This is a genomic window from Streptomyces sp. NBC_01017, from assembly GCF_045162795.1.
GTDB classification, from domain to species: Bacteria; Actinomycetota; Actinomycetes; order Streptomycetales; family Streptomycetaceae; genus Streptomyces; species Streptomyces machairae.
In genome coordinates this window covers 2,812,558-3,273,930 of sequence record NZ_CP108683.1, presented here as the reverse complement: position 1 = coordinate 3,273,930, position 461,373 = coordinate 2,812,558, and the positions used below count along the sequence as shown (strand labels likewise).

The 461,373-nt window shown below is 71.2% G+C and carries 382 protein-coding genes, 1 tRNA gene and 8 pseudogenes (2 of these 391 cut by a window edge); 186 read left to right on the top strand and 205 right to left on the bottom strand.

Going from position 1 to position 461,373, the window contains the following annotated elements; genetic code table 11:
• Nucleotides 1-576, top strand: partial view of a sulfurtransferase gene (locus OG331_RS14985; RefSeq protein WP_406196169.1) — the 3' portion only. The gene continues 276 nt to the left of window position 1, outside the view; only the last 576 of its 852 coding nucleotides appear in the window; its start codon lies beyond the left edge, outside the window; it ends in the stop codon at nucleotides 574-576.
• A 181-nt stretch (nucleotides 577-757) separates the two neighbouring features.
• Here OG331_RS14985 and sepH read toward each other — a convergent pair whose 3' ends face one another.
• From sepH to OG331_RS14970, 3 genes are all read right to left on the bottom strand, one after another.
• Complete coding sequence (gene sepH, locus OG331_RS14980; protein WP_406196166.1) at nucleotides 758-1,798, bottom strand: septation protein SepH; 1,041 nt, start codon at nucleotides 1,796-1,798, stop codon at nucleotides 758-760.
• A 463-nt stretch (nucleotides 1,799-2,261) separates the two neighbouring features.
• Nucleotides 2,262-3,581: a D-arabinono-1,4-lactone oxidase gene (locus tag OG331_RS14975; protein ID WP_406196163.1), complete on the bottom strand. Its 1,320-nt coding sequence runs from the start codon at nucleotides 3,579-3,581 to the stop codon at nucleotides 2,262-2,264.
• Nucleotides 3,541-4,779 (bottom strand): MFS transporter, encoded by a 1,239-nt coding sequence (locus OG331_RS14970; RefSeq protein ID WP_406196160.1) that lies wholly within the window; start codon nucleotides 4,777-4,779, stop codon nucleotides 3,541-3,543. Before OG331_RS14970 ends, OG331_RS14975 begins: the two co-directional genes overlap by 41 nt.
• A gap of 223 nt (nucleotides 4,780-5,002) precedes the next feature.
• Between OG331_RS14970 and OG331_RS14965 the strand changes: the two genes are divergently transcribed.
• A complete protein-coding gene (locus OG331_RS14965) occupies nucleotides 5,003-6,130 on the top strand; it encodes a ferrochelatase (RefSeq protein ID WP_406196157.1) in 1,128 nt (375 codons plus the stop codon).
• Nucleotides 6,131-6,138: 8 nt separating this feature from the next.
• Nucleotides 6,139-6,954, top strand: coding sequence for an inositol monophosphatase family protein (locus OG331_RS14960; RefSeq protein ID WP_406196155.1), 816 nt, complete (start codon nucleotides 6,139-6,141; stop codon nucleotides 6,952-6,954).
• 75 nt (nucleotides 6,955-7,029) lie between these two features.
• Here OG331_RS14960 and OG331_RS14955 read toward each other — a convergent pair whose 3' ends face one another.
• A complete protein-coding gene (locus OG331_RS14955; protein WP_328878653.1) occupies nucleotides 7,030-7,203 on the bottom strand; it encodes a hypothetical protein in 174 nt (57 codons plus the stop codon).
• Nucleotides 7,204-7,621: 418 nt separating this feature from the next.
• On the opposite strand from OG331_RS14955, the gene OG331_RS14950 reads away from it, so the two are divergent.
• From OG331_RS14950 to OG331_RS14935, 4 genes are all read left to right on the top strand, one after another.
• Nucleotides 7,622-8,275, top strand: a complete 654-nt coding sequence (locus OG331_RS14950; RefSeq protein WP_009191109.1) for a response regulator transcription factor — start codon at nucleotides 7,622-7,624, stop codon at nucleotides 8,273-8,275.
• Nucleotides 8,276-8,281: 6 nt separating this feature from the next.
• Nucleotides 8,282-9,535 (top strand): sensor histidine kinase, encoded by a 1,254-nt coding sequence (locus OG331_RS14945; RefSeq protein WP_406196151.1) that lies wholly within the window; start codon nucleotides 8,282-8,284, stop codon nucleotides 9,533-9,535.
• A gap of 405 nt (nucleotides 9,536-9,940) precedes the next feature.
• Complete coding sequence (locus tag OG331_RS14940; RefSeq protein WP_005481602.1) at nucleotides 9,941-10,237, top strand: DUF4193 domain-containing protein; 297 nt, start codon at nucleotides 9,941-9,943, stop codon at nucleotides 10,235-10,237.
• Nucleotides 10,238-10,250: 13 nt separating this feature from the next.
• The gene (locus tag OG331_RS14935; RefSeq protein WP_406196148.1) at nucleotides 10,251-11,174 is read left to right on the top strand and encodes a hypothetical protein; all 924 of its coding nucleotides are present in this window, start codon (nucleotides 10,251-10,253) and stop codon (nucleotides 11,172-11,174) included.
• 110 nt (nucleotides 11,175-11,284) lie between these two features.
• On the opposite strand, the gene OG331_RS14930 is transcribed toward OG331_RS14935, so the two are convergent.
• Nucleotides 11,285-11,746, bottom strand: a complete 462-nt coding sequence (locus tag OG331_RS14930; RefSeq protein WP_328422484.1) for a DUF3093 domain-containing protein — start codon at nucleotides 11,744-11,746, stop codon at nucleotides 11,285-11,287.
• Between the two features lie 109 nt (nucleotides 11,747-11,855).
• Between OG331_RS14930 and OG331_RS14925 the strand changes: the two genes are divergently transcribed.
• From OG331_RS14925 to OG331_RS14890, 8 genes are all read left to right on the top strand, one after another.
• A complete protein-coding gene (locus tag OG331_RS14925) occupies nucleotides 11,856-12,389 on the top strand; it encodes a PaaI family thioesterase (RefSeq protein WP_406196146.1) in 534 nt (177 codons plus the stop codon).
• Nucleotides 12,386-12,937 carry a dUTP diphosphatase gene (gene dut, locus OG331_RS14920; RefSeq protein WP_328422480.1) on the top strand — a complete coding sequence of 184 codons (552 nt, stop codon included), beginning with the start codon at nucleotides 12,386-12,388 and terminating at the stop codon, nucleotides 12,935-12,937. Before OG331_RS14925 ends, dut begins: the two co-directional genes overlap by 4 nt.
• Nucleotide 12,938: 1 nt before the next feature.
• Complete coding sequence (locus OG331_RS14915; protein ID WP_406196143.1) at nucleotides 12,939-13,697, top strand: DUF3710 domain-containing protein; 759 nt, start codon at nucleotides 12,939-12,941, stop codon at nucleotides 13,695-13,697.
• Between the two features lie 158 nt (nucleotides 13,698-13,855).
• The gene (locus tag OG331_RS14910) at nucleotides 13,856-15,022 is read left to right on the top strand and encodes an alginate lyase family protein (protein WP_406196140.1); all 1,167 of its coding nucleotides are present in this window, start codon (nucleotides 13,856-13,858) and stop codon (nucleotides 15,020-15,022) included.
• A gap of 139 nt (nucleotides 15,023-15,161) precedes the next feature.
• Complete coding sequence (locus tag OG331_RS14905) at nucleotides 15,162-17,738, top strand: DUF4118 domain-containing protein (protein ID WP_406196137.1); 2,577 nt, start codon at nucleotides 15,162-15,164, stop codon at nucleotides 17,736-17,738.
• On the top strand, nucleotides 17,732-18,451 hold the full coding sequence (locus tag OG331_RS14900) for a response regulator (RefSeq protein WP_363031818.1): 720 nt from the start codon (nucleotides 17,732-17,734) through the stop codon (nucleotides 18,449-18,451). Before OG331_RS14905 ends, OG331_RS14900 begins: the two co-directional genes overlap by 7 nt.
• 85 nt (nucleotides 18,452-18,536) lie before the next feature.
• Nucleotides 18,537-18,935, top strand: coding sequence for an OB-fold nucleic acid binding domain-containing protein (locus OG331_RS14895; RefSeq protein ID WP_328878645.1), 399 nt, complete (start codon nucleotides 18,537-18,539; stop codon nucleotides 18,933-18,935).
• 3 nt (nucleotides 18,936-18,938) lie between these two features.
• Nucleotides 18,939-19,673, top strand: a complete 735-nt coding sequence (locus OG331_RS14890; RefSeq protein ID WP_406196134.1) for a DUF3159 domain-containing protein — start codon at nucleotides 18,939-18,941, stop codon at nucleotides 19,671-19,673.
• A gap of 172 nt (nucleotides 19,674-19,845) precedes the next feature.
• Here OG331_RS14890 and OG331_RS14885 read toward each other — a convergent pair whose 3' ends face one another.
• Together OG331_RS14885 and OG331_RS14880 are read right to left on the bottom strand one after the other, a co-directional pair.
• Nucleotides 19,846-20,523 carry a TrkA family potassium uptake protein gene (locus tag OG331_RS14885; protein WP_062670424.1) on the bottom strand — a complete coding sequence of 226 codons (678 nt, stop codon included), beginning with the start codon at nucleotides 20,521-20,523 and terminating at the stop codon, nucleotides 19,846-19,848.
• Nucleotides 20,523-21,194: a TrkA family potassium uptake protein gene (locus tag OG331_RS14880; RefSeq protein WP_328422468.1), complete on the bottom strand. Its 672-nt coding sequence runs from the start codon at nucleotides 21,192-21,194 to the stop codon at nucleotides 20,523-20,525. Before OG331_RS14880 ends, OG331_RS14885 begins: the two co-directional genes overlap by 1 nt.
• 540 nt (nucleotides 21,195-21,734) lie before the next feature.
• On the opposite strand from OG331_RS14880, the gene OG331_RS14875 reads away from it, so the two are divergent.
• Nucleotides 21,735-23,792 carry an APC family permease gene (locus OG331_RS14875; protein ID WP_406196131.1) on the top strand — a complete coding sequence of 686 codons (2,058 nt, stop codon included), beginning with the start codon at nucleotides 21,735-21,737 and terminating at the stop codon, nucleotides 23,790-23,792.
• A 153-nt stretch (nucleotides 23,793-23,945) separates the two neighbouring features.
• The gene (locus OG331_RS14870) at nucleotides 23,946-25,274 is read left to right on the top strand and encodes a class I SAM-dependent RNA methyltransferase (protein ID WP_406196128.1); all 1,329 of its coding nucleotides are present in this window, start codon (nucleotides 23,946-23,948) and stop codon (nucleotides 25,272-25,274) included.
• Between the two features lie 259 nt (nucleotides 25,275-25,533).
• On the opposite strand, the gene OG331_RS14865 is transcribed toward OG331_RS14870, so the two are convergent.
• Both OG331_RS14865 and OG331_RS14860 read right to left on the bottom strand, forming a co-directional pair.
• On the bottom strand, nucleotides 25,534-27,279 hold the full coding sequence (locus OG331_RS14865; RefSeq protein WP_406196126.1) for a SpoIIE family protein phosphatase: 1,746 nt from the start codon (nucleotides 27,277-27,279) through the stop codon (nucleotides 25,534-25,536).
• Nucleotides 27,280-27,480: 201 nt separating this feature from the next.
• Entirely contained in the window at nucleotides 27,481-27,753 is a 273-nt protein-coding gene (locus OG331_RS14860; RefSeq protein ID WP_406196124.1) for a hypothetical protein, read from the bottom strand.
• Between OG331_RS14860 and OG331_RS14855 the strand changes: the two are divergent.
• A pseudogene (locus OG331_RS14855) lies at nucleotides 27,752-28,168 on the top strand (hypothetical protein); the annotation flags it as partial. The gene OG331_RS14860 and the pseudogene OG331_RS14855 overlap by 2 nt on opposite strands.
• 150 nt (nucleotides 28,169-28,318) lie before the next feature.
• Here OG331_RS14855 and OG331_RS14850 read toward each other — a convergent pair.
• Nucleotides 28,319-28,765 carry a DUF5994 family protein gene (locus OG331_RS14850; protein ID WP_406196121.1) on the bottom strand — a complete coding sequence of 149 codons (447 nt, stop codon included), beginning with the start codon at nucleotides 28,763-28,765 and terminating at the stop codon, nucleotides 28,319-28,321.
• A gap of 458 nt (nucleotides 28,766-29,223) precedes the next feature.
• Here OG331_RS14850 and OG331_RS14845 point away from each other — a divergent pair, with 458 nt between their 5' ends.
• The 4 genes from OG331_RS14845 to OG331_RS14830 all read left to right on the top strand — a co-directional run bounded on the left by OG331_RS14845 (nucleotide 29,224) and on the right by OG331_RS14830 (nucleotide 32,598).
• Entirely contained in the window at nucleotides 29,224-29,829 is a 606-nt protein-coding gene (locus OG331_RS14845; protein WP_406196118.1) for a DUF5994 family protein, read from the top strand.
• 5 nt (nucleotides 29,830-29,834) lie between these two features.
• Nucleotides 29,835-30,092, top strand: a complete 258-nt coding sequence (locus OG331_RS14840; protein WP_406196115.1) for a hypothetical protein — start codon at nucleotides 29,835-29,837, stop codon at nucleotides 30,090-30,092.
• A 418-nt stretch (nucleotides 30,093-30,510) separates the two neighbouring features.
• The gene (locus OG331_RS14835) at nucleotides 30,511-31,566 is read left to right on the top strand and encodes an STAS domain-containing protein (RefSeq protein ID WP_406196112.1); all 1,056 of its coding nucleotides are present in this window, start codon (nucleotides 30,511-30,513) and stop codon (nucleotides 31,564-31,566) included.
• A gap of 210 nt (nucleotides 31,567-31,776) precedes the next feature.
• Nucleotides 31,777-32,598 (top strand): SDR family NAD(P)-dependent oxidoreductase, encoded by an 822-nt coding sequence (locus OG331_RS14830; RefSeq protein WP_406196109.1) that lies wholly within the window; start codon nucleotides 31,777-31,779, stop codon nucleotides 32,596-32,598.
• Nucleotides 32,599-32,634: 36 nt separating this feature from the next.
• Here OG331_RS14830 and OG331_RS14825 read toward each other — a convergent pair whose 3' ends face one another.
• Nucleotides 32,635-33,159 carry a hypothetical protein gene (locus OG331_RS14825; RefSeq protein WP_406196106.1) on the bottom strand — a complete coding sequence of 175 codons (525 nt, stop codon included), beginning with the start codon at nucleotides 33,157-33,159 and terminating at the stop codon, nucleotides 32,635-32,637.
• Between the two features lie 391 nt (nucleotides 33,160-33,550).
• Here OG331_RS14825 and OG331_RS14820 point away from each other — a divergent pair, with 391 nt between their 5' ends.
• From OG331_RS14820 to OG331_RS14805, 4 genes are all read left to right on the top strand, one after another.
• Nucleotides 33,551-34,069 carry a hypothetical protein gene (locus OG331_RS14820; RefSeq protein WP_406210037.1) on the top strand — a complete coding sequence of 173 codons (519 nt, stop codon included), beginning with the start codon at nucleotides 33,551-33,553 and terminating at the stop codon, nucleotides 34,067-34,069.
• Nucleotides 34,070-34,220: 151 nt separating this feature from the next.
• Nucleotides 34,221-35,069, top strand: a complete 849-nt coding sequence (locus tag OG331_RS14815; RefSeq protein ID WP_406196103.1) for a DUF4097 family beta strand repeat-containing protein — start codon at nucleotides 34,221-34,223, stop codon at nucleotides 35,067-35,069.
• A gap of 114 nt (nucleotides 35,070-35,183) precedes the next feature.
• Nucleotides 35,184-36,200 (top strand): ATP-binding cassette domain-containing protein, encoded by a 1,017-nt coding sequence (locus OG331_RS14810; RefSeq protein ID WP_406196101.1) that lies wholly within the window; start codon nucleotides 35,184-35,186, stop codon nucleotides 36,198-36,200.
• Nucleotides 36,197-36,988: an ABC transporter permease gene (locus tag OG331_RS14805; RefSeq protein ID WP_406196099.1), complete on the top strand. Its 792-nt coding sequence runs from the start codon at nucleotides 36,197-36,199 to the stop codon at nucleotides 36,986-36,988. Before OG331_RS14810 ends, OG331_RS14805 begins: the two co-directional genes overlap by 4 nt.
• A gap of 94 nt (nucleotides 36,989-37,082) precedes the next feature.
• On the opposite strand, the gene OG331_RS14800 is transcribed toward OG331_RS14805, so the two are convergent.
• Together OG331_RS14800 and OG331_RS14795 are read right to left on the bottom strand one after the other, a co-directional pair.
• Nucleotides 37,083-37,547: a DUF6174 domain-containing protein gene (locus OG331_RS14800; RefSeq protein WP_406196097.1), complete on the bottom strand. Its 465-nt coding sequence runs from the start codon at nucleotides 37,545-37,547 to the stop codon at nucleotides 37,083-37,085.
• A 153-nt stretch (nucleotides 37,548-37,700) separates the two neighbouring features.
• Nucleotides 37,701-38,192, bottom strand: coding sequence for a MarR family winged helix-turn-helix transcriptional regulator (locus OG331_RS14795; protein WP_406196094.1), 492 nt, complete (start codon nucleotides 38,190-38,192; stop codon nucleotides 37,701-37,703).
• A gap of 97 nt (nucleotides 38,193-38,289) precedes the next feature.
• Here OG331_RS14795 and OG331_RS14790 point away from each other — a divergent pair, with 97 nt between their 5' ends.
• The gene (locus OG331_RS14790; protein WP_406196091.1) at nucleotides 38,290-38,808 is read left to right on the top strand and encodes a YceI family protein; all 519 of its coding nucleotides are present in this window, start codon (nucleotides 38,290-38,292) and stop codon (nucleotides 38,806-38,808) included.
• A gap of 104 nt (nucleotides 38,809-38,912) precedes the next feature.
• Here the strand turns inward: OG331_RS14790 and OG331_RS14785 are convergent, their stop codons facing one another.
• Both OG331_RS14785 and OG331_RS14780 read right to left on the bottom strand, forming a co-directional pair.
• Complete coding sequence (locus OG331_RS14785; protein ID WP_406196088.1) at nucleotides 38,913-39,104, bottom strand: hypothetical protein; 192 nt, start codon at nucleotides 39,102-39,104, stop codon at nucleotides 38,913-38,915.
• Between the two features lie 99 nt (nucleotides 39,105-39,203).
• Nucleotides 39,204-43,280 (bottom strand): molybdopterin-dependent oxidoreductase, encoded by a 4,077-nt coding sequence (locus OG331_RS14780; RefSeq protein WP_406196085.1) that lies wholly within the window; start codon nucleotides 43,278-43,280, stop codon nucleotides 39,204-39,206.
• Nucleotides 43,281-43,535: 255 nt separating this feature from the next.
• Here OG331_RS14780 and OG331_RS14775 point away from each other — a divergent pair, with 255 nt between their 5' ends.
• The 4 genes from OG331_RS14775 (at nucleotide 43,536) to OG331_RS14760 (ending at nucleotide 46,277) form a co-directional block, all read left to right on the top strand.
• Nucleotides 43,536-43,925 (top strand): cell division protein SepF, encoded by a 390-nt coding sequence (locus OG331_RS14775; RefSeq protein WP_362386699.1) that lies wholly within the window; start codon nucleotides 43,536-43,538, stop codon nucleotides 43,923-43,925.
• A 101-nt stretch (nucleotides 43,926-44,026) separates the two neighbouring features.
• On the top strand, nucleotides 44,027-45,310 hold the full coding sequence (locus OG331_RS14770) for an ATP-binding protein (protein ID WP_406196082.1): 1,284 nt from the start codon (nucleotides 44,027-44,029) through the stop codon (nucleotides 45,308-45,310).
• On the top strand, nucleotides 45,307-45,633 hold the full coding sequence (locus OG331_RS14765) for a nucleotide pyrophosphohydrolase (protein WP_328422379.1): 327 nt from the start codon (nucleotides 45,307-45,309) through the stop codon (nucleotides 45,631-45,633). The genes OG331_RS14770 and OG331_RS14765 overlap by 4 nt, the downstream gene beginning before the upstream one ends.
• 182 nt (nucleotides 45,634-45,815) lie before the next feature.
• The gene (locus tag OG331_RS14760) at nucleotides 45,816-46,277 is read left to right on the top strand and encodes a DUF6099 family protein (protein ID WP_406196079.1); all 462 of its coding nucleotides are present in this window, start codon (nucleotides 45,816-45,818) and stop codon (nucleotides 46,275-46,277) included.
• A gap of 402 nt (nucleotides 46,278-46,679) precedes the next feature.
• Here OG331_RS14760 and OG331_RS14755 read toward each other — a convergent pair whose 3' ends face one another.
• Nucleotides 46,680-46,847 carry a hypothetical protein gene (locus tag OG331_RS14755; RefSeq protein WP_406196076.1) on the bottom strand — a complete coding sequence of 56 codons (168 nt, stop codon included), beginning with the start codon at nucleotides 46,845-46,847 and terminating at the stop codon, nucleotides 46,680-46,682.
• Between the two features lie 243 nt (nucleotides 46,848-47,090).
• Here OG331_RS14755 and OG331_RS14750 point away from each other — a divergent pair, with 243 nt between their 5' ends.
• Nucleotides 47,091-48,014: an LLM class F420-dependent oxidoreductase gene (locus OG331_RS14750; protein ID WP_406196074.1), complete on the top strand. Its 924-nt coding sequence runs from the start codon at nucleotides 47,091-47,093 to the stop codon at nucleotides 48,012-48,014.
• Between the two features lie 70 nt (nucleotides 48,015-48,084).
• Here OG331_RS14750 and OG331_RS14745 read toward each other — a convergent pair whose 3' ends face one another.
• On the bottom strand, nucleotides 48,085-50,265 hold the full coding sequence (locus OG331_RS14745; protein ID WP_406196072.1) for a hypothetical protein: 2,181 nt from the start codon (nucleotides 50,263-50,265) through the stop codon (nucleotides 48,085-48,087).
• A gap of 139 nt (nucleotides 50,266-50,404) precedes the next feature.
• On the opposite strand from OG331_RS14745, the gene OG331_RS14740 reads away from it, so the two are divergent.
• Nucleotides 50,405-51,895 (top strand): 3' terminal RNA ribose 2'-O-methyltransferase Hen1, encoded by a 1,491-nt coding sequence (locus OG331_RS14740; RefSeq protein ID WP_406196069.1) that lies wholly within the window; start codon nucleotides 50,405-50,407, stop codon nucleotides 51,893-51,895.
• Nucleotides 51,892-54,456: a polynucleotide kinase-phosphatase gene (locus OG331_RS14735; protein ID WP_406196066.1), complete on the top strand. Its 2,565-nt coding sequence runs from the start codon at nucleotides 51,892-51,894 to the stop codon at nucleotides 54,454-54,456. Before OG331_RS14740 ends, OG331_RS14735 begins: the two co-directional genes overlap by 4 nt.
• A 15-nt stretch (nucleotides 54,457-54,471) precedes the next feature.
• On the opposite strand, the gene OG331_RS14730 is transcribed toward OG331_RS14735, so the two are convergent.
• Together OG331_RS14730 and OG331_RS14725 are read right to left on the bottom strand one after the other, a co-directional pair.
• Complete coding sequence (locus OG331_RS14730) at nucleotides 54,472-55,371, bottom strand: hypothetical protein (RefSeq protein WP_406196063.1); 900 nt, start codon at nucleotides 55,369-55,371, stop codon at nucleotides 54,472-54,474.
• Entirely contained in the window at nucleotides 55,368-56,405 is a 1,038-nt protein-coding gene (locus tag OG331_RS14725) for an SPFH domain-containing protein (protein ID WP_406196061.1), read from the bottom strand. The genes OG331_RS14730 and OG331_RS14725 overlap by 4 nt, the downstream gene beginning before the upstream one ends.
• 122 nt (nucleotides 56,406-56,527) lie before the next feature.
• Between OG331_RS14725 and OG331_RS14720 the strand changes: the two genes are divergently transcribed.
• Complete coding sequence (locus OG331_RS14720) at nucleotides 56,528-57,751, top strand: arginine deiminase (protein ID WP_406196058.1); 1,224 nt, start codon at nucleotides 56,528-56,530, stop codon at nucleotides 57,749-57,751.
• An 80-nt stretch (nucleotides 57,752-57,831) separates the two neighbouring features.
• Entirely contained in the window at nucleotides 57,832-58,848 is a 1,017-nt protein-coding gene (gene argF, locus OG331_RS14715; RefSeq protein WP_406196055.1) for an ornithine carbamoyltransferase, read from the top strand.
• Here argF and OG331_RS14710 read toward each other — a convergent pair.
• Entirely contained in the window at nucleotides 58,845-59,297 is a 453-nt protein-coding gene (locus OG331_RS14710; protein ID WP_406196053.1) for an ATP-binding protein, read from the bottom strand. The two genes, argF and OG331_RS14710, sit on opposite strands and share 4 nt — an antisense overlap.
• Nucleotides 59,298-59,615: 318 nt before the next feature.
• Between OG331_RS14710 and OG331_RS14705 the strand changes: the two genes are divergently transcribed.
• Together OG331_RS14705 and OG331_RS14700 are read left to right on the top strand one after the other, a co-directional pair.
• A complete protein-coding gene (locus tag OG331_RS14705; RefSeq protein ID WP_406196051.1) occupies nucleotides 59,616-60,443 on the top strand; it encodes an enoyl-CoA hydratase family protein in 828 nt (275 codons plus the stop codon).
• Between the two features lie 4 nt (nucleotides 60,444-60,447).
• On the top strand, nucleotides 60,448-62,763 hold the full coding sequence (locus OG331_RS14700) for a bifunctional salicylyl-CoA 5-hydroxylase/oxidoreductase (protein ID WP_406196049.1): 2,316 nt from the start codon (nucleotides 60,448-60,450) through the stop codon (nucleotides 62,761-62,763).
• Here OG331_RS14700 and OG331_RS14695 read toward each other — a convergent pair.
• From OG331_RS14695 to OG331_RS14675, 5 genes are all read right to left on the bottom strand, one after another.
• On the bottom strand, nucleotides 62,747-63,958 hold the full coding sequence (locus OG331_RS14695; RefSeq protein ID WP_406196046.1) for a sulfate adenylyltransferase subunit 1: 1,212 nt from the start codon (nucleotides 63,956-63,958) through the stop codon (nucleotides 62,747-62,749). The genes OG331_RS14700 and OG331_RS14695 overlap by 17 nt on opposite strands.
• Nucleotides 63,959-63,960: 2 nt before the next feature.
• Entirely contained in the window at nucleotides 63,961-64,863 is a 903-nt protein-coding gene (cysD, locus tag OG331_RS14690) for a sulfate adenylyltransferase subunit CysD (RefSeq protein ID WP_406196044.1), read from the bottom strand.
• Entirely contained in the window at nucleotides 64,860-65,426 is a 567-nt protein-coding gene (gene cysC / locus OG331_RS14685; RefSeq protein ID WP_406196042.1) for an adenylyl-sulfate kinase, read from the bottom strand. Before cysC (OG331_RS14685) ends, cysD (OG331_RS14690) begins: the two co-directional genes overlap by 4 nt.
• Nucleotides 65,427-65,554: 128 nt before the next feature.
• Complete coding sequence (locus OG331_RS14680; protein WP_406196038.1) at nucleotides 65,555-66,367, bottom strand: PaaX family transcriptional regulator C-terminal domain-containing protein; 813 nt, start codon at nucleotides 66,365-66,367, stop codon at nucleotides 65,555-65,557.
• A gap of 15 nt (nucleotides 66,368-66,382) precedes the next feature.
• Nucleotides 66,383-67,996, bottom strand: a complete 1,614-nt coding sequence (locus OG331_RS14675) for an AMP-binding protein (RefSeq protein ID WP_406196036.1) — start codon at nucleotides 67,994-67,996, stop codon at nucleotides 66,383-66,385.
• Between the two features lie 156 nt (nucleotides 67,997-68,152).
• Here OG331_RS14675 and OG331_RS14670 point away from each other — a divergent pair, with 156 nt between their 5' ends.
• On the top strand, nucleotides 68,153-69,343 hold the full coding sequence (locus OG331_RS14670) for an acyl-CoA dehydrogenase family protein (RefSeq protein WP_406196033.1): 1,191 nt from the start codon (nucleotides 68,153-68,155) through the stop codon (nucleotides 69,341-69,343).
• On the top strand, nucleotides 69,340-69,738 hold the full coding sequence (locus OG331_RS14665; protein WP_406196031.1) for a RidA family protein: 399 nt from the start codon (nucleotides 69,340-69,342) through the stop codon (nucleotides 69,736-69,738). The genes OG331_RS14670 and OG331_RS14665 overlap by 4 nt, the downstream gene beginning before the upstream one ends.
• 7 nt (nucleotides 69,739-69,745) lie before the next feature.
• Here OG331_RS14665 and OG331_RS14660 read toward each other — a convergent pair whose 3' ends face one another.
• Nucleotides 69,746-69,940, bottom strand: a complete 195-nt coding sequence (locus tag OG331_RS14660) for a DUF5999 family protein (protein ID WP_406196029.1) — start codon at nucleotides 69,938-69,940, stop codon at nucleotides 69,746-69,748.
• A gap of 237 nt (nucleotides 69,941-70,177) precedes the next feature.
• Here OG331_RS14660 and OG331_RS14655 point away from each other — a divergent pair, with 237 nt between their 5' ends.
• Nucleotides 70,178-70,639 carry a DUF6299 family protein gene (locus OG331_RS14655; protein ID WP_406196027.1) on the top strand — a complete coding sequence of 154 codons (462 nt, stop codon included), beginning with the start codon at nucleotides 70,178-70,180 and terminating at the stop codon, nucleotides 70,637-70,639.
• A 75-nt stretch (nucleotides 70,640-70,714) separates the two neighbouring features.
• Here the strand turns inward: OG331_RS14655 and dmpG are convergent, their stop codons facing one another.
• Genes dmpG through OG331_RS14640 form a run of 3 tightly spaced genes read right to left on the bottom strand, consistent with a single transcriptional unit; the run spans nucleotide 70,715 to nucleotide 73,511 of the window.
• The gene (gene dmpG / locus OG331_RS14650; RefSeq protein WP_406196025.1) at nucleotides 70,715-71,722 is read right to left on the bottom strand and encodes a 4-hydroxy-2-oxovalerate aldolase; all 1,008 of its coding nucleotides are present in this window, start codon (nucleotides 71,720-71,722) and stop codon (nucleotides 70,715-70,717) included.
• The gene (locus OG331_RS14645; protein WP_406196023.1) at nucleotides 71,719-72,660 is read right to left on the bottom strand and encodes an acetaldehyde dehydrogenase (acetylating); all 942 of its coding nucleotides are present in this window, start codon (nucleotides 72,658-72,660) and stop codon (nucleotides 71,719-71,721) included. The genes dmpG and OG331_RS14645 overlap by 4 nt, the downstream gene beginning before the upstream one ends.
• On the bottom strand, nucleotides 72,657-73,511 hold the full coding sequence (locus OG331_RS14640; protein WP_406196020.1) for a 2-keto-4-pentenoate hydratase: 855 nt from the start codon (nucleotides 73,509-73,511) through the stop codon (nucleotides 72,657-72,659). Before OG331_RS14640 ends, OG331_RS14645 begins: the two co-directional genes overlap by 4 nt.
• 166 nt (nucleotides 73,512-73,677) lie before the next feature.
• Between OG331_RS14640 and OG331_RS14635 the strand changes: the two genes are divergently transcribed.
• The gene (locus tag OG331_RS14635) at nucleotides 73,678-74,400 is read left to right on the top strand and encodes an IclR family transcriptional regulator (RefSeq protein ID WP_406210034.1); all 723 of its coding nucleotides are present in this window, start codon (nucleotides 73,678-73,680) and stop codon (nucleotides 74,398-74,400) included.
• A 67-nt stretch (nucleotides 74,401-74,467) separates the two neighbouring features.
• The gene (locus OG331_RS14630; protein ID WP_406196018.1) at nucleotides 74,468-76,606 is read left to right on the top strand and encodes a SpoIIE family protein phosphatase; all 2,139 of its coding nucleotides are present in this window, start codon (nucleotides 74,468-74,470) and stop codon (nucleotides 76,604-76,606) included.
• 19 nt (nucleotides 76,607-76,625) lie between these two features.
• Here the strand turns inward: OG331_RS14630 and OG331_RS14625 are convergent, their stop codons facing one another.
• From OG331_RS14625 to OG331_RS14615, 3 genes are all read right to left on the bottom strand, one after another.
• Entirely contained in the window at nucleotides 76,626-77,675 is a 1,050-nt protein-coding gene (locus OG331_RS14625; RefSeq protein WP_406196016.1) for an amidohydrolase family protein, read from the bottom strand.
• 160 nt (nucleotides 77,676-77,835) lie between these two features.
• Nucleotides 77,836-78,624 (bottom strand): 2-keto-4-pentenoate hydratase, encoded by a 789-nt coding sequence (locus tag OG331_RS14620; RefSeq protein WP_406196014.1) that lies wholly within the window; start codon nucleotides 78,622-78,624, stop codon nucleotides 77,836-77,838.
• Nucleotides 78,621-79,280, bottom strand: a complete 660-nt coding sequence (locus OG331_RS14615; protein WP_406196012.1) for a TetR/AcrR family transcriptional regulator — start codon at nucleotides 79,278-79,280, stop codon at nucleotides 78,621-78,623. The genes OG331_RS14620 and OG331_RS14615 overlap by 4 nt, the downstream gene beginning before the upstream one ends.
• A gap of 127 nt (nucleotides 79,281-79,407) precedes the next feature.
• On the opposite strand from OG331_RS14615, the gene OG331_RS14610 reads away from it, so the two are divergent.
• From OG331_RS14610 to OG331_RS14600, 3 genes are read left to right on the top strand one after another with little or no spacing between them, the layout of a single operon-like run.
• Nucleotides 79,408-81,039 carry a bifunctional 3-(3-hydroxy-phenyl)propionate/3-hydroxycinnamic acid hydroxylase gene (locus tag OG331_RS14610; protein WP_406196009.1) on the top strand — a complete coding sequence of 544 codons (1,632 nt, stop codon included), beginning with the start codon at nucleotides 79,408-79,410 and terminating at the stop codon, nucleotides 81,037-81,039.
• On the top strand, nucleotides 81,036-81,908 hold the full coding sequence (locus tag OG331_RS14605; protein ID WP_406196006.1) for an alpha/beta fold hydrolase: 873 nt from the start codon (nucleotides 81,036-81,038) through the stop codon (nucleotides 81,906-81,908). Before OG331_RS14610 ends, OG331_RS14605 begins: the two co-directional genes overlap by 4 nt.
• Nucleotides 81,905-82,927: a VOC family protein gene (locus OG331_RS14600; protein ID WP_406196003.1), complete on the top strand. Its 1,023-nt coding sequence runs from the start codon at nucleotides 81,905-81,907 to the stop codon at nucleotides 82,925-82,927. The genes OG331_RS14605 and OG331_RS14600 overlap by 4 nt, the downstream gene beginning before the upstream one ends.
• Before the next feature lie 69 nt (nucleotides 82,928-82,996).
• Here OG331_RS14600 and OG331_RS14595 read toward each other — a convergent pair whose 3' ends face one another.
• The 3 genes from OG331_RS14595 to argG all read right to left on the bottom strand — a co-directional run bounded on the left by OG331_RS14595 (nucleotide 82,997) and on the right by argG (nucleotide 86,417).
• Entirely contained in the window at nucleotides 82,997-84,526 is a 1,530-nt protein-coding gene (locus OG331_RS14595) for a helix-turn-helix domain-containing protein (protein WP_406196001.1), read from the bottom strand.
• A gap of 65 nt (nucleotides 84,527-84,591) precedes the next feature.
• Nucleotides 84,592-84,789: a DUF4236 domain-containing protein gene (locus tag OG331_RS14590; protein WP_406195998.1), complete on the bottom strand. Its 198-nt coding sequence runs from the start codon at nucleotides 84,787-84,789 to the stop codon at nucleotides 84,592-84,594.
• Between the two features lie 182 nt (nucleotides 84,790-84,971).
• Nucleotides 84,972-86,417, bottom strand: a complete 1,446-nt coding sequence (argG, locus tag OG331_RS14585) for an argininosuccinate synthase (protein WP_406195995.1) — start codon at nucleotides 86,415-86,417, stop codon at nucleotides 84,972-84,974.
• A 272-nt stretch (nucleotides 86,418-86,689) separates the two neighbouring features.
• Here argG and acnA point away from each other — a divergent pair, with 272 nt between their 5' ends.
• Nucleotides 86,690-89,407 carry an aconitate hydratase AcnA gene (gene acnA, locus OG331_RS14580; protein WP_406195993.1) on the top strand — a complete coding sequence of 906 codons (2,718 nt, stop codon included), beginning with the start codon at nucleotides 86,690-86,692 and terminating at the stop codon, nucleotides 89,405-89,407.
• Nucleotides 89,408-89,627: 220 nt separating this feature from the next.
• The gene (locus tag OG331_RS14575; protein WP_406195991.1) at nucleotides 89,628-91,196 is read left to right on the top strand and encodes a sensor histidine kinase; all 1,569 of its coding nucleotides are present in this window, start codon (nucleotides 89,628-89,630) and stop codon (nucleotides 91,194-91,196) included.
• On the opposite strand, the gene OG331_RS14570 is transcribed toward OG331_RS14575, so the two are convergent.
• Together OG331_RS14570 and OG331_RS14565 are read right to left on the bottom strand one after the other, a co-directional pair.
• On the bottom strand, nucleotides 91,193-93,892 hold the full coding sequence (locus OG331_RS14570; protein ID WP_406195988.1) for a SpoIIE family protein phosphatase: 2,700 nt from the start codon (nucleotides 93,890-93,892) through the stop codon (nucleotides 91,193-91,195). The genes OG331_RS14575 and OG331_RS14570 overlap by 4 nt on opposite strands.
• A gap of 82 nt (nucleotides 93,893-93,974) precedes the next feature.
• Nucleotides 93,975-94,586 carry a Uma2 family endonuclease gene (locus OG331_RS14565; protein ID WP_406195986.1) on the bottom strand — a complete coding sequence of 204 codons (612 nt, stop codon included), beginning with the start codon at nucleotides 94,584-94,586 and terminating at the stop codon, nucleotides 93,975-93,977.
• A gap of 281 nt (nucleotides 94,587-94,867) precedes the next feature.
• Here OG331_RS14565 and OG331_RS14560 point away from each other — a divergent pair, with 281 nt between their 5' ends.
• On the top strand, nucleotides 94,868-95,968 hold the full coding sequence (locus OG331_RS14560) for a lytic polysaccharide monooxygenase (RefSeq protein WP_406195984.1): 1,101 nt from the start codon (nucleotides 94,868-94,870) through the stop codon (nucleotides 95,966-95,968).
• 359 nt (nucleotides 95,969-96,327) lie between these two features.
• Nucleotides 96,328-99,597 (top strand): GH92 family glycosyl hydrolase, encoded by a 3,270-nt coding sequence (locus tag OG331_RS14555; protein WP_406195982.1) that lies wholly within the window; start codon nucleotides 96,328-96,330, stop codon nucleotides 99,595-99,597.
• Here the strand turns inward: OG331_RS14555 and OG331_RS14550 are convergent.
• A complete protein-coding gene (locus tag OG331_RS14550) occupies nucleotides 99,578-100,591 on the bottom strand; it encodes an acetylxylan esterase (RefSeq protein WP_406195979.1) in 1,014 nt (337 codons plus the stop codon). The two genes, OG331_RS14555 and OG331_RS14550, sit on opposite strands and share 20 nt — an antisense overlap.
• 185 nt (nucleotides 100,592-100,776) lie before the next feature.
• On the opposite strand from OG331_RS14550, the gene OG331_RS14545 reads away from it, so the two are divergent.
• Genes OG331_RS14545 through OG331_RS14525 form a run of 5 tightly spaced genes read left to right on the top strand, consistent with a single transcriptional unit; the run spans nucleotide 100,777 to nucleotide 107,052 of the window.
• The gene (locus OG331_RS14545; protein ID WP_406195977.1) at nucleotides 100,777-101,769 is read left to right on the top strand and encodes an ABC transporter permease; all 993 of its coding nucleotides are present in this window, start codon (nucleotides 100,777-100,779) and stop codon (nucleotides 101,767-101,769) included.
• Nucleotides 101,763-102,635: a carbohydrate ABC transporter permease gene (locus OG331_RS14540; protein WP_406195974.1), complete on the top strand. Its 873-nt coding sequence runs from the start codon at nucleotides 101,763-101,765 to the stop codon at nucleotides 102,633-102,635. The genes OG331_RS14545 and OG331_RS14540 overlap by 7 nt, the downstream gene beginning before the upstream one ends.
• A gap of 37 nt (nucleotides 102,636-102,672) precedes the next feature.
• Entirely contained in the window at nucleotides 102,673-104,328 is a 1,656-nt protein-coding gene (locus OG331_RS14535; protein ID WP_406195972.1) for an extracellular solute-binding protein, read from the top strand.
• 31 nt (nucleotides 104,329-104,359) lie between these two features.
• Complete coding sequence (locus OG331_RS14530; RefSeq protein WP_406195969.1) at nucleotides 104,360-105,043, top strand: hypothetical protein; 684 nt, start codon at nucleotides 104,360-104,362, stop codon at nucleotides 105,041-105,043.
• Nucleotides 105,040-107,052 (top strand): beta-galactosidase, encoded by a 2,013-nt coding sequence (locus tag OG331_RS14525; RefSeq protein ID WP_406195967.1) that lies wholly within the window; start codon nucleotides 105,040-105,042, stop codon nucleotides 107,050-107,052. The genes OG331_RS14530 and OG331_RS14525 overlap by 4 nt, the downstream gene beginning before the upstream one ends.
• Here the strand turns inward: OG331_RS14525 and OG331_RS14520 are convergent.
• A complete protein-coding gene (locus OG331_RS14520) occupies nucleotides 107,046-109,001 on the bottom strand; it encodes an alpha-glucuronidase (RefSeq protein ID WP_406195965.1) in 1,956 nt (651 codons plus the stop codon). The two genes, OG331_RS14525 and OG331_RS14520, sit on opposite strands and share 7 nt — an antisense overlap.
• 20 nt (nucleotides 109,002-109,021) lie before the next feature.
• A complete protein-coding gene (locus OG331_RS14515) occupies nucleotides 109,022-112,762 on the bottom strand; it encodes a GH92 family glycosyl hydrolase (RefSeq protein ID WP_406210031.1) in 3,741 nt (1,246 codons plus the stop codon).
• A gap of 414 nt (nucleotides 112,763-113,176) precedes the next feature.
• Between OG331_RS14515 and ngcE the strand changes: the two genes are divergently transcribed.
• From ngcE to OG331_RS14470, 9 genes are all read left to right on the top strand, one after another.
• Nucleotides 113,177-114,640 (top strand): N-acetylglucosamine/diacetylchitobiose ABC transporter substrate-binding protein, encoded by a 1,464-nt coding sequence (gene ngcE / locus OG331_RS14510; protein ID WP_406195963.1) that lies wholly within the window; start codon nucleotides 113,177-113,179, stop codon nucleotides 114,638-114,640.
• A 51-nt stretch (nucleotides 114,641-114,691) separates the two neighbouring features.
• Entirely contained in the window at nucleotides 114,692-115,615 is a 924-nt protein-coding gene (locus OG331_RS14505; RefSeq protein WP_406195961.1) for a carbohydrate ABC transporter permease, read from the top strand.
• Between the two features lie 12 nt (nucleotides 115,616-115,627).
• Nucleotides 115,628-116,560, top strand: coding sequence for a carbohydrate ABC transporter permease (locus OG331_RS14500; RefSeq protein WP_406195959.1), 933 nt, complete (start codon nucleotides 115,628-115,630; stop codon nucleotides 116,558-116,560).
• Nucleotides 116,561-116,769: 209 nt separating this feature from the next.
• On the top strand, nucleotides 116,770-117,969 hold the full coding sequence (locus OG331_RS14495) for an ROK family transcriptional regulator (RefSeq protein ID WP_328878579.1): 1,200 nt from the start codon (nucleotides 116,770-116,772) through the stop codon (nucleotides 117,967-117,969).
• A 133-nt stretch (nucleotides 117,970-118,102) separates the two neighbouring features.
• Nucleotides 118,103-119,206: a substrate-binding domain-containing protein gene (locus OG331_RS14490; protein WP_406210028.1), complete on the top strand. Its 1,104-nt coding sequence runs from the start codon at nucleotides 118,103-118,105 to the stop codon at nucleotides 119,204-119,206.
• A gap of 222 nt (nucleotides 119,207-119,428) precedes the next feature.
• On the top strand, nucleotides 119,429-120,220 hold the full coding sequence (locus OG331_RS14485; RefSeq protein WP_406195957.1) for an ATP-binding cassette domain-containing protein: 792 nt from the start codon (nucleotides 119,429-119,431) through the stop codon (nucleotides 120,218-120,220).
• Entirely contained in the window at nucleotides 120,217-121,509 is a 1,293-nt protein-coding gene (locus OG331_RS14480; protein ID WP_406195954.1) for a sugar ABC transporter permease, read from the top strand. The genes OG331_RS14485 and OG331_RS14480 overlap by 4 nt, the downstream gene beginning before the upstream one ends.
• A 184-nt stretch (nucleotides 121,510-121,693) precedes the next feature.
• Entirely contained in the window at nucleotides 121,694-123,622 is a 1,929-nt protein-coding gene (gene dxs, locus OG331_RS14475; RefSeq protein WP_406195952.1) for a 1-deoxy-D-xylulose-5-phosphate synthase, read from the top strand.
• Between the two features lie 146 nt (nucleotides 123,623-123,768).
• On the top strand, nucleotides 123,769-125,292 hold the full coding sequence (locus OG331_RS14470) for an amino acid permease (RefSeq protein ID WP_406195949.1): 1,524 nt from the start codon (nucleotides 123,769-123,771) through the stop codon (nucleotides 125,290-125,292).
• A gap of 38 nt (nucleotides 125,293-125,330) precedes the next feature.
• Here the strand turns inward: OG331_RS14470 and OG331_RS14465 are convergent, their stop codons facing one another.
• Nucleotides 125,331-125,702 (bottom strand): NTP pyrophosphohydrolase, encoded by a 372-nt coding sequence (locus tag OG331_RS14465; RefSeq protein WP_406210025.1) that lies wholly within the window; start codon nucleotides 125,700-125,702, stop codon nucleotides 125,331-125,333.
• 73 nt (nucleotides 125,703-125,775) lie between these two features.
• On the bottom strand, nucleotides 125,776-126,681 hold the full coding sequence (locus OG331_RS14460; protein ID WP_406195946.1) for an NAD(P)-dependent oxidoreductase: 906 nt from the start codon (nucleotides 126,679-126,681) through the stop codon (nucleotides 125,776-125,778).
• 95 nt (nucleotides 126,682-126,776) lie between these two features.
• Between OG331_RS14460 and OG331_RS14455 the strand changes: the two genes are divergently transcribed.
• On the top strand, nucleotides 126,777-127,793 hold the full coding sequence (locus tag OG331_RS14455; protein WP_406195943.1) for a hypothetical protein: 1,017 nt from the start codon (nucleotides 126,777-126,779) through the stop codon (nucleotides 127,791-127,793).
• A 119-nt stretch (nucleotides 127,794-127,912) separates the two neighbouring features.
• Here the strand turns inward: OG331_RS14455 and OG331_RS14450 are convergent, their stop codons facing one another.
• The 5 genes from OG331_RS14450 to OG331_RS14430 form a co-directional block, all read right to left on the bottom strand.
• Nucleotides 127,913-130,039, bottom strand: coding sequence for a 3-hydroxyacyl-CoA dehydrogenase NAD-binding domain-containing protein (locus tag OG331_RS14450; protein WP_406195941.1), 2,127 nt, complete (start codon nucleotides 130,037-130,039; stop codon nucleotides 127,913-127,915).
• Nucleotides 130,036-131,262: an acetyl-CoA C-acyltransferase gene (locus tag OG331_RS14445; protein WP_362386778.1), complete on the bottom strand. Its 1,227-nt coding sequence runs from the start codon at nucleotides 131,260-131,262 to the stop codon at nucleotides 130,036-130,038. The genes OG331_RS14450 and OG331_RS14445 overlap by 4 nt, the downstream gene beginning before the upstream one ends.
• 375 nt (nucleotides 131,263-131,637) lie before the next feature.
• A complete protein-coding gene (locus OG331_RS14440; RefSeq protein ID WP_406195938.1) occupies nucleotides 131,638-132,918 on the bottom strand; it encodes an HRDC domain-containing protein in 1,281 nt (426 codons plus the stop codon).
• A gap of 177 nt (nucleotides 132,919-133,095) precedes the next feature.
• Nucleotides 133,096-133,758, bottom strand: a complete 663-nt coding sequence (locus OG331_RS14435; RefSeq protein WP_003997051.1) for a response regulator transcription factor — start codon at nucleotides 133,756-133,758, stop codon at nucleotides 133,096-133,098.
• A 296-nt stretch (nucleotides 133,759-134,054) separates the two neighbouring features.
• Nucleotides 134,055-134,732, bottom strand: a complete 678-nt coding sequence (locus tag OG331_RS14430) for a DUF3000 domain-containing protein (RefSeq protein ID WP_406195934.1) — start codon at nucleotides 134,730-134,732, stop codon at nucleotides 134,055-134,057.
• Nucleotides 134,733-134,836: 104 nt separating this feature from the next.
• On the opposite strand from OG331_RS14430, the gene hemE reads away from it, so the two are divergent.
• Entirely contained in the window at nucleotides 134,837-135,892 is a 1,056-nt protein-coding gene (hemE, locus tag OG331_RS14425; RefSeq protein ID WP_406195931.1) for a uroporphyrinogen decarboxylase, read from the top strand.
• 6 nt (nucleotides 135,893-135,898) lie between these two features.
• On the opposite strand, the gene OG331_RS14420 is transcribed toward hemE, so the two are convergent.
• On the bottom strand, nucleotides 135,899-136,720 hold the full coding sequence (locus tag OG331_RS14420) for a rhomboid family intramembrane serine protease (RefSeq protein WP_406195928.1): 822 nt from the start codon (nucleotides 136,718-136,720) through the stop codon (nucleotides 135,899-135,901).
• A 125-nt stretch (nucleotides 136,721-136,845) separates the two neighbouring features.
• On the opposite strand from OG331_RS14420, the gene OG331_RS14415 reads away from it, so the two are divergent.
• Complete coding sequence (locus tag OG331_RS14415; protein ID WP_362386788.1) at nucleotides 136,846-137,184, top strand: hypothetical protein; 339 nt, start codon at nucleotides 136,846-136,848, stop codon at nucleotides 137,182-137,184.
• A 70-nt stretch (nucleotides 137,185-137,254) separates the two neighbouring features.
• Here the strand turns inward: OG331_RS14415 and OG331_RS14410 are convergent, their stop codons facing one another.
• A complete protein-coding gene (locus tag OG331_RS14410; protein WP_406195926.1) occupies nucleotides 137,255-138,661 on the bottom strand; it encodes an FAD-dependent oxidoreductase in 1,407 nt (468 codons plus the stop codon).
• 27 nt (nucleotides 138,662-138,688) lie between these two features.
• Nucleotides 138,689-139,714: a DUF4349 domain-containing protein gene (locus OG331_RS14405; RefSeq protein WP_406195924.1), complete on the bottom strand. Its 1,026-nt coding sequence runs from the start codon at nucleotides 139,712-139,714 to the stop codon at nucleotides 138,689-138,691.
• A 161-nt stretch (nucleotides 139,715-139,875) separates the two neighbouring features.
• Between OG331_RS14405 and hemG the strand changes: the two genes are divergently transcribed.
• On the top strand, nucleotides 139,876-141,336 hold the full coding sequence (gene hemG / locus OG331_RS14400) for a protoporphyrinogen oxidase (RefSeq protein WP_406195922.1): 1,461 nt from the start codon (nucleotides 139,876-139,878) through the stop codon (nucleotides 141,334-141,336).
• A 5-nt stretch (nucleotides 141,337-141,341) separates the two neighbouring features.
• The gene (gene hemQ / locus OG331_RS14395; protein WP_406195920.1) at nucleotides 141,342-142,073 is read left to right on the top strand and encodes a hydrogen peroxide-dependent heme synthase; all 732 of its coding nucleotides are present in this window, start codon (nucleotides 141,342-141,344) and stop codon (nucleotides 142,071-142,073) included.
• Here the strand turns inward: hemQ and OG331_RS14390 are convergent, their stop codons facing one another.
• The 5 genes from OG331_RS14390 to OG331_RS14370 all read right to left on the bottom strand — a co-directional run bounded on the left by OG331_RS14390 (nucleotide 142,074) and on the right by OG331_RS14370 (nucleotide 148,528).
• On the bottom strand, nucleotides 142,074-143,741 hold the full coding sequence (locus OG331_RS14390; RefSeq protein ID WP_406195918.1) for an alpha/beta hydrolase: 1,668 nt from the start codon (nucleotides 143,739-143,741) through the stop codon (nucleotides 142,074-142,076).
• Between the two features lie 150 nt (nucleotides 143,742-143,891).
• On the bottom strand, nucleotides 143,892-144,689 hold the full coding sequence (locus tag OG331_RS14385) for a TIGR04222 domain-containing membrane protein (RefSeq protein WP_406195916.1): 798 nt from the start codon (nucleotides 144,687-144,689) through the stop codon (nucleotides 143,892-143,894).
• A gap of 102 nt (nucleotides 144,690-144,791) precedes the next feature.
• The gene (locus tag OG331_RS14380; protein WP_406195913.1) at nucleotides 144,792-145,583 is read right to left on the bottom strand and encodes a DUF4142 domain-containing protein; all 792 of its coding nucleotides are present in this window, start codon (nucleotides 145,581-145,583) and stop codon (nucleotides 144,792-144,794) included.
• Between the two features lie 126 nt (nucleotides 145,584-145,709).
• On the bottom strand, nucleotides 145,710-147,158 hold the full coding sequence (locus OG331_RS14375; protein WP_406195911.1) for a DUF692 domain-containing protein: 1,449 nt from the start codon (nucleotides 147,156-147,158) through the stop codon (nucleotides 145,710-145,712).
• 653 nt (nucleotides 147,159-147,811) lie between these two features.
• Entirely contained in the window at nucleotides 147,812-148,528 is a 717-nt protein-coding gene (locus tag OG331_RS14370) for a peptidyl-tRNA hydrolase (protein WP_406195909.1), read from the bottom strand.
• 106 nt (nucleotides 148,529-148,634) lie between these two features.
• On the opposite strand from OG331_RS14370, the gene OG331_RS14365 reads away from it, so the two are divergent.
• Nucleotides 148,635-149,507, top strand: a complete 873-nt coding sequence (locus OG331_RS14365) for an ATP-binding cassette domain-containing protein (RefSeq protein WP_406195907.1) — start codon at nucleotides 148,635-148,637, stop codon at nucleotides 149,505-149,507.
• Nucleotides 149,504-150,175, top strand: a complete 672-nt coding sequence (locus OG331_RS14360; RefSeq protein ID WP_406195904.1) for an ABC transporter — start codon at nucleotides 149,504-149,506, stop codon at nucleotides 150,173-150,175. Before OG331_RS14365 ends, OG331_RS14360 begins: the two co-directional genes overlap by 4 nt.
• An 8-nt stretch (nucleotides 150,176-150,183) precedes the next feature.
• Here OG331_RS14360 and OG331_RS14355 read toward each other — a convergent pair whose 3' ends face one another.
• The 9 genes from OG331_RS14355 to zapE form a co-directional block, all read right to left on the bottom strand.
• Nucleotides 150,184-150,375 (bottom strand): hypothetical protein, encoded by a 192-nt coding sequence (locus OG331_RS14355; RefSeq protein ID WP_406195902.1) that lies wholly within the window; start codon nucleotides 150,373-150,375, stop codon nucleotides 150,184-150,186.
• An 18-nt stretch (nucleotides 150,376-150,393) separates the two neighbouring features.
• Nucleotides 150,394-151,251, bottom strand: coding sequence for a polysaccharide deacetylase family protein (locus tag OG331_RS14350; RefSeq protein ID WP_406195900.1), 858 nt, complete (start codon nucleotides 151,249-151,251; stop codon nucleotides 150,394-150,396).
• Nucleotides 151,252-151,350: 99 nt separating this feature from the next.
• Nucleotides 151,351-152,838: a serine/threonine-protein kinase gene (locus tag OG331_RS14345; RefSeq protein ID WP_406195897.1), complete on the bottom strand. Its 1,488-nt coding sequence runs from the start codon at nucleotides 152,836-152,838 to the stop codon at nucleotides 151,351-151,353.
• A gap of 60 nt (nucleotides 152,839-152,898) precedes the next feature.
• Nucleotides 152,899-154,266 carry a PhoX family protein gene (locus OG331_RS14340; protein WP_406195895.1) on the bottom strand — a complete coding sequence of 456 codons (1,368 nt, stop codon included), beginning with the start codon at nucleotides 154,264-154,266 and terminating at the stop codon, nucleotides 152,899-152,901.
• 93 nt (nucleotides 154,267-154,359) lie between these two features.
• Nucleotides 154,360-155,328, bottom strand: a complete 969-nt coding sequence (locus OG331_RS14335; RefSeq protein ID WP_406195893.1) for a slipin family protein — start codon at nucleotides 155,326-155,328, stop codon at nucleotides 154,360-154,362.
• A gap of 147 nt (nucleotides 155,329-155,475) precedes the next feature.
• Nucleotides 155,476-156,933, bottom strand: coding sequence for a SulP family inorganic anion transporter (locus tag OG331_RS14330; RefSeq protein ID WP_406195890.1), 1,458 nt, complete (start codon nucleotides 156,931-156,933; stop codon nucleotides 155,476-155,478).
• Between the two features lie 5 nt (nucleotides 156,934-156,938).
• Complete coding sequence (locus OG331_RS14325; protein WP_362386819.1) at nucleotides 156,939-157,517, bottom strand: carbonic anhydrase; 579 nt, start codon at nucleotides 157,515-157,517, stop codon at nucleotides 156,939-156,941.
• 77 nt (nucleotides 157,518-157,594) lie between these two features.
• Complete coding sequence (locus OG331_RS14320; protein WP_406195888.1) at nucleotides 157,595-157,999, bottom strand: hypothetical protein; 405 nt, start codon at nucleotides 157,997-157,999, stop codon at nucleotides 157,595-157,597.
• 176 nt (nucleotides 158,000-158,175) lie between these two features.
• Nucleotides 158,176-159,285: a cell division protein ZapE gene (gene zapE / locus OG331_RS14315; protein ID WP_406195886.1), complete on the bottom strand. Its 1,110-nt coding sequence runs from the start codon at nucleotides 159,283-159,285 to the stop codon at nucleotides 158,176-158,178.
• Between the two features lie 37 nt (nucleotides 159,286-159,322).
• On the opposite strand from zapE, the gene OG331_RS14310 reads away from it, so the two are divergent.
• From OG331_RS14310 to OG331_RS14290, 5 genes are all read left to right on the top strand, one after another.
• Complete coding sequence (locus OG331_RS14310; protein ID WP_406195884.1) at nucleotides 159,323-160,102, top strand: pyrimidine reductase family protein; 780 nt, start codon at nucleotides 159,323-159,325, stop codon at nucleotides 160,100-160,102.
• A gap of 149 nt (nucleotides 160,103-160,251) precedes the next feature.
• On the top strand, nucleotides 160,252-160,725 hold the full coding sequence (locus OG331_RS14305) for an indole-3-glycerol phosphate synthase (RefSeq protein WP_328878543.1): 474 nt from the start codon (nucleotides 160,252-160,254) through the stop codon (nucleotides 160,723-160,725).
• Nucleotides 160,726-160,819: 94 nt separating this feature from the next.
• Nucleotides 160,820-162,211: a UDP-N-acetylmuramate--L-alanine ligase gene (gene murC / locus OG331_RS14300; protein ID WP_406195882.1), complete on the top strand. Its 1,392-nt coding sequence runs from the start codon at nucleotides 160,820-160,822 to the stop codon at nucleotides 162,209-162,211.
• Nucleotides 162,212-162,224: 13 nt separating this feature from the next.
• Nucleotides 162,225-162,632, top strand: a complete 408-nt coding sequence (msrB, locus tag OG331_RS14295) for a peptide-methionine (R)-S-oxide reductase MsrB (RefSeq protein WP_406195880.1) — start codon at nucleotides 162,225-162,227, stop codon at nucleotides 162,630-162,632.
• Between the two features lie 132 nt (nucleotides 162,633-162,764).
• On the top strand, nucleotides 162,765-163,511 hold the full coding sequence (locus OG331_RS14290) for a PP2C family protein-serine/threonine phosphatase (RefSeq protein ID WP_406195878.1): 747 nt from the start codon (nucleotides 162,765-162,767) through the stop codon (nucleotides 163,509-163,511).
• Nucleotides 163,512-163,548: 37 nt separating this feature from the next.
• Here the strand turns inward: OG331_RS14290 and OG331_RS14285 are convergent, their stop codons facing one another.
• The 3 genes from OG331_RS14285 to OG331_RS14275 form a co-directional block, all read right to left on the bottom strand.
• Entirely contained in the window at nucleotides 163,549-164,580 is a 1,032-nt protein-coding gene (locus OG331_RS14285; RefSeq protein WP_406210023.1) for a YbhN family protein, read from the bottom strand.
• A 200-nt stretch (nucleotides 164,581-164,780) separates the two neighbouring features.
• Nucleotides 164,781-167,102, bottom strand: coding sequence for a hypothetical protein (locus OG331_RS14280; RefSeq protein WP_406195876.1), 2,322 nt, complete (start codon nucleotides 167,100-167,102; stop codon nucleotides 164,781-164,783).
• A gap of 3 nt (nucleotides 167,103-167,105) precedes the next feature.
• Nucleotides 167,106-167,177 (bottom strand) — tRNA-Ser (locus OG331_RS14275).
• A 138-nt stretch (nucleotides 167,178-167,315) separates the two neighbouring features.
• Between OG331_RS14275 and OG331_RS14270 the strand changes: the two genes are divergently transcribed.
• The gene (locus tag OG331_RS14270; protein ID WP_406195874.1) at nucleotides 167,316-168,332 is read left to right on the top strand and encodes an ABC transporter substrate-binding protein; all 1,017 of its coding nucleotides are present in this window, start codon (nucleotides 167,316-167,318) and stop codon (nucleotides 168,330-168,332) included.
• 70 nt (nucleotides 168,333-168,402) lie between these two features.
• Entirely contained in the window at nucleotides 168,403-169,905 is a 1,503-nt protein-coding gene (locus OG331_RS14265) for a glycoside hydrolase family 3 N-terminal domain-containing protein (protein ID WP_406195872.1), read from the top strand.
• A 24-nt stretch (nucleotides 169,906-169,929) separates the two neighbouring features.
• Here the strand turns inward: OG331_RS14265 and OG331_RS14260 are convergent, their stop codons facing one another.
• A complete protein-coding gene (locus OG331_RS14260; protein WP_406210020.1) occupies nucleotides 169,930-171,150 on the bottom strand; it encodes a glycosyl hydrolase in 1,221 nt (406 codons plus the stop codon).
• Nucleotides 171,151-171,241: 91 nt separating this feature from the next.
• On the opposite strand from OG331_RS14260, the gene OG331_RS14255 reads away from it, so the two are divergent.
• Together OG331_RS14255 and OG331_RS14250 are read left to right on the top strand one after the other, a co-directional pair.
• The gene (locus OG331_RS14255; RefSeq protein WP_406195870.1) at nucleotides 171,242-172,273 is read left to right on the top strand and encodes an N-acetylglucosamine kinase; all 1,032 of its coding nucleotides are present in this window, start codon (nucleotides 171,242-171,244) and stop codon (nucleotides 172,271-172,273) included.
• Nucleotides 172,274-172,377: 104 nt separating this feature from the next.
• Nucleotides 172,378-174,528, top strand: a complete 2,151-nt coding sequence (locus OG331_RS14250) for a glycoside hydrolase family 3 N-terminal domain-containing protein (protein WP_406210017.1) — start codon at nucleotides 172,378-172,380, stop codon at nucleotides 174,526-174,528.
• On the opposite strand, the gene OG331_RS14245 is transcribed toward OG331_RS14250, so the two are convergent.
• The 6 genes from OG331_RS14245 to OG331_RS14220 form a co-directional block, all read right to left on the bottom strand.
• Complete coding sequence (locus OG331_RS14245) at nucleotides 174,492-175,376, bottom strand: carbohydrate ABC transporter permease (protein ID WP_406195868.1); 885 nt, start codon at nucleotides 175,374-175,376, stop codon at nucleotides 174,492-174,494. The genes OG331_RS14250 and OG331_RS14245 overlap by 37 nt on opposite strands.
• Nucleotides 175,373-176,392, bottom strand: a complete 1,020-nt coding sequence (locus OG331_RS14240; RefSeq protein ID WP_406195865.1) for a carbohydrate ABC transporter permease — start codon at nucleotides 176,390-176,392, stop codon at nucleotides 175,373-175,375. Before OG331_RS14240 ends, OG331_RS14245 begins: the two co-directional genes overlap by 4 nt.
• A gap of 2 nt (nucleotides 176,393-176,394) precedes the next feature.
• Complete coding sequence (locus OG331_RS14235; protein WP_406195863.1) at nucleotides 176,395-177,765, bottom strand: extracellular solute-binding protein; 1,371 nt, start codon at nucleotides 177,763-177,765, stop codon at nucleotides 176,395-176,397.
• A 151-nt stretch (nucleotides 177,766-177,916) separates the two neighbouring features.
• Complete coding sequence (locus OG331_RS14230) at nucleotides 177,917-178,618, bottom strand: peptidyl-prolyl cis-trans isomerase (RefSeq protein WP_406195861.1); 702 nt, start codon at nucleotides 178,616-178,618, stop codon at nucleotides 177,917-177,919.
• Nucleotides 178,615-182,862, bottom strand: coding sequence for an NEW3 domain-containing protein (locus tag OG331_RS14225; RefSeq protein ID WP_406195858.1), 4,248 nt, complete (start codon nucleotides 182,860-182,862; stop codon nucleotides 178,615-178,617). Before OG331_RS14225 ends, OG331_RS14230 begins: the two co-directional genes overlap by 4 nt.
• 107 nt (nucleotides 182,863-182,969) lie before the next feature.
• The gene (locus OG331_RS14220; RefSeq protein WP_328878528.1) at nucleotides 182,970-183,854 is read right to left on the bottom strand and encodes a MurR/RpiR family transcriptional regulator; all 885 of its coding nucleotides are present in this window, start codon (nucleotides 183,852-183,854) and stop codon (nucleotides 182,970-182,972) included.
• Between the two features lie 220 nt (nucleotides 183,855-184,074).
• On the opposite strand from OG331_RS14220, the gene OG331_RS14215 reads away from it, so the two are divergent.
• Complete coding sequence (locus OG331_RS14215) at nucleotides 184,075-184,839, top strand: SIS domain-containing protein (protein ID WP_328878527.1); 765 nt, start codon at nucleotides 184,075-184,077, stop codon at nucleotides 184,837-184,839.
• A 56-nt stretch (nucleotides 184,840-184,895) separates the two neighbouring features.
• Here the strand turns inward: OG331_RS14215 and OG331_RS14210 are convergent, their stop codons facing one another.
• Nucleotides 184,896-188,015, bottom strand: coding sequence for a beta-N-acetylglucosaminidase domain-containing protein (locus tag OG331_RS14210; RefSeq protein WP_406195856.1), 3,120 nt, complete (start codon nucleotides 188,013-188,015; stop codon nucleotides 184,896-184,898).
• 152 nt (nucleotides 188,016-188,167) lie between these two features.
• Between OG331_RS14210 and OG331_RS14205 the strand changes: the two genes are divergently transcribed.
• Nucleotides 188,168-188,749 carry a hypothetical protein gene (locus OG331_RS14205; protein WP_406195853.1) on the top strand — a complete coding sequence of 194 codons (582 nt, stop codon included), beginning with the start codon at nucleotides 188,168-188,170 and terminating at the stop codon, nucleotides 188,747-188,749.
• A gap of 121 nt (nucleotides 188,750-188,870) precedes the next feature.
• Here OG331_RS14205 and OG331_RS14200 read toward each other — a convergent pair whose 3' ends face one another.
• The 3 genes from OG331_RS14200 to OG331_RS14190 all read right to left on the bottom strand — a co-directional run bounded on the left by OG331_RS14200 (nucleotide 188,871) and on the right by OG331_RS14190 (nucleotide 192,828).
• A complete protein-coding gene (locus OG331_RS14200) occupies nucleotides 188,871-189,620 on the bottom strand; it encodes a DUF4142 domain-containing protein (RefSeq protein ID WP_328878524.1) in 750 nt (249 codons plus the stop codon).
• A gap of 179 nt (nucleotides 189,621-189,799) precedes the next feature.
• A complete protein-coding gene (locus OG331_RS14195) occupies nucleotides 189,800-191,299 on the bottom strand; it encodes an alpha/beta hydrolase family protein (RefSeq protein ID WP_406195849.1) in 1,500 nt (499 codons plus the stop codon).
• A gap of 14 nt (nucleotides 191,300-191,313) precedes the next feature.
• Entirely contained in the window at nucleotides 191,314-192,828 is a 1,515-nt protein-coding gene (locus OG331_RS14190; RefSeq protein ID WP_406195847.1) for an alpha/beta hydrolase, read from the bottom strand.
• A gap of 150 nt (nucleotides 192,829-192,978) precedes the next feature.
• Between OG331_RS14190 and OG331_RS14185 the strand changes: the two genes are divergently transcribed.
• The 10 genes from OG331_RS14185 to OG331_RS14140 all read left to right on the top strand — a co-directional run bounded on the left by OG331_RS14185 (nucleotide 192,979) and on the right by OG331_RS14140 (nucleotide 204,476).
• Nucleotides 192,979-194,235, top strand: a complete 1,257-nt coding sequence (locus OG331_RS14185; RefSeq protein ID WP_406195845.1) for an ATP-grasp domain-containing protein — start codon at nucleotides 192,979-192,981, stop codon at nucleotides 194,233-194,235.
• Nucleotides 194,232-195,104 carry a Rossmann-like domain-containing protein gene (locus tag OG331_RS14180; protein ID WP_406195842.1) on the top strand — a complete coding sequence of 291 codons (873 nt, stop codon included), beginning with the start codon at nucleotides 194,232-194,234 and terminating at the stop codon, nucleotides 195,102-195,104. The genes OG331_RS14185 and OG331_RS14180 overlap by 4 nt, the downstream gene beginning before the upstream one ends.
• Nucleotides 195,101-196,186 carry a PLP-dependent cysteine synthase family protein gene (locus tag OG331_RS14175; RefSeq protein WP_406195840.1) on the top strand — a complete coding sequence of 362 codons (1,086 nt, stop codon included), beginning with the start codon at nucleotides 195,101-195,103 and terminating at the stop codon, nucleotides 196,184-196,186. Before OG331_RS14180 ends, OG331_RS14175 begins: the two co-directional genes overlap by 4 nt.
• Nucleotides 196,183-197,220: a dipeptide epimerase gene (locus tag OG331_RS14170; protein WP_406195837.1), complete on the top strand. Its 1,038-nt coding sequence runs from the start codon at nucleotides 196,183-196,185 to the stop codon at nucleotides 197,218-197,220. The genes OG331_RS14175 and OG331_RS14170 overlap by 4 nt, the downstream gene beginning before the upstream one ends.
• Nucleotides 197,204-198,466: an MFS transporter gene (locus OG331_RS14165; RefSeq protein WP_406195835.1), complete on the top strand. Its 1,263-nt coding sequence runs from the start codon at nucleotides 197,204-197,206 to the stop codon at nucleotides 198,464-198,466. The genes OG331_RS14170 and OG331_RS14165 overlap by 17 nt, the downstream gene beginning before the upstream one ends.
• Before the next feature lie 245 nt (nucleotides 198,467-198,711).
• Nucleotides 198,712-199,581, top strand: a complete 870-nt coding sequence (locus OG331_RS14160; protein WP_406210015.1) for a class I SAM-dependent methyltransferase — start codon at nucleotides 198,712-198,714, stop codon at nucleotides 199,579-199,581.
• A 32-nt stretch (nucleotides 199,582-199,613) separates the two neighbouring features.
• Nucleotides 199,614-201,179: an ABC transporter substrate-binding protein gene (locus OG331_RS14155; protein WP_406195833.1), complete on the top strand. Its 1,566-nt coding sequence runs from the start codon at nucleotides 199,614-199,616 to the stop codon at nucleotides 201,177-201,179.
• Nucleotides 201,176-202,129 carry an ABC transporter permease gene (locus OG331_RS14150; RefSeq protein WP_406195830.1) on the top strand — a complete coding sequence of 318 codons (954 nt, stop codon included), beginning with the start codon at nucleotides 201,176-201,178 and terminating at the stop codon, nucleotides 202,127-202,129. The genes OG331_RS14155 and OG331_RS14150 overlap by 4 nt, the downstream gene beginning before the upstream one ends.
• Nucleotides 202,126-202,929: an ABC transporter permease gene (locus OG331_RS14145; protein WP_406195827.1), complete on the top strand. Its 804-nt coding sequence runs from the start codon at nucleotides 202,126-202,128 to the stop codon at nucleotides 202,927-202,929. The genes OG331_RS14150 and OG331_RS14145 overlap by 4 nt, the downstream gene beginning before the upstream one ends.
• On the top strand, nucleotides 202,926-204,476 hold the full coding sequence (locus OG331_RS14140; RefSeq protein ID WP_406195824.1) for an ABC transporter ATP-binding protein: 1,551 nt from the start codon (nucleotides 202,926-202,928) through the stop codon (nucleotides 204,474-204,476). Before OG331_RS14145 ends, OG331_RS14140 begins: the two co-directional genes overlap by 4 nt.
• 87 nt (nucleotides 204,477-204,563) lie before the next feature.
• Here the strand turns inward: OG331_RS14140 and OG331_RS14135 are convergent, their stop codons facing one another.
• Both OG331_RS14135 and OG331_RS14130 read right to left on the bottom strand, forming a co-directional pair.
• The gene (locus tag OG331_RS14135; protein WP_406195822.1) at nucleotides 204,564-205,271 is read right to left on the bottom strand and encodes a DUF2470 domain-containing protein; all 708 of its coding nucleotides are present in this window, start codon (nucleotides 205,269-205,271) and stop codon (nucleotides 204,564-204,566) included.
• A 64-nt stretch (nucleotides 205,272-205,335) separates the two neighbouring features.
• On the bottom strand, nucleotides 205,336-206,700 hold the full coding sequence (locus OG331_RS14130; RefSeq protein ID WP_406195819.1) for a hypothetical protein: 1,365 nt from the start codon (nucleotides 206,698-206,700) through the stop codon (nucleotides 205,336-205,338).
• Nucleotides 206,701-206,813: 113 nt separating this feature from the next.
• Between OG331_RS14130 and OG331_RS14125 the strand changes: the two genes are divergently transcribed.
• A complete protein-coding gene (locus tag OG331_RS14125) occupies nucleotides 206,814-208,094 on the top strand; it encodes a molybdopterin-dependent oxidoreductase (protein ID WP_406195817.1) in 1,281 nt (426 codons plus the stop codon).
• A 47-nt stretch (nucleotides 208,095-208,141) separates the two neighbouring features.
• On the top strand, nucleotides 208,142-208,576 hold the full coding sequence (locus OG331_RS14120; protein ID WP_406195815.1) for a hypothetical protein: 435 nt from the start codon (nucleotides 208,142-208,144) through the stop codon (nucleotides 208,574-208,576).
• Here the strand turns inward: OG331_RS14120 and OG331_RS14115 are convergent.
• Genes OG331_RS14115 through OG331_RS14105 form a run of 3 tightly spaced genes read right to left on the bottom strand, consistent with a single transcriptional unit; the run spans nucleotide 208,573 to nucleotide 211,380 of the window.
• Entirely contained in the window at nucleotides 208,573-209,307 is a 735-nt protein-coding gene (locus tag OG331_RS14115; RefSeq protein ID WP_406195812.1) for an FAD:protein FMN transferase, read from the bottom strand. The two genes, OG331_RS14120 and OG331_RS14115, sit on opposite strands and share 4 nt — an antisense overlap.
• A 2-nt stretch (nucleotides 209,308-209,309) precedes the next feature.
• On the bottom strand, nucleotides 209,310-210,023 hold the full coding sequence (locus tag OG331_RS14110; protein WP_406195809.1) for an FMN-binding protein: 714 nt from the start codon (nucleotides 210,021-210,023) through the stop codon (nucleotides 209,310-209,312).
• Nucleotides 210,024-210,042: 19 nt separating this feature from the next.
• The gene (locus tag OG331_RS14105; protein ID WP_406195806.1) at nucleotides 210,043-211,380 is read right to left on the bottom strand and encodes a ferric reductase-like transmembrane domain-containing protein; all 1,338 of its coding nucleotides are present in this window, start codon (nucleotides 211,378-211,380) and stop codon (nucleotides 210,043-210,045) included.
• Between the two features lie 152 nt (nucleotides 211,381-211,532).
• On the opposite strand from OG331_RS14105, the gene OG331_RS14100 reads away from it, so the two are divergent.
• Genes OG331_RS14100 through OG331_RS14090 form a run of 3 tightly spaced genes read left to right on the top strand, consistent with a single transcriptional unit; the run spans nucleotide 211,533 to nucleotide 214,760 of the window.
• Nucleotides 211,533-212,231, top strand: a complete 699-nt coding sequence (locus tag OG331_RS14100; RefSeq protein ID WP_328878508.1) for a response regulator transcription factor — start codon at nucleotides 211,533-211,535, stop codon at nucleotides 212,229-212,231.
• A complete protein-coding gene (locus OG331_RS14095) occupies nucleotides 212,228-213,697 on the top strand; it encodes a sensor histidine kinase (protein WP_406195804.1) in 1,470 nt (489 codons plus the stop codon). The genes OG331_RS14100 and OG331_RS14095 overlap by 4 nt, the downstream gene beginning before the upstream one ends.
• Before the next feature lie 52 nt (nucleotides 213,698-213,749).
• A complete protein-coding gene (locus OG331_RS14090) occupies nucleotides 213,750-214,760 on the top strand; it encodes an NAD-dependent epimerase/dehydratase family protein (RefSeq protein WP_406195802.1) in 1,011 nt (336 codons plus the stop codon).
• Nucleotides 214,761-214,791: 31 nt separating this feature from the next.
• Here the strand turns inward: OG331_RS14090 and OG331_RS14085 are convergent, their stop codons facing one another.
• Both OG331_RS14085 and OG331_RS14080 read right to left on the bottom strand, forming a co-directional pair.
• On the bottom strand, nucleotides 214,792-215,904 hold the full coding sequence (locus OG331_RS14085; protein ID WP_406195800.1) for a sensor histidine kinase: 1,113 nt from the start codon (nucleotides 215,902-215,904) through the stop codon (nucleotides 214,792-214,794).
• Between the two features lie 2 nt (nucleotides 215,905-215,906).
• Nucleotides 215,907-216,680: a response regulator transcription factor gene (locus OG331_RS14080; RefSeq protein ID WP_406195798.1), complete on the bottom strand. Its 774-nt coding sequence runs from the start codon at nucleotides 216,678-216,680 to the stop codon at nucleotides 215,907-215,909.
• Between the two features lie 103 nt (nucleotides 216,681-216,783).
• Between OG331_RS14080 and OG331_RS14075 the strand changes: the two are divergent.
• The 6 genes and pseudogenes from OG331_RS14075 to OG331_RS14050 all read left to right on the top strand — a co-directional run.
• Nucleotides 216,784-217,488 (top strand): annotated as a pseudogene (locus tag OG331_RS14075) (glycosyltransferase family 2 protein); the annotation flags it as partial.
• Between the two features lie 383 nt (nucleotides 217,489-217,871).
• A complete protein-coding gene (locus OG331_RS14070) occupies nucleotides 217,872-218,483 on the top strand; it encodes a DUF2064 domain-containing protein (protein WP_406195796.1) in 612 nt (203 codons plus the stop codon).
• A gap of 530 nt (nucleotides 218,484-219,013) precedes the next feature.
• Entirely contained in the window at nucleotides 219,014-219,775 is a 762-nt protein-coding gene (locus OG331_RS14065) for a class I SAM-dependent methyltransferase (RefSeq protein ID WP_406210012.1), read from the top strand.
• Between the two features lie 179 nt (nucleotides 219,776-219,954).
• A complete protein-coding gene (locus OG331_RS14060) occupies nucleotides 219,955-221,142 on the top strand; it encodes an ABC transporter ATP-binding protein (protein ID WP_406195793.1) in 1,188 nt (395 codons plus the stop codon).
• Complete coding sequence (locus OG331_RS14055; protein ID WP_406195791.1) at nucleotides 221,139-221,825, top strand: ABC transporter permease; 687 nt, start codon at nucleotides 221,139-221,141, stop codon at nucleotides 221,823-221,825. The genes OG331_RS14060 and OG331_RS14055 overlap by 4 nt, the downstream gene beginning before the upstream one ends.
• Nucleotides 221,822-222,490 carry an ABC transporter permease gene (locus tag OG331_RS14050; protein WP_328878500.1) on the top strand — a complete coding sequence of 223 codons (669 nt, stop codon included), beginning with the start codon at nucleotides 221,822-221,824 and terminating at the stop codon, nucleotides 222,488-222,490. Before OG331_RS14055 ends, OG331_RS14050 begins: the two co-directional genes overlap by 4 nt.
• A 35-nt stretch (nucleotides 222,491-222,525) precedes the next feature.
• Here OG331_RS14050 and OG331_RS14045 read toward each other — a convergent pair.
• From OG331_RS14045 to OG331_RS14025, 5 genes and pseudogenes are all read right to left on the bottom strand, one after another.
• Nucleotides 222,526-222,941 (bottom strand): annotated as a pseudogene (locus tag OG331_RS14045) (RidA family protein).
• A gap of 66 nt (nucleotides 222,942-223,007) precedes the next feature.
• Nucleotides 223,008-223,610 (bottom strand): GTP-binding protein, encoded by a 603-nt coding sequence (locus tag OG331_RS14040; RefSeq protein ID WP_406195788.1) that lies wholly within the window; start codon nucleotides 223,608-223,610, stop codon nucleotides 223,008-223,010.
• Nucleotides 223,597-224,068 (bottom strand): annotated as a pseudogene (locus tag OG331_RS14035) (DUF742 domain-containing protein). The gene OG331_RS14040 and the pseudogene OG331_RS14035 overlap by 14 nt, the downstream one beginning before the upstream one ends.
• Before the next feature lie 69 nt (nucleotides 224,069-224,137).
• The gene (locus OG331_RS14030; protein ID WP_406195786.1) at nucleotides 224,138-224,614 is read right to left on the bottom strand and encodes a roadblock/LC7 domain-containing protein; all 477 of its coding nucleotides are present in this window, start codon (nucleotides 224,612-224,614) and stop codon (nucleotides 224,138-224,140) included.
• On the bottom strand, nucleotides 224,611-227,178 hold the full coding sequence (locus tag OG331_RS14025; RefSeq protein WP_406195784.1) for an ATP-binding protein: 2,568 nt from the start codon (nucleotides 227,176-227,178) through the stop codon (nucleotides 224,611-224,613). Before OG331_RS14025 ends, OG331_RS14030 begins: the two co-directional genes overlap by 4 nt.
• A gap of 319 nt (nucleotides 227,179-227,497) precedes the next feature.
• Here OG331_RS14025 and OG331_RS14020 point away from each other — a divergent pair, with 319 nt between their 5' ends.
• Nucleotides 227,498-228,454: an ABC transporter substrate-binding protein gene (locus tag OG331_RS14020; RefSeq protein WP_406195782.1), complete on the top strand. Its 957-nt coding sequence runs from the start codon at nucleotides 227,498-227,500 to the stop codon at nucleotides 228,452-228,454.
• A 67-nt stretch (nucleotides 228,455-228,521) separates the two neighbouring features.
• Here the strand turns inward: OG331_RS14020 and OG331_RS14015 are convergent, their stop codons facing one another.
• The 6 genes from OG331_RS14015 to OG331_RS13990 all read right to left on the bottom strand — a co-directional run bounded on the left by OG331_RS14015 (nucleotide 228,522) and on the right by OG331_RS13990 (nucleotide 236,248).
• Nucleotides 228,522-229,901 (bottom strand): glycoside hydrolase family 43 protein, encoded by a 1,380-nt coding sequence (locus tag OG331_RS14015; protein WP_406195780.1) that lies wholly within the window; start codon nucleotides 229,899-229,901, stop codon nucleotides 228,522-228,524.
• Between the two features lie 152 nt (nucleotides 229,902-230,053).
• Complete coding sequence (locus OG331_RS14010; protein WP_406195778.1) at nucleotides 230,054-231,001, bottom strand: ROK family protein; 948 nt, start codon at nucleotides 230,999-231,001, stop codon at nucleotides 230,054-230,056.
• Nucleotides 230,998-232,626 (bottom strand): dipeptide ABC transporter ATP-binding protein, encoded by a 1,629-nt coding sequence (locus OG331_RS14005; protein WP_406195776.1) that lies wholly within the window; start codon nucleotides 232,624-232,626, stop codon nucleotides 230,998-231,000. Before OG331_RS14005 ends, OG331_RS14010 begins: the two co-directional genes overlap by 4 nt.
• Nucleotides 232,623-233,495 (bottom strand): ABC transporter permease, encoded by an 873-nt coding sequence (locus OG331_RS14000; protein ID WP_406210008.1) that lies wholly within the window; start codon nucleotides 233,493-233,495, stop codon nucleotides 232,623-232,625. Before OG331_RS14000 ends, OG331_RS14005 begins: the two co-directional genes overlap by 4 nt.
• A 32-nt stretch (nucleotides 233,496-233,527) precedes the next feature.
• Nucleotides 233,528-234,487: an ABC transporter permease gene (locus tag OG331_RS13995; RefSeq protein WP_406195773.1), complete on the bottom strand. Its 960-nt coding sequence runs from the start codon at nucleotides 234,485-234,487 to the stop codon at nucleotides 233,528-233,530.
• Between the two features lie 3 nt (nucleotides 234,488-234,490).
• Complete coding sequence (locus tag OG331_RS13990; RefSeq protein WP_406195770.1) at nucleotides 234,491-236,248, bottom strand: peptide ABC transporter substrate-binding protein; 1,758 nt, start codon at nucleotides 236,246-236,248, stop codon at nucleotides 234,491-234,493.
• Nucleotides 236,249-236,421: 173 nt separating this feature from the next.
• On the opposite strand from OG331_RS13990, the gene OG331_RS13985 reads away from it, so the two are divergent.
• On the top strand, nucleotides 236,422-237,585 hold the full coding sequence (locus tag OG331_RS13985; RefSeq protein WP_406195766.1) for an ROK family protein: 1,164 nt from the start codon (nucleotides 236,422-236,424) through the stop codon (nucleotides 237,583-237,585).
• A 15-nt stretch (nucleotides 237,586-237,600) separates the two neighbouring features.
• Nucleotides 237,601-239,133 (top strand): M81 family metallopeptidase, encoded by a 1,533-nt coding sequence (locus OG331_RS13980; protein WP_406195764.1) that lies wholly within the window; start codon nucleotides 237,601-237,603, stop codon nucleotides 239,131-239,133.
• 3 nt (nucleotides 239,134-239,136) lie between these two features.
• Here OG331_RS13980 and OG331_RS13975 read toward each other — a convergent pair whose 3' ends face one another.
• The 8 genes from OG331_RS13975 to OG331_RS13940 form a co-directional block, all read right to left on the bottom strand.
• Nucleotides 239,137-239,724 carry a GTP-binding protein gene (locus OG331_RS13975; RefSeq protein ID WP_406195761.1) on the bottom strand — a complete coding sequence of 196 codons (588 nt, stop codon included), beginning with the start codon at nucleotides 239,722-239,724 and terminating at the stop codon, nucleotides 239,137-239,139.
• A complete protein-coding gene (locus OG331_RS13970; RefSeq protein WP_362389018.1) occupies nucleotides 239,711-240,091 on the bottom strand; it encodes a DUF742 domain-containing protein in 381 nt (126 codons plus the stop codon). The genes OG331_RS13975 and OG331_RS13970 overlap by 14 nt, the downstream gene beginning before the upstream one ends.
• Nucleotides 240,072-240,491, bottom strand: coding sequence for a roadblock/LC7 domain-containing protein (locus OG331_RS13965; protein ID WP_147997842.1), 420 nt, complete (start codon nucleotides 240,489-240,491; stop codon nucleotides 240,072-240,074). Before OG331_RS13965 ends, OG331_RS13970 begins: the two co-directional genes overlap by 20 nt.
• Nucleotides 240,492-240,502: 11 nt before the next feature.
• Entirely contained in the window at nucleotides 240,503-242,923 is a 2,421-nt protein-coding gene (locus tag OG331_RS13960; RefSeq protein ID WP_406195759.1) for a nitrate- and nitrite sensing domain-containing protein, read from the bottom strand.
• A gap of 197 nt (nucleotides 242,924-243,120) precedes the next feature.
• Nucleotides 243,121-244,116, bottom strand: a complete 996-nt coding sequence (locus OG331_RS13955; protein WP_406195756.1) for a substrate-binding domain-containing protein — start codon at nucleotides 244,114-244,116, stop codon at nucleotides 243,121-243,123.
• 242 nt (nucleotides 244,117-244,358) lie between these two features.
• Nucleotides 244,359-245,180 carry an SAM-dependent methyltransferase gene (locus OG331_RS13950; RefSeq protein WP_406195754.1) on the bottom strand — a complete coding sequence of 274 codons (822 nt, stop codon included), beginning with the start codon at nucleotides 245,178-245,180 and terminating at the stop codon, nucleotides 244,359-244,361.
• Between the two features lie 198 nt (nucleotides 245,181-245,378).
• On the bottom strand, nucleotides 245,379-245,807 hold the full coding sequence (locus OG331_RS13945; protein ID WP_406195751.1) for a DUF6114 domain-containing protein: 429 nt from the start codon (nucleotides 245,805-245,807) through the stop codon (nucleotides 245,379-245,381).
• A complete protein-coding gene (locus tag OG331_RS13940) occupies nucleotides 245,807-246,499 on the bottom strand; it encodes a DUF6230 family protein (RefSeq protein WP_406195748.1) in 693 nt (230 codons plus the stop codon). The genes OG331_RS13945 and OG331_RS13940 overlap by 1 nt, the downstream gene beginning before the upstream one ends.
• Nucleotides 246,500-247,196: 697 nt before the next feature.
• Here OG331_RS13940 and OG331_RS13935 point away from each other — a divergent pair.
• Nucleotides 247,197-247,838, top strand: coding sequence for a Tat pathway signal sequence domain protein (locus OG331_RS13935; RefSeq protein WP_406195746.1), 642 nt, complete (start codon nucleotides 247,197-247,199; stop codon nucleotides 247,836-247,838).
• An 18-nt stretch (nucleotides 247,839-247,856) separates the two neighbouring features.
• On the opposite strand, the gene OG331_RS13930 is transcribed toward OG331_RS13935, so the two are convergent.
• Nucleotides 247,857-248,801: a lytic polysaccharide monooxygenase gene (locus OG331_RS13930; RefSeq protein ID WP_406210005.1), complete on the bottom strand. Its 945-nt coding sequence runs from the start codon at nucleotides 248,799-248,801 to the stop codon at nucleotides 247,857-247,859.
• A gap of 423 nt (nucleotides 248,802-249,224) precedes the next feature.
• Here OG331_RS13930 and OG331_RS13925 point away from each other — a divergent pair, with 423 nt between their 5' ends.
• Nucleotides 249,225-251,036 carry a S8 family peptidase gene (locus OG331_RS13925; protein WP_406195744.1) on the top strand — a complete coding sequence of 604 codons (1,812 nt, stop codon included), beginning with the start codon at nucleotides 249,225-249,227 and terminating at the stop codon, nucleotides 251,034-251,036.
• 120 nt (nucleotides 251,037-251,156) lie between these two features.
• Here the strand turns inward: OG331_RS13925 and OG331_RS13920 are convergent, their stop codons facing one another.
• On the bottom strand, nucleotides 251,157-251,834 hold the full coding sequence (locus OG331_RS13920; protein ID WP_406195742.1) for a ScbR family autoregulator-binding transcription factor: 678 nt from the start codon (nucleotides 251,832-251,834) through the stop codon (nucleotides 251,157-251,159).
• A gap of 178 nt (nucleotides 251,835-252,012) precedes the next feature.
• Between OG331_RS13920 and OG331_RS13915 the strand changes: the two genes are divergently transcribed.
• From OG331_RS13915 to OG331_RS13905, 3 genes are all read left to right on the top strand, one after another.
• The gene (locus OG331_RS13915; protein ID WP_406195740.1) at nucleotides 252,013-252,954 is read left to right on the top strand and encodes a ScbA/BarX family gamma-butyrolactone biosynthesis protein; all 942 of its coding nucleotides are present in this window, start codon (nucleotides 252,013-252,015) and stop codon (nucleotides 252,952-252,954) included.
• A gap of 70 nt (nucleotides 252,955-253,024) precedes the next feature.
• Entirely contained in the window at nucleotides 253,025-253,681 is a 657-nt protein-coding gene (locus OG331_RS13910; RefSeq protein WP_406195738.1) for a ScbR family autoregulator-binding transcription factor, read from the top strand.
• 22 nt (nucleotides 253,682-253,703) lie between these two features.
• On the top strand, nucleotides 253,704-254,891 hold the full coding sequence (locus tag OG331_RS13905) for a damage-control phosphatase ARMT1 family protein (protein ID WP_406195736.1): 1,188 nt from the start codon (nucleotides 253,704-253,706) through the stop codon (nucleotides 254,889-254,891).
• Between the two features lie 28 nt (nucleotides 254,892-254,919).
• Here OG331_RS13905 and OG331_RS13900 read toward each other — a convergent pair whose 3' ends face one another.
• Together OG331_RS13900 and OG331_RS13895 are read right to left on the bottom strand one after the other, a co-directional pair.
• Nucleotides 254,920-256,191 (bottom strand): cytochrome P450, encoded by a 1,272-nt coding sequence (locus OG331_RS13900; protein ID WP_406195734.1) that lies wholly within the window; start codon nucleotides 256,189-256,191, stop codon nucleotides 254,920-254,922.
• Nucleotides 256,188-256,631: an alpha/beta fold hydrolase gene (locus tag OG331_RS13895; protein ID WP_406195732.1), complete on the bottom strand. Its 444-nt coding sequence runs from the start codon at nucleotides 256,629-256,631 to the stop codon at nucleotides 256,188-256,190. The genes OG331_RS13900 and OG331_RS13895 overlap by 4 nt, the downstream gene beginning before the upstream one ends.
• A gap of 168 nt (nucleotides 256,632-256,799) precedes the next feature.
• Between OG331_RS13895 and OG331_RS13890 the strand changes: the two genes are divergently transcribed.
• The 3 genes from OG331_RS13890 to OG331_RS13880 all read left to right on the top strand — a co-directional run bounded on the left by OG331_RS13890 (nucleotide 256,800) and on the right by OG331_RS13880 (nucleotide 259,782).
• Nucleotides 256,800-257,708 (top strand): ABC transporter substrate-binding protein, encoded by a 909-nt coding sequence (locus OG331_RS13890; protein WP_406195730.1) that lies wholly within the window; start codon nucleotides 256,800-256,802, stop codon nucleotides 257,706-257,708.
• A 384-nt stretch (nucleotides 257,709-258,092) separates the two neighbouring features.
• A complete protein-coding gene (locus OG331_RS13885) occupies nucleotides 258,093-258,995 on the top strand; it encodes an ABC transporter permease (RefSeq protein WP_406195727.1) in 903 nt (300 codons plus the stop codon).
• Between the two features lie 37 nt (nucleotides 258,996-259,032).
• Nucleotides 259,033-259,782 carry an ABC transporter ATP-binding protein gene (locus tag OG331_RS13880; RefSeq protein WP_406195725.1) on the top strand — a complete coding sequence of 250 codons (750 nt, stop codon included), beginning with the start codon at nucleotides 259,033-259,035 and terminating at the stop codon, nucleotides 259,780-259,782.
• 72 nt (nucleotides 259,783-259,854) lie between these two features.
• Here the strand turns inward: OG331_RS13880 and OG331_RS13875 are convergent, their stop codons facing one another.
• A complete protein-coding gene (locus tag OG331_RS13875; protein WP_406195723.1) occupies nucleotides 259,855-261,096 on the bottom strand; it encodes an endonuclease/exonuclease/phosphatase family protein in 1,242 nt (413 codons plus the stop codon).
• 216 nt (nucleotides 261,097-261,312) lie between these two features.
• Between OG331_RS13875 and cyc2 the strand changes: the two genes are divergently transcribed.
• Nucleotides 261,313-263,472 carry a germacradienol/geosmin synthase Cyc2 gene (gene cyc2 / locus OG331_RS13870; protein WP_406195719.1) on the top strand — a complete coding sequence of 720 codons (2,160 nt, stop codon included), beginning with the start codon at nucleotides 261,313-261,315 and terminating at the stop codon, nucleotides 263,470-263,472.
• Here the strand turns inward: cyc2 and OG331_RS13865 are convergent.
• Entirely contained in the window at nucleotides 263,465-264,994 is a 1,530-nt protein-coding gene (locus OG331_RS13865; protein WP_406195717.1) for a hypothetical protein, read from the bottom strand. The two genes, cyc2 and OG331_RS13865, sit on opposite strands and share 8 nt — an antisense overlap.
• A gap of 163 nt (nucleotides 264,995-265,157) precedes the next feature.
• Between OG331_RS13865 and phsA the strand changes: the two genes are divergently transcribed.
• The gene (gene phsA, locus OG331_RS13860) at nucleotides 265,158-267,056 is read left to right on the top strand and encodes an O-aminophenol oxidase PhsA (protein ID WP_406195715.1); all 1,899 of its coding nucleotides are present in this window, start codon (nucleotides 265,158-265,160) and stop codon (nucleotides 267,054-267,056) included.
• A gap of 2 nt (nucleotides 267,057-267,058) precedes the next feature.
• Here the strand turns inward: phsA and OG331_RS13855 are convergent, their stop codons facing one another.
• Complete coding sequence (locus OG331_RS13855; protein ID WP_406195713.1) at nucleotides 267,059-267,802, bottom strand: glutamine amidotransferase-related protein; 744 nt, start codon at nucleotides 267,800-267,802, stop codon at nucleotides 267,059-267,061.
• Between the two features lie 95 nt (nucleotides 267,803-267,897).
• Here OG331_RS13855 and OG331_RS13850 point away from each other — a divergent pair, with 95 nt between their 5' ends.
• The 5 genes from OG331_RS13850 to OG331_RS13830 all read left to right on the top strand — a co-directional run bounded on the left by OG331_RS13850 (nucleotide 267,898) and on the right by OG331_RS13830 (nucleotide 272,481).
• On the top strand, nucleotides 267,898-268,764 hold the full coding sequence (locus tag OG331_RS13850) for a LysR family transcriptional regulator (RefSeq protein WP_406195711.1): 867 nt from the start codon (nucleotides 267,898-267,900) through the stop codon (nucleotides 268,762-268,764).
• 150 nt (nucleotides 268,765-268,914) lie between these two features.
• Nucleotides 268,915-269,514: a PDZ domain-containing protein gene (locus OG331_RS13845; protein WP_406195709.1), complete on the top strand. Its 600-nt coding sequence runs from the start codon at nucleotides 268,915-268,917 to the stop codon at nucleotides 269,512-269,514.
• Nucleotides 269,515-269,598: 84 nt separating this feature from the next.
• On the top strand, nucleotides 269,599-270,219 hold the full coding sequence (locus OG331_RS13840; protein WP_406195707.1) for a LysE family translocator: 621 nt from the start codon (nucleotides 269,599-269,601) through the stop codon (nucleotides 270,217-270,219).
• Between the two features lie 120 nt (nucleotides 270,220-270,339).
• Nucleotides 270,340-271,467 carry an aminopeptidase P family protein gene (locus OG331_RS13835; protein ID WP_406195704.1) on the top strand — a complete coding sequence of 376 codons (1,128 nt, stop codon included), beginning with the start codon at nucleotides 270,340-270,342 and terminating at the stop codon, nucleotides 271,465-271,467.
• A 66-nt stretch (nucleotides 271,468-271,533) separates the two neighbouring features.
• The gene (locus OG331_RS13830; protein WP_406195702.1) at nucleotides 271,534-272,481 is read left to right on the top strand and encodes an aminoglycoside phosphotransferase family protein; all 948 of its coding nucleotides are present in this window, start codon (nucleotides 271,534-271,536) and stop codon (nucleotides 272,479-272,481) included.
• 71 nt (nucleotides 272,482-272,552) lie between these two features.
• Here OG331_RS13830 and treZ read toward each other — a convergent pair whose 3' ends face one another.
• On the bottom strand, nucleotides 272,553-274,298 hold the full coding sequence (gene treZ, locus OG331_RS13825; RefSeq protein WP_406195699.1) for a malto-oligosyltrehalose trehalohydrolase: 1,746 nt from the start codon (nucleotides 274,296-274,298) through the stop codon (nucleotides 272,553-272,555).
• Nucleotides 274,299-274,483: 185 nt separating this feature from the next.
• On the opposite strand from treZ, the gene OG331_RS13820 reads away from it, so the two are divergent.
• The 3 genes from OG331_RS13820 (at nucleotide 274,484) to OG331_RS13810 (ending at nucleotide 276,960) form a co-directional block, all read left to right on the top strand.
• Nucleotides 274,484-275,035: a DUF1707 and FHA domain-containing protein gene (locus OG331_RS13820; RefSeq protein WP_328421918.1), complete on the top strand. Its 552-nt coding sequence runs from the start codon at nucleotides 274,484-274,486 to the stop codon at nucleotides 275,033-275,035.
• A gap of 138 nt (nucleotides 275,036-275,173) precedes the next feature.
• The gene (locus tag OG331_RS13815; RefSeq protein ID WP_406195697.1) at nucleotides 275,174-276,544 is read left to right on the top strand and encodes a M14 family zinc carboxypeptidase; all 1,371 of its coding nucleotides are present in this window, start codon (nucleotides 275,174-275,176) and stop codon (nucleotides 276,542-276,544) included.
• Nucleotides 276,541-276,960 (top strand): SSI family serine proteinase inhibitor, encoded by a 420-nt coding sequence (locus OG331_RS13810; protein ID WP_365057473.1) that lies wholly within the window; start codon nucleotides 276,541-276,543, stop codon nucleotides 276,958-276,960. Before OG331_RS13815 ends, OG331_RS13810 begins: the two co-directional genes overlap by 4 nt.
• A gap of 54 nt (nucleotides 276,961-277,014) precedes the next feature.
• Here OG331_RS13810 and OG331_RS13805 read toward each other — a convergent pair whose 3' ends face one another.
• On the bottom strand, nucleotides 277,015-278,265 hold the full coding sequence (locus tag OG331_RS13805; RefSeq protein WP_363050444.1) for a M14 family zinc carboxypeptidase: 1,251 nt from the start codon (nucleotides 278,263-278,265) through the stop codon (nucleotides 277,015-277,017).
• Nucleotides 278,266-278,654: 389 nt separating this feature from the next.
• A complete protein-coding gene (gene treY / locus OG331_RS13800) occupies nucleotides 278,655-281,042 on the bottom strand; it encodes a malto-oligosyltrehalose synthase (RefSeq protein WP_406195694.1) in 2,388 nt (795 codons plus the stop codon).
• A gap of 81 nt (nucleotides 281,043-281,123) precedes the next feature.
• On the opposite strand from treY, the gene OG331_RS13795 reads away from it, so the two are divergent.
• On the top strand, nucleotides 281,124-282,434 hold the full coding sequence (locus OG331_RS13795; protein ID WP_406195692.1) for an MFS transporter: 1,311 nt from the start codon (nucleotides 281,124-281,126) through the stop codon (nucleotides 282,432-282,434).
• On the opposite strand, the gene glgX is transcribed toward OG331_RS13795, so the two are convergent.
• A complete protein-coding gene (gene glgX, locus OG331_RS13790) occupies nucleotides 282,431-284,623 on the bottom strand; it encodes a glycogen debranching protein GlgX (protein WP_406195689.1) in 2,193 nt (730 codons plus the stop codon). The two genes, OG331_RS13795 and glgX, sit on opposite strands and share 4 nt — an antisense overlap.
• A gap of 180 nt (nucleotides 284,624-284,803) precedes the next feature.
• On the opposite strand from glgX, the gene OG331_RS13785 reads away from it, so the two are divergent.
• The 4 genes from OG331_RS13785 to OG331_RS13770 all read left to right on the top strand — a co-directional run bounded on the left by OG331_RS13785 (nucleotide 284,804) and on the right by OG331_RS13770 (nucleotide 289,241).
• Nucleotides 284,804-285,625: a Tat pathway signal sequence domain protein gene (locus tag OG331_RS13785; RefSeq protein WP_406195687.1), complete on the top strand. Its 822-nt coding sequence runs from the start codon at nucleotides 284,804-284,806 to the stop codon at nucleotides 285,623-285,625.
• A gap of 85 nt (nucleotides 285,626-285,710) precedes the next feature.
• Nucleotides 285,711-287,027: a copper amine oxidase gene (locus OG331_RS13780; protein ID WP_406195685.1), complete on the top strand. Its 1,317-nt coding sequence runs from the start codon at nucleotides 285,711-285,713 to the stop codon at nucleotides 287,025-287,027.
• Nucleotides 287,028-287,130: 103 nt separating this feature from the next.
• On the top strand, nucleotides 287,131-288,372 hold the full coding sequence (locus tag OG331_RS13775; RefSeq protein ID WP_406210001.1) for an SAV2148 family HEPN domain-containing protein: 1,242 nt from the start codon (nucleotides 287,131-287,133) through the stop codon (nucleotides 288,370-288,372).
• A 131-nt stretch (nucleotides 288,373-288,503) separates the two neighbouring features.
• Nucleotides 288,504-289,241: a 3'-5' exonuclease gene (locus OG331_RS13770; RefSeq protein WP_406195683.1), complete on the top strand. Its 738-nt coding sequence runs from the start codon at nucleotides 288,504-288,506 to the stop codon at nucleotides 289,239-289,241.
• Between the two features lie 136 nt (nucleotides 289,242-289,377).
• Here OG331_RS13770 and OG331_RS13765 read toward each other — a convergent pair whose 3' ends face one another.
• Complete coding sequence (locus OG331_RS13765) at nucleotides 289,378-289,887, bottom strand: YbaK/EbsC family protein (protein ID WP_406195681.1); 510 nt, start codon at nucleotides 289,885-289,887, stop codon at nucleotides 289,378-289,380.
• Nucleotides 289,851-290,840: a DMT family transporter gene (locus OG331_RS13760; RefSeq protein ID WP_406195679.1), complete on the bottom strand. Its 990-nt coding sequence runs from the start codon at nucleotides 290,838-290,840 to the stop codon at nucleotides 289,851-289,853. Before OG331_RS13760 ends, OG331_RS13765 begins: the two co-directional genes overlap by 37 nt.
• Before the next feature lie 94 nt (nucleotides 290,841-290,934).
• Between OG331_RS13760 and OG331_RS13755 the strand changes: the two genes are divergently transcribed.
• A complete protein-coding gene (locus tag OG331_RS13755) occupies nucleotides 290,935-291,849 on the top strand; it encodes a LysR family transcriptional regulator (protein WP_406195676.1) in 915 nt (304 codons plus the stop codon).
• A gap of 122 nt (nucleotides 291,850-291,971) precedes the next feature.
• Here the strand turns inward: OG331_RS13755 and OG331_RS13750 are convergent, their stop codons facing one another.
• A complete protein-coding gene (locus OG331_RS13750; protein ID WP_406195673.1) occupies nucleotides 291,972-292,835 on the bottom strand; it encodes a phosphotransferase enzyme family protein in 864 nt (287 codons plus the stop codon).
• 182 nt (nucleotides 292,836-293,017) lie between these two features.
• Here OG331_RS13750 and OG331_RS13745 point away from each other — a divergent pair, with 182 nt between their 5' ends.
• The 5 genes and pseudogenes from OG331_RS13745 (at nucleotide 293,018) to mgt (ending at nucleotide 298,068) form a co-directional block, all read left to right on the top strand.
• Nucleotides 293,018-293,956, top strand: a complete 939-nt coding sequence (locus OG331_RS13745; protein ID WP_406195671.1) for a carbohydrate ABC transporter permease — start codon at nucleotides 293,018-293,020, stop codon at nucleotides 293,954-293,956.
• Nucleotides 293,953-294,786, top strand: coding sequence for a carbohydrate ABC transporter permease (locus OG331_RS13740; RefSeq protein ID WP_406195669.1), 834 nt, complete (start codon nucleotides 293,953-293,955; stop codon nucleotides 294,784-294,786). The genes OG331_RS13745 and OG331_RS13740 overlap by 4 nt, the downstream gene beginning before the upstream one ends.
• On the top strand, nucleotides 294,786-296,075 hold the full coding sequence (locus OG331_RS13735) for an ABC transporter substrate-binding protein (RefSeq protein WP_406195667.1): 1,290 nt from the start codon (nucleotides 294,786-294,788) through the stop codon (nucleotides 296,073-296,075). The genes OG331_RS13740 and OG331_RS13735 overlap by 1 nt, the downstream gene beginning before the upstream one ends.
• Before the next feature lie 42 nt (nucleotides 296,076-296,117).
• Nucleotides 296,118-296,806: pseudogene (locus OG331_RS13730) on the top strand (rRNA adenine N(6)-methyltransferase family protein).
• Nucleotides 296,807-296,813: 7 nt separating this feature from the next.
• Nucleotides 296,814-298,068, top strand: a pseudogene (mgt, locus tag OG331_RS13725) (macrolide-inactivating glycosyltransferase).
• Between the two features lie 51 nt (nucleotides 298,069-298,119).
• On the opposite strand, the gene OG331_RS13720 reads toward mgt, so the two are convergent.
• Nucleotides 298,120-300,396 carry an MMPL family transporter gene (locus tag OG331_RS13720; protein ID WP_406195665.1) on the bottom strand — a complete coding sequence of 759 codons (2,277 nt, stop codon included), beginning with the start codon at nucleotides 300,394-300,396 and terminating at the stop codon, nucleotides 298,120-298,122.
• A gap of 324 nt (nucleotides 300,397-300,720) precedes the next feature.
• Here OG331_RS13720 and OG331_RS13715 point away from each other — a divergent pair, with 324 nt between their 5' ends.
• From OG331_RS13715 to OG331_RS13705, 3 genes are read left to right on the top strand one after another with little or no spacing between them, the layout of a single operon-like run.
• Nucleotides 300,721-301,266: a DUF1697 domain-containing protein gene (locus OG331_RS13715; RefSeq protein ID WP_406195662.1), complete on the top strand. Its 546-nt coding sequence runs from the start codon at nucleotides 300,721-300,723 to the stop codon at nucleotides 301,264-301,266.
• Nucleotides 301,259-301,636: a DUF4440 domain-containing protein gene (locus tag OG331_RS13710; RefSeq protein ID WP_406195660.1), complete on the top strand. Its 378-nt coding sequence runs from the start codon at nucleotides 301,259-301,261 to the stop codon at nucleotides 301,634-301,636. The genes OG331_RS13715 and OG331_RS13710 overlap by 8 nt, the downstream gene beginning before the upstream one ends.
• Before the next feature lie 2 nt (nucleotides 301,637-301,638).
• Nucleotides 301,639-302,685: a ketopantoate reductase family protein gene (locus OG331_RS13705; RefSeq protein ID WP_406195657.1), complete on the top strand. Its 1,047-nt coding sequence runs from the start codon at nucleotides 301,639-301,641 to the stop codon at nucleotides 302,683-302,685.
• Between the two features lie 8 nt (nucleotides 302,686-302,693).
• Here OG331_RS13705 and OG331_RS13700 read toward each other — a convergent pair whose 3' ends face one another.
• From OG331_RS13700 to OG331_RS13630, 15 genes are all read right to left on the bottom strand, one after another.
• The gene (locus OG331_RS13700) at nucleotides 302,694-303,434 is read right to left on the bottom strand and encodes a sirohydrochlorin chelatase (protein WP_365057522.1); all 741 of its coding nucleotides are present in this window, start codon (nucleotides 303,432-303,434) and stop codon (nucleotides 302,694-302,696) included.
• A 5-nt stretch (nucleotides 303,435-303,439) separates the two neighbouring features.
• On the bottom strand, nucleotides 303,440-304,330 hold the full coding sequence (locus tag OG331_RS13695) for an ABC transporter permease (protein WP_406195655.1): 891 nt from the start codon (nucleotides 304,328-304,330) through the stop codon (nucleotides 303,440-303,442).
• Complete coding sequence (locus OG331_RS13690; protein WP_406195653.1) at nucleotides 304,317-305,105, bottom strand: ABC transporter ATP-binding protein; 789 nt, start codon at nucleotides 305,103-305,105, stop codon at nucleotides 304,317-304,319. Before OG331_RS13690 ends, OG331_RS13695 begins: the two co-directional genes overlap by 14 nt.
• Before the next feature lie 36 nt (nucleotides 305,106-305,141).
• A complete protein-coding gene (locus OG331_RS13685; RefSeq protein ID WP_406195651.1) occupies nucleotides 305,142-306,242 on the bottom strand; it encodes an aliphatic sulfonate ABC transporter substrate-binding protein in 1,101 nt (366 codons plus the stop codon).
• Nucleotides 306,243-306,450: 208 nt separating this feature from the next.
• Nucleotides 306,451-307,785, bottom strand: coding sequence for a sulfate adenylyltransferase subunit 1 (locus OG331_RS13680; protein WP_406195649.1), 1,335 nt, complete (start codon nucleotides 307,783-307,785; stop codon nucleotides 306,451-306,453).
• 2 nt (nucleotides 307,786-307,787) lie between these two features.
• Entirely contained in the window at nucleotides 307,788-308,735 is a 948-nt protein-coding gene (gene cysD, locus OG331_RS13675; protein ID WP_406195646.1) for a sulfate adenylyltransferase subunit CysD, read from the bottom strand.
• Nucleotides 308,732-309,310 (bottom strand): adenylyl-sulfate kinase, encoded by a 579-nt coding sequence (gene cysC / locus OG331_RS13670; RefSeq protein WP_406195643.1) that lies wholly within the window; start codon nucleotides 309,308-309,310, stop codon nucleotides 308,732-308,734. Before cysC (OG331_RS13670) ends, cysD (OG331_RS13675) begins: the two co-directional genes overlap by 4 nt.
• Nucleotides 309,311-309,313: 3 nt before the next feature.
• Nucleotides 309,314-310,024 carry a phosphoadenylyl-sulfate reductase gene (locus OG331_RS13665; RefSeq protein WP_406195641.1) on the bottom strand — a complete coding sequence of 237 codons (711 nt, stop codon included), beginning with the start codon at nucleotides 310,022-310,024 and terminating at the stop codon, nucleotides 309,314-309,316.
• Nucleotides 310,021-310,200, bottom strand: a complete 180-nt coding sequence (locus OG331_RS13660) for a hypothetical protein (RefSeq protein ID WP_362387184.1) — start codon at nucleotides 310,198-310,200, stop codon at nucleotides 310,021-310,023. Before OG331_RS13660 ends, OG331_RS13665 begins: the two co-directional genes overlap by 4 nt.
• Nucleotides 310,197-311,894, bottom strand: coding sequence for a nitrite/sulfite reductase (locus OG331_RS13655; protein ID WP_363031630.1), 1,698 nt, complete (start codon nucleotides 311,892-311,894; stop codon nucleotides 310,197-310,199). Before OG331_RS13655 ends, OG331_RS13660 begins: the two co-directional genes overlap by 4 nt.
• 128 nt (nucleotides 311,895-312,022) lie before the next feature.
• Nucleotides 312,023-312,106 (bottom strand): putative leader peptide, encoded by an 84-nt coding sequence (locus OG331_RS13650; RefSeq protein ID WP_349817346.1) that lies wholly within the window; start codon nucleotides 312,104-312,106, stop codon nucleotides 312,023-312,025.
• Nucleotides 312,107-312,232: 126 nt separating this feature from the next.
• Entirely contained in the window at nucleotides 312,233-312,805 is a 573-nt protein-coding gene (locus OG331_RS13645) for a GNAT family N-acetyltransferase (protein ID WP_362387187.1), read from the bottom strand.
• Between the two features lie 70 nt (nucleotides 312,806-312,875).
• Nucleotides 312,876-314,165 carry a hypothetical protein gene (locus tag OG331_RS13640; RefSeq protein ID WP_406195638.1) on the bottom strand — a complete coding sequence of 430 codons (1,290 nt, stop codon included), beginning with the start codon at nucleotides 314,163-314,165 and terminating at the stop codon, nucleotides 312,876-312,878.
• A gap of 144 nt (nucleotides 314,166-314,309) precedes the next feature.
• Nucleotides 314,310-315,599 (bottom strand): GAF domain-containing protein, encoded by a 1,290-nt coding sequence (locus OG331_RS13635; RefSeq protein WP_406209998.1) that lies wholly within the window; start codon nucleotides 315,597-315,599, stop codon nucleotides 314,310-314,312.
• A gap of 361 nt (nucleotides 315,600-315,960) precedes the next feature.
• Nucleotides 315,961-317,595, bottom strand: a complete 1,635-nt coding sequence (locus OG331_RS13630) for an acyl-CoA dehydrogenase family protein (RefSeq protein WP_406195635.1) — start codon at nucleotides 317,593-317,595, stop codon at nucleotides 315,961-315,963.
• 136 nt (nucleotides 317,596-317,731) lie between these two features.
• On the opposite strand from OG331_RS13630, the gene OG331_RS13625 reads away from it, so the two are divergent.
• The gene (locus tag OG331_RS13625; protein WP_406195633.1) at nucleotides 317,732-318,871 is read left to right on the top strand and encodes a YihY/virulence factor BrkB family protein; all 1,140 of its coding nucleotides are present in this window, start codon (nucleotides 317,732-317,734) and stop codon (nucleotides 318,869-318,871) included.
• Between the two features lie 33 nt (nucleotides 318,872-318,904).
• Here OG331_RS13625 and OG331_RS13620 read toward each other — a convergent pair whose 3' ends face one another.
• Nucleotides 318,905-319,756, bottom strand: a complete 852-nt coding sequence (locus tag OG331_RS13620; protein WP_406195631.1) for an NAD(P)H-binding protein — start codon at nucleotides 319,754-319,756, stop codon at nucleotides 318,905-318,907.
• A gap of 80 nt (nucleotides 319,757-319,836) precedes the next feature.
• Here OG331_RS13620 and OG331_RS13615 point away from each other — a divergent pair, with 80 nt between their 5' ends.
• Both OG331_RS13615 and OG331_RS13610 read left to right on the top strand, forming a co-directional pair.
• Complete coding sequence (locus OG331_RS13615; protein WP_406195629.1) at nucleotides 319,837-320,802, top strand: AraC family transcriptional regulator; 966 nt, start codon at nucleotides 319,837-319,839, stop codon at nucleotides 320,800-320,802.
• Between the two features lie 39 nt (nucleotides 320,803-320,841).
• Entirely contained in the window at nucleotides 320,842-321,534 is a 693-nt protein-coding gene (locus tag OG331_RS13610) for a DUF6597 domain-containing transcriptional factor (RefSeq protein ID WP_406195627.1), read from the top strand.
• On the opposite strand, the gene OG331_RS13605 is transcribed toward OG331_RS13610, so the two are convergent.
• From OG331_RS13605 to OG331_RS13595, 3 genes are all read right to left on the bottom strand, one after another.
• On the bottom strand, nucleotides 321,511-321,918 hold the full coding sequence (locus OG331_RS13605; protein ID WP_406195624.1) for a VOC family protein: 408 nt from the start codon (nucleotides 321,916-321,918) through the stop codon (nucleotides 321,511-321,513). The two genes, OG331_RS13610 and OG331_RS13605, sit on opposite strands and share 24 nt — an antisense overlap.
• Before the next feature lie 52 nt (nucleotides 321,919-321,970).
• Nucleotides 321,971-322,603 (bottom strand): VOC family protein, encoded by a 633-nt coding sequence (locus OG331_RS13600; protein WP_406195621.1) that lies wholly within the window; start codon nucleotides 322,601-322,603, stop codon nucleotides 321,971-321,973.
• A 66-nt stretch (nucleotides 322,604-322,669) separates the two neighbouring features.
• On the bottom strand, nucleotides 322,670-323,695 hold the full coding sequence (locus OG331_RS13595) for a DUF5954 family protein (RefSeq protein ID WP_406195618.1): 1,026 nt from the start codon (nucleotides 323,693-323,695) through the stop codon (nucleotides 322,670-322,672).
• Between the two features lie 84 nt (nucleotides 323,696-323,779).
• Here OG331_RS13595 and OG331_RS13590 point away from each other — a divergent pair, with 84 nt between their 5' ends.
• The gene (locus tag OG331_RS13590; RefSeq protein WP_406195615.1) at nucleotides 323,780-324,427 is read left to right on the top strand and encodes a ThuA domain-containing protein; all 648 of its coding nucleotides are present in this window, start codon (nucleotides 323,780-323,782) and stop codon (nucleotides 324,425-324,427) included.
• 90 nt (nucleotides 324,428-324,517) lie between these two features.
• Here OG331_RS13590 and OG331_RS13585 read toward each other — a convergent pair whose 3' ends face one another.
• The 4 genes from OG331_RS13585 to OG331_RS13570 form a co-directional block, all read right to left on the bottom strand.
• Nucleotides 324,518-325,675, bottom strand: a complete 1,158-nt coding sequence (locus OG331_RS13585; protein ID WP_406195613.1) for a ferritin-like protein — start codon at nucleotides 325,673-325,675, stop codon at nucleotides 324,518-324,520.
• 196 nt (nucleotides 325,676-325,871) lie between these two features.
• The gene (locus OG331_RS13580; protein WP_406195611.1) at nucleotides 325,872-326,336 is read right to left on the bottom strand and encodes an SRPBCC family protein; all 465 of its coding nucleotides are present in this window, start codon (nucleotides 326,334-326,336) and stop codon (nucleotides 325,872-325,874) included.
• Between the two features lie 117 nt (nucleotides 326,337-326,453).
• On the bottom strand, nucleotides 326,454-327,506 hold the full coding sequence (locus OG331_RS13575) for a LacI family DNA-binding transcriptional regulator (protein ID WP_406195609.1): 1,053 nt from the start codon (nucleotides 327,504-327,506) through the stop codon (nucleotides 326,454-326,456).
• A 285-nt stretch (nucleotides 327,507-327,791) separates the two neighbouring features.
• Entirely contained in the window at nucleotides 327,792-328,805 is a 1,014-nt protein-coding gene (locus OG331_RS13570) for a hydroxyacid dehydrogenase (protein ID WP_406195607.1), read from the bottom strand.
• Nucleotides 328,806-329,323: 518 nt separating this feature from the next.
• On the opposite strand from OG331_RS13570, the gene OG331_RS13565 reads away from it, so the two are divergent.
• Nucleotides 329,324-330,901, top strand: a complete 1,578-nt coding sequence (locus OG331_RS13565) for a carboxylesterase/lipase family protein (protein WP_406195605.1) — start codon at nucleotides 329,324-329,326, stop codon at nucleotides 330,899-330,901.
• Nucleotides 330,902-331,252: 351 nt separating this feature from the next.
• Here the strand turns inward: OG331_RS13565 and mmuM are convergent, their stop codons facing one another.
• Both mmuM and OG331_RS13555 read right to left on the bottom strand, forming a co-directional pair.
• Nucleotides 331,253-332,176, bottom strand: coding sequence for a homocysteine S-methyltransferase (gene mmuM, locus OG331_RS13560; protein ID WP_406195602.1), 924 nt, complete (start codon nucleotides 332,174-332,176; stop codon nucleotides 331,253-331,255).
• 92 nt (nucleotides 332,177-332,268) lie between these two features.
• The gene (locus tag OG331_RS13555; protein ID WP_406195600.1) at nucleotides 332,269-334,398 is read right to left on the bottom strand and encodes an autotransporter; all 2,130 of its coding nucleotides are present in this window, start codon (nucleotides 334,396-334,398) and stop codon (nucleotides 332,269-332,271) included.
• A gap of 199 nt (nucleotides 334,399-334,597) precedes the next feature.
• Here OG331_RS13555 and OG331_RS13550 point away from each other — a divergent pair, with 199 nt between their 5' ends.
• Complete coding sequence (locus tag OG331_RS13550; RefSeq protein ID WP_406195597.1) at nucleotides 334,598-335,716, top strand: glycoside hydrolase family 43 protein; 1,119 nt, start codon at nucleotides 334,598-334,600, stop codon at nucleotides 335,714-335,716.
• Between the two features lies 1 nt (nucleotide 335,717).
• On the top strand, nucleotides 335,718-337,130 hold the full coding sequence (locus OG331_RS13545) for an RICIN domain-containing protein (protein ID WP_406195594.1): 1,413 nt from the start codon (nucleotides 335,718-335,720) through the stop codon (nucleotides 337,128-337,130).
• Nucleotides 337,131-337,137: 7 nt separating this feature from the next.
• Here the strand turns inward: OG331_RS13545 and OG331_RS13540 are convergent, their stop codons facing one another.
• Complete coding sequence (locus OG331_RS13540; protein ID WP_406195591.1) at nucleotides 337,138-338,799, bottom strand: rhamnogalacturonan lyase B N-terminal domain-containing protein; 1,662 nt, start codon at nucleotides 338,797-338,799, stop codon at nucleotides 337,138-337,140.
• Nucleotides 338,800-338,989: 190 nt separating this feature from the next.
• On the opposite strand from OG331_RS13540, the gene OG331_RS13535 reads away from it, so the two are divergent.
• Together OG331_RS13535 and OG331_RS13530 are read left to right on the top strand one after the other, a co-directional pair.
• Complete coding sequence (locus tag OG331_RS13535) at nucleotides 338,990-340,018, top strand: rhamnogalacturonan acetylesterase (protein WP_406195589.1); 1,029 nt, start codon at nucleotides 338,990-338,992, stop codon at nucleotides 340,016-340,018.
• A 70-nt stretch (nucleotides 340,019-340,088) separates the two neighbouring features.
• Complete coding sequence (locus OG331_RS13530) at nucleotides 340,089-341,783, top strand: DUF2264 domain-containing protein (RefSeq protein ID WP_406195586.1); 1,695 nt, start codon at nucleotides 340,089-340,091, stop codon at nucleotides 341,781-341,783.
• Here the strand turns inward: OG331_RS13530 and OG331_RS13525 are convergent.
• Complete coding sequence (locus OG331_RS13525) at nucleotides 341,773-342,435, bottom strand: hypothetical protein (protein WP_406195583.1); 663 nt, start codon at nucleotides 342,433-342,435, stop codon at nucleotides 341,773-341,775. The genes OG331_RS13530 and OG331_RS13525 overlap by 11 nt on opposite strands.
• 150 nt (nucleotides 342,436-342,585) lie before the next feature.
• On the opposite strand from OG331_RS13525, the gene OG331_RS13520 reads away from it, so the two are divergent.
• Together OG331_RS13520 and OG331_RS13515 are read left to right on the top strand one after the other, a co-directional pair.
• Nucleotides 342,586-343,044, top strand: coding sequence for a hypothetical protein (locus OG331_RS13520; RefSeq protein WP_406195580.1), 459 nt, complete (start codon nucleotides 342,586-342,588; stop codon nucleotides 343,042-343,044).
• 25 nt (nucleotides 343,045-343,069) lie between these two features.
• Entirely contained in the window at nucleotides 343,070-343,870 is an 801-nt protein-coding gene (locus tag OG331_RS13515; RefSeq protein WP_406195577.1) for an isocitrate lyase/phosphoenolpyruvate mutase family protein, read from the top strand.
• Between the two features lie 93 nt (nucleotides 343,871-343,963).
• Here OG331_RS13515 and OG331_RS13510 read toward each other — a convergent pair whose 3' ends face one another.
• Genes OG331_RS13510 through OG331_RS13500 form a run of 3 tightly spaced genes read right to left on the bottom strand, consistent with a single transcriptional unit; the run spans nucleotide 343,964 to nucleotide 346,179 of the window.
• Nucleotides 343,964-344,575: a TetR-like C-terminal domain-containing protein gene (locus OG331_RS13510; RefSeq protein WP_406195574.1), complete on the bottom strand. Its 612-nt coding sequence runs from the start codon at nucleotides 344,573-344,575 to the stop codon at nucleotides 343,964-343,966.
• A 54-nt stretch (nucleotides 344,576-344,629) separates the two neighbouring features.
• Complete coding sequence (locus OG331_RS13505; protein WP_406195571.1) at nucleotides 344,630-345,313, bottom strand: response regulator; 684 nt, start codon at nucleotides 345,311-345,313, stop codon at nucleotides 344,630-344,632.
• Entirely contained in the window at nucleotides 345,310-346,179 is an 870-nt protein-coding gene (locus OG331_RS13500; RefSeq protein WP_406195569.1) for a sensor histidine kinase, read from the bottom strand. The genes OG331_RS13505 and OG331_RS13500 overlap by 4 nt, the downstream gene beginning before the upstream one ends.
• Nucleotides 346,180-346,318: 139 nt before the next feature.
• Between OG331_RS13500 and OG331_RS13495 the strand changes: the two genes are divergently transcribed.
• A complete protein-coding gene (locus OG331_RS13495) occupies nucleotides 346,319-347,026 on the top strand; it encodes an ABC transporter ATP-binding protein (RefSeq protein WP_406195566.1) in 708 nt (235 codons plus the stop codon).
• Nucleotides 347,023-349,338 (top strand): ABC transporter permease, encoded by a 2,316-nt coding sequence (locus tag OG331_RS13490; protein WP_406195563.1) that lies wholly within the window; start codon nucleotides 347,023-347,025, stop codon nucleotides 349,336-349,338. Before OG331_RS13495 ends, OG331_RS13490 begins: the two co-directional genes overlap by 4 nt.
• A 49-nt stretch (nucleotides 349,339-349,387) precedes the next feature.
• Here the strand turns inward: OG331_RS13490 and OG331_RS13485 are convergent, their stop codons facing one another.
• Nucleotides 349,388-349,987, bottom strand: coding sequence for a GNAT family N-acetyltransferase (locus OG331_RS13485; RefSeq protein ID WP_406195560.1), 600 nt, complete (start codon nucleotides 349,985-349,987; stop codon nucleotides 349,388-349,390).
• A gap of 85 nt (nucleotides 349,988-350,072) precedes the next feature.
• A complete protein-coding gene (locus OG331_RS13480) occupies nucleotides 350,073-351,392 on the bottom strand; it encodes a jacalin-like lectin (RefSeq protein WP_406195557.1) in 1,320 nt (439 codons plus the stop codon).
• A 234-nt stretch (nucleotides 351,393-351,626) separates the two neighbouring features.
• Here OG331_RS13480 and OG331_RS13475 point away from each other — a divergent pair, with 234 nt between their 5' ends.
• Together OG331_RS13475 and OG331_RS13470 are read left to right on the top strand one after the other, a co-directional pair.
• Nucleotides 351,627-353,357 (top strand): PHP domain-containing protein, encoded by a 1,731-nt coding sequence (locus OG331_RS13475; RefSeq protein WP_406195554.1) that lies wholly within the window; start codon nucleotides 351,627-351,629, stop codon nucleotides 353,355-353,357.
• A gap of 17 nt (nucleotides 353,358-353,374) precedes the next feature.
• Nucleotides 353,375-353,866 (top strand): hypothetical protein, encoded by a 492-nt coding sequence (locus OG331_RS13470; protein WP_406195551.1) that lies wholly within the window; start codon nucleotides 353,375-353,377, stop codon nucleotides 353,864-353,866.
• A gap of 60 nt (nucleotides 353,867-353,926) precedes the next feature.
• On the opposite strand, the gene OG331_RS13465 is transcribed toward OG331_RS13470, so the two are convergent.
• The 9 genes from OG331_RS13465 to OG331_RS13425 form a co-directional block, all read right to left on the bottom strand.
• On the bottom strand, nucleotides 353,927-354,736 hold the full coding sequence (locus OG331_RS13465; protein ID WP_406195548.1) for an ABC transporter permease: 810 nt from the start codon (nucleotides 354,734-354,736) through the stop codon (nucleotides 353,927-353,929).
• Between the two features lies 1 nt (nucleotide 354,737).
• Nucleotides 354,738-355,544 carry an ABC-2 family transporter protein gene (locus OG331_RS13460; RefSeq protein ID WP_406195546.1) on the bottom strand — a complete coding sequence of 269 codons (807 nt, stop codon included), beginning with the start codon at nucleotides 355,542-355,544 and terminating at the stop codon, nucleotides 354,738-354,740.
• Nucleotide 355,545: 1 nt separating this feature from the next.
• The gene (locus OG331_RS13455) at nucleotides 355,546-356,553 is read right to left on the bottom strand and encodes an ATP-binding cassette domain-containing protein (RefSeq protein WP_406195543.1); all 1,008 of its coding nucleotides are present in this window, start codon (nucleotides 356,551-356,553) and stop codon (nucleotides 355,546-355,548) included.
• A gap of 101 nt (nucleotides 356,554-356,654) precedes the next feature.
• Entirely contained in the window at nucleotides 356,655-359,534 is a 2,880-nt protein-coding gene (locus tag OG331_RS13450; protein WP_406195540.1) for a glycoside hydrolase family 2 TIM barrel-domain containing protein, read from the bottom strand.
• A 12-nt stretch (nucleotides 359,535-359,546) separates the two neighbouring features.
• Nucleotides 359,547-360,440, bottom strand: coding sequence for a carbohydrate ABC transporter permease (locus tag OG331_RS13445; protein WP_406195537.1), 894 nt, complete (start codon nucleotides 360,438-360,440; stop codon nucleotides 359,547-359,549).
• Nucleotides 360,437-361,402 (bottom strand): carbohydrate ABC transporter permease, encoded by a 966-nt coding sequence (locus OG331_RS13440; protein ID WP_406195534.1) that lies wholly within the window; start codon nucleotides 361,400-361,402, stop codon nucleotides 360,437-360,439. Before OG331_RS13440 ends, OG331_RS13445 begins: the two co-directional genes overlap by 4 nt.
• 20 nt (nucleotides 361,403-361,422) lie before the next feature.
• Nucleotides 361,423-362,688 carry an ABC transporter substrate-binding protein gene (locus tag OG331_RS13435; RefSeq protein ID WP_406195531.1) on the bottom strand — a complete coding sequence of 422 codons (1,266 nt, stop codon included), beginning with the start codon at nucleotides 362,686-362,688 and terminating at the stop codon, nucleotides 361,423-361,425.
• Nucleotides 362,689-362,899: 211 nt separating this feature from the next.
• A complete protein-coding gene (locus OG331_RS13430) occupies nucleotides 362,900-364,147 on the bottom strand; it encodes an ROK family transcriptional regulator (RefSeq protein WP_406195528.1) in 1,248 nt (415 codons plus the stop codon).
• A 126-nt stretch (nucleotides 364,148-364,273) separates the two neighbouring features.
• A complete protein-coding gene (locus OG331_RS13425) occupies nucleotides 364,274-365,527 on the bottom strand; it encodes an FAD-binding protein (RefSeq protein WP_406195525.1) in 1,254 nt (417 codons plus the stop codon).
• A gap of 147 nt (nucleotides 365,528-365,674) precedes the next feature.
• On the opposite strand from OG331_RS13425, the gene OG331_RS13420 reads away from it, so the two are divergent.
• From OG331_RS13420 to OG331_RS13400, 5 genes are all read left to right on the top strand, one after another.
• Nucleotides 365,675-366,994, top strand: coding sequence for a radical SAM protein (locus OG331_RS13420; protein WP_406195522.1), 1,320 nt, complete (start codon nucleotides 365,675-365,677; stop codon nucleotides 366,992-366,994).
• Nucleotides 366,995-367,184: 190 nt separating this feature from the next.
• Complete coding sequence (locus OG331_RS13415; RefSeq protein WP_406195519.1) at nucleotides 367,185-368,681, top strand: cellulose binding domain-containing protein; 1,497 nt, start codon at nucleotides 367,185-367,187, stop codon at nucleotides 368,679-368,681.
• 239 nt (nucleotides 368,682-368,920) lie between these two features.
• A complete protein-coding gene (gene rsgA, locus OG331_RS13410) occupies nucleotides 368,921-370,015 on the top strand; it encodes a ribosome small subunit-dependent GTPase A (RefSeq protein WP_406195516.1) in 1,095 nt (364 codons plus the stop codon).
• Nucleotides 370,016-370,175: 160 nt separating this feature from the next.
• A complete protein-coding gene (locus OG331_RS13405) occupies nucleotides 370,176-371,660 on the top strand; it encodes a DNA-3-methyladenine glycosylase 2 family protein (RefSeq protein ID WP_406209994.1) in 1,485 nt (494 codons plus the stop codon).
• Between the two features lie 2 nt (nucleotides 371,661-371,662).
• Entirely contained in the window at nucleotides 371,663-372,184 is a 522-nt protein-coding gene (locus OG331_RS13400) for a methylated-DNA--[protein]-cysteine S-methyltransferase (RefSeq protein WP_406195513.1), read from the top strand.
• On the opposite strand, the gene OG331_RS13395 is transcribed toward OG331_RS13400, so the two are convergent.
• From OG331_RS13395 to OG331_RS13380, 4 genes and pseudogenes are all read right to left on the bottom strand, one after another.
• A complete protein-coding gene (locus tag OG331_RS13395; RefSeq protein ID WP_406195510.1) occupies nucleotides 372,181-372,552 on the bottom strand; it encodes a PPOX class F420-dependent oxidoreductase in 372 nt (123 codons plus the stop codon). The genes OG331_RS13400 and OG331_RS13395 overlap by 4 nt on opposite strands.
• Nucleotides 372,553-372,614: 62 nt before the next feature.
• Nucleotides 372,615-374,952: pseudogene (locus OG331_RS13390) on the bottom strand (glycosyl hydrolase family 95 catalytic domain-containing protein).
• A 140-nt stretch (nucleotides 374,953-375,092) separates the two neighbouring features.
• Nucleotides 375,093-375,575 carry a DUF456 domain-containing protein gene (locus OG331_RS13385; RefSeq protein WP_406195507.1) on the bottom strand — a complete coding sequence of 161 codons (483 nt, stop codon included), beginning with the start codon at nucleotides 375,573-375,575 and terminating at the stop codon, nucleotides 375,093-375,095.
• A gap of 116 nt (nucleotides 375,576-375,691) precedes the next feature.
• Entirely contained in the window at nucleotides 375,692-376,681 is a 990-nt protein-coding gene (locus OG331_RS13380) for a helix-turn-helix transcriptional regulator (RefSeq protein ID WP_363031582.1), read from the bottom strand.
• Nucleotides 376,682-376,948: 267 nt separating this feature from the next.
• Between OG331_RS13380 and OG331_RS13375 the strand changes: the two genes are divergently transcribed.
• Both OG331_RS13375 and OG331_RS13370 read left to right on the top strand, forming a co-directional pair.
• Nucleotides 376,949-380,671, top strand: coding sequence for a S8 family peptidase (locus tag OG331_RS13375; RefSeq protein WP_406195504.1), 3,723 nt, complete (start codon nucleotides 376,949-376,951; stop codon nucleotides 380,669-380,671).
• A gap of 222 nt (nucleotides 380,672-380,893) precedes the next feature.
• On the top strand, nucleotides 380,894-382,186 hold the full coding sequence (locus OG331_RS13370) for a PP2C family serine/threonine-protein phosphatase (RefSeq protein ID WP_406195501.1): 1,293 nt from the start codon (nucleotides 380,894-380,896) through the stop codon (nucleotides 382,184-382,186).
• A 12-nt stretch (nucleotides 382,187-382,198) separates the two neighbouring features.
• Here OG331_RS13370 and OG331_RS13365 read toward each other — a convergent pair whose 3' ends face one another.
• On the bottom strand, nucleotides 382,199-383,512 hold the full coding sequence (locus tag OG331_RS13365) for a helix-turn-helix domain-containing protein (protein WP_406195498.1): 1,314 nt from the start codon (nucleotides 383,510-383,512) through the stop codon (nucleotides 382,199-382,201).
• A 236-nt stretch (nucleotides 383,513-383,748) separates the two neighbouring features.
• Here OG331_RS13365 and OG331_RS13360 point away from each other — a divergent pair, with 236 nt between their 5' ends.
• Both OG331_RS13360 and OG331_RS13355 read left to right on the top strand, forming a co-directional pair.
• Nucleotides 383,749-384,366 (top strand): hypothetical protein, encoded by a 618-nt coding sequence (locus tag OG331_RS13360; protein ID WP_406195496.1) that lies wholly within the window; start codon nucleotides 383,749-383,751, stop codon nucleotides 384,364-384,366.
• A gap of 650 nt (nucleotides 384,367-385,016) precedes the next feature.
• Nucleotides 385,017-385,439, top strand: coding sequence for an ATP-binding protein (locus tag OG331_RS13355; RefSeq protein ID WP_406195493.1), 423 nt, complete (start codon nucleotides 385,017-385,019; stop codon nucleotides 385,437-385,439).
• A gap of 125 nt (nucleotides 385,440-385,564) precedes the next feature.
• On the opposite strand, the gene OG331_RS13350 is transcribed toward OG331_RS13355, so the two are convergent.
• A complete protein-coding gene (locus OG331_RS13350; RefSeq protein ID WP_406195490.1) occupies nucleotides 385,565-386,602 on the bottom strand; it encodes a DUF2637 domain-containing protein in 1,038 nt (345 codons plus the stop codon).
• 305 nt (nucleotides 386,603-386,907) lie between these two features.
• Nucleotides 386,908-387,759, bottom strand: coding sequence for a (2Fe-2S)-binding protein (locus OG331_RS13345; RefSeq protein ID WP_406195486.1), 852 nt, complete (start codon nucleotides 387,757-387,759; stop codon nucleotides 386,908-386,910).
• 156 nt (nucleotides 387,760-387,915) lie between these two features.
• On the opposite strand from OG331_RS13345, the gene OG331_RS13340 reads away from it, so the two are divergent.
• Nucleotides 387,916-388,773: a GntR family transcriptional regulator gene (locus OG331_RS13340; protein WP_406195483.1), complete on the top strand. Its 858-nt coding sequence runs from the start codon at nucleotides 387,916-387,918 to the stop codon at nucleotides 388,771-388,773.
• 168 nt (nucleotides 388,774-388,941) lie between these two features.
• Here OG331_RS13340 and OG331_RS13335 read toward each other — a convergent pair whose 3' ends face one another.
• The 3 genes from OG331_RS13335 to OG331_RS13325 all read right to left on the bottom strand — a co-directional run bounded on the left by OG331_RS13335 (nucleotide 388,942) and on the right by OG331_RS13325 (nucleotide 392,266).
• On the bottom strand, nucleotides 388,942-389,565 hold the full coding sequence (locus OG331_RS13335; protein ID WP_406195481.1) for a histidine phosphatase family protein: 624 nt from the start codon (nucleotides 389,563-389,565) through the stop codon (nucleotides 388,942-388,944).
• A gap of 82 nt (nucleotides 389,566-389,647) precedes the next feature.
• Entirely contained in the window at nucleotides 389,648-390,436 is a 789-nt protein-coding gene (locus OG331_RS13330; protein WP_362387282.1) for a hypothetical protein, read from the bottom strand.
• Between the two features lie 153 nt (nucleotides 390,437-390,589).
• Nucleotides 390,590-392,266: a PucR family transcriptional regulator gene (locus tag OG331_RS13325; RefSeq protein WP_406195479.1), complete on the bottom strand. Its 1,677-nt coding sequence runs from the start codon at nucleotides 392,264-392,266 to the stop codon at nucleotides 390,590-390,592.
• A 397-nt stretch (nucleotides 392,267-392,663) separates the two neighbouring features.
• Between OG331_RS13325 and OG331_RS13320 the strand changes: the two genes are divergently transcribed.
• The 5 genes from OG331_RS13320 to OG331_RS13300 all read left to right on the top strand — a co-directional run bounded on the left by OG331_RS13320 (nucleotide 392,664) and on the right by OG331_RS13300 (nucleotide 399,508).
• Nucleotides 392,664-393,557 (top strand): FAD binding domain-containing protein, encoded by an 894-nt coding sequence (locus OG331_RS13320; RefSeq protein ID WP_406195477.1) that lies wholly within the window; start codon nucleotides 392,664-392,666, stop codon nucleotides 393,555-393,557.
• On the top strand, nucleotides 393,557-394,141 hold the full coding sequence (locus OG331_RS13315) for a (2Fe-2S)-binding protein (protein ID WP_406195475.1): 585 nt from the start codon (nucleotides 393,557-393,559) through the stop codon (nucleotides 394,139-394,141). The genes OG331_RS13320 and OG331_RS13315 overlap by 1 nt, the downstream gene beginning before the upstream one ends.
• Nucleotides 394,142-394,145: 4 nt before the next feature.
• Complete coding sequence (locus OG331_RS13310) at nucleotides 394,146-396,536, top strand: xanthine dehydrogenase family protein molybdopterin-binding subunit (RefSeq protein ID WP_406195472.1); 2,391 nt, start codon at nucleotides 394,146-394,148, stop codon at nucleotides 396,534-396,536.
• Nucleotides 396,537-396,839: 303 nt separating this feature from the next.
• Nucleotides 396,840-398,297 carry an NCS2 family permease gene (locus OG331_RS13305; protein ID WP_406195469.1) on the top strand — a complete coding sequence of 486 codons (1,458 nt, stop codon included), beginning with the start codon at nucleotides 396,840-396,842 and terminating at the stop codon, nucleotides 398,295-398,297.
• A 59-nt stretch (nucleotides 398,298-398,356) separates the two neighbouring features.
• Nucleotides 398,357-399,508, top strand: a complete 1,152-nt coding sequence (locus OG331_RS13300) for an XdhC family protein (RefSeq protein WP_406195466.1) — start codon at nucleotides 398,357-398,359, stop codon at nucleotides 399,506-399,508.
• A gap of 61 nt (nucleotides 399,509-399,569) precedes the next feature.
• Here OG331_RS13300 and OG331_RS13295 read toward each other — a convergent pair whose 3' ends face one another.
• Complete coding sequence (locus OG331_RS13295) at nucleotides 399,570-399,737, bottom strand: hypothetical protein (RefSeq protein WP_406195464.1); 168 nt, start codon at nucleotides 399,735-399,737, stop codon at nucleotides 399,570-399,572.
• A gap of 28 nt (nucleotides 399,738-399,765) precedes the next feature.
• Complete coding sequence (locus OG331_RS13290; protein ID WP_406195461.1) at nucleotides 399,766-400,122, bottom strand: PRC-barrel domain-containing protein; 357 nt, start codon at nucleotides 400,120-400,122, stop codon at nucleotides 399,766-399,768.
• A gap of 178 nt (nucleotides 400,123-400,300) precedes the next feature.
• On the opposite strand from OG331_RS13290, the gene OG331_RS13285 reads away from it, so the two are divergent.
• Nucleotides 400,301-400,477: a hypothetical protein gene (locus tag OG331_RS13285; RefSeq protein WP_328421727.1), complete on the top strand. Its 177-nt coding sequence runs from the start codon at nucleotides 400,301-400,303 to the stop codon at nucleotides 400,475-400,477.
• A gap of 93 nt (nucleotides 400,478-400,570) precedes the next feature.
• The gene (locus OG331_RS13280; RefSeq protein WP_406195459.1) at nucleotides 400,571-401,830 is read left to right on the top strand and encodes an exo-alpha-sialidase; all 1,260 of its coding nucleotides are present in this window, start codon (nucleotides 400,571-400,573) and stop codon (nucleotides 401,828-401,830) included.
• A gap of 82 nt (nucleotides 401,831-401,912) precedes the next feature.
• Here the strand turns inward: OG331_RS13280 and OG331_RS13275 are convergent, their stop codons facing one another.
• The 4 genes from OG331_RS13275 to OG331_RS13260 all read right to left on the bottom strand — a co-directional run bounded on the left by OG331_RS13275 (nucleotide 401,913) and on the right by OG331_RS13260 (nucleotide 407,043).
• A complete protein-coding gene (locus OG331_RS13275) occupies nucleotides 401,913-403,742 on the bottom strand; it encodes a glycoside hydrolase family 2 protein (protein WP_406195457.1) in 1,830 nt (609 codons plus the stop codon).
• Between the two features lie 65 nt (nucleotides 403,743-403,807).
• The gene (locus OG331_RS13270; protein WP_406195454.1) at nucleotides 403,808-404,707 is read right to left on the bottom strand and encodes a carbohydrate ABC transporter permease; all 900 of its coding nucleotides are present in this window, start codon (nucleotides 404,705-404,707) and stop codon (nucleotides 403,808-403,810) included.
• A gap of 2 nt (nucleotides 404,708-404,709) precedes the next feature.
• Entirely contained in the window at nucleotides 404,710-405,660 is a 951-nt protein-coding gene (locus OG331_RS13265) for a carbohydrate ABC transporter permease (RefSeq protein WP_406195452.1), read from the bottom strand.
• Between the two features lie 21 nt (nucleotides 405,661-405,681).
• Complete coding sequence (locus tag OG331_RS13260) at nucleotides 405,682-407,043, bottom strand: extracellular solute-binding protein (RefSeq protein ID WP_406195449.1); 1,362 nt, start codon at nucleotides 407,041-407,043, stop codon at nucleotides 405,682-405,684.
• Between the two features lie 260 nt (nucleotides 407,044-407,303).
• On the opposite strand from OG331_RS13260, the gene OG331_RS13255 reads away from it, so the two are divergent.
• Nucleotides 407,304-408,386 carry a LacI family DNA-binding transcriptional regulator gene (locus tag OG331_RS13255; protein WP_406195447.1) on the top strand — a complete coding sequence of 361 codons (1,083 nt, stop codon included), beginning with the start codon at nucleotides 407,304-407,306 and terminating at the stop codon, nucleotides 408,384-408,386.
• 431 nt (nucleotides 408,387-408,817) lie between these two features.
• Nucleotides 408,818-409,711, top strand: a complete 894-nt coding sequence (locus OG331_RS13250; protein ID WP_406195444.1) for a S1 family peptidase — start codon at nucleotides 408,818-408,820, stop codon at nucleotides 409,709-409,711.
• On the opposite strand, the gene OG331_RS13245 is transcribed toward OG331_RS13250, so the two are convergent.
• Genes OG331_RS13245 through OG331_RS13235 form a run of 3 tightly spaced genes read right to left on the bottom strand, consistent with a single transcriptional unit; the run spans nucleotide 409,705 to nucleotide 412,052 of the window.
• A complete protein-coding gene (locus tag OG331_RS13245; protein ID WP_406195442.1) occupies nucleotides 409,705-410,979 on the bottom strand; it encodes a lanthionine synthetase LanC family protein in 1,275 nt (424 codons plus the stop codon). The two genes, OG331_RS13250 and OG331_RS13245, sit on opposite strands and share 7 nt — an antisense overlap.
• Before the next feature lie 57 nt (nucleotides 410,980-411,036).
• Nucleotides 411,037-411,615 carry a class I SAM-dependent methyltransferase gene (locus OG331_RS13240; protein WP_406195440.1) on the bottom strand — a complete coding sequence of 193 codons (579 nt, stop codon included), beginning with the start codon at nucleotides 411,613-411,615 and terminating at the stop codon, nucleotides 411,037-411,039.
• The gene (locus OG331_RS13235) at nucleotides 411,612-412,052 is read right to left on the bottom strand and encodes an SRPBCC family protein (RefSeq protein WP_406195438.1); all 441 of its coding nucleotides are present in this window, start codon (nucleotides 412,050-412,052) and stop codon (nucleotides 411,612-411,614) included. Before OG331_RS13235 ends, OG331_RS13240 begins: the two co-directional genes overlap by 4 nt.
• Here OG331_RS13235 and OG331_RS13230 point away from each other — a divergent pair.
• Nucleotides 412,019-412,819, top strand: a complete 801-nt coding sequence (locus OG331_RS13230; RefSeq protein ID WP_406209991.1) for a DUF2278 family protein — start codon at nucleotides 412,019-412,021, stop codon at nucleotides 412,817-412,819. The genes OG331_RS13235 and OG331_RS13230 overlap by 34 nt on opposite strands.
• On the opposite strand, the gene OG331_RS13225 is transcribed toward OG331_RS13230, so the two are convergent.
• The 3 genes and pseudogenes from OG331_RS13225 to OG331_RS13215 all read right to left on the bottom strand — a co-directional run bounded on the left by OG331_RS13225 (nucleotide 412,725) and on the right by OG331_RS13215 (nucleotide 416,567).
• A complete protein-coding gene (locus tag OG331_RS13225; RefSeq protein ID WP_406195436.1) occupies nucleotides 412,725-413,516 on the bottom strand; it encodes a polysaccharide deacetylase family protein in 792 nt (263 codons plus the stop codon). The two genes, OG331_RS13230 and OG331_RS13225, sit on opposite strands and share 95 nt — an antisense overlap.
• A 78-nt stretch (nucleotides 413,517-413,594) precedes the next feature.
• Nucleotides 413,595-415,015, bottom strand: a pseudogene (locus OG331_RS13220) (family 43 glycosylhydrolase).
• Between the two features lie 52 nt (nucleotides 415,016-415,067).
• On the bottom strand, nucleotides 415,068-416,567 hold the full coding sequence (locus OG331_RS13215; protein ID WP_406195433.1) for a family 43 glycosylhydrolase: 1,500 nt from the start codon (nucleotides 416,565-416,567) through the stop codon (nucleotides 415,068-415,070).
• A gap of 238 nt (nucleotides 416,568-416,805) precedes the next feature.
• Between OG331_RS13215 and OG331_RS13210 the strand changes: the two genes are divergently transcribed.
• Nucleotides 416,806-418,809, top strand: coding sequence for a flavin monoamine oxidase family protein (locus tag OG331_RS13210; protein WP_406195431.1), 2,004 nt, complete (start codon nucleotides 416,806-416,808; stop codon nucleotides 418,807-418,809).
• A gap of 31 nt (nucleotides 418,810-418,840) precedes the next feature.
• On the opposite strand, the gene OG331_RS13205 is transcribed toward OG331_RS13210, so the two are convergent.
• From OG331_RS13205 to OG331_RS13180, 6 genes are all read right to left on the bottom strand, one after another.
• Nucleotides 418,841-419,695, bottom strand: a complete 855-nt coding sequence (locus tag OG331_RS13205) for an ABC transporter ATP-binding protein (protein WP_406195429.1) — start codon at nucleotides 419,693-419,695, stop codon at nucleotides 418,841-418,843.
• Entirely contained in the window at nucleotides 419,692-420,729 is a 1,038-nt protein-coding gene (locus OG331_RS13200) for an ABC transporter ATP-binding protein (protein WP_406195426.1), read from the bottom strand. The genes OG331_RS13205 and OG331_RS13200 overlap by 4 nt, the downstream gene beginning before the upstream one ends.
• A 6-nt stretch (nucleotides 420,730-420,735) precedes the next feature.
• Nucleotides 420,736-421,593, bottom strand: a complete 858-nt coding sequence (locus OG331_RS13195) for an ABC transporter permease (protein WP_406195423.1) — start codon at nucleotides 421,591-421,593, stop codon at nucleotides 420,736-420,738.
• Nucleotides 421,590-422,543 (bottom strand): ABC transporter permease, encoded by a 954-nt coding sequence (locus OG331_RS13190; protein WP_362387312.1) that lies wholly within the window; start codon nucleotides 422,541-422,543, stop codon nucleotides 421,590-421,592. The genes OG331_RS13195 and OG331_RS13190 overlap by 4 nt, the downstream gene beginning before the upstream one ends.
• A gap of 6 nt (nucleotides 422,544-422,549) precedes the next feature.
• Entirely contained in the window at nucleotides 422,550-424,196 is a 1,647-nt protein-coding gene (locus OG331_RS13185; protein ID WP_406195420.1) for an ABC transporter substrate-binding protein, read from the bottom strand.
• Between the two features lie 67 nt (nucleotides 424,197-424,263).
• Nucleotides 424,264-425,403 (bottom strand): C45 family autoproteolytic acyltransferase/hydolase, encoded by a 1,140-nt coding sequence (locus OG331_RS13180; protein ID WP_406195418.1) that lies wholly within the window; start codon nucleotides 425,401-425,403, stop codon nucleotides 424,264-424,266.
• A 111-nt stretch (nucleotides 425,404-425,514) separates the two neighbouring features.
• On the opposite strand from OG331_RS13180, the gene OG331_RS13175 reads away from it, so the two are divergent.
• The gene (locus tag OG331_RS13175) at nucleotides 425,515-426,429 is read left to right on the top strand and encodes a MurR/RpiR family transcriptional regulator (RefSeq protein WP_406195416.1); all 915 of its coding nucleotides are present in this window, start codon (nucleotides 425,515-425,517) and stop codon (nucleotides 426,427-426,429) included.
• A 60-nt stretch (nucleotides 426,430-426,489) separates the two neighbouring features.
• Here the strand turns inward: OG331_RS13175 and OG331_RS13170 are convergent, their stop codons facing one another.
• The 4 genes from OG331_RS13170 to OG331_RS13155 all read right to left on the bottom strand — a co-directional run bounded on the left by OG331_RS13170 (nucleotide 426,490) and on the right by OG331_RS13155 (nucleotide 433,504).
• Nucleotides 426,490-429,186: a SpoIIE family protein phosphatase gene (locus OG331_RS13170; protein ID WP_406195414.1), complete on the bottom strand. Its 2,697-nt coding sequence runs from the start codon at nucleotides 429,184-429,186 to the stop codon at nucleotides 426,490-426,492.
• Between the two features lie 136 nt (nucleotides 429,187-429,322).
• Nucleotides 429,323-430,459 carry a PP2C family protein-serine/threonine phosphatase gene (locus tag OG331_RS13165; protein ID WP_406195411.1) on the bottom strand — a complete coding sequence of 379 codons (1,137 nt, stop codon included), beginning with the start codon at nucleotides 430,457-430,459 and terminating at the stop codon, nucleotides 429,323-429,325.
• 104 nt (nucleotides 430,460-430,563) lie between these two features.
• Entirely contained in the window at nucleotides 430,564-431,343 is a 780-nt protein-coding gene (locus OG331_RS13160; RefSeq protein ID WP_406195409.1) for an IclR family transcriptional regulator, read from the bottom strand.
• 94 nt (nucleotides 431,344-431,437) lie between these two features.
• Nucleotides 431,438-433,504, bottom strand: a complete 2,067-nt coding sequence (locus OG331_RS13155; protein WP_406195406.1) for a SpoIIE family protein phosphatase — start codon at nucleotides 433,502-433,504, stop codon at nucleotides 431,438-431,440.
• A gap of 254 nt (nucleotides 433,505-433,758) precedes the next feature.
• Here OG331_RS13155 and OG331_RS13150 point away from each other — a divergent pair, with 254 nt between their 5' ends.
• Nucleotides 433,759-436,230 carry a SpoIIE family protein phosphatase gene (locus OG331_RS13150; protein ID WP_406195404.1) on the top strand — a complete coding sequence of 824 codons (2,472 nt, stop codon included), beginning with the start codon at nucleotides 433,759-433,761 and terminating at the stop codon, nucleotides 436,228-436,230.
• A 117-nt stretch (nucleotides 436,231-436,347) separates the two neighbouring features.
• Here the strand turns inward: OG331_RS13150 and OG331_RS13145 are convergent, their stop codons facing one another.
• The gene (locus tag OG331_RS13145; RefSeq protein WP_406195402.1) at nucleotides 436,348-437,805 is read right to left on the bottom strand and encodes a hypothetical protein; all 1,458 of its coding nucleotides are present in this window, start codon (nucleotides 437,803-437,805) and stop codon (nucleotides 436,348-436,350) included.
• Nucleotides 437,806-438,017: 212 nt separating this feature from the next.
• A complete protein-coding gene (locus OG331_RS13140; RefSeq protein ID WP_406195399.1) occupies nucleotides 438,018-438,488 on the bottom strand; it encodes a flavodoxin family protein in 471 nt (156 codons plus the stop codon).
• A 342-nt stretch (nucleotides 438,489-438,830) separates the two neighbouring features.
• On the opposite strand from OG331_RS13140, the gene OG331_RS13135 reads away from it, so the two are divergent.
• A complete protein-coding gene (locus OG331_RS13135; RefSeq protein WP_406209989.1) occupies nucleotides 438,831-439,358 on the top strand; it encodes a DUF1062 domain-containing protein in 528 nt (175 codons plus the stop codon).
• Nucleotides 439,359-439,470: 112 nt separating this feature from the next.
• Here the strand turns inward: OG331_RS13135 and OG331_RS13130 are convergent, their stop codons facing one another.
• Entirely contained in the window at nucleotides 439,471-440,631 is a 1,161-nt protein-coding gene (locus OG331_RS13130; RefSeq protein ID WP_406195397.1) for a magnesium and cobalt transport protein CorA, read from the bottom strand.
• A gap of 145 nt (nucleotides 440,632-440,776) precedes the next feature.
• Between OG331_RS13130 and OG331_RS13125 the strand changes: the two genes are divergently transcribed.
• A complete protein-coding gene (locus OG331_RS13125) occupies nucleotides 440,777-441,898 on the top strand; it encodes a winged helix DNA-binding domain-containing protein (RefSeq protein WP_406195395.1) in 1,122 nt (373 codons plus the stop codon).
• 58 nt (nucleotides 441,899-441,956) lie between these two features.
• On the opposite strand, the gene OG331_RS13120 is transcribed toward OG331_RS13125, so the two are convergent.
• The 4 genes from OG331_RS13120 to OG331_RS13105 all read right to left on the bottom strand — a co-directional run bounded on the left by OG331_RS13120 (nucleotide 441,957) and on the right by OG331_RS13105 (nucleotide 447,726).
• Nucleotides 441,957-442,607: a LysE family translocator gene (locus OG331_RS13120; RefSeq protein ID WP_406195393.1), complete on the bottom strand. Its 651-nt coding sequence runs from the start codon at nucleotides 442,605-442,607 to the stop codon at nucleotides 441,957-441,959.
• A 229-nt stretch (nucleotides 442,608-442,836) separates the two neighbouring features.
• Entirely contained in the window at nucleotides 442,837-443,622 is a 786-nt protein-coding gene (locus OG331_RS13115) for a S1 family peptidase (protein WP_406195390.1), read from the bottom strand.
• Nucleotides 443,623-443,911: 289 nt separating this feature from the next.
• Nucleotides 443,912-446,731 carry an AAA family ATPase gene (locus OG331_RS13110; RefSeq protein ID WP_406195387.1) on the bottom strand — a complete coding sequence of 940 codons (2,820 nt, stop codon included), beginning with the start codon at nucleotides 446,729-446,731 and terminating at the stop codon, nucleotides 443,912-443,914.
• 149 nt (nucleotides 446,732-446,880) lie between these two features.
• On the bottom strand, nucleotides 446,881-447,726 hold the full coding sequence (locus OG331_RS13105) for a response regulator transcription factor (RefSeq protein ID WP_406209986.1): 846 nt from the start codon (nucleotides 447,724-447,726) through the stop codon (nucleotides 446,881-446,883).
• Nucleotides 447,727-447,855: 129 nt separating this feature from the next.
• On the opposite strand from OG331_RS13105, the gene OG331_RS13100 reads away from it, so the two are divergent.
• Together OG331_RS13100 and OG331_RS13095 are read left to right on the top strand one after the other, a co-directional pair.
• A complete protein-coding gene (locus tag OG331_RS13100; RefSeq protein ID WP_406195385.1) occupies nucleotides 447,856-449,526 on the top strand; it encodes an AMP-binding protein in 1,671 nt (556 codons plus the stop codon).
• Nucleotides 449,523-451,121, top strand: a complete 1,599-nt coding sequence (locus OG331_RS13095; protein ID WP_406195383.1) for an AMP-binding protein — start codon at nucleotides 449,523-449,525, stop codon at nucleotides 451,119-451,121. Before OG331_RS13100 ends, OG331_RS13095 begins: the two co-directional genes overlap by 4 nt.
• A 4-nt stretch (nucleotides 451,122-451,125) precedes the next feature.
• Here OG331_RS13095 and OG331_RS13090 read toward each other — a convergent pair whose 3' ends face one another.
• Together OG331_RS13090 and OG331_RS13085 are read right to left on the bottom strand one after the other, a co-directional pair.
• Entirely contained in the window at nucleotides 451,126-451,641 is a 516-nt protein-coding gene (locus OG331_RS13090; RefSeq protein ID WP_406195380.1) for a GNAT family N-acetyltransferase, read from the bottom strand.
• Nucleotides 451,642-451,682: 41 nt separating this feature from the next.
• Complete coding sequence (locus OG331_RS13085; RefSeq protein WP_406195377.1) at nucleotides 451,683-452,414, bottom strand: hypothetical protein; 732 nt, start codon at nucleotides 452,412-452,414, stop codon at nucleotides 451,683-451,685.
• 205 nt (nucleotides 452,415-452,619) lie between these two features.
• Here OG331_RS13085 and gcl point away from each other — a divergent pair, with 205 nt between their 5' ends.
• A complete protein-coding gene (gcl, locus tag OG331_RS13080) occupies nucleotides 452,620-454,404 on the top strand; it encodes a glyoxylate carboligase (RefSeq protein ID WP_406195375.1) in 1,785 nt (594 codons plus the stop codon).
• 223 nt (nucleotides 454,405-454,627) lie between these two features.
• Here gcl and OG331_RS13075 read toward each other — a convergent pair whose 3' ends face one another.
• Nucleotides 454,628-454,864, bottom strand: coding sequence for a hypothetical protein (locus OG331_RS13075; protein WP_147995713.1), 237 nt, complete (start codon nucleotides 454,862-454,864; stop codon nucleotides 454,628-454,630).
• 275 nt (nucleotides 454,865-455,139) lie between these two features.
• Between OG331_RS13075 and OG331_RS13070 the strand changes: the two genes are divergently transcribed.
• Both OG331_RS13070 and OG331_RS13065 read left to right on the top strand, forming a co-directional pair.
• Nucleotides 455,140-455,529, top strand: coding sequence for a hypothetical protein (locus tag OG331_RS13070; RefSeq protein ID WP_406195372.1), 390 nt, complete (start codon nucleotides 455,140-455,142; stop codon nucleotides 455,527-455,529).
• A gap of 81 nt (nucleotides 455,530-455,610) precedes the next feature.
• Entirely contained in the window at nucleotides 455,611-455,907 is a 297-nt protein-coding gene (locus tag OG331_RS13065) for a hypothetical protein (RefSeq protein ID WP_406195369.1), read from the top strand.
• Nucleotides 455,908-456,211: 304 nt separating this feature from the next.
• On the opposite strand, the gene OG331_RS13060 is transcribed toward OG331_RS13065, so the two are convergent.
• The 3 genes from OG331_RS13060 to OG331_RS13050 form a co-directional block, all read right to left on the bottom strand.
• The gene (locus OG331_RS13060; RefSeq protein WP_406195366.1) at nucleotides 456,212-457,669 is read right to left on the bottom strand and encodes a catalase; all 1,458 of its coding nucleotides are present in this window, start codon (nucleotides 457,667-457,669) and stop codon (nucleotides 456,212-456,214) included.
• A 197-nt stretch (nucleotides 457,670-457,866) separates the two neighbouring features.
• A complete protein-coding gene (locus OG331_RS13055) occupies nucleotides 457,867-458,757 on the bottom strand; it encodes a 2-hydroxy-3-oxopropionate reductase (protein WP_406195362.1) in 891 nt (296 codons plus the stop codon).
• A gap of 33 nt (nucleotides 458,758-458,790) precedes the next feature.
• Nucleotides 458,791-459,648: a TIM barrel protein gene (locus OG331_RS13050; RefSeq protein ID WP_406195360.1), complete on the bottom strand. Its 858-nt coding sequence runs from the start codon at nucleotides 459,646-459,648 to the stop codon at nucleotides 458,791-458,793.
• Between the two features lie 538 nt (nucleotides 459,649-460,186).
• Between OG331_RS13050 and OG331_RS13045 the strand changes: the two genes are divergently transcribed.
• The 3 genes from OG331_RS13045 to uraD all read left to right on the top strand — a co-directional run.
• Nucleotides 460,187-460,438, top strand: coding sequence for a hypothetical protein (locus OG331_RS13045; protein ID WP_383248639.1), 252 nt, complete (start codon nucleotides 460,187-460,189; stop codon nucleotides 460,436-460,438).
• The gene (locus OG331_RS13040; protein ID WP_406195357.1) at nucleotides 460,435-460,803 is read left to right on the top strand and encodes a helix-turn-helix domain-containing protein; all 369 of its coding nucleotides are present in this window, start codon (nucleotides 460,435-460,437) and stop codon (nucleotides 460,801-460,803) included. The genes OG331_RS13045 and OG331_RS13040 overlap by 4 nt, the downstream gene beginning before the upstream one ends.
• A 189-nt stretch (nucleotides 460,804-460,992) precedes the next feature.
• Nucleotides 460,993-461,373, top strand: partial view of a 2-oxo-4-hydroxy-4-carboxy-5-ureidoimidazoline decarboxylase gene (gene uraD, locus OG331_RS13035; RefSeq protein ID WP_406195355.1) — the 5' portion only. It continues 159 nt past the right edge of the window; 381 of the gene's 540 nt are visible here — the first part of the coding sequence; it begins with the start codon at nucleotides 460,993-460,995; its stop codon lies off the right edge, out of view.

The window sequence follows — 461,373 nt, the reverse complement described above, 5'->3', positions numbered from 1 at the left end:
GGGACGCCGGTGATCGTGTACGACGGCGGGCAGGGCTGGGCGGCCGCCCGGGCGTGGTGGCTGCTGCGCTGGACGGGTCACCCCGATGTGCGGGTCCTCGACGGCGGGTTGCCCACCTGGGAGGGACCGCTGGAGACGTCCGTGCCGACCCCGGCGGAGGGCGACTTCGAGCCGGTACCGGGGGCGACGGAACTGCTCGACGCCGACTCCGCCGCGGCGCTCGCCCGGTCCGGGGTGCTGCTGGACGCGCGGGCAGGGGAGCGGTACCGCGGCGAGGTCGAGCCGATCGACCCGGTCGGCGGCCACATCCCGGGCGCCCTGTCCGCCCCCACGAACGAGAACGTGGCCGCGGACGGCCGCTTCCTCCCCGCCGGGCAACTCGCGGCACGCTTCAAGGCCCTGGGCGCGTCCGAGGGCACGGCGGTCGGCGTGTACTGCGGCTCGGGCGTCTCCGCCGCGCACCAGGTACTGGCACTGGAGGTCGCCGGCATTCCGGCGGCGCTGTACGTCGGTTCGTGGTCGGAGTGGTCGTCGGACCCGTCGCGGCCGGTGGCCGTGGGGGCGGATCCGCAGTAGGGCGTGCCGAGCGGGGGGGGCGAGGACTGGACCGGAACCACCCCAGCGGCACGACTGTCCCCGCCCCGCCCAGTCTCACCCCGCACAGCACGAGGGCCGCGCTGCAACCAGCGCGGCCCTCGTGCTCGTCCTCGTGCGACCACACTCGCAGCCGTACGACCGACCAGTCTTGCTACTCCTGTTACTCCTGCTTCTTCCTCCGCGTCCCGAACACGATCTCGTCCCAGCTCGGTACCGCGGCGCGGCGACCCGGGCGGACGCCGTCCGCTTCGGCCTGGCGGTCCGTGGCGCCGATGAGGCGGTCGCGGTGGCTGCCGACGGAGCGGGGCATCAGGACGTCCGCGTAGGCGGACCCGGCCGAGGCGGCAGGGGCGGGAGGTTCCTCCGCGTCCGGCTCGGCGGGGGGTTCCTCCACCTCGGGCTCCGGCGGGCGCTCCGGCACCACCATGTCGCCGCGGAAGCTGGGCACCGCCTCCAGCAGGCTGGTGAGCGAGTCCCGTTCCTCCGTGGTCTCCTCGACCGGCTCGGAGGCCTGAGCGGGCAGGCTCGGGCGCTCTGTGCGTTCGAGGGCACGGTCCATCGACCGCTCGCGCGGAAGCCGGGCGATACGCGGCACGAACGGGAAGCTCGGCTCCGGCGCGGCGAGGTCCTCGGACTCGCCGATCAGCGAGCGCGCCTCCTCGTCGACGGCCTGGACGAGCCGCCGGGGCGGGTCGTACGTCCAGCTCGCCGAGTGCGGTTCGCCCGCCACCAGGTAGACCAGCAGTACTTCCCAGGTGCCGTCGTCGCGGCGCCACGAGTCCCACTGCACAGTGTCCTTGTCGGCGCCGCGCAGCAGCAGCCGCTCCTGGACGGCCTCGCCGAGCTGCGGACCGGCGGCGTTCTCGCCGGGCCGGCGGACGGGAGTCTTGCGGGCCCGTTCGGCCATGAAGGCACGCTCGGCGAGCACGGGGCCCTCGAAGCGCCGTACGCGGTCGACGGGGATGCCCGCGAGCTGGGCGACCTCTTCCGCGGTGGCACCAGCGCGTATACGCGCCTGGATGTCGCGGGGGCGGAGATGGCTTTCGACCTCGATCTCGATCTGGCCGAGACGGGGACGGTCGCCGCGCACGGCGGCGCGCAGGCGTTCGTCGATCGGAAGCGTGTACTCCGTAGAGTCGGCAGCCTTCAGCACCAGCCGTGTGCCGTCATTGGAGACGGCCACGACACGCAGTTCGGGCATGGGGACCTCCCGGGTGGTGCCTGCCGACGTCACGTGCGTCGCTGCTTCCGCTAGTCGAGTGTGGCCTGCCCGGGTGCAGCCTGCCACAACCTTGCCGAGTTGCCCGGCGTGTCGGGCACGTGCCCTGGATCGCCGTTATGGCACGGTTACCTATTCGCAACGCTAAGTGACCAACTCCGTCACCCTGTGCAACTAGCCCCCTCCCGGCGGTCCTTGAAGGCCACGGACGCCCAGGCGGGAGACCGGACCCAGGGCTCGCAACAGTACTCCATTTGGGCCACGTGCGTGGATTGGCACGCCGCCCAACTTCTGGCAAGAAGTGCGACTCGGCCGCCCGTTGGGCGATTCACGGATCTTGAACGTGGCGTACTTCACGCAAACGTCGGAAACGGAACTATTGCTTTCGGCCGTACGCCGCCCAGCAGCGAAGTCCGTTGACCGAACGGGTCGAGCCGGTCGGGTGCTACGCCCCCAATACCCGCCGCAAGTAGTCGTTCTGGAACCGGCGGTCGGGGTCCAGTCGGTCCCGCAGGGCCGTGAACTCACCGAAGCGCGGGTATACCTGAGCGAAGTACTCGGCGTCCCGCGTGTGCACCTTGCCCCAGTGCGGACGCCCCTCGTGCGCGGTGAAGATGTGCTCGGCGGCGGTGAAGTACCGCTGGTACGGGGTCCCCTTGACCATATGGACGGCGATGTACGCACTGTCACGGCCCGAGGCGGTGGACAGCGTGATGTCGTCGGCCGGCGCCGTGCGCACCTCGACCGGGAAGCTGACCCTGAGGCCGGAGCGGTCGATCATCGCCTTCAGTTCGAGCAGCGTCTCGACGACGGCCTCGCGCGGGACGGCGTACTCCATCTCCACGAAGCGCACCCGGCGCGGCGATGTGAAGACCTTGTACGGGATGTCGGTGTAGGTCCGCGCGGACAGCGCCTTGCTGGAGACCCGGGCGATCGTCGGGATGGTGGCGGGCGCCGCGCGGCCGACCCACTGGGCGACCTGGAACACGCCGTTGGAGAGGAACTCGTCCTCGAACAGGCCCCGGAGCTGGGACACCGGCTTCTCGGGGCCCGCACTGCGGTTGTTGCGCTTGGTGTTGGTGCTGCCGGTGTGGGGGAACCAGTAGAACTCGAAGTGTTCGTTCTCGGCCCACAGTTCGTCGAAGTCCGCCAGGACCTTGTCGAGCGGCATCGGCTCCTCGCGCGCGGAAAGCAGGAAGACGGGCTCCACGGCGAAGGTGATCGCGGTGACGACGCCCAGCGCGCCAAGGCCTGTCCGGGCGGCCGCGAAGACCTCGGGGTTCTCCTTCTCGGAACAGGTGAGCACCGAACCGTCGGCCGTGACCAGTTCCAGGGCCTTGATCTGGGCCGCGATCGAGCCCGACTCGCGGCCCGTGCCATGGGTGCCGGTGCTGATGGCGCCGGAGACGGTCTGCTCCATGATGTCGCCCATGTTGGTGAGCGAGAGCCCCTCGCGCGCGAGGGCCGCGTTGAGCCTCTTGAGCGGGGTGCCGGCCTCGACCGTGACTGTCATGGCCTCCCGGTCGATGTCGCGGATGCCGGTGAGCAGCTGAGGGCGGATCAGCACGCCGTCGGTGGCGGCGATCGACGTGAAGGAGTGCCCGCTGCCGACCGCCTTCACCTTCAGGCCGTCCTCGCCGGCCCGGCGTATCGCCGCCGCCAACTCCTCGACGGAGGCGGGAGTGACCTCCCGCGCGGGGCGGGCGGCGACCGTGCCGCCCCAGTTACGCCACGTGCCGTTCCTGCCGCTCGCTGTGCTGCTCAACGGTGCCTCCCCGACGCGGAGCCGGCTTGCTGAGCCGGCGGTACCCCAGAAAACCGACCACGACCGCGACGGCCCCGGACACCGCCGGAACCCCGTACCCGGCGCCCGCACCGGCGGCGTCGATCACCCAGCCGGCCGCGGAGGAGCCGAGCGCGACCCCGACCGCGAGCCCGGTGCTCACCCAGGTCATGCCCTCGGTCAGTTGCGCGCGTGGTACGTGCTCTTCGATCAGGGACATGGTCGTGATCATCGTGGGAGCGACGGCCATGCCCGAGACGAACAGCGCCACGGCCAGAAACGGCAAGTTTCCGACCAGTAGGAGGGGGATCATACTCACGGCCATCGCGCATATGCCCAGCAGCCAACGACGTTCGGGCGCCCCCTTGAAGCGCAGCAGCCCGAACACGGCGCCCGCGGCGCAGGAGCCGGCCGCGTACAGGGCGAGCACGATGCTCGCGGCGCCCTTGTGGCCCTGCTCCTCGGCGAAGGCCACGGTGACCACGTCGACGGCACCGAAGATCGCTCCGGTCGCCACGAACGTGGCCACCAGAACCTGCAGCCCGAGCGAGCGCAGAGCCGAGCCGTCGTCGTTGTGCTCGCGCGGGTGCGGTGCGGGCTCGGTGGCCCGCTGTGCGGTCAGCCAGAAGACGCCGACCGCCAGGAAGCAGCCCGCGAGCAGCGGCCCGGCCTCCGGGAACCACGCCGTGGACAGGCCGATGGAGATGATCGGCCCGAAGATGAAGCAGACCTCGTCGATCACGGACTCGAAGGAGTACGCGGTGTGCAGCTGAGGCGTGCCGCGGTACAGGGCGGCCCAGCGGGCACGGGTCATCGCCCCGATGCTCGGCACGCAGCCGATGCCGGCGCACGCCACGAACAGCACCCAGTCCGGCCACTCGTAGTGCGCGGCGAACAGCAGCAGTGCGGCCGCCAGGAGCGCGATCAGTGTCGCGGGACGCAGCACCCGCCGCTGCCCGTACTGGTCGACCAGTCGCGAGACCTGCGGACCCGCGACCGCGGCGGCGAGCGCGATGGTGGCCGACAGCGCGCCGGCGAGGCCGTACCGCCCGGTCAGCTGGGACACCATGGTCACGACGCCGATGCCCATCATCGACAGCGGCATCCGGCCGAGGAACCCCGCGGCGGAGAAGCCCTTGGAGCCGGGGGCGGCGAACAGGGCGCGGTAGGGGCTCGGCACGGGGGTCTCCGTCAGGCAGGAGCAGCGGGGCTGCGGTGGCTCGGGGTGGTGCAGGCAGGCGTGCGGGCGCACAGCAGGGCGTGAAGGCGCCCCGTAAGGCGTGTGGATGGCCGATACAGCTTACGAGTTAGGTGACCCTAACGCACCCGTCCGGACGCACGGGGAACCCGGGTGGTCACCCCGCCGTTTCCAGGCTGTCAGTACCGGATGACAGGATCGATCCATGCCAGACGCGCGCGATGCCACCCCCTACGACGCCTTGCTCCTGCTCTCGTTCGGCGGCCCCGAGGGCCCGGACGACGTGATCCCGTTCCTGGAGAACGTCACCCGCGGGCGGGGCATCCCCACCGAACGCCTCAAGGAAGTCGGCGAGCACTACTTCCAGTTCGGCGGCGTCAGCCCCATCAACGGCCAGAACCGCGCCCTGCTGGACGCCCTGCGCAAGGACTTCGCCGAGCACGGTCTGGATCTGCCGATTCACTGGGGCAACCGCAACTGGGCGCCGTACCTGACGGACACGCTGCGCGAGATGGTCGCCGACGGCCGCCGCCGCATCCTCGTCCTCGCCACCAGCGCCTACGCGTCCTACTCGGGCTGCCGGCAGTACCGCGAGAACCTCGCGGACTCGCTCGCGGCCCTTGCGGCCGAGGGCCTGGAGCTGCCGAAGATCGACAAGCTGCGGCACTACTTCAACCACCCCGGCTTCCTGGAGCCGATGATCGACGGCGTGCTCGACTCCCTGGCCGACCTCCCCGAGGACGTCCGGGACGGCGCCCACATCGCGTTCTCCACCCACTCGATCCCGACCGCGGCCGCCGACAGCTCCGGCCCCGTCGAGGACCACGGCGAGGGCGGGGCGTACGTCGAGCAGCACCTGGACGTCGCGCAGCTGATCGTCGACGCCGTACGCGAGCGCACCGGTGTCGACCACCCCTGGCGGCTCGTCTACCAGTCCCGCTCCGGCGCCCCGCACATCCCGTGGCTGGAGCCCGACATCTGCGACCACCTCGAGGAGCGGCACGCTGCCGGTGTCCCGGCCGTCGTGATCGCCCCCATCGGCTTCGTCTCCGACCACATGGAGGTCCTCTACGACCTCGACACGGAGGCCAAGGCCAAGGCCGAGGAGCTGGGCCTGCCGATGCGCCGCTCGGCCACCGTCGGCGACGATCCGCGGTTCGCCGCCGCGATCCGCGACCTCGTCCTGGAGCGCGCCGCCGTGGAGCGCGCGGAGGACGTCACGCCCTGCGCTCTCGGCGGCCTCGGCGCGAGCCACAACCTCTGCCCGGTGGGCTGTTGCCCGTCCCGCGCACCCAGGCCCGCCGCGGCGGGCGCCGACAGCCCCTACGCATGAGGAGCCCCGTGACCGACGCCCTGCACACGGAACTGCTCACCCTCGCTCAGGAGGCCGCCCGCCGCGCGGGAGAGCTGCTGCGCGACGGCCGCCCGGCCGACCTCGCCGTCGCGGCGACCAAGTCGAGCCCGATCGACGTGGTCACCGAGATGGACATCGCGGCCGAGAAGCTGATCACGGGCCTGATCTCCGAGCAGCGCCCGGACGACGGCTTCCTCGGCGAGGAGGGCGCCTCCACCGAGGGCACGAGCGGCGTCCGCTGGGTGATCGACCCCTTGGACGGCACCGTCAACTACCTCTACGGACTGCCGACTTGGTCCGTCTCCATCGCCGCCGAGCAGGACGGAGAGACGGTCGCCGGCGTCGTGGCGGCCCCGATGCGGGGCGAGACGTACCACGCGGTCCGCGGCGGCGGCGCGTGGGCCACGGGCGCCTGGGACGGTGAGCGCAGGCTCACCTGTCGCGCCACGGCCCCTCTCGCCCAGTCCCTGGTCTCGACGGGCTTCAACTACGTCACCGAGGTGCGCACCCACCAGGCCGACGTCGCCCAGCGGCTGATCCCCCTCCTGCGCGACATCCGCCGCGGTGGCTCGGCGGCAATCGACCTGTGCGACCTCGCCGCCGGCCGACTCGACGGCTACTACGAGCGGGGCCTCAACGCCTGGGACCTCGCGGCCGGGGACCTGATCGCCCGTGAGGCCGGCGCGCTGACGGGTGGGCGCCCGGGAGAGCGCCCCTCACGTGACCTGGCGGTCGCAGCGACACCGGGGGTCTTCGAGCCCCTCCAGCAACTCCTGGAGGACTTGGGCGCCTGGCACGACTGACGGCACGGCACCAGCAGAACGAGCAGGGCCCCCGGCGCTGGATTCGCCGGGGGCCCTGTGGTGTTCACAAGCCGGTCAGACGCTCGTCGCGCCGACTTCCACGCCATGCTCAGCGGCGAGGCGGCGCAGGTCGTCGAGCTCGCCCTGCTCCACCTCGACGAGGAAGTCGTCGCCCTCGTCGAGAGCCCGCGTAAGGTCGGACTCGGTCGCCCTTATGCGCTGCAGAAGTCCTGCGGTGAATGCGTCCATGCTGCGCCCCCTCGTCCTGGGTCGGTGGGTCGGTGGCACGGGGGTGTGCCGATCGGAAGGGACGATCACGTCTCCGGTGGATGCCCAGCGCTGCCCAGCCGGGCGGCGACGGTGCCGGACACCCACATCCACTCTGCGGGAAGCGGATCGCCTCGTACCGCATGGTGGTGCGGTACAAGCAGAGCGTGATCGCGGGGTGTAAAGCCGTCCTCCCCCCGCTTTCTTCCGCGGAAACCTCAAGCGGAAGAGAAAATCTCGCATTCCCGGGCTTCACACCCGTCCTTCATGGCCCACTCACCCGTCTTACCGCCGACTTATGGCCGAAAAGGGCAGGATGGAGGCCAAGACACCCGACGAAGACCCCTGCCCGCGCGCGATGACACGCGCTACGCGGGTGGACACAGGAAGGACAAGCGACGTGCGCGTACTCGTCGTCGAGGACGAGCAACTGCTCGCCGATGCGGTGGCCACCGGACTGCGCCGGGAGGCCATGGCCGTCGACGTCGTGTACGACGGTGCGGCGGCCCTGGAGCGCATCGGCGTCAACGACTACGACGTGGTCGTCCTCGACCGCGACCTCCCCCTCGTGCACGGCGACGACGTCTGCCGCAGGATCGTCGAACTCGGCATGCCCACACGCGTGCTGATGCTCACGGCGTCGGGCGACGTCAGCGACCGTGTCGAGGGGCTGGAGATCGGCGCCGACGACTATCTGCCGAAGCCCTTCGCGTTCAGCGAGCTGACGGCACGCGTGCGTGCCCTCGGCCGCCGTACGAGCGTGCCGCTGCCGCCCGTCCTGGAGCGCGCCGGCATAAAGCTCGACCCCAATCGCCGCGAGGTCTTCCGCGACGGCAAGGAGGTGCAGCTGGCGCCGAAGGAGTTCGCCGTCCTGGAGGTGCTGATGCGCAGCGAGGGCGCGGTCGTCTCGGCCGAGCAGCTGCTGGAGAAGGCCTGGGACGAGAACACCGACCCGTTCACCAACGTGGTCCGGGTGACCGTCATGACGCTGCGCCGCAAGCTGGGAGAGCCGCCGGTAATCGTCACCGTCCCCGGTTCCGGCTACCGGATCTGATACCCCATGGCCACGACACCCGCGCCTCCCCAGGCGCCCCCGAAACCCACCTGGGCCCCCCGCAGGGCGGAGAACGTCTTCCCGTGGCTGCGCCCCACCATCCGGATACGGCTCACGTTGCTGTACGGCGGCATGTTCCTGATCGCCGGCATCCTGCTGCTGTCGATCATCTATCTGCTGGCCGCGCAGGCCATCAGCACGGGCAACCAGCCGCCGTTCAAGATCGTGAGCGCCAGTAACGAGATCAGGGTCGCGAGCGCCGACTGCCCCGCGGTCAACAACGCCAATGGCCTGCGGCTCGACGAGTTCAACGCCGCGATCAGCGACTGCATCGACCAACAGCGTCACATCGCCCTGGACAACCTCCTCAGCCGCTCCCTGCTGGCCCTCCTCGGCCTCGCGATCATCGCCTTCGCCTTCGGCTACGCCATGGCCGGCCGTGTCCTGTCGCCGCTGGGCCGGATCACCCGGACCGCGCGCGCGGTGGCGGGCTCGGACCTGTCCCGTCGTATCGAGCTGGACGGCCCGGACGACGAGCTGAAGGAGCTGGCCGACACCTTCGACGAGATGCTGGAGCGGTTGCAGCGGGCCTTCACCGCCCAGCAGCGCTTCGTCGGCAACGCCTCGCACGAGCTGCGCACCCCGCTCGCGATCAACCGCACGCTCCTCGAGGTGCACCTGTCGGACCCGGGCGCGCCGGTCGAGCTCCAGCAGCTCGGCAAGACGCTGCTGGCCACCAACGAGCGCAGCGAGCAGCTCGTCGAGGGCCTGCTGCTGCTCGCCCGCAGCGACAACCAGATCGTCGAGCGCAAACCGGTGGACCTCGCGGAGGTGGCCGAGCAGGCCGTCGACCAGGTGCACGCGGAGGCGCAGGCCAAGGGCGTGGAGATCCGCGGCGAGCAGAAGCCCGCCGTCGTCCAGGGCAACGGCGTGCTGCTGGAGCGGATCGCCCTGAACCTGGTGCAGAACGCCGTCCGGTACAACATCCCGGAGGGCGGCTGGGTCGAGGTCACCACCGAGGTCCAGCACGGGCAGGCGGTCCTGGTCGTCTCGAACACCGGGCCCGTGGTGCCGGCGTACGAGATCGACAACCTCTTCGAGCCGTTCCGGCGGCTGCGTACGGAGCGCACGGGCAGCGACAAGGGAGTGGGCCTGGGACTGTCCATCGTGCGGTCCGTGGCGCGGGCGCACGGTGGCCACATCTCGGCGCAACCACGCGAGGGCGGAGGTCTCGTGATGCGAGTGACCCTTCCGGTCTGAGAGCATGTGCGCCGACACCCGGCGGGTATTCGGGGATGTTCGCTTTGCGCGGAATTTTCTGGGCACCCGGTCGGCTGTTCCGTGTGTGATCGATCACAAGGGCGGTTTTCCGGCCATCTACTCTCCGTGATCATGTGCCTTGTCGGAAAGCCGGGAAAATCCGGGTTTTCGGGGGTCCTGATCACGGGAAGTACACGGTGAGACGCCTTTGAACTGCGGCATTGGGACCGTGTACGGTCCCGTTCGCCATCCAAGCCGATCACTCTTGAGGAGTTCGGTTGGGTGTCGATTGAGTAACAGACCTTGATGTGAGGCAAAATCTCCGCCTCGGGTCGGGCACAAGTCCGGCCTCTCACGCGTTACGTGCGCTGGAGACACCGCAGACACCCAGAGGGGGAGAGCGACATGGCAACGGATTACGACACCCCACGCAAGACCGACGACGACGTCGACTCGGACAGCCTTGAAGAGCTGAAGGCCAGGCGGAACGACAAGTCGACGTCCGCAGTGGACGTCGACGAGTTCGAGGCTGCCGAAGGCCTGGAGCTGCCCGGCGCAGACCTCTCGAATGAGGAGCTGGCCGTCCGGGTGCTGCCCAAGCAGCAGGACGAGTTCACCTGCATGAGCTGCTTCCTGGTTCACCACCGCAGCCAGCTGGCCCGGGAGAAGAACGGCCAGCCGATCTGCCGCGACTGCGACTGAGGTCGGGTCGGGCATGACTGGCTCGACCCCTCCTTGGAAGCGCCGCTTCCCCGCGCGGGGAGCGGACCAGGAGCCGTCCGACGGCTCGTACGGCGCGCGTGAAGGCGAGCGGGGCTCATCCGGTAAGGGAGCCTCGCTCGAACCGATGTCCGGGCCTGACCTCCCGGCATCGGTGGAGGTTCCCGCGTCCGTCGCGAAGCGGCGGGTCGCGGCACTCCGGGAAAGGGCCAGGGAAGGGGTCCGTAAGGGCGGCAGCCGCGCCAGGGCGGGCCTGGCGTACCTCGCCGACCGGATCATCGAGAACGCCCCGAGGATCCCCGTACGGGACCTCGCGACCCTGCGCCGGCACTTCCCGGGCCTCGGGCCCGAGCAACTCGCGGACAAACTCGTGGCGGGCGCCGCCAACGCGAGCTCCACGGTCGGCGCGGGAGTGGGCGCGGCGGCGATGCTGCCGGTGCCGCCCGCTATGCCGACGGAACTGGCCGCCGAGATCACCGGCGTGGCCGCGATCGAGCTGAAGATGATCGCCGAGCTGCACGAGGTGTACGGCGTACGCCCGCCCGGCAATCTCAAGGACCGCAGCACCGCGTATCTGTCCTCGTGGTCCGAGGAGCGCGGCATCGACCCGATGAAGCCTGCGACGATCAACGCCGCTCTCGGCGGGCAGATGAAGCGCGAGCTGCGTCAGCAGATCATGAAGCGCATGGTGCGGAACCTGCCGAACCTGATGCCCTTCATGGTGGGCGCCGCCGTCGGCGCGGTCATGAACCGCCGGGACACCAAGAAACTCGCGGCCCGCATTCGGGCCGACCTTCGCAAGGTCCAGGTCCCGTGGGACGAGCTGCCGGAACTGCCGTCCCTGGAGCGCCCGGCGCACCCGCTCGAGATGGGCGACATCCTGCGTGAAGCCCGGGGCAAGGAACTCGGAGGCGGCTGAGAACCGGCAGGCGGGACGCCCGAGAGAGGCCGTTCGGAATGCCGCGGCCAAACTTTTACGACGGCCAGGACAAGCCTTGACCAGGGCCGGTGACGGCCCGTTCTGGTGTGCTAGGCCGAGACCTTCGCAGCCTTGATCGCCTCCGCCAGCCGCTCCGGCTCACGGGTCGACAGGTAGAGGTACGGCGTCGGGTCCTCGGGGTCGGTGACCTCGACGCGAAGGGCCGTGGGGATGTAGGCGCGCAGCAGCAGGAAGGCCCGGGTGTCGGCCTTGTGGGTGCGCCAGGCACGGGCCTCCTCGGGGTCCAGCACGTGTGCCTCGCCCAGCGCCCGCACCGGAACCTTCGCTTCACCGGCGATCAGCGCGTCGCCCACCACGCGGATGCGGACCGAGCCGTACGAGCTGGCCATGACGGCCGCCGCGGCGGTGCCGCCGGCCAGGCCCACGAGCATGGGCAGCGTGCCGAACGGCAGCAGGATCAGGGCCAGGGAGAGCCCGACCAGGCACGAGACCAGCCACCAGGAGCGGGGCGCGGTGAGGCGTTCTTCGTACGGGGCGGCGGAGAGCTGCATGGAGCCAAGCTTGGCACGGTGTCCGGATACAGCCGACGCGCGGGTAAGGTCTGCGGCTGTGAATGGCATTTCCCCGTCTCTTAAGCCTCCGGCCGACGCCGTGAAACCGGTGCGGCATGCCGAGGCTCCCGCGCCCGGTGAGCTGCTCGGTGCGCACTACGGCGAGTGTTTCGGCTGCGGCGGCGAGCAGCCCCACGGGCTGCACCTGGCGGCACGGGCGGGTGACGGCGTCAGCATCACGGCCGAGTTCACCGTGCAGCCCGCCCATCAGGGCGCACCCGGACTGGCGCACGGCGGTGTCCTCGCGACCGCCCTCGACGAGACCCTCGGCTCGCTGAACTGGCTGCTGCGGACGATCGCCGTGACCGGACGGCTGGAGACCGACTTCGTACGGCCGGTTCCGGTGGGCACGGTCCTGTACCTGGAGGCCGAGGTGACGGCGGTGGCGGGCCGCAAGATCTACTCCACCGCCACCGGCCGGATCGGCGGCCCCGACGGGCCCGTCGCCGTCCGCGCCGACGCCCTCTTCATCGAGGTGAAGGTCGACCACTTCATCGACAACGGCCGCCCGGAGGAGATCCGGGCCGCCATGAACGACCCGGACCAGGTCCGGCGTGCCCGTGCCTTCGAGGTGAACCCGTGAGCCGTGAACCCCTCAACGTGCTGATCCGCCGGGTCGACCCGGACGTACCGCTTCCGACGTACGCGCTTCCCGGTGACGCGGGAGCCGATCTGCGCACCACCGAGAGCCGTGAACTCAAGCCGGGGGAACGGGCCGTACTGCCCACCGGGGTGTCTGTCGCCCTCCCGGAGGGGTACGCGGCCTTCGTGCACCCGCGTTCCGGTCTCGCCGCCCGCTGCGGTGTCGCCCTGGTGAATGCCCCGGGGACGGTTGATGCCGGGTACCGTGGGGAGATCAAGGTGATCGTGGTGAATCTCGACCCGCACGAGCCCGTGCGGTTCGAGCGCTTCGACCGGATTGCCCAACTGGTTGTCCAGCAGGTCGAGAGGGTTCGCTTCCAGGAGGTCGCGGAGCTTCCCGATTCGGCACGGGCCGAGGGGGGCTTCGGGTCCACCGGCGGGCATGCCGCGGTGGGCGAAACAAGCGATACAAGCGGTCAGGCCGCCGATGGCGGCGCTACGGGTGGGAATCGATACGCTTCGGTCGTATCCGACCGGGAAGGACAGTGACGTGTTCGGACGTCGCAACAAGAAGGGTGCCGCCGAGGACGCGGCGGGCGAGCCCGAGCAGGTCGTCGACATCGACACTGAGGCGGACGACGACGGTACGCGCGAGCGCGTACGGCTGGAGCCGGAACCGCGGCCCGACGGGCCCTGGGACAGCTCCGAGGTCCGTGAGCCCGGCGAGGGCCGGGTGGACCTGGGCGGCCTGTTGGTGCCGGGCGTCGACGGCATGGAACTGCGCGTGGAGGTCGCGGGTGACGCGATCGTCGCGGCCACCGTCGTGCTGCGCGACAGCGCCATTCAGTTGCAGGGCTTCGCCGCACCCAAGCGCGAGGGCATCTGGGGCGAGGTGCGCGAGGAGATCGGCTCGGGCATCACTCAGCAGGGTGGCATCATCGACGAGGTCGAGGGGCCGCTCGGCTGGGAGCTGCGGGCCCAGGTACCGGTTCAGCTGCCGGACGGCACGGGCGGTTTCCAGGTCGTGCGGTTCGTCGGTGTGGACGGACCCCGCTGGTTCCTGCGCGGTGTGATCTCGGGTCAGGGAGCCGTGCAGCCGCAGGCGGCCGGTCTGCTCGAGCAGATCTTCCGGGACACGGTCGTGGTGCGCGGCGAAGGCCCGATGGCCCCCCGTGACCCGATCGTCCTGCAACTGCCGACCGACGCCCAGATGGTCCCCGAGGGCGTGCAGCAGGAGGAGGCCGGTTCGCGCTTCTCCGGCGGCATGGGCCAGCTCCAGCGCGGACCGGAGATCACCGAGGTTCGCTGAGACTCACAGAGACATCAGGGCCGTACCCCTCAGGGGTGCGGCCCTTTCTCGTGCGTGAACTCTTGACGGTGCATTGGTCTGTACCTACCGTCTCGGCCCAACGCGCCGTTCATAAAGGCGCTTTACGTTCACATACGAGAACGGAAGGCCCCCCACGCATGCGCAGAACCGCACTCCTCGCGGCCGCGGCCGCCCTCGTCGCCGGTGTTCTCGCCTGGCCCGCCGACGCCGCTCCCACCACCTTCGCGCACCCCGGAGTCACCGTCTCCAAGGGGCAGTTGGACTTCACCCGCTCCAAGGTCAACGCCGGCGCCCAGCCCTGGAAGGGCGCCTTCGACCGGATGATGGCGAGCAAGTACGCCGATCTGAACCGCACCCCCAAGCCCCGCGCGGTCGTCGAGTGCGGTTCGTACTCGAACCCCAACTACGGCTGCACCGACGAGCGCGAGGACGCGATAGCCGCCTACACCCAGGCCCTCGCCTGGTACATCACCCGCGACGAGCGGCACGCGAAGAAGGCCATCGAGCTGATGGACGCCTGGTCGGCCACCATCAGGGACCACACCAACAGCAACGCGCCCCTGCAGACGGGCTGGGCCGGCTCGTCCTGGCCCAAGGCCGCCGAGATCATCAAGCACACGTACACCGGGAACTGGGCGAACTCCGGCCGGTTCGCCACCATGCTCCGCAATGTGTACCTGCCCGAGATCATCAACGGCTCCAACTCCAACGGCAACTGGGAGCTGTCGATGATGGAGGCCGCCGTCGGCATCTCCGTCTTCCTGGAGGACAAGGCGTCGTACGACAAGGCCATGGGGAAGTTCCGCACCCGAACCGCCGCGTATGTGTACCTGTCCTCGGACGGCGATCTGCCGAAGACCGTGCCGAGCCAGAACCTCAACACGCGCGAGAAGATCGTCAACTACTGGCAGGGGCAGTCCACCTTCGTCACCGGCCTCACTCAGGAGACCTGCCGCGACTTCACGCACACCGGCTACGGCATCTCCGCGATCTCGCACGTCGCGGAGACCAGCCGGATCCAGGGGCAGGACCTGTACGGCACCGACGTCGGCGAGCGGCTGCGGCACGCGCTCGGGTTCCAGGCCAAGTACGAGCTCGGTGAAGGCGTGCCCAGCTGGCTGTGCCGCGGCTCGCTGAAGCTCGGGCTCGGCCCGGTCACCGAGGTCGGGCACAACGCCCTGGCCAACCGTCTCGGCCATGCCATGACCAACACCGAGACGCTGAACACCCGCAACCGCCCGTCCGGCAGCAACAACCTCTTCGTGGCCTGGGAGACCCTCACGCACGCCGACAACCCCAGCTGAGTCCCCACGACGTACCTGGCGGGAGCGTCAGAGTTGCGTCAAAGACGCTCCCGCCGCCGCACCCGGACCCATTTGTCGCGAATATTGGCCGTAAGGTCGACGCTGCGCAGGCAGCAGTGGCCGGAACACAATGAGGAACATGGGACGCGGCAGGCTTCGGATCCATCTCGGTGCGGCACCGGGCGTCGGCAAGACGTACGCCATGCTGTCCGAGGCGCACCGGCGGGTGGAGCGGGGCACCGACTGCGTGGTCGCGTTCGTGGAGCACCACGGCCGGCCGCGCACCGAGGTGATGCTGCACGGGCTGGAGCAGATACGGCGCAAGGACCTGACGTACCGGGAGAGCGCCTTCACGGAGATGGACGTCGACGCCGTCCTGGCCCGGCATCCGCAGGTCGCGCTCGTCGACGAACTCGCCCACACCAACATCCCGGGGTCGCGCAACGCCAAGCGCTGGCAGGACGTGGAGGAGCTGCTCGCCGCCGGCATCGACGTGATATCGACCGTCAACATCCAGCACCTGGAGTCGCTGGGTGACGTCGTCGAGTCGATCACCGGCGTACGCCAGCAGGAGACAGTGCCGGACGAGGTGGTGCGCAGGGCCGACCAGATCGAACTGGTCGACATGTCGCCACAGGCGCTGCGGCGACGGATGGCGCACGGCAACATCTACCGGCCGGACAAGGTCGACGCGGCCCTGTCCAACTACTTCCGCCCCGGCAACCTGACCGCACTGCGCGAACTGGCGCTGCTCTGGGTGGCCGACCGGGTCGACGAGTATCTGAAGCAGTACCGCAGCGATCACCGGGTGTCGAAGATCTGGGGTTCGCGGGAACGGATCGTCGTGGGCCTGACCGGCGGCCCGGAAGGGCGGACGCTGATCCGCCGGGCCGCCCGGCTGGCGGAGAAGGGCGCCGGCGGCGAGGTGCTCGCCGTCTACATCGCCCGCAGCGACGGCCTGACCTCCGCCTCACCCAAGGAGCTGGCCGTACAGCGCACCCTCGTCGAGGACCTCGGCGGTACCTTCCACCACGTCGTCGGGGACGACATCCCGGCGGCCCTGCTGGCCTTCGCGCGCGGTGTGAACGCCACCCAGATCGTCCTCGGCTCCTCACGCCGCAAGAGCTGGCAGTACGTGTTCGGACCGGGTGTGGGCGTGACGGTGGCCCGGGAGTCGGGCCCCGACCTCGACGTGCACATCGTGACGCACGAGGAGGTCGCCAAGGGGCGTGGACTTCCCGTCGCCCGTGGGGCGCGCCTCGGCCGGGCGCGGATCATCTGGGGCTGGTTCACCGGCGTCGTCGGTCCCGTGCTGCTCACGCTGCTGCTGACCCATGTCGACGCCGACCTCGGTCTCGCCAACGACATGCTGCTGTTCCTGACCCTGACGGTGGGCGCCGCCCTGCTCGGCGGGCTCCTCCCGGCACTCGCGTCGGCGGCGGTCGGCTCACTGCTGCTGAACTGGTTCTTCACGCCGCCCGCCCACACACTGACCATCGCCAATCCGAAGAACCTGCTCGCGCTCGTGATCTTCGTCTTCGTGGCGGTGTCGGTCGCCTCCGTGGTCGACCTCGCCGCCCGGCGCACGCACCAGGCGGCACGTCTGCGCGCCGAGTCGGAGATCCTCTCCTTCCTCGCGGGCAACGTGCTGCGCGGCGAGACCGGCCTGGAGGACCTGCTGGAGCGGGTCCGCGAGACCTTCGGCATGGAGTCCGCGGCCCTGCTGGAGCGCGCGAGCGACGTCGACCCGTGGACGTGCGCGGGCCGGGTGGGCCTGGAACGGGCACTGCAGCGGCCCGAGGACGCGGACGTCGACGTGCCGGTCGGCGACCACATGGCACTCGCGCTGACCGGCCGGGTGCTGCCCGCCGAGGACCGACGGGTGCTCGCCGCCTTCGCCGCACAGGCCGCGGTCGTCCTGGACCGCCGCAGGCTCCAGGAGGAGGCCGACCAGGCCAAGGAGCTGGCCGAGGGCAACCGGATCCGCACGGCACTGCTCGCCGCCGTCAGCCACGACCTGCGTACGCCGCTCGCGGGCATCAAGGCGGCGGTCTCGTCGCTGCGGTCCGACGACGTGGCGTGGTCCGAGGAGGACGAGGCCGAGCTGCTGGAGGGCATCGAGGAGGGCGCCGACCGGCTCGACCACCTCGTGGGGAACCTCCTGGACATGTCCCGGCTGCAGACCGGCACGGTGACGCCGCTCATCCGCGAGATCGACCTCGACGAAGTGGTGCCGATGGCGCTCGGCGGGGTGCCGGAGGACAGCGTGGAGCTGGACATTCCGGAGACGCTGCCCATGGTCGCCGTGGACCCCGGGCTGCTGGAGCGGTCGGTGGCCAACCTGGTCGAGAACGCCGTCAAGTACAGCCCGGACGGCGGCCGGGTTCTCGTCGCCGCCAGCGCCATCGCCGAACGGGTCGAGGTCCGCGTGGTCGACCGCGGTCCCGGCGTGCCCGACGAGGCGAAGGAACGCATCTTCGCGCCCTTCCAGCGCTACGGCGACGCCCCGCGCGGGGCCGGAGTGGGGCTCGGGCTCGCGGTGGCCCGCGGCTTCGCCGAGGCGATGGGCGGCACGCTCAACGCCGAGGACACCCCGGGCGGCGGCCTCACCATGGTGCTCACGCTGCGGGCGGCAGGATCGCGCGCGGCGCTTCACGAAGAGGGGGGCGTGCCAGTGGAGCGCCCCGTGGAACCCGAAAGGCAGACCACATGCTGAGCCCGACCGGGGGGACCCCCCAGGCCCCCACGAGGGTACTGGTGATCGACGACGAGCCGCAGATCGTGCGCGCCCTCGTGATCAACCTCAAGGCCCGCAAGTACGAGGTCGACGCGGCCCACGACGGGGCCACCGCCCTCGAACTCGCGGCCACCCGCCACCCCGACGTGGTCGTCCTCGACCTCGGTCTGCCCGACATGGACGGCGTCGAGGTGATCCGCGGGCTGCGCGGCTGGACCCGGGTGCCGATCCTGGTGCTGTCCGCCCGGCACTCCTCCGACGAGAAGGTCGAGGCGCTGGACGCGGGCGCCGACGACTACGTCACCAAGCCCTTCGGCATGGACGAGCTGCTCGCCCGGCTCCGCGCCGCCGTCCGCCGCGCCGAGCCGGTCGGGCCCGGCGAGGACGACGTGACCACGGTGGAGACCGAGGCGTTCACCGTCGACCTGGCCGCGAAGAAGGTCAACCGGGGCGGGAAGGACGTACGCCTCACCCCCACCGAGTGGCATCTGCTGGAGGTGCTCGTCCGCAACACCGGGCGGCTCGTCAGCCAGAAACAGCTGCTCCAGGAGGTGTGGGGGCCGTCGTACGGGACGGAGACGAACTACCTGCGGGTGTACATGGCCCAGCTGCGCAGGAAGCTGGAGGGCGATCCGTCGCACCCCAGGCACTTCATCACGGAGCCCGGGATGGGGTACCGGTTCGAGAAGTGAGCCGCGGGGCGGTCGCCGAGGGGCCGGTTCGTGCGTCGGTACCGGGGGTACGAGAGTGTCGGTGCACCCCGGTAGGCTTCAAGACATGAGTGCTGTTCCTCGTTCGGAAAAGTCGGTGGGCCGGTTCCGGCGCATGCTCGACCGGCTCTCCTCGTCGCAGGAGGACCTGGAGTCCGAGGAGCTGCGTGAGGACGCCGAGACGACCGGCTGTACCAAGATCGGTGACTGCCGTGACCGACAGATAGTGACGGTTACTGGTACGTTGCGCACGGTCACCCTGCGGCCGCGTGCGGGAGTCCCCGCCCTGGAGGCCGAGCTGTTCGACGGCTCCGCCGCCCTGGACGTGGTGTGGCTCGGCAGGCGCTCCATAGTCGGGATAGAGCCGGGGCGCCGGCTGATCGCATCGGGCCGGGTCTCCATGAGCCGGGGCCGCCGGGTGCTGTTCAACCCGAAATACGAACTGAGACCCCTCGGACGGGAGTAGCCGGTGACGTCGCTCGACAAGCCGACTGAAGACACCACCGACACCACCGCAGACGCCGAGCAGAATGCCCGGGCGGTGACCGAGGCTGCGCTGTTCGAGGCCTTCGGCGGCATGCGCGGCATGATCGAGACGGTGCTGCCCGGTCTGCTCTTCGTCACCATCTACACGATCAACAAGGATCTGCACCTCTCGGCCATCGCCGCGCTTGCGGTGTCCCTGGTGCTGGTGGTGGTGCGCCTGGTGATGCGGGACACCATCAAGCACGCGTTCAGCGGCGTCTTCGGCGTCGCCTTCGGTGTCGTGTTCGCGATGATGACCGGCAACGCCAAGGACTTCTACCTGCCCGGCATGCTCTACACGCTGGGACTGGCGCTCGCGTACATCATCACGACCCTGTGCGGCGTGCCGTTGATCGGGCTGATCCTCGGGCCGGTGTTCAAGGAGAACCTCTCCTGGCGCACCCGCAATCCCGGGCGCAAGAAGGCGTACGCGAAGGCCAGTTGGGCATGGGGCCTGATCCTGCTCGCCAAGTGCGCGATCCTCTTCCCGCTGTACTGGTGGGCGGACACCACGCAGTTCGGCTGGGTCCTGATCGCCCTGAAGATTCCACCGTTCCTGCTGGCCGTGTGGCTGACGTGGGTCTTCCTGGCGAAGGCGCCCGCGCCGATCGACGTGTTCGCGGAGATGGAGGCGGAGGAGAAGGCCGAGCGGAAGGCTGCCGCCGGCTCGGGCGAGTAGTACCGGCGTCGGTGTGCCCCGTCCTGGGGGCTGCCGCCCCCAGACCCCCGCTGTCGGCCTGAACGGCCTCGTCCTCAAACGCCGGACGGGCTGATTTTGTCGGCCCTTGCCTCAAAGGCGGAGGGCGCCCTGTGATAGCCAGGGCGCCCTCCGTCGTCGTATGCCCGCTGGGTCAGCCCGCCGCGTCCTCGCGCCGCACCGACAGCAGGTCCTCCAGCTGCTCCTCCCTGGCCTGGGCGGCCACGAAGAGGAGTTCGTCGCCAGCTTCCAGGGAGTCCTCGCGGGACGGGGTGAGGACCCGGGTGCCGCGGATGATGGTCACCAGGGAGGTGTCCTGGGGCCATTCCACGTCGCCGACCTGGGTGCCGGCGAGGGCCGACTCCTCAGGGAGGGTCAGTTCGACGAGGTTGGCGTCGCCGTGGCTGAAGCGCAGCAGGCGGACCAGGTCGCCGACCGAGACCGCTTCCTCGACCAGGGCCGACATCAGACGGGGGGTGGAGACGGCCACGTCGACGCCCCAGGCCTCGTTGAACAGCCACTCGTTCTTGGGGTTGTTCACGCGGGCCACGACGCGCGGTACGCCGTACTCCGTCTTCGCCAGCAGGGAGACGACCAGGTTGACCTTGTCGTCGCCCGTCGCGGCGATCACCACGTTGCAGCGCTGGAGGGCTGCCTCGTCCAGCGACGTGATCTCGCAGGCGTCGGCCAGCAGCCACTCCGCCTGCGGGACGCGTTCGACCGAGATGGCGGTCGGCGCCTTGTCGATCAGAAGGACCTCGTGGCCGTTCTCCAGCAGTTCGCCCGCGATCGAGCGGCCCACCGCACCGGCACCGGCAATGGCGACCCTCATCAGTGACCGCCCTCCTCTTCGGGACCCTTGGCGAACGCCGCCTCGACCTTGTCGACCTCGTCGGTGCGCATCATGACGTGCACCAGGTCGCCCTCCTGCAGCACCGTCTGCGAGGTGGGCAGGATCGCCTCACCGAGCCGGGTCAGGAACGCGACGCGGACGCCCGTCTCCTCCTGCAGCCTGCTGATCTTGTGGCCCACCCAGTCCGTGGACGCGTGCACCTCGGCGAGCTGCACGCCGCCGGTGGGGTCACGCCACAGCGGCTCGGCGCCCGAGGGCAGCAGGCGGCGCAGCATCTGGTCGGCCGTCCAGCGGACGGTGGCCACGGTGGGGATGCCGAGGCGCTGATAGACCTCGGCGCGACGGGGGTCGTAGATCCGGGCCGCGACGTTCTCCACGCCGAACATCTCGCGGGCCACGCGCGCGGAGATGATGTTGGAGTTGTCACCGCTGGAGACGGCGGCGAAGGCGCCCGCCTCCTCGATGCCCGCCTCGCGCAGGGTGTCCTGGTCGAAGCCGACGCCGGTCACCCGGCGGCCTCCGAACCCGGGGCCCAGCCGGCGGAACGCGGTGGGGTCCTGGTCGATCACGGCGACCGTATGCCCTTGTTGCTCCAGGGTCTGGGCAAGAGCGGAGCCCACCCTTCCGCAACCCATGATGACGATGTGCACGGCGCTTACCCCGCACTCCTCGTGAGGCGTCTGACTTGCGTGAACGTGGTGCTCATATCCTTCTCTCGGTTCGCCGGGCAACAGGCGCGGGCCGGTCGGGGACCGCTGGGCAACATCATGCCGGGGAATCCCGTCGATGATCCCCCGCGGTACGGATCGTGGGCTCGCGTGTGCCTGCGTCCACCGTAACCTCCGGGTCCGACAGGCCGACCGGGGCGTCCCACCCCCTTCGCGCCCGCCCTGAGCGCCCGCCCGCTCAGCGGCGGTTGAAGCTGCGGAGGCTGGCCAGAGTCAGGACGCCGAGGCCGGCGAGCGAGACGAGGACTCCGACGAGCTGAGCGGTCGTCTGCGACATGAGGTCTCCCGGTGGTGATGAGCGTTCAGGCGGGGTGATGAGCGTTCAGGCGCAGGTCATGGAGGCATGGGGGCGCCGAACGGATCGGCGCAAGGCACGAGCGCGGCCCGGAATTCACCCCGGCGCCGCGCGTGATTTCACCCGGATGTGCTCCGGCCCAGGCAGGGGGCCTACGATTCTCTGTTGTGTCCAAACTGACCGACGTGCCCAAACGGATTCTGATCGGGCGCGCGCTGCGCAGTGACCGGCTGGCGGAAACGCTCCTGCCGAAGCGCATCGCACTGCCCGTCTTTGCCTCCGACCCGCTGTCCTCCGTGGCATACGCGCCCGGAGAAGTACTGCTGGTCCTCTCCATCGCGGGCGTGTCGGCGTACCACTTCAGCCCCTGGATCGCGGTCGCGGTCGTCGTGCTGATGTTCACCGTGGTCGCCTCCTACCGGCAGAACGTGCACGCCTACCCCAGCGGTGGCGGTGACTACGAGGTGGCGACCACCAACCTCGGCCCCAAGGCGGGCCTGACGGTCGCGAGCGCCCTGCTCGTCGACTACGTCCTGACCGTCGCCGTCTCCATCTCCTCCGGCATCGAGAACCTCGGCTCCGCGATCCCGTTCGTGGTCGAGCACAAGGTCGAGTGCGCCGCCGCGGTGATCCTGCTGCTGACGGTGATGAACCTGCGCGGCGTCCGGGAGTCCGGCGGCCTCTTCGCCATCCCGACGTACGTCTTCGTCGTGGGCGTCTTCATCATGATCGCGTGGGGCGCGTTCCGCGGGCTGATCCTCGACGACACCATGCGGGCACCCACGGCGTCGTACGAGATCAAGCCGGAGCACCAGGGGCTCGCGGGCTTCGCGCTCGTCTTCCTCCTGCTGCGCGCCTTCTCCTCCGGCTGTGCCGCGCTCACCGGTGTCGAGGCGATCTCCAACGGTGTGCCGGCCTTCCGCAAGCCCAAGTCGAAGAACGCGGCGACCACGCTCGCGATGATGGGCCTGCTGGCCGTCACCATGTTCTGCGGCATCATCGCGCTCGCCATGGTGACCAAGGTCCGCATGGCCGAGAACCCGGCCGTCGACCTGATCAAGGACGGCGTCGCGGTCGGCTCCGGCTATGTCCAGAACCCGGTGATCACCCAGGTCGCCGAGGCCGTCTTCGGCAAGGGCAGTTTCTTCTTCATCGTGCTCGCCGCGGCCACCGCGCTGGTGCTGTTCCTGGCGGCCAACACCGCCTACAACGGCTTCCCGGTGCTCGGCTCGATCCTCGCCCAGGACCGCTATCTGCCCCGGCAGCTGCACACCCGCGGCGACCGGCTCGCCTTCTCCAACGGCATCGTGCTGCTGGCGGGCGCGGCCATGCTGCTGGTGTGGGTCTACGGCGCCGACTCCACCCGCCTGATCCAGCTGTACATCGTCGGCGTGTTCGTCTCCTTCACGCTCAGCCAGACCGGCATGGTCCGCCACTGGAACCGCCTGCTGCGGACGGAGAAGGACCAGGCCAAGCGCCGCCACATGATCCGCTCCCGCGCGATCAACACCTTCGGTGCCTTCTTCACCGGCCTGGTCCTGATCGTCGTGCTCGTCACCAAGTTCACGCACGGCGCCTGGGTCGCGCTGCTCGGCATGGTCATCTTCTACGGCGTGATGACGGCGATCCGCCGCCACTACGACCACGTCTCCGAGGAACTCGCCGCCCCCGAGGGCCCGAGCGACGACAGCGTACGGCCGTCCCGCGTGCACTCGGTCGTCCTGGTCTCCAAGATCCACCGCCCGGCCCTGCGCGCCCTGGCCTACGCCAAGTTGATGCGCTCGGACACCCTGGAGGCGCTCAGCGTCAACGTCGACCCGGCGGAGACCAAGGCGCTGCGCGAGGAGTGGGAGCGGCGTGGGATCGACGTACCGCTGAAGGTGCTCGACTCGCCCTACCGCGAGATCACGCGGCCGATCATCGAGTACGTGAAGGGGCTGCGCAAGGAGTCCCCGCGCGACGCCGTGTCCGTGATCATCCCCGAGTACGTCGTCGGCCACTGGTACGAGCATCTGCTGCACAACCAGAGCGCACTGCGGCTGAAGGGCCGGCTGCTGTTCACGCCGGGCATCATGGTGACCTCGGTGCCCTACCAGCTCCAGTCGTCCGAGGCGGCGAAGGCGCGGGCCCGCAAGCGGCAGGACTGGAACGCACCGGGAGCGGTGCGGCGGGGGCCGGCCCAGGAACGGCCGAAGGAGCCCGCGGAGCCGGATGCCAAGCGCTGACGGGGCCCAGTGCTGACAGGGGCCCCAGCGTTGACGCGGGCCGGGGGCGCGGCCGGGAGCACGTAGACTGGTGGGCTGTTGTCAGGCCCGGGCCGCTGAAGAGCGCCGTCGAGGGCCGCGCCGTCCCGCCTCTCGATCTGGAGTCACCCCACCATGCAGGCAGAACAGAAGAAGTCGCTGGTGGGGGAGGAGTACGAGGTCGAGATCGGCCCCGTCGCCCATGGCGGGCACTGCATCGCCCGCACCGACGCGGGCCAGGTCCTGTTCGTCCGGCACACCCTGCCCGGCGAGCGCGTCGTGGCCCGGGTGACCGAGGGCGATGAGGGCGACCGCTTCCTGCGCGCCGACGCGGTCGAGATCCTGTCGGCGTCCAAGGACCGCATCGAGGCCCCCTGCCCCTTCGCCGGGCCCGGCCGCTGCGGCGGCTGCGACTGGCAGCACGCCAAGCCGGGGGCGCAGCGCCGGATGAAGGGCGAGGTCATCGCCGAGCAGTTGCAGCGGCTCGCGGGACTCACGCCCGAGGACATCGGCTGGGACGGCACGGTCATGCCCGCCGAGGGCGACAAGCTGCCCGCCGGGCAGGTGCCGCAGTGGCGGACGCGCGTGCAGTACGCCGTCGACGCCGACGGCCACGCCGGACTGCGCCGGCACCGCTCGCACGACGTCGAGCCGATCGACCACTGCATGATCGCCGCCGAGGGCGTCAGCGAACTCGGCATCGAGAAGCGCGACTGGTCCGGCATGGCCGGGGTGGAGGCGATCGCGGCGACCGGTTCGCAGGACCGCCAGGTGATCCTGACGCCGAGGCCCGGCGGGCGCCTGCCGATCGTCGAACTGGACCGGCCGGTCTCGGTGATGCGGGTCGGCGAGAAGGACGGCGGCGTCCACCGCGTCCACGGCCGCCCCTTCGTCCGCGAACGCGCGGACGGCCGTACCCACCGGGTCGGCAGCGGCGGCTTCTGGCAGGTCCACCCGAAGGCCGCGGACACCCTGGTGACGGCGGTCATGCAGGGCCTGCTGCCCCGGAAGGGCGAGATGGCCCTCGACCTCTACTGCGGCGTCGGCCTCTTCGCCGGCGCCCTCGCCGACCGCCTCGGCGACAAGGGCGCGGTCCTCGGCATCGAGTCCGGCAAGCGCGCGGTGGAGGACGCCCGGCACAACCTGGCCGACTTCGACCGAGTGCGGATCGAGCAGGGCAAGGTCGAGTCGGTACTTCCGCGTACGGGGATCACCGAGGTGGACCTGATCGTCCTGGACCCGCCGCGGGCGGGCGCCGGCCGGCAGACGGTGGCGCATCTGGCGTCGCTGGGGGCGCGGCGCATCGCGTATGTGGCTTGTGATCCGGCGGCGTTGGCGCGGGATTTGGGGTACTTCCGGGAGGGGGGGTATCGGGTGCGGATGCTGCGGGCGTTCGATCTGTTTCCGATGACTCATCATGTGGAGTGTGTGGCGGTGCTGGAGCCGGCTGCCAAGGGGGCCTGACCTGCGGAGGCGCCGGCCAGGGATACGGGTCCGTCTCAGGCGGCGAGAGCGGTACGGCCGGCGTGGAGGAGGGTGGCCTGGCGGGCCTCACTGCCGACGGTGGAGGCCGAGGCTGACCAGTGCATGCCGTGCCTGATGGTGAACAAGTAGCCCGGGGTGGAGGACTTGTCGCCGTTCTTGGCGCCGGAGTCGGTGAAGTCGGCGGCGATCCTCCAAGGGCACGCCGAGGGGACTCACCACTCACTGATGGCGTCCTCCGTCACGGCTCCGGCAGACGCAGCGCGAGCAGGGCCACGTCGTCGGTGCTGCCGGGCGGCATGCGGGCGAGCAGCTCGTCGCACAGCGTGTCCAGCGGTGTGTGGGCGAGCGCGAGGGCGTGGCGACGCAGCCGGGCGAGGCCGGTGTCGAGGTCGCTGCCGGGGATTTCGATCAGCCCGTCGGTGTAGAACAGCAAGGTGGAACCGGGCGGCAGGGGGTGCGTGGCGTCCGGCCGGCCCCCGGTGCCCACTGGGGCGCCGAGGACGAGTCCCTGTCCGGCTTCGAGGTACTGCGCGTCTCCGCCGGGGGGCAGGAGGAGAGGCGGCGGATGTCCGGCGCTGGTCCAGTGAAGTGTCCATGGGCCGGTCTGCGGGTGGCCCTCGACCTGTGCGAGGACGAGGGTGGCCATGGGGACGGTGGTGATGGCGGGCATGGCGTCGTCGAGCCGGTCGACGACGGCGCCGGGCGGTCCGGTGTGGTCCCAGGCCAGGGACCGCAGGATGCCGTGCAGTTGGGCCATCCCGGCCGCCGCGGTCAGGTCGTGGCCCACGACGTCGCCGATGACCAGCGCGAGCGTGCCGTCCTTCAGCTCGAACGCGTCGTACCAGTCGCCGCCGACCTGGGAGCCGGCTGGGGCGGGCTGGTAGCGGGCGGCCAGCCGCAGACGGCCGGGCTGGGGCAGCGGGGCGAGCAGGTTGCGCTGCATGGCCTCGGCGACGGCGCGCTGGCGGCCGAACCGCCGTGCGTTGTCGATGACCAGACCGACCCGGCGGCCGATGTCACTCACCACCTCCAGGTCGGCGGCGTCGAAAGGGTGCGCCGGATCGGTGCGCACCACCGTCAGGGCGCCGGTGATCTGCCGACTGGAGCCCAGTGGCACCGTGATGGCGGACGCCGCACCCACCCTCCGCAGGAAGTCGCTGTGGGCGGCGGCCAGGGGAGAGCCGGGCGATGCGGTCGTCTCCGTCTCGTCCTGCGCGTCCTGCGCGTCCTGCAGTACGGGATCACCTCCGTGCAGCACCTGGACAAGAGCTGAGCCCTCCGCCTCCTCGGTCTCGGGAAGGCGCTCGCGCCCGCCCTCCAGCCTGGCGTCCCGGCCCGCGGGGCCGGTCACCGCCACCCGGTGGACCTGCCCGGAACCGGTCCGGAGGTCCACCGCCGCCCAGTCGGCGAGGCGGGGAACCAGCAGGCGGCCCAGCCGGGCGAGGGCATCGCCGGTCTCCAGGGTCTGACCCAGGACGTCGGTGATCTCCGCGACCAGCGTCAGCCGCTCGTTGAGGTCCTCCAGAGCACTCGCATAGGCCGCACGCTCCCGGCGCGCGATGCGGTCGCCGGTGATGTCGGTGAACAGCACGGCCATGCCCTTGAACGCGCCGCCGTCCGTCAGGGGAGAAGCGGACCACGAGATCGTGACCAGGCGACCGTCACCGCGCACGTAGCGATCGCCCTCCCCGCGCGCGGCGGCCCCCTCGGTAAGCGCCCGGAGCAGCGGGCACCGCTCCCGCAGGAGCGGTCCGCCGTTCGTGTCCCGGTGCAGCAGCTCGTGCGCGTCCTGCCCGCGTATCGCGCGGGCGGCTCGGCCCAGCAGCCGTTCTGCGGCCGAGTTCACGGCGAGGATCCGGCCGGCCGGATTCACCACCATCAGGGCTGTGCTCAGCTGCTCGACGACCTGCCGCCAGAAGTCCGGCTCGGCCGCCGGCCACGACCGTCCCTCACCTCCCGCACCGGGCACCGCATCTTTCACCACGCCGCCCTCCAGCCATGGCAGCCTCCCACCGAAGACCGCGGGCGCATCAGGGGAACCGACACATCAGTACCGATGGTCCCCAGTACCGATGGTCCCCTGACGGGAACCGGCTCGCACGGCCGATACGAGATCCCGCTCGCCCACCTCCGTCCCGGTGGGCAGGTTCTTCCGTACCGGCCCTCTGGCGTTGGCCCCGCAGGGTCAGCCGCGATCCTCCTCCTCGGCCTCCATGAGCCGTATCCCCTCATGTGTCAGCGTGACCGTCGCGGGTGTGTCTCCATGGGCCCAGCGGACCGTGACAAGTCCTTCGCCCACCAGATAAGTGCAGGCCGCGGCCAGATCCTGCTCAGGGATCGCCAGATCGTCACGCAGCTTGGCCCCGGAAGCATCAGGAAGGCTTCTGCCTTCCATGCCCTCGTACAGGATTTTCATGATCGCTTCGCGGTAGCTCTTCCGCTGGTGCAGTGTTGCCATGGTTGCCACCACCCGTGCACGCCCGAATTCCTGCCCACGACCAGTGGTTTTCATCGGGGGCTCTGTCCGTGTGAACGCGATGCCGCTTCCGAAACGGGCGTGGTGGTCGCACAGGCGGGAGTACGGTGGACGGGACGAGGACTTTTCGTATGCCGGAATTCCTGTGCGGGAATTCCTGTGCGGGAATGTCCATGCCGGAATTCGGACCGGTCCCGGAGCGTTGTCTCGCCACCGCAATGCAGCCGCGCACATGGTCACGTCACCAGCGGCACCGTCAACGGGGCGACGTGGTCCGCGGTGCCCGGCCGGATGCTGGTCCTCAACGAGGTCGTACGCCTGCGCAGGACCGTGGCGGCATCCTGCCCCGCACACGATCGTCCTGCTCGCCCCCGGCCGGGGGCGCTGGGACCTGCTGGTCGTGCCTCCGGATACGACTGAGCAGGCCGCGGAGCCGCCCATGGCGGCCGCCGCCGGCGGTCGGAACCGGCGCCAGGACGGTATCCCGTGTGACGGGACCCCGCTCCTGCGCTGCCCGGCCGCGGCGGGCGACGCGTTGTGCGTGCAGTCACGTCCCGACTGCTCGTTGCTGATTCCGGCCGTGGGACCAGAGGGCACCGCCACTCCGGCCCTTCCCGGCTCTTGCCCCGCGTGCGTGGCGGGCCCGTTCCGCCGTCATGAGCGCGGTCGCGGTGGTCGGCGGACCGCTGTCAGCACTCGCGGCGGCCATCAGCCGGGCGGCCGAGGAGGCGCCGGTCTCCGGGGGGATCACCAGAAGGTCCCATCGGCCCGCGGTGTACGACAGCAGAGTGATCCCGTGCGGATCCAGCTCGGAGGTGAACCAACCGACCTTCACCACATGGCCGTTGACGACGACCCGGGGCGGGAACATCGGCCAGTGGCGGGGGTTGACCGCGATACGGGTGATCCGCCCCCACAGCGGATCCAGCACGTCCGCCAAGGCGGAGAGCTCGCTCGGCAGGTCACGTGAACAGGGCCACCAGGCGCCGTCCAACTCGGTGGGCCCTCCGGAAGAGCTCGCGGATCTCAACGAGAGGCGCGCGGTCGGGGCCCTGAAGGGAACGGCCCGCACTGGGGCGTGAGAGGTGGTCGCGGACATCGCGCAAACCCGTCTCCGGACTCCTGCGCGAGAACAGCTGCCCGATGTCGTCGCTCCCCGGGAACGGCACCGGCATCGGAGCCGATGTACGAAGTGCTCCCGATGGCTTCACGCTACTCCCCGCAGGAGCCGGGCGGACCGGACAGCGCGACCGGACTGTTGCCTCTGGGACGCCGGCCCCGTGCAGGGACGCATGGGACTGTTTCTCCATTGGCCGTTCGGTCCGTTGGGTTTGTTCGAGGAGTAGGCTGAAATCACCGAGGATATTTCGCGCACAGGCTTCCAGCTCGTGTCGTTTTCGGCGATTGAATACGCCGGGCCGGTCATGACCGGCCCGGGGCAGGGTTCGCGTCATGACTGCGACCATTTCCCTCCCGCCGACAGCTGAAGCCGAAGCCGATGACCGTGCCTTCTCCTCGTCCTCTCTGCGTCTGTCGCTCGCTCCCACCGGCCCCGCACCGGCTCTGCTGGACGGCGCCTGGTGGCCGCGCTCCCGCGATCTCGAGTCCGAACTCCCCTCCCTGACGGCCGTACTGGATCCGTTGTGGGGGCGGATCACGCGGGTCACGGTGAATCCCGTCCACTGGCCGGTCGTTCCGCGCAAGGTGTCCGTCGCCGGGCACGTGGTGAAGGTGGGCTGGTTCCTGGCCGAGCAGGACCCGCACGAACTGCTGTTGCTCTCGTACCGCACGGGCCGCTGGAACCTCCTGGTGGTGCCGCCGCAGACGACTCCCGTCTCCGCCGCCTGGCTGATGGCCGCCGCGAGCGACCCACTGGGCATGTCGACCGCGAGCCGGTTGATGGAGGAGGCGGCGCGCCTGCGGATGGTGTCCGAGACGGACCGGGCCGTGGAAGCGGTCTGGGACTCCGAAGGAGGCCATGAGGCCCGCGATCCGGCCGCACGTCCCCGGATCCCGACCGTGACGGCCGCGCTGCCGCATCAGCCGATGGCGAGGTGAGGACCATGCAGACATTCGTGATCGTGGTCGTGACCCTCGCGGTGATCGCCTTCGGGGTGCTCCTCATCCACTTGCTCAACTTGCAGCACAGTAACGGCATGGCTGCCTTCCACTACGGCCGTTCCGGGATGCCGATCCCGGGACCGGACCCGTTGGCTCCGCGCAAGGCCCACGGCCGGGCGGGAGCGAGCGGCACCGCAGGCCGCCGTCACCCTCGTCAGGACGGCCCGAGCCGCACGAACAGACCGAGCCGACCGAACTGACAGCCCCGAACGAACTGACAGCCCCGACTGAACTGAAAACACCGTCCGCAGCCCAGGACCCCGGCCGCCGCACCGCACATGACAGGCCGGGGTCTTCCCGTGTCCTGTGCCCCACCGCCCCCGGCCCCCGCCGGCCCCGTCCGCTGATCAGGCTTCCGACGGTGCCGTCCGGGCCTCGGGCGGCACCCCCGCAGGACACGATGCCCGCCGGGCGCGGACCCTCCGTCCGATCCCACGGCGCACATCCCGGACGACCGATCCGCCATCCGCCGCCGCGCTCGCCAACCCAGGCTTCCGGACCGGCCGTTCACCCGTCACCGCGTACCACCCCCCGTATCGGCGGCACGCCGCGAGGGCCGGACCGGCCCCACCACGCGGCACTCCCCGACGGGCACTGTGCAGTCAGAACCGAGGAGCCGTGCCCCACCCACAACTGAACGTCCACCGGCACGACCGCACCACTCGCGTGCTGATCACCCTCGCAGGTGAGATCGACTTCACCACCGCCCCTCTCGTGCGCGCCGCACTGGCCGCATGCTTGCGCGACGGCATCCGCACCGCCGACGTCGATCTGACGGCGGTCACCTTCTGCGACGCCGGCGGACTCAACGCCTTCCTCAAGGCATCCCAGCTCGCCACCGATTCCGGAACCGTCCTCCGACTGCACTATCCGCCGCCGGCCTTGGCCCGCATCATCGAGATCACCGGCTCCGGGTTCCTGCTCCATGAGCTCCACGCAGTTCGACCACCGGCACGCCGGATTCCCGCTGCCGCGGGCGGTGCACCGGTGACGGGCCCGCCCCGCCGGGTGCCGCCAGGGGGCGGCGGGAACACATCGACTCCCGCACACGCGGTACGTCTGCGCCGACTGAACCGCTGGCAGGCGGAGACGCTGCGGGAGGACCTGGCCGATCTGTACGTGGAGTCCTCACGTGCGCAGGCAGGCCAGGAATACCGAGGCCGGGAGGCGTTTCTGCGGCGGCTCACGGGCGACATCCGGCGGGCCGGATTCGCCCTGCTGATCGCGGAGGACACGGCCTTCACCGGGTGTGTCTACGGATTCCCCGTACCGCGGGAGGGGACCTGGTGGAAGGGGTTCGACGGGCCCCTTCCGCAGAGCATCGAACAGCTCACCGCGTCCGGCCACGTCTTCGCGGTCACCGAGATCGTGGTGCATCCCCATACGGACGACCACGACCACGGCCTCGCCCGCAGGCTCCAGGAACGGCTGCTCGCCGACCACCACGCCTCGCTCGGGGTGACACTGGTCGACCAAGCCGACGCTCCGGTCTTCGACGCCTTCCTGTCGTGGGGATGGCACGACATCGGGGCGATCCGTCGGCCGTCGGATCCCATGGCCCTCCGGCCGTCGGCCCCTGTGCTGCTGCGGGCTCTGGTCCTTCCCCTCGGCCCGCGCACGTCTGCCCGCCCGGACGGCCTGGCTCACGAGAACCGCACCCAACGGCCCGACTGACGAACGGCATTCGGCCGGCGCGGGAGGCAGCAGGCCGGCGTGCGTGGATGTCGTCGCGGAGCTCCGACCGGATGCGCGATCCGGAGTGGACCGGCTTCGTGTCGGACGGCCACGCGGTTCATGTCGACGGCTGTCTCAAAGCCGTCAGCAATGGATCAGTGGGCTCTAGGCTCGGATCCACCTTGTGATCCCGAAGGAGCCAGAACAGCAGTGACGGACAAGCGAGTTGTCATCGTGACCGGTGGCGGTACGGGCATTGGAGAGGCCGCCGTACGCCTGCTGCGCGAGGGAGGTCACCACGTGGTCGTCTCCGGTCGGAGGAGCGAGCCGTTGCGGCGTCTCGAACGGGAGACCGGGGCCCTCGCGTATCCGTCCGACGTGAGGGACCCCGAAGCCGCCGAGGGTCTCGTTCGAGCAGCCCTGGACGCTCATGGACGACTCGACGGACTTGTGCTCAATGCGGGCATCGGGCGCGGTGGAACCGTGGGCGACTTGTCGTTGGAGGACTGGGACGAGGTGATGCGCACCAACGTCACCGGCCCGCTGTTGCTCCTGCGCGCGGCGATCCCGCACTTGGTGGAGGCCGGCGGGTCGGTGGTCGCCGTCGCTTCGGTGTCCGCGCTGCGCAACGGCACGAGCAACGCCCCGTACGCCACGTCCAAGGCAGCCCTCCTCCAGCTTTGCCGTTCCGTCGCCGTCGACTACGGGCGTCAGGGGGTGCGGGCCAACATCGTGTGTCCGAGCTGGGTACGGAGCGAGATGGCCGACCGGCGCATGGCGCGCTTCGCCGAGGAAGCGGATCTGCAGGGAGACGGCGTGGCGAGCGCCTATGAGGAGGTGACCAGACTCCTGCCCCTGGGCCGGCCGGGTGAGCCGCGTGAGATCGCGGAGGCGATCTGCTGGCTGCTGTCCCCGGCGGCGTCGTATGTCAATGGCGCCGTGCTCACCGTCGATGGCGGGGCGACGGCCGTTGATCCCGGGACGCTCGCGTTCGACTTCCGTGTCGCGCCGCGCAGTGACGAGTTCTCCTGACACTCCTCGGAGAGGGCGCGAGAGCCCGGGTAACGGTCAAGCGGCGTAGCAGAGCACCGCAGGGTCGGCCGGGGTCGAGGCGTGGGCCACGGTCGTGGGCACGGGTGGGGCGGTGCCGACGGTGGCGGCGGCCTGAGAGCGGTTCCGGGTGAAGACGACGAGTCGCAGTGCCGCGAACCGTGCGACGCCGGCGAGTGCGGAGGCGGACAGGTAGACGACCTGCTCGAGCACCGCACCGGGCGCCGCCACCAATTGGTGCAGGACGAGCATCGCCACGCAGGTCACCACGTACGCGGCCGCCGCGGACCCGGCCGACTGCGCATGCTGACGCCAGGTCGCGCGCCCACCCACGACGAAGGTGAAGCGGGCGTGCAACTCGGTGGCGAGGAGCGTGGAGACCACGGTGATCAGAGCATTGGCGAAGACCCAGGGAAGCCAGGAGGCGAGGGCCACCACGGCGAAGCTGGAGGCGAGCCCCACCCCGCCGCCGCAGATCACGAAGCGGGCGAAGGCGGTGAAGGCGCCGGGCGCCGCCTGCTGCCGGCTCTGTGCTGTCTCCATGGTCCGACCACCCCTTGATGGCTCACTCCGCGAAACGCGCACCCCTCGGCCGGGAGACCGAGGGGTGCCCCCTGTGGCGCCATGATGGCACACGGGTGGCACCATTGGGGGGCTATTTGTGGCCCCTCCGTGTCGGCGGGGGTGTCACGGTGGTGCGTCATCCGTCTGTCGTGCCTGCTGGGCCGGCCCTTGGGGGTGGGTGTGAGGCTGTGGCCTCGGTTGGGGGTGGGCTGAGTCTCGGGTGACGAGTCCGGTCACGTGTCGGTCAGTCCTGGGGTTTGGCCAGTCCAGTGGTGTCCGGTGGACCACGTGGTGCCACTAGGTGGGGCAGGCGGGCATGCGTTGCCCGAGGTGCTTGCGCATGGTGCCAAAGTGGTGCCACTATGACGGCATGGACCTCACGCCGTATGTCGACACTCTCCGCCGCGAACTCGCGGTGGCCGCCGAAGCCGGTGGCGAAGAAGCTCGCGAGCTGGCGGAGCGGCTGACCGCTCCGCTGGAGTCGGCGACCCGCCTGACCATGCTCAATGTGCTCTCGGCCGCGATGGACGAGATCACCCGCGACCTCGCACCGGGCTCGGTCGACGTACGGCTGCGGGGGCTCGACCCCGACTTCGTGGTGACACCGCCGCCCAACTACGGCGACGCCCCCACGGAGCCGGCCGCGCCCGTCGAACCGTTCAAGGCCCCGGCACCGGTCGACGGCGATGAGGGTGCCACCGCGCGCGTGAACCTGCGTCTGCCGGCCCACCTCAAGGCCCGCGCCGAGGAGGCCGCGAGTCGTGAGGGGCTGTCGGTCAACGCGTGGCTGGTGCGCGCCGTGTCGGCCGCGGTCGAGGGCGGCACCCGGCCGCGCACGCCGGAGAAGGCCAAGACCCTCGGGCAGAGCTTCACGGGCTGGGTGCGCTGACCGCGCCCCGCCCCCGTCGATTCTCCCAACACCGCTTCACCTGTACAGCTTCAGCCGTACCGCTTCACGCGAACCCTTCAACCGAACCAGTTCACCCACACCACGTCCCACCAGCGGGGACGGCCCAAGGACTCATGAGGACGGGACAGCCATGCCTTCTTTCGACACTCCTGAAGCGATCTCGGTCACGGCTCGCTTGGAGGCCGGTTCCATCCAGTTCATCGCGGGCGACCGCCTCGACACCGTCGTGGAGGTGCAGCCGCGCGACCCGAAGAGGGACCCGGACGTGCGGACGGCGGACCAGACCGAGGTCACGTACGTGAGCGGCGTACTGACCCTCAGGACGCCCAAGGCCAATCTGTTCGGCCTCGGCCGCACCGGCGTGGTCGACGTGACCGTCGAACTGCCCGCGGGCTCGCACGTCGACACGACCGGCGCCTGGACCCAGGTGCTGGGCGTGGGCCGGCTCGGCGAGGTCCGTGTGAAGACCTCGGTCGGCGACGTCCGCTTCGACACGACCGGCCCGGTGAAGCTGACCGCGTCGCACGGTTCGATCACCGTGGACCGGATCGAGGGCATGGCCGAGATCACCAGCAACACCGGCAACGTCCGCGTCGGCACCATCGACGGGCCTGCCGTCCTGAAGAACTCGCACGGCACTACGACCGTCGGCGTCGTGACCGGCGAGCTGCGGCTGAGCGGCGCCCACGGCGGCATCGATGTCGGGCGCGCCGAGGCGTCGGTCAACGGCACGGCGACCCACGGCTATCTGCGCGTCGCCGAAGTCGCACGCGGCGAAGTCCAGTTGGAAACCTCCAACGGCGTCATCGAGATCGGCATTCGCGAGGGCACCGCCGCCTGGCTCGACGTCAGCTCCAACCGTGGGCAGGTGCGCAACATGCTCGCCGAGTCCGAGGCGCCGGAGCGGGCGGAGGACACCGTCAAGGTCCACGCACGGACCAACTGGGGCAACATCGACATCCGCCGCGCGAAGGTCTGAGCGTCGCCCCCGACCCAACCGGCCCCGTCTGCCGCGCACTTCAGTAACGCGTACTTCAGCAACGCACACCAGCCTTCACATCAGCTTTCACCTCAGCCTTCAACGGAGGGCCCCATGCCTTCATCTGTCATGCCCACGTCCAGGCGGGGCGACGGTCGTCCGTCACCTGCCGCAGTCTCTGCCGTCGGCCTGCGCAAGTCGTACGGCGACAAGACCGTGCTCGACAGCATCGACCTCGCGGTCCCGGCCGGCTCCGTGTTCGCGTTGCTCGGTCCGAACGGTGCCGGCAAGACCACCGCCGTGAAGATCCTGTCCACCCTCATCACCGCCGACGGCGGACAGGCCCGGGTCGCGGGTCACGACCTCGCCGCCGAACCGCAGGCCGTGCGTGCCGCGATCGGCGTGACCGGGCAGTTCTCCGCCGTCGACGGGCTGATCACCGGCGAGGAGAACATGCTCCTGATGGCGGACCTGCACCACCTGTCCAAGCACGAAGGGCGGCGCGTCGCCGCCGAGTTGCTGGAGCGCTTCGACCTGGTCGAGGCCGCCAAGAAGCCGGCTCAGAGCTACTCCGGTGGCATGAAGCGGCGCCTGGACATCGCCATGACCCTGGTCGGCAGCCCGCGGATCATCTTCCTCGACGAGCCGACCACCGGTCTCGACCCACGTGCCCGGCACAACATGTGGCAGATCATCCGCGAGCTCGTCTCCGACGGGGTGACCGTCTTCCTCACCACGCAGTACCTGGAGGAGGCCGACGAACTCGCCGACCGTATCGCCGTGCTCAACGACGGGAAGATCGCCGCCGAGGGCACCGCCGAAGAGCTGAAGCGGCTCATCCCGGGCGGACACATCCGGCTGCGCTTCTCCGACCCGGCGGCGTACCAGTCGGCCGCCTTGGCCCTGGGTGAGGCCACCCGGGACGACGAGGCACTGTCGCTGCAGATCCCGAGCGACGGCAGTCAGCGCGAGTTGCGCTCGATCCTCGACTGGCTCGACGCCGCCGGCATCGAGGCCGACGAACTCACCGTGCACACCCCGGACCTCGACGACGTCTTCTTCGCCCTGACCGGCGGCAATGTGCCGGCCCAGCCCAACCAGCCCAACCAGCGCAAGGAGACCGCCCGATGAGCTCCCTCACCCTCGCCGCACGCGACTCTTCCACCATGCTGCGCCGCAACCTCCTGCACGCGCGCCGCTACCCGTCGCTCACTCTGAACCTGCTGCTCACACCGATCATGATGCTGCTGCTCTTCGTCTACGTCTTCGGGGATGTGATGAGCGCCGGCATCGGCGGGGGCGGGGCCGACCGCTCCGCGTACATCGCGTATCTCACGCCGGGCCTGGTGCTGATGACCATCGGCAGTACCACGATCGGCACCGCGGTGTCCGTGTCCAACGACATGACCGAGGGCATCATCGCCCGGTTCCGCACGATGGCCATCCACCGCGGCTCTGTGATCATCGGACACGTGATCGGCAGCGTGCTGCAGTCGATCCTCAGCGTGGTCCTCGTCGGCGCCGTCGCCGTCGCCATCGGGTTCCGCTCCACCGGCGCCACCGTCCTGGAATGGCTCGCGGCGTTCGCACTGCTCGTGCTCTTCGCCACGGCGCTCACCTGGATCGCGGTCGGCATGGGCCTGATCAGCCCGAACGCCGAGGCCGCCAGCAACAACGCCTTGCCGCTGATCTTCCTGCCGCTCATCTCCAGCACCTTCGTACCGGTCGATGCGATGCCGGGCTGGTTCCAGCCGATCGCCGAGTACCAGCCGTTCACGCCGGCCATCGAGACCCTGCGAGGGCTGCTGCTGGGGAGCGAGATCGGCCACAACGGGTGGCTGGCCGTGGCCTGGTGCGTCGGACTGGCCGCGCTCGGCTACGTCTGGTCCAAGTCGGTGTTCAACCGCGACCCGAAGTAGGGGGGCAAGCCGCTGACGGGCCCCCGGCCGACACAGTCGGCTGGGGGCCAACACGCAGGGCCGCAGGACCTTCCACCCCCCAAGACCGGCGACCTCACCCGAGCTGCTGATAGGCGCTGATGACATAGAGCGCCTCGTCATCGATCGCGTCCTTCTCCCAGTCCAGCGAGATCCGCGCCGGATGCCCCTCAGCCGCGTACTCCGCTTCGGCCACGTCCGCGTCGTCCCGCCGTGCCTGCTCCAGTTCCTCCAGGAGTTCCCCCATGGTGGGCACCGCGTCGGGGATGTCCTGCGCCACGCGTCGCCCGCTGTCGTCGAGGCCGGCCGCCTTGACCACGGCGCCGTCGCGGACGGTGATCCGGAAGGTGCCGATCAAGCTCCGTTCCCCCTCGCTGGAGTGGAGCGTGTAGGTGTAGGCGGAGGGCTCCTGCCAGTTGGACCGACGGTGAGCCGACGTGCTCTTCGCTGTCTCGGCGCCGCACGCGGCGACCGCCCAGAGCAGCCCTCCGATCAGCGAGGCACTGAACACGGCACGGGTGGACCGGGATACGGCGGTCATGGCGGCAGTCCCTTCGACGCGGCTACCGCTATGACGCCGGCTCCCTGAGGAACGTTCGGCGCAGGGGCTGGAGCCGCGCTCCCAACCGCCCTACCCGCAGCAACCGGGCGCCTCCGCGGGACTCGGACGACCGCACCGGCGCCCACGCGCGGGCTACTCCGGCGTCGCCTCCGCCGCGAAGTCGGGCATCAGCGCGCACATCGCCTCGCGCTGGGTGGGGCCCATGAACCGGGCCAGCGCTTCCTTGACCGTCTCGGCGAGGATCCCGGAGGCCTCCTTGAGCAGGCCCCGGGCCTTCTCGGTGAGGGCGACCTCGACGCCCCGCTTGTCGCCGCACACCGATTTGCGGGTGACGAGGCCGGCGTGCTGGAGGCAGGCGATCTGGTAGGTGAGCCGGGTTTTGGGCCGGCCCAGGAGCTCGGCGATCCGCGTCATGCGCTGGGCTTCCCCGGGGTCCGCGGCGAGCAGGCACAGGACCAGGAACTCGTCGTGCGAGACGTCCAGCCGCTCCTTGACGACGGAGCGCAGCTCCTGCTCGACGGCCCCCGTCGCGGCCAGCATCAGCATCCAGGCGTGCAGCTCGGCGGGCAGGAGCCCGTTGCCGGAGGCGGAGGGGCAGTCGGGGATGTCGGGGCTGTCGGCCATGGATTCGAGTGTAGCTGTTGTTCAATTTTGGAGTATCGGCTAGCGTGGGGTCATCCAAATTTGGACTACGCATTCATGCGGATTCAGGAGTGAGATCATGACCGTCGCCGTCGAAACCGGAACCTGGCAGCTCGACAGCACCACCTCCACCGTCGCCGTCCGGCACAAGACGTTCTGGGGCCTGGTCACCGTGAAGGGCACCTTCGCCGCCGTCACCGGCAACGGCGAGGTGCGGCCCGACGGATCTGCCGTAGGCACGATCACCCTGGACGCCGCCTCCCTGGACACCCGCAACGCCAAGCGCGACGAGCATCTGCGCTCGGCCGACTTCCTCGATGCCGCCCACCACCCCGAGATCACCTTCGCGGTCCGCAGCGCCGAGCTCCGCGACGGCGACGGCGTGCACGTGGTCGGTCAGCTCACCGTCCGTGGCATCAGCCGGCCCAGTTCCTTCACCGGCCGCCTCGTCGGCGCCGACGACGGGTCGCTCACCCTGGACGCAGAGTTCTCCGTGGACCGCGAGCACTTCGGCATGAGCTGGAACCAGCTCGGCATGATGCGCGGCCTCACGACGATCGCCACCACGCTCCGCTTCACGCGGACGGCCGCAGCCTGACGTCGGCGCTCGACAGCGTCTGCGGTACGGCCGTGAAGGCCCGCAGCCGGATCCGTACGCCCGGACGGCGCGAGAGTACGAACCGCCCTGCCGGCGGCCGGAGTTCATGGCGCGCCGTTGCGTGCGCGGGCAGTGTGGCCGGCCCCTGTACGGCCGTCCAGTACCGGTTCACTGGTGTCCGCGAGGAGGGTCAGGACGCGGTGCCACTGTGCGGGGGACTCCGGTCCCGCGGAGGCGAGCACCGACCACTGCGGCCGCCGGCCGCGCGTCACCGGCTGCTGTTCTGCCGACTGCACGGCACCGGACCGTAATCCGGCCCGGTGAGCTGGGCGCCGAGGGGTGGTGAAGAGTCCGGTGTGAGGCGGGCGAGAAGGGCAAGGGCCCCGGTGGCAGGGTCAGTACACGTCCCGGACGTAACGCTTCGCCGCCGCCAACTGCTTCACGTACGCCGACGCCTCCGCCTCCTCCAGGCCTCCGTGCGCGACCGCGATGTCGCGCAGGGCCCGGTCGACGTCCTTGGCCATGCGCGAGGCGTCACCGCAGACGTAGAAGTGGGCGCCGTCCTGCAGCCAGCGCCACAGCTCGGGGCCGTGTTCGCGCATCCGGTCCTGGACGTACACCTTGTTGCGCTGGTCGCGGGAGAACGCGGTGTCGAGGCGGGCGAGGGTGCCCTCGTCGAGCAGCCCGGTCAGCTCGTCCTCGTAGTAGAAATCGCTCGCCCGGTGCTGCTCGCCGAAGAACAGCCAGTTGGGCGCCCGGTGCCCGAGCGCGCGCCGCTCCTGGAGGAAGCCGACGAAGGGCGCGACACCGGTGCCCGGGCCGACCATCACCATCGGCGTCGAGGCGTCCGCCGGCGGGCGGAAGTGCGGGGACGCCTGCACGAACACCGGCACCTCGGTGTCCGGCTCGGCGTCGGCCAGGAAGGGCGAGCAGACACCGCCGCGCGGTCGGCCGTGCAGGTTCTCGTACCGGACGACCGAGACGGTGAGCGATACGAGGTGCGGGTCGACGAGCGGGCTCGACGATATGGAGTACAGGCGCGGCTGGAGCTTCCGGAGCACCCCGGCCCACTCCTCGGCGTCCGCCCGCACGGGGTGCTCGGCGATGACGTCCACGGCCTGCCGCCCCCAACTCCACTGCGCCAGACCGTCCTTGTTGTCGGGCCGCAGCAGCCGCCGCAACTCCCGGTCGTCGCGGACACGTTCGGCGACGAAACGGAGCAGGTCCGGGGTGATCCGCGTGATGTCGAGGTGCCGGTACAAGGACTCGGCGAAGGAGGCTTCGCCAACACCGTTCAGTTGCACGGCGGTTGAGCCGTCCACTCCGGTCACGGCCAGCCACTCCTCCACCAGCGCGGACGAGTTGACCGGCCGCACGCCGAGCGCGTCGCCCGCCTCGTACGTCAGCGAGGTGCCGCTCGTGTCGAAGGTGAAGCGCCGCACCTCCTTGCCGCCGCCGGGTCGGCTGAGCAGCCGGTTGCCGACCAGGCGGGCGGCGGTCGGGGCGGGCTTGGGCCCGGCGTTCGGCTCGGCCTTCGGCTTCTCGACTGCGGGGGCGTCCGTGCCGCCGAGCGCCGTGAGGACCTGGTCGAGCCATGCGCCGGCGGACGGCTCGTAGTCCGGTTCGCAGTCCGTGCGGGGGGCCAGGGCCACGGCGCCCAGCTCGCCCAGCCGGGTGTCGAGCCGGCGCCCGTGCCCGCAGAAGTCGTCGTACGAGGAGTCCCCGAGGGCGAGCACGGCGTACCGCACCCCGTCCAGCCGCGGAGCCTCGTCGTCGGACAGGGTGTCCCAGAGACCGGCTCCGTTGTCGGGCGCGTCGCCGTCGCCGAACGTGCTGGTGATGAAGAGCAGGTCCGCCGTGCGGGCGAGGGCGCGGACATCGGCCTCGTCCATGCCGACCAGCGTGGTCCGGTGCCCGGCCGCGCCCAGCCGCTCGGCGGTGGCGGTGGCGAACTCCTCGGCGTTCCCGGTCTGCGAGGCCCACAGCACGACGACATCCCGGCCCTGCGGCGTACGCGGCTGCGCCGCCGTGCGGGAGTACATGCCGGCCAGGACGCCGTTGACCCACAACGCGTGCTCGGGGCTGAAGGGGGCCTCCGGCGGGAGCACGGGCACCCCGGGCGCGCCGGAGTCGAGGCCGGCCAGGAACCCCGTGAGGTAGAGGCGTTCCTGCGCGGACAGGACGGGCGGCGGCGCGGGTTCCAGACCGAAGGGGCCGAAGGGGCCGAAGGGGGCGGATGCGCCGGCGGTGACGGCTGTCGGCGTCAGGGCCGGCACTTCCGGCACGACCGAAACTTCCGGCACCTCCGGCACGGAAGCCGCCGTGGGAGCCGCGACCCGGGCCAGGGAGACGGCACACACCTTGAACTCCGGCTGGAAGGAGATCGGATCCACCGCGTCGCTCGTCACCGCGTTGACGCTCAGATACTCCCCGAACAGATCGTTCCAGTGGAACGGCGCGAAACAGCACCCCGGCCGCACCCGCTCGGTCAGCACCGCCGGCAGCACGGCCCGCCCACGCCGCGAGGCGACCTCCACCTGGTCCCCGTCGGCGATCCCCAACCCGCGCGCGTCCGCCGGATGCAGTTCCACGAACGGCCCCGGGTTCAGCTTGTTGAGCTTGGCGACCTTGCCGGTCTTGGTCAGCGTGTGCCACTGGTGCTGAACGCGCCCGGTGTTCAGTACGAAGGGGTAGTCGTCGTCCGGCATCTCGGCGGCCGGCATGTGCGGCCGGGCGTGGAACGCGGCTCGCCCGCTCGCGGTGGGGAACCGCAGCCCGCCGGCCGGGTCGACGTACCGGATCGGATTGCGGTGCGGGCCGTCCGGGTCGGCGGCCGGCCACTGCACGGGCGTTGCCCGCAGCCGCTCGTACGTCACCCCGCGCAGATCCCAGCCGGTCACCGGGTTCCAGGCCCGCCGTATCTCCTCGAAGACGTCCTCGGCACTGTCGTACGAGAACCCCTTCTCGTACCCCATCGCACACGCGACGGCCGCGATGATCCGCCAGTCCGCCATCGCCTCGCCGGGCGGGTCGGCGACCGGCCGGGTCAAGGTCAGATTGCGCTCACTGTTGACGAAGACACCCTCGCCCTCGGTCCACATGGCGCCGGGCAGCACGACGTCCGCGTACGCGTTGGTCTCGGTGTCGGTGAAGACGTCCTGCGTGACGACGAACTCGGCGGCCTCCAGCCCCTCGATGACGGTACGGCGATTGGCGACGGAGGCGACGGGATTGGTGCAGATGATCCAGCAGGCCTTGATCTCCCGGTCGGCCATCCTCTGGAACATCTCGACGGTCCCCTTGCCGACCCCGTCGGCGCGCAGCGTGCCCGGCGGCAGCTCCCACAGCTGCTCGACGAAGTCCCGCTCGGAGTCGACGAGGACGGACCGCTGGCCGGGCAGCCCCGGTCCCATGTAGCCCATCTCGCGGCCACCCATGGCGTTGGGCTGGCCGGTGAGGGAGAAGGGGCCGGAGCCCGGGCGGCAGATGGCGCCGGTGGCGAGATGCAGGTTGACCAGGGCGTTCGTGTTCCACGTGCCGTGCGTGGACTGGTTCAGGCCCATCGTCCAGCAGCTCATCCACTCGCCCGCCTCGCCGATCAGCCGGGCGGCGGCACGGAGGTCGTCCTCGGCGAGTCCGGTGATCTCGGCGACGGCGGCCGGCGGGTAGTCGGCGAGGAAGGCGGGCATCTCCTCCCAGCCGTCGGTGTGCGCGGCGATGAAGCCGGGGTCGGTGTGGCCGTTCTCGACGAGCAGGTGCAGTAGGCCGTTGAGCAGGGCCAGGTCGGTGCCCGGCTTGAGCTGGAGGTAGAGATCGGCCTTGGCGGCGGTGGCGGTACGCCGAGGGTCGACGACGATGAGCTTGGCGCCCGCCTTGACCCGCTCCATCATGCGCAGGAAGAGGATCGGGTGGCAGTCGGCCATGTTCGAGCCGATGACCAGGAAGGTGTCCGCCCTGTCGAAGTCCTCGTACGACCCGGGCGGCCCGTCGGCGCCGAGGGACAGCTTGTAGCCCATGCCCGCACTGGCCATGCACAGCCGGGAGTTCGACTCGATCTGGTTCGTCCGTACGAACCCCTTGGCCAGCTTGTTCGCCAGGTACTGCGCCTCCGTGCTCATCTGCCCGGAGACGTAGAAGGCGACCGCGTCCGGCCCGTGCTCGTCGATGATCGTGCGCAGCCGCCGGGCGGTCTCGGAGATCGCGGCGGCCATCGGGGAGGGCACCGGCTCCTCGCCCCGGTCGTCCCTGACCAGCGCCGTGGTCAGCCGCCCGGGCGCGGCGAGCATCTCGGCCGTGGTCGCGCCCTTCGTGCACAGCCGGCCCGCGTTCGCCGGGTGCGCCTTGTCGCCGGAGGCCTTCAGGACCGTACGCCGTCCGTCCGGCCCCATTCCGACGTCCAGCAGGATTCCGCAGCCGACCCCGCAGTACGTGCAGACCGTCCGGACCTGAGTCGTGGAGGTGGTCTCGGTCACGTGCTGCCCTTCTCCGGCGGTCGGGGTGTTGTCTGGAGCGTACGAATTGCCCGTTACGTCGATGTCACATCCCTTGATCATGAGGAGTTACGTAGGCCACACAGAGGGCCCGCGCGCGCTGTGAGGGGGCGGGCCGGGAGGAGGCGCGATGCGTACGGGGGCTCGCGGACCGTGTCGGTGTTGGGCCGAACGGGTGACTTGGCGTAAGAATTGGCTGGTGCAGGCATTGAAGGCGAGTCAAGGCGGGGGGAGCCGGTGAACAGCCACGACGTCACCGATGAACAGTGGGAAGGGCTCGCCCAGGTCGTGCCGTTGCGGGGCCGGGACGCCTGGCCGTCCGCGGTGGACCACCGGGTGCCTCCGGAGGCGGCGACGGAACCGCGTCGCCGGTTCGTCGTCCTGCGGGTCAACGTGTTCGCGGACGCCCGCGACGTCGCCGAGACGCTGATGGCGGGGATTCCGGTGCTGCTCGATCTGACGGGGGCCGAGACCGAGGTGGCCAAGCGGGTGCTGGACTTCAGCACCGGGGTCGTCTTCGGGCTGGGGAGCGGGATGCATCGGGTGGACCGGAATGTGTTTCTGCTGACGCCGCCCGGGACCGAGGTCAGTGGGTTGATGGAGGGGGCGGGGGTTCCCGGTACGTGAGGGGTACGTGAGGGGGGTCGGGCCTGCGGTGGTCGCTCGATCGTAGGAAGGGTGCCGGGGTGGAACGGTTCGTCTGGCGATAGCGGGCCTACGGTCCGGGCATGGCTGGCTCCTCTGCATCGTCCGTGTCCGTGTCGTCTGTTTCCGGTGTTGTGTCCGTCCCCGCGCAGGGGCGGCGGGTGGGTGGCGCGGGCGGCGGGTGTTCCGGCCGGCCCCATCTGACCGAGCTACGGCTCTCCGCGTTCGCCGGGCATCGGCGGGTCGCGCTGCCGCTCGGGGTGTTCACGGTCCTGGCCGGGCCGAGTGGGTGCGGAAAAACGACTGCGTTGCGGGCCTACGAGGCGCTTGCTCGGCTCGGTGGGGGTGCCGAGCTCGGGGAGGTGTTCCCCGATCCCGTGGCCTGCGTGCCCGAGCGGGCCCGGCCCGATGTGCAGCGGCGGCGGGGCTTCCGGATCGGCTGTACCGCCGACGGTCCCGAGGGGCCGGTTCGGCTCGACGTCGCCGTGCAGGCCGAGCCCGAACTGCGGATCGTGGGGGAGCGGTTGAGCGCGGACGGGGTCGTCCTGCTGGAGACGGCCCTGCGGGATCCGAGTCGGCGTTGTGTGCAGGCCGCCTGGCATACGGCCGGTCAGTCGCCGGTGACACGGGCGCCGCTGCCCGACGACCGGCTCGGTACTGCGCTGGTGCCGCTGCGGGTGGCCGGGAAGACGGAGGGGCAGCGGCGGGTGCTGGCCGCCGCCGAGCAGATGGTCGTGGCGTTGCGGTCGGTCTTCGCATGTGACCCTCGGCCCGATCGGATGCGGGGTCCTGTGCCGGTTGGTTCCGGGCGGCTGCTCAGGGGCTGCGACAACCTTGCCGATGTGCTCTGGCGGACTCGTGCCGAGTGCGCGCGGCGGCATGCGCAGCTTGTGGGCGCGGTGCGGGCGGGGTGCGCCGGGGCGGTGGCCGATGTGGCCGCCGAGGTGCTGGGGGACGGGACGGTGCGGGGGGTGCTCGACCGGGGGGACGGGGTTCGTACGGAGCTCGGACGGTTGGGGGACGGTGAGCTGCGGTATCTCGCGCTGTCGCTGGTGCTGCTGACCGGGCCGGGGGTGCTGGAGGTCGATCCGGTGGGGGAGGTGCCTGCCGCGATGCAGGCGTTGAGCGTGGTGGTGGACGGGTTCGATCGGGGGCTGGATGCGGTGCAGCGGGGGGAGTTGGTGGGGCTTGCTGCGCGGATGTGTGAGCGGGGGCATATTCGGGTGGTGGGGGCTGTGAGTGACTTGGCGGGTGTGGTGGCGAGGCCGGGTGCGGGTGCGGGTGCGGGTGCGGGTGCGGGTGCGGGTGCGGGGACGGTGGGGGTGTCGGGGGCGGGTGGTGTGACGGTGGTACACCTGGAGCCGTGACCGAACCTCTTGATGTGGCCAAGCTGCAGCGCAGGCTGGCCGAGTTCGCTGCCGCGCGCGACTGGCAGCCGTATCACACGCCGAAGAACCTCGTCGCCGCGCTCAGTGTGGAGGCGTCCGAACTCGTCGAGATCTTCCAGTGGCTGACGCCCGAGGAGTCGGCTCGGGTCATGGACGATGCGGAGACCGCGGGGCGGGTGACCGATGAGGTGGCGGACGTGCTCGCCTATCTGTTGCAGCTGTGCGAGGTGCTCGGGATCGATCCGTTGGCGGCGTTGGACGCGAAGATCGATCGGAACGAGCGGAGGTTTCCAGCGCCGTAGAGGTGGGGAGGGCCTCGGTCCGCTTTCACACTGCGTGTTCGTTTGCCTGGCTGTAGCCGAAAAGTTGTCCGCAGATTTCCGTCTTCCTCTGGCTTTTCGTCTCAAGGGCCTTCACTCTGGGTAGTGGACAAGGGAGTTCGGGCGGCGCGTGGGCAGCGCGTCGGGACAGACGGGGACTGCGTATGGACGCGGTGCGGCTGATCATGACGAGCAGGCGGGCGCTGGCCGGGAGCGAGGGCGCGCCGGAGATCTTGACCGAGGTGTGGCAGGCACAGGCCCTGGCTCAGGCGATCGGCAGCCGGCTTGCGGTGTACGGGCCACCTGAACTGCGAGGCGAGGCGCTGGGGTTGACCGAGCTGGCGGGGCGTGGGTGTGGGGTGCTGGAGGTACCGGACCTTGCGGAGGGGGACTTACGCGCGGCCCAGCTCACAGAGTTGGGCGATGCGCGGCAGTCGCTGATGCATCTGGGCAGCCTGTTGGGTGAGGTGGGGATCGCTCTGGTGGGCATGGCCAGCGCGGCGGATGACGAGGCGACGTACTGGCAGTGCATGGAGGCCATCGACGCGGCGGATGAGTCTCGGGATCGGGTGCGGGAGATGCTGCGCAGACTTGCGGATCGGGAGGGGTTGCCTGCGGCGGGGTAGGTCTGCGGGATGCCTGCGGCGGCCTGTCGCTGTTGGGTGGGGGTGCGCGTAGCGCCAACGGTTCGGTGGGTGGTCGGGGCCGCGCCGGGGGGTGTGCGTCCTCGGACCGGCGGCCAGGGTCGGGCAGAGAGGGTCCTTTTCCTTGACGCCGGCCACTGCGGGCGGACACCCCCCGGCACGTCCCCTTGCCGCCGTGGGCGACTGCGGCGCCGCGGGGGTACGCCACCAACACGGCCACCAGATCGGTCTCTTTCAAGTGCCCGTCCCGGCATTCCAGCCCGTCGGGGGCTTGAGGGTGACGTGGTGCCGGTCCAGGGAATTTCAGCCCGTCCGGCGTTTGAGGACGAGGCCGTTCAGGCCGACGGGGTCCAGGGGGCGGAGCCCCCTGGCGGGGGCGGAGGGTCAGCCGGCGTCGGAGTCCTGTCGCTGGGCCCCCGTTGACTGCAGGTCCGCGTCCAGGGCCGACAGGTCCGCGTTCAGGGCTGCCATCAGCTCCTCCATCTGCTGCAGCAGCCCCTTCGGCTGGCCTGCGCCACTGGTGGTCTGCTGTGGCGCGAATTCCTCGGACATGACGGCCTCCTCGGGCCTCCGGCCCCCCAGTGGCAGTGGGCCGACACGGTGACGCTCCGGTCGGCAGGGGCCGGTGCGGGGGCCGGGCGGTCCGGCTCCGATCGAGCCAACGATCACTGTGAAGGCCGGTCACTGGCCCGGGCAGGGGGCGGCTCCGGCGTTGACGGAATTCACCCGACCGGGGAGGCGGGGGGCAGGGGGACCCGCGCGGTTGACGGGTGCCTCGGCGTGCAGGATGGAGTCATGGATCTTCGCATCTTCACCGAACCCCAGCAGGGGGCCACCTACGACACCCTCCTCACCGTGGCGAAAGCCACCGAGGATCTCGGCTTTGACGCGTTCTTCCGGTCCGACCACTATCTGAAGATGGGCTCCGGGGACGGCCTGCCCGGGCCCACCGACGCCTGGATCACACTTGCCGGTCTCGCACGTGAGACCAAGCGCATTCGCCTCGGCACCCTGATGACCGCCGGCACCTTCCGGCTGCCCGGCGTGCTCGCCATCCAGGTCGCCCAGGTCGACCAGATGTCCGGCGGCCGCGTGGAACTCGGGCTCGGTGCTGGCTGGTTCGAGGAGGAGCACAAGGCGTACGGCATCCCGTTCCCGAAGGAGAAGTTCGCGCGGCTGGAGGAGCAGCTCGCCATCGTCACGGGGCTGTGGGCGACCGAGGCCGGCGAGACCTTCGACTTCCACGGCAGCTTCTACGACCTGACCGAGTCGCCCGCCCTGCCCAAGCCCGCCCAGGACAGGATTCCGGTTCTGATCGGCGGGCACGGCGCCACCCGTACTCCGCGGCTGGCCGGCAAGTACGCCGATGAGTTCAACATGCCGTTCGCCTCGGTCGAGGACAGTGAGCGGCAGTTCGGGCGAGTGCGCGCCGCCGCCGAGGAGGCCGGGCGCAAGGGCGACGACCTCGTCTATTCCAACGCCCTTGTGGTGTGCGTGGGCAAGGACGAGGCGGAGGTCGCCCGTCGTGCCGCCGCGATCGGGCGGGAGGTCGACGAGCTCAAGGTCAACGGGCTCGCCGGGTCTCCGCACGAGGTTGTCGACAAGATCGGCCGGTACCAGGAGATCGGCTCCCGGCGGATCTACCTCCAGGTCCTCGACCTGGACGACCTGGACCACCTGGAGCTCATCTCCTCCCAGGTTCAGTCCCAGCTGTCGTAGAGCCTGACCTGCCTGACCCCTTCGCGGCCCCCGGGAGCATGTCGTCCGGGGGCCGTCGTGGCTCCGCGCCTCACACCTCCGGCGTCGCCCCTTCCTCCAGGGCCGACACGGTGGCCCGGGCCCTCGTGCGCAGTCGTTCGTCGGCGTGGATGATCCCGTCCTCCAGCCCGGAGTTCACGATCCGGCGGTCCCCGTCGGCCAGGGCCGCCAGGCGGTTCAGGTGCGCGTCCGTGAGGGTGGCCAGGTCCAGGGACAGGAGTGCGTCGAGTGCCGTGTCCGGGTCGGCGTTGTGTTCCGCCGCGGTCAGGACCGCATCGGGCAGCGTCCTGCGCAGCTCGTCCTCGATGCCGATCGTCAGCAGGGCCAGCACGCAGGCCGGTGCGTGCAGGGGCGTGGCGAGCATGCGCTCGAGTGGTGGGCGCAAGGGCGCCGCGGCGGGGCCGAGCCGGGCCGCCAGGCGCGCGGCGCGGACTCCCGTCCAGGTGAACCAGGGCCCGTCGGACTCCGCGAGCACCGCGTCGAGGATCCGTACGGGCTCGGTGGCGTCACCTGTGATGTGCCAGAGCGCCTCGGCCAGTTCCACGTCGGCGTCCAGCTGCGGCGTGGTCCGGGGCTGGGCGGGGTCGCTCAGCGCTGCGCGTATGTCCGGCAGCAAATCGGCTGCTCCCGTGCCGAGTTGGGCGCAGCGTCGGGCGGCGTCGAGGACGTCGTAGGCCTTGCCGGCGAGGCCGGAGCGGACGGCGGTGTGGAGCGGGGACGCGTCGCCGGTCAACTCGTGCAGCGCGTGCGCGGCGGCCGGGCGGCCCTCCTCGGGGCCCTTGCGGGCTGCCTTGCGCAGCTCGTCCTCGATGCGTTTGCGGATCCGGCCCTCGGTGGGGCATGCGGCTGCCAGTGCCCTCGGTCCGGCGAGCGGAATGCGGGGGAGGGCGTCGAGCAGTTCGGGGACCGCGGGCGAGGCCTGCGCGCCCCAGGAGGTCAGCAGGAGGGCGAGGTGGATCGGTTCGTTGCCGCTCACCTTCGGGTCGGCGAGGCGTCGGCGGACCGCGTCGAGGAGCGCGGGCTCGAAGGGCAGTGTCGCCTCGCCCGTCGTACCGAAGCCTCGGGCACCGGCCGCGACAGCCAGTGCTCGTGGGCGCCGCGGCAGGTCGGCCGCGAGCAGACGCGCCGCCCGTTCGGGAGCCAGGGGCACGAGTGCCGCCAGGGCGCTGTCCGCCGTGTCGTCGCCGTCGACGGCGAGGCGGGCGAGGGCGTCGGTGAGAGCGGCGTGCGCATCGTGCGCTGTGACCGACGGCACGCCCGTGATCTTGCCCAGCAGGCTCAGGACACGCGGCGCGGACGAAGGATCGTCGAGGACGGGGAGCAGGAGGGGGAGCAGGCGCCCCGGGGCGGCACGCGAGATCATGCAGGCGTGGTCGGCGGCCCACACCGCTTCCGCGCGGATCTCCGGCTCCGGAAGCGCCAATGCGGCGGCCAGGAGACCGAACGCGGCCTCGCGCTCCTCGTCCGTGTCCCGGCGCAGCAGCGCGTCGACCGCGGTCTGCAACGGCTCGCGCTGGTTCGCGTCGAACCGTTCGGCGACCAGATCGTCGGCGGGGAGTATGGAGAGGAGCGTGTCGTGGCAGGTCGCTGTCCATGGCAGGCCCGCGTCCAGGCGGGCCAGCACGGCGGCGAGGCGCAGTTCTGCCGGGCCCGTCGGCTCCAGCGCCGCCGTGGCCGTGTCCGCGCTCGCTCCCGGATCCACCCTGGTCATCGCGGCCAGCAGTTCCGCCCGGACGACCGGCTCCCCTTCCACGGCCCACCGCCGCTCCAGCGCCGGCCAGGTCTCGTCCCGCGCGTCCGTGTGTCCGGCCAGCCAGGCCGTGGCCTGGCGCACCTGTGCGTCCCGGTCGTCCAACAGCGGCAGGAGCAAGGGAAGTTGGGCGGCCACCGCGGCACGGCATGCGCCGTGGGCCACCTCGTGCTCGTCCTCGCTCTCGGCTATGGAGCCCAGCAGTACCAGTACGTCGGCGCTCCGACACCCGCCCGCCGCCAGCCGCGCCAGGAACGGCACCACCTCCACCGTGGCCGCATACACCGTCCCCTGGTGCCAGATGTTGCCGTAGAGCTCGTGCAGTGCCTGTCCGGCCGCCTCCGAGTCGCCGGCCGTCAGCGCACGCAGCACGGCAGGCACGTCCTCCGCACTGCCGTACGCGTGCCGCAAGGTGGCCCAGGGCCGGTCGTCGAGCCCGGCGAGAGCATCTGCGAGATCCATGGCCGGATCCTGACAGAGGGCACTGACAATCGGGGTCGTGGGGCGGTACGAAAACCCCGGGTGGTTGCGGCGTCCGCTCTGTACGTTGTACTGGCGGCGCACATGCGCAGCTCAGACCCTATTCAAAGGCCGACCCACCGTGTTTCTGACGATCACTGCCACCGGCACCCCAGAACGCCCCGCCACCGATCTCGGCTTCCTGCTGCACAAGCATCCCGAGAAGGCGCAGGTGTTCTCCACCTCGTACGGCAAGGCGCACGTCCTCTACCCGGAGGCCGATGCCCAGCGCTGCACGGCGGCGCTGCTGTTGGAGGTCGACGCGGTGGCACTGGTCCGGCGCGGCAAGGGCAAGGGGCGGGGCGGCGCGCCCGACGCGGCGCTCGCGCAGTACGTCAACGACCGGCCGTACGCCGCCTCCTCGCTGCTCGCGGTCGCGCTCAGCGGTGTGTTCTCCAGCGCGATGCGGGGTGTGTGCACCGCCCGTCCGGACCTGCCGGCTCAGCCGCGGTCGCTGCGGATCGAGGTGCCCGCGCTCCCGGCCCGGGGCGGCCCCGATCTCGTACGGGGGCTGTTCGAGCCGCTCGGCTGGGCGGTGACCGCCGAACCCGTGCCGTTGGACGTGCAGTTCCCCGAGTGGGGAGACTCGCGCTATGTGCGGCTCGTGCTGGAGTCGGAGGCGCTGACCCTCGCCGAGGCCCTGCGTCACCTCTATGTCCTGCTGCCCGTCCTCGACGACGCCAAGCACTACTGGGTCTCTTCCGAGGAGGTCGACAAGCTGCTGCGGGCCGGTGAGGGCTGGCTGGCGGAGCACCCGGAGCAGAAGCTGATCACCAGCCGGTATCTGTCGCGCCGCTGGTCGCTGACCCGGCAGGCGATGGAGCGGCTGGAGCTGGTGCGGCTCGCGGAGGCCGACGACAGCGAGGTCGAGGACATCGACAACGCCGTCGAGGCGGAGAGCGAGGCCGAGGAGAAGCCGACGCCGCTCGCCGTGCAGCGCCGGGACGCGATCACGGCCGCGCTGAAGGCGTCCGGTGCCGCGCGCGTGCTCGATCTCGGATGCGGCCAGGGGCAGTTGGTGCAGGCGCTGCTCAAGGACCCGGCGTACACCGAGATCGTCGGCGTGGACGTGTCGATGCGGGCGCTGACCATCGCCGGGCGGCGGCTGAAGCTGGACCGGATGGGAGAGCGGCAGGCCTCGCGCGTGCAGCTCTTCCAGAGCTCCCTCGCCTACACCGACAGCCGCCTCAAGGGCTACGACGCCGCCGTGCTCAGCGAGGTCATCGAGCACCTCGACCTGCCACGGCTGCCCGCCCTGGAGTACGCGGTGTTCGGCGCCGCCCGTCCGCGGACGGTTGTGGTGACCACCCCGAACGTCGAGTACAACGTCCGCTGGGAGTCCCTCCCGGCCGGCCATGTCCGGCACGGCGACCACCGGTTCGAGTGGACGCGCGAGGAGTTCCGGTCGTGGGCCGGGGCGGTGGCCGAACGGCACGGGTACGGCGTGGAGTTCGTACCCGTCGGGCCGGACGACCCGGAGGTGGGGCCGCCCACGCAGATGGCCCTGTTTGAAATCAGCACAGCCGGCATGAAGAGCAGTGTGAACGACGAGAAGGAGGCGAAGGCGGCATGAGCGAGACCATCCAGGAGCCCGGGACCCAGGCGGCCGAGGGACGGGTCCTGCCCGTCACCGACCTCTCCCTCGTCGTGCTCGTCGGCGCCTCCGGCTCCGGCAAGTCCACCTTCGCCCACCGGCACTTCAAGCCGACGGAGATCATCTCCTCCGACTTCTGCCGCGGCCTGGTCTCCGACGACGAGAACGACCAGAGCGCGACCCGGGACGCCTTCGACGTCCTGCACTACATCGCGGGCAAGCGCCTGGCGGCCGGCCGCCGTACGGTCGTCGACGCCACCAGCGTGCAGCAGGACTCCCGGCGGCAGCTGATCGAGCTGGCCAGGCAGTACGACGTGCTGCCGATAGCCATCGTGCTCGACGTGCCGGAGGACGTGTGCGCCGAGCGCAACGCCGGCCGCACCGACCGGGCCGACATGCCGCGCCGCGTCATCCAGCGGCACACCCGTGAACTCCGGCGGTCCCTGCGGCACCTGGAGCGCGAGGGCTTCCGCAAGGTGCACGTCCTGCGAGGGGTGGACGATGTCGAGAGCGCGTCCGTCGTCACCGAGAAGCGCTTCAACGACCTCACCCACCTCACCGGGCCGTTCGACATCGTCGGTGACATCCACGGCTGCGCGTCCGAACTGGAGTCCCTGCTCGGCAAGTTGGGCTACACCGACGGTGTGCACCCGGACGGCCGTACCGCCGTCTTCGTCGGCGACCTCGTCGACCGCGGCCCGGACAGCCCGGGCGTGCTGCGCCGCGTGATGTCGATGGTGAAGTCGGGCAACGCGCTGTGCGTGCCGGGCAACCACGAGAACAAGTACGGCCGCTACCTCAAGGGCCGCAAGGTCCAGCACACGCACGGACTCGCCGAGACCATCGAGCAGATGGAGGGCGCGAGCGAGGAGTTCCGCGCCGAGGTGCGGGAGTTCATCGACGGGCTCGTCAGCCACTACGTCCTCGACGGCGGCCGGCTCGTGGTCTGCCACGCCGGTCTGCCGGAGAAGTACCACGGCCGCACCTCGGGGCGGGTGCGCTCGCACGCGCTGTACGGCGACACCACCGGGGAGACCGACGAGTTCGGGCTGCCGGTGCGCTACCCGTGGGCGGAGGACTACCGGGGCCGGGCGGCTGTGGTGTACGGCCACACCCCGGTGCCGGAGGCCACATGGCTGAACAACACCATCTGCCTGGACACCGGTGCCGTCTTCGGCGGCAAGCTGACCGCGCTGCGCTGGCCGGAGCGGGAGCTGGTCGACGTACCGGCCGAGCAGGTCTGGTACGAGCCGGCCAAGCCGTTGCGGACGGAGGCGCCGGGCGGGCACGACGGACGGCCGCTCGACCTGAACGACGTCCACGGCCGCAGGGTCGTCGAGACCCGGCACGCCGGGCGGGTGTCGGTCCGTGAGGAGAACGCGGCCGCGGCCCTGGAGGTCATGAGCCGCTTCGCCGTCGACCCGCGCCTGCTGCCGTACCTCCCGCCGACCATGGCCCCCACGGCGACCAGCCACATCGAGGGCTACCTGGAGCACCCGGCGGAGGCCTTCGCGCAGTACGCGGTGGACGGTGTCGAGCGGGTCGTGTGCGAGGAGAAGCACATGGGCTCGCGGGCCGTGGCGCTGGTGTGCCGGGACGCGAAGGCCGCGCGCAAGCGGTTCGGCGTCGACGGTGCCACCGGGTCGCTCTACACCCGTACGGGGCGCCCGTTCTTCGACGACGAGTCGGTGACGGAGACGATCCTGGACCGGCTCCGGGCCGCGGTCACCGAGGCGGGTCTGTGGGCCGAGCTGGAGACCGACTGGTTGCTGCTCGACGCCGAGTTGATGCCGTGGTCGCTGAAGGCGCACGGTCTGCTGCGGTCGCAGTACGCCGCGGTCGGCGCCGCCTCCGGGGCGGTGTTCCCGGGTGCGCTCGCCGCACTGGAGGGCGCCGCGGCGCGCGGAGTCGACGTGTCCGACCTGCTCGCCCGCCAGCGCGGACGGGCCACGGACGCCGCCGCGTTCACGGAGGCGTACCGCCGGTACTGCTGGACCACGGACGGCCTGGACGGCGTACGCCTGGCGCCGTTCCAGATCCTGGCGGTCCAGGGCCGCAGCCTGGCCGGGCTCCCGCACAACGAGCAGCTCGCCCTTCTCGACCGGCTGGTGGAGCACGACGGCACCGGCCTGCTGCAGACGACCCGGCGCCTCTACGTCGACACCGGTGACCCGGAGTCGGTGCAGGCCGGTGTCGACTGGTGGCTGGAGATGACGGGCCGCGGCGGCGAGGGCATGGTCGTCAAGCCGGTCGGCGCGGTGGTTCGCAGCGGGGAAGGGCGCCTGGTCCAGCCCGGGATCAAGTGCCGGGGCCGGGAGTACCTGCGGATCATCTACGGTCCCGAGTACACGCGGCCGGACAACCTGGCCCGGCTGCGGCAGCGGTTCCTCAACCACAAGCGGTCCCTCGCCATCCGCGAGTACGCGCTGGGCCTCGAAGCCCTGGACCGGCTGGCGGAGGGCGAGCCGCTGTGGCGGGTGCACGAGGCGGTGTTCGGGGTGCTGGCGCTGGAGTCGGAGCCGGTCGACCCCCGGCTGTGAGCCGGGGGAGCGGCTTCAGCCGACCAGCCGCAGCCGCTCCCGGCACACGCCGACCCGGACCGTCTGCCCCCAGGTCAGTTCGACCGCGTCCGTCTCCATCCCGTCCCCGAAGGCGACGAGCCGCTCGGACTCGACGGTGAGGTGGAGACGGGCCGCGGCGGCGAGTTCCCCGGCCACCCGTGACGTACCGGTGGCCGGGGACGGCCAGGCCTCGCGGACGTACCAGAGCAGGCGTTCCTCCGTCGGGGAGGGCAGCCGCAGCTGCCCTCCCCGCTCCTGCCACACCGACCGGATCCAGCCGGTCGCCCCCGTCCCGGTGCCGATCAGCACCCCGGACGAGGCCTGGGCCTCGACGACACCCCCGTCGTCCTCCAGGCCCAGGCGGTATCGGGCCGTCTGGTGTCCGACGGCGCCCAGGTAGATCTCGTTCAGCGCCACGAGCCGCTGGGTGTCGTCGGCCACGGCCTCGACCATGGTGAGTTCGTCGAAGGTGCCCCTTGCGGATTGCGCCGCGGTGAGCAGCGGGCCGGTGTTCTCGGGGCGGTGGCGCACCAGGACGCCCGGGTTGCGGCCGGGGTCACTGTCGATGCCCAGCACCGGTTGTCCCGCGAGGTACTTGGCCACGTTCGCGACCAGGCCGTCCTGCCCGACCACGACCACCACGTCCTCAGGTGCGAACAGGAACCGGTCCAAGTCGCCCCGCTCGACCCGGCTCCGACGCCAGGTCAGCGGAATCGCCGACGTCACGTCCGCCAGCGCCCGGCGCGTCCGGTGGTGGCGTTCGGCGACCTCCGCGATGTCCCGGCCCCGGGAGGCGAGAAAGAAGGCGGCCTGGCCGTGCGTGCCGTGCCGGGCCACCAACTCCTCGTACTCCGTGGTGCGATGGACGAGGACGACCCGGGGAGCGAGGCTCACGCCCGCTCCTGGGTACCGAGCCTGGCGAGCAGCCCCGTCAGCACGTCCGGCGACACCGTCACGCTGTCGATCCGCGGCAGGTTCTCCGCGAGCCGTGTCCCGGTGAGGGCGTGCAGCGTCGCCACGTCGACCTCGCCGTGCACCCGCAGCCAGGCGGCCTGCGCCTGGGCCCTCGCTTCACCGACCTCGCGCGCGCCCTCGGCCTCCGCCCGGGCCAGCCGTACGGAACGAGCCGCCTCGGCGTCGGCCAGCCGTACCGTCCGTGCCGCCTCCGCCTCGGCCCGGACCGCGTCGGCCGCCGCGTGCTCCTCGGCCTCCCGCCGCGCGTTGGTGCCCCGCTGGTCCACCAACTGCTCCTCGCGGCGGGCGAGTTCGATCTGGCTGGCCAGTTCGTTCTCGGCGATCGCGCGTTCCCGCTCGACGGCCACCGCCCGGCGCTCGTACGTCGCCCGGTCCGCCTCCTGCTGGATCTGCTCGCGGGCCGGGGTGCGCAGCGCCCGCTCCACCTCCGGTTCGGGGCGCACCGCCATGACGCGTACGGCGACCACCTCGATGCCCGTCGACGGGAGCCGCGGCTCGCCGGCCAGGCCCGCCGCGATACGCTCCCGCACCGCTGTCACGCCGTCGACCAGCGCCGCCGACAGCGGCGTACGGGACAGGACGTCCAGCGCGTGCTGCTGGGCCGTCTCCGTCAGGAGCGTCCCCAGCTGCTCCAGCGGCGTGCCCCGCCACGCGCCCGTGTCCGGGTCGATGGAGAAGTCCAGGCGCGACGCCGCCACCGCCGGGTCGCTGATCCGGTAGGTGACCGTCGCCTGTACGGCCACGTCCTGGAAGTCGGACGTACGGGCATGGAAGGTCATCGCCAGCTCCCGGTCGTCGACCGGCACTTCGGACAGCGCGGCGGTCAGCGCCCGGAACCAGAAGCTGAGGCCGGGGCCGTCGTGCAGCAGCTTGCCGCCGCGATGGTGGCGGATGTGCGCCGTGGGCGCGCCGCGCAGATGGCGCCAGCCGAGGCGCCGGGTGATGTCGGCCATGGGGACCCCCTCGCTTTTCGTCATGTAGACGATAATCGCGATGCCTGCTTGTCGTCAAGGGGACGAAAACGGAAACGGTCAAGCAGGGGGTGAACCCGGTCGGCGATGGTCAGGATGGAGGCATGGGATTCCATGTCGACTCCGAGGCCGGGCGGCTGCGCCGCGTCATCCTGCACCGGCCCGATCTCGAGCTCAAAAGGCTCACCCCCAGCAACAAGGACGCCCTGCTCTTCGACGACGTGCTGTGGGTGCGCCGGGCGCGCGCCGAGCACGACGGGTTCGCCGACGTCCTGCGCGACCGCGGGGTCACGGTCCACCTGTTCGGCGACCTGCTCACCGAGGCCCTGGAGATCCCGGCGGCCCGGAAGCTCGTCCTGGACAGGGTCTTCGACGAGAAGGAGTACGGGGTGCTGGCCACGGATCATCTCCGTGCGGCCTACGAAGGCCTGCCCTCGCCCGAACTGGCCGAAGCCCTCGTCGGCGGCATGACCAAACGGGAGTTCCTGGAGGCGCACTCCGAGCCGATCTCCGTGCGCTTCCATGTCATGGAGCTGGACGACTTCCTCCTCGCGCCTCTGCCCAATCACCTCTTCACCCGGGACACCTCCGCCTGGATCTACGACGGGGTCTCCGTCAACGCCATGCGCTGGCCCGCCCGGCAGCGCGAGACCGTCCACTTCGAGGCGATCTACCGGCACCACCCGCTGTTCCGTGACGAAACGTTCCACGTCTGGTCCGAGGGGCAGGCCGACTATCCCTCCACCATCGAGGGCGGGGACGTCCTCGTGATCGGCAGCGGAGCCGTGCTCATCGGGATGAGCGAGCGGACCACGCCCCAGGCCGTCGAGATGCTCGCCCACAAGCTGTTCGCCGCCGGGTCGGCGCAGACGATCGTGGCCCTCGACATGCCCAAGCGGCGCGCCCTCATGCATCTCGACACCGTGATGACGATGGTCGACGGTGACGTCTTCACCCAGTACGCCGGGCTCGGCATGCTCCGCTCGTACACCATCGAACCGGGCGCCGGCGACAAGGAGCTCAAGGTCACCGACCACCCGCCGGAGCACATGCACCGCGCGATCGCCGCCGCGCTCGGCCTCAGCGAGATCCGTGTCCTGACCGCCACCCAGGACGTCCACGCGGCCGAGCGTGAGCAGTGGGACGACGGCTGCAACGTGCTGGCTGTCGAGCCGGGTGTGGTCGTCGCCTATGAGCGGAATTCGACCACCAACACGCATCTGCGCAAGCAGGGCATCGAGGTGATCGAGATCCCGGGGAGCGAGCTGGGGCGGGGGAGAGGCGGGCCGCGGTGTATGAGCTGTCCGGTCGAACGGGAGGCCGTTTAGACCGAGAGCTGGCTGTATAGAAATGCCTATGGTCGTATAGACTTCCAAGGTCCCTGTTCACGTACCTCTGGAGCGCCCCCATGGCGACTGTCCCGACCGCCCTCGCCGGCCGCCACTTCCTCAAGGAGCTCGACTTCACCGGGCAGGAGTTCCTCGGGTTGGTCGAGCTGGCCGCCGAGCTGAAGGCCGCCAAGAAGGCCGGGGCCGAGACGCAGTACCTGCGGGGCCGGAACATCGCGCTGATCTTCGAGAAGACCTCGACGCGCACCCGCTGCGCGTTCGAGGTCGCGGCCGCGGACCAGGGCGCCTCGACGACGTACCTCGACCCGTCGGGCTCGCAGATCGGCCACAAGGAGTCCGTGAAGGACACCGCGCGGGTGCTGGGGCGGATGTACGACGGGATCGAGTACCGCGGGGACAGCCAGGCGAACGTGGAGGAGCTGGCGGCGTACGCGGGCGTGCCCGTCTTCAACGGTCTGACCGACGACTGGCACCCGACGCAGATGCTGGCCGACGTGCTGACGATGACGGAGCACAGCGGCAAGCCCCCGAAGGAGATCGCCTTCGCCTACCTGGGCGACGCCCGCTTCAACATGGGCAACTCGTACCTGATCACCGGGGCGCTGCTCGGCATGGACGTGCGCATCGTCGCCCCCCAGGCGTACTGGCCCGCCCAGGCGATCATCGAGCAGGCCCTCAAGCTCTCCGAGACCAGCGGCGCCCGCGTCACCATCACGGAGAAGGTCGACGAGGGGGTCCTCGGAGCGCACTTCGTCGCCACCGACGTCTGGGTCTCCATGGGGGAGCCCAAGGAGGTGTGGGCCGAGCGGATCGCCGCGCTGGCTCCGTATGCCGTGACCATGGACGTGCTGCGCGCCACCGGGAACCCGGCTGTGAAGTTCCTCCACTGTCTGCCGGCGTTCCATGACCTGGGTACGAAGGTCGGGCGCGAGATCTTCGAGCGGCACGGCCTGGAGTCGCTGGAGGTCACGGACGAGGTCTTCGAGTCGGCGCACTCCGTGGTTTTCGACGAGGCGGAGAATCGGATGCACACGATCAAGGCCGTTCTGGTCGCGACCCTGGCCCAAGAGGGCTAAAGCGGGCGGCGCTGAGCCGGTACGACCGGCAGTCTGAACCAGACCGCCTTGCCGGAGTCCGTCGGGCGGTGGCCGCAGGACGAGCTCAGGGTGCGGATCAGGAGGAGGCCCCGGCCGTGCTCCTGCCAGGGGTCGGGCTCGCCCTTGGTGGGGCGGGTCAGGTCGCCGGGCGGCGCCGGGTCCGGGTCGTGGACCTCGACCTGGCAGCCGGACGGCAGCAGCTCCACGACCAGCTCTATGGGGCCGTTGCCTGCAGTGTGCTCCACGGCGTTCGCGACCAGCTCCGCCGTGAGCAGCTCCGCGGTGTCGCTGTCGGCGGCGTGCTGCAGCTCGGCCAGCGCCGTACGGACCAGGGCGCGCGCGACGGGCACGGCCGCGACCGTGTGCGGCAGCGCGATACGCCAGGAGGGCGAGGCTGAGGGGCGATCTTGCAAGGCGGGTCCGTTCATGAGCAGGCTGTCCTGCTTTCAACCTTATGAATGGTACGGCGCCACCCGGCGAAGGGCCTGCGAGGGCACCGTTCGGAAGCTTCGGCCCCGACTGCTGGGCGACTTACCCAGGTGAACGGCCGCCCTCGCGCGGTTGATCCCGTCGTTACGGGGGTGTCGACGAGCCGTGACGGATGTGACGGAGCAAGGTCACACCCGGTTGGCTTATTGCGTGCTCGTGACGACAGTCAAAGTTGGGTGATAGTTTCGAAGGGTAGAGCTCGGAGGGTAGAGCTCAGCGAGGCAGTGCCCGCCGTCCGCCCGAGGAGGCCGCACGTCATGAGTCCCTTCACCGGCTCCGCCGCCCGCACCCCCGACTGGAAACATCTGCGGGTCGAGCATGCCGACGGCGTCGCCACCGTCACCCTCGCCCGCCCAGAGAAACTCAACGCGCTCACCTTCGGCGCCTACGCCGACCTGCGCGATCTGCTCGCCGAGCTGTCCCGGGAGCGGGCGGTGCGGGCCCTGGTGCTGGCCGGCGAGGGCCGCGGCTTCTGCTCCGGCGGCGACGTCGACGAGATCATCGGCGCCACCCTGGCCATGGACACCGCCCAGCTCCTCGACTTCAACCGGATGACCGGGCAGGTCGTGCGGGCGGTACGGGAGTGCCCGTTCCCGGTGATCGCGGCGGTGCACGGGGTGGCGGCCGGAGCCGGGGCGGTACTGGCACTCGCGGCCGACTTCCGGGTCGCCGACCCCACCGCCCGCTTCGCCTTCCTCTTCACCCGGGTCGGGCTGTCCGGCGGCGACATGGGCGCCGCGTACCTGCTGCCCCGGATCGTCGGCCTCGGCCACGCGACCCGGCTGCTGATGCTGGGCGAACCGGTCCGGGCACCGGAGGCCGAGCGCATCGGCCTGATCAGCGAGCTGGCGGAGGAGGGGAACGCGCACGAGGCCGCACAGGCACTCGCCCGCCGCCTGGCCGAGGGCCCGGCCCTGGCCTACGCCCAGACAAAGGCACTGCTGACGGCCGAGCTGGACATGCCGTTGGCGGCATCGGTGGAAATGGACGCCTCGACGCAGGCCCTGCTGATGAACGGCGAGGACTACGCGGAGTTCCACGCGGCGTTCACGGAGAAGCGCCCGCCCAAATGGCAAGGGAGGTAGGGGGATGCTCTCGGCACCGGACCCGCGGCCGCCCAAGTCGACCGACCACCCCCAACGAGTCGCCGTCATCGGCGGCGGCCCCGCCGGCCTCTACGCCGCCGCCCTCCTCAAACGCCTCGACCCCACCCGAGAAATCACCGTCTGGGAACGCAACGCCCCCGACGACACCTTCGGCTTCGGAGTGGTCCTCTCCGACGAAACCCTCGGCGGCATCGAACACGCCGACCCCCACGTCTACGCCGCCCTCCAACAACACTTCACCCGCTGGGACGACATCGACATCGTCCACCGCAACACCCGCCAGACCTCCGGAGGACACGGCTTCGCGGCACTCGGCAGGAAACGCCTCCTGGAGATCCTCCACGACCGCTGCCGCACCCTCGGCGTGGAGCTCCGCTTCCGCGCGGAGGCCCCGGACCCGGCCCCGCTGGCAGAGACGTACGACCTCGTCATCGCCGCGGACGGTGTGAACAGCACCACCCGCGAGGCTTACGCCCATGTGTTCCGCCCCCATGTGGCCACGCACCAGTGCCGCTACATCTGGCTGGCCGCAGACTTCGCCTTCGACGCCTTCCGCTTCGAGATCGCGGAGACCGAGCACGGCGTGATGCAGCTGCACGGCTACCCCTACGCGCCCGACGCCTCCACCGTGATCGTCGAGATGCACGAGGACGTGTGGCGAGCCGCCGGATTCGACGAGCTCGACGAGCAGGAGTCGATCGCCCGCTGCGCCAAGATCTTCGCGGACGCGCTCGGCGGACGGTCCCTCAAGTCCAACAAGTCGGCGTGGACCACCTTCCGCACGGTCGTCAACGAGCGCTGGTCGCACGACAACGTCGTCCTGCTCGGCGACGCCGCCCACACCGCCCACTTCTCCATCGGCTCCGGCACCAAGCTGGCCGTCGAGGACGCCCTCGCGCTCGCCGCCTGCCTGGAGGAGCAGCCCGACCTCCCGGACGCGTTGCGGGCGTACGAGGAGGAGCGCAAGACCGTCGTGGCCTCCACGCAGCGCGCCGCCCGCGCCAGCCTGGAGTGGTTCGAGAACCTCGGCCTCTACCTCGACCAGCCGCCGCGCCAGTTCGCCTTCAACCTCCTCACCCGCAGCCGCCGCGTCACGCACGACAATCTGCGCCTGCGTGACGCCGGTTTCACCGAGGCCGTGGAGCGCGACTTCGGCTGCCCGGTCGGCACGCCCCCGATGTTCACCCCGTTCCGGCTGCGTGGCCTGACCCTGCGCAACCGGGTCGTCGTGTCCCCGATGGACATGTACTCGGCCACCGACGGCGTCCCCGGCGACTTCCACCTCGTCCACCTCGGCGCCCGCGCCCTCGGCGGGGCCGGCCTGGTGATGACCGAGATGGTGTGCGTGAGCCCGGAGGGCCGGATCACCCCCGGCTGCACCGGCCTCTACACCGGCAAGCAGGGGGAGGCCTGGCGGCGGATCGTCCAGTTCGTGCACACGCAGGCTCCCGGCACCGCGATCGGTGTGCAGCTCGGCCACAGTGGGCGCAAGGGCTCGACCAGGCTCATGTGGGAGGGCATCGACGAGCCGCTGGAGGACGGCAACTGGCCGCTCGTGGCCCCGTCCCCGCTCCCCTACCGGCCGTACAGCCAGACCCCGCGCGAGCTGACGCGGTCCCAACTCACCGACATTCGCGAGCAGTTCACAGCTGCCGCCTGGCGCGCAGCCCGCGCCGGATTCGACCTCCTCGAACTCCACTGCGCGCACGGCTACCTGCTCTCCGGCTTCCTCTCCCCGCTGACCAACCAACGCACCGACGCCTACGGCGGCTCCCTGGAGAAGCGGCTCCGCTTCCCGCTCGAGGTCTTCGACGCCATTCGGGCCGTCTGGCCGGAGGAACGGCCCATGACCGTGCGTATCTCCGCCACGGACTGGGCCGAGGGCGGGACGACGGCCGAGGACGCCGTCGAGATCGCCCGCGCCTTCGCCTCGCACGGCGCCGACGCGATCGACGTGTCGACCGGGCAGGTCGTGGCCGACGAGCGGCCGGAGTTCGGGCGGTCGTACCAGACGCCGTATGCGGACCGGATCCGCCACGCCACCGGACTGCCGGTGATCGCGGTCGGTGCGATCTCCTCCTGGGACGACGTCAACTCCCTGATCCTGGCGGGCCGTACGGATCTGTGCGCCCTCGCCCGACCCCACCTCTACGACCCGCACTGGACCCTGCACGCGGCGGCCGAGCAGGGCTACGACGGCCCCGGTGTCGTCTGGCCGGCGCCGTACCGTGCGGGCAGCCGGCGCCCGCAGACGGGGCGCACGGACGCGCCCAAACCACGGCTCAGTCTGGGGAGTTGACCTCCGCCATACCGGCGGTCAGCGTCGTGCCGTCCGCCGGGTCGATCAGGAGGAACGCGCCGGTGCGCCGGGAGACCGCGTAGTCGTCGAGGGCGAGCGGCTCGGCGGTGCGCAGGGTGATCCGGCCCAGGTCGTTGGCCCTCAGCTCGGCTGCCCCGCCGAGGTCCTTGACGACGGCCGTCACGGTCCGGGTGGTGTGCCGGACCAGTACCCGGTCGCCGACCCTCAGCGGGCGGTCGGCCAGGTGGCACACGGCCGCCCGGACGTACCGGGTGAGCGCGGGGACGTCGACGCCCGTGGTGAGCAGGTCGCCGCGCGAGACGTCCCGCTGGTCGGCGAGGCGCACGCTGATCGACTGCGGCGCATACGCCACGTCGACGTCCCGGCCGAGTACGTCGATGCCGGTGATCTCGGACGTCGCGCCGGACGGGTGCACGGTCACCCGGTCGCCGACCCGCAACCCACCCGACGCCAACTGGCCTGCGTAGTACCGGGCTTCACCGTGCCGGATCACGTACTGGACGGGGAAGCGGGCAGGGGCGTCGGCGGGCTCGGTGCCGACCGGGACGTTCTCCAGGACCTCCAGGAGCGCCGGGCCGCCGTACCAGTCCATGTGGGCCGAGCGGTCCACGACGTTGTCCCCGACGAGCGCCGAGACCGGGATCGGAGTGAAGCCGGGCAGCCCCAACTCGGCCGCATGGCCCGCGAAGTCCTCGACGATCGCGTCGAACTCCCGCTCCCCGTACCCCACCAGGTCCATCTTGTTGACGGCGAGGACCACGTGGGGAACCCGCAGCAGCGCGGCGATCGCCGCGTGCCGGCGGGTCTGCTCGACCACCCCGTTTCGGGCGTCGACGAGGATCACCGTCAGCTCGGCGGTGGAGGCGCCGGTGACCATGTTGCGGGTGTACTGCACGTGGCCGGGGGTGTCGGCGAGGATGAACCGGCGCCGGGGGGTGGCGAAGTAGCGGTAGGCCACGTCGATGGTGATGCCCTGCTCCCGCTCGGCGCGCAGGCCGTCGGTGAGGAGCGCGAGGTCGGGGGCGTCCTGGCCGCGGTTGCGGGAGGCGTGCTCCACGGCCTCCAGCTGGTCGGTCAGCACCGACTTGGAGTCGTGCAGCAGGCGTCCGACGAGAGTCGACTTGCCGTCGTCGACGGACCCTGCGGTGGCGAACCGAAGCGTGTTCACGGCCATGCTCAGAAGTACCCTTCGCGCTTACGGTCTTCCATCGCGGCCTCGGACATCTTGTCGTCGGCACGCGTCGCGCCACGCTCCGTCAGCCGTGACGCGGCGATCTCGGTGATCACCTTCTCGATGGTGTCGGCGTCGGAGTCCACCGCGCCGGTGCAGGACATGTCGCCGACCGTGCGATAGCGGACCTGACGCTTCTCGACGACCTCGTGCTCGCGAGGCCCGCCCCACTCACCCGCCGTCAGCCACATCCCGCCCCGCCGGAACACCTCACGCCGATGGGCGTAATAGATCTCCGGCAGCTCGATGCCCTCGCGGGCGATGTACTGCCACACGTCCAGCTCGGTCCAGTTCGACAGCGGGAACACGCGGACGTGTTCGCCGGGCGCGTGTCGGCCGTTGTAGAGGTTCCACAGCTCGGGCCGCTGGCGGCGCGGGTCCCACTGGGAGAACTCGTCCCGCAGCGAGAAGACGCGCTCCTTGGCCCGTGCCTTCTCCTCGTCCCGGCGCCCGCCGCCGAAGACCGCGTCGAACCTCTCGCTCTGGATCTTCTCCGTCAGCGGCACCGTCTGCAGCGGATTCCGTGTCCCGTCGGGACGTTCGCGCAGCACACCCCGGTCGATGTAGTCCTGTACGGAGGCCACATGGAGACGCAGCCCATGGGCGGCCACCACACGGTCCCGGTACTCGATGACCTCGGGGAAGTTGTGCCCGGTGTCCACATGCAGCAGCGTGCACGGCACCGGCGCCGGCGCGAACGCCTTCAGCGCCAGGTGCAGCATGACGATGGAGTCCTTGCCGCCGGAGAACAGGATCACCGGCCGCTCGAACTCACCCGCCACCTCACGGAAGATGTGAACCGCCTCGGACTCCAGCGCGTCCAGGTGCGAGAGACCGAACCCGCTCACACCAGCCCCCGCTCCGCCAGTACGGCGTAGACGGCGGCGGCCGATTCCTGGGGTGTCTGGAGCTGTGTGGGAAGGACGAGGGAAGGGGCCTCGGGCGGCTCGTACGGGTCGTCGACACCCGTCAGTCCGGACAACTGCCCCGCTGCCTGCCGGGCGTACAGCCCCTTCACGTCCCGCTCGCTGCACACGTCCACCGGGGTGGCGACATGCACCTCGATGTACGGCGTCCCGCTGGCCTCGTGCCGCTTGCGCACCGCCTCGCGGCTGTCGGCGTACGGGGCGATGACCGGGACGACGGACAGCACGCCGTTGCGCGCGAGCACCTCCGAGACCAGCCCGATGCGCTGCACGTTGGTGTTCCGGTCCTCCCGGGAGAAACCGAGGCCCGCGGAGAGGAAGCGGCGGATCTCGTCGCCGTCGAGGACCTCCACGCGATGTCCCTCGGCTTTCAGCCGGTCACCGAGCCGGCGGGCGATGGTCGTCTTGCCCGCGCTCGGCAGCCCGGTGAGCCAGACGGTGGCTCCCTGAGCCCTCGGGCCTGCCTTTCGGGCCGTGGTGGTCATGCGCAACAGTCCTCATCTCTTACCCCGCGTCCTACTTCGCGACGACCCGATGGACGCTAGGTAAGAAACTTGAGAGGAGACGCAGAGGAACCTGAGGGTTCTGTTAGTGGCTCATGGTGCGCCCGAGGTCACAGACCGGCGTAGCCGGCTCCCGCGTCCCGCAGACGCTCGTGCAGCCCCCGGAACACGGCGGCCGACCGCGCGCCCGGCCAGTTTGCGGGAAGCAGCCGGGCGGGCAGGCCCGGGTCGGTGTAGGGGAGGTGGCGCCAGGAGTCCAGGGCGAGAAGGTAGTCGCGGTACGCCTCCTCGGGAGGGGTGTCGTGCCGCTGCTCCCAGTCGTGCAGCACGCGCGCGTGGCGGTCGAGGAACGCGTCGTGCTCCTTGGCGATCGCGGCCAGGTCCCACCAGCGGGCGACGGCCTCGGCGGTCGCAGTGAAGCCGAGATGCTCGCCGCGGAAGAAGTCGACGTACCCCTCCAGGCGCAGCCGCTGAAGGGTGTGCCGGGCCTCCTCGTAGAGCCGTGCCGGTGCGATCCACACGCCCGGGGCGGCCGTCCCGAAGCCGAGGCCGGCCAGCCGGGAGCGCAGCACATGACGCTTCTGCCGCTCCGACTCCGGGACCGAGAACACCGCGAGCACCCAGCCCTCGTCGTCGGGCGGCGCGGTGGCGTAGATGCGCCGGTCGCCGTCGTCGAGCAACTGGCGGGCGTCCGGGGAGAGTTCGTAGCCCGCCGCGCCCTGTGCCGTGCGGGCCGGCAGCAGCAGTCCGCGCCGCTTCAGCCGCGACACGGACGAACGTACGGAGGGAGCGTCCACGCCGACCGCGGCCAGCAGTCTGATCAGCTCGGCGACCGGCACCGGGCCGGGCATGTAGCGGCCGTAGGCGCCGTAGAGCGTGACGATGAGAGACCGTGGTGCATGCTGGTCGGACACGTTGATCATCTTAGGTCGTACGGGTCACTGCTGGTCACCCGGCGGGTCACCACCGTCGCGCAAACGGAAGCGCTGGAGCTTGCCGGTCGCTGTGCGTGGCAGCGCGTCCAGGAAGACGATCTCGCGCGGGCACTTGTACGGCGCCAGCTCGGCCTTCACGAACGCGCGCAGCGCCTCGGCGTCCTGGCGCGCCCCCTCCCTGAGCACCGCGTATGCCACCACGACCTGTCCGCGCGCCTCGTCGGGCCGCCCCACGACCGCCGTCTCCAGCACGTCCGGGTGGCGCAGGAGTGCCTCTTCGACCTCGGGGCCCGCGATGTTGTAGCCGGCCGAGATGATCATGTCGTCCGCGCGGGCGACGTAGCGGAAGTAGCCGTCACTCTCCCGGACGTAGGTGTCGCCGGTGATGTTCCAGCCGTGGCGCACGTAGTCGCGCTGTCGTGGATCGGCGAGATAGCGGCAGCCGACGGGCCCGCGCACGGCGAGCAGACCGGGCTCCCCGTCGGGCATCTCCCGGCCCTCGTGGTCGACCACGCGTGCCTGCCAGCCCGGCACCGCCAGCCCTGTCGTCCCGGGCCTGATGTGCTCGTCGGCCGCGGAGATGAAGATGTGCAGCAGCTCGGTGGCCCCGATGCCGTTGATGACCCGCAGCCCGGTCCGCTCCTGCCAGGCCTGCCAGGTGGCGGCGGGCAGGTTCTCGCCCGCCGAGACGCAGCGGCGCAGTGAGGAGACGTCGTGCGAGTCGAGCTCGTCGAGCATCGCGCGGTACGCCGTCGGTGCGGTGAACAGCACGGACACCCGGTGCTCGGCGATCGCGGGCAGCAGCTGCTTGGGCCCGGCCTGTTCGAGGAGCAGGGAGCTGGCGCCGGCCCGCAGCGGGAAGATGACGAGGCCGCCGAGGCCGAAGGTGAAGCCGAGCGGGGGACTGCCGGCGAAGACATCGCCCACATGTGGTTGCAGCACATGTTCCGAGAAGGTGTCGGCTATCGCGAGCACATCCCGGTGAAAGTGCATACAGCCCTTGGGGCGTCCGGTGGTCCCGGACGTGAAGGCGATGAGGGCCACGTCGTCGGCCGCGGTGCCGGCGGCGTCGTACGGCGTGTCGGGCGCCGGGCGGTGCAGCAGGTCGTCGGGTGCGTCGCCGCCGTACGTCGCGATCCGCAGCCCGGGTATCTCGGCCTTGGCGAGGTCGTCGACGGCGCGGATGTCGCACAGCGCGTGCCGCACCTGCGCCATCTCGCACATGGTCTTCAGCTCGTGCGGCCGCTGCTGGGCCAGCACGGTGACGGCGACCGCGCCCGCCTTCAGCACCGCCAGCCAGCAGGCGGCCAGCCAGGGCGTGGTCGGGCCGCGCAGCAGCACCCGGTTGCCCGGGACGACGCCGAGGTCGCCGGTGAGCACATGCGCGAGCCGGTCGACGCGGGCGCGCAGGGTGCCGTACGTCCATGTGTCGCCGGACGGGGTGTGGAACACGGGCCGCTCGTCGGGCGGGCCGGCGAGCAACTCGGCTGCCGCGTTGAGCCGATCGGGGTAGTCCAGCCCCGCAAGGTCGAAGCGGAGCTCGGGCCACTGGTCGGGCGGTGGCAGATGCTCGCGGGCGAAAGTGTCGACGTGGGCGGAGCGGTGCAGACCGGCCATTGCGGTTCGCCCCCTTGCCTTGTGGGCTGCCTGTGGGCGTCGTGGTGGGGTGAGCGGGTCCCAGCACAGGGAGCGTATCGTGTTGGTGACGACAGTCAATGGTGCGCGATATCGTCGGGAGGGTCCGTCGAGTACGGCCCCGCAGGGAGGTCGGCAATGCCCGCATTCTCGCTCGATCCGGCGCAAACCGCTTGGTGTGCCGAGCTGCGCACCCTGGCCGCCGACCGGCTGCGCCCGCTCGCGGAGAAGGGCGAACCCGGGCACGTCAACCGCCCGCTGGTCGCCGAGCTCGGCCAACTGGGGCTGCTGCCAAGGCTGTTCACCGCCGGGGCGGTCGACCTGTGCCTGATGCGGGAGTCCCTCGCGTACGCCTGCACGGAGGCGGAGACCGCACTCGCCCTCCAGGGCCTGGGCGCGCATCCCGTCCACGCCCACGGCACCCCGGCCCAGCGGGAGCGCTGGCTGCCCCGGGTGGCCGAGGGCAGCGCGGTGGCGGCCTTCGCGCTGAGCGAGCCGGGCGCCGGGTCGGACGCGGCGGCGCTGGAGCTGCGGGCGGAACGGGACACCTCGCGGCCGGGAGAACCGGGGGAGACACCTGTCGTCTCGGTCGCCGCCGAAGCCGACGGCCCCGCCCGCTGGCGCCTCACCGGTGAGAAGTGCTGGATCTCCAACGCCCCCGAGGCCGACTTCTACACCGTCTTCGCCCGCACCACCCCCGGCGCCGGCGCCCGTGGCGTCACCGCCTTCCTGGTCCCCGCCGACCGGCCCGGCCTCACCGGAGCGGGCCTGGACATGCTGTCCCCGCACCCCATCGGCGCCCTCGACTTCGACGCCGTCCCCGTCACCGCCGACGATGTCCTGGGCGAGCCCGACCGCGGCTTCAGGGTCGCGATGGGCACCCTCAACCTCTTCCGGCCGAGCGTCGGCGCCTTCGCCGTCGGCATGGGTCAGGCGGCCCTGGACGCCACCCTCGTCCAAACCGCCCAACGGGACGCGTTCGGCGGCAAGTTGAAGGACCTCCAGACGGTCGCCCACCAGGTCGCCGAGATGGCCCTGCGCATCGAGGCGGCCCGTCTCATGGTGTACGCGGCGGCGACGGCGTACGACGAAGGCGCCCCGGACGTCCCGAAGCGGGCCGCCATGGCGAAGCTGCTCGCGACGGAGACGGCGCAGTATGTCGTCGACAAGGCGGTCCAGTTGCACGGTGCCCGTGCCCTGCGCCGCGGTCATCTGCTGGAGCACCTCTACCGCGAGGTGCGTGCCCCGCGCGTCTACGAAGGTGCCAGCGAGGTCCAACGCGGCATCATCGCCAAGGAGTTGTACACGAACATGGAGGCCGGTCAGTGACTACCGAGCGTGTCAACCCGCCCGACCTGTCCCCGCCCACCGGCTTCTCCCACGCGGTCGTCGCCACCGGATCCCGGGTCGTGTTCCTGGCCGGGCAGACCGCGCTCGACACCGACGGCAAGGTGGTGGGCAGGACGCTGCCGGAGCAGTTCGAGCGGGCGCTCACCAATCTGCTGGCCGCGCTGGCGGCGGCCGGCGGCAACCCGGCCGACCTCGCGCGGGTCACCGTCTACGCCACGGACGTCGCGGCGTATCGCGCCCAGGTCGCCGAACTCGGCCGCATCTGGCGGCAGTTGGCCGGGCGGGACTACCCGGCGATGGCGGTCGTCGAGGTCGTACGCCTCTGGGACGAAGAGGCCATGGTGGAGCTGGACGGGTTCGCGGTACTGCCGTAGGCCGCGCTCACGCGGCCATCACGAGTCGCTCGGCCGGCACCCGCTGCGGGGCGACGACGCGGCCGTCGGGCAGCAGCTCACCGCTGTCGTCGAAGACGATGGCGCCGTCACACAGAAGGCTCCAGCCCTGCTCGGGGCGGGCGGCCACCACATGTGCCGTGCGGCTGTCGGAGGAAGGGCACGAAGGCTGGTAGGAACACATGGCGCACCTCCACATCGGGCGGACGAACCGTATGCGTCGTCCATATGGGTAGACCATGCTCCCGTCGCGAACTCATCGGAACGGGCCGCTGTGAACCGTGACAACACGCGGACAACTCTCTGACCGATCCACGAAGGTCGCAGCGGACTCGCCACCGAAGGGGTGACGGTCACGCCCACGGGCACACCCGCCGGGTACCAGTGGAAGCCCCCACTCCGCCCACCGGGAGGTCATCCCATGCCCCTGCGCCCCGCTCTCGCCACCGCCGCCGGCGCCGCCCTGTTCCTGCTGCTCGCCGCGCCCTCGGCGCTCGCCGACTCCGACGCTCCCACCGAGCCCGAGGAGACCGTCAGCGTCGGCACCAAGACCCCCATGGCCGCGGACGGCACCATCACCGTCTCCGGCACCTACCGCTGCATCGACAGCACGGGACCCACGTTCGTGAGTGCCTCCATCGGACAGAAGGACTCCACCACCCGGTACGCCATCGGCGGCACCCTCGCCGAGTGTGACGGCAAGCAGCACCGCTGGGAGAACAGGAGCAAGGCCCCCGCGGACGCCACCCTCAAGCACGGCAAGGCGAACGTCGAGGTCACCGTCGTGGAGCTGCGCCCCGTGGACGGCCTGGGCGGCCTGCCCCTGCCGCACTTCCACGCGGTGGTGAAGAAGGACATCACCCTGTCGAAGCCCAAGGCGTGACGGCTGCACGGCCTCCCGTCGCCCCCAATCGACCGCGCCCCTTCCGGCCGACCGGAAGGGGCGCGGTCGCGTCGCTCAGGCGCGTGCGGCCAGGTCCAGCGCGATGTCGGTGATCATGTCCTCCTGGCCGCCGACCATGCCGCGCCGGCCGACCTCGACGAGGATGCTGCGGGTGTCCAGACCGTGGCGGACGGCGGCGGTCTCGGCGTGCCGCAGGAAGCTGGAGTACACGCCCGCGTAGCCGAGGCTGAGGGTCTCGCGGTCCACCCGCACCTCGCGGTCCTGAAGGGGGCGTACGAGATCGTCGGCCGCGTCCATCAGGGGGAACAGGTCGCAGCCGTGGTCCCAGCCCATCAGGTCGGCGACCGCGACGAACGCCTCCAACGGGCAGTTGCCGGCGCCCGCCCCCTGCCCCGCGAGCGAGGCGTCCACCCGGGTCACGCCGCTCTCGACGGCGACGACGGTGTTGGCGACGCCGAGTGCGAGGTTGTGGTGGGCGTGGATGCCCAGCTCGGTGGCCGCGTCGAGGACGTCGCGGTAGGCGCGGAAGCGGTCGCGGACGCCGTCCATGGTGAGGCGGCCGCCGGAGTCGGTGACGTAGACACAGTGGGCGCCGTAGGACTCCATCAGCTTGGCCTGGCGGGCCAGTTCGGCCGGTTCGGCCAGGTGGGACATCATCAGGAGCCCGGCGACATCCATGCCCAACTCCCGCGCGGCGGCGATGTGTTGTGCCGAGATGTCGGCCTCGGTGCAGTGCGTGGCGACGCGGACGCTGCGGACGCCGAGGGCGTGCGCCTGCCTGAGGTCGTGCAGCGTGCCGATGCCGGGCAGCAGCAGAGTGGTGGGCACCGCGCGCCCGGTGGCGTCCACCACGGCCTCGATCCACTCCCAGTCGGTGTGGGCGCCGACGCCGTAGTTGATGCTGGAGCCGGCGAGGCCGTCGCCGTGGGCGATCTCGATCGCGGCGACCCCGGCGGCGTCCAGCGCGGCGGCGATGGAGCGGGCCCGGTCGACGGTGTAGCGGTGCCGGACGGCATGCATGCCGTCCCGCAGGGTCACGTCCTGGACGTACAGCCGGGTCATCGGGAGGCCACCTCCGTGGCGTGGGGGAGGGCGGCCATGCGTTCCGCGGTGCGCAGCGCGGCCGAGGTCATGATGTCGAGGTTCCCGGCGTAGGCCGGGAGGTAGTGCGCGGCGCCCTCGACCTCCAGGAAGACGGACACCTTCAGTGCCTCGCCCGCGCCGGGGACGAGGGCGCGCATCGGGTCGTCGGACGGCACCCGCTCGAACTGCACCTTCTGCTTGAGCCGGTAGCCGGGCACATACGCCTGCACCCGCCCGGCCATCTCCTCGACCGACGCGGTGACCGCCTCCGTCGCGCAGTCGGAGACCAGGCAGTGCACGGTGTCCCGCATGATCAGGGGCGGTTCGGCCGGGTTGAGCACGATGATCGCCTTGCCGCGCGCGGCACCGCCGACCCGCTCGATGGCCGAGGAGGTCGTCTCGGTGAACTCGTCGATGTTGGCCCGGGTTCCGGGGCCGGCCGAGCGGGAGGCGATGCACGCGACGATCTCGCCGTAGTGGACCGGTGTGACGGCGCCCACGGCGGCGACGATCGGGATGGTGGCCTGGCCGCCGCAGGTGACCATGTTGACGTTCGGGGCGTCGAGGTGTGCGTCGCCGTTGACCGGCGGCACGACGTAGGGGCCGAGTGCGGCCGGGGTGAGGTCGACCAGGGTGCGGCCGAGCGGGCGCAGTACGTCGTCGTGGTGACGGTGGGCGCCGGCCGAGGTCGCGTCGAAGACGATCTCCACATCGGCGAACTCGTCCAGCGCGACGAGCCCTTCGACACCGTCGTGGGTCGTGGCGACCTTCAGCCGGCGGGCGCGGGCCAAGCCGTCGGAGGCAGGGTCGATGCCGGCCAGCGCGGCGACCTCCAGGGACTCCGAGAGCCGCAGAATCTTGATCATGAGGTCGGTGCCGATGTTGCCGGACCCGATGACGGCGACCTTGGTGCTCACAGCTCGCCCCCCTCGTGCGCGACGCCGACTTCGTGCGCGAAGCCGACCCGCACGGAACCCAGCCCGCGGACATCGGCCTCGAAGACGTCGCCCGGCGCGGCGGGCGTCATCGGGCCCAGCGCACCGGTCAGCACCAGGTCGCCCGCGCGCAGCGGATCGCCCCGTTCGGCGAGCGCGGAGGCCAGCCACACGGCCGCGTTGAGGGGACTGCCGAGACAGTCGGCGCCGGTGCCCTCGGACACGGTCTCGCCGCCCCGCGTCATGGTCATCGTCACCGTCCGCAGGTCGACTGCGGTGAGCGGCACGGGAGTTGCGCCGAGGACGTACAGGCCGCAGGAGGCGTTGTCGGCGACGGTGTCGACCAGGGAGATGTCCCAGCCCCGCACCCGGCTGTCGACGATCTCCAGCGCGGGCAGCGCGAAGTCGACCGCGCGCAGGACGTCGACGACCGTGCACGCGGGGTGCGGCAGGTCGCGCCCGAGGACGAGCGCCACCTCGGCCTCCACCTTCGGCTGGAGCAGCCGCCCGGCGGGCACCTCACCGCCGTCCGGTACGGCCATGTCCGCGAAGAGCGCACCGAAGTCGGGCCGGTCCACGCCGAGTTGGCGCTGTACGGCCACGGAGGTCAGGCCGATCTTGCGGCCGACGACCCGGCGGCCGGCGTCCAGCCCGCGCCGCACGTTCAGCTGCTGCACGGCGTACGCGGTCTCCAGATCGGCGCCGGCGTCCAACAGGTCACGCACCGGAGCACAGGCGGTCACGGTGCGGGCGGCCTCCGCCAGCAGGTCGGCGGCCTTGACCACGGCCGGCGGGGCGGCGTCCGGACGGACACCGTCGGGTGGGGTCGACACGGGATACCTCCGGGGAAGGGGCAGCGGGCGAGCGGACGGGAAGGAGCCGGTTGGCGCCGAGAGCGGTTCGACACCGATGCCGATTGCGGTTCGACACCGATATAGACACGTCCCGCCGCGAAGGGACAAACTTTGTTCCGTGACACGGAACAGCGCGGGCGGCAGCATGCTGGAGAAGGCCGCGATCATCCTGGAGTGCTTCAGTCCGAGCGGCGGACCGTACCGCCTGTCGGAACTTTCGGAGCGCACCGGCCTGCCCAAGCCCACGGTGCACCGGCTGGCCGCGGACCTCGTCCGGCTGGGCTGGCTGGAGCGCTCGGGGCCCCAGTACCGGCTCGGGGCGAAGCTGTTCGAGCTCGGCTCGCTGGTGCCGCACCGGCTCGATCTGCGCGAGGCGGCCCTGCCGTTCCTCCAGGACCTGTTCGAGGCCACCCGCGAGACCGTCCACCTCGGGGTGCGGGACGGCATGGACGTCGTCTACCTCGAACGCATCCACGGCCACGAGGCCCTCCAGCTGCCCTCCCGCATCGGCGGCAGCCTGCCGCTGACCTGCACCGGTGTCGGCAAGGCCCTGCTGGCCTTCTCCGGCGCCGAGCTGACCGAGGAGGTGCTGTCCCGGCCGCTGCCGAGCCTCACACCGCACTCCCTCACCGATCCGAACCGGCTGCGCACGGCCCTGGAGAAGATCCAGGTCTCCGGCCTGGCCTACGAGGAGCAGGAGGCCGCCCTCGGGGTGGCCTGCATCGCGGCACCCGTCTTCGCCGGCGGCACCACGGTCGCCGCCCTCTCGGTGGCGGTGCCGCGCTCCCGTTTCAGCCCCGCCCAGTTGGCGCCCGCCGTACGGACCGCGGCGCTGGGGCTGTCCCGGGTGCTGCGCGGGGGCGGCTGACAAACGGCCGGCGCCCATCCCGCCGTACGGACTGAGGCGCCCGCGTGAGCGGCGTAACGTCGACTGTGTGGAGCCCACGGTCGGCGGTCTTGTGTCGCGCGCGGCGCGCGAGCTCGGTTCGCGAGCGGACGAGCTCACCTCCGACGTGCAGCGGCGCCTGCTGCGCGAACTCCCCGCGCTGTGGGACGACCCGGACGTGGCGCGGATAGCCGGTGAGAATGTCGCCGAGCACATCGACGCGGCCCTGTTCGGCCTGGAGCACGCCATCGAGCCGAGGCTGATCGAGCTGCCGCCCGCCGACCTGGAACGCGCGCAGATACTGGCCCGGCACGGCATACCGCTCAGCGCGATGCTCCGCGCCTTCCGGCTGGCGGAGGAGATCGTCCTCGACCGGCTGCTCGCGGAGCTGCCCCGGCTGAGCGACGACGCCGAGCAGGTCAGCGAGGCGGCCCGGCTGCTGAACGCGATGTCGACGATGTACGTGGACCGCGTCTCCGAGCAGGGCGTCGTGGCGTTCCAGGAGGAGCGGGACCGGCGGCTGCGGTGGCGATCGGCGATGGTGAACGAGGCGGGCATGCGCATCGGCACCACCCTCGACATCGCCCGCACCGCACAGGAGCTGGCGGATCTCGCCACCGACCACTTCGCCGACGTCGTCACCGTCGACCTGCTCGACACCGTGCTGCGAGGCGAGGACGTCGTGGAGGGCCCGCCGGTGCTGCGCCGGATGGCCCGGGGACCGGCGGACGGGCCCGATCCGCCGGAGGCGATCGCACCGCAGCAGCTCCACATCCCGGCGGACGGCTCGCCGTCGGCCGAGGCCCTGGCCAGTGGGCGTCCCTCCCGGCACCAGCACGGCAGGGCCCGGGGCGTCCCGCGAGCCCACTCGACCCTCGCCGTCCCGCTGCGCGCCCGCGGCACCACGCTGGGCGTCGCCGAGTTCCACCGCCTCACCAACCCCGCCCGCTACGACGACGAGGACCTGCTCCTCGCCCAGGAGATCTCCGCGAGGGCCGCCGTCGCCGTCGACAACGCCCGCCGCTACACCCACGCCCGCGCCACCGCCGTCACCCTCCAGCGCAGCCTGCTTCCGCAGGAGGTGCCGGAGCAGTCGGCCGTGGACGTCGCCTACCGGTACCTGCCGGCCGGCTCCGGCGCCGGCGTGGGCGGCGACTGGTACGACGTCATTCCGCTGTCCGGCGCCCGGGTGGCCCTCGTGGTCGGCGACGTGGTCGGTCACGGCATCCGTGCCGCCGCCACGATGGGTCGGCTGCGGACCGCCGTACGCACCCTGGCCGACATCGATCTGCCGCCCGACGAGCTCCTCACCCACCTGAACGACGTCGTCGTGCGCGTGGCCACCGAGGCGTGCACCGACCCGGGTGCCGAGCCCGACGCCGACGTCGGCGGAGACAACGGCGCCACCTGCCTCTACGCCGTCTACGACCCCGTCTCCCGCCGCTGCACCCTGGCCCGCGCGGGGGACGTGCCCCCGGCCGTGGTGGTCCGGGACGGCACGGCGGAGCTGCTGGATCCGCCGCCCGGCCCGCCGCTCGGACGGGGCGGGCTGCCCTTCGAGACGGTGGAGGTCGACCTGCCCGAGGGCAGCCTGCTCGCCCTGTACACCGACGGTCTGATCGGGGCCCCCGACCACGACACCGACGCGGGGCTCACCACGCTGCGAGAGGTCCTCGCCCGCTCGGCGACCTCCTTGGAAGCGGCCTGCGACACCGTGCTGGAAGCACTGCGGCCCGCCCGGCGCGACGACGACATCGCCTTGCTCCTCGCCCGCACCCGCGCGCTCGGGGCCGACCGGGTCGCCACCTGGGACCTGGAGGCCGACCCGGCGGTGGTGGCCAAGGCCCGTTCGGACGTCTCCCGCCAACTGGCCGCCTGGGGCCTGGAGAACCTCGAGTTCACCGCCGAACTGGTGGTCAGCGAACTCGTCACCAACGCCATCCGCTACGGCCGTTCCCCGATCAGCCTGCGCCTCATCCACGACCGCACCCTCCTGTGCGAGGTCTCCGACGCCAGCAGCACCACCCCCCACCTGCGCCGGGCCCGTGTCCTCGACGAGGGCGGGCGGGGCCTGCTGCTGGTCGCGCAGCTCGCCGGGCAGTGGGGGACGCGGCACGCCCGGCGCGGCAAGACGGTCTGGGCCGAGCTGGACGACTCGGCCGAGTTCCCGGCCCTGGCCTTCGGGTAGGCGGGCGGCTGCCGGGCGCTCAGTCGGTTCCGGGCCGGACCAGCTTGAAGACGAGGCGGGCGGCGGCTCGCCGGGCGGACCGGCGCAGGCGTGCCGGGAGGGGGCGGGGTGGGGTTGGGGCGGGGGTACCGCCCGCCAGACGGGGGAACAGGGCCTCGGCGTTGGTGCGGTTGATCGCTGTGAGGGTGCCCGGGTCGACGCCGGCGTCGAGGCCGCTCGCGAAGTACTGGCCCGCCGCTGCGGGCGCGAACGGCCAGTCGCTGCCGAACAGGACGTGCCCGGGGCGCGCGAACGCCAGCAGGGTGGGCAGGGCGGCGGGGCTGGAGGACAGCGCGGTGTCGAAGTAGAAGCCGCGGAAGTCGTCCAGGACGTCGAGGGGGCTGCGTCCGATCTCGCCGGCGAGGGCGACGGCCATGCGGTGGGAGGCGTACGGCAGGAAGCCGCCGCCGTGGCTCAGCACGAACCGGATGTTCGGGTGGCGGCGCGGGATGCCGTTGCGTACCAGGAGGTAGGCGGCGCGGGTGGTGTCGAGCAGGAAGTCCGCGGCGAACGGGGGGATGCCGTCGACGGCTGGGGCGGGGAGGTCGGCCGGGTGGACGAACACGACGGCACCGTGCTCGTCGAGGACCCGCCACAGGGGGTCCTGGCCGTCGGCGCCGAGGTAGGCGCTCTGGCTGTTGGCGAGCAGGGTGACCCCGTCGGCGCCCAGCTCGGCGAGAGCCCGCTCGGCCTCCTTCGCCGCCGCCTCGACGTCGGGCATGGGCAGGGTGGCGAACCAGCCGAGGCGGGCGGGGTGTTCGGCGGCGACGGCGGCGGAGAAGTCGTTGAGCCTCCGGGCCAGGCCGGCCGCCTCGTCCGGGTCGCCGAGGAAGCCGGTGCCGGGGGTCGAGACGGAGAGGATCGCCGTCTCGGTGCCCAGCAGATCCATCGCCTCCAGCGCGGCTTCGGCGCTCCAGCCGGGCAGGGCACGGCCGCCCGCCTCGGTGATACCGGCCTTGGCGAGGGCGTCGCGGTAGAGGGGCGGGAGGAGGTGCTGATGGACGTCGATCCGGCGGGGTGCGGTGGTCATGGGGCGGCTCTCTCGGGTTTCTCGGCTTGCACGGATTTCCCGGCTGTCACGGGCTTCTTCGGCTTCTTCGGCTTCTTGGGCTTCTTGGGTTTCTCGGGGAGCGGGTCCATTTCGTAGACCTGGACGCATTCCTCGGCCGTCGGAGGAAGTTCAACGGCCGTCACACGAAGGTCACCGACACCGGCCCCAGGCCGTCGAACCGCGCCTCGACCTTCTGGCCGGCCCTGACGAAGGGGGCCTGGGTCATGGCGCCGGACAGCACGACATGGCCGGGCTCCAGAGCGGAGCCGAACGCGGCGAGCGTGTTGGCCAGCCAGGCGACCGCGGCCGCGGGGTGGCCCAGCACCTCGCGCCCGCTGCCCGACCCGGCCGGCTCACCGTCCACGATCAGGTCGGCGGTGACGGCGGCAAGGTCGGGCGCGCCCCGGACCGGGATCCAGGCGCCGCAGACGAGGCCGGCGGAGGAGGCGTTGTCGGCGACCGTGTCGACGAGGGTGATCCGCCAGTCCCGGATCCGGCTGTCGACGATCTCCAGGGCGGGCGCGACGGCGTCGGTCGCCCTGAGCACGTCCTCGACCGTGACGCCGGGGCCGGACAGTCGCTCGGCGAGGTGGAAGCAGATCTCCGGTTCGATCCGGGGCCGGCAGTGGTGCGCCGCGAAGACCGGCGCGCCGTCACGGTGGACCATGTCGTCCAGCAGATGCCCGAAGTCGGGTTCGTCGACGCCGAGGAGCCCCCGCATGGCCGGGGACGTCAGGCCGACCTTGTGCCCGATGACCGTCGCCCCGTCGGCCGGCCGCCGGGAGACGTTGTCGCGCTGGACGGCGTAGGCGTCGGCCAGGTCGAGGCCGGGCAGCAGGGCCGACAGCGGGTCGATCGGCACCGCGCGGTGCTCCGCCTCCCGCAGCAGCCGGGCGGCCTCCTCGCGCTGGACGTAGGTCAGGCTCATCCCTCGCTCCTGTCTGCCATGCGGACCGCCGCGTCGTGGACGAGCCGCGCGTGCAACTCGAACATCGCCACCAGGTCGACACAGTCGCCGCCACCCACTTCGCGCTCCACGAACAGCCCGTCGGCACCGGCCACGGCGTATGTCGTCAGGGTGCGGACGGCTTCCTCGTCCAGGGCCGGGAAGAGGGTGCCGATCATGTCCGACATCCGCTGCCGGGAGAGGTCGCGGACCTGGAGGAACACGGTCCGCCCCCGGCGCTCGGCAGGCCGTCGCTCCAGGGCGAGCATCAGGCCGAGGCGCAGAAAGTCGGGGGCGTCGACCAGGGACTTCGCCACGTTCGCCGCCATCGCCGTGACCCGCTCCAACGGTGTGCCGGTGTCCTCGCCGGGCAGTTCGACGGCCGTCAGCCAGGCCGTGAAGCTGCGCTCGATGACTGCCGCGATCAGGTCGTCCTTGTCCTCGAAGTGCCAGTAGATCGAGCTCGCGGGCAGCCCGCACCGGGCACTGACCGTGGCGATCGACGTGCCCTCGTACCCGCGCTCACCCGCGATCTCGACAGCGGCGTCGAGGATGCGCTGCCGCGACTCCAGCCCGTTCGCACGCTTCTTCCGCGCCGTCTGCGGCCTGGTGTGCGGCCCGGTCTGCGGCCTGGTCATGGGAGACGCCCTTCCCGTCGTGCCGGCACTTGACCGTCCCGGACGCCGAGCTTACCGTAGCGGCCATTCCAATTGGAGTGAACGCTACAACAAAGAGCCGCAACAGGGACGACAGTGAGGTGGCCTGGTGAGTGGGATCAGTGCCGGGAGCAGGGCCGAGGACAGAGCCGACCAGGACACGTACGACGTGGCGGTGATCGGGTACGGCCCGACGGGGGTGACCGCGGCGAACCTGCTGGGCGCGGCCGGCCTGCGGGTCGTCGTGCTGGAGCGCGACGCCGAGATCTACGCCCGGGCCCGGGCGATCTCGACCGACGAGGAGGTCCTGCGGATCTGGCAGCGCGCCGGCCTGGCCGAGCGGCTGAAGCTGGACATGCTCGCCGACCGGCCGCTGGACTTCGTCGACGCGCGGGGCCGCACGATCCTCAGCGCGCACCCCACCCCGCGCGGGCACGGTCACCCGCCGCAGATGTTCATCTACCAGCCCGCGCTGGAGCAGGTCATGCGCGACGGTGTCGACCGCTACCCCGACGTCGAGGTGCTGCTGCGGCACGAGTGCCTGCGGCTGCGCCCGACCGCGGACGGCGCCGGGGTGGAACTGACGGTGGCCGGGACCGCCGACGACTCCGTACGACGGCTGCGCGCCAGGTACGTCATCGCGGCCGACGGCGGCTCCAGCCTCACCCGCGCACAGCTCAACGTGGGCTACGAGGGGCGGACGTACGAGGACCGCTGGATCGTCATCGACACGAAGATGATCGAACCGTGGCCGGACCACGACCGGCTGCGCTTCCGCTGCGACGCGGGCCGCCCGGCGGTGGACTGTCCGACTCCGCTGGGGCACCACCGGTGGGAGTTCCCGATTCTGCCCGGCGACGACGAGGAGTACCTGACCAGCGACGAGGCGATTCACGCGCTGGTGTCCCGGTACGGGATCGGCGAGCACCAGATCAAGATCCTGCGGGCCACCGTCTACAGCCACCACGTCCGCTTCGCCGACCGCTTCCGGGTGGGCCGGGTCTTCCTCGCCGGTGACGCGGCCCACGCGATGCCGCCGTGGATCGGCCAGGGCATGGCGGCCGGAGTGCGTGACGTGGCCAACCTGTGCTGGAAGCTCGACGCCGTGCTGCGCGGCGAGTTGCCCGAATCGGTGCTCGACAGCTACGAGGCGGAGCGCAAGCCGCACGTCAAGGAGATCACCAAGCGGGCGGTGTTCGTCGGCCGGATCATCACCGAACGGCGGCTCGCGGTCACCCGGGTCCGGGACGCCGTACTTCCGCTCCTGAACCGCTTCCCCGGGTTCGCCCGCCTGCTGCAGGACTCCAACTGGATCCCCGCCGCCCACTACGCCGAGGGCTTGCAGGCCCGCCCCCGCACCAAGGCCGCCGGGCACCAGATACCCCAGCCCTGGGTGACCGGCCCCGACGGCACCCGGGTCCGCCTGGACGACGTACTCGCCGGGCGCTGGCTGCTCCTGCACGCCGGACCGCCCACCCCGCAGCCCGCGTGGGACCGCTGCGAGGTCCCCTCCCTGACCGTCCTGCCGGCCGGCTCACGGCCGGCGCCCGGCGCGGTCGTCGACGACGAGGGCGTGCTGCTGCCCTGGATGACCGAGCGCCGCGCCACCATCCTCGCCCTGCGCCCCGACGCCTACGTCTACGCCGCCGCCCCCTCGGCCGCCCAACTCCCGCCGCCCCCAACCGGGTTCGCACCGGCATCGCGTACGGCCACCTCGACCGCCATCCAAGGAACGCCATGACCACGCACACCGCGCCCCCGCCGATGCGGGAACGGCTGCTCGACGTCCACGGCAGGAAGATCTTCGTCGCGGAGACCGGCGAAGGACCGCCCGTTCTGCTGCTGCACGGCGGCGGCCCCGGTGCCTCGGGCGTCTCCAACTACACCCGCAACATCGCCGCGCTGGCCAGGGAGTACCGGGTCGTCGTCCCCGACCTGCCCGGCTACGGCCGCAGCACCAAGGGCGTGGACGGCGCCGACCCGTTCGGGCACCTCGCCGCCGGCATCCGCGGCCTGCTCGACGAACTCGGCCTGGACAAGGCCCACCTGGTCGGCAACTCCTACGGCGGCGCCTGCGCGCTGCGCCTCGCCCTGGACACGCCCGACCGGGTCGACCGCCTGGTGCTGATGGGCCCCGGCGGCATCGGCACCACCCGCGCCCTGCCGACCCCCGGTCTGAGCAGCCTCCTCGACTACTACGCCGGGGACGGCCCTTCGCGCCTGAAACTGGAGCGGTTCATCCGCACCTACCTCGTCTTCAACGCCGCCGACGTCCCGGACTCCGTCATCGACGCCCGCTACGAGGCGAGCATCGACCCCGAGGTGATCGCGGCACCGCCGCTGCGCCGGCCGTCCGGCCCGAACGCGCTGCGCACGCTGTGGAAGATGGACTTCACCCGCGACGCCCGCCTGTCCCGGCTGCCCGCGCCGACCTTGGTGCTCTGGGGCGCCGCCGACAAGGTCAACCGGCCCTCGGGCGGCCGGATGCTGGCGGAGCGCATGCCCAACTGCGACCTGTACGAGGTCGCCAACACCGGGCACTGGGTGCAGTTCGAGCGGGCCGAGCTGTTCAACCGGATCTGCGCCGACTTCCTGGCCGGCCGGCGATGACCACGTACCAGGGGCATGACGCCCCGTCCGTCTTCGGCGCGGTCCACCTCGGCTACCTCGTCATCGAGACCAACCGCTTCGCCGACTGGCGCCGCTTCGGCACCGACGCCATCGGCATGCACCTCGACGACCTGGACACCGGCCTGATGCGCTTCCGCATCGACGCCCACGAGTGCCGCTTCCTGCTGCGCCGGGGCCCCGCCGAGGACGTCGTCGCCATCGGCTGGCACCTCGACGACCACACCACCTTGGAGCAGATCGAGGCCCGCGTCCGCGCCCACGGCGTCCCCGTCGCGGAGGGCACCGCCGAGGAGGCGAGGCTGCGCGGCGTCGAACGGCTCCTGCGCTTCCCCGGCCCCAAGGGCATCACCCAGGAGATCTACACCACCCCGGTCCTGTCCCCGGAACCCCTGCGGATGCTCGCGTCCGGCTGGACAACGGGCGACTCGGGCATGGGCCATGTCGCCATCACCTCGACCCGGCCGACCCTGATGCGCGGCTACTTCAACACCGTCTTCGACGCCCGCCTCACCGACTACATCGACGAGACGATCAGCGGCGTCAAGCTCAAGATCCGCTTCCTGCGCGTCAACGAACGCCACCACTCCATCGCCATCGCCGCCGTCCGGGGCCTGCCCATCGACCCGGTCCGCACCCGCGTCCAGCACCTCAACGTCCAGGTGGCCACGCTGGACGACCTCGCCCGCAGCTACGACCGCGTCCACGAACTCGGCTTCGACATGGCCCTGTCCGTCGGACAGCACACCAACGACAAGGAGCTCTCCTACTACGCCCGCACCCCCTCGGGCTTCGAGTGGGAAGTCGGCTGGAACCCCGTCGTCATCGACGAGACCACCTGGCAGCCCACCACCCACCAGGGCATCAGCATCTGGGGCCACACCCCGGTCGGCCGGACGATCGTCGACAAACTCGCCCAGTTCCGCCTCGGCGCCCGCTCCCTGACCCACTCGGAGCGGACGGTTCCGGGCCTCAGCGGCACCGGGATCCCGGACGACTGAGCACGGCATCGGACGGGGGCGCCCACGTCGTGTGAGTGCCCCCCGTCCGGATCCGGTTCGGACAGCCGCCTAGATGTCGCGGAAGATCTCGATCTGCGCCCCAATGGAGTTCAGCCGCTCCGCGAGGTCCTCGTAACCCCGGTTGATGACATACACGTTCCGCAGGACCGACGTGCCCTCCGCCGCCATCATCGCCAGCAGCACGACCACGGCGGGCCGCAGGGCGGGCGGGCACATCATCTCGGCGGCGCGCCAGCGGGTCGGGCCCTCGACCAGGACGCGGTGCGGGTCCAGCAACTGCAGCCGGCCGCCGAGGCGGTTGAGGTCCGTCAGATAGATCGCGCGGTTGTCGTAGACCCAGTCGTGGATCAGCGTCTTGCCCTGCGCGGCGGCGGCGATGGCCGCGAAGAACGGGACGTTGTCGATGTTCAGGCCCGGGAACGGCATCGGGTGGATCTTGTCGATCGGCGCCTCCAGCTTGGAGGGCCGGACGGTGAGGTCCACCAGCCGGGTACGGCCGTTGTCCGCGAAGTACTCGGGCGTACGGTCGTGGTCGAGCCCCATCTCCTCCAGGACCGCCAGCTCGATCTCCAGAAACTCGATCGGCACCCGGCACACCGTCAGCTCCGACTCGGTGACCACGGCGGCGGCCAGCAGGCTCATCGCCTCGACCGGGTCCTCGGAGGGGGAGTAGTCGACGTCCACGTCGATGTTCGGTACGCCGTGGACCGTGAGCGTCGTCGTGCCGATGCCCTCGACCCGGACGCCGAGCGTCTCCAGGAAGAAGCAGAGGTCCTGGACCATGTAGTTGGAGGAGGCGTTGCGGATGACCGTGACGCCGTCGTGCCGCGCGGCGGCCAGCAGGGCGTTCTCGGTCACGGTGTCGCCGCGCTCGGTCAGCACGATCGGCCGGTCGGGACGTACGCCACGGTCCACCACGGCGTGGTACTGCCCCTCGGTCGCCGCGACGTCCAGGCCGAACCGGCGCAGCGCGATCATGTGCGGCTCGATGGTCCGCGTGCCGAGGTCGCAGCCGCCGGCGTACGGCAGCTTGAAGTGGCTCATGCGGTGCAGCAGCGGGCCGAGGAACATGATGATGGAGCGGGTGCGTACGGCCGCCTCGGCGTCGATGGCGCCCATGTCCAGCTCGGCCGGCGGCGCGATCTCCAGGTCGACGCCGTCGTTGATCCAACGGGTGCGCACACCGATGGAGTTGAGCACCTCCAGAAGGCGGTACACCTCCTCGATGCGGGCGACCCGGCGCAGCACTGTGCGCCCCTTGTTGAGCAGCGAGGCGCACAGCAGGGCCACGCAGGCGTTCTTGCTGGTCTTGACATCGATGGAACCGGACAGCCGACGTCCGCCGACGACCCTCAGATGCATCGGACCCGCGTAGCCCAGCGACACGATCTCGCTGTCCAGGGCTTCACCGATTCGGGCGATCATCTCAAGGCTGATGTTCTGGTTGCCGCGCTCGATGCGATTGACGGCGCTCTGGGAGGTGCCGAGCGCCTCGGCCAGCTGCGTCTGTGTCCAGCCACGATGTTGCCTGGCGTCACGGATGAGCCTGCCGATGCGTACGAGGTAGTCGTCTGCCATGAGGTTGAGGCTATCTCAGATATGAGATGGCACATCCCAAGGGGGGCCATTCGGGTGACGAGCCGTCAACGCCTCCTGGCGTTACGGGTGCGACGCCACCCGAAAGGTCCGGGCAAATCCATTGATGTCGTATGACGTCCGGTGCTGCTGTGTGTACGGCGCGGCCCGTGCTTGCCGCCGGTGGTGATGGACCAGGAGTGCCGGTTGATGTTCAGCCGCACTCCGGGCAGGATCCGGAAACTCTTGCGGAATGTGAGGGGCATGGACGCCTCCCTTCGGGGTCGTGATGCGTACCTCTCGGTTACCCCGACTTGGCGAACTGATGGCATGTCGGAAAGAGCGGGGCAGCGAAAAGGCCGGCTCGGCGCACACAGCGCCCAGCCGGCCTCCCGGTGGTCCGTTCCCTCGTGCCGGATCAGTCCGTGCTCGATCCGTTCGTGCTCGATCAGTCCGTGCCGGACTCCATCGCGGCGCGGTCCAGCAGCGCGTCCTCCTCGGAGACCTCGCCGCGCGAGGCGATGGCCTCGGCGCCGCCCTCCGGCATGCTGCCGATCAGACCGGTCGCGGCCGCCTGGGCGGCGCCGACGGCGGGGCTGCCGGTGCCGATCAGGCCGATCACGGCGTACTGCTCCAGCTTGGCGCGCGAGTCTGCGATGTCGAGGTTGCGCATGGTGAGCTGGCCGATCCGGTCCACCGGGCCGAACGCGGAGTCCTCGGTGCGCTCCATGGACAGCTTGTCCGGGTGGTAGCTGAAGGCCGGGCCGGTGGTGTCGAGGAGCGAGTAGTCCTCGCCGCGCCGCAGGCGGAGGGTGACCTCGCCGGTGACGGCCGCGCCGACCCACCGCTGCAGCGACTCGCGGATCATCAGCGCCTGCGGGTCCAGCCAGCGGCCCTCGTACATGAGGCGGCCCAGGCGCCGGCCCTCGTTGTGGTACTGGGCGAGGGTGTCCTCGTTGTGGATCGCGTTGACCAGGCGCTCGTACGCGGCGTGCAGCAGGGCCATGCCGGGCGCCTCGTAGATGCCGCGGCTCTTGGCCTCGATGATCCGGTTCTCGATCTGGTCCGACATGCCGAGGCCGTGGCGGCCGCCGATCGCGTTGGCCTCCATCACCAGGTCGACGGGGGAGGCGAACTCCTTGCCGTTGACGGTGACCGGGCGGCCCTGCTCGAAGCCGATCGTCACGTCCTCGGCGGCGATCTCGACCGACGGGTCCCAGAACCGCACGCCCATGATGGGCTGGACGGTCTCGATGCCGGTGTCCAGGTGCTCCAGCGTCTTGGCCTCGTGGGTGGCGCCCCAGATGTTGGCGTCGGTGGAGTAGGCCTTCTCCGTACTGTCGCGGTAGGGCAGCTGATGCGCGACCAGCCACTCCGACATCTCCTTGCGGCCGCCGAGCTCGGTCACGAAGTCCGCGTCAAGCCAGGGCTTGTAGATCCGCAGGTTCGGGTTGGCGAGCAGGCCGTAGCGGTAGAACCGCTCGATGTCGTTGCCCTTGAAGGTCGAGCCGTCGCCCCAGATCTGGACGTCGTCCTCGAGCATCGCGCGCACGAGCAGGGTGCCGGTGACCGCGCGGCCGAGCGGCGTCGTGTTGAAGTACGCCCGTCCGCCCGAGCGGATGTGGAACGCGCCGCAGGTCAGCGCCGCCAGCCCCTCCTCGACCAGTGCCGCGCGGCAGTCGACCAGGCGCGCCACCTCGGCGCCGTAGGCCTTCGCGCGGCCGGGCACCGAGGCGATGTCGGGCTCGTCGTACTGGCCGATGTCGGCGGTGTAGGTGCACGGGACGGCGCCCTTGTCGCGCATCCAGGCGACCGCGACCGAGGTGTCGAGGCCGCCGGAGAAGGCGATGCCGACGCGCTCGCCGGTGGGGAGGGAGGTGAGGACCTTGCTCATAGGAAGAGTATGCATCATTGCGCATGGTCATGCAATGGGGGCCCGTGGAACCCAGGGAAAGGAGGCATGCCGAAGCCCTGGGCATGACCATCCCGGCCCTATGTACTAGAGTTATCTCGACATCGAGATATCTGCCGAGGTGCACCGCAGCCGCGCGGCGCCGCCGGTCTGATGGTAAGGGTTACCTAACTTAGCCTTACCTTAGCGGATCGGCCAAGTAGTCGTCGCGGCAGGATCGTGGTGGTACGCGCACATCAATGAAGGAGACTGTCGTGTCGGCGAACAGCTTCGACGCCCGCAGCACGCTGCAGGTGGGCGACGAGTCGTACGAGATCTTCCGGCTGGACAAGGTCGAGGGCTCCGCACGCCTCCCCTACAGCCTGAAGGTGCTGCTGGAGAACCTCCTCCGCACCGAGGACGGCGCGAACATCACCGCCGACCACATCCGCGCCCTCGGCGGCTGGGACTCCCAGGCCCAGCCGTCGCAGGAGATCCAGTTCACGCCGGCCCGCGTGATCATGCAGGACTTCACCGGCGTGCCCTGTGTCGTGGACCTCGCCACCATGCGTGAGGCCGTCAAGGAGCTCGGCGGCGACCCCGCGAAGGTCAACCCGCTCTCCCCGGCCGAGCTGGTCATCGACCACTCCGTCATCGCCGACAAGTTCGGCACCAACGACGCCTTCGCGCAGAACGTCGAGCTGGAGTACGGCCGCAACCGCGAGCGCTACCAGTTCCTGCGCTGGGGCCAGACCGCCTTCGACGACTTCAAGGTCGTCCCGCCGGGCACCGGCATCGTCCACCAGGTGAACATCGAGCACCTGGCGCGCACGGTCATGGTCCGTAACGGCCAGGCCTACCCCGACACCCTCGTCGGCACCGACTCGCACACCACCATGGTCAACGGCCTCGGCGTCCTCGGCTGGGGCGTCGGCGGCATCGAGGCCGAGGCCGCGATGCTCGGCCAGCCGGTCTCCATGCTCATCCCGCGCGTCGTCGGCTTCAAGCTGACCGGTGAGCTCAAGCCCGGCACCACCGCCACCGACCTCGTGCTGACCATCACCGAGATGCTCCGCAAGCACGGTGTCGTCGGCAAGTTCGTCGAGTTCTACGGCGAGGGCGTCGCCGCCACCTCGCTGGCCAACCGCGCCACCATCGGCAACATGTCGCCGGAGTTCGGCTCCACCGCCGCGATCTTCCCGATCGACGGCGAGACCATCAAGTACCTGAAGCTGACCGGCCGTGACGCCCAGCAGCTCGCGCTGGTCGAGGCGTACGCCAAGGAGCAGGGCCTCTGGCTGGACCCGAAGGCCGAGCCGGACTTCTCCGAGAAGCTGGAGCTGGACCTCTCCACGGTCGTCCCGTCCATCGCCGGCCCGAAGCGCCCGCAGGACCGCATCGTCCTCGCGAACGCCGCCGAGCAGTTCAAGGTCGACGTCCGCAACTACGTCGACTCCGTGGACGAGGCGGGCCAGGAGTCCTTCCCGGCCTCCGACGCGCCGGCCGTCGCCCCGAACGGCGCCCCGTCGAACCCGGTCACCGTCACCGCCCCCGACGGCTCGACCTACGAGATTGACCACGGTGCGGTCACCGTCGCGGCCATCACCTCCTGCACCAACACCTCCAACCCGTACGTCATGGTCGCCGCCGCGCTGGTGGCCAAGAAGGCGGTCGAGAAGGGCCTGACCCGCAAGCCGTGGGTCAAGACCACCCTCGCCCCGGGTTCGAAGGTCGTCACCGACTACTTCGACAAGGCGGGCCTGACCCCGTACCTCGACAAGGTCGGCTTCAACCTCGTCGGCTACGGCTGCACCACCTGCATCGGCAACTCCGGCCCGCTGCCGGAGGAGGTCTCCAAGGCCGTCAACGACCACGACCTCGCGGTCACCTCGGTCCTCTCCGGCAACCGGAACTTCGAGGGCCGTATCAACCCCGACGTCAAGATGAACTACCTGGCCTCCCCGCCGCTGGTCGTCGCGTACGCCCTCGCGGGCTCCATGAAGGTGGACATCACGCGCGACGCCCTCGGCGTCGACCAGGAGGGCAAGCCGGTCTTCCTGGCCGACATCTGGCCCTCCGAGGCCGAGGTCAACGACGTCGTGGCGAACGCCATCGGCGAGGACATGTTCAACAAGTCCTACCAGGACGTCTTCGCGGGCGACGCCCAGTGGCAGGCGCTGCCGATCCCGACCGGCAACACCTTCGAGTGGGACGCGGAGTCGACGTACGTCCGCAAGCCCCCGTACTTCGAGGGCATGACGATGGAGACCACCCCGGTCTCCGACATCACGGGCGCCCGCGTCCTGGCCAAGCTCGGCGACTCGGTGACGACGGACCACATCTCGCCCGCCGGCGCCATCAAGGCCGACACCCCGGCCGGCAAGTACCTCACGGAGCACGGCGTCGAGCGCCGCGACTTCAACAGCTACGGCTCGCGCCGCGGCAACCACGAGGTCATGATCCGCGGCACGTTCGCCAACATCCGCCTGCGCAACCAGATCGCGCCGGGCACCGAGGGCGGCTACACCCGCGACTTCACCCAGGCCGACGGCCCGGTGTCGTTCATCTACGACGCCTCGCGCAACTACATCGAGCAGGGCACCCCGCTGGCCATCCTGGCCGGCAAGGAGTACGGCTCCGGCTCGTCCCGCGACTGGGCCGCCAAGGGCACCGCGCTGCTCGGCGTCAAGGCCGTCATCGCCGAGTCGTACGAGCGCATCCACCGCTCGAACCTCATCGGCATGGGCGTCCTGCCGCTCCAGTTCCCGGAGGGCCAGTCCGCCGAGGCCCTCGGCCTGACCGGCGAGGAGACCTTCTCCTTCACCGGTGTCGAGGAGCTCAACAACGGCACCACGCCGCGCACGGTCAAGGTCACCACCGACACGGGCGTCGAGTTCGACGCGGTCGTCCGCATCGACACCCCCGGTGAGGCCGACTACTACCGCAACGGCGGCATCATGCAGTACGTGCTGCGCTCCCTGATCCGCAAGTAAGCGGTCAAGTAGGCAGTACGGCAGGGCAGTCGACGGCCCTGCGAGGGCCGCATCCCCGGCGACGGGGGTGCGGCCCTTCGCCCTGTCCGCGCCGGGAAACCCCAGGTCATCACCCACCCTCAGGTGGAACACAGCGTTCCCTCAGCGGACCGGGACACGATCCGGACATGACTGGCACCGCAGGGTTCCGAAACGGCCGCGTCCGGGTGGAGGACGGGAGATGAGCCTGCGCCCGCTCCGCAACCGACCTCAGGGGCGCACCTGCGTGCACCGCCCACGGGTGCGCACCCGCTCGCTGCGCACCCGCCTGCTCGTCCTCGTCAGCGTCACCCTCGTCCTCGTCTGCGCCACGATGACGCTGACCACCGCCTTCATCCAACGCGCCTACCTCATGGGCGACCTGGACGGCCGGGTCGCGGCGGCCGCCTCGCGCAGCCTGGACGGGGCCTCGCTGCACCCGGAGAACGCGGACGGCCTGGGCTTCCTCAACGACAAGGGCCACGCCACCGGCATGCTCGCCGCCCGCCTCGACGAGGACGGCGCGATCGTCGCCGCCGAGGTCGTCAGCCAGGACGCCGCACCGAAGGGCCTCGCCGCCGCGCAGACCGCGGCCCTGGCGGACATCGCGACGGACGGCTCCCGGCACACCCGGACCGTGCCGGGGCTCGGCACCTACCGGCTCACCGTCGTCGAAAGCGGGCGGGTCCGCGTCCTCGCCGGGCTGCCCATGAGCGACGTGCAGCGCATGATCGGCCGACTGGTCGTCGCCGAGGCGGCCGTCGCGGTGGCCGGGCTCTTCGTGGCGGGCTGCATCTGCACCGTGGTCGTACGACGCCAACTGCTCCCCCTCGGCCGGGTCGCCGCCACCGCCGCCGAGGTCTCCCGCGCCCCGCTCGACCGCGGCGAGGTCACCGGCCTCACACGCGTCCCGGCCGCGGACACCGACCCCGCCGGCGAGGCCGGACAGGTCGGCGCCGCCCTCAACCGCATGATCGACCACGTCGAGTCCTCCCTCACCGCCCGCCGGCGCACCGAGGAACGCATGCGTCGCTTCCTCGCCGACGCCGGTCACGAACTGCGCACCCCGCTCGCCTCGATCGCCGGGTACGCCGAACTCATGAACCGCGGCATCCACCGGATCGAGCCGATGCTCGCCTGGCGCCGCGTCTGGGCAGAGTCGGCCCGGATGACGGGTCTGGTGGAGGACATGTTGCTGCTGGCCCGGCTGGACGAGGGCCGCCCCCTGCAGTCCGCCGAGGTGGATGTGGCGGCGCTGGTCGCGGAGGCGGTGTGGGACGCGCGGGCCGCCGGGGGAGACCATGAATGGCAGCTCGAACTCCGCCTCGACGACACCCCGTTGGTCCTGGGCGACGAGGCCCGGCTGCGTCAGGTGGTGGCCGGCCTCCTGTCCAACGCACGGGCCCACACCCCGCCGGGCACGACGGTGGTCGCCTCCGTCGAGACCGGTGCCGGCCGCTGTGCGATCCGGATCCTGGACGACGGCCCGGGCATCCCGCCCGGCCTGCTCCCACAGGTCTTCGACCGCTTCACCCGCGCCGACACCTCCCGGGCCCGCGGCGGCCCGCGCAACGGCGGCTCCGGCTCCGGCCTCGGCCTCGCCGTCGCGGCGGCCATCGTGTCCGCGCACGGCGGCCGTCTCGACGTGGAGAGCGAGCCGGGCCGTACGGAGTTCACGATCGAACTGCCGCCCGCGGGAGCCGGGCCACCGCCGCCGGCCACGGTGTCGGGCCCGTCCGTCCCGGCAGCGCTGCCCGCCCTCCGGCCCTAGGCCCTGTCGTCCGGGGCGATCTCCGGCAGTGCCTGTTCGGCCCAGATCACCTTGCCCTGCGGGGTGTACCGGGTGCCCCAGCGCTCGGTCATCTGCGAGACCAGGAACAGGCCCCGGCCTCCCTCATCGGTCGTCGCGGCGTACCGCAGATGCGGGGAGGTGCTACTGGCGTCGGCAACCTCGCAGATCAGCGTGCGGTCGCGGATCAGCCGCACGTGGATCGGCCCGCAGCCGTAGCGGATGGCGTTGGTGACGAGCTCGCTCAGTACGAGTTCCGTGGCGAAGTCCAGCTCGGACAGGCCCCACTCCGCGAGCTTCCCGGACACGGCTTCGCGCATCCCCGACACCGCGGCCGGATCCCGTGGCACGTCCCAGTCGGCGACCCGGTCCGGCGGCAGCGCCCGGGTGCGCGCGATGAGGAGAGCGACGTCGTCCCTGGGCCGCCCGGGCAGCAGTTCGTCCAGCACGGCCTGGCAGCTCTCCTCCGGCGGCCGGTCGGGGTGGCCGGTCAGCGCCTTGCGCAGCAGCTCCATGCCCACGTCCAGGTCCCGCGCGCGGTCCTCCACGAGGCCGTCGGTGTACAGGACGAGCTGGGAGCCCTCGTCGAGGTCCAGCTCTGCCGTCTGGAACGGCATGCCGCCGAGGCCGAGGGGCGGCCCGGCCGGCAGTTCGGGGAAGGTCACGCTGCCGTCGCGGTGGACCAGCGCCGGCGCCAGGTGCCCCGCTCGCGCCATGACGCAGCGGCGCCTCGTGGGGTCGTAGATCGCGTACAGGCAGGTGGCGCCCACGATCTCCGCGGCCGTGTCCGCGCTCGAGGACTCGTCCTGGTCGATACGGCCCACCAGGTCGTCCAGATGGCTCAGCAGCTCGTCGGGCGGCAGGTCGAGCGTGGAGAAGTTGTGCACCGCGGTACGCAGCCGTCCCATCGTGGCGGCGGCGTGCAGGCCGTGGCCGACCACGTCGCCGACGACCAGCGCCACCCGGCTCCCCGGCAGCGGAATCACATCGAACCAGTCACCGCTCACGCCCGACTGCGCCGGGATGTAGCGGTAGCCGACGTCGAGGGCGCTCTGCTCGGGCAGGGCCCGCGGCAGCAGGCTGCGCTGGAGGGTGACCGCCAGGGCGTGCTCGCGGGTGTACCGGCGGGCGTTGTCGATGCTGACGGCGGCCCGGGCCACCAGCTCCTCCGCCAGCGACAGGTCCTCCTCGTCGAAGGGGTCGTGCCCCTTGGCGCGCCAGAAGTTGGCCATGCCCAGCACGACCCCGCGAGCCTGGATCGGGGCGGTGATCAGCGAGTGGATTCCGTACTCGAGGATGTCCCGGGTGGTTTCCCGGTCCTGCTCGTGCCAGTCCGTCGCGGTCGACAGGTCGGTCACCAGCTCGGAGCGGCCGGTGCCGTAGCCGCGTCCCTGGGGTGTGGAGGGCAGGAAGTCGATCAGCCGGCCCTTTTCGTAGAGCGGATGGTCGTCGCGGATGCCGCGCACGGTGACGCGTCGTATGTCCGTCGCGGTGGGAGGCGGCTCGTCCCCGTGCACGACGCCGTCGGCGAGGTCCACGGTGACGAAGTCGGCGAAGCGGGGGACGGCGACCTGCGCCAGCTCGTCGGCCGTGCGGATCACGTCGAGGGTGGTGCCGATGCCCAGTCCCGCGTCGTACAGCAGATCCAGCCGCTCACGTGCGAGCTGCGCCCTGCCGGACACCGCCTGGAGCTCGGTGGTGTCGCGGAGCGTCACCACTGTTCCCCTGGGGCCTCCGCCACGGTCCGTGGTCCGCTGGTTGACCGCCAGCAGGCGTCCCCCGGCGATGTGCACCTCGTCGGTGGCCTCGCGCCCGGAGACGAGTAGGGCCGCCGTTTCGGGGTCGAGACCGGAGAGCTCCCGGACGTGCCGCCCCTCGGCGTCGGCGGACAGCTCCAGCAGCCGCCTGGCCTCGTCGTTGGCGAGGAGCAGCTGCCCGTCGTCACCGACGATGAGCACCCCTTCCCGCACGGAGTGCAGCACCGCGTCGTGGTGCTCGTACATGCGGCTCATCTCGTCCGGGGCCAGGCTGTGGGTCTGCCGCCGCAGCCGCCGGCCCACCAGCGCCATCCCGCCGGTCGACACCACGAGCGCGCCGGCCCCGGCGCCCAGGATGATCGGCAGTTGCCGGTACACCTGGCTGGTCACGTTCTCGACCTTCATGCCCGAGGAGACGAGGGCGGTCACCCTGCCGGCCGCGTCGTGGACGGGAACCGTCGCCTGCACCTCGTCGCCCAACGGACCCTGGACACTCTCGGTGTAGACCTTCCCGGCCAGCGACGGCTCGATCCGGCCCACGAACCGTTTGCCGATCCGGTCCGGGAGGGGATGGGTGTAGCGGATGCCGTTGGTGTCCATGATCACGATGAAGTCGACGCCCGCGGCCTTGCGTCCCGCTTCGGTGAGTGGCTGAAGGACGCGTGACGGGTCAGCCGTCCGCAGCGACGCCTCGACGCCCGGAGCGTGCGCGAAGGTCTGCGCGACGGCGACGGAGCGGCGCTTGGCCTCCGCTTTGGTGTCCCGATCCGACTGCAGAACCAGCGCGACGACGGCGCCGGCCACGAGCAGCACTACGAGCGCCACTTGCAGCACGAAAACCTGTCCGGCGACGCTTCGGGGGCTCTTGCCGATCAGTGACCGAAGGGAGTGGCGCCCAAAACGGACGAAACGCTCCGCCATGCGGGCATTTGTAGCACTGCTCATGCAAGGTGGCTATGGCCGTCCAATCGGTGGACGGGCCGTGGGAGGGTGTACGGCCAGGTCAGAACCCCACGAGCGCGTCGAGGTCGATCCCGATCGGGAACGGCAGCTCGGTGCCGAGCTTGTCGTGGTGCACCGGATGCGACGGCGCGGGGAAGTAGGTGAGGGTGTCCGCGTTGAGCCAGTACTCGTGCACCGCGAGCTTCTGATCTCTGTCCAGTTCCACGCGCCAGTAGTACGGGACCCGGTGCGCGGCGAAGAGGGCGGGCTTGCGTACGCGGTCGTCCTGGCGGGAGCCGGGGGAGACGACCTCTACGGCGAGGATGACCTTCTTGACGGGGACGCACTCGGTCTCGAAGAAGTCCAAGCCCGTGCGGTCGAAGACGATCAGGTCCGGCTTGGGGGTGTTGCGGTCGTCGACCATGACGCATTGTGCGCAAACGACCCTGTACGACTCGGTCCGGGCGGACTTCAGAGCCCTCGCCAGTCCGTGGCGTACGTAGTTGTGCCAGAGCCTGGTCCACGCTCGAGGTGTGATCACTCCGTCCACGAGTTCCCAGTCGAAGGGCGACTCCAAGTCCTTGACCTGGTCGAAGCTCCAGCCGTCGGCCGGAGGGAACATCCAGGTCTGCTCGGTGGCCGGTCCCCGCTGGGGTGTGGTCATTCCTCTCATGGACGCCAGCGTGGACCCCGATGCGCGACGTGATCGTACGCACGGGGGTGCCGTCACACGGACCGGCGATGCCATGGCGTGCCACTGACGATGGCGAGAGGCGTTTACAACCACGCCCCCCGGCGCTACCTTCCGCAACAGACGGGGTGGGAGCGCTCCCATAGTCGGTGGACCGGAACCCGCCGCCCGGACCGCTCCCGCCCCGCGTGACCGCACGCGGCAGCCGCACCCCCACACACGCATCCACACGGCCCGTATCTGAAGGAACGGACTCTACTGTCATGATCCTGACAACCCATGACCTGGGGGCCACCACCCCACCACCCCGCCGATTAACCCGTCCCACCCGCACCAAAGCCCTCTTCCTCGTCCTGATCTCCCTCCTCGCCACCATCCCGGCCGTGGCCCTGGTCATGAGCACCGGCGGCGCGGCCGAGGCTCACGGCACGCCCATGAAGCCGGGCAGCCGCACCTTCCTGTGCTGGCAGGACGGCCTCACCGACACCGGTGAGATCAAGCCCGTCAACCCGGCCTGCCGGGCAGCCCAGCAGGTCAGCGGGACCACGCCGTTCTACAACTGGTTCTCCGTGCTGCGCTCCGACGGCGCCGGCCGCACCCGTGGCTTCGTGCCCGACGGCGAGCTGTGCAGCGGAGGCAACACCAACTTCACCGGCTTCAACACGCCGAGCAAGGACTGGCCGCTCACCCACCTCACCTCGGGCGCGACGGTCGACTTCGCCTACAACGCCTGGGCGGCGCACCCGGGTTGGTTCCACGTCTACATCACCAAGGACGGCTTCGACCCGGCCCAGCCCCTCACCTGGGACGACATGGAGGAGCGCCCCTTCCTGAGCGTCGACCACCCGCCGCTCAACGGCTCCCCGGGCACGGTCGAGGCCAACTACTCCTGGAGCGGGCAGCTTCCGGCGGACAAGTCGGGCCGCCACCTCGTCTACATGGTCTGGCAGCGCTCGGACAGCGCGGAGACCTTCTACTCCTGCTCCGACATCGTCTTCGACGGCGGCAACGGCGAGGTGACCGGCATCAAGGAGCCCGGCAACCCGACCGACCCGGTGCCCGGCGAGTGCTCCGCCGCCCGCCGCACGACCGGCAGTTGGTCAGGCGGCTACCAGTCCGAGGTGACCGTCACCAACAGCGGCGACGTCCCGATGCTCGGCTGGATGGTCGACTGGACCCTTGCGGCCGGCCAGAAGGTCGAGAGCCTCTGGAGCGGCAGCGCGACCTACACCGGCCAGGACGTGATGGTCCACAACGCCGACTGGAACGGCTCCCTCGACCCGGGGGAGAGCACGACATTCGGCTACGTCGTCTCCGGCTCAGGCGGCGACAGTGCGACGACTCTGCCCTGCCGGGTGGGCTGAACCCCGGGGCCCGATCCGCCGGAGGCCGTAGCTCCGGGCGGACCCGGTGGACGCTGAGCCGCCGTCCACCGGGTCCGCGAGCCGGACGGGCCCGAGGGGGGGAAGTGGGACCGTCCGGATGGTGCGTGGCTTGTGCGCTGCCGTGATGCGACAACGTTGTCGATTGGTCTGCACATGACTCTACCGCCTCAACGGACAACGATGTCAACTCAGTTGGCCTGCTCAGCCGTTCGGGTGCCCCGGCTGCGTGCCATGGCGCCCGCAGGCGCTCTTCCGTGGTACGCGTGGCGCACGCTACTGTCCCTGCGGCTTGTGCGACCTGTGGTGCGCGACCCGTCCGAAGGAGGAGGGGCCGCGTCATGCGCTTCCGTCCCACGTCCCTGCTGCTGGCCGCCGTTCTCGCGGTCACCGGCGCCACCCCCGCCCTCGCGGCGACCACCGCACCCCCGGGCCTGGTCCAGGACCCCACCCCGTACGTCGATCCCCTCATCGGTACCCGGAACGGCGGCAATGTCTTCCCGGGCGCCGTCACCCCGTTCGGCATGTTCTCCTTCAGCCCCGAGAACACCCGAGGCGATGCCACCCGCACGGCAGCGCCCGGCGGTTATCACTACGACGCCACCCGCATCCGGGGCTTCAGCCTGACCCACATGTCCGGTACCGGCTGCGCGGGCGGCAGCGGTGACATCCCCTTCTTCCCGTACGCCGGCGAGGTCGCCTCGTCGCCCGCCAGCGACACCAAGGACGCCGTCTACGCCTCCGACTTCACTCACGCCGACGAAACCGCGGAGCCCGGCCGCTACAAGGTCCGCCTTGCGTCCGGTGTCACCGCCGACCTCACCGCCACCGCCCGCACCGGCTCGGCGCGCTTCACCTTCCCGGCCGACAAGCCGGCCTCGCTGCTCGTCAGGACCGCCAACTCCGAGGTGGGGTCGACCGATTCGTCGGTCCGGATCGATCCGGCGAGGCGCACGATCTCCGGGTCGGTCAGGTCCGGCAACTTCTGCGGGTACCTCGACCCGGAGGGCCGACGCGCCTACTACACCGTCCACTTCGTCGCTCGCTTCGACCGTGCCTTCAAGGCCACGGGCACCTGGCAGGACGATCACCTCAGCCCCGGGTCCACTTTCGCGAGCGGCGGCACCGGCGGGTTCGCGAACGGCGGGCGGCCGGTGGCGGGCAAGGGCGCCGGCGGCTACGTCCAGTTCGCGCCCGGCGCCGGACCGGTGAACGTCAAGGTCGGCATCTCGTACGTCAGCCGGGCCGGCGCCGAGGCCAACCTCGCCGCGGAGAACCCGCCACAGCGCTCCTTCGACGCCGTACGCGACGCCGCCCACCGCGCCTGGCGTGACCGCCTGTCCGCGATCCGCGTCGGCGGCGGCACCGACGCCGAGCGCAGCACCTTCTACACCGCGCTGTACCACGCCCTCCTGCACCCGAACGTCATCAGCGACGCCGACCGCCGATACCGCGGCCCCGACGGCAAGGTCCACACCGTCAGCCGCGGACACCGGGCCCAGTACGGCACCTTCTCCGGCTGGGACGTCTACCGCGACCAGGTCCAGCTGCTCACCCTGCTGAACCCCCGCGTCGGCTCGGACATCGCCCAGTCCCTGTACGAACTGGCGGAGCAGAACGGCGGCATCTGGGACCGCTGGCTGCAGGGCGCGAGCGGCACCCATGTCATGAACGGCGACCCCTCACCCATCGCGCTGGCCGGCATCCGCGCCTTCGGCGGCACGGACTTCGACCTCCGCGGGGCACTGAAGTCGCTGGTGAAGGCGGCGACCGTGCCCACCGACAAGGACCTGTCGCCGGCCGGCAAGCCGGTGCTGTCCGTCGGGCAGCGCCCCTCCCTGGACAAGTACCTGAAGCACCACTACATGCCGTCCGTGTCGAACGCGTGGGGCGGTGCCGCCGAGACGCTGGAGATGTCCGGCGCCGACTTCGCCCTCTCCCGACTCGCCGCCGAGGCAGGGCAGAAGGACACGGCGACGGCCTTCGCCCGCCGCTCCCAGTGGTGGCAGAACAACTTCAACATCGCCGCCACCCCGACCGGCGGCTACATCGCCAACCGCAAGGCCGACGGCAGCTGGGTCACCGGCTTCACCCCCGCCACCGGGAACGGATTCGTGGAGGGTACGGCGGCCCAGTACACGTGGATGGTCCAGCACGACCCGGCGGGTCTGTTCGCCGCGATGGGCGGTCGTGACGAGGCCGTGAAACGCCTCGACGCCTTCTTCCGCACCGCCGACGGCAGCTGGGCCTTCACCGGCAGCGGCGGTGAGAAGTCCGAGCTGGACAACGAGCCGTCCATCAACGTGCCCTACCTGTACGCCTACGCGGGCGCCCCGCACAAGACACAGGAGACGGTCCGGGCGGCGATGCGTGAGCTGTGGTCAACGGAGCCCGGAGGCATCCCCGGCAACGACGACCTCGGTGCCATGTCGTCCTGGTACGTCTTCTCGGCGCTCGGCATGTACCCCCAGGTGCCGTCCCGCGCCGAACTGGTCCTCGCCTCCCCGCTGTTCCCCCGCATCGAGATCGACCGCCCGAACGGCAACGACATCTCCGTGCACGCGGAGGGCGCCGCCGCCGACGCCCCGTACATCCGCTCCCTGAAGGTCAACGGCCGTACGAGCGACCGTCCTTGGCTGTCGGCGTCCCTCGTACGTGACGGTGGCCGACTGGACTACGCCCTCTCCGGTGCGCCCGACCCCGCCTGGGGAGCGTCGGCGGCCCCGCCGTCCTTCCGCGAGGGCGAGCAGCCGTACCAGATCGGCGTCGGCCCGACCACGGCGACCGTCGCGCCCGGTGGGACGGCGAAGGTCGGCATCCGCGCCCTGTCGATGAGCGGGGGAGAGGGGCCCGAGGTGCGCTACCGGGTCGACGTGCCCGACGGCATCACGGCAACCCCGGCCGATGGCACGGTGGTCGACGGCTCACAGGAGATCACGCTGAGCACCGCCGAGGGCGTGGCTCAGGGCTTCTACGACGTGGACGTGACCGTGACCTCGGGCGACACCTCCTACGTACAGCCCGTCTCCCTGACCGTCGCGGCGCCCCGGACCCTCCTCGCCGCCTACAACAACACCGGCATCTCCGACGACGCCGGTGACCACGACGAGGCCGACTTCGACGGCGGCGGCTGGAGCTACTCGCGGCAGGCGCTCGCCGGGGCCGGTCTGACGCCGGGCAAGCAGGGCACGGTCGGCGGCGGGCTCAGCTTCATCTGGCCGGACTCCACGAGCGGCCGTCCGGACAATGTCTCGGCAGCGGGGCAGGTCGTCGAACTCGCGGACCCGGCACGCCAGTTGTCCTTCCTTGGCAGCGGCGTGAACGGCAACCAGCAGTCCCAGGCCACCGTCACCTACACCGACGGCAGCAGCGACACCGTCGACCTCGCCCTCACGGACTGGACCGTCGGCGGCGGCGCCGGGACGGTCCAGTACGGCAACGAGATCGTCGCCCGGGCCGCGTACCGGAACGTCGCCGGCGCGGACCGGGACCCCGTCGACACGTACATCTTCGCCACCCGGCCGTTCAGCGCGCCGGCGGGCAGGACGATCGCACGCGTGACGCTGCCGGAGGACAGCGACCTGCATGTGTTCACGCTGGCCGTGAGCTGACGCCTCGTGGGTTCAACTCGACGTCCAGCCAGTCCAGTTGGCGGCGCACATGCATCGCGTCGCCGCCTTCGTGGCCGTTGAACGGATAGGGGTGGATCTCCTTGCGCGGGTCGGCGCCCGACAGTTCCGCATAGCGGTTGAAGGCGCCGTACGCCCCGCTCGGCGGGCACACCGTGTCGCGCAGGCCGACGCCGAAGTGGGCCGGGGCGTGGGCGCGGCGGGCGAAGGAGATCCCCTCCATGTGGGCGAGGGTGTCGTAGGCGGCCCGCTCGGTGCCCCGGTGCACCGAGAGGTACGCGGCGATCTCGCCGTAGGGCCCCGCGTCGGTGAGGTCGAGGGCGCGTCGGATGCCGCACAGGAACGGGGCGGTGACCAGGAGCGCGGCGAGGTCGGGGAGCAGTCCCGCGACGGCCAGGGCGAGCCCGCCGCCCTGGCTGTTGCCGACGGCCGCGACGCGTGAGCCGTCCACGCCCGGCAGGGCGCGCAGCGCCTCGACGGCCCGTACCGCGTCCGTGATCAGGCGGCGGTAGTGGTGGTCCCGGGGAGAGAGCAGACCGCGAACCGCAGGGCCCGGGCCGCCCGGTGCCGTGGCGTGCGGGTCCGGGGTGGCGCCGCCGTTGCCGTACTGGTCGCCCTGGCCCCTGTTGTCCATCAGCAGATGCGCGTATCCGGCGTTCACCCAGGTCAGCCGCTCGTGCGGGAGGCCGCGGCCGCGACCGTAGCCCGCGTACTCGACGACGGCGGGCAGCGGGTCGCGCACCCCGGCCGGCCTGCTGAACCAGGCCCGCACCGGGTTGCCGCCGAAGCCCCGGAAGGTGACGTCGCAGGTCTCGGTCAGCCGTAGGCCGGTCGTCACCGGGTGCGCCGACACCAACACCTCGGGCTGCGCCGCCTCCTTGAGGGTGGTGCGCCAGAACTCGTCGAAGCCGGCGGGCTCTTGGAGGTCGGGGCGATGGCGTTCCAGGCTCTCCAGCGGCAGGTCGAACGCGGGCAACGGCGGCCTCCGATTGTTGCGTTGCTGAATCAGAATGTTTCGTCACCTTCGACTCCCTCCGGTGTCGACCTCCGCAATTCCCCTTCCCTGTCAGTCCCATTGACAGCCATTACACCCGCCCCTAACCTCGCCGCAAAGTTGCCGGTACGACTCCGAAACTTTCGGTGCACCGGGAGGCCCATCGCATGAGCACCCCCATCACGTCGGCTCCACCGCCCGGCACCCAGGAGCCGCCGCCGACCAAGGCACCCCGTCCTCGTGAGCGACGCGTGACGCGCACCGGATGGCGGCGGGCGCTGCGCCGGGACTGGCAGTTGTACTCGCTGGCCGTGCTGCCGCTGCTGTTCTTCCTGGTGTTCCGCTATCTGCCGATGATCGGCAACGTGATCGCGTTCCGGCGCTTCGAGCCGGGCGGATCGATCTTCGGTGAGCAGTGGGTGGGCCTGCGCTATGTGGAGATGTTCCTCAGCGACCCCACCTTCTGGCAGGTGTTCCGCAACACCCTGTGGCTCGGCGGACTCACGCTCGTCTTCTGCTTCCCGATCCCGATCGTGCTCGCCCTGCTCCTCAACGAGGTGCGCCGGCGCTCGCTGAAACGGTTCGTGCAGTCGGTGTCATATCTGCCGCACTTCCTGTCGATCGTGATCGTCGCCGGCATCACCCTGCAGATGCTCGCCACGGACGGGCCGGTCAACCACGTCCTGGGGTGGTTCGGGCACGAGCCGATCCGGTTCATCCAGGAACCCGAGTGGTTCCGCACCGTCTACGTCGGCTCGGAGATCTGGCAGACCGCCGGCTGGGGCACGATCCTCTACCTCGCCGCGCTCACCACCATCGACGAGGACCTCTACGAGGCCGCCCGCATCGACGGCGCGGGCCGCTGGCGGCAGATCTGGCATGTCACCCTGCCCGGCATCCGCCCCACCATGATCACCCTGCTGATCCTCAACATCGGCACGTTCATGGCCGTCGGCTTCGAGAAGGTCCTGCTGCTGTACAACCCGCTGACTTACCCGACCTCCGACGTGATCTCCACCTACGTCTACCGCACCGGCGTGGAGTCCAACAGCTTCAGCTACGCCGCCGCCATCGGCCTGTTCGAGGCGATCATCGGCCTGGTCCTGATCACGTCCGCCAACCAGCTCTCGCGCCGCACGGTGGGGACCAGCCTGTGGTGAAGCCGAGCCGTGCCCACCGTGTCTTCCAGGGCGTCAACGGGGTGATCCTCACCCTCGTCGTGGCCGTGACCCTGTATCCCTTCCTCAACATCATCGCGAGGTCCTTCAGCGGGGAGCGGCAGATCCGGGCCGGCGAAGTCACCCTGTGGCCTAAGGGGTTCAACCTCACCACGTACAAGATCGTGTTCCAGGACGCGATGTTCTGGCGAAACTACGGCAACACCGTGCTCTACACGGTCGTCGCGACCACCGTCGCCATGGTGCTCACGACCTGCTACGCCTACGTCCTGTCGAAGAAGCACCTCAAGGGCCGCACCGCGCTCGTCGGCATCGCCGTGTTCACGATGTTCTTCACCGGCGGCCTGATCCCCAACTACGTCCTGATCACCAGCCTCGGCATCAAGAACAGCGTCTGGGCGATCGCGCTGCCCAACGCGATCAGCGTCTTCAACCTCCTGGTGATGAAGGCCTTCTTCGAGAGCCTGCCGACGGAACTGGAGGAGGCCGCGCAGATCGACGGGCTGAGTACGTACGGCACCCTGTTCAGGATCGTGCTGCCGCTGTCCAAGGCGGTCGTCGCGACGATGGTGCTCTTCTACTCGGTGTCCTTCTGGAACTCCTGGTTCAGCGCCTTCCTCTACCTGGACCGGACGGATCTGATGCCGGTCACCGTCTATCTGCGCAACCTCATCCAGGGCGCCACCGGCGGCTCCAACGCGGGCGCCGGCACCGAGCAGCTCAGCCAGGTCGGGGCCAACATCCAGGCCGTCACCATCGTGCTCACCGCGCTGCCGATCCTCTGCGTGTACCCGTTCGTCCAGCGCTACTTCGTCTCGGGCGTGATGCTCGGCGCGGTCAAGGGCTGACGGCTCGTCAATTCGATTACGGAACAAGGGAGTATCCGTGAAGAACGCAGGACAGCTGTCACGGCGCCAGATCCTCGCCGCCGCCGGATTCATCGGCCTCGCCACCCTCACCGGCTGCGGCGGCGGCGAGGACGGAGGGGACTCCAAGGACCTGTCGAAGAAGCAGAACGGCGCGATGAAGGAGTACCGCGCCGGCCAGCAGTTCAAGGCCGCGAAGCCGCTCCCCTTCTCGATGCTCCACAACAACAACCCGGTCTACCCGCTGAAGGGCGACTGGCTGTTCTGGAAGGAGGTCACCAAACGCACCGGCATCACCCTGAAGCCCGTGGACGTCCCGCTCGCGGACTACGAGAAGAAGCGCAGCGTCCTCATCGGCGCCGGCGACGCCCCCTTCCTGATCCCCAAGACGTACCACCCCTCCGAGGTCGCCTTCGTGTCGTCGGGCGCCGTCCTCCCGGTCAGCGAGTACGTGCACCTCATGCCCAACTACCGGGCCAAGGTGAAGAAGTGGAGGCTCGAGCCCGAGCTCGACTCCATACGCCAGTCCGACGGCAAGTACTACCTGCTGCCCGGCCTGCACGAGAAGGCCAAGTCCGGCTACTCGCTGTCCTTCCGCACGGACGTCCTCGACAAGCTCGGCCTCACGCTGCCGACCACTTGGGACGAGGTGTACACGGTCCTGAAGGCGCTCAGGCAGGAGTACCCCGACACATACCCCTGGACCGACCGCTGGAGCACCAACACCCCCTTCCCGTGCGGGGCGTTGTTCAGCTATCTCGGCCAGGCCCACGGGGTCAAGGCGGGCTGGACGTACACCAACGTCACCTTCGACACCAAGGCGCGGAAGTTCGTCTTCAACGGCGCGACGGACAGCTACCGGCGGATGGTCGAGTACCTGAGAAAACTCGTCGCCGAGAAGCTGCTGGACCCGGAGAGCTTCACCCAGCAGGACGAGCAGGCGGTGCAGAAGCTGCTCGCGGAGAAGTCCTATGTGATCAGCGCCAATCCGCAGGAGCTGGTGCAGAACTACCGCTACAACCTTCAGAAGCAGGTCGAGGGCGCCAAGATCGAGATGGTGCCCGTGCCGCTCGGCCCGGCCGGCCCGGTCGTCCTGGGCGGCACCCGCCTGGAGAACGGCATCATGATCTCCAGCGAGGCCCTCAAGAGCGACTCCTTCGTCGCGATGATGCAGTTCGTGGACTGGCTCTGGTACTCGGACGAGGGGCAGACGCTCTGCAAGTGGGGCGTCAAGGACGTCACGTACACCGAGTCCGGCGACCGGTACGAACTGGAGCCCGGCATCAGCCTCATGGGCTCCGACCCGGACGCCCCCAAGGACCTGCAGAAGGACTACGGCTTCTTCAACGGCGTCTTCACCTACGGCGGCAGCTGGGCCCTGGTCTCCTCGTCCTTCAGCCCGGACGAGAAGGCGTTCCAGGACGCCATGACCGAGCGCAGCCAGCTGCCCATCGACCCGGCCCACCCGCTCCAGTCGGTCGAGCAGGAGCAGGCCACCCTCTGGGACACGCCGCTCAGGGACCACGTCACCCAGAACACCCTCAAGTTCGTCCTGGGCAAGCGCCCGATGTCCGACTGGGACGCCTACGTCACCGAGCTCAAGTCCAAGAACATGGACCAGCTCGTCGACCTGCACAACAGGGCGTACGAACGCTTCTCGAAGGAGAACGGGTGAGCCACGCCCAGGGCCGCCATGAGGAGGCTCCATGAGCGGGGTACCCACGGCCGGCTTCGGCGCCGGCTCCCTCTCCCGTGCCGCCGCCCTGGTCCACACCCTGGTCACCGTCGAGGCCCTGCTGCTCCTGGCCGCCTCGCCCGGACTCGCCGGCCTGCTCCTCCTCGGCGCCGACCCGGCCAACCTGCCCCTCGCCGCCGTATGCCTGCTCCCGCTGGGACCGGCCCTGTCCGCCGCCCTGTACGCCCTGCACCACCGCAGCGGCGACCTGACCGACCTGCACCCGGCCCGGACCTACGCGCGCGGCTGGCGGGTCAATGCCCTCCCTGCCCTGCGCCTGTGGACACCCCTGCTCGCCTGGCTCGCGGTCATCGCCTTCACTCTCACCCACTTCTCCGCCACCGGGCTGCCCGGCTGGTGGGCGGTGCTGCTCGGGGCGATCGGCGCGGCCTGCATGCTGTGGGGCGCGCATGCGCTGGTCCTCACCTCGCTGTTCGCCTTCCGCAGCCGCGACACCGCCCGCCTCGCCGCGTACTTCGTCTTCCGGCAGGGCCGCGCCACCCTCGGCGCCGCCTCCCTGCTGGTGCTGGTGGCCGCGTCGACCGCCCTGCTGACCGAGGCCCTGCCCGCCCTGCTGGCGGCCCCACTGCTGCTCTCCCTGCTGCACAGCAGCCGCCCGGTGATCGCCGAGACCCAGGAGGACTTCACGGTATGACCGTGCCGCGCACCCCGAGGATCCCGTACGGCGGCGACTACAACCCCGAGCAGTGGCCGCAGCCGGTCTGGGACGACGACCACCGCCTGTTCACGCGGGCCCGCATCGACACCCTGACGGTCGGCGTCTTCTCCTGGTCCCTCACCCAACCGGCCCCCGGCACCTACGACTTCACGGTCCTCGACCGCATCCTGGACCGCGCCGCCGCCGAGAACCGCCAGGTCTGCCTGGCCACCGGCACCGCGGCCCTCCCGCCCTGGCTCGCCGAACGGCACCCCGAGGTCAACCGCACCGACTTCGAGGGCCGCCGCCACCGCTACGGCCGGCGCCACAACTTCTGCCCCAGCTCACCGGCGTACCGCGACCACGCCACGGCACTGGCGGCGCGGCTCGCGGAGCGCTGTGCGGACCACCCTGCGCTCCTCGCCTGGCACATCAACAACGAATACGGCGGCGCCTGTTACTGCGACCTGTGCGCCGAGGCGTTCCGCGAGTGGCTCCAGGACAGGTACGGCACCCTCGACGCCCTCAACGACGCCTGGTGGACGACCTTCTGGTCCCACCGCTACACCGACTTCGCCGAGATCGAGCCCCCGAGCGCCCTCACCGAGCACTGGCGCGGCCCCGACCACACCGCCTTCCAGGGCATCACCCTCGACTACTTCCGCTTCACCACCGACGCCCTCCTCGGCTGTTTCCTCGCCGAGAAGGAGGCGATCCGCGCCCACGACCCGGACACGCCCGTCACCACCAACTTCATGGGCATGTTCCGCCCCCTCGACTACCACCGCTGGGCGCCCCACCTCGACTTCGCCTCCTGGGACAGCTACCCGCCCCTCGACGCCCCTCCCACGTGGCCCGCCCTGGCCCACGACCTGATGCGCGGCCTCAAGGACGGCGCCCCCTTCTGGCTCATGGAACAGACGCCGTCCACGACGGCCTGCCGAGACGTCAACCCGCTGCGCCGCCCCGGCGAACTCCGCCTCGCCACCTTCCAGGCCGTCGCCCACGGCGCCGACGCCGCCCTCTACTTCCAGATGCGCGCCTCACGCGGCGCCTGCGAGAAGTACCACGGCGCGGTCATCGGCCACGCGGGCCGCGACGATACCCGGGTGTTCCGTGAAGTGGCGGACCTGGGACGGGAGTTGGAGGCGCTCGGCGACTCGACCCTCGGTGCACGCACCCCCGCCCGCACCGCCCTGCTGTTCGACTGGGACAGCTGGTGGGCCCTGGAGATCTCCGACGGCCCGTCCCGGCTGGTCAAGTACCCGGACGTGGTGCACGCCTACTACCGGGCCGCCCGCGAGGCCGGCGCGGACGTGGATGTCGTCCCGGTGACGGCCGACCTCGCGGCCTACGACGTGGTGCTCGCGCCGGTCCTGCACATGGTCAAGGCCGACCTGGCGGAGCGCCTCGAAGCCGTCGCCGCACGCGGCGGTACGGTCCTGACGACCTTCCTGTCGGGACGGGTGGACGAACACGACCGCGCTTTCCCCACCGACGTACCCGGCCCGCTCGCGCCCCTCATGGGCGTCCGCGTCGACGAATGGGACTCCCGGCCGCCGGAGTTCGCCCAGCCGATCCCGGAGCTGGAGGCGGAGGCCCGCCTCGTGTTCGAGATCGTGCAGCCGCGCGGCGCCGAGCCGGTCGCCACCTACGGCACCGACTTCTACGCGGGCACCCCGGCCGTGACCCGGCATACGTACGGCGAGGGCGAGGGCTGGTACGTCGCCACCGCCCTGGACCAACCCGGAGTCGACAAGGTCGTCCGCCGGATCCTGGCCCGCCACGACCTGCTCGGTCCGTACGCCGACCGGCCGACGGTCGAGACGGCCACCCGGGTCGCCCCCGACGGCACCCGTCTGCTCTTCCTCCTCAACCACGCCCCGGAGCCGGCCCACGTGACCGCCCACACCACCGCCACCGACATGCTGACCGGCAAGCGGGTCGAGGAGGGGGAGCCGCTGACTCTCGATCCGCTGGGCACAGCCGTCCTCCGACTTCAGTAGATGCGGCGCCCATGTGCGTCGGGCACACCCGACTTGCGCAAGAAGTAGCTGTTGATCTGATCGCGCCACTCGCGGGCGCTGCGGAGCTGCTCCTCGTGGAGCTCGGCCACCCGCGCGTGGCGCGCAGGGCCCACCAGATCCGCGAGCCCCGCCCACACCCGCTGAGCGGCCTCCACTTCCTCCACGCCCTCGAAGTGCGTGTCGTATATGTGCTGGATCACCGTCTTCCCACTCCGAAGCACGTGCCCGTACGCCACGTGATGGAAGAACAGCAGCAACTCGTCCGGGCACGTGTCCGGCGACTCGTACACCTCGGCCCACCACTTGGCGTACTGCCCCGCATACCCGGTGCCGGTCGCCACGCTGCGGTCGACGCCGATGCCGTCGCGGTCGGCGAAGTGGTAGGTGCCCCAGGGGCTGTACTCGTAGCCGTCGACGCTCGGGCCGTAGTGATGACCGGGCTGCACCATCCAGCCCACCCCGAGCGGGGCGGTGTACTTCTCGTACGTCCGCCAGGAACCGTCGAGCACCGCGTGCAGCCCGGACGACGGACCCGGCCCGAAGGCGAGCCGGATCCACTCGTCGAGGATCGCGCCCGGATCGGCGTCCGGCTGCCAGGCCAGTCGTCCGAAGGTGTACAGGTTCGCCTGGGCGAGGGGATGACCGGTCCAGAAGGGGTCGTCACCGACGTTGGACACGGCGACCATCGCGTCGGCCAGGTCCGCCACCGGCACCCCGTCGGGCCGGAACCGCAGCACCTCGCTCCACAGCGGCCCCAGCCAGCACACATGCCGCTGCTGCCCGGTGTACTCCTGCGTGGCCTGCATCTCCACCGCGAGCCGGGTGCGCGGCATCGCGCCGATGAGCGGTGAGACGGGCTCGCGCACCTGGAAGTCCATCGGCCCGTGCTTCACCTGGAGCACGGCATTGCCGGCGAACTGCCCGTCCAGCGGCACGAAATGGTCGTACGCCGCCCGCGCCCGGTCCGTCCTCCGGTCCCGCCAGTCCTGGCGGTGGTCGTAGACGAACGCCCGCCAGTGCACGGTGCCGCCGTACGGCTCCAGCGCGGCGCCCAGCATATTGGCGCCGTCCGCGTGGCTGCGGCCGTACGCGAAGGGCCCCGGCTGCCCCTCGGAGTCGGCCTTCACGACGAACCCGCCGAAGTCGGGGATCGCCTCGTACACCCGCGCCGTCGCCTCGGCCCACCACGCCCGCACCGCCTCGTCCAGCGGATCGGCGGTCGGCAGTTCCCCGAGCACCATCGGCGCGGCGAAGGTGACCGACAGATGGGTGCGGATGCCGTACGGCCGCAACGCGCCCGCGATCCGCGCGACTTCACCGATCCGGTCCGTGAGGAGACGCGCCTCGGCCTCGTGCACGTTGACGTTGTTCACCGCCACGGCGTTGATCCCGCACGCCGCCAGCAGCCTGCCGTACGCCCGCACCCGTCCCAGCAGCTCACCGCGCGCCCGGCCGTCCGCCCAGAACAGCGACCCGCCGGCGTACCCGCGCTCCACCTGGCCCATCACCGGGTGGACGGCGACGTTGTCCCAGTGGTCGAGCATCCGTAGTGCCAACGCCGGTGCGTGCTGCTCGCGTTGACGATCGCCGCCGTGGAACGCGGCCTCCCCGAGCCGCACGACATGGAAGAGGCCGTACAGCAGCCCGGACGCGCCGGACGCGGTGACGGTCGTACGGCCGTCACCGCGTCCGAAGGTGTAGGTCTCGCCGCCCTCGGTGCCGGTCAGTTCCAGCACCAGGTCGTAGGGACCGGGTTCGGGGGCCGCCGCGCTGTCGCGCGAGACGCTGCCCCCGAACCGTCCGCAGGCCTCCGCCACCTCACCATGGACCGTGTCCACGAGCGGACCCGAACCACGGATCAGCGTCCGCCGGGTGCCGATCGGCCGGAACGCCTCGTCCGGCAGCCAGGCCGGATCGACACCCTGCATGAGACCCCCAATGCGCCTGCTCAGGCGAGCAGTTCGACTTCCGACACCACCGCCTCACCGTCGAACACGAGGCGGTACTTCCCGTACGTACCCGGTGACCCCACGGAGAACGCCCGTGTCTGCCGGTCCCAGGCGAAGGACTGCCCGGAGCGCTCGTCGAGGGTCCGCCACGTGGTGCCGTCGTCCGACCCCTGGAGCTTCCAGCCGGACGGAGCCTTCGCCCGCTCGGCCGGTGACGTCAGGGTGTACTGCACGGCCTTGGTGCGCTCGGACACCGGCAGCTCGGGCGAGGTGACACTCGCCTGCGTCGCCGACGTGTTGTCGAACAGCGCACCGTCACCCTTCAGCACGTCCGTGCGGGGCGTAGGCACCTCGTCGTCCTCGGTGATCGACACCGGCGCGGCGTTCTTGCCGGTGCCCCACGAGGAGGGCCGCGGGCCCATGTCGAACTCCAGGACGCCGCCCTTCGCGATCAGCGAGTGGGGGAGCGAAGTCGACTTCCACGGGACGCCGTTGACCTTCAGGCCCTGCACGTACACATTGCGGGCGCTGTTCTTCGGTGCCTTGACGACGAGCTTGCGGCCGTTCTCCAGCCGGACCGTCGCCTTGGTGAACAGGGGCGACCCGATGGCGTACTCGCCACTGCCCATGACCAGCGGATAGAAGCCCAGCGCGGAGAACAGGAACCAGGCCGACTGCTCGCCGTTGTCCTCGTCGCCGTGGTAACCCTGCCCGATCTCGCTGCCGACGTACAGCCGGGACAGCACCTCACGGACGTTCTTCTGCGCCTTCCAGGGCTGCCCGGCCGCGTTGTACATGTAGTTCGCGTGGTGGGCGACCTGGTTGGAGTGGCCGTACATGCCCATTCGGACGTCCCGCGCCTCCGTCATCTCGTGGATGACACCGCCGTAGGAGCCGACGAAGTCGGGCGAGGCAGTCTCCGGGGTGGCGAAGTACTCGTCGAGCTTGTCCCCGAGGCCGCTACGGCCGCCGTAGAGGTTCGCGAGACCCCGGCTGTCCTGCGGGGCGGTGAAGGCGTAGCCCCACCCGTTCGTCTCCGTGTAGTCGTAGCCCCACACGCGCGGGTCGTACTTCGAGGACTCGACGCGCCAGTCGCCCTTCTCGTCACGGCCCTGGAAGAAGCCGGCCTTGGAGTCGAAGAGGTTGACGTAGTCCTGGGCGCGGTTGAGGAAGTACGCCGACTCCTCCTTGTAGCGCTTGTCGCCGGTCTTCTTGTACAGGGCCTGGCCCATCTTCGCGATGCCGTAGTCGTTGAGGTAGCCCTCCAGCGCCCACGACAGGCCCTCGTGCGTCTCGGTGCTCGTGTAGCCGAGGAAGGGCGAGGTCGCCATGCCCTTGCGGCCCACACCGGACGACGGGGGCACCACGGTCGCGTTCTTCACGGCCGCGTCGTACGCCGACTTCGCGTCGAAGTCCACGCCCTTGACGTACGCGTCCGCGAAGGCGACATCCGACGACGTGCCCGTCATGAGGTCCGCGTAGCCGGGGGAGGACCAGCGGGACGTCCAGCCGCCGTCCTTGTACTGCTGGACGAAGCCGTCGACCATCTCGCCCGCCTGGCTCGGCGTGAGGAGCGAGTACGCCGGCCAGGTCGTCCGGTAGGTGTCCCAGAAGCCGTTGTTGACGTACACCTTGCCGTCCACGATCTTCGCGCCGGTGTGCGTCGGGGTGTCCGGATTCGGCATCGGGGAGAACGGGGACGCGTACTGGTACTTCGAACCGACCTTCTCGAAGCCGGAGTTGGGGTACAGGTACAGCCGGTACAGGCTGGAGTACAGCGTGGTCAGCTGGTCCTGCGTGGCGCCCTCCACCTCGACCTTGCCGAGCAGCTTGTCCCACTGGCGCTGGGCGCGCGACTTCACCGTCTCGAAGGAGGCGCCGTCGACCTCCTGGCGCAGATTGTCCTTCGCCTGGTCGAGGCTGATCAGCGAGGTGGCCAGGCGGAGCGTGACGGTGCGGTCGTCCCCGGCGTCGAAGCGCAGCTGCCCCTTCACCCCGCTGGACGAGCCCTCGGTCACGGGCTTGTCGAACACGCCGTGGATGAAGAGGCGGGTGGCGCCCGTCGACAGCCCGGACTTCACGTCCGAGTAGCCCGTGACGATCCCGTTCTCCTTGTCGAGCGTGAGCCCCGCCTGGTCCGTCACGTTGTCGAAGAGGACGCTCGCGTCGTCGCCCGGGTAGGTGAAGCGCAGCACCGCCGCATGGTCGGTCGGCGCCATCTCCGCCTTCAGCCCGTTCTCGAACCGCACCCCGTAGTAGTACGGCCGCGCAGTCTCGTTCTCGTGCCGGAAGGCCAGCTCGCGCGCCTCACGCCCGGTGTCCGGGGTGCCGGCGGCGGCCGACGGCATCACCTGGAAGGTCTGCCGGTCACCCATCCAGGGACTGGGCTCATGGCTGGCGCTGAACGCCTGGATCGTCGGCAGGTTGTCGTCGTTGTTCGCGCGTGCGTAGTCGTACAGCCAGCTCAGCGAGCCCGCGTTCGTCACCGGCGTCCAGAAGTTGAAGCCGTGCGGGACGGCGGTCGCCGGGAAGTTGTTGCCGCGCGAGAAACCGCCGCTGGAGAGGGTGCCGCGGGTGGTGAGCGCGTAGTCCGACTTGTGGGCCTTCGGCTTCTCCGGTGCGACGGACTTCAGCGTGATGTCGTCCAGCCAGCCCCGGAACTTCGCCGGTCCCTTGGGGGAGTCGTACGCCACGAGTATCCGGTCGACCGTCCTGCCGGCCGCGACCGACCCGATGCGCGAGGCGACGGCGTTCCACTGGTTGACGTACAGCACCTTGGCCGCGCCCTGCCCGCGCGGGGAGAGCGGGAAGCCGTGCTGGTCGGTGGCGCCCAGGTCGCTGAGGTAGGTGCCGTCGGTGAAGGCCAGGTCGACCGAGACGTTGGTGGCGTCGTAGTCGCGGTCGCCGTCCGCCATCGACGGGAAGACGCGGTACGACAGCCGGGTGTCGCGGCCGACGGCCACGCTCACGTCGTAGACCTTGTTGTACGAGTACGCCCGCCCGTCCGCCGTGTGCCGGCCGGCGTAGCGCAGCGCCCGCTTGCCGGTGAAGCCGGCGCCCGCCTTCGCGGTCGGGGAGCCGCTCGGGCCGCGGTCGACGAGGGAGAGCATGTCCTGCGGGACCGGGCCGTCGCTGCCGCCCGTGGAGAACTGGACGTCGGCGAGCTGAAGGATGTCGGAGGCGCCGTTGTTCTGGGTGATTTCCAGCCGGAAGTGCTGGTATTCGGCCGGTTCCGAGAGGTCGTACGTCTTTGTCTGGAACCGTTCGGTGAACGTCTCGCCGGAGCGGGTGTCGAGGCTCTTCCAGTCCTTGCCGTCCGTGGACCCCTTCAGGGTCCAGTCCCGCGGGTCACGTTCGGCGTAGTCGTTGGCCGACGTAAGAGCGTATTTCGCGATTTTCATCGGTTTGTCGAGGTCGAACTCCACCCACCCGGTGGATTCGAAGACCAGCCACTTGCTGCTCGACTCCCCGTCGGAGAGGTTCTCCTTGACCTCGCCGCCGCCGGTGTTCTCGCCGCTGGCCCGGACGTCCGTGACGTGGTCGGTCACATTGCCCGGAATGCCGCTGCTGTAGCCGCCGTCGACGCCCGAGGCGCGCTTGCCGCCGTCCGGGGCGGTGTCGACGGTATTGAGCCAGTCGGGTGCCGGATCGCCTGCCTCGAACGAGGACGCGAAACTCCGGTCAGCCGTCGCGGGGGCCTCGGGCAGGGCGACCGCCACGCCCTGCGAGGCCACGGTCAGAGCAAAGGCGGTCGCCGACACGACCGCCGTACCCCATCTGTGCCGAGCTCTCTGCTGCTTCAACGGGTACCCTCCCTGCGCACGGGACAACGTTGTCAACTTCGCTGCGCAAGGATCAGTTGTGGCTCAAGTGCCGGGTATTGTCAAGGGTGTTGGGTGCGGCATACGAGGCCTATGTCGCGGATTATTCCGGGCAAGCCGCACACAGGCCACTCATATTTCCGCGAGGTCTCAACTCGGAAAAGACCATCGGCCAACCTTGCATTCGATCTTGCTCCGCTGGCGGGAAGTGGACTATACCTGTCGGCACTTCACATGATTCCGCACTTCCTGCACAACCCAGCGTGACCCGACCGCGGTGCCGGGGAGGATCCGGTTCACCGCCTGAGTCCTGGAGAAGGCGAGGACTTGAGCATGGGATCCACTTCCGCCGAGAACACCGAGAACAACGGCTCCGCAAGTGTGGGGCGCCGCGATCTGATCAGGCGGTCCGCCGCCCTCGGTCTGATCTCCGTACCGACGATGAGTTTCCTCTCCGCGTGTGCCACCGGCGGGGGCGGCAGCGACGAGGAGAGCAAGGCCCCGGGTGGCGCGAAGTCCGCCACCAACCCCCTCGGGGTGAAGCAGGGCACCGCGCTGGAGGCGTTCATCTTCAAGGGCGGCCTGGGTGACCAGTACGCCAAGGACGCCGAGGCCGACTACAAGTCGAAGTACAAGGCCGAGGTCAAGCACACCGGCACCCAGCAGGTCGGCCCGAAGCTGACCCCGCGCTTCGCCGGCGGCAACCCGCCGGACGTCATCGACAACTCCGGCGCCGACCACCTGGACATGAACAAGCTGTCCACTCAGGGCCAGCTCCAGGACCTGAAGGCGCTGCTCGACGCGCCCTCGCTGGACGACGCGAGCAAGAAGATCTCGGACGTCATCCACCCGAGCACCATCGAGAAGGGCAAGCACGGCGACACCTTCGACGTGCTCTACTACGCCTTCACCATCTATGGCACCTGGTACTCGCAGAAGGCCCTCGACGACAACGGCTGGCAGTACCCCAAGACCCTCGACGAGATGGTCAAGCTCTGCGGCGAGATCAAGAAGAAGGGCATCGCGCCCTGGACGTACGCCGGAAAGTATCCGTACTACGTCCACTTCAACCTGTTCGCGCAGATCGCGAAGATCGGTGGCATGGAGGGCTGGATCGCCATCGACAACCTGGAGCCCAACGCCTGGACCAGCAACGACGCGGTCAAGCAGGTCGTCGAGCACTACGAGGAGCTGGCCGCCAAGAAGTACTTCCTGGCGGGCAGCCAGGGCCTGACGCACATTCAGTCGCAGACCGCCTGGAACAAGGGCAAGGCCGTCTTCATCCCCAACGGCTCCTGGGTGGAGAACGAGGCCGCCCCGACCACGCCCAAGGATTTCGGGATGTCCGTCGGCGCCCTCTTCGACGGCTCCGCCGGCGACAAGCTGCCGAACGGCACCCTGCGCGCCGAGCCCAGCGAGCCGTACATCGTGTCCGCCAAGGGCAAGAACCCGGCCGGCGGCATGGAGCTGCTGCGCATCATGCTCTCCAAGAAGCACGCGCAGAACTTCGCCACCAAGGTCAAGTCGCTCACCTGTGTGGTCGACGCGACCGAGGGCATGACTCTCTCGCCGGGCCTCGCCTCGGCGAGCAAGGCGTTCAAGGGCGCCGGCGACAACATCATCAGCCTCCAGCTCCAGGAGTGGTACCCCTCGCTCACCGACGAGAAGATCGGCGGTCTCACCGGCCAGCTGCTCACCGGTGAACTGAAGGCTGCCGACTGGATCAAGAAGGCGCAGGGATATGCCGACGCCGTGGCGAAGGACGATTCCGTGAAGAAGTTCAAGCGCGAGAAGTAAGAGTCCGGTCCGGCACAACGGCGCTCGAAGGGGAAGGGGCCGGGAAGCACCATGCAACACGGCAAATACCGATTCATCGTGGGCTTCCTGGCCCTGCCCGTCATCGTGTATGCGATCTTTGTGATCTCGCCGTTCGTCCAGGCGTTCCAGATCTCGCTGACCGACTGGTCGGGCCTGGTCGGCACGGCGAAGTTCGTCGGCCTCGAGAACTTCGAAAAGCTCTGGCACAACGAGGACTTCTGGAACGCGCTGTGGCACAACGTCTACATGCTGATCGCGGTGCCCATCGTGACGCTGGGACTCGGCCTGTTCTTCGCCTTCATGCTGAATGTCGGCGGAAAGCGCCGTAAGAACGAAGTCATCACCGGTGTCGCGGGTTCGAAGTTCTACCGTTTCGTCTTCTTCTTCCCGCAGGTCATTTCCATCACCATCATCGCCGTCATCTGGTTCAACATCTACAACCCGGACCCGCAGGACGGCATGCTCAACTCCCTGCTGGGCGCGGTCGGTCTGGACGGCTGGCAGAACGCCTGGCTGGGCGAGAAGAGCCTCGCCCTGCTGTGCATCATGGCGGTGATGATCTGGTCCCACGTCGGCTTCTACGTCGTGCTGTTCTCGGCGGCGATGGCCTCCATCCCACGGGACATCTACGAGGCGGCGCTGCTCGACGGCGCGGGCCGCTTCCACACCTTCTTCAGGATCACCCTGCCGCTGCTGTGGGACACCGTGCAGACCGGCTGGGTGTACATGGGCATCATCGCCCTGGACGGCTTCGCCCTGGTGCAGATCATGTCGGTCAACATGGGCGGCCCCGACGGCGCCACGGACGTCATGCCGCTGCGCCTGTATCTGACGGCGTTCCGCGACAGCCAGTTCGGCTACGCGTCTGCGATGGGCGTCGCGATGCTCATCGTCACCATGACGTTCGCAGTGCTCACCCTGCGCTTCGCGCGGCGTGAGCGGATCGAGTTCTAGGGGTACGGGGCGATGACGACCGACACGAACACCGGCACGGTCACCAAGACGGACGAGGCGGACCGGCCGAGCGTCACCAAGAAGCTCGGCGCGACCGACGGCCGCAGCTCCCAGGGCGGCATCCTGCACGTCTTCTCGCACGGCATGCTCGTCCTGTGGGCGCTGATGGTCGGCGTGCCGCTGCTGTGGGTGCTGTGGAGCTCCTTCAAGACCAGCAACGGCATCCTCTCCGACCCGTGGGGGCTGCCGACCTCGTTGCACTTCGAGAACTGGGCCAACGCCTGGAACAAGGCGAACATGGGCCAGTACTTCCTCAACACCGCCATCGTGGTGGGCGGTTCGGTGGTCGGCACCATGGTGCTGGGCTCGATGGCCGCCTATGTGCTGGCCCGCTTCACCTTCCCGGGCAACCGGTTCATCTACTTCATGTTCGTGGCCGGCATGTCCTTCCCGGTCTTCATGCTGGTCATCCCGCTGTTCTTCGTGCTGCGGGACTTCCCCGGCAGCTCGCTGCTGGCGACGTACCACGGGCTGATCCTCGTCTACATCGCCTATTCGCTGCCGTTCACGGTCTTCTTCATGACCGCGTTCTTCCGCACCCTGCCGACCTCGGTCGCGGAGGCCGCACTGATCGACGGGGCGTCGCACACGCGAACGTTCTTCCAGGTGATGGTGCCGATGGCCAAGCCGGGTCTGATCAGCATCGGCATCTTCAACTTCCTGGGGCAGTGGAACCAGTACCTGCTGCCGATGGTCCTCAACCAGAACGAGGACAAGTACGTGCTCACCCAGGGCCTGGCGATGATCGCCCTGCAGCAGGGCTACGAGAACGACTGGGGCGCCCTGATGGCCGGCATGATGATCGCGATGCTGCCGGTGCTGATCGTCTACTTCATCTTCCAACGACAGGTGCAGGCGGGCCTGACGGCCGGTGCGCTGAAGTAAACGCTCTCTGTTGGCCCCACCGTAAGCACCACGTCACCCCACGTCACACGTGAGCCGTCCCACACCGGGGCGGCTTACGCGCGCGTGTGCACATTCCCGGATCCGGTTCAACCTCTTGACGGGAGGCAACCCGAACGGCTCAGCTTAGAGTTCACTAGTTGGACACGGACGGGGCCTCATCGAAGCGGTCCCGCGCGCAGGAGGTCGTCGTGGAGACTCCGGGGTCGCAGTCGTCGCTGCACCGAGCCAACCTGGAGCGGGTCGTCCGGGCCGTCCGGCTTGCCGGATCGCTCACCCAGGCGGAGATCGCCAGGACCACGGGTCTGTCGGCGGCGACGGTCTCCAACATCGTCCGGGAGCTCAAGGACGGCGGCACGGTCGAGGTCACGCCCACCTCGGCGGGTGGCCGACGGGCCCGCAGCGTCTCCCTGAGCGGGGACGCCGGGATCGTCATAGGGGTCGACTTCGGGCACACCCATTTGCGCGTCGCGGTCGGGAACCTCGCCCACCAGGTGCTGGCCGAGGAGGCCGAGCCGCTGGATGTCGACGCCTCCTCGACGCAGGGCTTCGACCGGGCCGAGGAGCTGGTCAACCGGCTGATCGCGGCGACCGGCGTCGACCGGTCCAAGATCGCCGGAGTCGGCCTCGGCGTGCCCGGCCCGATCGACGTCGAGTCCGGCACCCTCGGCTCGACCGCCATCCTGCCCGGCTGGACCGGCACCAAGCCCGCCGAGGAACTGCGCGGCCGGCTCGGCGTGCCCGTGCACGTGGACAACGACGCCAACCTGGGCGCCCTGGGCGAGCTGGTCTGGGGCAGCGGGCGGGGCGTGCGGGACCTGGCGTACATCAAGGTCGCCAGCGGTGTCGGCGCCGGCCTCGTGATCAGCGGCAAGATCTACCGGGGCCCGGGCGGCACAGCGGGAGAAATCGGGCATATTACTCTGGACGAATCCGGCCCGGTCTGCCGCTGCGGAAACCGGGGCTGCCTGGAGACCTTCGCGGCCGCGCGCTATGTGCTTCCGCTGCTCCAGTCCAGCCACGGCACCGACCTCACCATGGAGGGCGTCGTGCGGCTGGCCAGGGACGGAGACCCGGGCTGCCGTCGCGTGATCGCCGACGTCGGCCGCCACATCGGCAGTGGAGTCGCGAATCTCTGCAACCTCCTGAACCCGAGCCGCGTGGTCCTCGGCGGTGATCTCGCCGAGGCCGGTGAGCTGGTCCTCGGGCCCATCCGGGAGTCTGTCGGCCGCTACGCCATTCCCAGCGCGGCGCGCCAACTGTCCGTTCTCCCCGGGGCACTTGGCGGTCGTGCGGAAGTGCTGGGAGCCCTCGCGCTCGCGCTCAGCGAGATGGGGGATTCAACCCTTTTGGACAGCACGCTGCACGCGGCCACGCCTGCCTTCACTTAGAGAACGTATGGCACCGTTGCCAACCCGTTAAGGATTTACTTCTTGACGTCGCACGTGTGGCCGAGTTGACTTCCAGCCACCTCGGCCGCAACGTCGCGGCCTCGTCAGGGAGGTTTCTGAAGTGAACACGCGTATGCGTCGTGCCGCCGTTGCCATTGCCGCAGGTGCGATGGCCGTCTCGCTGGCTGCCTGTGGCAGCGCCGAGGAAGCCGGTGGCGACAACGACTCGACCGCCTCCGCCGCCAAGGGCAATGACATCAAGGTCGGTCTCCTGCTCCCGGAGAACCAGACCGCGCGCTACGAGAAGTTCGACCGGCCGCTGATCGAGGAAAAGATCAAGGAGCTGACGGACGGCAAGGCGAAGATCGACTACAACAACGCCAAGCAGGACGCCAACCTGCAGGCCCAGCAGGTCGACACCATGATCACCAACAAGGTGGACGTCCTCATCCTGGACGCCGTCGACGCCAAGGCGATCAAGAACTCCGTGCAGAAGGCCGTCGACGCCGGCATCAAGGTCGTCGCCTACGACCGTCTGGCCGAGGGCCCGATCAGCGCCTACACCTCGTTCGACAACGTGTCCGTCGGCAAGACCCAGGGCGAGGCCCTGCTGAAGGCGCTGGGTGACAAGGCGACCAAGGACTCCAAGGTCGTCATGATCAACGGCTCGGTCACCGACCCGAACGCCGCGCAGTTCAAGGAAGGCGCCCACGCCGCGCTCGACGGCAAGGTCACCATCGCCAAGGAGTACGACACCAAGGAGTGGAAGCCGGAGAACGCCAACTCCGAGATGGAGGCGGCGATCTCGGCGGTCGGCAAGAACAACATCGCCGGCGTCTACTCCGCCAACGACGGCATGGCCGGCGGTATCATCACCGCGCTCAAGGCCGCGGGCATCAGCGTCCCGGTCACCGGTCAGGACGCCGAGCTGGCCGCCGTGCAGCGCATCGTCACCGGCGAGCAGTACATGAGCGTCTACAAGCCGTACGCCCCCGAGGCCACCGCCGCCGCCGAGATGGCCGTCGCGCTCGCCCAGGGCAAGTCGCTCGACTCCATCGCCAAGGACAAGGTCGACAGCGGCAGCGAGAAGGGCATCCCGTCGGTGCTCGTGCCCGTCACCTCGCTGACGAAGGACAACATCAACGACACCGTCATCAAGGACGGCGTCTACACGGTCGACGAGATCTGCACCGGCAAGTACAAGGCCGCTTGCGACAAGGCCGGCGTCACCGGCTGAGCCGTATCGGCGAAAGCAGACTCAGGCCCCTTTCAGATGCGGGAATTCACCCTTGAATTCCCGCACGGGGCACGACTGCTCCAGACTCCTCCGGCGCCCCGCGCATCATTCAGCCCCGCAAGCTCGGCGCGGGGCGCCGGACGGAACCCCCGCGGGTATCCCCCGCCCACCCACCCTGCATTTCTCTGCACAACCCTTCCGCCGGGTCAGGCGGCGAAGGAGATGGTTCACGTGTCCGCTACGCCCGTGCTGGCGTTGCGCGGGGTCTCCAAGCGGTTCGGTGCCGTTCAGGCGCTCACCGACGTAGAGCTTGAGGTCCACGCCGGTGAAGTGGTCGCCCTGGTGGGCGACAACGGCGCCGGAAAGTCCACGCTGGTCAAGACGATCGCCGGCGTGCACCCCATCGATGAGGGCGTCATCGAGTGGGACGGCAAGTCCGTCCAGATCAACCGGCCGCACGACGCCCAGAGCCTGGGCATCGCGACGGTCTACCAGGACCTCGCGCTGTGCGACAACATCGACGTCGTCGGCAACCTGTACCTGGGCCGTGAGGTCCGCAAATGGGGCGTCCTCGACGAGGTCGAGATGGAGCGCCGCTCGCTGGAGCTGCTCCAGACGCTGTCGATCCGCATCCCCAGCGTGCGTATCCCGATCGCCTCGCTCTCCGGCGGTCAGCGCCAGACCGTGGCCATCGCGCGCTCCATGCTCGGCGAGCCCAAGCTGGTCATCCTCGACGAGCCCACCGCCGCCCTCGGCGTCGAGCAGACCGCCCAGGTCCTCGACCTGGTCGAGCGGCTGCGTGAGCGCGGGCACGCCGTGATCCTCATCAGCCACAACATGGCCGATGTCAAGGCCGTCGCGGACAAGGTCGCCGTGCTGCGGCTCGGCCGCAACAACGGCGTCTTCGAGGTCAAGACGACCTCGCAGGAGGAGATCATCTCCGCCATCACCGGCGCCACCGAGAACGCCGTGACCCGCCGTGCGGCGCGCACGAACGGGGAGGCTTCCAAGTGAGCATCGACAAGACCTCCACGACGTCGCAGGACCACGAGGTCCTCAACACCGAGGCCGCCGCGGCCGCGGTGACCGCCGTCGACCCCCGCCTGCTCGTGCAGGAGCAGGGTCTGGCCGGCTACCTCACCGAGTTCCGGCGCAAGCTGAAGGCCGGTGAGCTGGGCTCCCTGCCGGTCATCCTCGGCCTGGTCGCCATCTGCGTGATCTTCCAGAGCCTGAACTCGGCCTTCCTGTCCGCGCAGAACATCAGCGACATCACCGTCACGATGGTCGGCACGGGCATGATCTCCGTCGGCATCGTCTTCGTGCTGCTGCTCGGCGAGATCGACCTGTCCGTCGGCTCGGTCAGCGGCGCGTCCAGCGCCATCGCGGCCGTCCTCGCGGTGAACCAGGGCTGGCCCGAATGGGCGGCCGTGCTCATCGCCGTCGCGGCGGGTGCCGTCATCGGCGCGGCACACGGCTTCTTCTTCGCGGTGCTCGGCGCTCCCGCGTTCGCCGTCACGCTGGCCGGTCTGCTGTTCTGGCTCGGCTTCATGCTCCAGACACTGGGCGAGAACGGCACGATCAACCTCGACAGCGACGGTCTGATCGGCAAGCTGACGACGTACTTCTTCACGGACGTGGCGGCCGCGTACGGCCTGGCGGCCGTGGTGACCGCGGTGTTCTTCATCACCTCGTTCCTGGGCAACCGCCGCCGTCAGGCCGCGGGCATCCCGTTCCGCCCGATGAGCGACACGATCATGCGGACGGCGCTGCTGGGCATCGTCTCCTTCGCCGCGGCGGTCATGTACAACCAGTACAAGGGCCTGCCGCTGGCCACGGTGATCTTCCTGGTGTTCCTGGTGGGCACGGACTTCCTGCTGCGGCGTACCTCGTACGGCCGAAAGGTCTTCGCCCTCGGTGGCAGCGTCGAGGCCTCGCGTCGTGCGGGTATCAACGTCACCATGGTGCGGATCACCGTGTTCGCGATCTCGGGTGGGTTCGCCGCGATCGGTGGCCTGTTCCTGGCCTCGAAGATCGCCTCCGCCAACCAGAGCGCCGGTACCGGTGACCTGCTGATGAACGCCATCGCGGCGGCCGTCATCGGTGGTACGTCCCTGTTCGGTGGACGTGGCCGCACCTGGAACGCGCTGCTCGGTGTGCTGGTGATCGTCTCGATCCAGTACGGCCTGCAGCTGGAGTCCATCGCCGAGCCGGTGAAGTACATGATCACCGCCGGTGTTCTGCTCACCACGGTCGTGATCGACTCGATCACCCGTAAGACGCAGAAGACCGCGGGTCGCGCATAGCTCCCTCGCGCAAGGCCCTGTGCCCGGCACCAATGGCGGTGCCGGGCACAGTCATGTCGTAGGAACGGCACAAATTGGGTACAGCCGATCGCATGACCCACGACGGGTGGGCCGGGAACCTTCCGCCTGAGCGGAACATTAGACTCGACAAGCCCGGCAACAGCTCTACTGCAAGGAGGCACGGGTGCCGCTGCTGACCCGCATCACGGGACCGCGCGATCTGGACCGGCTCAGCCCTGAGCAGCTGGACCAGCTGGCCGAGGAGATCCGGACCTTCCTCGTCGAGGCGGTTTCCAAGACCGGCGGCCACCTCGGCCCCAACCTCGGTGTGGTGGAGCTGACCATCGCCCTGCACCGGGTCTTCGACTCGCCCAAGGACAAGGTGCTCTGGGACACCGGCCACCAGTCCTACGTCCACAAGCTGCTCACCGGCCGTCAGGACTTCAGCCGGCTGAAGATGAAGGGCGGCCTGTCGGGCTACCCCTCGCAGGCCGAGTCCGAGCACGACGTCATCGAGAACAGCCACGCGTCCACGGTCCTCGGCTGGGCCGACGGCCTCGCCAAAGCCAACCAGCTGCGCAAACGCGACGACCACGTCGTCGCCGTCATCGGAGACGGCGCGCTGACCGGCGGTATGGCCTGGGAGGCGCTGAACAACATCGCCGAGGCCAAGGACCGCCCGCTCGTCATCGTCGTCAACGACAACGAGCGGTCGTACGCGCCCACCATCGGCGGTCTCGCCAACCACCTCGCGACGCTGCGGACGACGGACGGGTACGAGCGTTTCCTCACCCGGACCAAGGAGATCCTCGACCGCACGCCGGTCGTCGGAAGGCCCCTCTACGAGACCCTGCACGGCGCCAAGAAGGGCCTCAAGGACTTCATCGCGCCGCAGGGCATGTTCGAGGACCTCGGGCTGAAGTACGTCGGGCCGATCGACGGACACGACATCGAGGCGCTGGAGTCGGCCCTGGCGCGCGCCAAGCGCTTCGGCGGCCCGGTCATCGTGCACTGCCTCACCGAGAAGGGCCGTGGCTACCAGCCGGCCCTTCAGGACGAGGCCGACCGCTTCCACGGCATCGGTCCCATCCACCCCGACACCGGCCTGCCCGTCAAGGCCTCGGGCGCCGACTGGACGTCGGTCTTCGGCGACGAGATGGTCCAGCTCGGCAAGGAGCGCGAGGACATCGTCGCCATCACGGCCGCGATGCTGCAGCCCGTCGGCCTCAAGAAGTTCGCGGACGCCTTCCCGGACCGCATCTACGACGTCGGCATCGCCGAGCAGCACGGTGCCGTGTCCGCGGCGGGCCTGGCCACGGGCGGCGTCCACCCCGTCTTCGCCGTCTACGCCACCTTCCTCAACCGCGCCTTCGACCAGGTCCTCATGGACGTCGCGCTGCACAAGTGCGGGGTCACCTTCGTGCTCGACCGGGCCGGCGTGACCGGCACCGACGGCGCCTCCCACAACGGCATGTGGGACATGTCGATCCTTCAGGTCGTGCCCGGCCTCAGGCTCGCCGCCCCGCGCGACGCCGACCAGGTGCGCGCGCAGCTGCGCGAGGCCGTCCAGGTCAAGGACGCGCCGACCGTGGTCCGTTTCTCCAAGGGCGCCGTCGGCCCCGCCGTCCCCGCCGTCGGCCGCGTCGGCGGCATGGACGTGCTGCGCGAGCCCGGCACCGACACCCCGGACGTGCTGCTCGTCTCCGTCGGCGCCCTCGCGCCGATGTGCCTGGAGATCGCCGGTCTGCTCGACAAGCAGGGCATCACCACCACCGTCGTCGACCCGCGCTGGGTCAAGCCCGTCGACGAGGCCATGGCCCCGCTCGCCGAGCGGCACCGCGTGGTCGTCACCGTCGAGGACAACTCCCGTGTCGGCGGCGTCGGCTCGGCGGTCGCCCAGGCACTGCGCGACGCGGGCGTCGACGTCCCGCTGCGTGACTTCGGCATCCCGCCGCGCTTCCTCGACCACGCCTCCCGCGCCGAGGTCATGACCGAGATCGGCCTCACCGCGCCCGACATCGCCCGCCAGGTCACCGGGCTGGTCTCCAAGCTGGACGGCCGGTTCGACCGCACGGCGGCCGACGTCGACTCGGTGGAGCCCGCCCGGGACTGACAACACCGGTACGGCCGGATGGGCCGGTTCCGCCACTCGTGTCGGTGGCGGAACCGGCCCATCTGTGTGAATCCCCCCGCGCCGGGGCAGGCGTACCACGCCCCCTCTCGATCATGTCGAGGACGACAAGTGTGGGAGGTACGACCGTGAGCAGCACACTCTTCCGGACGAAGAGAGTAGAGCAGTCCATCCTCGATACCGAGGAGCCAGAGCACGCGCTCAAGAAGTCCTTGTCCGCGCTGGATCTGACCGTCTTCGGCGTCGGTGTCATCATCGGCACCGGCATCTTCGTCCTGACCGGCACCGTCGCCAAGGACAACGCCGGGCCCGCGGTGGCCCTGGCGTTCGTCGTGTCCGGCGTCGTCTGCGCGCTGGCCGCGCTCTGCTATGCCGAGTTCGCGTCCACGCTCCCGGTCGCCGGGTCGGCGTACACGTTCTCGTACGCCTCCCTCGGTGAACTGCCCGCCTGGATCATCGGCTGGGACCTGGTCCTGGAGTTCGCGCTCGGGACGGCGGTGGTGGCCGTCGGCTGGTCCGGCTACATCCAGTCGCTCATGGACAACGCGGGCTGGACGATGCCCGACGCCCTCGGCAGCCGGGAGGGCGCCGACGCCTTCGGCTTCGACATCCTCGCCGCCGCGCTCGTCCTCGTCCTGACCTTCATCCTCGTCCTCGGCATGAAGCTGTCCGCGCGGATCACGTCCCTGGTCGTCGCCATCAAGCTGGCCGTCGTCCTGACCGTGATCATCGCCGGCGCGTTCCTGATCGACGCCGACAACTACGACCCGTTCATCCCGAAGACCCAGACGGTGGACGCCGCCAGCAATCTCGACGCCCCGCTGATTCAGCTCATGTTCGGCTGGGCCCCGTCCAACTTCGGCGTGATGGGCATCTTCACCGCCGCGTCCGTCGTGTTCTTCGCCTTCATCGGCTTCGACGTCGTGGCCACGGCGGCCGAGGAGACCAAGAACCCGCAGCGCGACATGCCGCGCGGCATCATCGGCTCACTCGTGATCTGCACCACGCTGTACGTCCTCGTGTCGATCGTCGTCACGGGCATGCAGCACTACACCCGGCTGTCCGTGGACGCCCCGCTCGCCGACGCGTTCAAGGACACCGGGCATCCCTGGTACGCGGGCTTCATCAGCTTCGGCGCCGCGGTCGGCCTGACGACGGTCTGCATGATCCTGCTCCTCGGTCAGACCCGTGTCTTCTTCGCGATGAGCCGGGACGGACTGCTGCCCCGCTTCTTCTCGCACGTCCACCCCCGCTTCAGGACGCCGCACCGGCCGACGATCCTGCTCGGCGTGATCATCGCGGTCCTGGCCGGCTTCACCCCGCTGACCGAACTCGCCGCCCTGGTGAACATCGGCACGCTGTTCGCCTTCGTGGTCGTGGCGATCGGCGTGATCATCCTCCGCAAGACCCGCCCCGACCTGCACCGGTCCTTCCGCACCCCGTGGGTGCCCTTCCTCCCGATCCTGTCGGTGTTGGCCTCGCTGTGGCTGATGATCAACCTGCCTGCCGAGACATGGGTCCGGTTCGCCATCTGGATGGCCATCGGCTCGGTCGTGTACTTCCTCTACGGCCGCTCCCACAGCCGCCTCGGGCGGCACGAGGAGACGACCCTGTCCGAGGTGGAGAAGGGACAGCCCGGGGACACCGCGTAGGCGGAACCGACGCTGCAAGGGCCGCGTACGGCAGCCGGCTACGGCCGGACCGTGCGCGGCCCTGCCACGTCCGCCCCCAACTCGGACACCCGCCGCCGCAGTTCCCGATCCGCGGTCACCACCAGGCAGGGCCGTCCGTCCGCCCGCGCGACCAGCTCGACCATGTGGTCGTCGCCGCTCCCGGCAGCGGACTCCACCCGCACCCCCGGCACGCTCTCCACGCCCCGGGCGGCCCCCTCGACCACGAGCACGATCTCAACGGGCCCCGCACGCCCCGGCACTCCGTCCGCCGCCAGCCGGTCCCGCAGCCGCTCCGCGGCCCCCCGCCGGTCCCGCCACCATCCGTCGGGCACCGACCCGACGACGTTCGCGGCGTCGACGATCACGAGCAGTGGCACGTCGTCGGGCAGGGAGCCGTCTTCAGCCGGGGGGACGTCGTCAGTCGGGGGGACGTCGGCAGTCATGGGGCAAGGGTCGCACGGCTCACCCCGGGGCCTTGTCCTCCTCGAAGTCCTCCGCGAAGCTCGCGAAGTAGGCCGCCGCCATGTCCTCGTCCCCATGCCCCTGTGCATCGGCCCGTTCGAACCGTTCCGCGCTCGCCGCGGCCACATCCAGGCGTACGCCGTGCCGCTCGCCCGCCGCCACGATGAGCCGCGCGTCCTTCGCCGCCGTGGTCACCGCGAACTGGGCCGGGGTCAGCCCGCCGTTCAGCACCAGGCCCGTCTTGGCCCGCAGATAGCCCATGTCGAGCGGACCCCCGTCGATCACCTCGAAGAACCGCTGTGGATCCACATCGAGGGCCTTGGACAGCGCCAGCACCTCACTGGCCGCGTTCGTCACCGCGAGCACCCAGCTGTTGGCGACCAGCTTCAGCCGTGTCGCAGTGCCGGCCGCGCCGTCCTCGCCGGTCCATACCGTACGGGCGCCGACGGCGTCGAACACCGGCGTCACCGTCTCGCGCCCCTTGACGGGCCCGGCCGCCAGCACGGTGAGCTGACCGGCCTCGGCCGGCTGGCGGGTGCCGAGCACCGGGGCGTCGTAGAAGACCAGGCCGTGCTCGCGGGCGAAGGCGGCCAGGTCGGCGATCCCCTCGATGCCGGCGGTCGTCGACTGCATCCAGACGGCACCGGAGCGCAGTGCGGGCGCCGCGTCCCGCATGACGTCCAGCGTCGCGGGACCGTCGTACAGCATGGTCAGGACGACGTCGGCGTCCCGGACCGCCTCGGCGGGGGTGTCGGTGACGAGGGCGCCGTCGGCGGCCAGGGGCTCGGCCTTGGGGCGGGTGCGGTTCCAGGCGCGGACGGTGTGCCCCGCCTTGACCAGGTTGCGGGCCATTGCGGCGCCCATGATTCCGGTGCCCAGGACGCTCACGGTGAGCTTGTCGGTCATGACGTCGACTTCCTGTTCTCGTGCGGACGTTGCTGTGATCCAGCTTGCCCGGGGTCGGGGCACGCCGTCCGCATGCCCCCGAATAGAGTGAACCGGTGAACGGCGACTGGCTCATCCGCGGCCGCGACGGCCGCCTCAGCGTCTATCTGCCGACCGACGACGCCGTCCTGTGCCGGGCGGAACTCGGACCCGGCGGCCCCTGGGAACCCGCGCGTCGGCTCGGCGGCGAGCAGAAGCTGCGCCCCGGCCCCGCGGTCGGCCAGGGCGCCGACCGCTACGCCCATCTGGCCGCCTGGCGTCCCACCAAGCCGGGCGAGGCGGGCCTGGTGCACTCCACGCACTTCCGCCCGCGCCTCGCGGCCCTGGACTGGATCCCCATCGGCCACCCGAACCGGACCGGCGACCGCACGGGCATGCCCGCCGTCACGGTCGACGCGCAAGGGCGGTGCCATGTCTTCGTCCGCAACAAGGGGGGCGGAGTGAGCATGCTCGGGCAGAAGGCGGTCGGCGGCTGGGGCCCGTGGCGTGACCTCAAGGGGCGTGAGGTCGACGAGCGGCTGGCCGCCGTGACGGGGGAGTCCGGGCTCGTCGAGCTGTACGCGGCAGTCCCCGGAGCCATCCTGCACTGGCGGCAGGAGAGTCCGGGCGCCGTCCCGGTCCTGGAGGAGGCGATGGAGACCCCGGTACGCCCGGGCACGCTCCGCGCCCTCGCGACCTCCGCCGAGCACACCACCCTCTTCTACGCGGACGACTCCGGCGACCTGTGCGCCTGGCGCCCCGGCACCAAGCCGGTCACCCTGCTTGCGTCCGCGGGCCCCGGCGCGGTCTCCGTGATCCGCTGCGAACTCGACGGCCACGACTGCACGTTGCTCGCCCAGCGCTCGGCGAGCGGGCGTGTGGCTTTCGCCGCGTATCCGACGGAGCAGGAGTCGGCGGGGGCGTGGTGGACGGAGTCCGGACCGCAGCTCGCGGCGGACGCGGTGGTGGCGCTGGCGCTGGACGAGGACGAGCGGGTGGTGGCGGCCACGATGTCCCCGTCGACCGGGCAGCTGCTGATCACCCGACGCAAGGAGGAGCCGGGGCTGGCGCTGGAGGCCTGGCGAGAGGTCTGACTCCCCGGGAGGTCCGACCCGCCGCCCACGCGAACGACCCCCCACCCACACGCAAGGCCTTCCACCCGCGCGAAAGGGCCCCTGCCGGAGCAGGGGCCCTTACTGGCGTACGAGTCGTGCTACGCCGGAACCGACGCCACGCCCGGCGCCAGGAACTTCTTGCCGTTCACGCGCTCGGAGACACCCTCGCGGTCCAGGTACGGCGTGATGCCGCCCAGGTGGAAGGGCCACCCGGCGCCCGTGATCAGGCACAGGTCGATGTCCTGGGCCTCGGCGACGACGCCCTCGTCGAGCATGAGCCCGATCTCCTGGGCGACGGCGTCGAGGACGCGCTCGCGGACCTGCTCCTCGGTGAGGACGGAGTCGCCCTGCTTCAGCAGCGCGGCGACCTCCGGGTCCAGCTCCGGCTTCCCGCTGTCGTACACGTAGAAGCCGCGCTTGCCCGCCTTGACGACGGCCGCGAGGTTCGGGGAGACCGTGAAGCGGTCGGGGAAGGACCGGTTGAGGGTCTCGGAGACGTGCAGACCGATCGCGGGACCGACCAGCTCCAGCAGCACCAGCGGGGACATCGGCAGACCGAGCGGCTCGATGGCCTTCTCGGCGACCTCGACCGGGGTGCCCTCGTCGATGACGTTCTGGATCTCGCCCATGAAGCGGGTGAGGATGCGGTTCACGACGAACGCCGGGGCGTCCTTCGTCAGGACCGCGGTCTTCTTCAGCTTCTTGGCGACGGCGAAGGCCGTGGCCAGGGAGGCGTCGTCCGTCTTCTCGCCGCGGACGATCTCGAGCAGAGGCAGGACCGCGACCGGGTTGAAGAAGTGGAAGCCGACGACCCGCTCGGGGTTCTTCAGCTTCGACGCCATCTCGGAGACCGAGAGCGACGAGGTGTTGGTGGCGAAGATCGCGTGCGCCGGGGCGACCGCCTCGACCTCCGCGAACACCTGCTGCTTGACGCCGATCTCCTCGAACACGGCCTCAATGATGAAGTCCGCGTCCGCGAAGCCCTCGGCCTTGTCCAGCACACCGCTGACCAGGGCCTTGAGACGGTTGGCCTTGTCCTGGTTGATACGGCCCTTGCCGAGCAGCTTCTCGATCTCGGCGTGGACGTAGCCCACACCCTTGTCGACGCGCTCCTGGTCGATGTCGGTCAGCACGACCGGCACCTCCAGACGGCGCAGGAAGAGCAGGGCGAGCTGCGAGGCCATCAGACCGGCGCCAACGACGCCGACCTTGGTGACCGGGCGCGCCAGGTTCTTGTCCGGGGCGCCGGCCGGGCGCTTGCCGCGCTTCTGCACCAGGTTGAAGGCGTAGATGCCGGAGCGCAGTTCGCCACCCATGATCAGGTCGGCGAGCGCCTTGTCCTCGGCGTCGTAGCCCTGCTGGAGGTCGCCGTTCTTGGCGGCGGCGATGATGTCGAGGGCGCGGTAGGCGGCCGGAGCGGCCCCGTGCACCTTGGAGTCCGCGATGAAACGGCCCTTGGCGACGGCCTGGTCCCAAGCCTCACCGCGGTCGATCACCGGACGCTCGACCTCGACGTCGCCCTTCACGACCTGGGCGGTCCAGATCAGCGACTGCTCCAGGAAGTCGGCGCCCTCGAAGATGGCGTCGGCGATGCCCAGGTCGAAGACCTGCCGGCCCTTGAGCTGCTTGTTCTGGTTGAGGCTGTTCTCGATGATCACCGAGACGGCCTTCTCGGCGCCGATCAGGTTCGGCAGGATCGTGCAGCCGCCCCAGCCGGGGACCAGGCCGAGGAAGACCTCGGGGAGCGAGAAGGCCGGGAGCGCCTTGGAGACGGTCCGGTACTGGCAGTGCAGACCGACCTCGACGCCACCGCCCATCGCGGCGCCGTTGTAGTACGCGAAGGTCGGGACGGCGATGCCGGCGAGGCGCTTGAAGACCTCGTGGCCGCCCTTGCCGATGGCGAGCGCGTCCTTGTGCTCCTTGAGTAGCTCGACGCCCTTGAGGTCGGCGCCGACGGCGAAGATGAACGGCTTGCCGGTGATGCCGACGCCGACGATGTCGCCGGCCGCGGCCTCCGCCTCGACCTGGTCGATGGCGGTGTCGAGGTTGGCCAGCGACTGCGGGCCGAAGGTGGTCGGCTTGGTGTGGTCGAAGCCGTTGTCCAGCGTGATCAGGGCGAAGCGCCCGGCGCCGAACGGCAGGTCGAGGTGGCGTACGTGCGCGGACGTCACGACCTCGTCGGGGAACAGCTCGGCCGCTCCCTTGAGAAGCTCAGCGGTGCTCACTTGTCGCCTCCGGCGTCCTTGTGGTGCGGGTTCTCCCAGATCACCGTGGCGCCCATGCCGAAGCCGACGCACATGGTGGTGAGGCCGTAGCGGACCTCCGGCTGCTCCTCGAACTGGCGGGCCAGCTGCGTCATCAGACGGACGCCGGAGGAGGCGAGCGGGTGGCCGTAGGCGATGGCGCCGCCGTACTGGTTGACGCGCGCGTCGTCGTCGGCGATGCCGTAGTGCTCCAGGAACGCGAGCACCTGGACGGCGAAGGCCTCGTTGATCTCGAAGAGGTTGATGTCCTCGATCGACAGGCCGGCCTTGGCGAGGGCCTTCTCGGTCGCCGGGATCGGGCCGTAGCCCATGACCTCGGGCTCGACGCCCGCGAAGGCGTACGAGACCAGGCGCATCTTCACCGGGAGGTTGTTCTCGCGGGCGAAGTCCTCGGACGCGATGATCGAGGCGGTGGCGCCGTCGTTCAGACCGGCCGCGTTACCGGCGGTGACCCGGCCGTGGACGCGGAACGGCGTCTTGAGGCCGGACAGGCTCTCCAGGGTCGTACCCGGACGCATCGGCTCGTCGGCGGTGACCAGGCCCCAGCCCGTCTCACCGGCCTCGGCGTTGGTCCGGCGCACGGAGACCGGCACCAGGTCCTGCTGGATCTTGCCGTTGGCGTACGCCTTGGCGGCCTTCTCCTGCGAACGCACCGCGTACTCGTCGGCGCGCTGCTTGGTGATCGTCGGGTAGCGGTCGTGCAGGTTCTCGGCGGTCATGCCCATGAACAGCGCCGACTCGTCGACCAGCTTCTCGCTGACGAAGCGCGGGTTGGGGTCCACGCCCTCGCCCATCGGGTGGCGGCCCATGTGCTCGACACCACCGGCGATGACGGCGTCGTAGGCACCGAAGGCGATCGAACCGGCGACGGACGTCACGGCGGTCAGGGCGCCGGCGCACATGCGGTCGATGGAGTAGCCGGGCACCGACTGCGGGAGGCCCGCGAGGATGCCGGCCGTGCGGCCGAGGGTGAGGCCCTGGTCACCGATCTGCGTGGTCGCGGCGATGGCGACCTCGTCGATCTCCTTCGGGTCGAGACCGGGGTTGCGGCGCAGCAGCTCCCGGATCGCCTTCACGACGAGGTCGTCGGCGCGGGTCTCGTGGTAGATGCCCTTCGGGCCCGCCTTGCCGAACGGGGTGCGGACGCCGTCGACGAAGACGACGTCCCTGACGGTACGAGGCACGATGGCTCTCCTCCAGAGGTGCGGGATCTGCACTGCTGCGCTGCGCAAGCGCTGAGCGCGCGCTCAGGCTCATGCTACTTATGAGTAACGTAGCTGCACAGTCCTGGAGGGTGGAGCGGCGAAGGTCACATCCCGGGGCGGGTGCCGAGGTTCAATTCCAGGGGGTGCCGTCGCCCCCTCGGAGTCAGTACCGGCCTGTGTCATCGCCCCCTACGAGGCGGCCCCGCCTGGACGGCGCAGGCGCTGAGGATCTTGGCGTGATCTCGACGTCGCTGTTCCGCTTCAAGGGCCCGCTCGGCGCCCATGGGGAAGCGATCTCGGCAGGAGCGGTGCTGGTGATCCTGCCGAGGCTGATCGTCTTCCGGCGAGGCGCCGCTAGGCGGACAAGGCGGCAACCAACACCGGCGTGACCTGTTCGACCTGCCAGGCCCGAGCCCCGTAACCGGCCAGCGCCTCCGCGACCGACTCGGCGTCGGCGACCTTCGGCGGCTCCCAGCAGACCCGGCGAACGGTGTCCGGAGTGATCAGGTTCTCCTGCGGCATGTTGAGCTGCTCGGCCAGCGCGGACACGGCGGCCCGAGCCGCAGAGAGCCGAGCTGCGGCAGCAGGGTCCTTGTCGGCCCAGGCACGGGGCGGCGGCGGCCCCGTAACGGGCTGCCCCGGCGCCGGCAACTGCGACTCGGTCAGAGCCTTCGCACGATCGACGGCGGCCTGCCACTGCTCCAGCTGCCGCCGCCCCATGCGATGCCCGAACCCGTTCAGCGCGGTGAGGGCGTGCACATTGCCCGGCAGGGAAAGCGCGGCCTCCACGATGGCCGCGTCCGACAGCACCTTGCCCGGCGACACGTCCCGCTTCTGGGCGATACGGTCACGCGTCTCCCACAACTCCCGCACGACGCCCAGCTGCCGACGCCGCCGCACCTTGTGCATCCCGGACGTCCGCCGCCACGGATCCTTGCGCGGCTCCGCAGGGGGCGCGGTCGCGATCGCCTCGAACTCCTGCCGCGCCCACTCCAGCTTCCCCTGCCGGTCCAGCTCCTTCTCCAGCGCGTCGCGCAGATCCACGAGGAGCTCGACATCCAGCGCGGCGTACCGCAGCCACGGCTCGGGCAGCGGCCGCGTCGACCAGTCGACGGCCGAGTGACCCTTCTCCAGGACGAACCCGAGCACGCCCTCGACCATCGCACCGAGGCCGACTCTCGGGAAACCGGCGAGCCGCCCGGCCAGCTCGGTGTCGAAGAGCAGGGTCGGCACCATGCCTATCTCGCGCAGACAGGGCAGATCCTGGGTGGCCGCGTGCAGCACCCACTCGACGCCGGACAGCGCCTCGCCGAGTCCCGACAGATCGGGACAGGCCACGGGGTCGATCAGCGCCGACCCCGCGCCCGCGCGGCGTAGCTGCACGAGATAGGCGCGCTGGCCGTATCGGTACCCGGACGCGCGTTCGGCGTCGACGGCCACGGGGCCGGAGCCGGCGCCGAAGGCGGCGATCACTTCAGCGAGCGCGGCCTCGTCGGCGATCACGGGCGGAATGCCCTCTCGGGGCTCCAGCAAAGGGATCGGCGCCTCCGTAACAGAAGACCCGTTGTCTTCCGGAGGGGCGCCTCCGGTGGTTCGCAGTGAACTGTCTGCTGCGGTCTCTTGGGCGTCGGTCACATGTCAAGGGTATCTGTGTATGGACAGCGCCCGCCGACGGAACGTTCCGTCGGCGGGCGCCTGAGGGTCGTAAACCAGTCAGCCACGTGAAGGTTCCGGTCCACGACAGATGAGGGACGCGGGCGGGATCAGCGGCCGATCCCGTTCACGTCAGTGAATGATCAAGCGTTCATGGATTCAGTGGATGATGCCCGTCCGCAGGGCCACGGCGACCATTCCGGCGCGGTCACCGGTGCCGAGCTTGCGGGCGATGCGGGCGAGGTGGCTCTTGACGGTCAGGGCGGACAGGCCCATCGAGACGCCGATCGCCTTGTTCGACTGGCCCTCCGCCACCAGTCGCAGCACCTCGACCTCGCGACCGGACAGCTCGCGGTAGCCGCCCGGGTGGCTCGGGGCGCCCGGGTGGCGACGGTGCATACGGGCGGCGGCGGCGCCGATGGGGGCGGCACCGGGCCGGGTGGGGAGCCCGACGTTGGTGCGGGTGCCGGTGACGACGTAACCCTTCACGCCGCCGGCGAGGGCGTTGCGAACGGCGCCGATGTCGTCGGCGGCGGAGAGGGCGAGGCCGTTGGGCCAACCCGCGGCGCGGGTCTCGGACAGGAGGGTGAGGCCGGATCCGTCGGGCAGGTGGACGTCGGCGACGCAGATGTCGCGGGGGTTGCCGATGCGGGGACGAGCCTCCGCGATGGACGAGGCCTCGATGACGTCGCGTACGCCGAGCGCCCAGAGATGACGGGTGACGGTGGAGCGGACGCGGGGATCGGCCACGACCACCATGGCGGTCGGCTTGTTCGGGCGGTAGGCGACCAGGCTTGCGGGCTGCTCAAGGAGAACGGACACCAGGCCTCCTGGGTGCGGGGACGGCTTTCAAGGTCACAGTCGTCTTCGGCACCAAACCCGTGGCCCTTTAGAGAAAGATCACGATTTAGTGAGTAACAATCGGGGCAATTCAGACACACGGTCGATCGACTGGCGCGGAAATCGGCTCGATCAAGGACGGTTCCTGACCGAAAGTGGCCGTATCGACAAAGTGACGGTCAAGTCGGTGGCGGTCACCGTGCGTGGTGGGCACAACGAGGAGCCGTCACGGCAAGTGACGGCTACAGGGTCAACGGCGGTTATGGGGTGAGCGGCGGTCAGCGGGACTGCGGGTCCCGCCGCTGCGGCAGCGTCACCACCGACGCGTCGCCCGGACCCGCCGGGGGCAGCCCCGCGACCTGGGCGAGCAGATCGCACCAGGCCGTCAGGTGGGCCGCGGTGTCCGGAACGCCGCCCAGGCCCTCGCGCGGCGTCCAGGAGGCGCGGATCTCGATCTGCGAGGACGCCGGGCGCTCGGACAGGCCGCCGAAGTAGTGGGAGCTCGCCCGTGTGACGGTGCCGCTCGGTTCGCCGTACGACAGCCCGCGCGCCTGGAGCGCGCCGGTCAGCCAGGACCAGCACACGTCGGGCAGGAGCGGGTCGACGGCCATCTCCGGCTCCAGCTCCGCCCGCACCAGGGTCACCAGCCGGAAGGTGCCCCGCCAGGCGTCGTGGCCCGCCGGGTCGTGCAGCAGCACCAGCCGGCCGTCGGCCAGGTCGTGGTCGCCGTCGACGACGGTGGCCTCCAGCGCGTACGCGTACGGAGCCAGGCGCTGGGGCGCCTTGGTCTGCTCGACCTCGATCTGCGGCCGCAACCGACTGCTGCGCAGGGCGTCGACCGCGGCGCGGAACGCCGGTGGAGCCGTACTGCTCGAATGCCGGTCCGCCTCCCCTTTGTCCCTCGCCTCATCCATTCCGCCACTGCCGTCCGACAGTCTTCCCTGAGCCGCAGCCATGCCGGGAAGATTAAGGGGAACCGGGGCTTCGTGCAGGGAGGGACACCCGGACAACACGGCAACCCCAGCGCCCGGCCTGTTGCGGCCGTGCGAGACTTGCCCCCGTGAGTGCCAACCAGACGCCGCCGACCGCCACGTACGATTCCGCCTTCCTCAAGGCGTGCAGGCGCGAGCCCGTGCCGCACACGCCCGTGTGGTTCATGCGGCAGGCCGGGCGCTCCCTGCCGGAGTACCGCAAGGTCCGCGAGGGCATCGGGATGCTCGACTCCTGCATGCGGCCGGAGCTGGTCACCGAGATCACCCTGCAGCCCGTACGCAGGCACAACGTGGACGCGGCGATCTACTTCAGCGACATCGTCGTCCCGCTCAAGGCCATCGGCATCGACCTCGACATCAAGCCCGGCGTCGGCCCGGTCGTCGAGCGCCCCATCCGCACCCGCGCCGACCTGGCCCAGCTGCGTGACCTGACCCCCGAGGACGTCTCGTACGTCACCGAGGCCATCGGCCTGCTCACCCGCGAGCTCGGGGCCACTCCGCTCATCGGATTCGCGGGTGCGCCTTTCACCCTTGCGAGTTACCTCGTCGAGGGCGGTCCGTCCCGCACGTACGAGAACGCCAAGGCGATGATGTACGGCGACCCGGAGCTCTGGGCCGACCTGCTCGACCGCCTCGCGGACATCACGGCCGCGTTCCTCAAGGTGCAGATCGACGCCGGCGCCTCCGCGGTCCAGCTGTTCGACTCGTGGGCCGGCGCGCTCGCCCCCGCCGACTACGTGCGCTCGGTGATGCCCGCCTCCTCGAAGGTCTTCAAGGCGGTCGAGTCCTACGGCGTCCCGCGCATCCACTTCGGTGTGGGCACCGGTGAGCTGCTGAAGCTCATGGGCGAGGCCGGCGCCGACGTCGTCGGTGTCGACTGGCGCGTCCCGCTCGACGAGGCCGCCCGCCGCGTCGGTCCCGGCAAGGCGCTCCAGGGCAACCTGGACCCGACGGTCCTGTTCGCCGGCACCGCGGCCGTCGAGGCCAAGACCCGCGAGGTCCTCGACACGGCCGCCGGTCTGGAGGGCCACGTCTTCAACCTCGGCCACGGCGTCATGCCGTCCACGGACCCGGACGCGCTGACCCGCCTCGTCGAGTACGTCCACACGCAGACGGCTCGCTGACGGCGCTCACCACGTGTGGGGCCGCGCTCTCCTGCCGAACAGCAGGCCGCGCGGCTCCGGCGGCGGCGGTGTTCCCGGCTTGAGCGGCCAGGCGAGCGCCATGCCGGCCAGGAAGCCGACGATGTGCGCCGCATAGGCCACGGTGCCCGCGTCGGAGACGCCGTCGCCGTTCGAGTACACCGCCTGCAGCACGAACCAGAACCCGAGCACCAGCCAGGCGGGCAGCCGTAGCGGCAGGAAGATCAGGAACGGCACGAGGACCCACACTCTGGCCTTCGGATACAGCACCAGATAGGCGCCCAGTACGCCCGCGACGGCCCCGGAGGCGCCGATCAGCGGTTCGGCGGAGTCGTCGTTGAGGAGGGCGAAGCCGTACGACGCCGCGTATCCGCAGACGACGTAGAAGAGGAAGTACCGCACGTGGCCCATGCGGTCCTCGATGTTGTTGCCGAAGATCAGCAGGAACAGCATGTTGCCCAGCAGGTGCAGCCAGCCGCCGTGCAGGAACATCGCCGTGAAGACCGACAGGGCAGGGGACTTGTCGTAGCCGGGCGGGCCGATCACACAGCCCGGGCCCCGCGGGCCGACGGCGACCTCGCCGGTCGGCACCACTCCCGGCAGCTGACCGTGGATCAACTCCCTCGGCACCGCAGCGTACTGGTCCAGGAACGCGTGCAGATGGCACAGCTGGGACAGGCTGCTCTCGCCGGCCACGGCGCCCGCTGTGCCGGGCGTGGACAGGAAGACGAGGACGTTCGCGGCGATCAGTGCGTATGTCACCCAGGGGGTGCGGCGCACCGGGTTCACGTCATGGACGGGGATGACCACGAGATGTATCTGCCCCCGATGTGTGCCACGAATCGGTGAACGGGCCCGTCGCCGCGCGCGTATGTGTCGGCAACCGCCCGTGGCACGGGGAAGGCGGGTCGCGGGGTCTACGTGAGGAACAGGCGATGAACGACCGAGTTACTCCTCCGATTCACGCGTTGCCCGACGGGGAGGCCGAGATCGCGGTGGTGGTGCGGCTGCCGTGGGAAGACGTGGCTCGGCTGGGGCAGGAGGCCGGCCGCCTCGCTTCGCAGATGCAGCGGCCGGTGACGCTGGACGAGGCCGTCAGCCATCGGCTGCGGTCGGTCCGGCCGGGGGCCGCGCATGCGAAGCCGGCGGGGGAGCAGCCGGCTGCCGCCGCGGCCATGCCGCCGAGTGTGAGTGCGTCCGTGTCCTCGTTGCCTTCTCGGCCGCCGGCTGAGCAGGCTCGGCAGGCCATTGAGCGGATCAACGGATCCGCCTAGTCGCCGTCGGGGGTGTGGGGGTTCGGCGGCTGCGGGTGCGTTGTGGCTGGTCGCGCCGTTCCCCGCGCCCCTAGGTGGGCTGTCCTACTGCCTTCACAGCCTTACGGGCCGCTACGAGCACGGGATCCCAGACCGGGGAGAACGGGGGCGCGTATCCGAGGTCCAGGGACACCATCTGTTCCACCGTCATGCCGGCCGTCAGGGCGACCGCCGCGATGTCGACTCGCTTGCCCGCGCCCTCGCGGCCGACGATCTGGACGCCCAGGAGGCGGCCCGTGCGGCGTTCGGCGAGCATCTTGACCGTCATCAGCGAGGAGTTGGGGTAGTAGCCCGCGCGGCTCGTCGATTCGATCGTGGCCGTGACGTACTGCAGGCCGGCCCGGCGGGCGTCCTTCTCGCGCAGGCCCGTGCGGGCGATCTCCAGGTCGCAGACCTTGCTGACGGCCGTGCCGACGACGCCGGGGAACGTGGCGTAGCCGCCGGCGGCGTTCGTGCCGATGACCTGGCCGTGCTTGTTGGCGTGCGTGCCGAGGGCGATGTGGCGTTCCTGGCCGGACACCAGGTCGAGGACCTCCACGCAGTCGCCGCCCGCCCAGATGTTCTCGTGGCCGCGTACCCGCATGGCGAGGTCGGTCAGCAGGCCGCCGTGGTCGCCGAGGGGGAGGCCCGCCGCTCGCGCGAGCGTCGTCTCGGGGCGGACGCCGATGCCGAGGACGACCACGTCCGCGGGGTACTCCGCGTCCGACGTGGCCACCGCGCGGACCCGGCCGTCCCCGCCGGTGAGGATCTTGGTGACCTCGGTGTCGTTGACCATGGTGATGCCGAGGCCCTCCATGGCCTCGTGCACCAGACGGCCCATGTCCGCGTCGAGCGTGGACATGGGTTCGCTGCCCCGGTTGACGACCGTGACCTCGTAGCCGCGGTTGATGAGCGCCTCGGCCATCTCCACGCCGATGTAGCCCGCGCCGACGACCACCGCGCGCCGGCCACGCGTGTGTTCCAGCGTGTCGATCAGGGCCTGGCCGTCGTCGAGGGTCTGCACGCCGTGGACGCCGGGGGCGTCGGCGCCCGGCATGTCGGGGCGGATCGGGCGGGCGCCGGTCGCGATCACGAGTTTGTCGTACGACGTCCAGGACTCGGCGCCGGAATCGACGTCACGCGCGCGTACCCGGCCCCCTGCCACGTCGATCTCCGTGACCTCGGTCCGCATGCGCAGGTCGATGTCCCGCGCGCGGTGCTCCTCGGCCGTACGGGCGATCAACCGGTCGCGCTCCGGGACGTCGCCGCCCACCCAGTACGGGATGCCGCAGGCCGAGAAGGAGGTGAAGTGGCCGCGTTCGAACGCCACGATCTCCAGCTCCTCGGCGCTCTTCAGGCGCCGCGCCTGCGACGCCGCGGACATCCCCGCGGCGTCGCCCCCGATGACGACCAGTCGTTCTCGCGTTCCCGACCCACCACTCGCAGCGCTCATGTTCATGCGAACACGCTACGAGCGCCGGGCATTTCAGTCCCGCTCGCCGCCCTGTTCGGCGCCGCGCTCGTCCCCCGCGTGCGTGCGCCCCGGTGCCTGGCGGGCCGTCGGCAGCGGACCCAGGGCGGTCGTCGCGGGCGCGGCCGCCGGGCGGCGGGGCATCCGGGGCCGCAGGACCTTCAGCCACAGCAACACGATCAGTGCCGTCACCGCGGCGAACGGCAGCACGGCGCCGAACGCCACCGCGAGCCAGCGCAGCATCGTCACGAACGCGCCCCAGCCGCCCGCCAGCGCGTCCAGGAAGCCGGGGTCCTCGTCCTTCGGGGCCGCCTTCTTCACCGGCGTCTCCGACAGGGAGAGGGTGATCGTGGCCAGGCTGGTGCGGTCCTTCAGGGACGCCTGCTGAGCCAGCAGCGCCTCAAGGTCGGCCTGGCGGGAGCTCAGCTCGCCCTCCAGCGTGACCACGTCGCTGAGCCTGGTCGCCCGGTCCATCAGCTCGCGGATCCGGGCCACGCTGGCACGCTGCGACGTGATGCGGCTCTCCACGTCCACGACCTGGTCGGTGACGTCCTGCGCCTTGGCGCTGCGCTCGATCAGCTTGCCCGCGCCCTCCAGATCGGCGAGGACCTCGGCGTACTTGTCGACGGGCACGCGCAGGACGACGCGGGTGCGCTCGTGGCCCTTCCCGTCGCCGGTCGTCGTCTCGTTGCCGACGTAGCCACCCGCGTTCTCGGTGGTGGCGCGGGCCTCGTCGAGGGCCTTCGGTACGTCCTTGACCTGCACGGTCAGCGAGGCCGTACGGATGATGTGGCTCGCCGTGGCCTTGGGCGGCGCGGTCGCCCGGTCCGCGCCGGAATCGCTGCCCGGGGCGCCCGCGTCCGCACTCGCCCGGACCTCCTCCTTGGCGGCGGCCCCGCCCCCGGCGGCGCTGCTGTCGGACCCCCCGTCGTCCGTGCCGCTGCAGCCGGTGAGCGCGAGGGCGGCGGCCAGCAGGAGGCCGGTCAGGACCTGAACCGGTCGTACGGGTGGTGCGGATCGTGTGGATCGTCGTGCGCGCATGTGGGCGTACCCCCGAGGGTTGTCGTGGCGAGTGATGCTTCTTCGACGCGGAAGTCCGGCCGAACGTTGGCGGGAAACGGTCCCGATGCGGTCACGGTCGGGACTCGTGCGGGACACCGGGGCGCGGACGGGTTGTCAGTGGGGTCTGAGAGGCTGGGGACATGCGCGAAGCTCAGACTCGTAGGGGTACGGGCCAGGTCGTCGTCATCGGCGGCGGGATCGCCGGTCTGGCGGCCGCCCACCGGCTGCTGGCCGCCGGCAGGCGGGTGACCGTCCTGGAGGCGTCGGACCGGGTCGGCGGCAAGCTGCTGCCCGGCACGATCGCCGGGGCGCGCGTGGACTTCGGCGCCGAGTCGATGCTGGCCCGCCGCCCCGAGGCGGTCGCTCTCGCCCGCGAGGTGGGCCTCGCCGACCGCCTCCGGTCGCCCGCCACCGCGACGGCCTCGATCTGGACCCGCGGCGCCCTGCGCCCCATGCCCAAGGGACATGTGATGGGCGTCCCCGGCACCGCCGCCGCCCTGACCGGCGTCCTGTCCGACGAGGGGCTGGCCCGCATCGAGCGCGACGCGGACCTGCCCCGCACGGAGGTCGGGGACGACGTGGCGGTCGGCGAGTACGTGGCGGCACGTCTCGGCCGCGAGGTGGTCGACCGCCTGGTCGAGCCCCTGCTGGGCGGCGTGTACGCGGGCGACGCGTACCGCATCTCGATGCGCTCGGCCGTGCCGCAGCTCTACCGGGCGGCGACGACGCACGACTCCCTCACCGAGGGCGTCCGCGAGATCCAGGCCAGGGCCGCCGCCGGCCGGCAGACCGGACCGGTGTTCATGGGCATCGAGGGCGGCGTGGGCCAACTCCCGCTCGCCGTCGCGGAGTCGGTGCGCTCGCGGGGCGGCGAGATCGTGACCGGGGCGCCGGTGACGGAGCTGCGCCGGGAGGCGTCCGAAGGGTGGCGTGTCGTCGCCGGTGACCGGGTGCTGCACGCCGACGCGGTCGTCGTCGCCGTACCCGCGCCGGCCGCCGCCGGCCTGCTGCGCGCCGAGGCCCCCGAGGCCGCCGCCGAGCTGGACGGCATCGAGTACGCCTCCATGGCCCTGGTCACCCTCGCCTACCGCCGGGCCGACACCGACCTGCCGGCGGGCAGCGGCTTCCTCGTGCCGCCGGTCGACGGGCGCACCATCAAGGCGTCGACGTTCGCCTCCCAGAAGTGGGGCTGGATCGCCGACGAGAACCCGGATGCGGTCGTGCTGCGCACATCCGTGGGCCGCTACGGCGAGGCGGAGATCCTCGGCCGCGACGACGACCACCTCGTCGACGTCTCCCGCCGGGACCTCCGGGCGGCCACCGGCCTCGGCGCCACCCCGCTGGAAACCCGCGTCACGCGCTGGACCGACGGCCTGCCCCAGTACCCGGTCGGCCACCACGCACGCGTGGCCCGCGTCCGCGGGCACGTCGCCAAGGTGCCGGGCCTCGCGGTGTGCGGCGCCCAGTACGACGGGGTGGGCATCCCCGCGTGCATCGCGAGCGCGTACGCCGCCGTGGACCAGCTCGACGGCGATCCGAGCGGTGTCGAGGAGCTCACCGCCAACCCGGTGCAGAGTCTGCACGGCGGAGCGGGAGAATAGGGGACATGAGTGACGACGCCTCCACCACCGAGTCCGGCAGGATCCCGAACAAGGGCAAGCTGGCCAAGGACCTCAACGAGGTCATCCGCTACACCCTCTGGTCCGTCTTCAAGCTGAAGGACGTCCTCCCCGAGGACCGCGCGGGGTACGCCGACGAGGTCCAGGAGCTGTTCGACCAGCTCGCCGCCAAGGACGTGACGATCCGCGGCACGTACGACGTGTCCGGGCTGCGCGCCGACGCCGACGTCATGATCTGGTGGCACGCCGAGACCAGCGACCAGCTCCAGGAGGCGTACAACCTCTTCCGCCGCACCCGGCTGGGCCGCGCCCTGGAGCCGGTCTGGTCGAACATGGCGCTGCACCGCCCCGCCGAGTTCAACCGCGCGCACATCCCGGCGTTCCTCGCCGACGAGACGCCCCGCGACTACGTCAGCGTCTACCCCTTCGTGCGCTCCTACGACTGGTACCTGCTGCCCGACGAGGACCGCCGCCGCATGCTCGCCGACCACGGCAAGATGGCCCGCGGCTACCCGGACGTGCGCGCCAACACCGTCGCGTCGTTCTCGCTCGGCGACTACGAGTGGATGCTGGCCTTCGAGGCCGACGAGCTGTACCGCATCGTCGACCTCATGCGCCACCTGCGTGCCTCGGAGGCCCGCATGCACGTCCGCGAAGAGGTGCCGTTCTACACGGGCCGTCGCAAGAGCGTGGCCGAGCTGGTGGCCGGGCTCGCCTGATCAGTGCGGGAGCCGGGCGGTGGCCTGCTGAGGCCGGCCGCCCGGCTTCGTCGCGGTGTGCTGCCTCAGCTTCTTCGCCTTGCTCTCGCCCGGGCGCTCCGGCTTGGGCTCGGGGTGCCCCTCGCACGCCGCGCGCCGGGCCGGGAGGCGGCCCTCCAGCAGGTAGGCGTCGACGTGACCGTTGACGCACGCGTTCGGGCCGTACGCGATGCCGTGCGTGCCGGCGTCCCGCTCGGTCACCAGTACCGAGCCCGACAGCCGCCGGTTCATCTCCAGCGCCCCGTCGTACGGCGTGGCGGCGTCCCGCTCGGCGGCCAGGATCAGGATCGGCGGCAACTCACCCCGCCCGGTCCGCACATCGAGCGGCTCCTGCCGGGGCGCCTGCCAGTAGGCGCACGGCAGGTTCATCCACGCGTTGTCCCAGGTCTCGAACGGCGCCACGCGCGCCAGCCGCGTGTTGTCCCGGTCCCAGACCGCCCAGTCCGTCGGCCAGGGCGCGTCGTTGCACTCCACGGCCGTGTAGACCGCGCTCGAGTTCTCGTCCTCGGCCGCCGCCTTTGCCGCCGGCGCGGCCAGCTCGACCAGCGGCTTCGGGTCGCCCTTCACATACGCCGACAGCGCCTTCGCGCGTGACGGCCAGTAGTCGTCGTAGTACCCGGCCTGCAGGAACGCCTCCTGCAGCTGCCCGGTCCCGACCTTCCCGCCCGCCGGCTCCTCGGCCAGCCGCGCCCGTACCTTCTGGTAGCTGCGCAGCACCTCGTCGGACGTGGCACCGAGGCCGTACACGTCGTCGTGCTCGGCGACCCACTCCCGGAAGTCCGCCCACCGCTCCTCGAACGCGGCCGACTGGGCGAGGTTGCTGCGGTACCAGATCTGCGCGGGGTCCGGGTTCACCGCCGAGTCGAACACCATCCGCCGTACGTGCGAGGGGAAGAGCGTCGCGTACACCGCGCCGAAGTAGGTGCCGTACGACGCCCCCATGAACGTCAGCTTCGACTCGCCCAGTGCGGCCCGCAGGACGTCCAGGTCACGGGCGTTGTTCAAAGAGTTGTAGTGCTGGAGCGCGCTGCCCGTGCGCTGCGCGCAGCCACGCGCGTACGCCTTCGCCCGGGCGATGCGCTCCTTCTTGTACGCCTCCGACGGGTGTGTCGGCGCCTGCGCCGGCCCCTTGACGGCCTGCTCGGGGTCCTGGCAGGACAGCGGCGCGGACGGCGACACCCCGCGCGGGGCGTAGCCGACCAGGTCGTAGGCCGCCGCCAGCCGCTTCCACGCGGGCAGCAGGCCGATCAGCGGGAAGTGCAGCCCGGAGGCGCCCGGCCCGCCCGGGTTGTAGACCAGGGCGCCCTGCCCGGGCACCCGGCGCTTGCTGTTGTGCGGGTCCTTGTGCGTGGCCCGCACCCGGCTGACGGCGAGCTTGATCTGCTTGCCCTCGGGACGGGCGTAGTCGAGCGGGACGGACACCGTGCCGCACTGCATCTTGCCCGGCAGGTCCTGCTCCTTGGCGCACTTGCCGAACGTGATGCCGGCGGCCTCGGCGCGCGCGGCGGCCACCGTCGTGCCGTGCTGCTCGGCCGTGCCCGGGGCGGCCCCGGTGCTGCCGGCCGGAGCGGCGGAGAGGGTCGTCAGGAGCAGAGCCCCGGCGACCGAGTAGAGGGCGGCAGCTCTCATGGCGTATCCCTTCGGTGCACGGCAGCAACAAAAGGGATATTTCGTTCGTCTGTTGATGAAGGCAAGCACCACCCTGCCGGTGTCGGCCTCAATGCCCCCTATGCGTCACCGAGCCGACGGGCTGTCAGTCGTAGCTGTCGGTCGTAGCTGTCAGTCGTGCCGGTGGAACGCGTGGTGGTGCGGCTCGCGGTGCGCGAAGGCCGCACGCAGGTCCGGCTCGCCGATCGCGCGTACGCCCCTGATGGCGACGGAGGTGAGGTACGTACGGTCGTCCCCGGCCCGGGAGCGCCGGACCAGGGTGCTCAGCAGCCGCTGCCCGGCCGGGGAGGCCCACTGCGCGTACGGGTGGATCTCGATCCGGGCGATGGCGAGGCAGCTCAGGGTGAGCACGAAGGGGAGCGCGAACCAGAGCGCGACCAGGTGGGCCGGCATGTCCGACTGGGCCGGCGCCAGCAGCGCGACCGCGCCCAACGCCAGTACGGCGGCCGCGGCGAGCTGCACCTGCCGGATCGCGGCCGCGATCCCGCTGCGCGCCCCGTCGGGTACGGCGAGGCCCGCGCTGACCAGGCGGTCGGCGAGGCTGCCGACCGCGTCGGCGGCGGCTGCGGCATCCCGCACCGGCTCGATGCGGGACTGGCCCTGCGGCCCGATGGCCCCTATCACCGAGCGCTCCATCTCGTCCCGGCCGCGCGGATCGACGACCGTCGCCCAGCCGGTGTGCGCGAGCAGCAGGCGCCGCTGCCGCGCCATGGAGACGAGGGTCAGATCGGCGACCCGCCGCGGGCCGCCGGACAGGAAAGCGGCCTCGTACAGCGTCAGATCGTGTCCCCGGTGCGCGGTCGCCTCTTTCGCGTCCGAGGCCGCGGCGTGTACGGCGGCCAGGCACAGGCGCGTGCAGGCCGTGCCGGCGACGGCCCAGGCCGGCAGAAGGAGAAGGACCCAGAACATGCCGCGTTTCTATGCCAAAGGCCCAGTGAAACGCCATGCCTTATTCACAATACGGACCGAGAGTTGCCGGGATGTGACGTTCCGGATAGGGCGTCGAGGGCGTCAGGACCCTTGCGGGCGGGGGCTGGTCGCGGCCGGCGGCAGGGTGTACGTGGATGACGGCGACGGTGACGGGGGCGGGCTCATCGGGACGGCCGGAGCGGGGTCCTCGGCCGGCCCGGGCGGGGCAGGGGAGGGCCTCAGCGGCGGGGTGCTGTCGGCGACCATGTCCCGGGCCACGGCGTCGTAGTCGACGTAGCCCGTCGCCTCCAGGACCGTGATGTGGTCCAGCACCGTGGTGTTGGCGTCGTCGGCGAGCTTGCGGACGAGGGAGTTGCGCGTACTGGCCCGCACCTGGGCGACGACGGAGAACACCTTGCCGTGCGCCAGGCGCAGGATGTTCGCGAACTGCCGGTCGTACTCGACGCTCCGGGACGCGCTCAGGGTGTCCAGCCACTCCTGCTGCTGCTCGGTGGGCTCGTTCGGCAGCGCGAGGCTGAGTTTGGCGGCGACGTCACGTACCCGCTCGTCGAGGAACGTGTGCCCCTCGACGAGGTGCTGACCGGCGGTCCGTACGGCCGGGGTGGTGCCCTTCCGCTGCGCCTGCTCGCCGGCGGGCAGCTCCCACAGCCCGGCCAGCCGGACCTTCGTGATGAAGTCGCGGTCCAGTGCGGACAGCGGCCCGTACCCGGTCGAGACGGTCTCGGCGTTGAGCACGTCCAGCCCGGTCCCGGACCGGTCGGCGTACGACCAGATGGGCAAGACCATCGCCAACAGCGTCGCCGTCAGGCCGGTGATGATCAGACCGGTGCCGCTGAAGAGGCCTCGGCCGTTGACGCGGGGTCGCGATCGCATGGTGCCTCCTGGTGCGGCACCGCACGTTAGTGCGCTTCGGGGGTGGGTTGGCATATTACTTCGGCGCCGGAGTGTGCCGTGCCCGGCACCCAGCTCATCGCCGCAGTTGCCCGTCCGCTTCCCCGCTCAGCGCCGCAGCAGCACGCGTCGCGTGGCGCGGGCCAGTCGTACCCCCGGCCGTCGCGACCGCGGCCTCGGGCCCGAGCGCTCCAGCCACCACTCCTGCAACTCCGACCGGACCCGGGCATCTTCGAGCCGGCCGTCGGCCAGCAGATACCCGGCGAAGTCCAGGGCGTCGCGTCGGTAGCCGTCGGTCATCGGGTGCCCTTGGCTGTAGCCGAGGAAGGCCCGTCGATACCCGTTCCCGAGAATCACCGGCAGCTCGGGCGCGACCTTCGCCACGACGTCCGCCCGCTTGCCGGCGAGCGCCCGCGCCTGCACGCCGAGCCGTACGCGGTCGAACCCCTCAGGCACCGGCGTCCCGGCGACGAGCGCGGACAGCAGCGAGGCCTGCGCGAGGGCGAGCCGCTGACGAGCGGGTTCGGCGACTGCCTCGGCCCGCACCGCCCCGTCCCGGGTCGGCGTCTCGCGAGGCACCTGGGCCGCGCGCGGCGTCTCGCGCGGCCGCGACCCCGAGGACGACGTCTCCGCGGACGCCAGGCCTCCCAGCGCCGCCCCCTCTGCGGCCGCCCGCCCCTCTGCGGCCGCCCGCCCCTCAGCGGCCTCCCTCTCCACCGCCCCCTTCTCCACCGCCCCCTTCTCCACCGCCCCCCGAATCGCCCCCAGCTCGCGCTCCAGCTCCCCCGGTTCCGGGAAGTTCTCGTCGCGTTCCAGCAGAACCCCCGGCGGGGTCACTCGGGAGGCGAGGTCCGTCAGGATGTCGAGGACCGGCTGGGGCACGGCGTGGGCGTGACTGTCGTGCCAGACGCCGTCGCGTTCGAAGCCGCCCGCGACATGGACGTACGCGATGGCCTCCAGCGGAAGTTCGGCGAGGGCCTTGGCGGGGTCCTCGCCCCGGTTGACGTGGTTGGTGTGGAGGTTGGCCACGTCGATGAGCAGCCGCACCCCCGTGCGGTCGGCCAGCTCGTACAGGAACTGCCCCTCCGTCATCTCCTCGCCCGGCCAGGAGATGAGGGCCGCGATGTTCTCCACGGCGAGCGGCACGGGCAGCGCGTCCTGCGCGATACGGACGTTCTCGCACAGCACGTCCAGGGCGTCCCGGGTGCGGGGGACCGAGAGGAGGTGCCCCGCCTCCAGGCGCGGCGACGCCGTGAGCGGCCCTCCCGCCCGTACGAACGCGATGTGCTCGGTGATCAGCGGCGCCCCCAGCGCCTGAACCCGCTCGGCGAGCTCGGCCAGCCGCCCGGCGTCGGGGCGCTCCGCTCCGCCCAGCCCGAGCGAGACGCCGTGCGGGATCACGGTCACGCCGCGCTCCCGCAGCCGAACCAGGGACTCCGGAAGATGCCCGGGGCAGACGTTCTCGGCGACGGCCTCGACCCAGTCGATGCCCGGCATGCGCTCCACGGCGTCCGCGATCTCCGGACGCCACCCGATCCCCGTACCCAGTCGCTCCATCGTCCCCTCCTCGGCCTCTTCCGTACCCGCTGTCCCGTCTCCTCGGACGTGCCGGATGTGACGGGGGTATGGCCCCGCAGGACCCGCCCGAACCCCTGGGCCGACACCTTCAGAGCAACATTTGAGGTTGGGCGGCCGGGACCCACGTCCCGCTCCCCGCACCGGGCGAGCGGCCTCGCAAGGTCGTACGCACCGCACGCCGACGGCGTTCAAACGCCCCGCACAAGCACGCCTGAGACCTGAACACGGCACGCCCGCCCACCGGGTGGTCGCTCAGGTACCCGGATTCCGGACGGTCTCCGCCACCAGGCGGTTGCCCCGTGGGGCGTACCACGACGTGTACGACGACAGCTTGGCGACCGCCGTGCCCAGCCACTCGGGATCGCCGATTCAGGGAGCAGCCGTCGCGGCCCATGTCGGCGCCCGGCGTGAAGGTCCGGCGAAGCCCGCGAAGGGCGTGGTCTGCCACCTGCGGTAGGCGGCCCGCACCCGCGGCTCCAGGAACCGCGTCCACTCCACGACGAGGAGCGGCGGTCCCCGATCGGCTCCAGAGGCCCCAAGTACTGCCCCCCCATGGCCTCTCCCGTTGATCCCGTCGCCGGTCCGGTTGCCTGACGCCGATCCGGCAACCGCTCCGAGGAACGCGCCGCGCCCTACCGCAGCGCCGGATGGTCGGCGACCACCGTGCACGACCCGGGCGCGATCTCCGTGAACCCCGCGTCGCGCACCAACGGCAGCCCCCTGGTCGTCAGCTCGGGCCAGCGCTCCGGGTCCGCGGTCCGTACGGCGAGCGGGAACCCCGCGTCGCGCCAGGCGGCCCGCTCCTCGTCCGACAGCTCCCACCAGGCGAGTTGCGCCGCGTGCCCGGTCTGCGCCATCGCCTTGCCGGCCGACATGTCGAGGTCGGGGTTCAGCCAGAGCACGGGCGCCGACGGGGCGGCGTCCACGGGCGGCTCCGGGTCGTCGAGGTCGGTGCCGGAGACCTGGAGCTTCGCCAGCTCCTTCGGCCACCCGTCCAACGGCACGGGCGGGAAGACCCGCACCTCGGCCGACTTGCCGGTGACGGTGATGCCCGGCAGAGTTTCCGCCCGCCGCCACTCGGCGCCGCGGGCCCGCCGCACGACCTTCCGGATCCGGGCGTCCTGCCAGTCCCGCATGGCCGCGGCCCACTCGCCGTCGCCGGCGGACCGCTCGTCGTCGAGGATCACCAGGACGGCGCGGGCGGAGGTTTCGAGGGCGTCGGTGCGAGCGGGTGGAGCGCCCCGCTCGATCCGTACGACGAGAGGCAGTACGAACTGCGGAGCGTCATCGCGGGCGCTGGGCTCCGACCGGAAGGGGCTGTCGCCGGCGGACGTCGGTTCTTGGCTCACGACAACACCCTAAGGGGCGCGGAACCGTGTCGATTTCGCTGGTCCGCAGCGTGGGCGCGATCAGCTCCCGGCCGGCCGCCCCGCGCCATGGGACAGGATGTCCTCCATGCAACGTGATCTTCGTCTGGACAACGTGGGCCGCCGCTACGGCCTACGCGGCCCATGGGTCTTACGCGGCGTCCATCTCACCGTGCCGCCCGGCAACCTCATCCGCGTAGAAGGACCCAACGGCACGGGCAAGTCCACCCTCCTCCGTCTCCTGGCCGGCATCGACGCCCCGACCGAGGGCCGTATCACCGGCCGCCCCCGCACCGCCTACGTCCCCGAACGCTTCCCCACGGCCCTCCCCTTCACCGCCGTCGGCTACCTCACCCATCTCGGCAAGGTGCACGGCTTCTCCCGTGCCGCGGCCACCCGGGCCGCCCTGGAGTGGCTCGACCGCTTCGGCGCCGCCTCGTACGCCCGTACGCCGATGGCCCAGCTGTCGAAGGGCAGCAGCCAGAAGGTCGCCGTCGTCCAGGCCCTCCTCGCCGAACCGCAGCTGCTCGTCCTCGACGAGGCGTGGACCGGTCTCGACGCCGCCGCCCGCGAGGAACTGGAGCGGGCCGTCGCCGAACGCACCGCGGGCGGCACCGCCGTGGTCTTCGTGGACCACGACCCGGGCCGCCTGGCGGGAGCGCCCGACGCGACGTACACCGTGCGGGACGCGGGACTCGACCTGCGTACGGAAGACGCGCCTTCGGCACCCACCGGCCCGCACGTGACCGTCGTCGTGCGGGGCCCGCGGGGCGGACAGCTCCCCGCCGACGCGACCCGCACCGTCATATCGGCGGAGGAACCCACGCCCGGCACCCACCATTTGACCGTCCCCGCGTCCCATTCGGACGTCCTCCTGCGCGCCCTGCTGACGGCCCGCCCGCCCTGGCATGTGGTGAGCGTGAGACAGGAGCCGACCCCCGAGACCGAGAGCCGCCGATGACCGCCCTTCTCAGCTACCAGACCGCCCTGCTGGCCCGCTCGCAGCGCTGGCTGCCGCCGTTCATCCTGTACGCCGTGTTCCTCGGTATCGGTGTGTCGAGCGGTCAGCCGGTGCTCGACTCGCTCGGCTACACGGCCGCGGCCCTGCTGCCCGTCGCCGCCTGGCTGGTGCGGATCTGCGTCACCAACGAGCCGCCCGCCGCCCGCAGTTGTGTGTCCGCGGCGGTCGGGCCGGGGCGGGCGCACCTCGCCGCGCTGCTGATCGCGCTGACCGCGGCGGCGGTCCTGGGATCGCTCGCGACCCTCGTCGTGACGCTGATCAGCGACCCGGTGAGCGCGGATCACCAGACGCGTGTGCCGCGGCTCCCGGCGGGCGCGGCCGGACTGTTCGCCACGCTGGCCTGCGCCCTGCTCGGCACGGCCGTCGGCGCCCTCACCACCTGGCCGATGCTGCGCTCCACGGGACGCGCGGTCCCCACGATGCTGCTCGCGGCGCTGCTGTCCGTGGTCGTGACCGGCTCCCCGGCGCAGGCGGCGGTCAGCGGCCTGGTCACCGGCTCCCGCTCGGGCACGGTCCCCATGCCCCTGCTCCCGTTGGCCGCGGCGGCCCTGCTCACGGCGGCGGCGATCGCCGTGGCCTGCGCGCTCACGTCCCGCCGATCACCCTGAGGAAGAGCTCACCCCGAACAGGCCGTGCGCTGTGCCTCCTGCCACTCACAGACCGGGCAGAGCGTGATCCCCTTGTACGACTCCGGGTACTCCGTGGGCTCCCGGCACAGCACGCACTCGGCGTACGGCGGCCCGTCCGCCTTGGGCGGCCTGGTCGCGTCGATCAGGCAGTAGTCGTTCGTGGCCTGTCCCTCGCTCATACGTCCAGCGTACGAGCATCAGGCCCGCCCGCCGGCCGCCCCGATCAGCTCGGACACCTTCACGAACCGAAAGCCCCTGGCGCGCAGCTCGGGTACGACGCTGCGGACCACCCGCTCGGTCGTCGGAGCGGCACTGAGCGTGCAGTGCATGACGACCACGGACCCCGCCCGCACCCCGTCCAGCACCTCCTGCGCGACGGCACGGGCGTCCGTCGCGAACGCGTCCCCGCTCACCACGTCCCACTGCACGGCGGTGACGCCGGCCGGGCTGAGCGCCTTCAGAGCGCGCCGGTCGTAGCAGCCGCCGGGAAACCGGAAGTACGGCATCGCATCCCGGACCCCCACCTTCCGTAACGCCGCGTACGCGCGCTCCACATCCACCCGCATCCGCTCCTCGCCGACCGTCGGCAGCCCGTAGCAGTCCTCGGTGAAGGCGTAGTGGCTGTAGGAGTGGTTGGCGACCTCGAACAGCGGGTTCCGCCCGATGGCCCGGGCCTGATCCGGGTACTCCTCGGCCCATCGTCCCGTCATGAACACGGTCGCCGGCACCTTCAACTCCCGCAGCGCCGCGACCAGCCCGGGATTGTCGAACCGTTCCCCACGCTCCGCCCGGGGCCCCTGGTCCGCGGTCATGTCGGCGTCGAAGGTGAGCGCGACGGCCTTGTCCCGATCGCGTGGTCCGTGCTCGAAGACGGGCGTCACACCGGCGGGACCGGGGGCCAGGGTCGGCGGTCCGGCCATGGGGGAGACGCCGGCGGTGGCGCTGGGCGCGGGCAGGGGAGCCCGGGTCGCCTCGTGCGGCGCACAGGCGGCGAGCGCGCTGAGCGCCGCACCGAGGGCGCAGAGGGCGGTGACGCGGCGTACAGATGTGATCACCGTATGAAGATATGAGGATTAAACGGTCTTTTCGGTACACCGATGGGTGCGCCGGGCCCGTGTCACCCGCCCGGCGGGCCGCGGCCTCTCCCGGGCCGCTCAGTCGGTGCGGGAGCAGGAACCCGTCGGTGCGGTGGCCGGAGGGCGGCACTGGAGGCCGTACTCGCTCGCGTCCGTGCTCAGGTAGCGGCCCATGCAGGTGCTCACCGAGGTGCGGCCGCGTTCGGCGCAGAAGGTCAGGGCGGCGCGGCCGTCGGCGAAGGGGCCGGGGGCGTAGATCACCCAGTAGCCGGGGCGCAGGGAGGCGTACTCGTCGCTGCGCAGGACGGCCGCCTCCGGCACCGACCGGCGGACGGTGGCGAGCCGCTTGTCCCGGGCCGCGGTGCCCGCGCCGACGGGTTCGGAGTGGAGCTGGGCGATCCAGCGGCCGTCGGTAGTGGCGGGCGGGGTGGGAGTGGGGGTCTTCGTGCTGGGGGTGGGTGCGGGCGTCGGCTGTTGTTTCGCCGGGGTGGGGGTGGACGTCGTGGCCGGAGGGTTCGTGGTGGCGCCGGCCTTGTCGTCGCCGCCGGTGTCGCCGGGGCGCAGGGCGAGCAGGACCAGAGCCGCTGCGGTGGCGAGCGCGAGCCCCGCGGTCACGGCCACGACGAGGGGCCTGCGGCGCCGGGGTTCGGGCAACCGCTGCGGAACCGTGGGCCGGGGCGTGTCGAGCTGCGTCGGCGTCGCAGGCACGGGCGGCGCGGGCGGCGCGGCGGCGGTCAGCGTCGGCTGAGCCCAGTGCGGTGTCGTACCGGCCTCCACCTGCGCCAGCATCCCGTCCAGGCGGGCGGCGTCCGGACGCGCCGCCGGGTCTCGTACGAGCAGGGCGTCGAGCACCGGCGTCAGCGAGCCCGAGCGGGCCGGTGGCGGGAGAGGCTCGTCGAGTACGGCGGCCAGGGTGGCAAGGGTGGTGGGGCGGCGCAGGGGGCTGACGCCCTCCACGCACACGTACAGGACCACGCCCAGTGACCAGAGGTCGGCGGCGGGGTCGTCGTCGCGGCCCCGGATCCGCTCGGGGGCCATGTACTCGGGCGAACCGACGAGCTCACCGGTCGCCGTGAGGGCCGTCGTGCCCTGCAGGGCGGCGATGCCGAAGTCGGTGAGGACGGCGTCGCCGTCGGGACGCAGGAGGATGTTGGCGGGCTTGACGTCCCGGTGCTGGATGCCCGCCGCGTGCGCGGCCCGCAGCGCGGCGAGCACCTGACGGCCGACGCGGGCCGCCGCCACCGGGGTCAACGGGCCGTCGTCCAGGCGCCGCTGGAGCGAGACGCCCGGCACCAGCTCCATCACGATCCAGGGGTGCGGGTCGGCGGCCACGATCTGGTGGACGGTGACCACATGGGGATGGCTGAGCCGGGCCAGCGCCCGCGCCTCCCGCAGCACCCGCTCGCGCACCACGCCGACGGTGTCCGCGTCGGACCGGACCGCCTTGAGGGCGACCTCGCGGTCCAGCACCGTGTCGCGAGCCCGCCACACGGTGCCCATGCCGCCACTGCCCAGCCGCTCCACCAGCTCGAAGCGGCCGTCGACGAGATCCCCCGGTGCGTTCATGCCGCACAGGTTAGAGGACGTTCCGGAGAGGAAGCCTCCACTCGTTCGAGGGACGGTGCGCTACCTGCGCCAGGGTCCCGTCACCGCGAACGTCGTCCCCGGCGTGTAGCAGTTGACGTACATCGTCTCGCCGTCCGGCGCGAAGGTGACCCCGGCGAACTCGCCCCACTCGGGCTCCTGCGGTGTGCCCAGGTTCTGCGCGTTGCGCGCCATCGCGTACACCTCCCCGTGCCGCGTCACGCCGAACACGTGCTGGGCGCCGTTGCCGTCCTCGCACACCATCAGGCCGCCGCTGGGGGCGAGGCAGATGTTGTCCGGGGACTCGCCGGGGAGCTGGAGGTCGGTGTCCGGACCGAAGACGATCACGAGGGTGAGTCGGCGCTCGGTGGGGTCGTAGCGCCAGATCTGGCCGTAGTGATCCGCCGCCGAGCCCTCCGCACTGTGAGCGAAGGACGAGACGAAGTAGACGCAGCGACCGCCCCAGTAGCAGCCCTCCAGCTTCTGCGCGTGGGTGATGCCCTTGGGGCCGAAGTCCTGGTGGCGGATGGGGGTTTGGGCGGCGAGGGGGTCCGGTACGTCGACCCACTCGATGTTCTCGAAGGTCGCACCCGTCTCCTGGATCGAGGAGAGGTCGGGTACGCCCGGGACACGCATCGCCTGGAGGCGGCCGCCCGCGCGCAGGGAGCCGAGGCCGCCGTGCGGGGCGTGGGGGAGGAAGCGGTAGAAGAGGCCGAAGGGGCGCTCGAAGGCGTCCTCGGTCTCGTAGACGATGCCGCGCCGCGGGTCGACCGCGATCGCCTCGTGCTGGAAGCGGCCCATCGCGGTCAGCGGGACGGCGCCGGATCGGTGCGGGTTCGCCGGGTCGACCTCGAAGATGAAGCCGTGGTCCTTGGTGTAGCCGTTGGTGCCGGCCTTGTCCTCGGTCTCCTCGCAGGTCAGCCAGGTGCCCCAAGGGGTGGGCCCGCCCGCGCAGTTGACGGCCGTACCGGCGATGGCGACGCGTTCGGACAGGACGCGGTTGCGGGAGTCCAGGGTCAGGGCCGTACAGCCGCCCTTGCCCTGCGGGTCGTAGGTGAGGCCGGGGACCGTCGGGACGGGGATGGCCGCCGTGTTGCGGTTCTCGTGGTTGCGGACCAGGTGGACGCGGCCGCGGGAGCCGGCCAGGGCTGTCATGCCGTCGTGGTTGGAGGGGACGGGGCCCTCACCGGAGCGGAGTCGGTCGCCCTCGCGGGACAGGACCCGGTAGCGGAATCCTTCCGGCAGGTCGAGCAGGCCCTTGGGGTCGGGGACCAGGGGGCCGTATCCGGTGTGGCCGAGGGTCTGCGCGGCGGTGGTGCCTGCGAAGAGCTCCGACAGGGAGCCGGCGAAGGTGATGCCGATACCCAGGGCGCCGGAGCGGGCGAGGACCTGACGTCGTGTTGCGGACATGGTGGGAAAACCTTCCTGCTGGCGGACAGGAACTTTGATCCCGCCGTGTCTATCACCTGGCGCGAGTCGCGTGAACCACGCGCGTAGCGTGTGTCACTTCAGAGGCGGTTGGCCAGGGGGCTCCGCTGGGGGTTCGGCCGGGGGTTCAGCAGTCGGTCCGGCCGGAGGTTCCGTGGATTCCTCGACGGCTATCGGCTCGGAGACGGCGGCCGGCTCGTCGACGGCTACCGGCTCGGAGACGGTGGCCGGCTCGGGAACGGTGGCCGGCTCGGTGGTCGCTCGGGCCGCGTGGTCCTGCGGTGGCTGTGCACCCCGCTCCAGGAACCGCAGCAGCTCCACCGGGATCGGCAGCACCAGCGTGGAGTTCTTCTCCGCCGCCACCGCCATCACCGTCTGCAGCAGCCGCAGTTGGAGGGCGGAGGGCGCGTCGGCCATCTGGTGCGCGGCCTCGGCCAGCTTCTTGGAGGCCTGGAGTTCGGCGTCGGCGTTGATGACCCGGGCCCGCCGCTCCCGGTCGGCCTCGGCCTGGCGGGCCATGGACCGCTTCATCGACTCCGGCAGGGACACGTCCTTGATCTCGACGCGGTCGATCTGCACGCCCCAGCCGATCGCCGGACTGTCGAGCATCAGCTCCAGGCCCTGGTTGAGCTTCTCGCGGTTGGACAGCAGATCGTCCAGATCGCTCTTGCCGATGATCGAGCGGAGCGAGGTCTGCGCCATCTGGGAGACGGCGAAGCGGTAGTCCTCGACGTTGATGATCGCGGCCGCCGCGTCCACGACCTGGAAGTACACGACCGCGTCGACCCGCACGGTCACGTTGTCGCGGGTGATGCCCTCCTGGGCGGGCACGGGCATCGTCACGATCTGCATGTTGACCTTGTGGAGCCGGTCCACGGCCGGGAGGATCATCGTGAACCCCGGCTCGCGTACGGAGCCCCGCAGCCGGCCGAGCCGCAGGATCACCCCGCGCTCGTACTGCTTGACGACCCGAGCGGCAGCCGCGACATACACCAGCCCCACCGCTGCGGCACCTGCGGCCGCACCCAGCAGTTCCTCGACCATGGCGACCCCCTCGCCGAGAGGCCCGATCAGTACGCTCTTGTAACGCTATGTCCTGCAACGATATGCCCGGTGCCCGGTCCGGGGCCATGGACGGCTCCGGACCGGACACCGGGCAGGGGTCACACCTCACCCGGAGCCTTGCGCCGGTCAGGCCACCGTGACCCGGACCGGATCCGTGCCGGCCGCACTGTGGCGCTCGGCCCAGTTCTCCAGGGCCGTACGGCAGGCGTGGTCGAGGTGGTGCAGTCCGGACAGGTCCAGCTCGACCGGGCGGTCCTGCGGCAGGGCCTCCAGGCTGTCGAGGATCTTCGGCAGCCTGAGGAAGGTCGCGTTGCCCGACAGGTACGCCTGGATCGGTCCTGCGCCCTTGTCGATGACCTCCAGCTTCACGTGCGAGGCCTCCCAGGCGGTCTTGGCGACCGACAGGGCCAGACCGATCAGCACGCCCTCGAACATGTTCACCATGACGATCGAGACGGCGGTGGCGACCAGGATCAGTGCCTCGCCGCGGTGCCCCCGCCACAGGGAGACGATCCCGCGGAAGGGGATCAGCTTGAAGCCCGCGTGGACCAGGATGCCCGCCAGCGCGGGGATCGGGATCAGCGCCAGCGTGGCGGGCAGCAGCGCCGCGAAGAGCAGCAGCCACACGCCGTGCATGACACGGGACGCCTTCGTCTTCGCGCCCGCCTGGACGTTGGCGGAGCTGCGCACGATGACCGCGGTCATCGGCAGTGCGCCGAGGGCGCCGCAGACCGCGTTGCCCGCGCCCTGCGCCATCAGCTCCTTGTCGTACTCGGTGCGCGGCCCGTCGTGCAGCCGGTCCACGGCCGCGGCGCTGAACAGCGACTCGGCCGACGCGATGAGCGTGAAGGCGACGATCGTGGCGAGCACGCCGACATTCGCCAGCTCACCGAAGGCCGTGACGGACGGCGGCTGGATGGAGCCCAGCAGGCCCTTGACCTCGACGGTGGCGACGGGCAGGGAGAACACGGCGGCGACCAGCGTCGCCAGACCTACCGCGGCGAGCGGACCGGGAATCGTGCGCACCTTGGCCGGCAGCCGCTTCCACAGCACCAGGACGGCGATCGTGCCGGCGCCCAGACCGATCGAGGCCAGCGCCCCGGTGTCGTCGAGGGCCCCGGCGAGCGCGCCGGGCAGCCCGGCTATTTTCTCCAGGCCGGAGACGGGCGCCTTGGCGTCCGCGACCGAATAGAGCTGTCCGGCGATGAGCACAAGGCCGATACCGGCCAGCATGCCCTCCACGACGGAGACCGAGATCGCCCGGAACCAGCGCCCCAGCTTCAGGGCGCCCATGAGGAGCTGGAGCGCCCCGGTGGCGAGCACGAGCACACCGAGGACCGGCAGCCCGAACTCCTGGACGGCCTCGAAGACCAGCACGGTCAGACCGGCGGCGGGTCCGGAGACCTGAAGGCTGCTGCCGCGCATCAGGCCGGTGACGATGCCGCCCACGATGCCGGTGACGAGCCCGAGCTCGGCCGGCACTCCGGAGGCGACGGCCACGCCGACACACAGCGGCAGCGCGACCAGGAAGACGACCAGCGAGGCGGCGAAGTCCTGCCGCAGATGAGGGTATTTGGTCATCATGCCGATCACAGAGCCTCGAACGCGTCGGTCTCGGCGCTGTGGGCGCGCACGGCGCCCTTGTGCACCTCGTAGTACCAGGCGTGCAAGGTCAGTTGACGCTCCTTCAGCTTCTTGTCGATGAACGGGTACGAGCGCAGCCGCAGCAGCTGCGTCAGCACATGGGCCTGGACGCCTTCGGCGACCTCCGGGTCCTCGGCGGCGCCGGTCGGGCGCGGGGTGGCGTGCGAGAGCCAGTCGCGCACGGCCGGTACGGAATCCAGGTCGTCGCCGCGCACCAGCGCGCCGACGGCACCGCAGTGGGAGTGGCCGCAGACCACGATGTCGCTGACGCCGAGGACCTCCACGGCGTACTCGATGGTGGCCGCCTCGCTGGTGGGGTGCTCGGAGGCGTACGGCGGGACGATGTTGCCCGCGGTGCGCAGCTCGAAGAGCTCGCCGGGGCGGGCCCCCGTGATCAGGGCCGGTACTACCCGGGAATCGGAGCAGGTGATGAACAGGACCTGCGGAGACTGCCCTTCGGCGAGCCTGGCGAACTCCTCAGGGCGCTGTCCGAACATACGGGCGTTGTCGATGAGGGGCTGCATGTGTGGTGACTCCTCCTGGCGCGCCTCAGTGGCGCGTCGGGGTTTACATGACAGGGGTGGGGGGACTGCTCTGCTGCTCAGCAGCGGAAGATCTGAAGCCCCGCCGGAGTGTGGGACGTCGAGGATCTCGACGTGCGCTCGTGCGCGGCGCCGGCTTCGGCCGGCTGGTGCGCGGACGCGGAGTCCCGGGCGAGCAACGGTCGGTCGGGCGCCTGCGGCCCGGAGTCGGCGAAGCGCGGATGGTCACGGGTGCGCAGTGGACCGGTCGGGTCCCCGTCACCGGACGGGACGCAGTGGCGTGACGTGAGGGTTTCGTCGCGCAGCGCCTTCCCGGAGAGCTTGATTCCGGGTTGGGCTTTGGCCTCTGCCTGACTCGCTGTGTATGCGTGTGCGAAGGCCGTGCCGGGTGCGAAGAACTGGAGGGCGAGCAGGACTGCGGCGAGGATCGAAATCGGGGTCCGAACCGTCGTACCTCGAAACATGCGCCCCCCCTCCACTCAGTCCACGCCTCATGCACGTGCCAACACTTGGTCAACCGTTGGTCAAGAAACACGTTAACCCGGCAACGTTGTTTGCAGGGTTAACTTAACGTTTCGAGCTGAAGAGAGCCTGAAAGGCGAGGGTGGCTTGGCTTGAACTCCCCCTTGACCAGGGGGTGTTACCGGGTTACCAGGACCTTGGCGTCGCGGGCCAGCGCGGTGAGTCGCGAGATCGCGCGGAAGTACTTCTTGCGGTATCCGCCCTTGAGCATGTCCTCGCTGAACAGCTGGTCGAACGGCAGTCCGGAGGCCAGCACCGGCACTTCGCGGTCGTAGAGCCGGTCCGCGAGCACGACGAGCCGCAGGGCCGTCGACTGGTCGGGAATCGGCTGGACGTCGGTGATGCACACCGCCTTCAGGCCGTCCGTCAGTGCGCCGTAGCGGCTGGGGTGGACGCGGGCGAGGTGCTCCAGCAGGTGCGGGAAGTCGTCGAGCGAGGCGCCCTCGGTGGCGTACGCCGCCTTCGTCACCTGTTCGTCGGAGTACGGCGCGGGCGCTTCGGGCAGTCCGCGGTGGCGGTAGTCCTCGCCGTCGATGCGCAGCGCGTGGAAGTGGGCCGACAGGCCCTGGATCTCGCGCAGGAAGTCGGCCGCCGCGAAGCGGCCCTCGCCGAGCTTGCCGGGGAGGGTGTTGGAGGTGGCGGCCAGCGCGACACCCGCGTCGACCAGCTTCCCGAGCAGCGTGGAGACGAGGACGGTGTCGCCGGGGTCGTCGAGCTCGAACTCGTCGATGCACAGCAGGCGGTGGCCGGACAGGGTCTGCACCGTCTGCTGGAAGCCGAGGGCGCCGACGAGGTTCGTCAGCTCCACGAAGGTGCCGAAGGCCTTGAGGGAGGGCTCGGCCGGGGTGGCGTGCCAGAGGGAGGCCAGCAGATGGGTCTTGCCGACGCCGTAGCCGCCGTCGAGGTAGACGCCGCGGGGGCCCGCCGGGGTCTTGGGCGCCCTGGGCCTGCCGAACCCCAGGAAACCGCGCCTGGCCTTGCCGGCGCCGCTCGCGTGCGCACCGCCGAGCCCGGCCGCGAAGGTCTCCAGGACACCGACCGCCTCGGTCTGGCTGGGCTGGTTCGGGTCCGGGATGTAGGTGCTGAAACGGACCGAGTCGAAGCGGGGCGGCGGCACCATCTCGGCGACCAGCCGGTCCGCGGGCACGTGCGGCTCACGGGCGCACAGGGACAGCGGGCTCGCTTCGGCTATGGGGCTCGGCCCGGAGGCGGCGGGGGAGGACGACACGGGTCACCATGCTAAGCGCCGTGCCACACTCCCTCACATGCGACGCCTGTTCCCTGTGACCGATGAGACAGCTGGTGATCTCCTCGAACGTGAGTGGAGCCTCGCCGAGCTCGCCGCCGCGTACGCCTATCCCGAGCCGGGTCCCGACGGGCGCCTGCCCTGGCTGCGGGCCAACATGGTGTCCACGCTGGACGGGGCGGCCCAGCACGACGGGCGTTCGCAGCCCATCTCCACCGCGACCGACATGCGGATCTTCGGCACGCTGCGGGCGCTGGCGGACGTCGTGGTCGTCGGCGCCGAAACGGTACGCCAGGAGGGGTACCGTCCGGCACGCGCGCGCGCCGAGTTCGCCCGGGCCCGCGAGGCGGCCGGGCAGGGGCCCGCACCGGCCATCGCGGTGGTGAGCGCCGGCCTGGGCCTCGACTTCAGCCTTCCGCTCTTCACCTCGCCCTTGGTGCCGACCCTCATCCTCACGGGCGCCGCCGCGGCCCCGGACCGCGTCGCGGCCGCGGAGAAGGCGGGCGCCCAGGTGGTGATCGCCGGTGACGGCGTCGGCGTGGACCCCGTACGCGCCGTGCAGGCCCTCGCCGAGCTCGGCCACACCCGCCTGCTGACCGAGGGCGGGCCGCGGATGCTCGGGCAGCTGGTGGCCGCCGGAGTGCTCGACGAGCTCTGTCTGACGATCTCCCCGATGCTCACCGCGGGAGACGCCCAGCGGATCGCCGGCGGGCCGTCGGTGCCGGTTCCGAAACGGTTCGAGCTGATCGCCCTGCTGGAGGAGAACGGCTTCCTGTTCAGCCGCTACCGGCGGACGTGAGGTTAGTTCGGTTCGGAATGGGGTTCTATGACTGCGGTGCGCCCGAAACGGCGGAATCCACCGTTCCGTTTGGCTTCCGCCGGGCACACTAAAACTCGCAGTCCCCGTGCGAGCACGGGGCAGGATGGTTTCCGCAGAAGGGGCGCCCGGTGTTCACAAGCGTTTTGATGATCGAGAAGGCCCTGACGTCCGCCGACGTGGAGTTCGTCACCACCTTGCACGGGGACGAGGAGGTCTCGTTCCATGTGCTGCTCCAGCCGCGGGGTGAGCAGGCCGACAGGTTGCTGCGCGCCATCGACGACATCGCGCTCGGCGAGCTGGACGAGGCGGTCCGGGAGGGGAACACGCCGGAGGGACAGGAGGCGCTGAGCACGGGGGAGCGCGCACTGGAGGTGTCGCTCACGGCTCTGCGCACGGCCGGGGCGGCGGCCGAGGGGCGGCTCCTGGAGGACCATCCGCTGGACGCGCTCAGAGCGGTGGTGGACGAGGTCGGGGCGGACGAGGTGATCGTGCTGACCGACCCGCACTATGTGGAGGAGTTCTTCCACCGGGACTGGGCGTCCAGGGCTCGGCACAAGGTGGGGGTGCCGGTGCTGAAGCTGTTCTCGCACAGTAAGGCGTAGGGGGCACAGTCCGCGGCGTCCGGTGCGCGAGGTCCGCGGTCCCACCCAATAGGCTGGGGCCTCACCGTCGTATCGCACTCCTGGGAGAACACGCATGGCACCCGGCATTCCCCACGCCATGGACCGACCGCACTTCATCGGCATCGGCGGGGCCGGGATGTCGGGGATCGCGAAGATCCTCGCGCAGCGTGGGGCCAAGGTGGCCGGCAGTGATGCCAAGGAGTCCGCGACCGCCGAGGCCCTGCGGGCCCTGGGTGTGACCGTGCACATCGGGCACGCGGCCGAGCACCTCGCCGACGACGCCGGCTGTGTCGTCGTGTCGTCGGCGATCCGGCAGGACAACCCCGAGCTGGCGCGCGCCGCCGAGCTGGGCATTCCGGTGGTGCACCGGGCCGACGCGCTCGCCTCGCTGATGGACGGGCTGCGCCCGATCGCCGTCGCCGGTACGCACGGCAAGACCACCACGACGTCGATGCTGGCGGTCTCCCTGAGCGAGCTCGGGCTGCGGCCGTCGTACGCCATCGGCGGTGACCTCGACGCCCCCGGCTCGAACGCCCTGCACGGCGACGGCGACATCTTCGTCGCCGAGGCGGACGAGTCGGACCGCAGCTTCCACAAGTACGCGCCCGACGTCGCGATCGTCCTGAACGTCGAGCTCGACCACCACGCGAACTACGCGTCGATGGACGAGATCTACGAGTCCTTCGAGACGTTCGCGGACCGCATCACCGAGGGCGGCACGCTGGTGATCTCGGCCGACCAGGACGGGGCGCGGGAGCTCACCCGGCGGGTCTCGGCGCGGGATGTGCGGGTGGTGACGTACGGCGAGGCCGAGGACGCCGACGTACGGGTCCTGTCCGTGCTGGCGCAGGGGCTGAAGAGCCAGGTCACCGTCGTATCGGACGGCCAGGAGCTCACCTTCGCGGTCTCGGTCCCCGGCCGCCACTACGCGCTCAACGCGGTGGCCGCGCTGGCCGCCGGTGCGGCGCTCGGCATCCCGGCCGCCGATCTGGCCCCGGCGCTGGCGGCCTACACCGGCGTCAAGCGGCGGCTGCAGCTGAAGGGCGAGGTCGCGGGCGTCCAGGTCATCGACTCCTACGCCCACCACCCGACCGAGATGACGGCCGACCTGGAGGCGATGCGCGCGGCCGCCGGGGACGCCCGGATCCTGGTCGTCTACCAGCCCCACCTGTTCTCCCGGACGCAGGAACTCGGCAAGGAGATGGGCGAGGCCCTCGCCCTCGCGGACTCCTCGCTGGTCCTGGACATCTACCCGGCCCGCGAGGACCCGATCCCCGGTGTCACCAGCGAGCTGATCATCGACGCGGCCCGCGCGGCGGGCGCCGAGGTGACGCCGGTGCCCGACAAGAGCGAGGTGCCGTCGCTGATCGCGGGAATGTCGAAGCCCGGTGATCTCGTTCTCACCATGGGCGCGGGCGATGTCACGGACCTGGGCCCGGTCATTCTGGACCGCCTGTCGAAGTGAGGGGCAAGGACTCATGTCGTACGACATCGAAAAGCCGGACGAGCAGTGGCGCGCGGAGCTGACCCCGGCCGAGTACGCCGTCCTGCGCGACGCCGCCACGGAGCCCGCCTTCACCGGTGAGTACACCGACACCAAGACGACGGGCGTGTACTCCTGCCGGGCCTGCGGCGCGGAACTCTTCACCTCCACCACGAAGTTCGAGTCGCACTGCGGCTGGCCGTCCTTCTACGACCCGAAGGACACCGACGCGGTGGAGCTGATCGCGGACCGCTCGCACGGGATGGTGCGCACCGAGGTGCGGTGCGCCCGGTGCGGGTCGCATCTCGGGCACGTCTTCGAGGGCGAGGGTTACGCCACGCCGACCGATCAGCGGTACTGCATCAACAGCATCTCGCTGCGGCTGACGGCGGACGAGGACTGACGTGGGAGGGGCGCCGCACGGGCGGCGCCCCGCTGCGCTGGCACGCCGGATGCCGGTGTTCCTAGACTCGAAGGGGACGTCCGGCCCCGTCGGTCAGTTCGGTGAGCCCGGTACGGAAGGCGGTGGCGCTGCATGCCGTACGTCGCGGTGAGTGCGATCAGCCATCCCGGACTGCTGCGCGAGCGGAACGAGGACAGCCTCGTCGTCGGGCCGTGGACGCTGTGCGCCACCGTCACCGAGAATCCGCAGACCCTGGTCTTCCCGCTCGGTACGCCCCTGGTCGTGGCCGTCGCCGACGGGCTCGGCGGGCATCCCGGCGGCGATGTGGCCAGTGCGCTGGTCGCCCGCCGGATCGCCTCGCTCGGACCCGCCATGACCAGCGAGGTCGCCGTCCGTGACGCCCTGAACGCCTGCAACCTCGCCGTGTACCAGGCGGCCGGCGGTGACGAGGGAGGCGACCTCGAGGCCATGGGGACGACGGTCGCCGGCGTCGTCGTGCAGCCCGACTCGCTGCTGGTGTTCAACGTGGGCGACAGCCAGGTCTACGCCGCCGACGGCGACGGACTGCGCCAGGTGAGCGTCGACGACAGCCCTCCGCACCCGGCCGGGAGCAGTACCTCTCTGGTCACCCAGTGCCTGGGCGGCTCGCCCGCCTACCGGGCCGTCGATCCCCACGTCACGGAGGTGCCCCTGGCCCCCGGCGAGCGCTACCTCATCTGCTCGGACGGGCTCACGGACCCGGTGCCGACGGACGTACTGGACGAGGTGCTGCGCGAGCACGACGACGGCCAGGCGGCGTTCGAGCTGTGGAAGGCCGCCATCGAGGCGGGCGGGCCCGACAACATCACGGTGGCGGTGGTGCGGGTGGGGCAGGAGTAGGGGCGGTCGCCCCGCGGTCCCGCCATGAGGGGGCGGCTCAGAGGATCTTGCGCTGGACCATGATCGAGAGCACCAGCGCCCCCGGCAGCAGAGGTACCCAGACCGTCATGACGCGGTAGCCGATGACGGTGGCCGCGGCCAGGCCCATCGGGGCTCCGAAGGTGACCATCGTGAACACCAGGGCCGCGTCCACGGGGCCGATGCCGCCCGGTGCGGGGACCGCGCCGACCGCCGTGCTGGCGAGGAGGAGCGCGAGGGTCACCTGCGTCCAGGACAGCGGCAGGCCGAGCGCGAAGCCGACCGAGGCGATCACACTCGCCTGGAGCAGCGGGGTGGCTGCGGCGCCGCCCCACAGGGCGAGGACGCGGCTGGGCCGGGTGTGCAGGATCCGCGCGTCGGTCAGGGCGGTGCGGACGAAGCCGAGGAGGGGGCGGCGCAGTGGCCGTACGGTCGTGACGAGTACGCCCGCCGTGACGAGGGCGGCCGTCACGCCTCCGGCGACCAGGAGCAACGTCTGCTCGTCCGGGACGAGTTCGCCCAGGTGCAGCAGGTCGGGGAAGGCCACGAGGAAGCCGAGCAGCACCACCGTCTTCGCGATCGGCTTGACCAGTGAGTACAGCGCGAGTGAGGCGGTGGCCCGGGCCAGGGGTATGCCGCAGTGCTGCAGGAAGCGCAGGGTGACGGCGTGGGCGCCGATGCTGGCCGGCAGTACGTGGTTCGCGGCGCCGGCGGCGAACTGCGACGCGACCAGCAGGCCGGGCGGCAGGCGTTCCGGTATGGATCCCTGGCGGACGACCGAGGCGGTCAGCCAGCCCATGCACGTGAAGAAGAAGCCGGCCAGCAGCCACCAGGGGTCGGCGGAGGCCAGCCGCAGGGCGCCGTCCTGCACGGTGTGCCAGTCGGCCACCGCCCACGCCCCGATCAGCAGGAGCGGGAGCAGCGTCAGCGCGTGGCGGACGAGGGTTGCGGGGGAGAAGCGGGAGCGGGGACGGGCGGCGGCGGTGGTGGCGGCGTGGGTGGGGCAGGCGGGCAGCGGTCCGGGGAGATCGCTGAGCGGGAGCGAGGACACGGCGCGGTCGTCCTTCCGCGTCACACCCGCGCGGACGCGGGCGAACGGCTTGAGGGCGAGGCAGGAGGGGACGTGGGAAACGTGCCCGTCCGTCATGACGGCGCGGTGTCCGGCAGCCGAAGCGACGTCGGCGGGCGAGCGACGCGACCGGGGCTGCGGCTCTGCCGCCTTCCCTCAGCTCCTGCCCGCGCGCCCCGCCCTCACCGCATCCAGTGCCGTCCGGTGCTCCACCCCAGGAACCGGTGGGCGCGACCCCCGTCCGCCGTGCCGTCCGCGTCGAACGTGCCGCCCTCGGCGGTGCGGACCAGGCCCGCCAGGGCCGGGGCCAGCCGGGACCTGACGTGGGCGGGGTGGCGGGCCGTCTCCTCGTCCAGGGTGGTGAGGAACTGCCGCTGTTCGTCCGGCGGGCACAGGGACAGGGCGAACAGCATCTGACGCCAGGCGTACGCCGCGTCCTTGATGGTGGGGAGGGGACGCTTGTTGTTGTGCACCTGTGCGGTCAGCCGGCACACCGTGCCGAAGCAGCGGCGCGCCAGGTCGGACCAGCCGGGCTGTGGGGCGATGCCCACCCGGTGGACGAGCGTGGCCAGGTTGTGCGTGGTGAGGATCTGCGCCTGCTCGATCACCTTGCCGTTCGCCGCCACGGACCAGGAATCGGACCCGGACGCCGTCCCGGCCCGCTCCGTGCACAGCCGCGCGAAACCGGGCGACGTACGGGCGCCGTAGGAACGGCTGAGCGCCTCGCCCGTCTCGGCGATCGCGAGGTTGCGGATCGCGGCGTAGTCGATGCCGTAGTAGCGCTCGTACAGCGTGCCGCGGAGCAACTCGGCCGCGACCCGCGCCGACTTGAGGAACTTCGGGCTGAAGGTGCCCATGAAGATGTCGGCGGCCAGCTCCTCCACGAACGGGACGCCCAGGTCGCACCGGCGGGCTAGCACGCCGAGCTCGCGGACGAGCGGGTTGGGCAGGACCGTGCCCGGGAAGGCCTGCACGGCCAGCTCGCCCAGCTGCCGCAGCACGGTGAGCGCACCTTCCTCGTCCGGCTTGCCCAGCACCGCGGCGCGCTGTCCGGACACCGCCCGCACCCAGGGCAGTTCCTCGACGCGGACCTGCCGGTCCAGATTGAGCAGGAGCAGCGAGCGGCGGTTGCGGAAGGCCCGGTAGTTCGCGGCCATCAGCGCACGCAGCGTCTCGTCGCCGTACGCCGACGCGGTGGTGGCGGCGACCAACTGCGGTACCAGCTCGGCCAGGACCTCGGCGGAGGGGACGACGCCCCGTTCCACGAGCGTGCCGATCGGCGCGCTCAGCGCGTACTCGACCACCTGCCGGATCACCGGCGGCACCTCCGCCCCGGTGGGCAGGCCGGTCTCGTGTTCCTCCTGCTCCGTCACGGGCGTCAGCAGCGGGGGCACCTCGATGATGCCGCTGTCCTGGGGCAGTTCGGCGAGCCGGCGCAGCATCAGCTGGGCCAGTGCGTGGTGGGAGGGGAGCGCCGCCTGGCGCGCCTGCTCCCGGCGCAGCGCCGTGTGCGGTGCGGAGCCGGGCAGGCCGCGTCGCCGCACCATGGAGTCCACCGCGTGCCGCAGCAGCCCGAGCCGGCGCGCGTCCAACGGCCGCCCGGCGACGGTCTCCTCCAGCGAGCCGCGCAGAATGCCCAGGTTCTGCCTGGGGCTGCGGTGCTTGGTGCAGCGGGTGTGTTCCGCGGCCAGCAGCCGGTAGCGGTCCAGCAGAGCGGCACCGCGCGCCAACCAGTCCGTGTCCGGAGCGAGTTCGAGCACCCGGCCGTCCCTCGCCGTCTCCAGCCAGTGGACGAGCATGGCGTCGCCGAACGGCTGCCATACGGCGAGCGCCTCGCGCTGGGTCTCCACGGCGGCGTTGGGCCGCCGCCGTATCAGGGTGTCGACGGAGTCGGAGACGGTGTACCGGTGGACGGCCGCGCCCGCGTCGGCCGCGCCGCTCGCCTGCGCGGGGACGTCCGTCGGCCGGGGCAGGAAGCGCAGTTGGTCGGCGAACGGCTCCAGTTCGGCCGCGAGATCCAGCGCCGCGTCCGTCTCCCCGTGCCGCACCAGCCAGGCCATCGTGAGCAGCGCGGCCTCCTCGGGCACGCCGATCTCGTAGCGGCCGCTGTCCAGCCGGGCCCACAGCCAGGCCAGTCCGGCGTCGCTGAGGCAGTGGGCGAAGAGCGCGCGCCGCTCGGCCGGTACCCCGAACTGCCGGGCGGCCTCGGTCTCGTACGGCTGGAGCGGGCCGCCCGCGCTCGCGGTGCCGGTGGCGAAGCCGCCCCGCACCACCTCAAGGGTCACCCAGGCCGGCAGCCCGGCCACCGGAGTACGCGAACCGGCCGTCAGCCGCCCCGCGGCCATCCCCGCGAGGACCGCCCGCCAGCGCTGCCCCCGCTCCTCGGCACGACGCCGGGTGTCGGCGTCCTCGTGGGTCAGTGCCGTCGTGAAGGCCTTGGCCAACTGGGCCGCCGGATAGGCGGCGGCCGCGGTGCGGGGCTGCTGCTCAGCGTTGTCGTCCATAAGCCGACGTGGCAGGTTCCGCCCCTGCGCCCTCCGGGTCTCAAGCCCGGCGCTCTGCTGCTGAGCTACACGTCGATGGGAGCTGAGGCTATGCGTCGGGTTGATCAACGGACAAGCGTATTTCCAGGGGCCGCGAGAGCACCGGCTCTTGACCCAAAAATGGCTTAGGTTAGCCTTCCCTTAATTTGATTTGATTTGAAGGGGAGGTCGACCATGACCCCAGCCATGTCCCGCCGCCGACTGCTCACCGCAGGCGGCGCTCTCGGTCTCGGCTCGCTGCTCGCCGCCTGCGGCGGTGACGCGGACACCGAGGGCAAGGCGCGTGGGACGGGCGGAGGTCCCTGGTCCTTCAAGGACGACCGGGGACGCACGGTCTCCCTCGACAAGGCCCCTGAAACGCTCGTCGCCTTCGTCAGCACCGCCGCCGCGCTGTACGACTACGGCATCGAGTGCGACGGCGTCTTCGGCCCCACCGAACCCGTCGGCGGCAAGCCCAACCCGCAGGCCGGCGACATGGACGTGGCGAAGCTGACGAGCCTCGGTACGGACTGGGGGCAGTTCAACGTCGAGAAGTACGCGGCCCTGGGGCCCGACCTGCTGATCAGCAACATGTTCCCGGCGCCCGACCTCTGGTTCGTCCCGCAGGAGAGCCGCAAGAAGATCGAGGCGCTCGCGCCCAGCGTCGGCATCAGCGTCGCCCGCACCTCCCTGCTGAACCCGCTGAAGCGCACCGCCGAACTCGCCGAGGCGCTCGGTGCCGACCTGAAGGCGAAGAAGGCGACGGACGCCAGGGCCCGCTTCGACAAGGCGGTCGAGACCCTGCGCGCGGCGGCCGCGGCCAACAAGGGGCTGAAGGTCATGGCCATCACCGGCGACAACGAGCAGTTCTACGTCGCCGTCCCCGACTCCTATGTCGACCTGAACTACTACAAGGACCTCGGCGTGGAGTTCGTGGAGGGGAAGAAGTCCGATGAATGGGGCTTCTGGGAGTTCCTGAGCTGGGAGAACGCCGACAAGTACCACGCGGACCTGATCATGGTCGACAACCGTTCCTCGGCCATGAGCGCCGAGCAGCTCGCCGCGAAGGCGACCTGGGGGCAGCTGCCCGCGGTCAAGGCGGGGCAGACCGTGCCGTGGGCGATGGAGGAGCGCTTCAGCTACGCCGGGTACGCGCCGGTGCTCGAACGGCTGGCGGAGGCCGTGGGGAAGGCGAAGAAGCTGTCCACGTGAGGGTCCGCTGTTGAATCAGCCATCCATCGAAAGGTTGACTTTAGGCTGACCCAGCCAGAGCATTGCCGGGGTGAGCCACTTCGAGCACGCGTCCCCCCGGTCGACCGGCCTCCCCGTCGACCTGGACGAAGCCGCCCACCGCTGTCTCGTCGCCGGTTTCGACGGCGCCACGAGCGTGCCGGACACGCTCAAGGAGCTCATCGACCGTGGCCTCGGCGGGGTCATCCTCTTCACCCGCAACGTCCGTGACGCGCGGCAGGTGCGCCGTCTCACGGACGAGCTGCGCGCGATACGCCCGGACCTCCTGGTCGCCATCGACAACGAGGGCGGCGGCATCGGCCACCTGGCCGGCGCCGGCGCCCCGGACGTCCCCGGCTCCTACGCCCTCGGCGTCGCCGACGACCCGAACCTCACCGCCCGCTGCGCCGACGCACTCGCCGGGCACCTCGCCACCCTCGGCATCACCGCCTCCTACGCCCCCGTGGCCGACCTCCAGCACCGCCCCGACAACCCGATCGTGCGCACCCGCTCCTTCGGCGCCGACCCCGAGCTCGCCGCCCGCCATCTGCGCGCCTGGATCACCGCCACCGAGGCCCGGCGCATCGCCTCCTGCGCCAAGCACTTCCCCGGCCATGGCGGCACCGCCACCGACAGCCACCACGGAATGGCCGTCGACCCGCGGCCGTACGACGAACTGCGCGCCGATCTCGAACCGTTCCGCGCGGCGATCGCGGCGGGCGTACCGATGCTGATGAGCGCCCACGTCGTGTTCCCGGCACTGGACCCCAACCGCCCCGCCACGCTGAGCCGTCGCGTCCTGGGCGATCTGCTCCGCCACGACCTCGGCTTCGACGGCGTCCTCGTCAGCGACGCGCTGGAGATGAAGGCGATCGCCGACCAGTACGGCGAGGCGGCCGGCGCGCGCATCGCACTCGCCGCCGGTGCGGACCAAGTGATCGTCGCCGTGGGGGACTTGAACGTCACCCTCGACTGCCGCGACGCCGTGCTCGACGCCCTGCGCACCGGTCAGCTGGCCGAGGAACGGATCGAGGAGGCCGCGGGTCGGGTGCGCCGGCTCGCCGAGCGGTACGCGACGCCCGCCACCGACGTGGCCGACTGGGATTCGGGTGCCGGGCTCGATGCCGCCCGCCGCGCCGTACGGAGCCGGGGCGTGCCGCCCGCCGTGCGCGGCGCCCACGTCGTCGAGCTGTTCCCGCCACCGCACCCCGCCCTCAACTGGGGCGGCGAGGACCTGCTGACCGAGATACGCGCGGTCGACCCCACGGCCACGGGCACGGCGGTCACCGGGGAACCGGCCGACCCGGCCGAGCTCGTCGACGGCATGCTGCGCCGCTGCGGATCCGCCCCGCTGGTCGTGGCCACCTGCGACGCCGGGCTGCACCCGTGGCAGGTTCGGCTGCGGGACGCCCTGCTGGACCGGCGGCCGGACGCGGTGCGGGTGGACACCGGGCTGCCGGAGGGCGGCGCGCTGTGCTCGTACGGGCGGGGGCGGGTGAACCTGCGGGCGGTGGCCGAGGCGCTGGCGGGCGTCACCGACGGCACCGACGGCTGAGGCGAGCCCGCCGCCGCACGGCGCTCAGGACGGCCGTACGACCTCCTCGATCCCCCTGGCCGCCAGGTACCCGGCGTCCGCCGCCCGCTCGGCCAGGACCACCGCCGGGCGTGCTCCTTGTGCCCGCATCCGCATCCATGCCTCGAAGTACGCGCCGCCCGGACCGGACACCGACCGGGTGCCGGGTGTGCAGTCCAGGAGCAGGGCGATGTCGCGCGGTGGGGTGGGCCGGTGTCCCTGACGCAGGTCGGCGACGGTCTCGGCGAGCGCCTGCGCGATCGGCTTCGGACGGCCCCGCGTGTCGAACAGGCCCAGCGTGTACTCCAGTTCCGGGAAGTCCGCCAGCGACCGGTCCACGTCGTGCGAGCACCACCAGGTCACGCCCCACAGCCCCGGGCACTCGGCCGCGTTTTGTACGGTCGCCCGTGCGAAGTCCGGCGCGTCGGCGGCCGGTATGTGCGGCTCGGGCGCGCCCGTCTCCTGGACCCAGACGGGGCGGGCCGGGTCGTCGGCGTACGCCTTGGCCAGCTCGGTGCCGTACTCGGCGAGGTGCCGCACCTGCGGTGAACGCGGGCCGTAGCGGCGGGCGCAGTCGCCGGAGAACACCCAGGGGTGGACGGTCGTCACATCGCCCTTGCGGGCCGAGGCCTCGGGGCTGAAGGGGTGGTCGTCGCCGTACCAGGCGGCGTCGTAGGCGGAGTGGGTGACCAGGCCGCCGTCGGCGCCGAGTCCGTCGCGGGCGGCGGCCAGCAGGGTGTCGAGGTAGTGGTCGACCTCGTCGACCGTCACCGGGTTGTGCTCGACCAGGTTGTTGAGCTCGTTGCCCAGCTGGAGCCCGATGAGGTTCGGGCGGCCGGTGAGCGCGCGGCCGAGGGTGCGCAGGAGGGCGACCTGGGCCTCGATGGCGTCCGGGTCGGTGAAGACGTTGCGGTGGTGCCAACTGCGGGTCCACTCCGGATAGAAGTCGAAGCTCGACAGATGGCCCTGCACGCCGTCCACCACGACGTCGAGCCCTGCCTCGCCGGCCAGGTCCACGAGGCGCGTCAGCTGGTCGACGGCGGTGGCGCGGACGAGGGTGCGGTTGGGCTGCAGCAGCGGCCAGAGGTGGAAGACGCGGACGTGGTCGAGGCCCAGATCGGCTATCCGGTCCAGGTCCTCACGCGCGCGTCCCGGGTCGAAGTCGTGCCAGGAGTGGAACCAGCCGTGGCGGGGCGTGTAGTTGACGCCGAAGCGGAGCGTGTGGATGGGATCCTCCTCGGGCCGGGCCCGCTCTGCCGGGCTCGGGGCCGGCTCTCGGCCTTGTCCAATACGAATGTATCAACCACCATGGTCGTCGATGAATAGTGATTTGAACCAAAGCTCGTCCGGGGAGGCGCGTGCGTACGTCGTCGGCCTGGACGCCGGCGGCACCCGCACCCGCGCCGTCCTGGCGCCCCTCGGCGACGGTCTGCCCGAGGGCGAGGGCGTCTCAGGCCCGGGCAACGCGCTGACGGTCCCCGGGCCGCAGCTCACCGAGCACCTCGCCGAGGCCCTCGTGCGCGCCGTGCCGGCAGAGCTGCGCGGTCATGTCGTGGCGGTGGCGGGCGGATTCGCGGGCGCCTCACGGACAGCGCCCGACGAGCCGGGCCGGCTCAAGGCGCACGCCGCGCTCACGGTCGCGCTGCGCCGGCTCGGCATCAGCGCCGACACGGTCGAGATCCACAGCGACATCGAGGCCGCCTTCGCCGCCGCGCCCGGCAACCCCGCCGACGGCCTGGCCCTGGTGGCCGGCACCGGCGCGGTCGCGGTGCGCATCACCTCACGCGCGTGCACCGAGACCGCCGGCGGCGACGGCTGGCTGCTCGGCGACGAGGGCAGCGGCTTCTGGATCGGGCGCGAGGCGGTACGGATGGCGCTGCGCATGGCGGACGGGCGGGGCGGGCCGACGGCGCTGGCCGCGTCGGTGGGGCGGGAGCTGGGTGTGCCGGAGGACGTTCTGCCGAGGGAGATGCCGGACCCGTACGCCGGCGGAGCCTGGACGCGCGCCCGGCGCGAGGCCTACCGCATGCACCTGCTCCCCGCCGTGATGGACCGGCCGCCGGTCCAACTGGCCCTGCTCGCACCGCTCGTCGCCGAGGCCGCCCGGCACGACGACGCCGTCGCCGCGGACATCCTCGAAACGGCCGCCGACCACCTCACCGGCACCGTCCGCGCCCTCGAACCCCGGCCCGGCGAACGCATCGTCGTCACCGGTGGCCTGCTCGGCGACGACGGCCCCCTCGACGCACCCCTCACCGCCAGGCTCCGGACCCTCGGACTCACCCCCGACCACGTGGCCGACGGCTCACTGGGCGCCGTGGCCCTCGCCCGTCTGGGGTACGGGAGTTGAGCGGCGTCAGCGCGCAGCCGCACCGCGCCGGCCTCCCGCACACCCCGCCCTACCGCGACGCCACCGCCCCCGTCGACGCCCGCGTCGGCGACCTGCTCGCCCGGATGACCCTGCGCGAGAAGGTGGGCCAGCTCAACCAGCGGATGTACGGCTGGCACGCCTACCGCCGCACCCCCGGCGGCGACTTCGAACTCACCGACGCGCTGTACGCCGAGACCGACCGCTTCGAGGGGCTCGGCGCCCTCTACGGACTCCAGCGCGCCGACGCCTGGTCCGGCGTCGACCACGGCAGCGGGCCCGGGGCGGAAGACGGCGCCGCCCTGGCCGAACTGGTGCAGCGGCATGTCGTCGAGCGGAGCCGGCTCGGTATCCCCGCACTGTTCGTCGAGGAGGTCCCGCACGGCCTCATGGCCCTCGACGGCACGGTCCTCCCGGTCAATCTGGCCGTCGGCGCCACCTGGGACCCCGAGCTCCACGAACGTGCCGCCGCCCACGCCGCCGCCGAACTGCGGGCCCGTGGCGGCCACGTCGCCCTGGTCTCGGCACTGGACATCGCCCGCGACCCGCGCTGGGGACGTACGGAGGAGTGCTTCGGCGAGGACCCGTACCTGGCCGCCCGGCTCACGGAGGCGCTGGTACGCGGCATGCAGGGCACGGGGGAGTTCTTCGCCGGCGACAAGGCCCCCGTCGTGCTCAAGCACTTCGCCGGACAGGGCGCCACCGTCGGCGGCCGTAACTCCGCCGAGTCCGAGCTGGGGTTGCGGGAACTGCATGAGATCCATCTCCCTGCCGCCCGCGCCGGGATCCGTGCCGGGGCCGCCGCCGTCATGGCCGCGTACAACGAGGTCGACGGCATGCCCTGCTCGGGCAACCGCGCCCTCCTCACCGAACTCCTCAGGGAGAGCTGGGAGTTCGACGGCCTCGTCATGGCGGACGGCCTCGCCGTCGACCGGCTGGCCCGTATCACCGGCGACAAGGTCTCCGCGGGAGCGCTCGCGCTCAACTCCGGTGTGGATCTGAGCCTTTGGGACGAGGGCTTCACGCATCTGGAGGAAGCCGTCGAGCGAGGGCTCGTCCAGGAGCACGTCCTCGACGCCGCCGTCGCCCGGGTGCTGCGGCTCAAGTTCCGGCTGGGCCTGTTCGACGGGCAGTCCGCGCCGGCCCCCGCGCCCACCGGAGGCAGGGAGATCAGCAAGGAACTCGCCCGGGCCGCGATCACCCTCCTCCGCAACGACGGCACGCTGCCCATCGGCGAGACGGTCTCGCGCATCGCCGTCCTCGGACCCCAAGCAGGCACCGCGGCCCACCAGTCGGGCGACTACACGGCGCCCCAGCGCTCCGGCACCGGCGTCCTCGACGCACTGCGCCGACTCGCCCCGCCCGGCGTCGACATCCGGCACGCCCGGGGCTGCGCCCTCACCGGCGGCGACCTCTCCGGCATCCCCGAGGCCGTCGCCGCGGCCGCCGCCTCCGACCTGGCCGTGCTCGTGCTGGGCGGCAGCAGCGCGCGCACCTCCGACACCGAGTTCGACGCCAATGGGGCGGCACTCCATGCGGTGTCCGAGATGACCTGCGGCGAGGGCGTCGACCTGGCCGACCTCAGGCTGGGCGCCGCACAGTACGCCCTCATGGACGCCGTCGTGGCGACCGGCACGCCCACCGCGGTCGTCCTGGTCCAGGGCCGCCCGCACGTCGTGGCGGGCACCGCCGGTGCGCTGCTCACCGCCTGGTACCCCGGTCCGTGGGGCGGCGAGGCGATCGCCGAGGTGCTGCTGGGACACGTGGAACCCGCGGGCCGCCTCCCCGTCTCCGTGCCGCGCTCCGCCGCCCAACTCCCCGTCCACTACAACCACAAGGACACCGAGTACGGCGGCTACGTCGACCGGAGCGCCGAGCCGCTCCACTCCTTCGGTCACGGGCTGTCGTACACGAGCTTCGCGTACGGTCCGCCGCGCCTGGCCGGGCTCACTGTCGAGGTCGACGTCACCAACACGGGTCCGCGCCACGGCCGTTCCGTCGCCCAGCTCTACCTGCGCCGGCTGCGGACCCCCGTGTGGCCGCGCACGCTGGAGCTGCACGGTTTCCTGGCCGTCGACCTGGCGCCGGGCGAGACCCGCACGGTCACGTTCCCGCTCGGCGCCGGCGTACCCGCGCCCGGCACGGTGGTCGAGTTCCGCGTGGCCGAGTCGGCGCGCGCGGCGCTGACCGCCGTACCGACTCAGAGCTTGACGGCTCCCGAGGAGACCCCCTTGTAGAACCACCGCTGCGTGATCACGAACAACACCAGCACCGGAATCACGGAGATCACCGACCCGGCCATCACCATCCGCTGGTCGTACCCGAACGACGAGCTCTGCAGCCGCGACAGACCCAGCGTCAGCGTCATGTTGCCCTCCGACCGCAGCACGATCAGGGGCCAGAGGAAGTCGTCCCAGGCGCTGATGAAGGTGTTGATGACGACCACCATGATCGCGCCCCATGCGGACGGCAGATACAGGTACCGGAAGCGCTGCCACTCGTTCGCCCCGTCGAGCATCGCCGAGTCCTCGATCTCGCGCGGCACCGCCAGGAACGCGCCGCGCATCAGCAGCACGTTGATGGCGCCGACGAAGCCCGGCAGCCAGACGCCGGCCAGGCTGTCGACCAGGCCCAGGTCGCGGATGCTCAGGAACAGCGACACCATGATCGACTCGAAGGGGAACATCATCGAGGCGACCAGCACCACCCAGACCGCCCGGCGGCCCTTCCAGCCGGGCTTGGAGAGCATGTAACCGGCCGTGGTGGCGAAGACCAGCTGGCTGGTGACGGACAGGACGACCACGATCACGCTGTTCCGGATGTACGTGGCCACCGGGACCTGATCGAAGACCGTCCGGTAGGCCCGCAGGGTCGGGTCGTGCGGCAGCAGGGTGGCGCCCGCGCCGAAGACGTCCTCGCCGGTGCTCTTCAGCGAGGCCAGGAGCTGCCAGAGCAGCGGTCCGACGGTGAGGCCGAGGACGAGGAACAGCAGCAGATAGCGGACGATCAGGTCCCGGGGGCGGCCGTAGTCCCGCCAGCGTGGCATCAGGCGCCGGCGGCCGGCCGGGGCAGCGGTCGTCGTCATGCCTCGTCCTCCTTCGTCAGACGCTGCGCCAGCAGGGTCAGCCCCAGCGTCAGCAGGAACAGGGCCACGCTGACGGCCGAGCCGTAACCGGCGTTGCCGGTGATGGGGTCCAGGCCGACGTCCCGGATGTAGAAGGGCAGGGTGCGGTCGGCGCCGCCGGGGCCGCCGGTGGAGCTGCCGAGCATGTAGATCTCGGTGAACACCCGCAGTGAGCCGATGCCGGTGAGCGTGCCGACGAGCATCATGGCGTGGCGGACGCCGGGCATCGTGATGTGCCGGAAGCGGCGGACCGCGCCGGCGCCGTCCATGGCCGCGGCCTCGTGCAGCTCCTTGGGCACGTTCCCGAGCGCGGCCAGGTAGAAGACCATGTACCAGCCGAGGCCCTTCCACAGCGTCAGGCCCATCGCGGACAGCAGGATCAGCCACGGGTCGGACAGGAACGGGATGGCGTCCCGGATGAGATGGGCCTTCTCCAGCCAGGTGTTGACGAGCCCGTCGTCGGCCAGCAGCCACTGCCAGCTCAGGCCGACCACCACGCTGGACGCGAGCACCGGCGTGTAGAAGGCGGAGCGGAAGAAGCCGATGCCGGGGAGGTTCTTCTCCACCAGCACCGCCAGCATCAGCGGGAGCAGCACCATCAGCGGTACGACGATCAGCGCGTACAGGACGCTGTTGCGGGTCGCCAGCCAGAAGTCGGAGTCGTCCAGCATCCGCGTGTAGTTGTCGAGTCCGACGAACCCCGCGGCGCCGCCGAGCGGCTTGGCGTCGGTGAACGACAGCAGGACCGTGTTGAGGAACGGGAACACCCCGAAGACCACCGCGCACACGATCGCGGGCGCGGTCCACAGCCAGGGCAGCCACCAACGGCGGTACATCGCCGCCCCGTTGGCGCCGGGCGCGGGGCCGGGCAGCAGGGCCCTGGCGAGCCGGCGGGCACGGGAAGGGGCCGGGCCCGGCACGGAGTCGGTGGACTCCGCACCGGCCACGGTCACCGGGTTCGTGATCTGTGCCGCCACCGTCAACTGCCCTGCTTCAGCAGCTCGTTCGCCTTCTTCTGCGCGTCCTTCACGGCCTGCTCGGCGCTCTTGTCGCCCTGCATGGCCAGCTGCACCTGGGAGACGATGGCGTTCTGCACGGCCGGGGAGAGGTTCGTCTGGTGGGCCGTGGCGGTCTTCAGCTGCTCGGCGACGAGCTTGCGGGCCTCCGAGAACGGGTCGTCACCGTCGGCCTTCTGGAAGAACGGGTCGTTCAGCGACTCGGTGGTCGTCGGGAAGATCACCACGTTCGGGTCCTTGCACCAGGCCGTCTGGTTCCGGGCGTTGGTGAGGAACTGGGCGAACGCCAGCGCCGCGGGGGCGTTCTTGCTGGTCGCGGCGACCGATATGTACTGCGGGGCACCGGTGGTGTGGCCGAGCGCGTCGAAGGGCTGCTGGCCGACGCCCGTCTTGTCGTACACGGAAGGGCTGTTCTGCTTCACGAAGCGCACGAAGCTAGGGTTCGTCGAACCGTAGGCGACCTTGCCCTGGCTGTAGAGGGTGGACGGGTCGTTGCTGGAGGACAGCGAGTCCTTCGGCATGGCGCCCTCCTTGTACAGCTTCGCCATCCACTCGACCCACTCGACGGTCCTCGGATCGTCGGCGAACGTGGCCGATTCGCCGTCCGCGGACAGTGTCCTGATGTTCATCTGGTCCCAGTCGGCCGGGATCCGCCACACCGGGTTGGCCATCGTCGCGAAGTACTTGCCGTCGGCCGCCTTCGCGATCTTCTCGTAGTCGGCGAACAGCCCGAACATGGTCGTCGGTGGCTTCTGAGGGTCGACCCCGGCCTTCTCCAGCAGGTCCTTGTTGTACGTGAGGACGATGCCGCCGGTGTACCAGGGCAGCGCGGTGTGCACCGACTTGCCCGAGGCGTCCTTGAAGGTGCTCGACTTCCAGAACGCCGGCACGAACGGCTTCGAGGCGCCCGGGTCCTTGGTGGCCACGTCGAGCAGGTATCCGGCCTTGGTGAGGGCGGTCGCCGTGTCGGAATTGACGTTGATCACGTCGGCCAGGGTGCACGCCTGGGCGTCGGCGACGGTGCGTGACGTGAACGTGTTGTCGCCCGGGTCGTCGATCCACTTGACCTCGGTGCCGGGGTTCGCCTTCTCGAACGACTCGATCACGCCGTCGAAGAACCCGCCGAAGTCCTTCTTCAGGTTGGTCGTCTGGAAGGTGATCTTTCCCTTGACCTCGCCGGTGAGCTTTCCGGACCCCACGTTGCCCTGGTCGACCTTGCAGCCGCCGGCGGAGGCCTCCCCGTCCTCGGAGCCGCCGGACAGACCGCAGCCGGCGGCCGTCAGGGTCAGGACCACCAGACAGGCAAGGGATCCGGTCAGTCTTCTCGCGCGCATTGCTGCCCTCCTGGGACCAGTCGGATGCGGTAGCGCTCCGCTGATTCAAATCACCAACATGGACTCCGGTTGATGAAAAGGTGGACCAGAATTCATCGGAGGTCAATGGGTTGCCGTGTTGCGTTTGGGTTCCGCCGGCGCGTGCCGCGCTTCAGTGCCGGTGTTCGTGGTCCGCGTGCGACGGGTCGCCGGGGTGCTCGTGGCCCGGGGCGTACTCCACGCCGGTGCGCGCTCGGTCCAGCCAGTCGAAGAAGGCCCGGCGTCCGAGGGCCTGTTGCAGCTCGCGCACGATGCCCTCGCGGGCGTGCTCGTACGGCATGACGTCCGCAGGGCCGGCTGCGTCGTCGAAGGGGTCGACGCCGCGCCTGAGCGCCTCCGGCGTCAGGAAGCGGTCGAGGTTGAGGCCGTAATACTCCCGTACGGCCTCCTCGGGGAGGAGTTGCTCGCCCTCCAGCGCGGCGAGGAGTGCGCGGGCGGCGGGGGAGTGGGCAAGCGCTGCCGCGACGATGCTGCCGAGGTCTGCCACGTCGGCTTCGGGCACGTTGGGTGCGAGGGACGATGACATCTCGGGCGGGGCCGGCAGACCGCGCTTCGCGCAGGTGCGTCGGGCGAGTTCGTCGACCAGCACGACTTGCGTCGCCCAGCGTCGGCGTTGGCGCTCCGCTGCGAGTGCCGCGCTGTGCCGTCGTTCGGCCGCGGGTCCGTTGTGGCTGGTCGCGCCCTCGCGGCGGAGCCGCATATCGACACGGCCCGCGCCCGTTGGGGGTGCCGTCGGACCCTGCGTCAGAAAGGTGTCCACGCGCTCCTTCGGGACCGCCTCGCCGTTCACGCGTGCCGCGTACTCCTCCGTCATGGCGTCACCTCCAGCTCCACGGCCTGCGTGTACGCCACGCACCCGTGCCAGCCGACCTTCGCCATCAGCCAGTACGACCCCGGCGGCACCGCCCCGCCGTCCACCTCGATCACGCACTCCTGCTGCTCCCCGCCGGCCACGGTGAAGCCCTGGCAGCCGGGTGCCACGCCCGCCCAGGTCCCCCACGAGGACACGGCCCACAGCGTGCCGCTGATCGGGCCCCGGGTCGTGTTGCGCAGAGCCACCGGGACCCGGCTCCGTTCACCCCGGCGTACGGAGATCCGCTCAACTGCCAGCTCCGCCCCGAGTGTTGGGCCGGTGTACCCACCCGGCACATCCAGCGCCACCACGTCCTCGTACATCTGCCCGCCGTACGACAGCCGGGCGGCGAGCCAGTGGCGGCCGGGCTCGGCGTCGGGCGGTGGGGTGACGGTGACGTCGGCGAGTGTGAAGCCGCCGGGGCCCAGTGCGTACGGCAGTTCGGCCGGCTCGACGGACCAGCCGGGTGGCACGTGCAGGGTCACCGTGCCCTGGACGGGCGCGTCCGTCAGCTCCGAGGCGACCCGGACCGTGGCCGTGACCGGGCCCTCGGAGACGGTGAGCGTGGTGGGCGAGAGGTACACCGCGACCGGCATGTTGCCGCGTGGGGCGGGGCCCGAGTTGTGGAGCCAGTAGCGGGTCGGGACGGGCTGGGCGGGCTCGTGGGCGGCGATGCCCGGTCCGGGTGCGGTCTCCGCGTCCGTGGCGGCGAGGACCGTCGCGACCTCGAAACCGGTCAGGTCCAGGTCCAGCACCCCCTGGTCATCGGGCGTCAGCGGCTCCCCGCGTCTCTCCAGTACGTCCGCCCGCGCCCCGTCCGCCCACCCCCGCGGCCCGCGCACCCGCGCCCGCACCGGCCGCCCGTTCACCTCGTGCACCCGGACGACGACGCCACGGCCGGGATCCGCGGCCGCCACGCTTCCCCGCGCGAGGGGCGACCCCACCGGCTTGAGCGCGTCCAGCAGCACCTCACCGGCGGGCTCGACGCCCAACAGCACGGCCTTCCTGGGCAGTACGGCATCCTCGGCCGCCGTCCGCCGCAACCGCGCGGTCAGCGGATGGTTGAACGCATGCCCGGCCTGCGGCAGCCGCAGCTCCCGCCAGTCGCCGGCGCCCGCGACCACGGCGTACACGAACGTGTGCGACCAGCGCTGGAGTTGGAACGCCGACCCGTCGGGCGCCGTACGGCGGGGCGGGTCGACCCAGATCCCGGACGGCCAGCCCGTGCAGGAGCGCATCAGGGACATGTAGAGGTCGCCGGAGGAGGTGACCACACAGCCGGGCGTCCCCCGGTTCAGCACCGCGAAGCTGCGCCCGTCCCACGCGTCCCCCGGCGGCAGGGCCTCCCCGCCGCCCGCCGCCGTGGCCCGCAGTACCGCGTCGTCCAGGTCGGCGATCAGTGCGTCGACGGCCTTGGCGTCGTCCTCGGGCCGGTCGCCCGCCACCACGAGCAGCGGCAGTCGTTCCAGGTCGCGCAGGTCGGCGCCGGGCACCCACTCCTCCCGCAGCGAGGCGCGTGGCGCGACCCAGACGGCGGCCACGCCCCGTTCGGCGAGCTGCCGTCGCAGTTCCCGCCCGGCCGCCGGGTCCCAGCCGAGGGCCTCGGCGACCACGGAGTTGCGTTCGGGCCCGCCGACCGCGACACGGACGTCGGGGAGGTTGGAGTCGACCTCCAGGTCGCCGTAGCGCGGGCCTGTGGCGATCGTCGAGGTCGCCGTCACGCCCACCCTCACCAGGGCCGCCGCGAGGCCGGTGCCCAGCTCACCGGCCTCGTCCCAGGACCCGTACACCAACTCGGCGACCCCGATGGACCGTTCGCCCAGGGGCCGGCCGGACCCGTCGGCGACCGCGACCCGTGCGGTGGAGCCGAGCCCGAACCAGGTGTTGGCCGGGTTGTCCAGCGTCCACGGGAACCGCTCGCTGTCCACCTCCACGAACCCGAACCCGCGCCCGATCACCGCGTCCGCCACCTCGTGCACCGGCAGGCCGCCGCGCACGTCGGACGGCCAGCGGACCCGGATGAGCCGGTCGGCACCGTCGTAGCCGTCGAGAGTGGTCGTGAGGTCGAGGCGGCCGACGCCCTTCCACAGAGTGAGCTGCTGCGTGTAGCGGAAGAGGCCGAGGTCGGCGCGGACAGTGACGCGGGAACCGGCGGGCGAGTGCTCGACATCGACGTCGGCGGTGACGTCCCGGCTGCGGGCGGCGGTCGTGCCGGTCGGTGTGAGGTGCCAGGGGCCCTCGCCGAAGCGTGGGTGCCGCGGGTACTCCTCCTGCACGACGAGTTCGTTGCCGATGTCGCCGGGGCGCAGGAGTTCCCGGCCGGCCTCCGCCCTGCCGAGGGCCCGCAGGCTGCTGACGGCGCCGCCGCGCGCGGGGTCGACCGTCAGCTCGTAGAACTCGTTGCGGATGGTGGCGCCCGCTGCGCGTGTCCACTCGGGGACGGTCCCCTCGGCGAGCGGCAGCGCCCTGAGGCCCGTGCCGGGCACCTGCGGTACGACGACACGGAGTTCGCCGTCCTCCCGTACGGCGGGCAGGGGCAGCCCGGTGTCGTCCAGGGGGACGAGCCCGGGGTCCTCGACCGCCAGGACGTCCCGCCGCTCCCAGGTCGCCGCGTTGAAGACCACCAAGTCAGGTGTGCCGCCCGGTAGTTGGGCGACCGAGCCCGCCAGCGCGTCGGTCGCGTCGGCGTGCACGGCCTTGGCGAGGTCGTACAACTCCCGCCAGCCGGTGAGCAGGTCGATGTACACCTGGTCCGACTCCGAGCCGGTGACGGCGTCGTGGTGGGCGCCGTAGATCAGCTGCCGCCAGGCCTTGTCGAGCGCCGCGTCCGGGAAGGGGTGCCCGGTGACGAGCGAGGCGAGCGTCGCCCAGGCCTCCGCGTCGGCGAGCAGGGTCTCGCCGTACCGCTGGGCCTGCTTGGTGTCGATGTACGAGACGTCCTTGCCGGTGTAGATCGGGTTCATGTCCCGCGTCTGCGGGGACGCCTTGCGGCCCTCCTCGTCGAGTTGCGCGCGGACGGCGGCGAAGAAGTCCCGGGGGACGGCGCTGATGAAGCGCGGCCAGAGGTAACGGGCGTTCCAGTCCCGGTGGATGTCCATCACCCAGCGGCACGGCGGCGCGTAGTCACCGCCGACGGGGAGCAGGACGTTGCGGGTGAGCGCCACCGGCTTCAGCCCTTTGAACAGCTTGAGGGCCGCCGCCTCCGCCTCGGGGAGGGCCGGCGCGTTGTCGATCGCCCAGCCGGCGCCGTAGTGGTTGACCATGTACGCGGTCAGCAGCCCGCGCCCGGACGGGGCGATCCAGCTGAACTCCGCCGGGAACTGCATCCGCTTCGGATCCCGCGGCTCCTCGCCGAAGACGGAGAGGGTGGGGCCCCACTGGTGGAACGGCCCGCGCGCCCAGGAGCTGGAGCTGACCCCCGCGTCCGCCATCAGCCCCGGGAACTGCGGATCGTGCCCGAACGCGTCCAGCTGCCAGGCCGTCTCCGGAGATGCTCCGATGATTCCGCGCTGGAAGCCGTCGCCGTACAGGGCGTTGCGTACGGTCGCCTCGGCGCCGGTGAGGTTGGTGTTCGGCTCGTTGTAGGTGCCGCCCATGATCTCCACGCGGCCGGCGCGGATCAGCTGCCGCAGGAACGCGCGCTCCTCCGGGAAGGCGTCCCAGTAGGGCTTGAGGTAGTCGACCTCGGCGAGCACGAAGGTGTACGCCGGGTCGCGCCGCGCCAGATCGCAGTGGGCGCGGACCAGGCTCATGCCGGACTGGCCGCGCGAGTCGAAGGTGCGGGCGGGCAGGCCGGTGACGGCCGGGTCGTCGGCGACGTCCCAGGTCTCGGTGTAGGCGGCCTGGGTGTTCCACCAGACGGGGTCGTAGTGGAAGTGGCTGACCATGAACATCGTCCAGCCGGGCTCCGCGGCCGTGAACGCGGCCGTGCGCTCCGCGGTCCGGCCCGGGTCCTCGGTGTCCTCGGCCGTGACCCTCACATGCGTACGGTCGCCGGGGGCGAGGTCGGTCGTCACCGGTATCTCGGCGCGTACGGTGCCGTCGTCCCCCGCGGTCACCTCGGCGGTGCCGTGGACACCCGGGCCCGCCACGGTGAGGCGGACCGCCCGGCCGGCGGCTTCCCCGATCTCGACGGCCACGACCTGGTGCGGATGCTCCTCGGTACCGACGAAGAGCTCGGTCGACTCGACAGAGATGACGCGCATGGGGCTCCTACGAGTGCTCGTGGGGAGCCCCATCCTGGCACCGACGGGATGATTCAAACAACCACCCTCGCGTTACCTAGGTGGTTCAGTCATACACGCCGGTCAGGTCAGCGAGCCCGGCGATTCTTCACCGCGTGCTGCGGGGTGATGTGGTCCGTCAGGGCGAGCGAGGCGCTCGCGCGCTGGTAGGAGACCTGGCCGACCCGGACGTAGAGGCAGTCGACGATCATCAGGACGGAGTGCCGGCCGCCGATGCTGCCGGTGCGGAAGCTGGTCTCCGAGGTGGAGGAGATGAGCCGGATGTCGGCGGCCTTGGCCAGCGGTGAGCGCGGGTCGGTGGTGATGGCGATGGTGGTGGCGCCCCGCTCCTTGGCCATCTCGAAGGGTTCGAGGGTCTCGCGGGTGGCGCCCGAGTGGGAGATGCCGATGGCCACGTCGGCCGGGGTGAGCAGGGCCGCCGAGGTGGCCGCCCCGTGCACCTCGGTCCAGCCGCGGACCTGGCAGCCGATGCGGAACAGCCGCGTCTCCGTCTCCTGGGCCACCGCGCCGCTGCCACCCACGCCGTACACGTCGATGCGGCGGGCGCGGGCCAGGGCCTGGGCCGCCCGCTCCAGCGCGTCGAGGTCGATCCGTTCGATGGTCTGCTGGATGGCGCGCAGGTCCGCGCTGCCGACGACCTGCACGACCCGCTCCAGGCTGTCGTCGGGCGAGATGTCGGGGCCGATCTCTGCGCTGCCCCAGTCGGAGACCTCGCCGCGCCCTCGCTCCTGGGCCAGCTCGATCAGCAGATGCTGGTAGGAGTCGAGCCCGATGGCCCGGCAGAACCGGGTCACCGTCGCCTGGGAGGTGCCGGTGCGGCGGCCCAGCTCGGCGGCCGAGCAGTGGGTGACGGCGGCCGGATCCTCCAGGATCAGCTCGCCGACCTTCCTCAGGGAACCGGCCAGCCGGGGCAGCTCGGTGCGGATCAGTGTGGTGACGTCCGTCGGGGGCATGGGGAGAAGGTATCAGCCACCGTTTGCCGCGCAGGTTGAATACCAGGACCGAAAACGGGGGCCGGGCGGGGCCGGGACGCGGACTCGTTGCCCGTACCACCCGGTGTGTGATTTATTGATTCACCGATGCGGTAGTGCAGGGTGGTTCAATCCAACATCGCCATCCATCAGTGCCTGCATCAGTGGCTCCATCAGTGGTTCCGTGAGTGGGGAGTGACGCGTGTCCGACGAGTCCGTGAGCGCCCGGCGCTTCGTGCGGGAGAGCATGACCGTCCTCGACCGCCTGACCGAGTCCGCCCGCGACGACGTGGCCCGCGCCGCCGAGCTCATCGCCGACTGCGTGCGCGCGGACGGTGTCATCCAGGCCTTCGGCACCGGTCACTCCCAGGCGATGGTCCTCGAAGTCGCCGGCCGGGCGGGCGGGCTGGTGCCCACCAACCGGCTCAGCATCGCCGACCTCGTCCTGTACGGCGGCGCCGCCCCCGGCGTCCTCGACGACCCGCTCCTGGAGCGGGAGCCCGGAGTGGCCGCCCGGATCTACGACCTGGCCGCCCCGCGCACCCAGGATCTCTTCGTCATCATCTCCAACTCCGGCGTGAACAACGTCATCGTGGAGATGGCCCTGCACGCCAAGGAGCAGGGCCACAGGATCCTCGCCATCACCTCCCTCGCCCACACCCGGGCCGTTCCGGCGGGCCACGCGAGCGGCAGGAAGCTCGTCGACCTCGCGGACGTAGTGCTGGACAACGCGGCCCCGCGCGGCGACGCGCTGCTGGAACTGCCGGGCGGCGGCGCGGTGTGCGCCCTGTCCACGCTCACCGGCGTGATGCTCGTGCAGATGGCCGTGGCGGAGGCTTCCGCCCAGCTCCTCGCCGCCGGGGAGCGCCCGCCGGTGTACGTCTCGGCCAATGTGCCGGGCGGGTTCGAGGGCAACCTGGAGCTGGAGAAGCGGTACGCCGGACGGATCCGGCGCACCGCGAGCTGATCACTGCACGGTCGTCACTGCACGCTCGTCACTCCACGCTCGTCACTTCACGGCCCTCACTTCACGGGTACGGGCGTCACCGCGACGGCCAGCGGATACGCGCCCGTCTTCAGGGCTTCGCCGGCCTTGCCGGACGCGGTGTCGATCGGTACCAGCGTGTTGCCGTCCGCCGTGGTGACGTAGGCCGTGGCGCCGTTCCAGTCCAGGCCGATGTCGAAGGCGGACCTGCCGACCGTGACCTCGGTGCCGGGGGCGCCGGTCACGGTGTCGACGGGCGTGGCGTGGTCCCCGCTGCTCGGGCTGACCCACAGTGTCCGCCCGTCCGGCGACAGGGCGAGCCCGTAGGCCTGGCCCGTGACGAGCAGGGTCGGCTCGGTGTCGTTCGTCGCCGTGTCGATCGGAGTCACCGTCGAGCCACCGGAGTTGGACACGTACACAGTCTTCCCGTCCGGCGCGGCGACGACGTTGAAGGGGCGGGGGCCGACGGGAATCGCCTTGCCCGCCTTCCCGCTCTGTCCGGTGGCGAGGTCGACAGGGCTGACCGTGTCGTCGTGGATGTTGGCCACGTACAGCGTCCCGCCGTCCGGCGTGATCGCCATGTTCTCCGGACCGGAGCCGACCGCGACGGGCGTCCCCGCCTCCAGCGTGCCGGTGTCCACGGGCTGGACCGTGCCGTCCGTGTAGTTGGCCACCCAGAGCGTGCCGCCGTCCGGAGTGAGGGCGAGGCCGGCCGGCACCCGGCCCACGGGGACCGTGGCGGTGACCGTGCCGCGGGCCACGTCGATCACGCTGACGGTGTTCGAGCCCTGGTTGGCGGCGTAGGCGGCGCGCCCGTCCGCGCTGACGACGACCTCGCCGGGGTTGCCGCCGACGGCGATGTCCGTGGTCGTACCGGATCCGAGGTCGATGGAACTGACCGACGCGCCACTGAAGTTGGCCGTCAACGCACGGGGTGACCCGGCGCCGTCGGTGACCCGGACCGGGATCGCCCGCGTGAGGACACCGTCGCCCGATACGACGACGGAGTGCACGCCCGGTGTCGCGGCGGTCAGGGTGACCGTGACTGAAGCGGTGCCCCCGGCCGGTACCGTCACGCTGCCCTCGCCGGGCGAGGCGGTGACCCCGTCGGGCACGTCCAGCTTCCAGCTGACCGTCTTGGCGGTGGTGGACCGCTCGTCGGCGAGGTCGAGGGTCACCTTTCCGGCGGAACCGGGCTTCAGGGAGAGCGAGTTGGGCGTGAAGAAGGCGTCGACGCCGGGGTCGGGGGCGGTGTCCAGCAGCGCCGTGTGGAGGAACTGGTCCATGACGCCGGGCGAGACCTGCTGCGGGACGGCGTCCAATTCCTTACGCTGTGACCTCAGTTGAGACCAGTACGCGGCGACCGCGTCCGTGTCACCCCGCTTGTCGGCCAGCAACAGCTCCACCGCCGTCCCGCCCGCGCTGCCGTAACGGCCCAGCTTCTCGAGCCAGGCGGAGGTCTCGTCGAGGAACCCCGGGTTGTCGAGGCGGGCGCGCAATTCGAGGGGAGTGGCGGCCATGTTGGCGAAGTACGCCTTCAGCGCGGCGGCGGCTCGATCGAGGCCGGCGTCCTGCTCATGGGCCTTGCGGAAGGCGGCGATCAGCCGGGTCAGGGTCGGGGACTCGGTCGGGTCGAGCTGGGAGGAGTAGTTGTTCTCGGCGAATATCCGCAGCCACTTCGCGGCGCCGGGCCCGGCGAGGTCCCGTACGGACGCGAGGAAGGCGGCGCGGGGGTCGTACGCGTCCGGGTTCCACAGGTGGGCCGCCGAGGTGAACAGGGCGAGCCGGCTCGCCTCCGCCTGGACCATCGGGTTGGCGGTGACACCGGTGGACGCGCTCGGCACGCCGGGCTCGCGGCCGGTGTAGGGGCCGAGCAGGAGACGGCTGGTGACGTAGTCGTTGACGGGGTAGTTGTCCCAGACCAGGATCGGGTGGCCGTACACCTCACGGGCCTGCGCGACCTGGTCGGCGGTGATGGTCGGCGCGATCACGCCGACGCCGGTCCACTCGACGACGACGGACGGGTCGAGCTTCTGGCGCAGCGCCTTCTTGTAGGGGGAGTCGGCGAGGTCGGAGTACTCGGTGGGGACCATCTCCAGGGGCTGCAGACCGGTGTGATTGGCGGAGAACTCCCGCCACACGGCGTTCAGCAGCTGCGCCTGCGCGGCGCCCGCCGCACCCCCGCCCGTCCCGAACTCCGCCTCGTCCGCGGCACAGTTCCACTTGGTGTAGCTGATGTCGTCGAGCGGGATCGCGAAGGACCGCACGCCGATGTCGTACAGCGAGTCGAACTTGGCGGTGAGCGCCTTGATGTCGGCGTCGGAGGAGTAGCAGACGGAGAGCCCGGGGGAGAGGGCGTAGGTGAAACGGACGTGGTTGGCGCGGGCCCGGTCGACCAGCTCCCGCAGCTTCGCCAGCTCGGCGGGCGGGTGGGCGTCACGCCAGCGGGCACGGAGATAGTCGTCGTCCTTGGGGGAGTAGACGTAGACGTTCTGTTTCGTGCGGCCGTAGAAGTCCAGTTGGCGGAGGCGTTCGGCATGCGACCACGGGGTGCCGTAGAAGCCCTCGATGACTCCGCGCAGGGCGGCGGTGGGCCAGTCGCGGACGGTCACCGCGGGGACGCGGTTCTCGGTGACGAGCTGGCGCAGGGTCTGGGCCGCGTAGAAGGTGCCGGTGGTGTCGGCGCCGGAGAGGGCGACGAGGCCGCGGCCGTGGGAGCGTCCGGAGGCGAGGACGTAGCCGCCGGAGGGCAGGCCGGCCGGGGACTTGGCGCCCAGTTTCTGCAAGGCCGTCCCGGTGGCGGTGTTCTCGCCGGGGCCGCCCAGATGGACCGTGAGGCGTGAGGTGGGCGGCTTCTCGCCGGCCTGGACGGTGACGATGTGATCGGCACCGGCGTCGCGCAGGACGGACTCGACGAGGCGTCGGGCGGAGGGGTCCGTGCCGCGGCCGACGACCTCGACGACCCTGTCCGGCACGGTGAGTTGCCCGGAGCCCGTGTGCACGCTCTTCGGCTGGGGCCACACCTGCGGGACGCGGGCGACGGGATTGGGGGGCGCGGCGGCCGTGGCCGGTGCGGTGAGGCCGAGGGTCAGGAGCAGGGCGGCGGCGGCCGGCAGGAGCGGGCGCGATGGACGTCTGACACGAGGGGCTGAGAGCACAGATCCTCCCGGGGTGAATGTATCCACCGGAGGATGTTAGGGATGCTGATTGTTTCATTCAATGGTGCACTCAATGATGCCTGAGCACGCGCGCGCGACGGCACGTGGGCGCACACTGGAGAGGTGCTGTCGGTGCTCAAGGGGGTGTCGGCGTGGCTGCTTCCGGATGTTCTACGGTGCGGCTGTGGCGGTGGCGGCGCAGCCCGCTGAGGCGGCGCAGCGACGTCATCGAGGCCTGGGTCGTGCTGTGCGGCTGGCTGTTCGCGCTGGTCGCTGCCCTGTTCGCGGGCATCGCTGCGGCGGACGCGGTGGTGGCCTCGGCGGAGCAGCAACGGGCCGAGAGCCGCAGGGTGACGGCCGTACTCGTGATGGATGCGGAGGATCCGGGGGCCTCGCGGGTCACCACCGACCATCTCGTGTGGACCACCGTCCGCTGGACCGACCCGGACGGCACGACCCACACCGATGAGGCACGGGTACCGCCCAAGACGCATGCGGGCAGCAAGGTCGAGGTGTGGACCGACCGCAACGGCGTCATCGCCAACGAACCGCTGTCCGAGAGCGAGATGCAGCTGCACTCGGTCGCCGGCGGCATCCTGGCCGGGGCGGCCGCCGCCGGCATCGTGCTGGGGTCGGCCTGGGTGGTACGGCTGGGGCTGGAGCGGCGTCGGCTGGACGAGTGGGGCGCGGAGTGGGAGCGGCTGGACACGCCGTGGGGGCGGAAGACGGGCTGAGGAGACGCGCCGATACGGCGTCCCGGCGCACGTGACGGCGCCCCGGAGGGAACTCCGGGGCGCCGCGGCTGTCGTTGCCCGACCTCCGCTCCGCTGTGCGACGTCCGCTACTTGACGTCCGCTACTTGACGTCCGCGCTCGGCAGCGCCGACGGGGACGCGGTGTTCAGGTCCTCCAGGCCCTTCGGGATCGCCAGCGTGAGGACCGGCGAGCCCGGCTGGGGCGCGGGCGGCGTCATCTGGTCCTTCGGGAGCTTCGGCGGCGAGGTCTGCTGGAAGTTGTTGGCGTCGAAGTTGACCATTCCCGTCTTCTCCAACACCGTCATGTGGTCGAGCACGGTGTCGTTCGCCAGGTCGGCCAGCTGACGGACCAGACTGTTCTGCGTGGTGCCCCGGATCTTCGCGATCGCCGGGAAGATCTGCCCGTGTGTCACCCGCATGATCGCGACACCCGTGGCGTCGAACTCCTTGCCCGTCTTGGAATCCACCGTCGCCACGAACTGCTGCTGCTGCGGGCTGGCCTGGTTGGGCAGCGTGATGTTCAGCTCGGACGCGAGCTTTCGGCAGGCGAGGTCGAGCCGGGCGTGTCCGACGACCAGGTGCTCGCCGGCTTCCTTCATCTCCGGGGTCGTGCCCCGCTGCATCGCCATCATGCCCAGCGGGTGCTCCCACAGGCCTGCCGCGCGGACCTTGACCACGAAGTCCCGGTCGGCCTCGGTCAGCGGACCGTACTGCGTGTTGGCGATGACTCGGTCCTGGTTGGCGGAGGTGGTCTCCACGCCCAGCATGGCCGGGTAGGCAAGGGCGGAGAGGGTCAGGACGAGGGCGCCTCCCACGAAGACGGTTCCTACCATGCGGCGCGAGATGGGCATCGTGCCTCCAGAGATGAACGGCTGCTACCCCAGGAGGTACGGACGCCACGCGCGAAACAATCACCGCCGCGCGAAAAAACTTGCGGTTCGTTGTGCGTGGTGCGTCACATGTGCGGCGGCGCGATCGGGGGTTGGCGGCTCTCAGGCGCGTCTGCGTCGGGTCCGGAGCAAGCGGGGGCTCAGCGCAGGTGGCGCTCGAAGAAGGCCATCGTCGCCTCCATGGAGTCCGGCCACCGTGGCCCGAACGTGTGCCCCTCACCCCGGTACGTCCGCAGCTCCACGTCCTTGCCCGCCGCCTCGAACGCCGCGACGGTCGTCCTCGTCCAGGCCAGGGGGCAGGTGTCGTCGGCGGTCCCGTGGTGGATCAGCAGGGGCTCGGTGACCCGGTCGACGTAGGTGATCGGCGAGACCTGCCGCCAGAACTCGGGGTTCTCCTCGGGGGTGCCGTGCGCGGCCTCGATCTCGTCGACGAGCGGGTCGCCCTCGGGGCGCTGGAAGTGGTCGATGTTCTGCTCGGGGCGCGAGCTGACCGGCGCGAACGCGACGGCGGCGTCGACGAGACCGGGCGCCACGACCAGCGTGTTGTACACGACCCCACCGCCCATCGACCGCCCCAGCAGGCCGATCCGGTCGTCGTCGACGTCCGGCCGGGCGGCGGAGCGCAACGCATGGACGGCGGCGATGACGTCCTCGGTGTAGCCGAGACGGAGGTTCACGTCGTTGTCGGGGTCGTCGTCGGAGCCCGCGTGGTTGCGGTAGTCGGTGTGCAGGACGACGTAGCCGTTGCGGGCGAGGAGGTCCTGCTCCCGGGGCATGCCCTGGCCGGTCCTGTACACGTCCGGGTCGATGTAGCCGTGTGCCAGGACCAGCGCCGGGAAGGGGCCCTTGCCGGTGGGGACGTTCATGATGCCGGAGATCTTCAGGCCGTTGGACCGGTACGTGACGGCGTACTGCGTGTAGGCGTCGGTGCGGACGCGTACGGCACCGAGGCGCAGGTCGGAGCCGCGGTGCTCGCGCTGGATCAGGGCCGGGAGGGAGACCGGGTCGGCGGGGGTCGGGGAGGGGGTGGGCGTGGCGGCGCTCGGACTGCCCTCACCTGGTACTCGGCTCGACGCCGGGGGATCCGTACGCGCCGGTTCGTCCCCGTCACCGCCGTTACCGGTACAGCCGACGGCGGTCACGAGCACCAGCACCAGCCCGACCGCGAGACGGGCCAGGCACCGCGGGTACCGCATGCGGCCAAGTATCCCGCGCTCCGCCACGGTTGGCTCGTGCTGCGGCGTGCCGGTGCCACGGTGTTCCGGGCACTCCCGGTCACCGCAGGCCCAGGAGCGGTGTGCGGCTACCGACGTGGGCGTGGCTGTCGCGCTCTGTGACGCGCAGGGGCGGATGGCGCAGCGGCTCGGCGGCGCCTCAGCAGCCCCGTGCTGCCCTGCGACCCGGCGGTCGTCTCCCGCGCGCGGGTCGCGGTCGCCGACCGGCTCGCCGCCCGGTGCCTCGACGGCCCGGCGATCACCACCGAACCGGTCGCCGGCGAACTGGTCACCCACGCGCTCCGCCACGCCACCGGCCCCGTCCAGCTGCGCCTGCTCCGCGACCGCGCCCCGGGCACGGACGAGGGCAGCACTGGGCCTGTTCCTCGTCGCCCAGCTCACCGAGCGCTGGGAGACGAGGTACACGCCCTACGGGAAGATCATTCGGACGGAGCAGCCGCCGCCGGGACCGGAAGTCCCGGCCCGGCGCAGCGCACGTCCGCCACAGGCACCTCCCCGTCGACGAGATAGCCCGCCACGGCCCCGTCCACGCAGGCGTTGCCCCGGCTGGCGAACACGCCGTGCGAGTAGTCGTCGTCGAGCGTCACCAGCCGCGATCCGGGCAGCAGTTCGCGCAGGCGACGGGCGCCCTCGATCGGGGTCACCGGGTCGTGCGCGGAGGCGACCAGCAGGACGGGAGGGGCGGCCGGACTGCCCAGCGGGGTGCGCCGCGCGGGGCGGTGGTGCCAGTACGCGCAGGCCGACGCCTCCATGCCGGTCAGGACCGGCTGCGGGTCGGCACGTCGTATGTGCCGTATGTCTGCCACGACCTGCCGGGGCGTCGGCCCCGGACCGTCCGCGCACTTCACGATCCGGTTGGCGGCCTCGTAGTTGCGGGACTCCGGGCTGTCGAAGGCGGCTGCGGGGCGCAGGCCGGCCACGCTCCCCTCCGACAGGTAGGCGCGCAGCCCGTCGGCGAGCCCCGTCCAGCGTTCCGTGCGGCCGAGGGCGCGGTAGACGGCGCGGTCGAACTCCGCCGGCCCGAAGCCGTCGACCGGTCGCGCGGCCAGGCCCTGGCGTACGCGCAGATACGAACGCCGCACGGCGCCCGCGTCGCCGCCCAGCCCGAAGCGCCCGGCGTGCGCGGTGGTCCAGGCGAAGAACGTGTCCCGGGCACGCAGCATCGCCCGGCTCTGGATCACGTCGAAGTCGTACCAGTCCCAGGGCCCGACCACGCTGTCCAGCACCATGCGGCCGACCCGGTGCGGAAAGCGCGCCGCGTACGCCGCGCCCAGGTAGGTGCCGTACGAGACACCGAGGAAGCTGGTCCGCGGCTCGCCCAGCGCGGCGCGGATCGCGTCCATGTCGTCCGCGGTCTGCTCGGTGGACAGGTACGGCAGCACCGCCTTGCCCGCGCCCGTCGCGCAGTCGTCGGCCAGGTCGCGCAGTGACGTGAGGTACGACCGCTCGGTCTGAGGGGTCGTCGGCACCGGGTCGGCACCGGGAGCGGCGAACAGACCGCCCATCGCGCCGCAGCCGGCCGGCGCGCTGTGGCCCACGCCCCGCGGGTCGAAGCCGATGACGTCGTACGAACGCCGCACGCTCGCGGGGAGTTTGGCGCGCTTGGTCACCGCGTAGGGGAGCCCGGAGCCGCCCGGCCCGCCGGGGTTCACCAGCAGGATGCCGCGCCGCTCGGCCGGCGTACCGGAGGCGGGGACGCGGGAGACGGCGATCTCGATGCTCGGGCCGGACGGGTGCCCACGGTCGAGCGGGACGGTGAGGCGGCCGCATTCCACGCGGTCGGGTGCGGGCGGCGTCGGTACGGAGTCCGGGCAGGCGCCGAAGGTGAGGGCGGCCGTCGCGGCCGTCGCCCGGGCGGGGCCGGTCGTGGGGAGCAGGGCTGCCGCGGCCAGCAGGGCGCACAGCAGGGCGGTCGGGCGGGGCAGGGCGGTCAAGGTCTCTCCGATTCTCCGAAGCGGGTAAGAACGGGGTGGCAAATGAAAATGATTATCGATAGCGTGTGCCAGTCAAGTCCGGGTCCCCTCCCGCCGAGGGGTCCTCCGGGCTGCCCTGCCGTCCGAACTCACGTCATGAAAAGGGGAGTTGTGGCTCATCTGCTGGTGGTCGAGAGCTGGGTCGGATCGATGAGCAGACTGCTGCCGCGCGCCATCCGCGAGGGCGGGCACGAGTTCACGTTCCTCACCCGTGACCTGCATCACTACCTGCGCTCGGCGCCCGAGGGGGCGGCGCATCCGCTGCTCGGCGCGCGCAATGTGATCACGACCGACACCAATGACCTCGACGCCCTGCTGCCCGAGGTGGAGCGGCTGCACCCGGTGCTGGGCTTCGACGGGGTGATCACCTCCTGCGACTACTACCTGCCGACGGTGGCGCGGATCGCCGGGCACCTCGGTCTGCCCGGCCCCGGCCCCGAGGCGGTGGAGAACGCCTGCCGCAAGGACGCCACCCGCCGGGTCCTCGCCGACGCGGGCCTGCCCGGACCGCGCTTCGCCGTGTACGAGGAGTGGGCCGACCTCGCGCGGGCCGCGCAGGAGATCGGCTACCCGCTGGTCGTCAAGCCGGTCGACCTGTGCGCGGGCATGTTCGTGCGTCGCGTGGACGACGAGGGTCAACTTGCCGACGCGGTAAGGGCGTTGGGTGCCTTCCCGGTCAACGCCCGTGGGCAGCGGCGCACCCCCGCCGTCCTCCTCGAAGAACTCCTCGACGGCCCCGAGGTGAGCGTCGAGACCGTGTCGTACGCGGGAGCCGTGCACATGGTCGGCGTCACCGACAAGAGCATCGGCTCGGCACCCGCCTTCGTCGAGACCGGCCACATGTTCCCCGCCGCTCTGCCGCTCGCCGACATCGAGGCCGCCGAACAGACCACGCTCGGCGCGCTCAAGGCGCTCGGGCTGACGGACGGGGTCGTGGCGCACACCGAGATCAAGCTGACCTCCGCCGGACCGCGCGTGGTCGAGGTCAACCCCCGGCCCGCCGGCAACCGCATCACCGAGCTCGTCCGCCACGTCACCGGCATCGACCTCGCCGCCGCCTGCGTGGACGTCGCCCTCGGCCGCAGGCCCGACCTCAGGCGCACGGACACCGGGCTGCGCAGTGCAGCCATCGGCTTCCTCGTCCCGGAGCGCGCGGGCACGCTGGAGGCGCTCGACGGACATCGACTGACCGGCCTGCCCGGCGTGCTGGAGGTACAGCTCGCCGAGACCGGCAAGGTGGTCAAGGCGGCCGGCAGCAACAACGAGTACCTGGGTCACGTCATGACCGGCGACCCCGACGGGCCCGGCGCCCGCGACCGCGTCGAAGGCCTGCTGGCCGGGCTGCGCGCGGGGCTGGTGATCCGGTGACCACCGTCAACGCCTCGCCCACGGCACTGCACCGGACGTACGACGACCTGGTCGCCCACGTCCGCGCGGGCGCCCTGGGCCCCGACCCCCGCACGCAGCGGATCGCCGTCGCCTTCACCACCCGGCAGGCCGTACGGCACGACGGGCGCGGTACCGGCTACCGCAACGAGGTGCTCAGCCTCCGGCTCGCCGAGGCCGTCGGGTCATGCGCCGTCGAGCCCGGCGAACTGCCCGACGGCGCGCTCGACGACTGCGTCGGCGCCGACATTGCACGGCTCCTCGATCATCCGGTGCCTGCCGTGCGGGTGGCCGCCCTCGACGCCTACCTGATGCACATCACCCCGCACACCCCGGACCACGGGGCGCGGCCCGTCGCCCTGCCCGCCGGGTCGTCGCTGGAGAAGTCCACGGCGCGGGCCGGCGCCGTGGTCGAGCTGCTCGACCTGCCGCCCGGGAGCACCGTGCTGGTGGTCGGGGTCGTCAACTCCCTGCTGGCGGCGCTGCGTTCGCGCGGTCTCGGCTATGTCCCGTGCGACCTCAAGGGCGGCGCCACGGAGTGGGGCGAGCCGTTCGTCACGGACGCGCTCACCGCTGCTGCGGGCTGCGACGCGCTGCTGGTGTCCGGGATGACCCTGGGCAACGGCACCTTCGAACCGCTGCGGCGGCACGCGCTGCGGCACGGCAAGCAGCTGGTGATGTTTGCGCAGACCGGCAGCGCGGTGCTGCCCCGCTTCCTGGGGTACGGCGTGAGCGCGGTGTGCGCGGAGCCGTACCCGTTCTTCTGGCTCGACGGCGGCCCCGGGATCGTCCATCGGTACAGGTCCGCCGACGTCGTCGATCGCCACAGCTGTCCCGGCGGTGAGCGATGACCCCGACCACCGCCACCGCCGTACGTCCCACCGCCCGCCCCGAGTTGCTCGCCCTGCTCGGCCGTACGCCCGTCGTCCGGGTCGGCGCCGAACTGCCGCACGCCCACCCCGGTTTCTGGGCCAAGCTCGAAGGGCTCGCGGCGGGCGGCATGAAGGCGAGGGCCGCCGTGTCGATGCTGCTCGGTGCGCGGGAGCGCGGCGAACTGCGGCCCGGTGCCCCGGTGGTGGAATCCACCTCGGGCACGCTCGGCATCGGGCTCGCCTTCGCGGGACAGGCACTCGGCCATCCCGTCGTACTGGTCGGCGACAGCGAACTGGAGCCGTCCATGCGGCAGTTGCTGCGCGCGCACGGGGTCCGCCTGGAGATCGTCGACCGCCCCGCACCGCAGGGCGGCTGGCAGGCGGCTCGGCTGGGCCGGCTGCGTGAACTGCTCGCCGAACTCCCCGGCGCCTACTGGCCGGACCAGTACAACAACCCCGACAACACAGCCGGTTACGCCTCCCTGGCCGCGGAGCTCTCCGCCCAGCTCGACCACCTGGACATCCTGGTGTGCAGCGTCGGCACGGGCGGCCACAGCGCCGGCATCATCGGCCCGCTGCGCCGGCACTGGCCCGCGCTGCGGCTCATCGGCGTCGACGCCACCGGCTCCACGATCTTCGGCCAGCCCGCCCGGCCCCGCCTGATGCGCGGCCTCGGCAGTAGCATCCACCCGCGCAACGTCGCCTACGACGCCTTCGACGAGGTCCACTGGATCGGCCCCGCCGAGGCCGTGGACAGCTGCCGCAGGCTCGCCCGGGGCAGCTTCGTCAGCGGCGGCTGGAGCACGGGCGCCGTCGCGCGGGTCGCCGCCTGGGCGGCCTGCGTGCACCCGGGGGCGGTCGTCGCCACCGTGTTCCCCGACGGGCCGCACCGCTACCTCGGCACCGTCTACGACGACGACTTCATCGCCGCCCACGGCCTCGACCTCGCCGGCGCCGCCACCCGGCCCGTGGAGATGCCGCACCCGTACGCCGCCGAGGCGAGCGGATGGATGCGGTGCGCCCGGGTGGCCGATCCGCTCTCTCCCGGAAGGACACCGTGAAGATTCACCTGCGCACCGTACGGCTCGAACTCGCCGAGCCGCTGCGCATCTCCCGCTCCACCATGACCGCCCGCGACGCCGTGTGGCTGGGCGTCGAGCACGACGGAGTGACCGGATACGGCGAGGCCGTCAGCAGCGTGTACTACGGGCTGGACGCCGACACGCTCGTACGGCTCATCTCAGCCGTCCCTCTGGACCGGTTCGCCGATCCCGAGGGTGCCCTGCGGGCCCTGCCCTCCGGTGGCGCACCTGCCGCCGTCACGGCTGCCGTCGAGTCCGCGCTGCTGGATCTCATGGGCAAGCGGGACGGTGTGCCCGTCCACCGTCTCGTGGGGACCCCGACGTCGTTCCGTGTCCCCACCGCACGCACCATCGGTATCACCTCGCTCGCGCATGCGGCGGCCGAGGCCCGGCGCCTCGCCGCGAGCGGATTCGAGATCCTCAAGGTGAAGGCGGGCTCGTCCGACTCCGAGGACGACGTGGAGCGTGTGCGGGTCATCCGTGACGCGGCCCCCCACGTGCGGCTGCTGCTGGACCCGAACGGGGCCTGGAGCGTGGCGGAGGCCGAGCGGTTGCTGCCCCGGTTCGCCGCGCTCGGGGTCGAGGCCGTCGAACAGCCTCTGACGCCCGGCGACCCGGAGGCGCTCGGCGCCCTCGCCGAGAAGTCGCCGCTGCCCGTCATCGCCGACGAGGACGCCGTGTCACTGGCCGACGTCCGGCGACTGGCCGGGCGCGTCCAGGGCGTCAACGTCAAGCTCGCCAAGTGCGGGGGCGTCCACGCGGCCCTGCGGATCGCCGAGGCGATCGAGGGCAGCGGCACCGACCTGATGCTCGGCTGCCTCACCGCCAGCACCCTCGGCCTGGCACCCGCCGTCCACCTGGCCGACCGCGCCCGCTGGACCGACCTCGACGGGCATCTGCTGCTCGCGCACGACCCGTGGCACGGGATCGGCGGAGCGGACGGCTTCGTACAGGCAAGCACCCGTCCCGGTCTGGGAGTCGAGGAGGTGGCGGCCCATGAGGACGTGGCATGAGATGCGGCGCTTCCCGCTCGCCGTGCAGCTGCTCCTCGTCAACCAGCTCGGCGTCAACGTCGGCTTCTACCTCCTCATCCCGTACCTCGCCACGCACCTCGGCCAGAACCTGGGCATGTCGGCGGCCGTCGTCGGCGTCGTGCTCGGCGTGCGCAACCTCAGCCAGCAGGGCCTGTTCATCATCGGCGGCTCGGCAGCGGACCGGCTGGGGGCGCGGGGCGTCATCATCGCCGGGTGCGCCCTGCGGACCGTCGGGTTCGCGTTGTTCGCGCTGGGGGACGGGCTGCCCGTGCTGCTCGCCGCGTCCGTGCTCAGCGGGCTCGCGGGGGCCCTGTTCAACCCGGCCGTGCGGGCCTATCTCGCACAGGAGGCGGGAGAGCGGAAGGCGGAGGCGTTCGCGCTGTTCAACGTCTTCGCGACGACGGGCGCCTTGATAGGCCCGCTGCTGGGCAGCGCCCTGCTCCTCGTCGACTTCCGTACGTCCGCGCTGACCGCCGCCGGGATCTTCGCGGTGCTCACGATCGCCCAGGCCCTCGTCCTGCCGGCGCGCGAGGTCGAGCCCAGCGGGAGCGGTGTCCTCGGGGACTGGCGCGAGGTACTCGGCAACCGGGCCTTCCTGGCCTTCGCCCTCGCCATGGTCGGCATGTTCACCCTGGAGAACCAGCTCTACCTGCTGCTGCCCGACGGGGCCCGCCAGGCCACCGGCTGGGACGGCGCCGCGGGCATCGTCTTCCTCGTCGGCACGGTGGCGAACCTGGCGCTCCAGCTGAGAATCACACGCAGCCTCAAGTCCCGTGGCAGCAGGGCGGGTTGGACAGCCGTCGGCCTAGCGGTGATGGGCCTGGCCTTCCTGCCGCCGGCCCTGGTGGCGGGCACGGGACCCGCCGGGTGGCTCGACGCGATACCCGTGCTGCTCGGCGCGCTCCTGCTCTACCTCGGCGTCATGGTCGCCTCGCCCTTCGTGATGGAGCTGATCCCGCGCTTCGGCCGCCCCGAACTGACCGGCACGTACTTCGGCATCTTCTACGTCGTCTCCGGCATCGCCGCGGCCGTGGGCAATGCCGTCGTCGGCTGGGCCATGGACGCGGGGGAGAGCGGCGGCCGTGCGTGGCTGCCCTGGGTGTGCTGTGCGCTCTTCGGGCTGGCCTCGGCGGGCGGGGTGGCGTGGCTGCAGCGGCGCGGTGCTCTGCCGGCGAATCCCGCGGCGGCGGCCCCGGTGCGGGACGAGGAGAGGAGCAACGCGTGAGTGCGGCGCGCGGAGTTGGCCCGGGGCGGGGTGGGCCGGGGGGAGCGGACGTGGAGCGGCGCGCGGGCGGCCGGTGGCAGGGTGCTGCTGCCGGTGAGCCGGGCGGCCGGCAGCCCGGCGTGGCCGTCGCGGCGGCGGGCGAGCGGGCCGGTGGAGGCCAGGGAGCCGCTTCCGGGCGCGTCGGTCTGGACGGGCCTGTGGCTGCCGCCGCAGCTGGCGAAGGCTGCGACTCCGTCGGCCGCGATGTGGGCGCGCACGGCGCCCCCGTTCCCGGCGGCCGTCCGCACGGCCAGGGCACCCCCGCCCCCGACGCCCCGGCCGACCACCGCAACCTCCTCACCGACAACCCCGCCCTCTACGAGGCCCGCTTCCCCGATCCCGACCGGCTCGCCGGGCGCTGGGCCGAGAACTGCCTCCGCCGCCACGGTGCCGGACCGCGGGTCCTCGACATGGGCTGTGGCACCGGGCGGGACGCCGCCCACCTGCACTCCGCCGGCCGTACGGTGACCGGCGCCGATCTCTCCGAGGCGATGCTGGCGTACGCCCGTTGCCGGCATCCGGGACCGGCCTACGTACGGGCCGACCTGCACGGGTTCGACCTGGGCCGGGCCGCCTTCGACGCGGTCGTCTGTCTGGACAGCTCCCTGCTGTACTGCCACACCAACGACCAGCTCGACGGTTTCCTCACCTCCTGCCGTCACGGCCTCGCGCCCGGCGGGCTGCTGGTCGCGGAGATGCGTAACGGCGCCTATTTCCTGGGCCGTACGGACCTCCTCGACACCCCGTCCGTCACCACGTTCACCTGGCAGGGCGCCGCGTACCGGTCGGAAACCACCCTGACCGTCGACCGCACGGAGCAACTCCTGCGCCGTACCCGCGTATGGACCGGCGGCGACGGCGGTGACGTAGCTCCCGTCGAACAGCACTCCGCATGGCGGTTGCTGTTCCCGCACGAGCTACGCCACTTCCTCGCCGCGAACGGATTCGAGGTGCTCGAACTGCACGACGGCCCCGGCCCGCGCACCGAACCTCCCTGGCAGGTCGGCCAGTTGCCGGGAACCGTCACGGACGCGGACCGGCTGCACGTCGTCGCGCGCCGCCGGCACACCCTCTGACACGCATCATCTGCAACGAAGGACACACAGTCATGCACGACGAACGCTTCCCCGGTCTGCGCCGCCGCGGCTTCCTCGCCGCCACCTCAGGCGCCGCCGCCCTCGCCCTCGTCGGCTGCTCAGGCGGCACGGACGACAAGGCGGCAGGCGCCTCCGGCAGCCCCAAGCGCGGCGGACGGCTGCGTGCCGCGTTCGCCGGGGGCGGTGCGAGCGAGACCCTCGACCCGCACCTGGGCAATCTCTTCGCAGACGTGGCCCGATCCAAGGCCCTCTTCGACAAGCTCGCCGACTACGGCGCCGACCTCTCCGCCCGGCCCCGCCTCGCCGAGAAGTGGGAGTCCAACAAGACCCTCGACCGCTGGCAGGTCACCCTCCGCGAGGCCACCTTCCACGACGGCAGCCCCGTCACCGCCAAGGACGTCCTCTACAGCTACCGCCGAATCGCCGACCCCGAGCAGGCGTTCCGGGCCAAGGCGTCCCTGGAGCCCATCGACCTCGACGCCAGCCGGGCGACCGGCGCGCGGAGCATCGAGTTCGTGCTCAAGCGCCCCACCGCCGAATTCCCCAACGTCCTGGCCGCGTTCGGCGCGTACATCGTCCCCGAGAACGCCACCGAGTTCGACGACAAACCGATCGGATCGGGCCCCTTCCGGTTCGTTTCCTTCGCGCCGGGCCGCTCGGCCGTGTTCCGCCGCAACGACGCCTACTGGGACGGCGCCCCGCTCCTCGACGAGGTCGAGTTCGTCGTCGCCAACGAGGAGTCCGCCCGGGTCAACGCCCTCCTCGGCGGCCAGGTCGAGTACGCGCACGAACTCAACCCGACCACCGCCCGCGCCCATGAGGGCCGGGGTCAGATCGAGATCGTGCGGCTGCGCAACAGCGCCATGCAGGCCTTCTGCATGAAGACCGACCGGGCGCCCTTCGACGACAAGCGGGTCCGCGAGGCGTTCTTCCTGATCGCCGACCGTAAGGAACTCGTCGACGGCGCCCTGTCCGGCGCGGGCGAGATCGGCAACGACCTGTTCGGCAAGGGATACGAGTACTACGCCGCCGATCTGCCGCAGCGCACCCAGGACCTCGACAAGGCGCGCTCCCTGCTCAAGCAGGCAGGCGCCGAGAAACTCAAGGTCAGCCTGGACACGTCGGCCGTCGCCGCGGGGTTCACCGAGGCGGCCGGCATCTTCCGCGACCAGGCCGCGAAGGCGGGCGTCACGATCGACGTCAGGATGGGCGGCAAGGACTCGTACTGGAGCGACATCCTCGACGGCGGCACCCTGTGCTGCTACCGCTCCGGCGCCATGCCCATCGAGTCCCACATCTCCCAGCGGCTGCTCACCGACTCCACCACCAACGCCACCAAGTGGCAGCACAAGGACTTCGACGGCCTCTACCAGCAGGCCCAGTCCATCCGCGACAAGGCTGAGCGTGCGGCCGTGTACGAGCGTATGCAGCGCCGTCTGTACGCCGAGGGCGGCTTTCTCATCTGGGGCTTCGCCGACTGGATCATCGGAACCGCCCGCACGGTGAAGGGAGTTGAGACCAAGGCCCCCGCCAACACCGTCGACTGGGCCCGCTTCGACAAGGTGTGGCTCGCGTGAGCGGACTGCGCTCCTTCGTCGCCCGGCGGCTGCTGCTCGGCGCCGCACAGACCATGGCCGTCGTGCTGCTGGTCTTCGCGCTCACCGAGGCGCTGCCGGGCGACGCGGCCGTTGCCCTGGCGGGCGACCAGCCGGACCCCGCGCGCATCGCCGCGATCCGTGAGGCGCTGGACCTGGACCGGCCGGCGTACGAGCGGTTCGCAGCGTGGGCGACGGGCCTGGTGCACGGCGACCTCGGCACGTCCCTGACCTCCGGCCGCCCGGTCACCCGGTACATAGCCGATGGCTTCGGCCCGACCCTGCTGCTGGCCGCGCTCACGCTGACGCTGCTCGTCCCGCTCGGCTTCGGCCTCGGCGTACTCGCCGCCCGCCACGAGGGACGGCTCGTCGACCGGCTGGTCAGCTCGGTGACACTGGCCGTGTACGCGGTCCCCGAGTTCGCGCTCGGGGTCCTGCTGGTGACGGTCCTCGCCCTCAAGCTGGCCTGGCTGCCGCCGACGGCTGTCGGCTACGGCACCGACCTGCTCGCCCATCCGGCGGCGCTGGTACTGCCGGTGCTGGTCCTGCTGTCCCGTCCGGTGTGCTCCCTGTCCCGCCTGGTCCGGGCCGGCATGGTCGACGCCCTCGCCTCCCCCTACGCCGTCCACGCCCGCCGCTACGGCGTCCCCGGCGCCCGCGTCCGCTACGCCCACGCCCTGCCGAACGCCCTCGCCCCGGCCGTGCAGCAACTCGCCCGCACCGTCGACTGGTTGCTGTGCGGGGTGATCGTGGTGGAGGCCCTCTTCGTCATCCCGGGGCTGGGCACGGTCCTCCTGAATGCCGTGGCCGAACGGGACGTGCCCGTGGTGCAGGGGCTGGCCGTGGTGTTCGGCGTGCTCACGGTCGTGCTCAACCTCGGTGCCGACCTGGTGGCCCACCGGCTCACGCCTCGCGCGGGGGTGGCCGCATGACAACGCCCGTCGGTCGCCGTCGCCGTTTCGTGGTCGGCCTCGCCGTCGTCGCCGTGCCCCTCCTCCTGGCCCTCCTCGGACCGCTGTTGGCCGGTGACCCTGGCCCCCGCGCCACCTCCTTCACCCTCGGCGACGGCCACTGGCTCGGCACCGACTTCGTGGGCCGTGACGTCGGGCGGCAAGTCCTGCTGGGCGGCCGTACGGTCGTCCTCACCGCACTGGCCGCGACCGCGCTCGCCTACCTCGTCGCCGTCCCGGTCGCGCTCATCAGCGCCCTCACCCGCCTGCGAGGGCTGGAGGAGCTGCTGATGCGGCCGCTGGACGTGCTGCTCGCCGTGCCGTCGCTGCTGCTGATCCTGCTCGTGGCCTCCGTGCTGTCGCCGGGAGCGACCGGGCTCGCGCTGCTCGTGGCGCTGGTGAACGTGCCCGACGCGGCCCGGATCGTGCGGGCGGCGGCGGGGGAGGCGGCCGCGCGCCCCACGGTGGAGGCGCTGCGCATGCAGGGGGAGACCTGGTGGCGGATCGCCGTCGGCCATGTCGGCCGTTCGGCGCTGCGCACCCTCGCCGCCGACGCCGGGATCCGGCTGACCGGCGTGCTGTACCTGGTGTCGACGGCCGCGTTCCTGGGTGTCGGGGTTGCGCCGGACGCCGCCGACTGGGCGGTGATGGTGGACCGCAACCGCACCGGCCTGCTGGTGCAGCCCTGGGCCGTGGTGGTGCCCGCACTGCTGATCGTGGCGCTGACGACGGGCACCAACCTGCTCTTCGACGCCGCGCTGGAGAAGAAGGGACGCCGGTGAGCCGGACAACTGATACTGCCGTCGCGGAGATCCGCGACCTGCGCGTCGAGGTCGACGGCGGCGCGATCGTCGACGGGGTCGATGTCAGGGTGCGCGCCGGGAAGGTGACCGCCCTGGTCGGTGCCTCCGGCAGCGGGAAGACCACCACCGGCCTGGCCCTGCTGGGCGAGTACCCGCCAGGCGCCCGTGTTACGGGCGAGGTGTGGCGGGCGGGCGAGGGGCCGGTGGGCTACGTGCCTCAGCATCCCGCCGCCGTACTCAATCCGGCCCGTCGCATCGGTGCCCTCCTCGGCGACCTGGCTCGCCCTCAGGTCCGCCATCTGCGCCGAGCGGAACGCCGTACGGCAGCCTGCGCCCTGGTCCGAAGCGCCCTGTCCGACGCCCAACTCCCGGACGGCGAAGCTCTGCTGCGCCGCTACCCGCACCAGCTCTCCGGCGGCCAGCAGCAGCGTGTCGTCCTCGCGCAGGCCCTGCTGCTCGGCGCCCGCGTGATCGTCGCCGACGAACCCACCACCGGTCAGGACGCGTTGACCAAGAGCCGGATCGTCGAGCAGTTGGCGGCGGTCGCGGCGCGCGGCATCGCGGTCGTGCTGCTCAGCCACGACCTCGACGTGGTGCGCGCCCTCGCCGACGAGGTGCTCGTCCTGCGCGCGGGCCGGGTCGTGGAGTCGGGCCCGGTGCAGCGGCTGTGGGCGGCGCCCCGGCACGAGTGGACCCGCCGCCTGCTCGACGAACGACGCGCGATCCCGCCCGACGGGTCAAGCGACGACCCCGGCCGACCGGTCCTGGAAATACGGGACTTGACCGCCGTACACGATCGCCGGACCGTCGTCCTGCGCGCCCCGCGCCTCGCCCTCCACACGGGCGAGTGCCTCGCCGTGGTGGGCCGTTCCGGCAGCGGCAAGACCACACTCGCCCGCTGCCTCGCGGGTCTGCACCGTGGGCACGACGGCGAGATCCTGCTCGACGGCACGCAGCTCCCGCGCAGCCTGCGGCACCGCACCCGTGCCCAACTCGCCGCCGTGCAGTACGTCTTCCAGGACGCCCGCGCCGCCTTCGACGAGTACCGGCCCGTGCTGCACCAGGTGGCGCGTACGGCGGTACGCCTGCGCGACGCCGACGAACGGTCGGCGACGCAGGAGGCGTCGGCCACCCTGGACCGCCTCGGCCTGCCGGACGACCTGGCCCTGCGCCGCCCTGGCGAACTCTCCGGCGGGGAACTCCAGCGCGCCGCCCTGGCCCGGGCCCTGCTGGCCCGCCCGCGGGTGCTGATCTGCGACGAGGTCACCTCCGGCCTGGACACGGTCACCCGGCGGGGCATCCTCGACGTCCTCGTGGGTCTGGTGGGCGGGGACGACGGCATGTCCCTCGTCCTCATCACCCACGACCTGGACACCGCACGTCTGGCTCACCGCATCGCCGTACTGGACGCGGGCGAACTGGTCGAACAGGGTTCGGCGCAGCGGATCCTGACGGAGCCCCGGCATCCGTTCACGCTCTCGCTCATGCGGACGACGGAGCGGCTGGAGTCGGGGAGCCTGCTGTGAGAGCCGGCCTCCGGGCACCTTCGCGGAGGAGACGGGAAGGCCTCTGCGAGTGGCCCGGAGGCCGGCAGTACGGGGGCGTGCCCGCGCCTACGACCTGGTCGGCAGGCGCCGGCCACGCGGGCGGGCGGTGGCCCGGGCGAGCAGCGTGTGGATCTGGCGCACCGCGTCTCCCGGGTGGGTGGCCGGGGTCGTGAAGGGCAGGCGGACGTCGTGGTGGGAGTCCGCCGTCTCCAGCCGGAGCACCAGGCCGTGCCGGTCGAGCCGCAGTGGCCGTACGCCGGCCGCGCCGAGCTGCTCCCGGGCCGGCAACAGCCGGGCGAGCGGGGCGACGGTGTCGGCGTGGGCCGCGTCCAGCCGGCCGAGCATCTCCGCCTCGTGCGTGGCCAGCGGATCGGGGGAGGCGAGCGTCAGCTCGTCCAGGCCGATGAGGGCCGTGCCGCCGTCCTCGGTGAGCACGGCCCGGGCCGGATGGAACACCAGGGTCTTCGGGCCGAGCGCGCTGAGCCAGCCGCCCAGCGTCAGCCGGGCGCGGACCCGTTCGCGTACGGCGACGGCGGCGACGTCGGTGAACTCCACGAGGGCGGCCAGATCGCCGTGCGGCGCCACGGCCAGCTCGGCGGCCAGGTGGCCGTCCGGCGGGTTGTGCAGGAGCAGCCGCGCGGCGGCGTCGACGGTGTGCAGGCCGATCAGTTCGATGCGGTGGCCCTGCGTGGTGACGGTCAGCGAGCCGGCCGCCGCCAGCACCGAGCGGGCACGCTCGGCGGGCGTCGGCTCAGGGCAGGTGGCAGCAGACATGGGAACCTCTCGAGCCGGTTGGCTACCTAGTTAGGTAAGCCTAACCTACCTTGGCTGTGTGTGGTCACCAACCCGTCAGCAGCAGGTGGTTGACGAGCAGGGCGAGCACCGCCTGCGCCGCGAGCCAGGCCCGCGGCCCCTTCAGGAAGGCGCAGGCCGGCAGCAGCCACAGCGCGAACGGCAGCCAGATCCGCTCCGTCTCCGCCTTGCTCATCCCGGACAGGTCGGCGGCCAGCAGCGCGACGAGGGCGCCCAGCACCAGCACGCCGAGGCGGAACGCGGCCGTCCCCCTCTGCCGGATCACCACCACCCCGGTCCGCCGCAGCCCCGCCGCCGTCGCGAGGCCCACCACCAGCACCTGGCAGGCGAGGTTGGCCCACACCCAGTAGGCCTGCGGCCGGGTGCCGCCGGCGCCCTGGTCGTAGCGGGTGACCAGCAGGTCGTACGCCTCCCACCAGTAGAAGCCCAGCGCGGTGAACACCACCGGGACCACCACGAACCCGGCGAGCGCGAAGGGCAGCGGACGGACGCGCTCGGAGCCCAGGAAGAGCACCGCCGCCGCGATCACGACGAAGAGCGTCAGGCCGTACGACAGATAGACCGTCAGGCCGAACAGAAGACCCGAGGCCAGGCCGGTCCAGCGCGGCCGGCGCCCCGTCACCGCCAGCGCGAGCAGCGCCACCGCCCAGGCCGCGACGGCCGCGAAGTAGCCGTCGGCGGAGGTACCCATCCACACCGCGCCCGGCGCCAGCACCAGGAAGGGCGCAGCGCGGCGGGCGAGCTTCTCGTCGGCGAGGGTGCGCACGGTGACGAGGATGCCGAGGGCGGCCGTGGCCCCCACGGTGATGCACCAGACCCCCGCCCACGCGCCGCCGCCCAGGCCGATCCGGTCCAGCTCGACGAAGGTGAGGGTGGCCGCCGGAGGATGCCCGGCGATGTGCGCGGGCCAGTGGTCCGGTGTGCCGAGCAGGATGTGCTGCGTGAAGTCCCGCAGCGTCGCGGGGATGTCCTGGAAGCGGTCGATGACCTGGAGATACTCGTACCGGGTCGTCAACCGGCGGGCGATGCCGCGCTGCCAGCCGTCGACGAGCGCCAGCGAGAAGGTCCAGGCCAGGCCCGCACCCCAGACGGCGAGCAGCAGGCGGCGCCAGGGCAGCCGGGCGGCCAGGACCGGGCCGTACGCCACGACGGCGACCGCGACGGCGATCGCGGCCGGGGTGCCCGGACCGACATGCGGGCCCCAGTCCGCCAGAAGCGGCGGCCAGTTGACGAACAGGGTGCCGTCGCGGGCCTCGATCGCGGTGCCGACCAGGGCGGCGAGAGCGAACAGGAGCGCGGCGGCCGCGGCCGCGTACAGATCGCGGCGCAGGTCCCTGCCGGCGTCGGGGAGCGCGTCGGGGCGGGCGTCGGGCAGGAGATCGCTGGTCACCTCTGCACGCTAGGACGCACCGGGGCAACCGGACGCGTGACAGGCGCGGACGTCAGAGTTTCGTCATGGTTCGCGACCGCCCTTGCGGCCCTGGTCAGGCCTACGGTCAGGACATGGCACGGTCTCCGAACTCTCCCCTGTCTCCCTTCTCTCCCGCCTTCTGGCGCAGCCCGCTGCGCGGCCCGTGGCTGACCTCGGTCCTCGGCATCGTGCTGCTCGGCGGGATCACGGTGCTGTTCGTGACGGGGCTGGTGTCCTACGCCGCCTACAACCCGAACCTGGCGCCGGTGAACGACAAGACGCCGGACAAGGGGATCCTCGGCTTCTACCTGTTCTCCTGGCCAACCAGCCCGCACTGGCTGTACCGCCTCAACCAGGGCGTCCACGTCACGCTCGGCATCACCCTGATCCCCGTGCTCCTGGCCAAGCTGTGGTCGGTCCTGCCGAAGCTCTTCACGCTGCCGCCGGCACGCTCGCTCGCGCACGCGCTGGAGCGGATCTCGCTGCTGCTCCTGGTCGGGGGCGCGCTGTTCGAGTTCGTGACGGGCGTGCTGAACGTCCAGCTCGACTACCTCTTCCCCGGCTCCTTCTACACCCTGCACTTCTACGGGGCGTGGGTGTTCATCGGCGCGTTCGTCGTGCACGCCGTGCTGAAGACCCCCACGGCGCTGCGGAACCTGCGCCGCATGCGGGAGGGGAAGGAAATGGGGACCGGGGAGGGCACGGGGGAGGAGGACAGGGAGCTGATCGCGCCGAGTCCCGCCGCACCGACCGTCTCCAGGCGCGGCGCCCTGTGGTTCGTCGGCGGCGGCTCGCTGCTGCTGTTCGCCACGACCGTCGGACAGAACTTCGACGGCTTCCTGCGCCGGACCGCCCTCCTCGCCCCGCACGGCGGTGCCGAGCCGGGGAGCGGGCCGGGCGGCTTCCAGATCAACAAGACGGCCGCGTACGCGGGAATCCGCCACGCCGACACGAGCGACGAGGCGTGGCGGCTGGTCGTCGGGGGCCGGGACGGCCGGACGGTCCGCCTCAGCCGTGCCGAGCTGCTCGACATGCCGCTGTACAGCGCGGCGTTGCCCATCGCCTGCGTGGAGGGCTGGTCGACGTCCGACCAGTGGTGGCGGGGCGTACGGCTGCGGGACCTCGCGGCGCTGGTCGGCCACGACCAGGACCCGCCCGACGTCCTGGTGGAGTCGCTCCAGCAGCGCGGCGCCTTCCGGCGGGCCGCCCTGCGGGCCAACCAGGTCGCCGACTCCCGTTCCCTGCTCGCCCTGTTCGTCAACGGCGAGGACCTGACCCCCGACCACGGCTACCCGGCACGGATCATCGTGCCCGCCGCGCCCGGTGTGCTGAACACCAAGTGGGTGGCGCGGCTGACGTTCGGAGACCTGTGATGGACCGACTGACGCGGCGGCCGACGGGCCGACGGACGAGCCGAGGGATGCGCCGACCGAGGCTCGCCCTGGGCAGCCCCCTGAAGATCCTCCTCCTCGCCGGCTCGTTCGCGCTCGCCGGATACGCGGGGGTGCGGCTGCTGGACGGGGACTGGTTCGGGATCGTGCTGTGGTTCGTGGGCGCGGCGATCCTGCACGACCTGGTGCTGGCGCCGCTGTACGGGGCGGCGGACCAGGCAGTGCTGCGAGGGCTGGAGCGTGTCGACCGCCGGCGCTGGATGCCGTACGTCCGTGTCCCGGCCGGACTGTCCCTGCTGCTCCTGCTGGTCTGGTTCCCGCTGATCACCGGCCGTGTGGCGGACCGCTACGCCGTCACCACCGGCCTGTCCACGGACGGCTTCCCGGCCCGCTGGCTGCTGATCACCGCCGGGCTCTTCGGCGGCTCGGCGGTGCTGCTCGTGCTGCGGCGGCGCAGGGGTTAGGCCGCCTGCGCCGCCGCCACCGGAAAGCCCCCCGTACGGAAGACCCGCCGCCCGGCGTCCACCGCGAACACCTCGCAGCCCGGCCGTGCGGCGGCCCACTCCACGCCCTCCGTGCCCATCGCGAACGCGGCGGTCGCCACGGTGTCCGCCACGGTCAGGGAGGACGCCACGACGGAGAGGGACAGCAGACCCGTCGCCGCCCGCCCGGTGCGCCCGTCGATGATGTGGTCGCCGCGCTCGTAGCGAGCGGACGTCGCGACGGCGCCGTCCGTGAGCCCGGCGACCGTGCACACCTTGTCGGCCTGCTCGGGGTGCCGTATCCCCACCCGCCAGGGCCCGCCCGCGGCGACCACGTCACCACCGGCGTTCAGTACGAAGCGCCGCGCTCCCGCCGCCTTCAGCAGCTCGGCGGCCCGCTGCACGGACCAGCCCTTCACCACCGCGCACGGATCGAGCCCGCGCCCGGGCAGCCGTACGTCGAAGGCGCCGCCGGTGGCGACCCGGTACTCCTCGCACAGCCCCAGCACCTCGTCGAGGTCCGCGCTGACCTCACCCCGGGCGACCTCCCCCCGGTCCAGCCGGCAGACCTCGCTGTCGGCCTTGAACGGGCTGAACCGGGCGTCGACCTCACGCAGCCACGCGAACACGGCATCGGCCGCCTCCTCGCCGACGTGCTCGTCGTCGACCCGCAGCGAGACCGGGAACCCCATGACGTGTTCGACCCGGTGCACGATCAGCCCTTCGCGTCGATGGCGGCCTGGAGGGACTCCTTGTAGCCGTCGCTGGTGATGGTGGCGCCGGAGACGGTGTCGATGTCCGTGCTCTGGGCTTCCAGGGTCTCGGCGATGAGCTTCGGGACCGCGGCCGTGGTCTGCGGGTGGTTCGGCTGCTGGAGCATCCTCACCGAGGCGATCCTGTCGCCGTCGAAGGTCACCTGGACCTGGACGGGACCCTTGTCGGTGTTCACCGTCGAGCCGTCGACCGTCCGCGACTGCGCGGCGGCGGACGCGGACGCCGACGGGGAGGACGAGGCCGCCGACTTCGCGTTCGCGTCGATGGCGGCCTGGAGGGATTCCTTGTAGCCGTCGCTGGTGATGGTGGCGCCGGAGACGGTGTCGATGTCCGTGCTCCGGGCTTCCAGGGTCTCGGCGATGAGCTTCGGGACCGCGGCCGTGGTCTGCGGGTGATCGGGCTGCTGGAGCATCTTCACGGCCGTGATCCTGGCGCCCTGGAAGGTCACCTGGACCTGCACGGGACCCTTCTCGGTCCGCACGGTCGAGCCCTTGACGACCGTGCTGCCCGAACCCGCATCCGAGCCGGACGCGGCGGAGGACGACGCCGAGGGCGTCGGGGCCGGCGTGGCGGCGGCGCCGAGCGACGGCTCGTAGCGCCAGACCGGGATCAGGCCGGCGATGCTCAGGACCAGGACAGGTATTGCTCGCTTCACGATGTCTTCCCCGTCCCGCTCAGCCGGCCAGGCTGAATCGCTCGAAGTGGACCTGCTCCTTGGGCACGCCCAGCTCGCGCAGGCTGCCGATCACCGCGTTCATCATGGGCGGCGGGCCGCACAGGAAGACGTCCCGGTCGGTGATGTCGGGGACCAGCCGCTCCAGCTCCGCCGGGGCCAGCCTGTCCGGCGTGGCCGGGCCGGTGACCAGGTGCAGCTCGGCGCCCTTGGCGTGGGCGAGTTCCGCCAGCTCGCCGTACAGGACCGCGTCCCGGTCCGAGGCGACCCGGTAGAGCACGACCGCGTGGCCGTGCAGCTCCTCCAGCAGCGCCCGGATCGGGGTGACACCGACGCCGCCCGCGATCAGCACCGCCTCCGGCCGGGTGCGGTGCATCGCGGTGAACGCGCCGTACGGGCCCTCCGCGAACACACGCGTGCCGACCTTGAGGTGCCTCAGGGACGCCGAGCCGTCGCCGGCCGCCTTGGCGGTCAGCCGCAGCCGGTTGCCGTCGGGCGCGGCCGACAGGGAGAAGGGGTTGGCCTGCCACCAGCGGTCCTTCGTCAGGAACCGCCACAGGAAGAACTGGCCGGCCCGCGCGGGCAGCCGGTCCAGGTCACGGCCGGTGATGTAGACGGAGACGACGTTGTCGGACTCGGGGACCACGGCCGACACCCGGAACTGGTGGCGCCAGTTCCGCCACAGCGGCAGGACCAGCCGCCCGACGAACACCGCGCCGAGCGCCGCGCCCCACACCGCGTACCAGTACGCCGTGGCGGCGGACGAGGAGGTGAAGGACGTACCGACCGCGACCTGGTGCGTGAAGGCCAGGACCACCGCGAGGTAGGTGTACAGGTGGATGAAGTGCCACGTCTCGTACGCCAGCCGGCGCCGCGCGAACAGGGCCGATACGACACCGATCACGATGATGATCCCCAGCGCGACGACGGCGCGCAGCACGCCCTCGACCGTCTCGGCCAGGTCGATCAGCTGGTTCACCGGGTCCATGGAAGACGACTCGGCGTAGCCGAAGGTGATGAACACGGCGTGCGCGAGGAGGGCCCACAGGACGCTGAAGCCGGTCCAGCGGTGCCAGGAGGTCAGCCGGTCCATGCCGATGCGGCGGTCGAGCCATGGCAGCCGGGCCACCAGCAGCAGCTGGAAGGCCATGAGCAGCGCACCGCACAGGCCGGTGAGGCGGCCGATCACGATGAGCGCGTTGGAGGCGAAACCGGCGGCGGAGAAGAAGTAGAGCACCACGGCCACGTTCGCGGCCAGCACGGCGTACAGACCCGTGCGGGCGACGACCCTGGGGCGTATCGCCGTGGGGGGCGCAGGGGGCGATTGGACGGTCGTCACGTGCGACAGCTCCTTGATCTCGTCTGTGGATACCGAGCTTGTCCGGCGGGTGCTGTCGAAAAGCTGTCGTACTTCTTTCAACTCGTTATCGATGTCGTCCCGGGCCCACACCCGGCTCATGGGAACGGCGCCGGGTGCCGCAGTATGAACGGGTGGAGAAAGTACGCCTGCTGGTCGTGGACGACGACCCGCCCATCGCCGACCTCGTCGCGACGGTCGCCCGCTACGAGGGCTGGGACGCGGTCACCGCGAACTCCGGCGAGGAGGCGCTGCGGCTGGCCGCCGAGTTCCACCCGGACATCGTGGTCCTGGACCTGATGCTGCCCGACGTGGACGGCTTCGGCGTCCTGGACCGGCTGCGCGGCGCCGGGAAAATGGTGCCCGTGGTGTTCCTGACGGCCCGCGACGGGGTCGCCGACCGGGTGGCCGGCCTGACCCGCGGCGGCGACGACTACCTGGTCAAACCGTTCGCCGTGGAGGAGCTGATGGCCCGGCTGCGCACCGTCCTGCGGCGCAGCGCCGGACCCGGCTTCCAGCGTTCCGTCCTTCGGGTGGCCGACCTGACGATGGACGAGGACACCCGCGAGGTCCGCCGCGGCGACAAACAGCTCACGCTCACGCCCACCGAGTACGAGGTCCTGCGCTATCTGATGCGCAAGTCGCCGACCGTGCTCACCAAGGCGCAGATCCTCGACCACGTGTGGGAGTACGGCTTCGGCGGCCGCTCGAACGTCGTCGAACTGGTCGTCAGCCGGCTGCGCCGCAAGCTCGACGAGCCCGACGACGGCCGCGGGCCGCTGATCCACACCGTGCGCGGCTTCGGATACGTGATCCGGCAGGCGGCGGAGTGATCGGGCGGCTGCGGCGCGCGTACCGCGGGATGCGGCTCGGCACCCGCCTGGCGCTGGGCCTCGGGGTGCTGGCGCTGTTCGTGTTCGGCGTCGTCGGCACGGCCCTGACCACGTACATGAAGGACTACCTGTCGGCCCAGCTCGACACCCAGCTCGCACAGGGCCAGATCGCCCAGTCCAAGAGCATCGCGGACTACGGCACGCTCTCCGGCAAGAAGTACTACAGCTGGTTCTACGCCGTGTACGACGTGTCGGATGGCAAGCCCGTGCTGCGCCGGCCCGAGGACCCCGCCGACCTGCCGCAGGACGTCGACGACTTCACCACGCTGGCCCGGGCACAGACCGGCGCGCGCACGGAGATCCTGCGCACCGAGCACCTGAAGGGCAAGGGCGAGTACCGGCTGCGGGCCTGCGAGGTCGAGCCCGGCGTGGTGCTGGTCAGCGCCGCGCCCATGGAGGACATCGAGGACACCGTGGGCCAGCTGGTCACCATCCAGGCGGTCACCTTCGGGCTCGCGCTGCTGGCCCTCGTGGTGTTCGGACGGGGGATGCTGCGGCGGGGCCTGAAGCCACTGAGCGACATGGCGCACACCGCCCGCGACATCACCTCGCACGACCTCACCGACTCGGCCCAGCTGTCCGTACGGCACGCACGTCGGGGCGGCGGCCCCGAGGTGGAGGAGCTGCGCACCGCGTTCAACACCATGCTGGAGCACATCGACGACTCCCTCGCGGTGCGCGCGGAGGCGGAGCAGCGCCTGCGCCGCTTCGTGGCGGACGCCTCGCACGAACTCCGTACGCCGTTGATGTCGGTACGGGGCTACGCCGACCTCTTCCAGTACGCCGCGGCCAACGCCCCCGAGGAGCGGGAGCGGCACCTGGCCCGGCTGCGTGCCGAGGCCGCCCGCATGGGCTTCCTCCTCGACGACCTGCTGCTGCTCGCCCGCCTGGACGCCGCCGAGGTGGAGACGCCGCTGCGGATGCAGGGCGCGGACCTGGTGGACCTGGTCGAACAGGCGGCGGACGCCTTCCGCGTCACCCACGCCGACCACCCCCTCACGGTCGCCCCCGGCCCCGGCTCCCTGAAACTGCGCCTCGACCCCCAGCGCATCCGCCAAGTGCTGGACAACCTCCTCACCAACGCGGCGATCCACACGCCGACCGGGACGCCGGTGTCCGTCGCGGTCACGGTGGCGGCGGGCGCCGCCGTCGTCCGGATCACCGACGCCGGCCCCGGCATCCCGCCCGCCGACCGGATACGCGTCTTCGACCGCTTCTACCGCGTCGACAAGGCCCGCAGCCGCGACCGGGGCGGCAGCGGACTCGGACTCGCGGTCGCGCAGTCCCTGGTCCAGGCCCACGGCGGGCGCATCGAGCTGAGCGGCCGGCCGGGGGAGACGGTGTTCACGGTGACGGTTCCGCTGGTGGTGGACGGGAGGCCGGAGGCAGGTCTTACGGACCCGTGACATGACCGGCGCGGGGCGGCCGAAACGTCCCTCGCCGCCCTAGCGTGATCGTATGCGCGTACTGGTCACCGGCGGTGCCGGTTTCATCGGGTCCCACATCGTCGAGGCGCTCAAGGCGCACGGGCACGAACCCGTCGTGTACGACGTCCGTCCCGACCCCGAGTCGGACGTACGCAACCCCTATGCCGTCCGTCAGGCCCTGACCGGCGTCGACGCCGTGTGCCACCAGGCCGCGATGGTCGGCCTCGGCGCCGGCTTCGCCGACGCCACGGAGTACGTCTCCCGCAACGACCTGGGCACGGCCGTCCTCCTGACCGCCATGGCCGACGCGGGCGTACGCCGACTGGTGCTGGCCGGCTCGATGGTGGTGTACGGCGAGGGGCGCTACGCGTGCGAGGCGCACGGCGTCGTACGGCCCGGTCCGCGCGCCGTGGCCGATCTGGACGCGGGCCGGTTCGAGCCGTCCTGCCCGCAGTGCGGCGCCGACCTCGCCCCCGGCCTGGTCGCGGAGGACGCCCCGGTCGACCCGCGCAACGTGTACGCGACGACGAAGCTCGCCCAGGAACACCTCGCCGCGGCATGGGCACGCGCGACGGACGGCACCGCGGTGTCCCTGCGCTACCACAACGTCTACGGACCGGGCATGCCCCGCGACACCCCCTATGCAGGCGTCGCCTCCTTCTTCCGCTCGGCGCTCGCACGCGAGGAGGCGCCCCGCGTCTTCGAGGACGGCCGCCAGCGGCGGGACTTCGTCCACGTCCGGGACGTGGCCGCCGCCAACGTGGCGGCGCTGGAGGCGAGTGCGGAAGTCCTCCCGGGGGGTGCGCTCATGGCGTACAACACCGGCAGCGGCGACCCGCACACCGTCGGCGAGATGGCCCACGCGCTCGCGGCGGCGTACGGCGGTCCCGAGCCCGTCGTGACCGGGGAGTACCGGCTGGGCGACGTACGGCACATCACGGCCGACTCGGCGCGGCTGCGCACGGAGTTGGGCTGGAAGGCCGAGGTGGGGTTCGCCGACGGGATGCGGGAGTTCGCGATGGCCGGAATGCGAGGGGCGTAGGCTGCCTCGGACTGGTGGTGCTGCCCGCCTCTCAGGAAGCGGCAGCGGGCAGCACCACCTCGAAGCGGCACCCCCCGGGGACGTTCCGTACCGAGGCCCGTCCGGCGTGCGCCTCCACGATGCCCCGCACGATGGCGAGGCCGAGGCCCGCCCCCGCCGGAGGGGTACGCGCATGAGTGCCGCGCCAGCCGGTGTCGAAGACCCGCGGCAGGTCCTCGTCGGGGATCCCGCCGCAGCCGTCGGTGACGGACAGGACCACGCCGTCGGCCGAGCGTTCGGCGGCGAGGGCTACGGTTCCGTCGGCGGGCGTCCGGCGGATCGCGTTCACCAGCAGATTGCCCAGCACCCGGCTCATCTCCTTGCCGTCCACCTCGACCGGCACCGGTTCGATCCGCTGGCCCACCAGCCGCACGCCGCACTCGCGGGCCAGCGGGTCGGCGCCCGCGAGCGCGTCGCCGACCAGGTCGTACAGGGAGATCCGGCTCGTGCTCAGCGCCAGCGTCCCCGCGTGGATGCGGGACAGCTCGAAGAGGTCGCCCACCATGCCGTTGAGCCGCTCGACCTCCATCCGGATCTGCTTGAGATAGCGGTCGGGATCGACGGCGACCCCGTCCTCCAGCGCCTCCGCCATCGCACGCAGGCCGGCCAGCGGGGTGCGCAGATCGTGGGAGATCCAGGCGACGAGCTCACGCCGGGAGGACTCCAGCGCCCGCTCCCGCTCGCGGGACTCGGCGAGCTTGGCGCTGGTGGCCTCCAACTCGCGGCTCAGCTCGGCGAGTTCGGCGGTGGCGACGCCGTCGGGCGAGGTGAAGTCGCCGCCGTCGCCGAAGGACCGGGCGGCGAGCGCGAGGGCGTGGCTGCGGGCGGCGACCCAGCGGCCGAGCAGCAGGGCGGTGGCCAGGGAGACCACGGCGGCCATCGCGACGACGGTCGTGACGACGCTCAGGTCGTGCCCGTTCAGGAACATCGCCTGGGCGACGGCGAGCGTGCCCGCGAGCATCGCGGTGATACCGACGCCGGCGACCACGGTGAGGTGCACGATGAGCGAGCGGCGCCGGATCAGCATGAGCACGCACGCGCCGAGCACTCCGGCCGCGGCGGCGCCGAGGAAGGCGAAGAGGGCGATGAGGAGGGTGTCGCGCATGATCACGCCTCCCCGGCGGGAGCGGGAGCGGGGGCGGGTCCCGGGGCGGCGGTGCCGGTCGCGTCGAAGCGGTAGCCGACGCCCCACACCGTCTGGATGAGCTGGGGCCTGGCCGGATCGTCCTCCACCTTGCCGCGCAACCGGCGGACATGGACGGTGACGGTCGACAGATCGCCGAAGTCCCAGCCCCACACCTCGCGCATCAGGTCCTCGCGGCTGAAGACCCGGCCGGGGTGCCGCAGCAAGAACGCGAGGAGGTCGAACTCGCGGATGGTGAGGGCGAGTTCGGCATTGTTCTTGGTGGCGCGGCGGGCCGCCCGGTCGACCGAGAGGCCGGCCGCGCGCAGGGTGCCCTGCGGCTGGGCGGGGCCGGGGCGGGTGCGGCGGAGCACCGACTCGACGCGCAGGACGAGTTCGCGGGGGCTGAAGGGCTTGGTGACGTAGTCGTCGGCGCCGACCTCCAGGCCGAGGATGCGGTCGTCCTCGTCGCCGCGGGCGGTGAGCATGATGACCGGCACGGGCCCCTGGCCGCGCATCCGGCGGCACACCTCCAGGCCGTCCATGCCGGGCAGCATCAGGTCCAGCACGACCAGGTCCGGCCAGTGCGCGGCGGCCCGGGCGAGGGCATCGGGGCCGTCTCCGGCGCGGTCCACGACGTATCCGGCGCGGTCGAGGTAGCCCGAGACGACCTCGGCGACGGTGGGGTCGTCGTCGACGACGAGAACCCTGGCCCCTTGCCCGGCCCCGGCCTGCGGGTACGGCTGTTGCTGCTCCATGCCGCCAGCCTCGCACCCCGGGCGCGCATGTGCCGCAGTCGGGGCCTGACGTCCTTGTTTCGTAAGGAGCCGCAGCCCGATATGTCGGTTTCTGGCTCGTAGGGTGAAAGCCGTGACGACCCCATCCGCAGCAGCCGGTGAACCCCGCACGGCGTCCGTCGACGTCGTGCTTCCCTGTCTCGACGAGGCCGAGGCCCTGCCCTGGGTCCTGGAGCGGATCCCGCCCGGCTGGCGGGCGCTCGTCGTGGACAACGGCTCCACCGACGGCTCGGCCGCCGTCGCCCGCGAGCTCGGCGCGACGGTCGTGCACGAGGAACGACGCGGGTTCGGCGCCGCATGCCACGCGGGCCTGACCGCCGCCACGGCCGACATCGTCTGCTTCTGCGACTGCGACGCCTCGCTCGACCCCGGCGACCTGGTGCCCTTCGTACGCCGGATCGCGGCCGGCGAGGCCGACCTGATCCTGGGCCGGCGCCGCCCCGCGTCCCGCGGCACCTGGCCGCTGCACGCCCGCGCCGGCAACCTCGCCCTCACCCACCTCCTCCACCGCCGCACCGGCCTTCGCCTGCACGACCTGGGCCCCCTGCGCGCCGCTCGCCGCGACCGCCTCCACACCCTCGACCTCACCGACCGCCGCAGCGGCTACCCCCTCCAGATGGTCGTCCGCGCCGCCGACGCGAACTGGCGCATCGCCGAGTACGACGTGCCGTACCTGCCCCGCACGGGTGCGTCGAAGGTGACGGGCACTTGGCGGGGGACCTGGCAGGCGGTGCGGGACATGAGCCGGGTGCTGGGGGAGGGGGGCGGCGGGCGCGGTGGGTCCGGTGGACGCGGCACGCCTGAAGTCGATCCCGGCGCGTGGGGCGGGGCGGGTGCCGCGGCCGATGGGCGGGGCGGGTCCGGTGCCGAGTCCGGCGGGCGGAGTGGGTCCGGCGTCGGACCTGATGGGCGCGGCGGGTTCGGGGTGGGGGCCGGTGGACGCGGCTCGGCTGATGCGGATCCCGGCGGGACGGGCGGATCCGGGGCCGATCCCGATCGGGACGGTGCCGAGTCCGACCGGCGCGGCAGGGACTTCGGTGAGCCCGACCCGCAGACCCGCACCGTTGCCGAGTCCCCCGCCCGTGCCGAAGCCAAGTCCGCCCACCGCCCCCCAACCCACCCCGGCGCCGCCCCGTCGAAAGGAACCCGCTCGTGACCACGCTCCTCGTCATTGCCAAGGAGCCCCGACCGGGGCGGGTGAAGACCAGGCTGACGCCACCCTTCACGCCCGAGGAGGCGGCCGTGCTTGCGGAGGCGGCCCTCGCGGACACGTTGGACGCCGTGGCGCGGACACCGGCACGGCGCCGGGTGTTGGTCCTGGACGGGACGCCGGGCCCCTGGGTGCCGCCCGGTTTCGACGTCGTACGGCAGTGCGCGGGCGGCCTCGACGAACGGCTGGCGCAGGCGTTCGCGGGGTGTGACGGGCCGGCGTTGCTCATCGGCATGGACACCCCGCAGGTGACACCGGAGTTGTTGACCGTGGACTGGTCCGGCTGCGACGCGTACTTCGGCCCCGCCGAGGACGGCGGCTTCTGGGCGCTCGGCATGGCCGAACCGGACCCGGCACGACTGCGCGGCGTCCCGATGTCGACGCCGCAGACCGGCGAAGCACAGCGGGCCCGGCTCGCCGGTCTGCGCGTGCGCGACCTGCCCTGTCTGCGCGACGTCGACACGGCATCCGACGCCGACCTGGTCGCCAAGTCGGCGCCGGGCGGACGCTTCGCAACAGCGCTGGCCCACCTCACCCCGACGGTGGACCGATGAGCGCCCGGCAGGAGACGACGACGGCAAGGATCGCCCGCCAGACGGGCCCAGTCACGATCCACCACGCGGACTCCACCACCGACAGCCGTCCACGCGGGACGGTTCCCGAGCCCGGCGTGGGCGCAAGCCTGGACGTCGGCACGGACGGTCCGCCGTCGCACCTGCCGTCCGGCGCGGGTATCGGGCAGTTGGCCGTGGGCGTGATCCGCCGCGAGGGTGCTGTCGCGGACAGCCGTCCATGCGGGACGGTGCCCGAGCCCGGCGTGGGCGCAAGTCTCGATGTCGGCACGGACGGTCCGCCGTCGCACCTGCCGTCCGGCGCGGGTATCGGGCAGTTGGCCGTGGGCGTGATCCGCCGCGAGGGTGCTGTCGCGGACAGCCGTCCATGCGGGACGGTGCCCGAGCCCGGCGTGGGCGCGAGCGTCGACGTCGGCACCGACGGCCGCCCGTCACGCCTCCCGGTCGGGGCCGGTGGCCCGCACCCGCACCGCGGCTCGACGCGCCCCCCGGCGACCGGCCACCGGACACCGATGACCCGCCCCGACGCTCCAAGGGCCGCCACCGCAACCGGCGTCGGCGGCGGCCGTCTTCGGGCCGCCCCCGGCGACACCGTTTCCTGGTCCGCCGACCCCTACGCCCGTGCCCTCCGCGCCGGTCAGGGGCCCCTCTTTCTGCGCCGTACCGACGGCTGGCTGTTGCCGCTCGATGTGGAGCGGTGGTGTGCGGAGGCCGATGCGGTGGACATGGAGGTGCTGCGGCGCTGTGAAGGGGCGGTGCTGGATGTCGGGTGCGGGCCCGGACGGCTGGTGGCGGCGTTGGGCCGGCAGGGGCGCCGGGTGCTCGGCATCGACGTCAGCGAGGTCGCCGTCGCGTGCACGCTGCGGCTCGGGGGACCGGCGTTGCGCCGCTCCGTCTTCGACTCGCTGCCCGGCGAGGGCCGCTGGGGCACCGCCCTGCTCATCGACGGCAACATAGGCATCGGCGGCGACCCCGCGGCGCTGCTCGACCGGATGGCCCAACTCCTCGCACCCGGCGGCCTGTTGATCGCCGAGACCGTGCCCGACCTGGACCTCGACGAACGCGTCCACGTCCACGTCACCGACGCCGGCGGTGCCACCGGCACTCCCTTCCCGTGGGCACGCCTGGGCACCCCCGCCCTGCTGCGGCATGCGGAGCGCGCCGACTGGAGTGCCGTCGGTCAGTGGATGACGGGCGGCCGTTCCTTCGTCGCCCTGCGCGGCAGCGGCAGCGGCGGCGGCAGCGGCGGCGGCGGAGTCCCCCGTCGGCGATGACGGTGTAGTGCGCTTCAGTGCTGTGGTGCTGTAGCGCTGTAGTGCAACGATCCCGCCCCGCACGGAGCCGGTCCAGTCCACAGTCCCGCAACACTGGACGTCTAGACTCTCCCCTCAACGGCCCGGACCCGTGGTCAAAAGCGGGCGAAATCTGCCAGACCCGAAGGGTATTCGGCGTTTTGATACGGATAGATTCAGTCACCAAGCGGTATCCGGACGGCACGGTGGCGGTCGACCAGCTCTCGCTGGAGATACCCGACCGTTCGATCACCGTCCTCGTCGGACCGTCGGGCTGCGGAAAGACGACCACCCTGCGGATGATCAACCGGATGGTCGAGCCCAGCGAGGGCACCATCCTCCTCGACGACGTGGACATCCAGCAGCAGCCGGTCAACACCCTGCGCCGGTCCATGGGGTACGTCATCCAGAACGCCGGCCTCTTTCAGCACCGAACGATCCTCGACAACATCGCCACGGTGCCCCGCATGCTCGGCTGGGGCAAGGAGAAGTCCCGGGCGCGGGCGCGCGAGCTGATGGAGCGGGTCGGCCTCGACGGGGCACTCGCCAAGCGGTACCCGTACCAGCTCTCCGGCGGCCAGCAGCAGCGCGTCGGCGTGGCCCGCGCCCTCGCCGCGGACCCGCCGGTGCTGCTGATGGACGAGCCGTTCTCGGCCGTCGACCCCGTGGTCCGCAAGGGCCTCCAGGACGAACTCCTGCGTATTCAGGAGGAGTTGGGCAAGACCATCGTCTTCGTCACCCACGACATCGACGAGGCCGTCAAGCTCGGCACGATGGTCGCCGTGATGCGCACGGGCGGCAAGCTCGCCCAGTTCGCCCCGCCGGCCGAACTGCTGACCCACCCCGCGGACGAGTTCGTGGAGGACTTCCTCGGCGCGGACCGGGGCATCCGGCGGCTGTCGTTCTTCCCCTCGGCGGGCCTGGAACTGCTGACCGAGCCCCTCGTGGCCGTCGACGCCACCGCCGAGCAGATCACTGCCGCCGCCACGGCCGACGTGCCGTATCTCCTGGTCACCGACCCGGACGGCAAGCCCCTCGGCTGGGGCGAGCCGCAGGATCTCACCGCCGGGGAGATCGAGACCGACCGACTCCTGCCGTACGGGCGCCCGTTCGTGACCGCGACCGACTCGCTGCGGGCCGCTCTCGACTGTGCCGTGCTCTCGCCCACCGGGTGGGCCGTCGCCGTGGACACCGAGGGCCGGGCCACCGGGGTCGTCTCGCAGCAGACCATCGGCGAGGCCATCCGCGGTGCGCACGCGGAGCGGCGCGCGCACGACGGCAAGGTCGCGGAGGCCGGGGAGCCCGGGACGGCCGGGACGGCCGGGACGACCGAGAAGGTCGCGCCATGACCGAGCTCTTCGACATGCCGAGCGACCTGCAGAACAGCTACTTCGGACTGGTCGGCCTGCATCTGCGCGAGGCACTGATCCCCGTGCTCGCCGGGCTGCTCGTGGCCCTGCCCGTCGCCCAGCTGTGCGTGCGGGTGCGCTGGCTGTACCCGCCCGTGCTGTGGGTGACGACCGTGCTGTACGCGGTTCCCTCGCTCGCCTTCTTCGTCATCCTCATCGACTACACCGGCCTGAGCGAGATCACGGTGATGATCCCGCTGGCCGTGTACAGCCTGGTGGTGCTGGTCCCGGCCATCGTGGACGGTGTGCGGTCGGTGCCGCAGGAGACTCTGGCCGCCGCCACCGCCATGGGCTTCGGGCCCGTACGACGCTATCTCCAGGTCCAGTTGCCGATCGCGGCGCCCGCGATCATCGCCGGACTGCGGGTGGCGTCCGTGTCGAGCGTCTCCCTCGTCAGCGTCGGCATGCTCATCGGCAACGCGGGCGCCCTCGGCAACCTGCTCAACAGCGGCCTGATCTACAACCAGCCCCGCCTGGTGTGGCTCTCCGTGGTGGGCACGGCCGTCCTCGCCATCCTCGTGGACGCCGTCCTGATCGGCCTGCGACTGCTCCTGACGCCCTGGATGCCGCGTGGCACCCGTAAGAACGCGCGCCCGCTCGCCGTGAAGGAGGCCGCCCGGTGAACGTCCTGAACTTCATCAACTCCTTCTTCAGCGACAGCGCGCACTGGCAGGGCTACGACGGCATCCCCGCGCGGCTCGCCGAGCACGTCCAGTACACGCTGCTGGCACTCGGAATCGCCGCCGCGGTCGGACTGCCGGTCGGCCTGCTCACGGGCCACACCGGGCGCGGCGGCAACGCGCTCGCCCTGATCGCCACCTCGGCCCGTGCGCTGCCCAGCTTCGGACTGATGGTGCTGATGTTCATCCTGCTGGGTCTGGGCATGGCCCCCGTCATGATCCCGCTGGTCGTGCTCGCCATCCCGCCCATCCTCGTCACCACCTACGAGGCCATGCGCTCCGTCGACCCCGCGCCGGTGGACGCCGCTCGCGGCATGGGCATGGCCGAGACCGGAATCCTGTTCAGGGTCGAACTGCCCGTGGCCCTCCCGCTGATCCTCAGCGGCCTGCGCTCGGCAGCCATCCAGATCGTCTCGACGGCCACCATCGCCGCGTACGTCAGCTTCGGCGGCCTCGGCCGCTACATCATCGACGGCCTCTACCAGCGCAACTACGAGAAGGTCGTGGGCGGCGCCACCCTGGTCGCCGCGATGGCGCTCACGACGCTGGCGCTCTTCTGGGCAGCGGCGCGGTTCGCGGTGTCACCGGGGGTGCGCAGGCGCGGCTAGTCACGCACCCCCGTGGCCCGCAGGCACAACAGGCCCTAGCCGCGCGGGAACGGCCGTACGGCGACCGCGTCGATCTCGAACAGCATGCCCGGCAGCGCGAGCGAGGCGACGCCGCTCAGGGTCTGGGCGGGTAGGCGGTCGCCGAACCGGGCGTGCAGCGCCTTGCCGGTGGCCTCCAGCTTGGCCGCGTCGTGGTCGACGATGAAGGTGCCCAGGCGGACGACGTGCTCGTAGCCGAGGCCGACGCCCTCCAGCGCCGAGCGCAGCCGGTCGAGGGCCAGCTCCACCTGGGCCGGGAAGTCGCCGGGCACGGGTGCGCCGTTGCCGTCGGAGGCGTACTGGCCTGCGATGAAGACGAGTTCGCCGGGCGCCGAGACGGCGTGGCTGTAGCTCAACGGGTCGGGTCGTGCAGGGCGGGCGGATTGGTGATCGTGCGCTCGTCGAGGCTCATGCCTCGTCCCAACGCGCTTGCGGGCGCGGGCATTCCGCGCCCGCCGCCCGCCGCCTGGTCCCGCCGTCAGTTCTCCGTGCGCGCCAGCGCCAGTTCCAGCACGACGAGCAGGGCGTCGCGGACCGAGCCGCGTTCACGGGCGTCGAAGACGACGACCGGGACGCCGTCGGTGACGTCGAGGGCCCAGCGGATCTCGTCCAGCGTGTGCTCGACCTTGCCGTCGAATGCGTTGGCGGCCACCGCGAAGGGGATGCCTTTGTGCTCGAAGTAGTCGACGGCGGCGTAGCAGTCGTCGAGCCGGCGGGTGTCCACGATCACGAGCCCGCCGACGGCGCCCTCCACGATGTCGTCCCACATGAATCCGAACCGCTCCTGCCCGGGCGTGCCGAACAGATACAGCTTCAGGGTGGGGTCGATGGTGAGGCAGCCGAAGTCCATCGCCACGGTGGTCGTCGTCTTGCGCGGTGTGTGCGTGAGGTCGTCCACGCCGGCTGCGACCTCCGTGATCGCGGCCTCGGTGGTCAGCGGCTCGATCTCGGAAATGGCGCCCACGGTGGTGGTCTTGCCCACGCCGAAGCCGCCGGCGATCACCATCTTGACCGGCAGCGGCGGTCGTACGATGGCCGCCGGCGCGGCGGTTGCGCCGGTGGCCGGTTCAGTCGTCGTCACGGAGTGACCCCTCGTGAGTCGGGTATGGCGCGCAGGCCGTCGATGACCCTGCGCAGGACGGATGCGTCGTGGATGACGCCGGAGTCGGGCACGTGCACCGTCAACTGCCCGGCGGCGCGCAGGTCCTCGGCGAGGACGCGCACCACGTTGAGGTGCAGCCGCAGCAGGGCCGCGATCTCCGCGATGGACTGCGGCAGCCGGCAGACGGCGACGATGTCGTGCTCCTCGAAGGCAAGCCGGTCGAGCGCGTCGAGCCCCTCGGTGGTGGCCACCACCTGCGTCTCCACGGGCATCGACCGCCCGTCGGCGTCCCCCACGACCCGCCCGGCGGTCACCAGGAAGGGCCGCACGGCGGAGGCGGGACCGACCGACTCGGACACGCCTGGGTCCGGTACATCGGGGTGCGGCCCATCGTGCTGCGGGCCGTCGAGGTCCGGCGCTGGGGTGCCGTCCGCCATGGCGTTGTCCGTCCTCCTCGGCCGGGTGCCTGCCCCTCGCCGGGGCTCCCGGGTTTCTTCCCGGCCCGGTCAGCGGGGCGGCGTGGCGCCGACGCTGTTCTTCAGCTCCAGCACGAGCTGCGGGCTGAGGGCGGAACCGGCGCGGTTGGCGAACACGGTCATCTCGTAGGCGATGTTGCCCAGCTTGGCCTCCTTGTCGGTGACGACGCCGAGCACGGCGCCGCTGCCGATCGTGGAGACCAGGACGTGGCCGCCCTCCAGGTCGATGATGACCTTGTTGAGGCCGCCGAGGCCGTAGTTGCCGGAGGCGCCGGCGGCCAGGCTGGTGATGCCGGAGACGATCGCGGCGAGCCGCTCCGAGTCGGCGTGCTCACGCAGCTCGGACACGGCGATGAGGAGGCCGTCGGACGAGACGGCGATGGCGTCCACGACACCGGCCGTCTCCTTCGCGAAGCGATTCAGCAGCCAGGTGAAGTCGGCTGCGGCGGCCTGCAGTTCGGCCGGCGTGGGGCCTCCCGCCGGGGTGCCACCTGTCGACGTGCTCACTGCTCCGCTCCTTCCGGGGGGTCGTTCTGGTCGTGCATATGGGGGGCTGGGGTCGTTGCTGGGGCGGACTGCGCGCCGGTGCCGCCGTCACCGCCGTTCCGGCTGTCGCGATGCGCGCGCTCCACGGCGGCCTCGAACTCGTCGAGCGCCGCCCGCACGGCCTCCGCGTCGAGCGTCCGCGCGTCCTGCCGCAGCGCCGTCTGCCGCTCGCAGGCCTCGACGGTCGTACGCAGGGTCGCACCACGGACGCGGCGACGCAGGGGGCGGGCGGCGGGGGCGGCGCCCGTGGGCGTGGTCGTGGGCGTCGTGCCGGGCCGGGCCGCGGGCACGGACGGGTCCGGCCGGTCGGCCCGCGCGTGATCGGCGGATGCCGCCGCGCCGTCGCCGCTCCCGGACGGGTCCGCGGCGGGCCCGCTCTGCGCGATACGGCGGGGCAGCGGGCGCAGCCCGTCGGCGTCCGCAGCGTCGTCCTGCCGTACGGCATCCCCCGGCACGGCCGCAGACGGCCGGGGGCCGGTCGCCGCATCCGCACCCGCACGGCTCCCGTGCTCGGCCTGCGTCCCCGAGCCACCGCGGGCAACCGCAGCCAACGCCGCCGTGGCCGTCGATCCCGTAGTGCTCCCCGTCACCAGCAGCGACGACGGCACCGTCACCTCGGCCGTCACACCGCCGCCCGGTGTGCGGGAGAGCATGACCGCGATCTCCCAGCGGCGCGCGAGCGTGCCGACCACGAACAGGCCCAGGACCTTCGTGGGTACGAGATCGAGCCGTTCGCGGCGGATCAGGCGGGCGTTCTCCTCGTCGAGGCGCTCGGGGCTCATGCCCAGGCCGTGGTCGGAGACGACGATCACCGCGTCGTCGCCGGAGGCCGCCACCGTCACCTCGACCGGGCTGCCCTCGGGCGAGAACGACACCGCGTTCTCCAGGAGTTCGGAGATCATCAGCGTCAGGTCGCCGATGACCTCCGGCTCCACCACGGCCTCGGTCCGCGCGCGCAGCTCCACGCGCTGGTAGCCCTCGATCTGGCCGAGCCCGGCGCGTACGACGTTGGTGAGCGCGGTGGGACCGGAGTCCAGGACCGCCTCGTGGATGCCGGCGAGCAGCATCAGGCTGTCGGCGTTGCGGCGCAGACGGACCGCGATGTGGTCGATGGAGTACAGCCGCTCGAGGAGAGCGGGATCGGTCTCGCCCCGCTCCACCGCGTCGATCAGGGCGAGCTGGCGTGTGGTGAGGTTGCTGACCCGGCGTCCCACGTTGCCGAACATCTCGGCGACGTTGCGCCGGCTGAGCACCTGCCGCTCCAGCAGCGCGGCCGCCATGGTCTGCACCTGGTTGAACGTCTCGGCGAGTTCGCCGATCTCGTCGCGCGCGGTGACCGGCATCGCGCGCAGCCGCGGCGGACCGTCGTCCTCCGCGTCGTCGTCGGCCACCCGGGCCAGCTCGCGCTCGGCGACCTCGGCGACCTGCCGCGCGGCACCCGTGAGGGCCAGCACCGGGCGGACCACCGAGCGGCGCACCAGCATCGCCAGGACCAGCCAGACGGCGAGGCCGAGCAGGGCGAGCCCCAGCAGCAGCACCGCACGCCACGCAGCCTTGTCGGAGGCGCTCTCGGCCTGGTCGGCGATCTGGCCGATGAGCGAGGTGGTGATCGCCAGCCGGGTCTTGGCCTGGTCACGATAGGCGGGGTAGGAGTCGAGCGCCGCATCGAGGGACGTGCGGATCTCCGCGGGCGAGCCGCCCTGGGCGGCGCCGGGGTCGATCTGCAGCTCGGCGAAGTGCCGGCTGATGACGCTCTGCGCGGCGGTGTACTTGATCCCGGCGAGCTGCGCGGCCTGGGCGTCGGTGGCGAACCGGGAGAAACGTTCGGCCTGATGCGTGTACTCGTCGTAGGAGCCGACCGCGCCGATGAACTCGATGAGGGCGTTGGAGTCACCGGTCGACGCGGAGAAGACGCCGGTCTCGAAGGCACTGTGGGCGGCGCCCGCGCGCAGCAGCGAGTCCAGCAGGTTGCCGGTGAAGGCGGTCGCCAGATCGGGGTTGCGGTCCAGGCCCAGGCCGTCGATCAGGTTCTGCGCGGCGTGGGTGTACGCGGGGTCGATGTTCTCGGCGGGCAGATACTCCCGCTCGATGGTGTCACGCAGACTGCTCAGGCCCTCGATTCCCCGCAGCGCCTGTGCCTCGGTCTCCGGCAGCCGTTCCCCGAAGGTGTCGCGCACCCGGTCGACCTGGGAGTTCACGAGGGACTGCGCCGTGCGGTAGGCGGCGGACGAGGGCGCGTCGCCCTCGGAGGCCTCGTGCCGTACGGACAGCAGAACGGCCTGCTGGTGCTCGGACGCCAGCCGGTCGGCGAGTGTGGCGACCTCGGTGCTCTCCCGGACCAGCCGGGCGGCGTCGGCCGCGTCACGTGACTGCGCGGTCTGGTCGGCTATGAGATAGGCGAGGAGGACCGCGACCACGGTCAGCGGCACACCGACGAGAAGGTTGAGCTTCCGCCTGAAGGGCCAGCGGTCGGCGAAACCGCGTAGACGACGTGGGCGCTGAGCGCCCACCTCGTTCGTGGACACCGAGTTGCCTCCTTCGTGGGCGTCACACGGCGCGCGAGGTCTCACGTGACCGTTGTTGACCGGTATCGCCCCCCGTCAACGTCGGGGACACTACCGCCTCTTGCTTTTCGTGACCGGAACTGTACGTCAAGAATCCGTTACAACACCCTCCGCCCCAACCGTCCCCCTTCACATCGGGGCACAAGCGACCATTGTTCGAGGCCAATCGGTGACCGGATTGCTCTTGACTGGGACAGAACCGGCTGGATTGGATCAGTGGAGAGTTCTGCCCAGACCTTGGGGTCGGCCTCTCCAACCCCCTCAAACCGGAACGGGAATCGTGACTTCCACCGCCGTAAGCAGCAGGTCCTTCAGGAACCATCCCGGCGCGGCCGCCGTCGCGCTCGCCGCCACGGCGGCGCTGCTGGCGGGATGTTCCTCCTCCGACGACAAGTCCGACCCCCTGGCCGGGGACAAGCCGAGCGGCGACACCGTGGTCGTCGGCTCGAACAACTTCGCCGAGAGCATCCTGCTCGCCGACATCTACGGCGAGGCCCTCAAGGCCAAGGGCATCAAGGTCACCTACAAGCCCAACATCGGCAGCCGCGAGACGACCTACGGTCTGCTGAAGAACGGCTCCATCACGGTCCTGCCGGAGTACAACGGCTCGTTGCTCGCCTACCTCGACGACAAGGCGGAGCAGAAGTCGGCCGACACCGTGAACGCCGCGGTCAAGAGCAAGCTGGACGCGAAGCTGACGCTGCTGGAGTCCTCGCCGGCCGAGGACAAGGACTCGGTCAGCATCAACGCCGAGACGGCGAAGAAGTACAAGCTGACGGCCGACTCCAGCCTCGAGGACCTCAAGGACATCGCCCCGGACCTGGTGATCGGCGGCTCGCCCGAGTTCCAGACCCGGCACCAGGGCCTGAAGGGCCTGGAGTCCGAGTACGGCCTGAAGTTCAAGTCCTTCAAGGCGCTGGACGCGGGCGGCCCGCTCACCCAGGCGGCGCTGACGAAGAACACCGTGCAGGCCGCGGACATCTTCACCACCGACCCGACGATCATCAAGGAGGGCTTCGTCGTCCTGAAGGACCCGAAGAGCCTCTTCGGCTTCGCCAACGTGACCCCGCTCGCATACAAGAGCGGCCTCTCCCAGGAGGGCGTCGACGCGCTCAACGCGGTCTCGGCCAAGCTGGACACCAAGACGCTCCTCGACCTGGACTCCCAGGTGCAGCTGGAGAGCAAGGACCCGCTGGACGTGGCGAAGGCCTGGCTGAAGACGGCCGGCCTCAACTGACGTAGCCGGGGGGGTGGGGCCGTGGCCGGCCGGTGCCGCCACAGCCCCACCCCGTCACCCAGGCCGCTCAGTAACCGACCTGGAACGTGGCGTCCTGACGCTCGGTGGCCGTGGAGACCGGGTCGATGCGCAGGGCGTAGTCCGCGTGCCTGAGGTAGCGGGTCGGGTTGTTGTACGAGCGGAACGACGCCCAGGAGGCGTCGGCGAGCCCGGCCGTCCGGTAGAAGGTCGCGTCCGCCGCGAACGCCGACGTGCCGTCGCTCTCGTCGAGGCGCAGGGCGTAGCTGTAGTGCCGCAGGTAGCGGGTCGGGTGGCTGACCGACTGGAAGGACACCCCGGAGGCGTCGGCGAGGCCCGGCACCAGCTTCCACTGCGAGTCGGGGAACGGGTCGAAGGGGTACGCGTCGATCCGGCCGGCGAAGCCGCTGTGCCGGACGTAACGCGCCGGGTAGTTGTACGACTTGAGCCGGTTCCAGGCCGGAGCGCCCCAGTGCGAGACCAGGTTGGTGTACTGGGCCTGGGTGATCGGCTGGATGCCGCAGTGCTTGGAGTTGAGCGGCTGGGTGTAGAGGCGCTGGTCGAGCGGCGTCCAGGTGCCGGCGGCGAGGTCGGTCGACTGCCAGGCGTAGAAGACGCCGTTGGGTGTGTACGTGTCTCCCCACAGGTACCAGGTGCCGGACGTCAGCGACTTCACCACCGTCGGCGCCTCGGTGCCGCCGTGTGCGGCCGGGGTGCTGAAGACGGTGAAGCTGCCGGGGTCGAGTGAGGTGGACCGGGCACCGACCAGCGTCTGGTCGCGCTTGAAGTAGAGGTAGTTGACGCCGTTCACGCCCATGGTCAGATTGCCGTCGATGACGTCGTAGCCGGGGTCGAAGAAGACCTGCGGATTCTGGGTGGTGCGGAAGTCGGTCGTGTAGCTGACCATGATCACGTTGTGGCCGCTGCTGTTCACCGACGAGTAGAGGATGCCGTACTGCCCGCGTCCGGCGTCCCAGTAGGCCTCGGGCGCCCAGCTGTGGGTGCCGGTCATGTCGTGCAGCTTGAGTAGCCGGTAGCCCGTGAAGGACCGCAGGTCGGTCGAGTCCCAGACGTGGATGTTGACGCTGTTGCGGCTCCAGTCGGTGCCCTTGAGGTCGGTCGCCAGCACCACGAAGGTGCCGTCCTGCTTGCGCAGGACGAACGGGTCGCGCAGGCCTCCCGCGCCCAGGGTCGGGGTGAGAACCGGGTTGTTCTGGTTCAGCGGCATCCAGCGCAGACCGTCCGTGCTGACGGCCAGGTGGAGACCGTAGTCGGCCTCGAGCATGGTGGTGGACTCGGTGAAGTAGGCCATGACGTACGCCGAGTCGGCGGCGTGGGCCGTCCCGGCTCCGAGAGTCAGGGCGCCGGTCGCCGCGAGCGGAACGGTCGCTGCCATGCCGAGGACATGTCTGCGGGAGGGGTGGGCCATGTGCGCTCCAGGGGGTGCGTGGTCGGTGCGGGCCTTGTGGTCGGGGGCGGACGAGCAGGCCGGCGTCGCATGCCGAACTGTCGATATATCGAACGGAGTTCGGTGAATCGACCAGAAGGTAGGAGAGCGCCGGGTCCGCGTCAATCACACGGTCATCCTTGGCGGATTTCCGCCACCCGGCCGACCAGGGGCCCCAGTTCCGCCCGCGCGCGAGCCGCCGCCCCGATCGCCACCGCGTCGGCACCGAGCCCGGCCGGCAGGACGCGGACGGGATGGCCGCTGACGGGCGGCTCGGCGGCCAGGGCAGCCCGGATCGAGCGCTCCAGCAACGCCCAGGAGCGGCTCACGCCACCGCCGACGACCACCGTGGTGACGTCCAGCAGGCCCGCCGTGACTAGCAGAGCACGGGCGACGGCGGCCCCCGCCGCGTCGTACACGGCGAGCGCGGCCCCGTCTCCCGACCGCGCGGCCTCGGCGACCTCCCCGGACGTGCGCGAACGGCCCGTGCGCTCGGCGTACCGGTCGGCGATCGCGCGGCCGGAGGCCAGGGTCTCCAGATGCCCGCGACCGCCGCAGGTGCAGGGCAGGTCGCCGAAACCGGGGATGTGCCCGATCTCGCCCGCCGCGCCGTGCGGGCCGGCGTAGAGCACGCCGCCCAGCCACAGTGCCCCGCCGACCCCCGTGCCCAGCGTCATCCCGAGCACGTCCGGCTCGCCCGCCACCGAACCGGCCGTCGCCTCCCCGCGCAGGAAGGCGTTGACGTCGTTGTCCAGGAACGCCGGCACGCCCAGCGCCTCCTCGAACGCCGCCGTCACCGCGAACCCGGCCCAGCCGCGGAACGAGTCGCTGGCCACCAGCACCCGCCCCTCCCGCGCGTCCACCACGCCGGCCGCGCCCACCCCGACGCCGAGCAGCCGCGCGGGAGTACGGCCCAGCAGCAGCCGTACGGCATCCAGCGCGGCGCCGACCATCGCCGCTCCGCCGTCCGAGGCAGGGGTGGGCACGCCGACGCGGTCCAGGACGCCGAGGTCCGGGTCGCACAGCACCACCTGGGTCGTCGTACCGCCGATGTCGACACCGGCAAGCACTCCCCGCGTCATGCGCCCGCCCCCGTCCCCAGAGCCGCCCGGCGCTCCCTGCGCCGCCGTTGCAGCACCGGATCCGGCACGGGCACGGCCGCGATGAGCCGGCGCGTGTACTCCGTCTCCGGACGCAGCAGGGTCGTCATGGTCGGCCCCTGCTCCTCGATGCGGCCCTCCCGCATGACGACGACGCGCTGTGCGAACTCCTGGACGACGGCCAGGTCGTGGGAGACGAACAGACAGGCGAACCCCAGCTCGCGCTGCAACTCGGCGATGACCTCCAGCACCGTGCGCTGCACACTCACGTCCAGCGCGCTCGTCGGCTCGTCCGCGACCAGCAGCCGGGGGTCCAGCACCAGCGCCCGCGCGAGACTCACCCGCTGCCGCTGACCGCCGGACAGCTCACGCGGCCCACGGTCCGCCAACTCCCTTGGCAACCGCACCAGTTCCAGCACCTCGGCGACCCTGGCCCGCCGCTCGGCCGCCGCCATGCGCCGCCGGTGCACCCGGAGCGGCTCGGCGACGCACTCCGCCACGCTCATCCGCGCGTCCAGCGACGCCACCGGGTCCTGGAGCACCACGCCGACGCCGGACAGCAGAGCCCGCCGCTTCCGCCCCCGGGTGCGGCCCAGGTCGGTGCCGAACAGCGACACCGAGCCGGCGGCGGGCGCGATGAGGCCGAGCGCGACCCTGGCCGCCGTCGACTTGCCCGACCCGGACTCGCCCACGAGGCCGACGGTTTCGCCGGGGCGGACGTCCAGGGAGACGCCCTCCAGCGCCCGGACCCGCCCGAACCGCACGGACACGTCCCGCAGTTGCACCACGGGAGCCTTACGCGCCGGGGGCGGGTCCTCACCGCTGAGCCGGAGCCGGGGCACGGCCGCCAGCAAGCCCCGCGTGTACTCGTGCTGTGGCCGCAACAGCACGTCCTCCACCGTCCCGGTCTCCACGATCTCGCCCCGCAGCATCACGGCGACCCGGTCCGCGAAGTCGGCGACCACGCCCATGTTGTGCGTGACCAGCAGCACGCCCGTGTCCGAGTCGGCCGCCAACCGCCGTAGCAGATCGAGGATCTCGGCCTGCACGGTCACGTCGAGCGCGGTGGTCGGTTCGTCGGCGATGAGCAGCCCCGGCGAGTTGGCGATCGCCATGGCTATGACGACGCGCTGGCGCTGCCCGCCCGACAGCTGGAAGGGGAAGGCCGACGCCCGCCTCTCCGGTTCGGGAATGCCGACCCGGCGCAGGAGTTCGACCGCCGCACGGGCGGCCTCCGACCGGGAGACCTGCCGGTGGTTCCGTATGACCTCCGCTATCTGGGAGCCGACCCGGGTCAGCGGATCCAGGGCGGTCGCCGGTTCCTGGAAGACCATGGAGGCGGTACGGCCCCGCAGCCGTGCCAGCTCGGCCTCCGGCGCGCCCACCACGTCTGTGCCGTCGACGGTCACCCGGCCCGAGGCCCTCGCGCTGCCCGGCAGCAGCCCCATCGCGGCGAGCGCCACCGTCGACTTGCCGGACCCGGACTCACCGACAAGGGCCAGCGTCTCGCCGGGCCGTACGTGCAGCGACACTCCGCGCACGGCGGCCACGTCACCGGTGTCGGTGGAGAAGGTCACGCCCAGGTCGGCGATCTCAAGGATGTTCATCCGCGTCCCTTCACGTCGAAGGCGTCACGCAGCCCGTCGCCGATCGCATTGAACGCGCACACGACGAGGATGATCGCGAGGCCCGGCGGAACGATCAGCCACCAGCGCCCGGAGTACGCCGCCGTCAGCCCGGCCGACAGCATGCCGCCCCAGTCGGTCTTCGGCGGCTGGACGCCCAGCCCGAGATACGACACATACGCGACGAGCAGGATCGCGTCGGCGATCTGGAACGTCGCCGCGACCACGATCGTCGACACCGAGTTCGGCAGGATGTGCCGCCGGATCGCCCGGCCGTGCGTGCCGCCGGTCGCGCGCAGCGTCAGCACGTAGTCGCGGTTCTTCAGAGTCAGGGTCTCGGCCCGTACCAGCCGGGACGGCACCAGCCACGACACCAACCCGAGGATCACGATCAGGCCGGCCGTGCCCGGCGTGGTGATCGCGGAGACGACCAGCAGGATGAACAGCGCGGGAATCGCGATCCCGGCGTCCACCACCCGCATCATCACCGCGTCCACCCAGCCGCCCGCATACCCGGCAACCGCACCCCACAACGTCCCGATGACGGTCGCCAGCACCCCCGCCGCCAGCCCGACGAGCAACGAGACCTGCCCGCCGTACATGAGCCGCCCGAGCTGGTCGTGCCCGACGGCATCGGTGCCGAGCCAGTGCGCCGAGCTGGGCGGGAGGTTGACCTGGGTGAGGTCCGTGTGGGTCTGGTCGGTGGAGTGGAGGAGAGGACCGACGAAGCAGAAGAGAAGGAAGAGCAGAACGATCAGGACCCCGGCCATGGCGAGCCTGTTGCGCGCGAAGCGCGCTCTCAGGGGCGCGGGCCTGCGTCGATTTGCGGCTCCGCCGCGGGGCCCACCCAGCCCCCACCGGCCCGCAGCCTCAACACGACCACTCACGCCCGCCCCTCCTTGACCCGAGGATCGACAACGCGCTGCACCACATCCGCAAGCAAGGTCCCCACAACCGTCGCGACGGAGATCACGAGGACGCACCCCAGCAGCACCGGATAGTCGGACGACTGAGCGGCGGACCAGAACAACAGCCCCATCCCCGGATAGTTGAAGAGCTGCTCGACCACCAACGCCCCACCGAACAGCACCGGCACGTAGTACCCGAGCATCGCGATCACCGGCGTCAGGGAGTTCCGGAACACATGCCGGAACAGAACCGCGTACTGCCCGGCACCCCCGGCGCGAGCCGTCCGCACATAGTCCTCGGACAGGTTCTCCAGCGTCGCCGCCCGCATGTACCGACTGAACACGGCCACCATCGAAGCCGCCCCCGTCACGACCGGCAGCACCAGTGCCGCCGGATCAGCGAACACCTGGGCCAACGTGTCCCCTTGGGGCGCCTGCGACGGAAACCACCGCAGGGTCTGGGTGAAGACCAGCACCAGGACGAGCCCCAGGAAGTACACCGGCGTCGAGTACGCGACGAAGCTCAGCGTGGTGATGACGTAGTCGGCCGGCTTGTTGCGCCGCACCGCCTGCCACATGCCGAGCGGAACGGCCAGCAGCAGCCCGACCAGCGCGGACAGCACGGTCAGCACCAGCGTCTTCGGCAGCCGCTGCTCGATCAGCCGCGACACCGCCTCATTGAGGGTGTACGACGTCCCGAGGTCACCCTGCGCCAACTCGCGCAAGTAGTAGACGTACTGCACGGGCAGCGACCGGTCGAGCCCCTGTTCGTGGTTGAACGCGGCGATCTGCTGGGCCGTCGCCTGCGGGCCGAGGATTCCGCGTGCGGGGCCTCCGGGCAGGGTGTGCAGCAGGCAGAAGACCACGATCGTGACGATCAGGATCACCGCGAGGGCCTGGAGGAGGCGGCGGCCGAGATACAGGAGCGTGTCCATGCCTCAGCCGGTCCACTTCCACTGCGCGGGGTGGAAGTTGGCGAGCGAGTCCTGGGAGAAGCCGCCGAGGCCGTTCCTGATGACCGAGACCTGGTAGACGGGTTCCGGCAGCCAGATCACCGGCAGGTCCTCGGCGAGGGCGGCGCTGTAGTCCTGGACCGCCTTGGTCGAACTCGACGTCGTGGAGGCGGAGATGAGCTTGTCGACGTCCGGGTTGGAGTAGTTGCCGAAGTTCGAGCCGCCGCCCGTCTGGAACAGCGAGTCACCGGTCGGGAAGGCCGGGAAGTACCAGCTGCCGGCCGTGCCGAAGAAGGACAGCTGCCACTTGCAGATCGACTGGCTCGCCTTGCACTGCGGGGTCTGCGCCAGCACCGAGTTGACGGGCGCGGTCTTGATCGAGAACTTGATGCCGGTCCTGGCCAGCGAGGACTGGATCGCGCTCATCATGTTGGCGGTGACCGTCGAGCCGGACTGCGACAGCACCTGCATCTCGAACCTGGTGCCCTCGGCGACGCCCTCACCGCACCGGGAGGCCCCGGTCCCGGGACTCGTGCAGGTCATGACCCCGCCCTGCTCGGTCCAGCCGTGACCGGTCAGCAGCTTCCGGGCGGCCGTCGTCGAGAACGGGTACGGGTTGTCCTTCTGCGCTCCTGAGACGAAGTCGGACGCCTGCCCCTGCGGGACCGGGCCGTAGCCGGCGACCGCCGTCCCGTTGAAGACGACTTTCGCCAGACTCGCCTGGTCGATGGAGCGCTGGACGGCCTGGCGGGCGTACAGCTGCTTGAACACCGCGCCCATCGCCGGGTTGTTGAAGTTGTACGGCATGTAGGTGATCGCCCAGCCGGACCACGGCTTCACCTCGTACCCCTGCGCGGTGAAGCTCTCCTTCTGGTCGAGGTCGGTCGCCTCGATGTAGCCGTAGTCGACGCTGCCGGAGCGCAGGGCGTTCTTCTCGGCGTCGGCCGTGGTGAAGGGGAGCAGGTTCACCGTGGGGATGGCCGGCTTCTCGCCGCCGTCGTACTTCTTGTTGGCGGTGAGGACCACCTTGCCGGCCGTCGAGTAGGACTTGACCGCGTACGGGCCGCTGATGGTCTTCCAGAGGGCGTTCTTCTCGTAGTCGCCGATGTTCTTCGCGGCGTTGTTGAGGTACGTCCACACCTGCTTGGCGTCGCCGCCCTTGTCCCAGGTGTGTTGCGGCAGCGGTGTGATGGAGCTCAACTCGTTGGCCAGCATCCACTGCGGGTTGTAGGCCTTGTCGAAGGTGAGAGTGAAGTGGCGGTCGTCCTCGGCCTTGAAGGACGTCCAGTTGTCCGGCGCCTGGCCCGGGTTGTACCCCGCCCACTCCGCCTTGTTCGCCTTGATGAGGTCGAACCAGAACCGGACGTCACGGGAGGTGATGGGCTTGCCGTCGCTCCAGTGCCGGTCGCCCAGAGTGATCCGCACGCTCTTGTTGTCGGGCGCGAAGTCGGCGTCGGTGGCGACCGAACCGGCTTTGTTCCAGGCGATCTCACCGGTGGAGCCGTCGTAGGCGATGAGCGGCTCCCACAGTGTGTTCGCGATGGAGATGTTGTTGGTGTTGAGATGCGCCGCGGTGCCGATCGGCAGGATCCAGTTCGGCGTGAAGTTCGCAGGCAGCGCGTAGTTGATGGAGTCGCGGGATCCGGACGACGTACCGCTGCTCCCGGAGCAGCCCGCGAGCAGCAGCGTGCCGGCGGACAGGGCGGCGGCAGCGGCGAGAAGTCTCGTGCGAGCAGGGGACATGGTTCTCCTCAGGGGACAGAAGCGAGGTGCAGTCAGTGAAAGCCCCGTCTGTTCGAAGAAACAGGAGTGCCGCTGTAAAAAGTATGTTTCTGCTGTTCTGGAATTAGCCCGGAGGGCACTCCTGCGGCCTACTCTCGCTGTCCCGACCGCAGATGACGGAAGTAACTTCGTCCATGACTGAAAAAAGTGGGTCGTTGACCCGGCGCATCCTCGAACTCCTCGCCTCCGGGCAGGCGTCCACGCGCACGGAGCTCTCCGAGCTGCTCGGCGCCGCGCCGTCGACGGTCTCGTTCGCGGTGACCAAACTGCTGGACTACGGCCTGGTCACCGAGGAGGGCACCATGTCGTCCACCGGCGGCCGGCCGCGCAAGGTGCTCCGGCTCGGCGGCGGCGACGGCTACGCCGTGGCGGCCGAACTAGGCGGCAGGCACGCCCACGTCGGCGTCGTCCACCCCGGTGGCGGACTCACCGACGTCTCCACGGTGCCGTTCGCGACGGCCGACGGACCGCAGGCCTCGCTGCCCGGCCTGGTCGAGACCCTGGAGGGCCTCGCCGAGCGGAACGGACGGGAGTCCCTCAGAGGTGTCGGCCTCTGTCTGCCGGGACCGGTCGATGTCGAGCCGGGCCTGGTGACGCTGCCCGCGCGCATGCCCGGCTGGAACCGGTTCCCGGTACGGGACTGGCTCCAGGAACGGTTCGGGGTCCCGGTGGCCATCGAGAACGACGCCAACTGCATGGCCGTCGGCGAGCACAGCGTCCGGCCCGCCGGGCAACGCCAGGCCATCATGGTGAAGGCGGGCACCGGCATCGGCGCGGGCGTCATCGCCGACGGCCGCCTCTACCGGGGCGGTTCGGGCGCGGCCGGCGAGATCACCCACGTCCGCGTCGAGGCCGCTCACGACATCCCCTGCTCCTGCGGCAACACCGGATGCCTGGAGACGGTCGCCTCGGGGGCGGCGCTGGTCCGCATCCTGCGCGAACGGGGCCTGGAGGTGACGTCCACCGAGGACGTCGTACGCCTCGCCGGCGATGCCGACCCCGAGGCCACGCGCGCGGTCCGGCAGGCCGGCCGCTACCTCGGCATGGTGCTGGCCGCCAACGTCAACTTCTTCAACCCCGACGCCGTGTACCTCGGCGGCATCCTCTCCACGCTGGAGCCCTTCGTCGCCGCCGTGCGCAGCCAGTTGTACGAGGGCTGCCATCCGCTGGTCACCGAGCACCTGGTCATCGAGCGGGCCGGCCTCGGCGCCGACGCGGGCCTGGTCGGCGCGGGCCAGTTCGCCCTCCAGCGGGCGCTGGCCCACGCACTGCAGTCGGTCGCCGGCACCCACCCCTGACCCTCAGGAGGAGCCATGCCCCAGTCCCAGCCTCAGCTCCGGCCCCGCCTCCGTCCCGTCATCGCGATCGCCGGCCTCGGCATCGAGTCGTCGACCTTTTCCCCGGCCCGCACCGAGGCCCCCGCCTTCCACCCGCGGCGCGGACCGGAGGTCCTCGACCGCTACCCGTTCCTAACGCCGGGACAGCCCCTGCGGGACGCCGCCGACTGGCGTGGCGCCCTGGTCGGCAAGGCGCTGCCCGGCGGAACGGTGACGGCGGCCGCGTACGCCGAGCTTTCCGGCGAACTCATCGACCGGCTCCGGGAGTTGGGGCCGCTCGACGGCCTCTGGTTCGACATCCACGGTGCGATGACCGTCGAGGGGCTCGACGACGCGGAAGTGGACCTGCTGGCCCGAATCCGCGAGGCGATCGGCCCGGACGTCCTCGTGTCGACCTCCATGGACCTGCACGGCAACGTCTCGCGCCCACTCGTCCACCTCAGCGACCTGATCACCTGCTACCGCATGGCCCCGCACGAGGACGCCATGGAGACCAAGGAGCGGGCCGCCCGCAACCTCGTCGACCTCCTGGCGAGCGGCGCGCCCCGCCCCCTCAAGGCCTGGGTGCCGGTGCCGGTGCTGCTGGCCGGGGAGCAGACCTCCACCCGTATCGAACCCGCGAAGAGCGTGTACGCGGCCGTCGAGGACGTGGAAGCGGCCGACGGGGTGACCGACGCGGCGATCTGGGTCGGGTACGCCTGGGCGGACGAGCCGCGCAACCGTGCCGCCGTCGTGGTCACCGGCCCCGACCAGGCCGCCGTCACCGCCGGCGCCGAGCGGCTCGCCCGCGGATTCTGGGACGCCCGCGACGACTTCGCCTTCGTCGCCCCGACCGGCACCCTCGGTGACTGCCTCGACGAGGCCCTCGCCGCCGACTCCCGCCCCTACTTCATCAGCGACACCGGCGACAATCCGACGGCGGGCGGCGCCGGAGACGTCACCTGGGGACTCCAACACGTCCTGACCCGCCCGGAGTTCAAGGACCCGTCCGGCCCGGTCGTCCTGTACGCCTCCCTGCCCGGCCCGTCCGCGGTCGACACGGCGGTGAAGGCCGGCGTCGGCGCCACGGTCACCGTCACCGCGGGCGCGGAGGTCGACGACCGGCACGCCGGGCCGCTCACGATGACCGGCGTGGTGCACTCCGTACGGCACGGCGACCGGGACGCCGGGACGGAGGCCGTCCTGCGGGTGGGCAGCGTGCACGTGATCCTGACCCGGCTGCGCAAGCCGTATCACCTCGAAAGCGACTTCACCGGCCTGGAGTTGGACCCGCGCACGGCCGACCTCGTGATCGTCAAGATCGGCTACCTGGAGCCCGAGCTGTTCGCCATGGCCGCCGACTGGAAGATGGCGCTCACCCCGGGCGGCGTCGACCAGGACCTGGTGCGGCTCGGCCACCACCGGATTCGGCGGCCGATGTTCCCCTTCGACCCCGCGATGGCCGCCCCCGACCTCACGGCCAGGATCGTCGCACCCGCGAACCGGCCGCTCACCGGCCCCGAGGAGTGACGCTCAGCCCGCCTGCCGGGCGTCGGCTATCAACTGGTCGATCAGGGCGATCAGCACGTCCCGGCACGACTCGCGCTCCCGCGCGTCACACAGCAGCACCCGCACATGCTCCGGGAGCGCGAGGGCGTCCCTGATCTCCTCGGCGGGATAGGGGTGTTCGCCGTGGAAGCCGTTCACGCCGACGACGAAGGGGATCTCCCGGCGCTCGAAGAAGTCGATCGCCGCGAAGCTGGACTCCGGCCGGCGGACGTCGATCAGGACGACCGCTCCCAGCGCGCCGATCGCCAGGTCGTTCCACATGAACCAGAACCGCTGCTGCCCGGGCGTACCGAACAGGTACAGCACCAGTTCCTGGCTGATGGTGATCCGGCCGAAGTCCAGGGCCACGGTGGTGGCCCGCTTCTCCTCGATGCCGTTGAGGTCGTCGATGCCCACGCCCGCGGCGGTCAGGGGTTCCTCGGTGCGCAGCGGGGCGATCTCGCTGACCGACCCGACCAGCGTCGTCTTGCCGACGCCGAAGCCGCCGGCGATGAGGATCTTGACCGTGTCGGGCGGTGCGACCGATTCCACGGTGGTGTCAGAGCCGGCCAAGGCCGTCCCTCACTTTCTGCAGCAGGTCCAGGTCCGGGGTGCGGGGGGTGACGGGGTGCGGCGGGTGCACGGTGATCAGGCCCGCCTCCAGGAGATCGCAGAGCATGATGGCGACCACGCTCACCGGCAGGTCCAGATGGGCCGCCAGCTCCGCGACGGCGATCGGCTCGGCGCAGCGCCGCAGGATCCGTGTCTGCTCGGGCTGCGGACGGGGCGCCCGCTCCGGTGGCGGATCCACCGCCGTCACCGTCGTGATGAGGGTGAAGTCGGTGCGGCTGGGCCTGGTCCGGCCGCCGGTCAGCGTGAAGGGACGTACCAGCCTGCCCGCCGTATCGTCTCCGGCCACCTCACGCGCCAGGGCCGACATGGGCCCGCGGTGCCGCCGACAGGTGCTCGCCGATCTTCTTCACCAGCATGTTCATCTGGTACGCCACCACGCCGACGTCCGCGCCCTGGTTGGTGAGGACCACGAGGTGGGCGCCGGGCCCGGCGGACGTGAGGATCAGATAGCTGTTGGCCATCTCGATCAGCGCCTGGCGCACCGGCCCGCCTCTGAAGTCCATGCTGACACCCTTGCTGAGGCTCATCAGGCCGGACGCGGTCGCCGCCAGCCGCTCGGCGTCGTCGCGCAGGAACCCGGTGGACTTGCTCACCACCAGACCGTCCTCGGAGAGCACGACGGCGTGGTTGACGTCGGCGACCCGCTCCACGAGTCCGGTGAGCAACTGGTCGAGCTGGGTGTCCGTGGCGGGGGTGGGGCGTGTCATGGCGGTGTCCTTCATGAGCGGTCGGCGGGCGAAGGGGAGGACGTGGGGGAGGAGGCCGCGGCGGCGTCGTCCGCCGCGGGCGGCTCCTCGGGGGCGACGTCGTCGAGCGTCCGGCGGGCGGCCGGGATCCGCTGGTCCGCGGCCGCCTCGGGCGGGTCCGCAGTCTCGTCGCCGTCTTCGTCGCGGGCCTGGAGCGTGCCCCGCTGGAAGCAGGCGAGGGAGGAGGCGGCTCGCTCCGCGGTGAAGTCGTCGTAGCCGTTCTCCTCGGCCTCGGCGGGCCGCGTCTCCTCGCGCAGTTCGGCCGCCAGGCTGGTCTGCGGCACCCGGCGGGGCAGCGCGGTGAGACCGCCCTCGCGGCGCGTGGCGGAGGCGGAGGCGGGGTCCGGGGAGGGGGCCTGGGCGGTCGCGGTGCGGGCCGTGACGACCGGGCGGGACTCCCGTACGGGCTCCTCCGGTTCGGCGGCACCGGAGTGCTCCACCTCGTCCGGTTCCGGGGCCGGCAGGTCCCGCACCACCACGTCGTGCGGGATCAGCACGATCGCCGTCGTGCCGCCGAACGGCGAGGAGCGCAGGGTGACCGCGATGCCGTGCCGCTGGGCGAGCCGGGCGATCACGAACAGGCCGAGGCGCAGGTCGTCGGCCAGGGCCACCACGTCGAACTGCGGGGGCTCGGCCAGCTGGGCGTTGAAGGAGTCGTAGTCCTCCTCGGACATGCCGAGCCCACGGTCCTCGACCTCCACGGCGAGCCCCTTGGCCACCATCGCGGCCCGCACCCCGACCGGCGCGGGCGCGGGGGAGTACAGCGTGGCGTTCTCGATCAGCTCGGCCAGCAGATGGATGACGTCCGCCACCGCGGGCGGCGCGAGGTGCACCTCCTCCTCCGTCTGCACCTCGACCCGCTGGTACTCGGCGACCTCGCCGACGGCGCTGCGCAGGATGTCGATCAGCGCGACCGGTTCGCTCCAGCTGCGGCCGGGCCGCTCGCCGCTGATGATGACGAGGTTCTCCTCGTAGCGGCGCAACTGGCTGGCCGTGGAGTCCAGTTCGTACAGACCCTTGAGGATCTCGGGGTCCTGGTGCGCGCGCTCCAGCGCGTCGAGCTTGGTGAGCTGGAGGTTGACCAGGTTCTGGCTCTGCCGGGCGATGCCCAGGATGATCTTCTGGAAGCCGCGCCGGGTGTCGGCCAGCTCGACGGCGGTATGCACGGCGGTGCGCTGGGCGGTGTTGAACGCCTTCGCCACCTGGCCGAGTTCGTCGTGGCCGTAGTCCAGCGGCGGGGTCGCCAGCTCCACGTCGATCTTCTCGCCGCGCTCCAGCCGCGCCACCACGTCCGGCAGCCGCTCCTGCGCGAGGCCGAGGGTGGCCTCGCGCAGGCCGTGCAGACGCCGGGACAGCGAGCGCGTGATCCGCCACGACATCCACACGCACACCAGCAGGGCGACCAGACCGCCCGCGCTCAGGGAGGCGGCCTTGATCAGCAGGCCGCGCGCGTTGTCGCCGCTGCGTTGCAGCAGCGCGGTCGTCTGCTGCCGGATCAGGAGCTCGTACTCGTCGGAGACCTTGACCAGCGCGGCCCGCCACTCCTTCTGCGCGTCCGGGACGGCGATGTCCCCGTCCCCGCGCGCCGACGTCCGCGCCGCGAGCACCCGGTCCTCGACGGTCTCCAGGGTCCCCCACTGGGGGCTCCCCAGGATCCGCTCGGTCTCCGCCTTCGCGCTTCCCGTGAGCGAGGGGAGGATCTGGTCCTCGACCAGCCAGCGGCGGGTGTTCACCAGCTCCGCGAACTCGGTCCACGACTTCTCGTTCATCGTCCGCGACGGCGAGGCCAGCGTCAGCAGCGCGTCCTCCCGGGACACCAGCTCCGCCGCGTGCTCCAGCGCGACGAGCGGACCGGCCTGCGAGGTGAGATCACCGTCGTCGACCTGGGACAGCTCCTGGAAGGCGTGGATCTGGTCGTCGATGATCGACGTGTACTGGCCGAGCGCCTGTACGGCGGTGATGTCGGTGGGGTTGTCCACCTGCCCCCGGTAGTACTCCAGGCTGCTCACCGACGCGACGACCGAGTACAGCCGGTCCTTGATCCGGGAGGGTGCCTGCTGGATCGCGTCCGACTGGGAGAGGAGTTTGGCCACCGCCTTGTCGGTCCTGCGGCGCTGCTCGTCCAGCGCGCTACGGGCCTCCCCCTGCCGGGACGCCAGCCACACGGCCGAGTAGCTGCGCTCCCGCTGCAGCGCGAGCGTCGCCTCCGTGCCCATGGCCCCGGTCGACTTGCTCAGCCCGGTCTGCGATCGCAGCCCCAGGCCCTCCGAGAACATCTGGATCGTCGTCACGCTCCAGACGGCGGCGAGCGTGACGCTGGGCACCAGGGCCAGCAGGATCAGGGAGAGACGGATGGAGCCGAGGCGGCGCCGGGGACCTGTCCGTGGAGACATTGTCGTCCTAGGGCGATCAGCGGAGGGCGGGAGCGGGAGAGGGAGGGGGCAGCGCGGAAGCGGAAGGGGGACGAACGCCAGGGGGTGGGGGCGTGTCCGGTACGTCACAGGGGATGCGCTGGATGCTATCCGTACATGTGAGCGTACGTGTCACGCGTGACCGAATCTTTGGCGACACCGTCGGGGGAACTGTCCGGTCACCGGGTTCCGTTGGCGGCGAACCTCGCGACCGAGGCGATGTTCGCCCTGGTGACGAACGCCGGCCCGGTGAGGACGGGCGCCTCGCCACCGCCGAGGGTGTTGCCGTTGGTCCGGTACAGCCACAGCGAGTCCACCGCGAGGTAGCCCTGCAGATACGGCTGCTGGTCGACCGCGAACTGCACGTCCCCGGCCTGGACCGCCTTGACCAGGTCCTTGTTGAGGTCGAAGGTCGCGACATGGGCCTTGGAGCTGGCCTCCTCGGCCGACTTCACCGCGGCCAGCGCGAACTGGGCGCCGTTCATGACGACTTCGTCGATGCTCGGGTCCTGTCTGAGCCGCGTCGCGACGGAGGCGGTCACCGCGTCCATGTCGGTGCCGTCCACGTAGAGGTTCTCGGTGTCGCCGCCGAACGTCTTCTTCACGCCCGCACAGCGCGCCTCCAGGGCGACGTTGCCGCGCTCGTGGATGACGCACAGGGCGTGCTTGGCCCTGAGGTCGTCCAGCTTGTCGCCGACGGCCCGGCCCGCGACGCTCTCGTCCTGGCCGAAGTACCCGACCAGACCCGCGGACTGCCAGTCGTCTATACCGGAGTTGAGGCCGACCACCGGTATGCCGGCCGCCCGCGCCTGGGCGACGGGCCCCGTCATCGCCGTCGGCTTGGCCAGGGTCACCGCGATGCCGTCGACCTTCCGGCTGATCGCGTCGCGCATCAACCCGGCCTGGCCCGCCGGGTCGGAGTCGCTGGCGAAGGTCAGGTCGATGCCGTCCTTCGCGGCCGCTGCCTGGGCGCCCTTGTGCACCAGCTCCCAGAAGGCGTCGCCCTCGCCGCCGTGGGTGATGAGGGCGACCTTCAGTCCTGAGGAGCCGGCCGCGTCCGCGTCCGACGCCTCGTCGGTGCCGCCGACGGCGGAGCAGCCGGCCAGCAGCAGACATGCGGCGGCCGTGAGGGCCGCGACGCGAGTGAAAGAGGGGGAGGGGGGTGGGGTCTTCATGAGGGTGCGGCACCTCGCTGTGCGGCCGAGCCGTAGGAACGAACGAGAGGACGGCCGGTGTCGACCGGGGGTTCGCCGACCGGGTGAAACTCTCGCTGGGGCGGAGCCAATCGCGTGCGACCACCGGTAGTCAAGTGTGCAACAACAACGCGTGAGTTGTTGCTGCCACATCGTGATGAACCGCTGGCCGGAGGGTGGGCGGCCGATCGGCCCGCCCGGACTGCTTGCGCTCGCAAACCGGGTCAACCCGCCTTGCGGGCGAGCGCCCCGTACATCGCGATGTCCTCGTCACGGATCACCTCGGTGTCCGTGCCGTCCGGACGCCACTTGTGGACCTGGACGATGCCCGGCGCCACGTGGTCCAGACCGGTGAAGAACTCGCCGGCCTCGGCGAGGGTGCGCAGCCGCATCGGCATGCCCCGGGCCGCGTACTCCCGGGCGACCCGGCCGACCTCGTCCGGCGCGAACTCGGCGGTGCCGATGGACATCGCGAGGTAGCTCCCGGCGGGCAGCGGCTCCAGCAGCCGCCGCACGATCCCCACGGCGTCGTGCTCGTCCAGCATGAAGTGCACGATCGCGATCACGGTGAGCGCGACCGGCTCCCCGAGTTCAAGGGTCTCGCGGAAGGCCGGGGCGTCGAGAATGGCCGCGGGGTCGCGCATGTCCGCCTCGACGTACGCCGTCCTGCCCTCGGCCGTGCCGGACATCAGCCCCTTCGACAGCGCGAGCACGAGCGGATCGTTGTCGACGTACACGACCCGGGCCTCGGGGGCCACCGACTGGGCGATCTCGTGGATGTTGGGCGACGTCGGAATCCCGGTCCCGATGTCGAGGAACTGCCGTATCCCCGCCTCCGCGGCGAGATACCGCACGGCCCGGTTCATGAAGTCCCGGTTGGCCCGCATGTGAACGGGCAGCGCGGGCCACTCCCGCACCATGGCATCGCCCGCCTCCCGGTCGGCGGGGTAGTGGTCCTTGCCGCCGATGATGTAGTCGTAGATCCGGGCGGAGTGTGCGGTCTCGGTATCGATACGGTCGGCGGACACGGGGCCTCCGGGCAACATGGGCTTCGAGCTTGTTCACCTCGCAACTACCCGGGGAAGTCGGGGAGTTGGCGGTCAGTGCACCAACCTAGGGGTGCGGGGAACTGCCCGACCAGCCCCGCGAACCCGAACCCGCCGAACTCCACCGATCCCTAGGGCGCTCCGGCGTCGCAACCCCGGCCGCAGGCCGGAGAACCCGGTTCAGGCGGGCTCCCCGGCCTACTGAACGCCCGTGACCGCAGCGCCCTCCCCCTGCCGCAGGCGCCGCCGCTGCCGCCGGCGCCTCGGCTCCTGATCCGGAAGCCACCCAAAGGCAAGAGAACTCCCCGCGACCCCCAGCACAAGCCCCACGAAGAAGCCCCCGAGGTTGGAGGTGGGCCACGACCCCAGGGAAACCAGCACCCCGGTGACCGAGTAGAAGAGCCGCTGAGCCGGATTGAACAGGACCAGCAGCCCCAGCAGCAGCATCAGCGCCGGCAGCAGATACCCCGCCAGCCCCTGCATCCCGACATGAAGCACGACCTTCATGGACGCCTTCATCGTGAGCAGAATCTCCGCCCCGCCCAGAGCGAGCAGCACCCCGCCCCAGAACGGCCGGTCGGCCCGCCAACGACGGAAGGCCGACCGGACACCCGCACGCCCGCCCATCAGCAACCCTTGCTGCTGAAGCCGAGTTTCAGTCCGGGCAGCTTGAACACACCGGCTGTGGTCGCGTAGTTGGTCTGCCGCAGGTTCGCGATGCGCACGGTGTCCGCCTGCTGGCTGAAGACGCCGATCGGCCCCTTCACCCCGGCCTTGGTCAACGTGCTCGCGTCGTTGCCGATCTCGATGTTGTTGAACGACGCGTCGCCCGACAGCTCGGTCGAGTCGGTGGTCAGATCGCTCGCGGTCACCTTCTGTGCCCCGCTGCCCGCGGTGATCAGCAGGTTCGTGCCGCCGAGGTCGACGCTCTGGCACAGCTTCGTGAGCGTCGCGTTCTTGATCGCGGATGTGATGATCAGTACCTGGCCGCCGGTGTCCCCCTCGTTGGGGCTGCCCGGGGCCATGGTGTCGAGTCCGCCGAACTGCTCGAACCCGGTGCCGTTGAGCTCGGTCGCGGTGACCGTGAAGGGCATGCCGGAGATCGCGAACTGCACGCCCAGCGCGCCCTCGGCGGTGAGCACCGCGAGGGCACCGGCGACCAGGGTGGCCGGCACGGCCATCACGGCGGCCCGGCGCGCCCGGACCCGCCCGCGTCTGGCGGGGCCGCCGGTGGGTTCGGACACTGCTGGCACGGAACCGCTTTCCGGGTTCTCGGGGGTGTGGTCGGCGGACGAGGTGACGTCCGAGGACGAGGCCATAACTGCTCCCAGATGCAAAAGTGCGGGTAGGGCATCAGCGGCACGTTGTCCTGGCGCGGACAGCGCCCACGGCGCACGCCCCTCGCAACTCCCGGCGGATGCAAGGGCTTTCTCGTACTCCGCAGTAGCCAGCCCGGAAGTTACCGGTGGTTACACCGGAGGGTCAAGGTAGTTGTGGGAAAAGAGTGTTGATTGTGCGTCACCTGTGAGTTCGCTTCCCCGCCAGGCCTCCGGATGTCACGCAAGGGTGCCAACGAGATGCATCAACTCCCTTGCAACTCCTTGACGTTGACCGACACGCAGGTCTACAACTCTCCCTGGCTCCCCCTGGATCCGTGGCGCCGGATCCGCCGTCGCGTTGGCCTGTGGCCCGCGTTCCCGGACTTGATGTCCTTCACATCTCCGCGAGATCACTCCACGGCGCCGTCACGGTCGCTTCCCCCCTCGGTCCGTGCCGGACGCCCTCCCCCGCCCGGTCCGGCCGGAGCCCTCACCACGGTCTCCGGCCGGCCACCGGTCGGCTGCCGTTGCCGGTCCTTGTCGTACGGAGAAGGCGTCACGGACCGGCAACGGCACACACCGACTCGCGAACGAGCCCCCACACCGCCCCCCCCACACCGACCCCCCGCACCGAACCCCTGAGCCGCGCAGCTGCCCTCAGGGCACACCCCCGCAACGAAAGTCGAGGTACACCCGCATGCGCGCACGCACCCTCCTCACCCTGGCAGGCACCGTCGCAGCCCTCGGGCTGGCCGTCCCCGCCTCGGCCGCCGACACCCCGGTACTGACCACCACCGACGGAGCGGCGGTCGCGGTCGGCGCCGTCCTCGACGCCAACCTGGCGAGCGGCACCGCCGCCACGTTCTACTCCAGCGCGACCGGCACCAGTGGCATCTCCTGCACCAAGTCGGCGTTCTCCGCCACCGTCACCGACAACCCCGCCGCCCCCGGCACCGCCACCGAGTCGCTGACCTCCCACACCTTCGACACCAGCGGCTGCACCGCCAACGTCACCGGTGTGCTCGGCGTCAGCGGCATCACCGTGGACAACCTGCCGTACACCACCAGCGTGTCCTCCGACGGCACCGTCACCGTGACCCCGGCCGCGGGCTCCGCCGTCCAGTCCACGGTCAAGCTGCGCACCCTGCTGGGCACCATCACATGCGTCTACCAGGCGCCCGGTCTCTCCGGTACGGCGAGCAACGCCGACAACAGCATCGCCTTCACCAACCAGCTGTTCACCAAGACGTCCGGTTCGTCGCTGTGCTTCAGCAACGCCTACTTCACCGCCAAGTACGCCCCGGTGACGAGCTCGGGCCTCGCCGTCAACGTCAACTGACCGTCGTACGGCGGAGGTTCACCGCCGACGCAGACGCATGACCAGGGCGGCGCCGCCCGTGAGTACCAGCACCGCCGCGGCGCCGCCCGCCAGCACGGGGGTGGACGGCCCCGAGCCGGTGGCCGTGCCGGAAGCCACCGGAGTGCTGTCGCTCTGGGGCTGCGCGGACGCCGGGTCCTGGGACGGCGGCTGGGAGGTGCGCTGCTCGGACACCGGCGAAGGGCTGCTGTCCGCGCGCTTCTCGCCGCCGCTCGGGGACGCTGTCGCGGAGCGCTCGGCCTTGCCCGGCGACGTCGTCGCCGAGCTCTCGCCGCCCTGCTTCTGTGCCTGCGGGAACACCACGTCGGAGCACGAGTAATAGGTGTCCGGCGTGCTGCTGTTCTGCCAGATCGTGTACAGCACATGGCGCCCGGTCCGGTCGGACGGCAGGGTCGCCCGGATCCGGTACGCGCCGTTCGTCAGCGCCGGGTCCTTCACCACCGCGAACGGCTGCTCCGCGAGGTCGGACCAGGCGAGCGGCTTCGCGGGGTCGTAGCCGGGTTTGGTGAGGTAGAGCTTGAAGGTGCCCGTGTGCGGGATCGTGGACACGTACCGCATCGTCAGGGTGGACCCCGGTGTGAGCCGCGTCGACGGCCAGTCGGCGCGGGCGAGGTCGAGGCCCCGGTAGGCGGGCAGTCCGCCGCTGCACAGTTGTCCGTCGGGGACGACCTGCCGGTCCCGGCCGTTCACGTTCGCGATCCGCAGATTGTCCCAGGCCGTGAAGGGCGCGCCGTTCGAGGCGATCGCCGCCCGGCAGGCCGGCGTGGACGCGCTGCCGCCGTCGGGGGAGCACGCGTACACGCGGCTGCTCGGATCCGTCGGCGCACCGTGCGCATGGACCGGGCCCGCAGCCCACACCGTGAGCAGCAGCGGCGTCACGGCGGCAGCCGTCAGGGCGGTGCGGTGCGATCTCATCCAGGGCATCCGGGGCATCCGGAACGTCTCCTCGGCCGGTGCGGAAGGGTCCTCGTGCAGTACGGGAAACCGGCCCGGCGCGTTCACTGCGTGACGAGTCGGGCAAAGTCCGCCAATACCGGTCAACCATGCGACGTAGAGGGTGGGTTTCCGGCCGGATCGAGGGTTTCCCCTGTATCCGGATGACCAGCTCTTTGCCTATCGTTCGACCACAGCCGCCCCACAGGTAACCCCGAACGGGGCGTAGCTCGCGCCAGGCCGGCCGCCGCGCCCCGCACCACGCACTGCCCCACCTGCGTTCGTTGCACTGCCCCGCCTTGCCGTATTGCCCCCACCTGCCCACCCGGTGGACCCCCCGCCGCTTCGAGGACGAAGCGAATCGACCGCCGCTCCGCGCTGCCCGGAGTACGGCCGGCCACGAAAGGCAAGCCCTTGCGCACCTCCACACCCCTCAGACGGAAGCTGATATCCGTCGCCGCGGTCTCCGCCGCGCTCTTCACGGCCGCCACCACCACGGTCGCCGTGGCCCAGGATTCCCCCACCGAGGAAGCCGCCGCCCCCATCCCCGCGGCCCAGACCGAGGCCGCCCCCGGCACCACGGCCGAGCGCCTCATCGTCGGCTACAAGTCCGGCGCGGCCGAGGCCAAGTCGAACAAGGCCGCCGAGTCCGACGCCGCCGCCAAGGGCAAGGAGGCCGGCGAGGACCTCGACTTCCAGCGCCGCCTCGGCTCCGGCGCCGCCCTCGTCGACCTCGGCGAGAACCTGACCAGGACGGACGTCGCCGACGTCGTCGCCGAGTACCGGGCCGACCCGCAGGTCGCCTACGTCGTACCGGACCGGCTGAACAAGCCGCTGGCCACCCCCAACGACACCGAGTACACCAAGCAGTGGGACCTGTTCGAGTCCACCGCGGGCATGAACGTGCCGGGCGCCTGGGACGTCGCCACCGGCAGCGGCGTGACCGTCGCCGTCATCGACACCGGTTACGTCACGCACTCCGACCTCGGCGCCAACATCGTCGGCGGCTACGACTTCATCTCCGACACCGCGGTCTCCAACGACGGCAACGGCCGTGACAGCAACCCGGCCGACACGGGCGACTGGACCACCGACGGCCAGTGCGCCGCCGACTGGGAGGCCTCGACCTCCTCGTGGCACGGCACTCACGTCGCGGGCACCATCGCCGCGGTCACCAACAACGGCAAGGGCGTCGCGGGCATCGCCCACGGTGCGAAGGTCTCCCCGCTGCGGGTCCTCGGCCAGTGCGGCGGCTACGACTCCGACATCATCGACGCCATCACCTGGGCGTCCGGCGGTACGGTCTCCGGCGTCCCGGCCAACGCCAACGTCGCCAAGGTCATCAACATGAGCCTCGGCGGGGGCGGCGCCTGCACCACCGCGACCCAGAGCGCCATCAACGCCGCTGTGAACCGCGGCACCACGGTGGTCGTCGCGGCCGGCAACAGCAACGCCAACGCCGCCAACTACTCGCCGGCCAGCTGCAGCAACGTCATCAGCGTGGCGGCCGCCGACCGCCAGGGGAACCGCTCCTACTACTCCAACTACGGCTCGGTCGTCGACATCGCCGCTCCGGGCGGCGAGACCAACTCCGTCACGGCCAACGGCATCCTGTCCACGCTGAACTCCGGCGCCCAGGGCCCGTCCTCCGAGAGCTACGAGTACTACCAGGGCACCAGCATGGCCGCCCCGCACATCGCGGGCCTGGCAGCGCTGATGAAGTCCGCCAACGCGTCGCTGACCCCGGCGCAGATCGAGTCCGCGATCAAGACCAACTCGCGTACTCTGCCGGGCACTTGCTCGGGCGGCTGCGGCGCGGGCCTCGCGGACGCGACCAAGACGGTGCAGGCGGTGAGCGGCAGCTCCGGCGGCTCCACGGGGGGCACCACCTTCACCAGCACGTCCGCCGTCTCCATCCCGGACAACAGCTCCGCCATCGAGTCCGCCATCACCGTCAGCGGCCGCAGCGGCAACGCCCCGTCGGCCCTCCAGGTCGGCGTGGACATCACCCACACCTACCGCGGTGACCTGGTCATCGACCTGGTCGCCCCGGACGGTTCGACGTACCGCTTGAAGTCCAGCTCCTCGGACTCCGCGGACAACGTCAGCGCCACCTACACGGTGAACGCCTCCAGCGAGACCGCCAACGGCACCTGGAAGCTGCGCGTGCAGGACACGGCGGCCCAGGACACGGGCCGGCTCAACAGCTGGAAGCTGACCTTCTGAGCGAACGCGCACCACAAGCGGGCGGGCCGGCCGGCGCGGATGGGGCATCGGCCGGCCCGCCGTTCGTCAGGGCACCGACCGGAGTGACGGAAACCGTCACTCCGGTCGGTGCCTGTGTACTCAGCGTACGGACAGGTCCATCTCGTCCTGCTCGACACCGGCTTCGTCGAGGGCGGCCAGCACCCGGACCCCGCGGTCGGGCTCGCGGTCGATACCGGTCAGCAGCCCGGGCACCGCGATGCTCGGCAGGATGTGTCCCCACAGGACCGAGATCCGCTCCGCCAGGTCCTCCCGGTCGGTCAGCGCCAGGGACATCAACTGGAGCCCCGCGAACGCCCCGACCAGCAGCTCCACCGTCTGCCTCGGTACCACGGTGGGCAGCAACTCGCCCTGGTCGCGGGCCTGTTCGAGCAGCCCGACCAGATGGTCCGCCCACTGCCGGAACGGCCCGGCATCGTCGACACCGGGGGGAGCGCTCTGGTCCACGGCCAGCCGCACGCTGCCCTTGAGCAGGGAGTTGCCGATCAGCCGCTGTCCGAACACGAAGGTCATGTCGACGAGTTCCTGCAGCTTGCACGGCTGTGGCGGCACCACCCCGAACGGCATCTGCTCGTCCAGCACGGCCTGGGCGAGGGATTCCTTGGAGGGGAAGTGAAAATACAGGGCGCCCTTCGTGACCTCGGCCCGCTCCAGGACCATCGAGATGGTCGTCGCCGCGTACCCGTGCTCGTCGAAGACCGCGCCCGCGGCCTCCAGAATCACCCTCCGCGTTCTGATGGCGCGCTCCTGCCTCGCCATAACAGCCCCTCCGCTGCGCCGAGTCGACCTGTGCGCCGGGCGTGCGCCGGAGCGGTTCGGGCACGGCCGGGCGACCCAGGGCCGCATTGAAAACAAACCGGTCGCCTCGTACTCTAACGCTCGCGGCACGGGCGCCTCGCCGTTGTCAGCGCACACACGGGGGACCCAAGGAGGGGACATGTCTCATCCGCGGCAACTCGCCACGGCTCCGCTCACCGAGACCCCGGTGGCACCGGAAGGCCTGACCGCCACCGTACCTCGCCAGCTCGTCCACCGTGCCTCGGTCGCGGAAACGTTTCTCACCGGCGCGACCAGCACCGAAGCGGACCGGTTCACCGTCTTCGCCGAGTGGCCTCGCGCTCACCAGTTACACGTGTCGCAGGACCGGTCGGCCTACGAGCCGCTGCTCGTCGCGGAAACCGTCCGCCAGGCCGGGACACTCCTCGCGCACACCGCCTACGAGGTCCCGCTGGGCCACCAGTTCGTGCTCACGGAACTGCGGATCACCACGCGCCCCGAGTACCTGGCCATCGGCACCGCACCCGCCGCACCCGTCCTCCACATCACGGTCTTCGACGTCACCCGCCGCGGCGGCCGCCCGGCCGGATTCCGCTACGACGCGGAGATACGGCTCGGCGACCAGCGCGTCGGAACCGCACACGTGGCCGCCACCTGGACCAGCGCCGCCGTCTACCGCCGACTTCGCGGCGGGCGTACCGCGGCCACCGTCTCCGTGCTGCCCGTCCCGCCGGGTCTGCCACCCGCCGCCGTGGACCGCGCCCTGCCCGCGGACGTCGTCCTCGCGCCGGCCGAGGTCCCCGACCGCTGGCAGCTGCGAGTCGATACCGGCCATGCTGTTTTCTTTGATCACCCACTCGATCATGTGCCCGGCATGCTGCTGCTGGAGGCCGTCCGCCAGGCCATATGTGCCCGGACCCGGAACTCTCCCCGCAGGCCCGCTTCCTTCCATGCCGTCTTCCACCAGTACGCCGAACTCGACCTGCCTCTTTGGATCGAGGCCGGGGACAGTCCGGGCGCGCACGGCACCGATGTGCAAGTCGTGGGACGGCAGGGAAAGTCGACGGTTTTCGAGTGCGGGGTGGGCACCGAGGAGGGCTGAGCTATCGTGTACGGGGAGTAAGAAACAAACGGCGCGACCCGTTCTTTTCCGGCCCAGGAGAGTTCAGCTGATGGCGAGGCAGTTACGAGCGGAGCAGACCCGCACCACGATCCTCACGGCCGCCGCCGAACTGTTCGACCGTCACGGCTATGAATCGACCAGTCTCAGCGACATCGTCGAGCACGCCCAAGTCACCAAGGGCGCCCTGTACTTCCACTTCGCGGCGAAGGAAGACCTGGCCCAGGCCATCATGGAGCTCCAGTCCCGCGCCTCGCGCCAGGTCGCCGCGGAGATGGACGGCAGGGGCTACACCTCGCTGGAGGCCCTGGTCCGCACGACGTTCGGCATCGCGCGGCTGTCCGTCGAGGGCCCCATCCCCAGGGCCGGCCTGCGCCTCGCCACCGGGGGAGTGGTGATACGGCCGCCTCTGCGGCACCCCTTCACCGAGCTGCTGGACATCACCACCCGCAAACTCGTCGGCGCCGCCAAGGAGTCCGACCTGCACCCGGACATCGACGCCGAGGCCGCGGCCAACTCGCTCGTGTGCTTCTTCGTCGGCACCCGGGTCGTCGGCCGCTCCCTCGAACCCGTCGCCCGTCAGCCCCGCAGGGTGGCAGAGATGTGGCACATCATGATCCGCGGTCTGGTCCCGGTGCCCCGCCGGGCCCGCTATCTCACGCTCGCGACACAGCTGGAACGGGAGAGCAGAGCCGTAGGACACCCCTGACCCGCGCGATACGGTGAGGCGTATGCCCGAGAGGTCCGACACCCCGCCCGCGTCCGTGCTCCTCGGGAACGAACCCGGCTCGTTCCCGCACAGCGTCCTCGCCGAGCGGCACCCTGCGATCATCCGGCAGGTACGGGAGTCCTTCCCGTTCGGCCCCGAGCAGCACCGCGCGCTCGACGCGCTCCTCGCAAGCTGCACGAAGGGCGTGATCGAACCGCTGCCCGCCGACGCGCACGACCGGGACCGCTGGACGGCCTGGGACGCCGACGCGCACACCGGCCGGTCCTGGTTCGACGTACCGTGGCTGTGGTCGGAGAGCTACTTCTACCGCCAACTCCTCGAAACAGTGGGGTACTTCACCCCCGGCCCCTGGCAGGGCATCGACCCCTTCCGCCCCTCCAAGACGGCCGAACTCGACGCCCCGGAGACGGACGAGGAGCTCGCCGCCCTCGACGACCTCGCGGACCGGCCCGCCGACGAGCAGGACGGGGCCCTGCTGCACGGCTCCCTGTGGGGCAACCGGGCCGACCTCGGCTTCCGCCTGTCGGCCGCACACGACGAGACCTCGTCGGACACCCCGCCCCTCGTGGCCGACGACAGCGAGGTCCTCTGGTCCCTGCTCCCGCCCTCCGGCTCCGCCACCCTGAGTCTGATCGCCGACAACGCGGGCCGCGAACTCGTCCCCGACCTGCTCCTCATCGCCCACCTCCTCACCCAGGGGCGGATCGGCCGGGCCGTCCTGCACATCAAGGCGTACCCGTACTACGTCTCCGACGCCACGCACGCCGACGTGCTCGACGCCCTGCGCCGGCTGACGGCCGCGCAGGGAGCGGCGGCTACGTACGGCCAGGTCCTCTGGTCGGCGATGACGGACGGCCGCCTCACCGTCCGCGCCCACCCCTTCTCGTGCGCCCCGCTGCCGTACGCGGCGATGCCCGGCGACCTCCGCGACGAGCTCGCCGCGGCCACGCTCACCATCGTCAAGGGTGACCTCAACTACCGGCGTCTGGTGGGCGACCGCCGCTGGCCGCCGACCACGCCGTTCGCCGACGTCACCGCGTACTTCCCCGGTCCGGTGGCCGCCCTGCGCACGCTGAAGTCCGACGTGATCACCGGCCTGGACGCCCGTACCGAAGCGGCGCTGGTCGCGGCTGAGGGGCAGAAGTGGCGGACCGGCGGGACGCATGCGCTGATCCAGGTCCGGACGTGACGACCGCTCGCCGTCCCGTCGGTCCGGCTCAACTGATCTGCACCGGCAGTGACTTGAGCCCGTTGATGAAGTTCGACACCAGCCGCTTGGGCTCTCCGGCGGTCCTGAGGACGGGCAGTACGCGCAGGGCTTCCCGGTAGAGCACCCGCAGCTGGAGCCGCGCGAAGTGGGCGCCCAGGCAGACGTGCGGGCCGTCGCCGAAGGACACGTGCGGGTTGGGCGTGCGGGACAGATCCAGCCGGTCGGGGTCGGCGAAGGACCGTTCGTCACGGTTGGCGGAGGCGTGGAAGACGACCACTTTGTCGCCCGCCCGGATGTGCCGGCCGGCCAGCTCGGTGTCCTGCGCCGCGGTGCGGCGGAAGGTGAGGACCGGAGGGTGCCAGCGCAGCAACTCGTCGACGGCGGAGGGTAGTTCGACGTGGCCCGCGCGCAGTGGGTCGTACGACTCCGGGTGCTCCGCCAGCGCCAGCAGCCCGCCCGGCGCCGCGCTGCGGACGGTGTCGTTGCCCGCGACCGTGAGCAGGAAGAAGAACATCTCCAGCTCGGGTCCGGCGAGTTCGGCATCGTGGGCGAGGGTGGTCATGACGTCGTCGTCGGGGTAGCGCCGCTTGTGCGCGGCCAGTTGCCGGGCGTACCCGAACATGTCCCGCAGCATCGCGGGCGACCGCGGATTGACCGGCCTGCCCTGCGCGTCCAGCACCGGGGTGCCCGCCTCGTCGGGATCCTGGTAGCCGATGACCCGCTGCGTCCAGTGCAGCAGCAGCTTGCGGTCACCCTCCGGCACGCCCAGCAGGTCGGCGAGGTTGAGCAGGGCGTAGTCGTCGGTCACGGCGCTGACCAGATCGACGGTGCCGTCCGCCGCTCGGGCCGTCTCCAGGGCGTGCGCGAGGAGTGTCCGAGCCCGCGCCTGAGCGATCCTCGCGAAACGGTCCACGCGGCCGGGCGTGAAGGCCCGGCTCACCAGCCGCCTCAAGCGACCGTGGCCCGGCGGGTCCTGATTCAGCATCATGCGGCGGATGAACGGCAGGTCGTCCGGGTCGGGGTCCCGGATCTGGGTGGCACCGATGTACGAGGAGTACGTCGCCGAGTCCTTGAGTACGCGCACGACGTCGGCGTGCCGGGTCACCGCCCAGAACCCGGGTCCGGCCGGCCAGCCCAGCACCTCGGGCTCGTCCTGCCGGGACACGGGGTGGTGGTCGCGCAGGATGCGATAGGCGTCGTAGGGCACGCCGGTGGCGTATTGCCGGGGGTCGAAGACATCAGGGGCGTCGGGGACGGGGGGCGCGTGGCGGGCCGTCACGCCTGCTCGCCTTCGTGCGGGCCGTCCGCGCGCAGGAAGTCCTCGGCCACCCGGATCAGCTCCAGCGGGGGCTCGCCCATGCGGATGGGGGTGCCCCCGCTCGTCGAGCGAAGCCGAGAGTGGGGGAGACGGGCGGCGGTGAGTTCGTGCAGCTCGGCGCGGGGATACCAGGTCATCCACGTCCGGGGGAGGAGGTCGGCGGAGAGCCGGCCGGCCAGTTCCACCAGGTCGAGGGCCGCCCCGGCGGTCGTATACGCACCCACGGCGCTCTTCGCGTCGCCATAGCAGCGCAGATCGGCGAGGCAGTAGGTGAACTCCGTACGGTCGAGGTCAGGCAGGACACCCGCGTAGGCGGACCGATCGGCGAACCAGCCGTGCACGGCGCACACCTTGTGGGCGCCTTCGCCGTGCAACTCGTGCGGGAGCGTGAACGAGGTCATGCGACCAAGGTGGCGGATATCGGTGAAGACCGACAGATTGACGCGTCCGGGTTCCCGTGCTGTATGTGGTGATCATGACAAAACCTTGCTAGTCATGTCGTCATGGCGTTACGTCAATTGCGCTCGGGAACGAGGGCAGCCGCTGCCGCCGCGGCCACCCTCATGCTGATGGCGGTCACGGCCTGCGGGGACGACGGGGACTCCTCGTCCGGCGCAGGCGGACGAAAGACCGTCACGGTGGCCGCCCTGCCGCTGATCGACTGCGCCGCCCTCTACATCGCGCGGGACCGGGGCCTGTTCGAGAAGGAGGGCCTCGACGTCCGCATCCAGCAGATCCAGCAGAGTCTCCAGGCACTGCCGGCCCTGGCCAAGGGCCAGATCGACATGGTCGCGAGCGCGAACTACGTCACCTATCTCCAGGCCCACGAGAAGGGCACCCTCGACATCCGGATCGTCGCCGAGGCCATCAGGGCCGCGCCGCGCATGATGGACGTGCTGGTGCCCGAGGACTCGGACATCAAGACCGTCGCCGACCTCAAAGGCAAGAAACTCGCGGTCAACGTCCTCAACAACGTCCAGTCGCTCACCTTCGACGAGATCCTGGAGAAACACGGCGTGGGCCGCCCCGACTACCGGGCCATTCCCTTCCCGCAGATGGGCGCCGCCCTGGACAAGGGGCAGGTCGACGCCGTGCACGCGGTCGAGCCGTACGACAGCGCCATTCAGGACGAGTTGAAGGCCAGGGTCCTCATCGACGGCTCGTCCGCGCCCGTGGAGTCGATCCCCCTCAGCGGCTACATCAGTACGGGCAAGTTCGCCGACGGGAACGGCAAGACGATTGCCGCCTTCCAGAGGGCCGTCAAGGCGGCCGTGCAGATCGCCGAGGAAGACCCGTCTGTGGTGCGCGACACCCTGCCGACGTACACCAAGGTGACCGGGAAGCAGGCCGAGGCGATCGATCTTCCCCTCTTCCCGCCCACCATGGACGCCGCGCAGCTCACCCGGCTGACGGATCTCATGGAGAAGCAGGGGATGCTGAAGAAGCCCATCGACCCGGCGACGCTGATGGTCAAGTGACGTGACACTGAAAGGCCGTCAGGAGCAGGTCGTGCTGGGGACCTTGGGCGTGCTGTTGGCCTTCGGCGCCTGCGAGACGGTCTCCCGTGCGGGTCTCGCACCGGCTCCCGGGCCAGGGTGCCCACTGGCTCCCGACCCGGGGTGTGCACCGGTTCCCGGGGCACGGCGTTCACCGGCTTCGGGGGCAAGGTGTTTACCGGCTTCGGGGGCACGGTGTTTGCCGGCTTCCGGGGCACGGTGTTCACCGGTTCCCGGGGCACGGTGCGCACCGGCTTCCGGGCCACAGTGCTCACTCGCTCCCCGTCCAGGTCGGCCGACTCGCGAGGCCGAAGACAGCGGCGCATACACCGAGCACTCCCCGCATCGCCCCGCGAGGACCCCCGCATGAACCGGCCCCATACCACCGCATCCGAACCCGCCGCACCCCCCGGCCGCCTCCCGCCCCCGCCCCCTCCGCCTCCCGCCCTGGTCCTGTCCCTCGTCCGCCGCGCCCTCTCGCCCGCCCCCGTGCGACACGCCCTGCTCCGCTGGTCCGTCCTCGCTCTCGCCGTGGCCGTCTGGCAACTGGTCGCCCGAGCCCACGGCAGCGTCTACTTCCCGCCGCCCGCCGACATCGCGGGGCGTGCCCACGAGCTCTGGTTCTCGGGCCCCGCCCGGCACTTCTTCCTCACCGAGGCGGCCGTCGCCGACATCCTGCCCAGCCTCGGCCGGATGGCCGCCGGGTTCGGGATCGCCGCCGTCGCCGGGATCGCACTCGGTGTCGCCATCGGCCGCTCGCGACGCGCATACGCCCTCTGCGATCCCGTCCTGCAGTTCGCCCGCGCCGTCCCACCGCCCGCCCTGGTCCCCGTCTTCGTCGTGCTCCTCGACTTCGGTTCGCCGATGCAGATCGCGTCGATCGCCTTCAGCGCCGTCTGGCCCGTGCTGATCAACACGGCGGACGGGGCCGGCAACACCGACCCGCTGCGCCTCGAAGTCGCCGCGGTCCTGCACCTCACCCCGGCCGAACGGCTCCGCTTCCTGATCCTCCCCTCCGCACTGCCCCGCATCTTCGCCGGGCTGCGACTGAGCCTGTCGCTCTCCCTCATCCTCATGGTGTTCTCGGAGCTGCTACCCGGCACCGCGAACGGCATCGGCTTCACCCTCACCGACGCCCAGTCCCGCTCCGACCTGCTCACGGTCTGGGCGGCGCTCGTCCTGCTCGGCGCCCTCGGCCACCTCCTCAACACCGGCCTGCTGGCGGTCGAGAAGCGGCTCGTCGGCAAGGGGAGGACGACGACCGTATGACCCGTACGCCCCCTTCAACCTCTGCGCAGGGACATCCATGCTCCGCCTAGACGAGGTCGGCCGGCACTACGGCGACCACCAGGTCCTGCACGACATCACCCTCACCGTGCCGGACGGCCAACTCCTGTGTGTCGTGGGCCCGTCCGGCTGCGGCAAGTCCACCCTCCTGCGGACCATCGCCGGGCTGCTGCCGGGCTACGAGGGCACGATCACCCTGGACGGCACACCCGTGCGTGGCGTCCCCGACAACCTCGCCGTCGTCTTCCAGGACTACGCCCGCTCCCTCTACCCCTGGCTCACGGTGCGCGAGAACGTAGCCCTTCCGCTGCGCCGCAGGGGCCTGCCGAGAGCGGAGCGCAGGGCCGAGGCCGATCGCATCCTGGCCCGGGTCGGCCTCACCGACACGGCCCGCCGCCACCCCTGGCAGCTGTCGGGCGGCATGCAGCAACGCGTGGCGATCGCCCGCGCCCTGGTCTGCCGCCCCTCCCTGCTTCTCATGGACGAACCCTTCGGCTCTTTGGACGCCCAGACCCGCGAGGACCTGGAGGACCTCCTGCTGGAGGTCCACCGCGCCGACGGCACGACGATCGTCTTCGTCACCCATGACATCGACGAGAGCGTCTACCTGGGGGACCGCGTCGTCGTCCTGTCCCCGGGGCCCGGCGCCAAGGTCGTCCTGGACCTGCCGGTCGAACTTCCCGGCACCCGGGACCAGATCACGACCCGGGGCCTCGCGGAGTTCGTCGCACTGAGGTCGGAGGTGGGGCGGGCGGTGCGCAACAGGTAGAGCGGCGCAACGGGTAGAGCGGCCGAGAGCCGCCGTCACCTGCCGCTGCCCCGTGCCCCCTGCCCGCGCCGCTCAGCCCACGCGCACGTCCTGCCACACCATCCGGTGGTCGGACGTCGGCACCGTCTTCCCGTCTCCCACCAGCCGGTACAGCGGGTCGTCGGAGGTCGGCCAGAAGACGCCGTTCGCGCCCGGTATCAGGCCCCGGGACGGGATGACGTAGTCGACGCGCAGGTTCCCGGGAGCGGTGTCGCCGAAGTCGGACGTGTCGTACGCCGGGTTGCCGAGGTGCGAGGTGTTGGCGCCGCCCTGGAGCTTCGCCGCCTCGACGCCGCCCGCGCCGGCCGGCGGAGTGGCCGGGAGGTTCACCGCCGGGTGGTCGAGCAGCTGCCGGATGGCGTGGGCGTAGCTGTCGCCGTCGTACGGGTCGGCGTTGTTGTCGCCCGCGATCACGAACCGGGCCCCGGAGCGCAGTCCGCCGCGCACGCCCTTGTCGTCGTAGAGGTAGGAGCTGCGCCGGCGCCCGCCGATGTAGTCGGCCCACAGCCGGATCTCGTCGTGGTTGCGGCGGCCGTTGCGGTCCTCGGTGCCGTCGAAGGTGGGCGGCGTCGGGTGCGACACCAGGAAGTGCACGGTGGAGTGGCCGATGCACACCGGCACGTCCCAGTGGCTCTTCGACGACAGGCGGAGGATCGCGCGGGCCTCGTCGCTGTAGTAGCCCGGAGGCATCACGTGGCCCGGCATGTCCCGCCACAGGAAGCGCTGGAAGGTGCGCACCGCGCGCGTGTCGATCGGGTACTTCGACAGGACGACCATGCCGTACTGCCCCGGGAACCAGCCGTAGCCGTAGGCGTCCTGCCCGTACGCGTCCGAACCGGGCGTCGTGACCGCGCCGTTCTTCCCGTCGAGGTTCACACCGGAGGCGACGCCCGTGTTCACCGGGCCGGTGAAGTGGTAGGGGAAGCGGACCGGCCTGGCGCCGTTGTGGCCGACGGACAGGTAGTTGCGCAGGAACAGGCGGACCGCCCTGCCCCGCTCGTCGTAGTCGAACTCGTTGATCAGCAGGATGTCCGGGTCGACCCGCTGGATCGTCTCGGCGGCATTGCGTGCCTGGGCGTTGTCCGGCGTGGACAGGTCGGTGATCAGCGCGCCCTCGGTGCCGCGGTTCAGGGAGGCGTTGAAGGTGGCGAACCGAACGGACCGGCGGCCGTGCCGCTCGGCCGCCTCGGCGGGGAATGCCGCGGTCGTGGCCAGTGCCGCCCCGGCGAGGGAGGCGAGTGCCGTGCGGCGGGAGAGTGATCCGGTGTGGTTCATCGCGACTCCGGGAGGGAGGGGAGGGGGCACTAGGGATTCGGGGGATTCGGGGGATTCGGGGGATTCGGGGGGCATGAAGCTCGAAAAGTCTGCGCGCGTAGAGATGAACGCCGCAAGGTCCGTCGAGAACTCCCGGATTCACCCGTGATTCACGCGATGGTGTGATCATGTCCCGCGCCGCGGATGCCCGTTGGGGCCCAGGGGTAGGGCCCGGCCATGACGCAGCAGCCCTTCGAACTCCCGCACTTCTACATGCCGTATCCCGCACGGCTCAACCCACACGTCGACGAGGCCCGCGCCCATTCGACCGAGTGGGCACGCGAGATGGGCATGCTGGAGGGGTCCGGGATCTGGGAGCAGGACGACCTGGACGCGCACGACTACGGCCTGCTCTGCGCCTACACCCACCCCGAATGCGACGGGCCCGCGCTCTCCCTGATCACCGACTGGTACGTGTGGGTCTTCTTCTTCGACGACCACTTCCTGGAGATCTTCAAGCGCACTCAGGACCGCGCCGGCGGCAAGGCCTACCTCGACCGGCTGCCCCTTTTCATGCCGATGGACCTGTCGACCCCGATGCCGGAGCCGCAGAACCCGGTCGAGGCGGGCCTCGCCGACCTGTGGACGCGCACGGTGCCCTCGATGTCGACCGACTGGCGCCGCCGCTTCGCCGTCGCCACCGAGCACCTGCTCAACGAGTCGCTGTGGGAGCTGTCCAACATCAACGAGGGCCGGGTCTCCAACCCGGTCGAGTACATCGAGATGCGCCGCAAGGTGGGCGGCGCCCCCTGGTCGTCCGGCCTCGTGGAGTACGCGACGTCCGAAGTCCCCGCGTCCGTCGCCGAGTCGAGGCCGCTGCGGGTCCTGATGGAGACGTTCTCGGACGCGGTGCACCTGCGCAACGACCTGTTCTCCTACCAGCGCGAGGTCGAGGACGAGGGCGAGCTCAGCAACGGCGTCCTGGTGCTGGAGACCTTCTTCGGCTGCACCACCCAGGAGGCCGCCGACACCGTCAACGACGTCCTGACCTCCCGCCTCCACCAGTTCGAGCACACCGCCCTCACCGAAGTCCCCGCCGTGGCGCTGGAGAAGGGGCTCAACCCCGGCGAGGTCGCCGCCGTCGCCGCGTACACCCGGGGGCTGCAGGACTGGCAGTCCGGCGGCCACGAATGGCACATGCGCTCCAGCCGGTACATGAACGCGCGCGCCGAACCGACGGCCCCCTGGAAGGCCCTGACCGGCCCCGGGACCTCCGCCGCCGACGTCGGCGCGCTGCTCGCGGCGGCCGGCGCCGAACGCCTGCGTGCCTACACGCACGTGCCGTTCCAGAAGGTCGGCCCGTCCCGGCTCCCCGAGTTCTACATGCCCTTCCAACTGGAGCTCAGCCCGCATCTCGAGGGCGCCCGGCACCGCCTGACCGAGTGGACGCATCGCATGGGCATCCTCCAGGAAGGTGTCTGGGACGAGGACAAACTCGCCGCCTACGACCTCCCGCTGTGCGCGGCGGGCCTCGATCCGGACGCCACACCCGAGGCTCTCGACCTCAGCTCCGACTGGCTCGCCTGGGGCACCTACGGTGACGACTACTACCCCCTCGTCTTCGGCCAACGCCGCGACCTCGCCGCCGCCCGGCTGACCACACAGCGCCTGTCGGCCTGCATGCCCCTCGAAGGCGAGGAGGCCACCGTGCCCCTCAACGCCATGGAGCGCGGTCTCGCCGATCTGTGGGCGCGTACGACCGCGGACATGACCCCCGAGCACCGGCGTTTCCTGAAGGACGCGGTCAACGTCATGACCGAGAGCTGGGTGTGGGAGCTGTCCAACCAGATGCAGAACCGCATCCCCGACCCGGTCGACTACCTGGAGATGCGTCGCGCCACCTTCGGCTCCGACCTCACCCTCAGCCTCTGCCGGATGGGCCACGGCCCCGCCGTCCCACCCGAGGTCTACCGCAGCGGCCCGGTCCGCTCCCTGGAGAACGCCGCCGTCGACTACGCCTGCCTCCTCAACGACGTCTTCTCGTACCAGAAGGAGATCGAGTACGAAGGTGAGATCCACAACGCGATCCTCGTCGTACAGAACTTCTTCGGCATCGACTACCCGACCGCCCTCGATGTCGTCCACGACCTGATGACCCAGCGCATGCAGCAGTTCGAGCACGTGGCCGCGCACGAACTGCCCATCATGTACGACGACTTCGGGCTCTCGGAGGAAGCTCGGGAGATCATGGCGAACTACGTGGTCGACCTCCAGAACTGGATGGCGGGCATCCTGAACTGGCACCGGGAGGTCGACCGCTACAAGGCCGAGTACCTGTCTCGCCGGGCACACGGATTCGTGCCGGACCGCCCGCCGGCCGTCCCCGTCCTCAACTGAGCTCGCGCACCCGCGCGGCCGTCTCCTCGGCGAGCTCTCGTACGCCCTTGGTGCCATTCTCCGAGAGCTCGCCGAGTATTGCGTCGGCGGCCGGGAGGAGCGAGCGGGCCTCGTCGGTGAGGTGCGCGTCGGCCAGGACGCGGGTGAGTCGGTAGTGCTCCTCGGCTATGAAGCGGCCGAGGTTCACGCCTTCCCACTGACGCAGGGAGTCGTCCCCGGGAGCCGCCAGGATCTCCCGCAGCGTGGCCAAGGTCTGCACGGCTTGGGCCAGTTGACCGTCCTCGCGCTCCAGACGGGCCTGGTTGAGGCGGGCCGAGACCCGGTCCCAGGCCTTCTCCTGCAATGCGGTGTGGAGCTGCTGGGCGCGCAGGGCCTGCGTGCGGTCGCCGAGTTCCTCGAAGTCGCGGGCGAGCGTGCGCAGCGGGGCCGTGGTCAACGCCCGCGGCGTGTCGGGCCGGCGGAGTCTGCTCTGGTCCATGACGATCGCGTCGAGTCCGCGGATCAGCGTCACCCGGGCGAGCTCGGTCATGCCCTGCTCCCGGGCGAGGTCGGTCCAGGTGGACACCGGCTCGTCAGCGGGATCCGTGCCGAACAGCGAGTCGTCGAGCCCCTGCGCCCAGTCCCGCAACTCCTCCGAGGTCGCGCCGGGCTCGGGTATCCCGCCGAGACCGCAGGCTGTGTCGTAGTCCGTCTCACGCACCTCGTGCAGCAGCGGCAGATCCCCGACGTCTCCGCGCAGCCCCACCAGCACGGCCGCGAGGCGCAGTTCGTCCGTCATCGAGGACCGAGTCTCCTGCCGCAGCAGATGCCGCAGGAGTTCCAGGTCGCCCTCGGCCCGGTCGAACTGCGCGGCCCGCAAGGCGAGCCGGCGCCGCAAGGGGTCCTCGGCCACCGCCTCCCACGCCGCACCGTCGCCCGCACGCAGCAGCGTCAGATCGGCGCGGCCGCTCGCGAGCACCGGCTCCCACAAGGGCGGGCGCGCATACGAGTCGAGCAGCTGATAGGCGTTGTGCTCCGTACCGTTCAGCAGCAAGAAGTCGGGCTCGGTGCGCAGGAGCGCCGCCCGGAGCATGGCTTCGAGCTCTGCGGGGGAGCGCTCCGGAAAGCCCAGCGCGGCTCGCAGCTCGGTTCGCGCCTCTTCAAGGCGACGGAGGTGGCTTTGCTCCGCTCCGTCTCCGTCGTCGTACTGCTCGTCGAACTCCTCCTCGTCCTCCTCGTCCTCCTCCTCGTCCTCTTCGGCCTCCTCCAGGCCGATCATGATCTCCAGCGCCTCGTCGACACTGGAGCCGATGATCCCGGCCGAGCCTTCCGAGTCGGCGTACAGCATCGACCCGTCCGCGCAGACGAAGTACGTACCGCCGGTGTCGTCCCCCGCCACGATGTCGAGCGGGCCGCCCGAGGCAAGGCGGACCTCTTCGACGTGGCCGTGAGCCGCACGGCCGATGTCGAAGTTGAAGGGGTAGGCCGCAAGTTCGGCCAGGCGGGGGTTCTCCCGGAGCGCCCGCAGCGCATGATCGGTCATGTCACTGAACGTAACAGCCGCCACTGACAACGGACTTCCCACCCCCGGATGCCGTCGCCGAAACTTTTCGTGCGGAACGGGATATTCAGGGAACTTCGATGCGGCGCGGCGAGTCTTCTGGGGTGAGAGGAAACGACCACAAGAACACACGGGGGTGTTCGCCTTGACCGACATCATCGTGAGGTTCACGGACAGCGACACGGGGACCGTCGCGGAGGCCGAAGCGGGGAAGCAGTCGCTCGACACCGGCGAGCTCACGCCGTACGCGGCCCGGCTGCCCGTCCCATCCGTCCTGCGACCCGCGTCCGAGGACGTCTTACACGAGACAGAGATCGCCCTGCGCCCGACCTGGGTGCGCCTGCACCCGCAACTGCCGCCGACTCTGATGTGGGGGTACGACGGCCAGGTGCCGGGCCCGACCATCGAGGTGCAGCGCGGACAGCGCGTCCGCATCGCCTGGACCAACCGCATCCCCAAGGACGGCGAGTACCCGGTCACTTCGGTGGAGGTGCCGCTCCGTACGGACGGCCGCCCGCAGTCGGCCACCGAACCCGGCCGCGACGGAGTCGAGCCCAACAAGGACGTCGCAGCCCTGCCCGCCTGGTCGGTGACCCATCTGCACGGCGCGCAGACGGGCGGCGGCAACGACGGCTGGGCGGACAACGCCGTCGGCTTCGGCGACGCCCAGCTGTCCGAGTACCCGAACGACCACCAGGCGGTGCAGTGGTGGTACCACGACCACGCGATGAACATCACGCGGTGGAACGTGATGGCGGGCCTGTACGGCACTTATCTCGTCCGTGACGACGAGGAGGACGCCCTCCATCTCCCGTGCGGAGAGCGGGAGATGCCGCTGCTGCTGGCCGACCGCAACCTCGACACCGACGAGGACGGCCGGCTCAACGGGCGGCTGCTGCACAAGACGGTGATCGTCCAGGAGAAGAACCCGGAGACGGGCAAGCCGGTCTCCATCCCGTTCACCGGCCCGTACACCACGGTCAACGGCCGCATCTGGCCGTACGCCGAGGTGGACGACGCCTGGTACCGCTTCCGGCTGGTCAACACGTCCAACGCGCGCATCTACGACCTCGTCCTGGTCGACGAGGACAACAACCCGGTGCCGGGCATCGTCCACCAGATCGGCAGCGACGGCGGACTGCTGCCGCGCCCCGTACCGATCGACTTCGACGGGGCGCTGCCCACGCTGACCGCAGCGCCGGCCGAGCGGTTCGATCTGCTCGTCGACTTCCGCGGTCTCGCGGGCCGGAAGCTCCGCCTGGTCAACAAGGGCCGCAACCAGCCGCCGGGCGTGCCGGACGCGGCGGGCGACGTCCGCTATCCGGCGGTCATGGAGTTCCGGGTCCGGGAGGGCGGCGGGACGGACACCTTCGAACTGCCCGAGGTGCTCTCCGGTTCCTTCCGTCGGCTCACGCACGACATCGAGCACGGCCACCGCCTGATCGTGCTCACCCCGCCCGCCACCAAGGGCGCCGGCGGGCACCCGGAGATGTGGGAGATGGCGGAGGTCGAGGACCCGGGCGACATCCAGGTCCCCACCGACGGGGTCATCCAGGTCACCGGAACGGACGGGAAGACGAAGACCTACCGACGCACGGCCCGGACGTTCAACGACGGACTCGGCTTCACCATCGCCGAGGGCAGCCACGAGCAGTGGAGCTTCCTCAACCTCGCGCCGATCGTCCACCCCATGCACATCCACCTGGCCGACTTCCAGCTGCTGGGCAGGGACGCCTACGACGTCTCGGGCTTCGACCCGGCAGTGGGTGGTACCCGCAGTCCGATCCGGTACGACGCCGGCACGGCGATCCCGCTCGCGCCCAACGAGCGCGGATACAAGGACGTCTTCCGGGTGCCGGGGAACCAGATGCTGCGCGTCATGGGCAGGTTCGACGGGGCGTACGGCCGGTTCATGTACCACTGCCATCTCCTCGAGCACGAGGACATGGGGATGATGCGGCCCTTCGTCGTCATGCCCGCGGAGGCGTTGAAGTTCGACCACGGCGGCGCGCACGGTGGCCACGGGGAGGGGCACACGGGCTGACGTCACGCCAGCGAGGAGACCCTCCGCGCCGCGTGCTCCACCGCGGCTCGCGCCAGTGCCCGGACGAGCGGGTGCGGGCGGGAGCCGTCGCCGGACAGTTCCGGCTGGAAGAGCGTGGCCAGGAAGAAGGGATGGCCGGGCAGTTCGGCGATCCGGACGTGACCGTCCTCGTCGTGCCCCGAGAATCGCAGGCCCTGCACGCGCAGGGTGTCGAGGTGACGGGAGGGGCCGTAGGCGCAGAAGTACCGTTCGACGGTCCTTTCCGAGCCGATCACCGACTGGGCGAGCGAACCCGGCTCGACCCGGACCACGGCTTCGTGGCCGACCAGTGAGCAGGCCAGGGGTTCGATGATGAAGTCGTCCGCGTCGGGGTCGTTCTCGGCGTGGGCGACCCGGGTCAGCCCGCACACCTCGCGGGCGTATTCGAGAAGCGCGTGCTGGAAGCCGCCGCACGTGCCGAGGAACGGAATCCCCTCCTCGCGCGCGGTGCGGATCGCGGACAGCACGCCCGCCTCGCTGCGGTACGGGCTGCCCGGCAGCACCCACACGGCGTCGAAGCCGCGCACCGCGTCGTCGGCCACCGCGTCCTGCGACGGGATCCAGTAGGCGTCGAGGACGAGCCGTTCGCGCTCGGCGAGGGCGTTCAGCAGCAGCGGCACGCGCGTGTGCGAGGCGACGTTGGGGGAGCGGTCCCCGACCAGCGCGAGTCTTGCGGTCGTTGCTGCCCGAGCAGCGGTGTTCGTCATGACCGTCATCCTGGGCGCGGCCCATACTTCACGTCCAACGATGATTACTGGACCTCCGATAAGCAGCGCTGATGGCATGCGGGAAGCTGTGCGGTATGGACCCGCACCTGCTGCGCACCTATGTCTTCGTCGCCCGTCTCGCCTCTTTCTCCGAGGCCGCCCGCGAGCTCGGCTACACCCAGTCGGCGGTGTCCCAGCACATCGCCGCGCTCGAACAAGACCTGGGCGCGCCGCTGCTCACCCGTCGCCCCGTGGCGCCCACGGCGGCCGGCGAGCGGCTCCTCGAACATGCGGGCCCGCTGCTGCTGCGCCTGGAGGCGGCCCGCGCGGACGTCGTGAGGATGGCGGCCGCGCCCGACCACGGACTCACGCTCGCGACCGCGTCGACCGCACTCGGCCCCCGTGTCCTCGGCGCGCTCCCGGCCGCCGGCGTGACCTTGCGCGTGCTGCCCCGCGCCGAGGTCCCCGCGGCCGTCGCCACCGGCACGGCGGACCTCGGCCTCGTCGACGGGCTCGCCGCCCCCAGTGACCCGCTGCGAGTGCCGGACGTGGCACCGCTGACCACGTACGGCGTGGGGGAGGAGCCCGTCTGCGTCCTCCTGCCCGACACCCACCCGCTCGCCCGGCACACCGGCCTGCGCCTTGGCGACCTGGCCGACGCGCGCTGGCTGGACGCCCCCGACGCGGGCCTTCCGCTCGCCCACCTCCGCGCCGCGAACGGCGGCCACGGCTTCCGCCCCGCCCTGCGCTACGAGGGCACCGACGTCCACGCCCTCACCGCCCTGGCCGCGACGGGCCACGGACTGACCCTGCTGCCGCGCTCGGCGGCCACCGGGGTGCCCGGCGGCGTCGCCGTACCGCTCACGGAACCACGTGTCGTGCACCGGACGGAACTGGTGTTCGCGGGGACGCTGCGAGGAGCGTCGGCGGCGGTCGCGGAGGCGTTGCTCGAACCGGCGTGAGGCTGGGCCGGCCCCTCCGGAACCCCTCCCTGACGTCCCGTTCCTGCCGTGACGCGTATGGCTTCCCGTTCCTGACCACTGGTCAGTCTCACTCGATCGTGGCTCGTCGTGCGCCGGTGCGCAGGGTAGTCACCAGCCGGAGGCGATCCGATGGAACAGACTGCTTTGAGACCCAAGCCCATGCCAGGTCAGCGACCCGGCGGCGAGGCCAAGCCCGCCGCCGGCGCACGGCGTCCGCACGCCGCGCCCCACAAGCGCGGCCGACGGCTCACCACCCTGCTCTGCGCCCTGCTGGTGGGAATGGTCCTGATCCTGTCCGGGGTCGGACTCGGCACCCTGGGGGCCACAGTGGTCGGCATGAGCAAGCTCGCCGAGCTGAAGCGACAGGCAGGCCTGGGCGCACCCGGCAGCCGGTCCGAGTCGGCGCACCCCGGTTCCTCGGCCTCCGCATCTGCGACGCCGACCTCCTCGCCGCGTCCGGCCGCCGTCGCCACCCTCGGCGTGGAGGCTGTGGACGCCAAGAAGCCGGGCGCCCTGCTCGTCGGCGTCCACGTTCCGGGACCGGGGTACACGGCAGGCCTGGTCCGCGGCGACGTACTCCTCGCGTTCGGCAGGGCCCGCATCGACTCCGCCGCCGACCTCGCCCGAGCCGTCGCCCGGGCCCGCCCCGGCAGCGAGGTCACCCTCACGGTGCGCCACCGCAGCGGCGGCTACCAGCAGCTGACGGTGATCCCGGGCGTCGTCACCTGACCGCCTCGCAGCCTACGCGCGGGCTTGAGGAGGAGCCTGCGAAATCCACTGGTCCCGTTCCGTCGGCCGGGCCACCATGACCTCATGCTGACCAACCTCGTCGCCTTCCTGGGAGCCTGCACCCTCGTCGCCGCCTCGCCGGGGCCCAGCACGGTGCTGATCATCAAGCAGTCGCTGCACAGCAGACGCTCCGGATTCCTGACGGTGCTCGGCAACGAGACCGGGGTCTTCGTCTGGGGCGTCGTCGCCGCGTTCGGCCTGACCGCGCTGCTGACGGCTTCCGAGGTGGCGTACGACGTGATGCGGATCGTCGGCGCGGTCGTGCTCGTCTGGTTCGGCATCCAGGCGCTGCGGCAGGCCCGCCGCGCGAAGGCGGAGCAGGAGACCGGGTGGGAGGGCACGCGGAAGAGCGGCTGGGCCTCCTACCGCGGCGGGCTGCTGCTCAACCTCGCCAACCCCAAGGCGGCCGTCTTCGCCCTGTCCTTCCTCCCGCAGTTCGTCCCGGAAGGTGCCCCGCACCTGCCGACCATGATCGGCCTCGCCGCACTCTGGGCGGTCTACGAAGTCGGCTATTACGGCCTCTACGTGTGGTTCGTCGGCCGGATGAAGAACGTGCTGTCCCGCGCGGGCGTGCGCCGACGCCTGGAACAGGTCTCCGGAGGCGTGCTGCTCCTTCTCGGCGTCCGTATGGCACTGGACAGCTGACGCCATGCCCGGCCGGCCGGCCGACGAGCCGCTCGAAAGACCCGCCGATCGGCTCGCGCCGCCCCCTCCGGGCGGGCAGGATGCTGCCCGTAGTCCTTTCACGCGCCCAGGGAGGCCCGGATGACCGGCACCGCACCCGCGCCCTTCACCGCCGACGACTACAAGGCCCGCATGGAACGTGCCGCGCGGGCGGCCGCGGACGCCGGCCTGGCCGGGCTCCTGGTGGCCCCCGGCCCGGACCTGGTGTGGCTGACCGGCTACGCGCCCACCGCGGAGACCGAGCGGCTCACCCTGCTGGTCCTCGTCCCCGGCCGGGACCCCGTCCTCGTCGTCCCCGCTCTGGAGGCCCCGGACGCCGCGCAGGCCACCGGTGCGCCCGGCCTGACCCTGCGCGACTGGACCGACGGCAAGGACCCCTACGCCGCCACCGCCGCCCTCCTTGACGCGAGAGGCCGGTTCGGCATCAGCGACAACGCCTGGGCCCTGCACCTGCTGGCCCTGCAGAAGGCGCTGCCCGGCACCTCCTACGCCTCCCTCACCGACGCACTGCCGATGCTGCGTGCCGTGAAGGACGCCGCCGAGCTGGAGCTGTTGGCGGCCGCGGGTGCGGCCGCGGACGCAACGTTCGAAGAGATCCGGAAGGTTCCCTTCAGCGGTCGCCGCGAGTCCGAGGTCGCTGCCGACCTCGCCCACCTGCTGCGCCGCTTCGGCCACTCCCAGGTCGACTTCACGATCGTCGCCTCCGGCCCGAACGGCGCCAATCCGCACCACGAGGTGGGCGACCGTGTGATCGAACGCGGCGACATGGTGGTCCTCGACTTCGGCGGCCTGAAGGACGGCTACGGCTCCGACACCTCCCGCACGGTCCACGTCGGCGAACCCACCGACGAGGAGCGCCGGGTCCACGACCTGGTGCGCGCGGCCCAGGAGGCCGGCTTCCGTGCCGTACGGCCCGGAGCCGCCTGCCAGGAGGTCGACCGGGCGGCCCGCGCGGTCATCGCGGACGCCGGATACGGCGAGTACTTCATCCACCGCACCGGGCACGGCATCGGCGTCACCACCCACGAGCCGCCGTACATGATCGAGGGCGAGGAGCAGCCCCTCGTGCCCGGCATGTGTTTCTCCGTGGAGCCCGGGATCTATCTGCCCGGCCGCTTCGGAGTGCGTATCGAGGACATCGTGACGGTCACCGAGGACGGCGGCCGGCGCCTCAACGACACGACCCGCGAGATGGTCATAGTGGACTGACCCGGCCACCGATCCGGGAGCAAGGAGCCCGGCCCCCGTAGACCCCCGAGCGACGACGGCGCGACCATGACCCAGGCACCGACACCCACCGCGGACACCGTCCGCCGACTGGTCCGTTCCCTGCTCAAGAACGGCGCGGACGACTCGGCCGGACCCGAGGTCCGCCCTGCCGCCATGGGCGCCGAGCCCGCCACCTGGTGGGTCGGCACCCGCCATGTGCTGCGCCTCGCGAGCGACCGTGAGGCCGCCGCCCGCCAGCGCCGCGAACTGCGCCTGCGCGACCTCGTCCGCCCGCACGTCCCGGTCACGGTGCCGACGAGCGTCGCGTACGGCGAGTGGGCACCCGGACTGACCTGCACCCTGGACACCAAGGTGCCCGGCGGGGCGGGCGGGCAGCACGATGTGTCCGCCGTCGGCGAGGCCGACCTGGCCGGACTGCTCACGGGACTGCGCGAGGTCCCGGTACGGCAAGCGGAGACGCTCGGCGTGCCGCGCGCCGCGCCGCGCTCCCTGGAGGGCCTGCGCCGGGCCGCCGAACGTGCCGCGGCACGCCTCGACGCCGCCGACGAGTTCGACGCCGCCCGCGTGCGCCAGCTCACCCAGCAGGCCGCTGTACAGCTGGCCGCCCAGTCCGCGACGGCCGTCCTCGTGCACCACGCCCTCACCGGCGACCACCTCGTGGTCAGCGCCGACGGCAGGGTGCGCGGCGTCCTCGGCTGGGCCGACACCGTCCTGGGCGATCCCGCCGAGGACATCGCCGGCCTCGCCCTCGCCGTCGGCTCCCCGGCCGCCGTCCGCGCCGCCACCCTCGCCGGCTACGGCGCCCGCCCCTGCCTACGAGGCCTCTGGCTCGCCCGCTGCGACGCGGTGGTCCGCCTCGCGGACCGCCTCGCCGGCAAGGGCGAGTCACCGCCACCGCTGCTGAGAGCGCAGCTCCGGCACGCCTGGGAGCCGATTTTGCTGGAGCGGGTGACGGAGTTCAGGGAGGACGACGACGGGGAGGAGGAGTTGTAGGGGCGCAGGCGCGTCCGGCCTGTCGTAGGGCGCACGCGCGAAATCTCACGCCCGCCCGGACCGGGCCCCGCTCACCCCTGCAACATCACCACACCCGACTCCCCGGGCACATGCAGCACCCCGTCCGCGCCCGGCGCCTCGACGGGCTCCCACGCCGCCAGTACGGCCGCCTGCCGGGGCCCCAGGGGGATCGCCGCCGGTTCCTTGGCGAGGTTGACGGCCACGCGTACGTCACCGCGCCGGAAGGCGAGCCAGCGCCCCTGCTCGTCGTAGGCCACCTTGGTGTCGGCGAGATCGGGATCGGTGAGGTCGGGCTGCTCGTGGCGCAGGGCGATGAGGCGCCGGTACCAGGCCAGCACGCGCGCGTGAGGCTCGCTGTCGAGCTCGGACCAGTCGAGGCAGGAGCGGTCCCGGGTCGCAGGGTCCTGCGGGTCGGGCACATCCTCCTCGGCCCACCCGTGCGCCGCGAACTCCCGCCGCCTGCCGCGCCGTACCGCTTCGGCGAGCTCCGGATCGGTGTGGTCGGTGAAGAACTGCCAGGGTGTGCCCGCGGCCCACTCCTCGCCCATGAACACCATCGGTGTGAACGGCGCCGTCAGTGTCAGCGTGGCCGCGCAGGCCAGCAGCCCGGGGGAGAGGACGGCCGCGAGCCGGTCGCCCTGGGCCCGGTTGCCGACCTGGTCGTGGGTCTGGCTGTAGCCGAGGAGGCGGTGCGCCCCCACGCGCGCACGGTCCAGGGGGCGCCCGTGGCGGCGGCCCCGGAAGCTCGAGTACGTGCCGTCGTGGAAGTAGCCGCCCGTGAGGGTCTTGGCGAGGCCGGCCATGGGGGCACGCGCGAAATCGGCGTAGTAGCCCTGGGACTCGCCGGTCAGCGCGGTGTGCAGGGTGTGGTGGAAGTCGTCGTTCCACTGGGCGTGCAGACCGAGGCCGCCCTCCGCGCGTGCGGTGATGAGCCGAGGGTCGTTCAGGTCGGTCTCCGCGATCAGGGACAGCGGCCGGCCCAGATCGGCGGAGAGGGCGTCGACGGCCGTCGACAGCTCCTCCAGGAAGTGGCACGCGCGCGTGTCCACCAGCGCGTGCACCGCATCCAGGCGCAGCCCGTCGATCCGGTAGTCCCGCAGCCAGGCCAGTGAGCCCTCCACGAGAAACGTGCGCACCTCGTCCGAGCCGGGCGCGTCCAGGTTGACCGCGGAGCCCCACGGCGTCTGATGCGTGTCCGTGAGGTAGGGGCCGAAGACGGGCAGATAGTTCCCGGACGGGCCGAAGTGGTTGTGCACGACGTCGAGGACCACGCCCAGCCCCAGTTCATGTGCCCGGTCGACGAAGCGTTTAAGTGCCTCGGGGTCGCCGTACGGTTCGTGCACGGCCCACAGCGAGACGCCCTCGTAGCCCCAGCCGTGCCGCCCCGGGAAGGGGCACAAGGGCATCAACTCGACGTGGGTGATGCCCAGTTCGGCGAGATGGCCGAGCCGCTCGGCGGCGGCGTCCAGCGTGCCCTCACGCGTGTACGTGCCCACGTGCATCTCGTACAGCACCGCACCGGGCAGTGGCCGCCCGGCCCATTCGGTACGCCACTCGTAGCGACTGTGGTCGACGACCGCACTGAGCCCGTCCGGGCCGTCCGGCTGCCGGCGCGAACGCGGATCGGGCAGCACCGGCCCGTCGTCCAGCGCGAAGCCGTACCGCGTTCCGTCCCGCGCCTCCGCGTCCCCCCACCACCATCCCGCTCGCTCCGGATCGCGCTCCAACGCGCGCGTGGCGTCCTCGCAATGGAGCGTCACACGGCCGGCCTGCGGTGCCCACACCTCGAACTGCACGGACGGTTCCCCTTCGTCTGCTCACCGTGATGTAGCCCGTCCATGGTGCTTCAAACGAGATCAATCCGCTTTTGAATCTTCCCTTTTGCGGCAGGTGTCGTGACCGGTCTCGGCGATCACGCGCGTGTGGTGGCCGTTTCCCCGTCTTCTGGACACCGGGGGGCCACTGACCGACAATCAGCAGCGTGACGTCGTCTTTCGAGTTCAACACGTACCCCGCGCGGCTCTCCGACGTGGAGCGCGACAAGGCGCTGAAGGTGCTGCGTGACGGCGTCGCCATGGGACGGCTGTCGCACGACACGTTCGTGCGCCGGATGGAACTCGCCCTCTCCGCCCGCCGCGCGGACGAGCTCGCGGCGCTCACCGCCGACCTGCCCTCCGAGAGCCGTCTGTCCCGTCTGGTGTTCGGCACCGTCGAGGCCGTCTCCGGCTTCACGGTACGGCTGCGCAGGGCTTGGCAGGCCGAGCGGCTGCCCAAGCTGCTGCTGCCCCACCCCGGGTCCGGTCATCCGCTGCGCATAGGGCGCGACCCCGCCAACGGGCTGAGGCTGACGCACGAGACGGTGTCCCGGGTGCACGCCGAACTGAGCCACCAGGCCGGCCTGTGGGTCCTGCGTGACCTCGGCTCCACCAACGGCACCACGGTCAACGGCCGGCGCGTCATCGGTGCCGTCGTGGTCCGCGAGGGCGACCAGGTCGGCTTCGGCCGGATGTCGTTCCGGCTCGCCGCGAACTGAGCCGGCCAGCGGCTCGGGGCCTCCCTCTACTTGAAACGTTGACTCAAGTCCCCTTGCCCTCGGTGGTGTTGACGTACTGGCCAAGTCGTGACTGACTGTGCGTACACCGTGTACACCAGGTGAACCGACGGCACCGCATTGTGGAGGTGTGCCCTGCCGCCACTCCTCCGCTACCCGACCGTCGACGAGCTGAGCGCCCGGGCGGCCGCGCTCGTCGCCCGCCGCCCCCGTGACGCACGACTGCGCCGTGTCGGCACGTCCCGCGCGGGCACGCCCCTGTGGCTGCTGTCCGTCGGCCACGGCAGCCGCCAGGCCCTCGTCGTGGCCGGCCCGCACGCCAACGAGCCGGTGGGCGGCGCCACCGTCCTGCGGCTGGCCGAACGGGTGCTCGCCGACCCCCGTCTGCACGAGGGCGCCGACGCCACCTGGAACCTGCTGCTGTGCCTCGACCCCGACGGCCTGCGCCGTAACGAGGGGTGGCTGCACGGCCCGTACGCCCTCGCCGACTACTTCCGGCACTTCTTCCGGCCCGGCTTCCTGGAACAGCCCGAGTGGCTGCCGGACGGCGCGGACGCCGCCACGCTGCCCGAGACCCGCGCCCTGCTCGAACTCCAGGACGAACTGCGGCCCTTCCTGCAGTGCTCCCTGCACGGCGTCGACGTCGGCGGCGGCTTCGTCGAGCTGACCCACGACCTGCCCGGCCTCGCCCAGCGCATCGCGCACACGGCGGCCCGCCTCGGCATCCCGCGCGAGCTCGGCCCCTACGACACCCTGTACTGGCCGGAACTGGGACCCGCCGTCTACCGGATCCCCAGGCCCCGCCGGGGCGACCTGGCCGCCGCCATCACCGAGGCGGCCGTGGACTCGACGTGGTTCCATCCGTACCGGCACGGCACGGTCACGGCGGTCGTGGAGGCCCCCATGTGGGGCGTGGCGGCCGTGCAGGACGGTGCTCCGCCCGCTGATGAGGAAACGGTCCTGCGCAGGGTGAGCCACACCCTCCGTCACGACACCCTCCTGCTGCAGCGGCTGCTGGAACGCCTGCGGCCCCACCTTCCCGCCGGACCGGAATCGGCCCGGCTGCTCGCCCCGGTGGACGACTATTTACTGGTCTGTCCCGGGCTCGCGAACACCTGGGACCCCGACATCGGGGACCCGGTCGGCGTACACCCCCTTCCCCCGCTCAGCACCGCCCATCTGGCCGCCCTGCGCATCGCCGGGCGGCGTCTGGCCCTGCGCACCGCCGGGCTGCTGCACCAGCTAGTGACGGGCGCCGGGCACGACCCTGCCGGAGTGCTGCCGGAACTGGACCGGCTCCTCGACGAGTGGTGCGACGACTACCGCGACGGCTGCGGGGCCCGCTGGATACCGGTCGCGCGCCAGGTGGAGTACCAGGCGCGGGTGGTGCTCGCCGCGTTCGAACTCGCCGGACGGTACGCGCCCGCGTGCTCCCGTTCGGGTGAGTCGGGGTGGAATGCCGGGGCCGCCGTGCCGATGCATCGGGAATGACGCAATCAATCACGGCGAAAGCGGTACGGGGCGGCCTGCTGGCGGCGGCCGCCATGCTCCTCCTCGGCGCGCCCCCGGCGCAGGCCGCGGTCCAGGAGTCGGACTCGGGGAACTGGCTCTTCCTGACGGTCACCCGGGGCGACGCCCGCCACGGTGACCCGCGCGGCACGCTGCTGCTGTGCGACCCGCCGCAGGGTCACGGGAAGGCGGCGGAGGCCTGCGCGGAGCTGGAGAAGGTGGGCGGTGACATCAGTCGGCTCCGCACCGCGGACGCCTTCTGCCCGATGATCTACGCCCCGGTGACCGTGCACGCGCGCGGGGAGTGGCAGGGACGTCCGGTCGAGTACCGGGAGACCTTCGCCAACGGGTGCGCGATGGGTGCTCGTACGGGAGCCGTGTTCGCACTGGACGCCTGACGCCGTGCCGCATCGGCCGTACCGCACGCGTCGGCACGGCACAGGTCGCACGGCTCACATCGGCCGGTCGCGCGCGTGCATCGCTGCCGCGACGACCGTGCGGGACTGGTGCTCGACCTGGTGCTCCAGGGGCACCCAGCGGGCGCGGAAGCGCTCGGCGAACGCGTTGCTCCAGGTCGCCACGAGGTGTTCGAGGCGCTGCGCCCCGCGGTCGTCCGTCTCCCGCAGGACGCGCAGCAGCATGGCCGCGGCCCGCAGCGGCAGCCGGCGCCCGAAGGCGTCCACGCTCCCGACGTACGCCATGGTGTTGTCGGCGGGCGGCGTGCCCATCCAGTCGGCGGCCAGCCCCGGCACGAGCTCCAGCGCCCACTTGGAGGCACGCAGCAGAGGCCCGTCGACGCCGTCCAGGCGGGGGAGCGCCTCGGCCAGCACCCGCTCCACCTCCAGTGTGTCCCGCAGCAGCCGGGCCGCCAGCCGCCGCATCGCCCCGGCCGGGTCCGGATGCGGTGCCGGGTCGTCCACCAGGTCGCTCGCCCACATCGGCACCTCGACGACCGCGGTCAGCCCGCCGTAGCGGTGCACGTGGTACCAGGTGCTGCTGCGCGCGTCGTCCGGCATGCTCGGATACGCCGCGCCCGCGCCCGGCGCCGGCATCACATGCACCCCGGGGCCGGACGCGGGCCAGCCCGCCGCGTCCGAGGCGCCCGTCTCCACCGGGATGTGCAGCTGGGCCGCGGACTTCGCGAACGGCTCGGCGAGGCCGGGGACGTCCTTCGTCAACTGCACCCAGCTGCCGCCCAGATCGGTGCCGTGCAGGGTCACCTGGAGGTAGGGGCGCAGTTCGTCGATGACGCGGGTCAGCGCGCGCGTCTCGGGCGGCAGCCGGTCGGCCGGCAGCGTGGCCGGTGCCCACTCCGGCTGTTCCTCGGCCGCGGGCCGGAAGAAGCCGCGGTGGTAGTCGAGCAGGCTGCGGGGTGCCGGGGTGACGTGCAGGCTCGCCCCGTCGGGATCCGCGCACAGCAGGAAGTGCCAGGAGACGTCCCGCCGTAACTCCCGCTCGAAAAGGACGCGTTCGGCGACCGCGATGAGTGTGGGGCCGCCGGTCGGTTCGTTGGAGTGCGCTCCGGCGACCACGAGGACGGCGGACCGGGCGTGACCGATGGACAGCAGGTGGAGGGGTCTGCCCGCTCGGGAGGCCCCCACCTGTCTCAGTGTGCACAGGCCCGGTCGGTGAGCGGCCAGTGCGCGGGCGGACAGGACCAGCTCGGTCAGCGTGGGGTAGCGCAGCTCCGGCAGGAGACTCACCCCCGTCATGTCCGCCCAGCCTTCGCAATCCGCAGTACCGCACGGTCTGGTTTACGTGTCAAGGACTTCACGGGGGAGGCTCCCGGGGGCGCCCAGGTGCATTCACCCCCGGCAGGCGCGGGCAGCGGGAGCCGGGGGAGGTGCGAGGCCCACCCGGTCGCGGTACCTCACACCCCTCGCCCGCCGCCGACCGGCATGAATGGACGCCGGGAGCGCGGGAGCGGAGAGGGCGTCGGCGCTCGTCACCACGCGCCGCCCGGGTGCACGAGCCCCGGGAGCGCGCGCGGGCCCGAGCCGGGCGCCGGAGCGATGACAAGGCGCAGGATGCCCCGTACGCGCTGGACGGTCGTGCTCCGGGCGGAGACCCCACCGACGGCTCCACGGTCGCTCTACGGCCGCCCCTCCTGTCCGGCCGCCCCTTCACCGACCCGCTCCAGCAACGCGACCGGGACGCGCTCGAAGAGCTCCTCCACGCGCGCGTGCCCGGCGAACTCCCGCTCCGGAGCCAGCACATCGGCCCACCGCCCCGGCGGCAGCGCAAGCACGGTGTCGCGCCAGCCACCCGACTGCGCCAGCCGCAGCGACAGCCGCGTCACGGCGGTGACCACCTCGCCGGAACGCCCGAAGGCCACACAGTGCGCGGCGGCCGGGCCCTCGGCGGTCAGGGGCACGTACGACGCCGCGTCACCGAAGACCTCCGGACGCCTCCTGCGCAGCCGCAGCGCGGCCGCCGTCAGCGCACCCTTCTCACCGGGGTCCTGGTGCGGGAACCGCACGCTCCGGCGGTTGTCCGGGTCCACCAGCGCCCGGTACTCGTCCTCCGTGCCCTGATAGACGTCCGGCACGCCCGGCATCGTCAACTGGGCCAGGGCCATGCCCAGCATGTTCGCCCGGATGTGCGGCTCCAGACGGCTCCGGAACGCGGCCACGCGCTCGCCGGGCACCCCGCAGGGCCCCGCGGCGACGAACGCCGCCACCGCCTCCTCGTACGGCGGTTCCTGCTCCGTCCAGCTGGTGAACAGCCCGGCCTCGCGCACGTGCTTCAGCAGCGCCCCCTGCACCCGGTCCACGTCCGGCTCGCCCAGCCCGTACACCGTCTGCCAGGCGGCCCACGCCAGCTGCGCGTCCGGTACGCCCTCGCCGTCGCGGGTCACCTCGGCCAGGACGTCCGCCCAGTGCTCCGGGCACTCGGTGAGCACGGCCAGCGCGGCCCGTACGTCGGCACTGCGCTTGGTGTCGTGCGTCGACGCGACCGTCCCCGTCACGGGCCAGTCGCGCTGCACACGCGCGCAGTAGGCATGGAACTCGTCGGCCGACATGGCGGGGCTCCCCGGGTTCCCGCCCACCTCGGTCGCCGACAGCAGCGGCACATAGCGGTAGAACGCCGTGTCCTCCACGGACTTGGCCCGTAGCGCCGACGCCGTCTGAGCGAACCGCGTCCGGAACTCCACATGGTCCGGCCCGTCACCGGCCCGCCCGAGCACCAGCTCGCGTACGACGTCGACCGCGCCCGCCTCCTCGGGCACGACGAAGGCGAGCCGGGCCTCGGCCGCGGCCTCCTCGGTGACCACACGGGCCGCGTCACCGGAGGAGTACGGCCGGTAGACGTCCAGCCGGACGAGGAGCTCCTGCAGCGCGGTGCGCAGCGCCCAAGGCGCCCGGTCGCGCAGCGCCGCTTCCGGCGACGTGGCGCACACGCGGCTCGCGACCCGCGTCAGCCGGTCGATCTCCGTGGCCAGCTCGTGCGTGAGCACCTTGTACGCGGCCCGCCGCACCGTCGCCTCCCAGTCGCCGCCCCGGTCCGTCTGCGGGGCCGCGAACCGCCGGTACTGCCCGAGGAGTTCCCCGAACCCCGCCGGATCGGTGAAGAGGCCGTCGATGTGCCGCAGGGCGTCGTAGCCGGTGGTGCCGGCCACGGGCCACGAGGCCGGCAGGTGCTCGCCGTCCGACAGGATCTTCTCCACGACCGTCCAGCGCCCGCCGGTCGCCTCGTGGAGGCGTTGCAGATACGCGTCGGGGTCGGCGAGGCCGTCGGGGTGGTCGATGCGCAGCCCGTCGATCACGCCCTCGTTCAGGAGCTGGAGGATCTTGGCGTGCGTGGCCTCGAACACCTCCGGTTCCTCGACCCGCACCCCGATCAGCTCCGAGATGCTGAAGAACCGCCGGTAGTTGAGCTCCGTACGGGCCAGCCGCCACCACGCCGGCCGGTACCACTGCGCGTCCAGGAGCTGCGGCAGCGGCAGTTGCCCGGTGCCCTCGCGCAGCGGGAACACATGGTCGTAGTAGCGCAGGACGTCGCCGTCCACCTCCAGACGGCCGAGCTCCTCGCCCAGCGGACCTCCGAGCACCGGCAGCAGCACCTGGCCGTCCTGCGCGTCCCAGTCGATGTCGAACCATCGCGCGTACGGCGACTTCGGGCCCTCGCGCAACACCTCCCACAGGGCGCGGTTGTGGCGCGGGGCCATGGCCATGTGGTTCGGCACGATGTCCACGACCAGGCCCAGACCGTGTTCGCGCGCGGTGCGCGCCAGTGCGCGCAGCCCCTGCTCGCCGCCCAGTTCCTCGCGCACGCGCGCGTGGTCCACGACGTCATAGCCGTGCCCCGACCCCGGGACCGCCTCCAGGACGGGGGACAGGTGCAGATGCGAGACGCCGAGCGAGGCCAGGTACGGCACGGCCGCCGCCGCGGCCTCGAACGGGAACGAGGACTGCAGCTGCAGCCGGTACGTGGCGGTCGGCAAGGTCGGCACCGTCGGTTCAGGTCGCTCAGGTGTCATGGAAAGCTACGTACCCGCCCTGCCGCCCTTCGTGTCATCGTCCCCTCCACGTGGGCCCACGCGCGTGCGTAGCTTCGAGCGATGGGACAGACGGTGACGACAGGACGCCGCGGCACATCCGCGGCCTACCGCGAGGTGATCGGCCTGACCGGGCCGCTGCTGCCGGTCATGTCCTTCCTGGCACGACTGCCGACCGCCACGATCCAGTTCGGCAGCGTGCTGCTGGTCGCGCGCACGAGCGGCTCCCTGGCCGCCGCCGGGCTGACCGGGGGTGCGCTCGCCGTCGGGCAGGTGGCCTGCGGTCCGCTGGTCGGCCGGCTCGCCGACCGGCACGGTCAGCGAACGGTCGTGCTCGTCTTCTCGCTCGCCAACGCCGTCGCGATCGCCGGGCTGGTCGCCGGTGCGCTCGCGGGGCTGCCGACGGCGTTGGTGGCCGTTGTGGGGGCGGCGGCCGGGGCGACGGTGCCGCAGATCGGGCCGATGGCTCGCGCCCGTCTCGTCGCACTCGCACGCCGTGCGGGGGCCCGCGATTCCACGGTGGGTGCCGCGCTGTCCTTCGAGAGCACCCTGGATGAGGTCTCCTTCGTGCTGGGGCCCGCCCTGGTCGGCCTGGCGGCGGTGACCGCGCATCCGGGGTTCGCGCTGGGTGGTGCCGCGGTGTTGGTGGCGGTCTGCGGCAGCGGCTTCGCACTGCATCGGACGGCGGTGGCGACACGGCCCGGGCCCGTCGGTGCGTCGGCGGAACGACGGCCGGAATCCGTCCGGACGCGTGCGGGGCGGCGGAACGATGCGGGAGCAGACGGTCCTGTCCCGCCGCACCCCATCCCCCGCTCCATCCACGCCCTCCGAGCCGCCCTCGCTCTCCAGGGCGCCATGTTCGGCGCCTGCCAAGCCGGCATCACCGCCCTCACGGAGCGACTCGGACAGCCGGACCAGGCGGGGCTCGTCTACGCGGCCATGGGCGTGATGAGCGCCGTCGCCGGGCTCTCCATGGCCGCGGTGCCCGCCCGTCTCGGACTCGCCGTCCGCTGGCGGGCGGCCACCGCGGCCGCGCTCCTGCTGTCGCTCCCCCTGCTGTGGACGGAGGGCCTCCCGGCCCTCTACGTCACCGTCACCGTCCTCGGCGTCGCCTACGCCCCGCACCTCATCACGGTGTTCGGGCTCACCGAGCGCGTGGTGCCGCCCGCGCGGCTCTCCGAGGCCATGGCGTTCGCGACGAGCGCGCTGGTCGGCGGGCAGGCTCTCGCACTCGCCGTCACCGGCCGGCTGGCCGAGTCGTACGGCCCCGCGACGGCCTTCGGCGCCGCGAGCCTCGCCGCGGCACTCGCCTGCGCGATCGCGCTGACGGCGCGCCCGGCGTCGTACCCCGGACGCACCGCCACGTCGCCCTAGACCGGCCGCTGCAGCACCGTCATGCTGCGGTCGACCAACGTCAAACGCTCCCCGGCCTGCACCTTCGCTGCCGTCTCCGGCGGGACCCCGTCCGCGCGCGCGGTGTCGACGACGACCTGCCACTCGCGCCCGTGGTTGACCGGCACGACGAAGTCGAGGGTCTTCGGGGAGGCGTTGAACATCAGGAGGAACGAGTCGTCGCCGATGCGCTCCCCGCGCGCGCCCGGCTCCGAGATCGCGTTGCCGTTGAGGAACACCGTCAGCGCCGACGCCTGCGCGCGGTCCCAGTCCCGCTGGGCCATCTCCTTGCCCTGCGGAGTGAACCAGGCGATGTCCGACAGGTCGTCGTGGGTGCCCTCCACGGGCCGCCCGTGGAAGAAGCGGCGCCGGCGGAAGACCGGATGGTCGCGCCGCAGCCACACCATCGCGCGCGTGAAGGCGAGCAACTCGCGGGGCAGACCGGCCGGAGCCTCGTCGTCGGGGCCGCCCCTCCCGTCCGAACGGGCCTCTCCCTCCGAGCCGGCCTCAGCGGCGTCCTCGTCCGTCGGCCAGTCCACCCACGCCAGCTCGCTGTCCTGGCAGTACGCGTTGTTGTTGCCCCGCTGCGTGCGCGCGAACTCGTCGCCGTGGCTGATCATCGGCACGCCCTGGGACAGCATCAGCGTGGCGATGAAGTTGCGCATCTGCCGGGCACGCAGCTCCAGGACGGCCGGGTCGTCGGTCTCGCCCTCAGCCCCGCAGTTCCAGGACCGGTTGTGACTCTCGCCGTCCCGGTTGTCCTCGCCGTTGGCGTGGTTGTGCTTGTCGTTGTATGAGACGAGGTCGTGCAGCGTGAATCCGTCGTGGCAGGTCACGAAGTTGATGGAGGCCAGCGGGCGCCGCCCGTCGTCCTGGTACAGGTCGGACGAGCCCGTCAGCCGGGACGCGAACTCCGCCAGCGCGCGCGGCTCGCCGCGCCACAGGTCCCGTACGGTGTCGCGGTACTTGCCGTTCCACTCGGTCCACAGCGGCGGGAAGTTGCCCACCTGGTAACCGCCCTCGCCCACGTCCCAGGGCTCGGCGATCAGTTTCACCTGGGACACCACCGGGTCCTGCTGGACCAGGTCGAAGAACGACGACAGCCGGTCCACCTCGTGGAACTGCCGGGCCAGGGTGGCCGCGAGGTCGAAGCGGAAGCCGTCGACGTGCATCTCGGTGACCCAGTACCGCAGCGAGTCCATGATCAGCTGCAGGACGTGCGGGGACCGCATGAGCAGTGAGTTGCCGGTCCCGGTGGTGTCCATGTAGTAGCGCGGGTCGTCCGTCAGGCGGTAGTACTGCGGGTTGTCCAGGCCCCGGAAGGACAGCGTGGGGCCCAGGTGGTTGCCCTCGGCGGTGTGGTTGTAGACCACGTCGAGGATGACCTCTATGCCGGCCTCGTGCAGCGCCCGCACCGCCGACTTGAACTCCAGGACCTGCTGGCCGCGGTCGCCCCAGGAGGCGTACGCGTTGTGCGGGGCGAAGAAGCCGATCGTGTTGTAGCCCCAGTAGTTGTTCAGGCCCATGTCGACCAGTCGGTGGTCGTTCACGAACTGGTGGACCGGCATCAGCTCCAGCGCCGTCACGCCCAGCTCGGTGAGGTGCTCGATGACCGCCGGATGCGCGAGGGCGGCGTAGGTGCCGCGCAGTTCCTCGGGCAGCCCGGGGTGGCGCATGGTCAGGCCCTTCACATGGGCCTCGTAGATCACCGTATGGTGGTACTCGGTGCGCGGCCGCCGGTCGTCTCCCCAGTCGAAGTACGGGTTCACCACGACCGACGACATCGTGTGCGGCGCCGAGTCCAGGTCGTTGCGCCTGTCGGGTTTGTCGAAGTGGTAGCCGTACACCTCCTCGCCCCAGCTGATCGAGCCGCTGACCGCCTTGGCGTACGGGTCGAGCAGCAGTTTCGCGGAGTTGCAGCGCAGACCGCGCTCCGGCGCGTAGGGTCCGTGCACCCGGAAGCCGTACCGCTGCCCCGGCATGACGCCCGGCACGTACGCGTGCCGTACGAAGGCGTCGCTCTCCCGCAGTTCCACCGCCGTCTCCGAGCCGTCGTCGTGCAGCAGACACAGCTCTACTCGGTCCGCGGCCTCCGTGAAGACCGCGAAGTTGGTGCCGGCGCCGTCGTAGGTGGCACCGAGTGGATATGCCTCTCCAGGCCAGACCTGCATGGACACGACTCTTTCAGCTCGGGCACGCCGTCGTGCGTGCCTTGACGTCGAGTCTCCCCAAAAGTGATGGAACCACCTATGACTTACGTCCCTCTTATCGGTCGACCAGGCATACGAGATATGCCGAACCAGTGGGGCCAACACGTACTCCCGGGGACATACGGGGAGTAGGGGGAAGATGTGCGCAAGATAGTGCACCGCCATCTGGGCAAGGTGGTGGCAGGTGCGGCCATCGCGGTCGCGGGAACGGCCGTGATGGTCGGAATCACCCTGCCGGGGACGGCGGGGGCCGACGACGCGGAAGGAAGCAACAGCGGTCAGTCCGCCCAACAGGCGGCCCAGGCGCAGGACCAGGGCGGCGGCGCGGTGCCGCCGGGCGTCGTCGAGGGGGCCCCGAGCGAGGGTGACAAGGGCACGGGCAACGACCCGCTGACCGACGACGAGATGGACCGGGCCGCGAAGCTCGCGGTCAACCCGCAGCTGCGCAGCGCCGGCGAGAACGTCGAGGGCGACCGCGGTCCGCAGCGCCTCGGCGTCGACCTCGCCGAGCCGGACGCCGACGAGCTGGACGACGCGAACGCGCCGCGCCGGGCCGAGGTCTCGTTCTACGACTACAAGGCCGACGCGCTCGTCACCAAGACCGTCAACCTCGACACCGGCAAGGTCGAGCAGACCTCCACCGAGCACGGTGTCCAGCCGCCGCTCAGCCGCACCGAGTACTCCGAGGCGGCCGAGATCCTGATCGCCGACCCGCTGGGCGCGGGCATGAAGGCGGACTACAAGGACGCCACCGGCAAGGACCTCAGCTCCCCGGACCAGCTGCTGCTCAACGGCGCCGTGTACCGGGCAACTCCGGGCGCCCAGCCCGCCGTACTCGACCAGTGCGGCGAACACCGGTGCGTGCGGCTGTTCCCGAAGGTGAAGAACGGGCCCTGGATCGACGCCCGGTCCTTCGTGATCGACCTGAGCGCCCGCAAGGTCGCCAAGCTCGACATCGGCTGAACCACCCTCCGTTCAGCTGTCCAACTCGCGCGCCACGTGCGTGCATCTCACGTACTTGCACCTCCTGTAAGGGAGTCACTTCTTCATGCGTGTGAACAGAATGAGCCGTGCCCGCAAGGGCGCGGCCCTGGGCCTGTCCGTGGCCGCACTGGCCGCCGGCGCGACGACCGGCGCCGGACCCGCCTCCGCCCAGCCGAAGAACGCCCCGGCGCCGGCCGCCGACTGCAGCGCCGCCTACCGCATCGAGCAGAAGCTCACCGGCGGCACGACCTGGCGGATGTGCTGGCGCTACGACGGCAAGGCCGGGCTCGTCCTGGAGAACATCTCCTACCAGCCCAAGGGCGAGACCAAGCCGATCAAGGTCCTCAACAACGCCAGGCTCGGCCAGATCCACGTCCCGTACGACGACGGCAGCGTCGAGTACGACGACCTGACGGGCTTCGGCTTCGCCCAGGGCCTGATGAACCTCGCGCCGAGCGAGTGCCCGGGCGGCACCATCAAGTCCGTCAAGGTCCCGGAGACCTGGGACCCGGAGCACCCGAACGTCAACGGCCTGTGCACCACGACCCGCGCGCGTGGCCACGCCTACCGCATGCAGGGCGACACCGCCAACAAGGTCTACCAGGCGCAGAGCAAGGACCTGCTCGTCTACACGGTCAACCAGGTCGGCTGGTACGAGTACATGACCGAGTGGCGCTTCCAGGACGACGGCACGGTCACCATGAACGTCGGTGCCACCGGAAGCCTGTCGTACGACGACTACGACGCCGGCGACGGCCGCGGCTGGCCGATCGGCAAGGGTGACAGGGCCAAGGCCACCAGCCACAGCCACAACGTCTTCTGGCGGCTCGACTTCGGCCTGGACGGCTCCTCCAAGGGCAAGATCGAGCAGTACGACTCGGCCGTGACCGCCCCCGCCGCCGGTGACCGCGCCCCGAAGACCAAGACCACCCGCACCAAGGTCGCCAAGGAACTCGCGGGCGACGCCAAGAACTACCGCTGGTGGCGCATGGTCAGCGCGACCGGCAAGAACAAGGACGGCCACCCGCGGTCCTACGAGATCGTCCCCGGCGCCACCACCAAGTACCCGGGCCGCAACTTCACCAAGCACGACATGTACTTCACCGAGTACAACAAGTGCGAGAAGTTCGCCACGAACAACCCCGGTTGCGGCAACACCCACCCCAAGTCCGTCGACAAGTGGGTCAGCGGCCAGAACCTCACCCACCCCATCGCCTGGATGAATGTGGGCTTCCACCACATCGCCCGTGACGAGGACCAGCAGCCCATGCCGGTCCACTGGCAGGGATTCTCCATCGTCCCCCGGGACGTGACGGCTATGAATCCGCTCACTCCGAGCGAGCTCGCCTGGCAGAACGGCCACTGGCAGCCTCGTAGTTGAGAAACGACCCTGTCCATCCGGCTGCACCGCCGACCGCTCCCGGAGTACCCTTCCTTGATCGTTGGGACGGGGAGTGCTCGGGGGAGCGGAAGGCGGTGCGCGGGTGGGCTCGGGAGGGCTGGAGTTGCCCCCTGGTGACGAGGGTCACGAGGGGAACTCCACAGACGTCCCGCCCGGCACGGTGTCCCTGGCCCGGCCGATGGAGACCAACTCCATCGGCCCGGAGCTGGACTGGGACACCGAGGCCTGGCTCGAGGTACGTACGCGCGCCCAGCGGGCCGGCCGGGCCTACATCTGGCTGAACCTCGTCGAACAGCGGCTGCGGGCGGTCGTGGCCGCTGTGCTGCGCCCCATCTACGAACCCGTGCACGGACACGACGACTGGGTGGTTGCGGCGGCCGGACCGGCCGGCCAGGAATGGGTGCAGCGCGCCGTCGCTGTACGCGAAGTCAGCCGCCGCAAGGGCTACTTGCTGGACCCGGCCGACGACAACGTCCTCAGCTTCCTCACCCTGCCGCAGCTGCGCGAGCTGATGGTGCAGCACTGGCCGTGCTTCGAGCCCTACGTCGACGACCGCCGCGACGTCGAACTCGCCCTGGACGAGCTCGAAGTGACCCGGAACGTCGTCTCCCGCAACCGGGCCCTGTCCGAGGCGGTCCTCAACCAGGCCGAACGGGCCTCCGCGCGGCTGCTGGAGACTCTCGGTTCGAGCGGCGACGTCCCGTCCGCGCGCCGGCTGCCCATCGACGCGGTCGAGGACCTGGTCGGCGACCGGTACGCCGACGTGGTCGCCGTGCACTCCGACCGGGTGCGGCTGCTGCGCCAGTTCCCCGCCGAGGACATCTTCGGCGGTGCGCGCAGGCTCGACGCCATCGGTATCGGCCTCAACCTTCTCGTGCAGAACTTCTCCGGACGCCGCCTGGTGCGGCTCGCCGAGTCCGGCTGCCGGGTGCGGCTGCTCTTCCTCAACCCGGCCTCCAGCGCGGTCAAGCGGCGCGAACGCGAACTGGGCATCAAGCGCGGCGAGCTGAGCCGGGCGGTCGAGATGAACATCCTGCACATGCGCCGGGTGCGCTCCCGCCTCCGTGACCCGGGCGCCTTCGAGATCCAGGTCTTCGACGAGACGCCCCGCTTCACGGCCTACCTCGTGGACGGCGACGGCTCCGACGGCATCGCGGTCGTGCAGACCTATCTGCGGCGGATGCGCGGTCTGGAGGCGCCGGTCCTGGTGCTGCGCAACGGCAGCAGGATGGTCAAGTCGGACGAGATCGACGAAGGCGGGCTTTTCCCCACGTACCGCGAGGAGTTCGAGCTTATGTGGGCGGATTCGCGGCCAGTGTCCTGAACTGTCCCAGTGCGGGCCGGTCACGGAATGCGGTCCCGCCGCGGAAGCGGAATGCGGTCCTCTGATTGTCAGTGGCCCATGGGAGGGTGGAGACCACTGGGGGAAAGCACCACCAAGAAGGGGGACCGCCCATGGGCTGGCACCGTGAGCTGCTGATCGGCTTCGACCTGGAGACGACCGGGACGGATCCGCGCGAGGCGCGCATCGTCACCGCGGCCGTGATCGAGGTCAGGGACGGGCAGCCCATAGGGCACAAGGAGTGGCTGGCCGATCCGGGCGTCGAGATCCCGGCGGACGCGGTCGCGGTCCACGGCATCAGCAATGAGCGCGCGGCCGCCGAGGGCCGCCCGGCCGACCAGGTGGCGGACGCCATCGCGGACGTCCTCGCGACGTACTGGAAGACGGGCGTGCCGGTCGTCGCGTACAACGCGGCCTTCGACCTGAGCCTGCTCTCAGCGGAACTGCGGCGGTACGGCCTGCCGTCCCTGAGCGACCGCCTGGGCGGCCCGGCTCCCGCCCCGGTCATCGACCCGTACACCATCGACCGCTGGGCCGACCGCTACCGCCGCGGCAAGCGCAACCTCGAAGCGGTCTGCCGGGAGTACGGCATCGCACTCGACTCCGCGCACGACGCCTCCGCCGACGCCCTCGCCGCGGCCCGTCTGGCCGGCGCGATAGCCGTCCGCCACCCCAAGATCGCGTCCCTCGGCCCGGCGGAGCTGCACCTCCGTCAGATCGAGTGGTACGCCGAGTGGGCGGCGGACTTCCAGAACTTCCTGCGCCGCAAGGGCGACGCGACCGCGGTCGTCGACGGGACGTGGCCCCTGCGGGAGCCGACGGGGGAGCGGGTGGCGGGCGAGACGGTCTGAGGTGCGCTGAGCGCGGGCTGCGGGGGCGAGGGGCGTCAGGCCCGGCGCAGGCCGGTCCTGCATTCCTTCGGCGTCCCGCACGCCGGTGCGGCACGTGACCCCGCAGGAACCGGCGGCGCCTGTGCGACGGCTTGTGTCACTCAGCCGCGGACGCCGACGCGGAGATCCGCTCGACGCGCGGCTTGGCCAGCCGTTCGTAGTCCGCGCCGGAGATGACGAGTGAGCGGTCCAGCCGGGCGGCGTTGAAGTACAGCTTCGGCTGGGCCACGACGTCCGGGTCGGCGACGAGTTCGAGTTCGGGGTCGAAGCTGAACGGCAGGACGGTGCCCGGCACGGCATGGGCCAGCCGCTCCGCGGTCTGGGGGTCGCTGAAGCCGACGTAACGCGCGGCGAACAGCGCCCGGACGGCGTCCAGGTCCACCCGTCGGTCGCCCGGGACGACGGCGAGGACGTGCCGCGTCGTGCGCCGGTCCACCTTGACCCGCAGCACGATGCACTTCGCGGCCTCGGAGGCCGGGTGACCGCGCAGGGCGCAGACGGCCTCGGTGGCGCCTTCCGGCTCATGGTCGATGAGGCGGTAGTCGATGGAGGAGGAGTCGAGCAGAGAGATCAGGTGGTCGTAAGTGTCGTTGGCGTGCTCGGGCATTCGGGGTCCTTGCTGAGGGCGTGGGCGTCGGCGTTGGTGTGGGCTTGGGATGCGGTGAGCGAGGGGTCCGGTGTGCTGCGGTGCGCACGTTCCACAGCCTGACCCCAGTAGGTGCCGGCCACCATGAGGACCGCTCCGAGGCCGGTGAGCGGGGTGAGGTGGTCGCCGCCGAGGGCTACGCCCACCGTGACCGCCCAGACCGGCTCGGTGCCCAGCAGCAGGCTGGCCCGGCTGGCGGAGGTGCGCTGCACGGCCCACGTCTGCGCCAGGAAGGCGAACACACTGCAGAACAGCGCGAGATAGACCAGCTGGGCCCAGGTCGCCGGGTCGGTGTGGACCAGTGCCGGCAGGTCGAGAGCGGCGGCCGGCAGGAACAGGGCCGTGCCGACGAGAGTCTGCACGGTCGTCAGCTGTAGCGGTCGGATCGCGCGCCCGGTGGTGAAGCGGCCGACGAGCGCGACATGCCCGGCCCGGATGACGGCGGCGCCCAGCATCAGCAGGTCGCCGAGGCGGGGCGCGTGGAAGCCGTTGCCGGACATCAGGAGCCCGACGGCCAGGATGCACACCCCGGTCGCGGCGAAGAAGGAGAGGGGCAGTGAGCCGTGGCGTCCGCCGCGGTCGAGGAGCGGGGTGAGGACGATGGTCAGGCTGATGATGAGGCCGGCGTTGGCGGCGCTGGTGTGGGCGACGCCGTACGTCTCCACGAGCAGGACCGCGGCCTGCGTCACCCCGAGGGGCAGACCGGCGCGCAGCTCGGCACGCGTCCATCGGCGCGGGCCGCGCCGCCCGGACGCGACCAGGCCGAGACAGGCGACGGCGGACAGGCCGTAGCGGGCGAAGAGCACCAGCAGCACGGGGAGCGCAGCCGTCGCCGTCTGGGCGGACAGATAGCTGGAGCCCCAGACGAGCGCGACCAGGAGGAGTACCGCATCGGTACGTCGGACATCGGACACGGGCCCACGGTGCACGGAAACGTCCGTGAAGCCCAGTACCACCTTCTAAAACGATCATTTAGCAGCTCTACATCGACGTCCCTACACTGAGGCAATGGACGAACGGCAGCTGCGGATCCTGCGGGAGCTCGGCGAACTGGGCAGTGTCACGGCGGTCGCCGAGGCCTTGTTGGTGACGCCGTCGGCGATCTCCCAGCAGCTACGGCTGCTCCAGCGGGCGATCCCGGTGCCGCTCACCGAGCGGCAGGGGCGGCGCCTGGTGCTCACCGATGCCGGGCAGGCGCTGGCGGGCGCGGCCGTCGAGGTGGAGACGGCGCTGGCGCGCGCCAGGCGCACCGTCGACGACTTCGTCGGGCGGCCGGACGGGGAGGTGTCGGTGGCGGCGTTCCACAGCGCGGGTGCCGCGTTCTTCCCGCTGCTGCTCGGGGCGCTCGTCGCTCCGGGCAAGCCGGTGCCGAGGCTCGCCGACGAGGACGTGCCGCAGGAGGACTTTCCCCGGCTCACCCGGGAGTACGACATCGTCCTCGCCCACCGTCTGGATCACGCCCCGCCCTGGCCGGACACGGTGATCGCGACGACGCTGCTGCGCGAGCCGCTGGACGTGGCCATGCCCGCCGACCATCCCCTGGCCGCCAAGCGCCGTGTCACTCCGCGCGATGTGGCGGACGAGCCATGGATCACGGTGCACGACGGCTTCCCGGTACTGGCGGTCATCGAAGCCATCGCCGCCTCGGTCGGCCGGCGCCTCCATCTGGCGCACCGCATCAACGAGTTCACGGTGGTGGCCGAGGTGGTGGCGGCGGGCGGTGGCATCGCCCTGATGCCACGCTGGACGACGCGCCCCCACCCCGCACTGGCCCTCAGACCGCTCAGCGGCGTCCAGTCCCGACGCCACATCGACGCCTTGTACCGCCCGGAGCGCACGGCCAGATCGGCGGTCCGTACCGTACTGGCCGACCTGGGCAGTGCCGCGCGCCAGATCCGGAGCAGGGAAGCTCCGGCTCGGTGACGCCTGTTGTGCGGGTCGGGCCGGATGGGCCGGATGGGCCGGACGGGCCGGTGCCGGTGCCGGCGGAACCCACAGGGCTGTCGATCACAGCGACCGACGCTCACCAACAGAGCCACTGACGCTCAGAACGGATACCACCGCACAGCCTCATCCCCCTCCCGCAACGAAGCCACCCGCCGTTCGAACTCGGCCAGCGCCTTCGGATTGCTCGGCGCATGCTGTGAAACCCATGCGCAACTCGCCGTCTCCCGGGCTCCGCGCAGCACCGAGCAGCCCTCCCAGTCCCGCACATCCCAGCCGTAGGTCTCGACGAAGGAGTCGTAGGCCGCCGCAGGCAACCCGTACCGATCGCGCGAGAGAGCCATGACCACCAGGTCGTGCTCGCGCAGATCGGCGGAGAAGGTCTCCAGGTCGACCAGGACCGGCCCGTCCGGGCCCACATGGACATTGCGCGGCAGTGCGTCCCCATGGATCGGCCCGGGGGTCAGACGGGGCGTCAGCCCGGCCGCGGCCGCCGCGAATCCGTCCCGCCGCTCCCGCAAGTACGCCGCGTCCGCCGGATCGATCGCGTCGCCGGCCAGCCGCAGCCACCGCTCCACGCCGCCCAGCAGCTCACGGGGCGGCAACTCGAAGGAGGGCGTGGGCAGGGCGTGCACGACCCGTAGCAGTTCGGCCAAATCCCTTGGCTCGGCGGGCCGTACGGGGTCGGGGAGGCGGTGCCACACGGTCACCGGGTGCCCCTCCACCAGCAGCGCCTTGGGCTCGGCCGCCCGCACCGCCGGCACGTCCGCCTCTTCCAGCCACACGGCGATGTCCAGTTCGCGCCGCGCCCGGCCGAGGAGTTCGGCGTCGCGGCCCACCTTGACGACCAGGTCACCGGCGGCGAACACCGCGTTCTCACCCAGGGCGAGCAGTCGCGCGTCCCGGGCCGGACCGGGCAGTACCCCCGCCGTACCCAGTACGTCCCGCGCCCGTGCCTCGTCCATCGTCCGCCTCCATGTGGTCCCGCCTCGCCATGAACGGCGTCGGATTCCCGCCATCCACGGCTCAGTCTCGCATTTCCACAGGTCGGACCGCGTGCGCGCTGTCTTGACGGGGCAGAGCGCGTTCACGACCATGACGGGGCCCGTTCCGAGCAGCGCAAAGGGGCTGATGTGAGGCTGATTCCGTGACATCGGTGACCGAGGCGGACAGGCCGGTGAGACGCGCGCCGGGCGGCAAGCCGCGGCAACGGCGCGTCACGGATCACGGCGCCTGGTTCCTCGTACTCCCCGCGCTGATCCCCATCCTCGTCCTGAGCGTCGGACCGCTCCTCTACGGCATCCTGCTGTCCTTCACCGACGCCCAGTCCGGACGGACCCAGCCCACCCAGTGGATCGGCGGCCTCAACTTCCGGGACCTGCTGGACGACACGCTGTTCTGGGAGTCGTTCCGGATCGGCCTGGTCTGGGCCGTCGGCGTCACCGTGCCGCAGTTCCTGCTGGCGCTGGGCCTCGCCCTCCTCCTCAACGAGGACCTGCGGCTGCGCTGGCTGGCCCGCGCCCTGGCGATCATCCCGTGGGCCATGCCCGAGGTCGTCGTCGGTGTGATGTGGCGGCTGGTCTACAACCCCGACGCGGGCATCCTCAACGAGACCCTGCGCAACCTGGGCCTCGGCGACGGCCGGGACTGGCTCAGCGGGCTCGGCACCGCCCTGCCCGCCGTGATCGTCGTGGGCATCTGGGCCGGGATGCCGACCACGACGGTCGCTCTGCTCGCCGGCCTGCAGAACACCCCGCGCGAACTGCACGAGGCGGCGGCCGTGGACGGCGCAGGCGCCTGGCGTCGCTTCCGCACGGTCACCTGGCCGGCCCTGCGGCCCGTCGCCCTCTCCATCACGGCGCTCAACCTCATCTGGAACTTCAACTCCTTCGCCCTGGTCTACGTGCTCACCAGCGGCGGCCCCGGCGGCCGCACCCGCCTGCCCATGCTCTTCGCCTACGAAGAGGCCTTCCGCTACGGACAGTTCGGCTACGCGGCGGCGATGGGATGCGTGATGGTCGCGGTGATCTCGATCGTCCTCGCCGTCATCCTCGTCGGCCGGATCAGGGGAGGTGACGAGGCATGAGGACCAGCCGAACCGGCCGCGCCGGACAGTATGTCGCCCTGCTCGCGTACCTCCTCTTCCTCGCCTTCCCCTTCCTCTGGCTGATCTCCACCGCCTTCAAACCCCCACGCGAGCTGGGCAGTCTGCACCCCACCTGGATCCCGAAGGACCCCACCCTCGCCAACTTCCGCCAGGCCTTCGACGAACAGCCCCTCCTGGACGCCGCCCTCAACTCCCTGATCGCCGCGCTCGGCGCCGCCCTGATCGCCGTACTGCTCGCGACCCCGATGGCCTACGTCATGGCCCGCAGGCGCACGCCGCTCGCGCGTGCCGCGACCGGCTGGGTGGTCGTCAGCCAGGCGTTCCCGCTCGTGCTGGTGATCATCCCGCTGTTCCTGGTGCTGAAGAACCTGCGGCTGATCAACTCGGTGCCGGGTCTGATCATGGTGTACGTGGTGTGGGCGCTGCCGTTCGCGCTGTGGATGCTCGTCGGATACGTCCGTGCGGTGCCGCCCGAGCTGGAGGAGGCGGCGTCGGTCGACGGGGCCGGGCGCCTCAGGACCCTGGTCTCGGTGACCGCGCCGCTGCTGGCACCCGGGATCGTGGCGACGGCGATGTTCGCGTTCGTCACGGCGTGGAACGAGTTCTTCTTCGCGCTCGTTCTGCTGAAGACCCCGGAGAAGCAGACCCTGCCGGTCGTCCTCACCCACTTCATCGGCGCGGAGGGAGTCGCGGACCTCGGCCCGCTGGCCGCCGCCGCGTTCCTCGCGACGCTGCCCTCGCTGGTCGTGTTCGCGCTCATCCAGCGGCGGATCACGGGCGGCATGCTCGCCGGGGCGGTGAAGAACTGATGCGTACGAGACTGCTGCCGGCTCTGGTCGCCGTCCTGGCCCTGCTGCTCGCAGGATGCGGCGGCGACGACCGCGACGGCGCCGACGACGGACGTGTCACCCTGCGCTTCCAGTCCCTGGCCTGGCAGGAGGAGTCCGTCGAGGTCAACAAGGAGCTGGTGAAGGAGTGGAACGACACCCACCCCGACGTCAAGGTCGAGTATGTCCAGGGCAGTTGGGACAGCGTCCACGACCAGCTGCTCACCTCCTTCGAGGGCGGTGAGGCCCCGGACATCATCCACGACGCCTCGGACGACCTCGCCGACTTCGCCTACGGCGGCTACCTCGCCGACCTGACCGACCTGCTGCCGCAGCGGCTCAAGTCCGACATTCCGCAACGCAGTTGGGACACGGCGACCTTCGGGGACGGGATCTACGGTGTGCCCTTCCTCCAGGAGCCGCGTGTCCTCATCGCCAACGCGAAATGGCTGAAGGAGTCCGGCGTACGGATCCCCACTCCCCAACACCCTTGGACCTGGCCGGAGTTCCGGCGGATCACCGCACAGCTCAGCGGCGACGGCAAGTACGGGGTCGCCTGGCCGCTGAAGGAGCCCGTCTCCGCCAGCCTCAACCTTTCCCTCTCGGCGGGCGGACAGCTGTTTCACCGAGGCGCCGACGGCAAGGTGACCGTCCGCTTCGAGGCGGCCGACGAGGTGATGCCCGGTACCGTCCACGACCAGGTCAACACCGATCGCAGCGCCTCGCCGACCACCCTGGGCAGCGGCGGCTCGGACACCCTGCCCGGCTTCTTCGGCGGCCGGTACGCGATGGTCCCGCTCGGCTTCTCCTACCGTCAGCAGATCGAGCAGCAGGCGCCCAAGGGCTTCGACTGGCAGGTGCTGCCCGCCCCGGCGGGCGCCGACGGACTCACCCAGGGCGTCAGCCCGCAGACCCTGTCCGTCGCCGAGGACAGCCCGCACAAGCAGGAGGCGGCCGCGTTCATCGACTTCCTGCTGCGGCCCGAGAACATGGTCCGGCTGGCGCTGGGCGACTGGATGCTGCCGACCGGTACCGCGGCGCTGAAGGACCCCGCCCTGCACACAAGCGAGAACGACTGGGCCACCGGCACCGCCCTCGCCGCCCATCTGCGCTCGGCACCGGCGCAGTCCGTGCGCGGCTACCCGGAGTGGAAGGACAAGGTCGCCACGCCCGCCTTCCAGGAGTACTACAGCGGAGCCATCGGCGTCGCCGAACTGCGCGACCGCCTGGAGGAGGACGGGAACCTGGTGCTGGCGCGCTACCAGCGCTGACGTAAGCCGTGTCGGCGCCGGGTTGTTGCCGACGTAATTCGGTTGTCCGCGTCTCCCGGCCCTACGCGAGGAGGCGCCGGCAGCGCGGGGCGAGCTGCTCGGTCAACGCGCCCTTTCCTGCACCGACTTCGAGCAGCAGGCGAGATCGACCCACGACTCGTCCCCGCACTGCGCTCGCGCTTCTCGGACACACCCCAAGTCCGCGTCGTCGGAGAGGACTTCCTCACCGCACGAGCCCCGCACGCACCGTTCTCCGTCGCCGGAAACGTGCCCTTCTCCCGCACCGCCGCCATCGTCGACTGGTGCCTGCGGGCACCCGCCCTCACCGACGCCACGCTCCTCACCCAGCTCGAGTACGCCCGCAAACGCACGGGTGACTACGGCAGCTGGACCCTGCTGACGGTCCTGACCTGGCCCCGCCACGAGTGGCGTCTGCTGGGCGGGTCGGGCGGCGCAGCTTCCGTCCCGTGCCCGGCGTGGACGCCGGGATCGTCCGCATCGAGCGGCGCCGCACGCCGCTGCTCGACGCCGGGGCGTACCAGCGCCGGCGGCGACTGGTGGAGCTGGGCTTCTCCGGGGTCGGCGGCTCGCTGCACGCCTCGCTGCGCCGGGCGCACCCGAGGCGGCGGGTCGACGCGGCGTTGCGCAGGGCGGGCCTCGACACGACCGTGCTCGTCGGCGGGGTGCCGCCGGGGGAGTGGCTGAGGCTGCACGAGGTGCCGGCCCCGTGAAACAGAGTTGCACGAGACGTATCGTCTCGCATATCGTCGGTGTCATGACCAGTCCCGCTCACATCGCCATGTTCTCCATCGCCGCCCACGGGCATGTGAACCCCAGCCTCGAAGTGATCCGCGAGCTGGTGGCACGCGGGCACCGGGTCACGTACGCGATTCCGCCGGCCTTCGCCGAGAAGGTGGCCGGGACGGGCGCCGAGCCCAAGCTCTGGAACTCCACGCTGCCCGGGCCGGACGCAGACCCGGAGGCCTGGGGGAGCACCCTGCTGGACAACGTCGAGCCGTTCCTCGCCGACGCGATCCAGGCCCTTCCGCAGCTGATCGAGGCATATCGGGGAGACGAGCCGGACCTCGTCCTGCACGACATCACCTCGTACCCGGCACGCGTCCTCGCCCACCGATGGGGCGTGCCCGCGATCTCGCTCTCGCCGAACCTCGTCGCCTGGGAAGGCTACGAGGAAGAGGTCGCCGAGCCGATGTGGGCGGAGCCGAAGCAGACCGAGCGCGGGCAGGCCTACTACCGCCGCTTCCGCACATGGCTGGAGGAGAACGGCATCACCCAGCACCCGGATCCGTTCGCCGGCCGGCCCGACCGCTCGCTCGTCCTCATCCCGCGGGCCTTGCAGCCCAACGCCGACCGCGTCGACGAGACGGCATACACCTTCGTCGGCGCCTGCCAGGGCGACCGGGCGGCCGAGGGCGACTGGCAGCGGCCCGACGGCGCCGAGAAGGTCGTACTCGTCTCCCTCGGGTCGTCCTTCACCAAGCAGCCCGCCTTCTACCGGGAGTGCGTGCGCGCCTTCGGTGAACTGCCGGGCTGGCACCTGGTGCTCCAGGTCGGCAGGCACGTCGACCCGGCCGAGCTGGGAGACCTGCCGCCGAACGTCGAAGTGCGCTCCTGGGTCCCGCAGTTGGCGATCCTGAAGCAGGCCGACCTGTTCGTCACCCACGCCGGCGCCGGCGGCAGCCAGGAGGGCCTGGCCACGGCCACCCCGATGATCGCCGTACCGCAGGCCGTGGACCAGTTCGGCAACGCGGACATGCTCCAGGAGCTGGGCGTCGCCCGGCACATCGCGACGGAGGATGCCACGGCCGAGGTCCTGCGCGAGACCGCCCTGGCCCTCGTCGGCGACCCCGAGGTCGCCCGGCGTCTGAAGGACGTCCAGGCGCAGATGGCGGGGGAGGGCGGCACCAAGCAGGCTGCGGACCTGATCGAGGCGGAGCTGGCCGCCGTACGGGAGACCCGCAAGGACGGCTGACAAACGCAGGGCCCGTCGACTCCCCCGGAGTCGACGGGCCCCACTCGTACGTCAGGCGGATCGGACAGGCACCCGCTCGCCCTCGTCGTCCCGAGCCGCACTTCGCGTCACGGCCTCCGGCGCCTCGTCGTGCGTGAGGTCCGGCAGGCGGTTCAGCCACTTCGGGAAGTACCAGTTGCGCTCGCCGAGAAGTGCCATGACCGCCGGGAGCAGGACGCCCCGGATGATCGTCGCGTCGATGAGGACCGCCGCCGCGAGGCCGACGCCCATCTGCTTCATGGACTGCATCGACAGCGTGCCGAAGATCGCGAACACGGCGACCATGATGACCGCGGCGCTGGTGACGACGCCGGCCGTGGTGACCACGCCGTGCTGGATCGCGTCCCTCGTCGTACGGCCCCGCAGGCGTGCCTCACGGATCCGCGAGACCACGAACACGTGGTAGTCCATCGACAGGCCGAACAGGATCACGAAGAGGAACAGCGGCAGCCAGGTGATGATGGCGCCGACGCCCTCCGCACCCACCAGCGACGCGCCCCAGCCGTGCTGGAAGACGGCGACGAGGATGCCGTACGCCGCGCCCACCGACAGCAGGTTCAGCACGATCGAGGTGATCGCGATCGTCAGCGAGCGGAAGGACAGCAGCATCAGCCCGAAGGCGAAGACCACGACGAACGCGAAGACGGGGATGACCGCTCCGGCCAGCTGGTCGTTGAAGTCCTTCGAACCGGCGACCTGCCCGGTGATCGGCGCCTCGACGCCGTCGACCCCGCCGAGCGTGGCAGGCCGCACGTCGTCGCGCAGCTTGTCCAGGCTGGCGCCCGCCTTGTCGAGGTCGGAGCCGCCGACCAGCGGAACGTACACGAAGGCGACGTTCTGCTCGTCGTGCAGCTTGATCTCGACCGGGCCGCGCGAGGCACCCGAACTGATCGCCCGCTCACGGAAGTCGGCCAGTGCGGACTTCACCTCGGGTGCGTTGATGTCGTCCGCCTTGACGACCACCTCGGCCGGCTCGGAACCGCCCGGGAAGGCGTCGTTGACCCGGTTGTACGTCTGCACGATCGGCAGCGAGTCGCCGAACTCCTGGTCCAGCGTGAGGTTCTGCGTCTTCATGCCGACCGCCGGTGCCGCGATGGCGAGCAGCGCGCCGGCCGCGACGACGACCGAGATCACCGGCCGGGCAAGAACGCCCTTGAGCACGGCCGTCCAGAACCGGCTCTCGCGGTTGCCCTGCCCACGGTTGCGGCGGAGCTTGCTCTGCGGGTGCAGGAAGGGGATCTTGCCCTTCTCGACCCGCTCACCCAGCAGCGACAGCAGCGCCGGAAGCACCGTCACCGAGCCGACCATGGCGACCGCGACGACCATCAGCGAGGCCAGGCCCATCGCCTCGAACTCGGCGAGGCCGGTGAACAGCATGCCCGCCATCGCCACGCACACCGTGACGCCCGAGACGATGATCGCGCGGCCGCTGGTGGCGGCGGCGACCCGAAGGGCGGTCTGCGCGTCCCGGCCGGCCTCGCGCTCCTCGCGCTCACGGCGCAGGTAGAACAGGCAGTAGTCGACGCCGACGGCCAGACCGACCAGCAGCATCACCGAGTTCGCGGTGTCGCTCATCGGCATCACATGGCTGACGATGCCCATCAGGCCCATCGTCGCCATGATCGCGGTGACCGCCAGCAGCACCGGCAGCAGGGCCGCCACCAGCGCACCGAAGGCGATGAGCAGAATGCCGAGGGCCACCGGCACCGCGGAGTACTCGGCCTTCTGGAAGTCGTCCCCGAACGCGTCGTCGAACGTCTTCATCATGCTGGCGCCGCCGATCTCCTCGATCCGCAGCGACTCATGGTCCTTCTGGACGTCCTCGACAGCCTTCAGCACCGGCTCCACACGCTCACCCGCGGTGTCCGAGTCGCCGCGGATGTCGAACTGCACCAGCGCGCTGCGCCCGTCCTTCGAGATCGTCTGCGTGTCGTACGGCGATGTCACGTCCGTGACCTTGCCGGTGCCCTCGACCGCCTTGACGACCGCGGTGACGGCGGTCCGGAACTCGCTGTCGGTCGCCTGGAGCGAACCGTCCTTCGCCTGGATCAGGACGGTCTCACTGGCCGGCTCCTCGATCCCGGCGTCCTCGATGATCTTGGCGGCGGTGTGCGTCTCGCCCTTCAGCTGGTCGCTGTCCTTGACATCGACCCGGCCGGCCGCCGAACCGAGGCCCATTGCCAGCACGACGAACAGCACCCAGATGCCGACGGCAGCCCATCGATGGCGGGCGCTCCAGCCGCCGGCGCGGGCGGCGAGGCCCCGCACACGTATGTCTCCGTTCCCCATGACGGGCTTGCCCCCTTGATTGCGGTGGCGGCCCCCTGCCGCCTCCTTTCGTTTCGAAGGTATGGGCCGGATAAAGCCATCTCGTCGTGCTGCTCGGTGAAAGGCAGAGGCCAGAACTCATCCCCTTGGCCCGTGGGTCCTCCCCACTGGGGAGGATGGGCGCCCCTTACATCTATCCGGCGGTGTCGGGGATGACGATCAGGGCCGAAAAGCTTGTGCTCGATGCTGACCGGTAAGTAACTTACGGGTCCGGGCCGCCGTCGTGCCCACCCCCACGGGGCACGAAGGCGGCCTCGGCACACCCGGTCGTCCTAAGGTGGCCGGATGACGACGTATGCGGCGCTGCTGCGCGGAATCAACGTGGGCGGCAGCAGAAAAGTCCCGATGGCCGACCTGCGCACCCTGATGACCGGCCTCGGTTACGACGGCGTACGCACCTACCTCCAGAGCGGTCAGGCGGTCTTCGCCACCGGCCACGGCGACGAGGAGTCCCTGGCCGTGGAGCTCGCGTCGGCGATCGAGAAGCAGTTCGGCTTCCCCGTGGACGTGATCGTGCGCGACCACGCCTACCTCCGGGCGATCGCCGACAACTGCCCGTTCCCCGCAGCCGAGTTGGAAGCCAAGCAGCTTCACGTCACCTACTGCTCCGCCCCGGTCGCCGCCGAGCGGTTCGCGGAGATCGACCAGGCCGCCTACCTCCCGGAGGAGTTCCGCCTCGGCGACCGCGCGGTGTACCTGTACGCCCCGAACGGCCTGGGCCGCTCCAAGCTCGCCGAAATTCTGTCGCGGCCCCGGCTCAACAAGGGTTTGATCGCCACGAGCCGCAACTGGAACACGGTCGCGAAACTTGTGGAGATGACCAGTGACTGACGTCCGGGCCACCGCCGTGGAATCCGCCATCGAACGCGAACTGCGCCTTCTTCAACCGGAGGTCCGCTCCTCCCCGGAACTGCTCGCCGAGCTGCTGCACCCGCAGTTCCGGGAGTTCGGGGCCTCGGGGCGGGACTGGGACCGGATGTCGATCATCGAGGCCCTGATCGCGGGCGAGGAGCCCGGACCCCGACCTGCCGTCGTCTCCCGGATGGAGGGCGTCCAGCTGGCTCCCGACGTGGTCCACCTGACCTTCGACACGGAGAACAACGGAAGCCGGGCGCACCGCAGTTCACTCTGGCGGCGGACCGACGACGGCTGGCAGATGTACTTCCACCAGGGAACGCCGTTCAGCCCCGAGGGGGAGTGACCATGCGCTACGTCATCATCGGGGCAGGAGCCGTCGGCGGCGTCATAGGCGGACGGCTCGCAGGCGCAGGGCACGAGGTCGTGCTGGTCGCCCGGGGCGCCCACTTCGAGGCCCTACGGGACCGCGGCCTGCGCCTCAGGGTGCCCGAGGGCGAGCTGACCCATCGGCTGCCGGTCGTCGACGGACCGTCCGCGCTCGGGGAACTCCGCCCCGACGACGTCCTCGTCCTCGCCGTGAAGACGCAGGACAGCGCGGCCGCGCTGCAGACGTGGGGACCCGCACCGGTCGCGGGCGGCAGAACGGCCGCCGAGCGGCTGCCCCTGATCTGCGCGCAGAACGGCGTCGAGAGCCAGCGCCTCGCCCTGCGGGTGTTCCGGCGGGTTTACGGCGTCTGCGTATGGCTGCCCTCGACATACGTCGAACCCGGCGTCGTCTCAGCGGCCGGCAGCCCCCTCACCGGCATCCTCCACCTCGGCCGCCACCCCCATGGCACTGATGACACCGCCCGCCTCATCGCCGCCGACCTGGAGAAGTCGCACTTCGAGGCACCGGTCGTCGCGGACGTGGCGCGCTGGCAGTACGCCAAGTTGCTGTCCAACCTCGGCAACGCCCTGGAGGCGGTGACCGGCCCCGTCGACAGCGAGGAGGCCGCGGCGCTGTTCCGGCGGGTGCGGGCCGAGGGCGCGGCCGTGCTCGACGCCGCGGGGATCCCGTGCGTGAGCGCCGAGGAGCAGCGCGCCGCACGGGGCGACAAGGTCACCCTCGTCCCCCTCGACGGTGCCCCGCGCGGCGGCGGCTCGTCCTGGCAGTCCCTGACCCGGGGTACCGGCACCATCGAGGCCGACTACCTCAACGGCGAGATCGCCCTGCTGGGCCGTCTGCACGGCGTACCGACCCCACTGAACGACCTCCTCCAACGCCTCGCCAACACGTTCGCGCGCGAGCGACGGGCGCCGGGGTCGATGCCGGTGGGGGAGTTGGTGCGGCTGGCCGAGGAGGCAGCGGTCCAGGTATCGGGCGAGGACGAGGCCGTCGGGCTCTTCGGCTGAGGGCCGGCTCAGGCGCCCACGGCCGCGAGCACCGGCACCCGCGCCGCGTCGTACCGCTCCAGCAGCACCCGCGCCACCTCGGGTGCTGCGCCGAGCACGTCCGCCAGGACGTCCGCGTCGGCCGCGCCCCGCGCGATGCGGTCGGGGAGGAAGCCGGGCGCCAGGACGTACGGCGCCACGGCCACCCGCTCGCAGCCGAGTTCCCGCAGCTCGCGCACCGCGTCCTCGGTGCGGGGAAGAGATGCGGAGGCGAACGCAGGCCGCACGGCGCACCAACCGGTGTGCCGCCACTCCCGCGCGATTTCTGCGATCACTGCGATCGCCTCCGGGTCGGTGGACCCCGCCGAGGCCAGTACGACCCCGGTCGAGGACTTGTCGGCGGGCGTCAGACCCGCCTCGTACAGACGCCGTTCCAACGCGGCCATGAGCAGCGGCGACGGGCCCAGCACCTCCGCCTGGCGGATCCGCAGCCGGGGCGGCGCGTCCCGCAGCACCGCGGGGATGTCGGCCTTCGCGTGGAACGCACGCGTCAGCAGCAGGGGCAGGGCCACGACGTCCCGGACGCCCTCCGCCGCCAACGACTCCAGCACCCCCTGCACGGACGGGATGTTGAAGTCCAGGAAGCCGGTCTCCACCCGTACGTCCGGGCGCAGCGAGCGCACGCGCCGCACCAGGGCATGCACCGTCGCGGCGTGCCGCGGGTCGCGGCTGCCGTGGGCGATGACGAGAAGAACCGGCTTCGTGAACACAGGCGTCAGCTCCTTGGCAGCAGACCGCGGCTGCGCAGCACCGACCGCTCCAGTGGGCTGAAGATGAGGAGGTCGATGGCGATGCCGACGATCAGGATGAGGAGGATGGCGAAGAAGACCATGGACATGGAGCTGGTGTTGCGGCCGTTCTCCAGCAGCTGGCCCAGGCCCACTCCGAGGTCGGGGGAGGAGGCGATGATCTCGGCGGCCATGAGTGAGCGCCAGGAGAAGGCCCAGCCCTGCTTCAGTCCTGCCAGGTAGCCGGGCAGCGCGGCCGGCATCACGATGTGCCAGGTGCCCTTGAGCCCGGTCGCGCCCATCGTGCGGCCCGCCCGCAGGAACAGCGGTGGCACCTGGTCGACCCCCGACACGAGGCCGTTGGCGATGGAGGGGACCGCGCCGAGCAGGATCACCGCGAACATCATCTTGTCGTTCAGCCCGAGCCAGATCACCGCGGGCGGCACCCAGGCGACGGAGGGCAGGGACTGCAGGCCGGACAGGATCGGTCCGATCGCCGCCCGCACGAACCGCACCCGCGCCACCAGCAGACCGAGCGGGGTGCCGATCGCGAGGGCGAGGAGGAAGCCGAGCAGGCCGCGTGAGACGGATGTCCAGATGTATGCGTGGAGGGTGCCCTCAAGCCATGCCTCGCGCAGCTCGCCCCACACCTCGGACGGTGAGGGCAGCTTCGTCGGGTCGTCCGCGATGCCGGTGGAGATCAGAAGCTGCCAGACCACCAGCACCAGGGCGATGGCCGCGATGGGCGGCAGGATCTTCTGCGTCAGGGTCTTCCGGAACGGCGTCCGGCCCGTCTGGACCGTCTCCAGGGCGTCCAGGCCGGCTTCGAGTCCGGCGAGATCGTTGCCGTCCTTGACGGTCGTCTCAGTGCTGGCCATGACGGCGGATCTCCCCACGCAGTTCTTCGGTGATCTCGACGGACAGCTCGGCGACCGCGGTGTCCTCGATACGGCGCGGGTGCGGGATGTCCACGGTCCATTCCCGGGCGACCCGTCCGGGGCGTGAGGACAGCAGCACCACACGCTGGGCGAGACGGACCGCCTCACGCACGTTGTGCGTGACGAACAGGACGGACACGCCCGTCTCGCGCCAGATGCGGGTCAGTTCGTCGTGCAGGACGTCCCGGGTGATGGCGTCGAGTGCGGCGAACGGCTCGTCCATCAGCAGCAGCTTGCTGTCCTGGGCGAGCGCGCGGGCCAGGGCGACCCGCTGGCGCATGCCGCCGGACAGCTCGTGCACCCGCTTGCCGTACGCGCCCTTCAACCGGACGAGTTCGAGGAGTTCCTCGGCGCGCTCGCGCCGCTCGTTCTTGGCGACGCCCCTGAGCTTGAGGGCGAGTTCGATGTTCTTGCCCGCGGTCAGCCACGGGAACAGGGCGTGTTCCTGGAACATCAGTGCCGGGCGGCCGTCGGTGGTGATGCCGCCGGCGCTGGGCTTGTCGAGTCCGGCGACGAGGTTGAGCAGTGTCGACTTGCCGCAGCCGGATGCGCCGAGGAGGGTGACGAACTCGCCGGGGGCGACATCGAGGGTGATGTCGTCGAGGACGAGCTGCTGCCCGGCGGGACCGGCGAAGGACTTCGAGACATGCTCGATACGCGCGGCGTGCTCCACGGTCGTAACCGTGTCGGCGGCCTTGGCGAGGGCGGTTGCCATGGTCGTCACCTCCTGTGAACTCATCGGGTGCGGTGGTTACTTGGCGCCGAGGCCGGCGTCGTCGACTTCGGGCTCGCCCTCGGCCTTGAGGACCTTGTTCAGTGGGGCCAGGTCGTAGATGCCGGTCAGGTCCGGCTTCTGCAGCAGGCCCGCCTTGACTGCGTGCTCGGCCTCGGTGTTGAGGGTGGCGGCGAGCGGGTCGTCGGTGACCTGGATGGACTGCCATGCCGGGTCGAGCACGTCGGCGGGCAGCGGCTTGCCGGTGTCGGCCTTCAGCTGCGCGTTCGCCGCGGCCTTCGCCCGCTCCGGGTTGGCGTCGATCCACTTGTTCGTCTTCACCGAGGCACGCAGCACGGCCTCCACGGCCTTGGGGTGTTCCTTCAGGAAGCTCTGCGACACGATCACGTTCGTGATCACGAACTTCTTGTCCGGCCACAGGTCGGCCTCGTCCAGGAGCACCTTGCCGCCCTCGGCGACCAGCTTGGACGCGGTCGGCTCCGGCACCCACGCACCGTCGATCGAGCCGGACTTGTAGGCATCCGGGGTGATCTTGTTGTCGGTGCGGACGACCGAGACGTCACCCTGGCCGCTCTCCGCGTCGACGTTCCAGCCCTGCTCGGAGATCCAGTTGAGGAACGCGACGTCCTGCGTGTTGCCGAGCTGCGGCGTCGCGATCTTCTTGCCCTTGACGTCCTTCAGGGACTTGACCTTCTCCGGGTTGACCACGAGCTTCACCCCGCCGGAGGCCGAGCCGGAGATGACCCGCAGGTTCTTCCCGCCCGACTTGATGTAGCCGTTGATCGCAGGCGACGGGCCGATCCAGCCGATGTCGATGGAGCCGGAGTTCAGCGCCTCGATCTCCGACGGCCCGGCGTTGAACGTGGCGTACTCCGCCGTCGTACCGCCGAGCTCCTTCTGGAACATGTCCTGGTGCCGGCCGACCAGCGCGGTGGCGTGGGTGAGGTTCCCGAAGTAGCCGATCTTCACCGAGTCCAGGCCGTCGACCTTCGGCGCCCCCGCAATCGCCTGCTCGGTGTTCTCCTTGGCCTGCGAGCCGTAGCCGCAGGCCGCGAGCGCCAGCAGCGGCAGCGTGGCCAGGACGGCGAGGGTCCGTCGCAGGGCGGGGGTGGCAGGCACGGGAGGTGTTCCTCTCGGTGGCCCGGCGCTCACGCCCGTATCAGGTCGTGGCCGGGGGGTCGGCAGGTTCGTCCGGAGCGGCGCGCATACGGTGCGCGCGGGTCAGCGCACACATCGCGCCACTCCGCCCTGCCCGCTTCCGAGGGCGCCGCTGCCGACGCGGCCGCCCTCCTTCGCGAACGTGGAGAAGTAGTCGAGGGGCTTCATGTCAGAAGTCCCACCCGTCGTCGTCGGCCTCGTCCTTGACCGGCTCCGGTGAGGCGAAGGATTCGCCGACCATGCCCGCGGTCAACGTGGTGCCGTCGCTGGGGTCGATCAGGATGAAGGAACCGGTGCGGCGGGAGTCGGCGTAGGAGTCGACGGGCAGCGGCTCGGCGGTACGGATCTTCACGCGGCCGATGTCGTTGGCGACGAGCTGTCCGGGGTGCGGGTGCAGGGACAGGTCGTCGAGGGTGAGCCGGGACGGGATGTCCTTCACGATCGCCTTGACCGTGCGGGTGCCGTGCTTGAGCAGCACCCGGTGGCCGACGGTCAGCGCGGCGTCGGCGACGTGGCAGACGGTGGCCTCGATGTCCTGTGTCGTCGCGGGCGCGTCCTTGGCCGGGACGATCAGGTCACCGCGTGAGATGTCGATGTCGTCCTCCAGCAGGAGGGTCACCGACTGGGTGGTCCAGGCGATGTCGACCGGCTCGCCCAGCAGGTCGATGCCGGAGATCTTCGAGGTACGGCCCGACGGCAGCACCGTCACCGACTCGCCGACCCGGAACGAACCGGCGGCGATCTGTCCGGCGTAGCCGCGGTAGTCGGGGTGCTCGGCGCTCTGCGGCCGGATCACGTACTGCACGGGCAGCCGTGCGTGGCAGTGGCTCAGGTCGTGGCTGACCGGCACGGTCTCCAGGTGCTCCAGGAACGTCGGGCCGCCGTACCAGTCCATGTTCGCCGACGGGTCCACCACGTTGTCACCGGCCAGCGCCGAGATCGGGATCGCGGTGATCTCCGGAACACCCAGCTCCAGCGCATACGCCGTGAACTCCTCGGCGATCGCGGCGAACACCGACTCCTGGTAGTCGACCAGGTCCATCTTGTTGACGGCGAGGACCACGTGGGGAACCCGCAGCAGCGCGGCGATCGCGGCGTGCCGGCGGGTCTGCTCGACCACCCCGTTTCGGGCGTCGACGAGGATCACCGTCAGCTCGGCGGTGGAGGCGCCGGTGACCATGTTGCGGGTGTACTGCACGTGGCCGGGGGTGTCGGCGAGGATGAACCGGCGCCGGGGGGTGGCGAAGTAGCGGTAGGCCACGTCGATGGTGATGCCCTGCTCCCGCTCGGCGCGCAGGCCGTCGGTGAGGAGCGCGAGGTCGGGGGCGTCCTGGCCGCGGTTGCGGGAGGCGTGCTCCACGGCCTCCAGCTGGTCGGTCAGCACCGACTTGGAGTCGTGCAGCAGGCGTCCGACGAGAGTCGACTTGCCGTCGTCGACGGAACCGGCCGTCGCGAACCGCAGCAGGGTGGTGGCCGAGAGCTCCTCGGTCGTGATCGTACTCATGCTTAGAAGTACCCCTCGCGCTTACGGTCTTCCATCGCGGCCTCGGACATCTTGTCGTCGGCACGCGTCGCGCCACGCTCCGTCAGCCGTGACGCGGCGATCTCGGTGATCACCTGCTCCAGGGTCACCGCGTCCGAATCCACGGCGCCGGTGCAGGACATGTCGCCGACGGTGCGGTAGCGGATGAGCCGCTTCTCGACGGTCTCGCCGTCCTTCGGCCCGCCCCACTCGCCGGCGGTCAGCCACATGCCGTTGCGGGCGAACACGTCGCGCTCGTGCGCGAAGTAGATGTCCGGCAGCTCGATGCCCTCGCGGGCGATGTACTGCCACACGTCCAGCTCGGTCCAGTTCGACAGCGGGAACACGCGGACGTGTTCGCCGGGCGCGTGTCGGCCGTTGTACAGGTTCCACAGCTCGGGCCGCTGGCGGCGCGGGTCCCACTGGGAGAACTCGTCCCGCAGCGAGAAGACGCGCTCCTTGGCCCGTGCCTTCTCCTCGTCCCGGCGCCCGCCGCCGAAGACCGCGTCGAACCTCTCGCTCTGGATCTTCTCCGTCAGCGGCACCGTCTGCAGCGGATTCCGTGTCCCGTCGGGACGTTCGCGCAGCACACCCCGGTCGATGTAGTCCTGCACCGACGCGACGTGCAGCCGCAGGTTGTGCTTCTCGACCGTGCGGTCGCGGTACTCGATGACCTCGGGGAAGTTGTGTCCGGTGTCGACATGCAGCAGCGTGAACGGGACCGCCGCGGGAGCGAACGCCTTCAGCGCCAGGTGCAGCATGACGATGGAGTCCTTGCCGCCGGAGAACAGGATCACCGGCCGCTCGAACTCACCCGCCACCTCACGGAAGATGTGGACGGCCTCGGACTCCAGCGCGTCCAGGTGGGAGAGGGCGTACGGGGAGTCCGTACCGTCCTCGCCTCCCTTGACCGTGGCAACGGTCGTCGTCATGCCAGTCCCCTCTCGGTGAGCAGCGCGTGGACCGCGCCCGCGGATTCCTGGACGGTCTGGTTCTGGGACTCGATGCGCAGATCGGGCGACTCGGGTGCCTCGTACGGGTCGTCGACCCCGGTCAGGCCCGTCAGCTCGCCCGCGGCCTGCTTGGCGTACAGGCCCTTCACATCGCGTACGGAGCACACGTCGACCGGCGTGGCCACGTGCACCTCGAGGTACGCCGTCCCGCCCTCCTGGTGACGCTTGCGTACGGCCTCGCGGCTGTCGGCGTAGGGCGCGATCACGGGGACGAGCGCCTTCACGCCGTTACGGGCGAGCAGTTCGGCCAGGAAGCCGATGCGCTGCACGTTGGTGTGCCGGTCCTCGCGGCTGAAGCCGAGGCCCGCCGAGATGAACTCGCGGATCTCGTCGCCGTCGAGCACCTCGACGCGGTGGCCCTCCGTGCGGAGCCGGTCGGCCAGTTCGTAGGCGATGGTGGTCTTGCCGGCGCTCGGCAGACCCGTGAGCCAGACGGTGGCTCCGCTCGTCACGTGGTTCTCCCCACTCGCAGGAAACGTAGAAAGCTCAGTCATGGGTCAGCCGTGCAGCCCGCACTCGGTCTTGGAACGGCCCGCCCAGCGGCCGGCGCGCGCGTCCTCGCCCTCAAGGACCCGGCGGGTGCAGGGGGCGCATCCGACAGAGGCGTAACCGTCCATCAGCAGCGGGTTGGTCAGGACACCGTGTTCGGCGACATACGCGTCCACGTCGTCCTGGGTCCAGCGGGCGATCGGGGAGATCTTCACCTTCCGGCGCTTCTCGTCCCAGCCGACGACCGGGGTGTTCGCCCGGGTCGGCGACTCGTCGCGGCGCAGCCCGGTCGCCCAGGCCACATAGTCCTTCAGGCCCCGCTCCAGCGGCTCGATCTTGCGCAGCTTGCAGCACAGGTCGGGATCGCGGTCGTGCAGCTTGGGCCCGTACTGCGCGTCCTGCTCGGCGACCGTCTGACGCGGGGTGAGCGTGATGACGTTGACGTCCATCACGGCCTCGACCGCGTCGCGGGTGCCGATGGTCTCCTCGAAGTGATAGCCGGTGTCCAGGAACACGACGTCGACGCCGGGCATCGCGCGTGAGGCGAGGTGGGCGACCACCGCGTCCTCCATCGACGACGTCACGCAGAAGCGCTTGCCGAAGGTGTCGGCCGCCCACTGGAGGATCTCCAGCGCGGAGGCGTCCTCCAGGTCATGGCCTGCCTGCTCGGCGAGCGCCTTGAGATCCTCTGTCGTGCGCTCTTCCTGAATCGCGGTCATATCTCCTCTCCCCCTGCGTCGTTGTGCTGAAGGCCCCGGGAGAGCAGCCCGAGGAACTTCAGCTGGAATGCGCGGTTGCACGCCGCGCATTCCCATGCGCCGTGGCCCTGCTCGCTCGGCCGCAGGTCCTCGTCGCCGCAGTAGGGGCAGTAGAAGGGGGCGGCCCGCTCGCTCATGACAGGGCCTCCTCGGAGGCGCGGGTGACCCAGGCGGCGAAGCGCTCGCCGTCCTCGCGCTCGTCCTGGAAGCGCTTGAGGACCCGCTCGACGTAGTCGGGCAGTTCGTCGGACGTGACCTTCAGGCCACGCACCTTGCGCCCGAACCCGGCCTGCAGACCGAGCGCGCCGCCCAGGTGCACCTGGTAGCCCTCGACCTGCTCGCCCTCGTCGTTCAGGACCAGCTGCCCCTTGAGACCGATGTCCGCGACCTGGATACGGGCGCAGGCGTTCGGGCAGCCGTTGAGGTTGATGGTGATCGGCTCGTCGAAGTCCGGGATCCGGCGCTCCAGCTCGTCGATCAGCGCGGCACCGCGCGCCTTGGTCTCGACGATGGCGAGCTTGCAGTACTCGATGCCGGTGCAGGCCATGGTGCCGCGCCGGAAGGAGGACGGCCGGGCCGTCAGGTCCAGCGCCTCCAGGGCCTCGACCAGCGGCTCGACCTGCGCCTCCTCGACGTCGAGGACGATCATCTTCTGCTCGACGGTGGTCCGCACCCGGCCGGAGCCGTGCGCCTCCGCCACTTCGGCGATCTTCGTCAGCGTGGCACCGTCGACGCGGCCGACGCGCGGCGCGAAACCGACGTAGAAACGGCCGTCCTTCTGCCGGTGCACCCCGACGTGGTCACGCCAGCGCTCCGTCGGCTCGGCCGGCGCGGGGCCGTCGACGAGCTTGCGCTCGAGGTACTCGTCCTCCAGGATCTGGCGGAACTTCTCCGGGCCCCAGTCGGCGACGAGGAACTTCAGACGGGCGCGCGTACGCAGGCGCCGGTAGCCGTAGTCCCGGAAGATGCCGATCACGCCCGCCCAGGCCTCCGGCACCTCCTCCAGCGGCACCCAGGCGCCGAGCCGGACGCCGATCTTCGGGTTGGTGGACAGGCCGCCGCCGACCCACAGGTCGAAGCCGGGGCCGTGCTCGGGGTGCTCGACACCGACGAACGCCACGTCGTTGATCTCGTGGACGACGTCGAGGAGCGGGGACCCGGAGATCGCCGTCTTGAACTTGCGGGGCAGGTTGGAGAATTCCTTGCTGCCGATGTAGCGGTCGTGGATCTCGTCGATCGCCCAGCTGCCGTCGATGATCTCGTCCTCGGCGATACCGGCGACCGGCGAGCCGATGACGACGCGCGGGCAGTCGCCGCAGGCCTCGGTGGTGGACAGTCCGACGGCCTCCAGCCGGTCCCAGATCTCCGGCACGTCCTCGATGCGGATCCAGTGCAGCTGGATGTTCTGCCGGTCGGTGATGTCCGCGCTGCCGCGCGCGAACTCCTCCGAGATCTCGCCGATCACTCGCAGCTGCTGCGTGGTGAGACGGCCGCCGTCGATCCGGACGCGCAGCATGAAGTACTTGTCGTCCAGCTCCTCCGGCTCCAGGATCGCGGTCTTGCCGCCGTCGATCCCGGGCTTGCGCTGGGTGTACAGACCCCACCAGCGCATACGTCCGCGGAGGTCGTTGGGGTCGATCGAGTCGAAGCCGCGCTTCGAGTAGATCGTCTCAATGCGTGTCCGCACATTGAGACCGTCGTCGTCCTTCTTGAACTGTTCGTTGCCGTTGAGCGGGGTGAAGTGTCCCGCGGCCCACTGGCCCTCACCGCGGTGACGGCTCACCTTGCGGCGGGGAGTCGCGGCGGCAGGCTTCTGCGGGGTGGCGGCCATGGTGGTTACGTCCTTCGGGACAGGCGGGAATGCGGCTCTGACCTGCGCGTACGGGCGCATGGGCATACGTGCGCGGCGTTGCGCGGGAATGAAGCTGAAAGAGGGAGATGTCGGGCGCTGCGAGGCGGTCAGCGCACCGGACAGATGGCGCTGGACATGCGGCCGAGGTCGACGTGCCGCCGACTCACCAAGGCAATTCCAGTTCCAGACATGACGGAAGCGTGGCATGGCGATCTGGACACAGTCCAGCTTCGTCCGACATGCGGACACCCTTGTCCCGTAGAGTGAGACAAGGGTGTCGTCGGTCACATGGCCCGTATCGGCCGTTTCTGCCCAGCTCAGCCAGGGTACGCCCCGGGCCACGGTCCGGGCGTGGCCGCCTCGGTCTCCTCCTCGACCTTGGTGTCGAAGAGCGTGAAGCCGCGGCGCAGGTAGTTGTCCATGGCGTGCTCCCCGTCCTTGCTGCAGGTGTGCAGCCACACCCGCTTCGTCCGGTCCAGCTCCGGCCGGCGTTCCGCCAGGTCCCAGGCGCGGGCCGCGCCGTACGCCAGCAGATGCCCACCGATGCGCCGCCCGCGGAAGGCCGGAATCAGGCCGAAGTAGACGATCTCCACGACCCCGTCGTCCTGTGCCTCCAGCTCCACGTACCCCGCCGGCGTCCCACGGTCGTAGGCGACCCATGTCTCGACACCCGGACGCTCCAGATGCTCCTGCCACTGCGCGTACGTCCAGCCGAGCCGGTCGATCCACCGGATGTCCCCGCCCACGGACGCGTACAGAAACCGGCTGAACTCGGGAGAGGGAACTTCGGCCCGCACGATCCGCACATCTCCGTCCGGGGCGGCGGCCGGGAGGAGGTCTGCGGGGGAGTTCTGCTCCAGGGACCAGGTGGTCACGGGGATGTTGGTCATGACGGCCAGGGAATCATCCGGGTGGCGGGTCTGTCGATCGGCGTCCGCCCGGGCCGCCGGTGCCGGACGGCTAACCCAGTGCCTCGTCGATCGACTCCAGCGGCACCGCGAACAGCGTCCGGCCCGACTGGGACCAGACCTCGCCGGTTGCCTCCCAGTAGGACAGGGGACCGGCCTCGGCGCCCCAGCAGCGGGGGGCGCTCTCCGAGCCGCAGCGCGTTGCCTCCGCTCCCTCGGTGTCCTGGCGCCAGAGACTGCCGTGGCGGTCCGTGGGGGCCGGGGCGCGGCCCAGATACCAGTCGGAGCGGTCCGCGCCGGTCGCCCGGTGCGAGAGGACCCCCTCGATGCCGGAGGCCTCCGTCTCGTACGCCTCGACCGTGCGCACGGCTCCGGTGGCGTCGACGGCCGGCAGGCCGGGGCGGGCCGGGTCCTTGCTGAAGTCGTAGCGCCACAGGCGGGCGGGCCGGTCGCTGTCGGCGGCGGTCCACTCGCTCGCGACCAGGCTGTCGGGTGCCGTGCTGCGGTCCAGGGAGATGCCGCCGAGGCGCGGGGCGGCGCTCCCGCCGGTCAGACGGTACGAGCCGACGGCCGGCAGGACGAAGCGGTAGCCGTGGGCCGACCAGCCCTCGTCCACGCGGCCCACCGCGGCGCTGTCGACCGTGGTGCGCTGGACGCGGTTCATGTCGTACACGTACAGCCCGTCGGAGGCCGTGACCAGCAGCTTGTCCTGGTACCAGACCATCCCGGAGAGGCGGGAGCTCAGGGCGCGGTAGTCGCGGCCACCGTCCACCGGGACGACGAGGAGGGCCGACGCGTACCTCAGGCGGGCCAGGTCGTTCGCGTCGACGAAGGAGACCCGGGCGAGGCCCCGGTCGGCGCTGCCCTGGCTCCAGCCGGAGAGCAGCACCCTGTTGTCGTTCCACCAGCCGTCGTCGTCGGCGTCCCCGGAGGTGGTGACCGCCCCCGCCCGCCAGGCCCGGGTGTCGGCGGCGTCCCAGCAGTACGTGCGCGTGGCCGTCGGCGCGACCGGCAGCGCGGTGCGCTGGGCGGCCGTACAGCCGTCGGCGCGGCGCAGGCTGTGGTCGGCGGTTTCCAGGACGGCACGGACACCGACCGGCTTGCCCATCCCGGCGGCGAGTTCGTCGAGGGTGGACTGCGGCACCGGCTGCTCCTGGAGGCGGAGCGCGCGGGTGTCGGCGGCCCTGGTGAGAGGCTCCAGCGCCCCGGGGTTGTCACCGACCGTGGCCTGCGAGGCGCTGATCATCGTGGCGGCTGCGGTGAGCGCGAGGGCGGTTCCGGCGAGGAACGCGCGCACGGCACGGCCCTGCTTGCGTCGACGGTGTCTGCCGCGGTGCTTCATCAAACCTCCCGAGGCGGGCCAACTGCGGCCATTGGTCCGTGTGTTGACCAAAGGAGCAGGTGGGGCGGCCCGTACAGGGATGCTACGGCAGTTGGGCACGCTTGCGGACTAAGACGCCGTAAATATGCGGAAGACACACGCCAGTCAGGGCAGATCGGCCGAGATCCGCCCACGCACCACCGCCGGAGCCGTCGAATACGGCAGCAGATCGCGCGGCTCGTCCGGCAGCAGCACCTCGACCTCGGCGTCCTCGCGGAAGCGGTACGGCCGGTGCTCCAGAAAGCCCCCGAGATAGCGCCGTACCCGCGACATCTCGGCACGCACCGTCACCGTACGGCCCTGGTCGCCGAACACGTCCTCCGCCAGCCCCGCCGCGCTGCGGCCGGCCCGGTGCACGGCCAGCAGATAGAGCAACTCGGCGTGCCGGGGACTCAGTTCATGGCTCCAGGAGCCCGCGCTGCCGGACACCGTCACCGACCAGCGGCGCGGCTGTGTCAGGTCCAGCGCGATCCGCGTCGCCCCGGGCGGCACCGGCTCGTCGGAGTCCCGCAGCAGCCAGCCGCCCGCCAGCGGCTCCACCGAGCACAGGCCGAGCGGCGGCAGCCACCGTCGGCCCGGCGACAGGGACTTGGGCAGCGTGATCCGGTTCGCGTACGGCATCCGGCTCACCGCGGCGGTCCAGCCGTCCCGGTCCACCACCAGGGCCCGCCCGGGCAGCCGCGCCAGCACCGGGGCCGCCACCGCGCGCAACCGCTCCAGCGAGGTCAGATGCAGCTCCCGCAGCCGGGCCTCGGCGAGCTTGGCCACCGAGTCGACCCACGCGAGCGTGGCCGGATGCATGGTCTCCAGCGGCCCGCTGACGTCCACCACGCCGATCAGCCGGCCGTCCCGCGGATCCGTGAGGGGGGCGCCGGTGCAGGTCCACGAGGTCTGGGAGCGCTGGAAGTGCTCGGAGGCGAAGACCTGCACGGGCCGGCGCACCACCGCGGGAGTGCCCACCCCGTTCGTGCCGACGACGCTCTCCCGCCAGTCGGCGCCGAGTTCGAACCCGAGGCTGTCGGCCTTGCGCAGCACGGAGGAGTTGCCCTCCCGCCACAGCACCCGGCCCTCGTCGTCGGCGACGACCATGATGTGGTGGGCGATGTCCGCGACCGCCAGCAGACCCTCGCGCAGCACCGGCAGGACATGCTTGAGCGCGGTGGTCTCCCGGCGCCGCTGCACCTCCTCGCGGGACAGCAGACCGGACCGGGCGTCGTGGTCCGGGTCGACACCGCTGCGCAGCATGCGGTCCCAGGACTGCTCGATCACCGGGCGCGGCGCGACGGGAGCGCGCTGTCCGGCGAGCGTGGCGGCGCGGACCTCGCTGAGGACCCGCGCGGCCCGCCCGGAGTCCACGACGGCCAGCTGTGTCACGTCCGTCGGCGAGAGCGCCAAGGGTCCCTCCCGGTTCGACTCGTCCACGTTTTGACTGTGTGTCTCATAGTGCCGCCCGACGCTCGCGGAGGCACACACTCCGCACACAGTCGCCAACAAGTTGCAACCCCTTGCAACCCTGGTGGACCGCTCTGGCCTGATTGAGACTTGAGCAACGCCGTCCCGAGCGGCGTTCGTGGCCTCGAACGGGCCGAGCGCAGGGGTGGTGCCGTGTCGGCGCAGCACCACCCCTGTCTCCGACGGTTGGGCCGTGTTCGCGACAGGGGGTGCGGCCTTCTGTGCGTCGGCGGCTGCGGGTTCGTTGTGGCTGGTCGCGCCCACGCGGCGGAGCCGCATGTCGATACGGCCCCGCGCCCCTCGATCAGGCCTGCGGCCTGGACCGATCCACGATCGACGCCAGGTCCAGGGTGTGTGGCAGCGTGCCGAAGGCCGCGCCGCCGTCGCCGCCCAACCGTGAGGCGCAGAAGGCGTCGGCGACCTCAGGTGGTGCGTAGCGGACCAGCAGCGAGCCCTGCAGGACCAGTGCGAGTCGCTCCGTCAGGCGGCGGGCGCGGGCCTCGATGCCGTCCAGATCGGCCAGTTCGGTCAGCAGGCCCTTGATCGCCGCGTCCAGCCGGTGATCGGCGCCGCGTGCCTTGCCGACCTCCTGGAGATAGGCGTTGAACGCCGCCGGCTCCCGCTGCAACGCCCGTAGCACGTCCAGCGCCTGGACGTTGCCCGCCCCCTCCCAGATCGAGTTCAGCGGCGACTCGCGCACCAGCCGGGGCATCCCCGACTCCTCGACGTACCCGTTGCCGCCCAGGCACTCGGACGCCTCGACCGTCAGTGGCGTACACCGCTTGGTCACCCAGTACTTGGCGGTCGGCACCGCGATCCGCAGCAGCGCCCGCTCCTGCTCTCCGCCGTCGTCGTAAGCGGCCGCGAGGCGCAGTGCGAGGGTGGTCGCCGCCTCGGACTCGACGGCCAGGTCGGCCAGGACGTTGCGCATGAGCGGCTTGTCGACGAGCTTCCCGCCGAACGCCTCGCGGTGCGTGCAGTGGTGGACCGCCTGCGCGACCGCCTGCCGCATCAGCCCCGCCGAGCCCAGTACACAGTCGAGCCGGGTCGCGGCCACCATCTCGATGATGGTGCGCACCCCGCGCCCCTCCTCACCGACCCGGCGCGCCCACGTCCCGTCGAACTCGACCTCGCTGGAGGCGTTCGAGCGGTTCCCCAGCTTGTCCTTGAGCCGCTGGATGCGGAATACGTTGCGCGTGCCGTCCTCCAGGACGCGCGGGACCAGGAGACAGGTGAGACCGCCCGGCGCCTGCGCCAGCACGAGGAACCCGTCCGACATGGGTGCCGAGCAGAACCACTTGTGCCCGGTCAGCTCGTACGACTCGCCGTCGGGGAGGGGACGCGCGGCCGTCGTGTTGGCGCGTACGTCGCTGCCGCCCTGCTTCTCCGTCATGCCCATCCCGAACAGGGCCCCGGCCTTGAGCCGGGCCGGCCGCAGCTCACGGTCGTAGATCATGGACGTCAGCCGCGGTTCCCACACGGCGGCGAGGTCGGGGTCGGTGCGCAGGGCCGGGACCGCCGCGTGGGTCATGGACAGCGGGCAGCAGTTGCCGGCCTCGATCTGCGTCCACAGCAGGAACGCGGCCGCCCGCCGCACATGCCCGCCCGGCCGCACCCAGGCCGCGGTCAGGCCCGCCGCGACGCCCTTGCCGAGCAGCCGGTGCCAGGACGGATGGAAGTCGACCTCGTCGATGCGGTGGCCGAAGCGGTCGTGGGTGCGCAGCGTCGGCGGGTGCTCGTTGGCCAGCGCACCCCACTCCTGCACCTGCGCCGATCCACAGGACTTGCCGAGCCCCGACAGCTCGCCCCGGACCTCGTCCAGCAGCTCGGGGGCGAGATGACGTTCGACGGCCGAGCTCAGGGCCTGATCGGCGGTGTAGGCGTCGTAGCCGACCAGGGGCGGGGGCTGGTTGGTCACGGTGTGCGTGCTGCCTGCCATGGGTGTGAACCTACCCCTCCGTAGAACGGTGATATCCACCCTGACACGGCACCGGCGCGCACGATCGGGCAGGTGGCGAGGGCGTGCACCCGGCGCCGCGATGAGTGCGCCCCCGTACGGCGGATACCTTTAGGTCGTGCAGCCAGCAAGTGAATCCCCCCAGCGGCCCTCCGGCCGTCTCCATCGGGCGCGTGCCCTCTATCGGAACGTGTCGAAGCGCAGGACCGCCTGGCTGTTGCTCAAGGACACCGTCAATTCCTGCATCGAGTACCGCATCCTGGGGCTCGCGGCCGAGGCGGCGTTCTTCACGCTGCTGTCCGTGCCGCCGCTCCTCCTCAGCCTCATCGGCCTCCTCGGTTACGTCGACGACTGGACCGGCACCGACACCATCACCAGCCTGGAGACCAACCTCCTGGAGGCCTCCCGCACCGTCCTGTCCGACAAGGGCGTGCGCCAGATCGCCCAGCCGATCCTGGACGACGTGATGAACGGCGGCCGACCCGACGTGATCTCCGTCGGCTTCCTGTTCGCCCTGTGGTCGGGGTCGCGCGCGGTGAACGTCTTCATAGACACGATCACCGTGATGTACGGGCTCGACGGCGTCCGCGGCATCGTCAAGACCCGGCTGGTGGCGTTCCTGCTGTTCCTCGCGGCGCTGCTGATCGGCTCGGTGGCGCTGCCGCTGATGGTGGCGGGGCCGGACGCGGTGGTGCGGATCGTGCCGTGGTCGGAGACCTTGGTGCAGGTCCTGTACTGGCCGGTAGTGATCGTCCTGTCGATCGCGTTCCTGACGACGCTGTACCACGTGTCCGTGCCGGTCCGCTCACCCTGGATCGAGGACGTGCCCGGCGCGCTGGTCGCCCTCGGCATGTGGGTGCTGGGCAGCTTCCTGCTGCGCATCTACCTGACGAGCACCATCGAGGGGGCGTCGATCTACGGCTCGCTGGCCGCCGCCGTCGCCGTCATGCTGTGGATCGGTGTGTCCGCGTTCGCCGTGCTCGTCGGGGCCGCGGTCAACGCGGCCATCGACCGGGTCTGGCCGGCCGCCGCGACGGCCGCGGCCCGCGCCGCGAACGAGCGGATGCGCGAGGCCCAGGTCGCCGAGTACGTGGCCCGGCACGCCGCGAACCGGGAGCAGGACCCCGACGACCCGGACATGCCGTCGGAGTTCCCCGAACGCTGGTCCCGCTTCCTGCCGCCGGAGGACCTGTCGTCGCGGCTGCGGACGCATGTGAAGAGCACTCACACGCATCCGCCGCACAAGCCGGAGGACTGACCGGACCGAAAGGCAGGCGCGAAGGGCAGGGCTTCAGGCCTTCCACGCCCCCGCCGCCGCGGCCTCCCGCACGAAGTCGGAGAAGTCGCGCGGCGCACGGCCGAGCACCTCGCGGACGTCGTCCGTCAGATGGGCGTTGCGGCCGTCCATGAGGGTCTCGAAGACCTCGACCAGGAGCTCCGCCTCCTCGGCCGGCACACCGAAACCCGTCAGGGCCTCGCCATAGGCCGCTGTCGGCACCGGCGTGTACGTGATCGTGCTGCCCGTCGCCTCGGAAATCTCCGCGACCGCCTCCCGCCACGACAACAGCCGCGGCCCGGTCAGCTCCAGCGTCCGGCCCACGTGGCCGTCGCCCGAGGTCAGCACGGCCGTCACCACGTCCGCGATGTCGCGCACGTCGATGAACGGCTCCTTCACCTCGCCCGCCGGGAAGACCAGCTCCCCGTGGACCATGCCCTCCACCAGCGGTCCCTCGCTGAAGTTCTGTGCGAACCACGTGGCCCGTACGATCGTCCAGTCCGCGCCGGACGATGTGAGCGCCTCCTCGGTCGGCAGCGCCTGGTCCTCACCGCGCGCCGACAGCAGAACCAGCCGCCGTACGCCGAGCCCCACCGCCTCCCGCGCGAGCGCGCCGACACCCTCGGCCGCCGCCGGGGAGCCGACGTCGGACGGGTACATCAGATACGCCGCGTCCGCGTCGCGCAGGGTCTCCGCCCACGTCGTCGGGTTCTCCCAGTCGAAGCCCTGCGCCCGGGAGGCGGCCCGTACCGTCAGCCCGGCCCCGCGCGCCGCTTCCGCCACCCGGCTCCCGGTACGACCCGAGGCACCGGTCACCACTACCGTCATCCGCTGCGTGTTCGCCTTGTCGGCTGCGTTTTCCGTCATGCTTCAAGTCAACGGGTGCGCGCCTCAACAGCCCATCGCTGAACGGCTCATTCCCATGCGCGGGCGTCTACGCTGAGCTCATGGACGCTCTGGCCGGCCTTCTGGAGGGCCCACGCGCGCGTGGCGCCTTCATGATCCGCGCGTGTTTCGAGCCGCCGTGGGCCATCCGCGTCGAGGACCGCGCCCCGCTCACCGTCATGGTCATGGTCCGCGGCGACGCCTGGGTGATCCCGGACCAGGGCGAGCGAAGCGAGATGGGGGTCCCCCCGGCCGAAGGCTGGGGGAGGCTCCGGCTGCGCCCCGGCGACCTCGCCATCGCCCGCGGCCCGGACCCCTACGTCTGCGCCGACGACCCCGGCACCGCACCCCAGGCCCTGATCCTGCCGGGCGCCGAATGCCGCTACCCCGACGGACGCTCCCTCAACGGCTCGATGGACCTCGACGTGCGCACCTGGGGCGACCGGCTCGACGGTTCGGCCGTGATGCTGATCGGCACGTATCTGTGGCAGGGCGAGGTCAGCGGGCGGCTGCTGAACGCGCTGCCGCCGCTGCTGGCCCTCACCGCGGACGTGTGGGACTGCCCCCTCACTCCCTATCTCCTGGAGGAGATCGTCCGCGACGAGCCCGGCCAGGAAGTCGTCCTGGACCGGCTGCTCGACCTGCTGGTCATCGCCGCGCTCAGGGCCTGGTTCTCCCGCCCGGAGGCGGCGACCCCGGCCTGGTACGCGGCGCTCGCCGACCCCGTGGTCGGCCGCGTGCTGCGGCTCGTCCAGGACGACCCCGCGCACCCCTGGACGGTCGCCATCCTGGCCACGAAGGCGGGGGTGTCCCGGGCCGCGCTCGCCCGGCGCTTCACCGAACTGGTGGGCGAGCCACCGATGACGTACCTGACGGGCTGGCGGCTCGCGCTCGCGGCGGATGCGCTGCGTGACACCGACGACACGCTCGAAGCGATTGCGCGGCGCGTTGGGTACGGGAGCGCGTTTGCGTTGTCCAGTGCGTTCAAGAGGGTCTACGGGGTGAGTCCGCAGGAGCATCGGGGTTGAGCGGGCCGCGCCCCCGGAGGGGCGCTTACGCTGGCGTATGTGTATGAGGAGAGGGCGTCCCGGCTGCCCGGTGCCGTCGTCTGGACGAACGCCTCGTCCGACACCGGCGCGGGGCGTGTCCTGCCCGACGGGTGCATGGACCTGTTGTGGCACGAGGGACGGCTGCTCGTCGCGGGGCCCGACACACGCGCCTACGTCATGGAAAGGGAGCCCAGTACCTGGGCCGGCGTCCGCTTCTGTCCCGGCGCTGCGCCCGCCCTCCTCGGCGTGCCCGCGCACGAGCTGCGTGACCGGCGCGTGGAGCTCGCCGACCTGTGGCCGGCTGCGGAGGTACGGCTCCTGCGCGGACGTATCGAGGCGGCGGCCGACCCCGTGACCGCGCTGGAGGAGGTTGCGCTGGAGTGCGCGGCCGTCGCGGAGCCGCCGGACCCTGTCCTGGGGCGGATCGTCAAGGCGCTGGACGCGGGCCACCCCGTCTCCGCCACCGCCGACCAACTCGGCCTGGGCGCACGCCAGTTGCACCGTCGTTGCCTGGCCGCCTTCGGGTACGGCCCCAAGACGCTGGGCCGGATCCTGCGGCTGCAACGCGCGCTCGCGCTGGGGCGGGACGGTGTCGCGTTCGCCGATACGGCCGTCCGGGCGGGGTATGCCGATCAGGCTCATCTGGCCCGGGACGTCAAGGAGTTGGCGGGCGTACCGCTCGGCGAGCTACTCGGCCGGAGCGGCGGCTAGCGGCGCGAAGAGGTCGACGCCGTTGCCGTCCGGGTCCTGGACGGAGGCGTACCGCTGGCCCCAGAAGGCGTCCCACGGCTTGAGCTCGCCGTGATAACCGGCGCCGACCATGTCCTCGTACACCGCGTCGACCTCCGCAGGACCCTCGCACCGCAGGGCGAGCGAGTGACGGCCGCTGCCCGTGGGCGGCTGCCACTCCGGGAGGAAGGACCGCACCGTCTCCTCGGTGTCGAGCAGCAGCCGCAGCCCGCCCGGCAGATCGGCCTCGGCGTGCGGCTCGGTCTCGGCGCCCGTGGGGAACGCGAACCCGAGGCGGCGGTAGAAGGTGACTGAGGCGGCCATGTCGGAGACGACCAGGCCGATGGCATCGAATCGTGCAGTCATGCGGCCACCGTAGGCACGCCGGCGCCGGCGGGTCTTGAAGGAATCGGACACCTCAGTCGAAGGTCACCGGCCCCAGAAGCGTGTCCACCGTGAAAGTGATCCCCACCGGGCCCGTCGTGAGGTCGAGGTCCGTGCCGAGGGCCGACAGCAGGGGCCGGATCTCGTCCGGCTCGGGGGCGGTCGCGGACAGGGACAGCAGCGGGGTGCTGGGCAGGTCCGAGGCGGTGGGGTGGACCGTGGCGCTCCAGTCGATGAGGAAGGGGACGAGGCCGGAGGGGTGGGCGTCGTCGCCGTCGGTGAGCCGCCATTCCAGGAGGGTGCCGTCGGGTCTGAGGCGGCTCATCGACTGCGCCGGGCCGGGATCGTAGCCCTGGGCCCGGGCGCCGGCGATGGCGGCGTCCAGGTCTGGCGGGCTGATCGCCCAGGTGACCGTGCGCGGGACGGCGAGCGCGTCGACCGTGAAGGGGCGGGGCGCGCCGGGCGCGGACTGCTCGGGGTCCGGGCCGATGATCTCCAGGTAGCTCATATCGCCCAGCGACACCAGGTAGTTGCGGGTGCCGAGCCCGACGTGCACGCCGCCCGGGGCTGGGGTCACGCCGGTGCGCCGGGCGAAGTCGGCGACCGTGGCGGACAGGTCGGGCGTCACGAGGACGAGATGGTCAAGGAGCGCGGGAATGGCGTTCATCGCAGCCGAGGCTACGCAGAGCTGCGCACGATATGGAACACCTGTGCGCCAGGCGGAAGGCGGGGCTCACTCGTCGTGGATGATCTGGCCGTCCTCCAGCAGAGTCGGATGGATCTTCATGGGCCCGTACTCGTCCACGTCGGACGGGCGCGGCGGCTCCGGCCCGTCGGGGCCCGTCCGGACCAGGCGCTCGGCGCGGCAGATCCGGAACTCCCGGCCCGCCACCCGCGCCTCGTCGGCGCGCTCCAGCGCCCGGAACTCCTCGGCGGCCTTGGCGTAGAGGGCCTTCGTCGCGTCGTCGAACCGGTACAGCATGGGCCACATCTCGGCCATCGCGTCGTACAGCACCCGGCGGGCTTCATGCGCGGTGGGCTGGAGCGCGAGAGCCGGCTCCCAGCCGGTCCGTTCGCGCTCGACGACGCCGAAGCAGGCGGGCAGCAGCACGATCCGCGGATGTGTGAGCACGGCCCGCTCCGAGTCCCGGCGGACGTCGGCGGGGAAGCGTACGCCCCGGTACGCGAAGTCCCGCAGCCCCGCCCGCATGGCGCCCGCCATCGGGCCGTCGTCCACCTGGTCCGGGTCGAGGACGAGGTCCAGGTCGGGGGAGGGGGTGTGGTCGGCGCGCGGGTCCCAGGTCCGTTCGGCGGGCTCCGGGTCGGTGGGCCGGGGCGGCTCCAGCCGGTTGCTGTCGTCGCAGCGCGTGAACTCGTCCCCGCGCACGATCCGGTAGCGGACTCCGCACGCCTCGACCTCGTTCACCGGCCTCCGGCTCAACACGTCCACAGCCGCGAGGAGTTCACGTCGGACGGCGGGATCGTCCGTATCGTCCTTCGCCCGGAACCACAGATGGGTGTTCAGCGTGTCCCGGCAGATCTGCGGCATCCCGTTCACCACCGGCTTCAGCACCCGCCACTCGGGCCCTGCCGACGGATCCTGCACGGCGACCCCGAACACCGGCCCACGCAGGGCGAACCCCGGATAGCGCAACGAGGCGTCCACCGCGTAGGCCTCCCGCACCCAGGCGGCGGGATCGTCGCGGCGGACCAACTCCTCGTGGAGCGCGTGGATCTGTTGCTGCCAGTCATGGGCCATGCACGCATTGTCGCCGGATCGGGGCTGTGTGCGGGGGTGAAGAGGCCCAACAGCCCGGGTTGTTGGGCCGCTAGGCTCGCCCGTATGTCCGTGCGACTGCTCGTCTGCACCCGCACCACCGCCTACCGGCACGCGTCCATCCCGGCCGGCGTCGAAGCCGTACGCACCATCGGTGACTTCGAAGTCGACCACACGGAGGACCCCACGGCCTTCGAGCAACCCCTCGACGGATACGCGGCCGTCGTATTCCTCTCCACCAGCGGCGAGGTGCTCACCCCCGCCGGGCGAGAACGGCTCGCCGCGTACGTCGACGCGGGCGGAGGCTTCGTCGGGGTGCACGCGGCGGCCTGCACCGAGTACGACTGGCCGTACTACGGCGAGCTGTTGGGCGCCCGGTTCGACCGGCACCCCGACCACCAGCCGGGCAAGGCGGTCGTCGAGGACCGCGAGCACCCGGCCACCCGGCACCTGCCCGCCGTATGGGACTTCGTCGACGAGTGGTACGACTTCCGCACCAACCCCCGTGCCACGGTACGGGTGTTGGCGTGCGCCGACGAGTCGTCGTACGACGGAGGCGGCATGGGCGGGGACCACCCGCTGGTGTGGTGCCGCGACCAGGGATCCGGCCGCGCCTTCTACACGGCACTCGGCCACGCGCCCGAGGCCTACGAGGACCCCGACTTCCGCGCCCACCTCCTCGGCGGGATCAACTGGGCGGCGGGACTGGACTAGAGCACGCAAAGTCCGGGGTCGTCCACGGCGTCGAACCCCGGCGCGTTCGTTGCGCGCCGGGGTTCGACTCGTGATGCTGCCGCTACGGCGTCAGGACGCGCTGCGCCGCCTGGGAAGGGCGCGGAACTGAGGGCCGTAGGTGCCGGGGACGTAGGGGTTGCGGGTCTCCATCAGTTCCACGGCGGGCCGCTCCAGGCCGTGCATGGCGTGGATGGCCGTGCCCAGGGTGCGGTGGCCGCCGCCGGCCCAGGCCGCGTCGAGGCCGTCCAGCACGGTGCTGTAGGTGGCGTCGAACTGGTGCAGGAGTTGGCGGACCCGGGCCGGCGGGTTGGGCCAGCCGCCGACCGGGATCGGGGCCATGGGGCGTACGTCGGGGAAGGGCACGGGCGCGCCGACGTACTGCCAGCCGTCGTCCGTCCGGCGCAGCTCCCGGCCGTGGTAGATCTCCCCGAAGGCGTAGTAGTGCGCGGGGTGGTCGTCCTCGAAGGAAGCGGACGGGGAGCTGGTGGTGCCCTCGCCCTGCTCCATGATGATCCGGATGGCCTGCTCGACGTGGTCGAGGTTCTCGATCGGAGACAGATCGTCGGAGAAGACGTACTGGCACAGCTGCCCCCGAACCGACAGTTCCGGCCGCACCGTCCGGAACGCGTTCAGCAGCCCCTCGTAGAACTCGCCGACGGTGGGGGAGGCCTGCACGCTCCGGACGAGCGATTCCTCGGGGGCCTCGATCGCCATCATCACATCGCGCACGAAGGCCTTGGTGAGGCCCGACAGGTAGACGTGCACTCCGGCACGGACACCGCCGGGCAGCGGCCCCGGGTAGATGGGTGCGGCGGCCTTGATCTGCGGTCTTCCGCCCACGGCCACGAGCAGGTTGCAGGTGATGCCGAGGTGGTACATCTCGTCGCCGACGATGCGCTGGATCAGCCGCGCGACCTCACTGCGGCGGTCCTTGACGGACCACAAGCCGCAGAAGTAGGGCGGGATGGTGGCGAGTTCCAGTCCGACGGCGACCTGAAGGGCCGACCTGATCCAGTCGACTCCGCGGCCTTCCTGGGGGACGGCCAGCAGCCGCGCCACGGACCCGAGGGCGGGCGCCGCAAGCGCACCGCCTGCCGCGGGTGCGGCGGCCTGCGCGGGACCGGCGACCGCGACCGCGGCCGGGGTGCCGCTCGCCAACGCGGCCGATGCCAGGAAACTCCTGCGCCTGAACGGGGCAACCGTCTGCCTGTCCGGCTCTTCGCTCATACCCGTCACTCTCGACTCTCGCCTCAGCTCATCGCCATGGCCCCGCCTCGGCTCGATGCCCTGGGGGACGGGACCCTCGGACAGCTCGCGAAGCTAGCAACGATCAACGTCGCCACCAGGGCGGACGGGCCGGGCGGCGCATCAACCACCCTGTCGGTCCAACGCGATCAGGGTCGGCACGGCGCCGGAGAACCGCTCAGTGCGGGTGGGCGTCGACGGTCCTGTCGCCGGCCTCGCGTACCGCGATCCGGGCGAGTTTCGTCAGCATCATGCCGCTGCGGATCCGGACGAGATAGTCGACGGGGAGCCCGTGCATGCGGACGCCGGGACCCCGCAGGGCATGCCAGTCGAGGATGAAGAGGGTGTTCTCGCCCCAGGGGATCAGCCGCATGGCGATGCGGGCCGCGCCGAACGGATCCGCCTTCGCCTCCAGCTCCAGACGGCGCTCCGGTTCACAGATCCGCACGACGCACGTGTCGTCCAGGACCGCGGGGCCGACGCCGACCCGGACCTGCAGACGGGCGCCCACGGCGGGCCAGTGCGGGTCCGCGGCGAGGATCTGCCGGGTGCCCGACACCCACTCCCCGTAGCGATGGCCGTCGGACAGCAGGCTCCAGACCTTGGACGGCGAGCTCAGGATCAGACGGCGGTTCCGGGCCACACCGACCACGCTCCTTCTGGAAGATCCTGAGCTGCTCGACCTGGCCTTCGACGCTAGCGGCCCCGGACACCCCCAGCACCCGTAGTGGGGGCCCGCCCGGCCAACCAGGTGAAGGACTCAGCGGGACGGCCCGCACGGCCCCGCCGTGCTCGCCCGCTCCACCAGACGCGTCGACAACTCCGTCCGTGTGCTCTCCGGCCGTTCCCCGTCCATCATGCGCACCAGCAGGTGCAACGCCGTCGCCGCCATCTCCGACAGCGGCTGGCGGATCGTGGTGAGGGCCGGGGCGATCCAGCGGGCCTCCGCCAGATCGTCGAAGCCGACGACGCTCATGCCGTCGGGCACGCTCAACCCGCGCTCCGCCAGCGCCTCGTAGACACCGAGGCTCATCCGGTCGGAGCAGACGAAGACCGCCGTCGGCGGCTCCGGCAGGTCGAGGAGCTCCAGCATCCGGCGGCGGGCGAGACCCTCGTCGAAGCCCGCGTGCCGGACGTACTCGGGACGATGCCGCACCCCGGCCGAGGCGAGCGCCGAGCGGTAGCCGGCCACCCGGGCGGTGCTGCACATCTTGCGCTGATGACCGGCGATCACGCCGATCCGCTCATGTCCCAGCGCCAGCAGATGCTCGGTGGCGAGGACGCCGCCGTGCCAGTTCGCCGCGCCCACCGACACCACGCCCGGCGGCGGATCCAGCACCGGGTCGATCATCACGAACGGGACGCGGTGCTGCTCCAGCCACGCGTACTGCGACGCCGTCAGCTCGGCCAGGTTGAACAGCACCCCAGACGAGCCCCGCGCGATGAGCTTGTCCAGCCAGCCGCGCTCCGGACGGCCGCCCCGCGTCCGGGTCAGCCCGGCCGAGACCACCACCTCCAGGCCCGCGTCGTGGGCCGCCGCCTCCACTCCGTGCAGCACCGCGCCCGACCAGGAGCTGTCCAGCGAGTGCACGACGAGGTCGACCAGGCCCGGCGTCTTCGCCGCGTCGAAGCGCGGTCTGCGGACATAGCCGAGCCGGTCCAGTGCCTCGGTGACTCGGCGACGGGTCTCGGGGGCCACGTCCTCCCGGCCGTTGACCACCTTGGACGCGGTGGGCACGGACACCCCGGCCTCACGGGCCACGACCGCCAGGGTAGGACCGGCCGCCACGCTCGCACCGCCCGTACGGACCATCGGGAACCACCTCTCCGGCCCGCCCGAGGGCCCTGAAAAGTTTCGACCAGCGCGGAAATAGTAAGCGCTTCCTACCCTAGGTTCGCCGCGATGAGTCCGGAAGAGGCCGGAGTTCGAAGGACTTCACGGACGACGGCTTTCGAAACTTCGAACGCGCCCGGCGTCACCAGCAGGTGAGAAGGAATCCCGTGAAGTCGGCCGTGAACGCGGAGTCGACGGGATCCACCGCATGCGGGCCCAACGCCGGGCATGCCTCAGGTCGGTGGGCGCCCTCCGCCACCGCCCTCAAGCCACCCGCCCCAAATCACCCTCCCGAACTTCATGCACGAACCCCTCACCCCTCACCACCCGCTCCAACTCCTCCACCACGATCCGCCCGAGCCGCTCCAGCTCGTTCCCGAGCGACCCGGCGATGTGAGGGGTCAGGAAGACGTTGGGCAGGTGATAGAGCGGCGACCGCGCAGGCAACGGCTCCGGCTCGGTGACGTCGAGCACCGCGTGCAGCCGCCCGGAGACAAGCTCGTCCGTGAGCGCCGCGGGATCGACCAACGCCCCCCGCGAGGTGTTGATCAGTACGCCCCCGTCCCGGATCAGCCCCAGCCGCTTCCCGTCGAGCATCCGGTACGTCTCGGGGATGTCCGGCGCATGCAGGCTGACGATGTCGCTGCGCCGCAGGAGGTCGTCCAGCGACAGCAGTTCGGCGCCCAGTCCGGCGGCCTCGGCGGCGCCGACGTACGGATCGTGCAGCAGCACCGTGAAGTCGAACGGCTGCAGCAACTCCAGCAGGCGTCTGCCGACCCGCGACGCCCCGATGACACCGACCCGGCGGCCGACGTTGCCGGTCGCGGCGGTCTCGCGATGCGTCGGGTAGGCATGGGTGCTGCGAAAACGTTCCCGATGGCCGAAGGTGTCCTTCCCGGCGAGCAGGATCATCGCCAGCGTGTACTCCGCGACCGGCAGCGCGTTGCCGGTCACCGCGCTGGAGACGGTGACACCGGCCTTCCACAGCGCGTCGCCGACCAGCGAGCGGACCGAGCCGGCGGCGTGCAGTACCGCGCGCAGTCCGGGAGCGGCGGTGAGGGCGTCGGTGTCGAGGTGGGGGCAGCCCCAGCCGGTGATGAGCACCTCGGTCCGGGCGAGGACCCCGGCCGCTGCCGGGTCGGTGAAGTCCCGTACGACGAGTGTGGGGTCGATCTCGGCGGCCTGCCGCAGCCGGGCCATGAGCGGTGGCGGGAACAGCAGGGGGAGGTGCGCCGGATCCATCGCGAACACGGCCCTCAAGGGGTGCGGGCTGGGCATGACTCTCCTGAGGCGCCGAGTTGAGCACTGAGTTGAGACACTGGGTGACGCTTGAAGGACATCGCTTCAGAAAGCGCCTTCTACCGTAAATCCGGTCGTTGGACCGGTCAATCGGTGAGGTGAGGAGCGCAGCCCTCAGCCCTGGACCGGCAACCGGTTCCAGGGCGGCCGGTTCAAGGTTCGGCGACGCCCGCCACCACGTGGGCCCCATGGTCTGCTCGCGCAACCAACTGGGCCGCCGCAGGGCCGAGTTCGACGAGGCGAGCATCACCCACAGCTGATCCCCCACGGATTGGAGATGCGCGATCTGCTTCTCGGTCGCCCCCCGAGGACGGCTGCGGTGACTACGGCTCCGACAGCGGCGGCTTCGACCAGCTCGGCTTCGGCACCCTGATGTACGCCAAGGAGCCGTGTCCACCGAATAGCCCTCACAACCCGTCGTGCGCCGGAATATCGGGCCACAATGAGTTGCTCTGATCTTCACGGTGCACGAGCGCGGTGAGGAGGCTGGTGGACGTATGACGGCAGTCCAGGCAGACCCCGTGGTGAGCACGCCCTACGGTGCCGTACGGGGCCGGTACGAAGACGGCGTCGCGGTGTTCCGGGGCATTCCCTACGCGGCGCCGCCGTTCGGCCCGCACCGGTTTCGGCCGCCCGTGCCGCCGGAACCCTGGGACGGTGTGCGCGAGGCCGCGGACTTCGGTCCGACGCCGCCCAAGCCGCCGTACTCCGAGGCCTTTGCGCAGTACCTTTCCGACCCCGTCGTGCCCGGCGACGACTGTCTCAACCTCAACGTCTGGACCCCCGAGCCCGGCCCGGCCGCCCGGCTCCCGGTCATGGTGTGGCTGCACGGCGGCGCCCTGACCCGCGGTTCCTCGGGCGTGCCCGTGTACGACGGCCGGCCCTTCGCCCGCGACGGCGTCGTCCTCGTGTCCGTCAACTACCGACTGGGCGTCGAGGGCTACGGCTACTTCCCGGACGCCCCCGCCAACCCCGGCCTGCGCGACCAGCTGGCGGCCCTGGAGTGGGTGCACGCCTCGATCGGGGCGTTCGGCGGCGACCCCGGCCGCATCACCCTGTTCGGCCAGTCCGCGGGCGCGATCAGCATCGGCGCGCTGCTCGCCGCCCCGCAGGCGCAGGGCCTGGTCCGGCGGGCGATCCTGCAGAGCGGGCCGCCCGAGGCCGCCGAGCGGGACAAGGTCCGGCGGATGGTGCGCCGGATGGCCAACCGGCTGAAGATCCCCGCCACCGCCGCGGCCTTCGCCGACGTCGACCGCGAGCTGCTCCTGCGCACCCAGGCCGACGTGGGCCGGCTCAGCAGCCCCGTGGTGGGCGGGCCCGCCTTCGGGATCGTCGTCGACGGTGACGTCGTCCCCCAGGACCCCCTGGAAGCGCTCACGGAGGGTGACGCCGCCTCAGGCGTCGACCTGATGATGGGCTGGACCCGCGACGAGTACCGGCTGTGGCTGGTGCCCGGCGGGCTCCTGGAGCGGGTCGACCGGCTCGGCGCGGTCGCCCTGGCCGGCGCCATGGCCCGCTGCCACGTCGGCGCCGACGTGCCCCGCGGCTACCGCGCCCTGCACCCCGAGGCCGGCACCGGCGAGATCGTCGGCCAGATGGTCACCGACCACCTGCTGCGCGGGCCCCTGCACCGCCTGGCCGACGCCCGCCCCGGATCGTCGTACGTGTACGAGTTCGCCTGGCCCTCCACCCTCCCCGACCTCGGCGCCTGCCACGCGCTGGAGCTCGGCTTCGTCTTCGACACCGGGGACGTCCCCGAGTCCCGCAAGCTGGCCGGCGAAGGAGCCCCGCAGGAGCTGGCCCACGAGATGCACCAAGCGTGGGTGCGGTTCGCGGTGGACGGCGACCCGGGGTGGCAGACCTGGGACGACTCGCACCCGGTGCGGATCTTCGGCGACGGCGAGACCCGCACCGCGCTCGGCCCCCGCGACCCCGAGCTCGCCCTGTGGGCCACGGCCGCCCCGCCCGAGATCACACCCGCATCGGCCCTCGCCGACGGTCCGCCCGCGCGCGGCACGGAGATGCGATCGGTCGTACGGCGGCTTCGGCTGCCCGGCGCGGTCCGCCGCCACTGACACGACGGCACCGCCGCCCGGACCCGCCTTCTTCCCGCCCGCCACTCCTCCACCGCGGAGACCGAGTCCCGCACCACACGGCAACGCGATGGCAACCGGTTCCCGGCCGGAGGCCGGCAAGGGGAGAGAGGCGGGACGAGGTCCTGCGCGGGAGATGACCGCCGCCGGACGCGGTGGGGGCCGCGGTCGTGGTGCGTGCCGGGGCCCGCCACCGCCCCTTCTCCCGGCACCAAGGGCGGGAGCTCGACGTGTCGGGGCCGTGGGCCGGGCCACGCGAGCCCCAGTTCGCGGGCCGTGTCACGTAGGCGAACTGCGCCCCTCGGCCGGCCCCACCGCTGCCGCCACGGTCCGTTACCGCGCGGCCGACAAGGTTCGTGCGATCGAGCCGATCGCCTCCGGGCCCACCCGGCAGCACCCGCCGATCAGCCGTGCGCCCGATGCCCGCCAGGCCTCGACCTGCTCGGCGTCGAAGCCGGCCTCGCCGGACCAGGCCCGGGCCTGCGCGTCCCAGGCCTCGCCGCTGTTCGGGTAGACCACGACCGGCTTGCCCGTGACGCGGGCCGCGGTCTCGACGGCGCTCTCCACGTCCTCCGGCGCGCAGCAGTTCACGCCGACCGCGATCACGGCGTCGGCGTCGGCGGCCAGGGCGAATGCCTCCTCCAGCGGCTGCCCGGCGCGGGTGCGGTCACCGGCGACGGAGTACGACAGCCAGGCCGGCACACCGAGTCCGCGCACCGCCCGCAGCAGCGCCTCGGCCTCGTCGGAGTCCGGGACCGTCTCCAGCGCCAGTACGTCGGGCTGTGCCCCGGCCAGCACCTCGAGGCGGGGCCGATGGAAGCGCTCCAACTCGTCGACGCTCAGCCCGTACCTCCCCCGGTACTCGGAGCCGTCCGCCAGCATCGCCCCGTACGGTCCGACGGACGCCGCCACCCACAGCGGCCGCGCGACGCCCCTGCCCCGCGCCTGCCGAACCGCCTCGCGCGCCAACTCCACGCTCAGGGCGAGCAGTTCGGCCGCCCGGCCCCGCTCGATCCCGCGCCTCGCGAACCCCTCGAAGGTGGCCTGGTAGCTCGACGTGATCGCCACGTCCGCCCCCGCCTCGAAGTAGGCGAGATGCGCCTCGGTGATCGCCTCGGGCCGCTCCGCGAGCAGCCGTGCCGACCACAGCTCGTCGCTCAGGTCGTGCCCGGCGGCCTCGAGCTGGTTGGACATCCCGCCGTCGAGCACGACGGTCCCGGCGGCGAGGGCTTCGGCGAGGGTGATGGTGCTGGTCATGAAGACGACGGTAGTCGAGGCGGGTGGGTGACCGGCATGCGGACAGCCACGGGTCATCCGCGAGCGCCCGCCGTCCGCCGATCGCCCTCCGATCACCGGCCCTGCGCCGCGTGCCGCCCTCCCCGTCCCCTTCCCCGCCCGAACCTCGTAGCCGGCACCGCCAGCCCCACGAGCAGCCCCGCCGCCAGGACGTACGGCCACCAGCCGATGCCGCCGGCCGCGGCGTTCGCGGTGCGGGTGCCGGGGGAGGCGGGCGGGCCGGCGGCCGTACGGGCGGCGTCGGCAGCGGAAGACGAGCGGGAGGGGCTCGCGGAGACGGCGGTCAGGACCACGTCGTTGCCGTCGCCACCCCGGTAGCCGATGCGATACGTGGTGTCGTTCAGCTGGAGCTTCGCGCCCTCCTTGAGGCCCGTGAACGAGCCGGTCGTCTTCGACCGCCCGCGGTGGTCGACGACGGTGATCCTCCGCGCCCGGTCGGCACCGGCTGTCGCTGCGACGGCCGCGAGGTCCAGGTCCCCCGCCAGCCGGACCGTGCCCGTCACCTTCAACGGGCCGTCGCGCAGCACCAGTTCGCCGGCTCCGGATTGCGTGTAGTCGCCGGAGACAGTCAGCCCGCCGGCGACCACGCCGTCGTTCGTCACTGCTCCCTTCACGGTGCCCTTGCCGGTCAGCGTCCTCCCCGCCCCCACCCGCAGCCCCGAAGTTCCCGCGTCCAGACGGGACTTGGGCGAGGTGAGCCGGATCGCCCTGCTGCGGGCCAGCGTCGCTCCGCCGCGCAGCGCCAGCGTGCCCTTCTGGACCGTCGTCGTGCCGGTGTACGTCACCGCGCTCCCCGTCAGGGCCGTCGTCGCGGCCCCCGACTGCGTGAGCGACCCGCTGCCGCCGATCCGGGACAGGGACAGGGCCCTGCTCGTGTTGTTCAGCACCAGCGAGCCGTTGTTGATGATTTTGTAGTGGTCGCCCCGTGTGTAGAGCCCGCCGTCGCCGCCCGCCCTGCCGTTGCCCAGCCGCAGCACCGCACGCTTGTCGACGGTCGTCGAGCCGTCGTAGTACTGGACGGCGGCGAAGGTGACGTCGTTGCCCCTCGTCCCCTTGATGACGATGTCCCCGGCACCGGGCGCGGCGAGTGTGTCGTGGAACCTGCCGCCGCCGATGGGGGCGCCCAGGGTCACCGGCCCGTTGTAGTCGAAGGTGAGCAGGGAGCGGGAACGGGCCGCCAGCAGATTGATGTAGACGGTCTCGGCGGTGCCGGGCATGAAGATCTCGTTCGTCGTCCCGTCGCCCCACTGGACGTTCGCGCCCTTGATGTTGGTGCCTCGCTTGTTGACGTTCTTGCGCGCGGGAGTCCGGTTCAGGGCGGGGTCGCTGAGTGCGGGGTCGGTGTCGCCGCCCCGGTCCGACCAGCTGTACCGGCCGGTGAGGACGACCTTGCCGCCCGGCCGGGACTGGACGTTGATGTCGCTGCCGTACTCGCGCTGGTAGAAGTCCATGCCCATGGTGACCGTACGGCCGAGCGGGGTGTCCACGGTCCACGTCCCCTGGTTGAGGACCTTGCGCACGGCGGGCAGCGATGTCGCGAACTCCGGCCGACCGGCGTTGACCTGCGTGCCGTTGTCGATCACCCCGGAGAAGGAGTGGGTGCCCGACAGGTCCCAGGTGCCCCACAGGAACCCCGGCTGGGTGATGAGCCCGGAGCCGCTGATCGTGCCGAGGTTGTAGGCGCTCCTCAGCGACAGCCGCAGGGTGCCGTCGACCCGGATGTTGTCCTGGTTCAGCCGGAACGCCGGGGTGTTGTACGGGAAGTGGCCGATCAGCCCGGCGTTACCGCCGTTGCCGTACTGCAGGGTCGCCCCGCGCGCGACCGTGACGGCGGGCGGGTCGGCGTCGGTCGTGGTGACGTACGGGTGGTTGCCGCCGAGGACGTTCACCTGCTGCCGCTGCCGGGGCTTCGGCAGGGTGAAGTCGCTGTCCCTGGTGAGGACCAGCGTGCCGGTGCCGCGCACGGTGAGCGTGCCCCGGCCGCGGAAGACGCCGTCGTACGTCGTCGTCCCCGGCGGCACGGTGACGACCGTGTCGCCGCTGAGTGTCACGTCCCGGTCGGCGAGGACGTCGGCGGTGACGTCCCGGCCGGCGGCGGCCGCAGGGGGAGCGGCAACGGTCAGGGCGGCGACGGCTGCCAGGGCACCGACGGCCGCTGCTGTCTTGTGGATATGGCTGCGCACGTGATGGGGACGGGCGGAGCGGGGCGCCGATAACAGAAATCCGGCGTTTCTCTTTGTCTCGCCGGACTCGTTGACCTCCTGGTAACACACCCTTACCTTTCAGTCGTTCGTAATGACAGATCCCGTTCGCTACCTCGAACAGCTCGAACAGCTCGAACGCCCCTGCGCTCCGAACATTCCCTGAGAGGCACCCCCCCGCATGAGCCGCGATCACGATCTGCCCCAAGGGCCCGCTGCCCCCCAAGCCCCCAGCCGCAGGCTGCTGTTGAAAGGCGCCGCAGCCGCCGGTGCCCTGACCGCCGCCTCCGCCCTCCCCGGCATCGCCCACGCCGCACCCCCGAAGGCGACCCCCTACGTGAACCCCCTCGTCCAGCAGCGCGCCGACCCCCACATCCACCGGCACACCGACGGCCACTACTACTTCACGGCCACCGCCCCCGAGTACGACCGCATCGTCCTGCGCCGCTCCCGCACCCTGAACGGCCTGTCCACGGCCGCCGAGTCGGTGCTGTGGCGGGCCCATCCCACCGGCGACATGGGCGCGCACATCTGGGCGCCGGAGCTGCACCGCATCGGCGGCAAGTGGTACATCTACTTCGCCGCCGCGCCCGCCGAGGACGTGTGGCAGATCCGCATCTGGGTCCTGGAGAACTCCCACCCCAACCCCTCCAAGGGCACCTGGGTGGAGAAGGGCCAGGTCAAGACCGCCTGGGAGACCTTCTCCCTCGACGCCACCACCTTCACCCACCACGGCTCCCGCTACCTCTGCTGGGCGCAGCACGAACCGGGGCTGGACAACAACACCGGTCTCTTCCTGTCCGAGATGGCGAACCCGTGGACTCTCACCGGTCCTCAAGTGCGACTGTCCACACCCGAGTTGGACTGGGAGTGCATCGGCTTCAAGGTCAACGAGGGCCCGTACGCCCTGAAGCGCAACGGCCGGATCTTCCTGACCTACTCGGCCTCCGCGACCGACCACCACTACTGCGTCGGCATGCTGACCGTCGACGCCGATGCCGACCTGATGGACCCGGCGAACTGGTCGAAGTCCCCGACCCCCGTCTTCACCAGCAACGACAGCACCAAGCAGTACGGCCCCGGCCACAACTGCTTCACCGTCGCCGAGGACGGCCGCAGCGACGTCCTCGTCTACCACGCCCGCCAGTACAAGGACATCGTCGGCGACCCGCTGAACGATCCCAACCGCCACACCCGCATCCAGAGGCTCCGCTGGAACCCGGACGGCACCCCGAACTTCGGCATACCCGTGGCGGACACGGCCGCCGCGACCGCCGCAACCGTCAAGGAGAGTAAGTGAGATGAGACGTGCCTACGCCGCTCTGCTGGCCCTCTGCCTGGCCCTCGCCGGCGCCCTGACCACCGCAGGTCCCGCCCAGGCCGCACCCCAGACCATCACCAACGGCACCCAGTTCACCGACCCTTCGGGCAACCCGGTGCACGCACATGGCGGCGGTGTCATCAAGGTCGGCGCTTACTACTACTGGTTCGGCGAGAACCGCAACGCCGACAACACCTTCCGCTACGTGGACGCCTACCGCTCCACCGACCTGAAGAACTGGGAGTTCAGGAACCACGTCCTGACCGAGTCCAGTGATCCGGAGCTCGGCACCGCCAACATCGAGCGCCCGAAGGTCATGTACAACGCCGCCACCGGCAAGTTCGTCATGTGGGTGCACAAGGAGAACGGCGTCGACTACAGCGAGGCCCGAGCCGCCGTCGCCGTGTCCGACACGGTCGACGGCAACTACAGCTGGCAGGGCAGCTTCCGCCCGCTCGGCCAGCACATGTCCCGCGACATCACGGTGTTCGTGGACACCGACGGCGCCGGATACATGATCTCCGCCGCCCGCGAGAACTACGACCTGCAGATCTACCGCCTGACCGCCGACTACACCGGCATCGCGAGCCTCGTCGCCGACCCCTGGCACGGCGGCCACCGCGAGGCCCCCGCCCTGTTCAAGCGCAACGGCGTCTACTTCATGCTGACCTCGGGCGCGACCGGCTGGAGCCCGAACCAGCAGCAGTACGCCACGGCCACCAGCATCGCCGGTCCCTGGACGGCGATGACGAACGTCGGCGACTCCACGACGTACGGCTCACAGACCGCGTACGTCCTCCCCGTACAGGGCAGTTCGACCACCTCGTACCTCTACCTCGGCGACCGCTGGGGCAACTCCTTCGGCGGCACCGTCAACGACTCCCGCTACGTCTGGCTGCCGCTGACCTTCCCCTCCTCGACGTCGATGTCCATGTCCTGGTCCCCGGAGGTCACCGTCGACGCGGCCACCGGATCGATCAGCGGGACGAGCGCCACGTACAACACGCTGACCGCCCGGCACTCCTCCAAGTGCGCCGACGTCACCAGTCAGTCGCTGTGGCAGGGCGCCCAGATCAAGCAGTACGACTGCAACGGCGGCGGCAACCAGAGGTACTGGTTCAAGTCGGCGGGCAGCGGCTACTACCAGCTGATGGTCAGGAACAGCTCCCTGTGCGTCCAGGAGAACGCGAACACGGTCACCCAGGAGAACTGCAACGCCTCCTCGACCGGCCAGCAGTGGTCGGTCACCACCACCGGCTCCTATGTGAACATCAAGTCCCGCGCGACCGGGGAGTGCCTGGACGTGAACGGCGCGTCCACCGCCAACTCCGCCGCGGTGATCACGTACACGTGCAACGGGGCGACGAACCAGCAGTGGACGCGCGGTACCTGAGGTGATGTCAGGCGAGCAGGTCGATCGCGTCGATCGACGTGCCCGCGCTGAGATAGCCGGTCGACCCCGAACCGCTCACCACGTCGATCCTCAGCACGTTGTACCGGCCGGTGTCCGTGAGCCAGGCACTCGCCGGGACGCTGTAGGTGAACGTGTGGTTGTTGCCCCGGTAGGACCCGTTGGTCAGGGACCGGGTGCCCGGCTGCGTGGGCGGGGAGGGGATCGCCGAGGTCCAGTCGTTGACGCCGATCTGCGGCCTGCCGTTGGCGTAGGCCGTCGTCACGCCGATGCGCAGGGTGTGCGCGGCGGCTGCCTGGGCGGCGGTCAGCCTGAAGTACACGAGCAGGCCGCTGTTGACGTCCTTCCAGAGGTAGCAGGGGAAGGACGCCGTCTCGTTGTCGCCGATCACCACGTTGCCGGTCCAGGCGGCGGCCCGGACGTCGGAGGGATGCGCGTACGTCATCAGGTCGGCGTTCTTGAACCCGCCCGGCGTGCCGTTCCAGTCACCGATACGCCAGATCGCGCTCGCGTTGCCCGGGTCGTTGGAGGACGGTACGGCGATCGTGTTGAGGGTGGTCGTGGCGCCGGCCGCGACGGTCACCGACCCCGTGTACACGGCGAGTTCGCCCTTGAAGACGTTCAGCCTGTACGTCCCCGGCAGCACACCCCCGATCGAGAACCAGCCGTCCGACGCCCGCGCCGAACCCCAGTACTGCGCCGCCGAGTTGGCGAGCCCGACCGTGTACGGGTACGCCGTGTTCCGGCCCGTGATCCCGACCCCGGCCACCGTGCCGCGCCCGCTCGCGCCGACGTACCCGGACATGCCGAGCGAGTCCGCCCACGACGTGGTGAGCGTGCCCGGGAACAGCGAAGAGGAGGGCGCCCCGCCGTCCGTGAGGGCGATGACGTACGGGCCCTGGAGGCCGAAGCGCTGGGCCTCGGTCTGGTTCTGGCCGTAGTACAGAATCTCGTACAGGCCACCGCCGTCCGCGCTCTGGTGGCGCAGCAGTGAGCGGTAGAACGGGCCGCCGGACGCCTTCTCGTGGTTGCTCCGCACGATCCACAGGCCGACGCCGCCGGCCGACCAGCCGACGTAGTCGTAGTCCATCACCCGACGCTTCGCGTAGTGCTTCGAGCGGGTCTGGCCGTCGGACTTCTCGAAGACGTCCGAGGCCTCGATGGTGGTGGGCGCGTAGGTGTAGGAGTCGGGCTCGTCGTTGAGGAACAGGCCCTTCTTCACGCGCAGGATGTAGCGGGTCACGGAGACCGACGTGTCGGCCTTGTTGGTCCACAGGTAGATGTTGTTCTCGCCGCTGCGGGCGGCGTAGTAGTGCCGCAGCGTGCCGTACGTGACCGAGATCAGGATCGTCGCACCCGACTGTCCGATGGTCACGGTGGACGTGCCGAGACCGGACTCGATGTGCGAGTTCATGCCGCCGTAGCCCTGGTACTCGGTGCCGCGGTAGACCAGCGAGGTCAGGTCGCCGTTGCTCTTGCTGACCTTGAAGACGAGGTTGGCGCCGGTGTCGACGACGTAGTGGGAGCCGTCGTCGCTCCAGCCGAAGGCCGCGGCGCGCGCTGTCCCGGCGAGGGCCGCGGTGCCTGCGGCGGCCGTGGCGCCGAGGACGAAGGTGCGGCGGCGAACGGATCTGTCAGGGGATCCGGACATGGGGGGTGCCTCCTTCGGAGTGTGGGGTTGCGGGTGTTGTGCAGGGTGACAGTCGAATCGACTTCGCGAAAGGGCTTGCGTGAGCTTGGAACTGCCAGGTCCTTTGAGTTCTCATCGACATCTAGAAAGCGCTTGTCGAAACGGGTACGGTCCAGGCGCACGCCGGGCCCATCCGAGCGAGGAGTCGCGCATGAGACGTTTCAGCGCCGTCGTACTGCTGGCCGCCACCTTGGGTGCCCTGCCCGTGCTCACGGCGGTACCGGCCCGGGCCGCCCACGCCCACTGCACCGCCACCGCCTGCCACTTCGACGTTCCGCCCGGAACGTACGACGTTAAGGTCCTCCTCGGCGGCGAGACCGCGTCGAGCACGAGCGTCACCGCGGAGACCCGCCGCGCCCTGCTCCCCGAGACGGCGGTCGAGGCCGGCGAGCGCGTCGCCCGCAGCTTCACCGTGAACGTCCGCACCCCCGAGGGCGAGCCCACGGGAGCCGACGGAACGCCCGGCCTGGACCTGCACCTCGGCGGCTCGGCACCCGCCCTGGCCGACATCGTGGTCACCCCGGCCCGGCATGCCCGCCAGATCCTCCTCGTCGGCGACTCCACGGTCTGCGACCAGCCCGGCGACCCGTACTCCGGCTGGGGCCAGCAGCTGCCGCAGTACCTGCGCAAGGGCCTGTCCGTCGCCAACTACGCCGACTCCGGCGAGAGTACGGTCAGCTACCTCGCCGACTCCCGCCTGTGGGCCACCGTCCAGCCACAGATCCGGCGCGGCGACCTGGTCCTGATCCAGCTCGCCCACAACGACAAGACGACCGACGGGGCGACGTACCGCGCGAATCTGGAAACCCTGGTGGCGGGCGTGCGGGCGAAGGGCGGGAAGCCGGTCCTGGTCACGCCGATCGTGCGCCGCTGGTTCAACGCCGACGGCACCCTGAACAACGACACGGCCCTGCTCGTGAACGGCCTGGGCGTGGACCACCCCGCCGTCATCCGCTCCGTCGCCGCCGCCCACGACGTCCCCCTCATCGACCTGACGGCGAGGACGAAGGCGCTGGTGGAGTCCCTCGGCGTCGAGGCGTCCAAGGCGCTCTACCTCTACAACGAGAAGCGGGACAACACCCACACCTCCGTACCCGGCGCCACGACCTACGCAAGCCTGGTCCGCGACGAACTCGTCGCCCGGCATCTGGTGCCGGAGCGCCTGTTGCGGGTGGGATGAACTCCTGGGGCGCTCCGACCGGAACCGGGGCGTCCCAGGTCCGGAACCGAGCCGGCGAGAAAGAGACCCGATGCACCTGCCTCCCGAAGACCGCACCCGCAGCCCGCGCACCGGCTACACCCGCGCCCACTGGGAGGCGGCCGCCGACGCCCTGCTCGCCGCGGTCGAGCCGTACGCCACCGAGGACCGTGCCCTCTACCATCTCCCCGGCGACCACGAGAGCTGGTCGGGCCGTCTCTCCGACGGCCTGGAGGGCTACGCCCGTACGCTGCTCCTGGCGGCGTTCCGCCGGGACGAGACGGTGTTGGAGCGCTACGCCGACGGCCTCGCGGCCGGCGTCCGCGGCGTCTGGCCCCGCGTCGAGGACCGCAGCCAGCCCTTGGTCGAGGCGGCCTCGATCGCGCTCGCGCTGCGGCTGACGCGGCCGTTGCTGTGGGACCGGCTGGACGACCCGGTGCGGCAGCGGGCGGCGGCCTGGCTCGGCGACGCGCTCACCGCCGAGGCCTGGCCCTGCAACTGGGAGCTGTTCCCGGTGACCGTGGGCGGCTTTCTCCAGGAGATCGGCCATGAGGCCGAGGAGTCGCGCAAGGCGATCGACCGGGGGCTGGAGCGCATCGAGAAGTGGTACGTCGGCGGCGGCTGGTACACGGACGGCGACGGCCGCAAGTTCGACTACTACAACGGCTGGGCCATGCACCTGTACCCCGTGCTGCACGCCTGGCTCGCGCAGGACGAACGGCTCCTCGACCTGTACGGCGGCCGGCTCTCCCGGCATCTGGAGGACTACGCCCGCCTGTTCGGCGGCGACGGCGGCCCCCTGCACCAGGGCCGCTCCCTGACCTACCGTTTCGCCGCGACCGCCCCGCTGTGGCTGGGTGCCCTCACGGGCCGCACACCGCTCGCGGCAGGGGAGACCCGGAGGATCTCCTCCGGCGCGCTCAAGTACTTCCTGGAGCGGGGCGCCGTGGACGCGAACGGACTGCTCACCCTCGGGTGGCACGGCCCCGACGAGGCGCTCCTCCAAGGCTATTCGGGCCCGGCGTCCCCGTACTGGGCGAGCAAGGGCTTCCTCGGCCTGCTCCTGCCGGCGGACCACGACGTGTGGACGGCGCAGGAGGAACCCGCCCCCGCCGAGCGCGAGGACGCGGTCACCGCGATCGCCGCCCCCAACTGGCTGGTGCAGTCGACGAGTTCGGACGGAGTCGTCCGCGTCCACAACCACGGCAGCGAGGACGTCCGCTACGACCCCTACTACACGCGGCTCGCCTACTCGACGGCGACGACGCCCGCACCGTCGTACGACAACAGCGTGATCGTCGGCGGCGATCCGAGCCGTACGGACATCGTGCCGCTCGGTGCGGGGGAGGGCTGGGCGGCCTCACGGCACTCGGGCGGTGACGGAACTCGGGTGACGAGCGTGGTGCTCGCGCAGGGGGCCGTGGAGGTGCGGGCCCACCTCGTGGCAGGTGCGGCGCCAGGGACGCCGGTTCGGATCACGGGCTGGGCGGCGCGGGACGGGATCCGCACCGAACTCCGCCCTGCCGCCCGGCTCGACGACGACCTCACCGGCGTCACCGACGCCGCACCGACCCTCTTCGTCGCCCTCGCCCGGCTCACGGCCGAACCGGAGCCCGCCCCGCTGGACGAGCTGGTGACCGTGCGCGTGGACGACGACGGCGGGATCCATGTCCGCTGGAACGAAGGCCGTGCGGTCCGCGTGCGGTTGGCGGACGGCGAAGGTGTCCACGTGCGGGTCAGCGACTGACCGCCTGGGCCGTGATGCCCGCCCGGTCGAGTGCTCTGGCGACGGCGGGCGGGTCCACCGGGTCACCGTCGGGATGGGCGCGCACGTGCTCCAGCAGCAACCGTGCGTCCAGCCCGTATGCCTCGGCGTCGGCCAGGAGGCTGTCCGCGCTCGGACCGGCGGTCGTGTCGTCGAAGTGGAGCCTCAGCTCCCTCAGCAGGCTGCCGCGGTCGACGAAGTCGCTCATGCCGCAGTCCAGGCCGTCGTCCTCGAGGCTGTCGGGGTAGGGCGCCCGGCTCCAGGTGCCGTTCTCGTACCAGTAGACGCAGCCGAGTTCGTACCCTTCCAGCCGGTCGCGCAGCTCCTCGTAGGGAAGCCAGTCGGGGCCGCCCGCCAGCATGTCGATGGGCGGCTTGTGCCACTTGACGCCGCTCGACTCGTCCTCGCCGTAGAGCACGAACCGGCCCTCGCCCATCCTGGACATGATCCACCAGGTGCAGCCGCAGTCGTCCCAGTGCAGGCCCGCCTCGTCGATCCAGTGCCCGACCCGGTGCACGCTCGGGCACCCTTCCTGCTCGGTGGTCGCCTTGACGGCGGCGAGCAGCGCCCACCGTGCCCACAGCACCTCGCCGGGCGGAAGGTCCTCCGGAAGTCCCGGTCGGTGAACGGTCATGTGCGCCCCCGTGTGTTCTCGTCGCGATGGTGATCGCCGCAACAGTACGACGACGGGCCGGCCCTCCGTCCGCGTGCCTCTCACTCATGGGACGACAGGGCCGGGACACTTCGGCCGGTACCGAAACGACCGGCGCCTAGCGTTCGGGGCATGACCGAAACAGCCCGGCTCACCCCGGCCGACGCCGTCACCGGCATGGTCGACCACGTCCTCACCCTGGCCGCGACCTGGCCGAACTGGGACGGCACGCCCGCCCGTGTCGACGACCGCGTCCACACCCCGCACAAGGCGATCCGCCGCGTCGCCGACCACCTGATCGACCACCTGGCCGAGCTGGAGGCCCGGCTGGCGGGTGAGGAGCCCCAGCCCGACCACTGGCACGCCTCCGGCATCACCACCGAGGCGGACCTCGCTCCCTTCACCCCGCAGGACCTCGACGAGGCCCGCAGCAGGCTGACCCGCCTCGCCCGGATCTGGGCCGACCGACTGGACGCCCTGAGCGACGACCAGCTCGACGACTCGCCCGGCGAAGGCTGGAGCTTCCGCGAACTCGCCCGCCACCTGGAGGGATCGACGTACTACGCGGACGCCGTCGGAGACCTGTCCTGACCGCCCGAGCACCGGAGGACCCCTCATGACCACGTTCGCCGGACTCCACCACGGCGACCAGCCCCTGCTGCTCCCCAACGCCTGGGACCACGCCTCGGCGCGGGCCCTCGCAGACCAGGGGTTCCGCGCGATCGGCACGACGAGCCTCGGTGTCGCAGCGGCCGCCGGTCTGCCCGACGGGGCGTCGGAGACCCGTGACGAGACACTGCGGCTCGCCCTGGCCCTCGGCTCGGATCCGTACCTTCTCTCCGTCGACGCGGAGGACGGTTACAGCGAGGATCCCGACGAGGTGGGGGAGTTCGCGAGGCACCTCACGGCTGTTGGAGCCGTCGGGATCAACCTGGAGGACCGTCTCGGCTCCACCGCGCTGCACGCCGCGAAGATCGCCGCGGTCAAGTCGGCGGCACCGGGTCTCTTCGTCAACGCCCGCACCGACACGTACTGGCTGGCAGACGGCGAGGGGACGATCGACCGGCTCGACGCCTACCAACAAGCCGGCGCCGACTGCGTGTTCGTGCCGGGGCTCAGCGAGCCCACGGGAATCGCCGCCCTGCTGAGGCACGTCGACGTTCCCCTCAACATCCTCTACGCACCGACCGGCCCCACTCTCCCGCACCTGGCCGACCTCGGCGTTCGCCGCGTCAGCCTCGGCTCGCTGCTCTACCGGCGGGCGCTGGGAGCGGCGTTGGAAGCGGTCGAGGCGATCAGGGAGGGCCGGGCGCCGGGCGGGACCGCCCCGTCGTACGGTGCCGTGGACGCCCTCGCCCGCCGGGGCGAGGTGGCCGAGGGGGCGTCGTCGGGCACGGGAGGGTCGGGGCGGGGCTGACGGAACCTCAAGGGGCCACGTCCGAGCTGATGTTGGGACAGGACGCATCCTCTCCCGTGGTGGCGGCCTATGACCTCCGCGAAGCCTCCAGTCTCAGTGGTCGGCGTGGCGCCTGGGGTGGCTGCGCCCGCCGTGCTCGCTGCCCGGCCAGTTCGCGAGCGCCACGTGCAGGGCGTCGACGGCACGCTCCCAGGACTCCCGTACGTCGCGGGGAGCACCGAAGGCGCCGGTGGACTCCAGGGCGCAGTAGCCGTGGAAGGTACTGCGCAGCAGGCGGACGGCGTCGGTGAGGTCGGGTTCCTCCAGGCCGTACGCGCGGAGCATCCCGTAGGTGATCTCGGCGGTGCGGCGCATGGCGGGGGAGTCGGCGACGAGCGTCTGGTCCAAGCGGATCTGCGTCGCCGCATAGCGGCCCGGGTGCTGAAGGGCGTAATCCCGGTACGCGTCCGCGAACGCGGCCAGCGCGTCCTTGCCGGCGCGTCCGGCGACGGCGGCGGCGATCCGGTCGATCATCTCGCCGCCCGCCAGCAGGGCGACCCGGGTCCGCAGGTCCTGCAGATTCCTGACGTGCGAGTACAGACTCGCGTCCTTCACCCCGAAGTGCCGGGCCAGCGCGGACAGGCTGACCTTCTCGAACCCGACCTCGTCGGCGAGTTCGGCGGCGGCCGCGGCGAGGCGGTCGGCGGTGAGTCCAGCGCGGGCCATGGGGTGGGTGACCTCCGGATACATGAGACTGGCCTAGGGCCCCTAGGGGGCATCCTAGTGAGTGCCGGGCCGGACCAGCCCCGTCTCGTACGCCAGGACGACGGCCTGGGCGCGGTCCCGCAGGTACAGCTTGGCGAAGATGCGGGCCACATGGGACTTCACCGTGGCCTCGCTCAGCGTGAGGTAGGCGGCGAGCTCCGTGTTGGACAGGCCTCGGCCCAGGAGCGTCAGGACCTCCAGCTCGCGGGGCGTCAGGGAGGCCAGGTCGGCGTGGACGGCGGGGGCGTGAGCGGCGGGGGTGGAGGCGAAGCGCTCGACCAGCCGACGGGTGATGGTGGGCGCCAGCAGGGCGTCACCCGTGCCGACCAGTCGTACGGCGGCCGCGAGGTGCTCGGGCGTGACGTCCTTGAGGAGGAAGCCGCTCGCGCCGATCGACAGGGCCGTGTAGACGTAGCGGTCCAGGTCGAACGTCGTCAGCATCAGCACCCGGCAGCCCGGTGCCTCTTCGAGGATCCGGCGGGTGGCGTCCAGGCCGTCCATGGTGGGCATGCGGATGTCCATCAGCACGACGTCCGGGCGGAGTTCGCGTGCCAGCGACACCGCCTCCAGGCCGTCCGCCGCCTCGCCGACCACCTCGATGCCGCGCACGGTCAGGATCAGCCGGAAGCCGGTCCGGATCAGCGTCTGGTCGTCGACGACGAGAACGCGGGGCGTCGGCTCGGTCACCGGTGTCGTCATGACAGGTCCGGGGAGCGGTCCAGGGGACGGTCCAGCGGGATGCGGGCCCGGACGCGGTAGCCGCCGCCGAGTCGCCGACGGGCGTCCAGATCGCCGCCGTACACCGCGACCCGCTCCCGCAGGCCCAGCAGGCCGCGCCCCGTTCCTCCCTGCAGACGGCTCTGCTTCGGCGAGGCCCCGCCGGTCAGCACGCTCGGCCCGGTGTTCAGCACCTCCACCCGCAGCGCGTGGTCCGCGTACCGCACCGTGACCTCCGCCTTTCCTCCGTCGCCGTGCCTGAGTGCGTTCGTGAGCGCTTCCTGGACGATGCGGTACGCCGTCACGTCGATCCCCTGCGGGAGGGGGCGGGGTTCGCCGGAGATCCGGACCTCGACGGGCAGCCCCGCGAAGGAGACGCGGTCGACGAGTTGGCCGAGCCGGTCCAGGCCGGGCTGAGGGGTGAGGTCGGCGGCGGTCCCGTCGTGCGCGACGTCCGTGTCGTCGTCCTCGCCGCTCGGCGACGGGGCCAGCAGCCCCAGCAGATGCCGTAGATCCGTCATCGCACCCCGCCCCGCGTCCTCCACCGCGCGCAGCGCCGCCGCGGCCTCGTCCGGCATGGTGCCCAGGACCTCGCGGGCGGCGCCGGCCTGGACGACCATGAGGCTGACGGTGTGGCTGACGATGTCGTGCAACTCGCGGGCGATACGGTCGCGTTCAGCCATGACCGCCGCGCGGGCCGCGCTCTCCCGCTCCCGCTCCAGCAGCCAGCCGCGCTCTCCGACGGCCTGCAGCCGGCGCCGCCGTGTCCGCAGCAGCGCGACGGTCAGCACGAGTACGGCCGCACCCGCCACCGCCGCCGTGACCCAGCCTGGTTCCCAGTCCCCCATGGGGCTCACCCTGACAGACGATCACCGCGAACGCATCGGCCCGGAGATGCAGGCCCTGCATCCGGAGGATGAGGTGCCCGGTGATGTGCCATCCGGGGAGGGATGTCCGGGCGCGGGTCCGCCTCGTAGCGTCCTGTCCATGAGCAGTGAAGGCAGCAAGGGAGAGGCCGTTGTCCGGCTCGACGGGGTGCGCAAGGAGTACGGCGAGACGACGGCGCTGGCCGGGGTGTCGCTGGAGATCCGTGCGGGAGAGGCGGTCGCCGTGATGGGGCCCTCGGGGTGCGGGAAGTCCACGTTCCTCAACATGATCGCCGGACTGGACCGGCCGACGGGCGGCACGGTCGTCGGCCACGGGGAGAACGTGGGGGAGCTGAGCGAGAAGGGGCTTGCGCTGTACCGGCGGCGCCGCATCGGCATGATCTTCCAGTTCTTCAACCTGATCGACGACCTGTCGGCCCTCGACAACGTGGCGCTGGCGGCCCAGCTGACGGGCACTCCGGCCCGGCAGGCCCGCCGTCGCGCCCTGGAGCTGTTCGACGAACTCGGCATCGCCGACCGGCGCAACGCCTATCCGGCCGTACTCAGCGGCGGAGAGCGCCAACGCGTCGCCGTCGCACGGGCGTTGGTGAACCGCCCCGCCCTGCTGCTGGCCGACGAGCCGACCGGGGCCCTGGACAGCCGCTCCGGCGAGCAGGTGATGGACCTGCTGCTCGACCTCAACCAGATCGGCCAGACACTGATCCTGGTGACCCATGACGAGCATCTCGCCCGGCGCTGCGCCAGCCGTCTGATCGAGTTCGCCGACGGCCGGGTGACCGGCGAGCACACCCTGGAGCCGTCCGCATGAGGGCCGTGTGGCGCGCCGCCCGCGCGGCGGTACGGCGGCGCAGACTTCAGACGCTCGTCATCGCGCTGGTGACGCTGACCTCGACGGCGGCCATGGTGGTGGCCCTCGGCCTGGTCGACGCGGCCTCCGCCCCCTTCGACAAGGCCTTCGCCGAACAGCGCGGCCCGCACGTCGTCGCCGCCTTCGACCCCGCCGAGGTCTCCGACGCACAGCTGGCGCGGACCGCTCGGCAGCCCGGTGTCGAGGCCGCCGCGGGCCCCTACGCCCAGGCCACGGTCGAACTCCCCGACGGCAGCATGAACTTCGGGCTCGGCAACGAGATCACGATCGTCGGCCGCGCCGACCCCGACGGCCCCGTGGACCGGCTGGACCTGTGGGCCGGCCGCTGGGCCACCCGGCCCGGCGAGGTCGTCCTGAACCGGCAGTCCGACTGGACCGCGGACGACCTCGGCAAGCGGCTCCCGATGCCCTCGGGCGGCCCTGACCTCACCGTCGTCGGGTTCGCCTTCGACCTGAGCCGCACCGCGGACGCCTGGGTCGCACCCGAGCAGATCGACGCCCTGCACCCGACGGTCACCCAGATGCTGTTCCGCTTCCCCGACGCCTCCACGGACGACCGGCTGCGCGCACAGCTCGCCACGGTGACCGAAGAGCTCCCGGCGGACGCGCTCGCCGCCTCCCGGTCGTATCTCAGCCTCAAGCACCAGGTGAGCAGCTCGGCCCGGGCATTCACGCCCTATCTGATGGCCTTCGGCATCCTGGGCATCGCGGTCGCGGTCCTCATCGTCGCCAACGTCGTCAGCGGTGCCGTGATCTCCGGCTTCCGGCACATCGGCGTGCTCAAGGCCCTGGGGTTCACCCCGGGTCAGGTCGTCGCCGTCTACCTCACGATGATCTCCGTACCCGCGGTGCTCGGCTGCGCGGTCGGCACCGCGGTGGGCAACCTGCTGGCACGCCCCTTCTTCGGATTCGTGTTCACGGGGCCGGACGCGGGGGTGTTCCACGACACCGTCACGGTCGCGCCCTGGATCAACGCCCTCACCCTGCTCGGCATGCCCGCCGTCTGCCTCCTCGCCGCGCTCGGCCCCGCGCTGCGCGCCCACCGGATGTCGGCGGCGCGGGCCATCAGCGCGGGCAGCGCCCCACGTGCCGGCCGTGCGCTGGGGATCCAGCGCCGGCTGGCCGGCAGCAGGCTGCCGCGCTCGGTGAGCCTGGGGATGGGCCTGCCGTTCGCCCGGCCCGGCCGCAGCGCCCTGACGCTCGCCGCCGTGGTCCTCGGCGTGACCACCGTGACCTTCGCGACCGGCCTGGCGACGACGATGACCCGGTTCGGCGAGGCCGGACGCGACGCGTTCCAGGTCACCGTGTACGCGTCCAACTTCAACAACGGCAAGGAGCTCCAGCCGGAGCACGCCGACCGCGAACTCCACTCACTCCTCGCGGAGTTGCCGGGGGCCACCGAGGTCACCGCCCGTGCGTCCGTCGACGTACGCCTCGTGGGGTCCGCGCATCCGGTGATCCTCGAAGGGCGTCGTGGCGACCGGACTCAGCTGGACAGCGTGCTCACGGCGGGCCGATGGCCACGGGGTGCCGGCGAGGTCGTGGCCGGCTCGGCCTTCCTGCGCCAGAACGGCGTACGGGTCGGCGACCGGGTCAGCCTGGAGAAGGGCGGCCGGGCCGAGAAGGTGCTGGTCGTCGGGGAGTTCATGGAGAGCAACGCCCGGGTCGTGGTCGGCGGCTGGACGGCGCTGACGGCACTCGCCCCGGACGAGCGGCCCATCGCCTACCACGTCGCCCTCAGCGACGGCACCGACCCGAACGCCTACGCCCGCGCGGCCCGTGCCGCCGACTCCGGGATCACACCCGATGTGAGGGACGCCAACGCCGTCACGCAGACCATCATCGGCTCGGCCACCGCCCTCACCGTGATGCTCACCGTCGTCGCGTCCCTCGGCGTCTTCAACACCGTCGTCCTCAACACCCGTGACCGCAGGCGGGACTTGGGCATGCTGAAGTCGATCGGCATGACCCCGCGACAGGTCACGGTGATGACGGTGACGTCGATGGCGGTCCTCGGCGCACTCGGCTCCCTGCTCGGCATCCCGTTGGGCGTGGCGGGCTACCAGCTGGTGATCCCCCGGATGGTGGACGCCGTCGACATCACCCTGCCCGCGTACATGACGGACGTCTGGCGGGCGCCGGCCCTGGCCGGACTGGCCCTCGCGGGTGTGGTGATCGCGGTGCTGGGGGCGTTCGTCCCGGCGCGGAGGGCGGGGCGGCTGACGATCGCGGAGGTGCTGCGGAGCGAGTGAGGTGAGCCGGGCGGTCTGCTCGGACCCCCTTGCCACCGCGCAGGCGCTCTCATGACTCGTCTGACTCGTCAGGCACTCGGCGGGACATGAAGAGTGCCTGCTCACCGGCCGACTCCGTGCCGTCGTAGAGCGAGGTGTCCAGCCCGCAGAAGCTGAAGCCCATGCGGAGGTAGGCGCGAATCGCGGGAGCGTTGATGTTGCTGACCTCGAGCCAGACATGGCCGGCCCCGCACTCCCGCGCGAAGCCGAAGGCGTGGTTCATCAGGGTGCGCCCGATCCCCTTGCCCCGCCACGCCGGGGCGACCTCGATGTCGCGGACGGTCAGGCGGGCGTTCCATGGAGTGAAAGAGGTCTCCACCACGCCGCACAGCCGGTCCCCGTCGACGGCGACCACCGTCCGGGCCGGCGCGGAAGTGCCGTCGTCGTCCTCGCTGCCGTCCTCGGCGGGGAAGACCTTGTGGAGGGGAGGCTGCACGGGAACCTGGCGGATGCCGAAGCCGTCGCCGGTCGCGGCCACCTCGAACACGGAGTCCGTGGTGAAGGAACCGTCGAGTTCCGCAAGGGCCGTCCCGTCCTCGGGCCGCGCCGGCCGGTAGAGGACGGTCCCCGCCACGCCGAGCACCGTCGCATCGTCCCCAGTCGTCTCCATGGCACGACCGTACGGCGGACCTGGACCTCCCGCCCGGACGGGGTGCACAAGACCGTCCGGGCGAGGGCATCCACGCGGGCCGGGATCAGCCGATCGGCGCGTAGAGCACCCCGAGCTTGTCGATCTCGTCCCCCGAGCGCCCCGTGAACCCGACGATCTGCCAACCGGACGGCGCCGTGAAGGTCTTGGCGTCCGAGGTGGCCGTACCGGCGGCGAGGGTGCGGCCCTTGTCGGTGGTGAAGGCGGCCGAGAAGATCCGGGTCCGGCCGTCCTTCTGGCCCTGCGTCAGCTTTACGGCGGTGAGGTGCTCGCCACTTGCCAGAGTCAGGGACGTCGCCGTGCCGCCCGAACCGCCGTGGGTGAGGGCCGTGCCGCCGTCGTGCGTGAGGGACACCGCGTCCAGGCGGGTGCCGCCGCGCAGGGTGAGCGTGCGCGGGGACACGGACGCCGGCAGGTTGTCCGCGTCGTTGAAGGCGGTGCCGTGCGGGCCGCCGAAGAAGTCGCCCGCCCTCAGGGACGAGTTGAGGGTGTAGGAGAAGTCGACCGTGTGCGGGAAGTGGTCGGAGAGGTGCTTGCCGTCCGAGCGGAGGAACTTCGCCCAGTCGTTGGTGTAGCGGGTGGCGTTAAGGCTCAGCAGCTTGCTGCCGCGGTAGAGGACCTTGTCGACGACCTCGCAGTCGTCGGTCGGTGCCGCCGCGTCGCACAGCAGGGCGTCGCTGCCCGCCGCCGGAGGTGTGCCGCCCTTGACCAGTCGCACCCAGGCGTCGGTCAGGCCGTTCTCGGCGACCAGCGTGCGGATGTTGTCGCCGGTGCGCGTGTAGCGGGTGTTGGTGTCGCCCATGACGATGACGGCGTTGCCGGACGAGTTCGCCTGGATGAAGTCCGAAAGCTGCTCGACGTTGGCGCGGCGGGCGGCGAGGGCGGCGTCGTCCGAGTCGGCGTTGGTGTGCACGTTGTAGAGGTCCACGAACACGCCCTCGGCGAGGCGCACCCGGGCGAGCGTGAAGCCCTTCGGGGTCAGGCAGTTCGTGCCGGTGCAGTCGTTCCACTTCACCCGCTCGAAGTCCTCGAAGGACTGGTCCGAGAGGGTGTTGAGGCCGTCACCGATGCCCGCGCCGCCGCTGGTCGCCGTGCGGTACGGGTGGGTGTCGTTGGCGTACAGCGAGGCGTGGTAGTTGAAGTCCTCCTGGACGTTGACGATGTCGTACGGGGCAAGACGCTGCCCGATGAGCGGGGTGTTCGTCTCGGGGTCGCTGTCGCCGAGGCCGAGCGGGAGGCCCGCGACGTTGTACGTCAGGACGTTGAAGGTGCCGGAGTCGGCGGCCGTCGCGGGCGTGGCCGCGGTGGCGGCGAGGCCGGTGAGGGCCAGCGCGGCGGCCGCGAGCGTGCCGATGAGTCTTCTCATGGTGGGGGAGTCTCCCGGGGTGACGGGGGCCAAGAAGATGAGCGCTGCTCAGGTTCCGTGTCAACCAGGGTGACGCACAAGGGCCGTTGGGGAAACAGTGAAGGGCGTGGCGTTCCGCCGCGTCCGGGGCACCCGGCCGCCACCCGCCGCTCGTTCAACGTTCATGTTTCGCCTTGATCCTCCACACACGGCGCAGCAGCGCCGTAGAAGGCGGCGGCATCCAGGAGGCCTTTCATGGGACACGGACACGCGCACGGTCATCACCATCACGGACACGACCATGACCACGACCACTCGCACGGCGCGGCGGCATCCGCCCTGCCCGCCGCCTTCGACACCGCCGTGCCCGACGAGGCCCTGACCCCCGAGCAGCAGTCGCGCCGCACACTGCTGCGCCGGGCGGGTCTGCTGGGCGCCGGGCTGGCCGCAGGCAGCGTCGTCGCCCCGGCCACGGCCGCCGCCACACCCGCCGCCTCCGCGTCCGCCGCCTCGGCCTCGGGGGGCCGTAGAACCAACGGCTTCCTGTGGCTGGCCGGTGACCACCACATCCACACCCAGTACAGCAGCGACGGCAAGTACCGCGTCGTCGACCAGGTCCGCCAGGGCGCCAAGCACGGCATGGACTGGCTGGTCATCACCGACCACGGCAGCACGACCCACGCCAGGATCGGCGTCGAGAAGGTCAACCCGGACATCCGGGCGGCCCGGGCCGCGTACGAGGACACGCTCGTCTTCCAGGGCCTGGAGTGGAACATCCCGGCCGCCGAGCACGGCACCGTCTTCGTGCACCCCGGCAAGAACGAGGTGTCCGTCCTCAAGCAGTTCGAGAACGACTACGACGGCAGTGTGAAGAACGCCGGCGACTCGACGCCGACCAATGAGGCGCTCGCCGTCGCCGGGCTCAACTTCCTTGCCGAGCAGGTGGAACGGCGCAAGGTCAAGGACGCGCTGATGCTCGCCAACCACCCGGCGCGCCGCGGTGTCGACTCCCCGCACGAGATCCGCGGCTGGCGTGACGCGGGCCGGACCCGGCAGATCGCCATCGGCTTCGAGGGCGCCCCGGGCCACCAGGCGGCCGGCCTGCCCGCGCCCCTCGGCATGGCCCGCGCCCGCGGCATCTACGACAACAACCCCAGCGCCAACTCCTTCGCCGGCTACCCCCTGGAGAGCTACCGCACCTGGGGCGGCTTCGACTGGATGACCGCGACCGTCGGCGGCCTGTGGGACAGCCTCCTCGCCGAGGGCAAGCCGTGGTGGATCACCGCCAACTCCGACTCCCACCAGGTGTACGGCGACACGGCCGCACGCGGGGGCGGCAACTTCGAAGCCAACGGGCGCTACGACGACCCGGTCTACGCCGGCCGGATCGACATCACCCAGGGCGACTACTGGCCCGGCCAGTACAGCCGTACGCACGTCGGCGCCGACGGTTTCTCCTACGCCGCCGTCATGGACGGCATCCGCGCGGGCCGCATCTGGGTCGACCACGGCCAGCTGCTCAGCGGCCTCGACGTCCGCGTGATGGGCGGCCGCCGCTGGGCCACGCTGGGCGGCGCCCTGCACGTCAGGAAGGGCACGAGCGTCACCCTGACGGTCGACGTGGCGATGGCGGGCGGCCCCAACTGGGCGGGCTTCGTCCCCGAGCTGGCCCGTGTGGACGTCATCCAGGGCGATGTGACCGGCCCGGTCGCGGACAAGGACACCTTCACGGCGCCGACGGCGAAGGTGGTCAAGTCGTACGAGGTGAACAAGTCGTCCGGCGTCGTCAGCCTCACGTACGACCTCGGCAAGGTCGACCGCCCCGTCTACGTCCGTCTGCGCGGCACGGACGGCAATCGCACAGCCGTCGGCGCGATGGGCGCGGCCGTCGACCCGGCCGGCCCGGCCATCGACGTCGTCGGCGACGCCGACCCGTGGCGCGACCTGTGGTTCTACACCAACCCGGTGTGGGTCCTGCCCTCGTGACACCGTACGCCGTAACGGTGGACGCGGACGTCCGGGACCTCCGCACGGCCGACCACCTGCTCCACCGCCTCGTGGCCGAACTCGCTCTCCCCGAAGGCACGTTCGGCTGTACCCACCTGGTACGGGGAGACCGCCCGAGGGTCGTCGTCTCCCTCACCCTGCCGTCGGAGCCGCTCCTGCGTACCGCCCAGGAGCGGCTCACGACCGGCGGATACGAGGTGTCACCCGGCCCACCCGACACGGTGGGCCGGGCGGTCCTCTACCCGGGCGCCCCCGCACTCACCGGCACCCTGACGATCGCCGAACTGCTGTCCCGCTCGGCGATCGACCGAGTGACGGTCCTGGGCGCACCGGGCCGCCCGTCGCCGGAGACCCGCCTGATCACCGGCGACCACGTACGCCCGCAATGGCAGAACGAGGAACTCGTCCTGACGACCATGCCGGCGGCGGGCGGCACGCTCGTGCCCTTCGAGGTGGCGGACCCCACGCCGTGCTGTGCGGATCACTGAGGGGGCGGGCCGTACGCCGGGGATGGCGAGGGTGACGACCGACCGTCGTCGCCGTCGCCCTCACCCGTTCACCCCCGTGTAGTGCCGCAGCCCCCACCCCCACAGCATCCGCGCCCCCAGATAGGCCAGCAGCCCCAGCAGGGGTGAGGACGCCGCCAGCCAGTAGGGGACGGCGGTGCTGTGGCCGGTGAGGACTGCCGCCGGGAAGTAGGCGACGAAGGCGAGCGGGAGGGCGAAGGTGAGGAAGCCGCCGACTACCTTGGGGAGGACGTTCAGGGGGTAACTGCCGAAGGTGCCGAGGAGTTCCTCCAGCCAGCGGCCCCAGTGGTCGGCGGCGGGAAAGCGCAGGCACGCGGAGGCCACGACCGTGAACAGGGCCGCCTCCAGGAGCATGCCGCCGATGACCGCGGCGATCAGGTAGGAGACACGGCCCGCCGTCCAGTCCAGGTCGCTGCGGCCGAGCGCGCCCACCATCAGGCCCGCCGCGACCGTCAGGTCGCCGATCGCGTTGGTCGGGAAGTAGTCGAGCTGGACCTGGCGGTGCACCGGCATCGGGCGCAGCAGGTAGATGTCGATCCGTCCCTCCTGGACCTGCCGGCCGATGAAGTGCACACGGCCCAGGAGCAGGACGAACAGACCGTGCGCGAGCATCCGGATCGCCGGGATCAGCAGGACGTCGGAGCTGTCCCAGCCGCCCATCCCCGTGAACCGGGCCAGCAGCACCGTCGCGAACACGATCACCGACATCTGCCAGATCGCGCCGATCGCGATGTTCAGCAGGAACTCGGTGCGGTACTCCATCGCGGCCCGGATGTTGAGCAGCGAGATGCGCCACACGAGGCGCACGGACTTCACGGCCTTCGACGTCATCTCAGCCTCCCTGCGAGATCACGCGCCGGGCGGCCCGCCGCCACACCCACCGGGTGACCAGCGCCAGTGCCACGACCCAGGCGGCCTGAATCGCCAACTGGACCCCCACGTCCGAAAGTCCGATCCGGCCGACGTAGATCGACAGTGGCACGCTCAGCGTCGCCTGGAAGGGAAGGAAGCCGCTCAGCGTGATGAACCAGTCCGGGAAGAACCACAGGGGCGCGTACACCCCGGACAGCAGGTTCTGCGCGAAGATCAGGATCAGCATCGCGGAGTTGTTGCGGATGGTGAAGAAGCAGAGCTGGTCGAGGAGGAGCATGACGTAGTACAGGACCCACTGGCCCAGCAGCATGCTCAACACGAACGCCCCCGCCGTCGTTGCCGACTCCGGCGGTTCCACGACCCCCGCAACCAGGCACAGCGCGTATCCGCCCAGTGCCCACGCCAGCCCGTACAGCTGCTCGCCGAGGGCCCGCAGGGCGTAGTACCGCTGGGGCGGCAGCGGGCGCAGGTACCAGTACACGATCGTGCCGAAGTGCATGTGCTGCAGGACGGTGTCACGGCCCGCGTACTGGTCCAACTCCCGCAGCCGGGAGGCGAGTACCGCCAGGACGGCATACGTGACGGCCTGCTCCCGGGTCAGTCCGGCGGTCGTTCCCGTGTGTGCGTACAGGCCGCGCCACAGCGACGCCACCAGGACCACCTGGACGGTCAGCCGGAGCAGGACGGCGGTCATCCTCGGCGGTGTGTGCAGCTCACCGAGCGGCGTGACGCGGGCCGCGCGCCAGCCGTGCAGTACGGAGGCCATCTCAGGCTCCTCCCGCCGCGGGCCCGGCATGCACGTACGCCGCCCGCATCACGTCCTCCAGGTCCGCCTCGTCGAGGGCGAGGTCCGTCACCTCGTACCGCTCGATGACCTGTTTCAGCGCCTGGTGCACGGTCGGCGCGTCGGGACCGTCGGGGCCGAAGACCGCCTGCGGGCCCTCGCGGCGCAGCAGTGCGATGCCCGGCAGGGACCCGACCTCGGCGTGCGGGTCGGCGAGCGTCACCCGGACCTGCCAGGTCGAGCCGAACGTGCGGCGGATCTCGTCGAGGGTGCCGTCCAGGACGAGCCGCCCGTGGTTGATCAGGACGACCCGCTCGGCGAGCCGCTCCACCTCGGTCATGTCATGGGTGGTGAGCAGGACCGTACGGCCGCGCTCCGCCACCTGGTGCCGCAGGAACTCCCGCACCTGCTCCTTCACCACCACGTCCATGCCGATCGTCGGCTCGTCGAGGAAGACGACCGGCGGGTCGTGCAGCAGCGCGGCGGCCAGGTCGGAGCGGACCCGCTGGCCGAGGGAGAGGTGACGGACCCTGGTGTCCCAGAAGGAGGAGAGGTCGAGGAGGTCGTCGAACTCGGCCAGTCTGGCGGCGTGTTCGGCCTTCGGCACCTCGTAGATGTCCCGCAGGATCGCGAACGACTCGCGCACCGGGAGGTCCCACCACAGCTGGGTGCGCTGCCCGAACACCGTGCCGATGTTACGGGCGTTGCGCTCCCGCTCCTCGTACGGCACCACGCCCGCGACGCGGGCCTCGCCGGCGGTCGGGGTGAGGATGCCGGTGAGCATCTTGATGGTGGTGGACTTCCCGGCGCCGTTCGGTCCGAGCAGGGCGAGGAGTTCGCCGGGGGCGACGGAGAAGGTCACGTCACAGACGGCGTGCTTGGCGACCTTCTGCGGGTCGACCAGGGACCGGAGCGCGCCCCCGAAACCGGGGCGTCGGACGGTGGTGTGGAAGGTCCGGGAGAGACCGCGAACCTCGATGCCGGCACTCAATGGACATCAACTCCCTTGACTGATCCCTTGACTGAAAAGCAAGTGGGAAGAAGGTCACGGCCGGTCGGCACCCGTGCCGACCGGCCGCATGCGGACGTATGTCACTCAGTGGTCGAGAACACGAACGAGAACTCCGTCGGCTCCGCCGTCAGGAAGTACTGCGGCAGCGGACCCGGGCCGCAGGACTGCGAGCCGATGCCGTGCTGGCCGTGGTCGAGGTTGATCCAGAGCGTGTCGCCCGGCGTGAGGTCGGTCAGGTGCCGGGCCGCGTCCAGCTGCTCGTTGGTCCAGCGGCGGGCGCTGAACCAGAACTCCGGGTCGCCCTCGATCCGCAGCCCGCCCAGTTCGGCCCAGCGGACGTCGGCGCGGGCGCCGTTCTCCTGGGGCCGCACGTATGGGGTGTGCAGGGCGTCGATGCCCGGCAGCCACTGACCGAGCATCGAGGCGGCGCGGGTGTCGGGGTACGCCTCGGCGCCGCCACCGAAGTACAGGACCTCCTGCGCGGCGTCGGTCGGCAGGCCGAAGCGGACGCCGAGGCGGGGCAGCGGAACCGTCCAGTGGCCCTCGGGAGTCACGGACACCGTCAGCTTCAGCCGGGTGCCGTCGGACGTCCAGCGGTACACCGTGCGCAGGCCCACCTCGGCGGCGGCGGGCGCCACCCGGGCGCGGACGGTCAACGCGTCGTCGGCCAACTCCACGGCGTCCAGCCGGTGTTGCATGCGGTGCAGGCCGAGCTTGCGCCACAGCACGCCGTAGCGCGTGTCGTCCTGCCAGGACGCGCCGTCGTCGTTGTCCGTCGTCGCCCGCCACACGTCCAGGCGCAGCCCGGTCACGTCGAGGCCGCAGATCGTCGTCGGCCGGCCCGAGCGGGCGTCGAAGGTCGCCGGGCCGAGGGTGATCAGCCGCTCGCCGGGCACGGGGCGCTGAGAGGCGGCGACGGTGACGGCTGTGCGCGGGCTGACGGTCTCCTGGCCCCACGCCACCTCGTGGCCCTTGGGCCCCCAGGCCGTGTCCTCGGCGAGCAGCGCGCGGACCGTCCACTGGACGTCGTCGCCGTTGCCGTCGGGTGCGGCTGCCGGCAGCTTGACCTCCGCCGACTCACCCGGCGCGAGCGGCGGCACGGCGAGCGTGTGCGCGCCCGTGGGGAGTCCGTCCACCTGGTAGGAGAACTCGAACTCCAGATGCGACAGATCGCCGAAGTCGTACGCGTTCGTCACCCGTACGGTGCCGTCCGCGCCGTCGCCCTCGATGCGGACCGGTTCGATGACCTTCTTGTACTCGACGAGCCCGGGGGACGGGGTCCGGTCCGGGAAGATCAGGCCGTCGCAGACGAAGTTGCCGTCGTGCAGCTCCTCGCCGAAGTCGCCGCCGTAGGCGTAGCCCAGCTCCGGGTGCTTGATGCCGTGGTCGATCCACTCCCAGATGAAGCCGCCCTGGAGCCGGTCGTGCGCCTCGAAGATCCGCTGGTAGTCGGCGATCCCGCCCGGGCCGTTGCCCATCGCGTGCCCGTACTCGCACTGGATGAAGGGGAGTTCACGCCTCTTCCCCGCACCCCCGTCCAGGCCCCGCCCGATTCGCTCGACCTCCTCGTGGGAGGCGTACATCCGGGAGTACACGTCGGTGTCCCGGCAGTTCCAGTCGCCCTCGTAGTGCACGAGCCGCGAGGAGTCCCGGCCGTGGATCCACTCGGCCATCGCGGTGAGGCCGCGCCCGGTGCCGGCCTCGTTGCCGAGGGACCAGAGGACGACGGACGGGTGGTTCTTGTCGCGCTCGACCATGCGGGCCGCCCGGTCCAGCAGGGCCGGGGTCCAGCGGTCGTCGTCGACGGGGTTGTCGCGCCAGCCCTGCTCGGTGAAGCCGTGGGTCTCCAGGTCGCACTCGTCGATGACCCACAGGCCGTACTCGTCGCACAGGTCGAGGAAGGCCGGGTGCGGCGGGTAGTGCGAGGTGCGCACCGCGTTGAGGTTGTGCCGCTTCATCAGCAGCACGTCCTCGCGCATGGTCTCCACGTCGAGGGCGCGGCCCTGTTCGGGGTGCCACTCGTGCCGGTTGACGCCCTTGAAGAGGATCGCCTTCCCGTTGACCTTGATCAGGCCGTCCTCCAGGGCGACCGTACGGAAGCCGATGCGCAGCGGCACGCGCTCGCCTGCCGTGACCAGCTCGCCGTCGTACAGCTTCGGCGTCTCCGCCGACCACGGGTCGACCGCGACGGTCACCTGCTCGCCGGTCGCGACATCGATGTCGAGGCCGGGCACGGACACCCGCCCGTCGACGTCGGAGTCGACGCGCAGGGTGCCCTCGCCCGTGGTGTGGTCGTAGGAGGCGTGCACGAAGAAGTCGCCCGCGCTGCCCGCCGGGCGGTGCAGCAGGGTGACGTCACGGAAGATGCCGGGCAGCCACCACTGGTCCTGGTCCTCCAGGTACGAGCCGGCCGACCACTGGTGCACCCGGACGGCGAGCACGTTGCCGGCCGGCTTCAGCAGCTGCCCGACCGCGAACTCGTGCGGCAGGCGGGAGCCCTTGAACTCACCGAGCTCCGTGCCGTTCAGCCAGACGCGCGCGCAGGACTCGACGCCGTCGAAGCGCAGCACGGCGCCGCCGTCGTCCTGGGCGGGCCAGTCGTCCGGCAGGTCGAAGACGCGCAGGTGGTCGCCGGTCGGGTTCTCCGTCGGCACGTGCGGCGGGTCCACCGGGAACGGGTAGAGGTGGTTCGTGTAGATCGGCGAACCGAAGGCGCCGTCGCCCTGCAGAACCCAGTGGCCGGGGACCGTGACCTCGGCCCAGCCCCCGGCGTCGTATCCCTCCCCGGCGAACGAGTCGTCCTCGGCGTCGGCGGTCGCCGACAGACGGAAGCGCCAACTACCGTTGAGGGACAGGGACTTGGCGTCCGAGGAGGCGTACCGGGCGCGGGGCGGGAGGGCCCCGCGGCCCGGGGAGACGTCCTCGACGTAGTCGACGGATGCGGTCGTGCGGAAAGACATCGGTCTCCTTGATCAGCCCTTGATACCTGTCTGTGCGATCCCCTGTACCAGCCAGCGCTGAAGGAAGAGGAACACCAGCAGCAAGGGCAGGATAGAAATCGCGGTCGCCATGAAGATCTGGTGGAACACGACGGTCTGGCCGGTCGTGTACGAGGAGAGCGCGACCTGGACGGTCCACGCGCTGGGGTCCTGGCCGATGACCAGCGGCCACAGGAAGGAGTTCCAGCCGTTGATGAAGGTGATGGTGGCGATGGCCGCGAAGAAGTTCAGCGAGTTCGGTACGACGACACGCCAGTAGGCGCCCCAGTACCCGAGCCCGTCCACGCGCGCCGCCTCCTCCAGCTCCTTCGGGAACCCCAGGAAGTACTGCCGGAACAGGAAGCAGGTGAAACCACTGAAGAGGCCCGGGACGATGAGACCCCGGTAACTGTCGACCCAGCCGAGCGACGACACCAGCACGAAGCTGGGCACGAAGGTCACGGCGGTCGGGACCATCAGGGTGCCCAGGACGACGTAGAAGATCTTGTTGGCGTGCTTGTACGGGATGCGCGCCAGGCCGTAGCCCGCGAGGGAGCACACCAGCAGGACGCCGACGGTGTGCAGGACGGCGACGACCGTGGAGTTCCACATCGACCGGGCGAAGGGCACCTGCGAGGAGTCGAACGGGGAGGTGATGTTGCCCCACTGGATGTCGGTGGGGAAGAACGTCCAGTTCTCTCCGGTGATCTGGGCGTCGGTGGAGAGCGCGTTGCGGACCAGGATGTAGAAGGGGACCAGGAACAGCAGGGCGGCGATACCGGTGGCGACGTAGAGGCCGGTGCTGCCCATCACGCCGCCCCCGCGCCGGGCGCGGCGGGGCCTTCCTGCGGGAGCGGTCTTGCGGATGTCGGGCGTGGTGGTGGTCACTTGGACTCCTCCCCCCTTCCGAAGCCCATGAGCTTGCCCTGGAACAGGGTCACGACAAGGATCAGCACGGTGAGGATGACGGCACCCGCGCTGCCGGCGCCGTAGTCCTGGTTCTCGCCCAGGGCCTTGAAATACAGCTCCATGAGCGGCGGGCGGCCCCAGGTCGTCTTGTCCAGCAGGTTGTAGAACTCGTCGAAGGCCTGGTAGGCGGCGATGAGCAGCAGCAGGACGACCGCGGTCGAGGTGGCCCGCAGCTGGGGCAGCGTGATGTACCGGAAGGTCTGCCAGCCCGACTTGGCGCCGTCGATGGCGGCGGCCTCGTACAGCTCGGCCGGGATGTTCTGGAGGGCCGCGATGAACAGGATCATGTAGAAGCCGGACTGCAGCCACAGGCGGGCCGTGACGATGACCAGCCAGTACCAGGGCGGGTTGGGGTCGGCGAGCCAGGCGATGTTCTCGATCCCGAACCAGCCGAGGAGGGTGTTCATCAGGCCGAAGCGGACGCCGCTGAAGATGGACATCTTCCAGATCAGGGCGGCGGCGACATAGCTCACCGCGGTCGGCAGGAAGAACACCGACCGGAAGAACGCCCGCATGAAGCGCAGCCGGTTCACCAGCAGGGCGAGGCCCAGCGACAGGGCCCAGGTGGTGGGCACGATGAACGCGGCGAAGACGGTGAAGGTGCCGAGCGAGCCGACGAAGTCGTCGTTCGTCAGCATGTGCCGGTAGTTGTCCAGGCCGATGAACTTCTCCGGCGTGACCGTGAACCGGGCCTCGAAGAAGCTGAGGTAGACGCTCCAGCCGATCGGGACGTAGATGAAGATCGCCAGCCCGACGAGGAACGGGCCGGTGAAGAGCCAGAAGTTGAAGGTGCTGTTGCCCCGCAGACCCCGCCGCGACGCGGCCGGGGAGGCCTTCGCCGGGGCGGGGCTCGCGAGGTCGGGCTTGGTGGTCGTCGACATGTCGTGGTCCGTCCGCCGGCCTATCCGAAGAGCTTCTCGAGCTCGCGGTTCACCGCCGCGTCCGCCTTGTCGAGCGCCGCCTCCGGGTCACCGCCCTTGCGGACGGAGTTGGCGAAGACGTCCTCCAGCGCGGTGATCATGGCCTGGGTCCAGCCGATGTTGTCGAAGTGGCCGAACTCGTTGAAGAGCTTGACGCCCTCGGCCGGCAGGCCCGACTTGAGCTTGTCGGCGCTCTCGGCGATCGAGGTGCGGGGCGGGATGTGGAAGCCGTAGGAGGTGGCCCAGTCCTCCTGGTACTCCTTCTGGTCGATCCACAGCCACTTCACGTACTCCTTGGCCGCGTCGACGTTCTTGCCCTTGGCGTTGACGAACATCGACCAGCCGCCGTTGTAGACCGACTGCTTGCCGTTGTCCGTGACCTTCGGGAAGGGGAAGACGCCGATGTCGTCCCCGAGGGTCTGCTGGAACTGCGGCATCGCCCACATGCCGCAGAACTGCATGGCGCACAGGCCCTGGTTGAGCGCGGAGGGGTCCCAGTAGTCCGTCGGGGCGCCGAGCAGGAGGTCGCCGCTGGTGAACAGCTTGCGCATCTTCTTCAGGCCCTCGACGACGCCGTCCGTGTGGTAGGCGATCTGGTTCTTGTCGTCGAGGGTGTCGGCGCCGGCGGACCAGATCATCGGGTTGACGACGGCGTGCAGGTCGTTGCCGAGGTACAGGCCCTTGACGTTGCCGGTGGTGAGCTTGGCGGCCGCCTCGATCAACTCGTCGAGGGTCTGCGGGACCTCGACGCCGGCCTTCTCGAAGAGCGACGGCCGGTAGAAGAAGAACTGCGGGTCGTCGATCATGCGGACGCCGTATATCTTCCCGTCCACCGTGTGCGAGGCGATGTCGGCCGGATTGAAGTCGTCCTTGACCGGCTCGACGATGTCGGTCAGATCGGCCACCTGCCCGCTCTTCACCATCTGGATCTGCGGGTGGAACTCGAACAGGTCGGGCGCGTTCTTGGTGAGCAGCGTCGCGAACAGCTTGTTCTCGAAGTCCGCCGCGGTGATCCACTGCGTGGCCACGTTCGCGTCCTCGTACGCCTTCGCGTACTTCTTGACGGCCTGCTCGGTGCCGGCCTCGCCGTAGGCGTGGAAGTACTGGTTCAGGTTGACGCCCGAACCGGAACCGCCGGAACGCCCGGTGTTGCTGCCGCACGCGGCGAGCCCGCCCGCGGCGGCCAGACCCATCGCGGCCCGCAGAACGGTTCGGCGGTCCCAGTTGCTGTTGCTCGATGCCGACATGCTGACGTCCTTGTCTCGAGTACGGCTCTGCCCTGTGCCTGGCTGGAGCGGCTCAGCGCCAGTTGGCTCAAACGGGGTTGCGGTGCGGGACGTTAACCTTCGGCTAAGGCTTCGGCAAGGGGTTGAACGAAGTCTGTGCGAAGCGTTGCGCAGCGTTCGGGATACCGGACGTGACGGGCCGCGGGGGCGTCCCTCGCCACGGCCCGAGCGGTCACGCAGACGGTGCGGTACGGCTCCTCGCGGGCGTGGGGCGCTTCGCGGTCGTCCTCTGGCCCACCGTCTGCAGGGCCCCTTCGAGCGCGAACGTCGCCGCGCCCAGGCACACCGGATCGGTGGGGATGGGGGAGAGGACGATCTCGGTGGCGGCCATCGGGCGCGGCAGCGCGTGCCGGGCGACGGCCTCGCGGACCTCGTCCGCCAGGGGCTCGCCGAGCGCGGCCGCGACCCAGCTGCTGAGCACGACCACCTCGGGGTTGAACAGGTTCACCAGGTCGGCGATCCCGGCGCCCAGGTAACGGACGGTGTCGCGAACCACCTTGACCGCCACCGGGTCGCCGCCCCGCAGCCCCCGGGCGAGCGCGTCGATGGTGGCCGTCTGGTCCTCCGCGTGCAGCAGCGGGCTGTCGCCGCCCAACTCCCGCAGGGTCAGCATGATTCCGGACGCGCCGACATAGGCCTCCACACAGCCGTGCTTGCCGCACCGGCACAGCCTGCCGTCCAGCACGATCGTGGTGTGACCCCACTCGCCGGCGCTGTTGCTGACGCCCCGGTGCAGCCCGCCGCCCAGGACCAGCCCGGCGCCGACGCCGGTGCCGAGGTTGACCACCACGGCGTCCCCGCGCCCCCGCGCCGCCCCGAACCACAGCTCGGCCACCGCGGAGGCGCGCAGCGGGTTGTCCAGGTACAGCGGGTAGGCGATGTGCTCCGTGAGCAGGTCCAGGAGCGGCACGTCGTGCCAGTCCCAGTTGGGCGCGTACTCCGAGAAGCCGGTCGCGCGGTCCACCTGCCCCGGCACGCTCACCCCGACGCCGAGCACGCGCGCGCCCTCCACGCCGGCCTGCGTGACCACCGAGCCGACGGCGGCGGCGACATGGCCGACCACCTGCTCGGGGAGGCTCTCGCCGGGGCGGACGTCCTCCTCGGCGCGGGCCAGCACGTTCAGCGCGAGGTCGAACAGCTCGACATGGACGTACGTCTCCGCGATGTCGACGCCGATCAGGGCCCCGCCGGACGCGTTGACGGCGACGAGCCCCCGGGGCCGGCCGCCGGCCGAGTCCTCGAACCCGACCTCCGTGATCATGCCGAGGTCGAGCAGCTCGCCCACGAGCGTGGCGACCGTGGCGAGACTGAGCCCGGTGGCGGCCGCCAGCTCCTGCCGCGAGGTGGGCGACGCGGCGATGATCTGGCGCAGCACCTCGTAGCGGTTCGCGGTGCGGATGTCACGTGATGTGCGCTTCATTCGGTGTGCCCCCGTCCCTTCACGTCATGCCGGTTCGCGGTCGGCACCGGCGCGGCGCAAGGCTATGGCGTGCGGGAATATTCGACAAGGGGTTAGGAAAGGGGCTTTACGAAGTCTCCCAGGAGTTCAGTCACCCAGTATGTCCTGCACGAAGGCGTTGGTGAACTTCCGGCCCGGGTCCAGCTCCCGCGCCAGCGCCCGGAAGTCGGCCAGCCGTGGATAGCGCACGCGCAGCACCTGAGCCGGCGTCGTGAACACCTTCCCCCAGTGCGGCCGCGGCTCGAAGGCCTCCAGTGCCTCCTCCAGCCGCCGCACCACGGGCAGCACGGCCGCGGTGTCCTCGATCCACGTGAAGTGCAGCGCCACCGTGTCCCGCCCGTAGGAGGGGCTCAGCCACTGGTCGTCGGCGGCGACCGTACGGACCTCGCAGGTCTGCAGTACCGGGGCGACCGTTGCCCGGATCGCGTCGATCGCGTGCAGCGCGTCCACGGCGTACCGGCGCGGCAGCAGATACTCCGACTGCAGCTCGGCCCCGCTGCTCGGCGTGAACTCCGCCCGGAAGTGCGGCAGCCGCTCGTGCCACGGCCCCGGCACCCCGAACTGCTCGGTGCAATTGACCGCGGGCATCCCCGGCACCGGGTGCATCTTCTCGACGGCGGGCGCGGCCCACGGGAAGTCGGGCAGCGGCTGGTCGGTGCGCCGCTTGAGCCACACCTGCCGGAAGCCGGGCTCGCGCCAGTCGGTGAACAGGCTCACGCTGTACGCCGACGCCATCACCGTCTCGAAGGTCCCCAGGTCCAGCCCGTCCAGCGGCAGTTCGGTGAAGACGTGCTGCTCGACGTCGAAGCGCGGCTCCAGGTCGAGGGTGAGCGCCGTGACGACACCGAGGGCGCCCAGCGAGGTGACGGCGCCGCCGAACCGTTCGTCGCCCCGCCCCAGGGTCAGCACCGACCCGTCCGCCGTGACCAGTTCGACCTCCCGCACGGACGTGGCCAGCGAGCCGTTGCCGATCCCCGACCCGTGCGTGCCGGTGGCGACCGAGCCGGCCACCGAGATGTGCGGCAGGGACGCCATGTTCGGCAGCGCGAGCCCGTGCCCGTACACCGCCCGGGCGAGCTCGGCGTACCGCACGCCGCCGGAGACCCGGACGGTGCGGGCCGCGCGGTCCACGTCGACCACCGGCGGCAGCTCGGCGATCGACAGCAGGACGCCCCCGGAGCCCGGCTCGGCGATCTCGTTGAAGGAGTGCCCGCTGCCCAGCACCCGCACCTTCGCGCTCCCCGCCACCAGGGCGCCGACGGCGTCGGGGGAGCACGGCCGGTGCAGCTCCTTGGCGGCGTAGGTGATGTTGCCCGCCCAGTTGGTCACGGTTTCGGCCATGTGATCGCCCCTCCCGAGGACAACGTCAACCAGAAATTCCCAGGTGGAAACTACCCCGGCGGGCAACATGAGGCCCCCCGCCCCCACCCGGGACCGGGCAGGGGCATAACGTGAGGAGTCGTACGCCTGAGCCGGGAGGAGACACGGATGGGCAGCCGCACCGCACTGGTCGAGGATCTGATGGAGCGATTCCCGCACGTTCCGCGGGAAGCCGTCTTCAAGGAGGATCTGCTCCGCGGCGGGGTGGCCTTCGACCCCTCTGCCCTCAGCGACAACGAGGACGGCGAGGTCAAGCCGAAGTCGTACTTCATCTTCTCCTTCGACCACGGCACCCTGCCCGAGCTGGGTGAGGCCGCGCTGCGCCGCCCGCCGGAGGAGATCATCCTCACCGGCGGCCCGTACGGCCTGCGCCGCACGGTCGTCTCGGTACGCGTGAACCCGGCGTCGCCGTATCGCGTGGCCGCCGACGGGGACGGGGTGCTCGGCCTCTACCTCGACGGGAAGCGGATCTCGGACGTCGGCGTGCCGCCCATGCCGGAGTACTACCGGCACACCCTCGCCAGCGGGAAGTCGGTGATGGAGGTCGCCCCGACCATCCAGTGGGGCTACCTGATCTACCTCACCGTCTTCCGGGTCTGCCAGTACTTCGGCGCCAAGGAGGAGTGCCAGTACTGCGACATCAACCACAACTGGCGCCAGCACAAGGCGGCCGGGCGGCCGTACACCGGCGTCAAGGACGTCGAGGAGGTGCTGGAGGCCCTGGAGATCATCGACCGGTACGACACGGCGAAGGCCTCCACCGCCTACACGCTCACCGGCGGCGCGATCACCAAGACCGTCTCCGGCCGTGACGAGGCCGACTTCTACGGCCACTACGCCAAGGCCATCGAGGAGCGCTTCCCGGGCCGCTGGATCGGCAAGGTGGTGGCCCAGGCGCTGCCGCGCGACGACGTGCAGCGGTTCAAGGACTACGGCGTGCAGATCTACCACCCCAACTACGAGGTGTGGGACGAGTACCTGTTCAAGATGTACTGCCCGGGCAAGGAGCGGTACGTCGGCCGGGACGAGTGGCACAAGCGGATCCTCGACTCGGCGGACGTGTTCGGCGCACGCAACGTGATCCCCAACTTCGTGGCGGGCGTGGAGATGGCCGAGCCCTTCGGGTTCAAGACGGTCGACGAGGCGATCGCCTCCACCACCGAGGGCCTGCGCTTCTTCATGTCCCACGGCATCACGCCCCGGTTCACCACCTGGTGCCCCGAGCCGACGACCCCGCTCGGCAAGGCCAACCCACAGGGCGCGCCGCTGGAGTACCACATCCGCCTGCTGGAGGCGTACCGCGCGACGATGGACGACTTCGGCCTCTCCTCGCCTCCCGGCTACGGCCCGCCCGGCCCCGGCAACGCGGTGTTCTCCGTGAGCTCCTTCATGGACAGCCTGCCCGAGGAGAAATCCGCTGCGGTGTAAGTGAGACGGACGGGGCCCGCGCCCGTACAAGTGGGTGCAGTTGTGGGGGCGCGACCGTCTGTCATGACATGTGAACACGGCGCTTGTCAGTTGTGTTGAATACGTGAAAGGCTCGGGCTCTGCCGCGAGGTTCCCCCCAACTCCACTGCCAATATGGCGAGTTGACCTCGCATGTGGATGCAGGAGACCCATGCCCGACCTGCCGACTCCCCAGGACGCCACCGAGGCCGCGCTGTTCTCCGAGTGCTGGGACGCCGTGCTGTCGTACGCCGACCTGTGCACGGCCGGCTCCGACGCGGCCGGCCAACTGGCCACCGAGGCGTTTTCGACCGGTACGCGCGAGGTCCGCGACACCGAGTCCGGGAACCTCAGGAGCGCGGCCCGCCGCCCGGCCCGACTGCCCCGCATCCCCCTGCTGCTGACCGCCGTACGCACCACGGCGGCCGCCTGGGAGGAGCGTGGGCACGGCCACAGACTCGACCCCGACCTGCGTCTGTGGCTCAACTCCGAGAAGGCCGCCCGCTACACCGGCCCTCCGCTGCAACGCCCGCTCGCGCTGCGCGGACTGCGCGACATGCAGGAACCCGACGCGGTCCTGCTGTGGCTGGCCGAGGTGGAAGCGCTGCCCCTGCACGTGGTGGCCCGCCGCCTCGGCCTCGACCCGGCGACCGTGTCCGACGAACTCGCCCAGGTCCGGGGCCTGTTCAGGGACCGCTGCCAGCGCAACCACCTCGACACGCCGATGGCCGCGCAATGCCGCAGCTACGCCCGCCTCCTCGACGCCGTCACCCGCTCGACCGGCGCGGACACCCCGGGCGACCTCTCCCGCCACCTCGCCACCTGCGTGGAGTGCGCCGAGGCCGCCGCCTGTCTGCGGCTGCACGGCGGCGGACTGCCCGGCGCCCTCGCGGGCGGGGTGATCGGCTGGGGCGGTCTCGCCTACCTGGAGCGCCGCCGCAGGGCCGCCGAGGTACGCCTCAGCGGGCGCCCCGCCCCCACCGACGCGGACGGGGGTCCGCCCAACGCCGGGACGCACAAGGCGCGCGTCGTGCGCAGCGGCCTGCTCGTCGCCGCCGTCCTCGTCTCCGCGCTCGCCCTCGCGGTGTCGATGATGCCGGGCGGCTCCACCGGCGACGGTGCCACGGCGGGCGGCGACCCGTCCGACCGCCAGCCCGTCGCCGACCCCGGCTTCACCCTGCCGGTCACGGCGGCCACGCAGCCCTCCTCGGACTCCCCGGACCCGTCGGAAAGCGCCACCGGCGGCGGCGACTCGTCCGAGCCGTCCGAGCCGTCCGAGCGGAACCCCCGTCCCGGCCCGCAGGGCACGACATCGGCCACGGCCGGCGAGGACGACCCCGACCCGTCCACGAGCGAGCCGGTGACCTGCAGCGTCGACTACCACCTGGTCAATGAGTGGCCCGACGGCTTCCAGGCCACCGTCACCGTCACCACCGAACGCGCCCTGGACGACTGGCGCGTCGCCTGGTCCTTCCGGGACGGCCAGGAGGTCGGCCAGATGTGGGACGCGAGCTTCGGCCAGGACGGCTCCCGCGTCACCGCCACCGCCGCGGACTACAACAGGACCGTCCCCGAGGGCGGCAAGCTCGCCTTCGGCTTCCTCGCCTCCTGGGAGGGCGAGAACTCCCCGGCGCACGACTTCACGCTGAACGGACGCGACTGCGCGTAAAACCGGTTGACGGGCCTTCGTGGGGCCGGGCTAGAGTGACGGAAGATCAGGGCGGTGGCCGGTGGCCGCCGCCGTCGAGCGGACATGAGTGAGGAGGTGTCGACCGATGGCTGTCTTTGCGACGTGCGCTGCCCGCATCCAGTTCATCAAGTCCACCTCCGTGGCCGCCGGCTGATCTCACTCACTCTCCGCGTCCGAAGTGCGCGGCTGCCGGGGCCACCCTTGTGAAGGGTCACCCGTTGACTTCCACCTCTGTTTTCTCCGCGTTGGCTCCCTACGGTTGGGACTCGTCCTGGGCCGACGCGTTCACCCCGCACGACGCGGAAGGGCTGCTGCCCGGGCGCGTCCTGCGGGTCGACCGCGGGCAGTGCGACGTCGTCACCGCCGACGGTGTCGTACGGGCAGACACGGCGTTCGTCACCCCGCACGACCCGATGCGCGTCGTGTGCACGGGCGACTGGGTCGCCGTCGAACCCGCGGGCACCCCGCGTTACGTACGGACGTATCTGCCACGCCGTACCGCCTTCGTACGCTCCACCTCCTCCAAGCGGTCCGAGGGGCAGATCCTCGCCGCCAACGTCGACCACGCCATCGTCGCCGTGTCGCTGGCCGTCGAGCTCGACCTCGGCCGGATCGAGCGGTTCCTCGCGCTGGCGTGGGAGTCGGGCGCACAGCCCGTCGTGGTGCTCACCAAGGCCGACCTCGTGCCGGACGCGGTGACGCTCTCGCATCTCGTCCAGGACGTGGAGACGACCGCGCCGGGTGTGCCGGTGCTGCCGGTCAGCGCGGTGGACGGGGACGGACTCGAGGTCCTCGTCGCGGTCGTCAGCGGCGGTACGTCCGTGCTGCTGGGGCAGTCCGGCGCGGGCAAGTCGACGCTCGCGAACGCGCTGCTCGGCGAGGACGTGATGGAGGTCCAGGCCGCACGCGACGTCGACGGCAAGGGCCGCCACACGACCACCACCCGCAACCTGCTCGCCCTGCCGGGCGGCGGGGTCCTCATCGACACCCCCGGCCTCCGGGGCGTCGGCCTGTGGGACGCCGAGGCCGGGGTCGGCCAGGTCTTCTCGGAGATCGAGGAACTGGGCGGACAGTGCCGCTTCCAGGACTGTGCCCACGAGAGCGAGCCGGGGTGCGCGGTGCGCTCCGCCGTGGAGGCAGGTGAGCTGTCCGAGCGGCGGTTGGAGAGCTACCGGAAGCTGATGCGGGAGAACCGGTGGATCGTGGCCAAGACCGATGCGCGCCTCAGGGCCGAGATCAAGAAGGACTGGAAGCGGAAGGGGGCGGAGGGGCGCGCGGCGATGGAGGCGAAGCGGGGTGGGCGTCGGCGGTGACGGTGCCGGTGTGCTCGTGGCCGTGGCTGGGGGCAACGGCCCCCGGACCCCCGCTGCCGGCCTGAACGGCCTCGTCCTCAGACGCCGGACGGGCTGGACTGGCTTGATGTCCGATTCCCGCTAGCCCGCACCACTGTCACGGCGGAGACTGGACACCGTGATGGACGAAGACACCAGGTACGAGGCGGTGCGCAGCCGGGATGCCCGGTTCGACGGCGAGTTCTTCTTCGCCGTGGAGACGACGGGCATCTACTGCCGCCCCAGTTGCCCCGCGGTCACGCCGAAGCGGCGTAACGTGCGGTTCTTCGCGACGGCCGCCGCCGCGCAGGGCTCGGGTTTCCGGGCCTGCCGGCGGTGCCGGCCGGATGCCGTGCCGGGGTCCGCCGAGTGGAATGTGCGGGCCGATGCCGTCGGGCGGGCGATGCGGCTGATCGGCGACGGGATCGTCGACCGGGAGGGCGTCGCCGGGCTCGCCGCGCGGCTCGGCTACAGCGCGCGGCAGGTGCAGCGCCAGCTCACCACCGAGCTGGGCGCCGGACCGGTCGCGCTGGCCCGGGCGCAGCGGGCGCACACCGCGCGTGTGCTCCTGCAGACCACCGGGCTGGCGATCACGGAGATCGCCTTCGCCGCCGGGTTCGCCAGCGTGCGGCAGTTCAACGACACGATCCGGGAGGTGTACGCGTCGACCCCGAGCGAGCTGCGGGCCGCCGCACCGAAGAACGGCCGTGGCGACCGGCGGGCGGGCACTCCCTCGGCCGGGATCCCGCTGCGGCTCGCGTACCGGGGCCCGTACCGGGCGGGCCTCGTCCTCGACCTGCTGGAGCGCGAGGCCGTGCCCGGCGTCGAGGACGTCAGCGGGCCGGCCGGGCGCCGGACGTACCGCCGCACCCTGCGGCTGCCGCACGGCACCGGCATCGTGGCGGTGCAGGAGCGGACGGGCGGTGTGCGGAGGCGGGCGACCGCGGATGGCCACGTCGCCCCCGGCCCGGGCGCGCCGGGACCTCTGGGTGCCCCCGCTGCCCACCTGTGCGCCACACCTGCCTCGGCGACCCACCCCGGCGGCTGGCTCGACGCCCGTCTCCACCTCACCGACCCGCGCGATCTGACCACCGCCGTGCAGCGGCTCCGGCGGCTGTTCGACCTCGATGCCGATCCGTACGCCGTCGACGAGAGGCTCGGCGCCGATTCCCGGCTCGCGCCCCTGGTCGCCGCGCGGCCGGGCCTGCGGTCGCCCGGGGCCGCCGACGCGGAGGAGCTGGCCGTGCGGGCACTGGTCGGGCCGGCGGAGGCCGAGCGGCTGGTGCGGCGGTACGGCAAGGCCCTCGACGCGCCCTGCGGCAGCCTCACCCATCTGTTCCCCGAGGCGGCCGTCCTCGCCGAGGCCGAGCCCGACGGGCCGCTGGGCGCGCTCACCGCCGCCCTCGCCGACGGTGCCCTACGGCTGGACCCGGGCGCCGACCGCGACGAGGCCCACCGTGCGCTGCTCGGCCTGCCCGGACTGGATGCCCGTGCCGTCGCCGTCATCCGTACCCGTGCCCTCGGCGACCCGGACGTCGCCCCGCCCGGCACCGACACCCCCGACAGCTGGCGCCCCTGGCGCTCCTATGCCTTGCAACACCTGCGTGCAGCAGGGGAGTTGGAGTAATCATGACCACCCCGAAGCCCACCCTGACCGCTACCCCCGCCCCGACCCACTGGACCGAGGTCGACAGCACCGTCGGCCCCCTCCTCCTCACCGCCGACCCGGCCACCGGCGCCCTGACCTCCCTCTCCGTGCCGGGCCAGAAGGGCGGCCGTACCGTGCAGGACGGCTGGCGGCGCGACCCCGCGCTCTTCCGTGCGGCCGAGGAACAGCTCGCCGCCTACTTCGCCGGTGAACTCAAGGAGTTCCGGCTGGAGTTGAGGACAGCCGGCAGTGAGTTCCGGGAGAAGGTCTGGGCCGCCCTCGACTCCGTTCCCTACGGCGCCACCACGACGTACGGCGAGATCGCCGCGCGGATCGGTGCCTCCCGTGCCGCCGTACGGGCCGTCGGCGGGGCGATCGGTGCCAACCCGCTGCTGATCGTCCGTCCTTGCCACCGGGTGATCGGGGCCGACGGGTCACTGACCGGGTACGCGGGCGGGATCGAGCGCAAGATGCGGCTGCTCACGCTGGAGGGCAGGCTCTAGTCCCCCTCCAGCCCCCAGCTGCGGACCCACCGCGGACGGATGCGGATGACCTCCTCGCTGAAGTGCGGGCCCAGCTCGTGCGGGCCCGTGAGGAGCTCCGCGTCCCCGCGGATCTCGATCCCGCGCACCCGCCACGGCCGTACGCTGACGAGATCGTCGACGACCAGGGCGAGCTTCGGGTTGTTCCGCAGATTGCGCCACTTCTTCGTGGTGCCCATGGCGAGGCCGCCGATCAGGACCGTCCCGTCGTCCTGCGGGAAGAAGCCGACCGGATTGGCCTGCGGCTGGCCCTCCGGGTCGACGGTGGCCAGCCGCCCCAGCCGCTGCGATCCCAGATATGCGCGTTCTGCCTCGCTGAATTCGGTCACAGGACCCAGCGAAACACTCCCACCGCCCCGGCGCATCGGCTGCTCGCCCTAGGGCCACGGGCCTACTCCGGCCGCACCGGCCGCTCCGCGGGGAGTCCCCAGCGTGGGGCCTCCTCGTTCGGCTGCACCGGCGCGATCGTCAGGTCCGGACGGTCGCCGCGCGCCGTGATCAGTGCCGAGTCGCCCTTCCGGAGGGCGATGCGGACCGTGCCCTCGCCCGCGGCGGACCAGCGCAGTGGGCGGCCCCGTCCGTCCCGTACCTCCACCGGCCCGGTGATGCCGTGCCGTACGACGCAGGGAGCGCCCGCCTCGCTGACCAGCCGCACCCAGCGGGTGACCCCGCTTTTGCGGACCGCCGACAGCAGGAACGCACCCTGCGTGCGGAACTTGTGCACGGTCAGGTCGGCCCAGGCGGCCGGCAGCGCGGGGAAGACCCGGATCATGCCGCCCCAGGACTGGCAGATCATGTCGTGCAGGGACTGCGCCGCCGACAGCGGTGTCTCGATGACCGGGCCCGACTCCTTGTACATGGTGTTGGGCTGGACGAAGCGGGACATCAGCTCGCCCAGGTACGTCAGCGCGTCCTCGCCCTTGCCGAGCAGCGCGGACATCGAAGCGGCGCCGGTGAAGGTGTAGCCCTGCAGGGCGCCCTCGAAGCCCACCCAGTGTGCCAACGACCTCTCGATCAGGGCCCGTTCGTCCGGCGTGCTCCCGGTCAGCTCGTACAGCGGGTACACCGCGAGCAGATGCGAGTAGTGGCGGTGGGATTTCGCGAAGGGGATGTCCGCGCCGATCATGAGGCCGTTCGCATCGGTCGGGTACGGCGCCCGCCGGGCCGGCACGTCACGCCAGCGCGGTGCCAACTCGTCGTCGATACCGAGGAGTTCGGCCGCGTCGAGCAAGGTGCGGCAGCCCCAGGTCAGCAGCATCAAGTCGTAGTTGCAGTCCCGTGAGTTGCCGCCGTACTCCGGGGAGAACGTGGCCGGCAGGTGCAGTTTGCCGTCCGGGCCCGGCTCCAGGAAGTGCAGGTAGTAGTTGATCGCCTTGCGCAGCAGGGGGTACAGGACGTCCCTGAGGATCGACTCGTCCATGGTGTGGCGGTAGCTGAGCCACACGTTGTGCAGGGCCCAGGTGAGGTTGCCGACCTCGGGGGTCGGCGGCTCCTGGCCGGGGATGCCGACGCCGTAGCCGGTGAGGGGGGCCGTCGGCGCCGTTGACCAGGTGGGGGTCCGTGGTGCGCGGGATGCCGAGGGAGTCGGCGCGGTACGGGGGCGCCGTCTCCCTGGCCAGGTTGTCCCGGAACTCGCTCAGCGACCGGGTGATCGCGTCGAGTTCGAGGTGGTTGGAGCCGTGGATCAGCCAGTACTCCAGCTGGGCGTTGAGGTTCCACCAGGTGTTGGGCCAGGGGGTGGGCTCCAGCCAGGGGCCGCTCGTCGCCATCACGGGGGCGTCGCGGCGGGCGGCGGAGGCGGTCTTGTAGAGCTGGATCCAGTAGAAGCGCTGCATCCGCGCGTCGGGGAGGGAGAGGAAGCTCTTGCGGTAGTAGGCGTGCCACCAGGCCCGGTGCGTCAGCGCCAGCGCCGAGTAGGGGAGCGGGCTCGCGCCGCGTACGGCCTTGAGCGCCCGCCCGAGCGCCGTTGTGCCCGGGTGGGAGTGCGCGACATGGACGTACAGCGTCCGTGCCCTGCCCGTGCTCCGCTCCCGCCATGCCGTCACATGCTGCCCGCCCGCCAGCAGGGGCTGTACGGCCGCCCACACGCCGTCGTGCTGTGCGACCTCGGCCGGGGGATTGCCCCGGTAGCCGTCGGGGAGCGGCTTGAAGGCCGCCCGGGGGCTGATCGCGTCCGCCGGGTGGAACACCCACCGGAAGTCGCGCTCACCCGCGCTCGGGGTGACCTCGACGGCCAGGACCGAGCGGTCGTTGTGCACCAGGGCCCGCAGGGTGAGCGTGCCCTTGTCCGTGCTGAGCGTCCCGGTCAGCTCGGCGTCGCGCAGGCCGAGCCGCCAGTCCAGGCCGGTGATCGTGCCCACCGGCTCCAGCGTGAAGTGGCCGATCGGGAGGCGGGCCAGCCCGAACAGCGAGCCGAACTCGGGGCGGTGGTCCTGCACCTCGGAGTGCTGGACGTTGAAGCGCACGGCGCGGGTCCCGCCGTTCGCCCCGGCGCCCGGCTCGGCGTAGATGCCGGAACCGAGGAAGCCGTTGCCGAGGAAGGGGCCCTCGTACCAGGTCGTCGGCATCCGCTGCCAGACGAGGTCGGCGTCTTCGAGGACGGTGCGCCAGGGGTCGGAGGGGGCCGCACCGTCGGCTGCGCTCGCCTGTGCGGGCAAGCCGCCTGCGAGGAGGGTCCCGCCGAGGGCGGATCCGGTGGCGAGCACGGTACGTCTGGACGGGCTGGGCATGACGCCTCCCTCTGCACGGCGATTCATCGGAGCTCCAATTCATCGGAGCTATCCCGCGACGCAACGTAGAGAAGGGGTGAGGAGTCGTCAATACGACGAGAGAGACCCGATGTATCGGCATCGATGATGCACTCGATGCATCAGCCCCAGATCACGGCGCCCAGCCACGCCCCCGCGATCAGCTGGCACGTGAACAGCTCCGCCAGCACGCTCGAACCGCCCGCCCGCATCGCCGTCCGCAGCGCCGCCCTCGCCTCGCCGTGGCGGCCCAGCCGGAGCCGTTCGCCGAGGTAGATGCCGGCCATGAAGCCGGGGATCGAGCCGAGCACCGGGATCAGGAAGAAGCCCAGGAACGACCCCGCTCCGGCATAGACCACGATGCGACGGCCGGCCCAGTTCGGGCGCAGTCGGCGGGGCGGGAGCGCCCAGCGCACCACCTGGGAGAGGAACAGTGCGACGGTGGCCCCGACGAGCACCCACCACGCGACCGGCTGGGGGTCCTTCAGCGCCCACCACAAGACCCCGGCCCACACCAGCCACGACCCCGGCACGCCGGGAACCAGCACTCCGCAGAGGCCGAGCAGGAGGACCAGGCCGACCAGCACAAGGTCCCACACTCCCATCTGACCAGACTGCCGGAGCGCGGGAGAAAGCGCAGATCAGCCTGGCCGGCGTGGGTGCGCCACCGGCACCCCTGCCCGTACCCGGCCCCCGTCCCCCTCCCCGTACCGGGCGCCCGTCACCCCTGCCGCTCCCGCGCCACCCACCCCCGCTCGTACGCGTGCCACCCCAGCTGCAGTCGCGTCGTCACCCCGGTCAGCTCCATCAGCCGCTTCACCCGGCGCTGTACGGTCCGCAGCCCCAGGTCCAGCTGTTTGGCCACGCTCGCGTCGGTCAGGCCGGCCAGCAGCAGGGACAGCACCTCCAGGTCGGTGTCGTCGGGGCCGTCCGGCTGCTGTTCGGTGACGCCGGACGTGCCGAGGCGGACCGGCAGCGCCTCCCGCCACACCGTCTCGAACAGCCCGGAGAGCAGCTCCAGCAGCCCGCTCGCGTGGACGACCAGCGCGGCCGGCTCCGCGGTGTGCGAGGTCAGCGGCACCAGCGCGAGCGTGCGGTCGGCGATCACCAGCTTGGTCGGCACCTGGTCGACGACCCGCACCTGCTCCTCGCGGCCGAGGGCGGCGGACAGCTCGGTGATGCCGTGCGGCTGGTCGAGGACCGAGCGCTCCAGGACCACCCGGTAGCGGACGCCGCGGTGGGCGGCCTGCTCCTCCGCCTCGTTCTCGATTCCGGTGACGGCGACCGGGTTGCCGGTGACCAGCGCACACACCTCCTCGCTCGCCCCGAGCTGGAGCTGCAGGAAGCGCTGCGACACCGCGGCCGCGCCGATCACCACCTCGACCAGGTCGTGCACTGCCGGTTCGGCGACGCCCGCCCGGTACTCCTCGGCGAGCAACGCGGCCGCCAGCTCCGCCTTCTCCAGCTCGTGCCGTTGCTGGGTGAGCAGCGCGCCCAGCGCCACCCCGGGAGGTGCGGCGACCCAGCGGCCGGGCCGGGCCGAGGACTGCGCCGCGAGCCCGTGCCGCTCCAGGCGGCGCAGGGCGCGCTCGGTGTCGTGCTCGCCGAGCGTCAGCCGTCGCGCGAGATCCGGTACGTCGGCGGCGCCCACGGACACCAGGACGCGGTACGCCGACTCGTGTGTCTCGTCGAGACCTATCGCTCCCAGCATCGGGCCGCGCCCCTCCCCGAAGAACATCCGCACATCCGCAAAAAGAACACCGGCGTCCGGGCCGTGGCGGAAAACGGCCACGGCGCAAAACCGCCTTCGCACATCATCGCCGTACCACCCGCCACTCTGCCAAGGTGACGCCACCGCAGCATCAACCACCGCCCGCTTTGCCCGACTTGGGCCTTCCCGGCCTGCGCTTTCGCGCCCGTCGGCAGGCGGCAGCAAGGGAAGAGGCCGATCTTGGGGAGAGCGATATCGCGTACGGCCATGGGTGCGGCGACCGCCGCGATCCTGGCCGTGACGACAGCGGTACCCACGCATGCGGCCACCGCCGTGCCCGCTCACCCGGCGACCGACGGCCCGAGGCCGCTGACCGGCGACCGGGCCACCCCCGGCGCCGGCTCAGGCTCCGTCGTCACCCTCGTCACCGGCGACCGCGTCCTGGTCACCCGCGCCGGGGCCGTAGCCCTGCCGGGCGAGGACGGCACGACGCCCTTCACGCAGACCCGCCGGTCCGGCGACGACCTGTACGTCTACCCCGCGGGCGCGGTCGAGGCGATCGCCGCCGGCCGCGTCGACGAGGAACTCTTCAACGTCACCGGCCTGATCCGTCAGGGCTACGACGACGCCCACCGCAGGACGCTCCCGCTGATCGCCACGTACGACCGCTCCGTCGCCCGAGCCGTCCCGCCCGCCCCGCGCGGCGCCGAACGCGGTCTCGTCCTCGACCCGATCGACGGTGTGGCCCTGGAGGCCGACAAGAAGAAGGCCGCCGACTTCTGGGCCGACGTCACGAGCCCCCGCTCCCGCGCGGCCGGCGATCTGAAGAAGCTGTGGCTCGACGCCAAGGTCCGGGCCACCCTCGACCGCTCGACCCGTCAGGTGCACGCCCCCGAGGCCTGGGCCGCCGGCTACGACGGCAAGGGCACCAAGGTCGCCGTCCTGGACACCGGTGCCGACGCGGAACATCCCGACCTCAAGGGCCGTATCACCGCCTCGAAGAACTTCACCGACTCCCCGGACGCCGACGACCACGACGGCCACGGCACCCACACCACCTCAACTGTCGGCGGCACCGGCGCCGCGAGCGACGGCAGGAAGAAGGGCGTCGCGCCCGGTGCCGACCTCCTCCACGGCAAGGTCCTCAACGACTACGGCCAGGGCGAGACCTCGTGGATCATCGCCGGCATGCAGTGGGCCGTCGACCAGGGCGCCGACGTCGTCTCGATGAGCCTCGGCAACCCGGCCCGCACCGACTGCACCGACCCGATGGCCCAGGCGACGGAGGAACTCGCCCGGTCGAGCCAGAACACCCTGTTCGTCATCGCGGCGGGCAACACCGGCCCCGGCAACAACACGGTCTCGTCCCCCGGTTGCGCCCCGAGCGTCCTCACCGTCGGCGCCGTCGACCGTGACGACTCCACGGCCTCCTTCTCCAGCCGCGGCCCGGTGTACGGCTCGCACACCCTCAAGCCGGAGATCGCCGCACCGGGCGTCGGCATCTCCGCCGCGCAGGCGGGCGGGCGTGGCGTGTACGCCTACCGGTCCATGAGCGGTACGTCGATGGCGACCCCGCACGTCGCGGGCGCGGCGGCCATCGTCAGGCAACGCCACCCCGACTGGAGCGCGCGGCAGATCAAGGCGGCGCTCGTCTCCTCCGCCGACACGGACATCCCCGGCGACGCCCGCGCCACAGGTGGCGGACGCCTCGACGTCCGCGCCGCGATCGGGCAGCAGGTGCTGGGCGCACCGGCGCTCCAAACGGGCACCTTCAACTGGCCGCAGGACGCGAGCGACCGTACGACGGTCGCCGTTCCCTACACCAACACCACGGACAGGGCGGTGGAGTTGAAGCTGTCGGTGCCCGCCGTAACCGGCAACGACGGCTCCACCGTCCGCTCGTCGATCGCCCGGCTCGGTGCCCGCTCGGTCACCGTTGCGGCGGGCAGGACGGTCGAGGTCCCGCTGCGGATCGACCCGACGGCGACGCTCGCGCGGGCCCAGTACGGCGACATCACGGGCCGCGTCCTCGCCACGGCCAAAGACGGCAGCAGCACGGTCTCGACCCCCTTCGCGCTCCACGTCCAGCCGGAGACCGTCACCCTGCGCGTGAAACTGGTCGACCGCCTCGGCAAGCCCGCCGACGGCGCCTCCTCCGTCGACCTGATCGGCACCGACGACGCGGCCGGCGAGCGCCGCTTCAACGAGGGTGCCGCGGACCAGACGTACGAGATCCGTCCGGGCGCCTACTTCCTCTCCAGCTTCATCACGACCCCCGAGACCGAGGGCACGCTCCTCGACTCCCTCACCTACCTCGGCCGTCCGCAGCTGGAGATCCGCGACGACACGACCGTCGTCCTCGACGCCCGCAAGGCCCACCGACTGAACATCCGAACGGACGAACCGACCGAACTCCGCAGCGCCACACTCGGGTTCGCCCGCAGCTGGGACGACACCTGGCTGCACGCGGGCACGGCGGCCGGTGGGCGCGAAGTGCGCGGCTACTACGCCTCCGTCACGGGCAGGGCGGCCGACGGGGACTTCGAGTTCGACAGCTTCTGGCGCGCGGCGGCTCCGCAGATCACCGAACTCGCCGTGGTGGGCGGCCGGTCGCTGCACCCGACGACCGCATCCTTCAACTCGGCCAACCTCGACGGCACGGGCCGGGCGCCGCTGTTCGATGCCAAGTCCGGTGCCGAGGAGGAGCTTTCGGGGGCGGCAGGAAAGATCGCACTCGTCGGAATCCCGGACGGCGGGAGCGCCCACGAGGTCGCGGGGCGCGCGAAGGAGGCCGGTGCGGTGGCGGTCCTCGTCCACCGTGACGCACCCGGCCGCTGGTATCCGTCGGCCGGCTTCACCGGCGGCGCACTGCCCGTCCTCGCCATCCCCGCCGACGAGGCGAAGGCGTTGCTCGCCGCCGGGGACGTGACCCTGCGCTGGAAGGCCACCGCCAAGAGCCCGTACGTCTACAACCTCGCGTTCCCGGAGAAGGGCCCGATCGGCGGCGACCGCACCTACCGCGTCCGGGACCGGGACCTGGCGGCGACGATGGCGACGTACCACTCGATGGCGTCCGCCGCCACCGATCACATCGACCTGACCGCCATGACCCGCCCGAACGGACTGAGCGGCTACTTCGCCGGGTTGGAGACGGTCCCTGCGCCCTTCACCCGCACCGAGTACCACTCGCCGGGCACGACCGGCTGGGAGCACGAGAAGTCCAGCAGCTTCCCGTGGGGCGAGTTCATGATCGACCCCGTGCGGACGTACGGGAAGGGGGAGCGGCGGACCGAGGAGTGGTACGGCGGTGTCCTCGCCCCCGCCACCCCGCTCGACGCCGACGGCCGGCCCGCCCTCGCCGCCGAACGGCAGGGCAACCTGATCGGCGTGGCACCCGCCTTCTGGGGCGACGGCCAACACCAGGGCATACAGGGGAGCTTCGGCGACATCGGCAGCATGACACTCAAGCGGGGCGGCGAGACGGTCGGGGAAAGTCCTTACCCGTTCGGGGTGTTCACCGTCCCGGCCGACCGGTCGAGTTACGAACTCACCCTGGACACGGCGAAGATCGGTCCTCCGGCCGGGGCGTGGAAGCGCTCGACGAACACGACGACGACCTGGACCTTCCGCTCGGCACTGGACGAGGACGCCTACTCGCAAGGCATACCGATGCTCTTCCCGCGGTACACGCTGCCGGAGGACGGCCTGAAGACGCTCCCCGCCGAGGACGGACAGGAGATCACACTCACGGCGACCGGCCACGCGGGCTACCGGCCGGGGGAGGTGACACGGGCCCGGCTCGCCTACTCCTACGACGAAGGCGGTACCTGGACCGAGACACTGACTGCACGGCAGGACGACGGCACCTGGACCGCGAAGGTGGATCACAGCGGAGCGACAGGAAAGCAGGTCACGCTCAAAACCGTCCTGACCGACACGAACGGCACCTCGGTCACCCAGATCGTGACCCGGGCCTACGACGTGCGCTGAGGCGCGCGAAGGGGATCCGGGCCCGGGTCACCCGACAGTCGCCGGGCGGTCCTCCCGTGGGGGGTGGGGCCGCCCGGCGACCTGTTTCACGTCCTGTTCCGTCACTTGCCTCGCACGACTGTTCAACACCTCACTCGACCACGCCCTTTCAAGGCGGTTCACCGGGTCGGATTTTCCGGATGCCCCGTTTTCATCCGGGCCGTGCGGTGGACAATTGGGGGCATGAGCCAGCAGGGGGGAAAGGCCACCGGTCACGAGGACGACTGGTGGGGGCAGCTGTACGGTGACTTCACCGATGACACGGGCCCGACCAAGGCGCCCGACACACTGGACGACCGCTTCGCCTCGGCGGCGGGAGTGTCAGGAACCGGCGCCCCGGTTCCGGCTCCGCGCGCCGGCACGGATGCCGTGGTGGTCCCGTCGACCTTTCCCGCGGGCCTGCCGAAACCGCCGGGATTCACCGTGGAGGAACCCCGGGGACGGGCGGCACCTCCGACCGACGACGAGCCCCGCACCGCGACCGAGGTGGACATCCCCACCCACCCCCCGATCCCCCTCGACTACGTGGGCGACGGCCCTCCCACCTACGCCCCCGAACCCACCGCCCTGCCACCGGCCGACCCTGACGACCTCGACGACCTGGTCGCCGACACCGTCCTCGACGGCGCCCGCTACGGCGCCTCCACCCTGCGGGCCGTGTCCCTGCGCGGCGACTCCGCCCGCTACCGGGGCGAACCCCGCCGCGACTCCCTCCTCACCGCCCGCTTCGGCACCGGCGAACACGCCCTGATCCTGGTGGCGATGGCCACCGGCGCCCGAGCCACCCCGGGCGCACACCGCGCCGCCGCCGAGGCCTGCCACTGGATCGGCCGGGCCGTCGGCCGCAGTCACGGGCGGCTCGCGGACGACATAAGGGCCGCGAGGCGCGGCGACCTGAAGTCGGGCCTGCACCGCCTCACCGACCGCAGCCTCGGCAAACTCCGCGCCAGCGCCGCCGAACAGGGCATCGAACCCGAGGAGTACGCGGCGACCCTGCGCTGCCTCCTCCTCCCCGCCGACCCCGAGTGCCGGACCCGGGTCTTCTTCGGAGTCGGCGCGGGCGGACTCTTCCGTCTGCGGGGCGGCGAATGGCAGGACATCGAGCCCCGCGTCACGGATCTCACCGGCGACCCCGTCGTCGGCTTCGGCTCGCTCCCCGCCGAGACCCCCGAAGGCGACCGCCTCACCATGGACCTCGGCATCCCCACACCCCCGAGCCCCTACGACCCCGCCCCCGAACCGCCCCGCGAACCCTTCCGCTTCCGGGCCTCGGTGGCCCGCCCGGGCGACACCCTCCTCATGTGCACCGGCGGCCTCGCCGACCCCCTGCGCGGCGAACCCGAACTCGCCGCCCACCTCACCGGACGGTGGTCCGCTCCCGAACCGCCCGGCCTCGCCGAGTTCCTCGCCGACACCCAGGTCCGGGTCAAGGGGTACGCCGACGACCGTACGGCGGCCGCCGTCTGGGAGGCCTGACGGCGGCTTCGGCTACGGCCGGTACGTCACCCACGAGCGGGCCGAGGTGTCGTACACGTACCTGGGCAGCCCCTTGATGCCCGTAGTGCGGAAGGGGCGGCCGTGGTCGTCGATGCGGACCGTGCCGGTGCGGCCCTGGGACGACCAGTCCAGCTCCAGGTACCAGCTGCAGTCGCAGTTCTCCGTCCGCGCGTCGACCAGCAGCACCTCCGGGTCCTCGGCGGAGACGCGGTACGGCAGGCGCATGGCCGGGATCGTGACGCCCGTGTCGTTGCCGTCCACCGGGCGGGCGATGGGGCGGTCCTTGTCCAGGTCGACGCCGAAGTAGCGAGGCGTCAGCGCTCCGCCGCAGCCCTGGTCCATGGTGTAGACGGTGCCCCCGGAAGGCGCCGAGCGGCCGACGACGCGCACCCTCAGGGCCTTCAGGACGACGGCCGTGGACGTCTTGCCCTGCACGGAGATCTCGATCATCGTCTGCTCCCCGTGCACCGCGCTCTGCGAGCCCGCCCACACCTCGGCATCCTGCGGCGCGGGAGGCGGCGGTACCTGGCTGGGCGGCCTGGCGACGACGTAGTCGTGGCCGCAGCCGGCCTGCCAGACATGGGAGTTGGTGCTCCAGGTGAGCGGCACTCCGGCCGGGGGCTGCTGCCGGCCGGCCTTCTTCGAGGGTGCGTCCTCGGACGGAGCCGGCTTCGGCGAGGACTTCTTCGAGTCGTCGGCCGACGGTGACGGTGTGGTGGGCGAGGGGCTCGGCGAGGCCGTCGACTTCGGGCGGGGAGCGCCCGTCGGTGTCGTACGGGCCGGATCGGAGCCCTGGACGGAGTCGCTCGCGCGGGGACCGCCGTCGTCGGGCAGGGCGGAGAGGCTGCCGAGCGTGGCGAGCAGAGCCGTCGCCACGGCTGCCGAGACCAGCAGGCGCCGGCGGCGGTACCAGGGGTGGCGGGGAGAGGTGTCGGTCGATGCCGGGCCCCCGCTGTGAAGCCCCATCGTCTCCTCGGCCGTGTCCGTGGGGGAGTCGTCCGCTGCGGAGGGGGTGCTGTCGGCCGCGGCGGAAGCCGCGGAACGAGACCGCTGCCGCGCCGCCACCGCCAGGATCCACAGCCGGTGCAGCTCCAGCCGCTCCTGAGGCGTCGCCTCGCACAACGCGGCGAAGCGCTCCACGGGGGCGAAGTCGAGCGGGACCGCGTCTCCGGCGCAGTAGCGGTGCAGCGTGGAGGTGTTCATGTTCAGGCGGCGGGCCAGCTGACCGTAGCTGCGGTCGGTGCGGTCCTTCAGGCGGCTGAGCAACGCCGCGAACTCCTGGACGTCGTCCTGTGCTGCCGACACCGTTCCCCCGTGTCCTCACCGTCCCGGGACGGCATCCCAGGCACTCCATATACCTGCACGTCAGAAGGGCTGGGATGGTTCCACCGTCGCGGATCGGGTGTCGGCGCTTGCGGTCGCCCGCCGTGACGGCTGATGCTCTTGGTGTCGCACCGACCAGAGCCGGACGGACCATCCGCCGTCGGTGCCGGCTCACTTCCGATCGTTCACGCTTTCATGTCATTCACGGGGGGACACCCATGTCCAAGCGCACTCGCACCGGCACGCTCGCCGCACTCGTCGTCGCGGGCCTCGCCGCGGGCGCCGCACTCACCGCCGCACCCGCAGGCGCCGCGCCGAAGGCGCCCGCGCCGAAGTTCCTGTCGGCGACCGAACTCCCGCCGCACCCCTCCTCCGCCTGGACCGCCGCCCCGGTCGCCGACGGGGTGCCGGAGGAGATGCAGTACTGCTTCGGCGACGCGCTGCTCGCCTACGACTCCCGCTACCGCACCTTCCGCACCGAGCTCGACACCGGTGCCCAGCAGCTCAACGTCGTCGTCGGTGACAACGCCAAGGCCAAGGCCCTGGCCACCCGCCTCGACAAGGAGGTCAAGCGCTGCGTCACGCGCATGGACGCCGACCCGGAGATCGAGGCCGACTACAAGAGCTACGGCAGCCTGCCGGTCGAGGAGGGCGCCCGCGTCCACGGCTTCGCGACCCGGGCCTCGTGGGGCGCCATGGACATCCACCTCGTCTCCGTCGGCCGGGACGGCGGCACCGTCACCGTCGTGCAGTGGGGGCAGATGGGCGACTTCACGGACGCGCCGGTGAAGGCCTTCAAGAAGACGACCACCACCGCGGTCAACAAGCTCTACTGACCGTCGCACGCAAGGACCACCTCACCAGCGGGGCCGCCCTCCCGGACGGGGGTCGGGCGGGCGGCCCCGCCACCACACGGCACCACCGGGGCCGCTGCAGTAGCGAATTCCGGCCAGATTCACGGACTGCGGGCACCGGCCCCGGAGGCGCCTCGATGCCGCCCCGCACCCGCCGGGCGTCCGGGTCGCGTACGGCCGGATCCGCAGAGCGGGATCGTCGAACGGGCCGATCCACCGCGGTCCGCGGGCCCCGGGGAACATCGGCCCGATGCCGTGCAGGACTGCCCTGGTCGGCCGCCTCCGCGCGGGCGGATTGAACCGCCTTGCCTCCCCTCGCCGGAATCACACCCGCGGCCCGCAGGCCGAGGCCATGGCCGGTGGCCGACTCGATTCGGTCGTCTCCCGGGACGGCCTGCGGGCGGCCGGTGGGTGACGTTCCGGGTTTCATCCACCGGCACGGCCTGCCGTAACCGTGGCCGAACACCTGGTCGTTGACGATTCGACATGACTGCCGCCGGTCCGACTGGGAAAGGTTCCCGTGAACGTGTTCGAGCAGGAGGGGAACCGACATCGGCACGCGGGCGGGGGTCATGAAAAGGCAGGCACGAGGGGGCGGTCCCATCACCATCGGGGCCTCTTCGGCACGGACAGTGGAGGACAAGGCCGCGAGCGCCGGGGAACACGCGCAGTCGCCTCAGCTCAGGCGCAGACTCGGACGGGCGGACCTGCGGGCCGTACCGGAGGCACGCAGGGCTCTGCGCGAGCTGTTACGGCACTGGGGGAGGCCCGGACGATCGGACATAGCCGAACTGCTCACCAGCGAGATCGTCACCAACGCAATCGTCCACACCGACCATGACGCCGTCCTGACGGCGATCGTCGGACCGCACGGACTCAGGGTGGAGGTGAGGGACTTCGTGGCCCGCCGGCCCAGACTGCGCGTACCGAACGCCGACAGCTGTACGAACGGCAGAGGCCTGGTGCTGGTCCAGTCCCTCGCGGACGACTGGGGCGTGCGGACGCACGGGGTGGGGAAGGCGGTGTGGTTCGAACTCGACGCGGATGCCGCGTGATGCGCGCTGCCGGTGTCGCAGGTCGTACGACGACGGGAAGGGGCGCGACCCGAGTCCCGGGTCGCGCCCCTTCCCGTCGATGCCGTGCTGTCAAAGGCCGTCGATGCCGTTGACGAGCGGAGTGCTCAGCCGAACTGCTGCTCGAGGTCCTTGAGCTTGCGCTCCAGGGAGTCGAGCCGTGGCAAGGCCATGGTGTCGTCCTCCGAAGTGAGGTCGACGGTCACCGGGTCAGAACCGGTGCGTACGGGCTGAAGTGACGGACGTGAGCGTACGGGCAGTTGCTCCGGCGCGGATATGGCAGGCTCCGCGGAGACTTGGGCGGAGGCACGCTCCAGAGCCTGCGTCTCGACCTGCCGGCCGCCGCGGCCGACGAAGCCGCGGTGGCCCCGGCTGATGGCCTTGAGCTGGGCCCGCTCCATGCGCTCCTGCTCGCGCCGGCGCAGCCGGGCCGCGTCCTTCTGCCGCTTGTCCTCGCGGACCTCGTCGACCGCCTCGTCGAGGCTGCGCACGCCCTCCAGGAGCATCAGCGACCAGGCCCTGTAGGTCTCGCGGGGCGCCCGCATCCAGCGGACGATCCGGATCTGCGGGAGCGGCCTGGGCACCAGACCCTGCTCGCGCAGGGCGGCCCGGCGGGTCTGCTTGAGCGCCCGGTCGAACAGCACGGCCGCGGAGAGGGACATGCCGGCGAAGAAGTGCGGGGCGCCGTCGTGGCCGATGCCCCTGGGGGCGTGCACCCAGTTGAACCAGGCCGCGGCGGCCGCGAACGTCCACACGAGTATCCGGGAGCCGAGGGCCGCGTCACCGTGGCTGGCCTCGCGCACCGCGAGCACGGAGCAGAACATCGCGGCGCCGTCCAGACCGAACGGCACCAGGTACTGCCAGCCGTTGTGCAGGCCGAGGTTCTGCTCGCCGAAGCCGACCAGGCCGTGGAAGGAGAGCGCGGCGGCCACGGCCGCACAGCAGAACAGCAGCACATACGAGGCGGTGCCGTATATGGCTTCCTTGCGCCTGCGGCGCTCCTCGCTGCGCTCCCACGAGTCGTCGGCGCTCGTGTCCTTCCCCGTGGTCTTCCCGCGCCGAAGCACCGCTATCGCCGCCAGCAGGCCCAGGAGCAGGACGGCGCCCGGAAGCAACCAGTTCAGCGATATGTCGGTCAATCTCATCTGGGGGTCCCTTGCATTGGGATAGGGCGTAACGCCCGCCATAGTGGCCCAATCCCACTGGCCCTCAGGGGGTTTCGGGGCAAGAGGCCGCCAAGGAAGTGCAAGGGGATGCCCAGGGCGGCGTTCCGCTCGAACTGCCGCTTGAGGGGCAGGAGTTGAGTTCGAACAACACTACCCGTGCGGGTGGTTCCACGGAAAGTTCCTGCGCGAAGTGAGGAATTCGTGAAACGCCTGTAACCGTAACGGGTGTCCTGCTCGCGGGTGATCTTACGGCACGAAGGCTGACGCGGGTGCCTGAGGGTGCGTCAACTGGCCGCGGCCAGAAGCCTGGTGACCCGATCCGCGTCGCAGGTGCGGGGGCAGGTGGCGCAGGTGTCCGCGGGGCGCAGTGTGTAGAACATGCAGCAGCTCGCCCGGTCCCGCGTGGGCAGCGACTCGCCGTTCGGGCCGGTCAGTTCACGGAAGGCCGCCGAGCCGACGTACGGCTTCGTCGCGCCCGGCAGCAGCAGCTCCAGCTCGTGGCGCGCCCGGTCCTGCTCGCCGTCGCCGAGCAGATGGGCGACGTACCAGAGGCTCTCGACGACCTCGTCCGTCGCCATGCCCCACAGTGCGCGTCCGCGGCGCCGCATGCGGGGGCCGAAGCCGGTGAGGACGGGTTCGAGGTGCTCGGCTATCGCCGTGCGCACCTCGGCGCGCAGCGCCTCCTCGTCGGGCACGACCCTCGCGCCGGGCAGGCCGGCGGCCGGGTCGCCGGGGAGGCAGGCGAAGGTGGCGGGGCGGGCGGCGAGGGCGCCTATCGGGAGGTCGGGGACCGTGCGGTCGTACGAGACATGCGTCACGGGGAAGCGGGGGACGCGGCGGAGCAGGAACCAGGGGACGGTGATCAGCAGGCAGACGGGCCAGGCGTAGCGGTGCAGGCCGAAGCTGGCGACGACGTCTGTGCGTGCGGACTGTCCGTAGTCGCGCTGTACCTGCGCGTCGTCCCAGGCCAGGAAGGTGTCCAGGTCGGTGCCGCCCTCCGCGAGCGCGGCCGCGGTGACCCAGCCGCCGTGTCGGGGGAGCTGTGCGTCGGTGGCCGGCTGGGTGATGGCCAGCCCCGGGAAGACCTCGGTGAGACGGGTGTAGGCGTCCGCGAGGGCTGAGGGGGGCACAGGCATTCCGGGCCGCCGATCCATGAGGTGGTGAAGGTAAGGCTTACCTTACCCAAGATCGCTGCGGTTTGAACTGTCGCGTTCTGCGCCTAAGGTGCTTGACGGGTGAGTAACAAGCCGCCGTAATGACCCCAAGTACCGATACGTCCCCGAGGAGGACCCGTGAGGCAGGGCGCGCAGGGCTCCGCGGGGACGGGGATTCCGCCGGTGTCGCAGGGCTTGGAGGCCCGGGCGGGTGCGGAGAGTACGGGGGCGGCGCGGGTGCCGTCGCAGGGGCGAGCCCCGGGTGTCGCCTCGGGTGTGGATGCGGGGCGGGGTGTCTCGGCGCCGGCGCCGACGGCTCGGGGCGAGCACACCCACAGTGAGACGCCGATTCCGCGGCCGCGGGCGGTTGTCCAGCGGGCCTCGGTGCGGGGGCAGATCCTCGACGCCCTGCGCACCGCGCTCGTCACCGGTGAGCTGACGCCCGGGGCGGTCTACTCGGCCCCGGCGCTCGGCGAACGCTTCGGCGTCTCCGCGACGCCGGTCCGTGAGGCCATGCAGCAACTCGCGCTGGAGGGGGCCGTCGAGGTCGTCCCGAACCGGGGGTTCCGGGTGGTGGAGCGTGGGGCCCGGGAGCTGGCGGAGCTGGTCGAGGTGCGTGCGCTGATCGAGGTCCCGGTGATGCTCCGGCTCGCTCGGACCGTCGCCGCTGAACGCTGGGCGGAACTGCGGCCGTTGGCGGAGGCGACCGTTCGTGCGGCGTCGACCGGGTGCCGGGCGACCTACGCGGAGACGGACCGGACCTTCCATCGCGCTGTGCTGTCCCTCTGCGGCAACGAACAACTGGTCCAGATCGCCGACGACCTCCACCGCCGCGCGCAGTGGCCCCTGGTGAGCCCCGCTCGCCCGTCCGGCCGCGGCCACGCCGACCTCGTCGCCGACGCGGCGGAACACACGGCTCTGCTGGATGCGTTGATCGCCAGGGATGTGGATGTGGTGCGGGCGTTGGTGGGGGAGCACTTCGCCGGGGCGAGCTGAGGGGTGCCTGCGGCGGCCCGTTGCTGTTCGGTGGGGGTGCGCGTAGCGCCTGCGGGTGTGGTGTGGGTCGCCGTGGGCGACTGCGGCGCCGCGGGGCCTTCCTGCCCAATCCCGCCGCGGGGGTGCGCATCAGTGATCACTGCACTGTCGGCACGGCCCGACGGGCCCTCAAATGTGAAGCTCGGGAGGGAAGCCCGTCCAGCGCAGCTCGGCAGGTAGGTGCCGCATGTCGTTGAGGGTGAGGACTGAGGCGGGTCGACCCGGTGCGTAGCGGATGACTGTGAGGGCCGCGTTGGAGTGGTTGAGGCCGAGCCAGCGCCACTTCGGTGCATGCATGGCGTCGCGGACGAGCCAGGCGACGAGGAAGTTGTGGGTGACGACCAGTTCGTGCCGGTCCTTGTCGCCATGCACCGGCCCGGTGTACGTATCCAGCGCCTGGCGGGCCAGCGCAGGTCCGTTTTCCCGCTCCTCATCGGTGGCATCGGCGAGGAAGCGGAGGTAGAAGTCCGCTGATTCGGCCGGAAGCTCGTCCTTCTTCGGCATGTAAGGCACGTAGTCACCGGCGACGTCCGAGACATGCAGAGGGACGTTCCTCAGGTGGTCGCCGATCAGACGTGCGGTCTGCTCCGCCCTCGGCAGTGGGCCGTGGTGAACACCGGAAAAGGGGACGTCACGGAGGCGTTGGCCGAGCCGTGTGGCTTGCTGCCGACCGGCCTCCGTCAGTCCGCTCTCGTCAGGCGATGCTTCGCCGTGCCGGACGAGGTAAAGGTACCGGGTGGCCGTGGCAGTCATCTCACATTCCCTGTCCGCCGGCGATCTTGTGCATCAACGGACGCAGTCCTGCCGTGGGCCGGTTCCCGGAAACGGGGGTGGGTCACGCCGTGGCGGCGCCCGTCGCCGGGGGTGTCGGGGACAGGTGGCCGGCCAGCCAGGTGGGCACGCCGCCCAGGAGCCGGAAGAGACGTCGCGCCTCCTCGCGCAGCCGCGTGGCCTCCGGCTCGGTCTCCGTGTCGGCCAGGGACGCCAGCGCGGGAGCCGTACCCACCAGATAGCCCAGCTCCTCGCGGATACGTAGGGATTCGGCGAACCCGTGCCGTGCCTCCGCCAACTCCCCCTCGCGCAGCGCGAGTCCGGCGAGGTGGCGCCAGGTGAAGGAGAGGAGGAGCGGGTCGGCGTGGGCCGTCGCGCCCGCATGCGCCCGACGGTAGGCGGCCCGTGCCGCCTGCGGCGAGCGTGCGAGGTTCTCCGCCAGGAGGCCGCGGCGGAAGTCCAGCAACGCCCTCCCCGCCACCCCCGGAGGGATCAGCGCCGCCGCCCGCCCCAACGCGGCCCGCGCCTCGTCGGCCCGGTCGCGCACTGAGTGCAGCGTCGCCGCGTAGGCAAGTTGCCCGCGTTCACAAGCGGCAGCGCCCCGCTCGTCGTCACTGTGAGCGAGCGCCTCGGCCGTACGGAGTGCGTCCTCGGCCTCCTCCCAGCCCTGCTCGGTGTAGAGACATCGCTCCACCAGCAGCGCCGCCCGCTGGAGCGAGGCCTGCGCGGTCACCGGCTGTAGCAGCGCCGCCGCATCCGCCCAGCAGGCGCGTGAGCGCAGCCGCCATACCGCGGTCTGGAGTGGATCGTCACCGGCGGTCGTTCCGTTACCAGACATGGCGGTATACGCCACCTCGCCCTCCCCGAGCACACCATTGAGCTGTTGAGTGGTGGCGGCATCTCAGCACGAATCCGCGCGCCCGGCCAAGAGGGTGGGTGAAGGATTTCACAAAGTCGTGGGACAGCGGCGGCACTTGGTGTCATCCGGCGGAGGGCCGGAATGGGCTCAACTCATCCGCAATGCCAAGAAGAAATCCAGCTTGTCCTCCAGGCGGGAGAGGTCCCGACTCGTCAACTGCTCGATCCTGCCCACTCGGTAGCGCAGTGTGTTGACGTGCAGGTGGAGACGGGTCGCGCAGCGGGTCCAGGAGCCGTCGCAGTCGAGGAAGGCTTCGAGGGTGGGGATCAGTTCCGCGCGGTGGCGGCGGTCGTAGTCGCGGAGGGGGTCGAGGAGGCGGGCGGTGAAGGCCCGGCGTACGTCGTCCGGGACGAACGGGAGCAGGAGGACGTGGGACGCCAGCTCCTGGTGGCCGGCCGCGCAGACCCTCCCGGGGCGCGCCGCCGCCACCCTGCGGGCGTGGCGGGCCTCCTCCAGGGCGCCGCGCAGGCCCTCCGCCGAGTGCACCGCCGCGCTGACGCCGAGGGTGACCCGGCCGTCGTCGTCCAGGCCGGCGGAGAGCGGGTCGCGGACCGAGTCCAGGAGTGCGTCGGCGAGGATGCCCGCCTCCGAGCCGTCGTGCTCCGCGGAGACCGCCGGGAGCGGGACCAGGGCGATGGCCTCGTCGCCCGTATGGGCCACGGCGATGCGGTCGGACGGCTCGGGGCCGGTGGCCAGCGGGTCGACCAGGATCTCCTCCAGGAGGGACTGGGCGGTCGGGCCGGCCTCGATGTCGCTGCCCTCCCATTCGACGCGGGCCACCACGACCTGCCAGTGCGGGGCCGCCCCGAGGCCCGGCAGCAGCACCGGTGCCGCGACCCGCAGGCGCGCGGCGATCTCGGCGGGCGCCGCGCCCGTCTGGACCAGTTCGAGGACCTCCTGCGCGAGGCGGCGGCGGACGGTGCGTGCCGCGTCCCTGCGGTCCCGTTCCACGGCGATCAGCTGGGTGACGCCCTGGAGCAGGTCGAGCCGCTCCTCGGGCCAGTCGCTCGCGTCCGCCTCCACGGCCAGCAGCCAGTCCGACAGCACCGTCTCGCGCACGTCCCGCGCGGCCTGCGTCGCGGAGCGGCCGCTGCTGCGGATCGGGAAGAGGGAGTACAGCGTGGTGCCGAGGGTCAGCCGGTGGGGGCCGCGGCGGCCCGTGCGGGCGGCCGAGAGTTGCTCCGCCGCCAGCTTCGCGCACACGTCGGCGGGGAGCGCCGGACCCGCGGCCTTCGAGCCCGCGATGAGCCGGCCCGCCGGTGACAGCACCCAGGCCCGCAGGTCCAGGTCCGAGCCGAGGAGGTCGAGGACCACGTCCGGGCCGCCGCCCGCCGGGCCCGAGGTCATCATCCGGCGGTGCCGGTCGACCACGGCCGCGAGGTCCCCGGCCCGCTCGCCGCTGACCTGCCGTACGACATGCTCGGTGATCGTCGCGAACGCCACCGACTCGTGCACCGCGAAGAGCGGCAGGCGGTGGCGGGCGCAGGCCAGCACCAGATCGTCGGGGATGTCGCCGAGCTCGGCCTCACCGGCCCCCAGCGCCGCCACGCCGGCCTGGGCCAGGAGGCGGACGAAAGGCTCGGAGTCCCCGGCGTTGCGGCGCCACGCCAGCCCTGTGAGCACCAGCTCACCGCCGGAGAGATAGCGGCTGGGGTCCCTGAGGTCGGTGGTCATCACACCGCGCACGGTGCGGTCCAGCTCGTCCTCGCCGCCGAGCAGCTTGAGGCCCAGCGCGTCGGTGTCCAGCAGTGCGCGCAGCCGCATTCTCGTCGCCGCCGTTCTTTGTCTCGAAATCTATGATGGATCTTGATCAGTCTGTGAGGAGGCCCGGTCGGCGGGCCGATGAGCGGCGCCGGGGGCGGTGCTCGTCGTCTTTCGGACGGTGTCCCAGGTCACAGGGCTGTGTCCGGTGTTTCCAGAGGGCTGCTTCGGATGTTTCCAGAGGAAAACGTGGAGGTTACTGGTGACCCCCGTTCATACGAATCTACAAGATGCCCGCCCTGGCCAGCCAACTCCTTCATGGTTTCCGTGACTGACCCAGGCCGAGCACAGCGCTGTGTACTGACGTCAATGCGCGTTAACAGCACATGAACGAGCCGGGCCCGCCGCACCTGATCTGGCTCAAACCGTACGACCCACGAGACGATGAAGAGAGCCGGTCATGGACTTCCTTCGCCCCGCCAGCTGGGAGGAGGCGCTCGCCGCGAAGGCCGAGCACCCCACCGCTGTGCCGATTGCGGGTGGCACCGATGTGATGGTCGAGATCAACTTCGACCACCGCCGGCCCGAGTACCTCCTCGACCTGAACCGCATCGGCGACCTCACCGAGTGGGAGGTCGGCGAGGACAGCGTGCGGCTCGGCGCCTCCGTCCCGTACTCCGGCATCATGGAGAGCCTGCGCGCCGAGCTGCCCGGCCTCGCCCTCGCCTCGCACACGGTCGCCTCCCCGCAGATCCGCAACCGCGGCGGCGTCGGCGGCAACCTCGGTACCGCCTCCCCGGCCGGCGACGCCCACCCCGCCCTCCTCGCGGCAGGCGCCGAGGTCGAGGTCGAGTCGGCCGAGCGCGGCACCCGCCTGATCCCGATCGACGAGTTCTACACGGGCGTGAAGCGCAACGCGCTGGCCGCCGACGAGCTGATTCGGGCCGTGCACATCAAGAAGGCCGACGGGCCCCAGCAGTACTCCAAGGTGGGTACCCGTAACGCCATGGTCATCGCCGTGTGCGCCTTCGGGATCGCGCTGCACCCCGAGACACGGACCGTGCGTACCGGGATCGGCTCGGCCGCCCCGACACCCGTACGGGCCAAGGCCGCCGAGGAGTTCCTGAACGCGGCACTCGAAGAGGGCGGCTTCTGGGACAACGGCAAGATCATCACCCCGTCGGTCGCCAAGCAGTTCGCGGAGCTGTGCTCCGGTGCCTGCAATCCGATCGACGACGTCCGAGGCACCGCGAGCTACCGCCGCCACGCGGTCGGAGTCATGGCCCGTCGCACGCTGACCTGGACCTGGGAGTCGTACCGCGGCACCGCCGCCCGCACGGAGGGAGTCGCCTGATGCGCGTCAACTTCACTGTCAATGGACGTCCGCAGGAAGCCGACGACGTGTGGGAGGGCGAGTCCCTGCTGTACGTGCTGCGCGAGCGGCTCGGTCTGCCGGGTTCCAAGAACGCCTGTGAGCAGGGCGAGTGCGGATCCTGCACCGTCCGGCTGGACGGTGTGCCGGTGTGTTCGTGTCTGGTCGCCGCCGGTCAGGTCGAGGGCCGTGAGGTCGTGACCGTCGAGGGTCTCGCGGACTACGCCAAGCAGCGTGCCGAGCACGGTGGTTGCGCGACCGGTGCCTGCGGTACGTCGCTCCAGGACGCCCAGCAGTGGGCGGCCAAGGGGCAGGACTCGCAGACCGGTGAGGGCACCGAGCTCTCCCCGATCCAGCAGGCGTTCATCGACGCCGGCGCCGTCCAGTGCGGCTTCTGCACGCCGGGCCTGCTGGTCGCCGCCGACGAGATGCTGGAGAGCAACCCGAACCCCAGCGACGCGGACATCCGCGAGGCGCTGTCGGGCAACCTGTGCCGGTGCACGGGCTACGAGAAGATCATGGACGCGGTCCGCCTCGCGGCCGCCCGGCAGGGAGAGGCGGTCTGAGCACATGCCCACAAACGGCGCTCCCACCAAGATCACCCAGGGTTCGCAGACCAAGGGCGGCATCGGTGAGTCGACGCTGCGCCCCGACGGCACCCTCAAGGTCACGGGCGAGTTCGCGTACTCGTCCGACATGTGGCACGAGGACATGCTCTGGGGGCAGATCCTCCGCTCGACCGTCGCGCACGCCGAGATCGTGTCCATCGACACCAGCGAGGCGCTGGCCATGGCGGGCGTCTACGCCGTCATGACCTACGACGACCTGCCGACCGAGGTGAAGAACTACGGCCTGGAGATCCAGGACACCCCGGTCCTCGCGCACGGCAAGGTACGCCACCACGGCGAGCCGGTCGCGATCGTCGCCGCCGACCACCCGGAGACGGCCCGCCGCGCCGCCGCCAAGATCAAGGTCGACTACCGCGAGCTGCCCGTCATCACCGACGAGGCCTCCGCGACCGCCCCGGACGCGATCCTCATCCACGAGGGCCGCGACGACCACCACATCGGTCACGTCCCGCACCCGAACATCGTGCACCGCCAGCCGATCTTCCGCGGTGACGCGGCGGCGGCCGCCGAGCAGGCGGACGTCGTCGTCCAGGGCGAGTACACCTTCGGCATGCAGGACCAGGCCTTCCTCGGCCCGGAGTCCGGCCTCGCCGTGCCGGACGAGGACGGTGGCGTCCACCTCTACATCGCCACCCAGTGGCTGCACAGCGACCTGAAGCAGATCGCCCCGGTCCTCGGCCTGCCCGAGCGCAAGGTCCGGATGACGCTGTCCGGCGTCGGCGGCGCCTTCGGTGGCCGCGAGGACCTGTCGATGCAGATCCACGCGTGCCTGCTGGCCATGCGCACCGGCAAGCCGGTCAAGATCGTCTACAACCGCTTCGAGTCCTTCTTCGGGCACGTCCACCGCCACCCCGCCAAGCTCTACTACGAGCACGGCGCCACCAAGGACGGCAAGCTCACCCACGTCAAGTGCCGGATCGTGCTGGACGGCGGCGCGTACGCCTCCGCCTCGCCGGCGGTCGTCGGCAACGCCTCGTCGCTGGCGATCGGCCCGTACGTGGTCGAGGACGTCGACATCGAGGCCATCGCCCTCTACACCAACAACCCGCCCTGCGGCGCCATGCGCGGCTTCGGCGCGGTCCAGGCGTGCTTCGCTTACGAGGCGCAGATGGACAAGGTGGCCAAGCAGCTGGGCATGGACCCGATCAAGTTCCGGCAGCTCAACGCCATGGAGCAGGGGACCATCATGCCGACCGGGCAGCCGGTCGACTCCCCGGCACCGGTCGCCGAACTCCTGCGCCGCGTCAAGGCGATGCCCATGCCGCCGGAGCGCCAGTGGGAATCCAGCGAGGGCGCGGACGTACGGCAGCTGCCCGGCGGTCTGTCCAACACCACGCACGGTGAAGGCGTCGTACGCGGTGTCGGCTACGCGGTCGGCATCAAGAACGTCGGCTTCTCCGAGGGCTTCGACGACTACTCCACCGCCAAGGTGCGCATGGAGGTCGTCGGCGGCGAGCCGGTGGCCACCGTGCACACGGCCATGGCGGAGGTCGGTCAGGGCGGTGTCACCGTCCACGCGCAGATCGCCCGCACCGAGCTGGGCGTCACCCAGGTGACGATCCGCCCGGCGGACACGCAGGTGGGCTCGGCGGGTTCGACCTCGGCCTCCCGGCAGACGTACGTCACCGGCGGCGCCGTCAAGAACTCCTGCGAGCTGGTCCGGGAGAAGGTCCTGGAGATCGGGCGCCGCAAGTTCGGCTCCTACCACCCCGCCTGGGCCACCGCCGAGCTGCTGCTCGAGGGCGGCAAGGTCGTCACCGACGGCGGCGAGGTCCTCGGCGATCTGGTGGACGTCCTGGAGGGCGAGGCCGTCGAGGTCGAGGCCGAGTGGCGGCACCGTCCGACCGAGGCCTTCGACCTGCGCACCGGCCAGGGCAACGGCCACGTCCAGTACTCCTTCGCCGCGCACCGCGCGGTCGTCGAGGTGGACACCGAGCTCGGCCTGGTGAAGGTCATCGAGCTGGCCTGTGCCCAGGACGTCGGCAAGGCGCTCAACCCGCTGTCCGTCATCGGCCAGATCCAGGGCGGTACGACCCAGGGTCTCGGCGTGGCGGTCATGGAGGAGATCATCGTCGACCCCAAGACGGCGAAGGTCAGGAACCCCTCCTTCACGGACTACCTGATCCCCACGATCCTCGACACGCCGACCATCCCGGTCGACGTGCTCGAACTCGCCGACGACCACGCCCCGTACGGGCTGCGGGGCATCGGCGAGGCCCCCACCCTGTCGTCCACCCCGGCCGTCCTCGCGGCGATCCGGAACGCGACCGGGCTGGAGCTGAACCGCACGCCGGTACGGCCGGAACACCTCACCGGTACGGGCCCGGCGTAAGGACATCAGCGAGGAATCCGCAAGGAGTCCAGCAAGGCTCTCCGGGCGGCGCCGGGAACGTCACACTTCGCCGCGTCGCCCGGAGGAACCAAGTACCGCACCGCTCGCGGAACTTGACACACCAGCAGTACCAGCACCACAGCAGGTACCAGCACCACAGCTAGATCCAGTTCGTTCGTCTCGGGCCGTCCCCCGGGTCGTGCGGCCGAAGCACCTTCCCAAATCCCGCAGCCACATGCGTGGTTGGTCGACCGTCAGGGCGGTCGAGGCGGGTGCCCCTTTGAACCTTGGGAGTAGGCCCACATGACCCAGCAGTCACTGGAGCCGGCGACCACAGCCGACGACGCGGGAGAAGGCACCCGCGTCCCGGCCGGACGGTCCTGGCTCGACCGGTACTTCCACATATCCCACAGAGGATCCACGGTCGCGCGCGAGGTGCGCGGCGGCGTCACGACCTTCATGGCGATGGCGTACATCCTCCTGCTCAACCCGCTGATCCTGTCCGGCAAGGACGCGGCGGGAGACATGCTCGCCCAGAAGGCGCTGATCACCGCGACCGCGTTCGCGGCGGCCTTCACCACGCTGCTGATGGGCTTCTTCGGTAAGGTGCCGCTCGCCCTCGCCGCCGGCCTGTCCGTCTCCGGTGTCCTCGCCTCGCAGGTCGCCCCGCAGATGTCCTGGCCGCAGGCCATGGGCATGTGCGTGATGTACGGCGTGGTCATCATGCTGCTGGTCGTCACCGGCCTGCGCGAGATGATCATGAACGCCATCCCGCTCGCGCTCAAGCACGCCATCACCATGGGCATCGGACTGTTCGTCGCCCTGATCGGCCTGGTGAAGGCCGGCTTCGTGCACCAGGGCAAGGCGACACCGCTCAGCCTCGGCCCGACCGGCGAACTGGCCGGCTGGCCGGTCCTGCTCTTCGCGGTCACCCTGCTCGCGATCTTCATGCTCCAGGCGCGCGGCATCCCCGGCGCGATCCTGATCGGCATCGTCGGCGGCACCGTGGTCGCCGTCGTCCTCAACGCGGTCGGCGCCATCGACCCCAAGCAGTGGACCAGCGGCGCTCCCGAACTGCACGGCAGCGCGGTGTCCATGCCGGACTTCTCGATCTTCGGCAACGTCGAGTTCGGCGGCTGGGGCGAGGTCGGCGCGATGACGGTCGGCATGATCGTGTTCACTCTCGTGCTCGCCGGGTTCTTCGACGCGATGGCGACGATCATCGGCGTCGGCACCGAGGCCAAGCTCGCCGACGACAAGGGCCGGATGCCGGGCCTGTCGAAGGCGCTGTTCATCGACGGTGCCGGCGGCGCGATCGGCGGTGTGTCCGGCGCGTCCGGCCAGACGGTGTTCGTCGAGTCGGCGACCGGCGTCGGCGAGGGAGCCCGTACGGGTCTCTCCTCGGTCGTCACCGGCCTGTTCTTCGCGGCCTGCCTGTTCTTCACCCCGCTCACGGCGATCGTGCCGGGCGAGGTCGCGGCGGCGGCCCTGGTGGTCATCGGCGCCATGATGATGATGAACGCACGGCACGTGGACTGGGCCGACCGGGCCACCGCGATCCCGGTGTTCCTCACCGTCGTGATCATGCCGTTCACGTACTCGATCACGGCCGGTGTCGCGGCCGGTGTCATCTCGTACGTCGCCATCAAGATCGCTCAGGGCAAGGCGCGGGAGATCGGGGCGTTCATGTGGGCCCTGACAGGGATCTTCATCGTCTATTTCGCCCTCAATCCCATTGAGAGCTGGATGGGCGTGCACTAGCCGGTGCGCCGGTCAGTGTGAACCGCCCTCCGCACAACCGCTGTTAAGGAGACCGACAGATGCTGGACATCGCCGAAGAGCTGCACCGGTGGGTCGAGCAGGGACGCGACTTCGCCGTGGCCACCGTGGTGGCGGTCGGCGGCAGCGCGCCCCGCCAGCCCGGCGCCGCGCTCGCCGTGGACGCCGACGGCACGGCGATCGGCTCGGTCTCCGGCGGTTGTGTGGAGGGCGCGGTGTACGAGCTGTGCCGGCAGGCACTCGAGGACGGCGAGACGGTTCTGGAGCGCTTCGGCTACAGCGACGAGGATGCCTTCGCGGTCGGCCTGACCTGCGGCGGCATCATCGACATCCTGGTCACGCCGGTACGCGCCGGGGACCCGGCCCGCCCCGTGCTCGCGTCCGCGCTGCGGGCGGCCGCGAGCGGTCAGGCGGCGGCGGTGGCACGGATCGTGTCGGGGCCGGACGACCTGAGGGGCCGCGCGCTTCTCGTCGGCCCCGACGGCTCGTACGACGGCGGCTTCGGCGCCCACCCCGAGCTGGACCGTACGGTCGCAGCGGAGGCGGGCGCCTTCCTCGACGCGGGCCGCACCGGCACCCTGGAGATCGGCGAGCAGGGCTCGCGCTGCGGCGCCCCGCTCACCGTGCTGGTCGAATCCTCGGTCCCGGCGCCCCGGATGATCGTCTTCGGTGCCATCGACTTCGCGTCGGCGCTCGTGCGCATCGGAAAGTTCCTGAACTACCACGTGACCGTGTGCGACGCCCGCCCGGTCTTCGCGACGAAGGCCCGTTTCCCGGATGCCGACGAGATCGTCGTCGAGTGGCCGCACAAGTACCTGGAGCGGACGTCGGTCGACGCCCGGACGGTCCTGTGCGTCCTCACCCACGACGCCAAGTTCGACGTACCCCTGCTCCGGCTCGCCCTGCGCCTGCCGGTCGCGTACGTCGGCGCCATGGGCTCCCGCCGCACCCACCTGGACCGCAACGAGCGGCTCAGGGAGGTCGGCGTGACCGAACTGGAGCTGGCGCGGCTCAGGTCCCCCATCGGACTGGACCTCGGCGCCCGTACGCCGGAGGAGACGGCCCTGTCGATCGCCTCGGAGATCGTCGCCAACCGGCGGGGCGGCAGCGGGGTCTCGCTGACGGGCGCACACACGCCGATCCATCACGACGCGACATCGTCGCCGACGGGGCGGATCGGTTCGGTGGCGTGACGGCCACCGGTGCCCGGCCTGCGAGCCACCGCGTCACTCGGCCACCCGCGGACCGCGTGGCCTATCGAGCCGGGCGCCTGCCGCTTCGCCGGATCTTCATCCCCACGTAGAGGATGGCGAAGACCGCCACGAGCACCCCGATGATCAGCAGGTAGAGCAAACCTTCGGCGAGTACTCCGATGAAGCCGAGTACCACCGCCACAAGAAGCAGGAACAAGAACAGAGCCATGGCCGCCTCCCCGGATCGTCGTGGCCCGTCAGCGGCGCGCCAGCCGGCGCTCGCCGTCCGCGCCCGGCCGGTACTCCAGCTCGTAGTGCGCAAAGACCGCTTCTTCGTCCCCGGCCGGCAGGACCCCGTCGATGTCGATGGACGGCGCATCCTTGACCTGGTTTTTTGCGTACGCGACCTTCAGGTATCCGGGGCCGACCGTCGCTCCGCCGAGAGGAACGAACACCAGGCGGTGCCGAGTCGGCATGCCGACCGTGACGGTCGCGAAGGACGGCGCGTCGGTAGCGGTGTCCACATAGATCGACTCCAGTTTGCCGATCTTGCGTGCGCCGTCGTCGACCACATCGTGACCGCGCCACTCTCGGATGTCACCGGGCTCGAACATCGCGATCCTCCGCTCGTCGTTCCTTTTGGCCGCGTACCCCCTTTCGCCGTCTCTGCACGATGCGCGCGATGCGTTCGGCAGGGCGGCGCCGGAGGCCGCAGTGCGTGATGCGGTCGGCCGGGGGCATACGCGAGAAACGGCACCATCGGTCGATTCCCCTTCGCCAAGGAGGCACATCGTGCTGGGCATCATCGCGGCGGTCCTGTTCTTCATCGCCTTTCTCATCAACGCGGCGGACATATCCACCAACGACGTCTTCACGTCGACCAACGTGATGCTGCTCGGGCTCACGTGTCTCGCCCTGCATGTCGCGGGGATCGGCAGCGGCTGGGCGGCGCGGGGCCGCCGCCGCTGAGCGGAACCTCTCCGGCCCATTTACATCGATGTACATGTGGCTCTAACCTGACGCGGAATTTCACCTTCTAGGCCCTTCCAGGAAGGAAGAACGGTGCTGCTTCCGCGCATCCCGCATGCCCTCAGACGCCGTCGTGGCCCCTCCGTACGCCGCCCGGCCCGAGCGCTCCTGGTCGTCCTGACCGGCGCGCTCGGCCTGGCACTGGCCGCGCCCACCGCCGCCACCGCTTCCCCGCCGCCCGCCTCGCACGCGGCGACGGACATCTCCCCCTTGGCGACGGGCACTCCGTTGAGGGACGGAACCGGCCTGTACCCGCGCGCCATCCGGCTGGCCAACAGCGGTGCGGCCAACGGTCGCGTCCTCGCCGGTGTCGTGACCTTCGACGGCAACAACGGCATCGGCGCCATCCACGAGAGCACGGACTCCGGGGCGACCTTCCGTCAGGTCGGCGCAGTTGCCGACCCGGAGTCCGCGGCGGGCCAAGGCCTGTGCTGTTCCACCCTGTTCGAGCTGCCCCGGCAGGTCGGCGCGATGCCGGCCGGCACGCTGCTCTGGGCCGCCTCCGCGGGCCAGGACGAGTCGAACCGCCGTATGGCATTGCGGATCTGGCGCAGCAACGACATCGGGCGTACCTGGTCCTACCTGTCGTCCTGCGCCGTCGCCGAGGGAACGGGCGGCCTGTGGGAACCCGAGTTCTCTGTGGCGGCCGACGGCGCACTGGTCTGCCACTACGCGGACGAGACGGACGCGGCGCACAGCCAGAAGCTCGGCGCCGTACGCAGCTACGACGGGGTGAACTGGCAAGGCCGCCACAACACCGTGGCGAGCAGCTGGTCACCTGACCGGCCGGGCATGCCGGTGGTGCGGAAGCTGCCCAACGGCACGTACTTCATGAGCTACGAGATCTGCAACCCGGGCGGTCAGTACCAGTGCGTCGTGCACTACCGGACGTCCGCCGACGGCTGGAACTGGGGAGACCCGGCCCACCTCGGCATCCGCCCCGAGACAGCCGACGGCAGGTACTTCCGCGCCGCGCCGACCATCGCCTGGGCACCCACGCCGGGCGGCGGTTCCAACGGGCGCATCCTGCTGATCGGGCAGCGCCTGCTCAACCGGGACGGCACCCCTGCCGCAGGCAGCGGGCGCACGATCCTCACCAACACGCGGAACGGCAGCGGAGCGTGGGCCACGATGCCCTCTGCCGTGACCGTGCCGAATCCCGAAGTGAACTACTGCCAGAACTACAGTTCCCCGCTGCTGCCCTCGGCCGACGGCAGCCGGGTGCTGCAGATCGCGACCGACTTCGAAGGCACGGTCTGCCGAGCGTATTTCGCGAGCGGGGACATCACCTGAGGGTGCGTGCACCGAAGTTGCGGACGTGGCGGCTCCCCGTGGTACGGCGGGGAGCCGCCACTCTCCTCTCCTGCTCTCGCGATCAGGCCTGATCGTCGCCCTGCTGCTCGATGGCGGCCGGGCGCAGCTGCGCGGCACGGATGCGGTCGACGTCCAGCTTGAGACTGCGGTCGAAGCGGTAGACGCCGTTCTGTTCCTGGAAGACGTCGGTCAGCTGGGTGTAGCAGTAGCCGAACATGTCACGGTCGTTCAGCAGTACCCCGGTCAGGCCGCTGAAGCGGGCGTGGAACTCCTCCTCGTCGCGGACGCGTTCGCCGTAGCCCCAGGACTCGCTGCGGTCCTCGCCGGACTGGGCGGCGGCTGCTTCGGGGTCCCACCAGATGCCGCCGAACTCGCTGACGAAGTAGGGCTGACCTCCGTAGGGAAGGGAGTAAGGTGCGCCGCTCTCATGGGAGTTGACGAAGGGGTCGTCCTTGGCGAGCCCCGACATCAGCTGCCGGAAGGCCTCCGGGTCCTGCTCGTAGTGGTGCGAGTCGTAGATGTCGGTCTCGGCGACACGGTGGGCGTAGCCGGAAGCGTCGACCACCGGGCGGGTGGCGTCCATCGCCTTCGTGGCCAGGAACATCGCGCGGGTGACGTCGTCGAGCGGGGTGATGCGGTCGTGGAGCTTCTGGTACGTCTCGTTGAGCGGGCACCAGCCGATGATCGAGGGGTGGGAGTAGTCGCGTTCCAGGGCCTCCAGCCACTGGGCGACGTACGAGGCGTCGGGCCGCTGGTTGTCGCCCGAGGAGCCGCCGACCTCGCAGCCCCAGTCGCCGAACTCGCCCCAGACCAGGTAGCCGAGGCGGTCGGCGTGGTGGAGGAAGCGCTCCTCGAACACCTTCTGGTGCAGCCGGGCCCCGTTGAACCCGGCCGCCATGGCCAGCTCGATGTCCCGGACCAGCGCCTCGTCGGTCGGAGCGGTCATCAGCCCGTCCGGGTACCAGCCCTGGTCGAGGACGAGGCGCTGGAAGACCGGACGGCCGTTGAGCAGGACGGCCTTGCCGCTGAGTCCGACGGCTCGAAGTCCGGCGTAGCTCTCGGCGGTGTCGACCACCTCGCCCGTGGCGTCGAGCAGTTCGAGCCGCAGGTCGTACAGATGCGGGTCGGCCGGGCCCCACTCACGGCGCCGGTGGCCGGGCACGGGCAGGTGCAGGCGCGGGGCCAGGTCCAGGTCGGCGCGGGCCTCGGCCCGGCTCACCTCGCCCTGGGCGTCGCTGAGGACGGCCCGTACCCGGTGGCCGGGGCGGTTGCCGGACAGCGGGAGTTCGAGGTGGAAGGCGGAGCCGGCGAGGTCGGGCGTGATGCGGGGGCGCCGCAGGTGCAGATCGGGGACGGGCTCCAGCCAGACGGTCTGCCAGATGCCGGTCACGCGGGTGTAGTTGCAGTCGTGGTTGGCGTACTGGACCGCCTGCTTGCCGCGCGCCTGCGGTCCGGACTTGGGGTCGCGGGCCCGGACGGTGATGACGACCTCCTCACCGCTGCCCGCGATGTCGCCGAGGTCGGCGGTGAAGGGGGTGAAGCCGCCGCGGTGCCGGGCGACTTCCTTGCCGTCGGCCCACACGGTGGTGTCGTGGTCGACGGCTCCGAAGTGCAGCAGCACGCGGCGTCCGGCCCATGCGGCGGGCAGGGTGAGGGCGCGTCGGTACCAGACGGCCTCCAGGAAGTCGGTGTCGCCGATGCCGGAGAGCTCGGACTCGGGCGGGAAGGGCACAAGGATCTCGTCGCGCAGCTCGCGACCGAGCAGGCCGCGTTCGAGCCCGCTGTCCCCTCGGTCGGTCTCGAACTGCCAGGCGCCGTTCAGGTTGAGCCAGTCGCGCCGCACGAACTGCGGTCGCGGGTACTCCGGGCGCGGTACGGAGTGAGTGGGCACACATGCTCCAGTCGATCGGGGGCCGGCAGGACGCCGCCGGCCTGTGAGTACAGCGAGGGGTGAGGTCAGGAGCCGCCGAGGCCGGTGGTGGCCACGGAGTCGACGATGCGGCGCTGGAAGAAGAGGAACACCACGATCAGCGGCAGCGCCGCCAGCAGCGCGGAGGCCATGGACTGGGCGTACTGGATGCCGAAGGCGTCCTTCACCGTGGCCAGGCCGACCGGGAGGGTCATCAGGTCGGGGTCGTTGGTGACGATGAACGGCCACATGAAGTTGTTCCACGCCCCGATGAAGACGAAGATCGCGACGGCGGCGACGATCGGCCGCGACAGCGGCAGCACGATCGACAGGAACACCCGGAACTCGGAGGCCCCGTCCATCCGGGCCGCGTCCTCCAGCTCCCGGGGGATGCCGTCGAAGAAGCGCTTGAGGATGAAGACCATCATGGGCGCGACGACCTGCGGCAGGATGACGGCCGCGTAGGTGTCCACCAGGTTGAAGAGCAGCATCTGCTCGAAGAGCGGTACGACGAGCAGCTGCGGCGGCACCAGGATCGCGGCGACGGTGACGGCGAGCAGGGCCCGGCGGCCGCGGAAGGTGCCGCGCGAGAACCCGTACGCGGCGAGGGTGGAGACGACGACCGTGATCAGCGTGACCAGCCCGGCGATCAGGAAGCTGTTGAAGGCCCAGACGGTGACGTTCCCGCGTTCCAGGATCTGCTGATAGGCCTCGGTCGTGAAGGCGCCCTTGATCGGGGACAGGCCGGGCGACGCCGCGTCCTGCTCGCTCTGCACCGAGGTGGCGACCGCCCAGACGAACGGCACCAGCCAGACGGCGGCCAGGACGGCCAGCGCAGTGCCGGCCAGGGCGCGCGGCAGCCGGCCGTGGCCGAGGAGCAGGGAGGATTCGGCAGCTGCCAAGGGGGGACGGCGCCGCGGGCGAAGGGGTGTTGCGGTGGCGGACACGGTCAGTCCTCCTGGCGGAAGAGACGCAGTTGCACGAGCGAGACGACGATGACGAGGGCGAAGAAGAGGTAGGAGACGGCGGAGGCGTAACCGAGCCGGTAGCCCGTGAACCCGACGTCGTAGACGTATTCCAGGACCGGGCGGGTCGAGCCGTTGGGACCGCCCTTGGTGAGGATGTAGATCTGGTCGAACACCTTGAGCGAGGCGAGGACCTGGAGCATCGCCACCAGCGCAGTGGTTCTGCGCAGTTGCGGCAGGGTGATGGACCACAGGCGCCGCCAGGCTCCGGCGCCGTCCAGCGCGGCGGCCTCGTAGTACGTCGAGGGCAGGGACTGGAGCGCGGCGAGGTAGAGCAGGAAGTTGAAGCCGACCGTCCACCAGACGGTGAGGGCGGCGATCGACCACATCGCGACGGATTCGTCGGAGAGCCAGCCGACGGGCTCCATGCCGAGCGTGTCCAGGAACTGGTTCGCCAGGCCGAGCTCCGGCTGGTAGAGCCAGGTCCAGATGAGCGTCACCACGGTCACGGGCAGCAGATAGGGGGCGAAGAAGGCCAGTCGCCACACCCATTGCCCGGCGAGGCCGCTGTGCACCAGCAGGGCCATGGCCAGCGCGATCAGCACCAGCGGAACACTGGAGATGGCGGTGAAGACCACCGTGTTGCCGAGGCTGCTCCAGACGTCCGGATCGCCGAACGCCTCGGCGTAGTTGTCGAAGCCGACGAACGCCGTGTCGCGCAGCGCGAGCGAGCTGTCGGTGAAGCTCATCCAGAGCCCATGCACGATGGGCCACACCAGGAACAGGACGAAGACGAGCAGAAACGGCAGGACGAAGAGGAGGCCGGGGCCCTGGGCGGTACGGCTGCCCTTCAGGCCGATACGGCTCAGGCCGCCAGGTCGGCCGGCGGCCGGGCCGGTCACGGCGTCGGTGCCGGGGGGTGCGGTGGTGGTCACGTGGGTCACTCCTTCTGCTCGTCAGGCCACCGGGTTGGGCTGCCGGAGCAGCGCGTCCGCCTCGCGGACCATCTGACGCACCGCCTTCTCGGCGGAGGTGTTGCCCAGCAGCGCCGACTGGAGCGGCTGGCACATCCGGTTCTGGAAGTTCGAAGCGGCCCCGGTGAACCAGTTCGGCGGATCGAGCACCGCCACCTCTCCGGCGTCCGCGTAGGAGGACTGCGGGTCGAGGGCGGCGTACTCGGGTTCCGCGATCACGGGCTGGTAGGCGGGGATGTGACCGGCGCTCGCCCAGGTGAGGCTCTGCTTGACCATCTCCGCGACGTACCGGTGGGCCCGGCGGCGGTGTGCCGGGTCGGGGTTCTCCTGGTGCGGGAGGACGAAGCTGTGACTGTCCGTGTAGACGGCCGGCTTGTCGAAGACCTGCGGGAAGGGGGCGGCGCCGAGCGGGATGCCGGACTTCTTCAGCGTGGGCAGTTCCCACTCGCCGAGCATGACCATGCCGCCGCGACCGCCGATGAAGCCGGCCATCGCGCCGTTGTAGTCCAGGTTGTTGGGGTTGGTACGGCCGTCGAACAGCCGCTGCATGAAGTCGACGACGCGTACGGCGGCGTCGACGTCGATCTGCGCGGGCCCGCCGTCCGGCAGCGTGAAGGCGGCGCCGGTCTGGGCGTAGAGGGCGGCGAACTGCCGCCAGCTCTGGGCGGTGTCGGTGACGTGGCCGAACAGGATGCCCTTCTGCCCGGTCGCCTCGGCGAGTGCCTTGCCGGCGTCGAGCAGGGCCTCCGGGGAGCCCAGCGGGGCCAGTTCGCCCGAGGAGTCGAGGAGACCCGCCTTGTCGGCGGCCTCCTTGTCGTAGAACACGATGAAGGGGTGGACGTCGAGCGGGATGGCGTAGACGGTCCCGTCGTGCTGCGTCCGCGACCAGACCGCCGGTGCGAAGTCCTTCCGGCTGACGCCGAATTCGGCGAGCAGGTCCAGATCGAAGGGGTCGAGGAGGCCGCCGGGCGCATAGCCGGCAAGCCTGGAGAGGTGCATGATCGCCACGTCCGAGGCCCGGCCGCCGGCGGCCGACATGGCCAGTTTGGTGTAGTACGACGGCCCCCAGTCGAGAATCGTCCGCTCCACCTCGAAGCCCTGCGGCCCTTCGGAGACCGCCTTGATCATGTCGTCCATCAGCATGCCGTCGCCGCCCTGGAACAGGTCCCAGACGCTCAGCGCGGAGGCGTCGGCGGCGGCCGGTGAGGCGCAGCCGGACACCGGGCCGGCGGCGAGCAGCGCACCCGCGGCGGCCGTGCCGTGACGCAGCAGCCGACGGCGGGTGAGACCAGGTGCCGCACCGGGTGCGGGGGCTGGTGGTGAGACAGAGAAGCGGGTGAACATCGCGTACCTTCCGACAGCCGGACACGCATGCCGGACCGACGACGGACCACCGATGGGAGTGGTGATCCACCGCGCGGGTCAGGCGGGGGCGCACCGGTCGAGCCGATGCGATGGCTAGTTTTTACATCGATGTACATTGGCTGTAAAGAGCCAGGAGGCACGGCCGGAAATCGAGGGCCGAACGGGCCGGGAAGATGCGCTGCCGATCCGCGACCTGCCGGGACATAAACTCAGCAGCGCCGAGGGGCAGGGAGGTTCCGGTGGCACGACCCAGGATCAAGGACGTCGCGCGGCTCGCAGGGGTGTCGGAGAAGACGGTGTCCAACGTCATCAACGACTACACCCACGTCTCCGACCGGACCAGGCGCGTCGTCCGCGATGCCATCGAGGAACTCGGCTACAAGGTGAACCTCGCCGGTCGCCACCTGCGCCAGGGCCGCACCGGCATCATCGCTCTCGTCGTTCCCGAACTCGACGTCCCGTACTTCGCCGAGCTCGCCCGGCACGTCATCCGCGAGGCCGGGCGACGCTCCCTGACCGTGCTGATCCACCAGACGGGGGCGGACCGCGAGCACGAGCTGGCGGCACTGACCGGATTCGGCTCCAGCTTCGTCGACGGAGTCATCCTCAGCCCGCTCGCCCTCACCCCCGACGACCTGCGCGATCGCGCGGGCGCCCCGCCCACCGTGCTGATCGGCGAACTTCTGGAGGAAGGCGCCGACCACGTCGCCATCGACAACGAACAGGCCGCGCGGGAAGCGACCAAGCACCTGCTCGCGCTCGGCCGCCGCGCCATCCTGGTCATCGGCGGACGCAGCGGCGCAGGCCTGGGCACGGCCGAGGCCCGCACCCGCGGCTACCGCGCCGCGCTGGCGGAAGCGGGCATCGCCCACGACCCGGCCGCCCTCCTGCCCGTCGAGTCCTTCCGGATGCCGGACGGCGCCGAGGCCGTGGCCCGGGCGCTGAGCGAGGGCGCCCGAGCCGACGCACTGCTGTGCCTCAACGACCAACTGGCGCTGGGCGCGCTGCGCGCACTGCACGAGCACGGCATCCGGGTTCCCGAGGAGGTCGCCGTCATCGGCTTCGACGACGTCGAGGCCGGACGCTTCAGCGTCCCCACCCTGAGCACCGTGGCACCCGACAAGGCCGCGGTGGCCCAGGTCGCCGTCGAACTCCTGCAACACCGGATGGACGAGGCCACGGGGTCCGCCTCGGCGGACGCCAACTCAGCGGAGGTGCGGTCGCCTCAGGACCTCGTGGTGGCGCATCGTCTGGTGTTGCGCGAAAGCACGGAGGGTTTCGGTGGGGTGCTGCCTTCGGGCGCTCCGCAGAAGTCATCCTGACCGCGAGGGCGGGGCGACGCCCGACGAGGCCGGCGTGCAGCCGTCAGAATCCTCGGCCACGACGGCGAACGGCGACCACGGCCGGCTGAGCGGAGCTCGCGGAGGACGGCACCGACTCGCTTGATCGGGTATCGGTCCGGCATGGCGCGGTGGACCAGGGTGCACTGGCCGCGGTCCGAAGCCGGGGGTATGCGTGCGTCGGCCGAGTCTCGCGGGCCCCCACCGCTGAACACGCCCTACCCCCGCCACCCGCGTCCGGGCACAATGAGCGCTGCCTCGCCTCAGCCCCGCGTCGCCGGCGAGAACATGACGGCGCTCGTGCCCGCCTTCGACGCCCGCACGACACCAGCACCACGGCATGCACGCCCGGCACGCCCGGTCATCCGTCGGGCGTGCCCGAAACTGACCGACCGTCCTCGGGGAGATTCGGGATGACAGCACGCCGTACAACCAACAGACGCGCACAACTGATCGCCTGCGCGCTGAGTTTGCTCGCAGTGGCCGCCCTCACGGTGTCCGGCACCAGCGCGACGGCAGCGTCCGCTGCACGGCCGCCCACACCGTCCTCGGTGTCCGGCCCGGCCTCGGCCGTCACATCGCTGGGGATCGACGGGACGGCGTGGGCCGTGGACGAGCGGAGCGGGAAGCTGCGGGTCCTCGCCGACTCCACGGTCACGGACGCCGAGCTCGCCCGTCTCCGCGACGCCGTCGGCCGGTTCGCCGGTGCTGTCACCCTCGAACGGCTCGACGGCCGGCTGCGCACGCTCCTGTCCGGCGGCGACGGCATCCACGCCGCCGGCCGGCGCTGCACGGCGGGCGTCAATGTGCGGAGCGGGTCCACGTACTACCTCGTCACCGCCGGACACTGCACCGCGGACCTGCCCACCTGGTACACCAACGCTGCTCTGGACACGGCCGTCGGGCCCACCACCGGCAGCAGCTTCCCCGGCAACGACTTCGGGGTCGTCCGCTACGCCAACCCGGCCGTGCCGCACCCCGGCACCATCGGAACGGTCGACGTGACCGGGACCGCGTCCGCCCACGTCGGTCAACGGGTCTGCACCCGGGGCGCGACGACCGGAGTCCGGTGCGGCGTGGTCACCGGCCTCAACGCGTCCGTGAACTACGGCGGCGGTGACATCGTCCACGGGCTGATCCAGACCAACATCTGCGCCGAACCCGGCGACAGCGGAGGTCCCCTCTACGCCGGCGACAAGGTCATCGGCATCCTCTCCGGCGGCTCCGGAAACTGCGCCACGGGCGGGACCTCCTACTACCAGCCGATCCAGGAAGTGCTCAGCGCTCACGGGCTGTCCGTCTACTGACGGGAGGCCCTAGGCCAAGTCGGCGCCTGACGCGAGCGACGCACCCCCGGCTGGTCCGGCCACCTGAACGCGTAGTCCGGTTCGCCGCCCCGCACGACCCGTACGAAGCGGAGCAGTTCGCGCACGATGCCCGCGTTGCCCATCGCCCACCCCGGCTGCGGTTCGAGCTCGCTCGGGGTGGCCCGGTGCTCGACGTTGGACCAGCGGGCGCCGTCGGCGTCGCGGGTGGCGTGGGCGGCGAGGTCGGTGACGAGGAGCAGGGCGAACTCGGGGGAGTCGTCCTGCTCGGCGATCCGGTCGGCCGCGAGGGCGAGGACGCTCGCCGTGCCGCAGCAGCGGCCGTTGTTGTCCCAGAAGCCGGGGCGCAGCCGGTTCGGCAGGCCGGAGTGCGTGACGGTGTGCCAGCAGCGGTCGGCGAGGGCCGGCCAGACAGGGTCGGGGGACAGGTCCCGGAGCAGGCGGAAGACCTGGGCGTCGCCGGCCGGGCCGTGGCACCAGCCGTAGTTGTACCGCTCGACCACGTCGGGGCGGTGGTGCGGGTCGGAGTGGGGGACGAGGAAGCCTTCGGGGCCGCCCTCGTCGCGGGAGACGACGTCCGCGGCACCGGCCAGCGCGAGCTCGGCCAGGTCCTTGCGGCCGGTCGCGTGGCCGACCGCGGCCAGGCCGTACACGATGCCGAGCGTGCCGTGCGAGATGTGGTGCATACGGCCGGGTGCGCCGGGCCGGTGCTGCCAGTTGACCCCGGCGGGAGTCTGCTCGGCCGTGCGGACGTACGGTTCCACCGCCCGGACGGCGAGATCCTCCTGCCCGGCCAGGAGCGCGCCCAGGCCGATCCCGGCGTTGCCGCCCATCAGTTCGAACAGCTCGCCCCAGCGGGTCCCGTCGAAGCGGGAGCGCACCAGGTCCAGAGCCCGGTCCGCGGCGGTGCCGGCGGCTGTGTCGCCCAGGTCGTCGTGGACGGCACGCAGCGCGAGGGCCATTCCGGTGCGGCCGAAGTACAGGGAGTCGTCCTCCCAGCTCTCGACGGAGTCCGCCAGCCCGCGGGCCGCGCGCACGGCGGCGTCGGCGTAGGAGTCGTCGGCGAGGTGCCGCCACGCTTCCAGGAGCACCGGGACGACCCCGGCCGTGCCGCTGTAGAGCATGGGGTTGAGCTCGTCGTCGGAGGGCCGGGTCGGCCATATGAGGCCGCCGTCCCCGTTGTCACGCCCGGCTGACAGCAGCCACCGCAGGCCGTCCACGGCCAGGGCCTCGACCTCGTCCGGCGTCATGTGCGTTGCCTCCCTCTCCTTGCCGGCGCCCATTCGGGCATGTCCGCTTCGTGGGACTCAGGCATGCAGCACGAAACATCGCATCCCTCCCGCGTCGAGGTCGTACCACTCACCTCGGTCCCATCCCTCCGTCACGGTCGCCACGTCCTGCGCCGTCACTCCGATGTGTCGCCGCTCCTGCGGCAACCGCTCCGCCAGCGGCGTCGTCACCACCCACACCCCGCCCGGCGCCAGCAGCCGCCGCACGCGGTCCGCGACCACCCTCTTGTCCGACATGAAGGCCAGGACCAGCCGCATCGTCACAAGGTCGAACCGGGTCCGGGGCAGCTTCGCCCCGACGTCGGCCCCGTCCTCGAAGTCCAGGCGGAGCACGCGCAGTCGGGGCTCCAGGTCCGCGTATCGGTCACGGGTCGCCGCCACCGCCGCATCCGCCCAGTCGACGGCGAGCGTGTCGTGACCGAGGCCGGCGAGCGCGGCGGCGTAGGTGCCGAGCCCGCAGCCGATGTCCAGGGCCCGGGCGCCGACGCGCGGCCGTATCGCCTCGCCGAGCAGCTGCAGTTCCCGCTCCGTGACGCCCCGGAAGCCGCGGCCCCGCGCGAAGTGGTCCTCCCAGCGCGCCCGTTCGACGGGGGTCACGTCTGCCTCAGGAGCCGGTTCACAGCCCGCCCGAACACATACCGAGCCGCCCGCTCCAGCACACCGTCGGCGACCCCCGGCAGGAACCGCACCCGCGCCTCCTCCCGCCACACCACCCGCGTCCGCCCTCCCGGCCCGGGCCGCACCTCGATCTCGGCCCAGCCCGTGATCACCCTGCCCCGCTTCTCCAGGCGGCAGAGGCCCGGCGCGTCGTCCCCCGGGGGCTGCCACACCGTGACCTCCATCGGGTCGTCGAAGGAGAGCGGGCCGACGCCGGAGCGGGCGATGACGAGTGTGCCCGCACGGGTCGGTTCGGGTGGGGTGACCCGGATGCGGGTCAGGGGGACGGCCGCGGCATGGCGGGGCCACTCCGTCAGGCGTCGCCACGCCTCGTCGAGGGGGAGTGGAACCGTGCGTTCGAGGAGAAAGTTCGCCACGGAACGATCTTAGGGAATCAGGGCTGGTCATCCGCGCAGTCGTACACGGGTCGTGCGGTCGGTCCAGCCGGACGTCGGCGGCCGCGCGTACGCGAGGTGAACTCGCCCCGGCCCCGCGGCCCGTGCCCCGCTCTTCCCCCGCGCCGCCGTCAACGTCCTGTCCCAGCAGCAGCCCTCCGAGCTGCTCTACCCGCCTGGAGGGGCTGGAGAGCGGCTGGACCACCTTGCCGCCCGGGCCCGGCGGTCCGAACCTCGACGTCGTGCGCGGCAACCTCTTCGACCCGCCCCTGATGCGGAAACTGCCCCCGCACATCGAAGGCCCCGACAACGATCTCGCCGACCTCCTCGACCACTCCGTCCGCCGCGCTGGTCTTCGGCTTCGTGTCCGGCACCCGTCCCGTCCGTATCGTCGCCGCCCTCGTCAACCCGCGCGGCCCCGCCCCCGAGGCCGAGACGGTGACCCTCCTCAACGCCTCGCCCGCCCCGGTCGACCTGACCGGCCGGCACCTCCAGGACCGGCTGGGCCGGCTTTCCGCCGTGCCGCCGGGACCGCTCGCGGACGGCGCCTGCCTCACCGTCCCCCTGAGCGGCGGCGCCCAACTCGGCAACCATGGCGGCGAGATCAGCCTCCTCGACACCCCGCACCGCCTTCACCTCACCTGGTGGGACGGCTCACCGGTACACCTTCCCCGGCTCGGCCTTGCCCGGCGCGAGCAACTGCGGCACGGTCACGAACACGAACCCCCGCTTCTTCAGCGCGTCGATGATCCCGGGCACCGCCGGCACGGTGCCGTCGTAGATGTCGTGCAGCAGGATGATCCCGTCCCGGTCGGTCTGATCCAGGACGCGCTGCTCTATGAGCTTGGAGTCATTGGTCGTGTAGTCCTTGGCCGTCACGCTCCACAGGACCTCCGACATCCCCAGCTCGCGGCAGATGTCGTGCACCGTGTCGTTCGTACGGCCCTGCGGCGGACGCATCAGGGTGGGGCGCCGCCCGGTGATGCGCTCTATCTCCTTGTTGGGGCGCTCTATCTCCTCCCGTATCCCGTCGGCGTCGAGCTCCGTGAGTCTCTCGTGGTCCCAGGTGTGGTTGGCCACCTCATGGCCCTCGTCGGCCATCCGCTCGACCAGTTCCGGGTACTTGTCGATGTGCCGCTTGCCGAGCAGGAAGAAGGTCGCCGGGACCTTCTCCTCCTTGAGGATGTCGAGCAGTCGCGCGGAGTGCTCGCTCGGCCCAGCGTCGAAGGTCAGCGCGACGCACTTGGCCTCGCGGCAGTCGACGCTGCCGAAGCGGGCCTGGGCGGTGGACGTGGCCTGGGCCCGGGCGGCGCCGGGAGACGTGGTGTCCAGGCGCACGTACTGCGTGAACGCCACCAAGGAAGCGGCCGCCACCAGAACGGCGGCGGCACACAACCAAGCCCACGACTTTTTCATCTTCTTGAACGGAATGATCGGAAAAGGCATGCCGCGACTATACATGGCGAGTATACACGCGATGTATAGAGGGCGTTTGTAGGCTCTGAACTGCGCGTTCCCGCGGTTTTACTGGGCGTAGAACGTGGCGTCCGCCCGATCCGTCGCCGTGCCAAGCGCCTGGACCACCAGCAGGTGGTCGTAGTGCCGCACGTAGCGCCCGGCGTAGTTGTAGGACTCGTACGAGACACCTGCCGCGTCGGACAGCCCGGCCCGCTTGTGGAAGGTGGCGTCGGACGCGAACGTCGCCGTGCCGTCGTTCTTCTCCAGCCACACCTCGAAGTTCTTGTGCCGGAGGTAGTACCCGGGGAAGTTGGCCGACTCCAGCGACACCGTGCCGCTGCCGGTCAGTCCGGGGACCGCGCGGAACTGCGAGTCCGCGAGCGGGGAGACGCCGGCCTCGATGCGGGCGCGGTACTCCCAGTGCCGGACGAACCGGTCCGCGAAGTTGTACGACGAGAAGCGCTGCGGCGTGACACCGTCGGCCACCGGGATGCCGAAGTCCGGGGTGCCGTCGGCCTTCCAGTACAGCTTCTGCACGCGGGTGCGGCGGTTGGGGTCGCCCAGCGGGTCGCCGGTGATGTCCTTGTAGCTGCGGTCGTGGTGGACGAGGATGTCGCTCCTGCCGTCCTCGGAGACGGTGAAGGAGTTGTGGCCCGGGCCGTACTGGCTGGTGGCGGCGTTGCTGGTGAACACCGGCGTGGAACTCTTGCTCCAGTTCGCCGCGTTGAGCAGGTCGGCACCCGCGGACGCGGACAGCAGCCCCAGGCAGTAGTTGCTGTCGGTGGCGCTCGCCGAGTACGACATGAAGACCTTGCCGCCGTGCTGGATCACCGCCGGGCCTTCGTTGACCTTGTAGCCGACGGTCTCCCAGGAGTAGGTGGGCCGCGACAGCATCACCGGAGTGCCGGTGACGGTCCAGGGGTTGGCCATCCTCGCGAGATAGAGGTCCGTGTTGTTGTTCACGGACGGGTCGCGCTGTGCCCAGGCCAGATAGCGCACGCCGCCCACGACAAAGGTCGTGGCGTCCAGGGAGAAGCTCTCCCACTGGGTCTTGATCTGCCCCTTCTCCGTCCAGGCGGCCGTCAGCGGATTGGTTCCGGTGCCCTCGAGCACGTACATGCGGATCGCCCACACGTCGTTGGTGGCGCCGGCGGCGAAGTAGACGTACCACTTGCCGTCGATGAAGTGGATCTCCGGCGCCCAGATGTGCGCGCCCATCACACCGCTGCTGTGCTTGGTCCAGATGGTGACCTCCTGGGCCGTCGACAGGCCCTGGATGGTCGTGGCCCGACGCAGCACGATGCGGTCGTACTCGGGGACGGTCGCGGTGAAGTAGTAGTAGCCGTCGGTGTGTTTGAAGATGTGCGGGTCGGCCCGCTTCTCCACGATCGGGTTGGTGTAGGTCACGGGGGGGAGTCGGGTACGGCCGCCCGGGCGGCCGGAGCGGGTCCGGTGAGGCAGGCCGCCAGGGCGACGAGGACGGCCATGAGCAGCCGTACGGCTATGCGTCTCAAGGGAGTTCTCCAGAGGTACGGGTGATCAGGTGGTGGGGACGAGGCGCCACTGCTGGCAGGTGTTGTTCAGCCAGGTCCACTGCCGTACGTCCGCGCCGTCCGCGGCAGAGCAGTCCGCCACGTCGGCGACCTTGCCGGTGGACTCGTTGACGATCCGGACGTAGTCACCGCTCGCCGTGAACACGAGCCGGTAGCGCTGGCACTTGTTGTTCAGCCAGGACCACTGCCGGATGTCCGCGCCGTCGGAGGCGGAGCAGTCGGCGACGTCCATCACCTTGCCGGTGGCGACGTTGACCAGCCGGTTGGTGTCGTCGCCGAGGTCCTCCACCTTCCACTTCTGGTTGGTCCCGCCGGTGCACGTCCACTGGAGGATGTCGGTGCCGTCGGCGGTGTTGCCGCCGTTCACGTCCAGGCACTTTCCGCTGTTGCGGTTGACCAGGGTGTACGACGTCGGCGTCGCGGCCGTCTCGCCGGACGGGCCGGGGAGCGTGGTGCCGAGGGCGACGGGGGTGCCGAAGTCCGGGGTGCCGTCGGCGTTCCAGGTGAACTCCTGGGCGCGGGTGGTGCGGCCGTTGCCGCAGCCGCCGCCGGACGTGGAGTTGGCGTGGTAGACGATCCAGTTCTCGGTGCCGTCGGGTGAGGTGAAGAAGCCGTTGTGGCCGGGGCCGTAGGCGCCGCCGGCGTCATTGCGCTGGAAGACCGGGGTCTGCTTCTTGGTCCAGGAAGCGGGGTTCAGCGGATCCGAGCCGGTCAGCTCCAGTTGGCCGAGCTTGTAGTCGGCGGTGTTGCAGTAGCTGGCCGAGTACGTGAGGAAGGTACGGCCGTTGTGGTAGAGCGGTTCCGGGGCCTCGTTGACGGGCGCGCCGGACCGCTCCCAGTCCAGGGTCGGGCTGGAGATGACGGTGAAGGTGCTACTGGCCGGCGTGTACGGGTTGCTCAGCGGCGCGATGACCAGGCTCTGCGTACCGCCGTTGATGAACCCGCTGCCGACCAGGTACAGCTTGTTGCCGGCCTGGAGCACACTCGCGTCGATCAGCCAGCCGCCCGGCGTGAGGTTGGAGCCGGTGAGCGAGCCCTTGTAGGTGTACGGGCCCATCGGGTCGGTGCCGGCGCTCTCCAGCACATGCGTGCGCTGCGAGTCGCAGCACGCCGCACCGCCCTGTCCGGCCGAGTAGTACACGTACCAGTGGCCGTTGAAGAGATGCATCTCCGGAGCCCAGATGTTGGTGTTGCGGGTCGACGTGGTGTCCGACCACACCTGCACGTTGGGCGCGCCGGCCAGACCCGCGAGCGTCGGCGACTTGCGGATGCCGAGGATGCCGGTGAACGTCGTGGTGATCAGGTAGTAGTTGCCGTCGTGGTACTGGAGCCAGGGGTCGGCGCCCTTGAACGACTTCAGCGGGTTCGTGTACGGGCGGCCGTCCGCCGCGGACGCCGGTTGCGTGGTCGCCACCAGGGCCAGCAGTGCGGCGAGCACGCACAGGATGAGTGATCTGCGGCGTTTCCTGACAGGCGTGCGTGACATTCGAGGCATACGAGACCGTCCCTGTCCGTAATTTCGAACGAAGTTCGTGATTCCGATCGCGATTGGGTCAGAAGATAGAAGTGGGCCATGTCCCCGTCAACGGTTTCGTCGTCCACGCTTCACAAACCCGCGTGCGGACGCACACCCGGCGCGGCCGGCCGACGATGCGCTTGCCCGTTCAGGTGATGAACCGACCGATGCGCCACCGGCCGGCCAATTGCCCCCGTATCCAGTGCACATGGACAATCACCGCGCGCCTGTCGGCTCAACTTCCTTCTCCCGAAGGCAGTTCACGGCCGCAACGACCACGACGGCCGCCCTGGCCGCGTTAGCCCCGACCGCGGCCGCCGCCGCACCCGCCGTGCCCCAACAGGCCCCCGGGCGGCCGCGATCCACCGCCGACTGGGACACCTGCCTGGCCGTCGCACGCGCCCTGCTGGTCGTCGACGAACACGACAAACCGCTCGTCCCGGGGTACCGGAAGATCCTCGACTCCGGGCTGCCGCGCGCGCAGACGAAGACGGGCAAGAGAATCCTCGTCATCGGTGCCGGACCGGCCGGCCTGGTCGCCGCCTGGCTGCTCAAGCGGGCCGGGCACCAGGTCACGCTCGTCGAGGCCAACGGCAACCGCGTCGGCGGCCGCATCAAGACGTTCCGCACCGGCGGCCACGAGCAGGCGGCGCAGGCGTTCGCCGACCCGGCCCAGTACGCCGAGGCCGGCGCCATGCGCATCCCCGGCAGCCATCCGCTGGTGATGACCCTGATCGACCAACTCGGCGTCAAGCGCCGCCGGTTCCACCTCGTCGACGTCGACGGCGAGGGCAAGCCCGTCAACAACGCCTGGCTGCACGTCAACGGCGTCCGCATGCGCCGCTCCGAGTACGCGAAGTCACCCCGCAGGATCAACCGTTCCTTCGGCGTCCCGCGCGCGTACTGGGACACGCCCTCCGGCACCATCCTGCGCCGCGCCCTGGACCCCGTACGCGACGAGTTCAGCACCGTCGGCCCGGACGGCAAGCGCGTCGACAAGCCGATGCCCGAGCGGGTCAAGGGCTGGGCGCGGGTCGTGCAGAAGTACGGCGACTGGTCGATGTACCGGTTCCTGACCGAGGAGGCCGGCTTCGACGAGCGGACCCTCGACCTGGTCGGGACGCTGGAGAACCTCACCTCACGGCTGCCGCTCTCCTTCATCCACAGCTTCATCAGCCAGTCCCTGATCAGCCCCGACACCGAGTTCTGGGAGCTGATCGGCGGCACCGCGACCCTTCCGGACGCGCTGCTGAAGGAGGTCGCCGACGTCCTGCGCCTGGACCGGCGCGCGACCCACATCGAGTACTGGGCCCCCGGCCGGCCCGGCGCCGACGACACCTCCCACGTCCACGCCAAGGGCCCGCACGTCTGGATCGACACCGTCTCCGAGGGACGCGACGGCAAGGTGGTGCGCGAGGAGTTCACCGGCGACCTCGCGATCGTCACCGTGCCGTTCTCGGGGCTCAGGCAGGTGCAGGTCAGCCCGCTGATGTCGTACAAGAAGCGGCGTGCGGTCGCCGAGCTGCACTACGACAGCGCGACCAAGGTGCTCCTCGAATTCGGCCTGCGCTGGTGGGAGTTCACCGAGGCCGACTGGAAGCGGGAGCTCGACGCCGTACGGCCCGGGCTCTACGACGACTACCGCAAGGGCAAGGCCCCCGCCGACGGCAGCCTCCTCGGCGCCCACCCCTCCGTCCCGGACGGCCACATCAACGACGCCCAGCGCGCCCACTACGCCGCCAACCGATGGGCCACCCGCGACCAGCCCGAGGCCGCGCACATCATCGGCGGCGGCTCGGTCTCCGACAACTCCAACCGCTTCATGATCAACCCGTCGCACCCGATCGAGAGCAGCAAGGGCGGTGTCGTCCTCGCCTCCTACAGCTGGGCCGACGACGCCTCGCGCTGGGACTCCCTCGACGAGGACGCCCGCTACCCGCACGCGCTGCGAGGGCTGCAACAGGTCTACGGCCAGCGCGTCGAGGTCTTCTACACCGGCGCCGGGCGCACCCAGAGCTGGCTGCGCGACCCGTACGCGTACGGCGAGGCGTCCGTCCTCCTGCCCGGCCAGCACACCGAGTTGCTGGAGGCCATCCGCACCGCCGAGGGGCCGCTGTACTTCGCCGGGGACCACACCTCGGTGAAGCCGTCGTGGATCGAGGGCGCCCTCGAATCCGGGGTGCGGGCCGCGTTGGAGGCGCACGCGGACTGACACCCCGCCGGGCCGCGCGGACCCCGTGGGGTCACGCGGCATCCGCCTGAACCCTGGCCCGTACCGCGTCGGCCGGATCCCATCCCCGGCGCGGTACGGAGGCCAGCAGGAGGCGGGTGTACGGGTCCTCGGGCGCACCGAGGACCCGGTCCGTCGGGCCCTGCTCGACCACCCTGCCGCGCCGCATCACCACCGTCTCGTCGGTGATGTGCCGGACGACGGCCAGGTCATGGCTGACGAACACCAGGGCCACCCCCGTGTCCCGCCGGATCTCGCCGAGCAGCTGGAGGATCTGCGCCTGGATCGACACGTCCAGCGCGGCGACCGCCTCGTCCAGGACGAGGACGCGCGGATCGACGGCGAGGGCCCGCGCGATGGCCAGGCGCTGGCACTGACCACCGGACAACTCGTGCGGGCGCGCCCCGGCCTCCCGGGCGCCGAGGCCCACCTGGTCGAGGAGGGCGGCGATCCACCGGTCGTCGGCATCGCGGCCGTGCAGCCGCAGGGCGGTGCGCAGGCACTGGCGGGCGGTGAGACGAGGGTCGAGGGAGACGTACGGATCCTGGAAGACCATCTGGATCTCGCGGGCGCGGGCGAGCCGGTGCGCCGCCCGGCTCCTGCTCGGGGACGGCGGGCGCGCGGCACGGTCCCGGCCGTCCACCGTGACGCTGCCGGCGTCCGGCCGCACCAGGCCGACCAGCATGCGGGCCACGGTGCTCTTGCCCGACCCGGACTCACCGACCACCCCGAGCGAGCCGCCGCGCGGGACGGTGAAGGAGACCTGGTCGGCGGCGGTGAGGCGGTCACCGCCCGGCAGCCGGTAGGTCTTGGTCAGGCCCTCGGCCACGAGCAGGGACGTCTCGGGCCGGGTCTCGGTCGCGGTCATGCTGTGCTCCTCTTGGCCAGGGACGACTTGGCCAGGGACGACGGGACGGTGGCGAGTCCCGGTTCGGCGGGCTCCTCGGACAGGTCGGTGAGCCTCCGGCATGCGGCGGTCCCACCACCCGGGACCGCGGCCGGCTCCGGAAGCCAGGTGGTGCACTCCGGCTCGGCATGCTCGCAGCGCGCCGCGAACGGGCAGCCCGTGAACGCGTCGGAGAGGGACGGCGGCCGGCCGGGAATCGGCTGCAACGCCCTTTCGCTGTCGCCCAGTTCGGGGGAGCAGGCGAGCAGGCCGCGGGTGTACGGATGCCGGGCGTGGGTGAAGAGGCGCTCCGCGTCCTGCTGTTCGACCACGCGGCCCGCGTACATGACGTACACGCGGTCGCAGAACGCGGCGGCCAGATGCAGGTCGTGGGTGATGAACAGCATCCCCAGGTCCCGCTCCTCGCGCAGGGTGCGCAGCAGGGCGAGGATCTCCGCCTGCGTCGTGACGTCGAGCGCGCTGGTGGACTCGTCGGCCAGCAGCAGCCGAGGCTCGGCGGCGAGGGCGCCGGCGATGACCACGCGTTGCAGCATGCCGCCGGACATTTCGTGCGGCCGTTGCCCGAACCGTCGTTCGGGGTCGGACAGGCCCACGGCCCCGAGGAGTTCGACGGCCCTCTCGCGCGCCGCACGTCGGTCGCCCGCACGGCCGGTGCGCAGAAGCCGTTCGACGAGGAAGTCGCCGATCCGGCGCACCGGGTTGAGGGCGGAGCGCGGGTCCTGGTGGACCATCGCGACCGTGCCGGCCCGGTGCGCGCGCAGCCCGGCCCCGCTCAGGCCGAGCACGTCCGTGCCGTCGACCAGCACGCGGCCGGTGACCGTCGCCTCCTCGGGCGTCAGCCGCAGCACGGTCTTGGCGGTGGTGGACTTGCCCGAGCCGGACTCGCCGACGAGGCCGACGGTCTCCCCGGAGCCGACGCGCAGACTCACGTCGGCGAGCAGCGGCCGGGCCGCACCTGGCAGGCCCAGGGTCAGGTTCTGGATGTCGAGCAGCATCGCAGGCTACCTCCTGGCGCCGAGCCGGTCGGCGGCCCAGACCCCGACCACGTTGAAGGCCACCACGACGGCGGCGATGGCGGTGCCCGGCACCAGCGCGGGCAGCAGGGCGCCCTGGACGATGGCGGCCTGGCCCTCCTGGACCATCAACCCCCAGTCGGAGCTGGGCGGTTGGGAGCCGAACCCGAGATAGCTGAGGGTGGCCAGGCTCATCAGGGCCTCGCCGAACAGCACGACGAGGTACCCGACGATCGACCGGGCGAGGCCCGGCACCAGATGCCGTACGCAGATGCGCAGACCGCCCATGCCCAGTACCCGATAGGCGTCGACGTACGGCTTGGACCGCTCGGCCAGCGCCACACTGCGGGTGTACTTGGCGATCGTCGGCGCGAACGCGAGACCCAGGCCCAGCACCGACGTCGTGATGCCCGCGCCGAACACGGCGATGATCAGCACGACGAACAGCAGGCCGGGGAACGCGTACATCACGTCCGTCACCCGTGACACCAGCGTGTCCACCCAGCCGCCGCGCCAGGCGGCGACCGTGCCCAGGGTGACGCCGAGCAGCGCGGCGATGGCCAGCAGCGCGAGCGGGGCGAGCAGGCTGGTACGGGCGCCGTACAGGACCCGCGAGAGCAGGTCCTGCCCGGAGGCGTCGGTGCCGAGCAGGTGGTCGCCGGTCGTGCCGACCAGGGACGACGACAGGTCCACGGCGTCGGGCGCGTACGGCGCGAGCAGCGGGGCGAAGGCGGCGGCCAGGACGACGAGGGCCAGGAAGACGGCCCCGGCGATCACGAGGACGGGCCGGCGGCGGGCGCGCCTGCGGCGGGCCGGGAGCAGCACATCGGCGGATACGGCGGTCATGCGGGGCTCCTCATGGCCTTCAGGCGTGGGTCGAGCAGCGGGTGCACGAGGTCCACGAGGGTGGTGACGGCGATGTAGCAGGCGACCATCAGCAGCAGCACCGCCTGGGCGACCGGGAAGTCATGGCTGTTCACCGCGCCGACCAGCAGCGAGCCGATGCCGCTGAGGCCGAAGACGGTCTCGATCGCCACGGTGCCCGCCAGCATCCCCGCGGTGACCAGGCCGCACATGGTGACGACCGGGCCCAGCGCGTTGCGCAGAACGTGCCGGCGGATGATCTGACGCTCCGGCAGCCCGGCCGCGCGGGCCACCTCCACATGGTCGGCCGAACCCGCCTCGACCATCGCCTGCCGGGTGACCCGGGAGATGACCGCCACCGCGCCGAGCGCCATGGCGAGGGCGGGCAGTGTCAGATGGTGGAGCGTCCCGCCGAAGCCCTCGCCGCTGCCCGTCACCGGGAACCAGCCCAGCCGCACCCCGAAGAAGGCGACCAGTGCGATACCGCCCACGAACGAGGGCACGGAAGCGGTGAGCGTGGTGGTGCCGACGACGGCGGAGTCCACCCAACTGCCGCGCCGGACCGCGGCCAGCACCCCGGCGCCGACCCCCAGGACGACGAACAGGACCGTGGCGTAGCCGACCAGCGCGAGCGTCGTCGGGAAGCGGGACGTCAGCAGGTCGGAGACCTGGTCGCCGTACTGGAAGGAGCGGCCGAGGTCGAGGTGGAGGCAGTCCCACAGCCAGCGGCCGTACTGGACGACCAGCGGCTCGTCGAGGTGGTACTGCTCCCGCACGGCGGCCAGCCGCTCCGGGGTGAGCTTGTCGCGGCCCCCCGCCAGGAACACGGCGGGGTCGCCGGGAGCTGCGTACACGGCGGCGAAGATGACGAAGGACGAGGCCAGCAGCGTGGCCAGCAGTCCCGCGAGCCGCCGCCCGATCGAGGCGAACATCGGTGCTCAGCCCTTCTTCGCGCCGAGCTTCGCGGCCCAGGGGTGGTAGAGGTACGCCATCGAGGCGGGCGGACCGGTCAGCTTGTCGTCGATGACGAGCGCCGTCGGCACCTGCGCGACGGGAATCCACACGGCCGCGTCGGCGAACTGCCGCTGTACGTCGATCGCGAGAGCGGCCCGCTTGGCGTCGTCCAGCGTGCGCAGGCCCTCCTTGAGCTTGGCGTCGTACGCCGAACTCCTGAACCCGACCCAGTTGTTGGAACTGTCCGACAGGCCGTTGTCGTAGAAGCCGAGCGGGTCGCTCTTGGAGATGTACCAGTCGGCCACCAGGACGTCGATGTCGGCGCGGGCTTCCTTGTCGCCGTAGAACTCGCCGTACTGGGCGGCCGGGACGGTCTTGATCCGGGCCTTGAGCCCGATCTGCGTGAGCGCGGCGCGCACGGCGTTGGCGATGACCATGCGGCCCTGGCTGCTGTCGGTGCCGATGACGATCGGCTCGTCGGGCGCCTTCTTGGCGTTCCTCACCAGCTCCTTCGCCTTGGCGAGGTCCTGCCCGTCCGGGCGTGCGGGGGCGTCGGTGAGCTGCTTCTGGGCGGCGGCGAAGGTCTCCTGCTCATAACCCCAGGCGCCCGACCCGACCGGAGTGGCCCAGGGTTCGACCAGCCCGCCGTAGCCGGACTCGGCGATGCCCGAGCGGTCCAGGGCGAGGGAGAGGGCCCTGCGGACGTCGGGGTCGGCGAGGCCGCCGCGCTCGGTCGGGATGAGCGCGAGGGTGGAGGTGCTCGGGCCGAAGTACTCGTCGAGACCCTTCTTGCCGCGCAGGGCGGCCGCGGTGCCGATGTTGTCGGCGTAGGTGCCGTCGGCCGCTCCGGTGGCGAGTGCGTTGACCATGGCGCTGTCGTCGGCCCAGCGGAAGACGACCTTGCCGGTGAGCGGCTTCTCGCCCCAGTAGGAGTCGGCGCGGGTCAGCGTGATCGAGTCGCCGGACTTCCAGCCGGACAGCTCGTACGGCCCGGAACAGGCGTCGCCCTGACCGGGCGTGCCGAAGTCCTTGCCGGCCTTCTCCACCTGCTCCCGGTTGTGGACGAGCCCGGCGTCGCCGGCCAGCGCCTTGGTGAACAGGGCGTCGGGCTCCTTGAAGGTGATCGTGATCTCGTCCTCGCCGGTCTTGCGCATCGCGGAGACGTTCGCGAACTCGTCCGACTGCTCCATCTCCGGTGCCGCGTGCCGCTTCAGGCTGAACAGGACGTCGTCCGCCGTCATCTTCGAGCCGTCGTGGAAAGTGACGTCGTCGCGCAGGGTGAGGACCAGGTGGGTCGCGTCGGGCCGGGCGGTCTGCCGGGCGAGGAAGGGGCGTACGGACATGTCGGGCTGGAGCTGGTAGAGGCGCTCGCAGACGTTGGTGAGCACGGTGCGGCCCGCGCTGCCGCCCTGGGTGTCGAGGTCCAGGGAGTCCGGCTCGTCCTCCAGCAGCCAGTTCACGGCGGCGACGGGCTCGGCGGCCTGCGGGGTGGTGGGCGTGAGTGCGAGGTCGGCGGCGTCGGCGGCCTTGCCGCCGCTCGCGGAGGTGCCGGTGGTGGCACCGCTGCATGCGGCGAGCAGGGCCATCACCCCGGCGACACCGGCGGCGGTCGTGGCGGTTCTGAGCTTCATTGCGGGGGCTCCTGAGCGGGGAAGGTGAACGGGAGCGGGGGGATGGGCAAGGCTTGGTGACGGATCGTCAGTTCGGGGCGTGGGGGCCGTCGTAGAGGTTCCAGGGCAGGTGTTGGTACTCGCGGTCGCACGGGGTGCCGGCGGTGACGTGGTAGTCGCCGGCGGTGAGGTCGACGCACGAGGAGACGAGGGTCGTCCAGTGCCTGACGGCGGGCTTGCGCGGGTCGGCGTGGGTGCACAGCGACTCCGGGAAACCGAGGTGGTCCGACATCGCGTCCTTGATCAGCTTGCGCGACTCGTCGGCGCCGCCGGAGTCGCGCAGTCGTCGCAGGCCCTGCTCGGCGCGGGGTACGCGCACCAGGGAGTCGGCGGCGAGTGGGCGGTAGCCGTCGGCGAGGGCGGCGGGGATGCCCGCCTGGTAGTGGTTGCCGTGCACCAGGAGCCCGTCGTCGGGGTACAGCCAGCCGTGGCCGGCCGGGGTGGTCTCCAGGTCGATGGCGAAACCCTCGCGGCAGGTGAGGAGGGCATTGCTGGCGATGTGCGCGCGGGTGCGGCACAGCACGTCGAGTGCGTCGCTGATGTTCGCCTGGTCGAGCACGCTGCGGCGGACCACGGTCTGCGGCAGACCGACCGCCTCGCCGAACCGTCCGCCGAGGCCGTTGGCGTTGAGCGCGATCCCGGCCGAGCTGGCGCCCTGGCGGCCGATCTGGCCGGCCTCCACCTGCATGATCAGGGTGGGTTTGGGTGGCTGGACGATCCGCAGCATGACGACGGTGTCGGCGACGCCGGCCCGCCAGTCCCAGTTCTGCCCGGCCCACACATGTCCGTCGCCGCCGGCCGGGCCGTACACGGCGAAGGAGGTGCAGCCCTCGGCGGGCTCCTCCTCCTCGCGCATCTGGGAGAAGGACTCGTCGTAGATGACCTCGCCGCGGGCGTTCAGGGCCAGGACGTCGAGCAGGTCCAGGCCGGCGCCGTCCGCGATGCCCTGCATCTCCTCCAGTAGATGCGGGGCGTGCTCGCCGACCGGTTTCAGCCAGCGCGCGGCCCGGCCGGTCACCTGTCGCCAGGTCAGGCCGGAGGACACCCCGAACGCCTCCGCGTAGTAGCCGAGCGCGATCCCGAGTTGGGGGGCCACGGCCTCGCCGTACTGTCGTCCCCGTTCGAGGGGGGTCCCGGAGATCTCGATCACCGGCAAGCTCTGTTTCACGCGGGACTCCTCGGGGACACGTCAGTGCTGTAACGTCTGTTCCGAAAATTCTTCACCTTGGAACGAGATGTTCAGAGCGTAATGGCCGAAACGTGAGAGTCAATACCTGTAATGAAGAATCCAGAATCCGGTAGTGCGGGACCCGGGGGTCTCACCCGGCTGCGGGCCGCCGTCCGCGACACATGGGACGAACTGTCCGCGTCGGAACGGACCGTCGCCCAGTACCTCGCCAGCGCCCCCGCCGAGCAGCTGATGTTCGCGAGCGCGCAGGAACTGGGCGCGGCCAGCGGCACCAGCAACGCCACCGTCGTACGCGCCCTGCAGCGCCTCGGATACGCCGGCCTGCCCGCGCTCAAGCGGGAACTCGCCGCCGACTTCACCTCCGCGCTCGCGCCCGAGGTGCGGCTCCAGCAGCGCATCGCGCACGTGGGGCAGGACCTGGAGGGCATCTGGAACGACGTCTTCGACGAGACGCAGGAACGCATCGACCAGTGCCGGCGGCTCACCAGCGCCGACGCGCTGAAGCGGGCGGTCGAGGTGCTCGCGGAGGCGCGTGAGGTGTTCTGCTACGGCGTCGCCGCGTGCGAACTCGCCGCCCGGCACCTGGCGTTGTCCCTCGGCCGGATCGGCCGCCGGGCCCGTTTCGTCGGCGAGACCGGCTTCGCCCTCGCCGACCCGCTGCTCACCCTCGGGCAGGGCGATGCCGTCGTCGTCTTCCAGCCGGGGCGCCGCCTCGCGGAACTGAACGTCGTCGTCGAGCGGGCCCGCGCGGTCGGCGCCAGGGTCGTCTTCGTCACCGACGAACTCGGAGAGGTCTTCGAGGACCGCGTCGACGCCGTCCTCACCGCCCCCCACACCCCGACCGGCAACACCAACGAGGCCCTGACCGGCCTCGTCGTCGCCGACGCCCTCGTCCTCGCCCTGACCACCCTGGACGAGACCCGAGCGGTCGAGCACTCCCACCAGCTGACGGCACTGCGGGAGCAGTTGCTGGCGCAGAAGGAGCCGCGCCCGCGCAAGACCTGAGACGACTGCGCCGTATCCGGTGTTACGGCCGTAACGGCCGTAGCGGTCCTTACGACGGCCTCACTCGGCCGGTGTGGCCCCCGGATCCGTCAGGGGCTGTTCCGTCCAGATCACCTTGCCCGCCGCCGAGTACCGGGTGCCCCAGCGCTCGGCGAACTGCGCCACCAGGAACAGACCCCGGCCGCCCTCGTCCGTAGCGGCAGCGCTGCGCAGGTGGGGGGCTGTGCTGCTGCCGTCGGAGACCTCGCAGATCAGGGCGCGGTCCCGGATCAGGCGGACGCGGATGGGGCCGGTGGCGTGGCGCAGCGAGTTCGTGACCAGCTCGCTGAGGATCAGCTCGGTCGTGAACGCCTCCTCCGACAGGCCCCAGTCGTCCAGCGTCCGGGTGGCCGCCGCCCGGACCCGCGCCACGGCGGAGCGGTCGTCCGGAACGTCCCAGGTCGCCGTGCGATCGGGGCTGAGAACCCGCGTCCGGGCGACGACGAGGGCGATGTCGTCGCGCGGACGCTCCGGCAGCAGGGCCTCCAGTACGGCCTTGCACGTCTCCTCCGGCGTCCGGCCGCCCGTCGGCGGCGTCGCCGCGAGTGCCCCGCGCAGCCGCTCCAGGCCCTCGTCGATGTCCTGCCCCTGGCGCTCGACCAGCCCGTCCGTGTACAGGACCAGCCCGCTGCCCTCGGGCAGCCGCAGCTCGGTCGCCTCGAAGGGCAGGCTGCCGCTCAGACCCAGCGGCGGCCCGCCGGCGACGGCAGGGAACTCGACGTCGCCGTCGGGGTGGACGAGCGCGGGTTCGAGATGGCCGGCGCGGGCGAGGGTGCACAGCCCGGAGGACGGGTCGTACACGGCGTACAGACACGTCGCTCCGGTGACCGGCGCGCCCTCGTTGCCGCCGTCGTCCTCGTCCTGGTCGATGCGGGCGACCAACTCGTCCAGATGGCCGAGGAGTTCGTCGGGCGGGAGGTCCAGGGTGGAGAAGTTGTGGACCGCCGTACGGAGCCGTCCCATCGTCGCCGCCGCGTGCAGTCCGTGTCCCACGACGTCCCCCACGACCAGCGCCACCCTCGCCCCCGGCAGCGGGATCACGTCGAACCAGTCCCCGCCGACGCCGCCCTGCGCCGCGTGCGCGGGCAGATAGCGGTAGGCGACGTCCAGGGCGCTCTGGTCGGGCAGCGCCCGGGGCAGCAGGCTGCGCTGGAGCGTGACCGACAGGGTGTGCTCGCGGGTGTAGCGGCGGGCGTTGTCGATGCTGACGGCGGCGCGTGCCACCAGCTCCTCCGCGAGGGACACGTCCTCCTGCTCGAACGGCTCGGGCCGGTCGGCGCGCCAGAAGGTGGCCATGCCCATGATCACGCCGCGGGCGCGCAGCGGGACCGTGAGCATCGTGTGGATGCCGAAGCCCACGATGCGGCGGGCGTTCTCGGGATCCTGCACCTGCCAGCCGGAGAAGGCGGGCATGTCCGCCTCCAGCACGGAATCGCCGGTACCGAATCCGAAGGCCTGCGGCGTGCCCTCGCGGAAGTGGATCAGCTTGCCGATCGGGTAGAGCGGGCTGCCTTCCCGTGCGCCCCGGAAGGCGACCCGGCGCATGTCCGCGCGGCCCTCCTTCGGCTCCTCGCCCCGCAGCACGGGATCCGCCAGGTCGACGCTGACGAAGTCCGCGAACCGCGGCACCGCGAAGTCGGCCAGTTCCTGCGAGGTACGCGTGACATCCAGGGAGGTGCCGATCTCCAGGCCCGCGTCGTACAGCAGCTTCAGCCGCTCCTGCGCCACGTCCGCCTTGCCGGTCAGCGTCCGCAGCTCGGTGGTGTCCCGCAGGGTGGCCACGCTGCCCGGCGGACCGCCGTCCTGGTCGGTCGACCGCTGGCTGATGGCCAGCAGCCGGCCCCGGGCCAGGTGCACCTCGTCGGTGGCGTCCCGCCCGGAGGCGAACAGCCCGGCGAGGTCGCGGGCGATGCCGAGGTCGGGGCAGGGCCGCCCCTCCGCGTCCGCGGGCAGCCCGAGCAGCCTGCGCGCCTCGTCGTTCGCGAGCGCCAGCCGACGGCGGCCGTCCATGATCAGGACACCCTCCCGTACGGAGTGCAGGACGGCGTCGTGATGCTCGTACATCCGCGTCATCTCGGCGGGCCCCAGCCCGTGCGTCTGGCGCAGCAGCCGCCGGCTGACCAGCGCGGTGCCGCCGGTCGCGAGGACGAGCGCACCCGCCGCCGAGCCGAGCAGCACCGGCAGCTGGTTGTCGACGACCCCGCCCACGCTGGCCAGCGTCACCCCGGCCGACACCAGCCCGACGACCTTGTCGTCGCCGTCGGTCACGGGGACCACCGCCCGCACGGACGGCCCCAGAGTCCCGGTGTACGTCTCGCGTACGACCCCGCCCGCCGCGGCCGGTGCGATGGTGCCGACGAAGTGCTTGCCGATCCGGTCGGGGTTGGGGTGGGTGTAGCGGATCCCGTCGGTGCTCATCACGACGATGAAGTCCACGCCGGTCGCCTCGCGCGCCGCCTCGGCCTGTGGCTGGAGCGCGGCGCTCGGATCCGGATCCGCCAGGGCGTCCACGACACCCGGCGCGTTCGCGAAGGACTCGGCCACGGCGAGGGACCGGTTGCCGGCCTCGCGTCTGGTGTCGGTGCGGACCTGCAGCACCAGTGCCACGACGGCGGCGGCGACGAGGAGAACGACGATCGCCGCCTGCAGTACGAAGACCTGCCGGGCGACGGTAGCCGCGCTCACCAGCGACCGCAGGCGGCCGAGGACTGCGGCCATGCCTCATTTCTAACACCGATGGACGGGGCGGGCACGGGTTCGGTCGCGAGGAGGCCCGGGACGGGGTGCCGGGTTGTGCCGTCGTTCGGGTGCGGCGCCGTTGTGGTCGGTCGCGCAGATCCCCGCGCCCTGCGGGCTACGGCGAGCAGGAACCGACGCGTCCGGTGTTGGGCACGTCATGGTGGGCGGGGGTGACGGCCGGGGCCGGCATGCGGAGCAGCAGCAGTGCCGCGTCGTCGTGGAGCCGGCCGCCGACATGGTCGAGCAGCTCGTCGTGGAGGGCGGTGACGGTGTGTGCCGGCTCGTCGCACGTGTGCCGTGCCAGCCCGTCGGCGAGCGGGTAGAACTCCCGCTCGTGGTCGCGGGCCTCGGTGACGCCGTCGGTGTAGAGCAGCAGCTGGTCCCCGTCGGCGAAGGGCAGGACCTGCAGCGCCGGCGTCTCACCCGAGAGGGTGCGCAGCCCGAGGGGCGGGGCCGGACGGTCCGGGTCGACCGGCACGACGACGGAGTCGCGCACCAGCAGCGGCGGCGCGTGACCGCAGTTGACCACCTCCAGCTGCCCCTCCCGGGGGTACCCGGCGACCACGGCGGTGACGAAGTCGTCGCTGCCCAGGTTGCGCGCCAGACTCCGCTCGATGCGTGCGACGACGGCGAGGAGATCCGGCTCGTCGTAGGCGGCCTCGCGGAACACGCCGAGCACCAGAGCCGCGGTCCCCACCGCGGGCAGCCCCTTGCCGCGCACATCGCCGACGATCATCCGGACCCCGTACGGCGTGGACACGAGCGCGTAGAGGTCGCCGCCGATCCGGGCCTCCGCCGCGGCGGCGCTGTAGCGGACGGCGACCTGGAACGGCCCGACCGTCGCCGGTACGGGCTGCAGGAGCGCGTGCTGGGCGGCCTCGGCGACGGAACGCACGGCGGCGAGCACCCGCTCGCGTCGCCCGCGCAGCGCGCTGGCGAGGCTCCCGGCCAGGGTGACGGCCATCAGGGCGGCCAGCACGACGGCCAGCTCGCGGGCTCCGGCGTCGTCACGGATGCCGAGGATCGCGCCCAGGGCGGCGGCGAGAAGCCCCACCCACAGGACTCCGCGCGGCCCGTTGGTGGTGGCCGCGAGCGCGGGACCCACCGCGAGCAGCGGCAGCCAGGTCATCCCCGATCCGCAGACGAGATCGACGAGCACGATCGCGGAGACGATCAGTATGGGCAGTACGGGCGTAGCGGCGACCAGTCGCCTCGGCCAGTGGTAGCGACCGTGGTGCGGGGCCTGGCTCATGTCTTGTGGGATGTCCTCACCTGTGAGTGGGGGGCGCTTACGGAGCTTATGTCCGATTTATTCAGGAAAGCGGTTCGACCCCGGATGGGACAAGGACACGGATTTCAGATAGTGAGCGAGAGGCCTCGGGTCACGCGGCTCGCGGTCGGGAGCAGACGCGCTCGGACCTCCTCCAGACGGGCCCGCGTCTCCTCCAGCCGGATGCGCCGGTCGGCCCGCAGCGACACCCCGAGCGAGCCGAGGGTGCCCCCGCTGTAGACGGGCACCGCGACGCAGACCGTGCCGAGGGCGTACTCCTCCAGGTCCGTGACCGCCGGGGCCAGGGGCTCGGAGTCGAGCCGCCGGATGAGCTCCGGTGGGTCGGTGATGGTGCTGGGCGTGAGGTCCGAGAGCCGATGACGGGACAGGTAGTCCTTGCGCGACTCCTCGTCCAGCTCGCGCAGCACGGACTTGCCCAGCGCCGTGGCGTGCCCCGCGTCCTCGAATCCCACCCAGAGATCGACCCGGGGAGCGCGGGGGCCGTCCACGATCTCGGCGACCCGGATCTCGCCGTCCTCGTAGAAGGTGAGGTACGCGGCGGTCGACAGCTCGTCCCGCAGCGCGGCGAGCGTGGGGCGCACCCGGCTGAGCAGCGCCTGCGCCCGGCCCGATGTGTGCAGGGTGCCGATCTTGTCGCCCAGGATGAACCCGCCGTCGTCGAGCTTGCGCACGTATCCGTCGTGGACCAGCGTCCGCAGCAGGTGATACGCCGTGGCCAGGGGCAGGCCCGTCTCCCGTGCCAGTTGCTTCGCCGGCGCGCCGTTCTCATGCGCGCTCATCGCCTCCAGCAGGCGGAAGGCGCGCTGTACGGAGCCGATGAGCGTAGGGCCGTCCTGGGCACCCATAGGAACAGCGTGCGCCGGGCGCCGGGCGTGGGCAAGGGGGGCCCGCCCCTGCAAGGCCGGACGGGCTCGGCCGGCGGGCCCGGACCGGCTCGGCCTACAGCACCCGCGCCACGAGAAGAGCCACGTCGTCGTGGTCGTCGGGGTGGCGCAGGCCGTACAGCAGGAGGTCGCAGGTCTCCTCCAGCGGCCTGCGGGGTTCGTCCAGGAAGCCGAGGAGGACGTTCAGGCGGTCGTCGATGGGGTGGAGCCGGGTCTCGACGAGGCCGTCGGTGTAGAGGACCAGCAGATCGCCGGGGCTCAGCTCGACCGTGGTGGTCTCGAACGGGATGCCGCCGACCCCGAGCGGGGCGCCGGCCGGCAGTTCCAGCAGCTCCGGGGCGCGGCCGGGGCGGGCCAGCGCGGGCGGCATGTGACCGGCGTTGGCGATGTGGCACTGCCCGGTGCGGGGGTCGTACACCGCGTACAGGCAGGTGACGATGTAGTGCTCCAGATCGCAGGTGATCTTGTCCAGGTGCTGGAGCACGGAGCCGGGCTCCAGGTCGAGGTCGGCGTAGGCACAGGTGGCGGTGCGCAGCCGGCCCATGGTCGCGGCGGCGTCGATGCCGTTGCCCATGACGTCGCCGACGACCAGCGCGGTCTTGTCGTCCTCCAGCGGGATGACGTCGTACCAGTCGCCGCCGACCTCGCTGGTGGCCTGGGCGGGCTGGTAGCGGGACGCGAGCTCCAGTCCCGTGTGGTGCGGCGGATGGTCGGGGAGCAGGCTGCGCTGCAGGGTGAGGGCGGTGTTGCGCACGCTCTGGAACCAGCGGGCGTTGTCGATGGCCACGGCGGCCCTGCTGGCCAGCTCACTGGCCAGGACGACGTCGTCCTGGTCGAACGGCACCGGATTGCGGGTGCGCTTGAGGTCGAGGGCGCCGAGCACCTCGCCGTGCGCGATCAACGGCACGGCCAGATAGGAGTGGACGCCCGCCCGCGCCAGCAGGGCGGTGGCCTCGTCGTCCCGGGCGATACGCGGCAGGTCCTGCTCGCCGACATGGCGTACCAGAATCGGCCGGCCGGTGTGCACGCACAGGGTGACCAGCCGGTCGCCGTCGTACGCGGCGAGGTCACCGGGAGGGTCGGCGGCGCGCAGCGCCACGCTCGGGTAGGCCGCCTTCAGCGCGAGGGCGCGGAACAGCTCCGGGCCGTTGTCCGGCTTGCGGTTGCGCCGGCAGGCCAGCGCGGAGTCCAGGATGTCCACGGCGACCACGTCGGCCAGCTCGGGAGTGGCGACCTCCGCCAGCTCGTGGGCGGTCCGGTCCACCTCCAGCGAGGTGCCGACCCGGGTGGAGGCGTCGGCGATCAGTGCCAGCCGCCGCCGGGCCCGGTCGGCCTCCGCTGCCGCGCGGTGCCGCTCGGTGACGTCGACGAACGAGATGGCCGCGCCCAGGACCCGCCCGCCCGGGTCCTCCAGCCGATAGAACGACAGCGACCAGGCGTGCTCGTTCTCGGGGTCCGCCGGCGGACGGCCCACGTGGTACTGGTCGAGCAGCGGGGTGCCGGTGGTGAGCACCTGGCGCAGAGAGGACTCGATCGTGTCGATGTCGGGCAGCGGCAGGGTCTCCCGCAGCCGGCGGCCGACGTGGTCCTCGGCCGGGGTGGCGTCGATACGCTCCAGGGCCGGGTTGACCAGCAGATAGCGCAGGTCCGGGTCCAGGAGCGCGATCCCGATCGGGGACTGGTTGATCAGCCGCTCGCACAGCGCCAGATCGGTCTCGACACGCTGGAGCAGGGAGTGGTCGGCCGCGATGCCCAGGGCGTAGACGTCACCGAGGTCGTCCAGCAGCCGCATGTTGCGGAACTCCGTCAGCCGGGTGCTGCCGTCCTTGTGCCGTACGGGGAAGGTGCCGGCCCAGCTCCGGCCCGTCTCCAGCACCTCCGTGAACAGCTGCGTCACGGCCGGCAGCTGCTCGGGGTGGATGAACAGGCGCGTCGCATGCGTGCCGAGGGCCTCGTCGGCGGTGTAGCCGAAGAGCTCCTCGGCCTGCGGGGTCCAGAACACCACGCGCCCGTCGGCGTCGACGACCACCGCGGCCACGCTCAGCACATCGAGCAGCCCGGTCGGCCGGGGCGGCTCCGGCGCGTACCCGCCTCCCGCGGACTCGAAGGATCCAGCTGTCATCCCAGCTCCTCCTTCACCGGCCGGCACGGCCTGCCGACCTCGGCCACGGTCGGGTACCACGATTGGCGCGACCGGCACCTCCATGCTCTCTCCGGCCCCTCGGCCCTGCCCGGTGAGCGGCCGCCGACGAGTCGCCCGCGTCCGCCCGCACGTCCGCGGAACGGGACCGGGGCCGTCGGCCCGTGCACATCGGGCGGACAAGCAGGAACATGGTCGTGTAGAGGACGGGACCCATGGACGCTGCGTGAGGACCCATGGATGCTGCGCGAGAGGAACCGGAGGCGCCCACGTCCGAAGGACCGAGCGCTCTCTTCGACGCGTCCACCGACGCGGCGGCGGTGGTGTCCGGGCACGGTGCCGTGACCGGCTGGACCCGGGCCGCGGAGGACCTCCTCGGCCACCCCGCCTCGGACATCGTCGGTTCCCCCGCCGCGCGGCTGCTGGCGGTACCGAGTGATCCGGTCCGGGCGGCCGGCGTCGCCGAGCGCTGCCGGGCCGGCATGGGGTGGAGCGGTCTCATTCCGCTACGGCACCGTGACGGCCGCCGCGTCGATGTGGACCTGCGGGTCTCCGCGTCCTTCCGCATCGGAGCGGACGAGTGCTTTCTGATCTCGGCACGGGAGCTGCGGCAGCAGTGGGCGGTGGGCCAGTCCATCCTCGACGGATTCCTGACCCGCTCACCGGTCGGCATGGCCGTGATGGACACCGACCTGCGCTACGTCTGGCTCAACGACACCCTGGAACGCTTCGGCGGTGTCCCTCGCGAGCAGCGCCTCGGCCGTCGGCTGCGCGAACTGCTGCCGGGGCTCCAGGCGGAGACCATCGAGGGCCGGATGCGCAAGGTCCTGGAAACCGGCCTGCCCGTCACCGACTACGAGTACGTGGGATGGAGCTGGGCCGACCCGCACCGTCAGCACGCCTACTCCACCTCCTTCTTCCCTCTCGTGGACCCCGACAACTCGATCACCGGCGTCTGCTACATGGTCCTGGACATCACCGAGCGGTGGAACGCACGCCAGCTGTTGTCGCTGGTCAACGAGGCCGGGACGCGCATCGGCACGACGCTGGACGTGCTGTGGACGGCACAGGAACTGGCCGACTTCGCCGTACCGCGATTCGCGGACTTCGTCGTCGTGGACCTCCTGGAGCCGGTGCTCAGCACCGAGGGGCACGGCACGTGGCTGACCGACGCCGGCCCGGCCCCCGCCAAGCCGGTGATGCGCCGGGCCGGCATGAGCTCGGTGCGCGAGGGCTGCCCGGAGGCCGTGGCGCGGGTGGGGGAGCGGGTGGACTTCGTCCCGCCGCCGCACGACGCGCATCTGCTCATCGACGGAGGGCCGATCCTCATCCCGGACCTCGACCCCTCCGACGAACTGTGGACCTCCGAGCAACCCGCGCGAGCGGCCAGCATCCGCGAGTTCGGCCTGCACTCCCTCATCTCGGCGCCGATGCGGGCCCGGAACACCACCCTGGGCCTCACCACCTTCATACGGTCGCGCAATCCCGTCTCGTTCCAGCCCGACGACGTCCTCGTCGCCCAGGAACTGGTGGCCCGCGCGGCCCTGTGCGTCGACAACGCCCGCCGCTACACCCGGGAACACACGGCCGCGGTCACCCTGCAACGCAGCCTGCTGCCCCAGGCCCTGACGGGCGGTACGGCACTGGAGGTGGCCTCCTCCTATCTGCCGGCGGACCCGAGCGGCGGGGTCGGCGGGGACTGGTTCGACGTGATCCCGCTGTCCGGGGCCCGAGTGGGCCTCGTCGTCGGCGACGTCGTCGGCCACGGCATCACCGCGGCGGCCACCATGGGCCGGCTGCGCACCGCCGTACAGACCCTCGCCGACATGGAGATGCCGCCCGACGAACTGCTGGCCCACCTCGACGACCTCGTGCTGCGCCTCAGCGAGGAGCGGCCCGAGGGCGAAACGGCCGGGGCGGCCCACCAGGGGACGACCGGCTTCCTCGGCGCGACCTGCCTGTACGCCGTGTACGACCCCGTCACCCGACGCTGCACGATGGCCCGCGCCGGACACCCGCCGCCGATCGTCATCGCGCCCGACGGGCAGGTCTCCTACCCGGAACCTCCTGCCGGGCCCCCGCTCGGGCTGGGCGGGATGGCCTTCGAGGCCGGCGAGATCGAACTCGCCGAGAACAGCCTGCTCGGCCTCTACACCGACGGCCTCGTCGCGGACGCCGACCGCGACATGGAACGCGGCATGTCCCGGCTCGGCGAGCTGCTGTCCCGGCGGGACCTCGACCTCGACACGCTGTGCTCGTCCGCGGTGCGGGAACTCGTGCCCGCGCCGCAGCCCGACGACATCGCCCTCCTCCTTGCGCGCACTCACGCCCTGGGCGCCGAGCAAGTCGTCTCGTGGGACGTGCCCGTGGACCCGGCCGCCGTCGCCGACATCCGGGCCCGGGCGACCCGCCAGGTCACGGACTGGGGCTTCGCGGAACTGGCCATGACGACCGAGCTGATCGTGAGCGAGCTGGTCACCAACGCCATCCGCTACGCCGAACCCCCCATCCGCCTACGCCTCCTCCGCGACACCCGTCTGACCTGCGAGGTCGCCGACGGCAGCAGTACCGCCCCACGCCTGCGGCACGCCCGCAGCATGGACGAGGGCGGCCGCGGCCTGTTCCTGGTGGCCCAGCTCGCCCATCGCTGGGGCGCCCGCTACACGGCCGCCGGAAAGATCATCTGGGCCGAACAGGAGATCCCCTGACCACCGCCTCCTCCCGGACAGCGGTGTGCCGGGCCCGAGTAAACGGGCCCGGCACTTCAACCGACGTGCGCATCCCCATCCCCTGAGGGACCAGGATTCACGTCCTCGTCACCGCCATCACCACCCGTGCTGCTCCTTCTCGTGACCGGAGTGCTTGGGCTTGCTGGGGTGCTTGGGGTGGTCCGGCTTGACCGGCTTCACGGGGTGGGCGGGCTTGGAGGGGTAGTCGGGCTTGACGGGCTTGACCGGGTGGGCGGGCTTGGCCGGGTATGCGGGCTTCATCGGCTTGACCGGGTGGGCGGGCTTGGCCGGGTATGCGGGCTTCATCGGCTTGACCGGGTGGGCGGGCTTCGCCGGGTACGCGGGCTTCATCGGCTTGACCGGGTGAGCGGGCTTCGCCGGGTAAGCGGGCTTGGCGGGCTTGACCGGGTACGCAGGCTTGGCCGGATACTCCGGCTTCACCGGCTTGGCGGGGTAGGCGGGCTTGGCCGGGTATTCGGGTTTGACGGGCTTGGCGGGGTACGCAGGCTTGGCCGGGTATTCAGGCTTGACCGGCTTGGCGGGGTACGCGGGCTTGGCCGGATAGGCGGGCTTGGCCGGGTACTCGGGCTTCACCGGCTTGGCGGGGTAGGCGGGCTTGGCCGGGTATTCGGGTTTGACGGGCTTGGCGGGGTACGCAGGCTTGGCCGGGTATTCAGGCTTGACCGGCTTGGCGGGGTACGCGGGCTTGGCCGGATAGGCGGGCTTGGCCGGGTACTCGGGCTTCACCGGCTTGGCGGGGTAGGCGGGCTTGGCCGGGTATTCGGGTTTGACGGGCTTGGCGGGGTACGCAGGCTTGGCCGGGTATTCAGGCTTGACCGGCTTGGCGGGGTACGCGGGCTTGGCCGGATAGGCGGGCTTGGCCGGGTACTCGGGCTTCACCGGCTTGGCGGGGTACGCAGGCTTGGCCGGGTATTCAGGTTTGACGGGCTTGGCGGGGTACGCAGGCTTGGCCGGGTATTCAGGCTTGACCGGCTTGGCGGGGTACGCGGGCTTGGCCGGATAGGCGGGCTTGGCCGGGTACTCGGGCTTCACCGGCTTGGCGGGGTACGCGGGCTTGGCCGGGTACTCGGGCTTCACCGGCTTGACCGGGTAAGCGGGCTTGACGGGGTGCGCCGGGTACTCCGGCTTGACCGGCTTCGTGGGGTATTCCGGCTTGACCGGGTGGACCGGCTTCGCCGGGTACTCCGGCTTGACCGGGTACTCGGGCTTTACGGGCTTGACCGGGTACTCGGGCTTTACGGGCTTGACCGGGTACTCCGGCTTGACCGGCTTGACCGGGTACTCAGGCTTGACCGGGTGGACGGGGTATTCGGGCTTGACCGGGTGCACCGGGTAGGCGGGCTTTTCCGGGTGCACCGGATACGCCGGCTTGGCGCCGTGTGCCGGGTGTGCGGGCTGGGCCGGGTACGGCGGGTGCGGGGTGGTGTCGTCCTGGGCGTGGGCAGTGCCCGCGCTCGCCAGCGCGGCTGCGGCGAGCGCGGCAGCCATGGCGGCGGGTGCCAGAACAGATCGCCATTTCGGCGATGTCGTCATCTTCCACTCTCCTCGACTTGGTTCAGGGCCTCGTGACGGTTGGTCAGCACCAAGAGCCGGACAGTGAGATGAATAGGAAGTACGGTGATATGAATAACGCCGTGGCGGTCATAAGCCACCGGATGGTGTAGCCCCCGGGGGCCAGTTGGCCCGGAGCCCGGCGAGGCGCAGCAGGGCCCTGGCCAACGAAGGGACGCCGGCCAGGGCGAGCGTCAGGACACCGGCCCTCGTCCGTCCCGCAACCCCTCGGCGAACGTCCGCGCGGCGGCCAGGTCCCCGGCGTTCGGCCGCTGCTTGTTGATGCCGCCGACGAGCTTGAAGGGCGTCCAGGTGTCGAACGCCCGGCACGAGAAGCTCCCGTCCACCTCGAAGCCCTTGCCTTGGAGGAGCCGGACGAGAGGGCGGGTGAATGGCGCCGGCGCGATCTCGGGCAGCCCGCTGGTGGCGAACACGAACGCCCGGCCCCGCCCGGCGGGAAGTGCCCTGACGAACTCGGCCAGCCGGGGGTGGAGCCTGCCGTAGAAGACGCCCGAGCCGAATCCCACGAGGTCGGCCCGGGCCGGCTCCGCCAGGTCGGCCTGCTCGGGCGCGACGACCTCCGCGCCGAGTACCTCGGCCATGCTGTCGGCGACACGCCGCGTATTGCCGTGCGACACGGAGGCGCACACGATGACAGTCCTCATGCTCACGATCCCTTCCCTTCACTCGCTTCAGCAGTGAGGACCACGCGGCGGCACCCAGACGTGACAGCAGCTGGATGTGACGCAGCGTCATCACCGGCACGGCCGTGGCCGTGTGCGTGTTGAACCTGCTGTTGAGGCGCTTCGAAAACCAGTGGCACCGCGCTGTTGTGCGCCTTTACCGTGCTGCTGATCCAAGTCATCCAGGCAAGGACGTGCCGTTGTACACCGTGTGAGACCCCCCGAGAGCTGATCTGTCGCGCGTCGCGCATGTGCGCCGCGCTCCTTTTGCTGCGGACTTCTCACTGAAACCGGTGTACTGCTGTGCTCAATCGCTGGGTGGTCATGCCCACCTGCCTGCCGCTCGTTCTCCGCCGTTGCCACACATGCGCGTCCGAGCGCTTCCGCGCCAACGGCAAATTCCGTGTCAACGCGAACCACAAGCTTCTCGACGCCTGGCTCCTCGTGCTCTGTACCGCTTGCGGGGAGACCGCGAAGCTGACGGTCCTGGAGCGGATGAACGTGCGTTCCGTACGCCCTGAACTGCTGGACCGGATGCACGACAACGACCCCGGTCTGGCGGCCGAGTTGCTCCAGGATCCGGCCGTGCGGCGCCGTAATCGCATCGCCCTCGACTGGGACAACGCCTGGCGCCTCGACACCGGCGGATCGGATCACCTGGACCGTGAGGTGATCGACGTGTCGGTCCGCTTCGCGGCGCGGATCCCCGTCCGGCCGGTACGACTGATCGCTGAAGGCTGCGGTCTTTCACGGGCCGACGTCGAGAGACTGATCGCGGAGGGGAAGCTCGTTTCGGCAGTCCGGCTGAGCAGCAAGCTCTCCGGCGACTTCACCTTCACGCTCAAGCGCTGAGCCCCACGGGCCAGGGCCTGTCCGGCAAGATCCGCCGGACAGGCCCTGGAGGGCCACTCCCCGTGTTCCGCGCAAGCGTGTCGCGCAGGAGTGCGCCCTCCAGGGTGATCACTCAGAGCCAATCCCGCCGCTTGAAGATGACGTACAAACTTGTACAAACGATCCCCATCAGGGCGATCGCGAAGGGATATCCGAACACCCAGTGCAACTCCGGCATGTGGTCGAAGTTCATGCCGTAGATCGTCCCCACCAGCGTCGGCGCGAACAGAATCGCCGCCCACGACGAGATCTTCTTGATCTCCTCGTTCTGCTCGAACCCCGCCTCCGCCAGCGCCCGCATCTCCGCGTTCTGCTGCTGCGTGACCAGCGTCGTGTTCACCGTGAGGATCTCGGTGAGGGCCTGGCGGAAGCCGTCGACGCGCTCGCTGGTGTGGGTCACGTGGTCGGCCACGTCGCGCAAATAGCGCTGGAGTTCCTCGTCCGTGCCGTACTTGGAGAAGCCGGCCATCAGGGCGTGCAGCATGCCGACGAGCGGGCGGGTGGCGCGCTGGAACTCGACCATTTCCCGGGAGAGTTCGTAGATACGGCGGGAGACCTCGGGGTCGCCCCGGAAGACCTCGGTCTCGATCTCGTCGATGTCGTTCTGAACGCCCACCACCACCGGCTCGTAGCCGTCGACCACGGCGTCCAGTATCGCGTAGAGCACCGCCTCCGGACCGAGTTTGAGCAGCTCCGAAGTCTCCTCCATGCGTTGGCGTACCGCCGACAGGTCGGGGGCCGCGCCATGGCGGACCGTGATCACGAAGTCGGGGCCGACGAAGACATGCAGTTCGCCGAAGTCGACCTCCTCGGGTGCGTCCAGGTAGCGGGCCGCACGCAGGACCACGAAGAGCGTCTCGCCGTAGCGCTCCAGCTTGGGCCGCTGGTGGGCCTCCATCGCGTCCTCGACCGCGAGCGGGTGCAGGTCGAACTCGGCGGCCAGGGACAGCAGTTCGGCCTCCGTGGGGCGGGCCAGGCCGATCCAGGCCATGCCCGAGGACTGGTCGCGCAGCTCGCGGTAGGTCTCGGCGAGCGTGGCGGGGGCGGACACCCGCACGCCGTCCCGGTACAGCGCCGCCTGCACGACGCTCGCCACCTCGGAGGAGCCGGAGGCCGTGGTGCTCGCCGCGGGCGCCTGCTCCGGTGGCTCCGGTTGCGGCGGGGGAGTGACGGCTCGGCGCCAGGCGGACTTCACGGGGTTCTTCGAGGCGGGGCGTGCGCGTCGCTCGGACATCGCGGCTGCCTCCCGGTCTGGACGACGACTGGGTGATCTCCGATGCAGGATATACGGGGCGAATGGCATGGGAGGGCTGAGGTGATCCGGGATTCCGTGGAGTTGCGGACCGAAGGTGTCCGCAAGCCTCGCTAGCGTGCGGAGCATGACGAAGCGCAGCACAAAGAAGACGGCGGTCGCGGCCGGCCCCGTGCTCGGCACCCGCGCCCTCAACCGTGCCACCCTCGACCGGCAGCTGCTGCTGCGTCGCTCGCCGCTGTCGGCCCTGGCGGCCGTGGAGCATCTGGTCGGCCTCCAGGCCCAGGAGGTCAAGCCGCCCTACTACGCGCTCGCCGCCCGCCTCGACGGCTTCACGCCCGGTGAACTGTCCGGGCTGCTGGCCGACCGCGCCGCCGTGCGGATGGTCACCATGCGCTCGACGATCCACCTGCACACCGCCGACGACAGCCTCACCCTGCGTCCGCTGGTCCAGCCCGCCAGGGACCGCGAGATCAACTACTTCCGCAAGGGCCTCGTCGGCGTCGACCTGGACCGGCTCGCCGTGCTCGCCCGCGACCTCGTCGAAATCGAGCCCCGCACCATGAAGCAGCTGCGCGAAGCCCTGATCGTCGAGTGGCCGGACGCCGACCCGCAGTCCCTGGCCGTCGCCGCCCGCTGCAAGCTCCCCCTCGTCCAGGTCACCCCGCGCGGACTGTGGGGCCGCAGTGGACAGGTCACTCTCACCACCGCGGAGAACTGGCTGGACCGTCCCGCCGAGCCGGCCGCCTCACCCGATGCCACGGTGCTGCGCTACCTGGCCGCCTTCGGGCCCGCCTCCGTGAAGGACATGCAGACCTGGTGCGGCCTGACCCGGATGCGCGACGCCTTCGAACGGCTCCGCCCCGACCTGCTCACCTTCCGCGACGAGAACGGCGTCGAGCTCTTCGACCTCCCCGACGCCCCGCGCCCCGATCCGGACACCCCGGCCCCGCCCCGCTTCCTGCCCGAGTTCGACAACCTCCTCCTCTCCCACGCCGACCGCACCCGCGTGATCCCGCCCGCGAACCGTGGCCGTACCTGGCAGGTGAACACCGTCTACTGCCCCCTCCTCGTCGACGGCTTCCTCGTGGGCGTGTGGCGGATCGTCGGCGACGAGCTCGTCATCGAGGAGTTCACCCAGCTCACCAAGGCTCAGCGCGGGGAGGTGACGGAGGAAGGGGAGCGCATGCTGAAGGTGATGCACCCGGACGCGTCGTACGACATCCGCTTCGGGACCGTGATCCCTTAGTCGGCAATCCCCTGGTCGGCGATCCCCAAGTCGGCACCACGCCGGCACCGTGCAGGTGTCAGTCCGCCCGTCCCGTCACCGCGACCGTCACCCCGAGCCCGATCATCGTGCACCCGCCGGCCCCGCCTATCAGGGACAGCCGGCGGTCGGAGCGGGCGAACCAGCTGCGGGCCGCCGACGCGGTCAGGCCCCACAGGGTGTCCGTGACCAGGCCGATGGTGATCGGGACCAGGCCCAACAGCAGCATCTGCAGCGGGATGTGGCCCGCCGAGTGGTCCACGAACTGGGGGAGCACGGCGGCGAAGAACACCACGCCCTTGGGGTTGGTGACGCCGACGAGGGCGCCGTCGAGGACCGTACGGAGGTCACCTCGCGTCGGTTCCGTCGGCTGCTGCGTCCCTGTCGCCGAGGCCTTCAGCTCCTTGCGGTGCCGGAACGCCTGCACCCCCAGGTAGACCAGATAGGCCGCGCCGACCAGCTTCACGGTCAGATAGACCGTCACGGACCGCTCGACCAACGAGCCGATGCCCACCGCGACGGCGACCACCAGGAGATACGAGCCGAAGACATTGCCCAGCGCGGTCGCCACTGCGGTGCGGCGGCCGTGCGCCAGGGCGCGGCCGATGACGAACAGGACACTCGGCCCCGGAATCACGATCACCAGCAGCGACATCGCCGCGAACGCCAGCACACGATCTGTGGACACCATGCCCATCACCCCCATCCGGAGCCCATTCAAACAGGCACCACTGACAACGGGACAGGGCCGTGGATATGGCTGTCGGGCATGGCTGTCGGGCATGGCCACGGGGCATGGCCACGGGGCATGGCCATGAATGTGGCGTTGGGTGCCGACATGGATGCGCACATGGATAGGGGGCGTTGCGGGCCGCTCGTGGAGGCCCGCAACGCCCCCTGGTCTTTCACCTGGGGTGTGCTCAGGAGACCTGTTCGCTGACCTCGTCCGAGAACGTGGTCAGCCGGGTGTAGATGCCCGGGTACCCGGCTTGGGCGCAGCCCTCGCCCCAGGAAGTGATGCCTGCCAGGACGCCCCCGATGAGCAGGGGACCGCCGCTGTCGCCCTGGCAGGTGTCGACGCCGCCGGAGGTGTATCCGGCGCAGACCATGTCGGACGAGATGAAGTCCGAACCGTAGGAGCTCGCGCAGCTGGAGTTGGACACGACCGGCACGGTCGCCGTGCGCAGCTGGTTGGAGGAGCTGCCGCCCGAGGAGGTGGTGCCCCATCCGATGATGCGGGCGGTGGCGCCGGTCGCGTACACGCCGGTGTCCGAGGAGTCGACGTACGAGGCCGGCGTGTACGGCATCGACGTGGACAGGGTCAGCACGGCAACGTCGTTGCCCTCGGTGACGTCCGAGTAGTCCGGGTGGATCCATATGTCGCTGACCTGGCTGACGGTGCCGTTCGTGCCGTTGAGGTAGGTGCGCCCGCCGACGACCCGGACGCTGCTGTTGCTCTCGCCGACCATGCAGTGGGCCGCGGTGACCACCTTGGTCGCGGAGACCAGCGTGCCGCCGCAGAACTGGTTCTGTGAGGCGTCCGTGATCTGCATCATGAAGGGATACGAGGTCGTCGTGGTCGTCGTACCGCCCACGATGCGGGAGGACGCCGCCTCAGCGGTGGGGGCGCTGAGCAGTGCGGCCGCGGCGGCGGCAGCGGTCGCCGCGACGGCGGCGGTCTTTCTGGCACGGGTGAGCCCGAACATGAGACTCCTCATTGGGGGGTTGCCGGTGGGGGGTCGCGCGGGTGTGGGGGGTGCACGAGGGTCGCGGACCGGCCCCCGTGTGCCCGAGCGAGCGGCACGAACTCAAGGTAGGTCCCGGAGGTTTCCCTTCCCAATGAGGGAACCCCCTAAGGGAGTTGGGCAGGGAAAACCCTCGGTCCGCCCGGATAAACCCACACGGACCGACAAAGACGGGTGAACTCACCTCGTACGGCGCCCGGATCCCGCCTCGCAACGGCGCAGAGATCCCGCGTCGTACGGCGCCCCGGCCTCAGGTCGTGCGGCGCCCCGCCGCCAGTCTGACGATGTCGACCCGCGATCGGATCCCCAGCTTGCGGTAGACGCGGGTGAGCGTCGCCTCGACCGTCTTGACGCTGATGAACAGACGTGCGGCGATCTCCCGGTTGGTCGCGCCCTCCATGACGAGCGCGGCGACCTGACGTTCCATCGAGGCGAGCCCGTCGAGGCCGTCGAGCCCGTCCGGGGCGGAGGCGGGGGCGGGGGCCGCCTCCGCGGGCCGCGCGGCGGCGGCGACCTCGACCTGCCGCAGCCAGGGCAGTGCCCGGCAGCGGCGGAACAGCCGGGCCGCCTCGTCGTACGACGTCGGGCCCGCGGTATCGGAGCGCAGCTGGGCCAGGGCGAAGGCGGCCCGCGCCTCTTCGAGGCTGTAGCCCAGCTTGCCGAGCCGGTCCTGAGCCGACGTCAACTGCACCACGGCGGCGTCGTGTTCGCCCCGCGCCGCACGGATCAGCGCCTCGGCCCGGTCCAGTACGGCCAGTACGCTCTCGCGGTCCAGCCGCAGCGCCAGCTCACGCGTGCCGTCGATGACGTCCTGCGCCTCCGCGATCTCACCGCTGCGCACCAGGGCCTCGGCCAGGTCGCCGTGCCACCGTCCGCGCGCCGGGTCGGTGATGCCGAGGCCCTGCTCCACCTCCCGCACCCGGCGCAGCGAACGGACCGCCGCCGCCACATCGCCGGCCACCAACTGGGCGTGCCCCAGGGCGGCCAGGGCACGCGACACGTACATCTGGTCGCCGTCCTCCTCGGCGTGCGCCACCGCTTCCCGCGCCAGCTCCAGCGCCCGGTCCACGTCCCCGCCCGCGGCCTCCGCGAGCGAGGTCAGCACAGCCGAGGCCACCTCGCCGATCCCGGTGTCCCGGGCCAGCCGCAGGCTCTCGCGGGCGAGGTCGAGGGCGCGTGAGCAGTGCCCGGAGTGCAGTTCGGTCTCGGCCACCCCGCGCAGGAAGTGCACCTCGCTCTCGACCGACCCGCGCCGCCGCACCTCCCGCAGCAGGGCGGTGACCGTGGCGCGCGCCTCGGCCAGCTGGTCGCTCATGATCAGCCAGCGGAACCGGGAGTAGCCGGCGCCGTTGTGATGGCACGCCACCCTCGGGTCCTGGGGCTCTTCGAGTGCCCGCCTGATGGTCGCGGGGGCGTCCGCGTGGCCCATGAGGGTCTCGATCTGGGCCTGGAAGGCGAGGGCCATCAGCTCGGTGTACCGGTCGCCGGCCCGCGCGGCCAGCTCCGCCGCGTACGCCGCCTCGCCGCGGGCCCCGTCGAAGTCGCCCTCGACGAGCAGGGCGCGCCAGGTGAGTTGGTAGTGGACCAGGGCGAGCAGCCGGGGGTCGTCGCCGGCGTCGGCCAGGGCCTGCGGGAAGATCGCGTCGACCTCCGTCATGGCGTGGCCCGCCGTGTCGATCACGATGATCCAGGCCCGCACCCGGTCCTCGGGCACGGTCGTGCGGCTCAGCACTTCACGGGCGATGTCCCGGGCGAGGTCCAGTTCCCCGGCGGTGATCGCGTCCTCGGCGGCGGCCAGGCGCATCAGTTCCGGGCTCGGGGGGCCGTCCGCCGGGGTGTGCCGGGCGGCCAGCAGCCCCAACTGCGCGGCCACCGACGGCGCTCCCCGGTCCCGGGCCAGGGCGGCGGCCTCGGCGAGCCGGGCGGCGACCTCCGGGTCGGTGCCATGGGTCGCCAGGGCCAGGTGCCGGGCGCGCTCGATGGGGTCGGACGCGGCGGTGGACAGGGCGGCGTGCGCGGCCCGGCGGTCCTGCGCGGGCGCCTCCGCGTACAGCGCGGCGGAGATCATCGGGTGTGCGAACCGTACGGTGGGACCCTCGGGTTCGGTGGCGAGCAGCCCGAGTTCGGCGGCCTGGGCGGTCTCGGCCTCGGCGTTGGCGCGGCCGGCCTCGTGCAGCAGGGCCAGCGTGGGGCGGGCGCCCGCGCTCGCCACGAGGAGGGTGCGGCGGGCTTCCGCCGACAGCATCTCCAGGCGGTTGAGCACCAGGGCGCGCAGCGAGGTGGGCACCGGCAGGGGCTCGCCGGGGCGGGGCGGTGTGGGGTTCTCTGCGAGGGCGCGGCCCAGTTCGAGGGCGAACAGGGCGTTGCCGCCGCTGGTGCGGTGGATGTCGCGGACCGTGGAACGGGGCAGGCCGGTGTAACCGCGGTGGTCCAGCAGGGCGGACAGCTGGGCGCGGGAGAGCGGGCCCAGCCGGACGGCGAGGGTGTCCGGCGGAGACGCGCGCAGCTGGCGGTCGTACTCCTCGCCCTCGGTCCGCACCGCGCACAGCATCCGCACCGGGGTGTCGCCGAGGCGCCGGGCGGCGAATCCGAGGAGTTCGGCGCTGGCCGGGTCGAGCCATTGAAGGTCGTCGGCGACGACGAGGACGGGCCCGGTGTCGGCGAGGGCGCGCAGGGCGGACAGCACGGCCAGACGCAGGGCGAGGCCGTCGCGCTGGAGGGTGGACTCGCCGCGGCCGGTGAGGGCCGACTCCAGGGCGGTGCGCTGCGCGGCGGGCAGCCGCCCGGACACCTCGTCCAGGACCAGGCCGAGGAGGTCGGCCAGGGCGAGGAAGGGAAGGTGGGATTCCGACTCCGTGGGCGAGCAGCGCAACACGGTGCGTGCCGCGCCGCCGTATTCCCCGGCCAAAGCCCGCAGGACCGTCGACTTCCCAATTCCGGCAGGGCCGTGAAGCAGCACGCTGCCGCCCCGCCCGAGCTGCTCACGCGCCGCCGTGAACAGCTCCTCCCTGCCGATGACCTGGTCGGGGCGGCAGCCGGCAGGCTCCTTGAAGTCCCGTCGCACGGTCACCGCTCCCCTCCGTGTGTCGTGTTCGGGCCAATATTAGGCAACAGGTCTTTGAATTTCGGACCGACGACATGGTGAGGCAAATAACAGCGACGGGCATAGGGAAATTCAAAGCACGGATGAATGAATGGAGGGTCGACGGGTGGGCCGGCCTACGGCAGCAACCCCGCCCGGCGTGCCGCGACCACCGCCTCCCCGCGCGTGTGGGTGCCCAGCTTCCGCATGGCCGACCGCAGATAGCTCCTGACCGTCTCCACCCGCAGCCCCAGCCGCTCGCCGGCGACCGCGTTCGTCGAGCCGGCGGCCACGCACGCCAGCACGTCCAGCTCGCGCGGGGCCAGCCGTACGCCGCTCGGTGCACGCGCCGGGCCCTCGGCCAGCAGGCCGCAGGCGTCCAGCAGTTCCGCGCGCAGGGCCGGGTCGCCGATGCGCGGGGCCAGGGCCCGCAGCGCCGCATGGGCCTCGCGGACCTGCTCCCAGTCGGCGCCCCGGTCGAACGGCGGCGTCTTGACCGACGCCGTCTCCGCCCGCGCCGCCTCCAGCAGCCCCCGCACCTCGTCCCGCACCACCAGCGCCTGTTCGACGTCCCGTGCCGCCTCCACGGCCGCCGTCAGCGTGCGGTCGCCCAGCGGCTGGGCCGTGCGCAGGGCGCCGTACAGGACTCCGCGCACCCGGCGTCGTACGACGACCGGGACCGCCAGCACCGAACGCAGTCCCTCCACGGCGACGGCGGCGTCGTACTCGTGGGTGATCTGCCGTGAGGCGGAGTAGTCCGTGACCGCGCACGGGCGGGCGAGGGCCACCGCCTTGCCGCCCAGGCCGTTGCCGGCGGTCACCGCGAGCCTGCTCAGGGACTCGGTGGCCGTGCCGTTCAGTTCGCTGATGCGCACGCGCGGACGCCCGGGTTCCACCAGGCCGCCGAAGGCGACCGGCAGCCCGGTCGAGCGGCGCAGGCGCAGCAGCGCGCCCCTTATCTCCACCGATGCGGCCGCGTCCACTGCCACCTGCTCGCCCTTTCCTGCGGCTTTCCCGAGCGCACACCCCCGTTCGGGGGTAGTGAGACCCACGTCACGGATTACACGATGGCAGAGGGCCGCCCGGCAAGGTTCCGGTAACCAGGAGGAAAGATGACGACGGGGACGGAGGAGTTCCGCAGTGCGCGGGACTTCCTGCTCGAGCACCGCGAGGACTACACGACCGCCTACGAGGGCTTCACCTGGCCCCGGCCGGAGCGGTTCAACTGGGCGCTCGACTGGTTCGACGTCATCGCGGACGGAAACGACCGCACCGCGCTGCACATCGTCGAGGAGGACGGCAGCGAGGTCCGCCTGTCCTTCGCCGAGATGTCGGAGCGCTCCGACCGCGTCGCGGGCTGGCTGCGGGCGCGTGGCGTCCGCACCGAGGACCGCGTCCTCGTCATGCTCGGCAACCAGGCCGAACTGTGGGAGATCGCCCTCGCCGCCATGAAGCTGCGTGCCGTCGTCATCCCGGCCACCCCGCTGCTCGGCCCCGCCGACCTGCGCGACCGGGTGGAGCGCGGACGGGTGCGGCATGTGCTCGTGCGGGCCGAGGACACCGGCAAGTTCGACGAGGTGCCCGGCCGCTACACGCGCATCAGCGTCGGCGGCGCACGCGAGGGCTGGCAGACGTACGAGGACGCGTACGCCGCCCCGGCCGGCTTCACCCCCGACGGGCCGACCGCGGCCGACGACCCGCTGATGCTCTACTTCACGTCCGGCACCACCGCCCGCCCCAAGCTGGTCGAGCACACCCACACCTCGTATCCGATCGGGCACCTGGCCACCATGTACTGGATCGGCCTCAAGCCCGGCGACGTGCACCTGAACATCTCCTCGCCCGGCTGGGCCAAGCACGCCTGGTCCAACCTCTTCGCGCCGTGGAACGCGGAGGCGACCGTGTTCATCCACAACTACACGCGCTTCGACCCGGCTCGCCTGATGGCCGAGATGGACCGCGCCGGCGTCACCACGTTCTGCGCCCCGCCGACCGTCTGGCGCATGCTCATCCAGGCCGATCTGAGCGCCCTGCGCACCCGCCCGCGCGAGGTCGTCGCCGCCGGTGAGCCGCTCAATCCCGAGGTCATCGAGCGGGTGCGCGAGGCGTGGGGCGTGACCATCCGGGACGGGTTCGGGCAGACCGAGACCGCGGTCCAGGTCTCCAACAGCCCCGGCCAGCCCCTGAAGACCGGTTCCATGGGCCGCCCCAGCCCCGGCTTCCGCGTGGAACTCCTCGACCCGGTCTCCGGCGCACCCGGCGCCGACGAGGGCGAGATCGCCCTCGACCTGTCCGCCCGCCCCGTCGGTGTGATGACCGGCTACCACGGCGACGCCGACCGTACGTCGGAGGCGATGGCCGGCGGCTACTACCGCACCGGCGACATCGGCTCCCGGGACGCCGACGGCTACATCACCTACGTCGGCCGCGCGGACGACGTCTTCAAGGCGTCCGACTACAAGATCTCCCCGTTCGAGCTGGAGAGCGCCCTGCTGGAGCACGAGGCGGTGGCCGAGGCGGCCGTCGTGCCCGCGCCGGACGCGCTGCGGCTCGCGGTGCCGAAGGCGTACGTCGTCCTCGCGCAGGGCTGGGAGCCCGGCCCCGACACGGCCAAGGTGCTCTTCGAGCACTCACGGGAGGTCCTGGCGCCGTACAAGCGCATCCGCCGCATGGAGTTCGCGCCACTGCCCAAGACCGTCTCCGGCAAGATCCGCCGCATCGAGCTGCGCGAAGCGACGGCAGCCGGTTCGGACGCCGAGTACCGCGAGGAGGACTTCCGGTGAGCTCAGAGCTGTCGTACACGCACGGGACGAGCGACACCGCCCTGCTCGGCGACACGATCGGCGCCAACCTGGACCGGGCCGTCGCCGCATGGCCCGACCGGGAGGCGCTGGTGGACGTGCCGTCCGGACGGCGCTGGACGTACGCCCGGTTCGCCGCCGATGTCGACGAGTTGGCGTACGCGCTGCTCGCGAGCGGCGTCGCCAAGGGTGACCGGGTGGGCATCTGGGCGATCAACTGTCCCGAATGGGTGCTGGTCCAGTACGCCACGGCCCGCGTCGGCGCGATCATGGTGAACATCAACCCCGCCTACCGCACCCACGAGGTCGAGTACGTCCTCAACCAGGCGGGAATCTCGCTCCTCTTCGCCTCCCTGAGCCACAGGACGAGCGACTACCGGGCGATGGTCGAGCAGGTGCGCGGAAAGTGCCCGCAGCTGCGGGAGACCGTGTACATCGGGGACCCGAGCTGGGAGGCGCTGATCGCGCGGGCCACACCTGCCCCGTTCGAGGAGCTGTCCTGCGACGACCCGGTCAACATCCAGTACACGTCGGGCACGACGGGCTTCCCCAAGGGGGCCACCCTCTCCCACCACAACATCCTCAACAACGGCTATTTCGTAGGGGAGTTGATCGCGTACACCGAGCAGGACCGGGTCTGCATCCCGGTGCCCTTCTACCACTGCTTCGGCATGGTGATGGGCAATCTGGCCGCCACCTCGCACGGCGCCTGCATGGTGATCCCGGCCCCGTCCTTCGACCCGAAGGCCACGCTGGAGGCAGTCCAGCAGGAGCGCTGTACGTCCCTGTACGGCGTCCCGACGATGTTCATCGCGGAGCTGAACCTCCCCGACTTCGCGTCGCACGACCTCTCCTCCCTGCGCACCGGCATCATGGCGGGCTCGCCCTGCCCGGTGGAGGTGATGAAGCGGGTCGTCGCCGAGATGCACATGGAGGAGGTCTCCATCTGCTACGGCATGACCGAGACGTCCCCGGTGTCCCTGCAGACGCGGCGGGACGACGACCTGGAACATCGCACGTCCACGGTCGGCCGCGTCCTGCCGCACATCGAGGTGAAGATCGTCGACCCGGCGACCGGTGTGACCCAGCCGCGCGGCACGGCGGGCGAGCTGTGCACCCGCGGCTACAGCGTGATGCTCGGCTACTGGAACGAGCCCGAGAAGACCGCCGAGACCGTCGACGCCGGCCGCTGGATGCACACCGGCGACCTCGCGACGATGCGCGAGAACGGCTACGTCGAGATCGTCGGCCGCATCAAGGACATGATCATCCGGGGCGGCGAGAACATCTACCCCCGCGAGATCGAGGAGTTCCTCTACGCCCACCCCAAGATCGCCGACGTCCAGGTCGTCGGGGTGCCCCACGAACGGTACGGCGAGGAGGTACTGGCCTGCGTCATCGCGCGCGACGCGGCCGCCCCGCCGACGCTGGAGGAGCTGCGGGCCTTCTGCGACGGGCAACTGGCCCACTACAAGATCCCGAGCCGGTTGCAGGTCCTTGAGTCCTTCCCGATGACGGTGTCCGGGAAGGTGCGGAAGGTGGAGCTGCGGGAGAAGTACGCGGACAGCAGGGGCTGATCGCTCACCGGTTGTCCAGGGCGCGGCGCATGCAGACCCGGGGCCACCGGTCGAGGCCGAGCTCCGCCTCATGGGCGCGGATCTTCCGCAGCCCCGGGGTGAGCTCGGCCTCGTCCAGTACGCGAAAGCCCAGGCGGGCGTAGTACGGCGCGTTCCACGGGACCTCGGTGAACGTGGTGAGGGTGAGGGCGGTGAGGTCCTGCTCGTGCGCGCGGTCGGCGGCGTACGTGAGGAGGGTGCGGCCCACGCCCCGGCGGGCGACCACCGGGTGGACCGAGACCTGCTCGATGTGCAGGGCGCCGTCGACGGGCTCGCAGATCAGATAGCCGACCGGGCGGTCACCCGCGTCGCAGGCGACCCAGGCGCGGCCCGCGCTGCGGTACTGCTCCAGGACGTCCAGGGCGGGCGGTGCGTCTTCGGCGATCGTCGCCATGGCGAGGTCGCGGAAGACCGCTCCGGCGGCGCGTTCGATGCCCTGGAGGACAGGGAGGTCGCCGGAAGTCGCGGGGCGGATGCGCATGGGCCGAGTGTCCGTCGGCGGCGGTGTCGGGCGCGAGCGGATTACCGGGCGCCTGTCGCGTCGAGCTCGTCGGCGAGGCTGTTGACCGGCTGGGGCGTCCCCGTGAGGTCGAGGATGAAGAGGGGGACGCCCAGCCCGTCGGCCCGGACGCGGGCGTCGGGGGCGTACCCGGCGAGAGAGAAGTAGACGCAGGCCGCGGACTCGGACATGGCGGTCAGCCACAGGCACTCCACGTCCCGCAGGGAAGCCGGGCTGACCGTCGGGTCGACCTGCGCGAGCAGCCCGTGGGCGGCGATGCCGACCCCCGACGTGGGCCGCTGGTCGGCACGGCGGATGTCCCGGTAGCCGAGCCACCGCAGATAGACGGCGGTGGCGGTGACCGCGTCACGGGCAGTGCGGATCGTGACGGGCTGAAAGGCGCGGCGCGCCGCGGGCGGCGCCTCCGGCCGCTCCGCCCCCGTGCCGGCTCCCGCCTCCGCCACCGGCACCCGCACCGTCGTCCCGCAGGGGCATCCCACCTCCGGACGGGGCCAATGGCTCTCCCGGCCGCACGCCCGACAGCGCACGCCGATCCATTCGTCGTCCCAGGCCCGATGCGCGACTGCCGTCGCGGTGCCGTGCGGATCGAGTTCCGGTGCGACGGGCGCCCCGCACGCGCACGGATAGGCGGGTGCCTCGTAGAGATGCTCGCGCCGGCAGGCCGGGCAGCGCACCGACACGCTCTCGGACATGGCCCACTCCAGGACGACCTCGCATCGGGACAGCGCTCCCATCGTCCTCCACCAGGTGCCCGGTTGTCCGCCCGTTGCCGGTCTTCGCCTCTTGACGCTCCTCAGCCGCCCCACTTACATTGCTTCCAGATAGTAGAAAACAGTTTCCGCAATGTGGAAAACGCAGGCGGAATCGACATCGTCACGGAAGAGCTCACCGCGGGGCGCGACGGGAGTGCGAATCCGACAGCCGAAGCAGGAGTACTCAATGGCTCGTATGACCGCTGCCCGAGCGGCAGTCGAGATCCTCAAGCGCGAGGGCGTCAGCAACGCGTTCGGCGTGCCGGGAGCGGCGATCAACCCCTTCTACGCTGCGCTCAAGGCCTCCGGCGGGATCAACCACACCCTTGCCCGCCATGTGGAGGGCGCCTCGCACATGGCGGAGGGCTACACCCGCACGCACGCCGGCAACATCGGCGTCTGCATCGGCACGTCCGGTCCCGCCGGCACCGACATGATCACCGGCCTGTACTCCGCGATCGGCGACTCCATCCCGATCCTGTGCATCACGGGCCAGGCGCCGACCGCCGTGATCCACAAAGAGGACTTCCAGGCCGTCGACATCGCCTCGATCGCCAAGCCGGTCACGAAAATGGCGGTGACCGTCCTGGAGGCCGCCCAGGTGCCCGGCGTCTTCCAGCAGGCGTTCCACCTGATGCGCTCCGGCCGTCCCGGCCCGGTCCTCATCGACCTGCCGATCGACGTCCAGCTGACGGAGATCGAGTTCGACCCGGAGACGTACGAGCCCCTCCAGGTCTACAAGCCGGCCGCGACCCGCGCCCAGATCGAGAAGGCGATCGGACTGCTGAACGCGTCCGAGCGGCCGCTGATCGTCGCGGGCGGCGGTGTCATCAACGCCGACGCCGCCGAACTCCTCGTCGAGTTCGCCGAGCTGACGGGCACGCCGGTCGTCCCGACCCTGATGGGCTGGGGCCTGCTGCCCGACGACCACGAGCTGAACGCCGGCATGGTGGGCCTGCAGACCTCGCACCGCTACGGCAACGCGACCTTCCTGGAGTCCGACTTCGTCCTCGGTATCGGCAACCGCTGGGCCAACCGCCACACCGGCAAGCTGGACGTCTACACGGCCGGGCGCAAGTTCGTCCACGTCGACGTCGAGCCCACCCAGATCGGCAAGATCTTCGCGCCGGACTACGGCATCGCGTCGGACGCGAAGGCCGCGCTGGAGCTGTTCGTCGAGGTGGCCAAGGAGCTGAAGGCCGCCGGCAAGCTGCCGGACCGCTCCGGCTGGGCGGCGTCCGCGCAGGAGAGGAAGGCGACCCTCCAGCGCCGTACGCACTTCGACGACATCCCGATCAAGCCGCAGCGCGTCTACGAGGAGATGAACAAGGCCTTCGGCCCGGAGACCCGGTACGTCTCCACCATCGGCCTCTCGCAGATCGCCGGCGCCCAGATGCTGCACGTCTTCAAGCCGCGGCACTGGATCAACTGCGGCCAGGCGGGCCCGCTGGGCTGGACGATCCCGGCCGCGCTGGGCGTGGCGAAGGCCGACCCCGAGGCGCAGGTCGTCGCGCTGTCCGGCGACTACGACTTCCAGTTCATGATCGAGGAGCTGGCGGTCGGGGCGCAGCACAGGATCCCGTACGTCCATGTCCTGGTGAACAACTCCTACCTGGGCCTGATCCGCCAGGCGCAGCGGGCGTTCGAGATCGACTTCCAGGTCAACCTGGAGTTCGAGAACGTCAACTCGCCCGAGCTGGGCATCTACGGCGTCGACCACGTCAAGGTCGCCGAGGGCCTCGGCTGCAAGGCGATCCGGGTGACCGACCCGAGCGAACTGGGCGCCGCCTTGGAGCAGGCCAAGAAGCTCGCTCAGGAGTACCGGGTCCCGGTGGTCGTCGAGGCGATCCTGGAGCGTGTCACCAACATCTCCATGTCGACCACGAACGACATCAGCAACGTCGTCGAGTTCGAGGAGATCGCGACGGAGCCGGGTCACTCGCCGACGTCGATCAGGACGCTGAAGGTCTGACGCGTCCACCGAGTCCGCTCGGCGGCGAGGGGCGGTCCCACCGAAAGGTCGGGCCGCCCCTTTTCGCGTGCCCCCGTGCGGTGCCCGCCGCCCCCGTGCCGGCGGGCACCTCGTGACTGGGAATGTGCCCGGTGCAGGGGGCGGTTGAAGCCTCACGGCGCCTGTTCAGAGGTTGATCTGAGGAATCCGTAGCCGGCGTACGTCCGGTGTTGTACGCGGCCGCCTACTGCTCGTGGTGCTCCGACAGCCCTGGCCAGTCGTCGGGACCACCGCCCTGCCAGTCGATGAAGTCGCTCTCCGAGATGTCCGTGACATACAGATCGGCGAGCCGCAGGATCTCGCTCACGTCATCCACGTGCGTGGCGATCCCCAGCGTCTCGTCGCCCTCCGTGACCCGCCGGGACCCGTCGAGCGCCGGCGGATGCACCACGACGTGCGGATGCTCCGTTGGATGTGCCATGCCCTCAGCCTCCTGCGGCCCGTGCAGTTCCGCACGCCGACGGCGCTGTCAGTGCGGGCCCGCACAATCCCTCCATGGCGACCCGAAGCGACATGACACGCGAATCGCAGCTCCGCGTGGTGGAGAAAGAAGGAGGCGACCGACACGGCCGTGCGTGACGCGCTCACGGCCGTCTTCCCGCACATGCACGGAGGGCGCAGCCGCAACCGCCGGGGCGGCAGGCGGCTCACGGAGCTGCTGGAGGCGGCGCGCGGCGCGGCGGCGGACGCGGGGGAGTGGCAGGTCGTACGGCTCCTCCAGGACTCCCTGGACTACGCGGAGGCCGGAACCTGCGCTACGACTTCGAGGAGCGTCACCGGCCATTCCAGGACGGCGCGCGCAATGAGACGAACCGGGACTTCCTGGCGCGCACGATGTGGGCGACGCACCAGTGGATGGTGGGCAAGGGCCAGGAGCTGCTGAGGAGCCGGCCCGACGCGAGCGCTGCCGACGTCCTGGAGCACTTCCGGGTGCAGGGGGAGGACGCGATGTTCCTGGAGGCCCCCGACGACCGGGCGATCTGCAACGGGCCCACGAAGGACAGCACTGGATCTTCGGCGGGCGCTTCGTGGGGGAGGCGGCCCATCGCAGGCCCGTCCCCGGGGACGAGGTGGACATCCCGCTGATCCGCGGCGACGGCTCCCCGCACATCGTGGAGCTGAAGCGGTCGATGAGTCTGGCGGGCCCGCTGGTCGAGCGGCACCGCAATGCGTGGGTGCCGGCGGCGCACCCGGGCCCGCGTCCGCGCGGAGTTCGGGATCGAAACCCGACGCGCCGGCGCCCTGGTGCTCATCGGCCATCCGGCAGGGCAACCGGACGTTCCGGAAGCCGAGATCACCGAGGCGCTGCGCACTTTCAACACCCACCTCGGCCGGGTCGAGGTCCTGACGTACCAGGAACTCCTCGACAGCGCCCACCGCGCTCTCGTCGACCCGGCCGAACCCGTCGACGCCGAAGAGCGCCGGGCACAGGACCGTCCGTGCCCGGCGCTCTTCAGCCGGTGAGATATCCGGTTGTGGCCGTCCGACGGTGCGAGGCTGGGCGCGACAGGACGTTCGCGCCGCCGGACGGGGTCTGGAAGGGGGTTCGGGACCGCGGCGGTTGCGATGGAACCGGATGCTCCTTCCCTCAGGTCGAAGAAGGAGACCGGGACCTTCACCACCGCACTGGCTCGCACGCCGCCGCGGTCCTCGTGTTGCCCGCGCCCGGGCCGATCGACCACCCCTCATCCGGGTCGATCGGCGTCGGTGTGCGGGCGATGCGTCCGGCTCATGACCTCCCGTCAGGAGACGGACGCAGCCTCGGGGTTCAGTCCTCGCGCAGGGCGCGGACCGCCTCCTCCACGCGCTTGCCGTACTCCGGGTCGGCGGCGTGGAAGTGGGCCAGGTTCTTCTCGATCACGTCGTCGCGGGAGACCTGGGACAGGCCACCGGCGATGTTCGCGATCAGACGGGACTTCTCCTCGGCGGACATCAGGCGGTACAGCTCGCCGGCCTGGAAGAAGTGGTCGTCCTTGGTGTGGAGCGGGGCCTCGTGGGTGCCCGTGTGGCCGGTCACCGCGAGCGGGGCCGACAGCGGGCTGCCGGTCTCGACCGGGCCGTCGTAGGAGTTCGGCTCGTAGTTCTTCGCCCCGCGGCCCTGGGAGTTGGCCGCCATGAAGCCGTCGCGGCCGTAGTTCTGCGCCGTCGTGGCCTTGGGGGCGTTCACGGCCAGCAGGGTGTGGTTGACGCCCAGCCGGTAGCGGTGGGCGTCCGCGTAGGCGAACAGCCGGCCCTGGAGCATCTTGTCGGGGGAGGGGCCGATGCCCGGCACGAAGTTGTTCGGGGAGAACGCGGCCTGCTCGACCTCGGCGAAGACGTTGTCCGGGTTGCGGTCCAGGACCAGCCGGCCCACGCGCTGCAACGGGTAGTCCTTGTGCGGCCACACCTTGGTGAGGTCGAACGGGTTGAAGCGGTAGTCGGCCGCCTCGGCCGCCGGCATGAGCTGGACGTAGAGCGTCCACGACGGGTGCACGCCCCGCTCGATCGCCTGGAGCAGGTCCGTCTGGTGGGAGTTGGCGTCCTTGCCCGCGAGCTCGGCACCCTGCTCGGAGGACAGGCAGCGGATGCCCTGGTTCGTCTTGAAGTGGTACTTGACGAAGAAGGCCTCGCCCTCGGCGTTCGTCCACTGGTAGGTGTGCGAGCCGTAGCCGTTCATGTGGCGGTACGACGCCGGGATGCCGCGGTCGCCCATCAGCCAGGTCACCTGGTGCGTGGCCTCGGGGGCGTGCGCCCAGAAGTCCCAGACGTTGTCCGGCTCCTGCTTGCCGGTGAACGGGTCGCGCTTCTGCGAGTGGATGAAGTCGGGGAACTTGATCGGGTCCTTGATGAAGAACACCGGGGTGTTGTTCCCGACGAGGTCGTAATTGCCCTCGGCCGTATAGAACTTGACCGCGAAACCGCGCGGGTCGCGCACCGCGTCCGCACCGCCGAGGCTGTCGGCCACGGTCGAGAAACGCAGGAACACCTCGGTCCGCTTGCCCACCGCGCTCAGGAAGTCGGCGTGGGTGAAGCCGGTGACGTCGTCGGTCACCTCGAAGTGGCCGTACGCGCCGGAGCCACGGGCGTGCACCACGCGCTCCGGAATGCGCTCGCGGTTGAAGCGCGCCAGCTTCTCCAGCAGGTGCTGGTCCTGGAGCAGGAGCGGGCCGCCGACGCCGGCGGAGGCTGAGTTCTGGTTGTCGGCGACCGGGGCGCCGGACTCGGTGGTGAGCACGCGCTTCGACATCGTGGACCTTCCGTGCGGGTGTCAGCGGAAAACTGTTTCCGCTTTGTGGAGCCTAGAAGTGGGGCGAGTGGGCGTCAACAGTTTGTTGAATTGAATCAACGCTTTGTTGAAGGAGATTCCGGGCCGCGGCGACGCCTGGGCGCGACAGGACAGGTGTCAGCGCCGCCGCGGCCCGGAAGTGTGGGGGCAGGCCCGGATCAGACCTGGGCGCCGGACAGACGCTCCACGGCCCGCAGCAGGGCCGAGTGGTCCAGCCCGCCGTCGCCCTGCGCACGCAGCGACGCGACCAGCTGGGCCACCACGGCACCGACCGGAAGGGCCGCGCCGACGTTGCGGGCGGCGTCCGTCACGATGCCCATGTCCTTGTGGTGCAGGTCGATACGGAAGCCGGGCTTGAAGTCCCGGTTCAGGAAGTTGTCCTTCTTCCGCGTCAGCACGGTCGAGCCCGCGAGGCCGCCGTTGAGGACGTCCAGCGCCGCCTGGAGGTCCACGCCGGACTTCTCCAGGAAGACCACGGCCTCGGCGCACGCCTGGATGTTCACGGCGACGATCAGCTGGTTGGCCGCCTTCACGGTCTGACCCGAGCCGTGCGGACCGCACAGCACGATGGTCTTGCCGAGGGCGTCGAAGATCGGCTTCGCCTGGTCGAAGTCGGCCCGCTCGCCGCCGACCATGATCGACAGTACGGCCTCGATGGCGCCGGCCTCGCCGCCGGACACGGGGGCGTCCAGGACGCGGATGCCCTTGTCCTTGGCCGCCTTCGCCAGGTCGACCGAGGTCTGCGGGGTGATCGAGGACATGTCGATCAGCAGCGCGCCGGACTTCGCGTTCTCCAGGATCCCGTCGGGGCCGTAGGAGATGGCCTCGACCTGCGGGGAGGCCGGCACCATCGTGAGGACGACATCGGCGTCCCGCACGGCCTCGGCGATCGAACCGGCGACCGTGCCGCCGGCGGCGGCCAGGCGGTCCAGCTTGTCCTGCTCCAGGGTGAAGCCGGTGACGTCGTAACCCGCCTTGATCAGGTTCTCGGACATGGGGGAGCCCATGATGCCGAGGCCGATCCAGGCGATCTTGGGAAGGTTGCTCATGATGGGGTGCCTCTCAAAAATACGGGGGTGTGTTCAGCGGGCGGCGCGCGCTTCGCGGGGCAGCCAGCCGAAGGCCTCCGCGCTGGGGCGGTCGCCCGGCTTGTACTCCAGGCCGACCCAGCCCGTGTAACCGGCCTTGGTCAGCTGGTCGAGCAGTTCCTTCAGCGGGAGCGTGCCCGTGCCCGGGGCGCCGCGGCCCGGGTTGTCGGCGATCTGCACGTGGCCGGTCCTGTCGGCGTACTGAGCGATCACCTGCGGCAGGTCCTCGCCGTTCATGGACAGGTGGTAGAGGTCCATGAGGAACTTCGCGTTCCCCAGCCCCGTCGCCTCGTTGACCCGGTCCACGATGTCGACCGCGGCCGGCGCGCTGACCAGCGGGTACAGCGGCGACTCCGGCTGGTTCAGCGCCTCGACGAGGAGAATCGCGCCGATCCGGTCGGCCGCCCGCGCCGCGAGAACCAGGTTCTCCAGCGCGAGCGCGTCCTGCTCGGCCGGGTCCATGCCCTCGACACGGTTGCCGTACAGGGCGTTGAGCGCCCGGCAGCCGAGGGAGGCCGCGAAGTCCGCCGCGACGTCGATGTTCGCGCGGAACCTCTCCGACTCCTCACCCGGGACCGACAGGGCGCCACGGTCGGGGCCGGGCAGCTGACCGGCGTAGAAGTTCAGGCCGGTGAGCTGGACGCCCGCGTCCTCGATCGCCTTCTTCAGGGCGTCGAGCTCGGACTGCTCCGGGGTGGGGGAGTCGATCCAGGGCCACCACAGCTCGACCGCGGTGAAGCCGGCCGCGGCGGCGGCCGCGGGGCGCTCCAGGAGCGGGAGTTCCGTGAAGAGGATCGACAGGTTGACGTTGAAGCGCTGCTCCGCGGCTGTGTCCGATTCGAAACCTGGCATATCGCCGGCGCTCCCTTCCGCTCAGTTTCGCATTGTGGAAGTTACTTTCTACTTAACGGAAGACTGCCGTCGACGACTGCGGCTTGTCAAGGGGACCGGGAGGTGGCACCCGGGGGTGCGCGGGCGGGGGATGTCCGGTTGTCGCCGTCGAATTCCGGCCAGTGCGAATGCGTATCTCCCGGGCGCCGCGCCCTTCTCGCCGACGGGAGAACGCCTTCCGTGCAAGGCACGGAAGCCCTGGGTCCCGGCCTGGTCGCGTGTACCGCGGGAACCGTTTTCCCGCCCACGATCACCTCCGGTGGAGGACGATGGAGAGCAAGGAGTGCACATGGAAATGTGCGGAAAGCGTGACTGTGCACCGGGAAAGGCGTATCCGTGCCCGGAGCGATGCGGTGATCGCGCGGGCGGCCCGCTCCGTCCCCGCGTCGGCTAGGGTCGCCTGGCGGCGGACGCGGCGCGTCCGCGGTGTGCCGCCCGGCCCCGGCCCGTAATGGGTGAACCGGGAGACGGCACAGGTCACGAAGGTTCTGGGGGCAGTATGCGACTGAAAGTGGAGTTCACGACCGAGCCTTTCGACCTCGACCAGGCACCCGCGCATGCGCTGGCGGCCCGCGAGGTCATCGAGGCGGCCGAGCTCGACGAGGTGGACGTCGGCCCGTTCGGGAACACGGCCGAGGGCGGTGCCGACACGGTGCTCACCGCCGTGGACGCCCTGCTGCGCAAGAGCCTGGAGGCCGGCGCCACCCGGATCTCGCTCCAGGTCAATGTGGTCGGGGAGGGTGACGCGTGACCGGCACCGGGGACGAGCCCTTCATCGCGGCCGTGAAGCCGCTGGTCGACGCCATGGGCGGCGAAATTCTCCCGCCGGACGAGGCGGGCCCCGAGGATGTCGTGCTCTCCTGGGAGGGTGCCGACGTCGTCGCCGTACGCCTGCCCCAGCTGGCCGACTCGCTGGATCACATCCTGGCCGCCATGGAGCGCAGGAAGGGCAAGCCGCTGGCCGACCTGGACCGCAAGGCCAAGCAGGAGGTCGTACGGATACTCGAGGCGCGCGGCGCCTTCTCCGTACGCCACGGAGTGGAGACCGTGGCCGGCGCGCTCGGGGTGAGCCGCTTCACCGTCTACAACTACCTGAACCGCGAGAAGGACGCCTGATCGCGCGGGGCACGAGCAGGGGCCTGGTGGGGCAGGGGCAGGGCCTGGCGGGGCGGGAGCCGGACCGGCTGCTCACCCGGTTTCACCTTCACGAATTTTCAACAAACTGTTGACGTGCTGTTGCGGGAGGGCGTTAGCTGTCGGCACGCCCGTTCAGCACAAAGGCCGAAACCGGCCACGGAGGCTCCCGTGACTTCCACTTCCACGCCGCCGGGCCTGGCCCGGTTCAACGCCCTCGAGGAGCATGCGGCCTTCACCGCACTCCACGAGGCGTGCGCCTCCACGGCATGGGCGAAGCGACTGCTCGCAGCCCGCCCCTACGGCGCCCCCGAGGACCTGTATACCGCGAGCGACGCCGCCATGGCGGAGCTCACGGTCACGGACCTCGAAGAAGCCATGGCCGGGCACCCGCCCATCGGCCGCCCCAAGCCCGGCGACCCGACCTCGTCCCGGGAACAGCGCGGCATGGCCGGCGCCTCCGAGGAGCTCAAGGCACAGATGCTGGAACTGAACCTCGCCTACCAGGAGAAGTTCGGCCACGTCTTCCTGATCTGCGCCACCGGCCGGACC

Excerpts from the sequence above, each read along its gene's own strand:
- OG331_RS14605 (WP_406196006.1), top strand. The coding sequence starts at position 81,036 with ATGACCACGCACACCGCGCCCCCGCCGATGCGGGAACGGCTGCTCGAC.
- OG331_RS13510 (WP_406195574.1), bottom strand. The coding sequence starts at position 344,575 with ATGGCCCGCGCTGGACTCACCGCCGACCGCCTCGCCGCGGCCGCCGCC.
- OG331_RS14230 (WP_406195861.1), bottom strand. The coding sequence starts at position 178,618 with ATGACGGAGGAGTACGCGGCACGCGTGAACGGCGAGGCGGTCCCGAAG.
- OG331_RS13845 (WP_406195709.1), top strand. The coding sequence starts at position 268,915 with ATGGAACAGACTGCTTTGAGACCCAAGCCCATGCCAGGTCAGCGACCC.
- OG331_RS13175 (WP_406195416.1), top strand. The coding sequence starts at position 425,515 with ATGAAGAATCCAGAATCCGGTAGTGCGGGACCCGGGGGTCTCACCCGG.
- OG331_RS14900 (WP_363031818.1), top strand. The coding sequence starts at position 17,732 with ATGCTGAGCCCGACCGGGGGGACCCCCCAGGCCCCCACGAGGGTACTG.
- OG331_RS14755 (WP_406196076.1), bottom strand. The coding sequence starts at position 46,847 with ATGTCCGAGGAATTCGCGCCACAGCAGACCACCAGTGGCGCAGGCCAG.
- OG331_RS13985 (WP_406195766.1), top strand. The coding sequence starts at position 236,422 with ATGACTGAAAAAAGTGGGTCGTTGACCCGGCGCATCCTCGAACTCCTC.
- OG331_RS13740 (WP_406195669.1), top strand. The coding sequence starts at position 293,953 with ATGAGGACCAGCCGAACCGGCCGCGCCGGACAGTATGTCGCCCTGCTC.
- OG331_RS13100 (WP_406195385.1), top strand. The coding sequence starts at position 447,856 with ATGACGACGGGGACGGAGGAGTTCCGCAGTGCGCGGGACTTCCTGCTC.
- OG331_RS14555 (WP_406195982.1), top strand. The coding sequence starts at position 96,328 with ATGCGCTTCCGTCCCACGTCCCTGCTGCTGGCCGCCGTTCTCGCGGTC.
- OG331_RS13415 (WP_406195519.1), top strand. The coding sequence starts at position 367,185 with ATGCCCGACCTGCCGACTCCCCAGGACGCCACCGAGGCCGCGCTGTTC.
- OG331_RS13620 (WP_406195631.1), bottom strand. The coding sequence starts at position 319,756 with ATGACGGAAAACGCAGCCGACAAGGCGAACACGCAGCGGATGACGGTA.
- OG331_RS13090 (WP_406195380.1), bottom strand. The coding sequence starts at position 451,641 with ATGCGCATCCGCCCCGCGACTTCCGGCGACCTCCCTGTCCTCCAGGGC.
- OG331_RS13735 (WP_406195667.1), top strand. The coding sequence starts at position 294,786 with ATGCGTACGAGACTGCTGCCGGCTCTGGTCGCCGTCCTGGCCCTGCTG.
- murC (WP_406195882.1), top strand. The coding sequence starts at position 160,820 with ATGGCACCCGGCATTCCCCACGCCATGGACCGACCGCACTTCATCGGC.
- OG331_RS13995 (WP_406195773.1), bottom strand. The coding sequence starts at position 234,487 with ATGGACACGCTCCTGTATCTCGGCCGCCGCCTCCTCCAGGCCCTCGCG.
- OG331_RS13405 (WP_406209994.1), top strand. The coding sequence starts at position 370,176 with ATGGACGAAGACACCAGGTACGAGGCGGTGCGCAGCCGGGATGCCCGG.
- OG331_RS13195 (WP_406195423.1), bottom strand. The coding sequence starts at position 421,593 with ATGACCGCCGTATCCGCCGATGTGCTGCTCCCGGCCCGCCGCAGGCGC.
- OG331_RS14595 (WP_406196001.1), bottom strand. The coding sequence starts at position 84,526 with ATGGCAGACGACTACCTCGTACGCATCGGCAGGCTCATCCGTGACGCC.
- OG331_RS14695 (WP_406196046.1), bottom strand. The coding sequence starts at position 63,958 with ATGGCCGTGAACACGCTTCGGTTCGCCACCGCAGGGTCCGTCGACGAC.
- OG331_RS14600 (WP_406196003.1), top strand. The coding sequence starts at position 81,905 with ATGACCACGTACCAGGGGCATGACGCCCCGTCCGTCTTCGGCGCGGTC.
- OG331_RS14750 (WP_406196074.1), top strand. The coding sequence starts at position 47,091 with ATGGATCTTCGCATCTTCACCGAACCCCAGCAGGGGGCCACCTACGAC.
- OG331_RS14725 (WP_406196061.1), bottom strand. The coding sequence starts at position 56,405 with ATGGCCGACATCACCCGGCGCCTCGGCTGGCGCCATCTGCGCGGCGCG.
- OG331_RS13420 (WP_406195522.1), top strand. The coding sequence starts at position 365,675 with ATGGGCAGCCGCACCGCACTGGTCGAGGATCTGATGGAGCGATTCCCG.
- OG331_RS13680 (WP_406195649.1), bottom strand. The coding sequence starts at position 307,785 with ATGAGTACGATCACGACCGAGGAGCTCTCGGCCACCACCCTGCTGCGG.
- OG331_RS14310 (WP_406195884.1), top strand. The coding sequence starts at position 159,323 with ATGCGACGCCTGTTCCCTGTGACCGATGAGACAGCTGGTGATCTCCTC.
- OG331_RS13535 (WP_406195589.1), top strand. The coding sequence starts at position 338,990 with ATGAGACGTTTCAGCGCCGTCGTACTGCTGGCCGCCACCTTGGGTGCC.
- OG331_RS14120 (WP_406195815.1), top strand. The coding sequence starts at position 208,142 with ATGCGCCGACCGAGGCTCGCCCTGGGCAGCCCCCTGAAGATCCTCCTC.
- OG331_RS13140 (WP_406195399.1), bottom strand. The coding sequence starts at position 438,488 with ATGAGGACTGTCATCGTGTGCGCCTCCGTGTCGCACGGCAATACGCGG.
- OG331_RS13970 (WP_362389018.1), bottom strand. The coding sequence starts at position 240,091 with ATGTCGGCCCTGGCGCGTGAGGTGGCCGGAGACGATACGGCGGGCAGG.
- cysC (WP_406195643.1), bottom strand. The coding sequence starts at position 309,310 with ATGACTGAGCTTTCTACGTTTCCTGCGAGTGGGGAGAACCACGTGACG.
- OG331_RS13435 (WP_406195531.1), bottom strand. The coding sequence starts at position 362,688 with ATGTCGGCATCGAGCAACAGCAACTGGGACCGCCGAACCGTTCTGCGG.
- OG331_RS13245 (WP_406195442.1), bottom strand. The coding sequence starts at position 410,979 with ATGACGCCGGACGAGGTCGAGGCCCTGGCCGTGGACGGCCTGCGGTGG.
- OG331_RS13840 (WP_406195707.1), top strand. The coding sequence starts at position 269,599 with ATGCTGACCAACCTCGTCGCCTTCCTGGGAGCCTGCACCCTCGTCGCC.
- OG331_RS14795 (WP_406196094.1), bottom strand. The coding sequence starts at position 38,192 with ATGGCCGACAGCCCCGACATCCCCGACTGCCCCTCCGCCTCCGGCAAC.
- OG331_RS14200 (WP_328878524.1), bottom strand. The coding sequence starts at position 189,620 with ATGCCCATCTCGCGCCGCATGGTAGGAACCGTCTTCGTGGGAGGCGCC.
- OG331_RS13795 (WP_406195692.1), top strand. The coding sequence starts at position 281,124 with ATGGGACAGACGGTGACGACAGGACGCCGCGGCACATCCGCGGCCTAC.
- glgX (WP_406195689.1), bottom strand. The coding sequence starts at position 284,623 with ATGCAGGTCTGGCCTGGAGAGGCATATCCACTCGGTGCCACCTACGAC.
- OG331_RS14635 (WP_406210034.1), top strand. The coding sequence starts at position 73,678 with ATGCTGGAGAAGGCCGCGATCATCCTGGAGTGCTTCAGTCCGAGCGGC.
- OG331_RS13185 (WP_406195420.1), bottom strand. The coding sequence starts at position 424,196 with ATGAAGCTCAGAACCGCCACGACCGCCGCCGGTGTCGCCGGGGTGATG.
- OG331_RS14945 (WP_406196151.1), top strand. The coding sequence starts at position 8,282 with ATGGCCACGACACCCGCGCCTCCCCAGGCGCCCCCGAAACCCACCTGG.
- OG331_RS14460 (WP_406195946.1), bottom strand. The coding sequence starts at position 126,681 with ATGACCGACAAGCTCACCGTGAGCGTCCTGGGCACCGGAATCATGGGC.
- OG331_RS14895 (WP_328878645.1), top strand. The coding sequence starts at position 18,537 with ATGAGTGCTGTTCCTCGTTCGGAAAAGTCGGTGGGCCGGTTCCGGCGC.
- OG331_RS14505 (WP_406195961.1), top strand. The coding sequence starts at position 114,692 with ATGCAACACGGCAAATACCGATTCATCGTGGGCTTCCTGGCCCTGCCC.
- OG331_RS14560 (WP_406195984.1), top strand. The coding sequence starts at position 94,868 with ATGATCCTGACAACCCATGACCTGGGGGCCACCACCCCACCACCCCGC.
- OG331_RS14335 (WP_406195893.1), bottom strand. The coding sequence starts at position 155,328 with ATGGTCGAGGAACTGCTGGGTGCGGCCGCAGGTGCCGCAGCGGTGGGG.
- OG331_RS14525 (WP_406195967.1), top strand. The coding sequence starts at position 105,040 with ATGACCGTGCCGCGCACCCCGAGGATCCCGTACGGCGGCGACTACAAC.
- OG331_RS14530 (WP_406195969.1), top strand. The coding sequence starts at position 104,360 with ATGAGCGGGGTACCCACGGCCGGCTTCGGCGCCGGCTCCCTCTCCCGT.
- OG331_RS14655 (WP_406196027.1), top strand. The coding sequence starts at position 70,178 with ATGCCCCTGCGCCCCGCTCTCGCCACCGCCGCCGGCGCCGCCCTGTTC.
- OG331_RS13370 (WP_406195501.1), top strand. The coding sequence starts at position 380,894 with ATGAGCCAGCAGGGGGGAAAGGCCACCGGTCACGAGGACGACTGGTGG.
- OG331_RS14405 (WP_406195924.1), bottom strand. The coding sequence starts at position 139,714 with ATGCGCGCACGACGATCCACACGATCCGCACCACCCGTACGACCGGTT.
- OG331_RS14010 (WP_406195778.1), bottom strand. The coding sequence starts at position 231,001 with ATGACGCGGGGAGTGCTTGCCGGTGTCGACATCGGCGGTACGACGACC.
- OG331_RS14355 (WP_406195902.1), bottom strand. The coding sequence starts at position 150,375 with ATGAGCGAGGGACAGGCCACGAACGACTACTGCCTGATCGACGCGACC.
- OG331_RS14620 (WP_406196014.1), bottom strand. The coding sequence starts at position 78,624 with ATGAGCCTGACCTACGTCCAGCGCGAGGAGGCCGCCCGGCTGCTGCGG.
- OG331_RS13065 (WP_406195369.1), top strand. The coding sequence starts at position 455,611 with ATGCGTGGGTGCCGGCGGCGCACCCGGGCCCGCGTCCGCGCGGAGTTC.
- OG331_RS13205 (WP_406195429.1), bottom strand. The coding sequence starts at position 419,695 with ATGACCGCGACCGAGACCCGGCCCGAGACGTCCCTGCTCGTGGCCGAG.
- OG331_RS13915 (WP_406195740.1), top strand. The coding sequence starts at position 252,013 with ATGTCTCATCCGCGGCAACTCGCCACGGCTCCGCTCACCGAGACCCCG.
- OG331_RS14840 (WP_406196115.1), top strand. The coding sequence starts at position 29,835 with ATGCAGACATTCGTGATCGTGGTCGTGACCCTCGCGGTGATCGCCTTC.
- OG331_RS13385 (WP_406195507.1), bottom strand. The coding sequence starts at position 375,575 with ATGGGAGTGTGGGACCTTGTGCTGGTCGGCCTGGTCCTCCTGCTCGGC.
- OG331_RS13640 (WP_406195638.1), bottom strand. The coding sequence starts at position 314,165 with ATGAAGCACCGCGGCAGACACCGTCGACGCAAGCAGGGCCGTGCCGTG.
- mmuM (WP_406195602.1), bottom strand. The coding sequence starts at position 332,176 with ATGACCAGCACCATCACCCTCGCCGAAGCCCTCGCCGCCGGGACCGTC.
- OG331_RS14430 (WP_406195934.1), bottom strand. The coding sequence starts at position 134,732 with ATGGCTGCGGCTCAGGGAAGACTGTCGGACGGCAGTGGCGGAATGGAT.
- argG (WP_406195995.1), bottom strand. The coding sequence starts at position 86,417 with ATGAGCAAGGTCCTCACCTCCCTCCCCACCGGCGAGCGCGTCGGCATC.
- OG331_RS13530 (WP_406195586.1), top strand. The coding sequence starts at position 340,089 with ATGCACCTGCCTCCCGAAGACCGCACCCGCAGCCCGCGCACCGGCTAC.
- OG331_RS13750 (WP_406195673.1), bottom strand. The coding sequence starts at position 292,835 with ATGGACGAGGCACGGGCGCGGGACGTACTGGGTACGGCGGGGGTACTG.
- OG331_RS13225 (WP_406195436.1), bottom strand. The coding sequence starts at position 413,516 with ATGCCTTTTCCGATCATTCCGTTCAAGAAGATGAAAAAGTCGTGGGCT.
- OG331_RS13480 (WP_406195557.1), bottom strand. The coding sequence starts at position 351,392 with ATGAGAAGACTCATCGGCACGCTCGCGGCCGCCGCGCTGGCCCTCACC.
- OG331_RS13430 (WP_406195528.1), bottom strand. The coding sequence starts at position 364,147 with ATGAAGCGCACATCACGTGACATCCGCACCGCGAACCGCTACGAGGTG.
- OG331_RS14345 (WP_406195897.1), bottom strand. The coding sequence starts at position 152,838 with ATGAACGCACCGGGGGATCTCGTCGACGGCCGCTTCGAGCTGGTGGAG.
- OG331_RS14280 (WP_406195876.1), bottom strand. The coding sequence starts at position 167,102 with ATGGACGACAACGCTGAGCAGCAGCCCCGCACCGCGGCCGCCGCCTAT.
- OG331_RS13325 (WP_406195479.1), bottom strand. The coding sequence starts at position 392,266 with ATGCGGCTGCGCGCACTGCTGGACACCGACGCGCTGGGCCTCAAGCTG.
- OG331_RS14700 (WP_406196049.1), top strand. The coding sequence starts at position 60,448 with ATGCTCTCGGCACCGGACCCGCGGCCGCCCAAGTCGACCGACCACCCC.
- hemG (WP_406195922.1), top strand. The coding sequence starts at position 139,876 with ATGCGCGAAGCTCAGACTCGTAGGGGTACGGGCCAGGTCGTCGTCATC.
- OG331_RS13575 (WP_406195609.1), bottom strand. The coding sequence starts at position 327,506 with ATGGTCCGTACGGGCGGTGCGAGCGTGGCGGCCGGTCCTACCCTGGCG.
- OG331_RS14870 (WP_406196128.1), top strand. The coding sequence starts at position 23,946 with ATGCAGGCAGAACAGAAGAAGTCGCTGGTGGGGGAGGAGTACGAGGTC.
- OG331_RS13210 (WP_406195431.1), top strand. The coding sequence starts at position 416,806 with ATGGACAATCACCGCGCGCCTGTCGGCTCAACTTCCTTCTCCCGAAGG.
- OG331_RS13550 (WP_406195597.1), top strand. The coding sequence starts at position 334,598 with ATGAGCCGCGATCACGATCTGCCCCAAGGGCCCGCTGCCCCCCAAGCC.
- OG331_RS14135 (WP_406195822.1), bottom strand. The coding sequence starts at position 205,271 with ATGTCTGCTGCCACCTGCCCTGAGCCGACGCCCGCCGAGCGTGCCCGC.
- OG331_RS13520 (WP_406195580.1), top strand. The coding sequence starts at position 342,586 with ATGACCGAAACAGCCCGGCTCACCCCGGCCGACGCCGTCACCGGCATG.
- OG331_RS13465 (WP_406195548.1), bottom strand. The coding sequence starts at position 354,736 with ATGACGTCGAAGGCCGTGAAGTCCGTGCGCCTCGTGTGGCGCATCTCG.
- OG331_RS13215 (WP_406195433.1), bottom strand. The coding sequence starts at position 416,567 with ATGTCACGCACGCCTGTCAGGAAACGCCGCAGATCACTCATCCTGTGC.
- OG331_RS13085 (WP_406195377.1), bottom strand. The coding sequence starts at position 452,414 with ATGGGAGCGCTGTCCCGATGCGAGGTCGTCCTGGAGTGGGCCATGTCC.
- OG331_RS14745 (WP_406196072.1), bottom strand. The coding sequence starts at position 50,265 with ATGGATCTCGCAGATGCTCTCGCCGGGCTCGACGACCGGCCCTGGGCC.
- OG331_RS14165 (WP_406195835.1), top strand. The coding sequence starts at position 197,204 with ATGAGGACGTGGCATGAGATGCGGCGCTTCCCGCTCGCCGTGCAGCTG.
- OG331_RS14805 (WP_406196099.1), top strand. The coding sequence starts at position 36,197 with ATGAGCTCCCTCACCCTCGCCGCACGCGACTCTTCCACCATGCTGCGC.
- OG331_RS13130 (WP_406195397.1), bottom strand. The coding sequence starts at position 440,631 with ATGTCCGAGCGACGCGCACGCCCCGCCTCGAAGAACCCCGTGAAGTCC.
- OG331_RS14675 (WP_406196036.1), bottom strand. The coding sequence starts at position 67,996 with ATGGCCGGTCTGCACCGCTCCGCCCACGTCGACACTTTCGCCCGCGAG.
- OG331_RS14220 (WP_328878528.1), bottom strand. The coding sequence starts at position 183,854 with ATGCCCCCGACGGACGTCACCACACTGATCCGCACCGAGCTGCCCCGG.
- OG331_RS13425 (WP_406195525.1), bottom strand. The coding sequence starts at position 365,527 with ATGGCCGAAACCGTGACCAACTGGGCGGGCAACATCACCTACGCCGCC.
- OG331_RS13260 (WP_406195449.1), bottom strand. The coding sequence starts at position 407,043 with ATGTTCACCCGCTTCTCTGTCTCACCACCAGCCCCCGCACCCGGTGCG.
- OG331_RS13490 (WP_406195563.1), top strand. The coding sequence starts at position 347,023 with ATGAGGGCCGTGTGGCGCGCCGCCCGCGCGGCGGTACGGCGGCGCAGA.
- OG331_RS13160 (WP_406195409.1), bottom strand. The coding sequence starts at position 431,343 with ATGGGTGCCCAGGACGGCCCTACGCTCATCGGCTCCGTACAGCGCGCC.
- OG331_RS13585 (WP_406195613.1), bottom strand. The coding sequence starts at position 325,675 with ATGAGCGAAGAGCCGGACAGGCAGACGGTTGCCCCGTTCAGGCGCAGG.
- OG331_RS13120 (WP_406195393.1), bottom strand. The coding sequence starts at position 442,607 with ATGGTGTCCACAGATCGTGTGCTGGCGTTCGCGGCGATGTCGCTGCTG.
- OG331_RS13780 (WP_406195685.1), top strand. The coding sequence starts at position 285,711 with ATGCGTGTGAACAGAATGAGCCGTGCCCGCAAGGGCGCGGCCCTGGGC.
- OG331_RS13930 (WP_406210005.1), bottom strand. The coding sequence starts at position 248,801 with ATGCCCTGGATGAGATCGCACCGCACCGCCCTGACGGCTGCCGCCGTG.
- OG331_RS14885 (WP_062670424.1), bottom strand. The coding sequence starts at position 20,523 with ATGAGGGTCGCCATTGCCGGTGCCGGTGCGGTGGGCCGCTCGATCGCG.
- OG331_RS13965 (WP_147997842.1), bottom strand. The coding sequence starts at position 240,491 with ATGACACGCCCCACCCCCGCCACGGACACCCAGCTCGACCAGTTGCTC.
- OG331_RS13875 (WP_406195723.1), bottom strand. The coding sequence starts at position 261,096 with ATGAACCACACCGGATCACTCTCCCGCCGCACGGCACTCGCCTCCCTC.
- OG331_RS14710 (WP_406196053.1), bottom strand. The coding sequence starts at position 59,297 with ATGAACGGACCCGCCTTGCAAGATCGCCCCTCAGCCTCGCCCTCCTGG.
- OG331_RS13540 (WP_406195591.1), bottom strand. The coding sequence starts at position 338,799 with ATGTCCGGATCCCCTGACAGATCCGTTCGCCGCCGCACCTTCGTCCTC.
- OG331_RS14935 (WP_406196148.1), top strand. The coding sequence starts at position 10,251 with ATGACTGGCTCGACCCCTCCTTGGAAGCGCCGCTTCCCCGCGCGGGGA.
- OG331_RS14860 (WP_406196124.1), bottom strand. The coding sequence starts at position 27,753 with ATGGCAACACTGCACCAGCGGAAGAGCTACCGCGAAGCGATCATGAAA.
- OG331_RS13320 (WP_406195477.1), top strand. The coding sequence starts at position 392,664 with ATGGACTTCCTTCGCCCCGCCAGCTGGGAGGAGGCGCTCGCCGCGAAG.
- OG331_RS14575 (WP_406195991.1), top strand. The coding sequence starts at position 89,628 with ATGAGCCTGCGCCCGCTCCGCAACCGACCTCAGGGGCGCACCTGCGTG.
- OG331_RS14125 (WP_406195817.1), top strand. The coding sequence starts at position 206,814 with ATGGCACGGTCTCCGAACTCTCCCCTGTCTCCCTTCTCTCCCGCCTTC.
- OG331_RS13630 (WP_406195635.1), bottom strand. The coding sequence starts at position 317,595 with ATGGCAGGCAGCACGCACACCGTGACCAACCAGCCCCCGCCCCTGGTC.
- OG331_RS14245 (WP_406195868.1), bottom strand. The coding sequence starts at position 175,376 with ATGACGACGACCGCTGCCCCGGCCGGCCGCCGGCGCCTGATGCCACGC.
- OG331_RS13115 (WP_406195390.1), bottom strand. The coding sequence starts at position 443,622 with ATGTTCGGGCTCACCCGTGCCAGAAAGACCGCCGCCGTCGCGGCGACC.
- OG331_RS14520 (WP_406195965.1), bottom strand. The coding sequence starts at position 109,001 with ATGCAGGGTGTCGATCCGGCCTGGCTGCCGGACGAGGCGTTCCGGCCG.
- OG331_RS13495 (WP_406195566.1), top strand. The coding sequence starts at position 346,319 with ATGAGCAGTGAAGGCAGCAAGGGAGAGGCCGTTGTCCGGCTCGACGGG.
- OG331_RS14385 (WP_406195916.1), bottom strand. The coding sequence starts at position 144,689 with ATGTTCTGGGTCCTTCTCCTTCTGCCGGCCTGGGCCGTCGCCGGCACG.
- OG331_RS13695 (WP_406195655.1), bottom strand. The coding sequence starts at position 304,330 with ATGGCCAGCACTGAGACGACCGTCAAGGACGGCAACGATCTCGCCGGA.
- OG331_RS13765 (WP_406195681.1), bottom strand. The coding sequence starts at position 289,887 with ATGCCCGAGCACGCCAACGACACTTACGACCACCTGATCTCTCTGCTC.
- OG331_RS14825 (WP_406196106.1), bottom strand. The coding sequence starts at position 33,159 with ATGGAGACAGCACAGAGCCGGCAGCAGGCGGCGCCCGGCGCCTTCACC.
- OG331_RS14905 (WP_406196137.1), top strand. The coding sequence starts at position 15,162 with ATGGGACGCGGCAGGCTTCGGATCCATCTCGGTGCGGCACCGGGCGTC.
- OG331_RS14760 (WP_406196079.1), top strand. The coding sequence starts at position 45,816 with ATGGACGCGGTGCGGCTGATCATGACGAGCAGGCGGGCGCTGGCCGGG.
- OG331_RS14590 (WP_406195998.1), bottom strand. The coding sequence starts at position 84,789 with ATGCCCCTCACATTCCGCAAGAGTTTCCGGATCCTGCCCGGAGTGCGG.
- OG331_RS13305 (WP_406195469.1), top strand. The coding sequence starts at position 396,840 with ATGACCCAGCAGTCACTGGAGCCGGCGACCACAGCCGACGACGCGGGA.
- sepH (WP_406196166.1), bottom strand. The coding sequence starts at position 1,798 with ATGCCCGAACTGCGTGTCGTGGCCGTCTCCAATGACGGCACACGGCTG.
- OG331_RS14145 (WP_406195827.1), top strand. The coding sequence starts at position 202,126 with ATGACAACGCCCGTCGGTCGCCGTCGCCGTTTCGTGGTCGGCCTCGCC.
- OG331_RS13980 (WP_406195764.1), top strand. The coding sequence starts at position 237,601 with ATGCCCCAGTCCCAGCCTCAGCTCCGGCCCCGCCTCCGTCCCGTCATC.
- OG331_RS13075 (WP_147995713.1), bottom strand. The coding sequence starts at position 454,864 with ATGGCACATCCAACGGAGCATCCGCACGTCGTGGTGCATCCGCCGGCG.
- OG331_RS13360 (WP_406195496.1), top strand. The coding sequence starts at position 383,749 with ATGTCCAAGCGCACTCGCACCGGCACGCTCGCCGCACTCGTCGTCGCG.
- OG331_RS13895 (WP_406195732.1), bottom strand. The coding sequence starts at position 256,631 with ATGACCTCGTTCACGCTCCCGCACGAGTTGCACGGCGAAGGCGCCCAC.
- OG331_RS14670 (WP_406196033.1), top strand. The coding sequence starts at position 68,153 with ATGCCCGCATTCTCGCTCGATCCGGCGCAAACCGCTTGGTGTGCCGAG.
- OG331_RS13940 (WP_406195748.1), bottom strand. The coding sequence starts at position 246,499 with ATGGCCTCGTCCTCGGACGTCACCTCGTCCGCCGACCACACCCCCGAG.
- OG331_RS13935 (WP_406195746.1), top strand. The coding sequence starts at position 247,197 with ATGCGCGCACGCACCCTCCTCACCCTGGCAGGCACCGTCGCAGCCCTC.
- OG331_RS14910 (WP_406196140.1), top strand. The coding sequence starts at position 13,856 with ATGCGCAGAACCGCACTCCTCGCGGCCGCGGCCGCCCTCGTCGCCGGT.
- OG331_RS14055 (WP_406195791.1), top strand. The coding sequence starts at position 221,139 with ATGACCGAGCTCTTCGACATGCCGAGCGACCTGCAGAACAGCTACTTC.
- OG331_RS14800 (WP_406196097.1), bottom strand. The coding sequence starts at position 37,547 with ATGACCGCCGTATCCCGGTCCACCCGTGCCGTGTTCAGTGCCTCGCTG.
- OG331_RS14380 (WP_406195913.1), bottom strand. The coding sequence starts at position 145,583 with ATGCGATCGCGACCCCGCGTCAACGGCCGAGGCCTCTTCAGCGGCACC.
- OG331_RS14615 (WP_406196012.1), bottom strand. The coding sequence starts at position 79,280 with ATGACCAGGCCGCAGACCGGGCCGCACACCAGGCCGCAGACGGCGCGG.
- OG331_RS14250 (WP_406210017.1), top strand. The coding sequence starts at position 172,378 with ATGACCCTGCGCGAGAAGGTGGGCCAGCTCAACCAGCGGATGTACGGC.
- OG331_RS14565 (WP_406195986.1), bottom strand. The coding sequence starts at position 94,586 with ATGAGAGGAATGACCACACCCCAGCGGGGACCGGCCACCGAGCAGACC.
- OG331_RS14570 (WP_406195988.1), bottom strand. The coding sequence starts at position 93,892 with ATGGCGGAGCGTTTCGTCCGTTTTGGGCGCCACTCCCTTCGGTCACTG.
- OG331_RS14660 (WP_406196029.1), bottom strand. The coding sequence starts at position 69,940 with ATGTGTTCCTACCAGCCTTCGTGCCCTTCCTCCGACAGCCGCACGGCA.
- OG331_RS13770 (WP_406195683.1), top strand. The coding sequence starts at position 288,504 with ATGGGCTGGCACCGTGAGCTGCTGATCGGCTTCGACCTGGAGACGACC.
- OG331_RS14270 (WP_406195874.1), top strand. The coding sequence starts at position 167,316 with ATGACCCCAGCCATGTCCCGCCGCCGACTGCTCACCGCAGGCGGCGCT.
- OG331_RS13380 (WP_363031582.1), bottom strand. The coding sequence starts at position 376,681 with ATGCTGGGAGCGATAGGTCTCGACGAGACACACGAGTCGGCGTACCGC.
- OG331_RS13920 (WP_406195742.1), bottom strand. The coding sequence starts at position 251,834 with ATGGCGAGGCAGGAGCGCGCCATCAGAACGCGGAGGGTGATTCTGGAG.
- OG331_RS13135 (WP_406209989.1), top strand. The coding sequence starts at position 438,831 with ATGCCCACCTGCCTGCCGCTCGTTCTCCGCCGTTGCCACACATGCGCG.
- OG331_RS13910 (WP_406195738.1), top strand. The coding sequence starts at position 253,025 with ATGGCGAGGCAGTTACGAGCGGAGCAGACCCGCACCACGATCCTCACG.
- OG331_RS13315 (WP_406195475.1), top strand. The coding sequence starts at position 393,557 with ATGCGCGTCAACTTCACTGTCAATGGACGTCCGCAGGAAGCCGACGAC.
- OG331_RS13310 (WP_406195472.1), top strand. The coding sequence starts at position 394,146 with ATGCCCACAAACGGCGCTCCCACCAAGATCACCCAGGGTTCGCAGACC.
- OG331_RS13545 (WP_406195594.1), top strand. The coding sequence starts at position 335,718 with ATGAGACGTGCCTACGCCGCTCTGCTGGCCCTCTGCCTGGCCCTCGCC.
- OG331_RS14290 (WP_406195878.1), top strand. The coding sequence starts at position 162,765 with ATGCCGTACGTCGCGGTGAGTGCGATCAGCCATCCCGGACTGCTGCGC.
- OG331_RS13375 (WP_406195504.1), top strand. The coding sequence starts at position 376,949 with ATGGGTGCGGCGACCGCCGCGATCCTGGCCGTGACGACAGCGGTACCC.
- OG331_RS14365 (WP_406195907.1), top strand. The coding sequence starts at position 148,635 with ATGCAACGTGATCTTCGTCTGGACAACGTGGGCCGCCGCTACGGCCTA.
- ngcE (WP_406195963.1), top strand. The coding sequence starts at position 113,177 with ATGGGATCCACTTCCGCCGAGAACACCGAGAACAACGGCTCCGCAAGT.
- OG331_RS13450 (WP_406195540.1), bottom strand. The coding sequence starts at position 359,534 with ATGTCTTTCCGCACGACCGCATCCGTCGACTACGTCGAGGACGTCTCC.
- OG331_RS13960 (WP_406195759.1), bottom strand. The coding sequence starts at position 242,923 with ATGTCTCCACGGACAGGTCCCCGGCGCCGCCTCGGCTCCATCCGTCTC.
- OG331_RS13440 (WP_406195534.1), bottom strand. The coding sequence starts at position 361,402 with ATGTCGACGACCACCAAGCCCGACCTCGCGAGCCCCGCCCCGGCGAAG.
- cysC (WP_406196042.1), bottom strand. The coding sequence starts at position 65,426 with ATGACCACCACGGCCCGAAAGGCAGGCCCGAGGGCTCAGGGAGCCACC.
- OG331_RS14820 (WP_406210037.1), top strand. The coding sequence starts at position 33,551 with ATGGACCTCACGCCGTATGTCGACACTCTCCGCCGCGAACTCGCGGTG.
- OG331_RS13885 (WP_406195727.1), top strand. The coding sequence starts at position 258,093 with ATGAACCGGCCCCATACCACCGCATCCGAACCCGCCGCACCCCCCGGC.
- OG331_RS13345 (WP_406195486.1), bottom strand. The coding sequence starts at position 387,759 with ATGCCTGTGCCCCCCTCAGCCCTCGCGGACGCCTACACCCGTCTCACC.
- OG331_RS14085 (WP_406195800.1), bottom strand. The coding sequence starts at position 215,904 with ATGCGCGACACCCTCCTCATCGCCCTCTTCGCCTTCCTCGGCGCCGCC.
- OG331_RS14955 (WP_328878653.1), bottom strand. The coding sequence starts at position 7,203 with ATGGACGCATTCACCGCAGGACTTCTGCAGCGCATAAGGGCGACCGAG.
- OG331_RS13295 (WP_406195464.1), bottom strand. The coding sequence starts at position 399,737 with ATGGCTCTGTTCTTGTTCCTGCTTCTTGTGGCGGTGGTACTCGGCTTC.
- OG331_RS13515 (WP_406195577.1), top strand. The coding sequence starts at position 343,070 with ATGACCACGTTCGCCGGACTCCACCACGGCGACCAGCCCCTGCTGCTC.
- OG331_RS13350 (WP_406195490.1), bottom strand. The coding sequence starts at position 386,602 with ATGAGATTGACCGACATATCGCTGAACTGGTTGCTTCCGGGCGCCGTC.
- OG331_RS13050 (WP_406195360.1), bottom strand. The coding sequence starts at position 459,648 with ATGCCAGGTTTCGAATCGGACACAGCCGCGGAGCAGCGCTTCAACGTC.
- OG331_RS14255 (WP_406195870.1), top strand. The coding sequence starts at position 171,242 with ATGAATAGTGATTTGAACCAAAGCTCGTCCGGGGAGGCGCGTGCGTAC.
- OG331_RS13605 (WP_406195624.1), bottom strand. The coding sequence starts at position 321,918 with ATGACTGCACGATTCGATGCCATCGGCCTGGTCGTCTCCGACATGGCC.
- OG331_RS14235 (WP_406195863.1), bottom strand. The coding sequence starts at position 177,765 with ATGCGCGCGAGAAGACTGACCGGATCCCTTGCCTGTCTGGTGGTCCTG.
- OG331_RS13525 (WP_406195583.1), bottom strand. The coding sequence starts at position 342,435 with ATGACCGTTCACCGACCGGGACTTCCGGAGGACCTTCCGCCCGGCGAG.
- OG331_RS13155 (WP_406195406.1), bottom strand. The coding sequence starts at position 433,504 with ATGACAGCTGGATCCTTCGAGTCCGCGGGAGGCGGGTACGCGCCGGAG.
- OG331_RS13590 (WP_406195615.1), top strand. The coding sequence starts at position 323,780 with ATGTCCGTGCGACTGCTCGTCTGCACCCGCACCACCGCCTACCGGCAC.
- OG331_RS13505 (WP_406195571.1), bottom strand. The coding sequence starts at position 345,313 with ATGACGACACCGGTGACCGAGCCGACGCCCCGCGTTCTCGTCGTCGAC.
- OG331_RS13475 (WP_406195554.1), top strand. The coding sequence starts at position 351,627 with ATGGGACACGGACACGCGCACGGTCATCACCATCACGGACACGACCAT.
- gcl (WP_406195375.1), top strand. The coding sequence starts at position 452,620 with ATGGCTCGTATGACCGCTGCCCGAGCGGCAGTCGAGATCCTCAAGCGC.
- OG331_RS13400 (WP_406195513.1), top strand. The coding sequence starts at position 371,663 with ATGACCACCCCGAAGCCCACCCTGACCGCTACCCCCGCCCCGACCCAC.
- OG331_RS13145 (WP_406195402.1), bottom strand. The coding sequence starts at position 437,805 with ATGACGACATCGCCGAAATGGCGATCTGTTCTGGCACCCGCCGCCATG.
- OG331_RS14320 (WP_406195888.1), bottom strand. The coding sequence starts at position 157,999 with ATGTTTCGAGGTACGACGGTTCGGACCCCGATTTCGATCCTCGCCGCA.
- OG331_RS13655 (WP_363031630.1), bottom strand. The coding sequence starts at position 311,894 with ATGGCCGCCACCCCGCAGAAGCCTGCCGCCGCGACTCCCCGCCGCAAG.
- OG331_RS13830 (WP_406195702.1), top strand. The coding sequence starts at position 271,534 with ATGACCCAGGCACCGACACCCACCGCGGACACCGTCCGCCGACTGGTC.
- OG331_RS13850 (WP_406195711.1), top strand. The coding sequence starts at position 267,898 with ATGGACCCGCACCTGCTGCGCACCTATGTCTTCGTCGCCCGTCTCGCC.
- OG331_RS13955 (WP_406195756.1), bottom strand. The coding sequence starts at position 244,116 with ATGAAGACCCCACCCCCCTCCCCCTCTTTCACTCGCGTCGCGGCCCTC.
- OG331_RS14390 (WP_406195918.1), bottom strand. The coding sequence starts at position 143,741 with ATGAGAGCTGCCGCCCTCTACTCGGTCGCCGGGGCTCTGCTCCTGACG.
- OG331_RS14090 (WP_406195802.1), top strand. The coding sequence starts at position 213,750 with ATGCGCGTACTGGTCACCGGCGGTGCCGGTTTCATCGGGTCCCACATC.
- OG331_RS13570 (WP_406195607.1), bottom strand. The coding sequence starts at position 328,805 with ATGCCCAGCCCGCACCCCTTGAGGGCCGTGTTCGCGATGGATCCGGCG.
- OG331_RS13300 (WP_406195466.1), top strand. The coding sequence starts at position 398,357 with ATGCTGGACATCGCCGAAGAGCTGCACCGGTGGGTCGAGCAGGGACGC.
- OG331_RS13890 (WP_406195730.1), top strand. The coding sequence starts at position 256,800 with ATGGCGGTCACGGCCTGCGGGGACGACGGGGACTCCTCGTCCGGCGCA.
- OG331_RS13720 (WP_406195665.1), bottom strand. The coding sequence starts at position 300,396 with ATGGGGAACGGAGACATACGTGTGCGGGGCCTCGCCGCCCGCGCCGGC.
- OG331_RS13165 (WP_406195411.1), bottom strand. The coding sequence starts at position 430,459 with ATGAGCCAGGCCCCGCACCACGGTCGCTACCACTGGCCGAGGCGACTG.
- OG331_RS13565 (WP_406195605.1), top strand. The coding sequence starts at position 329,324 with ATGACGGCAGTCCAGGCAGACCCCGTGGTGAGCACGCCCTACGGTGCC.
- OG331_RS14330 (WP_406195890.1), bottom strand. The coding sequence starts at position 156,933 with ATGATGACCAAATACCCTCATCTGCGGCAGGACTTCGCCGCCTCGCTG.
- OG331_RS14545 (WP_406195977.1), top strand. The coding sequence starts at position 100,777 with ATGAGCACCCCCATCACGTCGGCTCCACCGCCCGGCACCCAGGAGCCG.
- OG331_RS13500 (WP_406195569.1), bottom strand. The coding sequence starts at position 346,179 with ATGGGGGACTGGGAACCAGGCTGGGTCACGGCGGCGGTGGCGGGTGCG.
- OG331_RS14375 (WP_406195911.1), bottom strand. The coding sequence starts at position 147,158 with ATGGAGCGACTGGGTACGGGGATCGGGTGGCGTCCGGAGATCGCGGAC.
- OG331_RS14930 (WP_328422484.1), bottom strand. The coding sequence starts at position 11,746 with ATGCAGCTCTCCGCCGCCCCGTACGAAGAACGCCTCACCGCGCCCCGC.
- OG331_RS13650 (WP_349817346.1), bottom strand. The coding sequence starts at position 312,106 with ATGTCTGGAACTGGAATTGCCTTGGTGAGTCGGCGGCACGTCGACCTC.
- OG331_RS13835 (WP_406195704.1), top strand. The coding sequence starts at position 270,340 with ATGACCGGCACCGCACCCGCGCCCTTCACCGCCGACGACTACAAGGCC.
- OG331_RS14625 (WP_406196016.1), bottom strand. The coding sequence starts at position 77,675 with ATGACCACCGCACCCCGCCGGATCGACGTCCATCAGCACCTCCTCCCG.
- OG331_RS13250 (WP_406195444.1), top strand. The coding sequence starts at position 408,818 with ATGACAGCACGCCGTACAACCAACAGACGCGCACAACTGATCGCCTGC.
- OG331_RS14175 (WP_406195840.1), top strand. The coding sequence starts at position 195,101 with ATGACCCCGACCACCGCCACCGCCGTACGTCCCACCGCCCGCCCCGAG.
- OG331_RS13595 (WP_406195618.1), bottom strand. The coding sequence starts at position 323,695 with ATGGCCCATGACTGGCAGCAACAGATCCACGCGCTCCACGAGGAGTTG.
- OG331_RS14340 (WP_406195895.1), bottom strand. The coding sequence starts at position 154,266 with ATGTCCGCAACACGACGTCAGGTCCTCGCCCGCTCCGGCGCCCTGGGT.
- dmpG (WP_406196025.1), bottom strand. The coding sequence starts at position 71,722 with ATGACCCGGCTGTACGTCCAGGACGTGACCCTGCGGGACGGCATGCAT.
- OG331_RS13485 (WP_406195560.1), bottom strand. The coding sequence starts at position 349,987 with ATGGAGACGACTGGGGACGATGCGACGGTGCTCGGCGTGGCGGGGACC.
- OG331_RS14680 (WP_406196038.1), bottom strand. The coding sequence starts at position 66,367 with ATGATCAACGTGTCCGACCAGCATGCACCACGGTCTCTCATCGTCACG.
- OG331_RS13865 (WP_406195717.1), bottom strand. The coding sequence starts at position 264,994 with ATGACCGATCATGCGCTGCGGGCGCTCCGGGAGAACCCCCGCCTGGCC.
- OG331_RS14770 (WP_406196082.1), top strand. The coding sequence starts at position 44,027 with ATGGCTGGCTCCTCTGCATCGTCCGTGTCCGTGTCGTCTGTTTCCGGT.
- OG331_RS13055 (WP_406195362.1), bottom strand. The coding sequence starts at position 458,757 with ATGAGCAACCTTCCCAAGATCGCCTGGATCGGCCTCGGCATCATGGGC.
- OG331_RS13150 (WP_406195404.1), top strand. The coding sequence starts at position 433,759 with ATGGATGCTGCGCGAGAGGAACCGGAGGCGCCCACGTCCGAAGGACCG.
- OG331_RS13125 (WP_406195395.1), top strand. The coding sequence starts at position 440,777 with ATGACGAAGCGCAGCACAAAGAAGACGGCGGTCGCGGCCGGCCCCGTG.
- OG331_RS14485 (WP_406195957.1), top strand. The coding sequence starts at position 119,429 with ATGGTTCACGTGTCCGCTACGCCCGTGCTGGCGTTGCGCGGGGTCTCC.
- cyc2 (WP_406195719.1), top strand. The coding sequence starts at position 261,313 with ATGACGCAGCAGCCCTTCGAACTCCCGCACTTCTACATGCCGTATCCC.
- OG331_RS14415 (WP_362386788.1), top strand. The coding sequence starts at position 136,846 with ATGAACGACCGAGTTACTCCTCCGATTCACGCGTTGCCCGACGGGGAG.
- OG331_RS13045 (WP_383248639.1), top strand. The coding sequence starts at position 460,187 with ATGCGACTGAAAGTGGAGTTCACGACCGAGCCTTTCGACCTCGACCAG.
- OG331_RS14500 (WP_406195959.1), top strand. The coding sequence starts at position 115,628 with ATGACGACCGACACGAACACCGGCACGGTCACCAAGACGGACGAGGCG.
- OG331_RS13990 (WP_406195770.1), bottom strand. The coding sequence starts at position 236,248 with ATGTCCCCTGCTCGCACGAGACTTCTCGCCGCTGCCGCCGCCCTGTCC.
- OG331_RS14410 (WP_406195926.1), bottom strand. The coding sequence starts at position 138,661 with ATGAACATGAGCGCTGCGAGTGGTGGGTCGGGAACGCGAGAACGACTG.
- OG331_RS13060 (WP_406195366.1), bottom strand. The coding sequence starts at position 457,669 with ATGTCGAAGCGCGTGCTCACCACCGAGTCCGGCGCCCCGGTCGCCGAC.
- OG331_RS13335 (WP_406195481.1), bottom strand. The coding sequence starts at position 389,565 with ATGACTGCCACGGCCACCCGGTACCTTTACCTCGTCCGGCACGGCGAA.
- OG331_RS13600 (WP_406195621.1), bottom strand. The coding sequence starts at position 322,603 with ATGAACGCCATTCCCGCGCTCCTTGACCATCTCGTCCTCGTGACGCCC.
- OG331_RS13880 (WP_406195725.1), top strand. The coding sequence starts at position 259,033 with ATGCTCCGCCTAGACGAGGTCGGCCGGCACTACGGCGACCACCAGGTC.
- OG331_RS14845 (WP_406196118.1), top strand. The coding sequence starts at position 29,224 with ATGACTGCGACCATTTCCCTCCCGCCGACAGCTGAAGCCGAAGCCGAT.
- OG331_RS13855 (WP_406195713.1), bottom strand. The coding sequence starts at position 267,802 with ATGACGAACACCGCTGCTCGGGCAGCAACGACCGCAAGACTCGCGCTG.
- OG331_RS13170 (WP_406195414.1), bottom strand. The coding sequence starts at position 429,186 with ATGGCCGCAGTCCTCGGCCGCCTGCGGTCGCTGGTGAGCGCGGCTACC.
- OG331_RS14080 (WP_406195798.1), bottom strand. The coding sequence starts at position 216,680 with ATGGAGCAGCAACAGCCGTACCCGCAGGCCGGGGCCGGGCAAGGGGCC.
- OG331_RS13190 (WP_362387312.1), bottom strand. The coding sequence starts at position 422,543 with ATGTTCGCCTCGATCGGGCGGCGGCTCGCGGGACTGCTGGCCACGCTG.
- OG331_RS14815 (WP_406196103.1), top strand. The coding sequence starts at position 34,221 with ATGCCTTCTTTCGACACTCCTGAAGCGATCTCGGTCACGGCTCGCTTG.
- OG331_RS14065 (WP_406210012.1), top strand. The coding sequence starts at position 219,014 with ATGACCCGCCCCGACGCTCCAAGGGCCGCCACCGCAACCGGCGTCGGC.
- OG331_RS14965 (WP_406196157.1), top strand. The coding sequence starts at position 5,003 with ATGCCAGACGCGCGCGATGCCACCCCCTACGACGCCTTGCTCCTGCTC.
- OG331_RS14005 (WP_406195776.1), bottom strand. The coding sequence starts at position 232,626 with ATGAACATCCTTGAGATCGCCGACCTGGGCGTGACCTTCTCCACCGAC.
- treY (WP_406195694.1), bottom strand. The coding sequence starts at position 281,042 with ATGACACCTGAGCGACCTGAACCGACGGTGCCGACCTTGCCGACCGCC.
- OG331_RS13950 (WP_406195754.1), bottom strand. The coding sequence starts at position 245,180 with ATGTTGCCCGGAGGCCCCGTGTCCGCCGACCGTATCGATACCGAGACC.
- OG331_RS14790 (WP_406196091.1), top strand. The coding sequence starts at position 38,290 with ATGACCGTCGCCGTCGAAACCGGAACCTGGCAGCTCGACAGCACCACC.
- OG331_RS14705 (WP_406196051.1), top strand. The coding sequence starts at position 59,616 with ATGAGTCCCTTCACCGGCTCCGCCGCCCGCACCCCCGACTGGAAACAT.
- hemQ (WP_406195920.1), top strand. The coding sequence starts at position 141,342 with ATGAGTGACGACGCCTCCACCACCGAGTCCGGCAGGATCCCGAACAAG.
- OG331_RS14360 (WP_406195904.1), top strand. The coding sequence starts at position 149,504 with ATGACCGCCCTTCTCAGCTACCAGACCGCCCTGCTGGCCCGCTCGCAG.
- OG331_RS13705 (WP_406195657.1), top strand. The coding sequence starts at position 301,639 with ATGCGCTACGTCATCATCGGGGCAGGAGCCGTCGGCGGCGTCATAGGC.
- OG331_RS14015 (WP_406195780.1), bottom strand. The coding sequence starts at position 229,901 with ATGGCCCACCCCTCCCGCAGACATGTCCTCGGCATGGCAGCGACCGTT.
- OG331_RS13660 (WP_362387184.1), bottom strand. The coding sequence starts at position 310,200 with ATGAGCGAGCGGGCCGCCCCCTTCTACTGCCCCTACTGCGGCGACGAG.
- msrB (WP_406195880.1), top strand. The coding sequence starts at position 162,225 with ATGTCGTACGACATCGAAAAGCCGGACGAGCAGTGGCGCGCGGAGCTG.
- OG331_RS13460 (WP_406195546.1), bottom strand. The coding sequence starts at position 355,544 with ATGGCCTCCGTACTGCACGGCTGGCGCGCGGCCCGCGTCACGCCGCTC.
- OG331_RS14325 (WP_362386819.1), bottom strand. The coding sequence starts at position 157,517 with ATGCAGCCCCTCATCGACAACGCCCGTATGTTCGGACAGCGCCCTGAG.
- OG331_RS13665 (WP_406195641.1), bottom strand. The coding sequence starts at position 310,024 with ATGACCGCGATTCAGGAAGAGCGCACGACAGAGGATCTCAAGGCGCTC.
- OG331_RS14225 (WP_406195858.1), bottom strand. The coding sequence starts at position 182,862 with ATGCGCGTCATCTCTGTCGAGTCGACCGAGCTCTTCGTCGGTACCGAG.
- OG331_RS14735 (WP_406196066.1), top strand. The coding sequence starts at position 51,892 with ATGAGCGAGACCATCCAGGAGCCCGGGACCCAGGCGGCCGAGGGACGG.
- cysD (WP_406195646.1), bottom strand. The coding sequence starts at position 308,735 with ATGACGACGACCGTTGCCACGGTCAAGGGAGGCGAGGACGGTACGGAC.
- OG331_RS14490 (WP_406210028.1), top strand. The coding sequence starts at position 118,103 with ATGCGTCGTGCCGCCGTTGCCATTGCCGCAGGTGCGATGGCCGTCTCG.
- OG331_RS13945 (WP_406195751.1), bottom strand. The coding sequence starts at position 245,807 with ATGGGCGGGCGTGCGGGTGTCCGGTCGGCCTTCCGTCGTTGGCGGGCC.
- OG331_RS14940 (WP_005481602.1), top strand. The coding sequence starts at position 9,941 with ATGGCAACGGATTACGACACCCCACGCAAGACCGACGACGACGTCGAC.
- OG331_RS13715 (WP_406195662.1), top strand. The coding sequence starts at position 300,721 with ATGACGACGTATGCGGCGCTGCTGCGCGGAATCAACGTGGGCGGCAGC.
- OG331_RS14155 (WP_406195833.1), top strand. The coding sequence starts at position 199,614 with ATGCACGACGAACGCTTCCCCGGTCTGCGCCGCCGCGGCTTCCTCGCC.
- OG331_RS14720 (WP_406196058.1), top strand. The coding sequence starts at position 56,528 with ATGGGATTCCATGTCGACTCCGAGGCCGGGCGGCTGCGCCGCGTCATC.
- OG331_RS13810 (WP_365057473.1), top strand. The coding sequence starts at position 276,541 with ATGACGCAATCAATCACGGCGAAAGCGGTACGGGGCGGCCTGCTGGCG.
- OG331_RS13200 (WP_406195426.1), bottom strand. The coding sequence starts at position 420,729 with ATGCTGCTCGACATCCAGAACCTGACCCTGGGCCTGCCAGGTGCGGCC.
- OG331_RS13690 (WP_406195653.1), bottom strand. The coding sequence starts at position 305,105 with ATGGCAACCGCCCTCGCCAAGGCCGCCGACACGGTTACGACCGTGGAG.
- argF (WP_406196055.1), top strand. The coding sequence starts at position 57,832 with ATGGCGACTGTCCCGACCGCCCTCGCCGGCCGCCACTTCCTCAAGGAG.
- OG331_RS13290 (WP_406195461.1), bottom strand. The coding sequence starts at position 400,122 with ATGTTCGAGCCCGGTGACATCCGAGAGTGGCGCGGTCACGATGTGGTC.
- OG331_RS13755 (WP_406195676.1), top strand. The coding sequence starts at position 290,935 with ATGGACGAACGGCAGCTGCGGATCCTGCGGGAGCTCGGCGAACTGGGC.
- OG331_RS13905 (WP_406195736.1), top strand. The coding sequence starts at position 253,704 with ATGCCCGAGAGGTCCGACACCCCGCCCGCGTCCGTGCTCCTCGGGAAC.
- OG331_RS13645 (WP_362387187.1), bottom strand. The coding sequence starts at position 312,805 with ATGACCAACATCCCCGTGACCACCTGGTCCCTGGAGCAGAACTCCCCC.
- OG331_RS14810 (WP_406196101.1), top strand. The coding sequence starts at position 35,184 with ATGCCTTCATCTGTCATGCCCACGTCCAGGCGGGGCGACGGTCGTCCG.
- OG331_RS13615 (WP_406195629.1), top strand. The coding sequence starts at position 319,837 with ATGGACGCTCTGGCCGGCCTTCTGGAGGGCCCACGCGCGCGTGGCGCC.